Origin of the sequence: Paractinoplanes lichenicola (genome assembly GCF_016785085.1) — a bacterium.
Classification (GTDB): Bacteria; Actinomycetota; Actinomycetes; order Mycobacteriales; family Micromonosporaceae; genus Actinoplanes; species Actinoplanes lichenicola.
Window position 1 is genome coordinate 110,686 of record NZ_JAENHO010000001.1, and the last position, 458,288, is coordinate 568,973.

Annotated in this window: 405 protein-coding genes and 9 pseudogenes (2 of these 414 only partly in view); 165 read left to right on the forward strand and 249 right to left on the reverse strand. The window is 71.2% G+C overall.

All coding sequences use genetic code 11. The features are described 5' to 3' along the window. Window positions 1-841, forward strand: partial view of an LLM class flavin-dependent oxidoreductase gene (locus JKJ07_RS00565; RefSeq protein ID WP_202989149.1) — the 3' portion only. The gene continues 251 nt to the left of window position 1, outside the view; only the last 841 of its 1,092 coding nucleotides appear in the window; the start codon falls outside the window, past its left edge; the stop codon is at window positions 839-841. Here JKJ07_RS00565 and JKJ07_RS00570 read toward each other — a convergent pair. Beyond that, window positions 832-1,641 (reverse strand): alpha/beta fold hydrolase, encoded by an 810-nt coding sequence (locus tag JKJ07_RS00570; RefSeq protein WP_202989150.1) that lies wholly within the window; start codon window positions 1,639-1,641, stop codon window positions 832-834. The genes JKJ07_RS00565 and JKJ07_RS00570 overlap by 10 nt on opposite strands. Before the next feature lie 141 nt (window positions 1,642-1,782). Between JKJ07_RS00570 and JKJ07_RS00575 the strand changes: the two genes are divergently transcribed. Beyond that, window positions 1,783-2,211 (forward strand): winged helix-turn-helix transcriptional regulator, encoded by a 429-nt coding sequence (locus JKJ07_RS00575; protein ID WP_307834073.1) that lies wholly within the window; start codon window positions 1,783-1,785, stop codon window positions 2,209-2,211. Here JKJ07_RS00575 and JKJ07_RS00580 read toward each other — a convergent pair. Continuing rightward, window positions 2,208-3,341 carry a glutamate--cysteine ligase gene (locus JKJ07_RS00580; protein ID WP_202989151.1) on the reverse strand — a complete coding sequence of 378 codons (1,134 nt, stop codon included), beginning with the start codon at window positions 3,339-3,341 and terminating at the stop codon, window positions 2,208-2,210. The two genes, JKJ07_RS00575 and JKJ07_RS00580, sit on opposite strands and share 4 nt — an antisense overlap. A gap of 84 nt (window positions 3,342-3,425) precedes the next feature. On the opposite strand from JKJ07_RS00580, the gene JKJ07_RS00585 reads away from it, so the two are divergent. After that, window positions 3,426-4,394 carry an AraC family transcriptional regulator gene (locus JKJ07_RS00585; protein WP_202989152.1) on the forward strand — a complete coding sequence of 323 codons (969 nt, stop codon included), beginning with the start codon at window positions 3,426-3,428 and terminating at the stop codon, window positions 4,392-4,394. An 8-nt stretch (window positions 4,395-4,402) separates the two neighbouring features. Here JKJ07_RS00585 and JKJ07_RS00590 read toward each other — a convergent pair whose 3' ends face one another. Beyond that, the gene (locus JKJ07_RS00590; RefSeq protein ID WP_202989153.1) at window positions 4,403-4,795 is read right to left on the reverse strand and encodes a hypothetical protein; all 393 of its coding nucleotides are present in this window, start codon (window positions 4,793-4,795) and stop codon (window positions 4,403-4,405) included. Between the two features lie 65 nt (window positions 4,796-4,860). Between JKJ07_RS00590 and JKJ07_RS00595 the strand changes: the two genes are divergently transcribed. After that, window positions 4,861-5,310 (forward strand): DUF3592 domain-containing protein, encoded by a 450-nt coding sequence (locus JKJ07_RS00595; RefSeq protein WP_202989154.1) that lies wholly within the window; start codon window positions 4,861-4,863, stop codon window positions 5,308-5,310. On the opposite strand, the gene JKJ07_RS00600 is transcribed toward JKJ07_RS00595, so the two are convergent. Then, entirely contained in the window at window positions 5,307-6,758 is a 1,452-nt protein-coding gene (locus JKJ07_RS00600; RefSeq protein WP_202989155.1) for an MFS transporter, read from the reverse strand. The two genes, JKJ07_RS00595 and JKJ07_RS00600, sit on opposite strands and share 4 nt — an antisense overlap. 87 nt (window positions 6,759-6,845) lie before the next feature. On the opposite strand from JKJ07_RS00600, the gene JKJ07_RS00605 reads away from it, so the two are divergent. Further along, on the forward strand, window positions 6,846-7,490 hold the full coding sequence (locus JKJ07_RS00605; RefSeq protein ID WP_202989156.1) for a TetR/AcrR family transcriptional regulator: 645 nt from the start codon (window positions 6,846-6,848) through the stop codon (window positions 7,488-7,490). A gap of 1,719 nt (window positions 7,491-9,209) precedes the next feature. Here JKJ07_RS00605 and JKJ07_RS00610 read toward each other — a convergent pair. Further along, window positions 9,210-9,893 (reverse strand): alpha/beta fold hydrolase, encoded by a 684-nt coding sequence (locus JKJ07_RS00610; RefSeq protein ID WP_202989157.1) that lies wholly within the window; start codon window positions 9,891-9,893, stop codon window positions 9,210-9,212. A 50-nt stretch (window positions 9,894-9,943) separates the two neighbouring features. On the opposite strand from JKJ07_RS00610, the gene JKJ07_RS00615 reads away from it, so the two are divergent. Next, window positions 9,944-10,606: a helix-turn-helix transcriptional regulator gene (locus tag JKJ07_RS00615; RefSeq protein WP_202989158.1), complete on the forward strand. Its 663-nt coding sequence runs from the start codon at window positions 9,944-9,946 to the stop codon at window positions 10,604-10,606. Here the strand turns inward: JKJ07_RS00615 and JKJ07_RS00620 are convergent. From JKJ07_RS00620 to JKJ07_RS00630, 3 genes are read right to left on the reverse strand one after another with little or no spacing between them, the layout of a single operon-like run. After that, window positions 10,603-11,220, reverse strand: a complete 618-nt coding sequence (locus JKJ07_RS00620; protein ID WP_202989159.1) for a hypothetical protein — start codon at window positions 11,218-11,220, stop codon at window positions 10,603-10,605. The two genes, JKJ07_RS00615 and JKJ07_RS00620, sit on opposite strands and share 4 nt — an antisense overlap. A gap of 26 nt (window positions 11,221-11,246) precedes the next feature. Beyond that, window positions 11,247-11,915, reverse strand: a complete 669-nt coding sequence (locus JKJ07_RS00625) for a response regulator (RefSeq protein ID WP_202989160.1) — start codon at window positions 11,913-11,915, stop codon at window positions 11,247-11,249. Continuing rightward, a complete protein-coding gene (locus tag JKJ07_RS00630; protein WP_202989161.1) occupies window positions 11,912-13,459 on the reverse strand; it encodes a sensor histidine kinase in 1,548 nt (515 codons plus the stop codon). The genes JKJ07_RS00625 and JKJ07_RS00630 overlap by 4 nt, the downstream gene beginning before the upstream one ends. Before the next feature lie 74 nt (window positions 13,460-13,533). On the opposite strand from JKJ07_RS00630, the gene JKJ07_RS00635 reads away from it, so the two are divergent. Further along, window positions 13,534-14,478 (forward strand): Bug family tripartite tricarboxylate transporter substrate binding protein, encoded by a 945-nt coding sequence (locus JKJ07_RS00635; protein ID WP_307834074.1) that lies wholly within the window; start codon window positions 13,534-13,536, stop codon window positions 14,476-14,478. Window positions 14,479-14,480: 2 nt separating this feature from the next. Here the strand turns inward: JKJ07_RS00635 and JKJ07_RS00640 are convergent, their stop codons facing one another. The 10 genes from JKJ07_RS00640 to JKJ07_RS00685 all read right to left on the reverse strand — a co-directional run bounded on the left by JKJ07_RS00640 (window position 14,481) and on the right by JKJ07_RS00685 (window position 25,109). Next, window positions 14,481-16,028, reverse strand: coding sequence for a tripartite tricarboxylate transporter permease (locus JKJ07_RS00640; RefSeq protein WP_202989162.1), 1,548 nt, complete (start codon window positions 16,026-16,028; stop codon window positions 14,481-14,483). After that, on the reverse strand, window positions 16,025-16,522 hold the full coding sequence (locus tag JKJ07_RS00645) for a tripartite tricarboxylate transporter TctB family protein (RefSeq protein WP_202989163.1): 498 nt from the start codon (window positions 16,520-16,522) through the stop codon (window positions 16,025-16,027). The genes JKJ07_RS00640 and JKJ07_RS00645 overlap by 4 nt, the downstream gene beginning before the upstream one ends. After that, window positions 16,523-17,536 carry a Bug family tripartite tricarboxylate transporter substrate binding protein gene (locus tag JKJ07_RS00650; protein ID WP_202989164.1) on the reverse strand — a complete coding sequence of 338 codons (1,014 nt, stop codon included), beginning with the start codon at window positions 17,534-17,536 and terminating at the stop codon, window positions 16,523-16,525. It lies immediately after the preceding gene. Window positions 17,537-17,614: 78 nt separating this feature from the next. Then, entirely contained in the window at window positions 17,615-18,433 is an 819-nt protein-coding gene (locus JKJ07_RS00655; protein ID WP_202989165.1) for an NAD(P)H-binding protein, read from the reverse strand. A gap of 185 nt (window positions 18,434-18,618) precedes the next feature. Beyond that, the gene (locus JKJ07_RS00660) at window positions 18,619-19,449 is read right to left on the reverse strand and encodes an ATP-grasp domain-containing protein (protein ID WP_202989166.1); all 831 of its coding nucleotides are present in this window, start codon (window positions 19,447-19,449) and stop codon (window positions 18,619-18,621) included. A gap of 13 nt (window positions 19,450-19,462) precedes the next feature. Further along, entirely contained in the window at window positions 19,463-20,008 is a 546-nt protein-coding gene (locus JKJ07_RS00665; RefSeq protein WP_202989167.1) for a hypothetical protein, read from the reverse strand. Between the two features lie 52 nt (window positions 20,009-20,060). Next, entirely contained in the window at window positions 20,061-21,404 is a 1,344-nt protein-coding gene (locus JKJ07_RS00670) for a serine hydrolase domain-containing protein (protein ID WP_202989168.1), read from the reverse strand. A gap of 134 nt (window positions 21,405-21,538) precedes the next feature. Next, a complete protein-coding gene (locus JKJ07_RS00675) occupies window positions 21,539-22,471 on the reverse strand; it encodes a cyclase family protein (protein WP_236028147.1) in 933 nt (310 codons plus the stop codon). Window positions 22,472-22,656: 185 nt separating this feature from the next. Continuing rightward, complete coding sequence (locus JKJ07_RS00680; protein WP_202989169.1) at window positions 22,657-24,420, reverse strand: sensor histidine kinase; 1,764 nt, start codon at window positions 24,418-24,420, stop codon at window positions 22,657-22,659. Next, window positions 24,420-25,109 carry a response regulator transcription factor gene (locus tag JKJ07_RS00685; RefSeq protein WP_202989170.1) on the reverse strand — a complete coding sequence of 230 codons (690 nt, stop codon included), beginning with the start codon at window positions 25,107-25,109 and terminating at the stop codon, window positions 24,420-24,422. The genes JKJ07_RS00680 and JKJ07_RS00685 overlap by 1 nt, the downstream gene beginning before the upstream one ends. 80 nt (window positions 25,110-25,189) lie before the next feature. Here JKJ07_RS00685 and JKJ07_RS00690 point away from each other — a divergent pair, with 80 nt between their 5' ends. The 5 genes from JKJ07_RS00690 (at window position 25,190) to JKJ07_RS00710 (ending at window position 30,265) form a co-directional block, all read left to right on the forward strand. Next, window positions 25,190-26,368: an efflux RND transporter periplasmic adaptor subunit gene (locus JKJ07_RS00690; RefSeq protein WP_202989171.1), complete on the forward strand. Its 1,179-nt coding sequence runs from the start codon at window positions 25,190-25,192 to the stop codon at window positions 26,366-26,368. Beyond that, window positions 26,365-27,033 (forward strand): ABC transporter ATP-binding protein, encoded by a 669-nt coding sequence (locus JKJ07_RS00695; RefSeq protein WP_202989172.1) that lies wholly within the window; start codon window positions 26,365-26,367, stop codon window positions 27,031-27,033. Before JKJ07_RS00690 ends, JKJ07_RS00695 begins: the two co-directional genes overlap by 4 nt. Next, window positions 27,030-28,205, forward strand: coding sequence for an ABC transporter permease (locus tag JKJ07_RS00700; protein WP_202989173.1), 1,176 nt, complete (start codon window positions 27,030-27,032; stop codon window positions 28,203-28,205). Before JKJ07_RS00695 ends, JKJ07_RS00700 begins: the two co-directional genes overlap by 4 nt. A 285-nt stretch (window positions 28,206-28,490) precedes the next feature. Continuing rightward, window positions 28,491-28,931 (forward strand): hypothetical protein, encoded by a 441-nt coding sequence (locus tag JKJ07_RS00705; RefSeq protein WP_202989174.1) that lies wholly within the window; start codon window positions 28,491-28,493, stop codon window positions 28,929-28,931. 23 nt (window positions 28,932-28,954) lie between these two features. Further along, window positions 28,955-30,265 (forward strand): cytochrome P450, encoded by a 1,311-nt coding sequence (locus tag JKJ07_RS00710; protein WP_202989175.1) that lies wholly within the window; start codon window positions 28,955-28,957, stop codon window positions 30,263-30,265. Window positions 30,266-30,479: 214 nt separating this feature from the next. Here JKJ07_RS00710 and JKJ07_RS00715 read toward each other — a convergent pair whose 3' ends face one another. Continuing rightward, entirely contained in the window at window positions 30,480-31,457 is a 978-nt protein-coding gene (locus JKJ07_RS00715) for a GNAT family N-acetyltransferase (protein ID WP_202989176.1), read from the reverse strand. A 167-nt stretch (window positions 31,458-31,624) separates the two neighbouring features. Here JKJ07_RS00715 and JKJ07_RS00720 point away from each other — a divergent pair, with 167 nt between their 5' ends. Further along, window positions 31,625-32,467 carry an RpnC/YadD family protein gene (locus JKJ07_RS00720; RefSeq protein WP_202989177.1) on the forward strand — a complete coding sequence of 281 codons (843 nt, stop codon included), beginning with the start codon at window positions 31,625-31,627 and terminating at the stop codon, window positions 32,465-32,467. Window positions 32,468-32,574: 107 nt separating this feature from the next. Here the strand turns inward: JKJ07_RS00720 and JKJ07_RS00725 are convergent, their stop codons facing one another. Both JKJ07_RS00725 and JKJ07_RS00730 read right to left on the reverse strand, forming a co-directional pair. Continuing rightward, entirely contained in the window at window positions 32,575-35,478 is a 2,904-nt protein-coding gene (locus JKJ07_RS00725; RefSeq protein WP_202989178.1) for a glycosyl hydrolase, read from the reverse strand. 160 nt (window positions 35,479-35,638) lie between these two features. Beyond that, window positions 35,639-37,168 carry a M4 family metallopeptidase gene (locus JKJ07_RS00730; RefSeq protein WP_202989179.1) on the reverse strand — a complete coding sequence of 510 codons (1,530 nt, stop codon included), beginning with the start codon at window positions 37,166-37,168 and terminating at the stop codon, window positions 35,639-35,641. 177 nt (window positions 37,169-37,345) lie between these two features. Between JKJ07_RS00730 and JKJ07_RS00735 the strand changes: the two genes are divergently transcribed. After that, a complete protein-coding gene (locus JKJ07_RS00735; RefSeq protein WP_202989180.1) occupies window positions 37,346-37,900 on the forward strand; it encodes a hypothetical protein in 555 nt (184 codons plus the stop codon). Here JKJ07_RS00735 and JKJ07_RS00740 read toward each other — a convergent pair. Beyond that, on the reverse strand, window positions 37,887-38,984 hold the full coding sequence (locus JKJ07_RS00740; RefSeq protein WP_202989181.1) for a DNA alkylation repair protein: 1,098 nt from the start codon (window positions 38,982-38,984) through the stop codon (window positions 37,887-37,889). The two genes, JKJ07_RS00735 and JKJ07_RS00740, sit on opposite strands and share 14 nt — an antisense overlap. Window positions 38,985-39,052: 68 nt before the next feature. Between JKJ07_RS00740 and JKJ07_RS00745 the strand changes: the two genes are divergently transcribed. Next, the gene (locus JKJ07_RS00745; RefSeq protein ID WP_202989182.1) at window positions 39,053-39,817 is read left to right on the forward strand and encodes an RlpA-like double-psi beta-barrel domain-containing protein; all 765 of its coding nucleotides are present in this window, start codon (window positions 39,053-39,055) and stop codon (window positions 39,815-39,817) included. Here the strand turns inward: JKJ07_RS00745 and JKJ07_RS00750 are convergent. From JKJ07_RS00750 to JKJ07_RS00770, 5 genes are all read right to left on the reverse strand, one after another. After that, window positions 39,789-40,538, reverse strand: coding sequence for an alpha/beta fold hydrolase (locus tag JKJ07_RS00750; RefSeq protein ID WP_202989183.1), 750 nt, complete (start codon window positions 40,536-40,538; stop codon window positions 39,789-39,791). The two genes, JKJ07_RS00745 and JKJ07_RS00750, sit on opposite strands and share 29 nt — an antisense overlap. Before the next feature lie 9 nt (window positions 40,539-40,547). Next, a complete protein-coding gene (locus JKJ07_RS51520; protein ID WP_202989184.1) occupies window positions 40,548-41,909 on the reverse strand; it encodes a carboxylesterase/lipase family protein in 1,362 nt (453 codons plus the stop codon). Between the two features lie 4 nt (window positions 41,910-41,913). Further along, window positions 41,914-42,465, reverse strand: a complete 552-nt coding sequence (locus JKJ07_RS00760) for a DUF4352 domain-containing protein (protein WP_307834075.1) — start codon at window positions 42,463-42,465, stop codon at window positions 41,914-41,916. A gap of 65 nt (window positions 42,466-42,530) precedes the next feature. Further along, a complete protein-coding gene (locus JKJ07_RS00765) occupies window positions 42,531-43,757 on the reverse strand; it encodes an RNA polymerase sigma factor (RefSeq protein WP_202989185.1) in 1,227 nt (408 codons plus the stop codon). Further along, window positions 43,754-44,077, reverse strand: a complete 324-nt coding sequence (locus JKJ07_RS00770; RefSeq protein WP_202989186.1) for a YciI family protein — start codon at window positions 44,075-44,077, stop codon at window positions 43,754-43,756. Before JKJ07_RS00770 ends, JKJ07_RS00765 begins: the two co-directional genes overlap by 4 nt. Before the next feature lie 276 nt (window positions 44,078-44,353). On the opposite strand from JKJ07_RS00770, the gene JKJ07_RS00775 reads away from it, so the two are divergent. Then, window positions 44,354-44,704 (forward strand): STAS domain-containing protein, encoded by a 351-nt coding sequence (locus JKJ07_RS00775; RefSeq protein ID WP_202989187.1) that lies wholly within the window; start codon window positions 44,354-44,356, stop codon window positions 44,702-44,704. Here the strand turns inward: JKJ07_RS00775 and JKJ07_RS00780 are convergent. The 5 genes from JKJ07_RS00780 to JKJ07_RS00800 form a co-directional block, all read right to left on the reverse strand. Continuing rightward, complete coding sequence (locus JKJ07_RS00780) at window positions 44,701-48,204, reverse strand: 3-keto-alpha-glucoside-1,2-lyase-like domain-containing protein (RefSeq protein WP_202989188.1); 3,504 nt, start codon at window positions 48,202-48,204, stop codon at window positions 44,701-44,703. The genes JKJ07_RS00775 and JKJ07_RS00780 overlap by 4 nt on opposite strands. 715 nt (window positions 48,205-48,919) lie before the next feature. Beyond that, the gene (locus tag JKJ07_RS00785) at window positions 48,920-49,441 is read right to left on the reverse strand and encodes a LytR C-terminal domain-containing protein (RefSeq protein ID WP_202989189.1); all 522 of its coding nucleotides are present in this window, start codon (window positions 49,439-49,441) and stop codon (window positions 48,920-48,922) included. A gap of 63 nt (window positions 49,442-49,504) precedes the next feature. Further along, window positions 49,505-50,254, reverse strand: a complete 750-nt coding sequence (locus tag JKJ07_RS00790; protein WP_202989190.1) for an ABC transporter permease — start codon at window positions 50,252-50,254, stop codon at window positions 49,505-49,507. A gap of 2 nt (window positions 50,255-50,256) precedes the next feature. Beyond that, the gene (locus tag JKJ07_RS00795) at window positions 50,257-51,033 is read right to left on the reverse strand and encodes a class I SAM-dependent methyltransferase (RefSeq protein ID WP_202989191.1); all 777 of its coding nucleotides are present in this window, start codon (window positions 51,031-51,033) and stop codon (window positions 50,257-50,259) included. After that, window positions 51,030-52,001: an ABC transporter substrate-binding protein gene (locus JKJ07_RS00800; protein ID WP_202989192.1), complete on the reverse strand. Its 972-nt coding sequence runs from the start codon at window positions 51,999-52,001 to the stop codon at window positions 51,030-51,032. Before JKJ07_RS00800 ends, JKJ07_RS00795 begins: the two co-directional genes overlap by 4 nt. 132 nt (window positions 52,002-52,133) lie before the next feature. On the opposite strand from JKJ07_RS00800, the gene JKJ07_RS00805 reads away from it, so the two are divergent. Continuing rightward, window positions 52,134-53,246 carry a thioester domain-containing protein gene (locus tag JKJ07_RS00805; RefSeq protein ID WP_202989193.1) on the forward strand — a complete coding sequence of 371 codons (1,113 nt, stop codon included), beginning with the start codon at window positions 52,134-52,136 and terminating at the stop codon, window positions 53,244-53,246. Between the two features lie 95 nt (window positions 53,247-53,341). Here the strand turns inward: JKJ07_RS00805 and JKJ07_RS00810 are convergent, their stop codons facing one another. Beyond that, window positions 53,342-54,031, reverse strand: a complete 690-nt coding sequence (locus tag JKJ07_RS00810; RefSeq protein ID WP_202989194.1) for a GAF and ANTAR domain-containing protein — start codon at window positions 54,029-54,031, stop codon at window positions 53,342-53,344. Between the two features lie 118 nt (window positions 54,032-54,149). Here JKJ07_RS00810 and JKJ07_RS00815 point away from each other — a divergent pair, with 118 nt between their 5' ends. After that, entirely contained in the window at window positions 54,150-54,311 is a 162-nt protein-coding gene (locus tag JKJ07_RS00815; protein WP_202989195.1) for a hypothetical protein, read from the forward strand. Here the strand turns inward: JKJ07_RS00815 and JKJ07_RS00820 are convergent. The 8 genes from JKJ07_RS00820 to JKJ07_RS00855 form a co-directional block, all read right to left on the reverse strand. Further along, a complete protein-coding gene (locus JKJ07_RS00820) occupies window positions 54,298-55,227 on the reverse strand; it encodes a hypothetical protein (protein WP_202989196.1) in 930 nt (309 codons plus the stop codon). The genes JKJ07_RS00815 and JKJ07_RS00820 overlap by 14 nt on opposite strands. Before the next feature lie 155 nt (window positions 55,228-55,382). Further along, window positions 55,383-57,680, reverse strand: coding sequence for an RICIN domain-containing protein (locus tag JKJ07_RS00825; protein ID WP_202989197.1), 2,298 nt, complete (start codon window positions 57,678-57,680; stop codon window positions 55,383-55,385). Window positions 57,681-57,797: 117 nt separating this feature from the next. Further along, window positions 57,798-59,030, reverse strand: a complete 1,233-nt coding sequence (locus JKJ07_RS00830; RefSeq protein WP_307834076.1) for a YibE/F family protein — start codon at window positions 59,028-59,030, stop codon at window positions 57,798-57,800. 9 nt (window positions 59,031-59,039) lie between these two features. Next, complete coding sequence (locus tag JKJ07_RS00835; RefSeq protein ID WP_202989198.1) at window positions 59,040-59,636, reverse strand: isochorismatase family protein; 597 nt, start codon at window positions 59,634-59,636, stop codon at window positions 59,040-59,042. Next, window positions 59,633-61,504, reverse strand: coding sequence for a hydantoinase B/oxoprolinase family protein (locus tag JKJ07_RS00840; RefSeq protein WP_202989199.1), 1,872 nt, complete (start codon window positions 61,502-61,504; stop codon window positions 59,633-59,635). Before JKJ07_RS00840 ends, JKJ07_RS00835 begins: the two co-directional genes overlap by 4 nt. Window positions 61,505-61,507: 3 nt before the next feature. Next, entirely contained in the window at window positions 61,508-63,550 is a 2,043-nt protein-coding gene (locus JKJ07_RS00845) for a hydantoinase/oxoprolinase family protein (RefSeq protein WP_236028148.1), read from the reverse strand. Window positions 63,551-63,558: 8 nt separating this feature from the next. Further along, window positions 63,559-64,752 carry a CaiB/BaiF CoA transferase family protein gene (locus JKJ07_RS00850; RefSeq protein ID WP_202989200.1) on the reverse strand — a complete coding sequence of 398 codons (1,194 nt, stop codon included), beginning with the start codon at window positions 64,750-64,752 and terminating at the stop codon, window positions 63,559-63,561. Continuing rightward, window positions 64,749-65,534: a GntR family transcriptional regulator gene (locus JKJ07_RS00855; RefSeq protein WP_202989201.1), complete on the reverse strand. Its 786-nt coding sequence runs from the start codon at window positions 65,532-65,534 to the stop codon at window positions 64,749-64,751. Before JKJ07_RS00855 ends, JKJ07_RS00850 begins: the two co-directional genes overlap by 4 nt. A 178-nt stretch (window positions 65,535-65,712) precedes the next feature. On the opposite strand from JKJ07_RS00855, the gene JKJ07_RS00860 reads away from it, so the two are divergent. Then, window positions 65,713-66,600: a hydroxymethylglutaryl-CoA lyase gene (locus tag JKJ07_RS00860; protein ID WP_202989202.1), complete on the forward strand. Its 888-nt coding sequence runs from the start codon at window positions 65,713-65,715 to the stop codon at window positions 66,598-66,600. A 44-nt stretch (window positions 66,601-66,644) separates the two neighbouring features. Here JKJ07_RS00860 and JKJ07_RS00865 read toward each other — a convergent pair whose 3' ends face one another. The 12 genes from JKJ07_RS00865 to JKJ07_RS00920 form a co-directional block, all read right to left on the reverse strand. After that, entirely contained in the window at window positions 66,645-67,343 is a 699-nt protein-coding gene (locus JKJ07_RS00865; protein WP_202989203.1) for an alpha/beta fold hydrolase, read from the reverse strand. 56 nt (window positions 67,344-67,399) lie between these two features. Then, window positions 67,400-67,774 carry a hypothetical protein gene (locus JKJ07_RS00870; protein ID WP_202989204.1) on the reverse strand — a complete coding sequence of 125 codons (375 nt, stop codon included), beginning with the start codon at window positions 67,772-67,774 and terminating at the stop codon, window positions 67,400-67,402. A gap of 3 nt (window positions 67,775-67,777) precedes the next feature. Next, entirely contained in the window at window positions 67,778-68,377 is a 600-nt protein-coding gene (locus JKJ07_RS00875) for a Type 1 glutamine amidotransferase-like domain-containing protein (RefSeq protein WP_202989205.1), read from the reverse strand. A gap of 659 nt (window positions 68,378-69,036) precedes the next feature. Then, window positions 69,037-69,513: a LytR C-terminal domain-containing protein gene (locus tag JKJ07_RS00880; protein ID WP_307834077.1), complete on the reverse strand. Its 477-nt coding sequence runs from the start codon at window positions 69,511-69,513 to the stop codon at window positions 69,037-69,039. A 469-nt stretch (window positions 69,514-69,982) separates the two neighbouring features. Further along, complete coding sequence (locus JKJ07_RS00885) at window positions 69,983-70,978, reverse strand: amidohydrolase family protein (RefSeq protein ID WP_202989207.1); 996 nt, start codon at window positions 70,976-70,978, stop codon at window positions 69,983-69,985. A gap of 3 nt (window positions 70,979-70,981) precedes the next feature. Further along, window positions 70,982-71,497, reverse strand: coding sequence for a 3-hydroxyanthranilate 3,4-dioxygenase (locus JKJ07_RS00890; protein ID WP_202989208.1), 516 nt, complete (start codon window positions 71,495-71,497; stop codon window positions 70,982-70,984). Continuing rightward, window positions 71,494-71,916: a RidA family protein gene (locus JKJ07_RS00895; protein ID WP_202989209.1), complete on the reverse strand. Its 423-nt coding sequence runs from the start codon at window positions 71,914-71,916 to the stop codon at window positions 71,494-71,496. The genes JKJ07_RS00890 and JKJ07_RS00895 overlap by 4 nt, the downstream gene beginning before the upstream one ends. Beyond that, window positions 71,913-72,611, reverse strand: coding sequence for a 2-keto-4-pentenoate hydratase (locus JKJ07_RS00900; protein ID WP_202989210.1), 699 nt, complete (start codon window positions 72,609-72,611; stop codon window positions 71,913-71,915). Before JKJ07_RS00900 ends, JKJ07_RS00895 begins: the two co-directional genes overlap by 4 nt. Then, window positions 72,608-74,065, reverse strand: coding sequence for a 2-hydroxymuconic semialdehyde dehydrogenase (locus tag JKJ07_RS00905; RefSeq protein ID WP_202989211.1), 1,458 nt, complete (start codon window positions 74,063-74,065; stop codon window positions 72,608-72,610). Before JKJ07_RS00905 ends, JKJ07_RS00900 begins: the two co-directional genes overlap by 4 nt. Then, window positions 74,062-75,372, reverse strand: coding sequence for an FAD-dependent oxidoreductase (locus tag JKJ07_RS00910; RefSeq protein ID WP_202989212.1), 1,311 nt, complete (start codon window positions 75,370-75,372; stop codon window positions 74,062-74,064). Before JKJ07_RS00910 ends, JKJ07_RS00905 begins: the two co-directional genes overlap by 4 nt. Then, a complete protein-coding gene (kynU, locus tag JKJ07_RS00915; RefSeq protein ID WP_202989213.1) occupies window positions 75,369-76,607 on the reverse strand; it encodes a kynureninase in 1,239 nt (412 codons plus the stop codon). The genes JKJ07_RS00910 and kynU overlap by 4 nt, the downstream gene beginning before the upstream one ends. Continuing rightward, window positions 76,607-77,476: a tryptophan 2,3-dioxygenase gene (locus tag JKJ07_RS00920; protein WP_307834117.1), complete on the reverse strand. Its 870-nt coding sequence runs from the start codon at window positions 77,474-77,476 to the stop codon at window positions 76,607-76,609. The genes kynU and JKJ07_RS00920 overlap by 1 nt, the downstream gene beginning before the upstream one ends. A gap of 143 nt (window positions 77,477-77,619) precedes the next feature. Between JKJ07_RS00920 and JKJ07_RS00925 the strand changes: the two genes are divergently transcribed. Both JKJ07_RS00925 and JKJ07_RS51525 read left to right on the forward strand, forming a co-directional pair. Then, complete coding sequence (locus tag JKJ07_RS00925; RefSeq protein ID WP_202989214.1) at window positions 77,620-78,063, forward strand: Lrp/AsnC family transcriptional regulator; 444 nt, start codon at window positions 77,620-77,622, stop codon at window positions 78,061-78,063. Between the two features lie 13 nt (window positions 78,064-78,076). Next, window positions 78,077-78,682, forward strand: coding sequence for a helix-turn-helix domain-containing protein (locus JKJ07_RS51525; protein WP_307834078.1), 606 nt, complete (start codon window positions 78,077-78,079; stop codon window positions 78,680-78,682). A gap of 12 nt (window positions 78,683-78,694) precedes the next feature. On the opposite strand, the gene JKJ07_RS00935 is transcribed toward JKJ07_RS51525, so the two are convergent. From JKJ07_RS00935 to JKJ07_RS01000, 14 genes are all read right to left on the reverse strand, one after another. Then, window positions 78,695-79,801 (reverse strand): alpha/beta hydrolase family protein, encoded by a 1,107-nt coding sequence (locus JKJ07_RS00935; protein ID WP_202989215.1) that lies wholly within the window; start codon window positions 79,799-79,801, stop codon window positions 78,695-78,697. 328 nt (window positions 79,802-80,129) lie between these two features. After that, on the reverse strand, window positions 80,130-81,104 hold the full coding sequence (locus tag JKJ07_RS00940; RefSeq protein ID WP_202989216.1) for an LLM class flavin-dependent oxidoreductase: 975 nt from the start codon (window positions 81,102-81,104) through the stop codon (window positions 80,130-80,132). Beyond that, on the reverse strand, window positions 81,104-81,418 hold the full coding sequence (locus tag JKJ07_RS00945; protein WP_202989217.1) for a TIGR04076 family protein: 315 nt from the start codon (window positions 81,416-81,418) through the stop codon (window positions 81,104-81,106). The genes JKJ07_RS00940 and JKJ07_RS00945 overlap by 1 nt, the downstream gene beginning before the upstream one ends. Continuing rightward, on the reverse strand, window positions 81,415-82,329 hold the full coding sequence (locus tag JKJ07_RS00950; protein WP_307834079.1) for a zinc-binding dehydrogenase: 915 nt from the start codon (window positions 82,327-82,329) through the stop codon (window positions 81,415-81,417). Before JKJ07_RS00950 ends, JKJ07_RS00945 begins: the two co-directional genes overlap by 4 nt. 59 nt (window positions 82,330-82,388) lie before the next feature. Continuing rightward, window positions 82,389-82,787 carry a nuclear transport factor 2 family protein gene (locus JKJ07_RS00955; RefSeq protein ID WP_202989219.1) on the reverse strand — a complete coding sequence of 133 codons (399 nt, stop codon included), beginning with the start codon at window positions 82,785-82,787 and terminating at the stop codon, window positions 82,389-82,391. Further along, entirely contained in the window at window positions 82,784-83,995 is a 1,212-nt protein-coding gene (locus tag JKJ07_RS00960; protein ID WP_202989220.1) for an amidohydrolase family protein, read from the reverse strand. Before JKJ07_RS00960 ends, JKJ07_RS00955 begins: the two co-directional genes overlap by 4 nt. Then, window positions 83,992-85,638, reverse strand: coding sequence for a hydantoinase B/oxoprolinase family protein (locus JKJ07_RS00965; protein ID WP_202989221.1), 1,647 nt, complete (start codon window positions 85,636-85,638; stop codon window positions 83,992-83,994). Before JKJ07_RS00965 ends, JKJ07_RS00960 begins: the two co-directional genes overlap by 4 nt. Next, the gene (locus JKJ07_RS00970) at window positions 85,631-87,295 is read right to left on the reverse strand and encodes a hydantoinase B/oxoprolinase family protein (protein ID WP_202989222.1); all 1,665 of its coding nucleotides are present in this window, start codon (window positions 87,293-87,295) and stop codon (window positions 85,631-85,633) included. The genes JKJ07_RS00965 and JKJ07_RS00970 overlap by 8 nt, the downstream gene beginning before the upstream one ends. After that, window positions 87,292-89,328, reverse strand: a complete 2,037-nt coding sequence (locus tag JKJ07_RS00975; protein ID WP_202989223.1) for a hydantoinase/oxoprolinase family protein — start codon at window positions 89,326-89,328, stop codon at window positions 87,292-87,294. Before JKJ07_RS00975 ends, JKJ07_RS00970 begins: the two co-directional genes overlap by 4 nt. A 2-nt stretch (window positions 89,329-89,330) precedes the next feature. Continuing rightward, window positions 89,331-91,322 carry a dipeptide ABC transporter ATP-binding protein gene (locus JKJ07_RS00980; RefSeq protein ID WP_307834080.1) on the reverse strand — a complete coding sequence of 664 codons (1,992 nt, stop codon included), beginning with the start codon at window positions 91,320-91,322 and terminating at the stop codon, window positions 89,331-89,333. Between the two features lie 2 nt (window positions 91,323-91,324). Further along, entirely contained in the window at window positions 91,325-92,182 is an 858-nt protein-coding gene (locus tag JKJ07_RS00985; protein ID WP_202989224.1) for an ABC transporter permease, read from the reverse strand. Continuing rightward, entirely contained in the window at window positions 92,182-93,192 is a 1,011-nt protein-coding gene (locus JKJ07_RS00990; protein ID WP_202989225.1) for an ABC transporter permease, read from the reverse strand. Before JKJ07_RS00990 ends, JKJ07_RS00985 begins: the two co-directional genes overlap by 1 nt. Before the next feature lie 4 nt (window positions 93,193-93,196). Continuing rightward, the gene (locus tag JKJ07_RS00995) at window positions 93,197-94,828 is read right to left on the reverse strand and encodes an ABC transporter substrate-binding protein (protein ID WP_202989226.1); all 1,632 of its coding nucleotides are present in this window, start codon (window positions 94,826-94,828) and stop codon (window positions 93,197-93,199) included. A gap of 281 nt (window positions 94,829-95,109) precedes the next feature. Beyond that, entirely contained in the window at window positions 95,110-95,376 is a 267-nt protein-coding gene (locus JKJ07_RS01000; protein WP_202989227.1) for a helix-turn-helix domain-containing protein, read from the reverse strand. A gap of 69 nt (window positions 95,377-95,445) precedes the next feature. On the opposite strand from JKJ07_RS01000, the gene map reads away from it, so the two are divergent. Continuing rightward, a complete protein-coding gene (gene map, locus JKJ07_RS01005; RefSeq protein WP_202989228.1) occupies window positions 95,446-96,270 on the forward strand; it encodes a type I methionyl aminopeptidase in 825 nt (274 codons plus the stop codon). A 7-nt stretch (window positions 96,271-96,277) separates the two neighbouring features. Here the strand turns inward: map and JKJ07_RS01010 are convergent, their stop codons facing one another. The 10 genes from JKJ07_RS01010 to JKJ07_RS01055 are packed head-to-tail and all read right to left on the reverse strand — an operon-like array spanning window position 96,278 to window position 106,768. Then, window positions 96,278-97,327, reverse strand: a complete 1,050-nt coding sequence (locus JKJ07_RS01010) for a methyl-accepting chemotaxis protein (protein ID WP_202989229.1) — start codon at window positions 97,325-97,327, stop codon at window positions 96,278-96,280. A 23-nt stretch (window positions 97,328-97,350) separates the two neighbouring features. Beyond that, entirely contained in the window at window positions 97,351-97,722 is a 372-nt protein-coding gene (locus JKJ07_RS01015) for a response regulator (RefSeq protein ID WP_202989230.1), read from the reverse strand. Continuing rightward, window positions 97,719-97,991 (reverse strand): hypothetical protein, encoded by a 273-nt coding sequence (locus tag JKJ07_RS01020; protein ID WP_202989231.1) that lies wholly within the window; start codon window positions 97,989-97,991, stop codon window positions 97,719-97,721. Before JKJ07_RS01020 ends, JKJ07_RS01015 begins: the two co-directional genes overlap by 4 nt. Further along, window positions 97,972-100,329 carry a chemotaxis protein CheA gene (locus tag JKJ07_RS01025; protein ID WP_202989232.1) on the reverse strand — a complete coding sequence of 786 codons (2,358 nt, stop codon included), beginning with the start codon at window positions 100,327-100,329 and terminating at the stop codon, window positions 97,972-97,974. The genes JKJ07_RS01020 and JKJ07_RS01025 overlap by 20 nt, the downstream gene beginning before the upstream one ends. Beyond that, window positions 100,326-100,712 carry a response regulator gene (locus JKJ07_RS01030; protein WP_202989233.1) on the reverse strand — a complete coding sequence of 129 codons (387 nt, stop codon included), beginning with the start codon at window positions 100,710-100,712 and terminating at the stop codon, window positions 100,326-100,328. Before JKJ07_RS01030 ends, JKJ07_RS01025 begins: the two co-directional genes overlap by 4 nt. After that, entirely contained in the window at window positions 100,709-101,578 is an 870-nt protein-coding gene (locus JKJ07_RS01035) for a CheR family methyltransferase (RefSeq protein WP_202989234.1), read from the reverse strand. The genes JKJ07_RS01030 and JKJ07_RS01035 overlap by 4 nt, the downstream gene beginning before the upstream one ends. Next, window positions 101,575-102,171 carry a HEAT repeat domain-containing protein gene (locus JKJ07_RS01040; protein ID WP_307834081.1) on the reverse strand — a complete coding sequence of 199 codons (597 nt, stop codon included), beginning with the start codon at window positions 102,169-102,171 and terminating at the stop codon, window positions 101,575-101,577. The genes JKJ07_RS01035 and JKJ07_RS01040 overlap by 4 nt, the downstream gene beginning before the upstream one ends. Before the next feature lie 18 nt (window positions 102,172-102,189). After that, complete coding sequence (gene cheB / locus JKJ07_RS01045; protein WP_202989235.1) at window positions 102,190-103,233, reverse strand: chemotaxis-specific protein-glutamate methyltransferase CheB; 1,044 nt, start codon at window positions 103,231-103,233, stop codon at window positions 102,190-102,192. An 11-nt stretch (window positions 103,234-103,244) separates the two neighbouring features. After that, window positions 103,245-104,801 carry a chemotaxis protein CheW gene (locus JKJ07_RS01050; RefSeq protein WP_202989236.1) on the reverse strand — a complete coding sequence of 519 codons (1,557 nt, stop codon included), beginning with the start codon at window positions 104,799-104,801 and terminating at the stop codon, window positions 103,245-103,247. Window positions 104,802-104,809: 8 nt separating this feature from the next. Beyond that, on the reverse strand, window positions 104,810-106,768 hold the full coding sequence (locus tag JKJ07_RS01055) for a methyl-accepting chemotaxis protein (protein WP_202989237.1): 1,959 nt from the start codon (window positions 106,766-106,768) through the stop codon (window positions 104,810-104,812). A 374-nt stretch (window positions 106,769-107,142) separates the two neighbouring features. On the opposite strand from JKJ07_RS01055, the gene JKJ07_RS01060 reads away from it, so the two are divergent. After that, complete coding sequence (locus tag JKJ07_RS01060) at window positions 107,143-109,209, forward strand: hypothetical protein (protein ID WP_202989238.1); 2,067 nt, start codon at window positions 107,143-107,145, stop codon at window positions 109,207-109,209. Further along, complete coding sequence (locus JKJ07_RS01065; RefSeq protein ID WP_202989239.1) at window positions 109,210-110,730, forward strand: hypothetical protein; 1,521 nt, start codon at window positions 109,210-109,212, stop codon at window positions 110,728-110,730. It abuts the gene before it with no gap. Here JKJ07_RS01065 and JKJ07_RS01070 read toward each other — a convergent pair. Beyond that, entirely contained in the window at window positions 110,727-111,515 is a 789-nt protein-coding gene (locus JKJ07_RS01070) for an endonuclease/exonuclease/phosphatase family protein (RefSeq protein ID WP_202989240.1), read from the reverse strand. The genes JKJ07_RS01065 and JKJ07_RS01070 overlap by 4 nt on opposite strands. A gap of 75 nt (window positions 111,516-111,590) precedes the next feature. On the opposite strand from JKJ07_RS01070, the gene JKJ07_RS01075 reads away from it, so the two are divergent. Continuing rightward, complete coding sequence (locus tag JKJ07_RS01075) at window positions 111,591-111,827, forward strand: hypothetical protein (protein ID WP_202989241.1); 237 nt, start codon at window positions 111,591-111,593, stop codon at window positions 111,825-111,827. A 54-nt stretch (window positions 111,828-111,881) separates the two neighbouring features. Here JKJ07_RS01075 and JKJ07_RS01080 read toward each other — a convergent pair whose 3' ends face one another. Together JKJ07_RS01080 and JKJ07_RS01085 are read right to left on the reverse strand one after the other, a co-directional pair. Next, window positions 111,882-112,556 (reverse strand): hypothetical protein, encoded by a 675-nt coding sequence (locus JKJ07_RS01080; RefSeq protein WP_202989242.1) that lies wholly within the window; start codon window positions 112,554-112,556, stop codon window positions 111,882-111,884. An 88-nt stretch (window positions 112,557-112,644) separates the two neighbouring features. Further along, entirely contained in the window at window positions 112,645-113,106 is a 462-nt protein-coding gene (locus JKJ07_RS01085; RefSeq protein WP_202989243.1) for a nuclear transport factor 2 family protein, read from the reverse strand. Window positions 113,107-113,218: 112 nt separating this feature from the next. On the opposite strand from JKJ07_RS01085, the gene JKJ07_RS01090 reads away from it, so the two are divergent. Together JKJ07_RS01090 and JKJ07_RS01095 are read left to right on the forward strand one after the other, a co-directional pair. Next, window positions 113,219-113,857: a lytic polysaccharide monooxygenase auxiliary activity family 9 protein gene (locus tag JKJ07_RS01090; RefSeq protein WP_202989244.1), complete on the forward strand. Its 639-nt coding sequence runs from the start codon at window positions 113,219-113,221 to the stop codon at window positions 113,855-113,857. Next, entirely contained in the window at window positions 113,854-114,360 is a 507-nt protein-coding gene (locus tag JKJ07_RS01095; RefSeq protein ID WP_202989245.1) for a hypothetical protein, read from the forward strand. Before JKJ07_RS01090 ends, JKJ07_RS01095 begins: the two co-directional genes overlap by 4 nt. A gap of 1 nt (window position 114,361) precedes the next feature. Here the strand turns inward: JKJ07_RS01095 and JKJ07_RS01100 are convergent, their stop codons facing one another. Then, a complete protein-coding gene (locus JKJ07_RS01100) occupies window positions 114,362-115,081 on the reverse strand; it encodes a hypothetical protein (RefSeq protein WP_202989246.1) in 720 nt (239 codons plus the stop codon). Window positions 115,082-115,167: 86 nt separating this feature from the next. Here JKJ07_RS01100 and JKJ07_RS01105 point away from each other — a divergent pair, with 86 nt between their 5' ends. The 3 genes from JKJ07_RS01105 (at window position 115,168) to JKJ07_RS01115 (ending at window position 116,755) form a co-directional block, all read left to right on the forward strand. Next, window positions 115,168-115,368, forward strand: coding sequence for a sigma factor-like helix-turn-helix DNA-binding protein (locus tag JKJ07_RS01105; protein WP_202989247.1), 201 nt, complete (start codon window positions 115,168-115,170; stop codon window positions 115,366-115,368). Between the two features lie 87 nt (window positions 115,369-115,455). After that, entirely contained in the window at window positions 115,456-116,064 is a 609-nt protein-coding gene (locus JKJ07_RS01110; RefSeq protein WP_202989248.1) for a ClpP family protease, read from the forward strand. 73 nt (window positions 116,065-116,137) lie between these two features. Further along, entirely contained in the window at window positions 116,138-116,755 is a 618-nt protein-coding gene (locus tag JKJ07_RS01115; RefSeq protein WP_202989249.1) for a ClpP family protease, read from the forward strand. Window positions 116,756-116,845: 90 nt separating this feature from the next. Here the strand turns inward: JKJ07_RS01115 and JKJ07_RS49430 are convergent. From JKJ07_RS49430 to JKJ07_RS01175, 14 genes and pseudogenes are all read right to left on the reverse strand, one after another. Further along, window positions 116,846-117,082: pseudogene (locus JKJ07_RS49430) on the reverse strand (helix-turn-helix domain-containing protein); the annotation flags it as partial. 68 nt (window positions 117,083-117,150) lie between these two features. Further along, complete coding sequence (locus JKJ07_RS50930) at window positions 117,151-117,285, reverse strand: hypothetical protein (RefSeq protein ID WP_268919043.1); 135 nt, start codon at window positions 117,283-117,285, stop codon at window positions 117,151-117,153. 190 nt (window positions 117,286-117,475) lie between these two features. Beyond that, window positions 117,476-117,841: pseudogene (locus JKJ07_RS52160) on the reverse strand (sigma factor); the annotation flags it as partial. 61 nt (window positions 117,842-117,902) lie between these two features. After that, entirely contained in the window at window positions 117,903-119,009 is a 1,107-nt protein-coding gene (gene menC / locus JKJ07_RS01125; protein WP_202989251.1) for an o-succinylbenzoate synthase, read from the reverse strand. Further along, on the reverse strand, window positions 119,006-119,824 hold the full coding sequence (locus JKJ07_RS01130; RefSeq protein WP_202989252.1) for a GNAT family N-acetyltransferase: 819 nt from the start codon (window positions 119,822-119,824) through the stop codon (window positions 119,006-119,008). Before JKJ07_RS01130 ends, menC begins: the two co-directional genes overlap by 4 nt. Further along, complete coding sequence (locus JKJ07_RS01135) at window positions 119,817-120,914, reverse strand: M20 family metallopeptidase (RefSeq protein WP_307834082.1); 1,098 nt, start codon at window positions 120,912-120,914, stop codon at window positions 119,817-119,819. The genes JKJ07_RS01130 and JKJ07_RS01135 overlap by 8 nt, the downstream gene beginning before the upstream one ends. Before the next feature lies 1 nt (window position 120,915). Further along, complete coding sequence (locus JKJ07_RS01140) at window positions 120,916-124,149, reverse strand: serine hydrolase (RefSeq protein ID WP_202989253.1); 3,234 nt, start codon at window positions 124,147-124,149, stop codon at window positions 120,916-120,918. An 850-nt stretch (window positions 124,150-124,999) separates the two neighbouring features. Then, window positions 125,000-126,607: a PucR family transcriptional regulator gene (locus JKJ07_RS01145; protein ID WP_236028153.1), complete on the reverse strand. Its 1,608-nt coding sequence runs from the start codon at window positions 126,605-126,607 to the stop codon at window positions 125,000-125,002. A gap of 25 nt (window positions 126,608-126,632) precedes the next feature. Next, window positions 126,633-127,376 (reverse strand): ABC transporter ATP-binding protein, encoded by a 744-nt coding sequence (locus JKJ07_RS01150; RefSeq protein WP_202989255.1) that lies wholly within the window; start codon window positions 127,374-127,376, stop codon window positions 126,633-126,635. Further along, the gene (locus JKJ07_RS01155) at window positions 127,364-128,731 is read right to left on the reverse strand and encodes a serine hydrolase domain-containing protein (protein WP_202989256.1); all 1,368 of its coding nucleotides are present in this window, start codon (window positions 128,729-128,731) and stop codon (window positions 127,364-127,366) included. The genes JKJ07_RS01150 and JKJ07_RS01155 overlap by 13 nt, the downstream gene beginning before the upstream one ends. Next, window positions 128,731-131,022: a dipeptide/oligopeptide/nickel ABC transporter permease/ATP-binding protein gene (locus JKJ07_RS01160; protein WP_202989257.1), complete on the reverse strand. Its 2,292-nt coding sequence runs from the start codon at window positions 131,020-131,022 to the stop codon at window positions 128,731-128,733. The genes JKJ07_RS01155 and JKJ07_RS01160 overlap by 1 nt, the downstream gene beginning before the upstream one ends. After that, window positions 131,022-131,996 carry an ABC transporter permease gene (locus JKJ07_RS01165; RefSeq protein ID WP_307834083.1) on the reverse strand — a complete coding sequence of 325 codons (975 nt, stop codon included), beginning with the start codon at window positions 131,994-131,996 and terminating at the stop codon, window positions 131,022-131,024. Before JKJ07_RS01165 ends, JKJ07_RS01160 begins: the two co-directional genes overlap by 1 nt. An 11-nt stretch (window positions 131,997-132,007) precedes the next feature. After that, on the reverse strand, window positions 132,008-133,555 hold the full coding sequence (locus tag JKJ07_RS01170; RefSeq protein ID WP_202989259.1) for an ABC transporter substrate-binding protein: 1,548 nt from the start codon (window positions 133,553-133,555) through the stop codon (window positions 132,008-132,010). 124 nt (window positions 133,556-133,679) lie between these two features. After that, window positions 133,680-134,240, reverse strand: a complete 561-nt coding sequence (locus tag JKJ07_RS01175) for a TetR/AcrR family transcriptional regulator (RefSeq protein WP_202989260.1) — start codon at window positions 134,238-134,240, stop codon at window positions 133,680-133,682. Between the two features lie 49 nt (window positions 134,241-134,289). Between JKJ07_RS01175 and JKJ07_RS01180 the strand changes: the two genes are divergently transcribed. After that, window positions 134,290-135,102, forward strand: coding sequence for an SDR family NAD(P)-dependent oxidoreductase (locus JKJ07_RS01180; protein ID WP_202989261.1), 813 nt, complete (start codon window positions 134,290-134,292; stop codon window positions 135,100-135,102). On the opposite strand, the gene JKJ07_RS01185 is transcribed toward JKJ07_RS01180, so the two are convergent. Next, window positions 135,082-135,876 (reverse strand): SDR family NAD(P)-dependent oxidoreductase, encoded by a 795-nt coding sequence (locus JKJ07_RS01185; RefSeq protein ID WP_202989262.1) that lies wholly within the window; start codon window positions 135,874-135,876, stop codon window positions 135,082-135,084. The two genes, JKJ07_RS01180 and JKJ07_RS01185, sit on opposite strands and share 21 nt — an antisense overlap. A gap of 91 nt (window positions 135,877-135,967) precedes the next feature. On the opposite strand from JKJ07_RS01185, the gene JKJ07_RS01190 reads away from it, so the two are divergent. Continuing rightward, complete coding sequence (locus JKJ07_RS01190) at window positions 135,968-136,540, forward strand: dihydrofolate reductase family protein (RefSeq protein ID WP_202989263.1); 573 nt, start codon at window positions 135,968-135,970, stop codon at window positions 136,538-136,540. Here the strand turns inward: JKJ07_RS01190 and JKJ07_RS01195 are convergent. Beyond that, on the reverse strand, window positions 136,525-137,235 hold the full coding sequence (locus JKJ07_RS01195; RefSeq protein WP_202989264.1) for a helix-turn-helix domain-containing protein: 711 nt from the start codon (window positions 137,233-137,235) through the stop codon (window positions 136,525-136,527). The genes JKJ07_RS01190 and JKJ07_RS01195 overlap by 16 nt on opposite strands. Window positions 137,236-137,380: 145 nt before the next feature. On the opposite strand from JKJ07_RS01195, the gene JKJ07_RS01200 reads away from it, so the two are divergent. Beyond that, a complete protein-coding gene (locus tag JKJ07_RS01200) occupies window positions 137,381-138,739 on the forward strand; it encodes a cellulase family glycosylhydrolase (RefSeq protein WP_202989265.1) in 1,359 nt (452 codons plus the stop codon). Window positions 138,740-138,937: 198 nt separating this feature from the next. Beyond that, complete coding sequence (locus JKJ07_RS01205) at window positions 138,938-139,828, forward strand: fructosamine kinase family protein (RefSeq protein WP_202989266.1); 891 nt, start codon at window positions 138,938-138,940, stop codon at window positions 139,826-139,828. On the opposite strand, the gene JKJ07_RS01210 is transcribed toward JKJ07_RS01205, so the two are convergent. Continuing rightward, complete coding sequence (locus JKJ07_RS01210; protein WP_202989267.1) at window positions 139,818-140,603, reverse strand: SAM-dependent methyltransferase; 786 nt, start codon at window positions 140,601-140,603, stop codon at window positions 139,818-139,820. The two genes, JKJ07_RS01205 and JKJ07_RS01210, sit on opposite strands and share 11 nt — an antisense overlap. A 152-nt stretch (window positions 140,604-140,755) precedes the next feature. Here JKJ07_RS01210 and JKJ07_RS01215 point away from each other — a divergent pair, with 152 nt between their 5' ends. Beyond that, window positions 140,756-141,700, forward strand: coding sequence for a C45 family autoproteolytic acyltransferase/hydrolase (locus JKJ07_RS01215; RefSeq protein ID WP_202989268.1), 945 nt, complete (start codon window positions 140,756-140,758; stop codon window positions 141,698-141,700). 22 nt (window positions 141,701-141,722) lie between these two features. On the opposite strand, the gene JKJ07_RS01220 is transcribed toward JKJ07_RS01215, so the two are convergent. After that, window positions 141,723-142,883 carry a carbohydrate-binding protein gene (locus JKJ07_RS01220; protein ID WP_202989269.1) on the reverse strand — a complete coding sequence of 387 codons (1,161 nt, stop codon included), beginning with the start codon at window positions 142,881-142,883 and terminating at the stop codon, window positions 141,723-141,725. Between the two features lie 139 nt (window positions 142,884-143,022). Here JKJ07_RS01220 and JKJ07_RS01225 point away from each other — a divergent pair, with 139 nt between their 5' ends. Then, window positions 143,023-143,682 (forward strand): GntR family transcriptional regulator, encoded by a 660-nt coding sequence (locus JKJ07_RS01225; RefSeq protein ID WP_202989270.1) that lies wholly within the window; start codon window positions 143,023-143,025, stop codon window positions 143,680-143,682. Here JKJ07_RS01225 and JKJ07_RS01230 read toward each other — a convergent pair. The 5 genes from JKJ07_RS01230 to JKJ07_RS01250 form a co-directional block, all read right to left on the reverse strand. Next, window positions 143,674-143,901, reverse strand: a complete 228-nt coding sequence (locus JKJ07_RS01230; protein WP_202989271.1) for a zinc-ribbon domain-containing protein — start codon at window positions 143,899-143,901, stop codon at window positions 143,674-143,676. The two genes, JKJ07_RS01225 and JKJ07_RS01230, sit on opposite strands and share 9 nt — an antisense overlap. Before the next feature lie 15 nt (window positions 143,902-143,916). Beyond that, on the reverse strand, window positions 143,917-144,741 hold the full coding sequence (locus JKJ07_RS01235) for an SDR family oxidoreductase (protein WP_202989272.1): 825 nt from the start codon (window positions 144,739-144,741) through the stop codon (window positions 143,917-143,919). Between the two features lie 85 nt (window positions 144,742-144,826). After that, window positions 144,827-145,138 carry a hypothetical protein gene (locus JKJ07_RS01240; RefSeq protein ID WP_202989273.1) on the reverse strand — a complete coding sequence of 104 codons (312 nt, stop codon included), beginning with the start codon at window positions 145,136-145,138 and terminating at the stop codon, window positions 144,827-144,829. Between the two features lie 561 nt (window positions 145,139-145,699). Further along, window positions 145,700-146,791, reverse strand: a complete 1,092-nt coding sequence (locus tag JKJ07_RS01245; protein ID WP_202989274.1) for a nucleotide disphospho-sugar-binding domain-containing protein — start codon at window positions 146,789-146,791, stop codon at window positions 145,700-145,702. Next, complete coding sequence (locus tag JKJ07_RS01250; protein WP_202989275.1) at window positions 146,776-148,926, reverse strand: alpha/beta fold hydrolase; 2,151 nt, start codon at window positions 148,924-148,926, stop codon at window positions 146,776-146,778. The genes JKJ07_RS01245 and JKJ07_RS01250 overlap by 16 nt, the downstream gene beginning before the upstream one ends. A 148-nt stretch (window positions 148,927-149,074) precedes the next feature. On the opposite strand from JKJ07_RS01250, the gene JKJ07_RS52165 reads away from it, so the two are divergent. After that, window positions 149,075-149,407 carry a DUF2256 domain-containing protein gene (locus tag JKJ07_RS52165; protein WP_202989276.1) on the forward strand — a complete coding sequence of 111 codons (333 nt, stop codon included), beginning with the start codon at window positions 149,075-149,077 and terminating at the stop codon, window positions 149,405-149,407. A gap of 89 nt (window positions 149,408-149,496) precedes the next feature. On the opposite strand, the gene JKJ07_RS01260 is transcribed toward JKJ07_RS52165, so the two are convergent. After that, window positions 149,497-149,949 carry a hypothetical protein gene (locus JKJ07_RS01260; RefSeq protein WP_202989277.1) on the reverse strand — a complete coding sequence of 151 codons (453 nt, stop codon included), beginning with the start codon at window positions 149,947-149,949 and terminating at the stop codon, window positions 149,497-149,499. Between the two features lie 393 nt (window positions 149,950-150,342). Here JKJ07_RS01260 and JKJ07_RS01265 point away from each other — a divergent pair, with 393 nt between their 5' ends. Next, complete coding sequence (locus tag JKJ07_RS01265) at window positions 150,343-152,115, forward strand: serine/threonine-protein kinase (RefSeq protein WP_202989278.1); 1,773 nt, start codon at window positions 150,343-150,345, stop codon at window positions 152,113-152,115. A gap of 49 nt (window positions 152,116-152,164) precedes the next feature. Here JKJ07_RS01265 and JKJ07_RS01270 read toward each other — a convergent pair whose 3' ends face one another. From JKJ07_RS01270 to JKJ07_RS01295, 6 genes are all read right to left on the reverse strand, one after another. Next, complete coding sequence (locus JKJ07_RS01270; protein WP_202989279.1) at window positions 152,165-154,423, reverse strand: SGNH/GDSL hydrolase family protein; 2,259 nt, start codon at window positions 154,421-154,423, stop codon at window positions 152,165-152,167. A 173-nt stretch (window positions 154,424-154,596) separates the two neighbouring features. Beyond that, window positions 154,597-156,504, reverse strand: a complete 1,908-nt coding sequence (locus JKJ07_RS01275; protein ID WP_202989280.1) for a glycoside hydrolase family 15 protein — start codon at window positions 156,502-156,504, stop codon at window positions 154,597-154,599. Window positions 156,505-156,600: 96 nt separating this feature from the next. Further along, window positions 156,601-159,759, reverse strand: a complete 3,159-nt coding sequence (locus tag JKJ07_RS01280) for an LCP family glycopolymer transferase (RefSeq protein ID WP_202989281.1) — start codon at window positions 159,757-159,759, stop codon at window positions 156,601-156,603. Between the two features lie 5 nt (window positions 159,760-159,764). Further along, on the reverse strand, window positions 159,765-159,941 hold the full coding sequence (locus JKJ07_RS01285; protein WP_202989282.1) for a hypothetical protein: 177 nt from the start codon (window positions 159,939-159,941) through the stop codon (window positions 159,765-159,767). 824 nt (window positions 159,942-160,765) lie between these two features. Next, a complete protein-coding gene (locus JKJ07_RS01290) occupies window positions 160,766-161,563 on the reverse strand; it encodes a hypothetical protein (RefSeq protein ID WP_202989283.1) in 798 nt (265 codons plus the stop codon). A gap of 96 nt (window positions 161,564-161,659) precedes the next feature. Continuing rightward, the gene (locus JKJ07_RS01295) at window positions 161,660-162,283 is read right to left on the reverse strand and encodes a carbonic anhydrase (RefSeq protein ID WP_202989284.1); all 624 of its coding nucleotides are present in this window, start codon (window positions 162,281-162,283) and stop codon (window positions 161,660-161,662) included. Window positions 162,284-162,359: 76 nt separating this feature from the next. Here JKJ07_RS01295 and JKJ07_RS01300 point away from each other — a divergent pair, with 76 nt between their 5' ends. Next, window positions 162,360-162,743, forward strand: coding sequence for a flavodoxin family protein (locus tag JKJ07_RS01300; protein ID WP_202989285.1), 384 nt, complete (start codon window positions 162,360-162,362; stop codon window positions 162,741-162,743). On the opposite strand, the gene JKJ07_RS01305 is transcribed toward JKJ07_RS01300, so the two are convergent. The 6 genes from JKJ07_RS01305 to JKJ07_RS01330 all read right to left on the reverse strand — a co-directional run bounded on the left by JKJ07_RS01305 (window position 162,712) and on the right by JKJ07_RS01330 (window position 169,478). Then, a complete protein-coding gene (locus tag JKJ07_RS01305) occupies window positions 162,712-164,154 on the reverse strand; it encodes an alkaline phosphatase PhoX (protein ID WP_202989286.1) in 1,443 nt (480 codons plus the stop codon). The genes JKJ07_RS01300 and JKJ07_RS01305 overlap by 32 nt on opposite strands. Window positions 164,155-164,239: 85 nt before the next feature. After that, window positions 164,240-166,522 (reverse strand): putative bifunctional diguanylate cyclase/phosphodiesterase, encoded by a 2,283-nt coding sequence (locus JKJ07_RS01310; RefSeq protein WP_236028156.1) that lies wholly within the window; start codon window positions 166,520-166,522, stop codon window positions 164,240-164,242. 70 nt (window positions 166,523-166,592) lie between these two features. Beyond that, window positions 166,593-167,627 carry a sensor histidine kinase gene (locus JKJ07_RS01315; protein ID WP_202989287.1) on the reverse strand — a complete coding sequence of 345 codons (1,035 nt, stop codon included), beginning with the start codon at window positions 167,625-167,627 and terminating at the stop codon, window positions 166,593-166,595. Next, window positions 167,627-168,265 carry a DedA family protein gene (locus JKJ07_RS01320; protein WP_202989288.1) on the reverse strand — a complete coding sequence of 213 codons (639 nt, stop codon included), beginning with the start codon at window positions 168,263-168,265 and terminating at the stop codon, window positions 167,627-167,629. Before JKJ07_RS01320 ends, JKJ07_RS01315 begins: the two co-directional genes overlap by 1 nt. Then, window positions 168,256-168,903, reverse strand: coding sequence for a DUF998 domain-containing protein (locus JKJ07_RS01325; RefSeq protein WP_202989289.1), 648 nt, complete (start codon window positions 168,901-168,903; stop codon window positions 168,256-168,258). The genes JKJ07_RS01320 and JKJ07_RS01325 overlap by 10 nt, the downstream gene beginning before the upstream one ends. After that, window positions 168,900-169,478 (reverse strand): DedA family protein, encoded by a 579-nt coding sequence (locus tag JKJ07_RS01330; RefSeq protein WP_202989290.1) that lies wholly within the window; start codon window positions 169,476-169,478, stop codon window positions 168,900-168,902. The genes JKJ07_RS01325 and JKJ07_RS01330 overlap by 4 nt, the downstream gene beginning before the upstream one ends. A gap of 114 nt (window positions 169,479-169,592) precedes the next feature. Between JKJ07_RS01330 and JKJ07_RS51530 the strand changes: the two genes are divergently transcribed. Then, window positions 169,593-170,768 carry a sensor histidine kinase gene (locus JKJ07_RS51530; protein ID WP_202989291.1) on the forward strand — a complete coding sequence of 392 codons (1,176 nt, stop codon included), beginning with the start codon at window positions 169,593-169,595 and terminating at the stop codon, window positions 170,766-170,768. Between the two features lie 9 nt (window positions 170,769-170,777). Here the strand turns inward: JKJ07_RS51530 and JKJ07_RS01340 are convergent, their stop codons facing one another. Next, entirely contained in the window at window positions 170,778-171,359 is a 582-nt protein-coding gene (locus tag JKJ07_RS01340; RefSeq protein WP_202989292.1) for a TetR/AcrR family transcriptional regulator, read from the reverse strand. Window positions 171,360-171,436: 77 nt separating this feature from the next. Here JKJ07_RS01340 and JKJ07_RS01345 point away from each other — a divergent pair, with 77 nt between their 5' ends. Continuing rightward, the gene (locus JKJ07_RS01345) at window positions 171,437-172,075 is read left to right on the forward strand and encodes a hypothetical protein (protein ID WP_202989293.1); all 639 of its coding nucleotides are present in this window, start codon (window positions 171,437-171,439) and stop codon (window positions 172,073-172,075) included. On the opposite strand, the gene JKJ07_RS01350 is transcribed toward JKJ07_RS01345, so the two are convergent. Then, on the reverse strand, window positions 172,072-173,127 hold the full coding sequence (locus tag JKJ07_RS01350; RefSeq protein WP_202989294.1) for a magnesium and cobalt transport protein CorA: 1,056 nt from the start codon (window positions 173,125-173,127) through the stop codon (window positions 172,072-172,074). The two genes, JKJ07_RS01345 and JKJ07_RS01350, sit on opposite strands and share 4 nt — an antisense overlap. 41 nt (window positions 173,128-173,168) lie before the next feature. Beyond that, window positions 173,169-173,987, reverse strand: a complete 819-nt coding sequence (locus tag JKJ07_RS01355) for an LLM class flavin-dependent oxidoreductase (protein ID WP_236028158.1) — start codon at window positions 173,985-173,987, stop codon at window positions 173,169-173,171. Window positions 173,988-174,124: 137 nt separating this feature from the next. Between JKJ07_RS01355 and JKJ07_RS50935 the strand changes: the two genes are divergently transcribed. The 4 genes from JKJ07_RS50935 to JKJ07_RS01375 all read left to right on the forward strand — a co-directional run bounded on the left by JKJ07_RS50935 (window position 174,125) and on the right by JKJ07_RS01375 (window position 177,541). Then, window positions 174,125-174,724, forward strand: coding sequence for a LysR family transcriptional regulator (locus JKJ07_RS50935; RefSeq protein WP_307834084.1), 600 nt, complete (start codon window positions 174,125-174,127; stop codon window positions 174,722-174,724). Between the two features lie 7 nt (window positions 174,725-174,731). After that, complete coding sequence (locus JKJ07_RS01365; protein ID WP_202989297.1) at window positions 174,732-176,069, forward strand: TrkH family potassium uptake protein; 1,338 nt, start codon at window positions 174,732-174,734, stop codon at window positions 176,067-176,069. Beyond that, window positions 176,062-176,733, forward strand: a complete 672-nt coding sequence (locus tag JKJ07_RS01370) for a potassium channel family protein (protein ID WP_236028159.1) — start codon at window positions 176,062-176,064, stop codon at window positions 176,731-176,733. The genes JKJ07_RS01365 and JKJ07_RS01370 overlap by 8 nt, the downstream gene beginning before the upstream one ends. Before the next feature lie 205 nt (window positions 176,734-176,938). Next, window positions 176,939-177,541, forward strand: coding sequence for a YdeI/OmpD-associated family protein (locus JKJ07_RS01375; RefSeq protein WP_202989298.1), 603 nt, complete (start codon window positions 176,939-176,941; stop codon window positions 177,539-177,541). A 267-nt stretch (window positions 177,542-177,808) separates the two neighbouring features. Here JKJ07_RS01375 and JKJ07_RS52170 read toward each other — a convergent pair. Together JKJ07_RS52170 and JKJ07_RS01385 are read right to left on the reverse strand one after the other, a co-directional pair. Further along, window positions 177,809-178,024: pseudogene (locus JKJ07_RS52170) on the reverse strand (isochorismatase family protein); the annotation flags it as partial. Window positions 178,025-178,175: 151 nt separating this feature from the next. Continuing rightward, a complete protein-coding gene (locus JKJ07_RS01385) occupies window positions 178,176-179,267 on the reverse strand; it encodes an MFS transporter (protein ID WP_202989299.1) in 1,092 nt (363 codons plus the stop codon). On the opposite strand from JKJ07_RS01385, the gene JKJ07_RS01390 reads away from it, so the two are divergent. Next, complete coding sequence (locus tag JKJ07_RS01390) at window positions 179,172-179,375, forward strand: hypothetical protein (protein WP_202989977.1); 204 nt, start codon at window positions 179,172-179,174, stop codon at window positions 179,373-179,375. The genes JKJ07_RS01385 and JKJ07_RS01390 overlap by 96 nt on opposite strands. Here JKJ07_RS01390 and JKJ07_RS01395 read toward each other — a convergent pair. Together JKJ07_RS01395 and JKJ07_RS51535 are read right to left on the reverse strand one after the other, a co-directional pair. Beyond that, the gene (locus JKJ07_RS01395) at window positions 179,360-180,385 is read right to left on the reverse strand and encodes a hypothetical protein (RefSeq protein ID WP_202989300.1); all 1,026 of its coding nucleotides are present in this window, start codon (window positions 180,383-180,385) and stop codon (window positions 179,360-179,362) included. The genes JKJ07_RS01390 and JKJ07_RS01395 overlap by 16 nt on opposite strands. A 96-nt stretch (window positions 180,386-180,481) precedes the next feature. Further along, window positions 180,482-181,048 (reverse strand): TetR/AcrR family transcriptional regulator, encoded by a 567-nt coding sequence (locus tag JKJ07_RS51535; RefSeq protein WP_202989301.1) that lies wholly within the window; start codon window positions 181,046-181,048, stop codon window positions 180,482-180,484. A gap of 57 nt (window positions 181,049-181,105) precedes the next feature. On the opposite strand from JKJ07_RS51535, the gene JKJ07_RS01405 reads away from it, so the two are divergent. The 3 genes from JKJ07_RS01405 to JKJ07_RS01415 all read left to right on the forward strand — a co-directional run bounded on the left by JKJ07_RS01405 (window position 181,106) and on the right by JKJ07_RS01415 (window position 183,092). After that, window positions 181,106-181,747: an NAD(P)-dependent oxidoreductase gene (locus JKJ07_RS01405; RefSeq protein WP_202989302.1), complete on the forward strand. Its 642-nt coding sequence runs from the start codon at window positions 181,106-181,108 to the stop codon at window positions 181,745-181,747. Next, complete coding sequence (locus JKJ07_RS01410) at window positions 181,744-182,640, forward strand: SDR family NAD(P)-dependent oxidoreductase (RefSeq protein WP_202989303.1); 897 nt, start codon at window positions 181,744-181,746, stop codon at window positions 182,638-182,640. The genes JKJ07_RS01405 and JKJ07_RS01410 overlap by 4 nt, the downstream gene beginning before the upstream one ends. 182 nt (window positions 182,641-182,822) lie before the next feature. Further along, a complete protein-coding gene (locus JKJ07_RS01415) occupies window positions 182,823-183,092 on the forward strand; it encodes a hypothetical protein (protein WP_202989304.1) in 270 nt (89 codons plus the stop codon). 346 nt (window positions 183,093-183,438) lie between these two features. On the opposite strand, the gene JKJ07_RS49455 is transcribed toward JKJ07_RS01415, so the two are convergent. After that, window positions 183,439-183,852, reverse strand: coding sequence for a hypothetical protein (locus tag JKJ07_RS49455; protein WP_236028163.1), 414 nt, complete (start codon window positions 183,850-183,852; stop codon window positions 183,439-183,441). 171 nt (window positions 183,853-184,023) lie between these two features. Beyond that, window positions 184,024-184,188: pseudogene (locus tag JKJ07_RS52175) on the reverse strand (CPCC family cysteine-rich protein); the annotation flags it as partial. A 150-nt stretch (window positions 184,189-184,338) separates the two neighbouring features. Between JKJ07_RS52175 and JKJ07_RS01425 the strand changes: the two are divergent. Continuing rightward, a complete protein-coding gene (locus tag JKJ07_RS01425; RefSeq protein ID WP_202989306.1) occupies window positions 184,339-184,485 on the forward strand; it encodes a hypothetical protein in 147 nt (48 codons plus the stop codon). 43 nt (window positions 184,486-184,528) lie between these two features. Here JKJ07_RS01425 and JKJ07_RS01430 read toward each other — a convergent pair whose 3' ends face one another. Both JKJ07_RS01430 and JKJ07_RS01435 read right to left on the reverse strand, forming a co-directional pair. Beyond that, window positions 184,529-185,035, reverse strand: a complete 507-nt coding sequence (locus JKJ07_RS01430; RefSeq protein WP_202989307.1) for a hypothetical protein — start codon at window positions 185,033-185,035, stop codon at window positions 184,529-184,531. 75 nt (window positions 185,036-185,110) lie between these two features. Beyond that, window positions 185,111-186,031, reverse strand: coding sequence for an aldo/keto reductase (locus JKJ07_RS01435; RefSeq protein ID WP_202989308.1), 921 nt, complete (start codon window positions 186,029-186,031; stop codon window positions 185,111-185,113). Between the two features lie 55 nt (window positions 186,032-186,086). On the opposite strand from JKJ07_RS01435, the gene JKJ07_RS01440 reads away from it, so the two are divergent. Next, window positions 186,087-187,286, forward strand: a complete 1,200-nt coding sequence (locus tag JKJ07_RS01440) for a calcium-binding protein (protein ID WP_307834085.1) — start codon at window positions 186,087-186,089, stop codon at window positions 187,284-187,286. Window positions 187,287-187,330: 44 nt separating this feature from the next. Here the strand turns inward: JKJ07_RS01440 and JKJ07_RS01445 are convergent, their stop codons facing one another. Beyond that, window positions 187,331-187,546 (reverse strand): hypothetical protein, encoded by a 216-nt coding sequence (locus tag JKJ07_RS01445; RefSeq protein ID WP_202989310.1) that lies wholly within the window; start codon window positions 187,544-187,546, stop codon window positions 187,331-187,333. 33 nt (window positions 187,547-187,579) lie between these two features. Further along, a pseudogene (locus JKJ07_RS01450) lies at window positions 187,580-188,275 on the reverse strand (MFS transporter); the annotation flags it as partial. Between the two features lie 198 nt (window positions 188,276-188,473). On the opposite strand from JKJ07_RS01450, the gene JKJ07_RS01455 reads away from it, so the two are divergent. From JKJ07_RS01455 to JKJ07_RS01475, 5 genes are all read left to right on the forward strand, one after another. Then, window positions 188,474-188,875 (forward strand): Dabb family protein, encoded by a 402-nt coding sequence (locus JKJ07_RS01455; RefSeq protein WP_202989312.1) that lies wholly within the window; start codon window positions 188,474-188,476, stop codon window positions 188,873-188,875. Window positions 188,876-188,878: 3 nt separating this feature from the next. Further along, window positions 188,879-189,751, forward strand: a complete 873-nt coding sequence (locus JKJ07_RS51540) for an NADP-dependent oxidoreductase (RefSeq protein WP_202989313.1) — start codon at window positions 188,879-188,881, stop codon at window positions 189,749-189,751. 28 nt (window positions 189,752-189,779) lie between these two features. Next, window positions 189,780-192,677, forward strand: a complete 2,898-nt coding sequence (locus tag JKJ07_RS01465) for an AAA family ATPase (RefSeq protein WP_202989314.1) — start codon at window positions 189,780-189,782, stop codon at window positions 192,675-192,677. Between the two features lie 63 nt (window positions 192,678-192,740). Continuing rightward, window positions 192,741-194,534, forward strand: coding sequence for a multicopper oxidase family protein (locus tag JKJ07_RS01470; protein ID WP_202989315.1), 1,794 nt, complete (start codon window positions 192,741-192,743; stop codon window positions 194,532-194,534). Between the two features lie 29 nt (window positions 194,535-194,563). Then, complete coding sequence (locus JKJ07_RS01475) at window positions 194,564-195,589, forward strand: medium chain dehydrogenase/reductase family protein (protein ID WP_307834087.1); 1,026 nt, start codon at window positions 194,564-194,566, stop codon at window positions 195,587-195,589. A 120-nt stretch (window positions 195,590-195,709) separates the two neighbouring features. On the opposite strand, the gene JKJ07_RS01480 is transcribed toward JKJ07_RS01475, so the two are convergent. Further along, window positions 195,710-196,318, reverse strand: a complete 609-nt coding sequence (locus JKJ07_RS01480; protein ID WP_202989317.1) for a hypothetical protein — start codon at window positions 196,316-196,318, stop codon at window positions 195,710-195,712. A 118-nt stretch (window positions 196,319-196,436) separates the two neighbouring features. Between JKJ07_RS01480 and JKJ07_RS01485 the strand changes: the two genes are divergently transcribed. After that, entirely contained in the window at window positions 196,437-196,733 is a 297-nt protein-coding gene (locus JKJ07_RS01485; protein WP_202989318.1) for a hypothetical protein, read from the forward strand. Here the strand turns inward: JKJ07_RS01485 and JKJ07_RS01490 are convergent. Further along, a complete protein-coding gene (locus tag JKJ07_RS01490) occupies window positions 196,723-197,340 on the reverse strand; it encodes an NADPH-dependent F420 reductase (protein WP_202989319.1) in 618 nt (205 codons plus the stop codon). The genes JKJ07_RS01485 and JKJ07_RS01490 overlap by 11 nt on opposite strands. A 20-nt stretch (window positions 197,341-197,360) precedes the next feature. Beyond that, a complete protein-coding gene (locus JKJ07_RS01495) occupies window positions 197,361-198,095 on the reverse strand; it encodes an SDR family NAD(P)-dependent oxidoreductase (RefSeq protein WP_202989320.1) in 735 nt (244 codons plus the stop codon). A gap of 122 nt (window positions 198,096-198,217) precedes the next feature. Here JKJ07_RS01495 and JKJ07_RS01500 point away from each other — a divergent pair, with 122 nt between their 5' ends. Both JKJ07_RS01500 and JKJ07_RS01505 read left to right on the forward strand, forming a co-directional pair. Further along, entirely contained in the window at window positions 198,218-199,102 is an 885-nt protein-coding gene (locus JKJ07_RS01500; protein ID WP_202989321.1) for a LysR family transcriptional regulator, read from the forward strand. Between the two features lie 108 nt (window positions 199,103-199,210). Continuing rightward, on the forward strand, window positions 199,211-200,335 hold the full coding sequence (locus tag JKJ07_RS01505; protein WP_202989322.1) for a serine hydrolase domain-containing protein: 1,125 nt from the start codon (window positions 199,211-199,213) through the stop codon (window positions 200,333-200,335). On the opposite strand, the gene JKJ07_RS51545 is transcribed toward JKJ07_RS01505, so the two are convergent. Both JKJ07_RS51545 and JKJ07_RS01515 read right to left on the reverse strand, forming a co-directional pair. Continuing rightward, window positions 200,218-202,179 (reverse strand): DUF6596 domain-containing protein, encoded by a 1,962-nt coding sequence (locus JKJ07_RS51545; RefSeq protein WP_202989323.1) that lies wholly within the window; start codon window positions 202,177-202,179, stop codon window positions 200,218-200,220. The genes JKJ07_RS01505 and JKJ07_RS51545 overlap by 118 nt on opposite strands. Then, window positions 202,176-202,499, reverse strand: coding sequence for a YciI family protein (locus tag JKJ07_RS01515; protein WP_202989324.1), 324 nt, complete (start codon window positions 202,497-202,499; stop codon window positions 202,176-202,178). Before JKJ07_RS01515 ends, JKJ07_RS51545 begins: the two co-directional genes overlap by 4 nt. 131 nt (window positions 202,500-202,630) lie before the next feature. On the opposite strand from JKJ07_RS01515, the gene JKJ07_RS01520 reads away from it, so the two are divergent. Next, window positions 202,631-203,245 carry a DUF998 domain-containing protein gene (locus tag JKJ07_RS01520; protein ID WP_202989325.1) on the forward strand — a complete coding sequence of 205 codons (615 nt, stop codon included), beginning with the start codon at window positions 202,631-202,633 and terminating at the stop codon, window positions 203,243-203,245. Here JKJ07_RS01520 and JKJ07_RS01525 read toward each other — a convergent pair. Together JKJ07_RS01525 and JKJ07_RS01530 are read right to left on the reverse strand one after the other, a co-directional pair. Next, entirely contained in the window at window positions 203,217-203,993 is a 777-nt protein-coding gene (locus JKJ07_RS01525; protein ID WP_202989326.1) for a polysaccharide deacetylase family protein, read from the reverse strand. The two genes, JKJ07_RS01520 and JKJ07_RS01525, sit on opposite strands and share 29 nt — an antisense overlap. A gap of 75 nt (window positions 203,994-204,068) precedes the next feature. After that, on the reverse strand, window positions 204,069-204,266 hold the full coding sequence (locus JKJ07_RS01530; protein WP_202989327.1) for a hypothetical protein: 198 nt from the start codon (window positions 204,264-204,266) through the stop codon (window positions 204,069-204,071). Between the two features lie 29 nt (window positions 204,267-204,295). Between JKJ07_RS01530 and JKJ07_RS01535 the strand changes: the two genes are divergently transcribed. Further along, window positions 204,296-205,147 (forward strand): SDR family NAD(P)-dependent oxidoreductase, encoded by an 852-nt coding sequence (locus JKJ07_RS01535; RefSeq protein WP_202989328.1) that lies wholly within the window; start codon window positions 204,296-204,298, stop codon window positions 205,145-205,147. A 4-nt stretch (window positions 205,148-205,151) separates the two neighbouring features. Here JKJ07_RS01535 and JKJ07_RS01540 read toward each other — a convergent pair whose 3' ends face one another. Then, window positions 205,152-206,009 carry an alpha/beta fold hydrolase gene (locus JKJ07_RS01540; RefSeq protein WP_202989329.1) on the reverse strand — a complete coding sequence of 286 codons (858 nt, stop codon included), beginning with the start codon at window positions 206,007-206,009 and terminating at the stop codon, window positions 205,152-205,154. 97 nt (window positions 206,010-206,106) lie between these two features. Further along, window positions 206,107-208,539 (reverse strand): glycoside hydrolase family 94 protein, encoded by a 2,433-nt coding sequence (locus JKJ07_RS01545; RefSeq protein WP_202989330.1) that lies wholly within the window; start codon window positions 208,537-208,539, stop codon window positions 206,107-206,109. Window positions 208,540-209,336: 797 nt separating this feature from the next. Between JKJ07_RS01545 and JKJ07_RS01550 the strand changes: the two genes are divergently transcribed. Beyond that, window positions 209,337-210,992, forward strand: coding sequence for a DUF6461 domain-containing protein (locus JKJ07_RS01550; protein WP_202989331.1), 1,656 nt, complete (start codon window positions 209,337-209,339; stop codon window positions 210,990-210,992). On the opposite strand, the gene JKJ07_RS01555 is transcribed toward JKJ07_RS01550, so the two are convergent. The 5 genes from JKJ07_RS01555 to JKJ07_RS01575 all read right to left on the reverse strand — a co-directional run bounded on the left by JKJ07_RS01555 (window position 210,978) and on the right by JKJ07_RS01575 (window position 216,198). After that, window positions 210,978-211,592, reverse strand: coding sequence for a hypothetical protein (locus JKJ07_RS01555; protein ID WP_202989332.1), 615 nt, complete (start codon window positions 211,590-211,592; stop codon window positions 210,978-210,980). The genes JKJ07_RS01550 and JKJ07_RS01555 overlap by 15 nt on opposite strands. A gap of 292 nt (window positions 211,593-211,884) precedes the next feature. Continuing rightward, a complete protein-coding gene (locus tag JKJ07_RS01560) occupies window positions 211,885-212,880 on the reverse strand; it encodes a phosphotransferase family protein (protein WP_202989333.1) in 996 nt (331 codons plus the stop codon). Further along, a complete protein-coding gene (locus JKJ07_RS01565) occupies window positions 212,877-213,578 on the reverse strand; it encodes an SDR family oxidoreductase (RefSeq protein ID WP_202989334.1) in 702 nt (233 codons plus the stop codon). Before JKJ07_RS01565 ends, JKJ07_RS01560 begins: the two co-directional genes overlap by 4 nt. Then, a complete protein-coding gene (locus JKJ07_RS01570) occupies window positions 213,575-214,195 on the reverse strand; it encodes a TetR/AcrR family transcriptional regulator (protein ID WP_202989335.1) in 621 nt (206 codons plus the stop codon). Before JKJ07_RS01570 ends, JKJ07_RS01565 begins: the two co-directional genes overlap by 4 nt. Continuing rightward, window positions 214,192-216,198, reverse strand: a complete 2,007-nt coding sequence (locus JKJ07_RS01575) for an AMP-binding protein (RefSeq protein ID WP_202989336.1) — start codon at window positions 216,196-216,198, stop codon at window positions 214,192-214,194. Before JKJ07_RS01575 ends, JKJ07_RS01570 begins: the two co-directional genes overlap by 4 nt. On the opposite strand from JKJ07_RS01575, the gene JKJ07_RS01580 reads away from it, so the two are divergent. Next, complete coding sequence (locus JKJ07_RS01580) at window positions 216,175-216,768, forward strand: hypothetical protein (protein ID WP_202989337.1); 594 nt, start codon at window positions 216,175-216,177, stop codon at window positions 216,766-216,768. The genes JKJ07_RS01575 and JKJ07_RS01580 overlap by 24 nt on opposite strands. Window positions 216,769-216,920: 152 nt before the next feature. On the opposite strand, the gene JKJ07_RS01585 is transcribed toward JKJ07_RS01580, so the two are convergent. The 4 genes from JKJ07_RS01585 to JKJ07_RS01600 all read right to left on the reverse strand — a co-directional run bounded on the left by JKJ07_RS01585 (window position 216,921) and on the right by JKJ07_RS01600 (window position 221,855). Then, on the reverse strand, window positions 216,921-218,111 hold the full coding sequence (locus JKJ07_RS01585; protein ID WP_202989338.1) for a sugar ABC transporter permease: 1,191 nt from the start codon (window positions 218,109-218,111) through the stop codon (window positions 216,921-216,923). After that, a complete protein-coding gene (locus JKJ07_RS01590) occupies window positions 218,108-218,860 on the reverse strand; it encodes an ATP-binding cassette domain-containing protein (RefSeq protein ID WP_202989339.1) in 753 nt (250 codons plus the stop codon). Before JKJ07_RS01590 ends, JKJ07_RS01585 begins: the two co-directional genes overlap by 4 nt. A gap of 54 nt (window positions 218,861-218,914) precedes the next feature. Beyond that, window positions 218,915-220,039 carry a substrate-binding domain-containing protein gene (locus JKJ07_RS01595; protein ID WP_202989340.1) on the reverse strand — a complete coding sequence of 375 codons (1,125 nt, stop codon included), beginning with the start codon at window positions 220,037-220,039 and terminating at the stop codon, window positions 218,915-218,917. Window positions 220,040-220,118: 79 nt separating this feature from the next. Beyond that, window positions 220,119-221,855: a flavin-containing monooxygenase gene (locus JKJ07_RS01600; protein ID WP_202989341.1), complete on the reverse strand. Its 1,737-nt coding sequence runs from the start codon at window positions 221,853-221,855 to the stop codon at window positions 220,119-220,121. Window positions 221,856-222,010: 155 nt separating this feature from the next. On the opposite strand from JKJ07_RS01600, the gene JKJ07_RS01605 reads away from it, so the two are divergent. The 3 genes from JKJ07_RS01605 to JKJ07_RS01615 all read left to right on the forward strand — a co-directional run bounded on the left by JKJ07_RS01605 (window position 222,011) and on the right by JKJ07_RS01615 (window position 225,265). Next, entirely contained in the window at window positions 222,011-223,156 is a 1,146-nt protein-coding gene (locus JKJ07_RS01605; RefSeq protein ID WP_202989342.1) for an acyl-CoA dehydrogenase family protein, read from the forward strand. 5 nt (window positions 223,157-223,161) lie between these two features. Next, window positions 223,162-223,881 carry an SDR family NAD(P)-dependent oxidoreductase gene (locus tag JKJ07_RS01610; protein WP_202989343.1) on the forward strand — a complete coding sequence of 240 codons (720 nt, stop codon included), beginning with the start codon at window positions 223,162-223,164 and terminating at the stop codon, window positions 223,879-223,881. A gap of 178 nt (window positions 223,882-224,059) precedes the next feature. After that, window positions 224,060-225,265, forward strand: coding sequence for a lanthionine synthetase LanC family protein (locus JKJ07_RS01615; RefSeq protein ID WP_202989344.1), 1,206 nt, complete (start codon window positions 224,060-224,062; stop codon window positions 225,263-225,265). Window positions 225,266-225,277: 12 nt separating this feature from the next. Here the strand turns inward: JKJ07_RS01615 and JKJ07_RS01620 are convergent, their stop codons facing one another. Further along, window positions 225,278-226,123, reverse strand: a complete 846-nt coding sequence (locus JKJ07_RS01620; RefSeq protein WP_202989345.1) for an alpha/beta hydrolase — start codon at window positions 226,121-226,123, stop codon at window positions 225,278-225,280. Further along, a complete protein-coding gene (locus tag JKJ07_RS01625) occupies window positions 226,123-226,857 on the reverse strand; it encodes an SDR family oxidoreductase (RefSeq protein WP_202989346.1) in 735 nt (244 codons plus the stop codon). The genes JKJ07_RS01620 and JKJ07_RS01625 overlap by 1 nt, the downstream gene beginning before the upstream one ends. Before the next feature lie 56 nt (window positions 226,858-226,913). Here JKJ07_RS01625 and JKJ07_RS01630 point away from each other — a divergent pair, with 56 nt between their 5' ends. The 5 genes from JKJ07_RS01630 (at window position 226,914) to JKJ07_RS01650 (ending at window position 232,016) form a co-directional block, all read left to right on the forward strand. Then, window positions 226,914-227,957: an alpha/beta fold hydrolase gene (locus JKJ07_RS01630; RefSeq protein ID WP_202989347.1), complete on the forward strand. Its 1,044-nt coding sequence runs from the start codon at window positions 226,914-226,916 to the stop codon at window positions 227,955-227,957. Between the two features lie 456 nt (window positions 227,958-228,413). Continuing rightward, window positions 228,414-228,782 carry a hypothetical protein gene (locus JKJ07_RS01635; RefSeq protein ID WP_202989348.1) on the forward strand — a complete coding sequence of 123 codons (369 nt, stop codon included), beginning with the start codon at window positions 228,414-228,416 and terminating at the stop codon, window positions 228,780-228,782. A gap of 23 nt (window positions 228,783-228,805) precedes the next feature. Continuing rightward, the gene (locus JKJ07_RS01640) at window positions 228,806-230,326 is read left to right on the forward strand and encodes a sensor histidine kinase (RefSeq protein WP_202989349.1); all 1,521 of its coding nucleotides are present in this window, start codon (window positions 228,806-228,808) and stop codon (window positions 230,324-230,326) included. Beyond that, window positions 230,323-230,982, forward strand: a complete 660-nt coding sequence (locus JKJ07_RS01645; RefSeq protein WP_202989350.1) for a response regulator — start codon at window positions 230,323-230,325, stop codon at window positions 230,980-230,982. The genes JKJ07_RS01640 and JKJ07_RS01645 overlap by 4 nt, the downstream gene beginning before the upstream one ends. 77 nt (window positions 230,983-231,059) lie before the next feature. After that, the gene (locus JKJ07_RS01650) at window positions 231,060-232,016 is read left to right on the forward strand and encodes a hypothetical protein (protein ID WP_202989351.1); all 957 of its coding nucleotides are present in this window, start codon (window positions 231,060-231,062) and stop codon (window positions 232,014-232,016) included. Here the strand turns inward: JKJ07_RS01650 and JKJ07_RS01655 are convergent. Beyond that, window positions 232,013-234,730 (reverse strand): AfsR/SARP family transcriptional regulator, encoded by a 2,718-nt coding sequence (locus tag JKJ07_RS01655; protein ID WP_202989352.1) that lies wholly within the window; start codon window positions 234,728-234,730, stop codon window positions 232,013-232,015. The genes JKJ07_RS01650 and JKJ07_RS01655 overlap by 4 nt on opposite strands. A 129-nt stretch (window positions 234,731-234,859) precedes the next feature. Then, window positions 234,860-235,546: an SDR family NAD(P)-dependent oxidoreductase gene (locus JKJ07_RS01660; protein WP_202989353.1), complete on the reverse strand. Its 687-nt coding sequence runs from the start codon at window positions 235,544-235,546 to the stop codon at window positions 234,860-234,862. Window positions 235,547-235,650: 104 nt separating this feature from the next. Here JKJ07_RS01660 and JKJ07_RS01665 point away from each other — a divergent pair, with 104 nt between their 5' ends. Both JKJ07_RS01665 and JKJ07_RS01670 read left to right on the forward strand, forming a co-directional pair. Further along, complete coding sequence (locus JKJ07_RS01665; RefSeq protein WP_202989354.1) at window positions 235,651-236,511, forward strand: helix-turn-helix transcriptional regulator; 861 nt, start codon at window positions 235,651-235,653, stop codon at window positions 236,509-236,511. Then, on the forward strand, window positions 236,504-237,694 hold the full coding sequence (locus JKJ07_RS01670; RefSeq protein WP_202989355.1) for a hypothetical protein: 1,191 nt from the start codon (window positions 236,504-236,506) through the stop codon (window positions 237,692-237,694). The genes JKJ07_RS01665 and JKJ07_RS01670 overlap by 8 nt, the downstream gene beginning before the upstream one ends. Window positions 237,695-237,822: 128 nt before the next feature. Here JKJ07_RS01670 and JKJ07_RS01675 read toward each other — a convergent pair whose 3' ends face one another. The 8 genes from JKJ07_RS01675 to JKJ07_RS01710 are packed head-to-tail and all read right to left on the reverse strand — an operon-like array spanning window position 237,823 to window position 246,817. After that, entirely contained in the window at window positions 237,823-238,428 is a 606-nt protein-coding gene (locus JKJ07_RS01675) for a trimeric intracellular cation channel family protein (RefSeq protein ID WP_202989356.1), read from the reverse strand. Then, window positions 238,425-240,722, reverse strand: coding sequence for a beta-glucosidase family protein (locus tag JKJ07_RS01680; protein WP_307834089.1), 2,298 nt, complete (start codon window positions 240,720-240,722; stop codon window positions 238,425-238,427). The genes JKJ07_RS01675 and JKJ07_RS01680 overlap by 4 nt, the downstream gene beginning before the upstream one ends. Continuing rightward, on the reverse strand, window positions 240,719-241,705 hold the full coding sequence (locus tag JKJ07_RS01685; RefSeq protein ID WP_202989357.1) for an N-acetylglucosamine kinase: 987 nt from the start codon (window positions 241,703-241,705) through the stop codon (window positions 240,719-240,721). The genes JKJ07_RS01680 and JKJ07_RS01685 overlap by 4 nt, the downstream gene beginning before the upstream one ends. After that, window positions 241,702-243,003, reverse strand: a complete 1,302-nt coding sequence (locus tag JKJ07_RS01690) for a family 4 glycosyl hydrolase (RefSeq protein WP_202989358.1) — start codon at window positions 243,001-243,003, stop codon at window positions 241,702-241,704. Before JKJ07_RS01690 ends, JKJ07_RS01685 begins: the two co-directional genes overlap by 4 nt. A gap of 2 nt (window positions 243,004-243,005) precedes the next feature. Beyond that, window positions 243,006-243,740, reverse strand: coding sequence for a 6-phosphogluconolactonase (locus tag JKJ07_RS01695; protein ID WP_202989359.1), 735 nt, complete (start codon window positions 243,738-243,740; stop codon window positions 243,006-243,008). Between the two features lie 4 nt (window positions 243,741-243,744). Next, window positions 243,745-244,557, reverse strand: coding sequence for a carbohydrate ABC transporter permease (locus JKJ07_RS01700; protein ID WP_202989360.1), 813 nt, complete (start codon window positions 244,555-244,557; stop codon window positions 243,745-243,747). Window positions 244,558-244,559: 2 nt separating this feature from the next. Next, window positions 244,560-245,468, reverse strand: coding sequence for a carbohydrate ABC transporter permease (locus JKJ07_RS01705; protein WP_236028169.1), 909 nt, complete (start codon window positions 245,466-245,468; stop codon window positions 244,560-244,562). A gap of 2 nt (window positions 245,469-245,470) precedes the next feature. Further along, window positions 245,471-246,817, reverse strand: coding sequence for an ABC transporter substrate-binding protein (locus JKJ07_RS01710; RefSeq protein WP_202989361.1), 1,347 nt, complete (start codon window positions 246,815-246,817; stop codon window positions 245,471-245,473). Between the two features lie 150 nt (window positions 246,818-246,967). On the opposite strand from JKJ07_RS01710, the gene JKJ07_RS51550 reads away from it, so the two are divergent. Then, entirely contained in the window at window positions 246,968-247,678 is a 711-nt protein-coding gene (locus tag JKJ07_RS51550; protein WP_307834090.1) for a GntR family transcriptional regulator, read from the forward strand. A gap of 205 nt (window positions 247,679-247,883) precedes the next feature. Here the strand turns inward: JKJ07_RS51550 and JKJ07_RS01720 are convergent, their stop codons facing one another. The 9 genes from JKJ07_RS01720 to JKJ07_RS01760 form a co-directional block, all read right to left on the reverse strand. Beyond that, window positions 247,884-248,498, reverse strand: a complete 615-nt coding sequence (locus JKJ07_RS01720) for a hypothetical protein (RefSeq protein ID WP_202989363.1) — start codon at window positions 248,496-248,498, stop codon at window positions 247,884-247,886. Next, window positions 248,495-249,046, reverse strand: coding sequence for a TetR/AcrR family transcriptional regulator (locus JKJ07_RS01725; RefSeq protein ID WP_202989364.1), 552 nt, complete (start codon window positions 249,044-249,046; stop codon window positions 248,495-248,497). Before JKJ07_RS01725 ends, JKJ07_RS01720 begins: the two co-directional genes overlap by 4 nt. A gap of 55 nt (window positions 249,047-249,101) precedes the next feature. Next, complete coding sequence (locus tag JKJ07_RS01730) at window positions 249,102-249,890, reverse strand: hypothetical protein (protein ID WP_202989365.1); 789 nt, start codon at window positions 249,888-249,890, stop codon at window positions 249,102-249,104. Continuing rightward, a complete protein-coding gene (locus JKJ07_RS01735; RefSeq protein WP_202989366.1) occupies window positions 249,887-250,405 on the reverse strand; it encodes an RNA polymerase sigma factor in 519 nt (172 codons plus the stop codon). Before JKJ07_RS01735 ends, JKJ07_RS01730 begins: the two co-directional genes overlap by 4 nt. Window positions 250,406-250,442: 37 nt before the next feature. Continuing rightward, window positions 250,443-251,063: a hypothetical protein gene (locus tag JKJ07_RS01740; RefSeq protein WP_202989367.1), complete on the reverse strand. Its 621-nt coding sequence runs from the start codon at window positions 251,061-251,063 to the stop codon at window positions 250,443-250,445. 245 nt (window positions 251,064-251,308) lie between these two features. After that, window positions 251,309-252,142: a hypothetical protein gene (locus JKJ07_RS01745; RefSeq protein ID WP_202989368.1), complete on the reverse strand. Its 834-nt coding sequence runs from the start codon at window positions 252,140-252,142 to the stop codon at window positions 251,309-251,311. 98 nt (window positions 252,143-252,240) lie between these two features. Then, window positions 252,241-252,774, reverse strand: coding sequence for a carboxymuconolactone decarboxylase family protein (locus JKJ07_RS01750; protein WP_202989369.1), 534 nt, complete (start codon window positions 252,772-252,774; stop codon window positions 252,241-252,243). Window positions 252,775-252,853: 79 nt separating this feature from the next. After that, window positions 252,854-253,459, reverse strand: a complete 606-nt coding sequence (locus JKJ07_RS01755; protein WP_202989370.1) for a MarR family winged helix-turn-helix transcriptional regulator — start codon at window positions 253,457-253,459, stop codon at window positions 252,854-252,856. A gap of 30 nt (window positions 253,460-253,489) precedes the next feature. Next, entirely contained in the window at window positions 253,490-254,173 is a 684-nt protein-coding gene (locus JKJ07_RS01760; RefSeq protein ID WP_202989371.1) for a DUF4184 family protein, read from the reverse strand. Between the two features lie 549 nt (window positions 254,174-254,722). On the opposite strand from JKJ07_RS01760, the gene JKJ07_RS01765 reads away from it, so the two are divergent. Further along, on the forward strand, window positions 254,723-255,766 hold the full coding sequence (locus tag JKJ07_RS01765; protein WP_236028170.1) for an SGNH/GDSL hydrolase family protein: 1,044 nt from the start codon (window positions 254,723-254,725) through the stop codon (window positions 255,764-255,766). After that, a complete protein-coding gene (locus JKJ07_RS01770) occupies window positions 255,766-256,917 on the forward strand; it encodes a cellulose binding domain-containing protein (protein ID WP_202989372.1) in 1,152 nt (383 codons plus the stop codon). The genes JKJ07_RS01765 and JKJ07_RS01770 overlap by 1 nt, the downstream gene beginning before the upstream one ends. A gap of 3 nt (window positions 256,918-256,920) precedes the next feature. Here the strand turns inward: JKJ07_RS01770 and JKJ07_RS01775 are convergent, their stop codons facing one another. Genes JKJ07_RS01775 through JKJ07_RS01790 form a run of 4 tightly spaced genes read right to left on the reverse strand, consistent with a single transcriptional unit; the run spans window position 256,921 to window position 275,461 of the window. Beyond that, entirely contained in the window at window positions 256,921-257,754 is an 834-nt protein-coding gene (locus JKJ07_RS01775) for an Fpg/Nei family DNA glycosylase (RefSeq protein ID WP_307834091.1), read from the reverse strand. 49 nt (window positions 257,755-257,803) lie between these two features. Continuing rightward, a complete protein-coding gene (locus JKJ07_RS01780) occupies window positions 257,804-258,013 on the reverse strand; it encodes an MbtH family protein (protein ID WP_202989373.1) in 210 nt (69 codons plus the stop codon). After that, window positions 258,010-274,410 carry a non-ribosomal peptide synthetase gene (locus JKJ07_RS01785; protein WP_202989374.1) on the reverse strand — a complete coding sequence of 5,467 codons (16,401 nt, stop codon included), beginning with the start codon at window positions 274,408-274,410 and terminating at the stop codon, window positions 258,010-258,012. Before JKJ07_RS01785 ends, JKJ07_RS01780 begins: the two co-directional genes overlap by 4 nt. Window positions 274,411-274,459: 49 nt before the next feature. Continuing rightward, complete coding sequence (locus JKJ07_RS01790) at window positions 274,460-275,461, reverse strand: iron-siderophore ABC transporter substrate-binding protein (protein WP_236028172.1); 1,002 nt, start codon at window positions 275,459-275,461, stop codon at window positions 274,460-274,462. Between the two features lie 133 nt (window positions 275,462-275,594). Here JKJ07_RS01790 and JKJ07_RS01795 point away from each other — a divergent pair, with 133 nt between their 5' ends. From JKJ07_RS01795 to JKJ07_RS01805, 3 genes are all read left to right on the forward strand, one after another. Next, complete coding sequence (locus JKJ07_RS01795; RefSeq protein WP_202989375.1) at window positions 275,595-276,641, forward strand: FecCD family ABC transporter permease; 1,047 nt, start codon at window positions 275,595-275,597, stop codon at window positions 276,639-276,641. Beyond that, entirely contained in the window at window positions 276,641-277,798 is a 1,158-nt protein-coding gene (locus JKJ07_RS01800; protein WP_202989376.1) for a FecCD family ABC transporter permease, read from the forward strand. Before JKJ07_RS01795 ends, JKJ07_RS01800 begins: the two co-directional genes overlap by 1 nt. 82 nt (window positions 277,799-277,880) lie before the next feature. Beyond that, a complete protein-coding gene (locus JKJ07_RS01805; protein WP_236028174.1) occupies window positions 277,881-278,702 on the forward strand; it encodes an ABC transporter ATP-binding protein in 822 nt (273 codons plus the stop codon). A 20-nt stretch (window positions 278,703-278,722) separates the two neighbouring features. Here the strand turns inward: JKJ07_RS01805 and JKJ07_RS01810 are convergent, their stop codons facing one another. Further along, window positions 278,723-280,069: a lysine N(6)-hydroxylase/L-ornithine N(5)-oxygenase family protein gene (locus JKJ07_RS01810; protein WP_202989377.1), complete on the reverse strand. Its 1,347-nt coding sequence runs from the start codon at window positions 280,067-280,069 to the stop codon at window positions 278,723-278,725. A 191-nt stretch (window positions 280,070-280,260) separates the two neighbouring features. Here JKJ07_RS01810 and JKJ07_RS01815 point away from each other — a divergent pair, with 191 nt between their 5' ends. Continuing rightward, complete coding sequence (locus JKJ07_RS01815) at window positions 280,261-281,208, forward strand: methionyl-tRNA formyltransferase (protein ID WP_202989378.1); 948 nt, start codon at window positions 280,261-280,263, stop codon at window positions 281,206-281,208. Between the two features lie 161 nt (window positions 281,209-281,369). On the opposite strand, the gene JKJ07_RS01820 is transcribed toward JKJ07_RS01815, so the two are convergent. From JKJ07_RS01820 to JKJ07_RS01835, 4 genes are all read right to left on the reverse strand, one after another. Next, on the reverse strand, window positions 281,370-281,870 hold the full coding sequence (locus JKJ07_RS01820; RefSeq protein ID WP_202989379.1) for a cupin domain-containing protein: 501 nt from the start codon (window positions 281,868-281,870) through the stop codon (window positions 281,370-281,372). Next, window positions 281,867-282,805: an NADP-dependent oxidoreductase gene (locus tag JKJ07_RS01825; RefSeq protein WP_202989380.1), complete on the reverse strand. Its 939-nt coding sequence runs from the start codon at window positions 282,803-282,805 to the stop codon at window positions 281,867-281,869. The genes JKJ07_RS01820 and JKJ07_RS01825 overlap by 4 nt, the downstream gene beginning before the upstream one ends. Window positions 282,806-282,973: 168 nt before the next feature. Next, complete coding sequence (locus tag JKJ07_RS01830) at window positions 282,974-284,830, reverse strand: CocE/NonD family hydrolase (protein ID WP_202989381.1); 1,857 nt, start codon at window positions 284,828-284,830, stop codon at window positions 282,974-282,976. 64 nt (window positions 284,831-284,894) lie between these two features. Next, window positions 284,895-286,988, reverse strand: a complete 2,094-nt coding sequence (locus JKJ07_RS01835; protein ID WP_202989382.1) for a putative bifunctional diguanylate cyclase/phosphodiesterase — start codon at window positions 286,986-286,988, stop codon at window positions 284,895-284,897. A 106-nt stretch (window positions 286,989-287,094) separates the two neighbouring features. Between JKJ07_RS01835 and JKJ07_RS01840 the strand changes: the two genes are divergently transcribed. From JKJ07_RS01840 to JKJ07_RS01850, 3 genes are read left to right on the forward strand one after another with little or no spacing between them, the layout of a single operon-like run. Next, complete coding sequence (locus JKJ07_RS01840; RefSeq protein ID WP_202989383.1) at window positions 287,095-289,113, forward strand: serine/threonine-protein kinase; 2,019 nt, start codon at window positions 287,095-287,097, stop codon at window positions 289,111-289,113. A 22-nt stretch (window positions 289,114-289,135) separates the two neighbouring features. Then, on the forward strand, window positions 289,136-289,573 hold the full coding sequence (locus JKJ07_RS01845) for a hypothetical protein (RefSeq protein ID WP_202989384.1): 438 nt from the start codon (window positions 289,136-289,138) through the stop codon (window positions 289,571-289,573). 45 nt (window positions 289,574-289,618) lie between these two features. Beyond that, entirely contained in the window at window positions 289,619-290,989 is a 1,371-nt protein-coding gene (locus JKJ07_RS01850; RefSeq protein WP_202989385.1) for a UTP--glucose-1-phosphate uridylyltransferase, read from the forward strand. Here the strand turns inward: JKJ07_RS01850 and JKJ07_RS50960 are convergent. Further along, window positions 290,976-291,773, reverse strand: a complete 798-nt coding sequence (locus JKJ07_RS50960; protein ID WP_268919044.1) for a CPBP family intramembrane glutamic endopeptidase — start codon at window positions 291,771-291,773, stop codon at window positions 290,976-290,978. The genes JKJ07_RS01850 and JKJ07_RS50960 overlap by 14 nt on opposite strands. Before the next feature lie 134 nt (window positions 291,774-291,907). Between JKJ07_RS50960 and JKJ07_RS01860 the strand changes: the two genes are divergently transcribed. Then, a complete protein-coding gene (locus tag JKJ07_RS01860) occupies window positions 291,908-292,828 on the forward strand; it encodes a sensor histidine kinase (protein WP_202989386.1) in 921 nt (306 codons plus the stop codon). Further along, the gene (locus tag JKJ07_RS01865; RefSeq protein ID WP_202989387.1) at window positions 292,819-293,472 is read left to right on the forward strand and encodes a response regulator; all 654 of its coding nucleotides are present in this window, start codon (window positions 292,819-292,821) and stop codon (window positions 293,470-293,472) included. Before JKJ07_RS01860 ends, JKJ07_RS01865 begins: the two co-directional genes overlap by 10 nt. Here JKJ07_RS01865 and JKJ07_RS01870 read toward each other — a convergent pair. Beyond that, the gene (locus tag JKJ07_RS01870) at window positions 293,466-293,783 is read right to left on the reverse strand and encodes a hypothetical protein (RefSeq protein WP_202989388.1); all 318 of its coding nucleotides are present in this window, start codon (window positions 293,781-293,783) and stop codon (window positions 293,466-293,468) included. The two genes, JKJ07_RS01865 and JKJ07_RS01870, sit on opposite strands and share 7 nt — an antisense overlap. 107 nt (window positions 293,784-293,890) lie before the next feature. Here JKJ07_RS01870 and JKJ07_RS01875 point away from each other — a divergent pair, with 107 nt between their 5' ends. The 5 genes from JKJ07_RS01875 to JKJ07_RS01895 all read left to right on the forward strand — a co-directional run bounded on the left by JKJ07_RS01875 (window position 293,891) and on the right by JKJ07_RS01895 (window position 298,119). Beyond that, window positions 293,891-295,072, forward strand: a complete 1,182-nt coding sequence (locus tag JKJ07_RS01875; RefSeq protein ID WP_202989389.1) for an MFS transporter — start codon at window positions 293,891-293,893, stop codon at window positions 295,070-295,072. Next, window positions 295,062-295,727: a FadR/GntR family transcriptional regulator gene (locus JKJ07_RS51555; RefSeq protein WP_202989390.1), complete on the forward strand. Its 666-nt coding sequence runs from the start codon at window positions 295,062-295,064 to the stop codon at window positions 295,725-295,727. The genes JKJ07_RS01875 and JKJ07_RS51555 overlap by 11 nt, the downstream gene beginning before the upstream one ends. 94 nt (window positions 295,728-295,821) lie before the next feature. Then, entirely contained in the window at window positions 295,822-296,043 is a 222-nt protein-coding gene (locus tag JKJ07_RS01885; RefSeq protein ID WP_202989391.1) for a hypothetical protein, read from the forward strand. A gap of 170 nt (window positions 296,044-296,213) precedes the next feature. Then, complete coding sequence (locus JKJ07_RS01890) at window positions 296,214-296,792, forward strand: DUF4190 domain-containing protein (RefSeq protein ID WP_202989392.1); 579 nt, start codon at window positions 296,214-296,216, stop codon at window positions 296,790-296,792. A gap of 316 nt (window positions 296,793-297,108) precedes the next feature. After that, window positions 297,109-298,119 carry a TolB family protein gene (locus JKJ07_RS01895; protein ID WP_202989393.1) on the forward strand — a complete coding sequence of 337 codons (1,011 nt, stop codon included), beginning with the start codon at window positions 297,109-297,111 and terminating at the stop codon, window positions 298,117-298,119. A gap of 384 nt (window positions 298,120-298,503) precedes the next feature. On the opposite strand, the pseudogene JKJ07_RS49490 reads toward JKJ07_RS01895, so the two are convergent. Continuing rightward, a pseudogene (locus tag JKJ07_RS49490) lies at window positions 298,504-298,656 on the reverse strand (helix-turn-helix domain-containing protein); the annotation flags it as partial. A 41-nt stretch (window positions 298,657-298,697) separates the two neighbouring features. Here JKJ07_RS49490 and JKJ07_RS01905 point away from each other — a divergent pair. After that, window positions 298,698-299,624 (forward strand): DMT family transporter, encoded by a 927-nt coding sequence (locus JKJ07_RS01905; protein ID WP_202989394.1) that lies wholly within the window; start codon window positions 298,698-298,700, stop codon window positions 299,622-299,624. On the opposite strand, the gene JKJ07_RS01910 is transcribed toward JKJ07_RS01905, so the two are convergent. Next, the gene (locus JKJ07_RS01910; RefSeq protein ID WP_202989395.1) at window positions 299,614-300,408 is read right to left on the reverse strand and encodes a ThuA domain-containing protein; all 795 of its coding nucleotides are present in this window, start codon (window positions 300,406-300,408) and stop codon (window positions 299,614-299,616) included. The two genes, JKJ07_RS01905 and JKJ07_RS01910, sit on opposite strands and share 11 nt — an antisense overlap. 140 nt (window positions 300,409-300,548) lie before the next feature. Here JKJ07_RS01910 and JKJ07_RS01915 point away from each other — a divergent pair, with 140 nt between their 5' ends. Both JKJ07_RS01915 and JKJ07_RS01920 read left to right on the forward strand, forming a co-directional pair. After that, a complete protein-coding gene (locus tag JKJ07_RS01915; RefSeq protein WP_202989396.1) occupies window positions 300,549-301,943 on the forward strand; it encodes a lipase/acyltransferase domain-containing protein in 1,395 nt (464 codons plus the stop codon). Further along, window positions 301,940-306,841 carry a P-loop NTPase family protein gene (locus tag JKJ07_RS01920; protein ID WP_202989397.1) on the forward strand — a complete coding sequence of 1,634 codons (4,902 nt, stop codon included), beginning with the start codon at window positions 301,940-301,942 and terminating at the stop codon, window positions 306,839-306,841. The genes JKJ07_RS01915 and JKJ07_RS01920 overlap by 4 nt, the downstream gene beginning before the upstream one ends. 10 nt (window positions 306,842-306,851) lie before the next feature. Here the strand turns inward: JKJ07_RS01920 and JKJ07_RS01925 are convergent, their stop codons facing one another. Beyond that, window positions 306,852-307,535: an HAD family hydrolase gene (locus tag JKJ07_RS01925; RefSeq protein ID WP_202989398.1), complete on the reverse strand. Its 684-nt coding sequence runs from the start codon at window positions 307,533-307,535 to the stop codon at window positions 306,852-306,854. A 34-nt stretch (window positions 307,536-307,569) separates the two neighbouring features. Continuing rightward, a complete protein-coding gene (gene lon / locus JKJ07_RS01930) occupies window positions 307,570-309,822 on the reverse strand; it encodes an endopeptidase La (RefSeq protein WP_236028320.1) in 2,253 nt (750 codons plus the stop codon). Between the two features lie 199 nt (window positions 309,823-310,021). Between lon and JKJ07_RS01935 the strand changes: the two genes are divergently transcribed. The 3 genes from JKJ07_RS01935 (at window position 310,022) to JKJ07_RS49495 (ending at window position 314,600) form a co-directional block, all read left to right on the forward strand. Beyond that, entirely contained in the window at window positions 310,022-311,287 is a 1,266-nt protein-coding gene (locus JKJ07_RS01935; RefSeq protein ID WP_202989400.1) for a hypothetical protein, read from the forward strand. A gap of 267 nt (window positions 311,288-311,554) precedes the next feature. Then, on the forward strand, window positions 311,555-311,857 hold the full coding sequence (locus tag JKJ07_RS01940) for a hypothetical protein (RefSeq protein WP_202989401.1): 303 nt from the start codon (window positions 311,555-311,557) through the stop codon (window positions 311,855-311,857). A gap of 100 nt (window positions 311,858-311,957) precedes the next feature. Beyond that, window positions 311,958-314,600, forward strand: coding sequence for a putative bifunctional diguanylate cyclase/phosphodiesterase (locus tag JKJ07_RS49495; protein WP_202989402.1), 2,643 nt, complete (start codon window positions 311,958-311,960; stop codon window positions 314,598-314,600). Here JKJ07_RS49495 and JKJ07_RS01950 read toward each other — a convergent pair. Next, window positions 314,576-315,604: a right-handed parallel beta-helix repeat-containing protein gene (locus JKJ07_RS01950; protein WP_202989403.1), complete on the reverse strand. Its 1,029-nt coding sequence runs from the start codon at window positions 315,602-315,604 to the stop codon at window positions 314,576-314,578. The genes JKJ07_RS49495 and JKJ07_RS01950 overlap by 25 nt on opposite strands. Window positions 315,605-315,722: 118 nt before the next feature. Between JKJ07_RS01950 and JKJ07_RS01955 the strand changes: the two genes are divergently transcribed. From JKJ07_RS01955 to JKJ07_RS01965, 3 genes are all read left to right on the forward strand, one after another. Continuing rightward, a complete protein-coding gene (locus tag JKJ07_RS01955) occupies window positions 315,723-317,057 on the forward strand; it encodes a uracil-xanthine permease family protein (RefSeq protein WP_202989404.1) in 1,335 nt (444 codons plus the stop codon). Next, complete coding sequence (locus JKJ07_RS01960; RefSeq protein WP_202989405.1) at window positions 317,054-318,106, forward strand: DUF1989 domain-containing protein; 1,053 nt, start codon at window positions 317,054-317,056, stop codon at window positions 318,104-318,106. Before JKJ07_RS01955 ends, JKJ07_RS01960 begins: the two co-directional genes overlap by 4 nt. Before the next feature lie 91 nt (window positions 318,107-318,197). Beyond that, a complete protein-coding gene (locus JKJ07_RS01965; protein ID WP_202989406.1) occupies window positions 318,198-318,800 on the forward strand; it encodes a DUF6518 family protein in 603 nt (200 codons plus the stop codon). Between the two features lie 346 nt (window positions 318,801-319,146). Here JKJ07_RS01965 and JKJ07_RS01970 read toward each other — a convergent pair whose 3' ends face one another. Beyond that, complete coding sequence (locus JKJ07_RS01970; protein ID WP_202989407.1) at window positions 319,147-320,559, reverse strand: serine/threonine-protein kinase; 1,413 nt, start codon at window positions 320,557-320,559, stop codon at window positions 319,147-319,149. 300 nt (window positions 320,560-320,859) lie between these two features. Here JKJ07_RS01970 and JKJ07_RS01975 point away from each other — a divergent pair, with 300 nt between their 5' ends. Together JKJ07_RS01975 and JKJ07_RS01980 are read left to right on the forward strand one after the other, a co-directional pair. After that, window positions 320,860-321,309, forward strand: coding sequence for a hypothetical protein (locus JKJ07_RS01975; RefSeq protein WP_202989408.1), 450 nt, complete (start codon window positions 320,860-320,862; stop codon window positions 321,307-321,309). Between the two features lies 1 nt (window position 321,310). After that, complete coding sequence (locus JKJ07_RS01980) at window positions 321,311-322,687, forward strand: multicopper oxidase family protein (protein ID WP_202989409.1); 1,377 nt, start codon at window positions 321,311-321,313, stop codon at window positions 322,685-322,687. On the opposite strand, the gene JKJ07_RS01985 is transcribed toward JKJ07_RS01980, so the two are convergent. The 5 genes from JKJ07_RS01985 to kdpF form a co-directional block, all read right to left on the reverse strand. Further along, window positions 322,671-325,148, reverse strand: coding sequence for a DUF4118 domain-containing protein (locus tag JKJ07_RS01985; protein WP_202989410.1), 2,478 nt, complete (start codon window positions 325,146-325,148; stop codon window positions 322,671-322,673). The two genes, JKJ07_RS01980 and JKJ07_RS01985, sit on opposite strands and share 17 nt — an antisense overlap. A gap of 623 nt (window positions 325,149-325,771) precedes the next feature. Further along, window positions 325,772-326,623 carry a potassium-transporting ATPase subunit C gene (locus JKJ07_RS01990; protein ID WP_202989411.1) on the reverse strand — a complete coding sequence of 284 codons (852 nt, stop codon included), beginning with the start codon at window positions 326,621-326,623 and terminating at the stop codon, window positions 325,772-325,774. A gap of 1 nt (window position 326,624) precedes the next feature. Next, window positions 326,625-328,667 (reverse strand): potassium-transporting ATPase subunit KdpB, encoded by a 2,043-nt coding sequence (gene kdpB, locus JKJ07_RS01995; RefSeq protein WP_202989412.1) that lies wholly within the window; start codon window positions 328,665-328,667, stop codon window positions 326,625-326,627. After that, window positions 328,664-330,310, reverse strand: a complete 1,647-nt coding sequence (gene kdpA, locus JKJ07_RS02000; RefSeq protein ID WP_202989413.1) for a potassium-transporting ATPase subunit KdpA — start codon at window positions 330,308-330,310, stop codon at window positions 328,664-328,666. The genes kdpB and kdpA overlap by 4 nt, the downstream gene beginning before the upstream one ends. Continuing rightward, window positions 330,310-330,399 (reverse strand): K(+)-transporting ATPase subunit F, encoded by a 90-nt coding sequence (gene kdpF / locus JKJ07_RS51560; RefSeq protein WP_202989414.1) that lies wholly within the window; start codon window positions 330,397-330,399, stop codon window positions 330,310-330,312. The genes kdpA and kdpF overlap by 1 nt, the downstream gene beginning before the upstream one ends. Before the next feature lie 355 nt (window positions 330,400-330,754). Here kdpF and JKJ07_RS02010 point away from each other — a divergent pair, with 355 nt between their 5' ends. The 6 genes from JKJ07_RS02010 to JKJ07_RS02035 all read left to right on the forward strand — a co-directional run bounded on the left by JKJ07_RS02010 (window position 330,755) and on the right by JKJ07_RS02035 (window position 334,666). Continuing rightward, a complete protein-coding gene (locus tag JKJ07_RS02010) occupies window positions 330,755-331,135 on the forward strand; it encodes a DUF2089 domain-containing protein (RefSeq protein ID WP_202989415.1) in 381 nt (126 codons plus the stop codon). Continuing rightward, window positions 331,132-331,392, forward strand: a complete 261-nt coding sequence (locus JKJ07_RS02015) for a hypothetical protein (RefSeq protein ID WP_307834092.1) — start codon at window positions 331,132-331,134, stop codon at window positions 331,390-331,392. Before JKJ07_RS02010 ends, JKJ07_RS02015 begins: the two co-directional genes overlap by 4 nt. Before the next feature lie 17 nt (window positions 331,393-331,409). Beyond that, window positions 331,410-331,844 carry an SHOCT-like domain-containing protein gene (locus JKJ07_RS02020; RefSeq protein WP_202989416.1) on the forward strand — a complete coding sequence of 145 codons (435 nt, stop codon included), beginning with the start codon at window positions 331,410-331,412 and terminating at the stop codon, window positions 331,842-331,844. A gap of 13 nt (window positions 331,845-331,857) precedes the next feature. Beyond that, complete coding sequence (locus tag JKJ07_RS02025) at window positions 331,858-332,616, forward strand: ABC transporter ATP-binding protein (RefSeq protein WP_202989417.1); 759 nt, start codon at window positions 331,858-331,860, stop codon at window positions 332,614-332,616. After that, complete coding sequence (locus tag JKJ07_RS02030) at window positions 332,616-333,377, forward strand: ABC transporter permease (RefSeq protein ID WP_202989418.1); 762 nt, start codon at window positions 332,616-332,618, stop codon at window positions 333,375-333,377. The genes JKJ07_RS02025 and JKJ07_RS02030 overlap by 1 nt, the downstream gene beginning before the upstream one ends. 65 nt (window positions 333,378-333,442) lie before the next feature. Further along, entirely contained in the window at window positions 333,443-334,666 is a 1,224-nt protein-coding gene (locus JKJ07_RS02035) for a PHB depolymerase family esterase (protein ID WP_202989419.1), read from the forward strand. A gap of 59 nt (window positions 334,667-334,725) precedes the next feature. Here the strand turns inward: JKJ07_RS02035 and JKJ07_RS02040 are convergent, their stop codons facing one another. Next, window positions 334,726-336,498, reverse strand: coding sequence for a DUF1996 domain-containing protein (locus tag JKJ07_RS02040; RefSeq protein ID WP_202989420.1), 1,773 nt, complete (start codon window positions 336,496-336,498; stop codon window positions 334,726-334,728). Window positions 336,499-336,633: 135 nt separating this feature from the next. Here JKJ07_RS02040 and JKJ07_RS02045 point away from each other — a divergent pair, with 135 nt between their 5' ends. From JKJ07_RS02045 to JKJ07_RS02055, 3 genes are all read left to right on the forward strand, one after another. Then, a complete protein-coding gene (locus JKJ07_RS02045) occupies window positions 336,634-337,467 on the forward strand; it encodes an AraC family transcriptional regulator (protein WP_202989421.1) in 834 nt (277 codons plus the stop codon). 77 nt (window positions 337,468-337,544) lie between these two features. Then, window positions 337,545-338,597 (forward strand): iron-siderophore ABC transporter substrate-binding protein, encoded by a 1,053-nt coding sequence (locus tag JKJ07_RS02050; RefSeq protein WP_202989422.1) that lies wholly within the window; start codon window positions 337,545-337,547, stop codon window positions 338,595-338,597. Next, entirely contained in the window at window positions 338,594-340,633 is a 2,040-nt protein-coding gene (locus JKJ07_RS02055; RefSeq protein WP_202989423.1) for an iron ABC transporter permease, read from the forward strand. Before JKJ07_RS02050 ends, JKJ07_RS02055 begins: the two co-directional genes overlap by 4 nt. On the opposite strand, the gene JKJ07_RS02060 is transcribed toward JKJ07_RS02055, so the two are convergent. The 5 genes from JKJ07_RS02060 to JKJ07_RS02080 all read right to left on the reverse strand — a co-directional run bounded on the left by JKJ07_RS02060 (window position 340,560) and on the right by JKJ07_RS02080 (window position 345,938). After that, complete coding sequence (locus JKJ07_RS02060; protein ID WP_236028175.1) at window positions 340,560-341,330, reverse strand: alpha/beta fold hydrolase; 771 nt, start codon at window positions 341,328-341,330, stop codon at window positions 340,560-340,562. The genes JKJ07_RS02055 and JKJ07_RS02060 overlap by 74 nt on opposite strands. Window positions 341,331-341,393: 63 nt before the next feature. Further along, window positions 341,394-342,359 (reverse strand): carboxypeptidase-like regulatory domain-containing protein, encoded by a 966-nt coding sequence (locus tag JKJ07_RS02065; RefSeq protein WP_202989424.1) that lies wholly within the window; start codon window positions 342,357-342,359, stop codon window positions 341,394-341,396. 120 nt (window positions 342,360-342,479) lie between these two features. Continuing rightward, a complete protein-coding gene (locus tag JKJ07_RS02070) occupies window positions 342,480-343,730 on the reverse strand; it encodes a diguanylate cyclase domain-containing protein (RefSeq protein WP_307834093.1) in 1,251 nt (416 codons plus the stop codon). After that, window positions 343,720-345,543, reverse strand: a complete 1,824-nt coding sequence (locus JKJ07_RS02075) for a tetratricopeptide repeat protein (RefSeq protein ID WP_202989425.1) — start codon at window positions 345,541-345,543, stop codon at window positions 343,720-343,722. Before JKJ07_RS02075 ends, JKJ07_RS02070 begins: the two co-directional genes overlap by 11 nt. Continuing rightward, window positions 345,438-345,938 (reverse strand): hypothetical protein, encoded by a 501-nt coding sequence (locus JKJ07_RS02080; protein WP_202989426.1) that lies wholly within the window; start codon window positions 345,936-345,938, stop codon window positions 345,438-345,440. Before JKJ07_RS02080 ends, JKJ07_RS02075 begins: the two co-directional genes overlap by 106 nt. 124 nt (window positions 345,939-346,062) lie before the next feature. Here JKJ07_RS02080 and JKJ07_RS02085 point away from each other — a divergent pair, with 124 nt between their 5' ends. Continuing rightward, window positions 346,063-346,353, forward strand: a complete 291-nt coding sequence (locus JKJ07_RS02085; protein WP_202989427.1) for a hypothetical protein — start codon at window positions 346,063-346,065, stop codon at window positions 346,351-346,353. Here the strand turns inward: JKJ07_RS02085 and JKJ07_RS02090 are convergent. Further along, window positions 346,327-346,761: an OsmC family protein gene (locus JKJ07_RS02090; RefSeq protein WP_202989428.1), complete on the reverse strand. Its 435-nt coding sequence runs from the start codon at window positions 346,759-346,761 to the stop codon at window positions 346,327-346,329. The genes JKJ07_RS02085 and JKJ07_RS02090 overlap by 27 nt on opposite strands. Before the next feature lie 482 nt (window positions 346,762-347,243). Further along, window positions 347,244-347,834, reverse strand: a complete 591-nt coding sequence (locus tag JKJ07_RS02095) for a hypothetical protein (RefSeq protein WP_202989429.1) — start codon at window positions 347,832-347,834, stop codon at window positions 347,244-347,246. Window positions 347,835-349,254: 1,420 nt separating this feature from the next. Here JKJ07_RS02095 and JKJ07_RS02100 point away from each other — a divergent pair. Next, entirely contained in the window at window positions 349,255-349,821 is a 567-nt protein-coding gene (locus JKJ07_RS02100; protein WP_236028177.1) for a response regulator transcription factor, read from the forward strand. Between the two features lie 109 nt (window positions 349,822-349,930). Continuing rightward, window positions 349,931-350,497, forward strand: coding sequence for a hypothetical protein (locus tag JKJ07_RS02105; protein WP_202989431.1), 567 nt, complete (start codon window positions 349,931-349,933; stop codon window positions 350,495-350,497). Between the two features lie 68 nt (window positions 350,498-350,565). Here JKJ07_RS02105 and JKJ07_RS02110 read toward each other — a convergent pair whose 3' ends face one another. Continuing rightward, entirely contained in the window at window positions 350,566-351,951 is a 1,386-nt protein-coding gene (locus JKJ07_RS02110) for a carbohydrate-binding protein (protein ID WP_202989432.1), read from the reverse strand. 151 nt (window positions 351,952-352,102) lie between these two features. Between JKJ07_RS02110 and JKJ07_RS02115 the strand changes: the two genes are divergently transcribed. Further along, window positions 352,103-352,702 carry a bile acid:sodium symporter family protein gene (locus tag JKJ07_RS02115; protein WP_202989433.1) on the forward strand — a complete coding sequence of 200 codons (600 nt, stop codon included), beginning with the start codon at window positions 352,103-352,105 and terminating at the stop codon, window positions 352,700-352,702. On the opposite strand, the gene JKJ07_RS02120 is transcribed toward JKJ07_RS02115, so the two are convergent. Next, the gene (locus JKJ07_RS02120; protein ID WP_202989434.1) at window positions 352,699-353,559 is read right to left on the reverse strand and encodes a phytanoyl-CoA dioxygenase family protein; all 861 of its coding nucleotides are present in this window, start codon (window positions 353,557-353,559) and stop codon (window positions 352,699-352,701) included. The genes JKJ07_RS02115 and JKJ07_RS02120 overlap by 4 nt on opposite strands. A gap of 183 nt (window positions 353,560-353,742) precedes the next feature. Then, window positions 353,743-354,789: an aldo/keto reductase gene (locus JKJ07_RS02125; protein WP_202989435.1), complete on the reverse strand. Its 1,047-nt coding sequence runs from the start codon at window positions 354,787-354,789 to the stop codon at window positions 353,743-353,745. A gap of 88 nt (window positions 354,790-354,877) precedes the next feature. Here JKJ07_RS02125 and JKJ07_RS02130 point away from each other — a divergent pair, with 88 nt between their 5' ends. After that, window positions 354,878-355,492: a TetR/AcrR family transcriptional regulator gene (locus JKJ07_RS02130; RefSeq protein ID WP_202989436.1), complete on the forward strand. Its 615-nt coding sequence runs from the start codon at window positions 354,878-354,880 to the stop codon at window positions 355,490-355,492. 148 nt (window positions 355,493-355,640) lie between these two features. Here JKJ07_RS02130 and JKJ07_RS02135 read toward each other — a convergent pair whose 3' ends face one another. Both JKJ07_RS02135 and JKJ07_RS02140 read right to left on the reverse strand, forming a co-directional pair. Continuing rightward, a complete protein-coding gene (locus JKJ07_RS02135) occupies window positions 355,641-357,410 on the reverse strand; it encodes an AfsR/SARP family transcriptional regulator (RefSeq protein ID WP_202989437.1) in 1,770 nt (589 codons plus the stop codon). 116 nt (window positions 357,411-357,526) lie between these two features. Continuing rightward, the gene (locus JKJ07_RS02140; RefSeq protein ID WP_202989438.1) at window positions 357,527-358,690 is read right to left on the reverse strand and encodes an epoxide hydrolase family protein; all 1,164 of its coding nucleotides are present in this window, start codon (window positions 358,688-358,690) and stop codon (window positions 357,527-357,529) included. Between the two features lie 122 nt (window positions 358,691-358,812). Between JKJ07_RS02140 and JKJ07_RS02145 the strand changes: the two genes are divergently transcribed. The 5 genes from JKJ07_RS02145 to JKJ07_RS02165 are packed head-to-tail and all read left to right on the forward strand — an operon-like array spanning window position 358,813 to window position 363,408. Beyond that, window positions 358,813-361,344, forward strand: a complete 2,532-nt coding sequence (locus JKJ07_RS02145; protein ID WP_202989439.1) for an ATP-binding protein — start codon at window positions 358,813-358,815, stop codon at window positions 361,342-361,344. Window positions 361,345-361,357: 13 nt separating this feature from the next. Beyond that, on the forward strand, window positions 361,358-361,666 hold the full coding sequence (locus tag JKJ07_RS02150; protein ID WP_202989440.1) for an ArsR/SmtB family transcription factor: 309 nt from the start codon (window positions 361,358-361,360) through the stop codon (window positions 361,664-361,666). A 54-nt stretch (window positions 361,667-361,720) separates the two neighbouring features. After that, window positions 361,721-362,152, forward strand: coding sequence for an alcohol dehydrogenase catalytic domain-containing protein (locus tag JKJ07_RS02155; protein WP_202989441.1), 432 nt, complete (start codon window positions 361,721-361,723; stop codon window positions 362,150-362,152). Beyond that, a complete protein-coding gene (locus JKJ07_RS02160) occupies window positions 362,119-362,448 on the forward strand; it encodes a zinc-binding dehydrogenase (RefSeq protein WP_202989442.1) in 330 nt (109 codons plus the stop codon). The genes JKJ07_RS02155 and JKJ07_RS02160 overlap by 34 nt, the downstream gene beginning before the upstream one ends. Before the next feature lie 3 nt (window positions 362,449-362,451). Further along, window positions 362,452-363,408 (forward strand): LysR substrate-binding domain-containing protein, encoded by a 957-nt coding sequence (locus tag JKJ07_RS02165; protein ID WP_202989443.1) that lies wholly within the window; start codon window positions 362,452-362,454, stop codon window positions 363,406-363,408. On the opposite strand, the gene JKJ07_RS02170 is transcribed toward JKJ07_RS02165, so the two are convergent. After that, a complete protein-coding gene (locus JKJ07_RS02170; protein ID WP_202989444.1) occupies window positions 363,378-363,932 on the reverse strand; it encodes an NADPH-dependent F420 reductase in 555 nt (184 codons plus the stop codon). The genes JKJ07_RS02165 and JKJ07_RS02170 overlap by 31 nt on opposite strands. 119 nt (window positions 363,933-364,051) lie before the next feature. Then, window positions 364,052-364,480, reverse strand: coding sequence for a nuclear transport factor 2 family protein (locus tag JKJ07_RS02175; RefSeq protein ID WP_202989445.1), 429 nt, complete (start codon window positions 364,478-364,480; stop codon window positions 364,052-364,054). A gap of 127 nt (window positions 364,481-364,607) precedes the next feature. On the opposite strand from JKJ07_RS02175, the gene JKJ07_RS02180 reads away from it, so the two are divergent. The 10 genes from JKJ07_RS02180 to JKJ07_RS02220 all read left to right on the forward strand — a co-directional run bounded on the left by JKJ07_RS02180 (window position 364,608) and on the right by JKJ07_RS02220 (window position 376,331). Next, entirely contained in the window at window positions 364,608-365,126 is a 519-nt protein-coding gene (locus JKJ07_RS02180; protein ID WP_202989446.1) for an SRPBCC family protein, read from the forward strand. 186 nt (window positions 365,127-365,312) lie between these two features. After that, window positions 365,313-366,131 (forward strand): helix-turn-helix transcriptional regulator, encoded by an 819-nt coding sequence (locus JKJ07_RS02185; RefSeq protein ID WP_202989447.1) that lies wholly within the window; start codon window positions 365,313-365,315, stop codon window positions 366,129-366,131. 12 nt (window positions 366,132-366,143) lie between these two features. Beyond that, the gene (locus JKJ07_RS02190; RefSeq protein WP_202989448.1) at window positions 366,144-368,642 is read left to right on the forward strand and encodes an ATP-binding protein; all 2,499 of its coding nucleotides are present in this window, start codon (window positions 366,144-366,146) and stop codon (window positions 368,640-368,642) included. Between the two features lie 151 nt (window positions 368,643-368,793). Beyond that, window positions 368,794-369,129 (forward strand): alpha-amylase inhibitor, encoded by a 336-nt coding sequence (locus tag JKJ07_RS02195; RefSeq protein ID WP_202989449.1) that lies wholly within the window; start codon window positions 368,794-368,796, stop codon window positions 369,127-369,129. A 95-nt stretch (window positions 369,130-369,224) separates the two neighbouring features. Further along, entirely contained in the window at window positions 369,225-372,203 is a 2,979-nt protein-coding gene (locus JKJ07_RS02200) for a discoidin domain-containing protein (protein WP_202989450.1), read from the forward strand. Then, window positions 372,200-373,642, forward strand: a complete 1,443-nt coding sequence (locus tag JKJ07_RS02205) for a PQQ-dependent sugar dehydrogenase (protein ID WP_236028178.1) — start codon at window positions 372,200-372,202, stop codon at window positions 373,640-373,642. The genes JKJ07_RS02200 and JKJ07_RS02205 overlap by 4 nt, the downstream gene beginning before the upstream one ends. Further along, a complete protein-coding gene (locus tag JKJ07_RS49505; protein WP_236028180.1) occupies window positions 373,636-374,082 on the forward strand; it encodes a hypothetical protein in 447 nt (148 codons plus the stop codon). The genes JKJ07_RS02205 and JKJ07_RS49505 overlap by 7 nt, the downstream gene beginning before the upstream one ends. Window positions 374,083-374,203: 121 nt before the next feature. Then, the gene (locus JKJ07_RS02210) at window positions 374,204-375,208 is read left to right on the forward strand and encodes a LacI family DNA-binding transcriptional regulator (RefSeq protein ID WP_202989451.1); all 1,005 of its coding nucleotides are present in this window, start codon (window positions 374,204-374,206) and stop codon (window positions 375,206-375,208) included. A 50-nt stretch (window positions 375,209-375,258) separates the two neighbouring features. Then, on the forward strand, window positions 375,259-375,894 hold the full coding sequence (locus tag JKJ07_RS02215; RefSeq protein ID WP_307834094.1) for an alpha/beta hydrolase-fold protein: 636 nt from the start codon (window positions 375,259-375,261) through the stop codon (window positions 375,892-375,894). Between the two features lie 11 nt (window positions 375,895-375,905). After that, window positions 375,906-376,331 (forward strand): MerR family transcriptional regulator, encoded by a 426-nt coding sequence (locus JKJ07_RS02220; protein ID WP_202989452.1) that lies wholly within the window; start codon window positions 375,906-375,908, stop codon window positions 376,329-376,331. Here JKJ07_RS02220 and JKJ07_RS02225 read toward each other — a convergent pair. Together JKJ07_RS02225 and JKJ07_RS02230 are read right to left on the reverse strand one after the other, a co-directional pair. Continuing rightward, window positions 376,307-377,251, reverse strand: a complete 945-nt coding sequence (locus JKJ07_RS02225; protein ID WP_202989453.1) for an NAD-dependent epimerase/dehydratase family protein — start codon at window positions 377,249-377,251, stop codon at window positions 376,307-376,309. The two genes, JKJ07_RS02220 and JKJ07_RS02225, sit on opposite strands and share 25 nt — an antisense overlap. 35 nt (window positions 377,252-377,286) lie before the next feature. After that, the gene (locus JKJ07_RS02230) at window positions 377,287-378,504 is read right to left on the reverse strand and encodes an MFS transporter (protein ID WP_202989454.1); all 1,218 of its coding nucleotides are present in this window, start codon (window positions 378,502-378,504) and stop codon (window positions 377,287-377,289) included. A 223-nt stretch (window positions 378,505-378,727) separates the two neighbouring features. On the opposite strand from JKJ07_RS02230, the gene JKJ07_RS02235 reads away from it, so the two are divergent. Next, on the forward strand, window positions 378,728-381,727 hold the full coding sequence (locus tag JKJ07_RS02235) for an ATP-binding protein (protein ID WP_202989455.1): 3,000 nt from the start codon (window positions 378,728-378,730) through the stop codon (window positions 381,725-381,727). Here the strand turns inward: JKJ07_RS02235 and JKJ07_RS02240 are convergent. The 11 genes and pseudogenes from JKJ07_RS02240 to JKJ07_RS02280 all read right to left on the reverse strand — a co-directional run bounded on the left by JKJ07_RS02240 (window position 381,688) and on the right by JKJ07_RS02280 (window position 392,065). Further along, window positions 381,688-382,365 carry a response regulator gene (locus JKJ07_RS02240; protein WP_202989456.1) on the reverse strand — a complete coding sequence of 226 codons (678 nt, stop codon included), beginning with the start codon at window positions 382,363-382,365 and terminating at the stop codon, window positions 381,688-381,690. The genes JKJ07_RS02235 and JKJ07_RS02240 overlap by 40 nt on opposite strands. Window positions 382,366-382,477: 112 nt before the next feature. Next, on the reverse strand, window positions 382,478-383,404 hold the full coding sequence (locus JKJ07_RS02245; RefSeq protein WP_202989457.1) for a zinc-binding dehydrogenase: 927 nt from the start codon (window positions 383,402-383,404) through the stop codon (window positions 382,478-382,480). A 157-nt stretch (window positions 383,405-383,561) separates the two neighbouring features. Beyond that, a pseudogene (locus JKJ07_RS49510) lies at window positions 383,562-383,716 on the reverse strand (IS110 family transposase); the annotation flags it as partial. An 83-nt stretch (window positions 383,717-383,799) separates the two neighbouring features. Then, on the reverse strand, window positions 383,800-385,485 hold the full coding sequence (locus JKJ07_RS02250) for a CocE/NonD family hydrolase (RefSeq protein ID WP_202989458.1): 1,686 nt from the start codon (window positions 385,483-385,485) through the stop codon (window positions 383,800-383,802). 22 nt (window positions 385,486-385,507) lie between these two features. Continuing rightward, on the reverse strand, window positions 385,508-386,683 hold the full coding sequence (locus tag JKJ07_RS02255) for a multidrug effflux MFS transporter (protein ID WP_202989459.1): 1,176 nt from the start codon (window positions 386,681-386,683) through the stop codon (window positions 385,508-385,510). A gap of 10 nt (window positions 386,684-386,693) precedes the next feature. Further along, a complete protein-coding gene (locus tag JKJ07_RS50970) occupies window positions 386,694-387,386 on the reverse strand; it encodes a DUF4832 domain-containing protein (protein ID WP_268919071.1) in 693 nt (230 codons plus the stop codon). A 24-nt stretch (window positions 387,387-387,410) separates the two neighbouring features. Further along, a pseudogene (locus tag JKJ07_RS50975) lies at window positions 387,411-387,875 on the reverse strand (DUF4874 domain-containing protein); the annotation flags it as partial. Between the two features lie 18 nt (window positions 387,876-387,893). Continuing rightward, window positions 387,894-388,709: a carbohydrate ABC transporter permease gene (locus JKJ07_RS02265; protein ID WP_202989460.1), complete on the reverse strand. Its 816-nt coding sequence runs from the start codon at window positions 388,707-388,709 to the stop codon at window positions 387,894-387,896. Beyond that, window positions 388,702-389,604 (reverse strand): carbohydrate ABC transporter permease, encoded by a 903-nt coding sequence (locus JKJ07_RS02270; RefSeq protein WP_202989461.1) that lies wholly within the window; start codon window positions 389,602-389,604, stop codon window positions 388,702-388,704. The genes JKJ07_RS02265 and JKJ07_RS02270 overlap by 8 nt, the downstream gene beginning before the upstream one ends. 4 nt (window positions 389,605-389,608) lie before the next feature. Then, complete coding sequence (locus tag JKJ07_RS02275; RefSeq protein WP_236028182.1) at window positions 389,609-390,847, reverse strand: ABC transporter substrate-binding protein; 1,239 nt, start codon at window positions 390,845-390,847, stop codon at window positions 389,609-389,611. Between the two features lie 108 nt (window positions 390,848-390,955). After that, window positions 390,956-392,065, reverse strand: a complete 1,110-nt coding sequence (locus JKJ07_RS02280) for an ROK family transcriptional regulator (protein WP_202989463.1) — start codon at window positions 392,063-392,065, stop codon at window positions 390,956-390,958. A gap of 91 nt (window positions 392,066-392,156) precedes the next feature. Here JKJ07_RS02280 and JKJ07_RS02285 point away from each other — a divergent pair, with 91 nt between their 5' ends. After that, complete coding sequence (locus tag JKJ07_RS02285) at window positions 392,157-393,428, forward strand: Gfo/Idh/MocA family protein (protein WP_202989464.1); 1,272 nt, start codon at window positions 392,157-392,159, stop codon at window positions 393,426-393,428. Window positions 393,429-393,475: 47 nt separating this feature from the next. Here JKJ07_RS02285 and JKJ07_RS02290 read toward each other — a convergent pair whose 3' ends face one another. From JKJ07_RS02290 to JKJ07_RS02305, 4 genes are all read right to left on the reverse strand, one after another. After that, window positions 393,476-393,916 (reverse strand): serine hydrolase domain-containing protein, encoded by a 441-nt coding sequence (locus tag JKJ07_RS02290; protein WP_202989465.1) that lies wholly within the window; start codon window positions 393,914-393,916, stop codon window positions 393,476-393,478. Between the two features lie 68 nt (window positions 393,917-393,984). Then, window positions 393,985-395,712 carry an AfsR/SARP family transcriptional regulator gene (locus JKJ07_RS02295; protein WP_202989466.1) on the reverse strand — a complete coding sequence of 576 codons (1,728 nt, stop codon included), beginning with the start codon at window positions 395,710-395,712 and terminating at the stop codon, window positions 393,985-393,987. A 1-nt stretch (window position 395,713) separates the two neighbouring features. After that, window positions 395,714-395,965 carry a DUF4242 domain-containing protein gene (locus JKJ07_RS02300; protein WP_202989467.1) on the reverse strand — a complete coding sequence of 84 codons (252 nt, stop codon included), beginning with the start codon at window positions 395,963-395,965 and terminating at the stop codon, window positions 395,714-395,716. Between the two features lie 413 nt (window positions 395,966-396,378). Further along, complete coding sequence (locus JKJ07_RS02305) at window positions 396,379-397,263, reverse strand: NmrA family NAD(P)-binding protein (protein ID WP_202989468.1); 885 nt, start codon at window positions 397,261-397,263, stop codon at window positions 396,379-396,381. A gap of 50 nt (window positions 397,264-397,313) precedes the next feature. On the opposite strand from JKJ07_RS02305, the gene JKJ07_RS02310 reads away from it, so the two are divergent. Next, on the forward strand, window positions 397,314-398,024 hold the full coding sequence (locus tag JKJ07_RS02310) for a TetR/AcrR family transcriptional regulator (protein ID WP_202989469.1): 711 nt from the start codon (window positions 397,314-397,316) through the stop codon (window positions 398,022-398,024). A gap of 10 nt (window positions 398,025-398,034) precedes the next feature. Here the strand turns inward: JKJ07_RS02310 and JKJ07_RS02315 are convergent, their stop codons facing one another. Next, the gene (locus tag JKJ07_RS02315) at window positions 398,035-399,657 is read right to left on the reverse strand and encodes a PHP domain-containing protein (RefSeq protein ID WP_202989470.1); all 1,623 of its coding nucleotides are present in this window, start codon (window positions 399,655-399,657) and stop codon (window positions 398,035-398,037) included. Between the two features lie 57 nt (window positions 399,658-399,714). Between JKJ07_RS02315 and JKJ07_RS02320 the strand changes: the two genes are divergently transcribed. Next, on the forward strand, window positions 399,715-402,519 hold the full coding sequence (locus tag JKJ07_RS02320; protein ID WP_202989471.1) for an AfsR/SARP family transcriptional regulator: 2,805 nt from the start codon (window positions 399,715-399,717) through the stop codon (window positions 402,517-402,519). Window positions 402,520-402,568: 49 nt separating this feature from the next. After that, window positions 402,569-402,757 carry a hypothetical protein gene (locus JKJ07_RS02325; protein ID WP_202989472.1) on the forward strand — a complete coding sequence of 63 codons (189 nt, stop codon included), beginning with the start codon at window positions 402,569-402,571 and terminating at the stop codon, window positions 402,755-402,757. A 306-nt stretch (window positions 402,758-403,063) separates the two neighbouring features. On the opposite strand, the gene JKJ07_RS02335 is transcribed toward JKJ07_RS02325, so the two are convergent. Next, window positions 403,064-403,546: an NADPH-dependent FMN reductase gene (locus JKJ07_RS02335; RefSeq protein ID WP_202989474.1), complete on the reverse strand. Its 483-nt coding sequence runs from the start codon at window positions 403,544-403,546 to the stop codon at window positions 403,064-403,066. A 140-nt stretch (window positions 403,547-403,686) separates the two neighbouring features. Next, window positions 403,687-404,472, reverse strand: a complete 786-nt coding sequence (locus tag JKJ07_RS02340; RefSeq protein ID WP_236028184.1) for a helix-turn-helix domain-containing protein — start codon at window positions 404,470-404,472, stop codon at window positions 403,687-403,689. Window positions 404,473-404,769: 297 nt separating this feature from the next. On the opposite strand from JKJ07_RS02340, the gene JKJ07_RS02345 reads away from it, so the two are divergent. The 9 genes from JKJ07_RS02345 to JKJ07_RS02385 all read left to right on the forward strand — a co-directional run bounded on the left by JKJ07_RS02345 (window position 404,770) and on the right by JKJ07_RS02385 (window position 413,655). Then, window positions 404,770-406,089 carry an NmrA family NAD(P)-binding protein gene (locus tag JKJ07_RS02345; RefSeq protein ID WP_202989476.1) on the forward strand — a complete coding sequence of 440 codons (1,320 nt, stop codon included), beginning with the start codon at window positions 404,770-404,772 and terminating at the stop codon, window positions 406,087-406,089. 83 nt (window positions 406,090-406,172) lie between these two features. Next, window positions 406,173-407,195 carry an ABC transporter substrate-binding protein gene (locus JKJ07_RS02350; RefSeq protein ID WP_202989477.1) on the forward strand — a complete coding sequence of 341 codons (1,023 nt, stop codon included), beginning with the start codon at window positions 406,173-406,175 and terminating at the stop codon, window positions 407,193-407,195. Between the two features lie 88 nt (window positions 407,196-407,283). Then, a complete protein-coding gene (locus JKJ07_RS02355; protein ID WP_202989478.1) occupies window positions 407,284-408,135 on the forward strand; it encodes an ABC transporter permease in 852 nt (283 codons plus the stop codon). After that, window positions 408,128-408,901, forward strand: coding sequence for an ABC transporter ATP-binding protein (locus JKJ07_RS02360; protein WP_202989479.1), 774 nt, complete (start codon window positions 408,128-408,130; stop codon window positions 408,899-408,901). Before JKJ07_RS02355 ends, JKJ07_RS02360 begins: the two co-directional genes overlap by 8 nt. Next, the gene (locus JKJ07_RS02365; RefSeq protein WP_202989480.1) at window positions 408,898-409,797 is read left to right on the forward strand and encodes an ABC transporter substrate-binding protein; all 900 of its coding nucleotides are present in this window, start codon (window positions 408,898-408,900) and stop codon (window positions 409,795-409,797) included. Before JKJ07_RS02360 ends, JKJ07_RS02365 begins: the two co-directional genes overlap by 4 nt. Then, complete coding sequence (locus JKJ07_RS02370; RefSeq protein WP_202989481.1) at window positions 409,794-410,939, forward strand: TIGR03618 family F420-dependent PPOX class oxidoreductase; 1,146 nt, start codon at window positions 409,794-409,796, stop codon at window positions 410,937-410,939. The genes JKJ07_RS02365 and JKJ07_RS02370 overlap by 4 nt, the downstream gene beginning before the upstream one ends. Further along, complete coding sequence (locus tag JKJ07_RS02375; RefSeq protein ID WP_202989482.1) at window positions 410,936-411,469, forward strand: nucleoside/nucleotide kinase family protein; 534 nt, start codon at window positions 410,936-410,938, stop codon at window positions 411,467-411,469. The genes JKJ07_RS02370 and JKJ07_RS02375 overlap by 4 nt, the downstream gene beginning before the upstream one ends. Beyond that, window positions 411,466-412,842: an LLM class flavin-dependent oxidoreductase gene (locus JKJ07_RS02380; RefSeq protein WP_202989483.1), complete on the forward strand. Its 1,377-nt coding sequence runs from the start codon at window positions 411,466-411,468 to the stop codon at window positions 412,840-412,842. Before JKJ07_RS02375 ends, JKJ07_RS02380 begins: the two co-directional genes overlap by 4 nt. A gap of 90 nt (window positions 412,843-412,932) precedes the next feature. Beyond that, window positions 412,933-413,655: an alpha/beta fold hydrolase gene (locus JKJ07_RS02385; RefSeq protein ID WP_202989484.1), complete on the forward strand. Its 723-nt coding sequence runs from the start codon at window positions 412,933-412,935 to the stop codon at window positions 413,653-413,655. Here the strand turns inward: JKJ07_RS02385 and JKJ07_RS02390 are convergent. Then, on the reverse strand, window positions 413,639-414,700 hold the full coding sequence (locus JKJ07_RS02390; protein WP_202989485.1) for an LLM class flavin-dependent oxidoreductase: 1,062 nt from the start codon (window positions 414,698-414,700) through the stop codon (window positions 413,639-413,641). The two genes, JKJ07_RS02385 and JKJ07_RS02390, sit on opposite strands and share 17 nt — an antisense overlap. 99 nt (window positions 414,701-414,799) lie before the next feature. Between JKJ07_RS02390 and JKJ07_RS02395 the strand changes: the two genes are divergently transcribed. The 14 genes from JKJ07_RS02395 (at window position 414,800) to JKJ07_RS02460 (ending at window position 430,396) form a co-directional block, all read left to right on the forward strand. Further along, window positions 414,800-416,524 carry an ABC transporter substrate-binding protein gene (locus tag JKJ07_RS02395; protein ID WP_202989486.1) on the forward strand — a complete coding sequence of 575 codons (1,725 nt, stop codon included), beginning with the start codon at window positions 414,800-414,802 and terminating at the stop codon, window positions 416,522-416,524. 8 nt (window positions 416,525-416,532) lie between these two features. Then, window positions 416,533-417,486, forward strand: a complete 954-nt coding sequence (locus JKJ07_RS02400; RefSeq protein WP_202989487.1) for an ABC transporter permease — start codon at window positions 416,533-416,535, stop codon at window positions 417,484-417,486. Next, the gene (locus JKJ07_RS02405; protein WP_202989488.1) at window positions 417,483-418,334 is read left to right on the forward strand and encodes an ABC transporter permease; all 852 of its coding nucleotides are present in this window, start codon (window positions 417,483-417,485) and stop codon (window positions 418,332-418,334) included. The genes JKJ07_RS02400 and JKJ07_RS02405 overlap by 4 nt, the downstream gene beginning before the upstream one ends. Beyond that, on the forward strand, window positions 418,331-419,962 hold the full coding sequence (locus JKJ07_RS02410) for a dipeptide ABC transporter ATP-binding protein (protein ID WP_236028190.1): 1,632 nt from the start codon (window positions 418,331-418,333) through the stop codon (window positions 419,960-419,962). Before JKJ07_RS02405 ends, JKJ07_RS02410 begins: the two co-directional genes overlap by 4 nt. Window positions 419,963-419,973: 11 nt before the next feature. Next, a complete protein-coding gene (locus JKJ07_RS02415) occupies window positions 419,974-421,200 on the forward strand; it encodes an LLM class flavin-dependent oxidoreductase (RefSeq protein WP_202989489.1) in 1,227 nt (408 codons plus the stop codon). Beyond that, window positions 421,197-422,027: an LLM class flavin-dependent oxidoreductase gene (locus tag JKJ07_RS02420; protein WP_202989490.1), complete on the forward strand. Its 831-nt coding sequence runs from the start codon at window positions 421,197-421,199 to the stop codon at window positions 422,025-422,027. The genes JKJ07_RS02415 and JKJ07_RS02420 overlap by 4 nt, the downstream gene beginning before the upstream one ends. Continuing rightward, entirely contained in the window at window positions 422,024-423,214 is a 1,191-nt protein-coding gene (locus JKJ07_RS02425) for an acyl-CoA dehydrogenase family protein (protein ID WP_202989491.1), read from the forward strand. Before JKJ07_RS02420 ends, JKJ07_RS02425 begins: the two co-directional genes overlap by 4 nt. Window positions 423,215-423,225: 11 nt before the next feature. Then, window positions 423,226-424,251: an aldo/keto reductase gene (locus JKJ07_RS02430; RefSeq protein ID WP_202989492.1), complete on the forward strand. Its 1,026-nt coding sequence runs from the start codon at window positions 423,226-423,228 to the stop codon at window positions 424,249-424,251. Window positions 424,252-424,349: 98 nt separating this feature from the next. Continuing rightward, the gene (locus tag JKJ07_RS02435; RefSeq protein ID WP_202989493.1) at window positions 424,350-425,339 is read left to right on the forward strand and encodes an aldo/keto reductase; all 990 of its coding nucleotides are present in this window, start codon (window positions 424,350-424,352) and stop codon (window positions 425,337-425,339) included. Then, entirely contained in the window at window positions 425,336-426,349 is a 1,014-nt protein-coding gene (locus tag JKJ07_RS02440) for an LLM class flavin-dependent oxidoreductase (RefSeq protein WP_202989494.1), read from the forward strand. Before JKJ07_RS02435 ends, JKJ07_RS02440 begins: the two co-directional genes overlap by 4 nt. Continuing rightward, window positions 426,346-427,641, forward strand: a complete 1,296-nt coding sequence (locus JKJ07_RS02445; protein WP_202989495.1) for an NtaA/DmoA family FMN-dependent monooxygenase — start codon at window positions 426,346-426,348, stop codon at window positions 427,639-427,641. Before JKJ07_RS02440 ends, JKJ07_RS02445 begins: the two co-directional genes overlap by 4 nt. Next, window positions 427,641-428,438: an NADPH-dependent oxidoreductase gene (locus JKJ07_RS02450; protein WP_202989496.1), complete on the forward strand. Its 798-nt coding sequence runs from the start codon at window positions 427,641-427,643 to the stop codon at window positions 428,436-428,438. Before JKJ07_RS02445 ends, JKJ07_RS02450 begins: the two co-directional genes overlap by 1 nt. Window positions 428,439-428,498: 60 nt before the next feature. Beyond that, window positions 428,499-429,077, forward strand: a complete 579-nt coding sequence (locus JKJ07_RS02455; RefSeq protein WP_202989497.1) for a TetR/AcrR family transcriptional regulator — start codon at window positions 428,499-428,501, stop codon at window positions 429,075-429,077. 77 nt (window positions 429,078-429,154) lie between these two features. Further along, window positions 429,155-430,396 carry a hypothetical protein gene (locus tag JKJ07_RS02460; protein WP_202989498.1) on the forward strand — a complete coding sequence of 414 codons (1,242 nt, stop codon included), beginning with the start codon at window positions 429,155-429,157 and terminating at the stop codon, window positions 430,394-430,396. A gap of 1 nt (window position 430,397) precedes the next feature. Here the strand turns inward: JKJ07_RS02460 and JKJ07_RS02465 are convergent, their stop codons facing one another. After that, window positions 430,398-430,985: a hypothetical protein gene (locus JKJ07_RS02465; RefSeq protein WP_202989499.1), complete on the reverse strand. Its 588-nt coding sequence runs from the start codon at window positions 430,983-430,985 to the stop codon at window positions 430,398-430,400. Between the two features lie 85 nt (window positions 430,986-431,070). Here JKJ07_RS02465 and JKJ07_RS02470 point away from each other — a divergent pair, with 85 nt between their 5' ends. Then, window positions 431,071-432,102, forward strand: coding sequence for an NAD(P)-dependent alcohol dehydrogenase (locus JKJ07_RS02470; RefSeq protein WP_202989500.1), 1,032 nt, complete (start codon window positions 431,071-431,073; stop codon window positions 432,100-432,102). A 4-nt stretch (window positions 432,103-432,106) separates the two neighbouring features. Here JKJ07_RS02470 and JKJ07_RS02475 read toward each other — a convergent pair whose 3' ends face one another. From JKJ07_RS02475 to JKJ07_RS02490, 4 genes are read right to left on the reverse strand one after another with little or no spacing between them, the layout of a single operon-like run. Continuing rightward, window positions 432,107-433,132 (reverse strand): ABC transporter substrate-binding protein, encoded by a 1,026-nt coding sequence (locus tag JKJ07_RS02475; RefSeq protein ID WP_202989501.1) that lies wholly within the window; start codon window positions 433,130-433,132, stop codon window positions 432,107-432,109. A 24-nt stretch (window positions 433,133-433,156) separates the two neighbouring features. Further along, window positions 433,157-434,176, reverse strand: a complete 1,020-nt coding sequence (locus JKJ07_RS02480; RefSeq protein ID WP_236028193.1) for an ABC transporter permease — start codon at window positions 434,174-434,176, stop codon at window positions 433,157-433,159. Next, window positions 434,173-434,925, reverse strand: coding sequence for an ATP-binding cassette domain-containing protein (locus JKJ07_RS02485; RefSeq protein WP_307834095.1), 753 nt, complete (start codon window positions 434,923-434,925; stop codon window positions 434,173-434,175). Before JKJ07_RS02485 ends, JKJ07_RS02480 begins: the two co-directional genes overlap by 4 nt. Before the next feature lie 54 nt (window positions 434,926-434,979). Then, window positions 434,980-435,708 (reverse strand): SDR family oxidoreductase, encoded by a 729-nt coding sequence (locus JKJ07_RS02490; RefSeq protein ID WP_202989502.1) that lies wholly within the window; start codon window positions 435,706-435,708, stop codon window positions 434,980-434,982. Window positions 435,709-435,736: 28 nt separating this feature from the next. Between JKJ07_RS02490 and JKJ07_RS02495 the strand changes: the two genes are divergently transcribed. Continuing rightward, window positions 435,737-437,044 carry a hypothetical protein gene (locus JKJ07_RS02495; protein WP_202989503.1) on the forward strand — a complete coding sequence of 436 codons (1,308 nt, stop codon included), beginning with the start codon at window positions 435,737-435,739 and terminating at the stop codon, window positions 437,042-437,044. Here JKJ07_RS02495 and JKJ07_RS02500 read toward each other — a convergent pair. The 6 genes and pseudogenes from JKJ07_RS02500 to JKJ07_RS02525 form a co-directional block, all read right to left on the reverse strand. Continuing rightward, window positions 437,041-437,688, reverse strand: a complete 648-nt coding sequence (locus JKJ07_RS02500) for a response regulator (protein ID WP_202989504.1) — start codon at window positions 437,686-437,688, stop codon at window positions 437,041-437,043. The two genes, JKJ07_RS02495 and JKJ07_RS02500, sit on opposite strands and share 4 nt — an antisense overlap. Next, window positions 437,685-438,799: pseudogene (locus JKJ07_RS02505) on the reverse strand (sensor histidine kinase). Before JKJ07_RS02505 ends, JKJ07_RS02500 begins: the two are co-directional and overlap by 4 nt. Then, a complete protein-coding gene (locus tag JKJ07_RS02510; RefSeq protein WP_202989506.1) occupies window positions 438,796-439,617 on the reverse strand; it encodes a CPBP family intramembrane glutamic endopeptidase in 822 nt (273 codons plus the stop codon). Before JKJ07_RS02510 ends, JKJ07_RS02505 begins: the two are co-directional and overlap by 4 nt. 80 nt (window positions 439,618-439,697) lie before the next feature. After that, entirely contained in the window at window positions 439,698-440,297 is a 600-nt protein-coding gene (locus JKJ07_RS02515) for a type II secretion system protein (RefSeq protein ID WP_202989507.1), read from the reverse strand. After that, window positions 440,294-441,823, reverse strand: coding sequence for a hypothetical protein (locus JKJ07_RS02520; RefSeq protein ID WP_202989508.1), 1,530 nt, complete (start codon window positions 441,821-441,823; stop codon window positions 440,294-440,296). Before JKJ07_RS02520 ends, JKJ07_RS02515 begins: the two co-directional genes overlap by 4 nt. After that, entirely contained in the window at window positions 441,820-442,404 is a 585-nt protein-coding gene (locus JKJ07_RS02525; protein WP_202989509.1) for a PulJ/GspJ family protein, read from the reverse strand. The genes JKJ07_RS02520 and JKJ07_RS02525 overlap by 4 nt, the downstream gene beginning before the upstream one ends. 268 nt (window positions 442,405-442,672) lie before the next feature. On the opposite strand from JKJ07_RS02525, the gene JKJ07_RS02530 reads away from it, so the two are divergent. Beyond that, on the forward strand, window positions 442,673-443,683 hold the full coding sequence (locus tag JKJ07_RS02530) for a glycoside hydrolase family 11 protein (protein ID WP_202989510.1): 1,011 nt from the start codon (window positions 442,673-442,675) through the stop codon (window positions 443,681-443,683). A gap of 44 nt (window positions 443,684-443,727) precedes the next feature. Here the strand turns inward: JKJ07_RS02530 and JKJ07_RS02535 are convergent, their stop codons facing one another. The 8 genes from JKJ07_RS02535 to JKJ07_RS02570 form a co-directional block, all read right to left on the reverse strand. Continuing rightward, window positions 443,728-443,997 carry a YciI family protein gene (locus tag JKJ07_RS02535; protein ID WP_202989511.1) on the reverse strand — a complete coding sequence of 90 codons (270 nt, stop codon included), beginning with the start codon at window positions 443,995-443,997 and terminating at the stop codon, window positions 443,728-443,730. Beyond that, window positions 443,994-444,914 (reverse strand): amidohydrolase family protein, encoded by a 921-nt coding sequence (locus JKJ07_RS02540; protein ID WP_202989512.1) that lies wholly within the window; start codon window positions 444,912-444,914, stop codon window positions 443,994-443,996. Before JKJ07_RS02540 ends, JKJ07_RS02535 begins: the two co-directional genes overlap by 4 nt. Beyond that, entirely contained in the window at window positions 444,901-446,001 is a 1,101-nt protein-coding gene (locus JKJ07_RS02545; RefSeq protein WP_202989513.1) for a vWA domain-containing protein, read from the reverse strand. Before JKJ07_RS02545 ends, JKJ07_RS02540 begins: the two co-directional genes overlap by 14 nt. Beyond that, entirely contained in the window at window positions 445,988-446,857 is an 870-nt protein-coding gene (locus JKJ07_RS02550) for an AAA family ATPase (protein WP_202989514.1), read from the reverse strand. Before JKJ07_RS02550 ends, JKJ07_RS02545 begins: the two co-directional genes overlap by 14 nt. Further along, entirely contained in the window at window positions 446,854-447,858 is a 1,005-nt protein-coding gene (locus tag JKJ07_RS50980; protein ID WP_202989515.1) for a xanthine dehydrogenase family protein molybdopterin-binding subunit, read from the reverse strand. The genes JKJ07_RS02550 and JKJ07_RS50980 overlap by 4 nt, the downstream gene beginning before the upstream one ends. Then, window positions 447,855-449,243 carry a xanthine dehydrogenase family protein molybdopterin-binding subunit gene (locus tag JKJ07_RS50985; protein WP_202989516.1) on the reverse strand — a complete coding sequence of 463 codons (1,389 nt, stop codon included), beginning with the start codon at window positions 449,241-449,243 and terminating at the stop codon, window positions 447,855-447,857. The genes JKJ07_RS50980 and JKJ07_RS50985 overlap by 4 nt, the downstream gene beginning before the upstream one ends. Further along, on the reverse strand, window positions 449,243-449,722 hold the full coding sequence (locus JKJ07_RS02565) for a (2Fe-2S)-binding protein (protein ID WP_202989517.1): 480 nt from the start codon (window positions 449,720-449,722) through the stop codon (window positions 449,243-449,245). The genes JKJ07_RS50985 and JKJ07_RS02565 overlap by 1 nt, the downstream gene beginning before the upstream one ends. 105 nt (window positions 449,723-449,827) lie before the next feature. Continuing rightward, window positions 449,828-450,742 (reverse strand): FAD binding domain-containing protein, encoded by a 915-nt coding sequence (locus JKJ07_RS02570; RefSeq protein WP_202989518.1) that lies wholly within the window; start codon window positions 450,740-450,742, stop codon window positions 449,828-449,830. An 87-nt stretch (window positions 450,743-450,829) separates the two neighbouring features. On the opposite strand from JKJ07_RS02570, the gene JKJ07_RS02575 reads away from it, so the two are divergent. Beyond that, window positions 450,830-451,504 (forward strand): GntR family transcriptional regulator, encoded by a 675-nt coding sequence (locus JKJ07_RS02575; RefSeq protein WP_202989519.1) that lies wholly within the window; start codon window positions 450,830-450,832, stop codon window positions 451,502-451,504. A 145-nt stretch (window positions 451,505-451,649) separates the two neighbouring features. Then, window positions 451,650-453,008, forward strand: a complete 1,359-nt coding sequence (locus tag JKJ07_RS02580) for a glycoside hydrolase family 6 protein (RefSeq protein ID WP_202989520.1) — start codon at window positions 451,650-451,652, stop codon at window positions 453,006-453,008. A gap of 730 nt (window positions 453,009-453,738) precedes the next feature. Here JKJ07_RS02580 and JKJ07_RS02585 read toward each other — a convergent pair. Beyond that, complete coding sequence (locus JKJ07_RS02585) at window positions 453,739-454,038, reverse strand: hypothetical protein (RefSeq protein WP_202989521.1); 300 nt, start codon at window positions 454,036-454,038, stop codon at window positions 453,739-453,741. Between the two features lie 30 nt (window positions 454,039-454,068). Beyond that, entirely contained in the window at window positions 454,069-454,719 is a 651-nt protein-coding gene (locus tag JKJ07_RS02590) for an NAD(P)-dependent oxidoreductase (RefSeq protein WP_202989522.1), read from the reverse strand. A 71-nt stretch (window positions 454,720-454,790) separates the two neighbouring features. Between JKJ07_RS02590 and JKJ07_RS02595 the strand changes: the two genes are divergently transcribed. Continuing rightward, entirely contained in the window at window positions 454,791-455,159 is a 369-nt protein-coding gene (locus JKJ07_RS02595) for a winged helix-turn-helix transcriptional regulator (RefSeq protein WP_202989523.1), read from the forward strand. On the opposite strand, the gene JKJ07_RS02600 is transcribed toward JKJ07_RS02595, so the two are convergent. Next, on the reverse strand, window positions 455,156-456,916 hold the full coding sequence (locus JKJ07_RS02600) for a hypothetical protein (RefSeq protein WP_202989524.1): 1,761 nt from the start codon (window positions 456,914-456,916) through the stop codon (window positions 455,156-455,158). The genes JKJ07_RS02595 and JKJ07_RS02600 overlap by 4 nt on opposite strands. A 111-nt stretch (window positions 456,917-457,027) precedes the next feature. Between JKJ07_RS02600 and JKJ07_RS02605 the strand changes: the two genes are divergently transcribed. Then, window positions 457,028-458,288: the 5' portion of an RNA-guided endonuclease InsQ/TnpB family protein gene (locus tag JKJ07_RS02605; protein WP_202989525.1), read on the forward strand. It continues 188 nt past the right edge of the window; 1,261 of the gene's 1,449 nt are visible here — the first part of the coding sequence; its start codon is at window positions 457,028-457,030; its stop codon lies beyond the right edge, outside the window.

Here is a 458,288-nt window from a genome sequence, read left to right on the forward strand (position 1 = left end):
GATCCTCGACCCGCTGCGGGTGGCCGAGGACTACGCCACGATCGATCAGCTCTCCCGGGGCCGGCTCGAGCTGGTCATCGGCAAGGGCAACGAGCTGCGCCAGCTGCCGATGTTCAACATCTCGGACGGCGAGCAGTGGGCGGCCCTGGCCGAGAAGTACGAGCTGCTGCGCCGCCTCTGGCGCGAGGAAGACGTGACGTGGAAGGGCCGGTTCCGGGGCCCGCTCGACGGGGTGACGAGCCTCCCCCGCCCGTACGCGGGTCCGCCGCGGATCTGGCACGGCTCGGCCACCACCACGACGTCGGCCGAGCTGGCGGCCAAGTGGGGTGACCCGCTGTTCTCGGCCAACGCCATCCAGCCGCGCGACAACTACACCGTGCTGATCGACCACTATCGGCAGCAGTACGCCGACCACGGACACGACCCGCGGTTCGCCTACGTGGGGGCGGGGGCGGGCTTCCTCTACCTGGCCGACACGACGCAGGAGGCCCGAGAGGCGTTCGGCCCCACGTACGAGAAGATCGTGGCCTACTTCAACCAGCCGGGGAACCACACGCCGGGCAACGCGATGACGTTCGCGACGATCGACGACGCCATCGCGCGCGGGCCGGTGCTGGTCGGCTCGCCGCAGCAGATCGCCGAGAAGATCCTCTGGTTCCACGAGGGCTTCGGGCACGATCTGCAGTCGTTCAGCCTGCCCACGATGATCCCGCACGAGCAACAACTGACCATGCTCGAACGACTGGCGGCCGAGGTGCTGCCGATCGTGCGCAAGGCGGCGCCGACGACGCTGTGGACCGACCCCGACCCGTACGGGCGCCGGCCGGCCGCCTACAGGTAGGCCAGCAACGCCTCGGGCCGATCCAGCGGCACGATGTGTCCGCACTCGGGGATGACGTGCCCGTCCAACTGGTCGGCGATCGGCGCCAACTGCCGATACAGCGCGTCACCGACCGGACGGGCGCCAAGCGCGATCACGGGCATCGTCAGCCGACTGCTCGACTGCTGCGCGGGTTGGCCGTTGTTGCTCGTTTGGTGCGCGAGTTGGCGGGCGCTGAGCGGCATTGCGCGATAGTGCTCGAACGCGCATCTCAGGCTGTCCCGCCCTCGATAGGCGGCCACAAAATCGTCGCGCACATCCTTCGTGACGCCCGTTCCGTCGTACGTTCCTGCTCGCAGGAAGAAGTCCAAGTACTCGCCCTCGTGGCCCGCCAGCACGCTCTCGGCCAGGCCGGGCACACTATGGAAGCCGAACCACCACGGCGGCGTGAAGTCGCTCGGCAGTCCCCCGAGGACGGCCTCCATCACGACGAGCCGGCGCACCCGGTGGGGATGGCGCAACGCCAGCAGCACGGCCGGGGGCACGCCCAAGTCGAGCGCGATCACCTCGGTGTCGGTCACGTCAAGCGCGTCGAGCAGCGCCACGGCGTCGTCGGCCAGCGTTCCAGCGTCGTAGCCGTCGGCCGCCCGGGTGGTGCCGCCCAGGCCGCGCAGGTCGGGGGCGATGACCCGCCTCGTACGGGCCAATGAGGGAACGACGGCGGACCAGACCCGCGAGGTGTGCGGGAAACCGTGCAGCAGCAGGATGGCCGGGCCGGCGCCGGTGACCGTCACGTTGATGTCGATGCCGTTCGCTCTCATTTGCGCGCCTCCCGCACCTCGAGGTCGATGCCGTCGAGCTCCAGCACCCGCGGCCTTAGGGGTAACCATCAGTTACCTGGTAACCGTAGGAGCGGTTAGGCTGGCTCGGAAGAGCGCACCTCGCCGAAAGGTGGTAACCCCGTGGTGACTGCCCGCCGGGGCGATCTGTTCGATCCGGCCTGCCCGACGCGGCGGCTGCTCGACCGGGTCGGCAGCAAATGGGTTGCCATGATCGTGAAAGTGCTGGCCGAGGCCGGTCAGGACGTGACGGGCCGCGCCTCGCGATCGGGGAACGAACCGACGGCCGGCCGCGACGAGCTGGGCTTTGCCGAGCTGCTGCGGCGGGTCCCGGGCATCTCGCACAAGATGCTGTCGCAGACGTTGCGCGCCCTGGCGGCCGACGGGCTGGTCGACCGCCGGGTCGAGGATTCGGTGCCGCCGCGGGTCTACTACCGGCTGACGGCGCTGGGACGGTCGCTGGACGAGCCGCTGGCCGCACTGCGCGAGTGGGCCGAGCGGCACATGCCCGACGTGGACGACTTCGCCCGGCGTACGGGGAACCGGTCTTAGCCCGGATGGCCGTCGCGCAGCTCGCGGACCAGGGATGACACCACCGCTTTGAGGCTGCCGTCGTTGGCCGCGGCCACCCGGAGCTGGCGCTGGTAGCTCGCGCCGGCCGAGATGATGTCGCGGATGCGTTCGAGCTCGGCCGTGCAGCCCAGCGACTCGGCGATCGGCGCCAGTGACGGCAGCAGCTGCTCGAGGTCCTTGGTCACCAGCAGCTCGTCGCCGGCCGCGTTCTGGATGATGATCGCCTCCATGCCGTAGCGGGCCGCCCGCCACTTGTTCTCGCGCACGAACCACGGCTGCATCGGGGGCACGCCCCGGCCCGCGTCGAGCTCGCGGGAGAAGTGCTCGACCAGGCATTGGGTCAGGGCGGCGAGCGCGGCGATCTCCCACGCCGTCGGGATGCCGTCGAACGTACGGACCTCGATCGTGCCCCATTTCGGCGACGGCCGGATGTCCCAGCGCAGCTCGTTGAGTTCCTCGATGACGCCGGTGTGCAGCAGGTCGGCGGCCAGCGCCTCGTACTGCGACCATTCGGTGAACTGCGGCGGCAGCCCGGCCGTGGGCAGCTGCTGGAACATCAGGGCGCGGTTGGAGGCGTACCCGGTGTTCTCGCCCGCCCAGAACGGGCTGGACGCGCTGAGTGCCTGGAAGTGGGGCAGATACGTGAGCAGCCCGTCGATGATCGGCAGCACCTTGCGGCGGTCCTCCACCGCGACGTGCACGTGCACTCCCCAGATCATCATCTGCCGGCCCCACCACCGGGTGCGGTCGATCAGCGTGTCGTAGCGCGGCTTGCCCGGCGTCACCTGCTGCCGGAACCATTGGCTGAACGGGTGCGTGCCCGACGAGACAAGATCAATACCCCGAGGTTCCGCGTACGCGCTGACCCGCTCGACCAGGCGCGTCAGGTCGTCGACGGCGTGGCTCACCCGGTGATGCGGCGCACTGACGATCTCGATCGTGTTGGTCAGCAACTCGCCCGTCACATGCGGAAAGCCGTCGGGCGGTCCCATCCGTGCGAGCAGCTCCGGGGCCGCGGGGGCCAGCTCACCGCTGCGCCGGTCGACACAGGCGATCTCCCACTCGATCCCTAGACGCGATCTTTCCGATCGGGCGAAGTCGATTCCCATCGCCTCACTCTACGAACTTGTCCGGCCTCATCCTTCCGGCTGACAGACCTTCGCCGTACGGGGTGAGGGCCGTATCCTGCGCGAGTGTCAGCGCTCGTTCCGATCGCGCGCGCCGTCATGGAGTCGCGTGACCTCGCCGAGGTGCACGACCTGTTCAGCCGGCGTTACGTCGAGCACAGCCCGCGGGTGGTCGGCGACCCGCGCGGCTTCCGGTTCTGGTCCCGCTCGGCCACGGCCGGCGACCTGACCGTCGACCGCGCGCAATACCGGGCCCGGATGGCGATCACCACCGACCCGTTCGAGTCGATCCTGCTCGTCTCGGTGCTCGGCGGCCACTTCGACGTGACCGCGGGCCGGCAGCACTCCCGCGTCGGCACCGGCGGCTCGCTGCTCCTCCCGACCGGCAGCAGCCTCGACCTGATCATGGACAGGACCACGCAGCAGGTCGCCCAGCTGCCCGTCGCGGCCTTCGCGCGCATGGCCGCCCGGTTCGGCGTCGACCCGGTCGACTTCCGGTTCGACGCGATGACCCCGATCTCGGCCGCGGCCAACCGCCGCTGGGCGGCCACGGTCACCTACCTGACCCGGATCCTGTCCACCCCCGGCGACTCCGGCATCCACCCGCTGATGCTGACCGCCGCCGTGGACGCCGCGGCCACGGCCGCCCTGACCGCCTTTCCGAACTCCACCATGGCCGTGGCCTACGTCGCCGGCCCCGGCCCGCTGGCCCCGGCCGTGATCCGCCGCGCGGTCGCCTACATCGACGCGAACGCCGCCGACCCGATCACCCTGGACCACATCGCGGCCGCGGCCGGCATCGGCGTACGCGCCCTGCAGACCGGCTTCCGCCGCCACCTCGACATGACCCCGGTCGGCTACCTGCGCCACGTACGCCTCGAACGCGCCCACCGCGACCTCCAAGCAGCCGACCCCACCAGCGGCGACACGGTGGCCGACGTCGCGTATCGCTGGGGCTTCACCAACCTGGGCCGCTTCGCCGCCAGTTATCGGTCAGCCTTCGGCCGCCGCCCCAGCCAAACCCTGCACACCTGACACCCCGGCTACTGCCCGGCCATCTCGGCGGCAGCCCGCCCCGTGGCCTCGTCCTCCGAGCGCAGCGTCACCCAGCCCAGGTCCTGCTCGACCAGCGCGGCCGCGATCAGGCGCACCAGCTCGGTGGCGCGGGCCGGGTCGACCTCGATGTCGAGATTCCATCCGCTCGCTCCGCCGCCCGCCCCGGTGATCTCGCCGTCCGGCCCCAGCACGCCGGCGACCAGATCCTCGACGTCATCCCGATCGACGTCGTCAGGCAAGGCCCGCCGCCCGACCACCTCGACGAAGACCCGCGGCGGGGCTCCCTCGACCGCGGCCGGCTCCGCCATCAGCTCGCGCGGCAGGCGCAGCGGCGCCGGCATCTCGGGGCCTTCGATCGGTACCGGGGCGGCGTCATCCACGCGTTCGATCCTGCCAGGCCGGGGTGGACGGCGGTTTGTGGACAGGTTCCTTTACCGTTTCGGGCGTGGGGGATGAATCGAGGGGCTTCGAGTATTTCGTGGTCGCGTTGGTCGTGGGGGCGCCGGCGGTCTTCGGGCTGCTGGCGATCGTGCTGGGGGTCCGGCGGCGGCAGCGGGTCCGGCGACTGCTCGCCGACGGGGAGCGGATCACCGCGGTCGTCGACGGGAATCAGCGGATGTCCAACCCGGAGAGCGGCGACACGTTCCGGCCGGTGGTGCGGTTCCGGACGCGTGAGGGTCGCGAGGTGCGGACGGCGCTCGACGGCCGGGCCAGCAACGTGTCGCACCTGACCGAGGAGCCGATCGACATCGTGTACGACCCGGCCGACCCGAAGCGTGCCATGCCTGTCGGTGAGCGCGACGGCGGCATGATGGCGGTCGTGGCCGGCCTGGTCTTCTTCGCCTTCTCGGTCGGCGCCTACGTCTTCGTGACCACTGCGGGCTTCCTCGACTAGCTTCGCGGCACGCTCAGGCCGGCCGCGCCCAGCACCTCGTCCGTCTCCACCTCGGCGACCGTGAGCTTCGGTTCCCGTACGCGGGGAAGTGCCCACGCGACCACGGCGGCGGCCACGAGGGCCAGGCCGGCGCCGGTCATGAAGACCGCGTTGAACTGGGATTCGTGGGGCAGCGCGGCCGGTCCCGCGCCCGGGCGGGTCATCATCGTGATGACGAACGCGGTGCCCAGCGACATGCCGACCGAGCGGGCGATCGAGTTGACGCTGTTGGCGATGCCGGTCTCGGCCGGCGCGACGTGGGCCACGAGCAGGGCGGGCAGGGCCGCGTACCCGAAAGTGACGGCCGTGTTCACGATCAGGGCGCCCACGATGACCTGCCAGGTGGCCGAGTGCAGCGCGGCGAGCAGGCCGAAACCGGCGGCGGCCAGGATCGCCGCGATCACCAGGGTGGCCTTGGCGCCGAAGCGGGCGACCAGCCGGCCGCCGAGGGGCGCGGTGACCACACCGAGGGCCGTACCGGGAAGCAGGTAGACCAGGCTGGCGGCGAGCACGGAGGCGCCGAAGCCGTAGCCCGCGAGCTCGGGCGGGGTCTGCACCAGCGCCGAGACGGCCAGGAAGACGGCGAACATCGAGAAGCCGAGGAACAGACCGGCCGCGTTGGCCACCACGATCGGGCGGTGGCTGAGCATCCGCGGGCTGACCAGCGGGTGGGTGACGCGCCGCTCGTACAGGACGAAGGCGAACAGCACGACGACCGCGGCGGCCAGCGAGCCCAGCACCCGGGCCGACCCCCAGCCCCAGCCGTTGCCCTCCTCGAGCGGCAGGATGAGCAGCACCAGGCCCAGCCCGAGCAGGGCCGCGCCCGCCCAGTCGAGGCGGCCGGTGGCCGCACCGGCGCGACGCGGCAGCTGCCACACGCCGGCCAGGCCGACCACGGTCAGCGCGGTGGCCAGCCAGAACAGGTCGTGATAGTCGCCGCCGTCGCGCATCAGCAGGCCGGTGACGGCCAGGCCGAAGCCGGCGCCGACCGAGAGCATGCCGCTGACCAGCGCCATCGCCCCGGTCAGGCGCTGGGGCGCCAGCTCCTCGCGGAGCACGGAGATGGCCAGCGGGAACAGCCCGAAGCTGGCCGCCTGGGCCACCCGGCCGATCAGCAGCAGCGGGAGGCTCGAGGTGGTGGCGGCGAGCACCGACCCGAGCAGCACGACGATCAGCACGCCCAGCATCACCGGGCGGCGGCCGTAGAGGTCGCCCAGCCGGCCCAGGGTCGGCGTGAGCACCGCGGCGGCGAGCAGGTTGGCGGTCACCACCCAGCTGGCCGCGCTGGTGGTGACGCCGAGGTCGGCCTGGATGTTGGCGACGACCGGCACCACGAGGGTCTGCAGCGCCGAGACGAGCAGCACCGCGTAGCAGGCGACGGGAAGCACGAGGCGTGCTTTGAAGGTCATGAGCCCGAACGCTAGACCCGTCGTCCAGCTTTCTCAACACCGTGTCGAAAATTCACGATGTGACGTCGATTGGTTTACAGTCGTCGTGTGCCAGCCATCAAGAGCCGCCGGGCCCCCACCAAAGGCGACCAGCGTGAGCAGGCCCTGGTCGACGCGGCCCGGGCCGTGTTCCGGGAGAAGTCGATCGCCCAGGTCACGATCGACGAGCTGGCCGGGGCGGCCGGCATCGCGCGCTCCGGGTTCTACTTCTACTTCGAGTCGAAGCAGGCGCTGCTGGCCGCGCTGGTCGATCAAAACCTGGCCGAGGCCGACCTCGAGATGGCCGAATGGCTCGCCGCCGACGGCATCGACCGCGACGCGCTGCGCCGGGGCCTGACCGCGGGGCTGGCCCGCTGGAAGGCCGACGGCCGCTGGCTGCGCGAGGCCTTCATCACGCCCGACCCCGGCCCCGAGGTCAAACACGTCCGCGACCGGCTGATCGACCAGGGCTGCACGCTGTTCAGCAAGCGCATCGAACGCGACGCGCAGGCCGGCCGCACGGTGCCCGGCCCGCCCGACCTGATCGCCAAGATGGCCGTCAACCTGCGCAGCATCACGTTCGCCGACGCGTACGCGAATCCCGGCGCCCACAACGAGGACGAACTGCTCGACACCTTGACCGACGCCATCCTGCGCCTGGTCTACGGCGTGACCCCAGCCGCCTACGACGAGGACGCACCAACCGCGGCGTAACCCCAGCCGCCTCCGACACAGACCCGCTGAACGCCGCGTTCGGGTCAGCCCTCACACCACCGCCTGGCCGTTCGTCCGAGTTGTCAAGGTCGCTGAGCAGCCACCGCCTCCCCCGCCCGCAGAGACGAGCGGCAAGCCACCTTGGCGCCAGAGCCACATCGGGCACCAGATGTTCGCGACTTTAGGCACCACTTTGGCGATACTGCCCGCCACGACGTCCGTGAGAACCGGCATCACAGGCTGGCGCCCGACGGTCCACCTGGAGCCGCTCACGCTACGGGCACGCGATCGTGAAACCACTCTGAGTGCGAATACGCGGATCTGCCGATGAGCGTGTCTTGGTCATATCGGCGCGAGCCATTCCGGGTGCTCTATCCTGAGGCCGTTGCGTGGGTGCGCTGCGTTTGTTTCTGCTTTTGTCGAGCGTGTTGTTTTCTGCTGTTTGGTGGGCGACGTCGGTGATTCAATGGTGCGTTTCGGGTTCGGTCGGTGTGTCGGCGTCGCGTAGTTGTTGATAGTGCCGGCTGGTCATCATGGTTCGGTTTCGGCCGGTGGCCGCGGTTCTGGCGCGTGAGACTGGCTCGGTTCGCGGGAGCGGGTCGGCGGGCGCTGTGCACCGGGCTCGCACGTCCGGCTTGAGTCGCGAGTATGGCTTGCGCTCGGCCGTCATCATGCAGAACACCCTCGGCCCTCTCATCGCGCTGCTGCTGGGCGGCTGGGGTGACAGTCTTGTAGGTTGCGGCCTCGCTTGAAGCCGACGACGCATCTTGGAGTGCGGGTGCGGCCCGCGTGACGGGCGCGGCTTGCGTTATGCGCGCGGGAGTGTTGCTGGGCGTTGGCTGTGCAAGCGAGGCAGCGGACACCTGACCAGCGGCAACCGGTTGATCCGCCGAACGCGGCGCAGCGCACTGCCGGTCGTGATCACCGGCTGCCGCGACGGCCGGTTCGGCGGTCTGGTTCGTGCGGCGCACCGCCGCGACGTCTGCGCCCGGCGCCGGCGCTGACGGTCGTGCGCAGCTGGCCCCTTCCGGCCAGATCAGCGGCGGGATCGCCGCGACCTGGTCATGCAGGCCCAGCTCGGCGCACCGTTCGGAACAGCCCTGCGACCGGCACAACTTCCACCCGTGCCGCCGGGCGAGGCCCCACCGCCTCTGACGCGCGTGCTCACGGCGAAACTCATCCCCCGACGGAGAATAGTTCCGCTTTTTCGTACGATCCCGCATCGCAGCAGTCACCGGCCGGGTGAAAAAGGAAAGCTGCTGGTACCGCATGCCAACAATTATCCCCGCCTCCCATATTGCCCACCAACAAAAGATCATGCCATTCTCGAATGGCTTTCGCGGCGACGAGGGAACTGTAACAACACTTGTTACATGAAGCGTGTAAGGATGCTCGCTGAGTCCCCGGTCGATGTTGCACGACATCCGGATCTGCCGCAGACAAGGCGTGCACTACCTCAGATGACCTCACCGTGCGTGAACGAGGCGCCGGCCGACGAAGCGGGAGCAAGTCCCACTGGCAGGGCCCAAACTTGCGAACACGATAGGTTAGATCTTCGTGGCGCCGAACTCGGCGACATCTGGTGCCCAACTTACGAACAAACCACTACCTCGCCGTCAAGCTACGGCCCGAGTTGTCGGCAGCGCGGGTTTCCATGAAGCTCCGCTGTGGACAGGTTTGATTTCTCGGTAAGGGCGGGACGAGCAACGGAAGGCGCGGTCAAAAAGCTTCCGGCGTGTTCTCTACCGCGAGGAACTGATTAATCAGATCCGCCAAAGCCTTAGGGTTCTCCAGCATCGGCAGGTGGCCGGTGTTCAGGTGGTAGGAGGCGCCGCCCTTCTGCTGGGCTGAGCGGCGTTGCACGGCGAGCGGCAGCTCGCGGTCCCGGTCGGTGAAGACGTAGCCGCGCGGACCGCTCCACGAGTGGTCGCCGACTCGGTCCCGATAGAGCGCGGCCGGCTCGGGGACGAAGTCGGCGATGAGCCGCTCGGTGACCTGGCCGTCGAGGCCGTGCGCGAGACCCCCGCGGATGGCCGAGGCCGGCGGTCGCGTCCCGGCCAGCCGCATCACCGCGCTGAGCACCCAGCGGTTCGGCGCCGGCATCGACGACAGGAACGAGCCGCCGGGCCGGGGGATCACCGCCGACACAGCCAGGAAGCCGCTGACCCGCTCGGGGGCCAGTCGAACGACCTCGGCGCCGACAACGCCGCCGGCCGAGTGGGCGACGATCGCGAAGCGGCCCTCGGGCGCGGAGGCCAGTGCGGCTTCGGCGTAGTCGCGCAGCCCGGCGCCCTCGAGCGAGGCCGGCCGGGCGGCGACCCGGGAGCCGGTGGCCAGCTGGGCTCGGACGTCGTCCCAGATCCAGGACGGGAGGCCGGCGCCGCTGAGGAAAAGGATGCTCATGCCCACCATCCTCTTGGGCACTGATGTCACCGTCATGTCACTATTTGCCGATGAACCGCACCGATCGGCTGTACGCGTTGCGCGAGGAGCTGCGCAGGGCCGGCCCCGCCGGGCGTACCGCCGAGCGGCTGGCTGAAGTGTTCGAGGTCAGCACGCGCACGATCAAGCGGGACATCGCGGCCCTGCAGCAGGGTGGTTTCCCGGTCTGGGCGCGGCCGGGGCCGGGCGGGGGTTACGTCGTCGACAAGGCCGCCACCCTGCCGCCGATCAACTTCACGGATGCCGAGGTTGCGGGGCTGGCCGCCGCCGTGGCTGCGCATCGGGGGCAGCCGTTCGACGGCTATGCCCGGGCGGCGTTGGTCAAGGCCCTGAGCGTGATGGACACTCAGGCCCGCAAGCGGGCCACCCTGGTCAACGATCGGGTCTGGATCGACTACACCGACCCGCCGAGTGACGCCCGCATCCGCCGTACGGTCGAGCGCGCGCTCCACGAACGACGAGTGCTGGTCGTGGACGACGTGCGGGTCGACCCGGTCTTCCTCGCCCGTACGGATGGGTCGTGGTTCTTAGTGGGGCGCGCCGGCGGGGTCATCAAGTGGTTCCGCCTCGAGAGCATCACCGCCGCCCGGCTGACCCGTGAACCGTCGGTCGTCATCCCGGTCGAGGAGATCGGCATCCCGCCCGTCACGGCCAAGGCCAGCGCCGACTTCTAGCCCGAGCACTGCGGCGAGGCGTAGCGGCCGCGCTGGACGGCGTTCGACAGTTCCTTGCCGCGGAAGGTGATCGAGCAGGTGACCGGGCCGGTGCCGCCCTGCTTGCGCTGGGCCACGATCACCAGCGGGGGCTTGTCGCCGGTGATCCGGAAGGTGTGGCGCCAAGGCAGCTTGACCTCGCCCTTGCGGATGATGTCGCGGTCCTGGTCGGTGTAGGAGACGCTGGCTACGTCGCCCTTGTTGGTCGAGGTGACCAGATAGACGACCTCGTCGGCGGGCGGCCGCGTGACGTTCTTGGCCGTGACCCGGGCCGGGGCAGCGGCGGCCGAGGCAGAAGCAGCGGCCGACGTGGGAGCGGCGGTGGCCGAGGTGGGAGGAGCGGTGGCCTCTGTCGAAGGAGAGCCGGAGAACGGGTTCAGCAACAGCCCGCCGACACAACCCACCAGGGCCAGCGCAACCAGGGCGAACCACCACCAGCGCCGGTTTCGCTGCGCCGGTGGGGCGTCGAAGAGCGTTTCCGCGTACGGGAAAGAACCGAGCGGTGAAGTGGGTGCCGTCTCCAGCCAGGGGTCGGCGGGTGGAGCGTTCCGGCGATCGTCGTTGCCGTTCGTCACGTCTTCAAGGTAGAACGCGCCGCCAACTACCCGACCCAGCGATACCGCCGCTGCGGGCGCCCCGCCGACCCGTACCGTAAACGCACTTCCGCCTTTCCCGCCGCGACGAAATGCTCCAGGTAGCGCCGCGTGCTGACCCGTGACAACCCGATCCGCTCGGCGCACTCCGCCGCCGACAGGTCACCGTCGCTGGCCCGCATAGCGTCCGCGATCAGCCCCGAAGTATCGGCGGTAAGCCCCTTGGGCAGCGGCGCCGCCGTGGTCCGCAAGGCCACGAACAGGTCGTCGACGTCGGCCTGGTCCACATCGGCCGACGAAGCCAGCCGCCCGTACGCCGCCGCGTACCGTTCGAGCCGGTCCCGCAGCACGTCGAAGGTGAACGGCTTGAGCAGGTAGTGCACGACTCCCCCGTGCAGCGCCGTCCGCACGGTCTGCACGTCCCGGGCCGCCGTCACCGCCAGCACGTCGGGCCCGTCCCCGCCCGCACGCAGCCGCTTGAGCACCTCGAGCCCGCTCAGATCAGGCAGATAGATGTCCAGCAGCACCAGATCCGGCCGCAGCGTAGCCACCTGATCCAGCGCGTCAGTCCCCGTGTGCACAGTGCCGACCGTCGTGTAACCCGGAACCCGATCGACGTACCCCCGATGGATCCGGGCCACCATGAAGTCGTCGTCCACCACCAGCACCCGGATCACGACGACGCCCCCAACCGGGCCGTGAAAGTCGACCCCGACACCCGTACGCTCCCCCCGCGGTGCACGCAGATCAGCCGGATCATCGCGAGTCCGAGCCCGTGATGCCCCTGCTGCGCGTCCTTGGTGCTGTAGCCCTGCTGGAAGACCCGCTCGGCCAGGTCGGGCGCCACCCCCGGCCCGCTGTCGGTCACCGTCACCACCACCTCGCCGCCCTCCTCCCGTACGGTCACCGCAATGGACCCGCCCGGCGCGAGCGCGTCGAAGGCGTTGTCGATCAGGTTGCCCACCACCGTGACCAGGTCGGCCGAGAGCCGGTCGTCGACGGGCGGCAGGTCGGTGCCCTCGCCGATCGACAGCGTCACCCCCTGCTCGCTCGCGAGACTGGCCTTGGCGATCAGCAGCGCCGCCAAAGCCGTGTCCCGTACGACCTGAGTCACCTCGCGGTCGAGGCTCTCGTGCAGCTCGCTCGTGCGCGTGATGTAGCGGACCACCTCGTCGTGCTCGCCCAGCTCGACCAGCCCGGCGATGGTGTGCAGCCGGTTGACGAACTCGTGGGCCTGCGCGCGCAACGTGTCGGTGGTGTGCCGGCTGACGTCGAGCTCGCGGCGCAGCGCGGTCAGCTCGGTGCGGTCGCGCAGGGTGGTGACGGACCCGACCGTACGGTCGCGCATCACCACCGGCTGCCGGTTGAGCACCACCACCCGGTCGTCGCTCAGCACCACCTGGTCGACGCCCTCGGAGCGGCCGGTGAGCACGTCGAGCAGGGCCGGTTCGAGCCGCTGCTCCTCCAGCGAGCGGCCGACCAGGTCGGTGGGCATGCCGAGCAGCCGGATCGCCTCGTCGTTGGCCAGCGTCACCCGATGCGCCGAGTCGGTGCCGATCACGCCCTCCTTGATGCCGTGCAACATGGCCTCGCGGTGCTCGACCAGCCCGGCGATCTCGCGTGGTTCCAGGCCCAGGGTCTGCCGTTTGACCCGCCGGGCCAGCAGCAGCGAGCCCCCGACGCCCAGGGCGATGCCGAGCACCAGGTACGTCACCAGGTTCGTGACCGCCGTGCCGAGCTGCTCGACCAGGGTCGGATAGGTGCGCCCGACGATGATCAGCCCGATGAACGCGCCGGTCCGCTCGTCGAGCACCGGCACGTGCGCGGCCAGCGACTTGGCGCCGTCGGTGATCACGCCGACCCACGACCGTCCGGTCAGGCCGGTGCTCTCCCCCATCGGCGCCGCGCGGCCGGCGTCGGGGCCGGTCACGATGATGCCGGCGGCGTCGGCCACCACCACGTACGAGGCTCCGGAGACGGCCCGGGCGCTCTCGGCGACGGTTTCGAGCGCCTCGCGGCCGAGCGGGTTGTCCAACCCCAGCCGTACGGTCCGGTTGATCGCCGTGTTCTCGCCGACCGAGCGCAGCCGCTCCCCCTCGACCCGCCGGAACGACGCGTCGGCCTCGGCGATCGACACCGCGGCGACGGCCCCGACGACCAGCAGGACGATGGCCAGCTGCAGCAACAACAGCTGACCGGCGAACGACAGTCGATGCCGCACGTGACGCCTCCTTGCCGAGTGTGGGACCGTCCACAGCACAATGTTTCCGGGCGGTGAACGCAAGGGGGTAAACGGTGCGAAGGCGGACGATGCTGAGCGCCGCGCTGGCCGCGGCCCTCGCCGGTTGCGCCCGGCCCCGCGACGACCTGCGGCTGATGGCGCCCAATCCGCCCGGCAGCGGTTACGACATCACGGCCCGGGTGCTGGCCCGCGCGCTGGAGTCGTCGGGCGTCGCGCGCGGCGTCGAGGTGTTCAACCTGCCCGGCGCGAGCGGCGTCGTCGGGCTGCGCCGGCTGGCCTACGAGCACGGCAACGGCCACCTGGTCATGCTCATGGGCCTCGGTCTGGTCGGCGCCGAGCTGGCTGCCGGTCAGCCGCCCGTCCTGCCGAGCACCACACCGGTCTGCCGCCTCGTGCAGGAGCCGGCCATCGTCGTCGTGACACGCGATTCCCCGTACGGGAGCCTGGACGAGCTCGTCGAGGCCTGGCGCGCCGATCCCGGCCTGCGCGTGGGCGGCGGCTCGGCCGTGGGCGGCCCCGACCATCTGGCCGCGATGCTGTTCGCCGAGGCGGCCGGTCTCTCCCCGGCCCGCGTGGCCTACACCCGGCACGACGGCGGCGGCGACCTGCTGGCCGCGATCCTGAGCCGCCAGGTGGCGTTCGCGCTGTCGGGGCTGAGCGAATACGCCGACCAGATCGAGTCGGGACAGCTGCGGGCCCTCGCCGTGACCAGCGAGCGTACGGTCGGCCGGTTGGCGGTGCCGACCGTACGCTCGGCCGGGCTCGACGTCGTCGTCGGCAACTGGCGCGGGCTGATCGCGCCACCGGGACTGCCGGCGAGGGACGCCGAGGCGATCCGGTCGCTGTTCGCGGAGGTGGAAGCATCCGCGGACTGGGTGGGGGCCCGCGACCGGTTCGGCTGGACGGGTGCCTATCTGGCCGGTGACGACTTCCGCCGGTTCATCGCAGACGAGAGCCAACGGGTGGCGCGCGTCCTCAACCGGCTGGGCGTCACCTAGTTTCAATCCTCCTCCGCGAAGGTCAGCCGCTTGGTGTCGGTGGAGCGGCCCCGCAGCCGGGCCACGATCCGCGGCAGATACGGCACGAGCAGCGCCACGACGACCAGTCCGAGCAGGATCGCGGTCAGCGGGCGAGTCACGAAGACGGTCAGGTCGCCGTTGGAGACCAGCAGCGCCCGGCGGAACTGCAGCTCCATCATCGGCCCGAGGATCAGGCCCAGGATCACCGGCGCGATCGGGAAGTCGAAGTGCCGCATCCCGAAGCCGATCACCCCGATCCCGTACGCGATGAAGACCTGGTTGACGCTGCCCGTCGACGCGTAGACACCGAGCGTGGCGAAGACCAGGATCCCCGCGTACAGGATGGGTCTGGGGATCTGGAGGACCTTGACCCACACGCGGATCAACGGCAGGTTCAGGGCCAGCAGCAGCACGTTGCCGACGTAGAGCGAGGCGATCAGCGCCCACACCAGCTCGGGCGAGCGGTCGAAGAGCTGCGGGCCGGGCTGCAGGTTGAAGATCTGGAACGCCGCCAGCATCACCGCCGCCGTGGCCGAGGTCGGGATGCCCAAGGTCAACAGCGGCACCAGTACGCCGGAGAACGCCGCGTTGTTGGCCGCCTCGGGGCCGGCGACCCCCTCGATCGCGCCCTTGCCGAACTCGGCCCTGTTCTTGGCCCGATGCTTCTCGTACGTGTAGGACAGGAACGTCGGGACGTCGGCGCCGCCGGAGGGCAGGGCCCCGAACGGGAACCCGACCGCCGTGCCGCGCAGCCACGGACCCCACGAGCGCCGCCAGTCGTCGCGGGTCAGCCAGCCTTTGCCGCTCGACCCCGGTTCCAGCGGCGTGATGTGCTCGGGCAGGCTGCGCATCCGGCTCGCCACGAACAGCGTCTCGCCGATCGCGAACAACCCGACGATCACCACCACGACGTCGATGCCCTCGAGCAGCTCCATCGTGCCGAACGTGAAGCGGGCCTGGCCGGTCAGCCCGTCGATGCCGATCACCCCGAGGAACAAACCGAAGATCAAGGACAGCAGACCCCGTACGAGGGAACGCCCCACCAACGCCGTGACGGCCACCATGGCCAGCAGCGCCAGCGCGAAGTAGTCCGCCGCCCGGAACGTCGTGGCCAGCTTCGCCACCGGCTGCGCGAACAGGCTCAGCAGCAGGGTCGAGATCGTGCCGGCCACAAAGGAGCCGATCGCCGCCGTGGCCAGCGCGGCCTTGGCCCGTCCCCGGCGAGCCATCTGATAACCCTCGATGGCCGTGGCCACCGACGCCGACTCGCCCGGGGTGTTGAGCAGAATCGAGGTGGTGGACCCGCCGTACATGGCGCCGTAGTAGATGCCGGCGAACATGATGAACGTGCCGATCGGGTCGTCCAGGCTGAACGTGACCGGCAGCAGCAGCGCGATGGTGAGCGCGGGGCCGATGCCGGGCAGCACGCCGACGAAGGTGCCGAGGGTGACGCCGATGGCCGCGAAGAGCAGGTATTCCGGCTGCAGGACGGTGCCGAAGCCGGAGAGCAGGTCGCCGAAGACGTTCACAGCGGGAACACCCCCGCCGGCAGGAAGATGTCGAGCAGGCGGGTGAAGCTGAGGTAGATCGCGATGGGCAGGACGATCGCCACGATCACGTCGCGGAGCAGGTTTCGGCTGCCGAGGACGCGAGCGGTGACGACCGTGAACAGGGCGGCCGAGACTACGAATCCGGCGTATTCCAAAGCGATCGCGAAGCCGGCCAGGGCGGCCAGGACGCCTAGCGGGGCGAGCCAGCCGGGCCTGTCTGGCTCATGTTCCTCGCCTGCCCGCGCCTCCTCCTGCGCCTCGGGCCGGGGCCGCAGCTGCATGATCAAGTGGACTGCGGCCGCCACCACCCAGGCTGACGTTATGACAACCGGGGCCAGGCGCGGTCCCTGCAGGCCGAAGTCGCCCTCGGCGCGCACCGCCGACCACAGCAGCAGCCCGCCGACGATGAGAAGGGCCGCCGCCAGAAGTGTCTGGGAATTCCAGCGGCGGCCCGGCTCGGTGCGGACCGTCATCTAGCCCAGCCCGATGTCGGTCAGGACCGTCGTGATCCGCTCGTTCTCGCTGGCGAAGAAGGCCGACGCCTCGTCCCCGCTCTTGTAGAAGTCCTCCCAGCCCTGCGCCTTCATCGCGGCCGTCCACCCGGCCGAGCCGTGCAGCTTGTCGACGAACGCGGTGACCGCGGCCTTGTCCCCGTTGCTGATGCCGGGCGGCGCCACCACCCCGCGCCAGTTCATCAGGTCGACGTCGAAGCCCTGCTCCTTGATGGTCGGCGCGGGCTTGCCCTCCCCCACGTCGACGCCGGTGGCCCCGGAGACGGCCAGCGCGCGCACCTTCTTGGCCGCGACCAGGTCCTTGAACTCGCTCTGCCCCGACACGGCCGCCGTCAGGTCGCCCGCGAGCAGGGCCGCCTTGGCCTCGCCGCCGCCGGAGTAGGCGACGTATTTCATCGCCTTGGGGTCGGCCCCGGCCGCCTTGGCCAGCAGCCCGACGAGGATCTGGTCGGTGCCGCCGGCCGACCCGCCACCCCAGTTGATCGAGGCCGGGTTGGCCTTGGCGTCGTCCATGAGCTGCTTGAGCGTCGTGTATTTGGAGTTGGCCGGGACGACGACGACCTCCTGCTCGGCGGTCAGCGTCGCGATCGGGGTGACCTGGTCGAGCTTGACCGGCGACTTGTTGGCCACCACGCCGCCCACCATGACGAGCCCCATCACCATCAGGTGGTGCGCGTCGCCGCGGTTCTTGCTGACGAGCTGGGCCAGCCCGATCGTCCCCGCGGCCCCGGTGACGTTGTAGACCTCGACCGGCTTGGTGGCCAGCTTGTCGTCGGTCATCGCCTTCTGCATCGTGCGGGCCGTCAGATCCCAGCCCCCGCCGGGCGCGGCCGGCACCATCAGCTGCAGCGTCTTGCTCGGGTAGTCGACCGCCCCGGACGCGTTGCCGCCGCCCGCGGTGTCCTTCTGGCAACCCGCGAGAAGCAGGCCCGCGACCGCGATCGCGGCGAGAATCCGGCTGTGTCTGGTCCGCATGCGCCGATGCTGCTGCCAACAGTGGCGCAGGTCACTCTTACGGTCGCGAAGGTCGTTTTGGCCTTTTTGGTCGCGCCCTCATTCGGCGAACCGATGGCTGTTCGCCGCCGCCCAGTCGGCGAACGCGGCGGGCGGCCGCCCCAGCAGCTGCTCAACGGTCGGGTGCACGGTGGTCTCGTCGATCAGGCCACCCCGATAGAACTCGTGGAACGCGTCGGCGTAGGCCGGGGGAACCCCCTCGCGAGCCTCTTCGTCGGACGGCACCTCCACCGTCAGCGCGCGACCGAGCGCGGCACCCAGAATCTCGGCCCGTTCGGCCGCGGTCAGCGCCTCGGGCCCGCTGAGCCGGTAATACCGTCCGTGGTGATCGGCACTGGTCAGGGCGAGCAGGGCCACCCCGGCGATGTCGGCCGGGTCGACGACGGACAACGCGACGTCGCCGAACGGCTCCCGGATCACTTCGCCGGCCAGGATCTGCGGCCGCCAGCGCAACGCGTTGGACATGAAGGCGTTGGGCTGCAGGATCGTCCACTCGAGACCCGACGCCCGGACGGAGTCCTCCGACTCGAGGTGATATTTGGCGACCGCGTTGTCCCGCTTGCCCGACGGCGCGGACGACGACGACAGCAGGACGACCCGCCGGACCCCGGCCCGGCCCGCGTCGGTCAACGTCTCGGCGAGGCCGCCGTACCCGGCCAGGGTGAAGACGGATTCCACGCCGTCGACCGCTCGTGTGAGGGTGGACGCGTCGTCGAGGTCGCCCACGTAGCCATCGGCACCCTCCGGCAGGTCGCCGCCGCCACGCGATACCGCACGCACCTCGTGTCCGGCGGCGAGAGCGGCCGCCACGACCGCTCGGCCCACATTGCCGGTCGCGCCCAGCACCAGGATTCGCATGCGTCACGTCTAGCACATGGACCAGGCCCGGCGGTGGGTGCGGATGGCTATCCAGTTCTGCCGCATTGCTGCCACCGGCCGGGCCGCTCTTTCCACCATGATGTTCGTGCAGCTCAGCGGCAAGATCGGAGAGCGAAGAACAGGCTTGTAGTTCGGAGATTCGTGCCCGCCACGACCCGGGGGTCCTAATTTTTGTCCAGCGCCATCGCGACGAGATCGGCGGCCGCGGTGGTCGCGGGGCGATCGCTGACCTGCCCGTCGCCGAGCTCGATGACGCGCCACACGCCGTCGGCCCGGCGGGCCAGGTCGACGGTGACGAACGGCAGAGCGAGCCCGGCCACGGCGTCCGCCAACCCGGCCGGCAGCTCCAGCGGCGGCAAGTCGTCGGGGGTGTCCGGATGGGCGGTCACCAGCCGGCACGTCCCGCCGACCCACCACGTACGGGCCTCGGCTTGCTCGAATTTCTCGAAGCGCCGCAACACGAAGCCGCCCGTGAACTCGTCGTCGCGCAGTTCACGCATCCGCTGGGCGACTTTCCACGCCCGTGAAGCGTCGGCCAGATCGGGGATGTACGCGGCCTCGTCCCAGTGGTGCTTCATCGACTTCGTGTAGTCGCGCAGCACCGCCGGCCCCTCCCCCAGCGCCGCCCGGGCCGCCTCGAACGCGTCCCGGCCGTCGCCGCTCGTCCAGCGCGTCTCCGGCGTGAACGCGGCCAGCGCGTCGTACCAGCCCGGCAACTCGTGCGCCCTTCGGTACTCCGCGGCGCCGGTCCGCAGCGTGAGCCCCTTGGTGGCCAGGGCCGCGGCGAACCCGGCGTACGCGAAGGAACTGAGCATCCACCCGCGATAGACAACCGCTTCCCCGTACGCCGGCACCCGCGCGACCGCCCGCTCGGCGTCACCCGCCGCGAGCGCGTCGTGGTCGACCAGCCCCACGACCGGCGCGGCGGCCGCCTCCTCGGCGAAGTGCTCATCAGGCTGGCGGGGACGCAGAACATCGTGCGGGACGAGCAGCATCCGAGGATGGTAGTCAGCCCGCGAAGGCCTTGCGGCGGCACTCCTGAATCTTGGGCGAGTTGTAGTCGCCGTTCGGGCCGACCTCGGTGAGGCCGAACTCGCCGGTGCCGGGGTCGGGCGCGGTCAGCCGGTAACCCGCGTCCTGGGCGCACTTGTACCACTTACGCTGGTTGTCCCTGAACGTCGTGAGGTCGGTGCGCCGCTGGTGCTCCTCGTACGTCTCCGGCTGCTGGGGCTCGCAGGCCTTGTAGACGGCCTTCTCGCGCGCGTCCTCGGTGTAGACGCCGCCCTTGACGATGAGCACCTCGGCGTTGCCCTTGAACTTCGCGCCACCCTTGCGGACGAGGCAGTCCTCCCACGGCTTGGCCATCGCCAGGCGGTCGTCGTCGCTCGCGTCGAACGGGAACACCGGTCGTGGCGCGGCGACTGTGGACGGTGCGACCGGCGCCGCCGACTGCAGGGTGGCGACGCCGGGCACCTCTTCGGTGCCCCCGCCGGCACACCCGGCGGCGAACAGCGTGACGACGACAAGGCAACTGAGCAGGGTTCTGTGCGACATGGCGCGCACCTTCACACACTGATGTCAGGAACCCTTTAGCGTGCGCCGCTCGTCAGTGCCAGGCGTTGTCGAACGCGTCGAGCAGGACCGCGCACGGGCTCGGGTAGTCGCCGCGGTTGTTGACCAGCAGCGACGCGTCGACGTGGATGTGGAACGACATGGCGCAGCTGCGCATCCCCCGGTTGCCGGACTGCGCCCAGACGCCGTTGTGGCCGTGGTACGTGCCGTAGGCGCCGGTGTACGAATACATGCCGACGTTCTCGTCGACCATCAGCTTGCGCGCGGCCGCCGAGATCACCTTGTCGGTGTAGCGGATGTGCGACAGGAACGAGGTGATCCCGTTGGCGGACATGTTGTAGCCGTAGCCGCCGCAGCCGGTGGTGTAGTCGGCCGGGCCCCAGCCGGCCTGGCCGCCGGTCGGGAACGCGTACAGCTTGGTCGGGTTGGGATCGGAGTTGGCGCAGCCCACCGAGGCCTTGGCCAGCTCGAGGACCGGCTTGAGGTAACCGAGGAAAACGATCCCGGTCAGGTAGTCGATCTGCGCCGCGGTGACGTTGGCCGGCGGCGCGTCGTACTGCGGGCTCAGATCCACCCCGTACGCGATCTTCGGCACCATGATCCGGAAGATGCTGAAGTTCATGTTCGCGTACTTGAAGCCCTTCGACCCCGAGTCCTGGCCGATCGCGATGCGGATGTTGTCCCACGAGCCGGTCGACTTGCCGCCGGTCGTGCCGGTGGCGGTCTGGTAGTTCTGCAGCAGGCCACTGGTGTGCGTCATCAGCTGCCGGAACGTGATCTTGTCGACGCCGGCGCCGCGCTTCCAGGCCGACGGCAGCCACGGCCCGATCCCGCTGTCGACCGAGATCTTCTTCTGCTCCAGCAGGCGCAGCACGGCCGCCGTGGTGACCGGCTTGCTGACGCTGGCGATGGTCATCGCCTTGGTGGCCGACTGGGCGGTGACCGGGTTGTCCGGCGCCACCCGCGCCAAGCCGACCCCGGCCTGCCGGTCCAGCTGGCCGTTCTTGCCGATCGAATACGCGTACCCGACGGTCCTGCCGGCCAGCGCGGCCCGCAGGTTGCGCTCGAACCAGGCCATGTCGAACGTCTTGCCCGGCGTGCCGACCTTGCCGGACCGGGGCCGGTCGGCCTCCTCGGCGGTGAGGTCGAGACTGCTCGGATCGGCCGTCCGGGTGGCCCGCTGCAGCCCGGCCAGGGTGCCGTCGGCCGCCAACGCGCGCAGCGAGACGTGCCGGCCGACCTGATCGAGCAGGCGTTGCAGCTCGGGCGACAGGCCGGCGACTGCGGGCGGGCTTGCTTGAACGGCGGGACTCACCGCGACGAGCCCGCCCGCGCCGAGCAGCACTGCGGTGACGACGGCGGCTTTAGTGATGCGCATGTGGCTCTCTTCCTCAACGATGGCCGCGACGGTGCGACCAGGAAGAATCAACCACGCAAAACTCCAATTAGTACCCTTTTGTCCGCGAATCAACCGACCGATCGTCCGGACGGCGCGGCTTACCGCGTCCGGGTTCAGAAGGTGGCGATCGGATTCACCGGACTGCCCGACGTGGCGGCCAGCCGCAGCGGCGCGACGGCGAGCTGGAAGTCCCACTGTCCCAACTCGGCCGCCGTCGCCGCGCAGGCCTCCAGGTCGCAGTTGTCGAGCATCCACAGGCCCATCGCGACCAGGCTCACCGCGTGCACCGGCATCAGCACGCCCGCGTAGCCCGACGGCTGCACGTCCTGCGGGGTGTCGGCGCCGATCAGCGCGACCCCCCGTTCATGCAGCCAGGGCAGGCAGGACGCGTGCCAGCCGGCCTGGTCGAAACCGCTCGCCTCGTCGCGCACCCGGCCACGGCCCGTCCGCAACAGCACCGCGTCACCCGAGCCCACCCGTACGCCCTGGCGCCGCTCGGCCTCCTCGAGGTCGGCCGGGAACACGCCCTGCCCCGGCTCGAGCCACGGCACCCCGCGAACCGCCGCGACATCCAGCAGCACACCTCGCGTGACGATCCCGGCGGCCGCCGCGGTGACGGTGGCCCACGCCGAACCCGTCTCGGCGTCGACCATCGAATGCGGGCGCCCGTTGTACATGCGGCCGTCCCAGAAGATGTGGCAGGGCGCGTCGAGGTGGGTGATGGTGTTGCCGTGGTACGCGATGCCGAGCCGCTCGTTCGTGAAGCCCCAGCGCTCGTCGGCGTGGAACCGGGCCGGCATCTGCTCGGCGCCCGGCATCTTCACCGCGTACGGGCACGTGGTGGTTGATCTCTCCAGATCGCCGGGCGCGGTGACCTCCCACGCACACGACACACTCCGCCCGTGACGCACCGCGCGTGCCGCCGCCACCCGAACGTCGTCGGTGATCAGGTTGAGCGTGCCGAGCTCGTCGTCGTCGCCCCACCGCCCCCAGTTCGACAGCGTGTCGAAATAGCCGAGCACGTCGTTCTGCGTGGGCATCGTCATGCCGGGCAGGGTAGCCGGGGCTAGGCCCTGTTTCGCAGTTGGGGCGGGGCTGCGGCAGGGCCCAGATCCCGCCTGGCGGCGTCCCGCGAAAGCCAGGTTCCAACACCGGGAGCCAGGCTTCCCCGGGCCACCACCAGACGAAATCTGGACCCGGCCTCGCACCCACCCCAACTACGAAACAGGACCTAAGCGGGCAGGGTGACCGTGAAGGTGGTGCCCACGCCCGATTCGCTCGTCACGGTGAGGTCGCCGCCGTGGGCCGTGGCGATCTGGCGGGCGATCGGCAGGCCGAGACCGCTGCCCCCGGTGCTGCGCGAACGTGACTCGTCGGCCCGCCAGAACCGGTCGAAGACCCGGGTCAGATCGTCGGGGGCGACGCCCTCCCCGGTGTCGGCGACCGCGATCGCCAGCCGTCCGTTCGTGACCCCCGTACGGACGGTGACCGTGCCGCCCGTACGGCTGTGCCTGATCGCGTTGGACAGCAGGTTGCCGACCAATTGCCGCAGCCGCACCGGGTCCACCGTCACCACGGGATCGCCGTCGTGCTCGGTGACCAGCCGCACCCCGGCGGTGGCGGCGTTGGGCAGGTGGGCGTCGGCCACCTGGTCCACGGTGTCGTTGACGTACGTGGGCTCGGGGTGCATGCGCAGCGTGCCCGCGTCGGCGGCGGCGAGATCCCGCAGGTCGTCGACGATGTGCTGCAGCTGGGCGGTCTGGTCCTGCAGCAGCGTCAGCACCGGGCCGTCCACGGTGGCCAGCCCGTCGCGCACCGCCTCGAGCCAGGTGCGGACGTTGGTCAGCGGGTTGCGCAGCTCATGGGCGACGTCGCTGACCATGGCCTGACGCTGCTGCTCGGACTGCTCGCGCCGATCGGCCAGCTCGTTGAGCGCGGCCGCCAGCGAGCCGATCTCGTCGCGGCCGGTGACGGGCACCCGCTGGTAGTCGCCGGGCCGCCGGGCCGCCTCGGTCAGCGCGCGCAGCGGCCGCACCAGCCGCCGCCCGACCAGCACGGTGACCAGCACGGCCAGGAGCAGCACAACGGCGGTGACCGTGCCCGTCCGGACGAGGTTCTCGCGCGAGAGCGGGAAGACCGGCTCGGCGGCCGGGTCGGCAGGATCGGTCACGAACAGCAGCGCGGGCGGGGCCACGTACGGCTCGAGCTGGGTGCGCCGGGCCTTGTCGAGGCAGCCGGCGGCGCGCGCGGTCCGGTCCCGGTCGGCCAGCCCGAGGTCCGGGTCGACGACAATGACCGTCAGGTCCGGCGCGATGCCCACCTGCTCGGCGTCCTTCTCGCCGGCGCAGGCCGCGACGAGCTTGCGCAGCGCGGCCAGCGGACGCTCCTCCGACTTGGCCACCGGCGGGGTCAGCGGGCACGTGGCGGTCTGCTTGCCGAGCTGGGTCACGACGACCTTGGGACGGGCGTGGGCGCCGGTGACGACCTCGCCCGTGCTGCCGAAGCTGTCCAGGCACGAGCGCGCGGCGGCCAGCTGGTCGCGCATCGTCCGCTGCTCGGCCGCGGTCAGCCGGTACGGCCCGACGATCCGCGGGTCGATACGCCCGGTGCGCCCGGTCAGGCCCAGGTCGACCGCCAGCGGGTCGACGGTCGCGGACGGGCGGGCGGCCGCGAGCGAGGGCCCGGTCGCGGAGTCGGCGATGGTCTGCCGGTCCTCGGTCAGCAGGGTGATCCGCCGGTTCAGCTTCGCGGCGCGCGCGGCCACGACGGGCTGCACGGCCGACCAGTCCTGATGGGTGGCGGCGTAGGCCAGCAGCTCGTCGTAGACGCTCTTGTCCTCGCTCAGCGACCGGCCCAGCTGCTGCTTGATGGTCTGCGAGGTCGACTGCGAGGCCAGCCAGGCCGTGGCCAGCACGGCCACCGCGGCGATGGCCAGCGAGGCGGCGAGCAGCCGGAAAGTCAGGCTCCGGTACGGCGGCACGCGCGGGACGTCCATCAGGCCGGCCCGGCGGTGAGCTTGTAACCGACGCCGTACACGGTGACCAGCCGGGACGGGCGGCGCGGATTGGGCTCGATCTTGCGGCGGAGGTTGAGGACGTGCACGTCGACGCTGCGCTCGACCGAGTCGCGCTCCACGCCGTTGGTGTATTTGAGCAGCTGGGCGCGGGTGAAGACCCGATCCGGGGCGGCGGCCAGCGCGGCCAGCAGGGCGAACTCGCCGGGCGTGCACTCGACCGGGGCGCCGTCGAGGCGGACCTCGTGCCGGGTGGCGTCGACGACCAGACCGCCGACGGTCAGCGGGGCGGCGGCGTCAGCCCGCCCGTGACTGCGGCGCAGCAGCGCCCGGATCCGGGCCACCAATTCCCGCGGCGAATACGGCTTGGTCAGGTAATCGTCGGCGCCGCCGTCGAAACCGGACAGCAAATCGTCCTCGCCGGAACGGGCGGTCAGCATCAGGATGGGAATCTCGGATTCGTCGCGCAGAATCCGGCTCAGGCTGAACCCGTCCAGCTCGGGCATCATCACATCGAGCACCAGCAGGTCGGGCGGGCGCTGCCTGACCTGCTGAAGCGCGGCCCGCCCGTCGTGCACGACCACCACTTCGTGGCCGTCGGCGACGAGATAACGACGCATCCCCTCGGCCTGAGCGGGATCGTCCTCGGCGATCAGCAAATACGCGCGCACGGCGACGACTATAAGGGCCGCCGACCATTCCGGGAGGCAGGCTAACAGGTTCCTAAATATGTTCGGTCATCATGCGCCGCATGCGCAAAATCTGGGCCGTTCCCGTGGTGGTGGCCGTCCTGGCGGGCGGGGGCTGGTTCGGGCGGGACGTCTTCACGGCCTCACCCTCGGCCGCTCCTGCCCCGGCTGAGGCGGCCACCGTGGCGCTGGCCCGGCAGGACCTGACGTCGAGCGTCGCGCTGACCGGGCAGCTCGGGTACGGCACCGCGCGGCCGGTCAAAGGGGGGAAGCCGGGTGTCGTGACGTGGCTGCCGGCGCCGGGCACGGTGATGACGCGGGGGAAGACGCTGTACCGGATCAACGACCAGGCGGTGCCGGTTTTCTATGGGACGCTTCCGCTGTTCCGGCCGCTCGCGCAGCCTAATCTGGTCGGCCGGGACGTCCGGGTCGTGCGGGAGAACTTGAAGGCGCTCGGCTACTCGGTCGGCCGCCGCTACTCTCCGGGCGACCGGGTGCGGCAGCCCGCCGCTTCACCCACCCCGCCTCCCGGCGCTTCGCCCACCCGGCCGTCCGCCGCCGCTTCGCCCACCCGGCGTTCCACCACCTCGCCCGCTCGACCCCTAGTGTGGGTCGAGGTCCGGGCCGGCGAGGACGTGCTCACCGCGTCCCTGGTCGCCGCGATCAAGCGCTGGCAGGACGACATCGGGCTCCCGGTCACCGGCACGATCGGCCCCGGCGACGTGGCCGTGCTGACCGGCGCGGTGCGGGTGGAGTCGCTGGCCGCGCTGACCGGTGACGCCGCCGAGGCCCCGCTGATGACGGTCACCCCGGTCGCGAAGGTCGTCACCGTCCAGGCCGAACCGGACGAGGCCGGCTCGATCCACCGCGGCGACAAGGTCACCGTACGGCTGCCCGACGAGCGCACCGTGCCGGGCCGGGTCGGCGGGGTCGCCACCACCGTACGGGCGGGTGAAGACGGCTCCCCACCCACGGTGACCGTCTCGATCAGGCTCGACAAGCCGGCCGCGGTGGCCCGGCTCGACGCCGCGCCCGTCCAGGTCGAATTCCCCGCCGAGACCCACGCCGACGTGCTCGTGGCACCGGTCGGCGCCCTGCTCGCGCTGGCCGAGGGCGGCTACGCCGTACAGGTCGAGGGGGCCGGCATGGTCGCAATCGAGACCGGCATGTTCGCCGGCGGCCTGGTCGAGATCAGCGGCACCGGACTGACCGCGGGCACCCGCGTGGTGACGACCTCATGACCCCGGTGCTCGCCGTCCACTCGGCCAGCATGGTCTATCCCGGCGGCGTCACCGCCCTCGACCGGGTCACGCTCACCATCGACCCCGGCGACCTGCTGGCCATCGTCGGCCCGTCCGGCTCCGGCAAGTCCACGCTGCTGCACATCATGGGCACCCTGGACCGCCCGACCTCCGGTTCGGTGCTCCTCGACGGGCAGGACGTCGCCCGCCTCTCCGACCGCCACCTGTCCCACCTGCGCGCCCGCCGGCTCGGCTTCGTCTTCCAGCAGTTCCACCTGACCCCCGCCCTGACCGCGACCGAGAACGTCACCACCGGCCTGCTCTACGCCGGTGTGCCCCGCCGCAGGCGCCGCCCGCTGGCCCTGGAGGCACTGGCCCGCGTCGGCCTGTCCCACCGGGTCGACCACCGCCCCCACCAGCTCTCGGGCGGCGAACGCCAACGTGTGGCCATCGCCCGAGCCCTGGTCAACGGCCCGGCGCTGGTCCTGGCCGACGAGCCGACAGGCGCCCTGGACACCCGCAACAGCCAGGCCGTGCTCGACCTGCTGCGCCGCCTGAACGCCGAGGGCACCACCATCGCCCTCATCAGCCACGACCGCGACATCGCAGCCGCCCTCCCCCGCCAAGCACAAATCCTCGACGGCCGCCTGGTGACCCCCCAATGAACCCACTCGACCTGCTGGAGCTGGGTCTGCTCGGCATCCGGACCCGGCGCACGCGCGCGGCCCTGTCCGCCCTCGGGATCGCGATCGGGATCGCCACCATGGTCATGGTGACCGGCATCCCCGCCTCCAGCCAGGCCGCGCTGGACGAGCAACTGGCCGCGCTCGGCGTCGACCTGCTCGAGGTCGTCCCGGCCCAGCACGAGGGCGAGGCGGCCGGGCTGCCCACCGAGTCGGTCGCCATGGTGGAACGGATCGCCCCCGTCACCGCGGCCAGCGCAACCGCCACCACCGGCGCGATCGTCCGCCGCTCCGACCGCACCGATCCCCGGGACGGCTCCGGCCTGACCGTACGGGCCGCCCAGCCCGACCTGCTCGCCGTCCTCGACGCCCGGGTCCGCAGCGGCCACTGGCTCACCCCGGCCGAACAGGGCTTCCCGGCCGTGGTGCTGGGCGCAGTGGCCGCGACCCGGCTCGGCTTCGACACCCTCCCCGCCACCGGCCCCGCCCCGCAGGTCATCATCGGCAAACGCTGGTTCACCGTGACCGGCGTGCTCGACCCGATCCCACTGGCCCCCGACGTCGACCGTTCGGTGCTGGTCGGCTGGCCGGCCGGCCGCCAGGTGCTCAGCTTCGACAACCGCCCCACCACCATCTACGTACGGGCCCAGGAATCCCTGCTCGAAGCCGTGCGCGGGGTCCTGCCGGCCACGGTCGACCCGGCCGCGCCCGACAACGTCCGGGTCACCCGCCCGTCCGACGCCCTGGCGGCCAAGCGGGCCACCGAGGCGACGTTTTCGGTGCTGCTGCTCGGCCTGGGCGCCGTGGCCCTGCTGGTCGGCGGCGTCGGCGTGGCGAACACCATGGTCGTCTCGGTGCTCGAACGCCGCGCCGAGATCGGCCTGCGCCGCGCCCTGGGCAGCACCCGCGGCCAGATCCGGGCCCAGTTCCTGACCGAAGCGGCCGTGCTCTCCGTCCTCGGTGGCGTCGCCGGCACCGCCCTCGGGGTGCTGCTGACCGCCGCCTACGCCACCCATCAGGCCTGGCCCGTCTTCGTGCCGCTGCCCGCCACCCTGGCCGGCCTGGGCGGCTCGGCACTGGTGGGCATCGTGGCCGGCGTCTGCCCGGCCGTCCACGCCTCCCGCCTGACCCCGACGGAGGCCCTCAGCATTTGACCGCCCAGCCCCACATACGGCGCGCCGCACGGCTCTCGACTGCTCATGACCGCCCACCCGCACACACGGCGCGCCGCACGGCTCTCGATTGCTCATGACCGCCCAGCCGCACACACGGCGCGCCGCCGGCTCTCGACTGCTCATGACCGCCCATCCGCACACACGGCGCGCCGCACGGCTCTCGACTGCTCAGCCGCACACACCGCCCGGCCCGCCCTCGGGCTCGCACCCCGCACCCCGGCCCCGGCTCTTGACCTTGGGGGCGATCTCGCATAAAAGCGACGCATGGCTGATGAGGCGCTGCTGCGCGCGACCCTGCCCGGCGAGTGGCGCGTGCTGGCGACCACCTTTCCGATGTGGCTCTCCGGACGGCGGGTGCACCCCCGTTTCTCGTACGAGGAAGTGGAAGGCTCTTCGCTCGTGCTGCGCGACGTGGTCAGCTATCGCACGAAGTCGGGCGCGACCCGGCGGATCGTGGGTGTCGACCGCTACGACGCGGGGACGGGGCTGTTCACCTGGCGGGGCAAGGGCGTGCTGGGCGTGCTGACCAGCCGGTGGCGGGTGACCCACGTGAGCGACGACCGCGAGCTGGTCGTGCTCGCCTTCGAGAAGTCGCTCGTGACGCCGGCCGGAGTGGATGTGATCGGACGAGGCGATGTGCATAGGCCCGATGCTAGGACGCTTCTCGGCGACGAGCCTGGTCCTGGCATGACCTGGCTCGGATAGCGACAACGGTCCAAGATGTACGCATGACCTTGCCACCCGCCGCGCCCGGAATCCCCGTACTGGGAAACGCTCTTCGGATGATGGGTGACGTCCAGCAGTTCTTCGTGGACACCTATCGCGAGATGGGCCCGGCCTATCGCGTGCGCGCGCTCAACCAGGCGTTCGTCATCCTGGCCGGCGAGCAGGCCAACAGGTTCCTGCTCGAGCACGGCGACGAGGTCTTCTCCAGCGAGGAGAGCTTCGGCGGGCTCAACCGCGAGTTCGGCATGCGGGTGCACGTGCTGCGCGGCCGCCCGCATCGGCATCTGCGCAAGGTGCTCGCCACCGGCCTGTCCCGCGACCTGCTGGCCGCCCGGTGGGACGATGTGGTCGCCGAGAGCGAGCGCCTGTTCGACGAGTGGCGGGGGCAGCCCGCGTTGCCCGTGGTCGACCGTTTTCAGCGGCTGGCCGCGGCGCAGTTGTCGATCGCGCTGACCGGTTCGAGCTCCGCCGCCCAGTTCGAGACGCTGCGGTCGGCGTTCGAGCTGGTTCTCGACGTCACGATCGCCGGCAAGTGGCCCGCCGCCACCCTGAGATGGCCCGCCTATCGTCGCGCCCGGGCGCAGATCCTGTCCTTCGCCCGCGCCGCCCTCGAGCAAAGAGCCACCCACCCCCGTACGGGTGGGCCTCGCGACCTGCTCGACCGCGCGCTCGACGCGGTGGACGAGAACGGCGAGCCCTACCCGATGGACGTGCGCGCCGGCATGGCCCTGCAGGGCTACTTCGCGGGCATCAACACGCTGGCCTACCTTTACAGCTTCATGCTGCACGCGCTCCTGCAAAATCCCGACGTGCTGGCCCGCGTGACAGCCGAGGCCGACGACGGCCCGCTCGCGTTCGATCGCCTGCGCCACATGCCGGCGTCCCAAGGCCTGGCCCTGGAGACATTGCGCGTCTATCCGCCGGCGCCGGGCTCCGCCCGCACGGTGACCAAAGATTTCGAGTTCGAGGGCTTCCACATCGAGAAGGGTCGGCGCGTTCTGGTCGCCACCTCGGTCCCCCACCAACTGCCCGAGCATTTCCCCGATCCGGCCCGCTTCGACATCGACCGAGATTTCGCGTCCGCGCGCAAGGCTTCGGTTTACGCCCCGTTCTCGGTCGGAAGCCATACGTGCCTGGGCGCCGGGATGACCGAGGTGCTGTCCGTCGCCACGATCGCGCTGATGCTGCGCCGGCTGACGGTCACCCCGTCCCAGCCGGAGCGGCCGCTGCGCATCACTGCCACCCCGGGCCCCAATCCGGGCAAGCGTTTCAAGGTTGCCGTCGAGGGGCGCCGGTCCCATTCCTCGGTGTAGCTGGGCCGCCCGCGGCGGCACTCATCCGCCCAGAGCAGGTCGCCAGTCGCCCGTCGTGGCCTTGTTGAAGCGGTCACCCGCGGCGGCTCTCCTGCGCCCGGTGCAGTGGCCCCTTCTTACGCCCCGCCTGAAGCGGTCACCCGCGGCGGCTCTCCTACGCCCGGCGCGGATTCAGGGTCGCCCGTGGCAGTTGGCCGGTGGGCCCGCCGAGGCCTCAGCTCAGCTCGTAGGTGTGGGTGCGCTCGACGGCCTGGAAACCGTACTTACGGTTGACGCGCAGCATGGCCGTGTTGTCTTCGCCCGTCCACGTGTGCAGGAAGCGGCGAGACCCGCCGTGGGCAGCCAGCTGGGAAAGGTTGGCCGACTTGAGCACCGCGGACAGACCCCGGCCGCGGTGTTTGCGGGCCACGAAGGTGTCCTCCTGCAGCGCGTTGTCGGGGTCCTCGCGGGGCACGAGGATCTGGGTGTAGCCAGCCGGTTCGCCGCCGGTCGTGCGGACCAGGGCGACCAGTGACAGGTAGCTCCTCGCCGTGCGTTCGTCGTTCACCCGAACCCGGTCGGCGTCCCACACTGCCGTCTCATGGGTCGCTTCCCCGGCCGGCACGTCCTGCGACATGGTCGTCCGCATGGCCGCGAGGTCGGCCAGCCGGTCGGCGGGGCACAGACCCGCCCAGCTGACCACCTCGTAGCCCTCCGGCGTGGGTGCGGGCGGCACTGGTGCGGGCAGTGCGAGCACGAAGTGGTCCTCGACGTGGACGCTGCGGAAACCGCGCCGCTCGGCGAAACGGGAGCCGGGCCAGTCCGCAGGTGTCCGGCCCGCCGGGACGTTGATCTCGACGCTGAGCACAGGGCGGGCCTCGGCGATGGTCCGGCTTCGCGCCCACTGCCAGAGAGCCTCCCCGACGCCACGGTCGCGATGCGCAGGCGGCACGTTGATCTCGACCACGGCGGTAGTGAGGTCCTCCCGCAGCGGCATGTCGATCAGCAGCGCCCCGACAGTCCCACCATCCTGAACCGCGGCGACGGGCAGCCGCCGAGTGTTCGGCCCGGGGCTGCGAAACGAGTTCGCCATCGAGTCGTACGTAAAAACAAGCGGCGCCACCCGCCCGGCGCTCTCCCCCTCGCGAACCGCCGCGTGCCAGGCCCTCAGCGCCGCATCGTCATGCACGTCGACTTCCCGGATCTCCAGCATCCGCGGAGTCAACCCACCCTCCAGCCGACGGTCAAACCGTTTTTCGTCGACGACCTGTCAGCGGACGGTGCGGATCGGCACCAGAGCCTCTGAGCAAGAGACAAGAAGTCGCTTGACTACTAGTCACACGTCCGGCAAGCTGTCCCTCGAATCGGAAGGGGGAACCGATGAACGACAGCAAGCCAGCAGCGGCTCGCGACTTCGACGGTCTATACAAAGCGCTGCTGGAGGCCCATCCGCGAGACGCCCTACGCCAACTCTGCGGCGTCAGACTGAACGGCGAGGAGGTCATTCTCGACGGGCCGACCGAATTGCCACGGCAACGCAACCGCCAGACCGACAAAACGTTCCTGGTCCGCCACAACGACGGTGCACCCACGGACATCTACCACTTCGAGTTCCAGGTCCGGCGCACTGAAGATTTCCAGGAGCGCATGGTGTCTTACTGGGCGTCGCTGGCGCTCAAATACCGCCAGGACGGCCATCGGATCCACCAGGTCGTGCTCTGGCCCGTGGGCGGCGGCTACCCGGGCCGGTTCCGCCGCGACCGGGTGCAGATCGACTACCGCTCGGTCAATGTCCCCGACGACTTGGACCCCGCGGCGCTCCTGGCCGGCCCCTTGGCGCCGCTCGCCTTATGGTCCGAGAAACCCCCACCCGACCTGGTCGAACGGGTGGTCGACCGGATCGAAGCAACCGGCGCGGCCGAGGAACAGCTGGTCCAGATCGAGCTGAGTATGCTCGTGAGAGGTCCCCTGGCAAACGAGGTCCTGAATGCTTTGCGAAGGAGAGGCATGAGCAACGTTCTGGAGCAGTCGGAGTTGGGCCGCGAGATCCTTGAGAAGGGCCTCGAGAAGGGCCGTGTCGAGAGCATGCGGACTGCCCTGCAGGCCAAATACGGTGAAATCGCCGACCTGGACGAACTCGCCCAGCAGCTGAGCGCCAGTGACCACAACGGCAACCTTGCCCGCATCATCGGCGGTGCCTCATTGGCGGAACTGCTCTCCTGAGCGAACTGCTACGCCCGAACGCTCACCACCTCGGCTCCGGCATCGACCCCAGGTCAGCGGCCCGAGTGCCGCGCACTGAGAGCTGCGCGGCACTCGGGACTGTCACGTCACTGGTAGGGCAGGGTCACTGTGGAGAGGGCGCCCAGGGAGACTGTGCTGGGGGCGGAGCCGATGGCGCTCCAGAGTTCGACCTTGACGGTGCCGTTGGTCAGGTTGCCGAGCGAGCCGGTTGTGGTGATCTGGCCTGCGGCGTCGGTGTAGCGTTCCCAGCCGGTGACTGGGTCGGTGGCGAAATAGCGGTACGTTTCGACGCGGTCGAAGGTGCCGTTGCCGGTCAGGTCGTACGAGATGCGGACCTGGGTGGCGTTGCCGACCGAGGTGCCGGCGTCGACCGAGAGGGCGAACGCGGTGGCGGACCCGGAGCGGTAGGTCAGGTTCAGGCCCGTTGCGGTGAACGTGGTCGGTGAGTGTGGCTGGTTGTCGTTGGCGCCGGACGATTTGGCCACCGTCGCGGTGCCGGCCGTGCCCGCGGTGCCGGCCAAGGCGCCACCCGTCTGGAGATAGCGCACGGCACCGCCGCCGGTGGGAGGCGGAGTGGTCGGAGGCGGCGTAGTGGGAGGCGGAGTGGTCGCAGGCGGGGTGGTCGGCGGGGTGGTGGTCGGCGGCGCTGTGGGCGGGTTGACGCCGCCGCCGGTGGCGTTGCCGCCGCTCCAGTTCTGCGCGCCGGTCGCGACCGTGCGGCCCGCCGGCACCGAGAGCACCTTGCCGTCCGAGAACGTGACGGTCAGCGCGGCATTGGTGATGTTCGAGGCCACGTACGTCTTGGCGCCGTTCTTGCTGAACACCCGGTAGAGCGGATGGTTCGCCGTGACTGACAGGTCCGCCGTGCCGAGGGCGGCCAGGTTGCGAATCCAGTGGAACGTGTGCGCCTTGGTCTCGCCCTCCTCGGGCGTGTAGCCACTGTTGGCCCGGAACTTCGACAGGGCCGCGTCCCCGTCCCCGAGTGCCAGATACTGCCAGGCGATGTCCTGCCACAACGCCGGCTCATGCCCCGCGTTGCGCACCATCTCGGCGTAGTTGCTGCGGACGTACGCGGGGTCGTTCCCCATGTAGAAGTGCCCGCCGGAGACCGGCAGCTGGTTGATGCCGTGAATCTGCTCGGGCGCGGAGGCGAACCAGGTCGCGTACGCGCCGCCGTCGCCCCAGACCATGCCGACCGTGCCGTGGCCGAAGGCGGCCGGGAAGTTCTCGTTGCGGGTGTCGAACCAGTATTCGTTGATGGCGGCCGACTGGGTCGTCCACAGGAAGATGCCGGCGTCGCGGATCGCGGTGTTGCCGGTCGCCTGGCCCCACTGGATCAGGCCGTTGGCGAAGTTCATGCCCTCCGACGACGATTCCTGGTTGTTGCCGGCGAAGAACGCGCCGTGCCCGGCCGCCCAGTCGTGCCCGGCGAAGATGTCGAAGTCGCGCAGGTACGGGAACCGGTTGTCGCCGCGGTCGTAGTTGTTGGCGTCGCGGATGAGCAGGTCGACCATGCCGCCGTATTGGGAACTCGACGCCCAGCTGGGGTCGAATTTGGCCAGCGTGGCGGCGGCCGCGATGTAGTAGCCGTAGTGGAAGTGGTGGTCGTTGAGCTCGGTGTCGGACCCGTACGACGCCGGGTAGCCGATCAGCGTGCCCCAGTTCCGATCGTAGTAGAAGAGGCTGCCCGGCTGGGAAGTGAACCAGCTGGTCAACCGCGTACGGATGGCCGACAGCGCACTGTCGCGCACGTCGGCGCGGCCGAGCTGGTCGGCGATCTCGGCGATGCGCGCGCCGACGCCGAGCGCCTTGCCGGTCCAATACGTGTCATTTCCCCGTACGGGAACCGGGTTGTCCTCGACCTGATCGAGGAACCCGTTGAGGGTCGTGAGGTCGGCACCGCTGCTCGTGGCGACCGCGGGCACCTCGGGCAGCACTCCGTTGTAGGCGGCCGACGTGGTGAACGACGACGCGCCGACCAGCGTCTTCATGGCGCCGCGAGCGGTCACGTAGCTCTGCGCGATCGGGGTGGCGCCGGTCAGAGCCCGCCACTGGTGGGGGTAGAGGCCGATGACCGTACCGGTGCCGGAACCCTCGCGCGCAGTGGTCGTGTAGGCGTACGTGGTCGAAACCTGGCTGGTGGCCTGGTTGTACGAGTACGAGAGCTTGGTGCCGGTGACGTGGTTGTGCGCGTAGCGGCCGTAGCTGTCGGCCAGGGTGACCTTGTCGGTGCCGCTGGGCAGCACGGCGATCGAGAAGTAGCCCTTGCCGGCCAGCGAGGAGCTGAGCACGTTGCCGCTGACCGTCCAGGTGGACCCGGTCGGCCCGTACGCGACGTAGTCCTTGCCGGCGACCGAATAGCCGATACGACCGCCGGTGTTGGACCAGATCGTCGGGGTGCTCTTCGCGGTGATCTGCGCGTTGCCGCCGGTGATCTGGAAGTACGCGAACGGCAGTCCGTGACCGATGGTCGCCTTCATCGTGCGCGTGCCGTCACTCCAGTACGGCGTGACGGTCCAGTCGGTCCATCCGTCGACCAGCGTGCGGGGCGCGTTCAGCCCGGCCACGCCCGCGGTGAAGTCCTCCTGGTAGATGTAGTGGTATTCGCCGACGCCGGTGGACGAGCCGCTGATCTGCGGAGTCGTGTTGTAGGAGAAGCCGAGCCCGCCCGCCGTGGTGTCGTAGCTGGTCGGGTGGGCGTGCAGGTTCTCGCTGTAGGCGCAGTCGAACTTCTTGAACACCAGCGACGACCACCAGTCGTTGGTGGGCACCGGGCCGGCCGGGGCGTTGGCCGTCATGAACTGGCGGGGGTTGGTGGCCAGGTCGCCGCAGCCGACGGGCAGGCTCGCGCCGGCGGGCAGGGTCTCGGTGTAGCTGCCGGCACCAACGGTGGCCGCGTCGGCCGTCCCGCTCAACGCCACCGCGCCGAGTCCGGCCACCAGCGCCGCGGCTATCGACAGGCCAATTGATCTTGTACGACGGACGACCATCACGCCTCCACTGAGTTCGACTGTGCAGCCGGATCGTGAGAGCGCTCTCACGTGCCTGGAATTGGAACTTTAGGGCGGGCAGTGAGGGCCGTCAATGTTTCAAATCAGTTAACAAGGCATGCGAAAGGCCCGGACCGAAGCCCGGGCCTCTCGTGACGAATCAGCAGGTGGGTTCGCCCGACTGGGCGGGCAGGCTGACCGCGTTCCAAGCGGCCTTGACCGCGTTGAACTGCGTGCAGCTGCCCGGGTTCAGGTTCTTCGCGGCCTGCAGAGTCCAGACTCGATACTTCGCGTACGAGGAACTCGACGTCTTCAGCAGCATCGCGTTGTACATGATCTTGATCGCGGACTGGATGCCGACGCCGGTCACCGTGGTGCCGTTGCAGGTCGAGCTGGCCGGCTGCCCGTTGCCGCCGCTGCCCTGGGCCAGCAGGTAGAACCAGTGGTTGCCGGGCCCGGCGGCCGAGTGCACCTCGGAACCCGGGGTGCTGCTCGAGTAGCAGTTGGCGTCACCCGCCAGCGAGGGGTTGTACATGTAGCGGATCGGGCCGCTGCCGACCAGGTTCACTTCCTCGCCGACCTGGTAGTCGAACGGGTCGTTGGCGTTGGCCGCGAAGGCCTCGGTGGCCGCCCCGATCGTGTCGGCGACGAACTCCTGGGTGCCGCCCTTCGAGATGCCGCCCGGGGTCCGGTCGTCGATGCCGTGACCCAGCTCGTGGCCGACCACGTCGAGCGACGAGATCCAGCGACCGGCCGTGTTCTTGCCGATCTGCACCTGGGTGCCGTCGTAGTAGGCGTTCTGCTGGTTGAGCCCGACCCGGATCGGCCAGGCGCCGCCGCTGCCGTTCGCGCCGTTGCGGCCCAGCCACGACGAGAGCATCGCATGCTGCCGCTGCGCCACGTAGAGGGCGTCGACGCAGCCGGTCTCCTTGCTTGTGCCGTTGCCGTTGCCCCACACGTTGTCGGAGCCGCTGAAGGTCACCCGGGTCGAGGCGTCCTGGCAGCTCAGGTTCGTGACCGTCGGGTCCTTGAGCGAATACGTCGAGCCCGACTGGGTCGTGTTGAGCGAGACCGTCCCGTTGATCCAGCCGGTTCCGGTTCCGGTGGCCTCGGTGACGTGCTCCTCGGTCGACAGCACCTTGCCGGTGACCGCGTCCACGTCGACGGTCAGGCGGCTGATGCCCTCGGCGCTGGTGCCGTTGACCGTCGTCTCGTACGCGAGCTTGGCCGCCGCGCCCTCGGCCGCGACCACGACCAGGCGGGTGCCCTCGACGTCGGTCACGGTCTTGAGCTGGGCCTTCGAGGTGGCGACGGCCGCGCTCTCGGCGATCTGGGCCACGGTCGACAGCTCGCCGATCGGGGCGCTCTGCGCGACCGACGTGTATCGGGTCGCGCCGGCGTCGTCGGTCACCACGACGAAGTCGCCGCCCTTGACCGGGAAGCCCTTGTACGTACGGTCGTAGGCCGCGTACGTGAGGCCGTGCGACTTGTAGACCTGCCGCCGCTGGAACGTGTCGTGCTTGCTCGCCCGCAGGACGGACGGCCTCGAGGCGACCACGGCGTCGGCCTGCGCGACCGCGTCCACGCTCGGGCCGGTGGGCTGCGCGGCGGCCGGACCAGTCACCGCGACCAGCGCCGACGCGGCCGCGGTGCCGGCCGCCAGGGCGATGGCCAGGGGTTTACGCACCATTGTCGGTGTGCTCCTTTCCCGCCCGTCGGGGGGTGTGCTGGGCGAGACACAGGAGACGCTATATACGGACGTCGATGCGCGAATCAGGGAAAACCCTCGCGCTGCGGAATGCGTCCATTGTGCGGTGACGAGAGGCATCGATACTCTCAAATCTCTTGGACTTCACGGGGAGAAACCATGAGAAAACTCGTCACTGTCGTCGCCGCCATCGCCGGCCTGGTGCTGGTCACGGGTGGGGCCGCCGCCGGTCCCGCCGCGGCCGCCGCGCCCTGCTCGGGTCAGGTCGTGCCCAACCCGAGCTTCGAGCGCGGCGCCACCGGCTGGACCGCCGGCCCCCGCATCATCGTGGTCGCCGACAGCGCCCGGCCCGCGCACACCGGCCGGGCGTACGCGGCCCTCGCCGGCCTCGACGTCACCCACAGTGACCTGATCCGGACCACCGTCACGGTGCCGGCCAACTGCGCGCTCACGCTCGGCTTCTGGACCCGGGCGACGACCACCGAGACGATGCGCGGCGACTACCTCAACGTCGGGCTGTCGGTGACCGGCGTGCCGCCGAAGACCATTTACTCGTTCGCCTACGACCACCCGCAGCAGTGGACGCAGCACACCACTACCTGGTCGGCCGCCGCCACCGAGCGCAGCGCGATCGTCAGCTTCGTCGCCGCGGAATCGGCGGGCAGCGGCGTGACCGCCTTCGACGTCGACGACGTGACCGTCACTCTGAGCTGAGCTCGAAGCTCACACTCTCGGTTGCGACGCCGTTGACCTGCAACGCGATGGCGTGCGGGCCGGGATAGTAGCGCCGAGTGGTGATCACGCGGAACGAATGCCTGCGGCGGATCTGCAGGGTCTCGCCGGGGGCCAGGGTCGCGGTCGTCAGCTTGAACGTCTTGGCGGCCTGGGTGCCGTTCGACTTGTGGTGGTGCACGACGTAGTCGATCGACAGCCGGGCCGCCGAGTCGCCCGCGTTGCGGATGGCCGAGCGGAACTCGATCGTGTCGCCGATGGCCACAACCGTGCTGTCCAGGGTGGGCCGCTCGACCGTGAGCAGGGTGTGGTCGGCTGTGAAACCGAGGGCGGCCAGCGCTCCGGCGTCACCCTTCTTGATCAGAGTACGAAGACCCCGCCGTACGGTGGAAAGGATGTTCTCGTCGGGGGCGGCGAGCCAGCGGGCGGCGGTCTCGACGACAAGCTCCGGATGGTCGCGGCTGAGGTCGTTGAGGTGGTTGGCGACCGAGCGGCGCACGTATTCGCTGGGGTCGCGGTAAAGCGCGTCCAGGATCGGCACGGTCGCCTCCGGCCGCCGCAGGAGCTCGGGCACCCGCACCGACCAGGGCAGATACGGGCGGGAACCCTCCGAGGCCAGCCGCCGTACGTCGTGGTCGTCCGACCCGGTCCAGGTCAGCATCGTCGCCAGTGCCCGCTCGAGGTCGTGGCGCAGCAGCGTCCGGATCGCGAACTCGGCCGTGAGCCGGCCGGTCAGCTCGGCCAGCAGCGTCATCGCATCGTCGAAGGCCGCGTCCCCACCGTCCTCGACGGCCCGGGTCGCTACCGCCGCCGTGACCGGCCAGATCATCCAGCCGGTCAGGCCCAGGGCGGTCCGCACCACCAGGGCCAGCTCGGGATAGCCGCCCGGGAGGTCGGCCAGCAGGGCGTCGCGCAGCAGGTCGGCCCGTTCCCGCAGCGCCAGGCCGTCGAGCTGCTTCGAGGCCGAGCGCAGCGCGGGCAGCTGGTGCTCGGGCGCGGCCGCGTGCACGGCCCGGGTCAGGCTCTCGGCCGTCCCGCGGCTGATCAGTTCGTCGGCGAAGGGCATGCCATGATTCTCCGTCGCGGATCACGGAAGCGGCCGGGCGGGTGCGGCCGAGCTGAGATGCTCGGCAGATGCGCCCGCTCCTCTCCGGCGTCCTGGTCGCCGTGCTGGTCGGCGGTTGCGGCAGCGAGCCCCGGGCCGAGCCGGCCGCCCCTCCCCCGCAGCTGCCCTCGCCCGCGCCTTCGCCTGCGCCGTCCCTGTCGCTGGGCGGCCTGGGCTTGTCGACACCGGGGCCGCTGTCACTGGCGCCGACCACCGCGTCGAGGCAGGCGGGCCCGAGCAGCGAAACAGCCGGTCGCAACAGTGACGGGTGGGAGGTCACCGTCTACTACACGGCGGTCGAGAGGTTCCACGACGACGAACCGACCGATGTCACCGGCTGCCTCAAGCTGGACTGCGCCCACGGCGACGACGACCTCGGCAGCTACCCGGCGAGCTTCGTCCAGGCCGTCCAGGACGAGGGCACCGGCCACACCACCGCGGGCAAATACCTGAACTGGTCGTACGACGTCGGCTACTGGCTCGACACCGCGCCCCGCAGCGCCGACGGCCGGCGGCTCACCCCGTTCGTCTCGGCCGCCGCCGACCCGGGCGTCCTGCCGTACGGCACCCGCTTCACCCTCGCCACCTGCGGTCACCAGGACGACGGCTCGGCCCCGCCCGCCGCCACCTGCACCGCCCTGCGCGACGGGAAGTGGCTGATCACCGACGAGTTCACGCCGGGCCTGGGCGGCAGCAAGCACATCGACGCCTACATCGGCCCCGAGACCGGCCCCGGCTTCACCGACTCCGCCTGGTACGTCAGCCTCAGCGGCGTTCGCCTGACGCTCTCCTGACCACGTCGCGGCACGCCGCAAGCACCTCGTCGGGGTGGGTGAGCTGCGCGTTGTGGTCGGCGCCGGGCCACGAGACGAGCGAGCCGCCGAGCGCGGCGGCCAGGCGCTGGTGGGCCCGGCGCATGGGCGCGTCGGGCTTGCGATCGGCGGTCACGACCACGGCCGGCAGGCGGGGCAGGTCGGTCTCGCGGAACCCGGCGGCCAGCTCGTCGAACCCCCGTACGGCCTGCGCCAGCTGCGGAATGTCCAGCTCCTTCATGCGCTGCCAGGCCGCGCGGACGTCGGGCCGGGTCGCGCGCCTGAGGTGCTTGTTGGCCCCGGCCGCGCCGACCAGCGGCTGGACGACGCGGCCGAGCACCGGGAGGCCGTGCAGAGCCGAGACCGTACGCATGGTCTGCGTGATCCGCCGGGCCAGCGCGACGTCGTTGACCGGCGACGGGTCGATCAGCACGAGCCCGGCCACGTCCCGCGGGTGGTCGCGGGCGAGCAGGGCGGCCACCGCCCCGCCGAGGCTCTGCCCGATCACCACCACCGGGCCGAGCCCGGCCTCGGCGATCGTGGCGTGCAGGTGGCCGGTGACGCCGTCGAGGGTGGGCGGGCGGTCGTGCCGGAGCACGCGGCAGCCGGGGTCGGCGATCAGCCCCTCGGCCAGGCCGGGAAAGAACCCGTCGACGGGCGCGGCGCCGCCGGGGAGCAGCAGGACACCGGGGATGTGCGGCATCGGCCCAGGCTATGTGGTCAGGGCGGCGAAGACATGGTCACGCCAGAGCCCGTACGAGGCCTCTTCGGGGTAGGGCGCCACGACGCTGGGCTCGTCGAAGATCTGGGTCAGCTGCTCCTCGGGCGTGTAGGCGGGCCAGCCGGGATCGCCGGTGGTGGCGAAGCGGGTCCAGGCCGAGCGCATCTGGGTGGAGACGGCGGCCGCGCCAGGGTTGTCGCCGAGCAGCTGGGCGGGCTCGTTGCCGGTGAGCGTGCCGAAGACGAGCGGGACGTCGAGGCCGTGGCACGCCCCGAGGAGGCCGGACCAGGTCAGCTCGTACAGGAAGGCCCGGCCGCCACCCGCGAGCCGGGCGTCGGCCAGGTGCACGCTGGGCATGCGGAACAGCCAGTCGGAGTGGATGAGCTCGTTGAGCCGGGCGTCGGTGGCGTCGGGGAAGGCCGCCCGGTAGCGCTCGACGCCGCCGGGGGCGAGCAGGTCGAGGTCGGTGCCGGGGTGACCGCCGTTGATCACGGTGAAGAGCCGGTGCTCGTCGCGGGTGTGGCCGACGATCAGCGGGATGTCGCGGGCGGCCCCGGCGGCCAGCGCCTGCCACGGGGTGCACGGCAGCACGTCGCCGTCGACAACCGGGGCGAACCGCATCGTCGGATAAGCCGCCGGACCACCGCGCAAGGGGCCCGGCGAGTCGACTGAGCTGTCAGCCGGGTCCGCGGCGATGCGGGCGGCCAGTTCCGGCGCGAAGAACGTGCCCGGCATGCTCTGGGCGATCGCCGCGTGGAAGAGCCCGGCCGCGCGCGGCATGGCCAGCAGCGCGGCCACGCAGCCGCCGCCCGCGGACTCGCCGAAGATCGTCACCCGGCCCGGGTCACCGCCGAAGGCCGTGACGTTGTCGCGCACCCACTCCAGCGCAGCGACCTGGTCGAGCAGCCCCAGATTGGCCGGCGCGGACCCGAACCCCTCGGCCGCGAGCCGATAGTTCAGGGTCACGACCACGATCTCGCCGTCGTTGGCGAGACGGCCGCCGTCGTACTCGGGCCGGCTCGACGACCCGATCTCGTAGCCGCCGCCGTGAATCCACACCATGACCGGAAGTTTCGCGGCCGGGCCGGGGTCGGGCGTCCAGACGTTGACGGTCAGGCACTCGTCGTCGGGACCGCGGTCAGAAGCCTCGGTAGAAGGCCCGAAGGACGCCGCGGACCGCACGCCGTCCCACGGCGCCACCGGTTGCGGGACGGTGAAAGGGAGCGGCGGGACCGCGTACGGGATGCCGCGAAAGACTGCCACGTCGGATTCCCAGCGTCCACGAACGATCCCGGCTACCGTTTTCGCCTCAGGCACAGCGGCATCCTCATCCGGAAGCCGCCGCCGCGCCACCGATTTACTTCTTCTTGAGCAGAACCTTGACCCCGCCCGACAGCAGCGAGTCGTGCAGCTCGACGACGGTCAGCCGGGTGGAAGAAGGCACGTCGAAGACGAGCTTGCCGGTCACCCGCTCCCCCGGTTCGAGCTTCTCCAGGAACGTCTTGGTGTCGCGGTTGGCGTAGATCCCGGCCAGCTCGTCATTCCCGTACGTGGTGCCGCGCCCGTCGATGGCCTGCTGCGCCCGGCCCAGGAAATACTTGGTGTCGCCGGAGAAGTTGCGCACCGACAGGCTGACCACGCAGTAGCGACCCTTGGCGGTGCGCCGCAGGAATTCGGGCCCCACGGTCGTACGGGAGCAATCGACCCCGGAGACCACGAACTCGAACTTGCCGTCGCGCACCTTGTCGCCGAAGCGCGGTGACAAGGACGGCGCCGGGGACGGGGTGACCGCGGCCGCCCGTGGTTGCGGGTCGCCGACCGCCTGCATCGCCACGCCGGCCAGGAACAACGCGACGATGGCGACGACGGCGAACAGGCCGGCGAGAAGCGGGTGGAGAGAACGTCTCACCCTCCTCACTCTGAGTCAGCACCCCGCCCCGGGCCAGCGTTTTCCGCCGATACGACACGGCAGATCTACGACACCAGCTGATCGCGGCGCCGGGTCAGATAGGCGGTCTCGGCGGTGTTGCCTGCCAGCTCGATCGCCTGGTCGTACGCCGACCGGGCATCGCCGCTGCGGCCGAGGCGGCGCAGCAGGTCGGCCCGGGTCGCGTGGAAGGCGTGATAGGCGGTCAGCTTGTCGCCGAGCCGGTCCACGGCGGCCAGGGCCACCTCGGGGCCGTCGAGCTCGGCGACCGCGATGGCCCGGTTCAGGGCCACGATCGGCGACGGGTCGAGGCGTACGAGCTGGTCGTAGAGGGCCACGATCTGCGACCAGTCGGTGTCGCGCAGGTCGCGGGCGGAGGTGTGCACGGCGTTGATCGCGGCCAGGATCTGATAGCGGCCGGGGGCGACCCCGCTGGCCAGCCGCTCGCGCACCAGCCGGTGCCCCTCGGCGATCAGGCTGGTGTCCCAGGCGCCGCGGTCCTGCTCGCTCAGCGTGATCAGCTCGCCGGTGGCCGAGATCCTGGCGGCGTGGCGGGCCTCGGTCAGCAGCATCAGCGCCAGCAGCCCGGCCACCTCGCCGTCGGCCGGCAGCAGCACGCGGATCAGCCGGGTCAGCCGGATCGCCTCGGCGGTCAGGTCCTGGCGCACCGGGTCGGTGCCGGGTCCGGTGGCCAGATAGCCCTCGTTGAAGACCAGGAACAGCACGGCGAGGACGCCGGAGAGCCGTACGGGAAGGTCTTCGCTCGACGGCACCCGGTACGGGATGCGGTTCGCCTTGATCTTGGCCTTGGCCCGGGTGATCCGCTGCTCCATGGCGGTCTCGCGGACCAGGAAGGCGCGGGCGATCTCGGGCACGGTCAGCCCGCCGACCATCCGCAGGGTCAGCGCCACCCGGGACTCCGGGGCGAGGGCGGGGTGACAGCAGGTGAAGAACAACCGCAGCCGCTCGTCGTCGATCGCGCCGGTCGGCTCGGGCGGGGTGTCGTCGTGCAGCATCAGGGCCTCCCTCTGCTTGTCGTCGCGCTTGCCCTCGCGCCGGATCCGGTCGATGGCCTTGCGGCTGGCGGTCGTGGTCAGCCAGGCGCCCGGGTTGGGCGGCACCCCGTCGGCCGGCCACTTCTCGACCGCCGCCGCGAACGCCTCGGCGGCCGCCTCCTCGGCGATGTCGAGGTCGCCGTACCGCCTGGTCAGGGTGGCGACGATCCAGGCCCACTGCTCGCGGTGGACCCGGGTGATCGCGTCGGCGACGGTCACAGGAAGGGCCGGACCTCGAGCCGCCGGTTGCACGCCTTCGACCCGGCCGCGGCGAGCTTGAGGGCGACGTCGAGGTCGGCGGCCTCCCAGACCCAGAACCCGGCCACGAACTCCTTGGTCTCGACGAACGGGCCGTCGGTGAACAGGGCCGGCCCCTCGCGGCCGTCGATCACGGTGGCGGTGGCCGGGTCGCTCAGCCCGCCCGCGAACACCCAGTGCCCACCGGCCACGAGCGTCTCGTTGAACGCGTCGATGGCGGCCATCTCCTCGTCCGTACCGGAATTGGCCTTGTCGTGGATCACCGAAACGAAGAACTGCATGTCGGATCATCTCCCGTGCCTCGGGCGGCCCCTCGCGGGCGGCCTCTCACCCCTACCACGATCGGGCTGCGCTCGATCCGACACCGGCCCCGGAGTTTCTCCGGTTTTCGGCATGCCGTTCCCCCGTACGATGCTGGGCCAGGGTCTGGAGAAGGGAGTAGGGTGCGGGTGTTGAACCACGTCGGGGCCCCGGCCCTCGGGCTGTCTTCTCGGCACCGGTCAGCGCCCGCTGACCGGTCCACACGAAGCACGCCTGAGCCGGAGAGGTTTTCTGTTATGCGCAGACTATTCGAACGCGTCCCGCTCGACGTCAGCATCGGCGATCGCCGCGACGACCAGGTCGTCATCGCCGTGCGCGGTGAGATCGACAGCGACAACTGTGCCGAGCTGCGGTGCGAGCTTTCCTCGGCGTTGACCGAGGCCGGCACCCCGCACGTCGCCCTCGACCTGAGCGCGCTCACGTTCATCGGCTCGGCCGGCGTCCGGGAATTGCTGCGCTGCCGAGAGGAGGCCGAGCAACGTGGCGGCACCTTCAGGATCACCCAGGCGCACGACCACGTACGCCAGGTCTTGACCCTCTGCAGCCTCACTGAGCTCCTCCACCTCTCGGCAGCGCCGAACGGCTAGACCGGCTCGATCCAGATGTTGCGGTAGCGCACGTTCGCGCCGGGGTCACCGTGATCCTGCAGGCGGATCGGCCCGTACGCCGAGGTCTCCGCCGCGCCGGCCCCGGTCGGCCCGTCGATCGTCACGTTGTTGTGCACGGTCGTGCCGTTCCAGACCAGCGTCACCCGGGCATCCTCGACCTTGGTGGAGCCGTTCCAGCGGGCGGCCCGGAAGGTGATGTCGTACGTCTGCCAGGTCTCGGGCGCCGTGCCCGCGTTGGCCGTCGGCGCGCGCTTCTGATAAATCGCCGCGCTGTCGTCGTTGGCCAGAACCGCTTTCCCGTACGTGTCGAGCACCTGAACCTCGTACCGGTCCTGCAGGTAGATCCCGCTGTTGGCCCGCTGCTGCCCGGTCACGTCGGCCGGCAGGTTGGGCAGCCAGAACTCGACGTGCAGCTTGAAGTCCCCGTACGCCTGTTTGGTCCGCAGGTCGCCCCCGAGCACCTCGGCCGAGCCGCCCGACACCGGCCACGTCGCCGCGCCGCCGCTGGAGTTCACGAACGAGTTCAGGTTGCCGCCGTTGAACAGCGTGACCCGGCTCGGGTTGTTGTGGGTCCACCGCTGCTGGGCCACGTCGGCCCACTCCCAGATCTGGATCTGCGTGCCGTCCGCGGTGGCCCCGCCCGCCACGTCGAGCACCTTGCCCGAGGCCGGGTTGAGCAGCGAGCCGTTGGCCTGGGCCTGCCACACCTGGGCGGCGCTGCCGTTGCACCCGTAGAGCTGCACCTTCGTGCCGTTGGCGGTGCCGCCGTTGTCGATGTCGAGGCACTTGCCGTGGGCCCGCAGGGTGTCGCCGATCCGGGTCCAGCTCTGCGAGGACGAGTTGTTGCAGGTGTAGAGCTGGATCTTCGTCTTGTCGGCGGTGCCCGCGTTGTCGACGTCGAGGCACTTGCCGCCGATCCCGGTGATCGTGCCGGTCTTGTCGGTGCCGGTGCTGCTGCCGCCGGTGCCGACGGTCAGGCTGTCCAGGTTGACGTGCCCGACGTCGCCGGTGTCCACCTTGTAGGCGATCGTGTTGCCGCCCGCTTTCAGGGTCACCGTGTCGGTCTTGGTGGCCCAGGTGTCCCAGTTGCCCGTGTCGGCCAGGCTGACCTGCCGCAGCTTGACCCCGTTGACGTACAGGCTCACGGTCTTGGCCCCGGCCGACGGGTTCGGCCCGTTGCTGAAGCGCAGCTCGACCGGGTAGGAGCCGGCCGTGGGCACGTTGACGGAGAACGTGGTGGCCGCGCCGACCGAGCCGTAGCCGGCGACGAAGCCCGAGCCCGTGTATCCGGTGTGGTCGGTGGCGATGGCCGCGCTGCCGCTGAGCCCGCTGTGCTCGGCCTCGACCTTGTCCGTACGCAGCGTGGTGCCATCGACCAGGCTGTTCAGCGTGTACCAGGCCTCGGTGCTCCACAGTGACGCGCCGGTGGTGCTGGTGAACGGCCGCGGCGAGCGTACGTGCACGACCCGGCCCGGCTTGAGCCCGGCCAGCTGGATCGTCACCTTGAGCCGGTCGGCCGACAGCGTCGCCGAGCTCACCGTGAGCTGCTCCTCGTCGACCTTCGGACCCCCGTACGCGGGAGTCGGGACGTACCGCCACTGCTTGGCCTGATAGCGCGCGGCCAGTGAGGCGGCGGTGGTGGCCGAGACGGGCTGGGTGTATTCGAGCTCGAACCCGCCCGCGACGGCCCGCATGGCCTTGATGTCGAACACGCTCGCGTTGTTGGGCGTCAACTTCTGCAGCCCGTACCGGAGCTTGCCCTCCTGACCCCAGTTGCCGTCCGCGCCGAGACCGCCGGCGTAGAGCGCGCCGTCCGGGCCCTGGCTCAGCCGCAGCACACCCATCTCGAGGCCCTGGGTCAGCCGGAACACCGCGCCCTGATACTGGCCGTTGACCTTCTCGAGGAACCCGCGCTGGATGCCGCCGTACGTGACATCACCGAAGAGCATCTGACCCGCGTACGGGCCCGAGTTGAGCAGCAGCGGGGTGCTGGGCGAATTGGCGATCTCGTTCTGCGGCAGCCACAGCACGGGCTGGGTCACCGGCTGCGAGTCGAACGGGCCGTCCGGGTTGGTGTAGTGCCCGAAGAACCGGTCCTGCTTGATCTGCACCAGCTTCGACGAGGGCAGCCAGCCGCCCTGGTTGTCGGTCACGAAGATGTCGCCCTCGGGTCCCCAGCCGATCCCGTCCGGGGTGCGCAGCCCGCCCGCGATGTACTGCACCGCGCCCGTGCTCCGGTTGATCTTCAGGGTGGTGCCCCGGTTCGGCGACCCTTGCGGCTCGGTGGTGGCGCCGCCCAGGTTGATCGAGACGGAGAGGTTTAGATAGAAGAACCCGTCCTGATAGAGCAGCCCGAACGCGAACTCGTGGAAGTTGCCGTCGAAGGGCCACGTCGCGACCCGCCGGTACTGGTCGATCGTGCCGTCGCCGTTGGTGTCGTTGAGCTCGGTCAGCTCATGCTTCTGCGACACATAGATCTTGCCGTCGACCACCTTGAGCCCCATCGGCTCGCGCAGCCCGGTGGCGATTTTCTTGTACGTCACCTGGCTCGGCGACGTGCTGCCGGTGACCCCGCTGAGCAGGTAGACCTCGCCAGCCACGGTGTCGCTGCCGCCCCAGGTCGCGATCGCCAGGCGGCCGTCGGGCATCCAATCCATCGCGCTGACCTGCGGGTTGAAGCCGGACGGGCGCAGGTTGGTCAGCGTGTAGCCGGGGTGCACGCCCGTCAGCGGCAGGCCGTCACCCGGGCTGTCCCCCGCCTGCTCACACTCCTTGCGGCCGGGGGCGGTCACCCGCACCACGCCGGCGTCGGTGCTGAGGACGGAGTTCGGCATCACCGCGTACGCGGTCTGACCCGGCGGGCGCCACTCGAGCGTGAGCTGCTGGCCGTTGTCCCGCTCGAAGAAGTCAATCTTGAGCGCGTGATACCCGGTCGTCAGCGCCTTGCTGCCCTCGACCGCGACGGCGCCGTGCAGCCCGTCGTTGTTGATCACGAGGGCGTCGTCGAGGTAGAGCCGCGAGCCGTCGTCACTGGTCAGCCGGAAGGCGTACGTGCCGGCGGTGGCGATGTTGAGGTTCGCGATGACCTCGGACTGGAACCGGTCCTCAAGCCCGAAGTCGGCCGCCGTAGTCCAGTTGATCACCGGCAGGAGTTTGTCGACGTTGGGGGTCTGACCTGGCTTCAGGGTGCAGATCGCACTCTGCGAGGTCTGCAAGTCGTACGTGCGTAGGGTGACGCCGGGCTCTTGGGTGGGGACGGCGGCGGCCTTGGGGGTGCCGGCCGCCGGGACGGCTCCCGGGTTGTCGGCCGTCGGGACGGCTTTTGCATTGCCGGCCGTTGGGACGGTGGCGGTCACCGATCGGGCGTTGTTCGGGCGGGCGGCGTTCGGGTGAGCGGCGCTCGGGGACGCGGCGCTCGGCGTGGCGGGGAGGAGGACGCCGACCAGGGCGGCGGTGGACAGCAGCACCAAACTCTTCATGAGGCGCTCCAGGGACGGATGCAGGAATCGACTCCTGCCGATGTCCGTGGACGCTAAGCGCCTTCCGAAACAAAGTAAACAACTTCTAACGTTTCATAGAGAACTTTCGATCATTCCGACTAAAGTCTTGCCCTCCCGAGCCAAGCCGCTCCGCCATTGCGGGCAGCCAGCAGTACACGACGGCAGGCAGTTGCCCTTAGGCCGTCCTAGGAAGATAGGAAGCCACCTTCGGCCACTGACGTGACCGGGTCTGCGCTCGGGTCGCGCGGGTGGGCGGGCCGATCACGCGGGCCGGTGCCTGGGGCCAGGCGGACCGGCGCCTGAGTTATGCGAGCGGCACCTGGGTGGCACCGGCAGGTGCCTCGGTGACGCAGGCAGGTGCCTCGGTGACGCAGGCAGGTGCCTCGGTGACAGGCACTGCCTGGGTAACGCGGGCAGTGCCCGTGTGGCGCGGGCGGGTCCGGCCACACAAACAGATGCCCGGGCAATGCGGGCAGGCGCCTGAATGACGCGGGCGGACCCGATCACACGGACAGATGCCTGGGCCATGCGGACAGGCACATGAGTAACGCGGGCAGGCCCGACCACGCCAGACAAGATGCCTGGGTCATGCGAGCAGGTGCCCTATAGGACACGCGGGCGGGCGCTCGGATCACGCGGGGCAGGTCCCTGGGCCGCGCGAACGGGTTCCTGGGGCGTCCGGGGTGGCGATCGGTCAGGCGAGGCAGGAGCCCGGGGGCAGCTGGGGTTCGCTGAGCTGGGCCAGGGACTGGTTGACCTCGGTGCGCGTGGCCAGCTGCCGATACTCGGCGCCGACCACGATGTCGATCACGTCGCTGGTGCGCTTCGGGTTGTATTGCGGCTCGGCCTGGCCCAGGAAGAACGCCCGGATCCAGTGGGCCGCCCCAACGGTCTTCGGGCCGTACCGGACGACCGCGATCTTGGCCAGCTTCTTGTTGTTCTCGCCGGCCTTCTGCATGACGAAGCCGCGGTTCTTGAACTCCTGGGTGACCTGGTCGGCCAGGCCCGGGGTCTTGGTGCCGTTGAGCACCCGCAGCTTCACCTGACCGGCCTCGTCGGGCAGGGTCAGCGTGACCCGGGGCGCCCCCGCCGGGCATTCCTGGGCCGCGGCGGCGCCGGCCTGGGTGTCGCGGGCGATCGCCACCACGACGACGATGATCGCGGCCAGGACCAGGACACCGAGAACGAAGAACGCTCGCACGCGCGTGAAGCTCATAAAAAGGAAGATGCCCAGCAGCCCCCATTTTGTTGCGCCCTCCCGCGTGACTTGACCAAATCGTCACCCGGCGATGTCGCGGGCCCACGGGATCAGCACCCGCTCCAGGGCCGTCACCGCATAGAAGAGCGCCACGCTCAGCGCCGCCAGCAGGATGATCGCGGCGAAGGCGAGCGGCGTATCGGCCGACGTGCTGCTGAGCACCACGACCGCGCCCAGCCCGGCGTCCGGGTTGCTGATCTCGGCCACGACCGCGCCGATCACGGCCAGCGAGACGGCCACCTTGAGCCCGACGAAGATCTGCGGGAGCGCCCACGGCAGCCGCAGCCGCAGGAAGGTCTGCCAGAACGAGGCGTCCAGCGAGCGGGCGAACTCGGTCAGCTCGACCGGGGTCGACGTCAGCCCGGCCGCCGAGGCCAGCACGATCGGGAAGAACGAGATCAGCACGACCAGCACGATCTTGGGTTCGGGGCCGAAACCGAGCCAGACCACGAGCAGCGGGGCCACGGCCACCTTGGGGATGGCGTTGACCGCGATGAGCAGCGGCAGGATCGCCCGTTCGACCGTGCGCGAGGTGGTCAGCACGACGGCCAGCAGCACTCCCCCGGCCGCGGCCAGCGCGAAGCCGGCCGCAGTGGAGGCCATCGTGCTGCCCAGCTCGCGCAGCAGATAGCCGGGTTCGCGGCGGAAGGCGGCCACGATGTCGGGCGGGGCCGGCACGAAGAACGGCCGGATGTCCCACGCGGCCGTGGCCGCCCACCAGAACACGACCGCCAGCACGGCCGCCACCAGCGGGGCCGCCAGCCGCGCCACCCTCACGACCGAGCCCGCCCCAGCGTCGAATAGACCAGATGCCCGCGCAGCACTGTCCCGGGGTCGGCCATCAACGCCACCACCCGATCGAGCGCGACGTCCGACACGCCCGCGTCGAGCAGGGCCTGCCGCTGCTGCGCGATGTTGGCCACGATCAGCGCCGCGCCGGGCGAGCCGCCGGGCCACGAGCGGGCGTGCACCTCGGTGTCCACGCTGGTCAGTCCCGCGCCCAGCATCTCCGCGTGCACGCGCCCGGCCCACGTCGGGTCGTTGCCCAGCGCCGGCAGCACCTTCCCGATCAGCGCCGCGTGATATTCCTCGTACGCGGCCACGTCGGCCTCGCTCGGCGCGCGCATCACCCCTTTCCCGTACGTGGTCTCGAAGTCCTCGATGAGCAGGGCGCCGCCGGGCGCGAGGGCCGTCACCAGGTCGCGCAGGATCTCGTGGCGCTGCGGCAGGTGCAGCAGCAGCAACCGGGCGTGGATCACGTCCCACGGCCCGGCCGGCAGCGGTTCCCGGGTCAGGTCGTGCCGCAGCACCTCGAAGGGCGGGTCGGGTGGCAGGTGGCGCAGGTTGACGTCGGTGGCGGTGACCCGCGCGCCGTGCCCGGCCAGCCAGCTCGCCACGCTGCCGCCGCCCGCCCCCAGTTCGAGGCAGCGCCGCCCGGCGAGCGGGTCCAGCCCGGCCAGGCGCCGGGTGGTCAGGTCGTCGAGCATCGCGGCCAGGCTGCTGTGCCGGCCCACCGATGCCGGGTCGTCGTTGTCGAAGGCGTACGTCATGACGCGATCACCTGCTCGGCGGTCAGCCCGGCCGGGAACAGGCCGGTGTCGGTCAGCACTTTGATGGCCCGGGTGACCTTTTCGGGGTCGAGCTCGCCGAGCGGTTCCGTGTACGGCGTCATGAGCCGGATCTCGGCCTCCGCGGCCTCGGCCGAGCTCGCCGGATGGTCCTTGTGCAGCAGCGCCGCCGCGGTCTTGGGGTCGGCGATCGTGTCGGCCAGGCCTTTCATAGCGGCTTCACGGAAGCGTCGAACCAGATCCGGGTCGCTTTCCAGCAATTTCGTGCTGGTGACGATCCCGTTGCCGTACAAGTCCGGCAAGAATTCCTCGTAGGGGAGAACGGTCATGGGTTTTCCGGCCGCCTTTTCGATGCCCGGTCGTCCGATGAGGAACGTGCTCAACGCGTCGACCCGTCCCGCGGCCAGCAATGCGGGCACCTGCTGCGGGCTGGCATTGACCCAGCGCACGCTTTTGGGATCGAGACCGGCCCTTTTCGCGTACGCGGGAAAGAGCGCCTGATTGACCGAGCCGGTGGCCGCCCCGATCGTCTTGCCGGCCAGATCGGCGGGCTTCTTGGTCGGCCCGTCGGCGGGCGTGACGATCGAGACGACGGTCTGCTGGTGCACCGCCGCGATCGCCCGGAAGTCGGTGTATTTGCCCTGGCCGGCCATGATGAAACCGCCCACGAGATCGAGCATCGAGAAGTCGGCCTGCCCCGCCGCGAGGGCCTGCAAATTGTCGCTGAGCGCGGCGCCGAGCTTGATCTCGACGTCGAGCCCGGCCTCGCGGAAGTAGCCCTTCTCCCGAGCCATCCACGCGTACGCGTCCCGGCCGGCCGCGCCGAAACCGGTGAGATAAGTGATGTGCCGCAGTTCCGGCTCGGCCTCCGCGCGGTCATTGGTGCCGCACGCGGCGAGCAGGACCGTGGTCGCGGCCAGCATTCCCAGAATCGTCTTCGCCCGGCCCATGGTGGGCCTCCCCGTGAGTCGGAAGAGTTGGAATTCCGACGCTATCGACCCCTTTCGATGATCGGTACGGAGTGGCCGTCCCGCATCGTTCCCGGGAACGACACGGGAGGCCGGGAGCGATAGATTGCGCCCATGTTGCGCACACGATTTGTTCCGGCCGTCGTGGCGGCGGGCCTGCTGCTCGGCTGGGCCGCGCCGGCCGCCGCCGAGCCGGGTGACGTGCCCGAAACCGGGGTGGCCCGCGCCGACGGTACGTCGCGCACGCTGATGCTCGGCGGCAAGGCCACAGCCGTACGGGGAATCGAATTGACCGTCGCCGGCGGCACCACGGTTCCGGTCTTCTCGCTCGCGTTCGGCGGTGTCGTCCCGGCCGGCGCGGCTTACCACGACGCCACGTACGCCGAGGCCGGTGTCACCACCCCGCGCATCTCGGGCGTCCTGCTGCTCGGCTATCCGTCGGGCGACCGCGCCGACCTGATCCGCAACGCCGGCGTGAAGAAGCCCGCCGCCACCTCCGAGGCGACCTTCAACCACCTGCTCAAGCTGGGCACGCAGGCCGCCCTGTGGCATTTCACCAACAAGGTCACCCTCAACCCGTGGCGGGCCGGCGCGGGCCTGGGCGCCCAGAACGAATACCTCGTGGTCAAGAAGGTCTACGACTACCTGGTTCGCGAGTCGCTCGACCTGCCGTTTCCGCGGCGCGAGATCGAGTTCGTCGAGCACCCGTACGCGGACGCCCCGCCCTGGATCATCTACGGCCCCGGCGGCTGGATCTCCCTCGAGGCCGAGAACGCCACGGTCCTGCGCCCCGACAGCGTCGTGCCGATGACCCGGATCCGCACGTACGAGGGGTTCGCCGTCTGGTCCGAGAAAGGCGGCCCCGTACGCGTCACGGCCCGCGCCCCGCACGCCATCTCCCCTGGCGAGTTCTTCCTCGCCGACGACGGCCGCGCCGCGGGCACTCCGGTGACGCTCGCCCAGGGGTACGGGCCCGAGGCGACCGCCACCCTCGAGCTGAACCTGGGCGCGGCGGGCCCGCTCTCGTCACCCACCGCGAGCCCGGCTCCCACGACGACCAGCGCCGCCCCGGCCCCCGTGCCCGGCGACAACGACGGCGGCACCGGCGGCGGCCTTCCGGTCACCGGAGCCCCCGCCGCGGCCTTGCTGGCCGGCGGCCTGTTCCTGCTGGTGGCTGGCGCGGCCGCCGCCCTCCTGGTCCGCCGCCGCCCCCGCTTCACGTCCTGACCCGGCGCGGCTGGGCCCAGCGCGGCTGGGCCCGCCGTGGCTGGGCCCGCCGTGGCTGGGCCCGCCGTGGCTGGGCCCGCCGTGGCTGGGCTTGATCAGTGGGGGACCTCGCCGGTGTTGACGAGGCGTTCGGCCACTGACACGAGCCGCTCGTTCGAGTTCTGCGAGATGGCGGCCAGCAGGTCGAAGGCGGCGTCGGGGGTGATCCGGAGCCGCTCGATCAGGATGCCCTTGGCCTGCCCGATCAGGTCGCGCGTCTCGAGCGCGGCGGTCAGCTGCGCGACCCGCCGCCCGTCGGCCAGGGCCAGCGCGGCCAACGTGCCGTAGACGGCGGCCAGGCGCCGCTCGGACTCGCCGAACGCGCCGGTCTGCTGCCCGTAGAGGCTGAGCGTGCCCAGCCTCAGGTTGTCCACCCACAGCGGCACGCACAACATGCTGCAGACGCCCTCGCGCACGGCCGCGGCCGAGAACTCGGGCCAGCGGCCGTCGGTGGTCATGTCGTCGACGACGATCACCCGCTGCTCACGGGCGGCGTCGACGCAGGGACCGGCGCCCCGCTCCTGCTGCAGCCGGTCGAGCACGCGGGGCGGATCGCCGAGCGTGACCCGCGGCACCAGCCGGGCGTCCTCCAGCTCGATCAGCCCGGCCCAGACGGCCGGCGGAATCGTCGTCGTGGCCTGGGCCACGATCGCCGTCAGCCCGGTCGGCTCCTCGGCCCGCATGGCCCGCGCCGCCCGGGAAAGCTGCTCCAGCACCTCATCGGGCTGAACTTCCAGCTCAGTCATGCCCTCCCCCAGAAAATCTCCGAACCCGTTCGGATGAGTTGCGTCGATTGATGCGTCGATTCGCGACTATTCTAATACCCGATGAGGGCGCCGTCCTCACGGCACACGGGGAAGGGTGATGGCCGAACAGGACGGGCCGGCGATAGTCGAGGCGGCCAGAAGACTCCAGGCGGAAGCGGCGGACCTGTGCCAGCGCGCCGCCAGCGCCGTCACGGCGGCCGACGCGCAGCGCGAACGGGCCCGCATCGCCCGCGCCCGCCGGCGGTTCACTGCGAGCTGACCGCCAACGACCCGAACCCGGCGGCCGCCGTCACCTCCAGGCCCGACCCGTCACCCGCGGTCAGCGTCGTGTTCTGCCCGACGCCGCGCTCCCGCTTGCCGTACAGGCTCACCTCCCCCGCCCCGAACCGGGCCCGCACCTGCACCGGAACCTCCCCCTCGGTGCGAATGCTCCACTCCCGCACCCCACCCGACATCCGAATCGGCAACGCCCGGTCCGACCGAGGCAACGCCAGCACGACCGAGTCGGCCCCACCGGACAGCTCGACCTCCCGCACCACACCCCCGGTCAGCACAAACGTCGCCGCCCGCACCCCACCGTTCATCCGAATGGTCCACGCGATCCGCTCATCAAGCACCACATCGAGCCGCCCCGCATCGGGCCCGGCGGAGAGCCGCACCTGATCCCCGGCCACGCTCACACCCGGCGCCGGGCCACCACCCAGGCCGTTGACCCCGATCGGACCGTCACCCGGCCGCCCCAGCGTCAGATTCAGCTCGGGCACGCTGCTCACCAGCTCAAACGTGCCGACATCAAAGGCCGGCCCCGGCACGCCCGGCTGCGGTGCCCCCGGTGACACGAAGACCGGCGCGCCACCGGCCCGCGGCGGTGCGGGCGGCCGCTCCCCTCCCCCGGCCAGCCCGGCGACGACGACCATGCTCACCCCGCCGAGAACCGCGGCCCCCACGAGCAACGCGGCCACCCGCGGCCGAAGCTTCCTTCCCCCGTACGGGGTACGAAGGGGCGGGACAACCGGGAACTCCTCGGTCGGCGGCTCGTCATCCCCGGCCGGTGCCGGAGCTTCATCGTCACGAGAGGGTTCGGCCGCTGCCGGGGGCTCGTCGCGGTAGGCGAACCCGGCCGCTCCCGACAGAAACGGATAGGTGTCCTCGTCGTCGCGTGCGGGATCGCCCACCGTTGTCTCCTCGCTGGCCGGCAAATGTCACCAACGGGTACGGATCAGCCCCACGCGATAGTTCGATCCGGCCGGGTCCGCGAGAGTGTGGCCCGGTGGAAATGCACCGGCCCGCGCCCCGGGAAGGGCGCGGGCCGGTGTTGCACAACTGTCGGTCAGCCGCCGATGCCCAGTTCGATGCGCGGGCCGGGGATGCCGGTGGCGGTGCCGGGGTAGAGCCACAGCTTGCCGCTGCCGTTTTCGGTGGCTACTACGTCGTCGAAGTCGTCGGCGTTGAAGTGGCCTGCTGTCAGTTCGTTCATGCCGTTCCAGCCGCCGTTGCCGATCTGGAAGCGGGCGCCCAGCGTGCCGTTGGCCGCGCCTGGGTAGACCCACAGTTTGCCGGTGGACTGCTCGACCGACACGATGTCGTCGAACGCGTCGGCGTTGAAGCGGCCCACGGTGTGCTTGGTGTTGCCGCTCCAGCCGCCCGAGTGCAGCACGACCCGCGGGCCGGGGATGCCGGTGGCGGTGCCGGGGTAGAGGTAGAGCTTGCCGTCACGGTTGTCGACCGCGGTCAGATCCTCGTACGCGTCGGCGTTGAACTTGCCGTAGGCCAGCTTCTCCATGGAGTTCCAGCCGCTGTTGCCGATCTGCACCCGATCGCCCAGCGTGCCCGCGGCCGTGCCGGGGTAGAGCCAGAGCTTGCCGGTGGACTTCTCGACCGCGGCGATGTCGTCGAACTCGTCGCTGTTGATGCGGCCGGTGGCCAGCTTGTCCATGCCGTTCCAGCCGCCACTGCCGATCATCACGCGGGCGCCGAACGCGTCCCGCGTACGGGTGCCGGGGTAGAGGTAGAGCCGGCCGGTCGGGACGTCGGTCGCGATCAGGTCCTGGAACGCGTCGTTGAACGACACGGCTTCGAGGTTGACCAGGCCGCGGGCGCGGACGTTCCAGCCCGTCGACGGCACGGTGGCCGAGCAGGCGAGCTGGGTGATCTTCGCGCCGTTGGCCGTCGAGGCGTCGAGGACCGAGAGGCATTTGCCGCTGTTGACGTTCTTGAGCCGGGTCAGGCCGGTGCTGTCCTGCTGCGGCGTCCACAGCTGCTCGTTGCCGTTGTTGCAGGTCCACTGGATGACGCGGGCCTTGTCGTCCTTCGAGCCGCCGCCCACGGCCAGGCACAGGTTGCTGTTGACGTTGCGCAGCTCGTAGTTGCCGTTGGCCTTCGGGAAGTACGTCCAGCCCTGCTCTTTGCCGGCGCCGCACGGCCACTGGATGAGCTGGATGTTGGTCTCGAGCGAGCCGGACGGCACGGCCAGGCACTGCCCGGTGTGCCCGGCCTGCAGGCGCTGCGGCAGGTCGGGGCGCACCTGGTATTGCCCGACGCGCAGGAAGTCGGCGACCGCCTGGGCGTTGCCGGCCAGCGCGTTCCGGCCGGCCAGGGCCAGGTTGCGGTGGGCGGCCTTGTCGGCGCGGGCCACGACGTCGGTGGCGGCGACCCGGTCGGCGGCTTCGGCGGCGGCCAGGGCCTTCTGGATGTCGCGGTCCTTGGCCTGGTGGATGCCGGCGTCGATGAACGCCTTCCACACCGCGGGGTCGTTGCTGCGGGCGGTCGCGATGGCGGCCGCCTCGACCTCGCTGCCCTCGACGGCGAAGTTCCAGACCTCGGTCACGAAGTCACGGTCGGGCAGGCTGAGCAGTTCCTCGGTGACCGGCAGGCCGATCCGGTTCGCGGCCAGCTGCTTGGCCGCGCGGGCCAGGGCGGCCAGCTTCTCCGCTTCCGTACGCGACTCGTCCTCGGCGATGCGGCGGTCGACCGCCTGCTTGGCCGCGGCGGCCAGGCCGGACGCGATGAACTGCGTCTGCTGCTCGGCCGAGCCGGTGCGGGCGGCGGCCGCGGCCTCCTTGACCTCGCGCCAGTCGGCGTCGTCGGCCACCCGCTCCCAGATCAGCCGGATGAAGTCGGCGTCGCTCGCGTTGAGCAGGTCGGCCCCGGCCACGATGTCGATGCTGGCCGCGGCGGCCGCGCGCGCGGAGTCGGAGAGGCGCTTGGCCTCGGCCTCGCGGCGTTCGCGCTCGATGTCGCGGTCGAACGCGGCGAACACGCCGGTGGCGATGAATTCGTAGCAGGCCAGGTCCGAGGCGTCCGGGTTGGTCTCGTCGGAGACGGTGCCGAAGGCCTGCTCGGCGGCGGCCCGCACCTCGAGGTAGTCGCCGTTGTCCTTGACGTGCTTCCAGATCTCGATCACGAAGTCGCGGTCGGCCCGCTCGATCAGGGCGAAGTCGTCGCCGCGGCCGAACTTGACCGCCACGGCCAGCTTCTGGTCGTACGAGGCCTGGCCGGCGGCGGCGAGCGCCTGAACCGGCGCGGGGGCGGCGTAGGCGACCCCGGCAGTGGTGGCGGTCAGGGCGGCCAGCGCCACGGCGGCGGCCAGGACCGGCCGCGCCCAGCGGGCGCGGTGCATCGATGTCATGAAATTGTCCCCGTTGATGAGTCGCCCTGACCTGGGCACGGCAGTGCCACGCCACCACTCAGGGATTGATATCGATGGGTACGGTAGCGGCCCGCGATCGGCCCCCGTACGCCGGGGTCAAGGACGGTCGTCGATGAACGCGGTCCACGGCTGCTGCGCGGGCCGGTGTTTCGGCGGGGCCGGCGGAGTGGCGGCGCGGGCGGCCAGCCAGGCGGCCAGGGCGGTCGTGATCGGGACGGCGGCGATCAGGCCCAGCGTGCCGACGCCGCTGCGCACCAGTTCCTCGGCAATCGGCTGGCCGGTCAGCAGGCGGGACACGGGAGTGCCGCCGACCGCGAACAACAGCATCAGCGGGAGCGAGGCACCGGCGTACGCGAGAACGATGGTGTTGACGACGGAGGCGATGTGCGCCCGGCCGACGCGGGTGGCGGCCCCGTAGAGCTCGCGGAAGCCGTAGCCGGGGTTGGCCCGGGCCAGCTCGCGTACGGTCTCGGCCTGGGTGACCGTGATGTCGTCGAGCACCCCGAGCGCGCCGATCACGATGCCGGCCAGCAGCAGGCCCCGCATGTCGACGCCGCTCTGGCTGACGCTCAGGAAGGTAGTGGTGTCGTCGGCCACCCCGGTCAGGTGCACGAGGCTGGTGAACAGCGCGGACAGCAGCGCCGTGACGGTCAGCGCGATCAGCGTGCCGGCCACCGCGACGGTCGTGGTGAGCGTGAGGCCGTGGGTCAGATACAGGACGATCAGCATGATCGCGGCCGCGCCGACCACGGCCACCAGCAGGGGCTGCCGCCCGTCGAGGATGGCCGGCACCACGAAGATCAGCAGCACGGCGAACGTGACGGCCAGCCCGGCCAGCGCGCGCAGCCCCCGCCAGCGGCCGAAGGCGATCACGGCCAGGGCCACCGCCGCCCCGAGCAGCCACAACTGTTTGCCTCGCTGGTGGTCGGCGATCGAGTAGTCGTTGCCGGTGAAGCTCTCCTCGAGATAGAGCAGCACGATGTCGTCGCCCGGCTCGACGGTGACGGCGCCGGGGCCGGACGGGATGTCGGTCTCCACCGTGCGGCCGTCGTCCAGGCGGACCTGCACCGTGCCGCACTCGGTGGGGGCCGGCGTGCCCTCGGGCAGCTCGACCTCGGGGCAGGCGGCCGGCTGGACGGCGACGACCCGGCCGTTCACCTCGGTCGAGTCGCCGGATTCGGTGGGCCGGTCGGCGCCGGTGGGCCACAGCAGCGCCATGCCGATCGCGGTCAGCACCACCGCGGGCACGAGCACCAGCAGCAGGATGCGGCGGGCACGAGGCGTCAAGGAGCGCAGAGCATCACTGCCCTCGCCGTGGCTGTGCGGCACCCGACGATACTAAGCGAGCCTGGTCAGGACCTCGTCGACGGTGACCACGTCGGCGTACTTGGCGCCCAGGTCGAACAGGTTGGCGTCGTGCACCTCGGGCGTACGGTCGCCGCAGGCGTCGCCGGCCACGACCGGGTGGAAGCCGTGCTGCATGGCGTCGGTGGCGCTGGCCCGCACGCAACCCGACGTGGAGACCCCGGCGATGATCGTGGTGTCGATGCCGCGGGCGGTCAGCGTGGCCGCCAGCGACGTGCCGAAGAACGCCGACGCGTACTGCTTGGTCACGACGACCTCGCCCGGCCCGGGGGTCAGCTCGGGGACGAACTCGGCTGCGTCCGCACCTTCGACCAGGGCGGCCAGGGCGGGGACCTTACGGACGAACAGGCCCCCGTCGCTCAGATCGGGCGAGAACCGTACGCGGGTGTGCAGCACCGGAATGCCCGCCGCGCGCGCAGCTTCAAGCAATGTCGCGCAGCCGTCGAGCGACCGCCGGGAGCCCAGGTCGAACGGGCTGCCCGGGGTGAAGTAGGCGCGCATCATGTCGATCAGCAGCAGCGCCGGGCGGCGCCCCCAGCCGAGGGCGCCGCCGAACGGGGTGTCCGTCATGTCCAGACCGGCTTGCGGGGAGCGGGAAGCCCGGTCTCCTCTTCGCAACGGGCCAGGATGTCCTCCATCGAGCCGCCCATGTCGAAGACCGGGAGCTCGGCCGGCCGGCCCGCCCTGAGCGTCCGCCGCAGTTCCGACGTGGCCGGCTCGTCGACGCCCCCGTCGCCGGTCACCACCACCCCGTACGCCTTCGCGCCCTCGGACGTGACGAGCCCGCGCCGGACCTCCTTGGCCACCAGCGCCGGGTCGCGTTCCAGGGGGTCGCCCCACCCGCCGCCGCCCCACGTGACGAAGTGCAGCACGTCCCCCGGCCGTACGGGAATGTCGTGGCACTTGCTCGGAAGCACCTCGCGCGAGCCGTCGGCGCGGTCGATCCACTTGGTGCCGCGGGCCCCGGGCGCGCCGCCGTTGACACCCCACGGATACATCAGCCAGCGGTCGTCGTGGATGGCGATCGTGCCCGGCTCCAGGAACCGGTACGCCACGTCGACGCCGTTGCCGCCCCGGTGCAGCCCGGCCCCGCCGGTGTCGGCGACCGTCTCCCACTTCTCGATGCGCAGAGGGTAATACGACTCGAGGAACTCGCACGGGATGTTGACGAAGCTCGGCCACAGCGAGTGACCGTCGGGGCCGTCACCGAGCGGCCGCCCGGGGATGCCGCCGAACCCGATCGAGTAGAGCTGGAACCACTCGCCCTTGCGGTCGCCGCCCGAGTAGTTGCCGGAATACATGAAGTGCGGCGACGACGAGAAGCCGGCCGCGTTGAGCAGGGCCGGGTTGGTCTGCCCGAGCAGCCCGCCGAACAGGTCGAAGACCCGGCCGATGCCGTGGTTGCGGGCGTTGAGCGCGGCCGGGTGCTTGGGCTTCCAGTACGAGCCGTCGGGGATGGTCACGTCGACCAGCGGATAGAAGCCGTCGTTCCACAGGATCTGTGGGTCGGCCACCGTGATCATGTAGATCCCGAAGAACATCCGGGCCAGGTTCTCGTTCAGGTAGTAGTTGACCGGGCCGATGGCCTGCGGCGAGGAGCCGCTGAAGTCCAGGTGCACCCGCTCGCCCGTACGGGTCAGGGAGAGCTTGAGCTCGTACGGGCCGTAACCGACACCGTCGTCACAGATGTAGTCGGTGAACGAGAGCGTCCTACCCTCCGCGAACACGACCTGCAGCAGCGTCTTCATGGCGTCGTAGTTGCGCTGCAGCAGGGCGTCGAGCGCGGACAGGTACGTCTCGACGCCGAACCGGGCGCACATCTCCTGCACCCGGCGCGCGGCCGTGCGGCAGGCGGCGACCAGCCCGTTGAGGTCGGCCCGGTTCCAGTCGGGCACCCGCACCTGGTTGAGGATGATCCGCAGCGCGTCCTCGTTGATCTTGCCGCCGTCGTACAGCTTGAAGGGCGGGATGACCACGCCCTCCTCGTAGATCGTCTTGGCGTCGGTCGGCATCGAGGACGGGGTCTTGCCGCCGACGTCGGACATGTGCCCGAACATCGAGGACCAGCCCACGACCCGGCCCTCGAAGAAGATCGGCACGACCACGAGCCAGTCGTTGGCGTGGCTGATCGCGGCCCCGCAGGCGTACGGGTCCGAGGTGAGCAGGATGTCGCCCTCGCGGATGTCGCCGGCGAACCCGGCCAGGAAGTCGGGGATGGAGAGCCCGAACTGGCCGACGACCATCTTGCCGGCCGGGTCGGCGATCAGCGGGAACTCGTCGTGCTGCTCGCGGATGCCGGGCGACAACGCCGTACGGAAAAGCACCTCGTCCATCTCGTAGCGAGCGTTGCGCAGGCCGTTCTCGACCAGGTCGAGCGTGACCGGGTCGACGTCGCCCTTGGTGATCGGCGCGGTGTTGGTCTCCACGATGGTCGCCATGTCTCAGGCCTCCGTTGCCGGGGTGATCAGGAGGCTGCCGCTGGCGTGGGTGGTCGCGCGGTGCCCGGGGAGGACGAGGGTCGTCGAGTCCATCTCGGTGATGATCGCCGGACCCTCGACAACGTCGCCCGCGTTCAGCTTCAAGCGGTCGTACAGCGCTGCCTCGACGAAGGCTCCCTCGACATAGATTCGGGTATGTCCGGATGTTTCCGGCGGTCCGGCACTCTCGCTCAGGCGGATCGGCGCGACGTTCGGACGCTCACCGGTCACCGCCGCCCGCGCATTCACCAGCTCATGGTCGACCGGCAAGGTGAAGGAGAAAAGGCGCTCATGCTCGGCGTCGAATCGGGCCGCGAGCCCCTTCGGGCCATCGGCAAGATCGAAGGTGACCGGCAGCTCGTTCCCTTGTCCGACAAACCGGACATCGGCGGAGTAGGTTATCGTCTGCTGGCTGCTCGGGATCCCTTGATCAACAAGGCGCTGCGCCGTGGTCTCCGCCAGCTCGGTGAAGATCTCGGCGAACTCCTGCGCGGACAAGTCACCAAGTTTGCGCAGAACTGTCCGCGCGGATTCGTCACGAGCGGACGTGGTCGCGTCGCCGAGCGCGCACAGCACGCCGGGCGACGGCGGCACGATCACCGGCCAGGCCCCGGTCAGCTTGCCCAGCGCGTTGGCGTGCAGCGGTCCCGCCCCGCCAAAGGCGACCAGCGCGAAGTCCCGCGGGTCGAACCCCTGCTGCACGCTTACCAGCCGCAGCCCGCCCAGCATGTTCTCGTTGACGATGTCGATGATCCCGGCCGCGGCCGCCTCGGCGCTCTCCAGCCCCATCGCGTCGGCCACCGTCTGCACGGCCGCGCGGGCCGCCTCCCGGTCCAGCGTGATCTCGCCGCCCGCCAGCGAGCTGGGCAGATACCCGAGCACGACGTTCGCGTCGGTCACGGTCGGTTCCACCCCGCCCTTCCCGTACGCGGCGGGGCCGGGCTCGGCGCCGGCGGACTGCGGGCCCACGCGCAACGCCCGGGTCAGCTGCGGCACGTGCGCGATCGAGCCGCCGCCCGCGCCGACCGTGCGCACGTCAACGGCCGACGCCCGTACGCTCAAATCGCCGACCTTCGTCTCGCGGCCGATGCGCGCTTGCGCGTTCTGCACGAGCGCGACGTCGGTCGACGTGCCGCCCATGTCAAAAGTGAGCAACTCGGTGTGCTCGCTTTGCTCGGCCACCCAGACCGCGCCGGCCACTCCCCCGGCCGGGCCGGAGAGCAGCATCGTCACCGGGGCCGCGATCGCCGCGTCAGCCCCCGACAATCCGCCGTCGCTGCGCAGGATCGACAGCTCGGCCGGTACCCCCTCCGCGCTCAACTTGGCGGACAGGTTCGCTACATAACGCGCAACTTGGGGCTGCACGTATCCGTTCGCGACGGTCGTCAACGCGCGCTCATATTCGCGCATCTCCGGCAGCACGACGCTGGACAGCGACACCTCGATGCCCGGCAGCTCCTCGGCCGCCAGTTGCGCGATCCTGCGCTCATGCGCGTCGTTGGCGAACGCGTTGATGAGCGAAACGGCCAACGCCTCGACACCGTTGTCGCGCAACTTGCGCAATGCCGCGCGGGTGGCCTCCTCGTCCAGTTCCTGCACGACCGTGCCGTCGGTGCCCATCCGCTCGGGCACCTCGACCGTGTTCTCCAGCGCCGCCAGGGGTTCGGGCTTGGGCCAGATGATCCAGCCGGCCAGGCCGCCGGGCACGAACGAGCGCGCGATCTGCAGCACCTGCCGGAAACCCTTGGTGGTCACCAGGCCGACGGTCGCGCCCTTGCCCTCCAGGATCGCGTTCGTGGCCACGGTGGTGCCGTGCAGCACGTGCGCGACCGCGGCCCGGTCGATGCCGGCCTCGGCGCACACCTTGTCGATACCGTTGAGAACGCCGACGGACTGGTCGCTCGGCGTCGAGGCGGTCTTGGCCCGCCAGGTTGCTCCGGAATCCTCGTCGGCCAGCAGCACGTCGGTAAACGTGCCGCCCACATCCACACCGAGCCGATACGACATCGCTCTCCTTAAATGATTTTGGCAGTGCGCAAACGCGCGCGCTCCGTTTCGTCCAGGCCCAGAAGGCCGCCGTAGATCTCGTCGTTGTGCTCGCCCAGCGCCGGACCGGCCGTACGGACCGAGCCGGGGGTGGCCGAGAGCTTGGGGGTGGCGTTCTGCATCGGCAGCTCGCCGAAATCGGGGTGCGGCACGTTCACGATCGCCTGCCGGGCCGCGAAGTGCGGGTCGGCGAACATGTCCTTGGCCCGGAAGATCCGCCCGGCCGGGACACCGTTCTCGTGCAGCACGGTCAGCAGGTCCTCGGCGGTGACGGTCGAGGTCCACTCGGCGATCAGGTTGTCGAGCTCGGCCATGGCGGCGCCGCGGGCCGAATGCGTGGCGTAGCGCGGATCCTGGGCCAGCTCCGGTTGCTTCATCGCGGTGGCCAGCCGGCCGAACACGGTGTCCTGGTTGGCCGCGATCAGGATCAGGTCGCCGTCGCCGGTCGGATAGACGTTGCTGGGCGACACATTGGGCAGCGTGGCCCCGGTGCGCTCACGCTGATAGCCGGCGACCGCCCACTCGGGCAGCAGCGACTCCATCATGGCCAGCACCGCCTCGTAGATCGCCGAGTCGACGATCTGACCGCGGCCGGTGTTCGTGCGGGCGTGCACGGCCACGAGCGTCCCGATGCACGCGTACGTGGCGGCTAGCGAATCACCGAGCGAAATGCCCGCCCGTACGGGTGGCCCGTCCGGATCGCCCATGACGTAACGGATCCCGCCCATCGCCTCGCCGATCGACCCGAACCCGGCCCGGCTGGAGTAGGGGCCGTCCTGGCCGTAGCCGGTGACCCGCGTGATGATCAGGCCCGGGTTGGTCTGCCACAGCGTCTCGGGCGCCATGCCCCAGCGCTCGAGCGTGCCCGGCCGGAAGTTCTCGACCACGATGTCGGCGGTGTCGATCAGCTTGCGGACCAGCGCCTGACCTTCCCCCGTACGCAGGTCGCACGTCACCGACTTCTTGTTGCGCGCGACGACCGGCCACCACAACGACTTCCCGTGCGGCTTCTCCCGCCCCCACTGCCGCATCGGATCCCCGCGGCCCGGATCCTCGATCTTGATGACCTCGGCCCCGAAGTCGCCCAGCAGCTGCCCGCAGAACGGCCCGGCCAGCAACTGCCCGAACTCGACAACCCGCAGATCCCCCAGCGGCCCGCTCATGCCCGTACCCCCATCGTCGTCGCGTGCCCGGTCGTCGCCTCTTGAGCGCCGGCCCCCTCGGAACCACGCCCGGTCGTCGCCTCTTGTGCGCCGGCCCCCTCGGAACCACGCCCGGTCGTCGCCTCTTGTGCGCCGGCCTCCTCGGGACCGTGCCCGATCATCGTGGCGCGGGCGTTGTATAGGTGGGCCCGCATGATCGCCTCGGCCCATTCCCCGGCGCCCGCCCGCGCGGCGGCCACCATCTCGACGTGGTGGTGCAGACTGCGTAACAGCGCGGCGGGCGCGTAGTCGTGGAAGTTCTGGGTGACGACCGCCGCGTGTGTGACCCCGCGCAGCGCCTGCGCCAGCGGTGGCGAGCCCGCAGCGTCGATGAACAGCCCGTGGAACCGGCGGTTCAGCTCGACGATCGCGGCCAGGTTCTGATTGCGGCCCGGCTTGCCGACCCGCATCATCTCGGCCGCCAGCTCGTCCAGCTCGGCGATCTGCTCCGCGTCGAGGTTCGGCACGGCCTGGCGCACGGCGTACGGCTCGAGCCGAAGGCGCAGCTCGAAGATGTCGCGCAGCTGCTCGGACGACCAGCTGGCGACCCGGGCGCCGCGGTTGGGCTGGATCTCGACCAGGCCCTCGGCGGCCAGGCGGGACAGCGCCTCACGAATCGGAGTGCGGCTCACCGACAACCGGCCGGCCAGTTCCGCCTCGCCCAGACGCGCGCCCGACGGGATGGCCCCCGACAGGATCTCGTCCCGCAGGGCTTGCGCCGCCTGCTCCGCCGCTGCTCGCACTTTGCTCCTCGTCTGTCGTGGCCGCTCTCGCCGCCCGCTGCCGCCCGTGATCCGTCGCCGTTAGCCGCCGGCGCCACCGACCGCTTGTGTCGGCTGTCACGAAAAGTTGTATGCAATCCTTGCCATGATCGGGCCGATTCCGCAAGAGTGGTGCCATGTTCAGCTTGGGTTGTATGCAATGAGCGTCTCGATCGTCGAGGTCTCGCCGCGCGACGGACTGCAGAACGAGTCCGCCCTCGTGCCCACGCCCGACAAGCTGGCCCTGATCGAGACGCTGGTGTCGAGCGGGGTCCGCCGCATCGAGGCGGTCAGCTTCGCCCACCCGAAACGCGTCCCGCAGATGGCCGACGCCGAAGCGGTCGCGGCCGGCCTCCCCCGCGGCGACGTTTCGTGGATCGGCCTGGTCCTCAACGAACGCGGCCTCGACCGCGCGATCGCCGCCGGCCTGGACGAGGTGAACGTCGTCGTGGTCGCCACCGACACGTTCAGCCAACGCAACCAGGGCGTTCCCACCTCCGAAGCGATCGCCGCTTGGTCCCGCATCGCCGCCCGGGCCCGGGACGCCGGCCTGCGCACCACGGTCACCGTGGCCGCCGCCTTCGGCTGCCCCTTCGAGGGCGAGGTCCCCGTCTCCCGAGTTCAGTCAGTCATCGCGCAGTGCCTGGCGGCCGCCCCCGACGAACTGGCCTTGGCCGACACGATCGGCGTCGGCGTCCCCGCCCAGGTCCGCGCCCTGCACTCCGTAGTCCCTGACGACATCCCGCTGCGCTGGCATTTCCACAACACCCGCAATACCGGCTACGCCAACGCCCTGGCCGCCGCCGAGTTGGCCGGCGGCCGCCCGGTAGCCCTCGACAGCAGCGCCGGCGGCATCGGCGGCTGCCCGTTCGCCCCCAACGCCACCGGCAACATCGCCACCGAAGACCTGCTCTACCTGTTGCACCGCAACGGTTTCCCCACCGGCGTCGACGTCGAGCCCCTGCTCCCCCTGGGCGCCCGCCTGGGCGACCTGCTCGGCCACCAGGTTCCCGGTCAGCTGGCCCGCGCCGGCCTCTTCCCCGCCTGACCCCTTTCCGCCCGCCTGCCCGGCAACCGTCGAGTGCCGCTTGGCTACTTCGTGGCCGTTTCGAGCAGGGTCTGTGCCAGTTCCCGGGGGCGGGAGAACATCGGCCAGTGGCCGGTGTCCAGCTCCACCAGCTGCCAGTGGTAGCCGGCCAGCACGTCGGCCCACTCGGCTGGGAGCACGCCGTCGGGCAGACTGCAGTGGATGTAGGTTGCCGGCATCTCGTTCAGCGGGCGGGTCAGCGCGGCGGGCTCGGTCAGGGTGGCGCCCGGGTGCGGCGTGGAGCCAGACACGATGCGGGCGATCTGGTGCTCGGTGAGGCCATGACCGCCGAAGTGGTTCGGGGACGCGGGCGGCCAGAAGCCGTCGTTCGCGGCGATCGTCGCCGCCAGGGCCGCGCCGCCGTCCGACGAGTCCGAGGCGAACGACTCGCCGTCGGCCGGGAGGCTGGCGTCGACGAAGACCACGTGGGCCAGCCGGTCACCGATCCGCTCGGCGGCCTGACCGACGGGAATGCCGGCATAGCTGTGCCCGACCAGGACCACGTCGCGCAGATCGTTACGCTCGATCTCGTCCACGATGTCCTGGACGTGGGTCTGCTGCCCCGCCGGCAGACCCCGCTTCTCGGCCAGACCAGACAACGTCACCGGATGAGCAGCGTGGCCGGCGGCGCGAAGGTGCGGCACCACCTCGGCCCAAGCCCAAGCCCCGAGCCGTGCGCCCGCAATCAGCACGAAGTTCGCCATCGCCACACCGTAGACAGACATTCCGGCCCCCGCCGCCCCGGCACCACCGAGGCCGCTCAGCGCAGGTGGCTCGACATCTCGCCGAGGAACTCGACGGCGTCCAGGTCGAAGGCGATGTCCTGGTCGCCGCCGTGGTTGAGGCCGCCGAGCCGGTTCACCTCGACATACCAGGGCGAAAGGTCCGTACGGGTTCCGTCCGGGTTCATGCCGGTGCCGCCGAGGTGCTCCATGCCGTACCGGTCGTACCGGTCGCGGACGTCCGTGCGCTCGTCGATCGGGGCCAGGCCGGCATTGGGGTCGTCTCGTTCGCGCAGCCGGATCGGCCCGACTGTCGCGGGCGAGAGCGGCTTGCCGTCCGGGTCGTCCTCGCCCTCCGCGGGTGCCACGGCCGTGGCCGGCCCGTCGCCCACGACGATGTCGTATGCCTTCATGCGCTAACTGTCCCTGATCTCCCGGACCCCGTCCCGCACGATCACCGCCTGATCGTCACGCACCGGAACGAATTCGTACCGGTCGCCCTCCTCGGCGATGATTCGCGCGTAAAGCTCCTCGCGACCACGGTTGGCGTGCGACAGCGGATAGAACGAGACGAGCCCCAGCCCGGTCGTGTCCGTCACCTCACCGGGGTCGTCCTCGTCGTGGTAGCCCGCGAGGTCCGCCACCGCCAACGCGGCCCCAGCCGACATCCCCGCGTAGGCAACCCGCCCAGACGTGACCCCCAGCCGGACCGCCTCGGCGAACCCGGACCGCTGGGCGTGCTGCAGCAAAAAGATCGGATAGCCCCCGGTCACGAACACCAAATCCGCCGCGGCCACAGCCTCGGACACCTCACCGGCCGTAGCCGTTTCCAGGTCGAGCCGCCGCACCGGCAACCCCGCATCCGCCAGCGCCGCCTCGGCCACGTCGACCCAGGGCATCGCCGGCAACGGATTGCCCGCGGTCGGAACAAGAACCGCCCGCCGCGGCCGCGGGTCCAGACCGTCGAGCCAACCGCTCAGAGCACCGAGCCCCTGACTCCCCAGAAAGACATCCACGGTCTGATGCAACCACGAACTGCCTTTTCAGCGCGGAGTGGGCGGGATCGTCCGGCTCGGCTGAAGCACGGAGGGAGAGGGCGGGCCGGTCGTGGAGGGGGATGCCGGGTTGGTCGCGGAAGGAGACAGCGGTTCGGTTGTGGGGGCCAAGGTCGCTGGGGCGGACGTCGAGGGGGTCGGCGGCGAGGCGGGCGGCCGAGTGGCTGTTGGTGAGGGGCTCGGGGCGGTGGACTGAGTCGGCGAGGGCGGGGACACGGGTTGGGTGGGCGGCACGTTCGACGGGCGGAGCAGGATGAACGCCAGGATCGAGACGGCTGCGGCGGCCAGGCCGGCGGCGGTCGGTGGCCGCGTCGACGACGGTGAAGGCGCGACGGTCGAAGCCGGAGCCGCGGTCGACGGCGCGGGGGCCGGGGCCGTGGTGGTCGGGGCTGGGGCGGTCGGAGCGGTCGGGGCCGGCGTGGGGGGCGCGTCGTCGGCGAAGGCGGCCGCTGCCGATACCCCGCCGATGGCGACTACGGCCACGGCTCCGGCGGCGACCGCGAGGGTCCGGGTGGATCTGCGCATCTCAAGCTCCAGCACTGTCGGTCGGTGCACTGTCGCCTGGGAGGACGCGCGAGCGGGGAAAGGGTTGGCGGTTCAGCTGTGACCCGCGGCACACCTCACGGGGCCTCACAAGTGCCGGGCGGGAGGGTGGGCACGCTCAGCTGGGCCAGCGCCTGGTTGACCTCGGTGTATGTGGCCAGCTGGCGGAAGCGGGGGCCGATGATGATGTCGATGACGTCCGTGTTGCGGGTCGCGCTGAACTGCGGTTCGGCCTCGTCGAGGAAGTAGGCGCGGATCCACTGGGCGGCGCCGACCGTCTTGGGGCCGTAGCGGACGACCGCGATGTCTTTGAGCTTGCCCTTGTTGTCGGCGGGCTTCGACATCACGAACCCGCGATTCTTGAACTCCTCGGTGACCTGCTCGGCGACCCCGGGCGTACGGGTGCCGTTGAGCACTCGCAGCTTCACCTGGGAGGCGTCGCCGGGCAGGTCGAGGGTGACCCGGGGCGCGCCCGCGGGGCACTCCTGACCGGCGGCGGCGTTGGCCTGGGTGTCGCGCACCACGGCGACCACCACGACAACGATCGCGGCCACCAGAAGGAAGCAAACGACAACAAGCGAACGCACACGACTGAAGCTCACGCCGAGCCAGACGCTCCGCGCCCCCGTTTTGGACGACAGATATGACGTAAGCCACACCTCACCGCCTCCCCCGGCGTCCCACCTCGGCCATCACATTCGCGGCTCCCCCGCTGCCTCCCCCGGCGTCCCCACCCCGGCCATCACATTCGCGGCCTCCACCCGCTGCCTCCCCCGAGCGGGCCGGGGCTGGGGATTGAGGGGCAGAGGCTGAGGGCGGCTTTCATCACCGCCTCCCCCGAGCGGGCCGGGGCTGGGGGTTGAGGGGCTGGGGTTGAGGGCGACCTTCACCGCCGCCTCCCCCCGGCGGCACGGGGCTGAGGATTGAGGGGCAGAGAGAGTTCAAGAGCTGGAGCTGAGGGGCTGGGACTGAGAGCGGCCTTCACCGTCGCCTCCCCGAGCGGGGCGGGGCTAGGGGTTGTGGTCAGGGGTGGCCGTACAGGAAGCGGGTTGCGTTGGTGGTTAGGAGCTTCTCGCGCTGGTTGTCCGAGAGGAACGATGCGGACCGGACGACCTGGCCGGCCGGGCGCTCACCCAACGGGTACGGGTAGTCGCTGCCTACGACGACTTGGTCTTCGCCCATCGTGTCTACCAGTAGGCGTAGGGCGGGCTCGCTGAAAACTACCGAGTCGACGAAGATGCGGTCTGCGTAGGCGCTGGGTGGGCGGGTGGAGCGACCCCGGACGAGGTCACCGCGACGTTCCCAGGCGTTGTCGGCTCGGCCCAGCCAGTACGGGAAGCTGCCGCCGCCGTGGGCGAAGCATAGGCGTAGCGTGGGTGGGACCTGGTCGAGCACGCCGCCGAGGATCAGGGCCAGCGCCGACAGGTGGGTCTCGGCGGGCATGCCGGTGAGCCAGCGTGCCATCCAGCGGTCGAGCCGCGGGCCCTCGGGCATGTCCCACGGGTGGACGAAGACGGGGGCGCCGACCGCCGCGCAGTGCTGCAGGAATTCGACGATGCCGGCCGCGTCCAAATCTTGGTCGCCGACGTGGTTGCCGATCTCGACGCCGACGTGGCCGGCCGCCATCGAACGATCCAGCTCGGCACACGCGGCGTCCGGATCCTGCAGCGGCACCTGACAAAACGGGATAAAGCGGGAGTTGTCAGAGGTGACAGCCAGCGTCAGGTCGTTGAAGATCCGCGACAACGCTACGGCCTGAGCGGGAGTGCGGTCGTAGCCGAAAAATACGGGCGTCGGCGAGACGACCTGCTGGACAACGCCGTCGGCATCCATGTCGGCGAGCCGCACCGCAGGGTCCCACGCCGATGAGTCGACGCGACGGAACTCCGTCTCACGGATCATGATGATCGCCTCGCGCTCGGAGGTGACCTTGAGCCAGGGCCAGCCGGTCCCGCCGCACGCGTCGGCGAGATCCGGCCACCCCTTCGGCACGACGTGCGTGTGAACGTCGATGGTCAAGCGTCAGCCCTTCCCCGGGTGCACGGCGCCGCAGTTGCCGCACGTACGGGCCTTTTCGTCCTCGTAGAACGCCGTGAACACCGGCGGCAGATCCTCGACGATGTCGCGCACCTGCAGTTCGACCTCGTGCACCAGGTGGTTGCACTCGAAGCAGTACCACTGGAACTTCTCGAGCGTGCCCTCCTCGCGCACCCGCTCGACGACCAGGCCGATCGAGCCGGCCTCGGGCCGCTGCGGCGAGTGCGGCGTGTTGCCGGGCAGCACCCACATCTCGCCCTCGCGGATGTGCACGTCCTTGGGCCCGTCCGGGGTCATGGTCTTGACGTGCATGTTGCCCTTGACCTGATAGAAGAACTCCTCGTACGGGTCGACGTGGAAGTCCGTACGCGAGTTGGGCCCACCGACGACCATGACGATGAAGTCGTCGCCGGTCGGGAACATCTGCTTGTTGCCGACGGGCGGCTTGAGCAGGTGCTTGTTGTCCTCGATCCAGCCCGGGAAGTTGATCGGGTCGGTCATGACGCCTCCTTCGACGGCAGAGCGGCGACTGCTTGAATCTCGATGAGCAGGTGCGGGTGCGGCAGCTGGTGCACGGCCACGGTCGTACGGGATGGGCCGTTGAAGTCGAAGAACTCGGCGTAGACCTTGTTGTAGCCACCGAAGTCGTTCATGTTGACCAGGTAGGTCGTGACTTGAACGACGTCGTCGAGGGACGCACCGACCGAGTCCAAGATGTCGGAAATATTCTTGATCACCTCGCGCGTCTGCACGGCGATGTCGAGCGTGGCGGTGCCCATGGCGTCGACCGAAGCCCCGGCGATGGAGTTGTCCGGCCGCCGGCTGCTCGTGCCGCTGACGAAGGCGAACCCGTTGGCCACCTTGACGTGCGGGAACTTGCCCCGCGGGGTGGCCTTGCCCTCGACGAGCCGCCCGGTCACGACGAGGCCTTCAGCGCTGCGGCGCCAAGACCAGCCACTTCCACCCGTACGGATTGACCGGGCCCCACCCGTACGGCGGCAGTCGCCGCTCCGGCGAGCACGATCCAGTCGTCCTCGAGCGTCCCGGCCAGCCGCAGCGCCTCGGAGAACGCCTCGCGAGGGTCACCCAGGATCGCCGAGGTGGAGCCTGTCTCGACCACCTGACCATCGATGAGCAGCTGCACGGAGAGATCATCAACGTCAGCAGGAACCGGCTGCCACGAGCCGACCACAAATCCGGCGGCCGAGGTGTTGTCCGCGATCACCTCGTCGAGCGTGAACTTGAAGTCGAGCCAGCGGGAGTCGATCACCTCGAGCGCCGGCGCCACGGCCGCGATGGCCCCACCCCGTACGAGGAAAGCGACTTCCGGCTCGACCTTGGGGTGGATGCGCGGACCGAGGTCGAGCACCCCGCCGTCCTCGATGCGCATGGCGTCGGTCAGCCAGCCCCAGATGACCGAGTCGACGCCCATCTGCTGCATCTTGGCCTTGCTGGTCAGCCCCAGCTTGACGCCCACGACCTTCTCGCCGCGGGCCAGCCGCAGGTCGACGACCTCGCGTTGCACGGCATAAGGATCATCCGCGGGAAAGGAGCCGGAGGCCAGCTCGGTGGCGGTGGTCAAGGCGTTGTCGAGAGCAGCGGCGAGCGAGGTCATGACATGTCCAAGCAGACGTTGGTGTATTCGGAGTAGAAGTCGAGCGAGTGCCGGCCGCCCTCGCGCCCGACGCCGGAGGCGCGCATCCCGCCGAACGGGGTGCGCAGGTCGCGCAGGAACCACGTGTTGATCCAGACCAGGCCCACGTCGAGCTGCGCGCCGGCCCGCAACGCGCGACCCACGTCACGGGTCCACACCGTCCCGGCCAGCCCGTACGCGCTGTCGTTGGCCAGCGCGAAGGCCTCGTCCTCGTCGTCGAACGGCGCGATGTGGCAGATCGGGCCGAAGATCTCCTCCCGGACCGTACGGGCGTCCTGGCCGAGCCCGGTGATCACGGTGGGCTCGATGTACGACCCGCCGTCGCGCTCGTCGCCGAAGTGCGGCACGCCCCCGCCGGCCAGGAAGGTCGCGCCTTCCTCACGAGCCAGGTCGTAATAGCCGAGCACCTTGTCGCGGTGGGCCTTGGAGATCAACGGCATGGTGCCGGTGGCCTCGTCGGACGGCCAGCCGTAGGTCAGCTCCTTGGCCTTGGCCGCGAGCCGGGAGGTGAACTCGTCGAAGATCGACCGGTGCACGTACAGGCGCTCGGTGCACAGGCAGACCTGCCCGCCGTTGGTGAAGCTGGACCGCACGCTGCCGGCCACCGCCGCGTCGAGGTCGGCGTCGGCGAAGACCAGCCCGGCGTTCTTGCCGCCGAGCTCGAACGACACCGGCTTCACGCCCGGGGCCGCGTTCTTCATGATCGCCGAGCCGGTGGCCGACTCGCCGGTGAAGGTGATCGCGTCGACGTCGGGGTGCGTGGTCAGCCACTCCCCCACCGCGTTGGGGCCGTGGCCGTGCACGAGGTTGAACACGCCCTCGGGCACGCCGGCCGCGGCCATCACCTCGGCCAGGACGGTGGCCGAGGCCGGGGTCTCCTCGCTGGGCTTCACGATGACGGCGTTGCCGCAGGCCAGGGCGGGGGCGACCTTCCACGTGAGCAGCAGCAGGGGCAGGTTCCAGGGCACGATGATGGCGACGACGCCCATCGGCTTGCGCACCGCGTAGTTGAGCGCGCGCCCGCCGGCGGCGGTGGCCGTCGTGAACGATTCGGTGCCGGTGGCCGCCACGACGTCGGCGAAGGCGCGGAAGTTGGCCGCGCCGCGCGGGATGTCGAGCGTACGGGCCTGGGTGTAGGTCTTTCCGGTGTCGGTGACCTCGGCCGTGACCAGATCCTCGAAGCGGCGCTCGAGCTCGTCGGCGATGCGCCGCATCATCGTGGCGCGCTCCTGCTCGGTGGTGCGACCCCAAGGCCCCCGTACGGCGGCTCGGGCCGCGGCGACGGCGTCGTCCACGTCGGACCGCTCGGACTCGGTGACCGAGAAGACCGTCTCGCCGGTGACCGGGGACGCCTTGGCGAACGTGGTGGTGGCCGGGCGGAACTCGCCGGCGATGAAGTTACGCAGCACGTTCATCGTGCGATCCTCCGAATCACCGCGGCCGCGGCCAGGGCGACCAGTGTTCCCGCGGCGAGCCCGAGCACCTGGTGCTGCTGCTTGACCCGGCGGCGGACATCCGCGTACGGGGTTGTGGAGAACGAGACCAACTCGTAGCGCGACACGTATTTGCCGGGCAGCAGCCGTTCCAGGGTGTGCTCGACGTTCTTGCCCAGCTTGAAGAGCGGGTCGGCCACCTTGTCGCGCATCTCGACGAAGTTGGCCAGGGCCATCTCGGCGATCGCCTCGGAATTCTCGCGGCGGCCCTGTTCGTACAGGGGAAGCGCCTCGGCCCAGTTGTCGCCGGTGGCGTCGAGGCAGCGGTCCAGCTCGACCACGTCCTCGAAGGAGGCGTTGGCGCCCTGGCCGTAGAACGGGACGATGGCGTGCGCGGCGTCGCCGATCAGCGCGACCCGGCCCAGCATCTGCCAGGGCGCGCACTTGACGGTGCCGAGCAGGCCGACCGGGTTGTGCCGGTAGTCGTCGACCAGGTTGGGGATCAGCTCGAGCAGGTCGGGGTAGTTGTCGCGGAAGTGCCGCTCGACCGCGGCCGGGCTGCCGATCGAGGCGAAGCTGTTGCTGCCCGAGCTGGGCCAGAACAGCGTGCCGGTGAACGAGCGGTCCGGGTTGGGCAGCGCGATCATCATCGAGGTGCCGCGCGGCCAGATGTGCAGCGCGCCCGGGTCGAGGGCGTAGTCGCCGTCGCGGGCCGGGATCGTCAGCTCCTTGTAGCCATAGTCGAGGAAACTCACCGTCTCGGAAAAGCTTTCCCCCGCGTACGCCATGAGCAGTCCCCGCGTGGCCGAGCCGGCGCCGTCCGCCCCGAGCACGATGTCGGCCTTGGCCTGGCTGCCGTCGGCGAAGCCCAGCGTGCCCAGCGAGGGGTCGAGCGAGGTCAGCGCGCGGTCGAAGTGGATGGTCACGCCCTCGGTGGCGCCGGCCGCGTCGAGCAGCGCGTCGTTGAGCGCGCCCCGGCCGATCGAATTGATCGCGCGGTCGCCGTCCAGGCTGTACGGCTGGAAGTTCGTCTCGCCGCCCAGCGGGTGCACCATCCGGCCCCGCATCGGCAGCGCGTCCTTGAGGACCTGCTCGTCGAGGCCGATCCGGCGCAACGCGTCGATGCCCCGCTCGGAGAGGGCCAGGTTGATCGACCGGCCGCGCTCGGCCCCGGTGACTCGCGGGTCGGGGCGGCGCTCGTACAGGTCGACCGTGTAGCCGCGGCGGCCCAGATAGCAGGCGAGCAGGCTGCCGCAGAGCCCTGCGCCGACGATGGCCACGTGCTTCACTGGGTCTCCTCCACGCAGGCGGCGAGCGCCGCGGCGGCCCGGCGGCAGTCCTCTTCGGTCGAATACAGCGGGACGGGCGCGAACCGCACGATGTCGGGCTGGCGGGCGTCGGCGATCACCCCGTGCTCGAAGCGCAGCCGCTTGGTCAGCGCGCCGGCGTTGCCCTCGTGCAGCCGTACGGACAACTGGCAGCCGTGCCGCTCGGGTTCGCGCGGGGTGATCACGGACAGCGGGCGGGTGGCCACGACCTCGTCCAGCAGCTCGCGCAGATACGTGGTCAGGTGCAGGCTGCGCTCGCGGAGGACGGGCATGCCGACCTCGTCGAAGATGCGCAGCGACGTGCGTACGGGACCCATGGCGAAGATCGGCGGGTTCGAGACCTGCCAGGCGTCGGCGCTGCGCGGCGGCCGGGACTCGGGGGTCATCTCGAAGCGGGTCGTCGCCTCGGTGCTCCACCAGCCCTCGAAGCGCTGCAGGTCGGCGCCGTGGTGACGCTCGTGGACGAAGACGCCGGCCAGCGCACCCGGCCCGGAGTTCAAATATTTGTACGAGCACCAGGCGGCGAAGTCGGCGCCCCACTCGTGCAGGTCGAGGGGGATGTTGCCGGCCGCGTGCGCGAGATCCCAGCCGACCACCGCGCCCGCGGCGTGTCCGGCCTTCGTGATCGTGGCCATGTCCATGACCTCGCCGGTCAGGTAGTTGACCCCGCCCAGCATCAGCAGCGCGACCGTGTCACCCTCGCGCTCGAGGAACGCGACGACGTCCTCGGTGCGCAACGTGTCCTCGCCGTCGCGCGGCTTGAGCCGTACGACGGTCGTCTCGGGGTCGAGGCCGTGGAACCGGGCCTGACTCCGGACGGCGTAACTGTCGGACGGGAACGCCGCGTCCTCGATCACGATGCGGGTGCGGGCGCCGGCCGGGCGGTAGAACGACACCATCAGCAGGTGCAGGTCGACGGTGAGCGAGTTCATCACCACGACCTCGGACGGCAGCGCGCCGACGAGCCGGGCCGCGGGCTGGGTCAGCAGCTCGTGATACGGCAGCCAGGGCCGGGCCGCGTCCAGGTGGCCCTCGACCCCGAGCCGGGCCCACTCGTCGAGGTCCTCGTTCAGCTCGACCCGGGTCGCCCTGGGTTGCAGTCCCAGCGAGTTGCCCGCGAAGTAGGCGACCTCCGGATAGTCGCCCCCTTCAGCCGGGGGGATGTGGAACAGATGGCGAAGCCCCTCAAAGCTCATTACATCTCCGTCCGCGAGGTCCACAGCTCCGGGAAGACCGGCCGGCTCATACTGCGCTGCAGGAAGGCCAGCCCGTTGGAGCCGCCCGTGCCGCTCTTGGCCCCCATCGTCCTCTGCACGGCCTTCAGGTGCAGATAACGCCAGTCGCCGAAGCGGTCGGCGACCTCGGTCAGCGCCTCGCCCAGCAGCCTAAGGTGGTTCTCGGGGCCGGTATCGCGATAAACGCGCACCCAGGCGTCCGCCACCGACTGATCCGTCTCGTGCTCGTCGGCGACGTCCCGGTCGAGCAGGCCGGGCTTGATGGCGTGACCCTGACGGGCGAGCAGCGCGATCACCTCGTCCCACAGGCTCGGCCGGTGCAGGGCCACTTCCAATTCCTCGTACGCCGCGGTGCCCCGGAACGGGCGCATCAGCGACTTCGTGCGCAGCCCGAGCAGGAACTCGACCTGACGGTACATCGCCGACTGGAAGCCGGAGCCCTCGCCGAGCAGGTCCCGGAACTTGTTGAAGTCGGCCGGGGTCATCCAGCGCAACGTCTGCCAGGCCGCGTTCAGGCCCTCCAGGTGCAGGGCGGCCCGCTTCAACGGGGCCAGCGCGGGCCACACCTCGCCGGCGCGCACATGCTCGCGGGCCTGCTCCAGCTCGTGCCGGATCAGGCCGAAATACAGCTCCATGATCTGGCTGACCATGAGGAACGACATCTCGCCGGGGTCGCTGCTCAGCGTGCGCTGCAGGGTGTGCAGGGTGCTGGCGTGCACATACGCGTCGTAGGGCACCCGCCGGCCGAACTCCAGCGTGGGCGCCCCCTTGTTGAGCGCCGTCCTGGCGTCGCGCTCTTCGGCAGTAGTCGGCCGCACGGTTTCCACGATCTCTCCTCTGGCGCTTTTTGCTGGCTACATGATTTCGTCGCCGGCACCCTCACCGGAATGCCGATTTAACGGCGCTGACCTCCGAGAACGGTTGATCGACGGCTAGATTTGCCGGGGCGGTTAACGAACGGAAGGTGGCGGGGTTGGACGCGATGGACTGGGCCCTGCTGCGCGAGCTGCAGGAGGACGCGCGCCTGTCCTACAGCGAGCTCTCCCGGCGGGTGCACCTGTCGCCGCCGGCGGTGGCCGAACGGGTGCGGCGGCTCGAGGAGACCGGGGTGATCCGCGGCTATCACGCCCACGTCGACCTGGCCAAGGCCGGCCGTACGGTGCTCGGGCTGATCCGCATGTCGTGCTACGGCCCGACGTGTGTGCTGCGCGACGACAAGGTGGCCCTGTGGCCCGAGGTGCTGGAGATCAACCGGGTCACCGGTGACACCTGCTGCGTGCTCAAAGTGGCGGCCGTTTCGATGGAGGCGTTCGCCGAGGTCACCGACCGGCTCGGCAACTACGGCACGCCGTCCAGCACCATGATTCTGGCGACCCCGCTGGATTGGCAGCCCATCGCGCCGCCACCCCGTTTTTAGTACCATCGAACGCGTGACCGAACCGCTCGAAGACACCTCGGCCGTGCAGGTCGGTCCGCGCATCCGCGAGTTCCGCAAGCAGCGTGGCCTGACCCTGCGCAGCCTGGCCGCCCGGGCGGGCCTGTCGATCGGGTTCCTGTCGCAGGTCGAGCGGGGCATCTCGTCGATCGGGCTGACCGCGCTGGGCAGCGTGGCGAGCGCGCTCGGGCATTCGGTGGCCGACTTCTTCGACGCCCCGGCCGCGCCCGGCGCCCCCGACCCCGTGGTGGTGCCGATGCCGCGGCATTTCACGCTGACCCGGGGCGAGAACGCCGCTGTGCAATACGTGTCGGGCCAGCAGACCTATCGCATGCTGTCGGATCGCGGGGCCGGGCTGGTGCTCGAGCCGATGGTGGTGCACATCGCGCCGGGCGGGCGGCGGGAAGTCGCGTACGGGCACGCCGGCGAGGAGTTCGCGTACGTGATCTCGGGCGAGCTGCTCTACGAGGTCGACGGGGTCGAGCACCGGCTGCACCCGGGTGACAGCGTGCATCTGCGCTCGTCGGTCCCGCACAGCATGTACAACGACACCGACGAGGTGACCACCGTCGTCTCGGTGGTCACCCCGCGCCTCTTCTGACCCACCGCTTGTTCACGTACGTGAAACAACGGCCTCCATCGTGGCGGCCCAGATCGGCGAGCCCGGGGCGATCACGTCGAAGTGGTCGCCCGGCAGCTCCAGCAGCGTGATCTTGGAAGCCGCGGCGAACCGGCGGTTGATGTCGATCAGGTCGAGGCTGTCGCCGCTGCCCTGCACGAGCAGCGCGGGCGAGGCCAACGGCAGCCGGGTCATCGGGTCGCTGGCCGCGTAGACGTCGGGCACCTCGGCCGGGCCGCCGCCGAGCGCGGTGGTGATCGCGCCCTCGCCGAGGAAGCGGCGCTGACCCTCATGCAGGTCGAGCACCCCGGCCAGCGAGACGGCGAGCGTGATGTCCGGGTCGTCGGCGGCCAGGCGCAGCGCGAGCTGACCGCCCGCGGAGTGGCCGAACAGCACGATGGGGGCGCCCGGGTGGCGTTCGCGGGCTTTCGCGAGCCCTGCTGCCAGGTCTTGCGTGGTGGCGGCCCAGCCGTTGCGGTCGGGGCGGCGGTATTCGAGGTTCCAGCTGACCCAGCCGCGGGCGGTCAGGTCGATGGCCAGCGCGTCCATGAGGTCGGCGGCCCAGTTCGACCGCCAGAAGCCGCCGTGGATGAGGATCCCGACCGGCGCCACGGAGGGGGCGTCTGCGGCGCCGGTCGGGAGATCAGTGGATACCGGCCCGGTCGGCAGCGCAGCGGCTGCCACCCCGGCCGGGTTTTGCGTTGTCTGCGCGGGATCGGGTCGCGTCGGCAGGCGTTCGTCGGCCCACTGCTCGGCGTGGCCGCCGTAGGCGATGCGCTCGGCCGGGTGCCGGAGCCGGTGCACGGCGTGCTTGATCGCCCAGGCCAGACCCCACACGCCCCGGCCGTGCAGGTGCTGCGGCGACGCCGGGTGGGCCACGGTCAGGTCGTAGAAGACCGTGTTCGCGGGCGCGGCCGCCATCAGCGCCGGATCGGCCGGCACGACCACGGCCGGCCCGTCGTGCGCGGCCAGCTCGGCGGCGGTCGCGGCGTCGACCACCTGGAGGCCCGCGTCCAGATCCCAGGCCGTGTCGCCGGCCAGCTTGGTCAGCAGCTCACGGTCGGCCACCAGATCAGGGCCGAGCACCAGCAGGACGTCCATCGGACTCCTCACAAGACGATCATGGGCGTTACTGGTGCTGGACAGGGACCCGCCCTCCCAGGGGGGCCACCGCCACGCCAGTAATTCTGACGAAATCTGGCCGATCTTGCCGGACGGCCTGTGGACAAGTGCCGACTGTGGATAACTCTTACGCTGTGGCCGGATGTGCTAAGCGACGGTCATGTCGTTCCTGTGTCCCGGCTGGGCTGGATGACGCGGGCGGGCACGAGCGAAGCGGGCACGGCGGGGCGGGCACGGGCGGGGGCGGGCACGAGCGGAGCGGGCACGGCGGGGCGGGCACGAGCGGGGGCGGGCATGGGTGGCGTTGTCATCGGTTCAGCAGGGGCAGGACTTCCGAGCCGAGCAGGTCGACGCCGCGATCATCGGTCAGGCCGTGCGGGGTGCCGAACTCGACTCGCCGCACGCCGGCGTCGATCAGCTTCTGGGCCTGGGCGGCAACCTGCGCGGGCGTGCCCGAGAAGGCGAACCGGTCGAGCACATCGTCCGGGATCAGCTTGCCCGCGGCCTCGTCGTGGCCGCCGTCGACGAGCCGGGCGACCTCCTCGACCAAACCGGAGGGCAGCGTCACGGTCGGGTCGAGGTCGGCCACCACGGCCAGATACATCGCCACTTCCGTACGGGCCTTGGCCCGCGCCGCCTCGCCGTCGGTGTCGACCACGGTGACCGCGCCCAGCACGATCCCGACATCACGGTCGGACTGCAGCCGTTCTCGGATCACCGGGACCATGTCGGGGTTGGCGCTGCCCCCGACCTTGATCTCGTCGGCGATGCGGCCGGCCAGCGCGGCGCCCTGAGCACCCCACGCGCCGATCAGCAGCGGCACCGAGGGGCGCTGCCGCTCGTACCGGAGCACGGTGTCCGCCGCCAACCGATGAATCCGCCCGACGTATTCAGCGCGATCGCCGCGCAGCAGACGAGCCACGACCTCGGCCGTCTCCGCGAGCGCGGTCAGCGGCCGGGGCTGTTCGAGACCCACCGCCCCGAGCCACGTGCCGCGGGCCAGCCCCAGATAGGCCCGCCCGTGCGACGCGAGATCAAGGGCGGCGATCTGCCCGGCGATCTCGTAGGGCGCCATCGAATACGGGTTCAGGCAGGCCGGCCCCAGCCGTACGCGAGTGGTCGCCCCGGCCATCTCCAGCAGTGGAAAGATCGGCGGCTGGTACATCAGGTCGCCGAACACGGTGAGGACGTCGAAGCCGGCGGCCTCGGCCGAGCGCGCGAGCCGGGCGTACGCGCCCGCGGGTTTGTCGCTTTGCAGGCCCAGACCGATTTCCGTACGCATCAGGTCAGGTCCTCCGAGTTCATCGTGCGCTTGCAGGTGCGCTCGACCTTCATGACCAGCCGTTCCTCGGGGTCGGGGCAGATGAAGTGCGAGTCCTGGGCCAGCCAGTCGCCGGATGCGAGGTCGCGCTGCTTGGCCGCGAGGAACGGCAGCACGGAGGCCAGGGCGTACACGCAGAAGTGTTTGCCCTCGGGGATGGTCAGGTGCGCGCTGTTGGTCAGGTCGAAGTGGTCGCCCACGTTCATGCCGCAGACCGACCGGCCCTCGATCCGGTCGACGCTGACCCGCAGGTCGTAAATGTCCATCTCGCTCATGACGCCTCCTCGTTGACACGCACGATGATCTTGCCGGTGGTACGCCGGGCAGCGAGATCCGCCAGGGCGGCCGGCGCTTCCGACAGAGACACGACCCGCGTGATCGGTGGCCGCAGCTCCCCGGCGGCGCACCGGCGGAACAGCTCGTCATAGGCGGCCCGCACCTCCACCGGCCGGGCCCACGGATAACGAGATCCCCAGGAGACCCCGATCAGGTCGGCGTTGCGGGCGATCAGCCGGGCCGGATCCACGGGCGGCGGCGGTCCGGCGGCCATGCCCACGCTGACCAGCCGCCCCTCGAAGGCCAGGCAGTCCAGCGACCGCGAAAGCAAGTCGCCGCCAACCGGATCGACGACGACATCGACGTCCCGAGCGGCGTCCTCGAAATCGTCGTAGAGCACGGCTTCGACAGCGCCGAACTCGCGGCATTTATCCAACTTGTCACCGGAACCCGCCGTCGCGATCACCCGCGCACCCCGAGCCACCGCCAACTGAATAGTGGCAGTACCGACTCCGCCGGCCCCGGCGTGCACCAGCACGGTCTCACCAGGTTGCAGACGCGCACGGGTCAAGGCGAACCAGGCCGTCTGATAGGTCACCGGCAACGCGGCCGCCGTGATCGGATCCACGTCGGGCGGCCGCACGACCACGAGCGATGCGTCGATGGTGACGGTCTCGCCCAGCGCCCCGTGCGGCAACGCCGGACACACCACCACATGCTCCCCGATCAGATGCTCGGCCCCCGGTCCCGCATCCAGCACCCGCCCCGAAGCCTCCACCCCCGGAGTCATCGGCGGCTCCGGCCGCACCGGATACTCGCCCCGGCACAGCGACACGTCCAGGAAGTTCAGCCCGACCGCATGCACCGCCACCTGCACCTGCCCCGCCCCCGGCAGCGGGTCGTCGTCCACCGTGGCCACCCGCAGCACGTCCTGCGGCTCCCCGGTCGACGTGGCGATCAGCCGCCGGATCACGGCCGGACCAGCTCCGCGTGGTGGTGCACGATCCGCCATTCCCCGTCGAGGCAGCGCAGCACGTCGGTCACCCGAGTGTGCTGCTCCTCGCCACTCGCGGCGTCCCGCGTCACCAGCACGTAGCGGGCCACCCCGGTGTCGCCCCAGACGTCGATCCGCTTCTCGGTGGCCGCCATGACGTCGAGCACCGGCCGCTTCCCCGCCGAGTCCCGGGTGTCCCGGTACGAGTCGAGCTCGCTGCGGGTGCGCAGCGGCCCCGGCAGGTGCGTCTCCCACGTGGTGACGTCGTCGTGCAGGTGGGCGTCGAAGCCCTGCCGGTCGCCCTTGAGGAACGACGCGTACATGTCGTCGATGCCGGCCGCGATGGCCGCGGCCCCGATCTCGGCGAAGCTCATCGCTGGTCCTCCCGGCTGACGACGCCGCCCTTCATCACGAACCGCACGCCCCGGAAGGCCGAGGTGTCGTCGAGGGGGTCGGCGTCCATGGCGATCACATCTGCGTACTTGCCCTGCTCGATCGTGCCGAGGTCGTCCTCGAGACCCAGCCAGCGGATCGGCCCGCGGGTGCCGGCGTGCAGCGCCCGCTCCGGCCCGAGGTGCTCGGCCAGGTTCTCCAGCTCCCGTACGGTGGCGTTGGTGCCCTCGAACGACCAGAACGGCGGCATGTCGCTGCCGAGCAGAATCTCCACCCCGGCGTTCAGGGCCATCTGGAAGCTCTCGATGTGCCGCGGGCCGGCGCCCAGCGAGCGGCACTGCATCCACTCCGGCACCCCGAGCTCGTCGAAGAACTCCTTGCACCGGGTGACCAGCAGCGTCGGCACCAGCGCGGTGCCCTTGGCCGCCATCAGCTCGGCCACCTGCGGGGTCAGCTGGTAGCCGTGCTCGACGCAGTCCAGGCCGAGCTCGACCGCGGCCCCGATCACCTCGGCCGGGCCCGCGTGCGCGGTGACCTTGCGGCCCCAGGCGTGCGCGGTCTCGATCACGGCGGCCATCTCGTCGGCGAACAGCTGCGGCGTCGAGATGGCCTCGTGCTCGCCGGCCAGCCCGCCCGAGATCATCACCTTGATCAGGTCGGCCCCGGCCTTGAGCTGGCTGCGCACCCCGTGCCGGAACCCGACCGGCCCGTCGCACTCCATGGTGTCGCCGCTCTCGTGCCCGTGCCCACCGGTGCAGACCAGCGCGCGCCCCGCCGTGTACATGCGCGGGCCTACCGCCCGGCCGGCGTTGATGGCCCGGCGCAGCGCGAAGTCGGCGTGGTCCTTCTCGGCCACGTTGCGCACGGTGGTGACGCCGCAGTCGAGCGTGCGCCGGGCGCCGTCGGCCATGTAGAGGGCCAGGTCGTGCGGGCCCATGTCCTTGACGCTGTTGCCGCCCTGGCCGGGCAGCGACAGCGAGAAGTGAGTGTGCATGTTGGTCAGTCCGGGTGTCACGAACGCGCCGTCCATGTCCCGCTCGGCGACCGGTCCGGCCGCCCGGGCCTGAGCGGCGACTTCCCCGTACGGGCCCACGGCCGCGATCCGATCCCCGGTGACCCAGAGGCCGGCGTCCTTGATCGGTAGCGCCCGCGCGTCCACCACGGTGCAGTTGCCGAGAAGCTGATTCACGCGATCACCCCGTACACCTTCCGGGCCGCCTCGTCCGAGACGTACCCCTCCTGAACGTCCTGCCGCACCGCCGCCGGGTCGCGCAGGCTCGGCTCGCCGTGCCCGCCGCCACCGGCAGTGAGCAACGTGATCCGGTCGCCGACCCGGACGGGGGTGCGTTTGGTGCTGACTCGCTTCTCGCGATCGGTTCCGGGGAAGACGACGACCTGGTTCGGCTCGGGTTGCCGGCCGCCGTCGAGCGCCCACGGCGCGCTCTTGGTCTTCTTGATGACCGACAGGAACTCGCCGTCGGTGACGAACTTGATGTCGCGGCGCAGCCCGCAGCCCCCGCGGAACTTGCCGGCCCCGCCCGAGTCCGTACGGATCTCGACGCGCTCGAAGAACATGCCGGTCTTGGCCTCGAGCACCTCGACCGGGGTGTTGCGGGCCTGGGTCTGGCACAGGTGGTTGGCCGGGCCGATGCCGTCGTGGTCGGGTGCGCCGCCCCAGCCGACCGGGTCGTTGTTGCTGACCGCGAACATCGAGCCGGTGTCGGGGTGGACGCCGACCATCATGAACCCGGGCACGTCGCCACCCGTGCTGGCCGGCAACCGGGAAGGCATCCCCTGGGCCAGCGCCTTGTAGATGAGCTCGAGCGCGACCGTGCCGGTCCACTGGGTGAACGTGGCAGCCGGGTAGACCGCGTGGAACAGCGTCCCCGGCTCAGCCGACACTCGCAGCGGGGCGAAGTGGCCGGCGTTGGTCTGCTCGTCGGGCGTGGTGATGGCCTTGAACGCGACCCGGCAGGTGGCGATGGTCGAGCCGATCGGCAGGTTGACCGGGCCGGGCACGGCCGCCGAGGAGCCCGCGAAGTCGACAGTGAACGTGCCGTCCTGGATGGTCACCGTGCAGCGCATGAGGATCGGGTCCTCGGTCACGCCGTCGTCGTCCAGCCAGTCCTCGGCCGTCCAGGTGCCCTGCGGCAGCCGGGCCACCGCCTCCTGGGCGCTTTCCTCAGCCGCGGCCACGAAACGGTCGACAACTTCCGTGACCGTGTCAAAACCGTAGCGATCAAAGAGCTCGGCCACCCGCCGCTCCCCCGTACGCAAGGCCGCGATCTGGGCGTTGAAGTCACCCAGCACCAGGTCGGGCATGCGGGAGTTGAAGCGGATCAGCTCGATGATGTCGTGCACCAGCGAACCGCCCGAATACACCTTGGTGCCCGGAAATATCAGGCCCTCCTGGTGCATGTCCGTGGAGTCGAGCACGTACCCGGGGTCCTTGGCCCCCAGGTCCATCCAGTGGGCCCGGATGCACAGGTACGCCACCAGCTCGCCCTGCGAGAACACGGGCGCGAACATCGTCGCGTCGTACGAATGGGCCGCGTTCCAGTAGGGATAGTTGAGCAGCACGACGTCGCCCTCGGCGAGATCGCCCACGTATTCGACCCCCTTGCGGATCGAATAGTCGTTGGCCCCGAGGAACCGCGACAACCCCGTCGACTCGGCGACCAGCCGCAGCGACCGGTCGTAGATCGAGATCCCGAAGTCGTGCACCTCGTAGATGACCGGGTTGAACGCCGTACGCACCAGCGCCGCCCGCATCTCCTCGGCCGCCGACACGAGGTGGTTGCGGATGACCTCGACAGTGGCCCCGTCAGTCATCGAGCCCCACCCCGTAGATCTCCCGGGCGGCGGCCGCCGACACGTACCCCTCGGCCACGTCCCGGCGTACGGAATCAGGGTCTCGATCGGCCGGCCGCCCGTGACCGCCGCCGCCCGCGGTGAGCAGCGTGACCCGGTCGCCCGGGGCCACGGTCAGGCGTTTGGTGCTGATCCGTTCCTCGCGGTCGGTGCCGGGGAACGCGACGATCTGGTTGGGGTCGGGTCGCTGCCCGCCGGCGAGCGCCCACGGCTGGGTCTTGGTCTTCTTGATGACCATGAGGAACTCGCCCGGCGTGACGAACTTGATGTCCCGCCGCAGGCCGCTGCCCCCACGGAACTTGCCGGCCCCGCCCGAGTCCGTACGGATCTCGACCCGCTCCATGAACATGCCGGTGCGGGCCTCCATGACCTCGATCGGCGTGCCGCGGCCGGTGCTGCCGGAGACGTGGGTGGCCGCGTCGGTGCCGTCGTGCTCGGCCGTGCCGCCCCAGCCGACCAGGTCGTTGTTGCTGACCGCGAACATGGCCCCGGTGTCGGGGTGCACGCCGACCATCATGAAGCCGGGCACGTCGCCGCCGCTGCTGGCCGGCAACAGCTCGGGCATGCCCTGGGCCAGGGCCTTGAGGATCAGCTCGAACGCCACGATGCCGGTCCACAGCGTGAACGTGGGCTGCGGATAGACGGCGTGGAACAGCGTGCCCGGCTCGGCCCGCACCTCCAGCGGCGCCACCGTGCCCGCGTTGGAGGGCTCGTGGGGCGAGGTCAGCGACTTGAGGATCACCTTGCAGATGGCCTCGGTGGCCCCGAACGGCATGTTGATCGGACCCCGTACGGCCGGGGATGAGCCCGCGAAGTCGACGAGGAACGTGCCGTCGGCGATCGTGACGGTGACCCGCATCTTGACCAGCTCGTCGCTGATGCCGTCGTCGTCGAGGTAGTCCTCGGCGCTCCACGTGCCCTGCGGCAGGGCGGCCAGAGCGGCCCTCGTACGGGCTTCACCGTCGGCGATGATCTGGTCGATCGCGGCCGCCACGGTCTCGTGGCCGAACTTGGCGTAGATCTCCAGCAGCCGGCGCTCGCCCGTACGGATGGCCGAGATCTGCGCGTGCAGGTCGCCCAGGATCGCGTCGGGCATGCGGGAGTTGAATCGCAGCAGCTCGTGGATGTCGTGCACCGGCTCGCCGCGGGAGACGACCTTCGTACCCGGGAAAATGAGGCCCTCTTGGTGCATGTCGGTGGAGTCGAGCACGTAGCCCGGATCCTTGGCCCCGAGGTCCATCCAGTGCGCCCGGATGCACAGGTAGCCGATCAGCGTCTCGCCGTCGAACACCGGCGCGAAGAGGGTGGCGTCCGAGGCATGCGCGGCGTTCCAGTACGGGTAGTTAAGCAGCACGACGTCGCCCGGGTGCAGGTTCTCGACCCCGACGTATTCGACGCCCTTGCGCAGCGAGTAGTCGTTGGCCCCGAGGAACGCGGTGAGCCCGGTGGCCTCGGCGACCGGCCGCAGCTGCGCGTCGTACAGGGAGAGACCGAAGTCGTGCACCTCGTAGATGACCGGGTTGAACGACGTACGGATCAGGGTGGCCCGCATCTCCTCGGCCGCCGACAGCAGATAGCTGCGCACGACCTCGACGCGAGCACCGTCCAGTGTGGTCACTTCGCAACCTCCGCCAGGGTGACGTGCAGGTAGCCGTGCTCGTCCACGGTCACGTGCTGACCGCTCGGCACGACCGTCGTGGACGTGCCCTCGTCGACCAGCGCCGGGCCGGCGAACGTGTTGCCCGCCTTGAGCTCCGCGCGGTCATAGACGGCGAACGGCACGATCTTCCGGGTGCCGAAGTCAAAGGCTTCCCGATGCGTACGGGGTGTGGCCTCGCCGCCGGCCTCGATCGTGGGCAACTCGGGGCGTGAGGTGCGGCCGATCCCGCGTACGCGCAAATTGAGGATCTGCAGCGGGTTGGTCATCGTGTGCCCGTAACGGGCGTGGTGCACCTCGTCGAACGCCGTGCGGACCGCCTCGGCGTCCAGCGTGGAGCCGACAGTCACCATCAGGCTGTGCTCCTGACCCAGATAGCGCAGCTCGAACTGGCGCTCGAGCACGCCCTCGCCGGCCGGAACCCCCTGCGCGTTCAGTGAGGCGATGGCCTCGGCCTCGGTCTCCTTGAACAGCGGCTCGAGCTCGGCCAGGTCGGCGCCGTCGAGCGTCGTCATGACCGTACGGGAGAAGTCGTTGACGATGTCGGCGCTCAGCATGCCCCAGGCCGAGAAGCCGGACGGCGCGAAGGGCACGAGGACCTCGCCGATGCCCATCTCGCGGGCCAGCAGCGGGGCCAGCAACGGACCGGCGCCACCAAAGGCCAGCAGCGAGAACACCCGCGGGTCGTGGCCGCGCTCGACGGTGATCTGGCGGACCGCGCCGACCGTCTTGGCCAGCAGCACGTCGAAGATGCCGGCCGCGGCGTCGGGCACGGACAGGCCCAGCGGCTCGGCCAGCTGCTCGCAGATGGCGTCGCGAGCGGCCTCGTCGGCCAGGCCCATCGTGCCGGCCAGGAACCGCTCCGGGTCCATGAAACCGAGCACCACGGCGGCGTCGGTGACCGTCGGCTGGGTGCCGCCACGGCCGTAGCAGACCGGGCCGGGCGCGGCGCCGGCGCTCTGCGGGCCCACCTTGAGCAGGCCGCGATCGAGCCAGGCGATCGAGCCGCCGCCCGCGCCGATCGTCCGGATGTCGTACGTGGGAATCAACAGCGGGAAGTGCTCGAGCTGGGCCTCGTAGGCAGCGACGGCGCTGCCCTTCTCGATCACGCAGGCGTCGAGCGAGGTGCCGCCGATGTCGAACGTCAGCAGGTTGTCGCGGCCCAGCTCGTTCGCCAGGTAGGCCGCGCCCACGATGCCGCCGGCCGGGCCGCTGAGCACGGTGTGCGTGGGCGACGTCTTGGCCACCGCGCCGGTCATCGAGCCGCCGCCCGACCGCATGATCAGGAACCGCCCCGCGAAGCCCTGGTCGGCCAGGCCCTTCTCCAGCTCGTCGACATAGCGCTCGAAGATCGGCCGGATGTACGCCTCGAGCACGGTGGTGCTGGTCCGCTCGTACTCGCGGTACTCGCGCACGATGTCGGTCGACAGCGACAGGCTCACATCGGGGTGGGCCTCGCGGATGATCCGGGCCGCCTCCCGCTCGTGCGCCGGGTCGAGGAACGAGTGCAGGAACGTGATCGCGATCGACGTGACGCCCTGGTTCTCGATCAGCTCGCGGGCCGCGGCCCGGACGGACTCGGGGTCGAGCTCGTCGACGACGTTACCCTTGTAGTCGAGCCGGCCCTTCACGCCCGCGGTGAACCGGCGCTGCACCAGGCTCTCCGGGCGCTGGTAGCGGAAGTCGTACATGTGCTCGGCCGGCACGTTGCCCCGGCCGATCAGGAAGATGTCACGGAAGCCCTCGTTGGTGATGATGCCGGTGTTGCCGCCGCGCCGCTCCAGCACGGCGTTGAGGCCGAGCGTGGTGCCGTGGATGAACAGCTCCACCTGGCTCAGGTCGGTGCCGAGCGCGGCGATCGCGTTGAGCACACCCTCGGCCGGGTGGGCGGGCGTGGTCGAGGCCTTGCGGAAGCGGACCTTGCCCGTACGGGTGTCGAGCTCCATCGCGTCGACGAAGGTGCCGCCGATGTCGACGGCCAGCCGGATGCTCATGCTCAGCTCTTTTCGATCAGGGCGGGCAGCTCGGGCACGCGCCAGCAGGCGGCCCGGCTTTCGCCGTACGACTGGAGGGTCTGCTCCTGCGACCGGCAGGTGTCGGTCACGAAGGGGCAGCGGGCGGCGAGGGCACAGCCGGTGGCGGCGTCGGCCTCGTCCAGGTCCTTGACGAGCTGGACGGCCGCGGTGCGAGTCTCGCCGAGGCGAGGCGCACTGCCGAGCAGGGCTCGGGTGTAGGGATGCTTGGGGCGGTCGAAGACCTCGTCGACCGGGCCCTCCTCGACGACCCGGCCGAGGTAGAGCACGACGACCCGGTCGGCGAAGCCGCGCACGGTGGCCAGGTCGTGCGAGATGAACACGGACCCGTGCCCGGCATCCGCGGCGACGTCGGCGATGACGTCGAGGATCTGCGCCTGCACGGTGACGTCGAGGGCGCTGGTCGGCTCGTCGAACACGATCAGATCGGGCTGCCCGACAAGCGCCCGCGCGATCCCGATCCGCTGCGCCTGCCCGCCCGACAACTCGTGCGGCAGCCGGGTCAGGATCGAGCCGTCAAGCTCCATCCGCGCGAGTGCGGCTTCGGTCTTCTTGGCCCGCTCGGCCGTGGACACCTTGGCCGCCCGCAACGGCTCCGCGATGGAGTCCCCCACGGTCCGCCGCGGGCTCAAGCTCCCGATCGGATCCTGGAACACCATCTGCGCCCGGGTCCGCTCGGCCCGGCTCTGCTTCTTGACGCTCTTGCCGGCCACCTCGACACTGCCCTCGGACGGCTCGACAAGCCCCATGATCAGCTTGGCCAGGGTGCTTTTGCCGCAGCCACTCTCCCCCACGACCCCGAGCGTCTCCCCGGTCTTGAGCTCGAGACTCACCCCACGCAGGGCGTGATGCCCGCCCGACCCGAACCGGCTGCGATAGACGACGTGCGCGTCCTCGATCTTCAGCACGACGTCGCCGATCCGCGTGTCGGCCTTCGTCGGCTCGCCGCTCGTGGCCTCGGCCAGCGGCGCCTGCTGCGGGTGGAAGCACGCCAGCGACCAGCCCGGCTCCAGCGCCGTCGTCTCCGGCCGCGTCGAACGGCAGTCGTCGCCCGCGTGGGCACAGCGCGGGGCGAACGGGCAGTCGTGCGGGGCCGCGGTCATCAGCGGCATGCCGCCGGCCGTGGCGACCACGCGGCCGCCGCCGACATCCGGGACCGAGCGCAGCAGGGCCCGCGTGTAGGGGTGCGCGGGCTCGCGCAGCACCTTGGCCGCCGGGCCCGTCTCCACGACCGTGCCGGCGTAGAGAACCACGACGCGGTCGCAGACCTCGGCGATCGAGGCCAGGTCGTGCGAGATCAGCAGGACGCCGCGGCCGTCGGTGTCGGCGGCGTGGCGGAACTGGCGGAGGATCTCGCGGGTCAGGGTGACGTCGAGGCCGGTGGTGGGCTCGTCGGCGATCAGCAGGCCGGGGGCGCAACCCGTGGCGAGCGAGATCATCACGCGTTGGGCCATGCCGCCCGAGAGCTCGTGCGGGTAGGCCTCCAGCCGCCGCGCGGGGTTGCGGATGCCGACCGACTCGAACAGTTCCTTGGCGGTCTCCCGGGCGCGCTCCCCGGTCATCTCCTGGTGCGTCACCAGCCGGTCGATCAGCTGCCGGCCCACCGTACGGGTGGGGCTGAGCGCTCCTCGGGGGTTCTGGAAGCAGATGGCGGCTCCGCGTCCCCGGTGCGCGGCCAGGTCGGCCGCGTCCATGCGGAGCACGTCGGCGCCGTCGAAGCCGACCCGGCCGGTGGCGTGCGAGCCCGACGGCAGCATGCCGACGATTGCCCGCGCGACCATGCTCTTGCCGCCGCCGCTCTCCCCCACCAGCCCGACGACCTCGCCGGGAGCGACCGAGAAGCTGACGTTGCTGAGCGCCGCGACCTGCCGCCCGGGCCGGTGGATCACGACCGAGAGGTCCTGGATGTCGAGCATGGTCACCGCCTGTTCGCGAGTGCTCGTTTCGGAGGGCACGGTCACCGCCTCCTCGCGTCCGCGCGTTCCTGCAGGCCCTCGCCCAGCAGGCTGAAGCCGAGGACGCAGACGAGCAGGGCCAGGCCGGGCGGCACCGAGGTCCACCAGCGGCCGGCCACGACGTCCGACGTGCCGAGGCTGATCATCGAGCCCCACTCGGCGGTGGGCACCGTGACGCCCAGGCCGAGGAAGGACAGGCCGGCCAGCGTGAGCATGGCCCAGCCGCAGTTGAGGGGCGCGATCACCCGTACGGGCGTGAGGCTGTTGGGCAGCAGGTGCCGCCACATGATCCCGATCGTGGACGCCCCCGAGGTCTTGGCCGCGTCGATGTATTGCATCTCGCGCAGCGTGCGCACCTCGGCCCGCACCAGCCGGGCGTACGCGGGTGCGTTGACCGCGGCGATCGTGATGACGAGGTTGACGAAGCCGCCGCCGAGCAGCGCGCTGACCGCCAGGGCCAGGATGAACGTGGGGAACGCCTGGAAGATGTCGACGATCCGCATCAGCACGTCGTCGACCCAGCCGCCCAGATAGCCGGCGAGCAGGCCGAGGATCGTGCCGACGACCACGGCCAGGGCCACCGCGAGCACGGCGATGCCGAGGTCGAGGCGGGCCGCGTGCAGCACCCGGCTCCACACGTCCATGCCGTTGCCGTCGGTGCCGAGCAGGTGCTCGCCGCCCGGCGCGGCCAGGGTGCCGGACGGGTCGATCTCGGTCGGGCCCCACTTCGTCAGGAGCGGCGCCAGCAGGGCGGCCAGCGCGGCCACCACCAGGATGCCGCCGCCGATGTAGATGAGGGCCTTGGCGAAGCGGCCGTCGCGGTTGACGGAGACCACGGGGGTCATCTCGATCGCGGCCATCAGATTTTCACTCTCGGGTCGAGCCAGGCGTGCACGACGTCGGCGATGAGGAAGACCAGGACATAGGCGAACGCGATGATCAGCACGGACGCCTGCACGACCGGGTAGTCGCGGTAGAGCAGCCCGCGCAGCGCCCACTGGCCGAAGCCCTGCCACGAGAAGACGTATTCGACCAGCACGGTGGAGCCGAGCGCGGTGCCGAAGACCAGCGCGGCCAGCGACGGCAGCCGCACCAGGGTGGCCCGCCGCAGATAGCCGCGCAGCAGCGTCCTCTCGGGCAGGCCGTGCGCGGCCGCGGCGGCGTACGCCTCGCTCCGCAGAACTTCCAAAGCCGATGCCCGTACGCTGCGCAGCAGTGGCGCCAGGACGCCGATGACCAGGGTCAGCACCGGCAGGACCAGGTGCGCGGCGGCCGAGCCGATGGCCGGCCCGTTGCCGGTGAGCAGCGCGTCGATCAGGTCGGCCCCGGTCAGCGGGGTCAGGTCGGTGTCCGGGTCGACGCGGCCGCTCGGCGCCGGGAACCAGCCCAGCGCGGCGTAGCCGACCAGGATCAGCACCAGGCCCAGCCAGAACTCGGGGATCGAGTTGCCGAACAGCGCGAAGATCCGTACGGAGTGGTCGCCGAACCGGTCGGCCCGGCGCGCCGACCAGATGCCGAGCCAGATGGCCAGCAGTACGGCGATCGTGACCGCGATGACCACCAGCTCCAGGGTGGGGCCGAGCCGCAGCGCCATCTCGCCGGTCACCGACGCGCCACTCTGGATCGAGGTGCCGAAGTCGCCGGTGACCAGCCCGCCGAGATAGTCGAGGAACTGTTTCCAGATCGGCTGGTCGAGACCGAAGCGGACGCGCGCGGCCTCCGCATCGGCCTCGGTCGCGTTGGGCCCGAGGATGCTGCGGATCGGGTCACCGGGCAGGACTCTCACCAGCAAGAAGGTCAGCACGACCACCCCGAGCAGAACCGGGATCAGCTGGAGCAGCCGGCGACCGACGAAACGCAGAATTCGCACAGGATCAGGCCGATGCGCTCAGGTACCGGAGACGGGCCAGGCCGTCCATCGGTTGCACCCAGCCCGCCACCTTCTCCCGTACGGGAAGGTTGAAGTTGGGCTGGCAGATGATGACCCACGGCACGTCGGCCGCGAGGATGGTCTGCACCTGGGCCCAGAGCTGCTGGCGGGCCGCGTCGTCCACGGTGGTGTGCGACTTGGTGTAGATCTGCTCGAGCTCCGGGTTGGTGTAGTTCGAGTAGTTGAGCGCGGCGCCCTTCACGAAGCTGGTGGCCAGCATGTATTCGACGTCGTTGACCCAGAGCTGACCCGTGGTGATCTGCAGCGGGATGCTCTTCTGGGTGCGCCGCTCGCCCAGCGTGGCCGGGTCGAGCGGGGTCAGCTTGAGCGTGATGCCCGCCTTGGCCGCCTCGGCCTGCACCTGCACGGCGATCTTCTGCTGCTCGTCGCTGTCGGCCGCGAAGACCAGCTCCGAGTTGATGGCGGTCTTGCCCGACGCCGCGAGGGCCTGCTTGGCCTTCTCGATGTCGTACGTGAAGGGGTAGCCGGTCTCGGCGTAGCCCGGCATGTCCAGCGGGACGAGGCTCTTGGTGGGCCGCGCGTCCCCGCCGTACACGTTCTTGATGATCTGCTCGTACGGCACCGCGTACGCCAGCGCCTTGCGCACGTTGACGTCGTCGAACGGCGCGGTGGTGACCGACATCTGGATCGCGACCTGGTTGTTGCTGGCCGCCGAGAGCACCTTGACGCCCTCGACCTTCTTCAGGTCCTGCAGGTCCTGACCGGTGATGCCGAGCGCGATGTCGATGTCGCCGGCCTGCAGCTGCAGGCGCTGGTTGGCCGCGGCCGGCACGACCGAGAGCCGGATCGTCGGGGTCTTGGCGCCGTCCGTGCCGGGGTAGTCCTTGTTGGCGCTGAGCTCGATCTCCTGGCCCTGGGTGGCCTTGGTGACGTTGAAGTAGCCGCCGGTCGGGGCGTTCTTGGCGAACCACTCCTTGGCCCACGGGTCGGCGTCGGTGGCGTGCTTCTTGGCCTCGACCGAGTCGAAGACGTAGAGCGAGATGGCCTGGATCTGCTTGGTCAGGGCGCTCGGGAACTCCTGGTGGAACTCGACCGTGTAGTCGTCCTTGACGATGACCTGCTCGGGCTTGGTCAGGCCGATCGTGCGGTAGATGCCGGCCACGTTGGCCTGGGCCGCGAACGCGCGGTCCTTGGACCACTTGACGTCGGCCGCCTTCATCTCGTTGCCGCTGGCGAACTTGACGCCCTGGCGCAGCTTGAGCGTCCAGATCTTCTGGGTGCTGTCGGGCTCGAACGACTCGGCGAACGTCGGCGCGATGTTCGCGGTGTCGAGGATCTGGCTGTCCCCGGCGCTCGTCACCCCGTAATCGATCATGTAGGGGTACACGTTCTTGAACAGCATGAGCGCGGTCAGGTCGAAGCCGACGAAGTCCTGGTCCCAGCTCGACAGGTAGCTCGAGACGGCGATCCGCAGGGTGCTGGCGGCGGGGCCGGCCGAGGCGTTCGCGTCCGGGTTGTCCTTGCTGCCGGCGGCGCACGCGCCGGTCGTCATCAGAAGCGCCACGCTGCCACCGAGCTGGAGCAGGCCGCGACGAGAAATGTTTGGCGGAGCCATGGTGGTCCTCCTAGAGCCGAACGGCTGGCGACCCCCAAAAGGGCCGTGAACGGAGTTCTACCGGATAACGTGAGAGTGAACAAGAGGCCGACTGTTGTTCACAGCCAAGCCGCAACCATTCGCTCGAAGGCTCGTCCGAACAGCCGATGACCAGCGCCGGAAGAGTTCACACGCGTTCACACAGCCGATACAAACTCGTGTTCACGGTAGGCCCTGCTCGGGCGGGCCGAAGGCGTTTCGAGCAGGTGCTCAGGAAGTCTGGCGGGCCGACGCGTCGGCGCTCAGGAAGCTTGGCGGGCCGGCATGTCGGCCAGCCAGGCGTCGGCCAGGTCGGCCAGGGGCACGTCGAGGGCCTGGCTCAGACAGACCACGGTGCCGAACGCAGGGGCGGGCATCCGGCCCGCCTCGATCTTGCGCAGCGTCTCGGGCGAGATGCCGGCCGCCAGGGCCACCTCGACGATGCTGCGACCGGCGCGGGCGGCCCGCAGGGCGACCCCGAGGCGGCGGCCGGCGGCGATCTGCTCGGCGGTGAGCGGCTGGCGAACCATGCCTGCACCATACCGCCCGCCGACCCCCGTGGTATAAAAATACCGGTATAGAAATTCGAGGAGGCAGTCGTGATCGAGCTGAAGTCGGCCGAGGAGATCGACCGGATGGCGGTGGCCGGCCAGTTCGTCGGCGAGCTGATCGAGGAGCTGAGCGGGGTCGCGGCCGTCGGCGTCAACCTGATGGACATCGAGCACCACGCCCGCCGCCGGATCAAGAAACGCGGCGCCGACTCCTGCTACTGGGACTACGCCCCCTCGTTCGGCCGCGGCCCGTTCCGCAACGTGCTCTGCCTGTCGGTCAACGACGCGGTGCTGCACGGTCTGCCCCACGACTACGTGCTGCGCGACGGCGACCTGCTCAGCATCGACATGGCGCTCGGCATCAACGGCTGGAACGCCGACTCGGCGTACTCGTTCGTCGTCGGCACGCCCGACCCCGAGGACCTCAAGCTGATCGAGGCGACCCAGGTCGCGCTGGAGGCCGGCATCGCCGCGGCCAAGCCCGGCGGCCGGATCGGCGACATCTCGGCCGCCATCGGCCAGGTCGCCCACTCGTACGGCTACGGCGTCAACCACGAGTTCGGCGGTCACGGCATCGGCCGCACGATGCACGAGGCCCCGCACGTCTCCAACGACGGCCGGGCCCGCCGCGGCATGCGCCTCGACCCCGGCCTCACCCTGGCCATCGAGCCCTGGCTGTGCAAGACCACCGACAAGATCCGCTACGACGAGGACGGCTGGACGATCCGCTCGGCCGACGGCTCCCGCACGGCCCACTCCGAGCACACGATCGCCGTCACCCCCGCCGGCCCCCGGGTGCTGACCCGGCGCCCCGGAGAAAGCCCGGCCGGGACGGCGGCGGCGCCAGGATCCCGGGCCGAGCGTCAGGCCTGATTCGGAGTCAGAAGAGTTCGATGACGGGGCCGTCGTCGACCGCCGCGGCCTTGGCGCCGGCATGTTCGCTGTGGGTCACGCGCTGGCGTGACATCACGTGCTTGTCCCGCAGGTTGTCGACGGAGACCGCACGTTCCCGCAGGGTCGCCTCGGGCACGGTGCCGCCGGTGTAGGCGATCACGTCCTCGGCCCCCTGCCTTACCTGCCCGATCGTCTCCGCCACGTGCTCGAGCATCTGGCGGGTGATGTCCTGGAACTGGACGTGCCCGACCGCCCCGGTGGTCTCGGCAGTGAGCGCGGCCGAGCTCTGCTCGACCTGGCGCAGGGCCTCCATCGTGTCGTGCAGGACCCCGCCCACCATCTGCGACATCTCGCGCTGGGCGTTGGCGATCTCGGTGAGCCGGCGGGTCATGGCGGTGTCCGCGGTGCCCAGGCCGGCCTCGCCGGCCTCCTGGCCGAACGAGGAGTCGTCGGAGAGCACCTTGTCGAGCCGGTTCGTCAGATCGGCGATGCTGCTGCCGATGCCCTGCGCGGCCTTGGCCGAGCGATCGGCGAGTTTGCGGACCTCGTCGGCGACGACTGCGAAGCCCTCGCCGGCGTCACCGGCCCGCATCGCCTCGATCATCGCGTTGAGCGCCAGGATGTTGGTGGCCTTGCTGACCTCCTCGATCTGGCTGACGTGCCGCTTGAGGCCGCGCATCTCGTCGACCAGCTCGCGGATCTGCTCGTCGCGGTACAGGAAGTACCGCACGAGCCGCTCCACGAGCTGGTCGTTCGACGAGGTGGCCTGGCCCAGCTCCGATTCCGTGCGCTCGAGCGTGCCGGCCAGCCGCGCTACGTCGTCGATCAGGCCGTCGGCCAGGCCGTCGACCTTGATCATCTGGCCGACGATCGACTCCGCGGCGGTGCCGGTCTGCCCGATGACGTCGTCGATGTGCGCGGCCGCGACCTCGCACACCGCGGGCACGTCCCGCAGCACGTCGCCGACGATTTCCGCCCGTACGCGCGTCTCCTCGGAGACATCGGGCGCACCGGACCGGCGGAGCAGGCGGGACATCGGAACCTCCTGGAAGGGCGCGCTCAGGCGCCGGGAACGACCTGCTTGATCACGCCGAGCAGCTGGTCGGGACCGACCGGCTTGACCAGCCAGCCGGTCGCGCCGGCCGACTTGGCCTCGTTGCGCTTGGTCTGCTCGGACTCGGTGGTCAGCATGAGCATCGGGGTGAACCGCATGCCGGGGGCCTTACGGGCCTCGCGGACGAAGGTGATCCCGTCCATCTGCGGCATGTTGACGTCACTGATGATGAGGTTGGGCTTGACGCCCTTGGCCAGCTTGTCCATGGCCTCCTTGCCGTGCCCCGCGGTCTCGACCGTGTAACCGGCCTTGGTCAGGATCGACTTGAGGCTCATGAGCATGGTGGCGGAGTCGTCGACAAGCATCACAGTGGTCATGGAGGTTCGCTTTCTGCTGAGGAAACCCCGCTGCTCCCCCTGAGCAGCGGCAACACCTGCGTGGCCAGGAAGGCGTCGGTCGGTGTTGAACTAATCCTCGGCTGGAAAAGCAGCAGAGCCTGGAGCGCGCCGGTGTGCATATGGTTGCAACGGCGCAGATTGACCTTGGGTTTGGACGTGGTCCGCAGCCAGGCGACGAGCGACTCCACCTCGTCGACGGTGACGACGTCGATCAGCGACGCGGTGTGCTCATTGAGTTCGAGCGGCAAGGCTGAGCACCTCCTTCATGTTCAGCACCAGCAGCACCAGGCCGTCGCCCAGCAGCGCGGTGCCGGAGAACTCGCCGGCGTAGGCCAGCAGGCCCTCCATCGGTTTGAGGATCACGTCGACCTCGCGGTGGAACTGCTCCACCAGCAGCCCCACCCGCTGGCCGTGCAGGCTGACGATGAGAACGCGCTGGTCGGCAGCCGGGTCGGGGGTCCACGGCATGTCCAGCACCCGGGCCAGGTCGATCACCGGGACCACTTCGCCCCGCAGCACAACGACATCCTGGTGCAGCACCCGGCCGATCTCGGCGGCCGGCACCCGGACGGTCTCGACGACCAGGTCGACGGGGATACCGAAGCGCTGCCCGGCCACGCTGACCACCATCACCTGGGTCACGGCCATCGACAGCGGCAGCCGCAGGCGCGTCGAGGTGCCCCGGCCGGGCTGGGAGCGCATCGTGACCGTGCCGCCGAGCTTCTCGACGCTGGCCCGGACGGCATCCATGCCTACCCCCCGCCCGGACAGGTCGGACACCTGATCGGCGGTCGAGAAGCCGGGCCGGAAGATCAGGTCCACGGCGTCCGTCTCGGTGAGCGCCTCCAGCTCGTCCTCCGAGATCAGACCCTTCTCGTACGCCTTGCGCTTGACCTTGTCCGGGTCGATGCCCCGCCCGTCGTCGGCGATCTCGACGATCACGGCATCACCGTCGGCCACCGCCGTGAGCGTGATCCGGGCCGCCGGCGCCTTGCCCGCGGCCACCCGCTCGGCCGAGGTCTCGATCCCGTGGTCGAGGCTGTTGCGCACCAGATGCACCAGCGGGTCGCCGAGGGCCTCGATGACGTCCTTGTCGGCCATGGTGTCGTCGCCCTCGGTCACCAGCTCGACGGTCTTGTCGAGCCGGCGCGAGAGGTCCCGGATCAGGCGCGGGAAGCGGGAGAACGCCACCGACAACGGCAACATCCGCACGTCCATCACCGCCGCTTGCAGCTCCTCGGCGATCCGGTGCAGGCCGGAGTACTGGTCCTTGATCCGGCGGCCCAGCACCCGGCTGCCGAATTCCTCCTCGGCCGCGTCGGCCAGGAAGGTCAGGCCGTTCTTGGCCACGTTGAGCTCGCCCACCAGCTCCATCAGGTGGTCGACCTTCTCCTGGTCGACCTTGAGGATGCGGGTGCCGACCTGACCACCGGGATCGTCGGCGCGGCCACGGTCGGCCGTCGCCCGCTCCACGGGCGGCGGCGGGGCGGCCGGTGGCGGTTCCTCGGGCGCCGCCGGTGTCTCGGCCAGCAGGGTGGCCACGCGGGCGGTCAGGGCCTCCACGTCCGGCTCGACGGTCTCGGCCGGGGCGCCCAACGCGGCCGCGGCGGCGGCCACCGAGTGGGCGACGGAGGACAACCGGGCGCCGGACGGCGAGTCGGCGGTCAGCGACCGCTGGGCGGCAGCCAGGATGGCGTAGGCGTCGCGGGCCAGCTCGAGGTTCTGCGCCTGCGACTGCACCACGGCCTCGGCCGCGGCCTGCGCCGGCCTCGGCGGGGGTTCCTCGCCGCTGAGGTGGCGGCGGATCGCCGCCCCGTCCAGCTCGACGATCTCGACCTGGTCGGGCACGTAGCGGAACAGGTGGTTGAGCTCCCCGACCGCGGCCCGGGTGGCCAGCACGAAGCCGATCAGGCACTGGTACTCGTCGTACGTCTCGGGCGGGGGCCACTCGAAGGGCTGGATCAGGCCCAGGCCGGCCAGCGCCGGCACCTGACGGACCAGATGCAGCGGGTCCTCGGCGCGGAAGAAGCAGCCCTCGTCCGGGGTGTAGCGCGCGAAGCGGATCGTCGCCGACGTGGTGACCAGCCACGAGGCGGTGCTCTCGAGCCATTCCGTCTCGAAGGCGCTCAGCCAGCCGGGCGCGCTGTCGGACACGGCCGTGGGGGCGACCGCGCTCGCCGAGTCGTCCGGCGCCGCCTGCTCGCCGCCCAGCGGGCCGCGCAGCTTGGTGATCAGGCTCTGCGCGGCCGGGCCGGCGGTCGCGGGCAGTTGCTCGTGCGTGGTGACGTAAGCCAGCCAGCCGCGGATAAGGTCGAACGCGGCCAGCAGGTCGTCGGTCATGCCCGAGTCGAGGGCGAGCCGGCCCGAGCGTACGGCGTCCAGCAGGTCCTCGGCGGCGTGGGTGAGCCGGGTCAGCTCGGGGAAGTCGAACAGCCCGGACGAGCCCTTGAACGTGTGGGCCGCCCGGAACACCTCGTTGACCAGCTCGGGGTCGCCGGGGTCCCGTTCCAGCTGCAACAGGCCCTCGTCGACCGAGGTCAGCAGGTCGGCCGCCTCCGCGAGGAACTGGGCCAGCAACGGGTTCATGCCGCGACACCCGAGGTGAGCATGCGGGCGACCCGGGCCAGCCGCTCGGCGTTGACCGGTTTGACCAGGTAGAGGTTGGCCCCGGCGGCGTAGGCCCGGTCGGCGTCGCCCGGCCGGTCCTCCGTGCTGATCATCAGGATCGGCGCGGGGGTTCCCACGGTCTCCGAGCGCAGCGTCTCGACGCAGGTGTAGCCGTTCATCTTGGGCATGTTGACGTCGACCACGAACAGGTCGAACGCGGTGGACATGGCGGCCTCCACCGCTTCCAGCCCGTTGGCCGCCGCGGCCACCTCGAAGCCGGCGTCGTCGAGCAGCTTCGTGTGATACATCCGCACCGTCGCGGCGTCGTCGACCACCAGCACCTTGGGACGGTTGTCGCTCATCGGGGGCCTCCGCTCGGCCGTTGGTAGACGATGCCCTCGGGCAGGCGCGAAGGCGTGAAGATCGGCGAGATGCGGCTCATCGACTCGGAGTGGCCGAGAAACAGGTAGCCGCCGGGGCGCATCGCGCCGTAGAGGTTCTCGGCGGCCCGTCGGCTCGACAACTCGTCGAAGTAGATGAGCACGTTGCGGCAGAAGATCACATCGAAGTCGCGGAACGCCCGCATCGACGTGGTGTCGCAGACGTTGATCTGGTGCAGGGTGACCGCGCCGCGGATGCCCGCGTCGAGCTGGTAGCGGCCCGCGCCGACCGGGGCGAAGTACTTGGCCCGCCAGGACATCGGCACCCGCTGCAGCGAGCGTTCCCCGTAGCTGGCGTGGGCGGCCTTGTCGAGCACGGCGCTGTCGATGTCGGCGCCGTGGATCTCCACGTCCACGTGGTCGATCTGGTCCCACTCCTCCAGCAGCCGCAGCGCGATCGAGTAGGGCTCCTCCCCGGTCGAGCAGGGCAGCGACAGGATCTTGACCGGCCCGGTCATCCGGCCCGCGCCGCCCCGGGCGGCCAGCACGTCCGGCAGCACCGTCTTGAGCAGCGAGTCGAACTGGTAGTCCTCGCGCAGGAAGTACGTCTCGTTGACCGTGAGCTGGTTGATCAGGTCCTGCAGCAGTCCGGACCGGTCGCTGAGCCGCAGCGCGGAGAACCACGCGTTGAAGCCGGGGAACCCGGCCTGCTTGATGCAGGTCTCGATCCGCTTGTCGACGAAGTATCGCTTGGACTCGGTGAACTGGATGCCGGTGCGCTTGTAGAAGAACTCGCGGAACTTCTCGAAGTCGACGGCGCTGAGCCCGGCCGTCGTCGAGCTGGTCATCCGACCGCCGCCTCGACCGTGAACCGCAGGAACGGGTCGTCGGGGAAGCGGCGGACCGCGTCACGCAGCAGTTCGGTGTGCTCCGGGCCGAGCGAGGGCAGCAGCGCGTCGACGGCCGCGGTCACGACGTTGGGGTGCGGGTCCTGGCGGATCATGTCGGCCAGCCAGGTCAGCGACCCGGGGTGGGCCAGGTCGGCCAGCACCATCGCGGTCATCACCCGTACGTCGTGGTCGGGGTCGTCGATCAGGCGCGGGATGATTGCCGGCACCGAGCCCGGCATGGTCGACAGGGCTTCGGCCACCGACGTCCGCAGATCGGCCTCGTCGCTGGCCAGGTGGATTGCGAGCGCCTCGGCGACCTCGGTCGTGTCGTGCGCGGCGAGCGTTGTGAGCAGGGCATCCCGTACGGTCGAGGCCGTTTCCGGCCCCACTCGGGCGAGCAGGTGCGGCACCGCCTCGGCCACGCCGTCCAGGCCCAGCGCCGCCTCCCGCCGGCAGTCCGGGTCCGGATCGTCGAGCTGCCGCAGCAACGTCTCCACGGACGGCGCGGCCTTCGCCTCGGCTGGTTGCTGTTCCCGACGGACAAGTCCCACGATTCCCCTCCTCGTTCCTCAGCGGACCCACTGGGCCAGGCGGTCCGCGATCGCGTACGACGGCAGCACCTCGGTGGCGCCGCCCCGGCGGGCCAGCTCGCCCGGCATGCCCCAGACCACCGCCGTCTCCTCGGACTCGGCGATCGTCCGGCCGCCCTCGGCCCGCACCGCGGCCATCTCGGTCGCGCCGTCGTCGCCCATCCCGGTCAGCAGGGCGCAGACCAGCCGCTCGGCCGCGACGTGCCGGCGGGCCGAGGCGACCAGCCGGTCGACGCTGGGATGCCAGCGGTACTCGGCGCCGGCCGGGACGCTCTTGACGATCAGACCGTCGGTGCGCCGGGCCACCACCACGTCGTTGCTGCCCCGGCCCAGATAGATCGAGCCCGGGTGGACCGTCATGATGCGGTCGACCTCGTGCACCCGCAGCGCACAGCTCTCGTCGAGGCGCCGGGCCAGCGTGGCGGTGAACGACGCCGGGATGTGCTGCGCGATCACCACCGGGGCGCTCAGCGTGCCGGGCAGCTGGGGCAGCAGGTCGGCCAGCAACGCCGGGCCGCCGGTGGACGAGCCGATCACCACGAGGTCGGTCTTCCGGCCCGTAACGGGCTCGCGGGGCGGCGGCGTCTGCCGGATCCGGGCCGAGAGCCCGTGGGCCCGGCCGATCCGGGCCTTGGCCGCGGCGCGCACCTTGCCGGTGATCTCGGTGGCGATGTCGCTCATGTTCAGCGACACCGTGCCGCCGGGCTTGGCCACGTAGTCGACCGCGCCCAGCTCCAGCGCCTCCAGGGTGATCAGGGCGTTCGCCTCGGTCAGGGACGACACCATGACCACCGGGGTGGGGCGCTCCGCCATGATCTTGGCCAGGCAGGTGAGCCCGTCCATCTCGGGCATGTTGACGTCGAGCGTCACCACGTCGGGACGGGCCCGGTCGAGCTGGTCGAGGGCGTCGGCGCCGTTGCGGGCCGTGCTCACCTCGAACCCGCCGGCCTCCTCGAGGATGCCCCGGATCGCCCGGCGCATCAGCGCGGAGTCGTCGACGACCAGGACCGATGTGTTCGACATCGGCGATCCCGTCAGACCGGCTCGAGGACGTCGGCGACGACCTCGTCGAGCACGGCCTCGAGGTCGCGAGCCTGCTCGGCCGCCAGCAGCTCGCCCACCTGCACCAGCAGCAGCATCCGTTTCTGCTCGGGCAGGTTGGCCACTCGCGAGACGATCCGGGCCTGCTCGGCCGAGAGCTGCGGGGCGGGTTCGAGCACGTGCCGCCCGACCCGGGCCACCTCGGCCACCGAGTCGACGATGAAGCCGGTCCGGACGCCGCCGATGATCAGCACCACGATCCGCTGACGCTCGTCGCGCTCACCGCGCGGCAGCCCGAGCCGGGTCCGCAGGTCGACCACGGGCAGCACCGTGCCGCGCAGGTTGACCAGCCCCTCGACGAACTCGAAGGACCGGGGCACGCGGATGAGCGCCTCGGGCACGCGGATGATCTCCTGGACCGCGTCGACGTCGACCGCGTACTCCTCGGCGTCCAGCCGGAACACGACGAACAACTCCTCGTCGCCGCGGCCGTCGTCGTCCCGCTGTTCCTCCGTCATCGGTGGCCCGTCCTCCCGGTCCTGGTGCTCGGCGATCTCGTTGCGTACCTCGGGCGAGTCGAACATCCGGTTGACGCTCAGGACCGACACCAGCCGTTTGCCGTCCTCGAGCCGGCACACCGACTCCACCTCGCTCTTGCGCCCGTCCCCGGCCATGAAGGCGGGCAGCGGCGCGACCAGCTGGTGCGGCACGCGGAGCACCTCGCGCACGGTGTCCATCACCACGCCGACCACCCCGCCGTCGAGCGAGACCACGACGATCCGGTTCTGCGGCTCGAGCGGGGTGACCGGCAGCCCGAACACGCGGCGCATGCTGACCACCGGCAGCAGCCGGCCCCGCAGGTCGATCACGCCCAGCACCCGGCCGCCCGAGTTCGGCACGTGGCTGACCGACTCCGGCGCCTGCACGATCTCCTGCACCTGGTCGATCGGCAGCGCGTACTCCTGGCCCTGCACGGCGAAGCTGACCAGCTCGAGCGTGTCGTCGCTCTCGGTCTCCACCTCGGACTCCGGCATCCGGGCCGCCGTGCCCGCCGGCTCCCGCGCCGCCGCGGCCTCGGCCAGCCCGTCGAACTGGCTGCCGACCAGCCGGTCCACGTCGAGGACGCTGGTCATCAGGCCGTCCTTCGACTTGATCACGCCGACCAGGACGTCGGAGCGGACCGTCGACTGCACCGAGTCGGCCGGCTCCATGTCCGCCGGGTCGATGCTGATCACGCTGGCCACCCGGTCGACCACGAAGCCGAGCGGCACACCGCCGTCCACGATGATCACCCGGGTGGTCTCGTCGTGCTCGGCCGTCTCCATGGCGCAGCACTCGCGCAGGCTCACCACCGGCAGCACCCGGCCCCGCAGGTTGGCCAGGCCCTCCAGGGCGGGCGGGCCGAGCGGCACCTTGACCACGGCGGGCATCCGGATGATCTCCTGGACCTGGCTCATCGGGAAGGCGTAGCGCTCGCCGGCCATGTCGAACGTGACGTAGTCGGCGTTGCCGCCGTCGGTCTCCTCGTCCCGGTCGTCCTCGCTGGTCATGAGCGCGCTCACCCGGCGTTCTGCAGCTCGTCGGCGAGCGCCGCGATCTCCTCGACGGCGGCCGCCAGTTCCTCCGCACCCTGGGCCTGCTCGCGGGCCGCGGTCGAGGCCTGGCCGGCGAGCTGCTCGGCCTGGTTGGCCGCGGTGGCGATCTGCTCCAGGCCGGACTTGACCTCGCCCAACGTCCCGGCGATCGACTGCGCGGACTCGCGGACCTCGTCGTTGCCCGCACGCACCTGCTGCATGTCACGCTCGATCTCGCTCAGCCGCTCGGTGGTCACCTTGGCCGCCTCGACCTCGGCCAGCGCCTGCCGGCTGGTCTCCTCGAGGTCGCCGCGCACTTCCACGATGCGGTCCTGCACCGACTTGACCAGATCCTTGATCCGGTCGGCGTTGTCGGCCGAGTCGCGGGCCAGGTTGCGGATGTCGGTCGAGACCACCGCGAAGCCCTTGCCGAACTCGCCCGCCCGGGCCGACTCGACCGAGCCGTTGACGGCCAGCATGTTGGTCTGGATCGAGACGTTGGCGATGGCGTCGACGATCTTGTCGATGCGCCGGGAGATCTGCTCGAGCTCGGAGACCTTGCGGACGTTCTCGATGCCGTCGCGGGCGGCCTGGCCGATCGCCTGAATCATCGAGTCGACCGACACCTTGTTCGCGCCCAGCAGCTCGAGGATGGCGTCGGCCCGCTCGACCGCGGCACCGCCCCGGGTCGCCGACAGCTGCGCGCCCTGCTCGATCTTGGTGACGGCTTCGCTGGTCTGCTGGGCCTTCTCGGCCGCCGTCCGGGCCCCCGAGTTGATCTCGGAGATGGCCGTGTTGATCTGGGCCGCGGCCCGGTTGATCTCCTCCACCGCGGCCGACAGCTCCTCGGCGGTCGAGGCGACGTCCTCGGCACTCTTGGTGATGTCGGTGCTCGACCGCAGCGTCTCCGAGACCTCGGCCAGCGCCTCGGCCGCCTGCTCGCTCTGCCGCAGCGCGCCGGTCTGCTGATTCACCGTCTGCAACGACTGCTCGCACGCCGCCGACTGCTGCTCGGCCGCCGCGGCGATCTCCTCCGACCGGGCCTTGGCCGAGCCCGCCGCGGCCTGCGCCTGCACCGCCGCGCCGGCCATCTCGGTCGCGCCCGCCATGATCGAGCCCATGTCGGCCCGGATGGTCTCGAGCTGATCGGTGATGGTCTTGCCCTTCTCGACCTCGCCGCGGGCCGTCTCGGCCGAGGACTGCACGCCCGAGGCGATCACGGTGACGCTCTCGCGCACCTCGTCGATCAGGTCGCGGATCTGCCGGGCGCTGCGCTCGCTCGTCTCGGCCAGCGTGCGCACCTCGTCGGCCACCACCGCGAAGCCCTTGCCGTGCTGGCGGGCCCGGGCGGCCTCGATGGCCGCGTTGAGCGCGAGCAGATTCGTCTGGTCCGCGATGTGTGCAACTGTTTTGACAATCTCGCCGATCTCGTCGGCCTGCTTCTCGAGCTCGCTGATCGTGCCCACCGAGGCGGTCTGCCGGGTCGAAGCGTTGTCGACGTTGGCCAGCAACATGCTGATGCCGTTACGGGTCTCCTGCAGCAGGCCCTGCAAAGCCTGACTGAGCTCGGCGACCTGCCGGGTAGTGGTCTCCTGCCGGCCGACCTGCTCCTCGACCTGGTTCATGGCGGCCAGGCTCTGCTGGGTCGCGCCGGAGGCCTGTTCGGCGCCGGCCGAGATCTGCTGCATGGCTTCGGTCAGCTGACGCGAGGCCTCGGCCGCCTCGGCGTTCTGGGCCGAGATCTCGGCCGTGGCGGCGGCGATCCGCTCGGCCGCCTGCTGCTGTTTGGCGACCGAGCGGGCCTGCCGCCGGCTCGCCTCGGTGTCGCCCGCGCCGGGGCCCCCGCCGCGGGCCGGGCGGGTGGACACCGGCGCGGAGACCGGCCGGCTCGCGCGAGCGGGGTCGGTGGCCCGCCCGTTGGCGCTACTCGTAGTCAAGGGCATGGAGGTGGGCTCCCCTCTCCTGGAAGCTGCCGAGGACGCCGGACCAGGCCGGACCAGGCGCTTTCCTCACCTTCGGATCCTGGCACCGGCCACGGCGGCAGGAGTGGCGTTCGAAGGACTTGCAACTGCCTGATTTTTTCCGCCGTGTGGCAGGTTGCACGGCCCCGATGAGGACCGGAGCTCAGCCATGTCCTCGGCGGGCGCTCGAGGACGGGGCGGCGTCGCCCGGGAGCCAGGGCCGGCCCGCATCCGGCTTCGTACGGAGTTCGCCACCGGCTGGATCTTCCGCGGAAAGATCCAGTCGTCATGGCGACACATCAACCGTCGTTTCTGCGGATGCGACGAAGATGGCAGGCAGACGCTAGGAGCAGCATTTGACTGTCCACCTCCGGGGGCGAACCGCGATCGCCGACCGGCCCGTCGACGGCCCGCTGGACCATCTGCGCACGATGATCCAGGCGCTTCCGGTGCCCACCGCGCCGCTGACGTTTCCCAGCCGGGAGGCGGCGCTCGGGCTGGCCCTGATGGACCTGTCGTTCCGGCTCGACCACGTGCCCCGGCTCTCGGAGCACCTGACGCTGATGGACCGCGGGCACATGAGCCGCACGATCAGCGTCGACGTCGACCTCGACCTGATCTCCGGGCGGCTGCGCGACACGCTGCTGGTGCCCGGCGATCCGGAACGGGCCGGGCCGCCGTCGCTGTGGGTGCCGGTGTCCCGCTACAGCCGCCGCGACCTGGCCCCGGTGACGATCCGCGACTCCAGCGGCGAGGTGGTGCCGCGCCTGTCGCACCGCGACGCCAACCGGGTCACCGCGGCCGCCTTCGTCAAGCTGCTGAGCATGCTGATCAACGCGCACGACGACGTGTCGGCGCCGGCCAGCCCGATCCATCAGCTGCGCCACACCCACCAGCGGTCGCGCTGGCTGATCGAGGCCGCGATCACCGAGCTGATCATGGTGGGCGCGCCGGCCGGGCCGCGGCTGCACACCCCGCTCGACCACGCCGACCTGCTCGACACGGGCGGTGGCGGTTCCCGAGCCGTACGGGATCTGGCCCTGCTCGGCCTGGACGACCTGTTCGCGTCGGAGGGCGGCGAGGTGCCGTTCGCCCGGCTGCTGCAGCTCGCGATCCGGCAATACGTGCTGGTCGCGCAGCTCGGCCTGGGCCGCCCGCGCCGGTTCCTGACCTGGGACGCGCCGCTGCTGCCGGCCCAGCACCGCCCGGCCCCGCTGCAGTCGCTGGCCAAGAGCGTGCTGCCGGTCAACCGCGAGTTCGTCGTCGAGTACGAGACCGAGATCCCGCGGTCGGTCAAGGCGTACCACCTGACCCTGGAGACCCGGCAGGAGATCAGCGTCCGCCGGTTCCTGATGTCGTGCGACGTCGACGAGGAGTTCGTCGAGGTGCTGGCCCAGGATCTGGAGTCGGTGGCCCACCGTGCGGAGGCGCTGGGCAGCCACCACAAGCTGCTCGAGCTCGAGATGCAGAGCATCGCCTCGCGGCTGGCCGAGCTGGGCCGGCGGCGGCTGGTCGACCTGGCCGGCTACGAGGCCTATCTGGCCCGCCTGCCGATCCCGGTCGGTCCCGGCTCGGCGCCCCCGCCCCGGCCGCTCAGCGCCAAGCAGGTGGTCGACGCGCTCTCCGCGGGCGACTGCTCGCTCGAGGTGCTGGCCGCCTTCTGCGCGCATTACGCCTCCGACGGCATGCAGCACCTGGCCAAGAGCGACCTGGCCGGGCCGGCCCTGCGCAACATCGCCGCCGGGCTGCGCGCCTCGCAGGTCGGGCGCGACATCACCACCGACAACGACCCCCGCGAGTACGGCGCGCACGCGAACTGGCGCCGCCCGTCGGTCGAGCTCAGCCCGCAGTCGACCGAGCCCGTACGGGTGTTCGCCTTCATGACGCTGGCCGACGAGGCCCCGGCGCTGATCGAGAGCATCACCCGGATGGTGGCCGGGCTGGCCCTGGTGGTGCTCGGGATCGGCACGCTGCTCTCGGGCGGGGTGGCCTGGCTGTATTCGCCCGAGATCCCCGAGGACTTCGTGCCCGAGCAGGCCGACGCCGTGGTCGCGGTGCTGCTGCTGGTGCCCGGCCTGCTGCTGGCCCGGCTCGACCTGCCCAGCACGAAATCGGTGCTGGGCCAGCTGCACCAGTTCCAGCGGACCCTGGCCGCCGCCTCGGTCGTGGTCACCACCGCCCTGGCCATCGTGGTCGGCACCGTGCAGTCCGACCGTGAGATGACCCGGCTCTTCCAGCTCGCGCTGGCCGTGCTGATCGGCATCCTGATCTGCTGTGTGTGCGAGTTCTACGCCCGGCGGATCCACCGCAGCAGCCCGGTGCCGCGCTCGACGAAGATCCCGCGCTGGCTGCGCGACGCCCGCCGCTCGACCCGCCCGCCGGTCGAGCCGGACGACTTCTTCGACGCCCGTGGAGAGGTGTAGATGACGTCCCCCGCCAACTCCACCAAGTCGTCCGAGCTGGCCCGGATCGCGGCCGAGGCGGCCGGCACGTACTTCTCGTCGGTGCAGTTCACGCTGACCCACGGGCTCGGCAACGGCCCGCCCCCGATGCCGGTCATCGACCCCGACAAGGACGACCCGAACGGCTGGCCGACCGACTTCTGCCACTTCTCGGCGGCCGGGCTGTCGGTGTCGGTGTCGACGTGGCCGTCGGCGATGTCGGCGTTCAGCGGCCGGGTGCAGATCGGCACCGACGAGGACGCCGGTCACCGCGACACGTATTCGTACTTCGGGCACGCGGTGCCCAACCCCGGGTTCCTCAACCAGTCCACCCGCAAGGTCGAGGTGCTGATCACGCTGGGCACCGCGCACTGGTCGCCGACCTACCGCGAGGCGCTGATGCAGGCGCTGATCATCGAGAAGCTGACCGCCCTGGCCGCCGAGCGCGACGCCCCGGTGCTGCACCTGCACACCCCGGTCGCGCCGGTGCCGCTGAGCATCAAGAGCGAGCGCGGCGACGGCTCCAACGAGCGGCTGCGCGACGCGATCGCGCCCTGTCTGCGGTTCTCGATCGGGGTCGACCCGCAGATGTCCGGCGCCCGGCTCGACTTCGAGACCGAGCTGGCCGCGCTGGCCGAGGAGTACGGCTTCGGGCTCAAGCTGAGCGATCAGCGGTTCAACCGCGTACGGGGGGAATGGTTCACGATCCGCGGCTTCGACCGGGAACGCTTCCGGCAGGCCCGCAACCGGCTCTTTCCGCGGGCGTCGTCCAACACCCCGCGGCGGGCCGCCGTCGTGAGCGTGGTCGGCCCCTCCCGTACGGGAACCACGGCGACCGCGGTGGCGGCGCTGCGCGAACGTGGGGTCGGGGTGCTGGCCGCGTCCATCTCGAGCATGCGCAAGACGACCTTCATCAACCTGGTGCTGCCGGTCGACCCCGAGGTGCCCGAGGAGCTGCCGCCGTGGTCGGGTGGCTGGCTCGACGCGCTGCCCAGGCTGAGCGGCTTCGCCACGCTGCGCCCCGCGGTCACCGACCGGGCCGACGACAGCCTGATCGCGGACTGGAAGGTGGCCGTCAGCCCGCCGATGCGCTGCACCTATCCGAACTCGAGCCAGCAGACCGGCGCCACCACGACCGGCCGGGTGCCCTACCCGATCTGGCTGTGGTGGCAAATTCCCCACCGTACGGTCGACACCCCGGCCCTGCTCGGCGTGGTGCAGGCCGCGCTGCAGCCGCACACCCGGCGCTGCGAGATCGCCTACGCCCAGTCCCGCCTGTGCCGGGGCGACGTCGTCCGCGGCCGGGCCAAGCTGATCGTGATGCTGTCGCAGGAGAAACGCGACCACGCGGCCGTGCAGCGCCTGCTGACCGACGCCACCGAGACGGCCCAGCTACGCATCCGCGAACAACTGCCCGCCCTCGGCCGCGTCGACCCGAGCAAGGTCCGCCTGCGCCTGTCACCGCGCGAGCGATGGCTGACGTACGCGGGCATCTCGGCCTAACGTTCGTACCAGCTCAGGTCGGCCACGACGGCCCGGTGGTCGGAGGGGTGCAGGCCGTCGACCGGCTCGCCGGCCAGGTGCACCTCGGTCACCCGGACGAGCTGGTCCTCGCGGCCGGGGCGGAAGAAGATGTGATCGATGCGCTGGTCGATCAGCTGCGGGCCGGCCTCCAGCGGCGCCGACGGGTGCGTGGACGGCAGGGTCACCGCGTCAGCCGCTCCCCCGCCCGCGGCCCAGGCGTCGATCAGCACGTCACCCGCCCGCCGCAGGACCGGGGAATCGGCCGCCGCGTTCAGGTCCCCCATCAGCAGGACCGGGCAGGGACCGTCGAAGCGCGGCTCGGTGGCCAGGTCGGCGACGAAGGTGCCCTGCGCGATGCGGTCGTCGGTGTAGGCCACGCCGTAGTCGAGACAGGCCGCCACGATCGGCAGCGGGCCTTGGGGATGGGCAACCCGGACGGTCAACGCGACCGGATCCCAGGCGCGGTGCCGGGCCGGCATCGGGAGCACCTCGTGGTCGAGGACGGGCCATTTGCTCAGCACCGCGATCCCCAGGTCTGCTGCGGGCGGGTAGGACGGCGCGGCGAACACGGCGTGCATTCCCAGCGTCTCGGCCAGCTCGTCGGCCTGGGTCGTTCCTTCGCCGGCCCACACCTCCTGCAGCGCCACGACATCCGGCCGAAACCGTTCCAGCGTGGCCCGGATGCCGGGCTGGCGGTCCTCCCAGTGCGGCCCGAACCGCCACCACAGGTTCCAGGTCATCGCACGAACCGTGCTGTCAGTCATGACTGACGTCCGTACCCCTCCGGCAACCGACGCCACACCTCACACGGTCATGCCTATCCCGACTCGTCCCACCCGGTGCATCAGGTCGTGCTGGCCCACCGGCAGTGGTTCCTCGAGACGGTCGGCGAGCTGATGGCCGAGATCGCGGAGTCCGACTCCGAGGCGGCCGCGCAACACTTGGTCATGCTCCGGGACGGCGCCATGGCCGCGGGCTGCCTCTTCGACCCCGACACGATCAGCGAAACCTTCCTGCGCGGGGTCAACGGGATGGTCGAACGCCACGGCGCCCGCTCATCCCAGCCGGCCGCCTGACGCCGGTCGCCCTCGCGGCGGATGAACGGGTTGGGGCCGTTCGAGCAGGACCGGTCAGCGTCGCGATGGCGCCGGGCGGCGCAGGCACGGCCTGCCGACTGCCACGGGTTCCGAGCACAACGTGCACCAGGAAGCCGGGACGGTCTCGTGCCACAGGGCCGCGAAGATGGCGGGGGCGGCGTCGTACAGCACCAGCCGGGGGTGCCGCGCGAAGTACCGCACGGCCCAGCGGTCGCGCTCCGGCGGCCACCCGACCAGCCGCGCCTGGACGGCGACGTCCGGCCCGCTCCACCACAGCTCAGCCGGGCCGCCGGCCTCCGGGACGGGTGGGGGCAGGCCGGCCTCGTCGGCGATCAACCCGACGTTCGACGGGGTGAAGCACTCGAAGGGCTGGTGGTACCACTCGTGCACCTCGTACAGCATCGCGTGCCGCTCGAGTCGCTGCTCGAGGGAGCGGTCGACGACGCGGGAGGGCCACCGTCCGGGACCCATGGCGGTGCGGCCGTCGAGCAGGACATCGACGCCCCACGTCCAGTGGCCGTCGACGATGCCGGTGAAGGCGAGCCCGTACGGGGTGTCGTGGGCTGATGTTTCACCCTCGAGGCCGTAGTCCATGGTGTTGCCGCCGGTGATGGAGTAGGACAGCCCGCCGTAGCGCTCCTCGAAGGCGACCATGGCGTCGGCCAGCCGAGGGTCGTCGGCCGTCGAGCGGATGGCCGCCTCGGTCATGTGCGGGAGGCGTTGCCCGCGCTCGGCGAGGAGGCGGCGGACGCGCGGGGAGATTCGCGGATCGTCAGCGATGTATATGCGACGAATACTAGCGCTTGCAGATCAGCCACTCGCCGTCGCGCTTGATCAGGTGGACCTCGCCGTTCTCGCCGATCAGGCCGAGCGGGCGGGGGCCGTTGGCCTGGTCGAGGAACTGCCGGCCGGCTTCGGAGGCGTCGTCGGTGCCCTTGACGTCGATCGTGATCGTGGCGACCGCGGTGTCGGCGGTCTCCTCCGTGATCTCGCCGGCCTTGAAGTCGTAGCCGAAGTCGTCGAGGGCGGGGTCGGCCTGCACGGCTTCGGCCTGGGCGTTGGCGATCGTGTTGTCGGACGGGCTGAGCGCCTCGTCGCAGATCAGGGCTTCGATCGCCTTGTCGTCGGACTTGTTGGCCGCCTCGGCGAGGGCCTTGAGCGTGTCTTCGGGCGAACCACTGTTGCCGCAGGCCGACAGGGCAGCGACGGCCGCGAGAGCGACCAGGACCCGTACGGGGGAAGTCACCTCGGTGAGCATAGTGGACGATGCCAAATCTATCGACGTGGGTTGATATCCGGACAGAGGGCTGCGATGCTCCCATTGGGAGCGCTCCCACTCATCCCCCATCCCCGACGAACGGAGGACCGACATGACACCCCGTCCCCGCTGGGTGCTCGTTGTGCTTCTCGCTCTCGTAGCCGGCCTGCTCCCCTTCAGCGGCGCGGCACAGGCCCACGGCACCATCATCAACCCGGCCAGCCGGGCCTATCAGTGCTGGAAATCCTGGGGCAGCCAGCACACCAACCCGGCCATGCAGCAGCAGGATCCGATGTGCTGGCAGGCGTTCCAGGCCAACCCCGACACCATGTGGAACTGGATGAGCGCCCTGCGCGACGGCCTCGGCGGCCAGTTCCAGGCCCGTACGCCCGATGGCCAGCTCTGCAGCAACGGCCTGACCCGCAACGACAGCCTGAACCGGACCGGCGCCTGGCGGACGACCGACGTCTCGCGCAACCTGACGGTCCAGCTGTACGACCAGGCCAGTCACGGCGCCGACTACTTCCGGGTCTACGTCAGCAAGCAGGGGTTCAACCCGGCCACGCAGAGCCTGGGCTGGGGCAACCTCGACTTCATCACGCAGACCGGCCGGTACGCCCCGGCCCAGAACATCTCGTTCAACATCTCGACGTCCGGCTACACCGGGCACCACCTGCTCTTCGTCATCTGGCAGGCGTCGCACCAGGACCAGACCTACATGTGGTGCAGCGACGTGAACTTCACCGCATGAAGCGTTACGTAGGAGTGGCGGCGATCCTGCTCGCGGTGGCGGGCGGGATCGCCGTCCTGCGCGATTCCGGGGAAGATGTGGCGGCGCAGGTCACGAACCGGATGCGGGGCATTCTCGAGGAGTCCGATCCGGGCACGCACAACCATGCCGGGCAGCAAGCCGAAGGTACGGTGATCTGCGGAGTCCGGGTCTACGGCTACGAGCCGCCGGACGCGAGCGCGCTCACCGCCGTACGGGAAATCTATGGTTTTCACCTGTGTGGCGTGGCCGAGGACAAGCAGCCGTGGGACGTGGCGGTCAAGCTGGCCGGGCCGGTGATCCTCGACCTGTCGGCCGAGCCGCCCGGCATCCGGGTCGTGGAGGCCACCGCCGAGGTCAAGTACGTCGACCGGCTGCGTGAGATGTTCCCCGCGAAGTATGCCGACCTGGCCCAGAAGGAGGCGCTGACCGAGGACGAGATGGCCGACCTGCGCCGCCGCTACGACGACGCCGCCGGCCTGTGACTCACCAGTCCATCCACCCGTCCAGGCTGGGTTTGCGCAGGATCGCGGGCTCGTCGTAGTCGATCGCGGTGAGCCATTGCCGGTCCGGCAGCGCCCGATAGCCGAGCCCGGCCAGATCCCGTACGACGATGGGGATGTGCAGCGCCCCGAAGACCACCGCGACCTCCGTGTCCTCGGCCGCGAATTCGGTGTCGATCTCGTGCATCACGTGCAGCAGCTCGTCCTCGCGCTGGACGTCGAGCTCGTCGCGCGGCACCACGGTGTGGTCGTGCAGGTTCTTCCAGTCGACCTCGGTGGCCATCCAGTCGCCGGCGCGGGCCATGTGCCAGGCCAGGAACGGCGTGCTCAGGTGGGCCAGCATTCGCTCCTCGGCCGACATGCGGCGCTCGGGGTCGGCGTCGGGGGCCAGGAAGGAATCCGGGAAGATGATCGGGACGCCGAGGGCGCCGTAGTCGATGTCCTGCGGCACCAGATCACGGGCGGTGCGCTGACGGGACAGGCGCATGGCATTGGCGTACGTCATGCCGGTCGAGCTCGGCCCGTCCCAGATCTCGGCGATGACCGCCGAGCACGAGCGCAGCCGCTGCCAGATCGCCCAGTAGTAGTCGGCGTGGCCCATGTGGATCGTCGGGATGATCACCCAGCGCAGCCCGCCGGCGGGTCGCTGGAAGACCGACACGGACGTCCGGAATCCGAGCTCGCTCATCTCGGTCAGCTGCATGCCCCCAGCGTAGGAAGCGGTAACCAGCCGACTACGCCGCACATGCGCACTGGAGTTGGGCCGCGCGGCCGACCAGAGTGCGATGCATGCCGACCAGATACGCCGACCCGCCGATGGAGCAGCTGCTGCTTCGTCTCCCGGCCCGGCATCGCGAGGTCCTCGTGGCCACGTATTTCCGCGGCCGGACGACCGACGAGGCCGCCCGCGTGCTCGGCCTGCCCCCGAGAGCGGTCAAGGCCCGGCTCTACGAGGCGATGCGCGAGCTCTGCGACATGCGAATCTGCTGACAGCAGACCCGCGTCTGCTCACGGCAGATTGGCTTGGTGCCGGCCCGTACAAACTCCCATGGTGGTCCCAGAGAGCGAGGGGATCACATGACTCAACCGATTGCCGGATCGATCGACGACCAGGTGGCCGCGCGGCTGCTGCACCAGCGGATCGTCGTGCTGGGCCAGGAAGTGGACGACCAGATCGCCAACCGGCTGTGCGGGCAGCTGCTGCTGCTGTCGGCCGAGGACCCGCGGGCCGTCATCAGCCTCTACATCAACTCGCCGGGCGGGTCGGTCAGCGCCGGGCTGGCCATCTACGACACCATGCGGCTCATCCCCAACGAGGTCAGCACGCTGGCGCTGGGGCTGGCCGGCAGCATGGGCCAGTTCCTGCTGACCGCGGGCGCGCCGGGCAAGCGGTTCAGCCTGCCGCACGCGCAGATCCTGATGCACCAGGGCTCGGCCGGGTTCGGTGGCACGGCGGCCGACGTGGAGATCTACGCCGACCAGCTCGACCGGGTGGGCACGACGCTGCTGCGGCTGACCGCCGAACACACCGGGCAGCCGATCGAGGTGGTGGAACGGGACAGCCGGCGCGATCGCTGGTTCACCGCCGAGGAGGCCCTGGCGTACGGGCTGATCGATCACGTGCTGGACAGCGTGGACGACGTACGCCCCGAGATGACCCGCCAGCCGATGGGTCTGAGCGCATGAGCGAGCTTGCGAGCGAATCATCAGGCTCAGTGCCCGGCTCGGGCCTCTGCCGTAGCGGAGCGGAGGCGGGGGCATGAGCCAATACACGATTCCCACCGTCGTCGAGAAGACCCCCAACGGCGAGCGGGCGTACGACATCTATTCGCGGCTGCTGTCGGACCGGATCATCTTCCTCGGCACCGAGATCGACGACGGCGTGGCCAACGTGGTGATCGCCCAGCTGATCCACTTGGAGTCGGCCGGCGAGCAGGAGATCGGGCTTTACATCAACTCGCCCGGCGGTTCGTTCAGCGCGCTGACCGCCATCTACGACACCATGCATTTCGTACGGTGTGACATCGCCACGATCTGCGTCGGTCAGGCTGCCTCGGCCGCCGCGGCCCTGCTCGCCGCGGGGACGCCGGGCAAGCGGTCGGTGCTGCCGCACGCCAAGGTGACGCTGCACCAGCCGTCGAGTCAGGCCCGGGGCACGCTGCCCGACCTGGCGGTGGAGGCGAAAGAGGTGGCCAAGGTGCGGGCCGAGATGGATCGGATCCTGGGGCGGCACACGGGGCACCCGGTCGAGAAGATCCGCGCCGACACCGATCGGAGCATGGCGCTGACCGCACCCGAGGCGGTCGCCTACGGCCTGGCCGACCGGGTGATCACCTCACGGCCGGAGCGGGCGTACCGGCTGACCGCGGCGAGCTGATCAGGCGGCGAGCATCATGACGCCGCCGGACCGGCCCGGTGCCGGCGGCGCGACCGGGGCGAGCCGCAGCACGGGGGCCACGTGGCCGACGAGGTCGAAGCGGACTTCGGCCAGCAGATCGGACAGCTCGATCTGCAGGGCGTCGCAGACCGCGGCCAGGATCTCGGAGCTGGGCTCCTTGCGGCCGCGCTCGACCTCCGACAGATACTGCACCGACACGTTCGCCTCGCGGGCGACCTCGGCCAGGGTGCGGCGCTGCTCCAGCCGGTGGCGGCGCAGCACCCGGCCGACGACCGTACGTAGCAAGGGCCGTTCGTTGTCCGCCATGCGGCTCACCGTACCCAGCCCGCCGACGCCCCCGATACCCCGGTTCGCCAGCAGCGTAGAGCCGGCTGTCAGCCGCCGATCTCGACGGCCTGGCCGGTGACCGTGATGCCCTCGGCGAAGTCGACGACCTGCTCGTCGCTGAGCCCGACCGTCTCGGGCACCTGCACATTCACCTTGCGGCCGCTCGCATCGGAGAACAACAACCAGCGGGTCTCGGACAGCTTGCCCGCCGACTCGAGCGGGTGCCCGAGCTGTCCCGGGCGCCCGTTGACGTCGACCTTCTTGATCGGCGACTCTCGGGGGAAGGTGGACAGGCCCTGGAGGGAGACCGAGATACGCCCCTCGAGGCTGAGCGTCGGCCGCCTCGGCGACGGTCAGGCCCTCGACGTAGCGCAGCACGACGGCGGCCCGCTGGCGGGGTGGCAGCGTGGCCAGCAGCGCGAGCATGGTCCGGTCCTCGTCGTCCGACGCGGAGGCCGGCAACTCGGGCAGCTCGGAACGCACCTGCTCGCGCCGGCGGAACAGGCTGCGGTGCTCGTCGGTGGCCGCGTTGACGACACACCGCCGCGCGTACGCGTCCACCGTCTCCGGCCGCACGCGGGGCCAGGCCAGATAGAGGTTGGTCAGCGCGGTCTGCACCACGTCCTCGGCCCAGGCGGTGTCGCCGGAGACCAGCAGCGCCGCCGTACGCACCAGCGCGGCGCGGCGGGCCGTCACGAACTCGGTGAACTCGCGTTCCCGATCGGGGTGTTGCTTCATGGCTCTTCTACGGATCGGCCCCCGCGCCAGGTTGCACGCGGGGGCCGAATTCTGGATCACATCAGAGCGGCAGCCACTCCATGCTCGTGGTGATCTCGGCCAGGATCTCGGGGATCGGCTGGACGCCCAGGCCGGGGCCGGTGGGGACGGGCAGGTGGCCGTCCTGGAGCACGAAGGGTTCGGTCACGTCCGTACGGAAATAGCGGTCCGAACCCGACGTGTCGCCGGGGAGGGTGAAACCGGGCAGGGCGGCCAAAGCCACGTTGGCCGCCCTGCCCAGGCCTGTTTCGAGCATGCCGCCGGCCCACACCGGGATGCCGTTGGCGACACACACGTCGTGGATGCGGCGGGCCTCGAGGTATCCCCCGACGCGGCCCGGCTTGACGTTGACGATGCTGCACGCGCCGAGGCGGATGGCGTCGGCCGCGGCCCGGGCCGAGACGATCGACTCGTCCAGGCAGATCGGCGTCCTGACCCGCTTGGCCAGTTCGGCGTGGCCGAGCACGTCCTCCTCGTCGAGCGGCTGCTCGATCAGCAGCAGGCCGAACGGGTCGAGCGCGGCCAGCAGCGGCGCCTGCCCGACCGTGTACGCCGTGTTCGCGTCGACCTGCAGCAGCACGTCGTCGCCGAAGCGCTCGCGAACCGCCCGTACGGGCTCGACGTCCCAGCCCGGCTCGATCTTGAGCTTGATCCGGACGTAGCCCTGGCCGAGGTAGCCGTCGACGGCGTCGAGCAGCTCGGGGATCGAATCCATGATGCCGACCGACACCCCGCAGGGCACCCGGTCGCGGGTGGCGCCCAGCTCGCGGGCGAACGACCGGCCCTCGGCCCGCAGCTCGGCGTCGAGCACCGCGGTCTCCAGGGCGGCCTTGGCCATCCGGTGACCCTTGAACTTGTGCAGGGCCGGCGCGACGGCGGTGGCCGCGGCCGGCGGGCGGGCGGCCAGGGCGGGCACCAGATAGCGGCGCAGCACGTCGGCCGCGGCCTCGACATATTCGCTGGAGTAGAGCGGGTCGCTCATCGCGACGCACTCGCCCCAGCCCTCGGCCTCGTCGGTGACGGCGCGCAGCAGCAGGACGTCGCGCTCGGTCTCGGTGCCGAACGACGTGCGGAACGGCGCCACCAGCGGCATCTTGATGCGCCGGAGCTCGATCCCGGTCAATTTCATGCGTCTGCCCTCTCCACCACATACCAGCCGGCCCGGTCGAAGCCGGTGACCCGGGCCCCGCCGTCGATCAAAGAACCGAGCACATCCCGTACGGCGATCCGCCAGCGCCGGGCGCAGGCCGGATCGGTGCGGCGCAGCGACTCGATGTCGGTCGGCACCGCGACCAGCAGCGTGCGGCCGTCGGCGGGGCCGATGACCGGTTCGCCGCCGGGCGTACGGTCCAGGGCGACCGCGGCGCCGGCCAAACTCAACGGCTGCGGACGCCCCGGGACGGTCAGGTCCCAGCGCAGCAGCAGCCGGTCGGTGTCGTCGGCGCCGTTGATGCCGTCGCTCATGGCGCCGTAGAAGTGCGGCAGATATTGCACCGGGAGGCCGCCCAGCTTGGCCATGTTGAAGTAGGCGTTGCGGCTGACCAGCGGGTCGTAGGTCCAGCTGATCGTGTGCACGCCGAGGTCGAGCGCCCAGGCCCGCTGGTGCAGCTTGAGGGCGTAGCCGATGCTGCGGCCGTGGGCGGCCCGGCTGACCCCGGCGATGTGGCTGTGCATCTCGCGCCGCCCGGGCGGGCCGAAGAAGGCGATGCACGCGCCGACCATGCCGGTGGCGTCGAACGCCCCGGCCACGTAGTTGCCGGCCTTGGTCATCGCGCGCAGCAGGTCGCGGGTCACCGGCGGGTCGGCCGGGTCGGACTGCCAGATGGTGTCGAACAGCCGGCACACGTCGTGCAGCTCGGCCAGCTCGGTCAGGACGCGCACCTCGACCCCGGCCGCACGGGCGGCCGCGTCGGCCGCCGTGGCCGGGCTGAGCAGGTCACTCATTGCCCGTCACCTCCACCACGAGCGCCGCCACCAGCGCCGCCCGGCGCGGGATCTCGGCGATCACCACGTGCTCGCCGGCCGCGTGGGCGCCGCCGCCCACCGCGCCGAGTCCATCCAGCGTAGGCGTGCCGGCACCGGCGGTGAAGTTGCCGTCGGAGGCGCCGCCGACCGCGGCCCGGGCCGGCGGGGGCAGGCCGAGCCGGGTGGCGATCGCCTGGGCCCGCGTGAAGAGCGCGTCGGAGGCGGTGGCCTCGAGCGGCGGGCGGTTGGGGCCGCCCTCGATCGTGAGCCGGGCCTCCGGCAGCGCCGGGGTCAGCGCGCGCAGGGCGGCGTCGACCCGCTGCTGCTCGGCGATGGTGCGGGCGCGGACGTCGACGGCGAACTCGCCCGCCGCCGGGACGGTGTTGGTGGTGGTGCCCGCGGTCATCCGGGTCGGCACCACGGTGGTTCCGAGCGCCGGGTCGGCCAGAGCCTGCACGGCGAGCACCTGGTGGGCCAGCTCCACGGTGGAGTTGACGCCCGCCTCGGGTTCGAGCCCGGCGTGCGAGGCGCGGCCGGTCACCCGTACGCGGTAGAGGGAAACGCCTTTGCGCTCGGTCTTGAGGGCTCCCCCGTCGGCCGCGCCCTCCAGCACCAGGGCCGCCGCGCACCCGGCGGCCTCCTTCTCGATCAGCTCGCGCGACGTCGGCGAGCCGAGCTCCTCGTCCCCGGTGATCAGCACGGTCACCCCCGTACGGTCTCTGAGCGACGCCACCGCGTGCAGGGCCTGGACGACGCCCGCCTTCATGTCGAAGCAGCCCGGCCCGCGCAGCGTCTCCCCCGTCATGTCGTACGGGGTGTGCGCGAGCGTGCCGATCGGCCACACCGTGTCATGGTGGCCCAGCAGCAGCACCCGGGGCGGGCCGACGCCGAAACGCCACCGCAGATGGGTCCGGCCGTCGATCACGATCAGCTGGGGGCCGGCGCCGAACAGCCGGTGCCCGACCGCGGCCACGACCTCGGCGCTGCGGGCCACGGCGGCCCGGTCGTCCGAGGGCGACTCGCAGGTCACGAGCTCCCGCACGTCGGCCAGCATCGCGCACAGGTCCACGTCAGGCCACCTTGGGAGTCGCCCGCACACCCAGGTGCACGTATCGCTCACCGGTGGGCAGCCGATAGAAGTAGACGGGGAACCACGTGTCGCTCTGCGGCATCCGTACGAGGAAAAGGTTGTCCTTGACGCCGACCAGCGGCAACTCGTGCACGGGCTCGGGACTGAGCTCGGCCAGCGGCCCAGTCTGAGTCATCCTGAGCGTCGGGCCTTCCAAGACCTCGAGCCGCGTGCTGGCCCGCTCGTAAGTGCCCAGGTGGGGCGTGATGTCGACCTCGACCGGGGGCGAGGGCGGGGTGAGCGGCCGCGGCATCGTCACCCCCGCGACCTCGGCGAAGATCTCGGCGAACAGGTCCTGATAGAGGTCGCGGGCGCCCTCACCGTTGGTCAGCAGCGTCACGGCCAGGTTCTGCTCGGGGAGCAGGCGCAGGAACGCCGACTGGCCGATGGTGTTGCCGTCGTGCCCGATCAGCCGGTGGCCGTCCCAGCCGAATCGGATCCAGCCCAGCCCCCACGAGTCGCCCAGCGTGTATTTCTCGGGCAGCTCGACCTGCTCCTCGGCCATGGCGGCGGCGCCGGCCGCGCTCAGCACGTCCCCGCCGGAGTCCAGGTGCATCTTGGCGAACGCCAGCAGGTCGGCCGCGGTCGAGTTGATCAGGCCGGCCGGGCCGAGCGCGCGCGGCAGCATCCACACGGGCGCGACCTGCGGGCCGGGCACGTGACCGGTGGCGGCCCGGTGCAGCAGCGCCTCCTCGGGCAGGGTGCCGGTGCGGCGCAGCCCGAGCGGGGTGCTGATCCTTTCCCGTACGGCGGCATCCCACGTGCCGCCCGTCAGCTTCTCGATCACGCGCCCGGCCAGCGAGAAGCCGGAGTTGCAGTACGACCAGGTGGCGCCGAGCGGATGGTTCTGGGCCACGTCCTTGAGCCCGCCGACGTACTTCTCGAGGCAGTCGTCGCCGCGGCCGGTGTCGGTGAAGACGTCGCCGTCGATGCCGCTGGTGTGCGTGAGCAGGTGCCGCATGGTCACCTTCGCTGCGACGCCGGAGTCGGCCAGGGTCAGCTCGGGCAGCACGTCGGCGATCGGCGCGTCCAGTTCGAGCTTGCCCTCGTCGACCAGCTGCTGCACGAGCGTGGCCGTCCAGACCTTGCTGATCGAGCCGATCTGGAACACCGACTCGGTGGTGGTCTCGACGCCCGTTTCGACATTGAGCACCCCGTACGCGGCCTCGACGAGCTCGTCGCCCCTCGCGATGCCCAGCACCGCGCCCGGCACGCCGTGCCGCTTGGCGAGCACGTCGAGCCGCCGCTGCCAGTGATTCTTATCAAGCGGCTTGCGACCCGTGCCCGTGTGCCGTTGCACCCACTCGGCGATCCGCCGGTTGAAGTCGAGCCGCTGCGACGGCGGCCCCTCGACGATCAGCAGGTGCGAGCCACCCGGATAGAGCACCAGCTCGGCCGGCACGCCACGCTCGCGCAGGGCGGTGTGCCACTGCTGGGCCTGGCCGACCGGGCAGCGCAGGTCCGAGTCGCCCTGGATGATCAGCGTCGGGGTGTTGACGTCGGCCACCCGGGTCAGCGGGGACATCGCGGCGTACCGCTCCGGCGTCTCCCACGGGCGCCCGCCGAGCTCGATGTCGGCCAGCAGGTGCCCGTCGTCCGAGGCGCCCGCCATGCTGACCAGGTCGCTGACCACACCGCCGGTGACGGCCGCGGCGAACCGGTCGTCGATCGCGGTCAGATAGCAGGTCATGAAGCCGCCGTAGCTGTACCCGGCCACCGCGAGCCGGGCCGGGTCGGCGATGCCGTCGGCGACGAGCTGGTCGAGCGGTTCGAGGAAGTCGCGGGCGTCGGCCGTGCCCCACCCGCCCAGCGCGGCCTTGAAGAACTTTTCGCCGTAGCCGTCGCTGGCCCGCGGGTTGAGCAGCAGCACGGTCCAGCCGTTGGCGGCCAGCTCCTGGTGATACAGGTGAACGTCGTCGGCGGCGCCGTTCCACGCGTTGTGCGGACCGCCGTGAATGTCGAGCAGCAGCGGCCCGGCGCCGGTGGTCTCCGGGTCGCGGATCAGCCAGCCCTGCACGACCGTGCCGTCTTCGATGGTGAACTCGCGCTCCTCGCGCACGAACAGCTCGACCTGGTTCTCGGTACGCCTGGTTTCTTCCCCGGTGCTCGCGTTCACGGTGACGATTTCCCCGTACGAGGTGGGGGTGGCCAGGACGATCGCGGCGGTGTCCCCGGCCGTCGACAACCCGGCCACCACCCGTCCGGCGCCGGCCACGATCGGGCGAGGCTCGCCGCCGTCCATGTCGACCGCGTACAAGTGCGAACAACCCTTGTCCCGTACGCAGAAAAGGGCCTCATTCTTGATGAACCGTGGCACTGCCCCGGGGTAGGCCGGACCGCCCGGCATCACGTTGCGATCAAGGCTCGCGGCCAGGTCGCGTACGGGTCCGCCGTCGAGCGGGACGAGGAGCAGGCGCGCGTGGCCGACCGGGGCGCCCGGGTAGCCGACGACCACCAGCGCGTCGCCCTGCGGCGTCCACACCGAGGGACCGGCCACGCCGTCGGCCAGGCCCACGACGTACGGGCGGGCCTTGGGGTCGGTGATGTCGAGGACGTGCAGGGGCGCGCGCCACACCAGGTCGGCGTCGGGGGCGGTGGCCGCGGCGAAGGCCAGCCGGGTCGAATCGGGCGACCAGGACGGGTCGCCGGCGTGCCAGTCCCCCTCGGTCACCTGGCGCAGCTCGCGGCTCTCCACGTCGAGCACGAACAGGTGCTTACGCAGGTCACGCAGCCAGCCCGCGCCGTCGGCCTGATAGTCGAGCCGCTCGGTGACGATCGGGTCGCTCGCTTCGGCCCCGGTCGTCGACACGGCCGCGGCGAAGGCGATCTTCGTGCCGTCCGGGCTCCACACCGGCGCCCCCGCCCCCGTGGGCAGGTCGGTCACCGGCTCGGCCTCACCCCCGGCGGTCGGCAGGAGCCAGACCTGGGGCTTGTCCCCTCGCAAGAACGCCAGCCGCGTGCCGTCGGGCGACCAGGCCGGCGAGGTGTCGGCCGGCCCACGCGTGAGCCGCCGCTTGCCTTCATCGTCGGCGAGCCAAATACCCCGCGTGACCCGATCTTCCTTCACGTCGTTGGCCCGCACCACGTACGCGACACGGCCGCCGTCCGGGCTCAGGGCAGGCTGCTCCGGCATAGTCACCGACACCAGGTCATCAATCCGCGCACGCCGTGCCATAACCGCTCCCCCTCGCCTCACGGGTCTTAGCGCGAAGCCTGCCCGCCCGGGGATGCCGTGTCATTGTGCGCGCCAACGAGTCAAAGCATCTCGACTCGTCCGCTCGCACCTAACTCGCTCTGTTGCCCGCACGCACGCAGCTTCCGCAGTCACCCGCGCGGCAGCCGATCGCTCGCCCGCAACTTCCGCAGTTACCCACTCGCATCTAATTCCCGCAGTTACCCGCCCAACGGCCGATTCGCGCGCACGGCAGCGTTTGGCGGCCGCGCGATTGTTCGCCGCACGAACACCGGCCGCCCCGGTCCGGTCCTGGACCGCCGCCGCACGATCACCGTTCGGTGGCCGTGAGCGGTGCCATGACCTGCCGAACCGCCGTTACTGCGTCCTAGGATACTAGCCTGGAGCTGTGCCGCCCCAAGCCCGAAGGGGACGGCACCAGATAACAACAAGCGTGCGTCCTGCGGCGGAAATCGCTGCGTGGGATCCGCAACGCTGCGAGGCGTGCCCGAGGTGGCGAGATGCGCGGGATGCACGAAGCTGCACCGGATGCGCAAGGGTGCTCAATGCGCGGGATGCACGAGGCTGCACAACAATGCGCGGGGCGCGCAAGGGCGCTCGGTATGCGCAAAGCTACGCGGGATGCACGAAGCTGCGCCAGATGCGCAAGGGTGCTCGGTGTGCACAAAGCTGCGCGACCTGCGCGGGATGCGCGAGGGCGCGGATGCACGAAACTGCACGAGAGTGCACGACACTGGGCGAAAGTGCACGAGGCTGCGCGGTGTCACGGAGCCGCGCCGGGGAGATGCGCGGCACCGGTCGATCGTGCGCGACGCGGGCGGCGTTGAGCGGGTCAGACGGAGAAGACGCGTAGTTGCAGCATGGCGCCGAAGCGGGCCTCAGGATCGGCGAGGTCGAGGTCGCCTACCTCGGCCAGGCGGCGCAAGCGATAACGGAACGTGTTGGGGTGTACGTGCAGGGCCGCGGCGGCGGCTACGGCGTCGCCGAAGGCGTCGAGCCAGGCGGCCAAGGTTTCGACCAGGTTGGCGTGGTGTTCGGCGTCGTAGGCGATCAGTTTGGCCAGCGGGCCGGTCGGGGTGTCGCCGCGGGCGGCGATCAGGTCGCGTAGTTCCAGGACCATCGCCTTGGTGTAGACGTCGCTGAGCCGGGCCACCCGCAGCCCGCAGTCGGAGCGCAGCACCCGCAGGGCACGGTCGGCGCTGGCCCGGGCGGCGGCCAGCTCGGCGACCGTGGCGGCGGGCGGGCCGACCCCGATCAGGGCGGGCACCCGGTCGCCGACCCGGTCCAGGAATTCGCTCGCGACCCGGGCGGCGCGTTCGGAGGTGGCCACCGGCAACAGCCCGTACGCGACGTCGCCGAGCAGGGCCACCGCGCTGCCGGCGTGTACTGCGCTCAGGTGCATGGCCAGCGCGTCGGTCAGGCGCTGGCGGTCGGCGGCCAGGCCGGAGCGGTCGGCCGTGCTCTCGGGGGCGGCCGGGGCCAGGGCGAGCACGATCAGGGGCTGGTCGGCCAGGCCGAGGCGGGCCAGGGCCTCGCGGGCGCCGGTGCCACCTTCGAGGGCGGTGCCGACCAGGTCCGTACGGAGGCGCCGTTCGACGTCGGCGCCGGCGCGCAGCCGCAGCATGTGCAGGGCGACCAGCTTGGCGGCGTCGCTGAAGGCGCGGGACCGGTCGGGGGTGAGCGGCTCGTGCACGGCGGCCCAGATCGAGCCGAGGAATTCGTCGCCGGCGCGGACGGCCACCGCGACGCGGGGCACCGAGAACTCGTCGGGGGCGGTCTCGGGCGGGGAGACGAACACCGGGTCGGCGCTGCGGTGCAGGTCGCGCAGCACGCCGGCCCGGGAGAGGATGCGGGCGAACCGTTCGGGCACCTGCCGGCCCAGGATGGTCTCGACCCGGGACGGGTCCGCCTCCTCCTGACGGCCCGAGAAGGCCAGCACCCGCGAATCCGGGTCCTCGATCGTGACCGGCGCGTCGACCAGCGCGGCGACGGCGTTGGCCAGCGCGAACAGGTCACCCGAGGGCAGCCCGCCGAGCATCTCGGGGCCGGCGTCGCCGACGTCGCCCTGGCTGAGCATCGACCGGAGCAGCGCGGCCAGCTGGGCCCAGGAGGCACCGCGGGTCAGGGCCAGCAGGGCCACCCCTGACTCCTCGGCGGCGGCGCGCAGCTCGTCGCCGCCGGGCACCGGGGCCCGTACGATCAGGCCGGCCGCACCTTGGGGGCCGAGCGCACGCAGCAGGGCCGCGATCTCGTCGGGCTCGCGCAGGCCGACCCCGAGCACGAGGGCGGGCGTGGGCAGATGCGGTTCGTCGTACGGGTCGTGGATGGCGATCCCGGCGATCGGCTCGGTGGACCGGGCCTCGCCGTGCACCAGGTCGAGCAGCGTGGCCCCGAGGTCGTCGAGGACTCGCCCGAGGCTGGCGCGCGGCAGCTGGCTCATGCCGCCTGAGCCTAGTGGCATGCGATCAATTTCCGAGGGGTGCGCCGGGGCGCGGAACGGCCTCGAGCAGTTCGCGCGTGTATTCGTGGCGCGGGTCGAGCAGCACCTGCTCGACCGGGCCGCACTCGACGATCCGGCCTTGGCGCATCACGGCGACGATGTCGCTGACGTAGCGCACCACGGCCAGGTTGTGCGAGATGAACAGCATCGTCAACCGCATCCGGCGCTGCAGTTCGCGGACGACGTTGAGCACCGTGCCCTGGATCGAGACGTCGAGGGCCGAGGTGATCTCGTCGGCCACGATCACCTCGGGCCGGCCGGCCAGGGCGCGGGCCAGCGCGACCCGCTGCCGCTGGCCGCCGGAGAGCTCGTCGGGGCGGGCGCCGGCCCGGTCCGCGGCCAGGCCGACCAGCTCCAGCAGGCGGCCCACCTCGGCCCGCCGGTCCACGCCGCGCGGCATCGGTTCGGCCACGGAGGCGCCGATGCTCATCCGCGGGTCGAGCGCGGAGTACGGATCCTGGAAGATCATCTGCAGCGGCCGGGTCTTGAGGGCCTGCACGGGCCGGCCGTCCAGCAGGATCCGGCCCGCCGTCAGCGGCGCCAAGCCGACCGCGGCCCGGGCCAGGGTCGACTTGCCCGACCCGGACTCGCCGACCAGCCCCACCACCTGCCCGGCCGGCACGACCAGGTTGACGCCGTCGACCGCGACCGTGCCGTGCCGGCGCGAGCCGAACCGCACGGTCACGTCCTCGAAGGTCAGCTCGCGCATCGCGGCGTCGCCCTCGCGCCGAAGTGCACGTACTTCTCGCCGGTGGGCAGCTCGTAGAAGGTGGCCGGCACCCAGTTGCCGGTCTCCGGGTCCTGGCAGACGAACAGGTCGGGCGCGACCGCGACCATCGGGTAGTCGGTCGGCTGCTCCTGCAGCAGCTCGGCCATCGCGCCGGTGATGCTCACCCGCATGACCGGACCGTTGGCGCCGACGCTGATCTCCTGCCGGATGCTCGCCCGCTCGTACACACCCACGTACGGGGTGGGGTCGACCTCGACGGGCGTGGACGGCGGCCCGAGCGGGTGCGGGACGGGCACGTCGACCAGCTCGGCGAAGATCTCGCGGTACAACTCCTCGTACAGCTTGGCGCCGTTGCCGCCGTTGGTCAGCAGCGCGACCGCGAAGCCGCGCCCGGGCAGGATGCGCAGGAACGCGGCCTGGCCGATCGTGTTGCCGTCGTGCCCGATCAGCCGGTGCCCGGCCCAGTCCGCGCGTTCCCAGCCCAGGCCCCACGAGTCGCCCAGCGTGTGCTTGTCGGGCAGCTCGACCTGATGCTCGGCCATGGCGGCGACGCTCGCCTCGCCCAGCACCCGCGCGCCGCCCGGCGAGACGCCGCCGTCCAGGTGCATCTTGGCGAATGTCAGCAGGTCGGCCACGGTCGAGATGATCGAGCCAGCCGGGCCCGCCGAGCGCGGGATGGCCCACACGGGCGCCACGGTCTGCTTGCCGTCGTGCGTGACGTGCCCGGCGGCGGCCCGGTGCAGCAGCGCCTCCTCGGGCAGGGTCACCGTCCGCGTCAGGCCGAGAGGAGCGACAAGCCTTTCCCGTACGGCGGCATCCCACGTGCCGCCCGTCAACTTCTCGATCACGCGCCCCGCCAGCGAGAACCCGGAGTTGCAGTACGACCAGGTCGCCTCGAGCGGATGGTTCTGAGCGGCGTCGGCCAGCCCCGCCACGTACTTCTCGAGGCAGTCGTCGCCGCGTCCGGTGTCGGTGAAGACGTCGCCGTCGATGCCGCTGGTGTGGGTCAGCAGATGCCGCATGGTGACCTTGGCCGTGACACCGGGGTCGCTCAGCCGCAGCTCGGGCAGCACGTCCACCAGCGGCGCGTCGAGCTGCAGCTTGCCCTCGTCGACCAGCTGCATGACCAGCGTGGTCGTCCACACCTTACTGATCGACCCGATCTGGAACAGCGAGTCGGTGGTGACGTCGACGCCGGTCCGCAGATTCAGGACCCCGTACGCGGCCTCGCCGATCTCGCCCTCGTGCAGGATGCCCAAGGTCGCGCCGGGCACGTCGTGCCGCTCCGCGATCTCGGCCAGGCGCCGGTTCCAGTGCTCGGTATCAATGGTCATTACCGTTCTCCTCCCAGGGAAGCGGCGGGCTCGTCGTCCGGCACCGCGGTCGATCCGTGGTCCAGCTCAGTCGTTCTGTTATCCGGGACCGCGGTTGCTCTGTTGTCCGGCACTGCGGCGGGGGCCAGGTCGGCGTGCCAGCAGGCGACCCGGCGCCCGCCGCCGTACCAGGCCAGCGGCGGGTCCTCCCGGCGGCACTGCTCGGTGGCGAGCGGGCACCGCGTGGCATACGGGCAGCCCGCGGGCAGGTCGTGCGGGTCCGGCGGCCGGCCCGGGATGACCGCCAGCGGGGCGTCCCGGTCGGTCGTCATGTCAGGGACGGCGGCCACCAACGCCCGCGTGTACGGGTGCCGCGCGTCGTGCAGCAGCGCCCCGGTGGGCAGATCCTCGACGACCCGACCGGCGTACATGACCAGCACCCGATCGCAGACCTGCCCGACCACCGTCACGTCGTGACTGATGAACAACAGCCCGACATCTTCGGCCGCGCGAATGTTCGCCAGCAACTGCAAGACTTGACGCTGCACGGTCACATCGAGCGCCGTGGTCGGCTCGTCGGCAATGATCAGCTTCGGGTTGGCCATCACGCCCATCCCGATCATCGCGCGCTGCCGCATCCCGCCGGAGAACTCGTGCGGCAACTGCTTGGCCCGCCGTTCGGCATCGGGAATCCGCACCGCGGCCAGCCGGTCGACGGCCCGCCGCCACGCCGTACGCCGATCCGCCCGCTGATGCTCGCGCACAACTTCGGCCAACTGCCGGCCCACCCGATGCGTGGGGTTGAGCGAAGTCATCGGATCCTGAAAGACCATGGCCAGCGAGGTCCCGAGCATCCGGCGCCGCTCACTCGCGCTCAGCCCACCGCCTGCACGCAACTGCTCGCCCCCGCGCGAACGAGCATCATCGCGCAGGTCGGTGCCGAGGAACTCCAGGCGGTCGGCCTGCGCGTGGCCGGGGCGTTCGATCAGTTGGGCGATGGCCAGGGCGGTCAGGCTCTTGCCCGAGCCGCTTTCGCCGACTATGCCGATTGCTTCGCCGGGGCGCATGGTGAGGCTCACCCCACGGACGGGGGTGACCTCGCCGGCCGCCGTGGGGAAAGCGACGCGCAGGTTGTCTACGGCCAGGAGCGGCTGGTTGGTGTCTTCGGTATCGGGATGTTCCGCTGGGAGCCGGTCCAGACCCGGGGTCGTACGGGTGCGCTCGTTCGTGCGGGTGCGTTTGTTGCGCGTTTGCTTGCTCGTGTGCGGTGTGCGGACGCCGATGGCTCGGGCTACGGCCTCGCCGGACAGGTTGAACGCCATCGCGGCGAGCACTACGGCGACACCGGCGGCCAGGGCTCCGGCTGGGTGCACATAGATCTGGGCCAGGCCCTCCCCCAGCAGCCGGCCCCAGTCGTAGCTGGGTGCCTGCACACCGAGGCCGAGGAACGACAGGCTGGCGAAGGACAGCAGCGCGCTGCCCAGCGCCATCGTGGCCGAGACCACCAGCGGCTCGGCGATGTTGGGCAGCACGTGGCGGACCAGGATGCGCAGGCGGCCGATGCCGGCTACGCGGGCGGCGGCGATGAAGTCCCGGCTGGAGATGCCGGCGGCCATCGTCTGGGTGAGGCGGGCGAAGCCGGGGGCGGTCGCGAAGCCGATCGCCAGCACGGCACCGCGCGCGCCGACGCCGAAGATGACGGCGAAGAACAGGGCGAGCAGCAGCGACGGGAACGCGACGGCGATGTTGATGAACGCGCTGATCCAGCGGCTGACCCAGCGACCGATCCAGTGGCCGGTCGAGCTGGCCAGCAGCACGGGTGCGGTGCCCAGCAGCAGGCCGGCGGTCACGCCGATCGCGGTGGCCAGCAGGGCCAGGCCGACCGACAGGCGGGTGGCGACCAGCACGCGGGCGAAGATGTCGCGGCCCAGCAGGTCGGTGCCGACCAGGTGCGCCGACGAGGGTCCCTGCAAGATCGCGGTGGAGTTGACGGCGTCGGCGCGGTCCTGCCAGATCAGCGGGGCCACGATCGCCAGCACCACCACCGCGAGCAGCAGGACGGCGGCGGTGATGCCGAGCGGGCTGTGCAGCGCGCCGGTCCAGCGCCGTCCGGCCCGCGCACGCGGCGGCGCGTCGGGCGAAGCCGGCGCGTTGAGCAAGGCCGGCTTATTGAGCGGCGCCACCGTGTCGAGCGGCGCCACCGTGTCGAGCGGGTCCGGCGTATTGAGCGAGGTCGGCGTCGAGGCGTCCGGAGACTTATCGGGCGAAGCCGGTGTCAGGTCGTCGGGGACGTTGCCGAGCGGGGCGGCCATCAGCTCTCCCGAATCGCCGAGCGGGGGTCGAGCAGGGCCAGCGCCAGGTCGACCACCAGGTTGATCAGCAGGACGCCGATGCCGTAGACGAGCACCACGCCCTGCACGGTCGGGTAGTCCTTGGCCAGGATGGACTGGACGATCGTGCCGCCCAGGCCGGGCCAGGCGAAGATGTTCTCGATCAGCACCGTGCCCGCGACCAGCGCGCCCAGCAGCAGGCCGCCGATGGTCAGGGTGGCGGTCAGCGCGTTGGGCAGGGCGTGCCGCAGGTAGACCGCCGTGGCGCGCAGGCGCTTGGCCCGGGCCGTACGGATGTAGTCGGTCTGCATCACGGCGAGCAGTTCCACGCGCACGATCCGCGCCAGTATGAAGGCCGGGCCGATCGCCAAGGACAAGACCGGGAGCACGTACGAGTCGGGGCCGGAGCGGCCGGCGACCGGGAACCAGCCGAGCTGGACGCTGAAGACGAACACCAGCCCGACCGCCATCAGGAACTCGGGGATGGTCGCGACGACGACCCCGGCCGAGGTGAGGAACCAGTCCCCGCCGCGGCGGCCGCCGTGCCGGGCCAGCACCGTCATCAGCGTGCCCAGCGGCACCGAGACGACGACGGCCACGGCGAACGCCAGCAGCGCCATCTCGACCGTGGAGCCGAGCCGGGCCGAGATCACCTCGCTCACCGGCAACCCGGAGGTCATGGAGACGCCCAGGTCGCCGGTCACGAGGTTGCCCAGGTAGTGCAGATATTGCAGCCAGAGCGGGTCGTTGAAGCCGAGCGCCTCGCGCCGCTGCTCGATCAGCGCGAGCGGGGCGGTCGGGCCCAGTGCCGCCCGGACGGGATCGCCGGGCAGCACGTGAATCATCAGGAACGCGGCGGTGACCAGCACCCAGACCGACACCACCAGCCGCGCGGCCCGGCGCAGGCCGAACCGTACCCACGGATTGTCGGCCAGGGTGACCGGCCGAGACGCCACGAGAGTCATGGTCAGCCCAGCATGCGGAGCGACGACGGGTCGACGTCACCCTCGGAGAGGTTGAACTCGGCCCCGTTGCCGATCGACGGCGCGTTGGAGTTGGCGAACGGCACCAGGTCCAGGTTCGATACCACCGCCTTCTCGGCCGCGGCCCATTGCGCGCAGCCGCTCTCGCCGGGCAGCTTCTGGGCCTCGGTCACCGCCGTCGTGTAGTCCTTGTTGTCGAAGGCGGCGAAGTTGGCCCCGTTCGGCGGCGTCGGCCCGGAGAGGAACGGCACGAGCTGGCTCGGCAGGGTCACGCCGATCGGGAACATCGCCACGTCCCAGGCCAGCTGCCCGGCGGCGATCTGCCCGACCTGCGTCGTGGTCACCGATTTCAGTTCCACCTGTACGCCCGCCGCCTGCCACTGCTGCTGCAGCAGCTCGGCCGCGGCCTGCGCGCCCGGGTTGCCGGTGGCGCCCCAGGCCACGACGAGCTTCTTGCCGGCGGCCCCGGTGGCGGCCAGGGCCGTCTTGCCTCCCGCGGCGTCGAAGGCGGGCACGTTGCCGCCCACCGTGTCGCCCTTGCAGGGAGTCAGTGCGGGCGCGACCAGGCCCGTCGCCGCGGTCCCGCGTCCGCTGGTGAAGACCTGCTGCATCTGGTTGAGGTCGAGCGACTGGATCAGCGCCTTGCGCACGGCCAGGTCGGCGGTGGGCAGCCCGGCCTTCTGGTTGAACCAGATCTCGCCGGTCGGGGCCAGCACGTCGCGCTTGAGGAACTGGTCACCCTGCAGCCGGGCGGTGTCGGGGCCGGTGAACCGGGCCACGTTGACCTCGCCCGAGAGCACCAGGTTGGCCGTGGTCGTCTCGTTGGCGATCACCCGGATCACCACCTTGTCGGGCAGGCCCACGGTGTCGGCCTTGTAGTCGCCCGGCCCCCACGCGTACTCCTTGCGCCGGGTCAGCGTGTAGTGGTCGTCCGGCACGGCCTCGGTCACCGTGTACGCCCCCGTGCCGTCGGACGCCTGCTTGAGCTTCGTCCGGTCGGCCATGCCCTTCTCGCAGACGATCGGCAGGCCGCCCAGGTTGCGCTCGAGGAACGCGTCGGGCGTCGGCGACGTCACGCTGACCGTGCCCGCGGCGTCGTCGGCGGTCGCCTTGGCCCCGGCCGGCACGTAGAGCCCGATCCGGGTCGACGAGTTCTTGGCGTCGCCCACGAACGAGATGTTCTTGGCCACCGTGGCCGCGGTCAGGGGCGTACCGTCCGCGCAGGTGATGCCCTTGCGCAGGGTGAACGTGGCCGTCGTGCTGGTGGACTCCCACTTCTCGGCCAGGCCGGGCAACGTTTTGCCGTCCGGCGCGAACCCGAGAAGCGTGTCGTAGAGGAATCGGTCGACCTGGCCGGTGACCGACAGGGACGTGAAATGAGGGTCGAGGTTGCCGGGGTCGCCCGCGACAGCCATCGTGAATGTCTTGCCGTTGACCGGCTGACGGCCGCTCGCGCCGCCCCCGCCGTCGTTACCGCAGGCGGCCGCGAGCACCACAGTGCCCAGCGCGGCCGCGTATCGCAAAGCCTTCATCGTGCCTCCACGTGCTGCGTGTCACAGCAGCCTGCCGAGCGCACGGGTCCCTTGTCTTTGGTGCCGCCGACAACATGACACCGGTCCAGTTGTCCTGCGGGACCACTCCGGTTAAGCCGCCGTTTCAGACCAGACGAGCAACAGCACGGACCACAGCCGTACGGCGGTGGGTCTGCTCGCCCCTGTCGGCCGACGCGGCGAACTCGGGGTTGAGCGAGTCCCACGACGCGGCCATCGACTGGATCAGGGTGAGCAGCTCGGCCGGGGTGAAATCACGGCTGACCCGGCCGTCGGCCTGCGCGGCGGCCAGGGCGGCCAGGCGGTCGTGGTTCGCCGTGTGCACCACCGCCAGGCCGGGACCGTGCGGGCGCTCGAGGCGATACCACATGGTCAGGCGCTGGGCGTGCGGGTGCTCGGCGAAGTAGTCGAACATGCGGCCCGCATAGCTCGGCAGATCCGCGGCGTCGAACCGTACGGCCTCGAGGGTCTCCTGCGCGCTGGCCGTGAACACGATGTCGAACAGGTCGTCCTTATTGCCGAAATACGTGTAGATGCGCTCCTTGCTGCTGGCCGCGCGTTCGGCCACGCGATCCATCCGGGCGCCGGCGATGCCGTAGTTCGCGAACTCGGCGGTGGCGGCGGCGAGGATGCGACGGCGGGCGTCCTCGGGGTTGCGTACGGGCATGGAACCGAGCTTACTATGGAACCAACCAACTAGTAGGTAGGTAACTCGCATGTCTCGAACCTGGTTCATCACCGGCAGCTCGCGGGGCCTCGGCCGGGAACTGACCGCCGCCGCCCTCGCCGCCGGGGACAACGTCGTGGCCACCGCCCGCCGGCCGGCCGAAGACTCCTCCGACCGCCTCTTCCCGGTGGCGCTCGACGTGACCGACCCGGCCGCCGTCACCGCCGCCGTGGACGCGGCCGTCGACCGGTTCGGCCGCATCGACGTGGTCGTCAACAACGCCGGCTACGCCAACTCGGGCTCCATCGAGGACACGCCGATGGACGACTTCCGGGCCCAGATGGAGGCCAACTTCTTCGGCGCGGTGCTGGTCACGCGGGCCGCCCTGCCGATCCTGCGGCGGCAGCGGTCCGGCCACTTCCTGCAGTTCTCGTCGATCGGCGGCCGGGTCGGCGGCACCGCGGGCAACGCGGCCTACCAGTCGGCCAAGCACGCCCTGGAAGGCTTCTCGAACGTGCTGCACACTGAGGTCGCGCCGCTCGGCATCAAGGTCACGATCGTCGAGCCCGGCCCGTTCCGTACGGGCTATGGCTCGTCGATGCGGTTCCACCCGGTGAGCCCGGACTATGAGCAGACGGTGGGCGCGGTGAACGACTTCCGCACGAAGACGGAGGGCACGTGGGCCGGTGACCCCGCGCGGGCCGCCCGCATCCTGGTCGACGTGGTCGGCAACCCGGACCCGCCGCTGCGACTGCTGCTGGGCGCGCAGGCGGTCGAGGTCGCGGCCCGGGCGTCGGCGGAACGGGCCGCGGAGGCCGAGAAATGGGCCGAGGTGAGCCGCTCAGCCGACTTTCCGAGCTAGGGAATCCTGGCGGCGGCGGGCGTCGCGCATCACCTTCGGGATCAGGGGCAGGGCCAGCCGGGGGAAGAGGTCGACGAAGCGCATCATCGGGGCCCGCCGCCGAGGCACGACCGTCACCGGGCGGGGCCGCTCGGTCAGACGGCCGACCACGCGGCCGATGTCGTCCGCGGTGAGCAGCGGCGCGGTGAACGAGGCGGCGGCCTCCGGGTTGCCGACGCGACCGCTCACCAGCGGGGTCCACACGCCGCTCGGGCAGACCGCGCACATGGTGATGCCCCGGTGGCCGCCGCGGCGCAGGTCGAACGCCGCGCTCAGCGTGTAGGCCATCGCCGCGTGCTTGCTGGCCGCATAGACCGCCTGGCCGGGCGTCGCGACGATGCCCGCCATCGAGACGATGTTGATCACTAGGCCGCGTCCGGCCGGGACCATGTGGGCCAGGGCCGCGTTGGTGCCGTTGATCGTGCCGGTCGCGTTGACGGCCATGACGTGCTCGTTGGCCGCGTCGTCGACCTCCCAGGCGTAGCCGGTGGCGAGCACGCCGGCATTGTTGACCCACAGGTCGAGCCGGCCGTGCTCGGCGACCACCGCATCGGCCAGCGCCCGGCACGCCCGTACGTCGGTGACGTCGAGCACCACCGTCTTCAGCCCCTCGCCGGCCGGTTCGGTGACGCCGGTGGCCCACACCGTGTATCCGCGTCGCGTCAGTTCCGCCGTGATGGCCCGGCCGAGCCCGCCGCCCGCCCCGGTGACTACTGCTGTTCTCGTCGAGTCCATGGCCGGACGCTAGGACCGCGCACTGGACGGACACTGAATCGCTGTCGTTTTCGTCCAAGACGGCGCGGTGATCGTTTTCTACGCTGGGGCCATGCGTGAAATTGTGTACACGGGGTTCATGTCGCTCGACGGTGTCATCGACTCCCCCGGCGGCGTGGTCGAGGGTCACCGCAGCGGCGGCTGGGTCTTTCAGGACCTCGAGTTCGTGCCGGAGGCGTGGACGATCAAGGGCGAGGAGCTCGCGGAGACGTCGGCCCTGATGTTCGGCGGCCGCAGCTACGAGGCGTTCGCCGCGGTCTGGCCCGGCTCGGCCGACCACGCCGACTACAAAGACCTTCCCAAGTACGTCGTGTCGAGCTCGCTGTCCGAGGACGCGCTGGTCGACGGCTGGGGCCCGCAGACGATCCTGCGCTCCACCGACGAGGTCGCCGAGCTCAAGAGGGGCGAGGGCGGCGCCATCTTCATCCACGGCAGCGCCGAACTGGCCCGGCGGCTCTCCGAGGCGGGCCTGATCGACCGCTATCACCTGCTGGTCTTCCCGGTGCTGCTGGGCGCGGGCAAGAGCCTGTTCAGCCGGGCGGACAACGACAAGCGCATGCTGACCCTGCGCTCCTCCGAGGCCTACAAGAACGGCATCCTCAAGCTGATCTACGACGTCAACTGACCCTCGAGGTTGAGCGAGATCGCGCCGCCGGCGCCCGCGCGCAGCTGTTTCGAGGTGCGGCCGACGTAGCGGCGCAGGGCGCGGGCCAGGTGCGGCTCGTCGAAGTAGCCGAGGCCGGTGACCACATCGGCCGCCGGGGTGCCCGCGGCCAGCAGCGTCGAGGCCTCGGTGACGCGTTCGATCTGGTGGACCGTGCCCCGGGTCAGGCCGGTGGCGGCGCGGAAGCGGCGTTCGAGGGTGCGCGGGGTGACGTCGGGCCGGCCGCCGCGGCGGACCTCGGTCACCAGCGGGTCGCGGACGACGGCGCCGGCGCGGACCAGCCGGTCGACCAGGGCCTCGGCGTCGTCGGGACCCGGGGTCTCCCAGCGGTCGCCGGCCAGCGAGAAGAACCGGCCGGTGGCGCCGGGCAAGTCGAGACCACCGTTGACCAGGGCCGGCGTGGGCATGATGCGCAGTGACGTGCCGACGGCGAACTGGATGCCGACGAACGTGGCGCCCTCGGGCACGGGCGCCGCGCTGGGGCCGGTCTCGGGGCCGGTGACCGCGGCGTACGAGCGGCCGTGCTGCTGCCAGAACACCAGGCCCCAGTGCACGCCCGCCACGGACGTCATCGCGCTGACCCGCTCACTCGTGCAGGTCCAAACCTCGCTGACCCACGGCGAATCCGACTCGCGCGTCCGGAATCGCAGGTGCATTCGCCGAAGCGTACGGGAAACGGTTCGCCTGACACACCGCTCGCGGCATTGCATCGATGTTTCCGAATGGTTGACAACGCTGTCACGCTCACGCAGGCTTTGGGAGCGCTCCCAGTCCCCCTATCCCCGAGGTGACCACGTGAACATGCGAAGAAGATGGCTGGCCGGACTCGCCGCCCTGGCCGCGGCGGCCGGGCTGGCGCTGACCGTCGCCACCCAGCCCGCGGCCGCGGCGACCGGCATCAAGGTCAGCGGCACCCAGATCCTCGAGGCCAACGGCAACCCGTTCGTCATGCGCGGCGTCAACCACGCGCACACCTGGTACGCCGACCGGTTCTCGTCGCTGGCCGACATCAAGGCCCTGGGCGCCAACACCGTACGGGTGGTGCTGAGCACCGGCGACCGGTGGACCCGCAACGACGCCGCCGACGTGTCCCGGGTGATCGCCGAGTGCAAGCGGCTCAAGCTGATCTGCGTGCTCGAGGCCCACGACACCACCGGCTACGGCGAGGACGCGGCGGCCACGACCCTGGCCAAGGCGACCGACTACTGGATCGGCATCGAGAGCGCGCTGGACGGGCAGGAGAACTACGTCGTCCTGAACATCGGCAACGAGCCGTACGGGAACCAGAACGCCACTGGCTGGATCAACGACACCAAGACCGCGATCAGCCGGCTGCGGGCCGCCGGGTTCGCGCACGCGCTGATGGTCGACGCGCCCAACTGGGGCCAGGACTGGCAGTTCATCATGCGCGACAACGCGGCCTCGGTGTTCGCCGCCGACCCGCAGCGCAACACGATCTTCAGCATCCACATGTACGGCGTGTTCGACACGGCGGCCGAGATCACCGACTACATCGGGCGGTTCCAGACGGCCGGGCTGCCGCTGGTGATCGGCGAGTTCGGCTTCAACCACTCGGACGGCAACCCCGACGAGGACACGATCCTGGCCACCGCCCAGGCCCGCGGCATCGGCTATCTGGGCTGGTCGTGGAGCGGCAACGGCGGCGGCGTCGAGTATCTCGACATGGTCACCGGCTTCAACCCGGCCCAGCTGACGACGTGGGGCACCCGGATCTTCAACGGCGCGAACGGCATCAAGGCCACGGCACGCGAGGCGACCATCTACGGCGGCACCACCCCGCCGACAACGCCGCCGACCACTCCCCCGACAACGCCTCCCACCACCCCGCCCGCGTCTGGCGCGTGCACGGCTACCTATGCGGTAACCGGTTCTTGGGGCAGCGGCTTCCAGGGCGCGGTGACCGTCACCGCCGGCTCGGCGGCGATCCGCGGCTGGACCGTCACGTGGACGTGGCCGAGCGGTCAGCAGTTCACCAACACCTGGAACGCGTCGGTGACCACCTCGGGCAGCGCGATCACCGCCCGCAACATGCCCTACAACGGCGCTCTGGCCGCGGGGGCGAACGCGACCTGGGGCTTCACCGCCTCGAGCACCGGCACCAACACGGCGCCCACCGCCGTGACCTGCGCCGCCGCCTGACGCACTCCATGGCCCCGTCAAGATCGCCCGACAGAGCGGCTTGATCGGATCGGGGTCCCGCGACACACGGCCGCTCCGGGCCCGGTCCAACCACCCGGAGCGGCCCCAGTGCAGGGGCACCGAGTGAAGCCGATGTGCTGTGATGGTCGTCTTGAGACCGGAAGATCCGGTACGCCCGGCCGAAGGAGACCACTGCAGATGTCCTCGGCGGCTCTTCTGGCGGAGCGGTTGTCGCGGGCGGGGATCGACGACGTCGTCACCGTCGAGCCGGTGAGCGGCGGGCTGGCCGCGCTCGCGGGGAGAGCTCTTCGCAGGAACGGGCCGCCGGTCTTCGTCAAAGCCTTCGCCGAAGCAACGGGCACCAGCGCTTTTGTCGCGGAGGCCGAAGGGCTGGCCGCCCTGCGTGAGCTCGGCGGGCTGGCGACACCCGACGTCCTGGTGGCGAACCACGAGGTGCTCGTGCTGTCGCTTTTGCGGCCGAGGCCGGCCACGGAATCCTTCTGGGAGCAGTTGGCCCACGCGCTGGCCCACCTGCACACGAACACGGTCCACCCCCGCTTCGGGTGGCACCGTGAAAACTGGCTGGGTCGCCGCCGGCAGGTCAATACGTGGTCCGACGACGGCTTCGCCTTCTTCGCCGAGCGCCGGCTGCTTCGCTGGCTCACCGAACCGCGCGTCGAGGCCGCACTCGAACCCGCCGACCGGCTCGCGCTGGAACGGTTGTGTGATCGGCTTCCCGACCTGCTGCCCGACCGGCCCGCCTGCCTGACGCACGGCGACCTGTGGACCCAGAACGTGCTGGCCACCACGGACGGGCGGCCGGCGCTGATCGACCCGGCGGTGTCATACGCCTGGGCCGAGGTGGACCTGGCGCACCTCTGGACGACGGTCCCGCCACCGGAGTCGCACCGGTTCTTCGACATCTATGCCGAACTCACCGGACTCGACGCCGAGTGGCGGGCCCGCATGCCGATCATCCAGCTGCGCCAGCATCTGGCGGTCGTGGCCCAGTTCGACGACGACTGGGGCGCCGCCGAGACGATCCGGGCCACGCTGGCGCCGTTCAGAGCGAGGGGACTCAATCCTTGACGGCCACCCCGCAGAACTGGTTGACGTCGACGTCGCCTGTTTCGGCGTCCGGGCGCCAGCGGTTGCACGGGACGACGCCGGGTTCGAGCAGGCGCAACCCGTCGAAGAAGCGGCCGATCTGCTCCGCGCTGCGATATTTGATCTTCGGGGTGCCGCGTTCGTTCCAGAAGTCGACGATGCGTTTGGCCTCGTCGGTGTTGATGTCGTCGCAGCCGTGCGCGACGACCAGGTAGCTGCCGGACGGCACGGCGTCGACCAGGGTGCGTACGGCGGCTAGGGCGGCCTCGTCGTCGCGCAGGAAGTGCAGGATGCCGAGCAGGGTGATCGCGACCGGCCGGCTGAAGTCGAGCGTGCCGGTGGCCGCGCGCAGGATCGCGGCGGGATCGTTGAGGTCGGCCTCGACGTATTCGGTCTTGCCCTCGGAGGTGCCGGCCAGCAGCGTCAGGGCGTGCACGAGCACGAGCGGATCGTTGTCGACGTAGACGACCCGCGTGTCCGGAGCGACGGCCTGCGCCACCTGGTGGGTGTTGTCGGCGGTCGGCAGCCCGGCCCCGATGTCGAGGATCTGCCGGATCCCGCCCTCGCCGACCAGATGCCGCACCGAACGGCGCAAGAACTTCCGATCCTCCTGGGCCAGCGTGACGATCGACGGCAGGATCCCGGCGATCACGTCCCCGGCCTCCCGATCGACGGGGAAGTTGTCGGTGCCGCCCAGCCAGTAGTTCCACAGCCTCGCCGAGTGCGGCGCGTTCGTGTTCAAACGCGGGTCCGTCACGCTCTCCCCCTGAGTCCACAGTGTCCGGACCTCACATGGTGGCACCGGCGAGCCCCGGCCGGAAGAAGCCGAGTGGATCGCCTGGTGATTGACCCCGCGATTGGCTACGTTGCCCTCACCGCGGCCGAATCTCACGGGGAGGAGTCGCAGCCGTGCGGCAGGAGCACAAGACCTTCCGGGCGATCGAGGTCGGCGACGGCGGCGACGGGCGGTGGAAGACGTACGCCCAAAGCCTGTGGCCGGAGATGGCGGGCCTGCTGACCGAGGAGGGCCGGACTCCGGAGGGCGCGGATCGGGTTCGGGCGCTGTTCCATGCGCACATGCCGGAACTGGTCCCGGTTCTCGACCGCCTGGCCGGCCAGCTCGACCGGCCCGAGGCGGAAGCCTTCCTCACCCACGCGGCACTGCGGCCGTTCTCCCAGGCGTGCACCCAGATCGCCCGGAACGGCACCCTGCTGCGCAACTATGACCTACGGCCCGATCAGTGCGAAGGGACCATCGCCTCCTCCCGCTACCTGCGCCCCGTGATCGGGATGCAGGACATGCTGTGGGGCCTGCTGGACGGGATGAACGACGCCGGTCTCGCGATCTCGCTCACCTGGGGCGGACGTTCCGCGTACGGACGTGGTTTCGCCATTCTCATCGTGGTGCGCTACCTGCTCGAGACGTGCGACACCGTCGACGAGGCGGTCGGCAGGCTGCGATCTCTCCCGATCGCCGTCCCCCAGAACCTCACCCTCGTCGATCCCACCAAGGCGGTGACAATGTTCGTGGGGCCGGACATGGCACCGACGCCGGCGCCGGATGCCTGCGCCGCCAATCACCAGCACCTGCCGGTGACCGACGAGCAGGAACGAACCCTGCGGACGCAGGAGCGGCTGCGCACCATCCGCGCCGCAGGCACGAACGTGGCGGCGATGCTGCAGCCGCCCCTCTACCGATCCGTCGACGAGCAGGGTTCGAGAACGCTCTATACAGCCCACTACCGGCCCGCCGACGGCCGCGTGACGTACTACTGGCCCGGCGACTCCTGGCACCAGTCCTTCACCGACTTCACCCCGGGATCCCGCACCGTGACCTTGGGCCGGCCCAGCTGAACGGAAGTCGATCGAACGCGGGCTACAGGGGCAGCCAGAGGGCTGCCACGTTCGGCGGCTCCCAGGTGACCAGCGACGTGTGGGCGATCCGGCATTCGTAGCGCTTGCCCTGGTAGGTGACGACCTGACCCCGGGCGTACGCCACCCCGGGCGCCCACGCGGTGCCGCTCGGTGCGGGCGTGGTCGGCTGCGTTGTGGGAGGCGTAGTCGTGGGGGGCGTGGCCGGGCGGGTCGTCGGGGGTGTCGTTGCGGGCGGGGTGGTCACCGTGCAGTCGCCGGCGATGGCGATCGTGTCGGTGTGGGTGGTGCCGGCCGCGCGGTAGGAGGAGATCGCGGCGGTGGCCTGGGCCGGGGTGAGGATCTGGTTCTTGGCGTGGAAGACGTAGTCGACGGACTGCTGCCAGACCGCGGTGGCCCCGGCGGCCCGGCCGGCCAGGTCGATGAACCACTGGTTGAAGTCGATCGACATGGCCTGGCGGGGGTAGACCTTGCCCGAGTGGTCGCCGACGAGCACGCCGTCGATGTAGTACTTCACGTGGCCGTCGCCCACCGTGGCCTGGACGTCGTGCCAGCCGGCGATGCTGCGGGCCTGCTGGCTGTGCTGGTTGTCGGCGTACCAGGGCTCGGGGACGTACGTGTACCAGCTCGTCTGATAGTTGATCGGCCCGGCCTCGCCCCAGCCGCCGTTGGGCAGATATTCCGAGAAGTCCAGCTCGGAGTAGGCCGGGTCCATCGGCGCGGCCAGCGGCGAGATCGTGTAGAAGGTCTGGTTGACGTGATCGCCGTCGGGGCCGCTGACCGGGGCGTCGGCGAACTTGACGCGGGCCAGGTAGGTGCCGGCCAGGAAGCGGCGCTGGCTCTGCGAGAACTCGGCGTGCGACGTACCGGCCGCTGTGCCGTTGGTAGTGGCGGTCAGTTGCGCGACCTTCTGACCGTCGACCGTGGGGAAGGTGACGTTGTCGGCGCGCCAGCCCGCGCCGGGGACGCCCGGGCCACCACTGGCGGTGCGGATGCTCCAGCCTCGTTGGGTGAGGGCGGGATCCGTACGGGAACTGTAGTTGAAGTCGTCGAAGAGCGCGCCGCACGCCGCGGCCGCGCTGCTGGACGAGGTCGCGGCGACGCCGAGTGCGACGGTGACGGAGGCGACGGTGGCGCCCAGGACGATCTTTCGGGTGCGGCCCATGGGGGTGGGGCCCTTCTACGTGGGGGAAAGTTGACCACTGGTAAAGAACCCCACGTCAACGGCGTACGTCAATATGCTTGGGTCGATTTAAGGCGTGGCACAGGTGACTCGGCCCGGATGAACCGGCAGAGTTGGCCCGATGAGGCGGACCGAGGTGCGCGAGCGGCTGCGCGAGATCGTCGGCACGGTCACCCCGGGTGAACCGCTCCCCTCCGAGCGTGACCTCAGCGTCCGGCTCGGCACGTCGCGCCCGACGCTACGCATCGCCATCGAGGAGCTGACCCGCGAGGGTCTGCTGGTGCGGCGCCACGGCCGCGGCACGTTCCGCAACCTCCGCAAGATCTCGCAGGAGGTGCCGTCGTCGGCCGACCTGCCCCCGGCCGAGGGCGATTGGCAAAGCGAATTGCTCGAGTACGCGGTGACGACGCCGGACGCGATGGTCCGCGCGCTACGCCTGCGGATCGTCGACGGCAGCCCGATGGCGCTGGAGGAGATCCGGGTGCCGCTGGCCGTCGCGCCGGGCCTGACCGAGGCCGACTTCACGGGCGACTCGCTCTATCAGCGGCTGCGCGACCACCACGGCGTCGTCCCGGCCGAGGCCGTGCAGACCACCGAGCCCACGCTGACCACGCCCGCCCAGTCCCGGCTGCTCGAGGTGCCGCCGCACTCCCCCGCGCTGCTGTTCGAGCGGACCACCCGCGACGCCGAGGGCCGGGTGATCGAGCATGCCCGCTCGGTCTATCGCGGCGACCGCTATCGCATCACCCAGCACCTGCGCTTCGGCCCCGAATCAGGCTGAGACCAGCTCCTCGCGAGCGGCATTACGCGAGCGGCCGCAGTTCGTGCACATCACGTAGTGGCGAGCCGGGCGGACCGGGAACAGCGGCACGAAGAACAGGCTGAACTTCGTCGTACGCCGTACGAGCGTCTGCGCCGCCATGGCCCCGCACACCTCGCAGTGCCCGGCCCGCGACCCGACGATCTTGTCTTTGCTGCGCAGTCCGAAGATGAAGAACACCCTGCCAACGGTACGTCAGCCGCGCTCGGGCTCCGGGACGGCGTGTTCGGCCGCCCGGCTCACCTTCTCCCAGCCGGCCCACGTGTCGAGGCGCCGCTGGGTGAGGTCGAACGCGACGTCGTAGACCATGCTGCCGAGCAGCAGGCGCAGCGGCGGCTCGTCGCTGTCGACCAGCTTGAGCAGCGCCTCGGCGGCCAGACGGGGCTCGCTGTCGACCGAGCCCTCGGCCCACTGCCGCTCGAGCTCGGCCCGCAGACCGGCGTAGTCGTCGCTCGGGGTAGTCGAGGTCATGTCGCGATAGAGGTCGGTCCAGTAGCCGCCGGGCTGGACGATGCTGACCTTGACCCCGAACGTCGCCGCCTCGAGGGCCAGCGCCTCGCTCATGCCCTCGAGGGCGAACTTGCTCGCACTGTAGAGGCCGGTGCTGGGGAAACCGCCGAGCGCCGCGATGCTGGAGACCTGCACGATGTGACCGGCGCCGCGGGCGCGCAGATGCGGCAGCGCGGCCTGACTGACCCACAACGCGCCGAAGAAGTTGACCTCGAACTGGGCCCGGGCCTGCTCCTCGGTGAACTCCTCGACCATGCCCATCGACATCGTGCCGGCGTTGTTGACCACGATGTCGAGCCCGCCGAAATGCTCGGCCGCCCGGTCGACGGCACTGTGGACCGCAGCGCGATCGGTCACGTCGAGCGTCAGCGGAAGTAGCCGGTCGTGATGGCGCTCGTTTGTGGTGATGTTGCGGGCGGCGGCGGCGACCCGGTCGCCCCTTTCGAGCGCGGCCTCGGCGAACGCCCGGCCCAGTCCGCGGCTGGCACCGGTGATGAACCACGTACGCATCTTGTGCTCCTCCCCAAGTGCGAGACGAGACGGTTCGTCTCGTCACCTCACTGTAGCGCGGATCAGGGAGGTGCGCCCACGTCGGTCAGACAGGATCAGTGAACGAGACCGGCTTGCCGGTGGCGCGGGCGTAGGCGATCTCCCGGCTCGTGGACTCGCCGACATATCCGCCCGGGTTGACGACCAGAACCCGGTCGGCCAGGTCGATCTTGCGCAGGTGGAGGGCGCCCAGCGCGGTCTTCTGCTCGTCGGTGATCGGCTCGTCCCCGCCGGTCGGGGCGACGCTCGGCGCGACGACGATGACCCCGGCCAGGGTGAGCGCCCGGTTCGCCGCGCTCAGTTCGTCCACGAAGCGAACGGAGCCGCAGATGCAGACGATCTCGGGCCGGTCGGGCACGTGTCAGTCCTCCATGGTCGAACGGGCAGCCGAGCGTGATGCCCCGCTGGTGGTAGTGAGTACTCACTTACCATGCTGAGCGTTTGGTCGATGAGCCGAGCGGCATGGTTGGACTGCCCGATGAGATGGCCGATGTGAGTACTCACTTACCTCGCTGGGCGTTGGCCGATGAACCGAGCGGCGTCGCTGGACTGCCCGACAAGTCGGCCGATGTGAGTACTCACTTACCTCGCAGGGGCGTTGACAGATGAACCGCGCCGCAACGCCGGACCACCCGACGAAACAGCTGTAGTGAGTACTCACTTACCTCGCTGGGCGTCGACTGATGAACCGCGCCGCAACGCCGGACCGCCCGACGAAACAGCCGTAGTGAGTACTCACTTACCAAGCTGGGCGTCGACTGATGAACCGCGCCGCAACGCCGGACCACCCGACGAAACAGCCGTAGTGAGTACTCACTTACCAAACTCAGCCCCAACCGATAACCCGCACCGCAACGCCCGGATCGCCCAACCAGACAACCGATGTGAGTACTCACTTACCACGCTGAGCGTCGACCGATCAGGAGCTGAACCCGTCGGTGACCACCGCGGCCGGGGACGGCATGGCCGCGATCTCAACGCGAAGCGCGGCGGCGCGCAGGCCATGTCCCGACTCGCTCAACAGGGCCCGAGCGGCCGCCGCGACCGCCTCCGGGGTCCGGCCGTCGAACGGCACCGTGCGGGCCACCCCGGCCCCGGTCAGCCGGTCGGCGATCTCGAACTGGTCGCCCATCTGCGGCATGACCAGGTGCGGGACCCCAGCCGTGAGTGCCGCCATCGCGCTGTTCGAGCCGCCGTGGTGCACGAGCAGCGCGCAACCGGGCAGGAGCAGATGATGGGGCACCCAGCCGATGCGGCGGACGTTCGCGGGCAGGTCGGTCAGGGCCTCCGCGCCGCTGCCGGAGACGATCACCTCGGCATCCAGGTCGGCCAGCCCGCGCACGGCGGCGGTGAGCCCGTCGACGCCCTCGGCGATCGGCACGGTGCCCATCGACACCGCGATCCGGGGCCGCTCGGGCGGGGCGCTGAGCCAGCCCGGGGCGGTGCAGGCCGTGCTGTAGGGCACGTAGCGCATCGGCCGCACAGTCGGCCCCGGAGCTTGGGCCCGCAAGCTGGGCGGGCAAGTGTCCACAACGGCGATGGGCTCGTCGGCCGGGCCCAGGGCGGCCAGCCGGTCGGCGACCTCGGCCCGGGCCGCCGCCATCAGGTGCTCGGGCACGGGCAGGCCCCACTCGTGGCGTACCCAGGGCACGCCGGCCTTGGCCGCGGCGACCGGCCCAGCGAACTCGACCGGGTCGCTGACGATCAGGTCGGGTCGCCACGACTGGGTCAGGGCCAGCACGTCCGGGAGCATCCGTTCGGCCACGGCCGCGAAGACGGTCAGGTCGGTCATCGGCTGCCCGGTCAGCGGGGTGCCGCCGGGCCAGCAGGAGAAGAACGTCGCGTCCCCGCCCGCGACCGCGGCGGTCAGCCCGGCCCGGCGGATGCACTGGGTCAGCACCCGCGGCGCGGCCACGATCACCTGGTGACCGTCGAGGTGCAGGCTCCACGCCAGCGGCACCATCGTGAAGAAGTGGCTCGCGGCCGGGTTGACGGTCAGCAAGACACGCATGCACTCTCCAACGACACGGGCAGGTCGTCGATGCGGCGCAGCATCGTGCCGGGCGCCCGATAGCGGACCGGCCCGGCCGCCCGCAGCTCCGGAAACCGTTGCAGCAGCCGGGTCAGCAGCACCGCGCACTGCATCCGGGCCACGGCCGCGCCCGGGCAGTAGTGCCGGCCCGCCCCGAAGCTCAGCGACGGCCCGCGGACCGTACGGGTGATCAGGAACCGGTCCGGCTCGTCGGTGTGCTCGGGGTCGCGGTTGGCCGCGGCCAGCACGGCGTGCACCTTGGTGCCGGCCGGGACGTCGACGTCGCCGTACCGGCGGGGCTCGGTCGCCACCCGTACGGCGATCTGCACCGGCGGGTCGAGCCGCAGCACCTCGGCGACGCACGCATCGCCCAGCGCGGGGTCGTCGCGCACCAGGGCGGCCTGTTCCGGGTGAGCCAGCAGCAGCCGCAGCGCCGCCGAGATCAGGCTGGCCGGCGAGTCGTGCGCGGCCCCGAACAGCATCGCCACGTCGCCGAGCCCGCGTTCCTCATCGCCCGGGTGCTGATCGTGCACGACACCGGCCAGACCCGTACGGCGGCCGCGCAGCTCGGACAGCATCGCCGCCCCGGCGTCCTCGAGCCCCGCCCGCTGCCGCGGTGTGCTTGACGGCTCGAGCACCCAGGACATGGCGCCGACCAGCTCACCCAGGCGCAGCGCCTCGTCGTCGCGTAGCCCGAACATGCGCCCCGTGGTCAGCGACGCGAACGGAACGGCCAGGGCCTCGGTCGCGTTGACCACGCCCTCGGCCAGCCGCGTCGCGAACTCGTCGAGGAGCCGGTCGGTGATCTGCTCGGCGTCCTCGCGATAGCCGTCAGCCCGGCGCGGACCGAGCGATCGGGCGAGCGACGACCGTACGGGGGAATGGGCTTGACCTTCGCGCACGAGGAACGAGCGCAGGGCCGCGGCCCGGAACGACCCCGCGTCCCACCCGGGCGGCAGCTGCTCGGGCGCCTCACCCACGGCCACACAGGTGCGATCGTTGAGCATCCGATGACAGTCGGCATGGCGGGTGAGAAACACCGCGGACCCCAGCCCGGGCCGATCGAGCAGCGTCACCGGGGCCGTCGCACGCAGGGCGGCATAGATCGGGTACGGGTCCGTGGCCGCACGCGGACGCACGATCTCGAGGCACAGTCGCTCCGCCCGCTGCCGATCGGCCTCGCCCCAGAACGCGACGAGCCGGTCGGCGGTCTCGTCGGGCCGCTCCAGCATCGGACTGTGCCCACTCTCCGGCACGATCTCATGCGACGCGCCGGCCGCCTCGGCATAATCCGCCATCTCGGCGTGCGGCCACAGCCTGCGGTCCCGCGCGCCGTGCAACACCATTTTCGGGTACGCGGCCCGGCGCAACTCGGTGCTGCGATCGGTCTCGTGCGCCAGCGACCGCAGCATTCCGCACAAGAACGGCAGCCGTACGCTGTCGAGCCGCCGCCGCCACAGCCCGCGCCGCTCGGCATCGTTGCCGGGCAGGATCCGGGCGATGACCGGCCACATCAGCCCGGCCCCCTGGGTCAGCAGCGCCTCGTCAAAGCTGAGCAGGGTGGCCCGCAGCCGCTCGCTCGACATCTGCGGTCCACAGGCCACCATCGTCAACGACCGAAACTTGGCCGGCTCACGCAACGCGGCGGCCCTGGCCACGAAGCCGCCGAGCGAATGCCCGACTACGTGCGCCGGCTCACCACCCGCAAACGCCTCCACCACCGCCAGCAGGTCTTCCGCATGCCGCTCAACACTGTGCGCGCGCTCGTCGACGGCCTCGCCGCCACCGCGGGGCTCGTCGAAGTCGTCGCTCTCGTCGAAGTGGCCGCTCCCGTTGTAGTGGCCGCTCTCGTCGTAGTGGCCGCTCTCGTCGTAGTGGCCGCTCCCGTCGTAGTGGCCGCTCCCGTCGTAGTGGCCGCTCTCGTCGTAGTGGCCGCTCTCGTCGTAGTGGCCGCGGAAGTCGTAGGCGATGGCCCGGAACCCGGCTGCCGCGATCGCCGGCAGCACCGGCGCGTAGTCGTCGGCCGAGCCCACCAGCCCCGGGCAGAGCACCACGGCGGGCCCCTGATCCCCCACGACCAGCGCCCGGACCGTCCCCCGATAGGTCTTCAGCACCGAGCCACAGTAACGCCCATTCAGGCGTAAACCGGACACCACGCGCCCGAGGGGTCCCGCCCGGGCATGATGTTTTCGCGGTGCCGCCTGCCCGCTGGCGACATGGAGCGGAACGGCCTCGCCGGCCGGTTTGACTAGCATCGGCGTTGTGGCCCCTTCGGAATCCAAGACCTGCGCCTCGTGCGGACGAACGATCACCTGGCGCAAGGCTTGGGCCGACGACTGGGACAACGTCCGCTGGTGCAGCAGCGCGTGCCGCCGGCGCGGTCTTCGCGACAGTGACCGGGATCTGGAGGTCCAAATTTTGACTGCGCTCGACCGTACGCGGCGTTTCCCGCTCACCGGCATCAACGGTGAGCGGGAAGATGTGCGGCGAGCCGCCCGTCGGCTGGCGGCGGCAGGACGGGTTCGATGGCTCCAGAACGGACACCCGGTGGATCCGAGCACCGCCCGGGGAGACGTCGACATCAGCAAGCCGTAAGGCGTTTACGGCGGTGCGCGGCTCGCCCACTGTCGTCGCGGACGACGGCCCGGTCCTGCTTCGTGCGGTAGTGGTCACGGAGCGGGCGGTCAATAGCTCCAGCTGTAGAGGCCGCCACCCGTTTCCATCGCGGTCTTCGCGAGACGGGCAACCTCCCGCAGAACCGCCGGCAGATCATCGTCGGTCATGTCGTCCCCGTCGGCAGCCCGGAGGCGTTCGATCCAGCGGCCCGCGAGTTCTTCCAACTCAGCCGGGCTTGCGTTTGCCAGCGCCCGGGTCAGCCGCGCCGGCACAGCGAAGATCTCAACGCCATCGTTCATCGGCTCTCGGACATAGTCCGGCCATACCCACCTGAAAAGCTGCTCGTCCGTCGGCGCTTCGGCCGAAGGCGCCTCGAAAAACATGTCCCACTCGGCAATGGCCGTGTCCGGCTCTAGAAAACGGCAGCTCACCGAATCTAAGCCCACACCCGGCCCCCGCAGATACGTCGTAGCGGCAGTCACGTTATCAGGGGCGAGGAAGAACACGATGTCGCGGGCCATCCAGGCATGATCGCAGGTCACTGAGCAGACACCGACGTACGGATGTCCTTGCCGCCGATAAATTCACGAGAGATCGACGCTCGTCATTTTTAAATTTCCTGGATGCGACGACAAGGGATTCTGTTGGCATCCCGTCAACAGCTTTCATGTTCCGGAATGTCGCGGCCGGTAGCGCCGCCCTCACCCTATGCAGAGGGGTAAGGGGTCTTTACTTAACCGGTTCGCCAGATTGGCCTGCCACTACTTGCGAGTAACTAAAAATAGCCGACTCTGGCTGGTCGGATAGGTGTCACATGCGGGTAACCTCCTCCGCAGCAATCGATGAGTATGCTCCCGTACCCAGGTCAGTTCGCACTTTTTCATGAAGAAATCTCAGAACGGGGACCGCTCCACATGCCCAGTAGGCCGCTCCGGCCCGGAGACCCACGGCGGCTCGGCGACTATCACCTGCTCGCCCGCCTCGGCGAGGGCGGGATGGGCACCGTCTACCTCGGCCGCGCCCCCGACGGGCAGCCGGTGGCGGTCAAAGTCATCCGCCCGGAATTCGCCGACGACGACGAGTTCCGGGCCCGGTTCCGCAGCGAGGTCAACCGTGCCCGCGAGGTTCCGTCGTTCTGCACCGCCGCCGTCCTCGCCGCCGATTCCGACAGCGACGCCCCCTACCTGGTCGTGGAATACGTCGACGGCCCCAGCCTGCAGGAGATGATCGACGAGCGCGGCCCGATGGCGCCCGGCGACTTGCACAGCGTGGCGGTCGGCGTCGCGGCCGCCCTCACCGCGATCCACGGCGCCGGCGTCATCCACCGCGACCTGAAACCGGCCAACGTGCTGCTTTCACTCGGCCTGCCCAAGGTGATCGACTTCGGCATCGCCCGCGCCCTCGGCGGCAGCACGCACTACACCCGGCCGGGCGATTGGATGGGCACCGTCGGCTACATGGCGCCCGAACGGCTCGACTCGAGCCTGGGTCCCGACTCGCCGGCGGCCGACATCTTCGCCTGGGGTGCGGTGATCGCCTTCGCCGGCACCGGCCGCGCCCCGTTCGGCGGCGACACCCCAGCCGCCGTCGTAACCCAGGTCCTCACCCAGCCGCCAAACCTGTACGGCCTTCCGGCGTCGCTGGCCGACTTGATCGCCGAGGCGCTCGACAAAGACCCGGGCAAGCGGCCGACCTCGAACGAACTGCTGCAACGGCTGCTCCTCGTACAGACGCCGACGCTGCTCACCGTCGACGCACCGAGCCCCATCGCGGCCGAACCGGTCCTGCCCGCCTTGCAGGACCGCCGGAGCGCCGGCCGTTTCGATGCCCGCGACCTGCTGGAACAGATCATCGCCGAGAACCCGTCGCAGCCCCCTTTCGTGGCCGCGCCGATGTCGCCCTCGGCCGATCGCCGCCTCGGCCCGGCGCGGCGCGATCGCTCCCATTCGGGGCCGAACCGCCGACACGCGAGCGGAAAACCGAATCGCGGCCGGAGCCGGCGAATAGTTTTAGGCGCTGCGATCCTGCTCCTGTCCGCGGGCACCGGCGTCGCCCTGGCCTCCGCCCAGAACCCCGGCAACAATTCGTCGACCGGGGCCACAACGACGACGGACCTTCATCCCGACGCGGCGTCACCGGTGGCGGAACGACGCGGCCCGTCGTTCTCCGACCCGCTGACCGCCCCGAACCGCTTCCACGAAAGCGCGGCCGACGGCGGCAGCTGCACGTTCCGCAACTCCCGCCTGCACGTACGAGTCGCCGGCCGGTCGACCTACCAGTGCCCCGGCCCGACTGACGAGTTCAGCGGCGACCAAACCATCACCGTCAACCTCAGCCTGCTCGGCAACGACTCCTGCGCCATGGTCTGGTTCCGCCACCACGAAACCCGCGGCTACCAACTAACTGCCTGCGCCGACACCCTCGAGCTCGAAGAGCGAAACGGCGCGGTGCTGACCTCACTCGGCCGCACCTCCGCAGTCCCACTGACCCCCAACGCACCCCACAACCTATCCATCACGATCAGCGCCATGCACGCCACCGTCTCAGTCGACAACAACCCAGCCGTACAGGCATCAGTCGCCGACCCCGGCCTGGCCTCAGGCCAGGTCCAACTCGGCGTATTCAACAACGACCCGGTCAAGCCGGCCGAGGTGTCTTTCGCCGACATGGAAGTTCGTTCCAACTAAGAAGCCGCCTGTCGGTAATCCCGGCCGCCCCCTGAACCTCCCGCTACTCTCAGACCCCGCGGCACTGGTACGTCGGTCGGGACCCGCGGAACGCTGCGTCGCCGAATGCGAAGATGCCGCCGTCGCAACCGTTCAGCCAGTAGCCGACCGCGGTCGGCGTCACTGACATCCCGGTGACGCGGCCATTGAGCGGGCGGCCCGCCATCGAGCCGAAGAACCCGGCATTGCCGAACGCGAACACGCCGCCGTCCTCAGCGGTCATCCAGTAACCGCCGCCGTCCGGCGTGACGTCCAGGTCAACGACCGGCTTGTTGAGCGGCTTGCCGCCCATCGAGCCGAAGAACCCGGCGTCGCCGAACGCGAACACCCCGCCGTCCTCGGCGGCCAGCCAGTAACCGCGCCCGCTCGCCGTGCTGCCGATCGCGGTCACCGGCTTGTCGAGCGGCTTGCCGCCCATCGAGCCGAAGAACCCGGCGTCGCCGAATGCGAACACTCCGCCGTCGGCCCCCGCGAGCCAGTAGCCCTTACCTGTCGGGGTGACCGCCATGCCGACGACCGGCTTGCTGAGCGGCTTGCCGCCCATCGAGCCGTGAAAGCCCGCGTTGCCGAACGCGAACACTCCGCCGTCGCTGCCGACCAGCCAGTAACCACCGTTGTCCGGGGTCCGCGCCATCCCGATGATGTTGGTGATGCGCACGTTCAAGCCGGGCAGCGAACCGTGGAACGGCGCATCGCCGTAGGAGAAGACGCCGCCGTACGAGTCGACCTGCCAGTAGCCGCCGCCGGTCGACGTGGCGACGACATCCGAGGAGGTGGGCAGCATCGCTACAGTGAACGACGTGGCACCGGTGGCCGTCTGGCCGCTCGGGTCGCGGACTGTGACGGTCACCCGGTACTCGGCGCCGGGGTCGAGCCGGTGCGGGGGCACCTTCCAGGTGAGGCCGGTCTGCGCCGAGGACAGCTCGACCGACGGCCCGGTGACCCGGAACGTGGCGGTGAGGGGATCGCCGTCCGGGTCGGTTGCGGCGACGCTCAACGACGGCATGGTGTCGCCCACGACGGTGCCCTTCCGTGGGGTGACCACCGTGATGCCGGGCTTGCGGTTCGGCAGCGACAATGTCCTGGTCACGCTCGCTGTCGCACCCCTGTTGTCGGTCACCGTCAGCGTCACCGCCGGGGTGGCGGCGTTCCCGAACGAGGCCGTTGCGGTTCGTCCGGTGGCGAACTGGCGCCCGCCGGTCGACCAGGCCCAGGCGGTGATCGTGCCGTCGCTGTCGGATGAGGAGCCGCCGTCCAGGGCGACCCGGTTGCCGGCCCCCGTCAGCCGCGAGTACTGGAACGCCGCGACCGGCTTCCGGTTGCCGGGTACGGGTACCGGCGCCGGGCCGGGAACAGGCGGCGCGGGGAGCACCGGACGCCCCCGCAGATACGTGGCGACCCGGTCCCTGATGGCTGCCTGTCCCTCGCGCAGCGGATGCGCGGACAGCGTGTTGTATTTGCCGCTGGCGATCGTGATGCTCCGCACCCAAGACTTGCCGGTGCACAGTTCGTGGCCCTTGAGGGACTCTTGCACGTCGACATAGTCGACGCCGGCCGCGTCGGCCTCGGCCCGGATCTTTTTGTTCATGGCGACGACAAGATCGTTCATCTTGCCCAGCGACTCGAACGGCGCCCAGGAACAGTGTTTCGTATACGCGGCGAATGAGGTGTCGAAGAGCCGGGGATATCCCACGACGACGAGCCGGCCGTTGGCGACGTGGCTTCGCAATGTGGTGTAGACGCTGCGGAGCTCCATCGTCTCGATCTTCTTGCGGGCCGACGAGATCTCGTCGAAGCATTTGTAGTTCTTGAAGCAGGCCTTGGCCACGGTGGAGAAACCGGCGTCGTTGCCGCCGATGGTCACGGTGGCCAGCGCGGGTCGTGGGCTCATGGCCGCGAGCTGCTGCACCTGGGAACGGTCCGAGTGCTGCCCCTCCGAGACAAGGTGCTTCTTGACCGCGCCCGAGCAGGCGATGTGCCCGGCGATGGCAGACTGCCCGTTGCCCAGCGTCAGGTTGAGCGCCGGGTCGGTGGTGAGCATCCGCGCCCATCCGAGGTCGCTGCGGTGACAGTTCTCCGTCGTGCCTTTGTCATAACCGGAATTTGCGAGATAGGTACCTTCGCCGGACGAGTAGGAGTCGCCCAGCGCCACATAGAAATTCGCGGTTGCCGCGGCGGCCGGCTCCGGATCACGCAGATCGACTGCGATTATTGTGCCGGCGGCCAATACCGTGAGAACGGCCGCGCCGGACTTGATCTTCCATGCCAAGGGAACTCCTCATGACGAGATGGCCGGACGCATTCCATCAATGACGGGGTGCGGACGGCATCGGGTCACGGCCTTGAGCATCGCATCGAATATGGGGAACATTCAGGCTGAACGGCGTACCCCGTCCGCGCCACCGGCCGCGGAGCTCGATCTCGTGCGGAGGTGGGCGGGGGTCACGCGCCTGGGTTGGCGGGGTTGAATTGGCCGGGGACCATGCTCTGCTCGGCCCGGATGATGTGCATCACGGCGTTGATCAAGGCTAGGTGGGTGAACGCCTGCGGGAAGTTGCCCAGGTGCCGCCCGCTGTACGTGTCGATCTCCTCGGCGTACAGCTCGAGCGGGCTCGCGTACGCCAGCAGTCGTTCGCAGAGTTTGCGGGCCTGTTCGACCTCGCCGATCTCGACCAGGGCCGAGGCCAGCCAGAACGAGCAGATCGTGAACGTGCCCTCCTCGCCCGACAAGCCGTCGTCGGTTTCTTCGACTCGGTAGCGCAGCACCAGGCCGTCGACGGTCAGTTCCTCGGCGATGGCCCGTACGGTGGTCCGGATCCGTTCGTCGCTCGGCGGCAGGAAGCGCATCAGCGGCAGGAGCAGCAGTGACGCGTCGAGGGCCTCGGAGCCGTAGCGCTGGACGAACACGCCGCGGTCGTCGACGCCGCGGGCGCACACCTCGGCGTGAATCTGGTCGGCCAGGGTCTGCCACTTGCCGGCGTATTCCGGCTCGTCGTAGAGGCGGGCCAGCCGGGCGCCGCGGTCGAGGGCGACCCAGCACATCACCTTGCTCGACACGAAGTGCTGCGGTTCGCCCCGGACCTCCCAGATGCCGCGGTCGGGCTCCTCCCAGTGCGCGGCCGCCTGTTCGACCTGCTGCTTGAGCACCGGCCAGAGCGATTCGGGCAGTTGCTCACGCGAACGGGCGTGCAGATACACCGAGTCGAGGACGGCGCCCCACACGTCGTGCTGCTTCTGCTTGTAGGCCGCGTTCCCCACCCGTACGGGGAAGGCTCCTTCATAGCCCGAGAGGTGGGGCAGGGATTCCTCCTCGATCTCGCGCTCGCCGCCGACCCGATACATGACCTGCAGCTCGTGGCCGTCGCCGCACGCGTCGTGAATGAAGTAGAAGAAATCATTGGCCTCCCGGTCGAAACCGAGCGTGTAAAGGCCCCACAGCGCGAACGTCGAGTCGCGGACCCAGGCGTAGCGGTAGTCCCAGTTGCGTTCGCCGTGCGGCGTCTCGGGCAGGGCCATGGTCGCCGCGGCCAGCAACGCGCCGGTCGGGGCGTACGTCAGGCCTTTGAGGGTGAGGGCGCTGCGCTGCAGGTAGCTGCGCCACGGGTGGTCCGGGAAGTCGCCCAGCGTGATCCACTGCCGCCAGTACTCGGAGGTGCGTTCCATCCGGTCGCGGGCCTCGTCGAGGGTGCGCGGCGGGGGCAGCGCCGACCAGGACAGCGCGACGAAATGCCAGTCTCCTTCGACCATCCTCGTACGGGCGTGCAGTCCCCGCCCCTCGATGCCGGGCCGCAGGTCGGTGGTCAGGCGCAGCGCGAGCTCGCTGTCGGGGTGCTCGGCCACGACCTCGCCGTAGCCCTCGCCCTCGTAGCGCCAGACGGGCTCACGCCGGCCGTAGTCGAAGACGGGTTCGCAGGTCATCGACAGGTCGACGGATCCGCTGACGCATTTGACCGTACGCAACAACACGTGCTCGGCGTCGTAGTCGGTGGGTGAGCGGCGATGCGTACGGGACCGCTCGTCGACGTTGTGCCAGGGGCCCATGCACAGCGCGTCCCGCACGATCAACCAGCCCGTACGGGTCTGCCAGGTCGTCTCCACCATCAAGCTGCCCGGCATGTACCGGCGGGCGGCCGGCACCATCTCGTCGTACGGGCCGAGCCGGAACGAGCCCGCGCTGCGGTCCAGCATGGTCGTGAACACACTCGGGGAGTCCGGCCGGGGCAGACACATCCATTCGACGGCCCCGTTGGGGGCGACCAGGCAGGTCGCCTCGCAATCGGACAGAAACGCGTAGTCGGCGATCGGCGGGAAAGGGCTCCGGGCCCAGGGCTGCGACGGCGCCTCGCTCATACCGGCGATGCTCGTCGTGCCCGGCGCCGCCCGCCACCGCGGTCCGCTAAATCGAGGCAAACAGACATTCCGCTGCGCGGGGAGACGAAGGCGCTGTCAGACGAGGGCCTTGCCCACCAGGTCGGGGTGGGCCGCTACGAACTGCGGCAACTTCTCCTCCCGTACGGCTCGGAACAGCTGCTGGGCGGCCGGGTCGAGCACCTCGCCGAGGTAGTTGCCGGCTGGGTCGTGGCGGCCGTGGCCCGGGGTGCGCAGCATCGTGATCCGGTCGGGGTTGATGCCGCGCAGGGCGAAGGCCAGGTCGATCGGCTCGGCCGGGCCGGTCGTGACGGTCATCGCGTGCCCGGCCGCGCGCAGCAGCGAGTCCAGCTTGACCGGGTTGGCCGCCAGGTTCTGCCGTTTCGCCTCGGCCGCGATCGAGCCGATGAACTGCTGCTGGTGGGCCTGCCGGCCGTAGTCGCTGCCCTTCACCTTCTTGCGCTGGCGCAGGTAGTCGATGGCGTCCTCGCCGCTCATCTTGCGGCACCCGGCCCGGAACAGCTTGTGCGTGTGGATCGAGCGCACGTCGGCGTCGACGCACACGTTCATGCCGCCGAGGGCCTTGACCACGTCGGAGAAGCCGTAGAAGTCGACCAGCACGGCCGCGTCGAGCCCGGGCAGGCCGGTCAGCTTGCGCACGGTCGCGGCCAGCAGACGTCCGCCTCGTGCACGATCCTGCTCGATCCCCGCCCCGTACGCGAAGGAACTGTTGAGCCGGTCGCGACCGCCGCGGAAGCCCGTGTCGGCGAGCGGCGGGATGTCGACGATGGTGTCGCGGGGCAGCGAGAACAGGTACGCGCGGTCCTTCGCCTTCGGCACGTGCAGCACCATCACCGTGTCCGAGCGGATCATGCCGGTCTGGCCCTTCCGCCAGTCCACGCCGATGAGCAGGATGTTCAGCGCCTTGTCGAGGCTCCACGAGCCCGGGTCGGCGTGATAGGCCGCGGCCTCGCCGAGCAGGTCCTCCCGCGACACCGCGTTGGCATAACGGTCGGTGAGCATCATCCCGCCCGCCCACGCTCCGCCACTGATCAAGACCAGGACCATTCCCACCCGTACGGTCCAACGCGCCCAGCGGGGATCGCGATAGATGCCCAATCGGATCAGCCGGACGAGGCGCTGCGTACGGGCGGCCTTCGCGTCCTTGGTGGTGACGAGGGCCGCCGCGCGCCCGGTCCGCTTGGAGACGTGCCAGCGCAGCCCACTGCCGGCCAGCGCGGTCACCGCGGACTGGATGGTGACCAGGTAGATCAGCTGGCGGTAGCCGATCTGCAGCAACGGCAGCGACCACAGCGGCCCGGCCGGCTCCTTGTCGAGCCGGAACGCGTACGCCGCCACGGCGACCTGAGCCACGTGAATGCCCAGCCAGAACACTGCCTCCAGCCCCGGCGGCCGGAACAGCAGCGAATAGACCAGGTAGACGTCGATGATCGGCGCCAGCAGCGGCTGCAGGATCTGGAACGCCGCCACGTAACCCAGCCCGCGCCGCCCGAACCGCCCGGCCGGCCCTTTCTCGACCAGGGCGTGCCGGTGCTTCCACATCGCCTGCGTCGTCCCGTAGCACCAGCGGTAGCGCTGCCGCCACAGCCCCTTCCACGTGCCCGGGGCCTCCGTCCAGGCGCAGGCCATGTCGTCGTAGACCACCCGCCAGCCGGCCCGCACGACCGCCATCGTCAGGTCGGTGTCCTCGGCCAGGGTGTCGCTGTGCACGCCACCCGCCGCCTCGAGCGCGGCCCGCCGGAACCCGCCGAGCGCCCCCGGCACGGTCGTCATGCAGTCCGCCATCTCGAACACACGCCGGTCCAGGTTGAACGCGACCACGTATTCGAGGTGCTGCCAACGACCGATGATGCCCCGCCGATTGGCCACCTTGGCATTGCCCGCGACGGCCCCCACGGCCGGGTCCGCGAACGAGCGCACGAGCATGCCGATCGTGTCCGGTTCGACGATCGTGTCCCCGTCGATCAGCACCAGGATGTCGTGCCGGGCCGCCGCCACTCCGGCCCGCAGCGCGGACGCCTTGCCACCGTTGCGCCGCCGCAGAACCCGTACGGGAAACTGCTCTTCCACCAGGTCGGCGGTGCCGTCGGTCGAGCCGTCGTCGACCACGATGATCTCGAGGCCGGGATGCTCACTGGCCAGCAGGGACCGAACCGTGGCGACGATGTTGGCCGCCTCGTTGAACGCCGGCACGATGACCGAGACCGGCACCTCGTACGGGGGAAGCGGGTTTTTGCGCCGGCGCCGGGCATGCCGCCACGCGCAGAACGCCTGGATGACCATGCGCGTGCCGGCGAGCGCGGTCGCGAAAATCATCAACCAGAACAGGCCCGTACGGGTCCAGCCCGCCCCCCGCTGCACGAAGGCGAACGCGCCACCCTGCAGCTTGGCTGGCGTGGTGGCCTCGGATGTCGCGCCCGGGACGAGCACCGTGGTGCGACCGTCGGCGGCCAGGCGGGGCAGCAGCAGGTCAAGGGCCTCGACGGTGTTCGACCGGTCCCCGCCCCCGTCGTGCATCAGGACGATCGCACCCTTGGTGTTCGGCGGCATGGCCAGGTTCGCGATCGTCTTGGGGGTCGGCCGCCGCCAGTCGGTTGTGTCCCGATCGGCCAGCACGGTCGTGTAGCCACTGTTACCCGCGTCGGTGATCATGTCGAGCGCCCGCTTGTCGACCTTGGCCGGGGACGCGAGGTAGGGCGGCCGGAACAGCCGGACGTCCAGCCCCGTGGCGTGCGCGACGGCATTCCGGGTCAACGCGAACTCGACCCGCCGCCTCGGCTCAGACATCGTGGCGAGGTCGCGGTGCGTGAACGAGTGCAGGCCGAGCTGGTGCCCCTCGGCCACGATCCGGCGTACGAGCTCCGGGTGCTGGTTGACGTGGGCGCCGACCACGAAGAAGGTCGCCTTGGCGTGGTGCCTTTTCAGCGCGTCGAGGATCTGCGGAGTCCACACGGGGTCGGGCCCGTCGTCGAAGGTCAGCGCCACCGTTCGTGGGGGCAGCCGCTCGGCCACCACCCGGTTGTTGTCGACGCGGATGATGGGACCGTCCACGGCGGAGCCGCGCTCGACGATCTCGGTCTCTCCCGGCGGCACGGTGCCGCCACCCGTCTCACGGGCGTAGTCATCCAGGAAGAGCGTCGCTACCAGGGCCGCCAAGGCCAGCACAAAGATCGACCAGTGCGCCCGCGGGCGCCCGGTGTTGCGGTGTCGCGGCAACTCGGTCAGCCGCTCCTCGCCGCCAGCAGGACGCCGGCCACGATAAGCACCAGCCAGCCCGCCAACGCCGTCCCCACCACGATCCCAATCGCGACGACCACCCGCCGCCGCAACCCCCGCCAGTCAGTAAAAACCGGCTTCTGCGCCACCCGCAGCCGCCGAGTGTCATCGATGTCGCTCATGATCCCCCATGCTGTGCCGAGCGATCCTAAACGACGGTGGTCAACGCCCGCCTCCCAAAAACTGTGCCCTCCCCCACGGTCCGGTCGCAGGTCCTCAGCGCCAACGTGTGTGGGGTTCAAGTCCCCCTCCGGACACAATCGATCATGACTCGAGCTGCGGGTATGTTGTGGGGCTGTTCGCCTGCGCGGTTTGTTCGTCGAGGTCAGTGCTGCCGGGGGTTCAAGTCCGGCCCCACTGTTGCGGAGCACACCGGCGTCGTTCACTCACCTATCGGGGCTCGACGAAGCTGAGCGCTCATCGCGAGGCTAACCCGCTGACGACGCTAGGTGAGGCCGCGCGTCCTTGATACATGGGTGAAGCCCAAGGTCACCCCCAAGTGTTTGACCAGACTCGCCGAGAGCTCCGGGCAGACATTCCCGCCGGCGAGGGCCGCGCAGATATGCGAGGAAAGGCCAAGTACCCCTGGCCGAGTCGGCCGCGCAGCAATATCGCGTCTCCAGCCCGGCTCGGCGGCGATCAGCAGGAGGCTGACATACAGGGCCGGCTTCACGACGTACACGCGGGCGAATATCGCCAGACGGCTTTGGATGCCGGATGTCTCTGCCGAGGCAGGCACCGACGGCGTCGCGCGGTGCGCCTCATCGAGTTATCGGAATCGGTATCTCCCGCTCACCGCAGCCGGCATGCGCCGGGAGCTGCCCGCGCCGCACACGTCGTATGGCCGGAGGCGCGCCCGACGAACTACCGGTGTAGGCCGAAGCCGGAGTCCGGCCTCGGCGGCGGCAGGGACGGTTCGGTCGGCGGCCGCTGGCAGCAGCGGCAGTCATAGTCCTGGCGGATGCGACAAGGTCTGCCGGGCTGCCCAGGCGATTTCGTCGGTCAGCGCTGTGCCGGGCGCGGCTAACGGCATGCCGGGAACTGCGGTGGTCGCGAGCAGGTGAGCTGTCGCGGCCAGGACAGTTTGTGGACGCCCGGCCCGTTCGCTCAGAGCAATGAGCAGGCCCGGTAGGACTGGAAGGGCGTCGGCGAGAGCCGGCAGTCTGATGACCAGGGGGCCGTCGTGGCCTTCGGCTCGGGGGTGCGGCGCTGGTGCTGCGCGCAGATCGAGCAGGACAGCAGCGTCCTGGGTCACCTGCTCCAAGGGAACAGCCGGCGCGTCGGCTTGTCGCCAGAACACCATGTTGCGGATGCCGATGGCGGTCAGAAGGGCGCCGATGGCGGGCAGTTCGTCGCTGTCGGCGACCACCACTGCGCTTCGATCGATCGCCCATTTCCTCCGATGCAATTCCGTCAGGAGGTGGGCGGCCGCCACGACGGCGCGAAGATCGTCGTCGGTGACGACAACGTGCCCTGTGTGTTCGAGGGCCTGACGGACTCGCCAGGCCTGGTCGGCTTCGGTGTGCACGAGGTAGAAGGCGGACACATCGCCGCGTACCGCGCCGAGAGTATGGGCGGACGCGACGAGGTCACCGGCGCGGAGCTGCGCCGTCGACGTGTCGAATCCGAGATCCTCGAGCCGGTGGGCTTGGCCGGCCAGCACGGCGCTCAGTTCGGATCCCCGGGGCAGGCGACTGCCGTCGCTGACCACCAGGATCCGCCGGGAAGCGGAAGTGCTTTTCACCTGCCGAGAACCTCTCACATCTTGATTGCGCCTAAGCGTTCCCGGTGACCGATGTACATGTCAACGCGTTGGACGACGGCCGCCGGCTCTCCTGCGTCACGCCGTCAGGCCTCGCTGTGCGACACAAGTCACTGTCCCCTCGGCCAGCCGGTAGGACAGACCGACGACCGCACAGCGGCCCGCGGACACCTCGTCGGCGAGCAGGACGGAGCGCCCGACGAGTGCTGCGACGGTGCGGCGGATGTGTTCGTCGACGAAGTCGTCGACTTCGGTGAGTCCTTGCGAGCGCCCGGCGAGCACACTGGGCATCACGCGTTCGACGACGTCTCCGATGTAGCCGGGCGGGGCGACGCCTCCCCGTTCGGCGTCACTGGCGGCGGTGACAGCGCCACAGGAGTCGTGGCCGAGGACGACGACCAGTGGTGCGCCGAGCACGGTGACCCCGTACTCGATACTGCCGAGGACTTCGGCGCCGGCCACGTGCCCGGCGGTGCGTACGACGAACAGGTCGCCCAGCCCCCGGTCGAAGATGATTTCGGCGGCGAGACGGGAGTCGGAGCAGCCGAAGAGCACCGCGAACGGGCGCTGTCCGGGTGCTGACTTCGCCCGGCGGTCGGCGTCCTGGTTGGGGTGCAATCGTTCACCGCGGACGAAGCGGGAGTTGCCTTCGAGGAGCACGGTGTACGCGTGGGCGGGGGAGGAAGGACTGAGATCGGCCACGCGGCCAAGCTACCCGGCGGCGCGTCCGCGGGCACGCGGCGGATGGTCTTCATCGCCGAGCGGACGCGGACCTTGGATGCAGCAGTCCTGGCAGGACAAGCTGGCCGCCGGCTTCACCAACTCCGGCTCGATGAGCGGCGACAAGCTGCACACCCTGCAATACCTGTCGCTTCTCGCCGCCCAGCACGGCATGCATTGGATCAGCCTCGGACTGCTGCCCGGCTGGAACACCACCGTGGCCAGCGAGCACGACGACAACCGTCTCGGCTTCTACCTCGGCGCAGGCGCCCAGTCCTGGAACGACCAGGGCCCCGACGCAGCACACAGAGCCGACCTGAACACCGCCCGCCACATCGGCCGCCGCGTCGCCTCCGTGACCCACACCTTCGCCGCCGGACACTCCGCTACGTCAAAGGAGACGGGAGTGCTCAGCCGAGGTATTTCTCCCACGGGCCGGTGATGGCCAGGGTCAGGCCCGGGTCCTGCATGTTGACGAAGAGGACGCGGCCGTCGTCGGTGAAGGTGGGGCCGGTGAATTCTGAGTCGTTGAGTTCGTTGCGGGCGATCGCGTACGTGGGGCCGCCCGGGAAGGAGCTCAGCACGTGCGAGGCGCCGGCGCCGTCCTCGGCCAGCACCAGGCTGCCCCAGGGCGTGACGGAGACGTTGTCGGGGCCGTCGAAGGTCAGGTCGGTGTATTTCGCGGGGGCGCCTTCCTCGGCGGTGACCTGGTGGGGGAAGTACGTGACCAGCTGGATCGTCTCGTTGCGGTAGTTGTAGAACCAGACCATGCCGTCGTGGGGGGCGGCGTCGGCGGGGAGTTCGCCGTCTTCCCAGGCGTACGAGTTGACGACGTAGACGCCCTCGTCGGTGCCCCACACGCCTTCGAACTTGCGGCCGCGGGTGACCTGGTCGTTGGTGAACTGCTCACGGACGGGCTTGGTGCGCGCGTCGCGCTCGGGGACTTCGATCCACCGTACGGGGAAAGGTCGTCCCAGCTGGGCCGAGGTCAGGTAGGCGACGTCGGGCAGGACCGAGCCGTCGTCCATGATGATCTGCATGGCGGCCAGCGTCCCGGCGTTGGCGGGCAGGCGGGTCAGCACGTGCGGGCCGACCTTGACGCCGCGCGGGGCGGTCCAGCGGTAGAACAGGCCGTTGGGCTGGTCGGCGTCCTCGGAGAGGTAGATGTGGGTGCGGTCCTTGTCGATGGCGAGGGCCTCGTGGGCGTACCGGCCCAGGCACTTGATCGGCCGCGGGTCGGTGGTGCCGTCGGACCAGACCTCGAAGACGTAGCCGTGGTCCTTCTGGAAGACGCCCGTACGGCCTCCCTCCTCCCACTTGTCGCCGGCCCGGTCCTCGGTCTCCTCGCAGGTCAGCCACGTGCCCCACGGGGTCGGGCCGCCGGCGCAGTTGGAGACGGTGCCGGAGATGGCGACGAACTCGCCCAGGTTGCGGCCGGCCCGGTCGGTGGTGATGACCGTGCAGCCGCCGGCGTCGAGGGCGCCCGGGTCGTAGACGGTGCCCTTGATGTGCGGCACGCCGAACTCGGCGCCGGGGTCGTTCTCATGGTTCTGAATCAGCGTGTAGCGGCCGCGGCCGCGGCCGGCGTCGAAGACCGCCATGCCGTCGTGGTCGGAGGGGGTGACGCCCTGGCCGCGGTCGAGCTTGGTGACGCCCGTACGGGTCACGATGGCGTACTTGAAGCCCGTGGGCAGGGCCAGAATGCCGTCGGGGTCGGCGACGAGCGGGGGAAAGGGGACGCGGTCCTTCTTAAGTGGGTGGGCCTGGGCCAGCGAGGGAACGGAACCGGCAACGGCAAGACCGACACCGGCGGCGGCGCCACCGGCGAGAAAAGTGCGACGAGAAGCAGGCATGCCGATCAGCCAACCGTCATGGACCAACACCGATACGCCGCTCAGGTGAGGGCTCGGCGACGCGGGTGTGAAGAGTCCGCGTGCCTCAGGGGGTGACGGTCGCGCTGCCCCGGGTGACGAGGTGCTCGAGGACTGCCGAGCCGGGCATCGGGCGGGCGAAGTAATAGCCCTGCCCGTACGTGCAACCCATCTCGACCAGGCAGCGGGCCTGCTCGGCGGTCTCGATGCCCTCGGCCACCACGTACAGCTGGTAGGCCTGGGCCAGGCGCACCACGGCCTCGGCGACCGCGTACGTGCCGGGGTCGGTGTCGATGCCGGTGACGAACGAGCGGTCCATCTTGAGCACGGTCACCGGCAGCGTCCGCAGGTAGCTGAGCGCCGCGTAGCCGGTGCCGAAGTCGTCGACCGAGATGCCGATGCCCATCTCGCGCAGCGTGTTGAGCCGCTCGACGGTCTGGTCGTCGGGCTGCAGCACCACGCTCTCGGTCAGCTCGAGCACCAGGCGATCGGCCGGGAACCCGGTCTCGTCGAGGATGTCGCGGATCGTGGCGACCAGGTCGGCCTGCACGACCTGCCGCGCGGAGAGGTTGACGCTCACGTACAGCTCGTCGAGGCCGGGGTGCTCGGCGCGCCACCCGGCCGCCTGCCGGCACGCGTCGCGCAGCACCCACTCGCCGATCGGGATCACCGCGCCGGTCTCCTCGGCCAGGTCGATGAAGGCGCCCGGCATCAGCAGGCCGCGGGTCGGGTGGTTCCAGCGCACCAGCGCCTCGACGGCCGTCCGGTCGCCGCCGTGCAGGTCGACCACGGGCTGGAAGTGCACGACGAGCTCGTCGTTCTCGACCGCGCGGCGCAGCTCGGCGTCGCGGGCCTGGGTGTCCAGCTCAAGGTTGTAGACGCGGAAGTGACCGCGGCCGGAGCGCTTGGCGGCGTACATGGCGGCGTCGGCGTGGGCCATCAGCTGGGTCATGTCGGTGGTGGTCTCGTCGTGGAAGGCGACGCCGATGCTGGCCTCGACGCTGAGCACCAGGTCCCCGAAGATCACCGGCGTGCGCAGCGCGTCGACCAGCCGCTGGGCGATGCCCTCGGCGGCGGCCGGGCTGGGCAGGGCGGGCAGCACGACGGCGAACTCGTCGCCGCCGAGCCGGCCCGCGGTGTCCCCGGAGCGGATCACGGCCCGCATCGCGGCCGCCACCGCCCTGAGCACAGCGTCGCCGGCCTCGTGCCCGTACGCGTCGTTGATCGGCTTGAAGCGGTCGAGGTCGATCAGCAGGACGGCGCTGTACCGGCCCTTGCGCGGCGGCTGGTGGGTCACCTCGGCCAGCCGCTCGGCGATCAGGGCCCGGTTGTAGAGCCCGGTCAGCGGGTCAGTGACGGCCAGGCGGCGGTTCTCGCGCTGGGCGTACATCTGCCGGGCGATCACCAGGCTGGTCAGCACGACCGCGCCGAACATCATGCCGCCCAGCGGATAGAACGTCTGCTCGCGGGCGACGAAGGTCATCAGCCCGTACGCGAGGGCGACCGCCCCGTACGGAAGCCAGCCGAGCCGGCCCCGGCGGCCCTGGTGCACGCCCTGGCCCAGGCCGTCGTGCTGCAGGCGGCGGTGCACGGCCAGCAGGGAGAGGAAGGCGCCCGCGGCCCACAGCACGTACGGCCAGCTGCCGGGGCGGAAGTAGGTGTCGAACTGCACGTACGCGATGGTGAACGTGCTGTCGGCGATCACTTTGAGCGCCATCGAGCCGCTGAGCAGCCCGATCACCGAGTCGATCTCGGGGCGGCGCAGCAGCAGGGTGATGAACGCGAAGACCAGCAGCAGGTCGAGCACCGGGACGGCGGTCGAGAAGACGAGCACCTCGAGGTCGGCCCCCGGCATCTGCACGAGCGGGCCGATCTCCAGATACCACAGGGCCATGCACGCGCCGGCCACGATGATCAGCGAGTCGATGCCCAGCTTGAGGCGCTCGGAGCCGCTGCGCTGCCCGACCGGCATCACGAGCAGGCCGGCCACGACGAACGGGATGGCCGTGGAGTACACGTAGTCGGACAGGGCCGGATACGACGGCAGGCCGGGCAGGTAGTGCTGGGCCAGCGAGGCCGCGTGCGCCACCACCTGGGCCACGAAGGAGACCTCGAGCAGGATCCAGGCCCGGCGCTCCCGCCGGTCCAGCCCGTTCTTGCGGATCACCCGCCACCCCAGCACCGCCGTCAACAGGGTGACCGGGATGTAGGCCACGTCGTTGAGCAGCTTCGCCTGGTCGTCGCTGCCCCACCCGGTGACGTACTGCACCAGGATCGTCGCGAGCACGGCGCCCGACCCCCACACGGAGGCGGTCAGCAGCCGGGACGGGCGCGCACGCAGTTCTGCCATAACCTCCAAGATCGGTGCAGCAGGCCCCGGACTGCGCGGGTATTCGGTTGCGAGCCGGGTGCAAACTCGCTCAGACCGGCACCGAGAAGGCGACGCGGTACCCGCCGTCGGGGCGGGGGCCGGTTTCGAGGGTGCCGCCGGCCAGCCGAGCCCGCTCGCGCATGCCGACCAGCCCGTGACTGGCCCGCGCACCCACCTCGATCGGCCGGGGCGTCTGGGCCGGCAGCTCGTTGACGACCTCGACGAGCAGCTCGTCGGCGGTGAGCGTGACGGTCACCCGGGTCGCCGCGCCCGGGGCGTGCCGGATGACGTTGCTCAGCGACTCCTGCACGATCCGGTACGCGGTCAGGCCCAGCGGGCCGGGCACGGCCGTGAGGCCGGCGGGCACGTCGAGCGTCACCGGGACGCCGCCGAGGCGGGCCGACTCGGCCAGCTCGGCCAGGTGGCGCAGGTCGGGCGCCGGGCGCAGGGTGGCGTCGTCCGCCTCGTCGCGCAACAGGGCCAGCAGCCCGCGCATCTCGTGCATGGCCGACCGGGTGCCGGCCGCGATCCGCCCGAACTCGGCCCGGGCCGGGGCGTCGAGGTCGCGGAGCCGGTACGACGCCGAGGTCGCCTGCATGTGGATGACGGCCATGCTGTGGGCGACGATGTCGTGCAGCTCGCGGGCGATCCGGTTGCGCTCCTCGACGAGCGCCCGCTGCGCCTGCTCGACCTCGACGTCGCGGCGGGCCGCGGCCAGCTGCCGGTGCACGGCGCCGCGCTGCCGCCAGGCCATCGCGGCGAACAGCACCAGCATCGCGTTCAGCGGGAAGAGGATCAGCGTGGCCTCGTCGTCGGTGAACACGGTGGCGGGGCCGAGCAGGGCCAAGATCAGGGTCAGCAGCACGCTCGACCACCAGACCACCACGGCCGTACGCCAGGTGTGCCGCAGCCCGATCCAGCCGACGTGCGCGGCCAGCACCACCAGGGCCGCCTCGGGCAAGGGGCGGGCCCAGGCGGCCAGGGCGACCCCGGCGAACTGCAGCAGGGTGGCGAGCCAGGGCCGCCGGACGGCCAGCGGGAACGCGGCGCACTGGACGGTCGCGGCCACGATCGCGACCAGCATCATTCACTCCGGCTGCCCGCGCCGACCAGGGCCGGGGCCTCGGGTTCGGGCATCCGACGGGAGCGGCGGCGGCCCCACCACCAGCGGGCCAGCTCGCCCAGCCCGGTGATCGAGAGCGCCAGGCCGATTCCCATCGCCAGCCCCAGCGCCGGGTTGGACTCGAAGGCGGCGCCGCCGAGATAGCCGATGAGCCCGGAATACGTGGCCCACAAGGCAGCCGCGATCGCGGTGAACAGCGAGAACTTGGCCAGCGGGTAGCCGGTCGCGCCGCTGGTGGTGACGACCGCGGTGCGGCCGCCCGGGATGAACCGGGCCGCGATGATCAGCGCTCCCCCGCGGCGGTGCAGGTGCGGGGCGAACTTGTCGGCGAGCCGGGCCAGCCTGCCGTCCCGGCCCCGTTTGCGTACGAGATGGCCGAGCCCGTACCCGACGTGATCGCCGATGAAGGCGCCTACGGCGGCCAGCACGATGATCAGCGGGAGCGACGGAATGCCGGACACGGCGAAGACCGCGGCCGCGATGACGACGGTCTCCGACGGGACGATCGGCAGGAACGCGTCGAGCAGGGCCAGCACGAGGATGGCCAGATAGATGACCGGGGAGGTCATCACGCTCTCGAGCCAGCTCATCAGGTCCATCGCGACCTCTCCTCTCCTTCGAGCACCCACGCGCACAGCCCGACGACCACGAGCACGAGCGCGAGCAGGATGCGTTCGGCAAGACCCGCGTACGGGGGAAGGCTTTGATCGAGCAGGACGGCGGGCCCGTTGACGACGGCGAACGCCAGGCACGCGGTCACGGCCGACCAGCCCGCCGCCCACAGCGCCCGGACCCGGCCGGTCACCTCACGACGCCCGGCCAGATGGGCCACCAGCAGGGCGATCAACGGCGGCAGGGCGGCCATCGCACCCGCACCGACCCGGTGGATGACCGCGGCCGGCCCGGCCTCGGTGCCGGGCAGGTTGGTGGGGAAGACGGCCAGCGCGAGCAGCGACACCGACCACGCCCCCAGCAGCACGGTGAGCAGGCCGGAGCGGGGCAGCGCGCGCCGGGCGCCGGCCAGCAGCCAGGCCCCCGCCGCGGCCAGCCCGCACGCGGCCAGGGCGAGCAGCACGGCGCCGGGCACGGTCGAGATCGAGTCGCTGAGCATCTGGTTCATCGGGTCGACGTGACCCACCACAAGCAGCCCCGCCCCGGCCACGGTAGCCAGGGCCAAACTCAGCTGGGTGTGGCGATACCAGCGGCTGGTGCGGGCTTGAACGGTCGCGGTGGTCACGGGGCCTCGTCGGGGATGCGCATCAGAGAAGTGCCCTTTCGCTGGTGATAGCGCTTCATGGCCAGGTGGAAGGCGAAGACCGGCACGGCGACGGCCCCGGTCAGCAGGAAGATCCCGCCGGGCAGCGCGAGCAGGCCGGAGAGCTGGGTGCCGAGGAGCGCGCCGAGACCGATCAAGAGCAGCCCCCGTACGGCGGCAGTGGCCCCCACCCAGGCGGCGAACCGGCGGTAGGAGATCCGTTGCAGCCCGGCCCACACGAACGCGGGCAGCGCCAGCACATCGACGATCTTGGCCGTGATGACCAGCCGGGGCAGCGGGACCTCGGCCAGCCGGGCCAGCTTGAGCTTGCGCAGCCGCGCGGCCACCCAGGGCCGGCGCGCGGCCCGGCCGATCAGGTAGAGCAGCGTGTCGCCGAAGACCTCGGCCAGCACGACGATCAGCCAGATGGGCCAGAACTTGGCCGCGCCGGCCGCCACGAGCGTGCCCGCGGTGATCGTGGCGGCCGGCCCCTCCAGCAGCACGAGGGGACCGAGCACCAGATACGGGTGCTCGAGCACGGCCTGCGTCAGATCCATGCCAAAAGAGTCGGGGCAGGGTCACGACCCGGGCGTCCCTCCGCGGGGCCGTTCGCCGTAGCTCCGTCGTAGGGGGTCCGCTGGTTCGGGAGTACGACGCGTACCGTCGCGGAGGTGACAACGGCATCGCGCACCCGGCTGCTGATCGTCGGGGCGGTCGCGGGGTTCCTGCTGGTCGTGACGTCGCTGCTGATGGCCTCGGTCTACGACGTGCCGCTGCTGATCTCGTACGCCGCCGCTACCGCCCAGTGCGCGGCCCTGCCCCTGGCCCTGCGCCGGCCGTGGCCCGCGCTGGTGCTCCAGCTGGCCGGGGTGGCCGTGTTCAGCCTGGGCAAGCCGGGCGACGAGGGGCTGTGGCCGTTCCCGTTGCCGGTGATGGTGCTGCTGATCGCGCACGTGGGGCTGATCGGGGCGACCCGGCCCTGGCGCGACGCCGTGATCACCTGGTGGGCCAGCGCGCTGACCGGCATCGTGCTGGTGCTGACCGACCCGCAGCACCGCCCGCTCGACGAGGCCGACTTCCCGCTGGTGCTCTATTCGATGACTTCGCTGCTGGCCGTGTTCGGCGCGATCGCCTGGAACCAGCGCGGGGCGGCCCGCCGCCAGCTGGCCGAGGTGCGGCGCGACGTCGAGCTCGAACAGGCGCAGCGGGCCCTGGTCGAGGAGCGCAACCGGATCGCCCGCGAGCTGCACGACGTGGTGGCCCACAGCATGTCGGTCATCCACATGCAGGCCACCTCGGCGGCGTACCGGATCAAGAACCTGGACCCCGAGTCGAAGGAGGAGTTCGGGCGGATCGCCGCGGGCACCCGCACGGCCCTGCACGAGATGCGGCAGCTGCTGGCCCTGCTGCGTGACGAGGAGGCCGACCGCGAGCTGGCGCCCGTGCCCGACCTCGAGCACCTGGACGAGCTGACCGACTCGGCCCGGCGCGGCGGCATCCCGGTCGAGCTGACCGTCACCGGCGACCTGGCGGGCGCGGACCTGCCCGACACGGTGGGGCTGGCCGCGTACCGGATCGTGCAGGAATCGCTGAGCAACGTCATCCGGCACGCCCCGGGCGCGGCGACCCGGGTGACCGTCACGCTCACCACCGACGAGCTGCTCGTCGAGGTCGTCAACGAGCTGCCGGCCCAGACGCCCCGGCCGATCGAGGTGGGCGCGCGGGTTAGCCACGGGCTGGTCGGCATGCGCGAACGGGCCCGGCTGGCCGGCGGTTCCGTGCAGACCGGGCCGCGACCCGACGGCGGCTATCGGGTCACAGCCCGGTTTTCCCTGGGCGAGGCCTGATCCGGGGTCTTACAGGAGACCCTCGAGCACCGCGTCGACCGCCCCGTACAGGGTCTCGGTCTCGGACGTGAGAAGCGCATCGTCGTGGGGCAGGGCGCGCTCGATCGACAGTCCGTTGAGGACCGTGTTGAGGAAGCGCGCCCGGCGCGTGTTGTCGCCCTCGGGCAGCGCGCCCTCGCGCACGAGGACGGCCAGCCACGACTCGACGCGGCGCAGGCCCTCGCGTTCCATGGCCAGATAGGCCGCGTCGGTCTCGCCGGTCGGCTCGGGGACGAGGAACGCCTCGAAGACCTTGACCCAGGCCGCCCGCAGCTCGCCGCCGGGCGTCAGCACCTGCCGCAGGCAGCCGGCCAGCCGGTCGCGGGCCGGGATCGACCGGTCGTGGATCTCGTCGCCCGACGCGATGTAGTCGTAGATGCCGGCCAGCACCGCGTCGCGCAGGGCGCGCTGGGTCGGGAAGAAGTGGCGCAGCGAGCCGGTGCTGACCCCGGCCCGCGCCGCCACCGCGCGGACGCTCAGCGTCGAGCCGGCGTCCTCGCCGAGCATCTCGGCCGCCGCAATCAGGATCTTGTCGCGCGTGCTGCTGCCCATGCCCCTTTCTAGCACACTGTGATAACGTCGGTTCTAGTACAGCGTGATAGACATCGACCGCCGAGGAGGCGACGACCATGTTCACCGAGCTGAGGCGACGCAGGGCCCTGGAGCGGGTGAAGCCCGGCAACGGCCGGCCCTTGAAGCGTTTCCGCTGGTGGCAGCACCTGTCGCGGGCGCTCTACTCGATCCGGCTGGACGGCGATCTCTACACGGTCGACGTCCCGCTCTGGCGCCGGCTCACGACCGAGGACGGCAAGGCCAGTGCCCACCTGTACGTCAATGGCCGGCACTACGCCGAGTCGAAGCTCCCGGCGCTGTTCGAGGTGCCGGGCGGCACGATCGAGGTCAAGCCCTCGTCGTTCGGGCTCAAGCGCAGCCACTACGTCACCGGCGACGGCGCCGAGCGGCAGCTCACCCCCGACCCCGCCTCGGCCGAGGGCCGCCGGGCCCGGCTCGCGGCCGAGCATCCCGTGCTCAGCGGGGCCATCGGCGGGCTCTCGCTGCTCGTGCTCGTCGTCTCGCTCGCCCTGCTCCTGATGCAGCTGGCCGAGAAGCTCAGCCAGATCCCGCCCGTGGCCGAGCAGGTCGGCACCTTCACCTCGTTCGTCACCCTGACCGGCTGGGCCAACTTCGCGCTCGGCGTGGCGGCCGCGGTCGCCAGCACCGAGCGGGCTTTGCGGCTGCGTTACAGCCGGATCCTGGACGGAAGCTAAAGCCAGCCCGCGCGTCTCAACAACCGGTGCAGGACGAAGGCGCTGACGAAGAGCAGCGCCATCACGATCGGGTAGCCGTAGTGCGAGTTCAGCTCGGGCATGTTCGTGAAGTTCATGCCGTAGATGCCGGCGATCGCGGTCGGCAGCGCGGCGATCGCGGCCCACGAGGCGATCTTGCGCATGTCGTTGTTCTGCTCCACGGTCAGCTGGGCCAGGCGGGCCTGAAGCAGGGCGTTGAGCACGTCGTCGAACGCGACGACCTGCTCGACGGCGGCGGTGTGGTGGTCGGCGACGTCGCTGAAGTAGCGGCGGATCTCCTTGGGCAGCTCCTTGCCGGCCAGCACGGCCAGCGGGCGCTGCAGGGGCAGCACCGCCGCCTTGAACTTCATCAGCTGCCGTTTGAGCTGGTAGATCTGCTCGACCGTGACCGGGGTGCCGGGGGCGAACACCTCGGCCTCGGTCAGCTCGATGTCGGTCTGCATGGCGCCCGCGATGTCCACGTACGCGTCGACGAGCCGGTCGAGGATGGCGTGCACCACGGCCCACGGCCCCTGAGCCAGCGCGCGCGGGTCAGCACTGAGGTCGGCGCGCAGCGAGCTGAGCTCCATCACGGTGCCCTGCCGTACGGTGATCACGAAGTGCGGGCCGACGAACAGCCGGACGAAGCCGGTGCTGACGATCTCGCTGGTCGCGGTGAGCCGCTCGTGCTCGACGTATTGCGCGGCCCGGACGACGAAGAACACCACGTCCTCGTACCGCTCGATCTTGACCCGCTGCTCGCGGTGCAGGATGTCCTCGACGGCCAGCGGGTGCAGCCCGAACACCTCGGCCACCCGGCTCAGGGCGGCCTCGGTGGGCTCGTGCAGCCCGAGCCAGACGAAGGCGCCCTCCTGCTCCCGGGCTCGTGCGTAGAGCCCGGCCAGGTCGGCCGCCGGCCCCGGGTCGTCGACGGCCACCCCGTCGACGAACAGGCCGCAGCCCACGATCGCCGTGTGGTCGGCTCGTCCGCGGCCCACCGGCCGGGGCGGCTGCCAGACGCGCCGGGCATCCAAGATTCCTTCACCCCCGCCCGGCAGCCTACTTCGCCCCCGCCTCAGGAGGGCAGAACCAGTTCGGCCAGGCGCTCGATCTCGTCCGGGTCGTCGGTGGTGGGGTGCAGGATCAGCTCGTCGGCGCCGATCTCGGCATGACCCCGCACCGCCTCCCGCACCTGGTCGGCGGTCTGCGCCAGGCTGCCGACCACCAAATTCACGAAGTCGTCGCCGCCGTGGCCGAAATAGTCGCTGACGTTCTTGATCCCCGCGGCCGGGTTGCCCAGCGCGAAGTAGGCCATGGCGACCAGTCGCGGCCGGCCCTCGCGACCGGCCGCCTGCCAGGCCGCGCGCGCCGCGTCGAAGGCGCCGGCCACCATCGGCACCGGCACTCCCCCGGTGGTGTAGCCGGCGCCCCACCGGGCCATGCGGGCGAACGAGGCCGGGACAGTGCCGCCGAAGATCAGCGGGACCGGGCGGGTGCCGGCGGGCACGGCCGGGTTGCCCCCGCCGACCGGCTCGCCGGCCCAGACGCGGTGATAGACCTCGAGGTCGGCATCGAGTCGCCGGCCCCGGCCGCGGGCCGGATGGGCCTCGGCCACGTAGTCGTCGGCCCGCCCGCCGAGGCCGACGCCGACGGTGAGCCGCCCGCCCGAGACCGCGTCGATGCCGGCCAGCTCCTTGGCCAGCAGCACCGGCGGCCAGACCGGCGCGACCAGCACGGTGCTGACCAGCCCGACCCGGCTGGTCGCCCCGGCCGCGGCGGCCAGCGCCACGGTGTCCATCAGGCCCGGGTACGACACCCGGCCCGACGTCGCGACCGAGCTGAAGCCGGCCGCCTCGGCCCGCCGGGCCCAGCCCGGAACGACAGCCGGATCCATGTCCCGCACCTGATTCGGAAGCCCGATACCAATTCTCACGCGGCAATGGTTTCCGCGTTCTCCACGGGCGTCCAAGACCGATTCCGGTCGCCCTGATGCCGCATCGGCATGAGCCCGCGGCGACGCATACTTGCGGCGTGGATCTGGACCTGCGCCGCCTGCGCCATTTCCTGGCCGTGGCCGACACGCTGAACTTCGGCCGGGCCGCCGAGACTCTGCACCTGGCGCAGCCGGCCCTGTCCCGATCCGTCGCCGCCCTCGAACGCGAACTCGGGGTCAAGCTGTTCGACCGGTCCCGAGCCGGCACGAGCCTCACCCCGGCCGGGAAGCTGCTGCACGACGAGGCGCGCGTACTGCTCCGCAGCACCGACGCTCTGCAGCGGCGCCTGGTCGTGGCCGCCCGCGAGGGGCGCGGCGTGACGATCGGCTTCCGGCCCGGTTCCGTCGTGACGGCGATGGTGCGGCACCTCGAGCAGCGGTTCCCCGGCCTCGCGGTCACCACCGTGCCCACGTCGGAGGCCGATCAGATCGCCGGGCTGCGCGACGGCCGCCTCGACGCCAGCCTCGCGCTGCGGCCGTTCAACGAGCAGGGCCTGACCGTGGTCGAGCTGACGGATCACATGTGCCTCGTCGTCGAGGCCGGCCGCGACTCCCCCGTGCTGCGCGAACTCGTTCGCAACGCCCACGCGATCGGCGACTACTGCGGAGCGCCGCCCAAGATCGGGGGTGCGGTATAACTGCCTGATGCGCTCCGCCCGTCCGCACCCGGCGCGGACCGTGACGGTGGCGTTCCTGGGCGCGGTCATGGTCGGCACGGCGATCCTGCTGCTGCCGGTGTCCCGGGCCGGGCCCGAGTCGCCGTCCCTGCTGACCGCGTTCTTCACCGCCACCTCGGCCATCACCACGTCCGGCATGACGGTCGTCGACACCGCCACATACTGGTCCGATTTCGGGCATGTGCTGCTGGCCGTGCTGACCCAGGCCGGCGGCTTCGGGATCACCACTATCGCGACGCTGGCCGGCCTGCTCGTGTCGCAGCGGCTGGGGCTGCGGGGCCGGATGATGACCGGGGTCGAGACCAACACCGGGCTGGCCCACGGCGACGTACGGCAGGTGCTCGTGCTGGCCGCGATCGTCATGTTCGCCGGTGAGGCCGTGATCGCGACCATCTTCGCCACCCGGCTTCACCTCACTTACGACGTACCGCTGGGTCAGGCGATCTGGGAAGGCGTGTTCAACGCGATCCAGGCGTTCAACAACTGCGGGTTCTCGCTGCGCGGCGACGGCCTGACCAGTTTCGTCAGCGACTGGTGGATCTGCGTCCCGCTGACCCTGGGCGTCATCGTCGGCGGCATCGGCGTGCCCGTGCTCTACGAGATCGGCCGCCAGTCGCGCCGCCCGGCCGCCTGGTCGACCCATACGTGGCTCACCGTGGGCGGCACGCTGGTGCTGCTCGTCGTGGGGTTCGCGGCGGTGCTGGCCTTCGAGTGGGGCAACGACGAGACGCTGGGGCCGCTCGGCGTACCGGGAAAGATCCTGGCCGCCTTCGTGCAGGGCACGATCCCCCGCTCGGGCGGCTTCAACACGGTCGACTTCGGCGCGATGAACGAGGACACCTCGGCCATCATCGTCGGGCTCATGTTCATCGGCGGGGGCAGCGCGAGCACCGCCGGGGGCATCAAGGTGACGACGTTCTTCCTGCTCGCGTACGTGATCTGGACCGAGGTGCGCGGCGAGCGCGACGTCGTGATCGGGCGCCGCCGGATCGCCGAGGCCACCCAGCGCCAGGCCACCACGGTCGCCCTGCTCGGCGTGGCCACGGTCGCCACCGGCACGCTGGTGCTGCTCGCGATGACCGACGGGGTGCCGTTCGACCGGGCCCTGTTCGAGATCATGTCGGCCTTCAGCACGTCGGGCCTGACCACCGGGCTCACCGCCGAGCTGACCACGGCAGGTCAGCTGGTGCTCAGTGCGATGATGTTCATCGGCCGGGTCGGCACGGTCGCCGTCGCCTCCGCGCTGGCGCTCAACACCCGGCACCGGCTGTACCGCTATCCGGAGGAGCGTCCGATCGTTGGCTGAGAAAGACATCGCGCGGGACGAGAACGTCGTCGTCATCGGCCTGGGCCGGTTCGGCGGGCAGGTGGCCGGCTCGCTGCTGCAGCTGGGTCACGAGGTGCTCGGCATCGACGAGAACGACCAGCTGGTGCAGCAGTGGTCGGACAAGCTGACCCACGTCGTGCAGGCCGACTCGACCGACGAGGACGCGCTGCTGCAGGTCGGCATCAAAGAGTTCCCGCGGGCCGTGGTCGGCATCGGCAGCGACATCGAGGCCAGCGTGCTGACCGTGCTGACGCTGAGCGAGCTCGGCATCCGCGACATCTGGGCCAAGGCCGTCTCGGCCAAACACGGCCGCATCCTGCGCTCGGTCGGCGCCCACCACGTCATCTACCCCGAGGCCACGATGGGCGAGCGGGTGGCCCACCTGATCGCCAGCCGGATGCTCGACTTCATCGAGTTCGACGACGGGTTCGCGATCGCCAAGACCCGCGCGCCGCGCAACTCGGCCGGCCGCACCCTGGCCGACCTCGCGCTGCGCACCCACTACGGCATCACGGTCGTCGGCATCAAAACCCACGGCACAGACTTCCTGTACGCCGCACCCGAGACCGTCGTGCCCGACCACGCCGAGCTGGTGGTGGCGGGCAGCACCGAGCTCGTCCAGAAGTTCGCCGCCACCACCTGACGGGCCACTTTTGTCGGGGGGTGGCACTAGCGCCTGTTTCGTAGCTGGGGCGGGGCTGCGGCAGGGCCCAGATCCCGCCTGGCGGCGTCCCGCGAAAGCCAGGTTCCAACACCGGGAGCCAGGCTTCCGCGGGCCACCACCAGACGAAATCTGGACCCGGCCTCGCTGCCACCCCAGCTACGAAACAGGCGCTAGCCTGCCGGTCATGGCGGAACGCGAGTTGGACGAGCTGGTGGTGGCCGACGCCGAGGGGCTGCGGGTGTGGCTGCTGGAAAACCACGGCAGCTCGGCCGGGGTGTGGCTCGCCCTGGGCCGCAAAGGCGGGACGGTCACCACGCTGACCTGGCAGCAGGCGGTTGACGAGGCGCTGTGCGTGGGTTGGATCGACGGTCAGGCGCGCAAGGGCGACGAGTCGATCTCGTGGATCCGCCTGACGCCACGCCGGGCCCGGGGCGCATGGTCGCAACGCAACGTGTCCCACATCGGGCGGTTGGAGGAACAGGGCCGCATGCTGCCCGCGGGCCGGGCCGCGGTGGAGGCGGCCAAGGCGGACGGGCGATGGGCGGCGGCCTACGCCCCGCCGTCGGAGGCCGAGGCACCCGCCGACCTGCTGGCCGCGATCGCCGCCGAGCCGGCCGCACAGGCCATGTTCGACGTCCTCACCAAGACCAACCGCTTCGCGATGATCTACCGCGTCCACGCCGTCAAACGAGCCGAAACCCGCGAACGCAAGATCCGCGAGTTCGTCGCGATGCTGGCCCGCCACGAGACGATACATCCGCAGAAGGCCAAGCCCGAACCCAGCTGACGCCCTTGGGCCGGGCCGGTCGCCGCCACCTCCGCGCCGCCATCCCACGCCGCCACTCCCGCGCCGCCGCCTCCGTGCCGCCACCCTCCACGCCGCCACTCCCGCGCCGCCACCTCCGCGCCGCCACTCCCACGCCGCCGCCGCGCCGCCACTCCCACGCCGCCGCCTCCACCTCCACCTCCACACCGTCACCCCCACGCCGCCACCCCTCCACGCCGCCGCCATCCCCGCTGTCAGCGTTCGCAGGATCGCTGTGGTGATGGCGATTCGGCCGAGTGGCGGGAAGGTGCTTTCGGTGCTGGCGCGGTGGGCTTCCGGGTCGCGGTCGGGCATGGCGTCGACGGCGAGCGTGACGTGGTAGCCGTGGTCGTGCGCGGCCCGGGCCGTCAACTCCATGCCGACGCTCTTGGTGAGGCCGACCAGCCGGTGCTCTTGGTGAGGCCGGCCAGCCGGTCGAGGTCGGTGTCGTGGAAGGCACCCCACGTTCGTTTGGTGTTCCTTGTGTCGTCGGGGTGGTCGTTCAGTTCGTCGACGATGACGTCCCAGCCCCTTCGGGCAACAGGATCCGATCCGGTGACGCGGACCAGGACGACGGGTGCCTGAGAGGCACGGGCCAGCTCGACGACCCGGGTCGCTACGTCGGCCCCGGCGTACGAGGTTGTGGCGGGGGCAAGTGCGTCCCTGTCATGACGGGATCTTCCTGGGTGTGGCGGGGTAGCAGGAGCGGGGTGGTCAGGAGCAGGAGGCCGGCGGTGGCGATGGCGACGCGGGGGCTGGTGGCGGTGGCGAGCAGGCCCCAGAGGGCGGTCAGGGCGGCGACGGTGGCGTTGCTGGTGACCGACCACGCGGACAAGGTGCGGACGACCCGGTCGGGGGCGGTCTGGTCGAGGCGGTAGGTCGCGAACACCGGGTTGAAGACGCCCACGCAGGTGACCAGGGCGAACTGGACGACGAGAACCAGGATCAGGCCGGGAGTGCCGGGGCCCATGAAGGCGAGGCCGATCGGCCAGCACGCTCGTAGGGCGCCGGCGGTGCGCAGCACCCGATGCTGGCCGAAGCTTGCGACGAGGGGCCGGGCCAGGCGCGAACCGAGCAGGCCGCCGAGGCACGGTATGCCGAAGGCGAGGCCGTACTGCCAGGAGGCGAAGCCGAGCTGGTTGAGCATGAGCACGGCCAGCAGTGGCGCGGTGGCCAGGATCAAGCCGTTGACCAGCACCGTGTTGAAGAAAAGCAGGCGCAGGGCGGGGTGGTTCAGGATGTGCCGCCAGCCGCCGAGCAGGTCGCGGGCTCGGAGCCGGGGGGCGTCGGCGCGGGCGGGGCGGGGCTCGGGGCCGCCGATCGCGCGGAGGCCCAGGGCGGAGAGCAGGTAGCTGAACGCGTCGATGACCACGGTGGTGACCGGTCCGAGCAGGCCTAGCGCCGCGTTGCCGAGGGGCGGGCCGAGCACGGTGGCGGTCCAGGTGGTGGCCTCTCCCCCGGCTCCGAATGGACCGCCTACTACGACGAGCTGGCGGCCGAGTTCGGCCTCACCATCGAGGCGACCGGGCCCAACCTGGGCGCCGACGCGCTGCTCGACACCGTCGCCGACACGCCAGCGCTGGCCACTTTCATCGGCGCGCAGACCCGGCTGGTGTGGCCGGCCGGGCACGGTCTGCGCCGCATTCCGGTGACCGACCCGACGCCGGTTTATCCGCACTCGCTGCTGTGGCATCGCGACAACGCCCATCCGGCGCTGGCCGCCTTCCGGAAGCACCTCGCCGCCGCGATCCCCCGCCTCGCCACCGCCGGGACCTGGGTGCCGAGCTGGGCGACAAGGGTTCAGCCGACTGGATGAGGCGGCGGTCGGTCTGCTGCCTCGAGGCCGGTGGCGGCTCGCCGGGTGTACAGCCACCAGGCGAGCCAGGCGGCGGCGATCGCGCTGAGGACCATGTCGTATTGGCCGACCAGCGCGATGAGCAGGTCGAGCAGCACGAAGAAGGCGAGCAGACCGGCCACCACCCGTCTCCCATCTGACCCGTACGGCCCAGTCACGGCGAGACGCGGCACCAGGACGAGACCGATAGCGACCGGCAGCAGTGACAGCGCCACGCCCAACGGCCAGACCAGTCCCGTTTCGGCGACCGCGTAGGTCAGGATCCAGTGTGCGGCCAGGCAGGCGAAGGCGAGCACCCCGAGTCCCCGTCGCGGCCGGGGCACATCATCGCCGAGCATCGCGGTATCTGGACGCCGCCGGCTGAACGTCGCGGAGGCCGACCGCCGCCTGCGGCCGACCAGGAAGGCGGTCACGACCACCGCTATCAGCAGGGCCCCGGCCGCCACGAGCACCGGAATCGGCGGGCGCTGGTCGAACTCGCCGTAGATCACCGGTGTTGCGGCCAGCACCAGCCCGGCCAGCACGAGCCCGGGGCGGCCGACCCACGTACGGGCTCTGGCTTGTGGGAGGAACCACTCGACGACCAGGACGGACGCACAGATGCTGAGCGCCGTGTGGAACACCGTGAGGTGCGTCGCGAGCAGCACGTTCGTGTGCCAGACGACGCTGTAGGTGCCGACCCCGGAGTCCGCCCAGAACTGCGGGAAGAACCAGTACCGATCGACGAGCGCCTCCTCCCACACGGCGTACGCGATCGCGAGCAGAACCAGCCCGGTGAACCCGAGGCCGAAGCGGTGGGCGACCTCGCGGCAGACGAGAGCCCCGCAGCCGTACAGGGCGGCCATGAAGGCGAGATTCCAGGGCAGCAGCAGCTCGAACGGCGGGCTGGACCCCGACAACCCCTCCCCGAAGAACGGCGCGACGAGCAGGACAAGCAGCACCGGACTGCGCACGACTCGGCTGGCACCCATCGCCCCAACCTCGCAGAACGGCTCCCGGCGGCGCATCGGTCCGGAGTCGATCGCGGCTCGACCAAAGTCGACGCCCGGCCGAACCACCTACCTCCTTCAGTCCACCCAGGTGCCGACCACGGTGATCACGGCTTCGATGAGGGCCGCATCGGCGGAAGCGTGTTCGATTGTGCTGCGGTAGTAGATCGGGCCGATGGCGAGGGCCGCGGCGTCGCGACTGGGCAGGGACAGGCGCAATTCGCCGCGGGTCTGGGCCGCGTCCAGGGCGTCGGCGAGGCGGTCGGCCAGGATCTTGGCGAACTGGGCGCGGCGGGCGTTCATCTGCTCGTCCCAGGGTGCGGTGCCGGCCAGCGTGACGGCCACGGCTCGTACGTCGTCGAGGTCGAGTTGACGGGCGAGCGCGGTCAGTTCGCGCGTCAGCCACTGTCGCGTCGGGACGGTCGGGTTGTCCAGCAGCGGCATCCGTACGGTGGCCATCGCCTCGGCAAGCAGCTGATCGGTGCGCGGCCAATGCCGGTAGACGGTCGCCCGTCCCACCCCGGCCCGCTCCGCCACCTGCACGTGCGTCACCGCGACCGGGCCCTTCTCGAGCAGCAGCTCCCGGGCGGCGGTGAGGATGGCCTGCTGACTGCGCTGGAAGCGCGGGTCCGTCTCGGTGTTCACCGCCTCAGCTTACGAGACAACTTGACTCATAGTTTCCCGCGACCCCATACTCCAACTATGAGACAGGATGTTTCACAGATACTGAAGGTGGCCGTCGTCGGAGCCTCCGGGACGACCGGACGCCACGTGGTGACGTCAGCGCTCGAGCGGGGGCACACAGTCACAGCCTGCGTACGGCGTCCCGCGACGTTCGCCGGGCGCGAGCGGCTGACCGAGGCGATTTGGCCGGACGTTCACGCCACGTCGGCGCTGACCGAGGCCCTGACCGGCGCGGACGCCGTGATCAGCACCCTCGGCGGCGCCGGGAAGGGCCCGACGACGGTGTGCACCGACGGCATCCGCACCACGCTGACCGCGATGAAGGCGGCCGGGGTGACGCGCCTGATCGCCGTCAGCGCCCACGGGGTGCTGGAGACGCACGACCGGTCGCTCTACTCCCTCGCGGTGTGGGCCGGCGTGGCCGACCGCATGCGCGACAAGGAGACGATGGAACCGCTGATCGCCTCCTCCGATCTCGACTGGACGATCGTGCGCCCGCCCAAGCTGTCCGACCGTCCGGCCACCGCGACCAACCGAGTCGGCACCGATCTGCCGATCCACGTATGGAGTTCCGTAGGCCGCGCCGACCTGGCCGCCTTCCTGATCGACGAGGCCGAGCACCCCCGATACGTGCGCGCCTACCCGAGGATCGCCCGATGACCGGTCTCTCGCCGCGCACCGCGGTCGTCACCGGAGCCACCGGCGGCATGGGCAAGATGATCGCCGCCGCCCTGATCGACGCGGGCGCCCGGGTCGTGACCATCGCCCGCGACCCGGCCCGCGCCGACGCCCTGCGCGCCCACGTCGGCCCGGACAACCAGCACCGGCTCGACATCATCCCCGGCGACCTGTCCCGCCGCGACGACCTCCGTACGGCGGCGCAAGTCATCGAGGACCGCTACGAGCAGATCCACATCCTCGTCAACAACGCCGGCGCCCACTTCCCCGACCGCCGCACCTCGGCCGACGGCGTCGAGATGCACATCGCGCTCGACTACCTCGCCGCGTACGGGCTGATGACCCGCCTGGGCGCACCGCTGCGGCGCGGCCGGGCCCGCGTCGTGAACGTCGCCAGCGACACCCTCAACGACACCCGCCAGCTCAAACTCGCCGGAAAGCCCCGCCCGGCGACCCTGGACCTCACCGGCGTGGACGACCTGGCCGCCCTCAACCCACCGGACGGTTTCGTTCCCTTCGAGGCGTACGCGCGGGCAAAGCTGATGACCGTCACCGCCGGCTACGCCCTCGCGCGCTCCTTCACCCCCGACGGCGTCACCGTCAACGCCGTCCACCCCGGCATCGTCGCCACCGACATCATCGACGACCTGGTGCCGGCCCTGCTCCGCCCGTTCGGCACCCTCATCCGCCGCACGATGCTCACCCCCACCGACGGCGCCGCCACCGCACTGCGCATCGCCACCGACCCCGCTCTCGAGGGCGTCACCGGCCAGTACTTCAACCAAGGCCTGGCCGCGACCACCCCACCGATCTCCCACGACGTCGCCATGCAGGAGCGACTGCTCGCCCTGAGCGAGTCCCACTTCGCCACCTGACCGCGGGCGTCCGGGATCGTCCGGACTTCAAGAGGGGCGCCGATTCGTATTCAAGACTCGTTGCGGGCCCGTAAGTAATGACGGGGTCGCCGTTCGTGCTCCACAACTGGAGCACGAGAAGTCGTTGACAGCTCGCTTCAGGAGATCGGAGAAGTCAGATGCGCCTACGAAAAATCCTGGTCATGGGCACGATCGCCATCACCGGTTCATTGTCCGCCGTCGCCCTGACCGCCGCGCCTGCACAGGCTGACCCTTGCGGCGCCAACAGCTGGGTGCAGGGTAACGACAGGTATGTCGGATACCGCAACTGTGGCTCGTCTACCGTCCGCCTGCGTGCCGTCGTCGGCGGCAACCCCTCGCCGTCCTGCGTGCCGGTCGCCGGTGGCAGCTCCGCCCTCCTCGGACGATTCGCCGACGGCGCGCCGCTGAGCTGGTCCGTCCAACCCTGTTGAGATGCTGTCTTGGGCCGGGCCGCCGACATGACGCGCCGTCAGCCCGGTCCAGGTCGATCCCGGCGAAGCGGCCCTTCAGTCCGCATCGATTCACACGTCGCCGAGCGACCGATGCCGCCGTCCGGTTCATTGCGAATCATGACGCACAAAGCACCGCTGGCCTTTTCTGTCTACAAGAGGTCCCGTGCCCGCTGCGCCGAGCGCCTCTCATCGCCCGGTCGTTCAAGAGCGATCGGTTCGGGCCCTCATGAATGCACAGTCAGGGGCTGTGGGGAGCCAGAGGGCCTCAGCCGGTGAGGCCGGCGTCGACGGCTGGTGCGTTCTCGCCTCTCGTCGCCGGACCGTTTCAGGGAACGGTCGGTTCGGTCCAGCCGACGATGATCGACCCGGTGATGTAGTAGCCGGCTTTGTCGATCATCGTTGCCACGGCGAGGCGGACCGACGTCGAGGTGACTCGCAGGAAGTGGGTCTCCCAGTCGGCATAGCGGAGGTCCTGCAGCCAAGCTTGCTCGATCTCCGCTGCTACTCGCTCCGGTGACGCCGCTTGTTCGGCTTGGCAATGGGCCGTCAGTAGACGGGCCGGGTCCTCGCCGGCAGTGACGTCGACGTGCCGGATCGACGGGCACCGCCACAGGTAGTGGTCGAAGTCGACCGCCATGCCGGAGAGGTTGTCGGGATCCGCCGGTGGTGCCATGGCGGCGACGGCCCGGACCGCCTCGGCGAACCGGGCATCAGCGTTCGCGTCGAACTTCAGGGCCACGGGTGGGATCCCCTGCCACCAGGACTGGCGCCACCAATAGAGGACCGTACGGTCCTCGGGCCACGGAGCCAACGGGCCGCCGTGCGGTTCGAACCGATCATGGCTGAGGTCGATCGGACGCCAGGAGGGCTCGCGTTCGTAGTCCGCTCGATCCGCGGGGCGGAGTGCTCGCTGGGCCTCGATCAGCGACGGCTCGTTCGCGCCACCGGGCCGGTCCGGCCAGCGGAGCTGATGGATGTCGTCCTCCCAGCCGCAGACGGGGCAGATCTCATGCGATCCCGGCGGCTCCGAGATCGTCCGACAGCCGCAGCACACGCAGGCGTAGGCAAGGTCCACGGAGGATACTCTGCACTACCTGAGCAGCCCCGTGGGCGTGGGCTGAGCACGGCGGGGTAACGCGATGCCGGGCGCACGGCCGGCTCCCGCCGAGCGCGATCTGTGGGACCATGAGGCGCTTCCTCGCACCCTTCCTCGAAAGGAATGGCCATGCGCGCTCGTCGTACCCGATTCCTGGCCGCGATCGTCTCGGCCGTCGTCATCGCCCTGTTCGCCCCCGCGGCGGCCGGGACCGCCCAGGCGGTGACGTGCCCCGGCAGCACCAGCTGGGACAACATCCTGCAACGCTGCGTCTGAGAACCAGGGCTGAGAACACGCCGGGGTCCGCGAGGGCCCTGGCTCAGCGCTCCCAGACGGCGGCGGCTTCGCGGTCGAGTTGCGGGACCCAGCCCAGCGCCATCGGCTTCGCGGCGGTCTTGGGGAAGGTCAGCTTGAGGGTGCCGGTGCCGTGCTCGAACCGTACGGGCTTGGTCTGGGCCGGGTCGTTCTCGTAGCCCTGCAGGTCGTAGACGGTGAACAGCGACGGGTCGATCGTGAACGGGCGGGTGGCCTTGACCGAGAGGACGGCCCGGGCGGACTTCGCGGCGTAGGTGACCGAGGTCAGCGTGACCGTGGCGACCCGGGCCGAGCCCTTCTTGACGGTGACGACCTTGCCCGACTGGGAGTAGGTGAGGCCCTTGTCGGCGGACTTGACGGCCGGCGCGGGAACCTTCGTCGCGGGAGCGGGCGCGGGTGCGGCCTGAACAACGGCCGGGGCGGGGCGCTCCTGGGCGGCGGCGGTGCCGGCGATGGCGGCCGTGGAGCCGGCCACGGCGACGACGATCAGCGCGACGAGGGACTTCTTCATGCAGGCAACTCCCGAAATCAGCGGTGCAGTCTCGCAGGGTAACGGATGGAGGCACCCCGCGGTTCTGTCTCCGTCTTAATTCGCGGTGTCGAGTTTATCCCGTACGGCCGAATCAAGCTTGACGTCGCGCGCGGCCATGACCTCGTCGAGCCGGTCGACCGTGCTCGCGCCGACCATCGGCCACACCTGCGGGTCGCCGCCGAGCAGCCACGCCAGCACGACCTGGTTCTGCGTGACGCCCAGCTCACGGGCCACGTCGATCAAGGCCGCCGTACGCCGGTCGGTGCCGGGATGGTTATACGCCTCCTCCAGGGGACGGTCGGCCCGGCCGTACGCCCCGTTGATCAGCGGCGAGTACGCCCACAGGTCCAGCCCGGACGTGGAACGTACGTAATCCAGGGTCTCGGGGAAGACTTGCCGGTGCGACCACGACTCCAGGGCCGCCCCGGGACGCGGCTGGACGTAGGAGTGCCGCAGCTGTAAAGCCGACCAGTCGCAGCCCAGCCCCCGCGCCTGCTCGACGCGCCAGGCCGGGGTGTTCGAGGCCCCCGTACGCCGGGTCAGCCCCTCGCGGCGCAACTCCTCGAACGCCCCGGCGGTCTCGGCGAGCGGCACCGACCGGTCCTCCACATGCGCCCAGTACATGTCGACGTGGTCGACCCCGAGCCGTTCGAGGCTCCCGGTCATGGCCTGCCGGATCGTGGCCGCCGACAGCCCCTCCATCGCGTCGAGCCCGCGGGCCGGGTCGGTGGGTTCGGCCCCCACCTTCGTGCTGATCAGCACCCGGTCGCGCATCCCGGGCCGCGCGGCCAGCCAGCTCCCGATCACCCGCTCGCTGTGCCCGCCCAGCCCGGACGGGTGCAACCAGAACGCGTAGTTGTTGGAGGTGTCGATCCACCGGCCGCCGAGCTCGACGAAGCGGTCGAGCAGGGCGTGCGAATCCCGCTCGTTGATGGTGGTTCCGAACAGCATGGCGCCCAGCACGATCTCTGTCATGCCGATCGATGCTGCCCCTTCGAGTGCGCTCGAAGTCAAGGTCTACTATCCGCGCGTGCGAAAAGCTTGGGTGGCCGGGGCCGGAGTGGCAGTGCTGGCCGCGGTGGGGGTCGGCGTGGTCGTGCTGCCCGCCGACGCCGCGACCGTGCCGGGGATCGCGTCGATCGCGGGCACGCTGGTGCAGTACAAGGCGGCCGAGATGCAGGCCGTCAAGGTCAACAACAATGTGGTGGTCACGCGCTCCGGGCTGACGGTCACCATCGACGACGTGGTCGCCATCAAGGCCGGCACGGGGTGCAAGCTGGTCAGCGGCGACAAGACCAAGGCCCGCTGTACGACGAAGTCGACGCCGACGCGGGTCGCGATCTACACGTACGAGGGCAACGACGTCATCGTCAACAAGAGCGACCTGTCGATGACCGCGTACGGGGGTTATGGCAGCGACCGGATCACCGGCGGGCCCAAGGCGGACATCCTCGAGGGCGACCCGATCACCGGCGGCCCGGTCGGCAACGACGCGATCTGGGGGCTCGGCGGTAACGACCGGCTGCAGGGCGGCGGTGGCAACGACGCGCTCTCGGGCGGGGACGGCAACGACGCGCTCTTCGGCGAGCACGGTGTGGGCGGCGAACCGGGTACGGGCGCCGACCGGCTCTACGGCGGCAACGGCAACGACTCGCTGCGCGGCGGGCCCGCGGGCGACCACCTCTACGGCGGGCCGGGCAACGACGGCCTGTACGGCGAACGCGGCCGCGACCTGCTCGACGGGGGCACCGGCGACGACAATCTGAGCGGCGAGTTCACCGTGGCCGAGATCGACCGGGACGTCATGCGGGGCGGGCCGGGTCGCGACAACGTCGACTACTCGAGCCACGTCGAGCCGGTGACGGTCGACCTGGACGGGGCCGCCGACGACGGTCAGGCCGGCGAGGGCGACCTGGTCGGAGCCGACGTCGAGACCATCGAGGGCGGCCGGGGCAGCGACGTGCTGACCGGCAACGCGGCGGCCAACGTGATCTTCGGCGGGGCCGGCAACGACGTGATCCGCGGCGGCGCGGGCAACGACGACCTGAGCGGCGACGAGGGCCGCGACAAGCTCTACGGCGAGGCCGGCGACGACATGCTGCGCGGCTGGGACGTCGTCGACAAGGCCACCACAGACGTGATCGACGGCGGCGTGAACACCGCGGCCGGCGACGAATGCGGCCACGACGCCGGCGACACGGTGGTCAACTGCGAGCGCCTGCTCTCCTGATCCGGAGCCGCCGCTCCACCTCGGTGGAGCGGCGGGCCCTACGCTCACTCGGCGCGCAGTGGCTTGAACAAGGCGTGCGGGGCCTTCTCCGCCCGCAGCGGCTTGGCCTCGACCGTGCTCGACGAGGAACCCGGCACGAGCTCGGCTCGTAGCGGCTTGGCGTTGAGCGCGGCCGCCGCGACGCCGATGACGCCGGTGGTCGCCACGAGCGCCCCGGCCACGGCCACCGTGCTGAGGGTGCGATGGAATGTCGATCTCATAGCGGTACCCCCGTTTCGTTGTTGCGCCGGATGCTATCGCCGTGGCCGCTTGATCGGCTCTGAGCAGCGGCTTTCTGTCCACCAAGGAGAAAATCGCGCCGCGAGCGCAACCGCTGTCAGCTCCGCCGCGATCCAGATGGGAGCCGTCGCGCCGGCTCTGGTGGTGAGCGCGGCCGCTCCGAGCGCCGGTCCGGCTGTGGCCCCGATGTTGAGCGCGGCCGCCGCGTACGACCCGCCCGTCGTCGGGGCGGCCGTGGCGGCGTACAGGACCCGGGTGATCAGCGTGCTGCCGACCGCGAAGGACAGCACCCCCTGCGCGAGGACGAGGCTCAGGAACGCCACCGGATGCGCGGCCAGCAGAGCGAGGGCGGCCCAACCGGCCGCCAGGAGCGGGCCGCCGACCCCGATGACCAGGCCGGGCTGCCGGTCCGACAGGCGACCGGCGATCATGACTCCGAGGAACGATCCGGCGCCGAAAAGCACCAGCACGACGGGGATCCAGGCCGCCCCGAGCCCGGCTACCCCGGTCGCGACCGGCGCCAGGAAGGTGAAGGCCGCGAAGGTTCCGCCGTTGATCAGCGCGGCGAACAGCATCGCGAGGAGGAGTTGGCGCGACCGCAACACGCGAAGCTCCGCGGCCAGGTCCGGCGGGCGGCTTTCGGCCGGCTCGGGTGAGGGGCCGACGTTGGCGCCGGTCAGCCGCCTGGAGAGGCCGAGGGCGAAGGGCATCGAGTGCTCCGAGGTGAGAGATCAACGAGGGTCTTCTCGTCACCACGGCCAGCCGCCCGGGCAGTCAGCGTTGCGCGGGGCTGGCGGTGTGACCGGCAGCCCCCGAGGCATCCGACTCGGGACTCGACATGCCGTGCACCCTACCTAGGCATCGCTTGCCGATGCGCGGGCCCAGCCAGCCCCACGACGATTTCGGGCATGATCTATCACCACTTTCGCAGCACGTTGAAGGATGGCGTCACCGAGGCGCAGCAGGGTGAGTTGCTCGCCAGCCTGCAGAATCAGGGCCGCGAGATCTCCGCCGTCAGGCAGTTCCTGGTCGGGCGGGAGGTCGGTGGCGAGTTTCAGTGGGGCGCCACCTTTGTCTTCGACGACCTTGACGGGTACTGGGCCTATCTGATGCATCCGGCGCACCTGCGCTCCGACGAGATCGGGCTGCCGCTGGTGGAGAGGTTCATCTCGTACGACACCACTGACGACCCGGATCCGGAGTTCGGCGCCAAGGTCGCGGCCCTGCACCAGCGGCGGTACGCGGCGTTGCCGGAGCTGGCCAGGCTCGTCCGGGACCTACCCAACAGCGGCTCCGGGCTGGAGGGCTGATCGGTGCGGGCAGTGCGATTTCACGCGTACGGGGAACCCGGCGTGCTCACCGTGGAGGATGTGCCGGAACCGCACGCCGGGCCGCACGAGGTTCGGATCCGGGTGGCCGCCACCAGCGTGAACCCGATCGACTGGAAGATCCGGGCCGGTCACCTGGCCGAGGCTGTCCCGACGCCGCTGCCCGCGATCCCGGGGGCCGACGCGGCCGGGGTCGTGGACGAGGTCGGTGACCAGGTGAGCGGCGTGCGGGCCGGCGACCGGGTGTTCGGGCTGACCCACGCCGGGGCGGCCGAGTTCGCGGTGCTGCCGTTCTCGGCCCGGCTGCCCGGCACGTGGTCGTTCGAGCAGGGGGCCGCGGCCGGGCTGGTCTCGGTGACGGCGATGGCCGGGCTCGAGGCGCTGGGCGAGCTCACCGGCCGCACGTTGCTCGTCGAGGGGGCGGCCGGCGGGGTCGGGTCGGCCGCCGTGCAGATCGCCGTGGCCCGGGGCGCTCGGGTGATCGGCCGGGCCCGCCCGGAGCACCACGACTATCTCCGTACGCTGGGGGCGTCGCCGGTCGCGTACGGGGAAACGCCGGACGGCATCGAGCTGGCGCTGGACACCGCGGGCGCGGGCACGCTGGCCGCCCTGATCGCGCTGACCGGGGACGCCGCCCGCGTCGCGACGGTGGCCGACTACACCGCCGCCGCGCTCGGGGTGACCCTGGCCGAACCGCTGGCCAACGCGGCCGCGCACCTGGCCGAGGTGTCATGGCTGGGCCAGTCGGGCGACTACACGCCGCGGGTCGAGGCGAGCTATCCGCTGGAGAAGATCGCCGATGCCCACGCCCACGTCGAACGCGGTCACCGCCACGGCAAGATCGTCGTCATCGTCTAGAAATCGGCGATCAACTACCGTTTGCTCCATGCAACCAGCCCCGCAGCGACCCGAGGCGCCCGCCAACCGCGACGGCGCACGCGTGGGCCAGGAGCTTTCCCGTACGCGCGAAGCCGGCACCCGGACACCCCGGGACAACGTGCGGGCGGGTCGTGACGGCGCGCTGGTCGGTCGGGAGGTGGAGGCGGGCCGGGTCGCTCAGCTGATCGCGGCCGCCTCCGCGGGCCAGGGCGGCGCGCTGGTGCTGACCGGCGAGGCGGGCATCGGCAAGACCGCCCTGCTGGACCAGGCGGAGCAGGTCGCCACCGGTTTCCAGGTCGTGCAAGCGTCGGGGGCCGAGTTCGAGCAGGAATTTCCGTACGCCGCCCTGCATCAGCTCTGCGTGCCGATCCTGCACCATGCCGACGAGTTGCCGGACCGTCACCGCGAGGCGTTGCGGGTGGCGTTCGGGCTCGCGGCCGGCGTTCCCGATCCGTTCCGCGTGGGGCTGGCGGCGCTCGAACTCGTGGCCGCGGCCGCCCGCGAACGAACCCTGCTGTGCCTGATCGACGACGCGCAATGGCTCGACACCGCCTCGTCACGGGCCCTGGCTTTCCTGGCCCGCCGGATCGGCGCCGAACCGATCGCCATCCTGATCGCCGTCAGACAGTCGGCGCCCCATCATGAGACGCCTCTGTACCTTTCCGTCTCGCGAGAAGAGACGGGCGTGGCAGCCGGCGAGATACCCGAAGCGGGCGCAAGGCAGCCGACTACTGGTGGCGAGTCGGTTGTCGGGGAGCAAAGTGCGCTGCCCACGCTCGCAGTCACCGGGCTCAGTGACGAGAGCGCCCGCCACCTTTTGACCGCCCGCAGCCCGTTCGCGCTCGATGAGCGGGTGCGGGACAGGCTCGTCGCCGAGGCCGGTGGCAACCCGCTCGCCCTGCTCGAGCTGCCCCTGGCCGGGGGCTTCGCGCTGCCCGCCACCGGGTCGGTGCCCAACCGCATCGAGCAGGCGTTCCAGTCCCGTCTCGACGGCCTCACCCGGGACGCCCGCCTGCTGCTGACCGTCGCCAGCGCCGAGCCGACCGGCGATCCCACCCTGGTCTGGGCGGCCGCCGGTCGGCTCGGCGTCGAGCATGCGGGCGCCGACGCCGCGGCGGTCGAGCTGGCCGAGTTCGGCACCCGGGTCCGCTTCTGCCATCCGCTGGCCCGGTCGGCGGTCTATCGGGCCGCGAGCGCCCAGGACCGCCGTTCCGCCCACCGGGAACTGGCCGAGGTCACCGACCCGGTCACCGCCCCCGACCGGCGGGCCTGGCATCGGGCCCAGGCCACCGTCACCCCGGACGCCGAGGTCGCCGACGACCTGCAGCGGTGCGCCGCGCGGGCCCAGGCCCGGGGCGGAGTGGCGGCCGCGGCGGCGTTCCTGCAGCGGGCGGCCGAGCTGTCGCCGGACGCCGACCGGCGGATCGACCGTACGTTGGAAGCGGCGCAGGCCTATCTGGAGGCGGGCAGCGGCGGCACGGCCGGCGAGCTGCTGACGACCGTCGAGACCGCCGGGCTGGACGGCGTCCGGCACGCCCGGGTCGAGCTGCTGCGCGGCCGGATCGCCTTCGCCCGGCCCGGCGACGGCAGCGGGCCCGCCCTGATGGCCGCGGGCGCCCGGCGGCTGTCGGTCCTGAACGCGGATCGGGCTCGCGAGACCTACCTGGACGCGCTCGAGGCGACCCTGGCTGTCGGCCGGGGCGGCGGCTTCATCCCCGAGATCCTGGCCGCGGCCCGGTCAGCGCCGCCGGCGTCGGAGCCCGACCTGCTCGGGGCGTTGCTCTCGCTGGCCGCCGGGCAGTATCGGGTGGCGATCCCGATGCTGGCCGAGCTGCTGCACGCCGACCGCCGTCCCGCGTGGACCCTCCGGCCCGCCCTCGCCACGATGATCTCGACCGAGGTGTGGGATCCCCTGACGATCGCCGCCATCGCCGAGTGGCTGGTCAAACAGGGCCGCGAGTCGGGCTCACCGATGCTGTTGCGGCTCGGCCTGGCCCAGACCGCGACCGACGCGACGTTCACCGGCGACGTCGCCAAGGCCCTGGCCGCGCTGGCCGAGGAGGCGGCGATCGCGGACGCGGCCGGTGACCAGCCGCTGCTCTATCCGCGGCTGCAACTCTCAGCGTTGCGGGGTCGCCGCGACGAGGCCCATGAGCTGCTCGCCGCGGCGGAGCGGGCCCGGACCGCCGACGGCAGCGGGCAGGTCACCAACGTCCACTGGACCACGGCCCTGCTCAACAACGGGCTGGGCGACTACCCGGCGGCCCTGGCGGCGGGTCGTGCGGCTACCGCCCCGGATGAGTTGTTCCTGGCCGGGATCGCGTCGGCCGAGCTGGTCGAGGCGGCCGTCCGCACCCGGGAACTCGACGTCGCCGCCGACGCGCTGGAGTCGATGACCGAGCGCACGCGGGCGAGCGGAACCGAGGCCGGGCGGGGCATCGCGGCGTACGCGCGGGGGCTCGTGACCGGCGTCGAGGAGCACTTCCGGGAGGCCGTCGAGTGCCTGGCCGAGACCCCGCTGACCCCGTACGAGGGTCGGGCGCACCTGCTCTACGGCGAGTGGCTGCGGCGTCAGGGCCGGCGCAACGACGGCATCGAGCAGCTGCGCCGGGCCCACGACCTGCTCTCGGCGGCCGGGGCGGAGGGCTTCGCGCGACGGGCGGCCGACGAGCTGCGCGCCTCCGGCGTGGGCGTGCAGCCGCGGTCGGAGCGCTCCTTCGACAGCCTGACCGCGCAGGAGGCGGCGGTGGCCCGGCTGGTCGCGTCGGGCGCCACCTCGCAGGAGGCCGCCGTGCAGTTGTTCGTCAGCAAGCGCACCGTCGACGCCCACCTGCGCAACATCTTCCGTAAGCTCGGCGTCACCTCCCGCCGCCAGCTCAAGGATCACCCCGCGCTCACTGCCTAGGCCGTACGGGATAGGCAACGGTTGCCGACGCGCGGAGGCGCGGCCGGGCGGCACCGTGGTGCGGTGCAAGCAATTCTGATCTATGTCGATCTCACGCTGGCGGTCCTGACACTGGTCGCCGCGCCCCTGGCCGGTGTCAAGGCGTCAAGGCTTTGGCTGTACGTCCTGGCCGGGCTGGCCGCGGGCCGCCTGCTCGTCGCAGTCCTGCTGCTGGTCACGGGCGGGCTGCTGCTGGCCGACACCCGGCTCAGCGTGCAGGTGCCGCTCGCGGTGCTGCCGGCGGCCTGGGCGGCGTGGCGGGCCAGCCGGACGGCCGCGCACGTCGCCGCGGCGGGCTCGGTGCTGGCGGTCTGGTGGTTGCTGGCGCCGTTCGCCCCGCAGGACACGCCGCTCGTGCTGGCCGGTTCGGCGGCGGCGCTGGCGGCCATCGCCGGGCTCTCGATCGCGGTCGGCCGCTGGCGCGAGTCACGGACCCGGCTGTCCCGCCTGCCCTGGCTGACCACGGCCTTCCTGCTCGTGCCGGCGACCACCCTGGCCCTGGCCGGGCAGGCCAACGCGTCGGCGCCGGGCCACGACCACGGGGGTTCGGGACAGCTCAGCGTCGACCAGCTCACCGGGCCGCGCGAGCAGAAACCCGACGTACGGGTGGCTCTGACCGCCGCCCGCACCCAGGTGCGTCTCGCGTCGGGCGCCACGGTGGACGGTCTGAGCTTCAACGGCACGTCGCCGGGGCCCGAGATCCGGGTCCGCAAGGGCCAGCTGCTCGAGGTGACGCTGGTCAACACGAATGTCGAGGAGGGCGTGACCGTGCACTGGCACGGCGTGGACGTGCCCAACGCCGAGGACGGCGTGCCCGGGGTGACGCAGAACGCGGTCCCGCCCGGCGGCCGGCACGTCTACCGGTTCATCCCCAACCGGGCCGGCACGTTCTGGTATCACACCCACCGCGACGGCCTCCTCAACGTCAAGAAAGGCCTGTTCGGCGCGCTGATCGTCGAGGACGGGCCGGCCTCCGGCGAGCTCGAGCGCACGGTCTTCACCCACGCCTGGCCCGGCTCCGGCGGCGACGTCACCGCCCTCGACCGCGACGACCGGCCGGCCACCCAGGCCGCCGAGGCCGGGCAGAACGTTCGCCTGCGCGCGATCAACAGCTCCGAGGAGGCACAGCAAATTCGAGTTTCCGGTACGCCGTTCCACGTCGCCGCCATCGACGGCAACCCGGTCGAGGGGGCCACCCCGCTCGAACCCGGCACCACGCTGACCCTCGCGGCGGGCGGCCGCTACGACGTGACGTTCACGATGCCGGCCGGCCCGGTGACGGCGGCCCTCGCGAGCACCTCCCTCACGTTCGGTCAGGGCGGAGCGGCGCCGGAGGGTGACGGCGGGCAGTTCGACCCCCTGACGTACGGCTCCGGCTCGCCCCCGGCCGCCGAGGCGTATCAACGGACGTACGACCTGCGCCTGGACGACGGTTTCGGGTTCAGCCAGGGCCGCCTGGGCTACGTGAGCAGCCTGATCAACGGCCGCCTCTACCCGGCCGTGCCGTCGCTGCAGGTCACCCGGGGCGACCGGGTCAGGGTGCGGATCGCCAGCCGCAGCATCATCAACCACCCGTTCCATCTGCACGGCCACCGCGTACGGGTGCTCTCGCGCAACGGTGAGCCGGCGACCGGGAGCCCGTGGTGGACCGACACGCTCAACGTCGGCCGGGGCGAGCTGTACGAGATCGAGTTCGTGGCCGACAACCCCGGCATCTGGATGGACCACTGCCACAACTTCCAGCACGGCGCCAACGGGATGATCATGCATCTCGCGTACACGGGTGTCACGACGCCGTTCACGGACTTTCCCGAATGACTCCCCTTCCTGAGAAAGAAGACGAAGCAGTGACCCTCGCGACCGAAATCGTTCTGCCGGGCATCGTGGAGCCCGACGGCCTGCAGGTCCGTACGCGTGAAGTGCCCGCCCCCGGCCCCGGCCAGGTCGTGCTGCACGCCGAGGCCACCGGCGTCTCGTTCGCCGAGCAGCAGATGCGCCGCGGCAAGTACTACGGCCAGCCGCCGTTCCCGTTCGTCCCCGGCTACGACGTGGTCGGCACCGTGGCCGCCGTGGGACCGGGCGTGAACTCCGCGCTGGTCGGGGGCCGCTACGCCGTGGTCACCAAGGTCGGCGCGTGGGCCAGCCACGTCACCGTGGACGCGGCCGACCTGGTCGCGGTGCCCGCCGGCGTCGACCCGGCCGCGGCCGAGACCGTGGTGGTCAACGGCGTCACCGCGTGGCAGATGCTGTTCCGGGTGGCCGAGGTGCGTACGGGGGGAACGATTGTGGTCCTCGGCGCCAACGGCGGGGTCGGCTCGACGCTGGTCCAGCTGGCCCGCCACGCCGGCATTCGAGTCATCGGCACGGCATCGTCGCGCCACCACCCGGCGGTCGAAAAGCTCGGCGCGATCCCGGTCGACTACCGCGACCCCGACATGGCGCGCCGGATCGCCGACCTGGTGCCCGACGGTGCCGACGCCGTATTCGACCACGTGGGCGGCGAGGGCCTCAAGCAGTCGTGGCACCTGCTCAACAAGCACGGCACGCTGGTCTCATACGGGATCGCGTCAATCAAGGACGAGCCCGGCTCGGCGCAGCTGGCCTACATGAAACTGTTCTCGCAACTGTTCGTATGGAACAACTCACCCAACGGCCGCAGCGCGAAGTTCTACAACTTCTGGGCCGGCCAGCGCAAACTCACCACGTTCCGCGAGCGGCTGTCCACCGACCTGACGTCAGTCTTCAGCCTGCTGGCCGACGGCGTGATCACGCCCCAGATCGCGGCCACACTCCCCCTGAGCCAAGCCCCCGAAGCAATGAAACTAGCCGAGTCAGGCACAGTCACCGGCAAGGTCATCCTGCTCCGCGACTAAGACCGAAGCGGCGGCGGTCAGGGGGCCGCCGCCGCTTCCCCGCCGGCACGCCGTCCTCACTTCCGTCCGCCTCGACGCAGCCACCATGATCGACCGCCCCCGGCCCCCTGAGACGTTCCGCTAAGTGAGCCCGAGAACGGACAGCAGGAACGGGCTGTCCGCCTCAACCACGTCAGCCGGCGGTGGCACAGCGATGTCGGCCCGCAACCCGAAATGAGCGAAGGTGAACGTGGTCTTCCGATTCGCCGCGTCGCTGAGCCCGATCCCGGTGAACCGCCCCCGGTCGTCGAGGTCGACCCGCACCCTCAGCTTCCCGCCCTCCTTCACCGCGAGCGTGCCCGCGAATGCCCGGTCACCGACCCGGCGAACGCCGGTGGCCCGGGACGCCGGATTGGCCAAGTTCCAGGGGAACGCGTCATTGAACACGACCGAGTATTCGTGGCCGACAGGCAACGGCGTGCGGAGCCACCCGCCGGCAGCAAGCCGATCGGTCGTCTCCGGCGGCGCCGGCATCTCTGCCAATATGCTGCCGCTCACGCGCGTGTACACGACCTGCCCGACCCGCCGCACAACGAACTCCTTACCGACGATCTCCCAGTTCCGCGTCGCGGCATCGACCACGCCGGTGTAGTCAATCCGGTCGTTGACGCTGACCTGCGCGAACCGAGCCGATTCCCGGCCGAGGCTGGCTTTGGCCGCCGCGAGCGCAGCCGCAGGTTCAGACGGCACAGCGACGGGAGGCGGAGGTGCCTGGCTCGGGACGGCGCTTCCAGCCGTGGAGGCACCCGCCCCGGCGTCACTGCTTGCGGCATCACCGCAACCTGCAACCACCAAACAAACGACCGCCGTGGCGATCCAGTGTCGTGCCCGCATCCCGTGCTCCCCGTTCGACGACCTCGAAGAGGCGCACTGTAACGGCCCGCACGACAACGCCCACCACGACCCGCACCTCACCGCAACCCAGCCGCTGGCCGCGCTGCCCTTCAGGCCCCCGATGACCGCTCGACACGGCTGGCGCCTGCCCGTCCCCGATGCCGCCAACACTTTGGACTGCGCCACCGGAAACGGCGGCCGGGCCACGATTGTGCGCTTGAGCCGGTTCTTCGCCGGGAAGGTGGCCCGCGCCTATCTGGTCAGCCGTTGAACTCGTTGACGCCGAGGGCGAAGTCCCAGTGGCCGACCCCGTTGGCGGCCAGGCCCATCGTGATCAGGCCCATTCCTTCCAGCCAGTGCGCCATCGGCAGGGCGCCGACGTCGAGGGGGCGCAGCCCGAGGCTTTCGATGAACGTCGCCACGGCCGCCTTGGATCGCGGGTCGTCGCCGGCCAGGAAGACGGTGGGGCGGCCCTTCTCGAGGACGCCGCGGAAGATGGTGTTGAACGCCTTGATCACGTGGGTGCCGGGCGGGGCGATCTTGGCGGCTTCCTGTGCGATAGAGGTCTCGGTGGCCAGGCCGTCGAAGGTGGCGTTGAACGTGTTGCTGATGTCGACGAGGGCCTTGCCCGCGAGTGCGTCCCCGAGCTCGGTGACGACCGGCAGGACGCCCTGGTAAAGCAGGGCCAGGATGACGATGTCCCCGGCCGGCGCGGCGCCCCATCGGCCCGTCGTCGCGCCGCCGCCGAGGGCCTGGGCCAGGCTCTCGGCCTTGGCCTGGTCGCGGCCCATGACTTCGACGGTGTTGCCGCCCGCCACCGCGAGCGCGCCGATGGTGGCGGCCATGTTTCCCGTACCGATAATGGTGATGGTGCTCATGACGTGTGCTCTTTTCGTCTCTAAATGGCGGTGGTGCCGCCGTCGGCCACCAGTTCCAGGCCGTTGACATAGCTGGAATCGTCGGAGGCGAGGAACAAAGCGACGGTGGCGATTTCCTCGGGGCGGCCCATCGCGCCGCGGGGAATGAGGGATTCGAATGCGGTGCGGGTCGCCTCGTCGAACAGTTCGGCCTGTTTGGCGGTGGCGACCTGGCCGGGGGTCAGCACGTTGACCCGGATCTTGCGGTCGCGCAGTTCGTTGAGCCAGACGCGGGCCCAGGCCTGCTGCACGGCCTTGCTGCCCGCGTAGAGGCTCCAGCCGGGGAAGGCGCCGAGCGAGGCGTTCGACCCGGTCATGAGGATCGAGCCGTGGTCGTTGATCAGCGGCAGGGCCTTCTGCACGGTGAACAGGGTGCCGCGCGCGTTGAGCCAGAACGCGCGCTCGAACTGCTCCTCGGTGATCTCGCCGAGGACGGCCGGCTCGCCCATCCCGGCGCTGGCCCACAGCACGTCGATCGAGCCCCGCTCGCGCTTGACCGTGTCGTACAGGCGGTCCAGGTCGGCCAGGTCGGCCGCGTCACCCTGAACTGCTGTGACATTACGGCCGATCCGCTCGACGGCCTCGTCCAGCACGTCCTGCCGCCGGGCCTGAATAAAGACGTGCGCTCCTTCCGCGACGAACAGTTCGGCGCCGGCCAATGCCATTCCGGTCGACCCACCGGTGATTACCGCTGTCTTGCCGTCAAGCTTTCCCACGATTGCTCCATCGCATGAATGGTTCGGTTACTCCTCGAGAATGGCAGCGGCCGGAATGGGCGTCCAAGACCTTTTTCGGCGGCTGCGATACCCTCGGGGCATCGCCGGATCGGGGAGGCACCGTGGATCTGGACCTGCGCAAGCTGCGCTATTTCGTCGCCGTCGCCGACAAGCTGCACTTCGGCCGGGCCGCCGAGGAGCTGCACATCGCGCAGCCCGTGCTGAGCCGGCAGATCCGGGCGCTGGAGCACGACCTCGGCGCCGCCCTGCTGACCAGGGACAGCCACGGCGTGGCGCTGACCGACGCCGGTCGGCAGCTGCTGACCGACGCGGGCCCGCTGCTGGCCTCGGCGCAGGCGGCCCGGCACCGGGTGACCGTGGCCGCGCGGGGCAGCCGGCGGCTCGTGGTCGGCTTCCGGGCCGGCATCGTGGTCACCCCGGCCGCCCGCGCGTTCGCCACCCGCCAGCCGGAGGTCGTGGTGGACGTGCAGCGGATCGAATGGGACGACCAGGCCGCGATGCTGCTCGACGGCCGCATCGACGTCGCCTACGTCCGCCTGCCCATCGACGAGACCGGCCTGCGCGTCACCCCGCTCTACACCGAGCCGCGGGTGGCGGTGCTGCCCGCGGCCCACCGCCTGGCCGGCAAGGAGCAGATCACCGAGGCCGACCTGGCCGGCGAGCCGTTGGTCTGGCATCCCGACGCGAGCACGCAGCCCACCCGGCGCCCGCACCCCAACGCCGGCTATCTCGTACGCGGTGTGGACGAGACCCTCGAGCACGTCGCGGCCGGCCGGGGCGTCTCGTTCCTGGCCCGCTCGGCGACGGTGTTCTACACCCATCCGGAGGTCGTGTTCGTGCCCGTCACGGATCTGGCGCCCGAGCAGGTGTGCCTGGCCGTGCCGGCGGCGCGCACCTCGCCGGCGATCGACGCGTTCCTCGCCGCGGCCCGGGAGACGGCCGAGATCACGGCGGAGTGCGGCAACAACGAGATGTGGCAGCCCTAGGTACAGCAGGCTGTACCACGGTTTCTCCCGGCAGCGGGATCGATCGGCATCGCTGAGGACGGCAGGCTTCAGGGTGTCTGAACGACAGCGCCGCACAAGGAGAAACCGATGCGCAAGACTCTCACCTCCCTCGTCGCCCTGGGCGGAATCGTGGCCGGGGGTGCGGTGGCCGGTCCCGCGGCCGCGGCCGGCGATCCGGTGCAGCGGAGCCTGAGCAACCTGGTCAGCGGAGGCAGGTTCCCGGGGGCGTCGGCGTCGGTGCGGCAGGCCGACGGAAAGGTGCGCACCTACGCGGCCGGGGTGGCCGACCTGCGTACGGGAAGGAAAATGCCGGCCGACGCGCGGGTGCGGATCGCCAGCAACACCAAGATGTTCACCGCCGTGGTCGTGCTGCAACTCGTCGGCGAGGGCAAGATCCGGCTGGACGAGCCGGTCGAGACGTACCTGCCGGGGCTCGTGCGGGGTGCCGGGGGCATCGACGGGCGGCAGATCACCGTACGGCAGTTGTTGCAGCAGACGAGCGGGCTGCAGGACTACGACGAGGAGCTGTTCGCCGACTTCATCAACGCGCTGCACACCTATTACGAGCCGCACGACCTGCTCAGGGTGGCCTTCGCCAAGGCACCGGAGTCGCGGCCGGGCGAGAAGTTCGTCTACGCCAACACCAACTACATCCTGGCCGGGCTAATCGTGCAGAAGGTCACCGGCCGCCCGGTCGGCGAGCAGATCACCAAGCGCGTCATCGAGCCGCTGGGGCTGCGCCGCACGTACTGGCCGGCCGAGGGCGAGACGACGATCCGGGGCGCCCACCCGCGCGGCTACTTCCCGGCGGTCAACGGGCAGGAGCCGATCGACATCACCGAGTCGGAGCCGTCGGCCGGCTGGGCCGCGGGCGCGCTGGTCGGCACGCCCGGCGACATCAACACGTTCCTGGCCGGGCTGCTCGGCGGCAAGCTGCTGAAGCCGGCCGAGCTGGCCGAGATGAAGAAGACCGTGGACGCGCCGGGCTTCGACACGGTCGGCGGTTCCCGGTACGGCCTGGGCATCGCCACGTTCAAGCTGAGCTGCGGCGGGTTCGCCTGGACGCACGGCGGCATCGCGCCCGGCTACGTCACCTACGTCGGGATCGCCCCGTCGGGCAAGGCGGCGTCGATCGCGGTCAACTCGATGGTGGCCGAGCCGTCCGCGGCCGAGCATCTGGACCAGTCGCTGGACACGGCGCTCTGCCGCTGAACCTGAAGCAGGGTGTGCCCGGTCAGGCGTTTACACAGGTAGGCGGCGCGCTCATAGGAGAGGCGCCGCCGACCCGTCTCCGGGCACAGATCGGCCGCCGCGGGTGGGCGGCCGGGACCGGGACGGCGGCCGGCGAGGAAGAGCGGGCCCCGGGTGCGGCCGGCGATCAGCTCCGGAAGCAGCGCGGCCGTGCCGGACCGCCAGACGATCGTCGCGTCGCGGGCGCTGCGGTCGTCCAGGTTCAGCTCCTCGACGTTGAGCGCCAGCACGGCCCCGACTTTCGCCCCCGACTCCCGCAGCAGACACCAGAGCACCCGCTCCCGAAGCGCTGGAACCGCACCGACCGGTTCTGAAAGAGACGCCGCACCGAGGGTCGCCGGCAGGGGGCGGGGCTGGAGAGCGGCGGCGAGCGACGGTTCGCCGGCCCAGGTGGTGAAAGACCGGATCGCGGCCACGTGCCGGTTCCAGGTCCGCGGCGACACCTCGGGCCAGCACAGGGCGAAAATCTCGGCCAGCCGTTCGGAGGTCAGGCTCGCCACCGGCGTACGGTCGCCGGCCAGCCGGACCACACGGTGCAGGGTCTGCCCGTACGCGCGAGCGGTGGCCGGTCGCAGCGGGCCAAGGTACTCGGCCACCGCCGGGCCGAGCGGGCGACCCTGATCCTCGGGCACATCCAGAGCCGCCGCCCGCCGCCGCAGGAAGTCGCGTTCGGCCGTGTTGTGGGCCAGGGTGGCCGCCCGCTCCAGCTCGCCCCGGGCCTCGGCGGCACGACCGAGCCGGATCAGCAGGTCGCCCCGCACGCCGGGCAGCAGGTGGTAGCCGGCCATCCGCGGGTCGGCGTGCAGCTCGTCGAGCAGGTCGAGTCCGGCCTGAGGCCCGTACGCGAAAGCCACCGCCACCGCCCGGTTGAGCCGGACGACCGGGGTCGGCAGCAGCCGCTCCAGCGACTCGTAAAGCGAGCTGATGCGTACCCAATCGGTCTTGTCGGCCGTGTGGCAGACCGCGATCGCCGCCTGCAGCACATAGGGCCCGGCCGGGCCGCCCGCCTCGCGCGCCCGCAGCATCGCGGCGAAGCCCCGGCGGATGAGCAGCTGATCCCAGCGGCCCCGGTTCTGCTCGTGCAGCGGGATCGGCTCGCCGGCCGGCCCGGTGCGCGCGGCCGACCGGGACTGCTGGATCTCCATGAGCGCCACCAGCCCGTGCACCTCGGCCTGGGCGGGGGCGAGCTTGGCAAGCATCCGCCCCAGCCGCAGCGCCTCCAGGCACAGGTCGGCGCGGATCAGGTCGGCGCCCGAGGTGGCCGCGTAGCCCTCGTTGAAGATCAGGTAGACGACCTCGAGCACCGACGACAGCTGCCCGGACGGCTCGTAGGCGGCACCCGACTCGGCCAGCGTGCGCTTGGCCGCGGCGATCCGCTGCGTGATCACCTGCTCGCCGACCAGGAAGGCGCGGGCGATCTCGGCCGGGCTCAGGCCGGCCACGACCCGCAGGGTGAGCGCGGCCCGGGCCTCGGCCGGGAGCACGGGATGACACGACGTGAACATCAGCCGGAGCACGTCGTCCTCGGCCGGCTCCGGCCGCCGGGCCAGGTCGGGGGCGAGTCGTTCCCGCGTACGGGCTCGCCTGATGTCGTCGACGGCCCGGCGCCGGGCGGTGGTCATGAGCCACGCGCCGGGATTGTCGGGGATCCCGGTCGCCGGCCACTGCTCCAGGGCCGCCACCAGCGCGTCCTGGGCCAGCTCCTCGGCCCGGCCGACGTCGTGCACCAGCCGCAGGAGCCCGCCGACGATCCGGGCGGACTCCTGCTTCCAGACTGCGCCGACCGTGGCCGGGAAGTTGGTCACGGACCGTAGACCTGGTGGATCAGGCTCTCCCCGTCGCCGACGATCCGGCGGAAGCGGCGGCAGAGCTCGATCGCCTCCTCCTTCGACCGCACCTCGATCAGCGCGAACCCGCCGATCGCCTCCTTGGCCTCGGTGAACGGCCCGTCGGTGACGGTGATCTCGTCGCCCGCCGAGGTCATCTTGAAGCCGACCGGGTCGAGGCCGCCGGTCGCGAGCAGGACGCCCGAGGCGGTCAGCTCCTCGACGAACGCGGCCATGTCGGCGTAGAGCTTCTCGTCCGGCTCGGCGTCACCGGCCTTCTGCATCATCAGGTAACGCATCGTGCTCTCCGTTTCGTCGTGACTGCTTCTCGCACCGACGTCGAACGAGCCGATGTGACAGGTAATTCGAGCATTACCTGTCACATGAGCGCATCCGACGTCCGGGCAACAACCGACGAAGGAGCTCGACGATGACATCCGCAATTGCTTCCCGTACGGCTTCCGTCCCGCTCGGCCGAGCCGCGCTCATGGCCGCCGGGCCGTTGTGGGCGACGGTGTCGCTGGCCCAGGTCGCCACCCGCGACGGTTTTGATCTCATGCGGCATCCGCTCAGCCTGCTCAGCACCGGCTCGCTGGGCTGGCTGCAGATCACCAACTTCGTGGTGGCGGGCCTGCTCATGGTGGCGGGCGCCGGTGCCCTGGACGGGACGTGGGCGCCGCGCCTGACCCGGGTCGCCGGTCTCGGCATGATCGCCGCCGGGCTGCTGGTGATGGACCCGGGCGGCGGCTTCCCGGCCGATCACCCCGAGGTGCCGGCGACGATGAGCCGGCACGCGATCGGGCACATGGCGGCCGGGACGATCACGTTCGCCGCGTTGATCGCCGCCTGTTACGTGCTGGCGCGGCGGGCCCCGGCCCGGGGCTCGGCGGCGGCCGCGGTGATCGCCGGAACCGCGCTGCTGGCCGGGGATCTGTGGGCGATGTCCGGCGGCGCGGCGGGCACGCTGACGCTCGCGATCGGCGCGATCACCGCCATGCTGTACGTCTCCTGGGCCGCTAGGCCTTCAGCAGCTCGGACACGGTGACGAACCGGAAGCCCTGGTCGCGCAGGCCCTCGATCATCGCGGGGAGGGCCTTCAGCGCGACCAGCCGGCGCTTGTCCCCGGCGTCGTGGGCCAGCACGATCGAGCCCGGGCGCACGGTGTCGATCAGGTCGCGGGCCTGGGCGGCGGGGTCGGTGACGAACTTGCGCTCGCGCATCTGGTGCGACCACAGCGCGATGTCGTAGCCCAGCGCGTCGGCCGCGAGCACGGTCGAGCCGCCGAGATGCCCGTACGGGGGTCGCATGAGCCTTGTCTCCCGGCCGGTGTGCCGCTTGATGGCCTCGTGCGTACGCTCCAGCTCGCGCCGGGCCCGGCCCAGGTCGAGCGTGGCCAGGTCGTCGTGCGACCAGGAGTGGTTGCCGACCTCGTGCTGGTCGAGCCGGTCGCGCAGCAGCCCGGCGTGCTCCTCCAGATGCCGGCCGACGAGGAAGAACGTGGCCGGCACCTGGTGGCGGTCGAGCACGTCGAGAAACTGCGGGGTGTAATCCGGCAGCGGCCCGTCGTCGAAGGTCAGCGCGACCAGCTTCTCGGTGGTCGGCCGGAAGTAGTGGATCTGCACCCCGCCGCTGGCCACGGCCCCGAGGTCGTCGGCGGCCGACGCGTATCCGCCACACAGCGGCGGCCGGTCCCAGCCGAGCCAGCGCTTCACGTGGCCGGACCCGGCAAAAGCCGTGGCCGCCCCGCCCGCGGCGAGGAGCGTCCCCCGCAGCATTGCCCGTCGAGTAAGCATCGTTCCCCCATGACTGTTCCGGCTCGACAGCCTGGTTGATCATGGGAGAGACGCGCCTCGGCCACCGGACTTATTTCAGCCGGGGGCTTCCTCGGCCGGAAGTAGGAGAGTCCGCCGCGCGAACCAGCGGACCGAGACCTTGGCCAGCTCGAGCCCGCGCACGTCGCGGTGGGGTGAGTCGAGCGAGCCGTCGATGAGCAACAGGGCGATGCCGTGCACGGTCGCCCACGCGGTCACGGCGGCGACCTCGCCGTCGGGCTGAAGGCGGATCAAGTCCCGGATCGGCTGGAACGAGGCTGACCGTGGGCGCGGTCGCCGGGGCGGGCATCATGTCGGCCTCCTCCGCCCCGGCGCCGACCGTCCTCGACGGCAATCGCCGGTTCGCCGGCAAGGTCGTGCTGATCACCGGCGCGACCTCGGGCATCGGCCGGGCCTCGGCGCTGGCCTTCGCGCGGGAGGGCGCCGCGCTCGCGTTCTGCGGGCGCCGCGCCGAGCTCGGGCGTGGCCTGGAGGACGAGATCCGCGGCACCGGCGGGCAGGCCCTGTTCGTGCGGGCCGACGTCCGCGACGAGGGGCAGGTCCGCCAGTTCGTGAACGCCGCGGCCGACCGGTTCGGCCGGGTCGACGTCGCGCTCAACAACGCCGGCATCACCATCGAGAAGCCGCTGCACGAGTTCACGGCGGCCGAGTTCGGCGACGTGCTCGACACCAACGTGCGCGGCGTCTTCTACGCGATGAAATATCAGATCCCGCACATGCTCACTGCCGGCGGCGGGACGATCCTGGTCACCTCGTCCACAGTGGCCAACACGACCTCGGCGAAGCGCAGCGTCTACACCGCCAGCAAATCGGCGCTGGTGGGACTCGTACGGGCGGCGGCCTTGGACTATGGCGACAAGGGGATCAGGGTCACCGCGATTCTGCCCGGCACGACCGACACCGCCCTCGTGCGGGGCAGTGCCGGCCTGACGAGCGTGCCCGACGCGGCCTGGCGGGTCGGCGCGGCCCAGTGGGGCCGGTCCAACGTGCCGGGGCTGCGCCGCATGGCCACCCCGGAGGAGATCGCGGCCTTCGCCGTCAGCGCCGCCTCCCCCGAGCTGACCTACCTGACCGGCACCGCGCTGGCCGCGAGCGGCGGAACGGGTGCCGGGTAGGAACTCAGAGGCTGCGGTCGAGGAAGTCGCGGATCAGCGGGCCGGCCACGTCGAGCTGGTCCTCGAGCAGGAAGTGGCCGGTGTCGAGCAGGTGCAGCTCGGCCTTGGGCAGGTCGTTCAGGTACGGGTGGGCGCCGTCGGCCGGGAAGATGTAGTCGTTCTGGCCCCACACGATCAGGGTCGGCGGCTGGTGCGTACGGAAGAAGTCCTGGAACTGCGGGTACAGCGTGACGTTGGTGCCGTAGTCCTTGAACAGGTCGAGCTGGATCTCGTCGTTGCCGGGGCGGTTGAGCTGCGTGATGTCGTGCAGCCAGGCGTCGGGGTCGAGATGCGTCAGATCCCGTACGCCGTCGGTGTATTGGAACTTGGTGGTCTCGTCGGACAGGATCGGGCGCAGGGCGGCGCGACGCTCGGCGGTGTCCTCGGCCCAGTACGCCTTGATCGGGTCCCAGAACTCCTTCAGACCTTCCTCGTACGCGTTGCCGTTCTGCACGATCAGCGCGGTGACCTTGTCGGGGGCCTTGAGCGCGAGCCGGTAGCCGGTCGGGGCGCCATAGTCGAAGACGTACATCGCGTACTGCTCGATGCCGAGCTGGTCGAGCAGGCCCTGCATCAGGTCGGCGTAGTTGGCGAACGTGTAGTCGAACTCCGAGCGGTCCGGGGTGGCCGAGTGGCCGTAGCCCGGGTAGTCGGGCGCGATCACGTGGTACTTGTCCGCCAGCAGCGGGATCAGCGTGCGGAACTGCGCCGACGACGTCGGGAAGCCGTGCAGCAGCAGCACGGTCGGGCCGTCGGCCGGTCCGTCCTCGCGATAGAAGATGTCGAGCCCGTTGACCTTCGTGGTGTGGAAGCGCGTTGACATGGCGGGAATCCCTTCGGTAGTCGCCGTAACCGGTGAAACCGAAGTTACCGGTTGCCCCCTCGCGAGGGCAACCGGTTAAAGGCTTTTTAGCGGTTAGCTAGCTCACGACGACCTCCACGCGGACCGTCGCCCCGGCCGGCCCGGGTGACACGACCGTGCCGTCGATCCGCTCGCCGTCCACGACGACAGTGGGGACCGGACCCCGGCGTACGGAAATCTCGTAGGTCGCACCCCGGAACACGCGGGTCGCCGTGAACCCCGGCCAGTCCGACGGCAGCACCGGATCGATCCGCAGCCCGTCGAGCTCGGGGCGGAGGCCGAGGATCCACTGGGTGATCGCCACGTAGTTCCACGCCGCCGTGCCGGTCAGCCACGAGTTCTTGGCCTCGCCGTGCGTGGGCGCGTCCCTGCCCGCGATCATCTGCGCGTAGACGTACGGCTCGCAGCGGTGCACCTCGCTGATCGCCTCGCGGGCCGACGGGTTGATCCGCCGGTAGTAGTCGAACGCGCGGTCACCGTTGCCCGCCATCGCCTCGGCGATCATGATCCACGGGTTGGTGTGGCAGAAGATCCCGGCATTCTCCTTGTAGCCGGGCGGATACGACGAGATCTCGCCCAGCTCGATGCGGTAGCTCGTGTACGCCGGCTGCTGCAGCACGATGCCGTGCGGGGTGGCCAGCCGCTCGGCCACGCTGTCGAGCGCCTGCGCGGCCAGCCCGTCCTCGAGGCCGACCCCGCCCAGCACGCACATGCCCTGCGGCTCGATGAAGATCTGCCCCTCGTCGTTCTCGCCGGAGCCGATCGGGTTGCCGTAGAAGTCGTACGCCCGCCGGAACCAGGCGCCGTCCCAGCCGTGCTCGACGATGACGCCGGTCATCTTCTCGGCCGCGGCCAGGTATTCGGCCGATTCCGCGCCGAGCCCGCGCAACCCGGCCAGCCCGGCCAGCTCCTTGGCGGCCAGCACGAACTGCCCCGCGATGAAGACCGACTCGGCCGTGCCGCCGGTGACGTTCTCGGTCGTCTGGAACGGCTCGCCCGGGGTGTCGGAGAAGCAGTTGAGGTTGAGGCAGTCGTTCCAGTCGGCCCGCCCGATCAGCGGCAGGCCGTGCGAGCCGAGCCGCTCCTGGGTGTAGCGCAGCGACCGCTGCAGGTGCTCGTAGAGCGGCGCCTCGCTGCCGGGCTCGTTGTCGAACGGAACCGGCTCGTCCAGGATCGCCGCGTCGCCGGTCTCCTTGACGTACGCGGAAACGCCGAGGATCAGCCAGAGCGGGTCGTCGTTGAAGCCGTCGCCAATGTCGTTGTTCCCGCGCTTGGTCAGCGGCTGATATTGGTGGTAGGCCCCGCCGGTGGCGAGCTGGGTGGCCGCGATGTCGAGGATCCGTTCGCGCGCCCGCTCCGGCACCATGTGGACGAAGCCGACCAGATCCTGGTTGGAGTCGCGAAACCCCATGCCCCGCCCGATCCCCGACTCGAAGAACGACGTCGAGCGGCTCAGGTTGAAGGTCATCATGTTCTGGTACGCGTTCCAGACGTTGACCATCCGGTCGGTATCCGGGTCCGGCGTCGTCACATGCAGCCCGCCGAGCAGCTCGTCCCACCCCGTACGCAGCGTGTCGAAGCCCTCGGCGACCGTTTCGGGGCGTAGCCAGCGTTCGATCACCGGGCGTACGTGCCGCTTGTTGAGGGTCTGCGAGCCGGGCGGGTCGAACTTGTCGTCGCGCGGGTTCTCGGCGTACCCGAGCACGAAGTTGATCTCACGCGTCTCGCCAGGAGCCAGGCCCAGCCGTACGTGGTGACTCCCGATCGGTTGCCAGCCGAGCGCGACGGAATCCTTGGTTTCGCCGCGCTCGACGACTTCCGGCCGGTCCCAGCCGCGGTAGGCGCCGAGGAACGCCTCGCGCTGCGTGTCGAATCCGGCCAGGGGCTCCGAGCAGGCGAAGTAGGCGAAGTGGTCGCGCCGCTCGCGGTATTCGGTCTTGTGATAGATCACCCCGTCGACGACCTCGACCTGGCCGGTGGAGAAGTTGCGCTGGAAGTTCGTCGCGTCGTCCTGCGCGTCCCACAGGCAGAACTCGACCGACGAGAACAGCGAGAGGTCGGCCGCGGTGTCGCGCTCGTTGGTGACCCGTACGCGCCACACCTCGAGCGTTTCGCCGAGCGGCACGTAATAGAGGGTCTCGGCTTTCACACCGTTCCTCTTCGAGGCGATGCGCGTGTACGACAGGCCGTGGCGGCACTCGTAGTCGTCAAGCTCGGTGCGGGTGGGCTGCCAGGACGGTGACCAGTAGTCGCCGGTGGCGTTGTCGCGCACGTACAGGTAGCGCCCACCGAGGTCGAACGGCGCGTTGTTGTAGCGGTAGCGGGTGAGCCGGCGCAGTTTCGCGTCGCGGTAGAACGAGTAGCCGCCCGCCGTGTTGGAGACGATCCCGAAGTACGCCTCGGTGCCCAGATAGTTGATCCAGGGCAGCGGCGTGTCCGGCCGATCGATCACGTATTCACGCCGCTCGTCGTCGAAGTGTCCGTAGCGCAACAGATCCTCCTCGATGCTTTGCTCGCATGTGGGAGCGCTCCCATGAGCGATTCACCTGCCATGCTATGTGTGACGCCGTTCACTTGGATAGGCCTGCCTCGGGCCTGGCGCTAGGCACAGGCACGAGCCCCCGCCCTCCACCAGCCACCGGTGCGCCTCAGGCAACGACCTTTCCCGTACGCAGGGTGAGGCGGCCCGCAGCGGCCAATGCGGACAGTTCCGTCAGCCACGCGCCGTCGACAAACACGTCCCGCACGACGACACGGGTTGCGCGGAGCGGCGGCCGACTCCAGAACCATCGTGCTCACTCCCCCGCCGCAGCCCGGCCGGCGCGAGGCATCGGACGGCGGTCAGGTTGATCAGCGGAAGCGTCGCCGCGTCGACCAGCGAGGCACCCGCGGCGACCGCAGAATCGTCGAGGACGACCGATTCGGCCTTCGTGCCCGGGCCGACAGCACATCGCGTAGGCCGATCACCGCGTCGCCTGGCGCTGCAACGCGCCATCCGTGGCCGTAGCGAGACCAAGTTTGCGCGATCCACGAGGCTTGCGCCGCCCAAGACGAGCGGTAACTCGGCAGCACGAGCGAGACCCACGCGCGTCCACGGCGGTGAGAGCGAGACCTACGCGCGTCCACGGCGGTGAGAGCGAGAACCGCGCGCCTCCACGGCGGTGAGAGCGGGACCCGCGCGCCTCCACGGCGGTGAGAGCGAGACCCGCGCGCCTCCACGGCGGTGAGAGCGAGACCCGCGCGCCTCCACGGCGGTGAGAGCGAGAACCGCGGCGATAGCGTTGAGCGATGACGACCGATACGCCGGCCGAGCTGAAGGCGGCCGCACTGTTATTCGCCGCGCGGACGCCGGCCGCCCCGGCCCGGTTCCTGGGACGTCTCGGCGCGCCGAGGGAGGCCGATCCGCACGGGCCAGTGTGGAATCGGGAGCAGCAGCGGGCGGCCGACGAGCCGGCGTCCGAGTTGCGCGCGCTCGGTCAGTTGCCGGTCGAGCGGCTGCTGGGCGCGCTCGAGCTGACCGTCGGCGCCTACGACTGGAGCGGGTGGCCCGACATGCTCGCCGGCCTGCCCGAGCCGCCCGCCACCCAATATGCGTTCGTCGGGCAGATCGTCGGGCAGGGTGAGACGCAGGCGGCCACCGGTCTGCTCGACCGGCTGCGACCCGGCGTGCCCGGCGTCGTGTTCGCTCGGGTCCGGGAGTTCGCCGCGCAACCGGACGTGGCGGCGATGCTGGCGCCCCCGCCCGAGGTGACCGACGAGCCGGCGATGGCCGCCGCGCACGGCGCCGCTCACCTGGGCCTGGCCGTGGCGGTGGCCGGCTCGGTGGTGCACCAGGTCGGCCCGCCGGTGGTGATCGACCGGGTCGCGGCCGCCATCGGCCTCGGCATCGGCGCGGCGGCCCGGCTGCTGCGCGAGACGCCGATGCCACCCGCGTACGCCGCGGCGCTGCTGCACCGGATCCGCGCCGAATACCTGCTGCCCAGTCACAGCTCCAGCCGGATCACCGTCACCGGGCAGCGGTTCGGGCTGACCGAGCGCGAGTTGCCGGAGACGGCCGATTTCGGCGCCAACGGCCTGGTCGCCACCGTGGACGGCGGCGCGCTGATCCGGACCGGCGTCGAGCGGGGCAGCGTCCGGGTCGACCTGGTCGTCCTGGCCGAAGCCCCGACCGAGGTCGAGCCGAACTGGGAGGAGATCGTCGAGGTGAGCTGGCACGCCGCCGAGGGCCGGGCCACCCTCATGCCCTCGGACTCTCGCCGGCCGTCCACCACCCCGCCCTGGCCGGGCGACTATCGGCTGCGGGTGCACGCCCGCGGCCGCGACGAGCAGGACGCCGACCTGGAGAGCTACCGGCTGGTGGTGTGGGCGGCCCCCGCCGCACCGGCGCAGGCCCTGCTGCGCAGCGAGCCTGGTGGGCCGCCCAAGCCCGAACGGGCGTACCGGTGGGTGCGGCGGAGCCGACTTCAGGTGGCCGCCACAGTCACGCTGGCCACCGGCGTGAGCGTGGCGGAAGCGCTGCGGGCCTTCGGCGCCGAACCGGACCGGCCGGTGCCCATCGACGAGCTCGGCTACGGCGGTGGGTGGGCGATGGCCCTCGACGTCGGCGGCGCGACGCTGGTCGTGGAGGAGAACGGCTACCAGGGCTCCCGGGCCGAGGTGCTGCGGGCGGTGTCGACCGGCGGCCGGGCGGCCAGCATGTTCTGGAACGTCAACGCGCTCACCCGGCTCTCCTTCGCCGAGGCGGGCGAGGTGATCAGCTCGTCCGAGCCGTTCGGCCGTCTGGACGTGCCGCCCGAGGTGGCCGGGCTGGATTTCGGCACCCCGGGAGGGCGTACGGAGTTGGGTCTGGTCGCGGTCGAACGCTTCACCGGCCACGCCATCGCCGAGGCCGACGTGACCCGCCTGTACGACGCCGGTGTGGGCTATCGGCTATCGCGGGGGTAGGGCCGGCTGCTGGGCGGTGACATGCACGGGTGGCTGCTGGGCGGGCAGATAGCCGGGCGGCCAGGGCTGCCCGAACAGTGTCGCGCAGATGACCACGGTGGCCCACGGCACCCACGGCCCGCGCAGCGACAGCGGGTAGGCGCCCTCGAAGTGCAGCGACACCGAGTAGTTGACCGGGTTCGGCTCGATCATGAGCAGCGCCCCGAAGTCGTACGTGGTCCACTGCTCGGTCATCAGCAGCAGCCGCTGGTTCGTGAGGATCGCCGGGAACTGCCCCCACGGCCGCCACTGGGGACGCGACGCCGCCTCCGCCTTGCGCCGGTTGTTCGCGTTGACCGCGGCCGACGCGGCGAGCGTGGCCGCCGTGAAGAACAACCCGCCGGCGGCGAACATGCTGCTGGAGTATTCGACATCGGCTCCGCAGTAGACGTGCGTCTCCGTCAGAAGCGCCCCAAGCTGCTCCTCACCCCGCCGGCACATGATCGTCGGCGCCACCCGAGCGGGCAACCCGCCCCGCTCCACATGCGCGACCAGGTGCTCCATCGCATGCCAGGCGTCGACGACTTCCTGCTGCTGCTGGATCTGCCGGTTGTCGGCCATCCCGCCCCCTCTCCTCGGGGCCGACCCTGCCACCCCGGCGGCGGCGATGACAGGACCTTTCCTCCGACAGTCGGGAGAAATGTCCGTTCCGAGGGGGCGAGCTAGGACGTTCGGCGACCCGTTCCGGCTAAGGCCTGTTTTATGACTGGGGCGGCAGCGAGGCCGGGTCCAGATTTCGTCTGGTGGTGGCCCGTGGAAGCCCGGCTCCCGGGGTTGGAACCGGGTTTTCGCGGGACGCCGCCAGGCGGGATCTGGGCCCTGCCGCAGCCCCGTCCCAGTCATAAAACAGGCCTTAACCCGGGCCGAGGGCGCGCAGACCCGCCGCCAGCAGGGCCGGGACCGCTTCTTCGGCGCGGGCCGAGGCCGGGTCGGCGGCGCGGTAGCTGATGCCCTGGGCGATCACGGCCAGCTTGAAGTTGGCCAGGGCCAGATAGAACGGCCAGTGGTCCAGGCCGACCCTGCGCCGCGTGGCGTAGGCCTGGGCGATCGTGTCGGCCGTGGGCAGGCGGGGGCTGGCCCAGGCGGCGTCGAGGCCAAGGATCGGGTCGAGCTCGGGCTGGCGATAGACGCACATCAGCGCGATGTCGGTCAGCACGTCGCCGACCGTGGCCAGCTCCCAGTCGACCACGGCCAGCACCTTGCTGACGTCGGCCGTGTCGAGCAGCGTGTTGTCGATGCGGAAGTCGCCGTGCACCACACCGATGTGCGCCGACCCCGCAGGCAGCGCCGCGACCAGCCGGGAGTGCAGGCGGGTCGCGTCCGGCAGGTCCTGGCTTTTGACCTCGCTCCACTGGCGCCACCACAGCCGGACCTGCCGCTCGAGGAAGCCGCCGGGGCGGCCGAGCCCGCTCAGCCCGACCTCCTCGACGTCGAGCGAGTGCAGATCGGCCAGCACCCGTACGAGTTCCGTCACGCACGCCTCGAGCTCGCGCGCGCTGTACGTGTCGAGCTGGGCCCGGGTGCGCACGACCAGCCCGGTGATGAAGGCCGACACGGCGAACGGGGCGCCGATGTAGGACGGGTCCTCGCACAGGGCGACGGCGGGGGCCACGGGCACGGCGCTGTATTGGAGGGCCTGCATGACCCGCCATTCGCGGGCGACGTCGTGGGCCGAGGGGGTGAGGCCGGTCAGCGGCGGGCGCCGGACGATCCAGCGGTGGGTGCCGTCGGTGACCGCGTACGTGAGGTTGGATCGGCCGCCGCTGACCAGCTCGCTCGTGAGCGGGCCGGCCACGGGCACGTCCTGCTCGGTCAGGAAGGCCCGCACGCCCGCCACGTCCAGCGTCATGCCTCGTACCCCCTGGTGCCGGCCCGGCTCAGGACGATCTCGTTGATCACGGTGCGCGGGGAGAGGTCGAGCAGCATGGTGACCGTGGCGACGACGTCGGCGACCGGGATCATCTGGTCGGGCGGCACAGTGTCGTGGATCCAGGCGCTCATGTCGGTGTCGACGTAGCCGGGGGCGATCGCCGTCGCCGTGACGCCGTGGCCGGATTCCTCGGCGTTGAGCCCGCGCACGAGGGCAAGCAGTGCCGCCTTGCTCGCCCCGTACGCGGAAAGGTTGGGCTCGGCGTAGACCCCGCCGATCGAGGCCAGGGCGATGACCCGGCCGCCACCGTCGGCCCGCAGCAGCGGCAGGGCCCGGCTGACCAGCACGAACGGCGTACGGGTGTTGAGCGCGAACTGCTTGTCGAAACGGGCCATCGGATAGCCGTCGATCGGGGCGGCCGACCCCACGCCGGCCGAGAGCACCAGCGCGTCGAGCCGGGAAGGCAGGGTCAGCTCCTCGGCGGCACCCGGGGCGGCGAGGTCGGCCGCGATGGTCTCGACGCTCGCGGCGCCGGCTTCGAGCGCCTCCGACGCCACCTCGGCCGGCTTGCGGGCCACCAAGGTCAACGCCCAGCTCTGCGAGGCCAGCGCCAGCGCGATCCCCCGCCCGATGCCCCGGGACGCGCCGGTGATCAGCGCCGACCGCACGCCGCTCATGACGCGGTCTCGACTATCGAACGCGCGATCTGCTGATACCGCTCGAGCAACGCCTCCACCGGCAGCGACCCGTCGGGCCGATACCACGACGCGACCCCCACACAGAGCGACGCGATGGCCCGGCTGGCATCCTTCGGATAGGGCGTGGAGAAAATTCCTTCCCGTACGCCGTCAAGAATGACCCGGTCGAGCATCCGCTGCTGCTCGTCGCGCTTGGCCACATACCTTTCCCGGTTTTCGGGTTCGAGGCTGCGCAGTTCGGCAGTCGAAACCGTCGCCCCCGTACGCCGATACATGTGGAATCGCAGCAGCGACTCGACCAGCGCGTCGAACTGCGAGCGCGGATCGGCCGACGCCGCCGCCAGAGCCTGCCGGCTGCGGGTGAGCAATTCGTCGATGATGACGTTCATCAGGTCGAAAAGAATGTCCTGCTTGGACGGGTAGTAATGGTAGACCCCCGGGACCGACAATCCGCTGCGACGGGCCAGATCCCGGGTTGTGGTGCCGTGATAGCCGTGCTCGTAGAAGGCCTGCAGGGCGGCCTCGAGAATGCGCGAGTAGTCAAGTTCCTCGTACGCACGCCAGTCGTCCATCGGCACGGTCGCCGCCTCTCTCATCGGGCCCCCCGTCGTTCCCGCGCCGCGGCGACCACCAGGTCGAGCGCGCCGGCGTCGTCAACGGCACCGCGATCGATGACCCGCCGCGGGTCGGCGCCCTGCAGGATACGTTTCACGGGAACTTCGAGGCGTTTGCCCGTCCTCGTATGCGGCAAACGCGCCACCACGATCACGTCATCCGGCACATGCCGCGGCGACGCCCGCTCCGCGATCGCCCGCTTGACCTCCCCCGGTTCGACCACGCCCACCACGAACAGCGGCAGCCAATACCCGCCGTCCGCTTCCTCGACCCCCACCACCAGGGCGTCGCTCACTCCCGGCAGGTCACCGATCGCCGCGTAGATCTCGGCCGACCCCAGCCGCACCCCATGCCGGTTGATCGTGGCATCCGACCGCCCATGAATGACATAGGTGCCCCGCTCGGTCCGCTCGATCAGATCCCCGTGCCGCCACACCCCCGAAAACGTCCCGAAGTAGCTTTCCCGCAGCTTCACGCCCCCCGGATCGTCCCAAAACCGCAACGGCATCGACGGCATCGGCTCGGTGATCACCAGTTCCCCCGCCAGCCCGTCCGCCGCCGGATTGCCGTCCTCGTCCCACACCTCGACGGCCGCCCCCAACGCCGCCGCACTGATCTCCCCGTCATACACCGGCGTGTTCGGCGCGCTGCCCACGAAGATCCCGCAGATGTCGGTCCCGCCACTCATCGAGCCCAACTGCACCCGCTCGCTCACCTGCTCGCGAAACCACACATTGGCCGACGCCGGCAACACCGACCCGGTCACCCCCACGAGCCGCAACCGCCCCGCATCGACTTTTGTCCGCGCCCGTCGCGACGCCTCGAGAAACCCCGGACTGGTCCCGAAAACCGTCACCCCGTTTTCGGCAACGACCCGCCACAAGTCCTCAGTCGGCTTCCCGTCGTACAGGATGATGGTCGCCCCGAGCAGCAACCCGCACACTTGCGCATTCCACATCATCCAGTTAGGCGTGGTGTACCAAAAGAACGTGTCCTCGCCCCGCAGATCCATATGCAACCCCGGCGACACGAGCTGCTCCAGCAAAATCCCACCATGCCCATGCACAATCCCTTTGGGCCGCCCAGTGGTCCCCGACGTGAAGAGCACCCACAGCGGATGGTCAAAAGCCAAAGCCACCCCTTCCCGTACGGGCTCCGCCCCCAACGCCTCTTCCCAAGAACCCTCATCAGCCCGTTGTTCAGTGCCGCCGCCACCCTCAGGACTGCTGTCCCAGTGCGGGATGACGCTAAGTTCGGGGCTGACGCCGCCGTCAGGAGCCGTGCCGCGGATCTGGCCGGCGCCAGGCGCAGGATCAATGCCACCGTCAAGGCCGGGGCCGCCGTGAGGGCTGGAGCCGGTGCTGCCGCCGCCGTCCGGGTCGGCAGTTGCCACTCCCGCGGTTTCGATCGTGATGGTGTGCTGCAGTCCCGGAAGCAAGTCGCGCAGCTTGCGGACCTCGGCCCGACGGTCGTGGACCTTACCGCCGAACCGATAACCGGTCCCCGCGATGAGCACCCGCGGCGACAGCTGCCCCATCCGCTCGGCCGCCGAGGGCGCCGCGTAGTCGAGCCCGGTCTGCGCCCACACCGCACCCACGAGCGCGGTCGCCACGAACGCCACTACGCCCTCGACACAGTTCGGCAGGTAGGCCGCCACCCGATCACCGGGCTCGACCCCAAGCGCGCGCAGATGCCCAGCTACCGCAGCCGCTTGCGCACGAAGTTGCGCATATGTGAGCGAGTTCCGCTCCCCGTCCTCCCCCACCAGGACAACCGCATCCTGCTCGGCGACCCCAGCGCGCAACAAATGATGGCCGAAGTTGAGCGTTCCCCCCGGAAACCACTCAGCCCCAGGCATCCGACGTTGCGCGAGTGTGTCGCTCGCCGGCGCAACCCAGTCAACGGCGAAGAAGTCAGCAACCGCCCCCCAGAACTCGCCCGGCGACCCCACAGACCACGCATGCAGCTCGCGATAATCAGTCACGTCCGCAAACGAGGCCCGCCCACGATCGACCACCCACTGCGCAAACTGCACGATCCGCACACCCCGAACCCCGCCCGGATCAGGCCGCCACTGCGCAAGTTGCGCGCCCCGAGCACCTTCGGCCATCGCCGCGTCAGACTCTCGCTGCGCAGATTGCTCGACCCGCGCAACTCGCGCATCAACGGCCGACACCACGTCGGACGCCCGCTGCACAGTTCGCGCGACTCGCGCACCTTCGGCCATCGACCCGCGAGCGCCAGGCTGCGCCAACTGCGCCAGCTCGGCCAGGCGAGCCTCCACCTCGCCCGCTCGCGCATCAACGGACAACACCGCACCGGGTTCAGGCTGCGCAGATTGCGCGACTCGAACATCTTCGGCCATCGACCCGGCAGAGCCGGGTTGCGCAGACTGCTCGACCTGCGCAACAACGGCCGACGCCACGTCATGTTCACGTTGCGCAGGTTGCTCGAGGCTCACATCAACGGACAACTCCGCGCCGGACGCACGATGCGCGGATTGCGTGAAGCGCGCATCTTCGATCGTTGGCTCGTTGGACGCAGGCGGCGTTGACTGCACGGGTTGCGCATCATCGGACGGCTCGGCGGCGTGTTGCGGGGTGGGCTGTGTGTTGGCGGCCGTTGGTGGAGTGGTGTGACGTTGCGCGTCTGCGGCCGTTCGTTGGGGCGGTGTGGAGTGGGGGTCGGCGGGGGTCGGTTGGGGGGTCATGAGCGGCGGCCCGGCCAGAGGGAGCCGCGGGTCAGGACTACGTCTACTGCTACGGCGATGATGAGGACCGAGCCGGTGGCGAAGTATTGGACTTCTGTGGTTAGGCCTAGTAGTTGGACGCCGTTGCTGATTGAGCCGATTACCAGGGCGCCCAGGATGGCTGACCAGATGGAGCCGCGGCCGCCGAAGAGGCTGGTGCCGCCTACTACCGCGGCGGCGATCGCGTTGAGCATCAGAGGGCCGGCGCCCGACGTAACGGAGACGCCCAACTGGCGGGAGGCGTCGACCATTCCGGCGACAGCTGCGCAGGCGCCCAGAATCAGGAATGAGTAGACGACCATTCGGCGTACGGGAATGCCGGCGCGCTGGGCTGCCTCGCGGTCGCCGCCTACTGCGTACAGGTGGATGCCGTAGCGGGTTTGGGTGGTGAAATACCAGGCGATCAGCAGCATGACGGCGACGATCAGTACGGGCATGGGCAGGCCGCGTTGGCGGGTGAGGATGTAGACGCCGCCGAAGAGGACTGCGGCGACCAGGGCGGCGGGGACGACCACCGAGACGGGGGACGTGCGGGCGCCGGTGGAGAGGCGTTCGCGGTATTGGTAGGCCTTGTAGAGAGCGAACGCCAGGGTGCCCAGGGCGGCCAGCACATAGCTGGTGCCGGCGGGGACGGCCGTGCTGGCGATTTTGGCGAAGGACGTGCCGGCCACGCTGACGGTGAACTCGGGCGGCAGCACCACGAGGATCAGGCCTTGCAGGATGACCATGCCGCCCAGGGTGACGATCAATGACGGTACGCCGAACGTGATGACCAGCGCTTCTATGAGCGTGATGGCCATGCCGGAGGCGATCGCCACCGCGATGGCCACGGGCAGGGGCAGGCCGCTGTTGACGGCCAGGCCGGCCGCGATCGCCGCGCAGACGCCGGAGAGTACGGCCGAGGAGAGGTCGATCTCGCCGACCAGCAGGACGAAGACGACGCCCAGGGCCAGGATCGCGGTGGTGGCGATCTGCAGGGTCAGGTTCGTGATGTTGCGGAAGCTCAGGTAGGCCGAGCTCTGGCTGTAGAACACCGCCCAGATGATGGCCAGCACTACCAGCACGGGAATGCTGCGGTGGCCCCGGCCGGCCAATTCGATGACCCGGCTCGCGGGCGTACGGGCGGCAGTCTCGGTCGCGACGCTCACAGGTCCCCGCCTTCCTCGTGTGCGCCGGTCATCGCGCTGACCAGGTCGGACGGTGTGTATTCGCCGCGGCGGAACTCGGCCACCTTGGTGCCCAGGCGCAGCACCACCACGCGGTCGGCGATGTGCCGGACGTCCTTCATGTCGTGCGAGATGACGACCACGCCGCGGCCCTGCTCGCGCAGCCGGCCGATCAGGTCGAGCACCTCACCGCGCTGGGAGACGCCGAGGGCCGCGGTCGGCTCGTCGAGGATCACCACGGCCGGGTCGCTGATCAGGGCGCGGCAGATCGCGATGCCCTGCCGCTGGCCGCCCGAGAGCGCGACGACCGGCGTGTGCAGCGAGCGCAGCTTGACCGACAGCGACTCGAGGATCCGCTGCGCCTGCTCCTCCATGACGTGCCGGCGGATGCGGCGGCCGGTCAGCACCGAGCCGGACCGCTCCTGGCCGAGGAACAGATTTTGAACGGCGTCCAGGTTGTCGCACAGGGACAGATCCTGAAACACCGTACGGATCCCCGCCTCGGCCGCCGCGCGGGGTGAGACCAGGCGGGCGCTCTCGCCGCGGACCCGGATCTCCCCGCTGTCCGGCGACTCCACCCCGGACACGATCTTGACGAGGGTCGACTTGCCGGCCCCGTTGTCGCCGATCAGCGCGACCACTTCACCCTGGTCCACGGTCATGTCGATGTCGTGCAGAGCCCGTACGCCGCCGAAGTGTTTCGAGATATTGGTGAGCTCGAGCAGACTCATGGTGTCCTCCCCGCACGGGTGGCCGACGCGGGCCGGCCACCCTGATGAAAGCGGCTACTTGTTGCGGGTCTTGCAGGTCTCGGTGCCCTCGGCCGGGCCCACGCAGATCTGCGCCCAGGTGAAGATGCCGAGGTCGACCGCCTTCTGCACGGCGTCGCCGGGGTCCTTGCCGTCCTCGAGGTGGATCAGCGTGGATTCGAGCTTGGCCGTGGGCACCTGCATCGCGCCGTTGTCGATCGTGTCCTTGACCAGGTCGGCCGGGGGCTGTTCGCCCTTGACCGCGGCCAGCGCGATCTTGGCCGCCCCGTCCGCCTCGACCGAGAACGCCTTGAGCACGTTGTCCTGCTGGTCGCCGGTGAGCATGTATTGCAGGCCGGTCAGCTCGGGGTTCTGACCCCCGTACACGGGCGTCTTGAGGTTTTTGTCCTTGAGGGCCGCGATGATGCCGGCCGTGATGCCGTCGTAGAACCCGAAGAACGCGCCGACCCCGTTCTGCGTCTTGGTCAGGCACTGCTCGGTGGCCTTGGTCGCGTTGTCGGGCGCCCAGTCCTTGATGTAGTCCTCGCAGACGACCTGGATGTCGCCGCTCTGGATGAGCGGTTCGATCACCTTGTTCTGCCCGGCCAGCATCTGGGTCGTATAGACGTCGCCCTTGTTGCCGTACTGGCGGGCCACCTTGACCGGCTTGGCGCCCAGCTTGCCGCCGGCCACTTGTGAAGCGAAGTAGGTGGCCTGCTGCTCGCCGACCTTCTCGGGGTCGAAGATGACCTGGGCGTACAGCTTGCCCTTGACCGGCGGGTTCTCGTAGCCGATGACCGGCACGTTGGCCATCTCCGCCTGCTGCAGCAGACCGGCGCTGGTGTTGGGGTCCGCCGCCACCACGACCAGCGCCTTGGCCCCGGCCGCGATCGCCGCGTTGGCCTGCGCGAGCTGCTGGTTGGAGTCGCCGCCGGCGTTGACGAACTTGACCTCGACGCTCGGGTCCAGGGCCTTGATGGCCTTCTCGAACGCCGGGCCGTCCTGCTGGATGTAGCGGGTGGGGGTGGTGTTGGGGGCCATGAAGTAGACGAGCTTCGGCCCGTCGCCGGAGGCGGTGCCGGACGGGTCCGAATCTCCGTTACCGCAGGCCGAGACGAGAAGAAGGCTGGCGCAGGCTATGGCTCCAAAGGTGCGTTTCATGAGCTGACTCCTCGGTGCGAGGGCATGGGGGATCACGCCGCGGCCTGACAAAGACCGCGGCGGGTGCGCGAAAAGGCGGTTACTCCGGCTGGATCCCCGCGTGCTTCGCGGTGATCTGGAGTGCGAGGTGCTTGGAGTAGATGCGGACCCAGGCGAGCGGGCCGCCCATGTACCAGAACGCGGGGTGACCCGTACGCCGGTAGAGTCCGCCGATCTCGCCGTCCTCACCGATGCCGAGGACCAGCGGGAGCCGGTCGGCGACGCCGTCACCGAAGAGCCGGCGGGCCGTCTCGCGCATGTTCCGGTAACCGGTCGCGAGCACGACGAGGTCGGCCTCCAGGGTGCGGCCGTCCTCCAGCCGGATGCCGTCGGGCGTGAACCCGGCCAGCCCGGAACCCTGGGCGATCTTGATCTTCCCGTCGGCGATCAGCCCCGACGCGCCCACGTCGATGTAGTAGCCACCCCCGTACGCGAGCGCGTAGCCCATCAGCCCGGTGCCGTCGGGCCCGTCGTTGCGCTGGAAGCCGGCCGCGTCGAGCCGGGCCAGCAGGTCGGCGTCCTTGCGGGCGGTGTCCTTGACGCCCTCCTTGGCCATCTCGAGCACGAGCGGCCACGGGGTGCCGGCCGCGAGCAGGTCGGCGTACTTGGTGGGCGGGCCGCCCTCGACGAAGTTGCTGCCGAAGATGGCCGGGATGCCGTGTTCCTGGCTGATGATGTGCGTCGATGAGCGCTGGACGAGAGTGACGTCGGCGCCCGCCTCGTACAGGTCCTGCGCGATGTCGTGGCCGCTGTTGCACGCGCCGACCACGACGGCCTTACGTCCCGCCCAGCGGCCGCCCGCGGAGTGCCGGCTGGAGTGATAGCTGGTGCCCTGATAGTCGTCGCGGCCCGGCACGTCGGGGACGTTGGGCTCGCCCGCGGCGCCGGTGGCCAGGATGACGTCGCGCGGGTGCAGCACCCGCTCGCCGCCGGGCAGGCTCACCCGCAGCGTCCAGCGGCCGGTCGTCTCGTCGAACTCGTTGGAGGTCAGCTCGGAAGAGGTCCAGACGTTGAGCTCCATGGCCGCGGCGTACGACTCGAACCAGTCGGCGATCTTGTCTTTGGGACAGTAGACCGGCCACGACTCCGGATACGGCAGGTACGGCAGCGCGTCGGCCCAAACCGGGTCGTGCAGCACCAGCGAGTGGTAGCGCTTGCGCCAGCCGTCGCCGACCCGCTCGCTCTTCTCCAGGATCAGCGTGTCCACGCCCATCAGCCCCAGGTTGGCGGCGACGGCGAGCCCACCTTGACCGGCGCCGATGACGACCACGTCGGGGTCGGTGCCCTCGTAGCGGACGTGCTCCTCGCGGTCGTCGCGCCAGTTCCTCGTACGGGAGGGCTCGTGTCTTGGCCCTTTCGACCGGTGCGGGCCGATCCGGCGCTCGTGGCCGCGCAGATCGTCGAGCTCGGTCATCAGGGTCCAGGCGACCCATTCGTCATTCTCAGACCGCAGCCGTACGGCGGCCCGGCCGAACCCGAGCGGGGTCTCGAACGTCAGGAAGCCCTCGACGGTGTCGCCCTGGAAGCGGGGGCCGAACTCGGTGACCAGCGCGATGTTCGTCAAGGAGCCGGGGGTGAGGTGCTCGGTCAGCATCGCCGCCACGTCCTCGCGGCCCCGGTACGTGCCCAGGTCCCACGTCAGCGCGAGCAGGTCGCGCCACCAGCAGTCCGCGGCGAGCAGTGCGGCCGTGCCCGCGGCATCGGCGACCTCGAGCGCCGCGGTGAATCGGTCGAGCCAGGCGGCGAACGTGGCCTCCGCCGTGACTTCGGTTGTCATGGCTTGATGTGTCTCCGTCGCCATTGACGCGCCCTTCCCGTCCGTATCAGAGTGGTACGGCCCGAGCGATCGCTCGGTAGGTAGGAGTGTGGACCTCCATGAACGTGATAAGCAACACTCCCGGAAACTTTTTCGCAACGAGATCGACACAACCGGTGAGTGCCCTGACGGCCCAGGTGCGGGCCTTCATCGACGCTGTTGTCATCCCCGTCGAGGACGAATCGGACGGCGATGTCGCGGCGGCCGGCGGCGAGGAGCTGCGCCTGTCGCTGCAGGCGAGCGCGCGCCAGGAGGGGATCTTCGCCCCGCACGCTCCCACCGCGTACGGGGGCCTGGGTCTGGGCATGGTCGAGCGTGCGCCGGTTTTCGAGGCGGCCGGGCGCTCGCTGTTCGGGCCGATGGCGCTCAACATCAACGCGCCCGACGAGGGCAATGTGCACCTGCTCGACCAGATCGCGACCGAGGCTCAGCGGGCGCGCTATCTGGAACCGCTGGCCCGCGGGTCGGTGCGGTCGGCGTTCGCGATGACCGAGCCACCGCCGGGCGCGGGCTCCGACCCCAGCGCCCTGCAGACGAGCGCGGAAACCGTTCCCGGCGGCTGGGTGATCAACGGCCGCAAGAAGTTCATCACCGGGGCCGACGGGGCCGGCTTCCTGATCGTCATGGCCCGTACGGCGGCCGGCGCCACCATGTTCCTGATGGCGGCCGACCGCCCCGGGATCCGCCTGGTCCGGCACGTGACGACGATGGACAAGTCGATGCTGGGCGGGCATTGCGAGCTGTCGCTGGAAGACGTACGGGTCGGGCCGGACGACGTGCTGGGCGCGGACGGCGAGGGTTTCCGGTACGCCCAGGTGCGGCTCGGGCCGGCTCGGATGACGCACGTGATGCGGTGGCTGGGCGCGGCCCAACGGGCCCACGAGGCGGCGGTCGCCTACGCCGCTTCCCGGTCGGCGTGGGGCAAACCGCTGGCCAGCCTGGGCATGGCGGAGCAGATGATCGCCGACAACGAGATCGACCTGGCCGCCACCCGGGCCCTCCTGATGACGGCGTGCCGGGCCCTCGACGAGGGGAAGCCGGCCCGCGAGGAGACATCCCTGGCCAAGGTCTTCGGCGCCGAGGCCCTGGACCGGGTGGCCGACCGCGCGATGCAACTGTGCGGCGGCGCAGGCGTCTCGACCGACCTGCCGGTGGCCCGCATCGCCCGCGAGATCAGGCCGTTCCGCATCTATGACGGGCCGTCCGAGGTGCATCGCATGTCGCTGGCCCGCCGCGCGGTCCGGAGGTACGGCGCAGACTAGATCGTATGGCACATGTCTTCATCACCGGCTCGGCCGACGGGCTGGGGCGGGCCACCGCCGAGGTCCTGCTGGGCGAGGGGCACAAGGTCGTCGTTCACGTCCGCAACGAGAAGCGGCGGAGCGCCGTCGAGGACCTGGACGCTTCAGTCGTCGTGGGTGACCTGGCCGACGCGGACGAGACGCGGTCGGTGGCCGACCAGGTCAACCGGCTCGGTCCGGTCGACGTGGTGATCCACAACGCGGGCGTCTACCCCAGCGGGCCGATGATCGCGGTCAACGCCGTCGCGCCGTACGTGCTCACCGCCCTGATCCACCGGCCGCGGCGGCTCGTCTATCTGACCAGCGGCATGCACCGCGGCGGCCGGGACGACCTGCGCGCGCTCAGCGGGCACGGCTCCTACTCCGACAGCAAGCTGTACGTCACCACGCTCGCCCTCGCGGTGGCCCGGCTGTGGCCCGAGGTGCTCAGCAACGCCGTCGACCCGGGCTGGGTGCCGACCCGGATGGGCGGCCCCGGCGCCCCCGACGACCTGCGCCTCGGCCACCTCACCCAGGAATGGCTGGCCACGAGCGACGACCCAAGAGCCCTGACAACCGGCGGCTACTGGTATCACCAGCGCCGCCAGAACCCACACCCCGCTGCCGCACGGGCCGACTTCCAGAACGAGCTGCTCGCCGCCCTGGCCGACCTCACGGGCGTCACCCTCGACGGGGCCAAAGCCTGAGCCTCTCGCCGCCTCCGCAACCGGACGGCCCAGCGGGGAGCGCTTTTTCGTTGCCGAACGGCTCGACGCGGAGCGGCCCGTTGCCCGCCGGCTCGGCGCGGCACGTTGCCCGCCAGCCCGGCGCGGAGCGGCCCGTCGCCGGTCGGCTCGGCGCGGAGTGATCTGATGTCATGGACGCATGGACGTCGAGAGTTTGAGTGCGGGCGCTCTGGAGTGGATGGTCGCCGCGGCCGACGTCGGGGATCGGTCGCTCTACAGCGGCGGGGCGGGGATCGTACTCGCGCTGTTGGAGGCCCGGCGGCACTTCCGCGATGACCGGTACGGCGAAGCCGCCCTGCGCGCCGCCGCGAACCTGGGCGGCGGCGGGGAAGACTGCTCGCTGTATTTCGGCCTGACCGGGGAGGCGGTCGCCCTACGTGCGGTGCACCGCGAGCTCGGCGACGAGAAAGCGGCGCGGACGGCCGAGGGCGCGCTGAGCCAGGTGCGAGCCCGGTTCGACGGACGGGGCTGGGGTGACATGTTCGAACTGCTCTTCGGCAACGCGGGCATCGGACTCGGGGCGCTGCACGCGGGCGATCTCGACCTGGCCGTCCTCGCGGTGACGCCCTATCTCGAGACCGCCGACCCGACCCCCGGCGGCGTCAACTGGGCGGTGCGGCCCAGCCCAGCCCGCTCCCACCACATCGCCCACGGCACGCTGGGCATCGTCTACGCCCTGGCCGCCGTCGGCGCGGCAGCCGGGCGAGACGACATGGTCGAGATGGCGATGGCGGGGGCGGCCGATGTGGTATCCCGCGACGAGGCCGGGCCATCGGGCTTTCTCGTGCCGCACTCCGATCCGCAGCATCGGCCCGACCTGATCGAGCGCTACAGCTACGGCTGGTGCAACGGCCCGGCCGGCGACGCCCAGGTGTTCCGGCTGCTCGGCACGCTGACCGCGGACGCCACGCAAGCCACAGCGACCGGGGACGACGTCTGGGCCGCGCTCGCCGACCGGTGCTGGCATACGGTCACGCGCAGCGGACTCCCCCAGCGCCTGCGGCCCGGCTTCTGGGACAACAGCGGCCGTTGCTGCGGGACCGCCGGTGTGCTGGCGCTGGCTCTCGACCGGCACGTCGAGCTGGGTGAGCCGCTCGACTTCGCCCATACGCTGGTCGACGACCTCGTCAAGCGCGCCACTGTCGACGCCGGCGGCGTGCGCTGGTCCAACTTCGAGCATCGCGAGACGCCCAGTGACCTGGAACCGTTGGCCGGCTGGGCGATGGGCAACGCGGGCATCGTGCGGGAGCTGCTGCGCTACGCCCGCATCACCGCGGGGGCCGAGCAGGCGTACGCGGTGCCGTGGCCCGACCATCCGCCGGCCCAACCGCTCAACCAGCAGTAGGCACGGCGGCTGTCACGAAAGGGCCAGTTCCACGATCCGATCGGCGACCAGGGCGGCGGCGCGCGGGGCGAACAGGATCGTGTAGTGGTTGACGTCCGGGACCAGCTCGGTCGGGAAGGCCAGGGCCGGATTCTCGTACAGGCCGGGGGTTTGGTTTTGCAGGCCGCGTTCGGCCCAGAGCAGGCGGGCGGGGCATTTCAAGTGATGAACGGCGTCGACCGTGGTGCGGTCGATCAGCGTGTCGGTGGCGTCGGCCCGTACGGCTTCCAGGGAGCACGACGAGCGCAGGTCAGGCGGGGCGCCGGTCAGGTCGCGGGCGACGTACGCGGCGACGGCCGGTGACCAGTCGGCGCGCAGGGCGGGGTGGGCGCGGAAGAAATTCAGGTAGGCCTGTTCGTCGGGAAACGTCATGCCGAGCCGGCGGATCGCGGGACCCACGACGGCGGTCAGCACCTCGTCGACGTCGGCGCCGGGCGGGGCGGGGATCGTGACGCCGCCGTCGATGAGCAGCACGCCGTTGACCCGGCCGGGGTGGGCCGCGGCCGTCGCCGCCACGACGAAGCCGCCCATCGAGTGGCCGGCCAGCGTGACCTTGTCGAGCCCGAGGTGGTCGGTCACGGCGATCAGGTCGGCGACGTGCGCGGCCATCCCGTACGGGCCGGGCAGGTCACCGCTGCGAGCCCGTCCGCGCAGGTCCAGGGCGATCAACTCGACCCGCCCGGCCAACGACGAGGCCACGGCGGCGAAGGACAGGGCGTTGGCGGTGATGCCGTGGGCGGCCAGCACGACCGGGCCGTCGCCGGGCCAGCGCACGCCGCGCAGCGTTCCACCCCGTACGGGGAACTCGAGCTCTTGCATCAGTGCGCCGTCCAGCCGCCGTCAAGCGCGATCGACGCGCCGGTGATCAGCTCGGCCGCGGGCGTGCACAGGTAGGCCACGAGCTCGGCCACCTCCTCGGGGGTGATCAGGCGTTTGATGGCCGTACGTTCCAGCATGATCTTTTCGATGACCTCGGACTCTTCGATGTTGTGGGCCGCGGCCTGGTCGGCGATCTGCTTGTCGACCAGCGGCGTGCGGACGAAGGCGGGGTTGACGCAGTTGGAGGTGACCCCGCGGCCGGCGCCCTCGAGCGCGATCGTCTTCGACAGCCCTTCCAGGCCGTGCTTGGCCGTCACGTAGGCCGACTTGTACGGCGAGGCGATCAGCCCGTGCACCGACGAGATGTTGACGATCCGCCCCCAGCCGCGCTCGTACATGTGCGGCAGCACGCGGCGGGCCAGCCGGAACGGCGCCTCGACCATGACCCGCTGGATGTGTGTGAAGCGCTCGGGCGGAAACTCGGGCAGGGGCGCGACGAACTGCAGCCCGGCGTTGTTGACCAGCACATCGACGTTCGCCGGCAGGGCATCGATCGCCGAGGGGTCGGAAAGATCGGCCCGGTACGCCGCCGCCTCGTCGACGTCCACGACCAGCACCTCGGCCCCCGCCTCGGCCAGCCGCTCGGCGCAGGCCCGGCCGATCCCGCTGGCCCCGCCGGTGACCATGGCTGTCCGTCCGGACAGGTCGAGCGCGACCACTCGTGTCGTCGTCATGATCCGAACCTATGACGACGGGCCCGTCCCCGGCCAGTGTGTGTCAGGATCGGCCGATGGAGACCCGTGATCTTCGCGTCCAGGCCCGCGGTATCGCCCAGAACGTCCTGGTCGGCGGCCCCGAGGACGGCACTCCGGTGCTGCTGGTGCACGGCAACTGTTCGTCGGCCGACTTCTGGGCGCCGCTGATCCGGCGGCTGCCCGACGGCGTCCGGGTGGTCGCGCCGGACCTGCGCGGCTATGGGCGCAGCGAGACCGCGCCGGTCGACGCTACGCGTGGGCTTGGCGATTTTGCCGATGACGTGGCGGCGCTGCTCGACGATCGCAGCCTGTTTCCGCGAGGTGGGCCGGTTGTCGTCGCCGCGCATTCCATGGGCTGCGGGGTCGTGATGCAGATGCTCATCGATCGGCCCGACCGGTTCTCGTCCGTCTTGTTAGAGGCACCCCTCAGCCCGTACGGGTTTGGGGGGACCCGGGATCTGGCCGGAACCCCGACCACGGCTGATTTCGCGGGAACCGGGGGCGGGACTGCCAACCCGGATTTCGTGGCCCGTATTCAGGCCGGGGACCGCTCTGCCGACTCGCCGACCAGCCCTCTGTCGGTTCTGCGGTCCGCCTATGTCGCCGATCCGGGGTCGCTCGGCGAGGACGAGGAGTTGTTGCTCGACACCGTATTGAGCACGGCGATCGGGGACGACAACTATCCGGGCGACGGGACCCCGGTGGAGAGCTGGCCCGGTGTCGGGCCGGGCGACCGGGGCGTGCTCAACACGATGGCGCCGAACCACTTCAACGTGGCCGCCGGCCTGGTCGAGGTGGCGTCGAAGCCGCCCATCGTCTGGGTGCGGGGGGATCGGGACGCCATCGTTTCCGACACTTCGCTGTTCGACCTGGCCTATCTGGGCTCGCTCGGCGCGGTGCCGGGATGGCCGGGGGCCGAGGAATGCCCGCCGCAGCCGATGGTGGGGCAGACCCGGGCGGTGTTGGTGCGTTACGGGAATTTCCGTGAGGTTGTTTACGAGAACTGTGGGCACTCGCCGCATGTGGAGCGGCCGGATGAGGTTACGGCTGAATTGGTTGCGCTGATCAAGGGCGACTGAGGTTTCGCGTGGTTGCTTGCTTGCGCTCGTTGCATTTCACCGGTCGCGCTTGGCGGAAACCGCGCGGCCAGCGGCTTATTGGTTACTTTGGTCCCGGTCCGGCGGTGGCTGCGGTGACCACTCGCGGCCGTTATCAGGCTGCGGCTAAGTAAAACTCGCTGTGCTGTGGTAGAGCTCAGATCGGGACAGAACGGGCCGCTCAGCCGCGGGATTCTGCTCTTAGGGACATAAGTCTTTGGCCGTGACCACCGAATGATGAGTTTTACTCAGCCGAAGCCTGAAAACGGCATCGAGGGGCCACCGCGACCAAAAACAAAGGGTGACCAGAGTAATCTCATTCAAATGCAACGAGCGCCGGTGAGTCACCAAGCCGAGCCACCGCTCCAACTTTCGTTGTAGGCCAAGGTCTGTCGATGCCCTGACGATGTCGGCGGCGATTTTGGCCAGGCTGGTGGCATGAAGAAAGCATTCATCGTCATCGCCGTCATCCTGGTCGTCTTCTGCGGCGGCGTCGGCTGGTTCGTCTACCAGGCGTTCGGTCTGGGCAAGGAGCTCGTCAACGCCGCCGTCACCCAGGAGCAGTTCGACGCCCAAAAGGTCGGCGCCGCCGAGGCAACAGTCCGCGCCGCCCTCCCCGACCCGCTCACCGACCTCAAGGACGAGGACCTCTACCCCGGCGATCCCACCCGCAACGGTCTGCCCGCCGACGCGAAGTGTGCCTATCACCCGATCAAGCCGATCCAGGGCGAGGGTGACGAGCTGTTCCGGTTCTGTTTCGCCGGCGGCAAGCTCGTCAAGAAGAACCCCCTGACGATCCCCGAATGATCTCGCCGTCACACTGTGGGGCGATGATGTCGGTGATCGCCCGCTGGTACAGACAGCACGGGGCGTGGCGCCTGACCTACGAGGTCGGCGTCGTCGCCCTGGTGACGTTCGGCGCGGTGTTCCCCTCGGTCGCCGCCGCCTGGTTCCCGCTCGCGCCCTGGCTGGTCGGGGTGACCACGCCGGTGCTGATGGTGCTGCGCCTGAGGTATCCGCTGGCCGCCTACATCGCCGCGGCCGTGGTCGGTTTGGCCACCGGCGGGCCGAGCAGTCTGCTGCTGGTCTTCCTGAGCGCCTCGGTCGCCTATCGCGTGGCCCGCTGGTGGCAGGTCGCCGTCGGGCTCGGGGTGGCCTGGGTCTGTTTCCTGGCCTCGATCTTCTGGGAGGAGACGCTCGGCATCGACTGGGCAGTGCTCGGGTCGCTGCTGTTCGCCGTGCTGGCGGTGTTGCCGGCCGGGGTGGCGCGGCTGGTGCGGCGGCGGCGCACGTTGCTCGACGCGATGCACGGCCGCAACGTGCAGCTGCACAGTCAGCAGCAGGAGATCGCCCGGCAGGCGCAGTCCCGGGAGCGCGCCCGCATCGCCCGCGACATGCATGATTCGCTGGGGCACAAGCTGACCCTGATCTCGCTGTATTCGGGCATGCTGCGCACCGCCGACGACGAGCAACGAGCCGAGACCGCAGACCTCGTACGGCAGACCTCGTCGGCGGCGATGACCGAGCTGCGCCAGATTCTCGGGCTGCTCGGCCAGGACGACCCCCAATCCTCCGTACGCCCCCTGACCGGCCTCGACGAGCTGGCCGAGCAGGCACGGTCGTCGGGCGCGCAGGTGCAGCTGGTCCGCGAGGGCGAGCCCCGGCCGCAGGCGTCGATGACCGAGCATGCGGCGTACCGGGTCATCCAGGAGGGTCTGACCAACGCGTTGCGGCACGCCCAGGGCGGCGCGATCACGCTGCTGCTGCGGTACGAGGCCGACGCCCTGATCGCCGCCGTCACCAACACGCCCGGGCAGCGGGTCGTGCGGGCCACCAGCCGGCAGGGATTGCTGGGGCTGGCCGAGCGGGTCCGGATCGCCGGCGGCATGCTCTATCACGGGGCGACGCCGGACGGCGGTTACCGCGTGGCGGCCACGCTGCCCCACCTCGCCGACGACGCCGCCACTCCTCCCCCGGCGGCGCCCGACCGGCAGGACTTCGCCGAGGTGATCGACCGGCACCGCCGCCGGTCCCGGTTCGTGCTGATCGCGACGACGCTGTCGGTCGTCGCCTTCCTGGCGTTGTGCGTGGCCGGGGTCTGGCTGCTCACCGCGTTCACGGTCGTGGACCGCGAGAAGTACGACGCCGTACGGGTCGGCGCGCCCGAGGCCGAGGTGCGCGAGATGCTGCCGGACCCGGAGGCCGCGACCGAGACGAAGGACGGCTGTGTCGAATATCCGGCGTCGCTGACGGAACAACTGCGCGAGGAGTCCGGCGAGTTGAGTTACCGGTTCTGCTTCACCGACGGCAAGCTGGCCGACAAACAGATCATCCGGGGTGAGCCGTCATGACCGAACCGTTGCGGGTGTTGCTGGCCGACGACGACTCGCTGATCAGGACGGCGATCGACGCGATCCTGCGGCCGGCCGCCGGCATCGAGCTGATCGCGCAGGCGACCGACGGCCGGGCCGCGATCGACCTGACCGTGCGGCACCGGCCCGACGTGGCGCTGCTCGACATTCAGATGCCGGTGCTGGACGGCCTGGCCGCGCTGCGCGAGATCCGCAAGCTCGCTCCCGCCGTACGGGTCGTCGTGCTGACCACGTTCGGCCAGGACGACTACGTGGCGCAGGCGCTGGCCTCCGGGGCGGCGGGGTTCCTGCTCAAGGAGTCCGCGGCCGACGAGCTGGAGTACGCGATCCGGGCCGCCGCGGCGGGCAACGCCTACCTCTCGCCGAAGATCACCCGGCAGGTGCTCGAACGGCTGCCGGCTCCGGCCGCGCGCCCGACCGAGGAGCTGGCCAAGGTCGGCACGCTCAGCGAGCGCGAGCGGGAGGTGCTGATCCGGCTGGCCCAGGGCCTGTCGAACGCCGAGATCGGCAAGCAGCTGTTCGTCTCCGAGGGCACCGTGAAGACGCACGTCTATCACGTGTTCGCCAAGCTCGAGGTGGACAACCGGGTGCAGGCGGCCATGCTGGCCCAGCGCACCGGGCTGCTCGACGGCTGAGCATCAACGAAAGTTAGAGGTCGTTTCCGCTGGTCGGCAGACGCCCGGAGGGCCTGGTCACGGCCACACTTTGAGTCATGACCGTCACTTTCGAGTCCTGGGAACTGCCGGCCCGGATCGCGCTCAGCGACCAGGGGGTCCGCTACCACGAGGCCACCCCGATCATCGAGAACGTCAAGGATCACTGCGCCCGTACGGGGGAAAGCCCTTACGAGGCGTTCGGTGAGCCCCGCGATTTCGCCGTCCGGGCGGCCGCCGACGTGCCCGCCGAGCTGCGCGACCCGGTCGACCGCGAGGGCATGACCCCGGGCGACTACCTGGGTGGCCAGCTGCTCGTGGTGACGGGCGTGGTGATCCCGGTGGTGCTGCTGTTCGCCGCGATCGACCGCACCTGGACGTTCCCGGCCACCGCGGCCGGCCTGACGGGCAGCGTGCTGCTGCTGGTCACCTTCTTCTGGGCGGGTGCGGTGCCCAAGGCCGTACGCGCCTCCGGCCGGCCCCACCTGGTCAAGTTCGCCTGGGCCGCGGCGGCGCTGCTGGTGCTGGGCACGGCGACCGCGTTCACCACCCTGCCCCGCGAGCACCTGTTCGACCTGCCGGTCCTGGCCGTCGCCGGAGTCGCCGCGGTGGCCGTGGCCCTGCAGCTGCGCGGACCCTCGCCGCGGCGGCGCCGCACCCCGGAGCCGAAGGGCGACTACTTCGAGCGCCTGCACGGGCTGCTGATCGGCCGTTACGACCTGACCCCGGAGCGGGCCGCCGAGCTGACCCGCGAGGCCCGGGCGCGGGGCGGCGACCTCGGCCCGGTCGAGGAATACGCCCGCCGGGTGCAGGAGGGTGAGCCGGTGCGCAAGGACCCGTTCTGGCGGACCCGCCCGGCGCAGATCATCGGCATCCTGGTCGGGATCAGCCTCGCCGTGCGGGCCTTCCTCGGCTGGCAGGCCGACGGCGTGTGGTGGGCCGCCTACCTGATCGCGCTGCCGGGCGCCCTCGGCGGCCTGTGGTTCCTGATCCAGGCCCTGCGCGGCAAGAGCTAGCCGAGTCCGAGCGACTCGCGCAGCGCGGCCACCCGCTCGAACTCGCGGGTGGCCGCAGTCTCGCGTCCGGCCGCCCGGTAGGCCTCGGCCAGGCCGGTCACGATGGCGATGTGCAGCCGGTGCCGGCTCGCCCGGCGTCCGATGATCTCGGCCGCCCGGCGGTACTCCTCGATCGCGGCGTCATGGTCGCCCAGGCCGCTGCGGCAGAGCCCGATGCTGTCGATCACCGCCGCCTCCGCGACCGGGTCGTCCGCACCGCTCGCGTGCAGCCGGGCCAGCGACTGCTCGCACAGCTCCAGACCGCCGCGGAAGTCTCCGGAGCCGGCCTGGAACCAGCCGAGCGCGTTGAGCGCACCGGCCTCGCCCATCACCTCACCGTGCTCGCGGTAGTAGGCCAGCGCCGTCCGCGCATGAGCGATCGCTTTCGCCTTGTCGCCGCCCTCGAAGAGCACGTTGCCGACGTCGAGGCGCGCGTCCGCCGCCGCCCCGGTGTCGCCGCGCTCCTGCGCCAGCGCGAGGGCCCGCCCCAGATGCCGGGACGCCTCGGGCGCGAACCCGTACGCCTGATAGATGCAGCCCAGACCGTAGTGCAGCTGTTGCCGGCCGTACGGGTCGGCGGTGGCTTCCAGTTCGGTCTGGTGCAGCACGATCGCGTCCTTCCAGTGGCCGCGCCAGTGCAGGCTGATGCCGATCGCGCAGGCCAGCCGCCACGCGTGCCCGGGCAGGCCGGCGTCGCGGGCGCGGGCGGGCAGCCCGTCCAGGTTGGCCTGCTCGGTCCCGAACCAGGCGAGCGCCTCGTCGCCGTCGCGGAAGGTTCCGGCGCTCACCGGCACCGGCAGCACCACCCGGGCCAGGCGGCGAGCGGTGCAGACACTTCCCGCGTACGCCGTGGCCAGGTAGTAGTCGAGCAGGCGCCGCAGCGCGGGCCGGTGGTCGGCGTGCCCGATCTCCCGCGCGTACGCCCGCAGCAGGTCGTGCAGCGCGAACCGCCCGGTCTCGTGCTCGGTGGCCAGATGCCCGCGGGTCAGCTCGCGCAGCGCCCGCGTCACGACCACCGGCGGCCGGTCGCTGAGGGCAGCCGCGGCCGGCACGGTGAGGTCGGGCCCGGCGTGCGCCCCGAAGAGCCGGAACAGGCGTGCGGCCTCCTCGCCGAGCGCCGCGTACGAGACGGACAGCACCGAGCGCACGTCGAAGGCGGGCAGCCCGGCGTCGAGCACCTCGAGCGGGCCGGCCGCCGCCAGCTCGCGGGCGAGGGTGCCGAGCGACCTGTCCGGCGTGGCCAGGGCCCGAGCCCCCAGCACGGCCAGGGCGAGCGGCAACCCGGCGCAGCGCCGGATCACCTCGTCGGTGGCGCCGGGATCCGTGGTGAGCCGGTCCGCGCCGAGCCGCTCGGCCAGCAGCGCCCGCGACCGGGTGGCGTCGAACGTGCCCAAGGTCAGCGGCGTGGCCGTGCCCCCGGCCACCAGGCCGGTCAGCTCGGTGCGGCTGGTCACCAGCACCAGGCTGCCGGGAGCGCCGGGCAGCAGCGGGCGGATCTGCTCCTCGTCGCGGGCGTTGTCGAGCAGCAGGAGCAGCTTGCGACCGGCGACGATGCTGCGGAACTGCGCGGCCCGGCCCTCCTCGTCGCCGGGAATGCGCTCGGCCGGCACCCCGAGCGCCTCGAGGAACCGGTGCAGCACGTCGCCCGCCCGCAGCGGCGGGTGCAGGGTGTCGTGCCCGCGCAGGTCGGCGTAGAGCTGCCCGTCGGGGTAGCGCTCGGCGACGCGGTGGGCCCAGGCGACGGCCAGGGTGCTCTTCCCGATCCCCGCCGTGCCCAGCACGACGATCGCGGGCCGGCCCGGCGCGGCCTGGCCGAACGCGGCGGAGTCGAGGGCCGCCACTTCGCGATCGCGGCCGATCAGCGCGGGCACCGAGGCCGGCAGCTGCCGCAGCGGGGCCGTCCAGGCCGGGGCCGGCGGCTCCGGGTCGAGGTCGGCCCGCAGGATCTCGGTGAACCGTCGTTCCAGCAGCGGCCCCGGGTCGACGCCGAGCTCGCCCGAGAGCGCCTCGGCCGTGCGCCGATAGGCGGCCAGCGCCTCGCTCTGCCGGCCCGCCCGGCTCAGCGCGAGCATCAGTGCCGCCGTGAACCGCTCGCGCAGCGGGTGCTCCGCGTGGGCCTGGGTCAGGTCGGCCAGCGTGCGCGGCCCGCCGCCGTTGCGGGCCTCGTGGTCGAGGCACTCCTCGAGCGCGGCCAGCCGGGCCTCTTCGAGCCGGGCGGCGTGCGCCCCGAGCCGGTCGCCCAGCCCGGCCAGCGCCGGCCCGCGCCACAACGCCAGCCCGTCGCGGAAGGCCCGGACGGCATCGCCCGGCCGGTCGGCGCCGAGCAGCCGGTGCGCCTCGCCGACGGCGGTCTCGAAGCGCAGCAGGTCGACCCGGGTGGGGTCGATGTCGAGCCGATAGCCGGCCGGCTCGGTGCGCAGCGAGCCCCAGCCCGGAACGCCGTCGAGCCGCCGCCGCAGCGCCGAGATCGCGGTGTGCACCTGGCGGCGGGCGGTCTCGGGTGGGCGCTCGCCCCACACCGCGTCGACCAGGCGCTCGACGACGACCGTGCGCCCGGCCTCGAGCGCGAGCCGGGCCAGCACGACCCGCTGCCGGGGGCCGCCGACGTCGACCGGTTCGTCGTCGCAGCCGGCCTCGAACGGGCCGAGCAGGCGTAACGCGAAGCCGCCGTCCATATCGAACAGTCTAGGGACTGCAACCGAGAGCGAACGGAGGCCGTGTGAAGACAGTGACCGGCGAAGCTTCCCGCCACGAGAAGGGAGACGCGGATGCTGCGCAAGGCACAGACGACACCGGCGTAAGCGCTAGAAGGGCAGCTCGCCGTTCTCGTCGCTGAGGGTGCCGGTCGGGCCGCCGGGGCCGAGGGTGGCCAGGCGGACGACCGTCCGGGCGCTCTCGTGCGGCGGACGGCCGATGCCGAAAGCGGCGGTCATGTCCGTGGCGGTGGCGCCGGGCTCGATGGCGTTGAACTTGATGCCCGGCTCGGACTTGGCGTAGTGGACGGTGAGCATGGTGGCGGCCGCCTTGGACGCCGAGTAGAGCGGGAGCGGCAGGCCGTGCTCGGGCCGCTCGGGGTTGGTCACCGCCCAGAACGAGCCCATGCTGCTCGACACGGTCACTACGTTGGGGTTGTCCGACTCGCGCAGCAGAGGCAGCGCCGCCTCGGTGACGCGGACGATGCCGACCGCGTTGGTGTCGAACGCGCGCAGCGCCGCCGGCCCGCCGGTCTCCCCCGCGGCCAGGATGCCCGCGTTGTGCACGAGCACGTCGAGCCGGCCCTCGGCGGCACCGATCGTGGCCAGGGCGGCGGTCACCGAGGCGTCGTCGGTCACGTCCAGCTGGACAAAACGGGCACCGAGCTCGGCCGCGGCCTTCTCGCCGCGTTCGGGGTCACGAGCGCCGACATAGACGGTGTGGCCCAGCTCGAGCAGCTGCTTGGCGGTCTCGTAGCCGATGCCCTTGTTGGCACCGGTGATCAAGGTGACGGTCATGCGGCAAACGCTAGGCACGCCCGGGCGGCCCACCCAGAGCCCTGCTCAGCCTGGGGTGTGACAGGACCCCCTCTGTTCGCGGGCCGCCGACCTAGGCTGGTTCCGTGAGCGAGTCGACGAACGCCCTCGGGTCGTACCTGCGGGCCCGGCGCGAGCTGGTGACCCCCGAGCAGGCGGGCATCCCCGACGTCGGCGTGCGGCGCGTGCCCGGGTTGCGGCGCGAGGAGGTCGCCATGCTGGCCGGCATCAGCGCCGACTATTACCTGCGGCTGGAGCGCGGCCGCGACCGGCACCCGTCCGTGCAGGTGCTGGAGGCGATCGCCCGCGTGCTGCGCCTCGACGACGACCACTGGGCGCACCTGTTGTCGCTGGTTGCCGAGGGTCCCCGGCGGCGGCGCCGGCGGCCGCGCAAGGAGGTGCCGCCGACCGGCATCCTCAAGCTGCTCGACTCGCTCGACCAGCCGGCCTTCATCGAGGACCGCTACTTCGACATCGTGGCCTCCAACCCCCTGGCCCGGGCGCTGACCCCGCGTTTCGCGGCCGGTGGCAACCAGCTGCGCGACCTGTTCCTCGACCCGTCGGTGCAGGCCCTGCACCCGGAGTGGAAGAACGTGACCGAGTGCTTCGTGGCCAACCTGCGGCAGGCGGTGGGCACCGACACCGACGACCCGCGGTTCATCGAGCTCACCGGGGAGCTGTCGCTGGCCAGCCCCCGGTTCCGGCAGCTGTGGGGCCGGCACGACGTACGCGGGCAGATCGGCACGCCGATCAAGATCAACCACCCGCAGGTCGGCGAGATGACCCTCAACCGGGAGCGGCTGGCCGTGGGCGGCACCGAGGGCCTGCAGCTCATCGTGTTCCACCCCGACGTCCGGTCGGCCGACGCCGACAAGCTGGCCCTGCTGGCTTCCCTCGGGCAGGACACCACGGAACGGAATCCTCTGGTAAATATCGTCAATGATTAATGCCTTGGCGGCCGCCACCGTGCCGCTCGTGTTCGCCGGCGGCTTGTCCGCCCCCGCCGCCCCCACGGTCGCCGGTCAGCTGCTGCCGGTGCCCGCCGGGGCCGTCTCGGTCACCGCCGTCGACGTCTCCCCGCTCGGCGTCGTCGCGGGCACGGCCGACGGCCGTCCCCAGCGCTGGGCCAAGCTGCCGCGTGTGGCCTGGCAGCGTCAGGCGCTCGCCCTGCCCGCGGGCGCGACCACGGCCACGGTCGCCGGCGTGACCGATCTCGGCGAGGCCGCCGGCTCGGCCACTGTCGACGGCACCTCGCGGGCGGTGCGCTGGTCGATCGGCGGCCTCTCCGCGACGCTGGTGCCCGGCACCCGGGTCGACGCCGTCGGCCCGCGCGGCACCCTCGGCGTGTTCACCGCCGGCACCGAGCCCACCGGCGAGTCCGACCTGGTCGCCCGCGACGGCAGCCGCACCCCGCTGCGGGGCACGCCCGAGCTCGACAGCGGCTACCGCCGTACGGTGGCCTCGGTCGGCGGCCCGCAGACCGCGGTGGTGTGGGTGACCGACGGCATCGGCAAGGGCACCACGGCCCGGCCCGTGCTGTGGAAGGACGGCGCCACGCTGCGGCTGCCCCCGTTCAGCTCGTTCTTCCTGGGCAGCGCCTGCGTCTCGCGGGTCCTGCCGGACGGCACGGTCGTCTCCAGCGGCTACAGCAACGAGGGCGGCACCGTCGCCTTCCAGCTGGTCAAGCACGTCGGCGGCGTCCCGGGCACCGACGTGGTGCTGAGCCGGGCCACCCAGACGGGCGGCCAGTTCGCCGGCCTGACCTGCGACTCGACACAGTCCTCGCTGAACGCGCTGGCCTCCGACGGCGGCATCGCGGGCCAGGCCGTCCAGCAGGCGGCTTACTGGACGCCCGCCGGCGAGGGCAAGAACATCCCGTACGCCGAGGGCGAGCGCGCCTCGACCGGCGTCGCCGCGGCCTCGGGCGGGCGCGTGATCGTGCGGGCCGAGCGCGAGGACGGCTCCCTGAGCTACTCGCTGTGGCACAACGGCGTGCGCACCGCGCTGACCGCCCCCGCGGGCTGGACGATCAGCAACGTCGTCGAGCTGACCGACGCCGGCCTGCTGGTGGCCAACGTCCGCAACGCCGACGGCGTGACCCGCCCGGCGGCCTGGAAGCTGCAGGACTAAGGCGCCTTTATGCGTTCCGCCGCGGCGACGAGTGACTCGTTGCTCGCGGCGGACGCGGCGGCGCTGTCGTGTTCACGGGCCGCGTCGATCAAGGCCTGCTGTTGGCGCCGGGCCGGCCGAGGGCGCGGTCAGCGGCGCCAGGCTGTCGGCGCACGCCACTTCCGGGCCATCGCGACGACACGGAACGCGAAGATCAGCACGACCGTCACGACCCCGATCCACGGCGCCCACCAGCCCAGCTCCCAGGTGACAGCCACGATCAGCGCGCCCACCACCGCGGGCACGGCGTAGAGCTCGGCGTCCGGCCGCACCAGGGCCGGCACCTCGCGGGCGAGCACGTCGCGCAGCACCCCGCCGCCGACCCCGGTCAGCACGCCGAGCGCCGCCGCCGGGAGCGGTCCCACCCCGTACGGGAGGGCCTTGAGGGTGCCGAGAACGCAGAACAGCCCCACGCCGGCGGCGTCGAAGACCAGCACCGCGGTGGTGAGGCGCTCGAACGCGGGGTGGGCGAAGAACGTGATCGCCGCCGCGGCCACGGGCATGAGGAAGTAGCCCAGGCTGGTGAAGGCGGCCGGCGGGGTGGCGCCGAGGATGACGTCGCGGGCCACCCCGCCGCCGAGGGCCGTGATGCCCGCCAGCAGCACGATCCCGACGACGTCGAAGTCCTTGCGGATCGCCGTGAGTGCGCCCGACACCGCGAAGGCGAAGATGCCGGCCAGCTCCAGAACGGTCAATGTTCCTGCTCGTCGACCGAGGGGATCGCCTGAGACATGGGGGTCGGGTGGCCTTCCGTGAAGCGGGACGGCTTGAAGTCGAGCAATGCCTCGTCCGGCACCAGCGGGGCGATCCGCGGGTCGTCCGGCAGCTCGATGGTCGCACGCAGGCGCGGATCCCGCGACGAGGCGCCGACCTCGATCGTGAACTCGCCGCCCTCGCGCCGCCAGTCGTCCACGGCGACGTCCCAATACGCGAAGTCGCGGCTGCTCAGCTCGAAGACCACCCGAGTGCTCTCCCCCGGCTCGAGGGCAACCTTCTCGAAGCCGCGCAGCTCGCGCTCGGGGCGGCGTACGGCGGCATCGGGATCACCCACGTAGAGCTGGACCACCTCGCGCCCGGCCACTCTGCCGGTGTTGGTGACGGTGCACGAGACCCGCACGGCACCGGCGGCAGCGTCGATCAGATCAACGTCCAGTTCCCCGTACGCAAATGAGGTGTACGACAGCCCGTGGCCGAACGGATAGCGCACCGGGCGGCGCAACGCGTCGTACCAGCGGTAGCCGATGAACACGCCCTCGCCGTAGAGCACCGTGCCCCGCTCCCCCGTCCAGGTCACGTAGCCCGGGGTGTCCTCGACGGCCAGGGGGAACGTCTCGGCCACCTTGCCCGACGGGTTGACCCGGCCCAGCAGCACGTCGACGACGGCCCCGGCGCCGGCCTGCCCGGGCAGCCACGCCTCGACGATCGCGTCGGCCCGGTCGTGCCACGGGTCCATCGTCACCGCGGCGCCGTTCGACAGCACCACGACCAGCGGGGCGGGCAGCTCGCCCAGCCGCCGCAGCAGCTCGGCCTGGTCGGCGGGCAGGGCCAGGGTCGTCCGGTCGTCGGCCTCCTGCTCGAACGCGAGCGGCAGGCCGGCGAAGACGACGATCACGTCGGCGTCCCGGGCCACGACGACCGCGTCCTCGATGAGCGACTCGGCGCGGGCCGACAGCGGGCCGGCGGCCACCCGTTCGGCCGCCGCGGCCAGGCGCAGGGCCCTCGCGAGCGCGGCCGACCGGCGGGCCGGGCCGGTTCCGTCGTCGGCGAAGGTGGCGTCGTGCGCCGCGAGATAGGCGTCGAGGTCGTCCTGGTAGGCGTCCAGCGGGGTGTGCACGTAGCCCGGGGCGTAGAGCGCCTCGGGAAGGAAGTCGAGGGCGTTGTCGACGCGGGTCGGGTCGACGCCGGACGAGCCGCCGCCCTGGATGCGGGCGTGGGCGGCGAACGCCCCGATCACGGCGACCCGCTGGTCCGGGTTCAGGGGCAGCACCGCGTTCTCGTTGCGCAGCAACGTGATGCAGCCCGCGGCCGCCTCGCGGGCCAGGTTGTGGTGCTCGTCGGCGCGCAGCAGGGCGAGCTGCTCGTCCGACAGCCGGTCGCCGGGTGCGACGCCGAGCTCCATGATCGGCCCGTGGACCAGCTCCGGGCCGGGGTACGCACGCTCCACGAGCCGCAGCACCCGGCTGACGGCCGCGTCGACGATGCGCTCGTCGAGCTCCCCCGCCCGTACGGCGTCAATGATCTGCTTGTCGGTCACCCCGCCCGTGCCCGGCATCTCCAGGTCGAGCCCGGCGGCCAGGGCACGCACGCGGTGGTGCACGGCGTTCCAGTCGGAGACCACCACGCCGTCGTAGCCCCACTCATCGCGCAGCACGGTCGTCAGCAGCCAGTGGTTCTCGGAGGCGTGCACGCCGCGCAGCCGGTTGTAGGAGCACATGATCGTCCACGGGTCGGCCGTCTTGACGACCCGCTCGAAGGCGGCCAGGTAGATCTCGCGCAGCGTCCGGTCGTCGGCCTCGACCGAGATGCGGGTGCGCTCGATCTCCTGGTTGTTGGCCGCGAAGTGCTTGAGCGACGAGCCCACGCCGACCGACTGGATCCCTTCCACGTACGCGATCCCGAGCTCGCCGGAGAGCAGCGGGTCCTCGCTGAAGTACTCGAAGTTGCGCCCGCACAGCGGTGACCGCTTCATGTTGACGCCCGGCCCCAGCACCACCTGCACGCCCTCGGCCCGCGCCTCCTCGCCGATGGCCGCGGCCACCCGCCGTACGAGGTCGCGGTCCCACGAGGCGCCCATCGCCGACGCGGTCGGGAACCCGGTGGCGGGCACCCACACCATGTCGACGCCGGTCTCCTTGCGCAGCCCGTGCGGGCCGTCGCCGACCTCGATGGCCGGGATGCCGAGCCGGTCGACGGCCTCGGTGAACCAGTCGTCGTGGCCGGAGAGCAGCGACGCCTTCTCCTCCAGGGTCAGATCCATCTCGGTCCTCACGTCAGCAGGAAGTCTTCGGGGTGCGCGTCCCGCACCCGGGTGAGCAGGGCCGGCACGATCTCGACGCCGCCCTCGGCCAGCGCGTCGAGCACGACCCCGCTCAGTGGGGAGGCGTCGGCGACCACGACGCGCTCGACGTCACCCAGCTCGGCCCGCAGCGCATCCCGCATGGCCGGGTGCTCCGAGGTGACGACCGACCCGTTGAGGAGAACCGGCAGATCGCCCAACGACGTGCCGACCCGTGCAGCACACCAGCGTGCGTAACGGACGAATGCCTCGGCTTGGGTTCGGACAATTTGCCCAGCAACGGGATCGCCGTCGCCTGCCGCCGCGAGGACCACGCGCGATGCCCGCCACAGGTCGGTGGCGGGGCGGGCCCCGAATCTCCGCGTGAACTCGTGCCGCAGATGCCAGGCGTCCGGGACGTCGTACAGGTCGCACAGGGTTTTGGTGAGCGACGTCGGCGGGGCGATTCCCATCCAGGCCTGGCAGACCGCCTTGACGGCCGCGTTGCCCAGGCCCCCGCCGCCGAGGTGGTCGAAGACGAAGAAGCCGGAGTGCTCCTCGCGGCCGTCCTTCGCGCGGGCGGCCACGGCGGGTCCGGTGCCGACGGTGATGGAGACGGCCACGCCCGAGCCGTCGAGCAGCCGCAGGGAGGCGTACGCGTCGTTCTTGATGCTCCACCGGCCCATGTCGCCGAGCCGGGATCGGACGTGCCCGTCCCAGAACTCGGCGTCCTCGGGGTAGTCGACGCCGGCGATCCGGAAGGCGGCCGAGGCGATGTCCGATGCGGTGAGCCCGGCGTCGGTGAGTGCGGCGGCGACGGCGTCGAAGACGGACTCGAGGGCCTCGGGCACGCTCGGGGCGCCGTAGATGTCGCCGTTCCCGCCGCGTCCGCGGCCCAAGACGGCCCCCTCGGCGTCGTTGACGAGGGCGACCGTCTTGGAGTTTCCGGCGTCCACCGCCAGGTAGGCGCGGCTCACTTGAGCAGACGCTCCGGCAGGTAGGCGCGGTGGGCGTACGCCATCTCGTCGTACAGCTCCTCGGCCACGGCGAGCGTGGGCACCATCGGGTTGGCGGCCATCGCCCGGATGCCGTCGGCGCGGGTGCCCCGCCAGGCGGCCTCGGCGGCCAGGTATTGGAACTCGGCCAGCTGTTGCACCAGACCCCGTACGGCATGGGGCAGTGGCTTTTGCGGCAGGGGGCGAACCCCGTCGCCGTCGACCGTGCACCACATCTCGACCACCACGTCGTCGTCGAACCCGGGCAGCGCCCCGCCGGCGTTGGGCAGGTTGACCGGCAGGCGGGCGCTCTTGTTGTTGTAGTACGAGCTCATCACGTCGATGGCCAGTTCGAGCTCGTGGATGCCGCCCCGGGAGCGAGCCGGGTCCAGCTCGGGCACCTCGACGTTCACCTGCTCCTCGTAGTGCTGCCAGTAGCCGGGCAGCGCCGCGAGGAGGTCCTCGGCGCGGGTGGTGCGGGCGGCCTGCAGCTCGCGCAGCACCTCCTCGCGGAAGTAGTAGTACTGGAAGTAGTCGGCCGGCACCGAGCGCATCGTGGTGGCCAGCCGCAGCATCCGCTTGGCGTGGGTGCTCAGCGTCGGGTCGTCCTTGCGCGCTTCCCAGGCCGCGTCGAGGAGCGGCATCAGGTCATGGCCCTCGTACGTGTGCTCGACCGACCAGATGTTGTGGTTGATCCCCGACATCACGATGTTCGCCTTGGCCGGGTCGAGGCCGGCCGCGTGGAGCACGGTCTTGGGGAAGACGATCGGGCCCTCGCACATCGACCAGATCGTCCGGTCGGTGAAGCGGGTGACCGCCTGCGAGACGATGTTGACCGGGTTGGTGTAGTTGAAGATGACCGCGTTCGGGGCGACGGCGTCGAGGTCGCGGATGATGTCCTCGTAGATGTGGATCGAGCGCAGGGCCATGAAGAAGCCGCCCGGTCCCTGGGTCTCCTGGCCGATCACGCCGTGCTTGAGCGGGATCCGCTCGTCGAGGGCCCGGGCGTCGAAGTTGCCGGGGCGGAAGCTGGCCAGCACGGCGTCGGCGTCGGTCAGGGCGGCCCGCCGGTCGGTGGTCGACGAGATCGTGATGTCGAGGCCCTGCGCCTTGGCGAGCTTGCGGGCGATGGTCTCGACGGCGTGCAGCCGGTCGGGGTTGACGTCCTGGATGACGATCTCGGAGCCGTCGAACTCCTTGCCGTGGGCCAGGATCGAGGCCATGGTCCCGGCGCCGCGCGACGAGCCGCCGCCGATGTAGACCAGCTTGATGCCTGCCATGGTCAGTTGCCTCCAAATGCGGCGCGGTCCGCGATTAGCGTGGGGTTCTTGCATTCGACGACGACGGTGGCCGGCCAGTCGGGCTCGTAGGCCTCGGCCTGGACGATTCGGTTGTACGCCTCGTGTTTGTGCGCGCCGCAGACGATCATGATGACCTCGCGGGACAGGGCGGCGATGGTGTCGACGCCGACCGTCACCCCGTGGGTGGGCACCATGTCGAGCCGGGTGAACTCGGGGAACGTCCCCATGTTGTCGCGCCGGGTCGCCTCGCCGAGCGCGGTGACGTGCGTACGGGCGTCTCGGGGTGTGCCTGGTTGGTTGAACGCGATGTGCCCGTCACCGGCACCGCTGGCCAGCAGGAACAGGTCGATCCCGCCGGCCGCGGCGATGGCCTCGTCATAACCTGCCGGGTCGGCGGGGTCGGGCACCCAGATCTCGTTCTTTCCTCCCCAGGGACCCACGATCTCTCGTTGTGCGAACCCTAAACACGAATAGGACATTTCCGGCGACACTCGCCGGTCACCGTCCAGATAGTCGTCCATCATGACGATGACGAGGCGTGACAGGTCCACGCCGCGCCCGGCCAGGGCCCGATAGACCGGCATCGCCGTGCGGCCGCTGGGACAGCCGAGCAGGAACGGCCGGTCGCCGGTCGCGGGCAGGCGGTCGAGGATCGTCGCCGCCACCGCGTCGCCGACCGCGCCGGCGTCGGGCAGCACAAGGGGTTGAAGAGACACGGTGTTACTCCTTGATCGCGCCGGCCAGCATTCCGGAGATGAATTTGCGCTGGAAGACGACGTAGAGAACGAGGACCGGGGCGGCGACGATGAGGCCGCCGGCGGCCATCAGGTTGATCTGGGTGACGTACTTGCCCTGGAAGACACCGAGCGCGACGGTCGCGGTCTGGTTGTCGCCGTGCAGGAACACCAGGGACAGGAAGTAGTCGTTCCACGTCCACATGAAGCTGAGCAGGATCAGCGTGTAGATCGCGGGCCGGGCCATGGGCGCGGCCATCGACCGCAGCATGCGCAGCGGTCCGGCCCCGTCCAGCTCGGCCGACTCGAACGCCGAGCGGGGCAGGGCACGGAACGCGGCCCGCATCCAGAAGATGCCGAACGGCACGCCCATGCCGAGGTGGATGAGGATGATGCCGGGCAACGAGTTGGTCAGCCCGAACGTGCGGAACTGGTAGTAGAGCGGCACGATGATGGCCTCGAGCGAGATCATCATGCCGAGCAGCACGACCGGGAACAGCCACTTGTCCCCCACCACGCCGAGCACCCCGAAGGCGTACCCGCCGAGCAGCGCCAGGACGACCTGGCCGGCCACCACGCAGACGGCGATGACCATCGAGACCGTCATGGCCCGCGAGAACTCGGCGTCGCGCCAGGCGGTGGCGAAGTTGGCCCACGCGAAGTCGGCCAGGCCGACCGGCTTGCCCGAGCGGTCGGGGCTCAGGGCCGCCGCCAGGAAGGTGCCGATCGGGAAGAGCACCAGCGCCGCGAGGACCGTCAGCACCACGTAGTTGATGACGCGTTCCGTTCTGGAGATCATGATCAATCCCTTTCCGCGACGCGGGTGATGACGACCGCGATGACCAGGCACAGCAGCGCCATCACGACGCCGATCGCGGCGGCCAGGCCGACCTGCGGGTTCTGGAACGCGGCCTTGTAGAGCGCGACGGCCGGGGTCAGGGTCGAGGTGCCGGGGCCGCCGTGGGTGGTGACCCAGACCAGGTCGAAGGTGCGCAGCGCGGCCGTGATGGTCAGCGTCAGCGCGACGGCCATCTGCCCGCGCAGGCCGGGCAGGGTCACGGCGAAGAACTCCCGTACGGGGCCGGCGCCGTCGATGCGGGCCGCCTCGTAGAGCTCGGGTGCGATCGCCGACGTGCCGGAGATGAACAGCACCATGCAGAAGCCGAAGGTGACCCAGGTGCCGATCATGCCGAGCGCGGGCAGCGCCCAGGTGAAGTCGCCCAGCCAGGTCTTGGCGAACGAGTCGAGCCCGACCGCCCGCAGCGCGGTGTTGAGCGGGCCGTCCGGGGCGTAGATCCGTTTGAAGACCAGGGCGATGACGACTGTCGTCATGACCTGGGGCAGGAAGAAGATCCAGCGGTAGACGGCCATGCCCGGCTGCCTGGCCCGGGTGAGCAGCGCCGCCGAGAGCAGGCCGAGGGCGATCGGCAGCAGGGCGAAGAAGCCGATCAGCACCAGCACGTGCCCGAAGGTCGAGCGCAGCACCGGGTCGGTCAGGAACGTCCGGTAGTTGTCCAGCCCGGCCCAGGTGGAGGCGCTCACCCCGTCCCACTTGTAGAACGAGAACTGCACCGACTGGGCCAGCGGGACGAGCACAACGAGGGCGTAGACGGCCAGTGGCAGCGCGGCGAAGGCGAGGCCGATCCACCGGTTCCGACGCCGGTGGGCGCCGCGTTTGCCGCCCTCCGGCGCGGTCGCGGTGGCGGTCATCCTCAGCTCTGCCCGGCCAGGAAGGCGTCACGGTCCTGGTCGACGGCCTCGGTGAACTTCTCCGGCGTCAGCTTGCCCGCGTACACCAGCTGCAGGTTCTGGCTGATCTTGTCGAGCATCGTCGGGCTGGACCAGTCGAAGTAGGGCACGTAGCCGTCGTTCTCGTCGAGGGTCGCCGCGCCCTTCGACTCGTCGGTCAGGCTGAGCGACGTGGCCGGCACCTTGACGTCGGGCGACAGGGCCGGCACCAGACCCCGGTCGGCGGCCAGCTGCCCGGTCTCGGCCGACATCAGGAAGTCGAGGAACGCGGCGGCCACGTCCGGGTTCTTGCTCTTCGACGAGATCACCATGGCTCCGGGCGCGGCGCCGACGCCGACCGTGCCGCTGCCGCTCGCCTGCGGGAGCTGCAGATAGCCGTACTTGCCCTGCTTGGCCGCGTCGAGACCGAGCGATCCTGTGTATTCCCAGCGGAAGACGCCCTTGCCGCCCACGTAGTTGGCCACCGCGGTCTGGTAGTCGATGCCCTCGAACTTGGGCGGGAAGTAGCCGGCGTCGGCCCACTTCTTCGTGAGCGTGATCGCCTCGGTCATCCCGACGTCGGTCGCCTTGACCGAGGAGTCGCCGTAGATGTAGTCGTTCAGCTTCTTCTTGTCGGCCAGCAACGCCTGCGTGCCGAGCAGGATCGTGGTCGACCCGTCCAGGCTGCCGTACTCGAAGGGCACCTCGCCGGCCACCTTGGCCTTCGCCGCCACGGATTCGAGGTCGGCCAGCGACTTCGGGGGCTCGACGCCGAGCGACTTGAGCTTGTCCGCGTTGTAGTAGAGGCCGATCAGGGACGTACGGGCCATGGGGGTGGAGAACCAGGAGCCGGCGCCCATCGTCTTGAAGTCGGCACTGAACTGGTTCTGCCGGGCGATGGTGGTCGGCACCTCCTTGTCCCAGCCATAAGCCTTCGCGTACGCGTCGAGGTTGCGCACCAGGCCGCCCTTGGCCAGGGTGCCCAGCGACTGCCAGCCGTTGTTCGCCGTCGCGATGTCGGGCCCGCTGTCGTCCTGCAGTTGCAGGTTGAGGGTGGAGTTGAGCTGACCCCAGTCCTCGTTCGTGCGCTGGATCTTGACGTTCGGATACTTCTTCTGGAAGTCGGCCACGACCTGCTTGATCCATTCGCCCTCGGCGCCGCCCCAGAAGTCGGTCAGCTTGAGGGTCACGTCGCCCGCCTTGGCCACGTCGGTACTCACGGCGGACGGTGCTTCGGTCTTGCCGGTCGCGCTGGTGCCACTACCCGGGGAGCAAGCCGTCAGGCCCAGCGCGAGTATCGCCGCCGCCACGCCCGCTTTATAGATCTTCATCTGTGCACTCCGTTGTGTCGCTCTGGCCTCGCCCGGTGGGATCGCGTGGCCGATGATCCGGACACTAAGCCTTCCTATACCAGTTAGTCCAGTGCCGAACCAGAATCCACAACTGGTCCCACCAATGAGCGAACTGGTACAGTGCTCGGCGTGACCGCTTCGACGCAGGCCTACGAGCAGCTGACTCGCGACCTCACCGTCGGCCGCTACGCCCCCGGCACCCGCCTGCCGGGCGAACGCGACCTGGCCGGGCAACTGGGGGTCAGCCGGGCCACGCTGCGATTGGCTCTGGGCCGGCTGGAGTCCGAGGGCACACTGCAGCGGTCGGCCCAGCGCGGGTGGTTCGTGCCGACCCAGGTGCTCGGGGAGCCGCCCAGCACGCTGCAGTCGTTCACCGAGATGGCCCGCGCTCGGGGGTTACGACCCACCGCGCGGGTGCTGCGCCAGCAGGTCCGGCCCGCGAGCATGGACGAGGCGGGCCAGCTACGCATCGCCCCGGCCGCCCCCGTCATCGAGATCGACCGCCTGCGCGGCATGGACGGGACACCGGTCTGCTTCGACGTCGTGGTGCTACCCGAGGCCACGGCCGCGCCGCTGGCCGGCACTGACCTGACGGATGCCTCGCTCTACGACGAACTGCGCCGGTTGTGCGGGATCGAGGTGCACCGCAGCGCCTACACGTTGGTCGCCGAGAACGCGGATGCCGAGCTGGCCCGGCTGCTTGGCATCACCGCGGGCGCCGCCGTTCTGGTCGGCGATGAGGTCGCCTACACCGCCGACGGAACCCCGGTGTTGATCGGCCACAACAAGTACCGGGGCGACGCATACCGCTTCGAGGCCGACCTCTTCCGCCGCGCCTGACCACCGATACGCGGTCCGCATGGCAGCGTCGCCGTACACATTGGAGGGTGCTCGCGAGATCCTGTCCCCTCCGGACAACAAGTCGTCGGCCAACCGGAACGCTTCGCCGCCGAACGCACGGAAGTCGCTGCTGGCACGCGACGCGCCGCCCATCCAGTCCGGCTGGCGTGGGATCTCCGCTCGCGTCGTGGCCGGTTACTTGGAATCAGCGTTCGAGAAGACCAGGCGCAAGATCCGCATTGATCCCGGCGTCGCGGCGACGCCTGAGGACGATGGCGAGCCAGACGCAGCCGACGGCCAGGAGGATGCCGTGGGCGATGCGGCCGGCGGCGGGCAGGAAGAACTGGGGTAGGAAGAGCACGTAGCCGGCCGCGAAGAGCATTCCGGCCGGGCCTCGGACGGTCAGGGCGGTGGCGACGCCTGCGACGGCCAGCAGAATCAGGCCGATGCCGAACATCGTGACGGCCACCGGCTGGTAGCGGACCTCGTCGACCACGGTCAGCAGGTCGGGTGCGCCTGAGCGGGCCAGGGCGTGTAGGCCGAAGTCTTCGGCGCCGTAGTAGGGCAGCACCAGGCCGGTGCCGATCCAGGCTGTGATCAGGGCGGTCAGCGAGCTGCGGGACGACACCCGGGCGTGGAGGGCGAGCAACCCCAGACCCACGGCGATGAAGCCGAGCATGGCGAACACGTGCGAAGCCACCCAGGCCGGGGACGACATGGCCTCGATCGCACCGGGCGTGGTCGTCTCGTCGGTCCACGGGCGTAGGGCGGGGTAGAGCAGGAACATCAGGCCGGCGAAGGCCAGCGCGGCGGCGCTCACTCGAGGCTCCTCAGCACCATCGTGACCACCTGGTCGAAGCTGGCCTCGACGTCCTCGGGCAGGCCGAAGCCGCCGCCCGTCTCGAGGACGACGAAGCCGTGGACTGTCGCGCGCATGCGGCGGATCGCGTGGGTCGCCTCGGAACCTTCCAGCCCGTACGCCCGTAGGACAGCACCGAAGACGGCGAGCAGTTCGGCGCCCGCCGCGGCCACGGCTGGGTCCTGCAAGGCGTTGAGCGGCACCAGTGCGTACCGTCCGGGATGTTCGACGGCGAACGCTCGGTAGTGCCGCATCAAAGCCTCGACCGCGTCCTCACGGCTGCGGCCCATGACAGCAGTCGTGCACATCGCGGTGAGTTGCCGGACGACGGCCAATGCCATCAGGCCCCGCAGCGAGGCCAGGCTGCCCATGTGTTTATAGAGCGAGGGGCCGGCGACGCCCGCCCGGTCGGCCAGGGCCGCCAGGCTGAGCGCCTCGAGGCCCTTCTCGTCGACCAGGTCGAGCGCGACGCCGACCAGCACCTCGGTATTCAGTCCGGCCCTAGGCATGAAAGCTACCCCGCATAGCTTTCAGGCTAGCTCAACTAGCCAGATCGGACAAACCTCATACGCCGAGTTCGGAGGGCAGGAAGCTTTTCGACCCCGAGGAGGTGTGCACGACGACGCGGACGCCGTCGGCCTTGCCGCCCTCGTGGCCGGGCCACCAGGCCACCCACCAGCCGTTGCGCACGCTGGCCTGCACGTTCGTGCCGTCGGGGAGTTCAATCTCGAGCTTGGTGACGTCGGCCCCGGCCCGGCCGATGACGTCGGAGTACCAGCCCTCCTTGCCCTCGGTGGCGCCCATCGTCTCGATCCGGGCCCGGCCGTTGACCGGTTGCGGGGTGGCGGTGTCGAGCAGGTCGCCGCCGGCCGCGCCCTCGGCCGGGTCGAGCACGAAGCAGGCGGTCAGGCCGGTGCCGTCCTTGCGGACCAGCGCCAGGGTGGCCCGGCCGCGCCGTTCGGCCAGCAGGATGTCGGCCGCCGTGGGCGGGGTCGCCCAGTCGGCTCCCCAGCCGGCCGCGCATCGCTGCGCCTCGGGCAGGGCGTCGGCGCCGGCCAGGGCTTGCGGCTTGGCGGTCCACGCGTACGCCTTGTCGCCGTGCTCGCCGGGCAGCACGATCATCCCGGCCACGGCGACGGCCGCCGCCAGCCCCACCACTGCGCCGCTGAGAACAAACCGCCGGGCGGACCGCCGGGCCGGGGCCGCGTCGCCGAACGAGAACCGGCGGCTCGGGGCCGGGGCGGGCTCGTGGAAAACCTTTTCGAGGGCCGCCGTAGCCCGAGCGCGCCGCGACGGGGACGGCTCGTAGTCGCGCATCGGGTCGAGTACGGCCAACTGCTCGAGGTCGTTCATGCGTTGCTCCAGGTTGCGACAGCGGGAGGAAGGTCGGTGGCCGGCTCCAGCGCGTCACGCAGCCGGCGCCGGGCGCGGTTGAGCCGCATCCGGAACGTGGCCCGGCGGCAGCCCAGCACGGCCGCCGCCTGCACGTCGGTGAGCCTGTCAAAGGCGACCAACGCCAGCACCTCACGGTCGGCGGCGCTCAGCGCCCACCACGCCCGTACGAGGTCGAGACGGGCGTCGACGCCGGGCGCGCGGTCGGCCTCGGCCCGGCTGAGGTCGGTCACCATGCGGACATCGACGACACGGCGGCGCAGCCGTGACCGCGCCTGGTTGGCCAGGATGTTGCGGGCGATGCCGAACAGCCAGGGCCGGGCGTCCTCCGGCAGCTCGGCCGAGCGCTGCCACGCCACGAGGAAGGTCGCCGACACGACGTCGTCGGCGTCGTCGTCGGGGATCCGCCGTTTCACGAAGCGGAGCAGGTCGGCGTAGGTCGCCGCGTGAAGAGCCCGGAAGTCGTCGTGGTCCACACCCTCTACCTGTCGCGAGACGGCCGAGTGTCACACCCTAAAGATTGCGGGCCTCCCAGGTGAACGTGGCCGAGGCCGACGAGCTCTGTGACGTGTCCGGGATCGAGCTGTCGACCGTGATGGTGAAGCGGTACGTGCGGGCGGCCGGCCCCGACCAGGAGGCCAGCGCCGAGACGACCCCGTTGGTGTAGGTCGACGGGAAGACGGTCAGCAGGTCGGAGGCGGCGTTCGGGTGGGTCGCCGTGTCCCACAGCGTCGTGACGGTGCCGCCGAAACTCGCGCAGCCGAACCCGCCCGTCGTGCCTTCCTCGATCTTGACGTGCAGGTAGTCGCGCAGGCCGGTGCCGCCCGGGCCGGGAGTGTCACCGGTGGTCGAGGCATACAGCCGTACGGTCGAGGCGAGCGAACCGGCGTACGTGACCCGGACGCAGTTGACCACCGTCTGCCCCGGCTTGAGCACACTCGCGGTGACCTGGTTGGCGCCGGCGCCCGAGGTGACGAACATGGCGCTGCCCGAGTCGTCGTCGGTCAGCACCACGTTGCCCGCCGCCCAGTTGTTGCCGGTGTTGTCGGTGGTGCCGCTGAACACCGAGTAGCTCGAGCCGAGCACGATCCCGACCGCGGCGATCAGACCGCCCACGACCGCGACGACCGTCATCCGCTGGCCGTGCCACCACGCGCTCGGGCGTCGGCGACGACCGGCTCCGCGGCGCGGGGTCGTTCCAGGTTGTGGCGGCACGAGCTGCGCTCCCGTCAGAGAAGCATGCCTCTACTACCCGCTTCGACGGGGCCCGCCGAGATCTGAGCGGCTCACCCGATGGCGTACGGGCTGAACCGGCCGACGGCGAACCGACAGCCGGTCAGCCCGGGATGGTGCGCCGCCCCGGCCGAGCCGGATACGCGCTACCTCCGTACGGTCAGCACCGCGGTTTTGGGCTGGCCGACGTGGGCCACCTTGGCCGTGAACGTGACCGCGGTGTCGGCCGAGACCCGGCCCGTACGGATGGTCATGGTGTAGCGGGTGGCGCCCGGTGGCACCTGCGAGGAGCTGATGTTGTTGGCGACGAAGGCGTTGTTGCTGGAGAGGTTGACGATCAGGCCGTTGCGCGGGGCGGGCGAGCTGAAGGTCAGGGTCGCGGTCGCGTTCTTGCCGCCGTTGACCGGGCTGGGCGAGACGGTCAGCCCGGTCACCACCGGCGCTGGGGCCGTCGCGGTGAGCCGGACCCCGTAGCGACCGGCGTCGCCCTGCACGGTCTTCGTCGTGATGACGTTGTCCTCCGGATAGATCTCCTGGTCCATGGTCGCCGCCACGATCCGGTAGCGGCCGGCGTGCAGCGGGCCGGTCACGACCAGGTCACCGTCGATGCTGAAGGTCTGCTCGACCGACGCCCCGGTGCCGTCGGGCCCCTGGATGCCGACCGACAGGCCGCCCGCGCCGGCCCCGTTGTTCGCGAGCAGCGCGCCGACGTCGACGGCCTCGGCCGTGTACGCCTGGCCCTCGACCGCGGTGAACTCGAACAGGTCGATGTCGTGCGCGTAGGGCTTGCCCGGCAGCGGAGTGCGCTCCTGGCAGATCGCCCGGTGGACCGTCTCACCGACGGCGATGGGCGCGGCGCTCTGCCCGCTGTCGTCGATCTCGTACGCGTCCGGCGCGCAGGTCACCGCGGCCTGGGCGGCGCCGGCCGGCACCAGTACGGCCGCCAGCAGAACGCCCGCGGCGACAAGAATTCGGGGCATGTGGCTCTCCCTTATGGAGGTTTGGTGGACGCCCCGAACCCTGCCGCACGCATTGATATCGGTGAGATAATTGAACCTTAAAGCGACGCTAAGAAGCCTCAGACCCGTACGGCCGGGAAGTCGAGCGCCGTCTCGCCGACCGAGTTGAAGTAGTTGGTGAACGTGTTGAGCGCGACCGCGGCCACGATCTCGCCGATCTCACCGTCGCCGTAGCCGGCCGCCCGCACCCCGTCGAGGTCGGCGTCGCTGACGAAGCCCTTGGTCGCGATGACCTGCTTGGCGAAGGTCAGCGCGGCCTCGGCCTTGGGGTCGGACGCCTGCCCCTTACGCCCGGCGACCAGGTCGTCCTCGGAGACACCGGCCTTGGCGCCGAGCACGGTGTGCGCGGCCAGGCAGTAGCCGCATTCGTTCTCGACCGCCGCGACCAGGGCGATCTGTTCCTGCACCCGGCCCGGCAGCGAGCCCTTGGAAAGCGCGCCGGAGAACTGCAGATACGCGTCGAGCACGGCCGGCGAGTTGGCCATCGCCCGCATCATGTTCGGCGTGACACCCAGGGCGCGCTCGACCCGGCCGAGCAACGTGCGGGCCTGACCCTCGGCGGCGGCGGGGTCGACGGTGGCGATACGAGGCATGACTGCGCTCCTTCGTTCGATGTTGTTTGGCAGTGCCAACTATATTGGGCGCACGAGGTAGCAGTCGATATGACCCGGGTTACACGTCCTTCGGCTCGTGGTCGGGGCAGGTCACCCGGAGCTCGGCATCGCCGAACGGGGCATCGACGAAATTGCAGTGATGCGGCCGCTCGGGATCCTCCGGATGTGCCCGCGGCGCGAAGAAGCGGCACGTCAAGCACATCTGCGAGATGGGGATGGCCTTCCGGTCCTGCAGCTCGCGCATCAGGGTGGCCGTGCCCCGGAGCATCGCCGCGAAGTCCTCCTGCGACAAGGCGGCCACGGCGCCGCTCAGCGTCTCGGACTCGCCCCGCAGCCGCTCGGCCTCCTCGCGACCGGCGTCAGTCAGCCCGAGCAGCAACGCCCGCGCGTCCCCGGGGTCGCGGCTCGCCGCCAGTAACTCCTTCTTGCGCAACACTTTCACAGCGTCGGAGACCGTGGGCGGCGTCGACGCCAGGGCGGACACGATCTCCCCCTGCCGGATCGGGTGCGGCTTGCCCTGCAGCAGGGTGACGATGTCGGCCTGCAGCGGCGACAGATTGTGCGGGCCGGCGTTGCGCCAAGCCTCCATCCGTACGGCCTGACCGAGCCGGGCCAGCCCGATCAGCAGCTGACTCGTCGCCGGCGGCCCGGGAACCTCCGCCATGCGGGCCGTCCTTCCTCGAGATGCGCCGGCTCAGCCTACCCGCATTGTTGGCACTCCCACCGTTCGCGCGGCGGCCAGCATCCCTACGCCGAGCGCGATCAGCAGGCGTACGCCGGTGGTGTGCATCAACTCAGCCCCGGGCAACAGGGGAACCAGCAGCACCAGCGGCAGAGTCACCCCCACTACGACGGCCCAGAACCGCCCCGGTTGTGCGGGCAGCGATGGCGGCTCGCCGTGCCATCGGAGCAGCAGCCGGCGACGGCCGACGTGCAGCATGAGAGCCAGCAGCCCGAACGCGCCGACCACGTGGAGCACCGGCTCGAGCACCGGCACTTGCAGCTCGGCGAAATCGAGGAGCAGGTGGCTGACCGCGCCGATCAACGCCGACCAACACGTCACCGGCAACGGGTAGCGGCCGCGGGCGAGCACGCCGTAGTCGCGAAGGGCGAGCGGGCCGGCCTGGGGTAGGTGGCTCGCCACCACCGGGGCGGCTCGGCGGATCAGCCAGGTCAGGAGCAGCGTTACCGGTAGGCACCAGAGGACGAACCCGCGCAGGCCGTGTGAGAGCTTCCAGACCGGCCAACCCGAACCGTCCAGGGCGTACGCGAGATCTGGCGCCATCGAGCCGATGACCAGCGCGACGCCGTCGAACCAGCGGGGCCGCCACAGCTTGAGCACCGCAACCAGCGGATGGGTCGGAACCGTGAGCGCCATGCGGGGCACGCTATTGATCACTTGTGGAGATCCCGTGCGCGAATCGGGGGAACCTCGCGCCGATCGCACCTGCCGCTCCGGGCCGTTAAGCGCCGATCTCCCGAGCCGCTGGGCACGTCGCCTTGAGCATCCTAGGAACCTAGTTCGCCAGGCTTGGCCAGGCTTGGCCAGGCTTGGCCAGGCTTCGCCAGGCTTGGCCACGCGGACAGTCATCGTGATTGAGCGCGGCAGCGCATCGAATGAGGAGACTGCTGGAGTCGGTTCGTGGCGGGCGCGGGCCGGATGAGCCGTTGTGGCGGCCGACAGGCTGCGCGCGGAAGGCAGCCGAAAGTGATCGAGCGCCGCGGATGAAAGCGAAAGTCTGCTCGAGGCGGGCGCGGCCCAAATGAGACACGGCGGCGAACAAGCACGGCGCGCCGGCTGAGGTGCGATCGAGCGCCACAGGCGCGGAGCGGTTAGCGGCCGCCAAAAGCTTGTGCAATTGACATACGTCAATGCGTGGGTGACCATACGTCTTCGTGGGAGCGCTCCCGGATGAGGAGATCGGTCATGCGACGTAGTTGGCGTGGGTGCGTGTGGGCGGCCTCGGTCGTGCTGCTGGGGCTGGGCAGCTGGAGCTTCGCGCCGCCCGCGGCCGCCGCCCCGACGATGGTGCAAGCGGCCGGCGACGGCTCCCCCGGCGACAGCAACATCAGCTTCGTCGGGCGGTGGAACAAGAGCAACGCGACGGCCTACGTCCCCTACTGGGCCGGCGCCTACCTGCGGGTCGGGTTCACCGGGCGGACCGTCAAGCTCAAGCAGCGCAACACGATCCAGCTGTGGGCGAGCATCGACGGCAAGGCGTTCACGTCGTTCACCGGTTCCGGCACGATCAATCTGACCCCGACGGCGCTGGCCGCGGGCAGTCACACGCTCATCGTGAGCTATCGGCAGGTGGCCGGCTCTTACCAGGGGGACGCGGTCTTCCAGGGCCTCACCCTTGACGCCGGCGCGAGCACGGTCAAGGCGCCTGCCCGCCCCAAGATGGTCGAGTTCGTCGGTGATTCGATCACGGCGGGCACGACGAGCAGCCAGCTGGCGGTGACCGATTACGGCTTCAAGGCCGGCGAGCGGCTCGGCTTCGACCACAGCCAGATCGCGATCGGCGGCATGTGCCTGTCCGAGACGACCGACGGCTGCTGGGCCCACGAGACCCGCTACTGGATGTCGAGCGGCGGCCAGGCCGGCACCGATCAGTGGGACTTCACGCGCTACACGCCCGACGGCGTCGTCATCAACCTCGGCACCAACGACAAGAGCCACGGCGTGAGCGGCCCCGACTTTCAGGCCAAGTACACGGCGTTCCTGACCAGGATCAGAGCCAAGTTCCCGTACGGGAAACTGTTTGCTCTTCGCACTTTCATCGGCCGGTACGCGGCGGAGACCCAAGCCGCGGTGCAGGCGCGTAACGCGGCGGGTGACGTCAACGTGTTCTATGTGGACACGACGGGGTGGCTGCCGTCGGACGGGCTGAGCGATTCGGTGCATCCCAACGACAAGGGCCATCAGGCGATCGCCGACCGGCTGGCCCCGATTTTGAGCGCGAGGCTGTGATGAGAAGAGCATTCCTGATCGTCGTGGCCCTGGTCGCTGCCGTGGGCGGCGTGGCTACCGCGCACGCGGCCACCGGCTGCAGCGTCGCGTACAAGGTGACCAGCCAGTGGGCGGGCGGCTTCGGGGCCGAGGTGACCGTGACCAACCTCGGCGACCCGGTCACCGGCTGGACCCTGACGTGGACCCTCGCGAGCGGGCAGGGCATCACGCAGGCCTGGAACGCCGGGGTCACCGTCTCGGGCACGACCGTGACCGCCACCAACGCGAGCTACAACGGCTCGGTGGGCACGGGTGGGTCGGCCGCCTTCGGGTTCAACGGCACGTGGAGCGGCAGCAACCCGGTCCCGGCGGCGTTCACGTTCAACGGCACGGCCTGCACCGGCGGCACGGCTCCGACTCCGACCCCGACGCCCTGCACCGGCCCGAGCACTCCCCCGGCGACCGCGCCGGTCAAGGTGTGGATGGCCGGCGACTCGACGATGATGAACGCGAGCGCGTGCCCGATCGGCTGGGGCAGCCAGTTCGCGCCGTATTTCACCACCAGTGTCACCGTGCAGAACAGCGCGGTGGGCGGGCGCAGCATCCAGACCTGGCTGTACGAGGGCAACGTGACGTCGACCAAGAACGCGGCCGGCGAGTGCACGCTGAGCTCGACCGCCTACAGCTCCCGATGGACGGCGATGCTGAACGGCTTCCAGTCCGGCGACTATCTGATCGTGCAGTTCGGCATCAACGACGGCGACTCGGCCTGCCCGCGGCACGTCGGCTCGGCGCGCTTCAAGGAGCTGCTCGGCGTGATGGCGTCGGCCGCGAAGGCCCGTGGGGTCAAGCCGATCCTGGTCACGCCGGTCGCCGCGATCACGTGCAGCGGGAGCACCGCGGTCGGCAACCGGGGCTTCGTCACCGAGACCAAGGACGCGGCCACGGCCAACGGCGTACCGGTGATCGATCTGCACGCCCGCAGCGTGGCGCTCTACAACTCGCTCAAGCTGTGCCCTGACAACGGCGACTACACCACCGGGGCGGTCGGCGCCTTCTTCTGCAACGACCACACCCACTTCGAGGCGGCCGGCGCGAACCAGATCGCCGGGCTGATCGCCACCGCCCTGCGCGAGCAGAACATCGGCCTGGCGGCGTACCTGAGGAGCTGAACGTCAGAGCGCCTGCTCCGCGCTGCACCACCAGCTCGTACGCCCACCGACCGCGCTCATCGTCATCGGGGCGCCGTCGCGGGGGCAGCGGCCGCCCGCCCGGCGGAACGGGATCACCTTCAGGGTGTGCACCCCGCCGTCCCGGATCGCCGAGCTCACCGCCCGGCGGGTGGCCCGCAGCAGCCGGGCGACGTCGTCGTCGGTCAGCTTGTCGACGCGGCGGCCCGGGTTGATCCGGGCCGCCCACAGGATCTGGTCGGCCAGCAGGTTGCCGATCCCGGCCACGGCCTCCTGGTCGAGCAGGCGGGCCTTGACCGGGGCGGTGCCGAAGGCCAGCGCCGCCCGGAACTGGGCCGGGGTGATCGTGGCGGCGTCCGGCCCGAGCGACTCGACCGGCGGATCGAGCCGCACCCGCCCCAGCCGGCGCGGGTCGACCAGCATCAGCCGGCCCCCGTCGGCGAAGTCCAGCGCGAACCGCGACCATCGGTAGTCACCGGCCTGCCGCCGGCCCTCCCAGTAGTCGCCGCCGTCGACCTCGCCGCCGTCCGCGTCGGCGATCACGATCTTGCCGGACATGCCGAGGTGGATGCCCAGCTCGGGGCCGCCCTCGCCGGTGTCGCACCACATGCTCTTGCCCCGCCGGTGCGCGACCACGAGCGACCGGCCCACCAGCGCGTTCTTGATCTGCCCGGGGCTGTGCGGCCGGCACACCCACGTGTCGGTGTCGTCCACGCCGACGATCGCGCGCCCCAGCCCGGACCGCTCGATCACCGCCCGCGCCGACTCGACTTCCGGCAGCTCCGGCATGGTGTCCTCCCGTACGACGTCCCGCTCCACCGGTGCCCCGAGCGCGCGTCCCCAACCCTCGGTGACCCGATCGAGCGTTTCAGGAGGCCATTCGATCACGCAGTGAGCGCGGGCGCAGGTCGGTCCAGGTGCGTTCCACGTAGTCGAGGCACGCGGCCCGGGACTCCTCGCCGAACGCGACCGTCCAGCCCGCGGGCACGTCGACGAACGAGGGCCACAGCGAGTGCTGGTCCTCGTCGTTGACCAGCACCAGGTAGCGGCCGTCGGGGTCCTCGAAGGGGTTGGTCATCGGACGGTCCTTTCGTAGAGGGCGGAGAGGGACAGGTCAGGGTCGGCGACCGCCGCGGTCAGCAGGCGCCGGAACTGCGAACCGAGCGCCACCATGTCCGCGTGCGTGAAGCGACCCTCGGCGTATTCCAGGTCGCAATGCACCGGACGGTCGTCGGCGGGCTCGTAAAAGCTCAGCGTCAGCTCGGCCCGCAGCGCCCCGGTCGGCAGCGACTCCAGCGCGAAGCCACCGACGTCGGCCAGCCGCGCCTCCTCGTGATGCACGATCATCACGTGTGGCGTGCGGCCGAGCGCGTCGAACGGCAGGTCCTGACGGTCAAGAGCGCCAAGATCGGTTTCCCGTACGCGGGACAGCAGCTCGGCGAACGTCGGATCCCCGCCCGTGCCGGTCCGCAGCACCACCGTGTTGAGGAAGCAGCCCACGAGGTCGGCCAGCGCCGGTTCCGAGCGGCCGGCCACCAGCGCCCCGATGGGCAGGTCGGGGCCGGCGCCCGAGCCGGTCAGCAGCGCGGCCAGGGCGGCGTGGAAGACCATGAACATGCTGGTTCCCGTACGCCGGGCCAGCTCGTCGACCGCACGGTGGGTCGCCCCGTCGAGCACGATCGGCACCAGCCCGCCACGCCCGGTCGGCTCCCCCACCGCGCCCGGCAGTTCCAGGCGCGGCATTCCGTCGAGCTGTGCCCGCCACTGAGCGAGCTGACGGGCGTACACGGAGGCCGGGTCGGCCGGGTCGCCGAGCAGCGCGTACTGCCACTTGGTGTAGTCGGCGTAGTCGACCGGCAGCGGCGGAACCGGGGTGCCCTCGTACGCGGCGGCCAGGTCGCGGATCAGCGGCACCACCGACCACTCGTCCACGCCGAGGTGGTGCACGGTCAGCAGGACGGCCTGGTTGCCCAGCATCCGGGCCCGCAGCGGCGCGCGCCCGAGCATGTCGACCGGTTCGCGGCTGAGCCGGGCCAGCTGCTCCTCGAGGGACTCGTCGGTGCGGTCGACCCGTTCCAGCTCGGGCCGCTCGACGTCGACCCGCCACAGCTCGCCGGCCGCCCAGCGATACCCGGTGCGCAGCGGCGCATGCCGTTCCACCACGGCGTCGAGCGCGGCCGCGAACGTGTTGCCGTCGACCCCGCGGAAGACAAAGGCCAGATCCCAGCCCCCGTACGGGGAACTGGCCAGGCTTCGCTGCACGGGAGCGGCCCGCCCGTCGGCTTCCTCGGCGGACGGCCGCGCGACCAACGCAGGCCGGTCGGAGTCGGCCCGGTCGATCAGGCGGGCCAGGCCGGCCACGGTCGGCGAGTCGAACACGTCGCGCACCCGCAGGTCGGCCCCGAATGCCGAGCGCACCCCGCCGATCAGGCGCATGCACGACATCGAGTGCCCGCCGAGCGCGAAGAAGTTGTCGTCCACACCCACCCGGGGCAGCCCCAGGATGTCGGCGAAGAGCGACGCCAGCCGGGTCTGCACCTCGGTGGCCGGGGCCGCGTCGCCGGCCAGCGCCGCCCAGTCGGGGGCGGGCAGCCGGCGCCGGTCCACCTTGCCGTTCGGGGTGCGCGGCAGGTCGCCGTCGACCGCCACGATCAGCGCGGGCACCAAATAGCTGGGCAGCCGGGCGGCCAGGTCGTCGCGCACGGCGACCGGGTCGACGGCGCCGTCCGCGGCCGTCACGTAGCCGATGAGCCGGGTCGCGTCGCCCGTGCCGTCGACGACGATGACCGCCTGCGCCACGTCCGGGTGCGCGGTCAGGGCCGTCTCCACCTCGGCCGGCTCGATCCGGTGGCCGCGGATCTTCACCTGGTCGTCGACGCGGCCCAGGAAGTCGATCAGGCCGTCGGCCCGCCACCGGGCGCGGTCGCCGGTGCGATACATGCGGGCGCCGGCCGGCCCGTACGGGTCGGCGACGAACCGCTCGCTGGTCAGCCCGGGGCGGCCGAGGTAGCCGCGGGCCAGCCCCCGGCCGGCGATGTAGAGCTCGCCGATCGCGCCCGGCGGCACCGGCTGCAGCCGCCGGTCCAGCACGTAGGCCACCGTGTTGGGGTCGGGCACCCCGATCGGCACCGCGCCCGCCCAGCCCGGCTGAGCCCGCCACAGCGTCGAGTTGACCGTCGCCTCGGTCAGCCCGTACGCGACGAACAAGCGCAGCGTGGCGGCCCAGCGCGAGATCACCTCGGGCGGGACCTGCTCGGTGCCGACCAGCACGGTCAGCCCGGCCGGCAGCTCGCAACCCGGCGGCAGCGCGGCTACCAGCGAGGGCGGCAGGATCGCGTGACTTACCTCGTACCGGGAAAGCAGTTGAGTCAGCGCGGGACCGGGGGTGCGCGCCTCGTCGGGGGCGATCACCAGGCGGGCGCCCGAGGCCAGGGCCATCGAGAGCTCGAAGGCGAACACGTCGAAGCCGATCGAGGCGAACTGCAGGATGCCGCTCTCAGCCGTCACGCCCATAGGGTCGATGCCCGTGGCGACCAGGCTGCCGATGCCCTCGTGGGTGACGGTCACGCCCTTGGGTCGGCCGGTCGAGCCCGAGGTGTAGATGACGTACGCGGCGTGGTCGATCCCCTCCGGTGCTTTGGGAACCTCGCCCTGCGGATGATCATCCTCGACGAGGATGCGAGCGACCCCGTCCACGTCGGGCAGCGTGCAGGCGACCGCATCCGTGGTGAGCACGTGCCGGGTGCCCGAGTCGGTCATCATGAAGGCCAGCCGGTCGGCCGGGTGCTGCAGGTCGAGCGGCAGGAACGCGGCGCCCAGCTCGAGCACGCTCATGACGGCCACGATCGTCTCGAGCGACCGCGGGGTGGCCACGGCGACGATGCTTTCGGGTCGTACGCCGCGGGCGGCCAGCACCCCGGCCAGGCGACGGGCGCGGTCGGCGAGCTCGGCGTAGGTGAGCGTGCGGTCACCGTCGACCACGGCGAGCGCGTCAGGGTTTTCGCCGACCCGCTGGGCGAACGCGGCGGAAAGGCTCAGTTCCTCGACCGTACGGGCTGAGTTGTTGAACTGGCGGAGCACGCGCTCGCGCTCGTCGTCGACCAGGATGTCGAGCCCGCTCACCGGCTTCTCCGGGCTCGCCACCGCGGCCGTGGCCAGCGCGACCAGCCGCCGGGCCAGCAGTTCCACCGTCGGCCGGTCGAACAACTCCGTGCGGTAGGTAAGCCGTGCGGTCATCGCCTCCCCGCCACCCTCGGCCAGCTCCACCACCAGGTCGAACCGGGCGGTGCCGGTGTTCAGCGGCTCGTCCTCGACCTCGATCCCGGCCAGCGTGAACGCGTCAGCCGTGTTGTTGCGGTGCACGACCATGACCTGGAACAGCGGGTGCCTCGACAGCGACCGAGGCGGGTTGACCGCCTCGACAACTGCCTCGAAGGGCACGTCTTGGTTCTCGAAAGCGGTCAGATCGCCATCGCGGACTCGGGCCAGCAATCCGGCGAAGCTGGGATCGCCGCTGAGGTCGGTTCGCAGCACGAGCGTGTTGACGAAGAACCCGACCAGGTCGTGAAGGTCGTCCTCGGTGCGGCCGGCGATCGGCGCACCCAGCGGGATGTCGTCACCCGCGCCGATCCGATGCAGCAGAGCCGCGGTCAGCGCGTGGGCCACCATGAACGGGCTGGCCCCGATGTCGGTCGCCAGCCGCCGTAGACCACGGACAACCTCAACGGGCAGGTCGACTGTCACCTCGTCGCCGTCCGCGCTGGGCTCGGCCGAGCGAGGGCGGTCCAACGGCAGCAGGATCTCTTCAGGCGAACCCTCCAGGGCGGTGCGCCAGAACTCAAGCTGCTTCTCTTCCACCTGAGCGAGCAGGTCGCGCTGCCACAGGGTGTAGTCGGCGTACTGCACCGGCAGCGGCTCTTCATGCCGGCCCTCGTGCGGGCCGGTGATGTCGGCTCGGCCCTCATAGGCCGCGGCCAGGTCGGCCAGGAACGGGCCGTCGGACCACTCGTCGGTCACGATGTGGTGCAGCAGCAGGATCAGCACGTGCTCGTCGGGGCCCTGGCGGATGAGAGTGGCCCGCAACGGCAGGTCGGCGGCCAGGTCGAACGGGCGGGCGGCGATCTCGGTCACGTCGCCGTCGTTTACCACTTCAAGCGGAGGGCGGGCCTCGTCCACGGGCAGGATCCGCTGGTACGGCTCGCCGTTGTCGGAGGCGATGACCGTACGGAGAATCTCGTGTTTTGCCACCACGGCGTGCAGGGCGTCGTGCAGCCGGTCGACGTCGAGCGGGCCGCGCAGGCGCAGGGTCAGCGGGAAGTTGTAGGCCGCCGACGGGCCGTGCATCTGGTCGAGCACCCACAGGCGGCGCTGCGCGAACGACAAGGGCAACCTGTCGGGCCTGGCCATCTTTTTCAGCGTCGGCCGCTTGGACTGAGAGCCGGTGACTCGCGCGGCCAGTTCGGCCACGGTGGGCGCCTCGAACAGGTCGCGGATCGACAGTTCCGCCCCGAGCGCCGTACGGGCCCGGCTGACCAGGCGGATCGCGAGCAGCGAATGGCCGCCGAGGTCGAAGAAGCTGTCGTCGACGCCCACCTCGGGCACGTCGAGCAGGTCGGCGTAGATCTCGCAGAGCGCGGTCTCGGCCGGCGTGGACGGGGGCCGGGTGGCCGCCGTGGTCTGCACCGTGGCCGCGGGCAGGGCCCGGACGTCGAGCTTGCCGTTGACCGTCAGCGGCAGGTGATCCACCGCGACCAGGGCGGCCGGGACCATGTAGTCGGGCAGGCGCTCCTTCAGATACTGGCGGACCTGCCGCAGCACCGTGTCGTCCTCGTCCCACTGCGGACCCCGTACGAGGTAACCGGCCAGCCGCTTGCCCGCGTCGACGACCACCGCGGCCTGCTTCACCGACGGGTGCCCGGCGAGGGCCGACTCGACCTCGCCCAGCTCGACCCGGTAGCCGCGGATCTTCACCTGGTCGTCGGTGCGGCCCAGGAAGTCGAGGTTGCCGTCGGGGCGCCGGCGCACGAGGTCGCCCGTGCGATACATCCGCTCCCCCGGCCCGCCGTACGGGTCGGCGACGAACCGCTCGGCGGTCAGTCCCGCCTGCCGGTGGTAGCCGCGGGCCAGGCCGATCCCGGCGATGTAGAGCTCACCCGGCGCACCCGGGGCGGCCGGGCGCAGGAACTCGTCGAGGATGTAGGCGCGGGTGTTCCAGATCGCCTTGCCGACCGTCGGGGTGGCGCTGTCCTCGGTGCCGCCGCCGAGCGTGTTGATCGTGTATTCGGTCGGACCGTACAGGTTGTAGCCGGTCACCCCGTCGGTGTCGCGCAGCCGGCTCCACACCGTGTCGGGCACGGCCTCGCCACCCAGCAGCACGAGCGGCGGCCGGTTGGTCAGCAGCCCCTGCTCGATCAGGTGATGGGCGTACGTGGGGGTCACGTTGACGACGTCGATGCCGTGCTCGTCGCAGTAGGCGACCAGGCCCGCGGCGTCGCGGCGCAGCTGCTCGTCGCAGACGTGCACCTCGTGCCCCTCGACGAGCCAGAGCAGCTCCTCCCACGACATGTCGAAGGCGAACGAGACGGTATGCGCGATCCGCAGCCGCCGCCCGGCCGCCGCCACGACCGGCCCGAAGATGGCCTCGCGGTGGTTGAGCAGCATGTTGGTCAGGCCCCGGTACGGCGTGACGACGCCCTTGGGCCGCCCGGTCGACCCGGAGGTGTAGATGATGTACGCCGGGTGCTCGAGCCGGCCCGCGTCACCCCGGTTGTCCGGCAGCGCCACGTCCGGGATCTCGATCGGCGTGTCCAGCTCGACCACCGGCACCTCGCTCGGCGGCAGCATCGCCCGCACCGACGAGTAAGTGAGCACACACATCGGTTCGGTGTCGGCCAGCATCAGCCCGAGCCGCTCGGCCGGCAGGTCCAATTCCAAAGGCAGATAAGCGCTTCCCGTACGCAGCACGGCGAACAGCGCGGCCACCATGTCCAGCGTGCGGGGCAGCGCGAGCGCGACCACCTGCTCCGGACCGGCCCCGCGGGCCACCAGCAGCCGGGCGATCTGGTCGACCCGCTCGTCGAGCTGCGCGTACGTGAGCCGCTGCTCGCCGGCCACCAGCGCGACCGCGTCGGGCGTACGGGCGGCCTGGTCGGCCAGCAGGTCGGCCACGGTGTCGGTGCCGACCGGGTTGCGCGTGCGGTCCCAGTCGTCCTGCAGGGTCGCCCGGTCGTCCGCGGTGAGCAGATCGAGGGCGCCGACCGGCCGTTCCGGGGTGGTTGTGATCCGGTCGAGCACGGCGGTCAGGCGATCCAGCAGCGCCCGCGCGGCCGGGCCGTCGACCACCTCGGGGCGGTGGTCAAGAGCGATCCGGAACCGGCGGCCCGGCGTGACGACCAGAGTCAGCGGATAGTGCGTGGCGTCCACACTGTCGACGACCTCGAAGTTGTGCCGCCGTTCCAGGTCGGCCGACTCGTTCTCGTCGACGAAGTTCTGCATCACGTACAAGGTGTCGAACAGCTGGGCGTGCCCGACCGCGCGCTGGATGTCGGCCAGGCCCACGTGGTCGTAGCTCATCAGCGTGAGCCGCTGCTCCTGCAGGCGCCGCAGCAGGTCGAGCACCGGCTCGCGGGGGTCGGGCGCCACCCGTACGGGAACGGTGTTGAGGAACAGTCCCACGATGCTGTCGACCAGCGGGACATCACCGAGGCGCCCGGCCACGGTCATGCCGAAGACCACGTCGCGGCGCCCGGCGAACCCGCCCAGCACCAGCCCCCAGGCCGCGCTGAACACGGTGTTGAGGGTCAGGCCGTGCGCCCGGGTGGCGTCGCGCAGCCGCGCGGACTGCTCCTCGTCCAGCTCGACCGTCTGCCGCGCGGGCAGGGCCGGGGCCAGCCTGCGATCGGCCGGGCCCACCATCGTCGGCTCGGTCAACCCCTCCAGCGCCGTACGCCAGTGCTCGATCGCCGTCGTCTTGTCCTGCCCGGCCAGCCAGGCCAGGTGGTCGCGGTAGGAGCCCGCCGGGGCCAGGCCGGTGGCGTCGCCGTCCTGCTCGTACAGGGTGAACAGCTGCTCGACGAACAGCTCCTCGGACCAGCCGTCCCACAGGATCAGGTGGTGGCTGACGATCAGCCGGTCCCGCCCACCCGGCCGGCGGATCAGCGTGAGCCGGCACAACGGCGGGTGGTCGAGGTCGAACGCCCGCGCCCGGTCCTGCGCCATCGCCTCGGCCACAGCCTCGTCGGAGTCGGCTGTCACCTCGTCGATCGGCAGCTCCAGGTCGTGCGGAACGAACTGCACCGGCCGGCTCAGGCCCTCGCTGGCGAATCCGGCCCGCATGCCGTCGTTGCGGGCCAGCAGGGCCCGCCCGGCCCGCCGCAGCCGCTCGAGGTCAACCCGGAACCCGAGGTCGAACGCGTCCTGCCCGGTGTAGACATCGAGCGCGTCGTAGCTCGCGTGAAAATAGAGACCCTCCTGCAGCGGCGAGAGCGGCCAGACATCCCCGTCACTGATTTCCCGTACGCGGGCCAGGTCGTCCTCGGACAGCCGGAGCAGCGTGGGCCCCACCCCTTGCAGGGCCGTGGTCCACCCGTCGGCGATGGCCGTGACGTCCTGCTCGCTCAGCGGCCCGTCGGCCCACGTCCAGGTGGTGACCAGCTCGGGGCCGTGCGCTGTCTCCTCACAGACGACGTCGACCTGCAACAGGTGGGCCAGGTCGAGGCCGCCGTTGACCTCGGTGGGCAGGTCGACCGGCGTCCACGGCTCCCCGGTGCCGGCCGGGAACCGCCCGTAGTAGTTGAACAACACCTGCGGCGCGGGGTAGCGGGCCAGGATGGGTGCGGTCTGCGCGTTGAGGTGCCGCAACATGCCGTAGCCGAGACCACCGTCGGGCGCGGCTCGCAACTGCTCCCCGATGGTCTGCTTATCCGCGCCGCCCAGCCGCACCGGCTGAACGGCGGTGAGCCAGCCGACCGTACGGGCCAGGTCGAGGCCGGGCTCGATCTGCTCGCGCCCGTGCCGCTCGACCTCGACCAGCAGGTCACCCCCGTTCGCACCCCGAACACCTCGGTAGAGCGCGGCCAGCAACGTCTCGGTGATCTCGGCACTCAGCAACGCCCGGGTCTCGGCCGTGCCCAGCCGAGTGACGCGTCGACGGGCGAAGGGGCCGGACGCGCCACTCGGCAGCGACTCGGCACCGGGGGCGAGCGCGCCACCTGGCAATAGCTCGGCGCCGGGGGCGAGGACCTGCATCCAGTGCTCCAGCTCGGCCAGGCGTTGCGGGGCCTGCGCCTGGGCCTGCACGGCCTGGGCGTAGCGGCGCAGCGACGTGCCCGCGGGCGGCAGCGGCGCCCCAGCGGCGGCCGTGGCCAGGTCGTCGAGGAGGATGCGCCAGGAGACGCCGTCCACCACCAGGTGGTGGGCCATGAGCAGCAGCCGCCCGGGCCGGTCACCCGCGTCGAACCAGACGGCCTGCAGCATCCGCCCCTCGTCCGGATCGAGCCGGTCGACAGCGGCGGACGCTTCGGCGGCGACCAGGTCGGCCAGCTCGTCTTCCGGCAGCGCCGACACGTCTACCCGCCGCAGAAGGTCACCGGCGTCGACCGACGGCGTGGCCTCCTGGGTCCAAAGCACCGAGGCGATCCGGCGCAGCCGCAGCCGCAAGCCGTCGTGCCGGTCCAGCACCGCCTGCAGGACACGCCTCACGTCGGCGTGCGCGGGCACGTTCAGAAGCACAGGCAGCGTGAACCGATCGATCGACGCCCCGGTGTCGCGCAGCCAGTGCACGATCGGCAGCAACGGCACGTCCCCGACGCCGTCGGACTCCAGCGGCTCAGGCATGGCCGGCGCCTGCTCCGCAACGACCGGGAGGCTGGCTACCAACGCCCGTGGCGTCCGCAGCGCCAGCACATCCCGCGGCGCAATCGGCAGGCCAAGCCGCCGGGCCCGACTTGAAACAGCGATCGACAGGATGCTGTCCCCGCCCAGCGCGAAGAAGTCGCTGTCGGAGTCCACCTCGGAGACGTTGAGGACCGTCGCGAAAACCTCGGCCAGCACCCGCTCCCGGTCGTCACCCGGAGCCGGCGCGGCGGCGGGTTCACGTGAGACAGCGCCGGTGGACGCCTCGGGTGCGGGTGCCGAGGCGAGGGCGGCGATCGCGGAACGGTCGACCTTGCCATTGGGGGTCAGCGGCAGCGCGTCGACAACGACTACAGCCGAGGGAACGAGGGCCGCGGGCAGGGCCGCAGCGGCCGCGGCGATCAGCGCCGGCCCATCGGGGCGCGGGGACCCGGGCGCGGGCACGACACAACCGACCACCCGCACGCCGCCGGTCACGGTGGTCTGCGGGGCGACGGCGGCCTGGGCCACGCCGGGCTGGGAGGTCAGCCAGGCCTCGATCTCGGCGGGGTCGATGCGGGCGCCGCGGACTTTGATCTCGGTGTCGGCTCGGCCCACGTAGGTGAGAGTGCCGTCGGGGGTGCGGCGGACCACGTCGCCGGTGCGGTACATGCGGGTGCCTGGGAGGCCGAACGGGTCGGCTACGAAGCGGTGGGACGTCTCGGTGGGGCGACCCAGGTAGCCGCGGGCCAGCTGGGGACCGGCCACGTACAGCTCGCCTTCGGGAGCTGGCTGCAGGTGGTCGTCGAGGACGTACAGGCGGGTGTTGCCGACGGGGCCACCGATCGGGACGGATGGGCCGTGGGTGCCGTCGTTTGGCCACCACGTGACCTGGACGGCGGTTTCGGTGGGGCCGTAGAAGTTGTCGAGGTGGGTGCCGGTGAGGTCGTGCCACTGGCGGGCCAGGTCGCCGGTGAGGGCTTCGCCGCCGCTGGAGACCCAGCGCAGGCTTGATGCCCAGGTGGTGTCCTCGCGGACCCCATCGGAGAGCAGGAAAGCCGCGGCCAGGGACGGCACCATCGTGAGGGCGGTGACGCGGTGGCGGCGGATCAGGGCGGCCAGATCGGCGGGGTCCTGGGCGGCGTCCGACGGGGGCAGCACTACTGCGGCGCCGGTGTAGAGGGGCCAGAAGATCTCCCAGACCGACGTGTCGAAGCCGATCGGGGCGAGCTGGAGCATGCGGTCGGTGTCGTCCAGGGGGAACTGGCGGCGGGACCATTCCAGCTGGTTGACGATGGCCCGATGGGTGACCAGTACGCCCTTGGGGCGGCCGGTCGAGCCTGAGGTGTAGAGCAGGTAGGCCGGGTGGTCCGGCCCGGCACCTGACGGGACCGGCGGGGCGGTCGCCGGGCGGTCACCGACCAGCACGAAGTCGCGGCGGGGCAGGCCGGCCACCAGGTCGGCGGTGGTGACGATCACCGTCGCACCGGCGTCGTTGAGCACGGTGGTCAGGCGGTCGACGGGGTGAGCGGGGTCGAGCGGCAGATAGGCGGCGCCAGACTTCATGACACCAAGCAGCGCAACGATCAACTCCACGCGACGGGGCACCGCCACGGCCACAATCGGTTCGGGGGAAGCCGCGGTCACGCTCTGGTCCGGGGACGCCGCGGCCACGACCCGGTCCGGGGACGCTGTGGCTGGCGAGTGTCCCGGCTCTGGCCTGGCGGTTCGCTGGGCGATCAGGCGGGCGGCCAGTTCGTTGGAGCGGTCGTCGAGTTCGCGGTAGGTGAGGCTGCGCTCCCCCGCCAGGACGGCAATCGCATCCGGCGTGCGGGCGGCTTGCGCGGCGATCGCGGCGGGCAGCGTGGTGGCGGGTACGTCGAAGAGCGGGCCCTCCAGCGCGGGCAGAGCCGTGTCGTGCAGGGCGATGCGGCCGACCGGCTCGGTGGGCCTGTGGACAACGGCGGTGAGCAGGCGGGCCAGGCCGGTGCGGACCCGGTCCAGGGTGGCGGGGGTGATGCGGGCCGGGTCGTATTCGACGGTCAGGCCGAGGCGGGGGCCGGGGGCCACGAGCAGACTGATCGGGTAGTGCGTGGCCTCGCGGAAGGAGACGTCGGTGACCCGCAGGTCCCCGGAGGCCAGTCCGGAGTGGTCGGGGTAGTTCTCGAGCACGACGAGCGAGTCGAAGAGGTCGCCGACCCCGACCAGGCGCTGGATAGCGGCCAGGCCGAGGTGCTGATGGTCAAGCAGGGCGGCCTGTTCGTCGGAGAGCCTGGTCAGCAGGTCGACCAGCGGCTCGGCGGCGTGCCAGCGCACCCGCACCGGAACGGTGTTGATGAACAGCCCGATCATCGACTCGATGCCGGGCACGTCGGCCTGGCGGCCGGAGACCGTGCTGCCGAAGGCGACGTCGCGCCGACCGGTGAGCCGGCCGAGCAGCAGACCCCAGGCGCCGTGCAGCACGGTGCCGAGAGTGAGCCCATGGGCCCGGATCCGCTGCGTCAGCCCTGTGGCTACGTCGTCCGGCAGCTCCACCGCGACCTGCCGCACCGAGCCGGAGGCCGCGTCGAGGCTCACACCGTCAACGCGGTCCGTATTGACGGCGGCCGCGTCAACACGAGCCGCATCAACATGGACAGCATCAACACGAGCTGAATCAACACGAGCCGCATCAACGTGGACTGCGTCAACATGGACAGCATCAACACGAGCTGAATCAACACGAGCCGCATCAACGTGGACTGCGTCAACATGAGCCGCGTCAATATTGATTGCGTCAACACGAGCCGTATCAACATGAGCCGGGGACGACAAGGCGAGCAGGGCCGGGTTGGAGAAGCCGGACAGGGCCGCGCGCCAGGCGTCGGTGGCGGCTTCCTGGTCACGGGTGGCCAGCCACTCCAGGTAGCGGCGGTATGGGGTGACCGCGGCCAGGCGCGGTGGCTGGCCGTGGGGGGCGTAACCGTCGAGCAGGTCGCGGAGGAACACGGCGACCGACCAGCCGTCGGTGACGATGTGGTGGTGGGTCAGCACCAGGGTGTGCCGGTCGTCGGCGTGGCGGACGAGCAGGCAGCGCAGCAGCGGCGGCGTGGCGAGGTCGAACCCGGCGTCCCGCTCCGCGGCCAGCAACGATTCCAGGTCGGGGCCGGAGTCGACGACCCGCCACGGAGCGGCCACCCCGTCCACGATGACCTGGACGATCCGGCCGTCGGTCAGTTCGCGGAAGCCGGCCCGCAGCGGCGCGTGCCGGTCCAGCACGCCCTGCACGGAGCGGCGCAGCGCGTCGGCGTCCAGCGGGCCGTCGAGGGTGACTAGCTGCTGCACCTCGTAGTGGTCGGTGCTGTCGCCGGCGTGGAAGTAGAAGCCCTGTTGCAGCGGCGTCAACGGCAGCACGTCGTCGGCGGCCAGCGCGTCGACGTCGTCCTGGGTGAGCGGCACCAGCGGGAAGTCGGACGGCGTGTGACCCCCGGCGCCGGGTTCGGCGGCGTGTGACACCAGTGCGGTCAGGGCAATGAACCAGCCCTCGGCCAGCTCGGTCACGGCCGCCTCGTCGATCAGGGCCGTCGGGTACGCCCAGGTCACGCCGAGGCGCGGGCCGTCCGGGTAGTCCTCGGTGAAGGCGTTGACCTCCAACGTGTACGGGGCGACGGGCATCTCGGCGTCGTAACCGCCGGCCAGCACGCCGGCGCCGGGCACGGGGGTCCACGGGGCGTCCTGGTTGGTGGCGACGGCGAACCGGCCCAGGTAGTTGAAGCTGATCTGCGGAACGGGCAGCTCGGCGAGCACGGCCGCGGTCTCGGGGTTGAGGTAGCGCAGCAGCCCGTAGCCGAGGCCGTGGTCGGGCACGGCGTTGAGCTGCTCCTTGACCCGCTTGAGGGCAGTTCCGACGTCGGTCGTGCCGTGGTCCAGCCGTACGGGGAAGATGCTGGTGAACCACCCGAGTGTGCGCGACAGACGCACCGACGGGTCGATCTGCTCCTCGCGGCCGTGGCCCTCGAGCGCGACCAGCGGCGGCGGCGTGTCGATGCCCCGGGAGCGCCGCCAGTCGGTGATCGCCAGCGCCAGCGCGGTCAGCAGCACGTCGTTGACCCCGGCGTGGAAGGCCGCGGGCACGCTGGTGAGCAGCGCGGTCGTGCGCTCGGCGGGCAAACGCAAAGTCAGCCGCCGTACGGTCTCCAGGTCCCCGACCATGTCGAGCTCGCGGCTTCCGAAGGCCGGGTCGGGGCCGTCGAGCTGCCCGGTCCAGTGCGCCAGCTCGGCGATGCGGTCGGGGCGGTGCGCGTCGGCGGTCGTGAGCTCGGCCCAGCGCTTGAGGGGCGTGCCGATCGGGGCAAGGGCGGCACCCGCGCCCGCCTCGGCCAGGTCGGGCAGCAGGATCCGCCACGAGACGCCGTCGACGACGATGTGGTGCACGACCAGCACCAGATAGCCGGGGTCGAGATGGACCGCCTGTGCCATGATCCCGGCCGACGGGTCGAGCCGCCGCCCGGCCTGCTGCGCCGCGTCGTCGGCCAGGGTGCGGATCTGGCTCTCGGTCAGCCCGGCGGCGTCGATCCGGTGCAGCCATTGTGCGGCGTCGACCGAGCCGGGCGGCGCGATCACGAGCCGGCCGGGAGCGTCGGCGGTGGCCCGGACGAGCCGGGAGCGCAGCACGTCGTGGCGGTCGGCGATCGCTTGGAGCGTACGGGGAAGGTCTGCGCCCGCCGGGACGCGGACGAGCAGCCACTGGTTGAACGCCCGGAAGTCGCCGCCGCACTCGTCGAGCCAGGTCATGATGGGCAGCAGCGGCATCTCGCCCACGCCCGCCGACGGGTCGTCCTCGATCTCGTCGCCGGTGGTGGTGAGCACCGGGGCCAGGGCGGCCACCGTACGGTGCTGGAACACCTGCCGCGGGGTGACGACGAGGCCGGCCTGGCGGGCCCGGATGACCAGCTGGATCGACACGATGCTGTCGCCGCCGAGCGCGAAGAAGTCGTCGTCCACACCCACCTCGGGCAGGCCCAGCACCTCGGCGTAGAGGGCGCAGAGCACTTCCTCGCGGGCGTCGCGGGCGGCCCCGCCGGTGGTCAGCGCGGCGAAGTCGGGGGCCGGCAGCGCGGCCCGGTCGACCTTGCCCGCGGTGGTCATCGGGATCCGGTCGAGCGGCACGAACGACGACGGCACCATGTAGTCGGGCAGCCAGCTGCGGGCGTGGGCGCGCAGGACGGTCATGAGCGCGTTCGCGTCGCGGAAGGGGGCCGGCCGGTTCGCGTACGGGGGAACCGGGTTTTGGCCGGGTCGATAGGCGGGCTGCGGCGGGAGGCCGGGCGGCGTGAAGACGACGTCGACGCGGCCGTCGGAGGCGCCCGCGGTGAACGTGACCTCGGCGTGCCAGCCGTGCCGCTCGGCCAGCCGATAGAGGTCCTCCGGGTCATGACCGTCCGGAGCGGAACCCTCGAGGGCCGCGACGTCGGCGGTGAGCCGGGCGTTGGGGAGACCGCTGACCCGCATCGGGGTCTCGCCGGTGAAGGACAGCTCGTCCCACGTGATGTCCTCGGGCGCAACGAGCGAGGGAACAGGAGCGGTCCGCAGCACCACGTCGTAGCGGTGGCGGGTCAGCTCGTTGTGGAAACGCCCGCGCTTCACCCACACGGCGGCGGACGTCACGCCGGGCAGGGTGGCGAACAGGTCGGGGTCGACGAGCAGCTCGCCCTCCCACAGCACCGCGCGCCGCACCGCGTCCGGGTCGACCACCCCATGCCGTACGGCCTCGATGCCCGCCCGCAAGGCCGGCAGCGTCCGCAGGTGCCGCACGTCGCCCAGGAACAGCGAGCCGCCCGGCGCGAGCAGGCCGAGCGCCTTGGTCAGCACGTCGGTCAGGTAGTCGCCGGAGGGGAAGTACTGCGCGACCGAGTTGATCACGATGGTGTCGAAGTACCCGGTCGGCAGCCCGTCCACATTGTCGGCGGGCCGGGCGGACAGCTCGACGTCGGGGAAGTGCCCCCGCAGCGTGTGGATCGCCTCTTCCGAAAGATCAGTTCCCCAGTACGCCTCCACCTGCGGGGCGATCCGCGACAGGAGCAGCCCGCTGCCGACGCCGATCTCGAGCACCCGCCGCGGCTGCAGCGCCATGATCGCGTCGACGGTGGCATTGCGCCATTCGCGCATCTGCTCGACCGGGATCGGCAACCCGTCGTAGCTGCTGTTCCACCCGGTGAAGTTCTCGGCGTAGGACTCGGTGCGGCCCGCGGTGTAGAGCAGCTCGTGCAGCTCCTTCCACTGCTCGACCTGCTCGGCCGTGCCGTCCAGCCGGGGCACCACATAGGCGGCCAGCCGCACGTCGCCCGGCTTGTCCTCGCGGGCCACGACGGCGACCTGGGCCACCGCCGGGTGCTGGCCGATCACGGTCTCGATCTCGCCCGGCTCGATCCGGTAACCGCGCACCTTGACCTGGTTGTCGGCCCGCCCGACGAACTCGAGCAGCCCGTCCTCGCGCAGCCGCACCAGGTCGCCGGTGCGATAGAGACGTTCCCCGGAGCCCCCGTACGGGTCGGCGACGAACCGTTCCGCGGTCAGCGCGGGCCGCCCCAGATAGCCCCGGGCCAGCCCCGATCCGCCCAGGTAGAGCTCGCCGACCGAGCCCGCGGCGACCGGGCGCAGCGCGGAGTCGAGCACGTGGCAGGTGGTGCCGGGGTCGGCCACGCCGATGGGCACGGTGGCGCCGGGCGGGGTGTCCGGGTCGCACAGCCCGAGCGTCGAGTTGACGGTGGCCTCGGTCGGCCCGTACGCGTTGAACATCGGCCGGCCCTGCGCCCACCGGTTGACCAGCTCGGCCGAGACCCGCTCGGTGCCGGCCAGCAGGGTCGCGCCGGCGGGCAGGGTGCAGTCGGCGGGCATGGCGGCCAGCAGGGCGGGCGGCAGGATCATCATGGTGACGCCGTGCTCGTGGGCGTAGCCGGCCAGCTCGGGGCCGGGCACCCGGCGCTCGGCCGGCACGACCACCAGGCGGCCGCCGGTCAGCAGGCCGTTGCACAGGTCGAAGAACGCCACGTCGAAGCTGGGCGACGCGAACTGCAGGACCCGGCTGTGCGGCCCGAGCCCGAGCCGTTCGGTCGCGGTGGCCAGCAGCTTGGCCACGCCCGAGTGCGACACGACGACGCCCTTGGGCCGGCCGGTCGAGCCGGAGGTGTAGATGACGTACGCGGCGTTGGCCGGGGTCAGCGCCGGGGCCGGCTCGGTGGCCGGGTGCGGCTCGGCGGCCAGGTCCTCGAGCAGCACCGCGTCGGCGGGCAGCGCGGACGCCAGGCCGGCGGTGCTGAGCACGCAGATCGGCGCGGCGTCGCCGAGCAGGTAGGCGATCCGCTCGGCCGGGTATTCGGGGTCGATCGGCAGGTAGGCGGCGCCCGCCTTGAGCACGGCCACCTCGGCCACGATCAGGTCGGCCGACCGGGGCAGGCACAGGCCGACCACCCGCTCCGGTCCGGCGCCGCGGGCGATCAGCGCGTGGGCCAGGCGGTTGGCCCGCTCGTCGAGTTCGGCGTACGTGAGGGCGGTGTCCTCGTAGACCACGGCCACCGCCTCGGGCCGTTGCCGCACCTGGGCCGAGAACAGTTCGGGCCAGGTGGCCAGGGTGACGACCGCGTCGGTTCGCGCGAATTCGGGCACAGCGAAGTACCGCCCCTCGAAGGTGACGTTGGTGGGGATGGATGGGGGCTTACTTGGCGAGCAGCGGCACCATCTGGTCGAGCGCGTACGGGATGCTCAGCACGGTGCTGAACGAGAGCGCGGCGCCCAGCGGCGGTTCCTCGTACGGGAGGAAGACCGCGCGGTTCTGCTTGGCCACCGCGAGCGTGCCGTAGACCTTGTCGGCCTTGACGGTGGTCTCGGTCGAGGCGTCGCCGGTGAGGAAGACCAGCTTGTCCACGTCGACCAGGGACAGCTGCTCGGAGCCGATCTCGGCCGCGTACTCCTTGCCGACCGCGTCCACGATGGGCTCGGGCGTGACGAAGCCGAGCTTGGTCAGCAGCACGACCTTGGGATCGTTGGGCGCGAAGACCGCGTACTTGCCCGGCTCGTACGGCTCCACGACGGCCACCGACTTGCCCTTGAAACCCGGGTTGGCCGTCGCCAGCTGGGCCAGCTTGGCGTCGATGCCGGCGATCAGCTTGTCGGCCTCGGCCGGCTTGCCCAGGGCCTGGCCGACCATCTTGGTCATGTCCTGCCAGGGGGCGGTGTAGTCGTCGAAGCCGACGGGCTGGGCCACGGTCGGGGCGATCTTGGAGAGCTTGTCGTACTGGTCCTTGCTCATGCCCGAGTAGAGCCCGATGATCAGGTCGGGCTTGAGGGCGGCCACCTTCTCCAGGTTGAAGTCGTCGCGCTCGCCGACGATCTCGGGGGCCTTACCCGCCCAGAGGGGCTGCGCCCACGGCCATTTGCCGTACGGGCGCTCGAGGAACCAGTCGATCGCGCCGACCGGGACGACGCCCAGCGCGAGCACCGGATCCTGGTCGCTCAGCCCGAGGGTGACCACCCGGCTGGGCGCGGCCTTGATCTCGGTGCTGCCGTATTTGTGCTCGACGCTGACCGGGAAGGCGGAACCGGCGGCCTCGCTCGACTGTGGGGTGGAGGCGGCCTCGTCGTCACCCGCGCAGCCGGCGAGCGAGAGAACGGCGGCGGCCAGCACGGCGGTGAACCGGCGGCGGGCAGAGGTGAGCAACGGGTTCCCTCCGATGGAGACATGGACGCCGTCATCGTAAGGTTTGCCTAACCTAAGTCACAAGCGGTCCCTGCGCGCTCGGTAAGGGTTAGGCAACCCTTAGCATAGCCACCATGTCCACCGTGGAGGAAGCATGACGACAACGGCCCCGGTCAATGCGGCCGTGGCGACCGTTCCGAGGCGTACGGTGTTGTTGATCACCGCTGTCGTGGTGCTGGCGGTCCTGTGCGTGCTGTCGCTGGCCGCCGGGAGCAAGGCGGTCCCGCTCGACGAGGTGTTCCGGGCCGTGTTCGACCGGTCGGCCGCCCGGGTCGACAACCCGCAGGTCGAGGCGATCGTCTGGGGCGTCCGGGTCCCCCGCACCATCTGCGCCGTGCTCGTCGGGCTCGCCCTGGGCCTGGCCGGCGCCCTGATGCAGGGCCTGACCCGCAACCCGCTGGCCGACCCGGGCCTGCTCGGGGTGAGCGCGGGCGCGTCGTTCGCCATCGTCGTCGCGGTGGGCTTCCTCGGCGTGACCGCGGCCGCCGGCTATGTGTGGTTCGCGCTGGCCGGGGCGCTCGCCGGGGCCGTGGCCGTGCAGGTGCTGGGCAGCCTGGGCCAGGGCGGCGCCACCCCGGTCAAGATCGCCCTGGCCGGGATCGCGCTGACGTTCCTGCTCGGCTCGTGCACCAGCGCGATCGTGCTGCGCCACCCCGAGGCCCTCAACCGCTTCCGGTTCTGGTCGGCCGGCTCCCTGACCGGCGCCGACCCCGCGATGCTGTGGCGCATGTCCCCGTTCCTGGCCGCCGGGGTCGTGCTCGCCCTCGCCGCCGGGCCCGCGCTCAACAGCCTGGCGCTGGGCGAGGACACGGCGATCGCGCTGGGCCGCCGGGTCGGGCTGATCCGCCTCCAGGCCGTCGTGGCGGTGACATTGCTGGCCGGGACGGCCGTGGCGATCGCCGGGCCGATCGTCTTCATCGGGCTGGTGGTGCCGCACGTGGCCCGGCTGATCACCGGCCCCGACCACCGCTGGCTGCTGCCGGCGACCGCCCTGCTCGCTCCCTGCCTGCTGCTGGTGGCCGACATCCTGGGCCGGGTGATCACGCGGCCCGAGGAGGTGCAGGCGGGCATCGTGGTGGCCTTCCTGGGTGGACCGTTCTTCATCACGCTGGTGCGGCGGAGCCGGGCGGTGGAGCTCTGATGACGAGGCGCGACACCGAGCCGACCACTCACGACGCCGCGCCGGCCGACCGCAACGCCACGCCGACCGACCGCGCCGCCACGCCGACTGCTCGGGCCGGCACCCCGCCCGGCCGCGGCCCCGCGCTCCGGGCCGGCGCCTTCCGGATGTCCGCGCTGCCGATCTCCGGGGTCGTGCCGCCCCGAACCGTTGCCGTCTGCCTCGCGCTGATCGTCGCCACGTTCGGCGTGCTCTGCGTGAGCCTGGCCCTGGGCGACTATCCGGTCAGCCTGCCCGACGTGCTGAGCGCGCTGGTCGGCGGTGACAACGGCGGTTCCGCGTTCATCGTCCGCGAGCTGCGCCTCCCCCGCGCGCTGACCGGCCTGCTGGTCGGGGCGGCGTTCGCGGTCTCCGGCGCCATCTTCCAGACGATCACCCGCAACCCGCTGGCCAGCCCCGACATGATCGGCATCAACGCCGGGGCCACGACCGCGGTGGTCGGCGGCATCGTGCTCGGCGTGGGTTCGGGGGCCTGGCTGGGCGTGCTCGGCGCGCTGGCCACGGCGGCGCTCATCTATCTGCTGGCCTGGCGGCGCGGGGCCAGCGGCTACCGCATCGTGCTGGTCGGCATCGGCGTCGCCTGGATGTGCACCAGCGCCACCGATTACCTGCTGACCCACGCCAAGCTGCACGAGGCCCAGGAGGCGTTCGGCTGGCTGGTCGGCAGCATCAACGGCCGCGGCTGGGAGACAGTCGGCCCGCTGGCCCTCGCCGTCGGCCTGCTGCTGCCGCTCGTGCTGCTGCTCACCTTGTGGAGCCGCACCCTGGCCCTCGGCGACGACGTGGCCCGCGGCCTCGGCACTCCTGTGCAGCGGGCCCGGTTCGGCCTGCTGCTGGCCGGGGTCGGACTCGTCGCCTTCGCCACGGCGGCCGCCGGCCCGGTGCTCTTCGTCGCCCTCGCCGCGCCCCAGGTGGCCCAGCGGCTGGCCGGCCAGGCCACCCCGCCACCGGCCACGTCCGCGCTGACCGGCGCTTTCATGGTGCTCGTAAGCGACCTGCTGGCCCGCTACTTGATCCCGGACGCCGACCTGCCCGTCGGCGTCGTCACCGGCGCGCTGGGCGCAGCCTTCCTGCTGTGGCTGCTCGCCCGCGCCAACCGAGCCGGCGCCGGAGGCTGACCATGACCCCATCGCTGAGGCCCGCCATCCACAAGCCCGCCATCCACAGGCCGACCCTGGCCACCCGCCATGGAGGACGATCTTGACCGCGCATCAACCCGAGCTGCGGGCCGAGGGGCTGCGCCTGGCCTACCCCGGCCGGATCGTGGTGGAGGATCTCGATCTCGAGCTGCCGACCGGCCGCATCACGGCCATCGTTGGGGCCAACGCCTGCGGCAAGTCGACGCTGCTCCGAGCGCTGGCCCGCCTCATGCCCCCGGCCGCCGGCTGCGTCAGGCTCGACGGCGAGGCGATCCACACGCTGCCGACCCGGCAGGTGGCCCGGCAGGTCGGCATCCTCCCCCAGTCCCCGGTGACCCCGGCCGGCCTGACCGTGGTCGACCTGGTCAGCCGGGGCCGTTCACCCCATCAGAGCTGGTGGCAGCAGTGGTCGGCCGCCGACGAGGCCGCGGTGAGCGCCGCGCTGGCCGCCACGGGCATGACCGATCTGGCCCACCGCCCGGTCGACGAGCTCTCCGGCGGGCAGCGGCAGCGGGCCTGGATCGCGATGGCCGTGGCCCAGGAGACGCCGGTGCTGCTGCTGGACGAGCCGACCACGTTCCTCGACCTGTCGCACCAGATCGACGTGCTCGACCTCGTCGTCGATCTCAACCGGCGCGACGGCCGGACCGTCGTGATGGTGTTGCACGACCTCAACCAGGCCGGCCGGTACGCCGATCATCTGGTCGCCCTGAAGGCGGGCCGGATCGCCGCACAGGGCGGTCCGGCCGCCGTCATCACTCCCGAGGTGGTGGCCGACGTGTTCGACGTCGACTGTCAGGTGACCGTCGACCCGGTCAGTGGCACGCCGCTGATCATCCCGGGCGGGCGGCACCACCTGCTGGGGGCGTCAGCCGAGGAATAAGGCGAACGAACAAAAGCTCGTCAGCCGATGAATGACGGGTGACGGACCTCCGCGTTGGCGACCACCGAGGCCAGGATCTCGGCCGAGCGCACCGACGTGTTGGACAGCAGCGACGACGAGATGCCGTGGGTGTGCTCCGTCCCGCCCTGCAGATAGACGCCGGCCCGCACCCGGGGCCCGAGGTCGATCCGATAGTCGCGGGCGACCACCACCTGCCCGGCCTCGTCGCGCCGGCACTCCGCGGCGAAGTCACCGAGCAGCGCGGCCGGGTCGGGCTGGCGGTAGCCGGTGGCGAACACCACGGCGTCGGCCTCCAGCACCTGCCGCTCGCCGCTGATCATCGATTCGACCACCGTCTGCACCTTGTCGCCCAGGCGGACGGCCTCGGTCACCTTGGACACGTTGAGCAGCCGCAGCCGCTCCTCGCCGCGCACCTTCTCCTGATAGACCCGGCGGGACAGGTCCTCGATCAGCTCCTGGTCGACCACCGAATAGTTGGTGTTGCCGTGATAGTCGAGCATCATCTGCTTGACCTGCGCCGGCGCCGCGAAGTAGTCGTCCACGGCGGCGGGGTCGAAGATGCGGTTGGCGAAGGCGCTGTCGTCGGCCGGGCTGTAGCCGTAGCGGGTGATCACCGCGTTGACCTCGGCCTGCGGGAACTCGCGGTGCAGATAGTCGACGGCCTCGGCCGCGCTCTGGCCGGCGCCGACCACGACAAAGCGCTTCGCCGAGGGCGCCTCGACCTTGAGCCGCTCGGCCTTGGGCAGCAGATCGCGGGTGTGCCAGATGCGGTCGTCGGCGGTCACCCCGTCGGGCAGCCGCGGCGTCAGGCCGGTGCCCAGCACCAGGTTGCGGGCCCGGTGCACCAGCGGCCCGGCGTCGCCGGTGACGTCGGCCGAGACCACGTCGAACCAGGCGACCTCGCCGTCGCGCAGCACCGGGCGGATCTCGACCACCTCGCGGCCGTACGTGACATCGCCGTCGACGAGCTCGGCCGCCCACTGCAGATAGTCGTGGAACTCCATGCGGGACGGGAAGAAGTTCTTCTGATTGATGAAATCGATCAGACGGTCCCGGCTCTGCAGGTAACACAGAAAGCTGAAGTCACTCTTCGGATTGCGCAGCGTGACCAGGTCCTTGAGGAACGAGACCTGCATCGTCGCATCCTCGAGCAGCATCCCCCGATGCCAGCCGAATCCCCGTTGGCGCTCCACGAAGGCCGCGGTCGCCGGGCGCGTTCCCGGCGTCGGCGGAAGCTCCGCATTGTGTTCGGCGATCGCGATCGCCAGAGCCAGATTGGACGGACCGAACCCGACGCCGACCAGATCGTGAATCGACCGGTCGCCGTCGAAAGGTTCCTCTGACATACGTGTCCCATCACGTGGGCCGGGCATGCCCGGGGCGCGGAAACGGATACCACTTCGAGCCGGGTGTATCCACTTGAACACCCTGCGTGCCTTAGTTAGGCAAGGCTAACTATAGTACGATCGCCATCGATCGTGAACACCCGGCCGCACGCCGTCCATCAGGGACCGTGGCTACGAGGAGGACATCGCCCATGCGGGTCACAATGTTCGGATATCAGACCTGGGGGCACCGCACCCTGCAGGCGCTGCTCGACTCCGAACACGAGGTGACGCTGGTCGTCACCCACCCCAAGAGCGACCACGCGTACGAGAAGATCTGGGACGACTCCGTCGCCGATCTCGCCGAGAAGCGCGACGTGCCGGTGATCCTGCGCAACCGGCCCGACGACGACGAGCTGCTCCAGGCGCTCAAGGCGGCCGATCCGGACGTCATCGTGGCCACCAACTGGCGCACGTGGATCCCGCCGAGCATCTTCAACCTGCCCCGGCTGGGCACGCTCAACGTGCACGACTCGCTGCTGCCGGCGTACGCGGGCTTCTCGCCGTTGATCTGGGCTTTGATCAACGGGGAGAAGGAGGTCGGCGTGACCGCGCACATGATGGACGAGACGCTCGACGCGGGCGACATCGTGCTGCAGCGCGCGGTGCCGGTCGGCCCCCGGGACACGACGACCGATCTCTTCCACCGCACGCTCGAGCTGTTCGGGCCGATCACCGTGGACGGCCTGGCGCTGATCGCCTCGGGCCGCACCGACTGGGTCAAGCAGGACAGGTCGAAGGCCAGCTTCTTCCACAAGCGGGCCGACGAGGACTGCCGCATCGACTGGGGCTGGCCCGCGGAGGATCTCGACCGGCTCGTCCGGGCCCAGTGCGAGCCCTACCCGAGCGCGTACACGTTCCACCGCGGCCGCCGGCTGGAGATCGTCGCGGCGGAGGTCTCGACCGGCATCTACGGCGGGACGCCCGGCCGCATCTTCTATCGCGAGGGCGACGGCGTCGCGATCGTGGCCGGGGCCGACGCCCGCCACGGCCGCAACCACGCCCTGCTGGTCACTCGCGTCCGCACCGACGACGGCCACGAGCTGGCCGCCCACGACTACTTCACGTCGATGGGCGGCTATCTCACGAACCAGGCCTAGGCCCTGTTTCGCAGTGGGGGCGGGGCTGCGGCAGGGCCCAGATCCCGCCTGGCGGCGTCCCGGGAAAGCCAGGTTCCAACACCGGGAGCCAGGCTTCCCCGGGCCACCACCAGACGAAATCTGGACCCGGCCTCGCTCCCACCCCCACCACGAAACAGGGCCTAGATGAACTCGCTGCGATAGTCCGCGGCGAGTTCGGCCGCGCGGCGTCGCCGTTCCAGCAGCTCGTCCTGCGACAGCTGCGGGGGCGGGGCGTCCGCGCCGGCGATGACGTCACCGATGCGCAGGAAGTACTCGTCCTGGCCGGCCGGGGTGCACATGCAGAGCATCCGGGCCGGCGCGCCGGAGACGTTGCGGAAGTTGTGCGGCGCGTTGGCCGGGATGTTGATCGTCGACCCCGCCCGTACGGTGTGCTTCTCGCCCCGGAACATGAACTCGATCTCTCCTTCGAGGAGCGTGAACATCTCCTCGAAGTCGTGCCGGTGCGGGGGCGGGCCGCCGCCGTCGGGCACGCGCATGTCGATCAGGCAGTACTGGCCGTTCGTCTGCTCGCCGGTGATCAGCATCGCGTACGTGTTGCCGACCAGCGAGATGTACGTCGTGGCGGGGTCGTCGGGGTTGGCGACGGTCAGCGACCGGGACGGATCGTCGTCGGGAATCATGCGACGACCTCGACCGTGACGACGACCTTGCCACTGGGCAGCGTGCCCTCGGCGGCCGCGGCGTGCACGGCGGGCAGCTCGGCCAGGGGCACCCGCTGGGCCACCTCGACCCGCAGGTCACCCTGGTCGATCAGCGAGACCAGGTGAGCCAGCTGCTCGGCGTCGCTGCGGACGAACATGTTGATTCCCCGTACGCCGCGGACCTCGTCGCTCGGGGCGGGCATCCACACCGCGGTGTTGACCAGCACGCCGCCGTCGCGGATCAGGGTGACCAGCGCGGCCAGCTGCTCCGGGGCGATCGGGGCCAGGTTGAGCACTACGTCGACCGCCGCGATCCCGTCGGCCTCGCCGTGCCCAAGCACCTCGTCGGCGCCCGCCGTCCGGACCCGCTCGGCGCTGCGGGCACCGGCCACCCCGATCACGTACGCCCCGGCCTGCTTGGCCAGCTGCACCGCGTAGTCGCCCACCGCGCCCCCGGCCCCGTTGATCAGCACCCGCTGCCCCTTCTCCAGGCCGGCGTGCTCGAACAGGGCCTGCCAGGCGGTCAGCCCGACCGTCGGCAGGGCGGCCGCGTCGGTCAGGGGGATGCTCGTGGGCGCGGCGGTCAGGGTCTCGGCCGGGGCCAGCACGTATTCGGCGGACGCGCCGGCGCCGTTCATGGGCGGGAAGCCGATCACCTGGTCACCGATCGCCAGGCCCTCGACGCCGTCACCGAGCGCGTCGACCGTGCCCGACACGTCGATGCCGGGCGTGTGCGGCAGCGTCACCGGGATCGGCCCCTGCATGAAGCCGCCGCGGATGTTGCCGTCGACTCCGTTGAACGACGTGGCCGCGACCCGGATCCGCACCTGACCGGCGCCGGGGACGGGTTGCTCGACGTCCTCGTACCGCAGGACGGACGGGTCGCCGTACTCGTGGAAACGCACTGCCTTCATCGTGATCCCTCTTCTTTCCCCATCGGTTGCTACGAACTCGAAGCATACTTTGCTTCGAGTTCGTAGCAACCCTTTGTGAGCACCGCCTCAACGGAATCAACCATCGCGGCAGTGGGAGACGGGGTGAAGGCCGTACTTATCCAGGGACAACTCGTCCGTGGATGCGGATCAGCGCGCGGCGGGCAGGGTGAACGACGGGCGCTGGGCGGTCAGGTTGACCTGGTGGCGCTGTAGATAGGTGGCCATGAACAGCGACGGGTCGCCCTGGGTGGCCACGTCGCGGGCCGGGTCGCCGAGGGCCAGCCGCAGCCGGGCGTCGGCGACCCGGACCGTGTCTCGCGACGGCAGGTCGTACCAGGAACCGGTCTGCACGGCCCCGATCTCGACCCCCAGCACGTGCCCGGGGGCCAGGGTCCAGTCGGTCGACTTGAGATCGAAGGTCGTGCGGCCGCGGGACAGCAGCGACACGTTCTCGTTGATGATCACGGCCTTGCCGCCGGGGGCGACGTCGTACAGCTTGACCATCATGTTGCCGCTCCCCCGGGCGTCCAGCGAGACCCGCGGCGTACCGGTCAGGCGGGTGGCCTTGGCGACGGGTTGCGAGAACTTGTACAGCGCCGAGGTGACGCGGCCCTGCTGGGCGCGCTTGACCTGCAACGCCGCCAGCTCCTTGGGGATGACCGGCTCGAGCCCGCCGGCGCTGGCCTCGCTCGGGTTGTCGGGGTCCGGCGCGGGCGGCGGCGGAACGGGCAGCCCGGCCTCGGCCAGCGCGGCGTACGCGTCGGCGCCGCCGTCCTCGAGGTAGGCGCCCCGGCCCAGCGACACGGTGACGTCCCGGCTGGTCACCGGCCACTGCTGCTGGGCGCGCCACTTGCCGGTGCTGTCCTGCACCGCGAACGCCGGATACTTCGCCGTCGGCGCGATGCCCTTGAGGTGCTCGTCGTAGAACGCGAACACCTCGGCGAACCAGCCGGCCCGGCCCATCTTGAGCCGCCCCTCCTTGTCGCGGTCATTTCCCCGTACGTGGTCCCACTGCCCCATCCACGCCCGCTTCGGCCCCCGGTGGTTGGCCAGATACTCCTGCATGTCCTCGGGCTTGGTGTTGTCCTCGATGAAGCCCTGGGTGAAGAACAGCGGCGTGTCGCTGCCCTTGGCCTGCGCCGGCACGTCACGGGCCCGCCAGTGCGGCGATCGCTGGTCGTTCTCGAGATAGCCGGCCGTGTAGGCGTCCAAGCAGTACGGGTGGCTGGCCTCGTAGGCGGCGTTCGCCTTGTACTTCGCGTCGTCGTCGGGCAGCTGCGGCAGCGCGGCGATGCTGCTGTAGGTACTGGGCACCAGGAACATGTTGAGCCGCTGGATGCCGTTGGAGTGCGGATTGCGGTACGGGTCCCAGACCGGCTCCTGCGCCACGACCGCCTTGAGCGCGTCCTGGTTCAGGTTGTTGCCGATCAGTCCGGTCAGGGCGTCGTACGACTTGCCGTACATGCCCACCGCCCCGGTCGACCAGGACCGGCTCGCGGCCCAGTCGATCGCCGCCCGCACGTCGGCCTGCTCGTCCGGCCCGGCGAAGTCGATACAGCCGCTGGAGCCGCCGAAGCCGCGCGAGTCGACCATCACGAAGGCGTACTTCTTCTTGAACAGCCCGCCCTCGGTGAACAGGTCGGAGAAGCGGGCGGACGGCCCGGCGTGCTTCCAGTCCTCCTTCGACTTCTGGCCCGAGTGCCCGAAATACGGGCCGATGGAGAGGATCACCGGCACCTTCTCCCCCGCGGCCAGCCCCTCGGGCAGCAGCACGTCGGCGTGCAGCTCGGTGTCCGAGCCGTCCGACGACGGGAAGTAGTGCTGGGTCCAGGAGGCGCCCTCGGGCACGCGCTCGTTCTGCTGGTGGGTGACCGCTTTGGTCGCGGTGGCCACGGCCGGTGCGGCGCCGGCATCGGCCGCGCTCACGGTCAGGAACGCCCCGGTCAGGGCGGCCGCCGCCACGACGGCGACGGCCGAATGCGTCGTCATGCGCAGTGTCTTCACGAGCCGAGTGAAAGGTGTGCCGTCGGGGCACAGTCAAGCCATCGACCCCGATCGGTCTAGGACGTCACAAACGGGCCACAGCGTTTGACAGCATCGGCGCCGGGCGGCCGTAGAGGTAGCCCTGGGCCTGGTGGCAGCCCAGCTCGCGCAGCACGGCGGCCTGCTCCTCGGTCTCGACGCCCTCGGCCACGCAGTCCAGCCCGAGCCCGCCGATCAGCGTCATGATCGTACGGACCAGCACGGTGGCCTCCGGGTCGCGGTGCAGCTCCGCGACGAACGACCGGTCGATCTTGATGCCGTCGACGGGGAGGCGGCGCAGGTAGGTCAGCGAGGAGTAGCCGACGCCGAAGTCGTCCAGAGCCACCCGTACGCCGAGGTCCCGCACGCTCTGCAGCAGGCGCGCGGCGACGTCGAGGTTGCCGATCAGCGCGGTCTCGGTCACCTCCAGCGTGAGCGCCGACGGCGGCCGGCCGGTCTCGGCCAGGGCCCGCGCGACGTCGCCGGGCAGCGTCCCGCCGGCCAGGTATTCGGCCGAGACGTTGACGTGCACGTTCGTCCCCGGGGTGGCGGCGAGCGCGGCCGTGAGCACCCAGCGATCGAGCGCGCGCATCAACCCGGCCTCGCGGGCCACCGGCAGGAAGTCGTCGGGCGGGACCGTCCCGTGGCCGGGCCGCCGCCAGCGCACCAGGGCCTCGACGCCGACCGGCCCACCGCCGCGCAGATCGACGATGGGCTGATAGACCAGGTGCAGCTGCTCGCCGGCCCGGATCGCGTGGGCGAGCTCGTCGCGCAGGGCCCGCCGCCGCCGGATGGCCGTGTCGAGCTGCTCGTCGTACGGCCGCCAGCCGCCCTTGTCGAGATCCTTGGCCTGATAGAGCGCGATGTCGGCGTCGCGCAGCAGGCTCTGCGCGTCGGCTCCGGGTCCGGCCGCGGCCACCCCGATGCTGGCGCGCACCGCGGTCCGGCGGCCGTGCAGCGTCGTCGGCTCGCCCAGGCGGTCCACGATTCCGGTCGCCACGTCACGGCCCAGCTCGGCGCCGCCACGACGCAGCAGCACCGCGAATTCGTCGCCGCCCAGCCGTACGGGCAGGGCGTTGTCACCGTGGGCGGCGGTGACCTGGCGGATCCGGTCGGCGGTCAGGCGCAGCAGGTCATCGCCCGCGCCGTGACCCAGCGTGTCGTTGACGATCTTGAAGTCGTCGAGGTCGATCAGCAGGAGCGCGGCCCCCGGGCGTACGGTGGCCAGGGCGCTCTGCAGGCCGGCCCGGTTGGCCAGGCCGGTCAGCGAGTCGTGCGCGGCCTCGTGGGCGTAGCGCTCACGCTCCGCGGCCAGGTCGCGGGAGAGCGCGGCGTTGGCCCGCAGGGCGAGGAACTGCCGGCCCAGCACGGCCCCGACCATCAGCAGGGCGGCCCACACCACCTCCGGGTCGAGCGCGCGCCCGCCCGCCGCCTGCACCGCCACCACGGCGACGTAACCCACAACCGGCACGTAGGGCAGCACCGGGCTGGAGGCGGTCGGCGCGGCCGGGGCCGGCAGGGGCGCGAGCGGCGCGATGCTCATCAGCACCGCGGCCGCGACGTAGCCGCCGAGCACCCAGGGCCGCAGCCAGCCCTGCCCCAGCACCTGGCCGACCACCTCGACGAGCAGGGTGACGGTGAGCACGACGATGCCGCCGCTGATCGCGGTGAGCGCGGTGGCCCGGCGCAGCGGCTGACCGGCCAGCTGCACGAGCGAGATGGCGAGCAGGGCGACGGCGGCGATCGGATAGGCCAGGTCGACCAGCGCGTTGGAGAAGGACCCCGACACCTGGATCATCGGGGCCAGCACCAGCGTCCAGGCCGTGCCGAGCAGGGCGCTGGCGGCGACGATGCCGTCCAGCCCCATCCGCATCTTGCCGACGGCCGTGCGGGGCGCGGTCGGGATGCTCAGCATCGCCACGACCGCCAGCACCAGCGAGCCCAGGTTGAGGATCGTGGCGATCGTGCCGCGTCCGGGGGCCACGCCGTCGCGCAGCGCGGGCACGCCCACCGAGATCTCGGCGAACGCCCAGCAGGCCAGGCCGGTGGCGGTCGTCGCCCACACCAGGCGGGTCACGCCGCGGCCGCGCCACGCCGTGACTGCGTGCAGCGCCACGCCGGCCACCGTGACCAGCATCATCGCGCAGCTGTAGAGGACGACCATAGTTGTGCCAATCGGCCCGGAACTTCAAAACTTGAAGATTCCGCGGGCGGCCGGCATCGAGGAACGTTGTATCGTCCTGCGCGTGACTGATCCCCTCCTTCCGGGCGATCCGGCCGAACTGGGCGGCTACCGGCTGCTCGGGCGGCTCGGCCAGGGCGGGATGGGCGCGGTCTATCTCGGCGAGCGCGCGGACGGCCGGCTGGTCGCGGTCAAGATGATCCGGCCCGAGCTGGCGCCCGACACCGAGTTCCGCGCCCGGTTCCGCAGCGAGGTCAACCGGGCCCGCCAGGTGCCGCCGTTCTGCACGGCCGAGGTGCTCGACGCCGACCCCGATCACCCCACGCCCTACCTGGTGGTCGAATACGTGGACGGGCCGAGCCTGAGCGAGGTGATCGCCCGCGGCCCGCTGAGCGGGGGCAGCCTGCACAGCGTGGCCGTCGGGGTGGCCACGGCGCTGGCCGCGATCCACGGCGCGGCGGTGATCCACCGCGACCTCAAGCCGAGCAACGTGCTGCTGCCGCCGGGCACGCCCAAGGTCATCGACTTCGGCATCGCCCGCGCGTTCGAGGCGACCAGCAAGCACACCCGTACGGATCAGATGGTGGGCACGGTCGCCTACATGGCGCCCGAGAGCATCGACAACGAGCACTTCGGTGAGGTCGGGCCGGCCGCCGACGTGTTCGCGTGGGGCGCGGTCGTCACGTACGCCGCCACCGGGCGCACCCCGTTCCGGGCCGACTCCCCCACCGCCACCGCGGCCCGCATCCTGACGCAGCCGCCCGACCTGACCGGGGTGCCCGAGCCCCTGAAGAGCGTGGTCGCCCGCGCCTTGGCCAAGAACCCGGCCGAGCGGCCCACCGCGCCGGAGCTGCTGCAGCTGCTGCTCGACCTGGACACCAGCGACAAGACGGAGCTGATCCGCCCCGAGGTGCTCAAGGCGGCCGCGGCCGCGCGGAGGAAGCGACGTCGTAGGCTGCCGCGCCGGGCCCTCGTGGCCGGCGCGGCCGCGCTGGTGCTGGCCGCGGCCGGTCTCTACATCGCCGACGCGCCGGACGGGACGTCGCGGGCCGCGACCCCCGAGCCGGCGGTGAGCGCGCCGGCCTGGCAGCGCAACGAGGGCGGCCCGGCCCTGGTCGACGGCCTGGACCGGCCCGGCCAGTGGCAGGAGTCGCTCTACGAAGCCGAGGGCCGCTGCGTCTTCGACAACGAGCGCTTCGAGGCCAGCACCGGGATGGCCTCGATCTTCGCCTGTCCCGGGCCGGCCGACTCGTTCGCGAAGGACCAGGCCGTCCGGGTCGGCGCGGCGATCCTCACCTCGGGCTCGTGCGCGGAGATCTGGTTCCGCAAGTCCGGGACGAACGCCGCGCTCGTGTCGCTCTGCGAGTCCGAGGTTCGGCTGGGGATCGACACCAAGGACGGCGTCATCGGCGAGGAGCAGGCCGACGTGCCCGAGGCCGAGCTGGGAGACGTACGGCAGGTGGAGATCGTCGTGCGCGGCAGCCAGGCGACCGTCTCGGTGGACGGCGCGGCCCGGTTGACCAAGCAGTTCGGCAAGGCCCTGCCGTCCGCGGGCCGGGTGACGTTCGGCGCCCTCGACGACATCATCGGCGGCGACGCCCGGGCCGCGTTCACCGGGGCTTCGGTGGTGTCGATCGCTTCCCCCTCCCCGTCGGCCACGTCGACCGGGCCCAGGCCTCGCTTCGCCGACCTCACCCGGGGCAGCGTCCGGTCGGTGGTCAAGCTGCACTCGTACGACGTCAAGAACGCCTCAGCAGTCGTGGAGCCGATGCTCTTCATGACCGGCGAGGCGTACTGCCGCACGTTCAAGGTCCCGCCTACGGACGGCCGGTGCATTCACGAGGCGTACGTCACCGAGGACAGCCGCACCAAGGCCGCCGTGCCGATCGCCCCCAACGCCGAATACTTCACGTGGGAGGCTGCTGACGGCCAACCCACATTCGAGGCGCCCGAGGAGGGCGGCACCGTCCCGATGAGCGCGAAGCAGTTCGCCGAGTGGGCCGCGGCCAACAAGCAGGCCATGGTCGCGGTGAACACCCAGGACGGCGTGATCACCCGGATGGCCGTCGTCTACACGCCCTGAGCGGGACGATAGGTTTCTCCCCATGAGTTCCCTCGAAGACGTGGGCGAGCGCGACGGCTGGCGCTGCTGGGTGTGCGACGAGCCGGTCGACGCAGGCAAGTCGGTCAACGACCCGCGCGGGCCCAGCGTCGACGCCCGTACGGCCGACCGCAAGGCCAAGATCGCGGAGCGGCTCGCGCACCGGGCCTGCAACACCCGCAAGGGCGCGGTCAAGGTCGTCATCGCCTGGCCCGACCGGCTCAACGTCATCGAGCCGGCCCCGCTGATCACCGTGGCCGAGCGGCTCGAGCGCAAGGGCGGGCGCGAGCTGGTCGCCCGCTGCCCGCGCCGGCAGGACGCGCAGGAGGCGGCGGACTGGCTGGTCGACCGGTTCTCCCGGCTGACGCCCGGCCTGCCGGTGACCGCGACCGTCGATGCGGGCGGCGGCCAGTTCCTCGTGGCCCTCGCCGCCCGGCGTTGACGTAGAGTAACAATCCTCACGTAACCGGCGAAAAAGGGAAACGACGTGGACCCACGGGGTTATGTCCAGGCGACGCTGGCCAAGGCCGAGCAGGGCGGGGCGCACCCGGCCGAGCTGGCCACGCTGCGCCGGCGCCTCGAGCAGCTCGACGAGCCGCAAGCCGGCGTGCTTCCGGGCAGCGAGCTGGAGCCGCTGCGCGACGTGGCCGAGCTCGAGCAGCTGCCCGAGCCGCCGGCCGAGCGGGCCCGCGAGCTCCTCGACCAGCTGGTGGTGGTCAAGCTCAACGGCGGGCTCGGCACCAGCATGGGCCTGACCGGGCCGAAGTCGCTGCTCGAGGTCAAGCCGGACACGAGCTTCCTCGACGTCGTGGCCCAGCAGGTGCTGGCCGTCCGGCGGCGCTACGGCGTACGGCTGCCGCTGTTGCTGATGAATTCGGCCGCCACCCGCGGGCCGTCGCTGGCCGTGCTCGACCGCTACGACGAGCTGCGCGAGCAGGACACCCCGCGCGACTTCCTGCAGGGCCGCGAGCCCAAGCTGCGCGCCGACGACCGCCGGCCGGTGGAGTGGCCGGCCGACCCCGAGCTGGAGTGGTGCCCGCCCGGCCACGGCGACCTCTACACCGCGCTGGCCGCCTCGGGCACCCTCGACCGGCTGCTCGACGCCGGCCTGCGCTGGTGCTTCGTGTCGAACTCGGACAACCTCGGGGCCACCGTCGACGTCCGGGTCGCGGCCTGGGTCGCGGCCAACGAGATCCCGTTCGCGATGGAGGCCGTCCGCGGCACCCCCGCCGATCGCAAGGGCGGGCATCTGGCTCGGCACGACGGCCGGGTCGTGGTGCGCGAGACCGCCCAGGTGCCCGAGGGCGACGACTCGTTCGGCGACGTCGAGCGCTGGCGCTACTACAACACCAACAACCTGTGGATCGACCTGCGCGCGCTGCACGACCTGCAGGCGGCCGACCCGGCGGCGCCGGCGCTCCCGCTCATCGTCAACCGCAAGACCGTCGACCCCAAAGACCCTTCCAGTACGCCGGTGATCCAGCTCGAGACGGCGATGGGCGCGGCGATCGGGTCGATCCCCGGGGCGCAGCCCGTGCTGGTGCCGCGCACCCGGTTCGCCCCCGTCAAGACCACCGACGACCTGCTCGTGGTGCGCTCGGACGCGTACGAGCTGACCGGGGACGGCCGGATGGTCCCGACGTACGACGGGCCCGGCCCGGTCGTGACGCTCGACCCGAAGCACTACCGCCTGATGCCCGAGTTCGAGAAGCGGTTCCCGGCCGGCCCGCCGTCGCTGCGCGGGGCCACCCGCCTGCGGGTCGACGGCGACGTCACCTTCGGCGCCAACGTGGTCGTGACCGGCGAGGCCGCGGTGACCGGCCCGCGGCACATCGAGGACGGCGTCACACTGCCGTAGTCACCTTTTCTCTCAGGAGCGGGCCGGCCGCGAGGCCGGCCAGCACCACGACGATCAGGAGCTGCTGCGTCTCGACGCCGAAGCCACCCGACAGCAGGGCGGTGCTCAGCGGGACCAGCACGACGTTGTTGCCCGCGTGGGCCAGGCAGGCCGGCCAGACGCTGCCGCTGCGGGCGCGCAACCAGGCGAGCAGCACCTCCTGGCAGACGATCCACAATGTCCAGCCGGCCAGCCCGTACGCCAGGTGCCGGTATTCGGAGTAGCCGAGGAACGCCAGCGGGAAGTGCCACACCGCGGCGATCAGCCCGGCGACGATCGCGGCCCGGCGGGGCCGGCCGGGGCAGACCCGCACCAGCAAATAGCCGGTCCAGCCGAACTCCTCGCCCCAGAACGCGAATGTCGCGACCGCCGCCAGCGCTAGGAGCAGCAACACGAAGGGGACTCCCGGCAGCGCCGCCGGGTCCCAATGGCCGGCGGCCACCCCCACCACCGCCACCGCCGCCGCCACGCCCAGGGGGCCCAGCCAGGCCAGCAGATAGACCCGCCAGGCGGCGCGGAACCGGGGGCGGGACCCGGCGTCGGCGAAACCCTCGCGGGTGACCCAGCGCCGCACCACCAGCGCCGCCACCGCCGGGGCGACCCCGGCCGGCGCCTGCACCAGCGGGTTGACCAGGGACCAGCCGAACCCCAGGTGGGCCACCACCTCCCAGCCCCAGGCGATGCCGAACGCGAGCGCCAGGAAGGCGAGCAAGCCGCGGCGGCGGGTATCGATCACTTTTGTCATGCCGTCCATGCCACCAACGCGGGCGCCCGGCGTCATGACGGCGGGCCACCAGTCGCGGGGTGGGGCCAGCCCTACCTCCGTACGGGGGTCAGCATGCTGTCGCCCGGCGCCGCCGAGCCCCTACCGTCCGGAGGATGTTCGCCCGACGCGGCCCCGCCGTGCTCTACGCCGTCCTGCTGGTGACCGTGCTGCCGCTGGCCTACGGCGCCGTCGGCCTGCTGCTGGCGATGCTGGCCTTCGTGCTCGCCGCGCCCCTGCTCGTGCATCTCAGCGGCCCGATCGCGGTCGGCTTCGGCACCCTCCACACGGTTCCCCAGGCCGCCGGGTGGGCGCTGGTCGCGCTGCTGCTGGCCCCGGCCGCCCCGATGGTGGTGCGGGCGCTGGCCGGCAGTCACACCGCGCTGGTGCGCCGGCTCGTCACCGGGCGGCCCGAGTTCCTCGCCGTGACCCGGTCGCGCACCCGGCTGATCGACGCGTTCGACGCCGAGCGCCGCCGCATCGAACGCGACCTGCACGACGGCGCCCAGCAGCGGCTGATCGGCATCACTCTGCAGCTCGGCATCGCCCGCAGCGACCTGCCGCCGGACGCGCCGGGCGCCGCCGCCGTGGCCCGCGCCCACGACCAGGCCCGCGCGCTCTCGGTCGAGCTGCGCGAGCTCGTGCACGGCATCCACCCGCACGTGCTGACCGATCTGGGGCTGCCGGCCGCGCTGCGCGACCTGGGCGACCGGTCGCCGGTGCCGGTCGAGGTCGACGCCGCTGTCGCGGAGCGCCTGCCCGAGCGGGTCGAGGCGACCGTCTACTTCGTAGTCGCCGAGGCCCTCACGAACGTCGCCCGGCACGCCGCGGCCACCGCCGCGCGGGTGACGGCCCGGCTCGACCACGGCACGGTGACGGTCGAGGTGCGCGACGACGGCCGCGGCGGGGCCGACCCGGGCCGGGGCAGCGGGCTGACCGGACTGGCCGACCGGGTCGACGCCACCGGCGGCCGGCTCACGCTGGACAGCCCGCCCGGCGGCCCGACCGTGCTGCGGGCGGTGCTGCCATGCCGGTGAGGACGGTCCTGGCCGAGGACGAGCTGCTGCTCAGCGCGGGACTGGCCGAGCTGCTGGCCCGGTTCGGGTTCGCCGTGTGCGCGACCGTCGGCGACGCCGCCGGGCTGGTCGCCGCGGTCGCCGAGCACCGGCCCGGCCTGGTGGTGACCGACGTGCGGATGCCGCCGGGCTTCCGCGACGAGGGGCTGCGCGCCGCGATCACGCTGCGGGCGGACCACCCGGAGCTGGCGGTAGTGGTGCTCAGCCAGTACGTCGAGCCCGGCCTGGCCGCACGGCTGCTCGACTCGGGCTCCGGGCGCGGCGTGGGTTACCTGCTCAAGGAGCGGGTGGCCGACCTCGGCGAGTTCGAGGCGGCCCTGCGTACGGTGGCGGCGGGCGGCACGGTCGTCGACCCGGAGGTCGTCCGCCGGTTGCTGCGCCGCCGCCGCGACCCGATCGGCCGGCTGACCCCGCGCGAGCGGGAGGTGCTGGCGCTGGTCGCCGACGGCCACTCGAACACCGCGATCGCCCTGCGGCTGCACATCTCCGACACCGTGGTCGGCAAGCACATCGGCAGCGTCCTGGCCAAACTCGACCTGCCGCCCACCGACGACGTGCACCGCCGGGTGATGGCCGTCCTCACCTACCTGCGGGCGGATCAGTAGCCGGCGTTGTAGCGCTCGACGCCCCGGGCGGCCGAGATCGGGCCCACGACGAGGAAGACGATCCAGGTCACCGGGTAAGTGAACCAGCCGATGACGATGAAGGTGAGCATGAAGTTGATCCAGAAGAGGACCCAGAAGCTGACCATGAGCGCGATGCCGGTGCCGATCCGGCCGGCGTAGAGGTTGCCGACGCCGAAGATCCCGAAGATGCCCAGGACGATCTCGAGGGCGACGGCCGTGCCGGACGAGCGCTGCGGGCGGGCCGGCACGGGGTTGTACCCGTACGGCGCTGGTTGGTAGGGATGTGTCACCGCTTCATCCTGGCCCGGGGACATTCCGGAACCGGTCACCCGGTCAGCCGGATCACATCGCCTCTCGGCCCTGGATTCATCCCATCATCCCATGATTTGATGGCTGGGTGACCACGACCGTTCAAGCCCCGCCCCGGCTGCATCGCGGCATCCTGCTCGCCGTCGCGCTGACCGCCCTCAACCTGCGCACCGCGGTGACCGGTTTCAGCGTGCTGACCGGTGAGGCCGGCGCCGACCTGCGCTTCGGGCCGGTGGTCACGGGCGCCATCGGCACGATCGTGACGGCCTGCTTCGCCGTGGCCGCGTTCGCCGCCCCGCCCGTGGCCCGCCGGCTCGGCCTGGAACGGGCGGCGGCGCTGGCGGTCACCGCCACCACCGTCGGCATCCTGCTGCGGGCCGTCGCCTGGTCGCCGGCGGTGCTGATCGTCGCCACCGTGATCGCGTTCGCCGGGGTGGGCGCGTGCAACGTCATCCTCATCCCGATCGTGAAGCAGCACTTCCCGGAGCGGCTGCACACGGTCAGCACCATGTACATGGTGTTGCTGCAGGTCGGGCAGCTGGCGGCGCCGCTGATCGCCGTGCCGCTGACCCACGCGTACGGGTGGCGGGTGGCCGCGGGCGGCTGGGCCGTGGTGACCGCGGTGGCGGCCGTGCTCTGGTTCGCCGTGGTTCCCCGCTCCGCTCCGGTTTCCGCACCCCCGGCGGCCGCGCCCGTCGATCGGCGCGACCCGCTCGTGCTCGGCCTGATCGGGCTGATGGCGATGACCACCCTGCACGTCTACACGCTGGTCACCTGGTTCCCGGCCATGCTGGAGGACGCCGGGCTGAGCACGACGGCAAGCGCGCTGCTGCTGTCCTGGTTCGCCGGGCTCGGCCTGATCGCCGCCTTCGTGGTGCCCCCGCTGACGACGCGCCTGCGCAGCCCGTACCCGATCGTCGTGGTCTGCGTGGCCCTGATGGCCGTGGGCTATGCGGGCATGCTCGCCGCCCCGGCCGCGGGCGCGTTCGTCTGGGCCACCGCCTTCGGCCTCGGGGTGAGCACCTTCCCGCTCTGCCTGACCCTGATCGGCGCCCGGGCAGCCGACCCGCAGAGCGCCTCCCGGCTCTCCGGCCTGGTGCAGGGCGTCGGCTACGGCATCGGCTGCGTGGGCCCGCTCGCCCTGGGCGCGATCCACCAGGCCACCGGCGGCTGGACCGGCACCTACTGGCTGCTCGCGGCCACGCTGCTGATCACGCTCGGCGCCGGCTGGGCCGCGTGCCGTCCGGTTAGGCTGCAGCGTGCCCATTGATCGCGCCGGCCTCGGCACCCAGGTCACGGAGCTCTTCCGCGCCCAGATCACCGACGGCGCCTGGCCGGTCGGCAGCAAGATCCCGACCGAGCCCGAGCTGGTCGAGTGGAGCGGCGCCGGCCGCAACACGGTCCGCGAGGCGATCGGCTCGCTGGTGCAGGCGGGCATCCTGCGGCGCGAGCAGGGCCGCGGCACCTTCGTGGTGTCCACCTCGGAGCTGCGCTCGTCGGTCACCCGGCAGGCCGCCGTCACATCCCGGCGCGACAGCCTGGAGTTGCGGCTGGCCCTCGACGCCGCCTCGGCCCGGATCGCCGCCACCCGCCGCACCCCGGCCGACACCGATCGCCTGCGCACGCTGCTCGCCGAGCGCACGGCCGCCTGGGCCGCGGGCGACCTGCACGAGCGGGTGCGCGCCGACTCCGCCCTGCACCGCGCGGTGGTCGCCGCCACCCACAACCCGCTGCTCCAAGACGTCTACGAGGGACTGCTCGGCGTCTTCGAGGAAGTCCAACTGCACGACGTGGCCGGCGACACCGACGACCTGGCCCAGCTCCATGCCGACCTGGTCGAGGCCATCACCACCGGCGACCCCGACCGCGCCGCCACCGTCATGTCGACCCTGCTCCAACCCATGATCAACCAAGCCTCGTCGTGACGAGCCGGACAACCTCGGCCGATCATCCAAACCCGGCCACCGATCATCCGACGGGACCTTCCCCCTCCCGCCGAGTAGCCGCACAGTGACGGACATGCAACCCGCACAGCCGGCTATCACCGTTTTCGCCGACACCCCCAGCCCGGCGCCGAAGACGCGGCGGCGGCCCGCCCGGCACCTCCTCGCGATCCTCGCCGGCCTGCTTGTCGGCCTCCTGGTCGGCGTGCTCGGCGAGATCGTCTCCGCCGGGCCCGCAGGCGGACACGACACGGATCAGCTCAACCGTTCATCTACAGTGAGTCACCGATCATTCTGATCCTCGCCCGCCCAATCGCTCAGCGTGGCCGCGTGCTCCACCCTGTGATGACCAACATGTCGAGCAGGGAATTACCGATGAGCTACCAACCCCCGCAGCCGCACGAACCGACAACGCCTGTCCCTTACAGCCCTGAGCCCTACCCGCCAGCCAGGCCCGGGCCGCCGGCTTTGCCCGGCCCGCCGGAGGGGTACGCACCGCCGGCCGGGTACAACTCGCGGGACGGATACACCCAGCCCATCGGGTACGGCCAACCGGACGGGTACGCGGCGCCGACCGGATACGGCCCGCCGGGCGGGTACGCGCAGCCGACCGGATACAGCCCGCCGAGCGGGTACGCGCAGCCGGACGGTTACCTGCCGGCGGCCACGTCCGGCTCGCCGGCCGGTTACGCACAGCCGAGCGGCTATGGGCAACCGGCCGGGTACGGTCAGCCGGCCACCTACGCGCAACCGGTCGGATACGTGCAGCCGATCCTGGTCCCCGCGCGACCGACGTCCGGTATGGCAGTCGCGAGCATGGTCCTCGGGATCATCGGCGTCCTCGGCGGCTGGTGCGCCTTCGCCGTCCCCTGCTTCCTCGCGATTCTCTTCGGGCACATCGGCCTGTCCCAGACGAGGGACGGCACCAGCGGCGGGCGCGGGATGGCGGTCACCGGTCTGGTGCTCGGCTATGTGGCGGTCGCTCCGGCGATCATCCTGTTCTTCATGTTCGTGGCCGGCGGCCTCGGCGCGGCGGCGACGCCGTAGAGCCGTCTCACCGAAGTCGTCGGCCGCCGCGGCACCTCCTCGTGATCCTCGTCGGCGCGCTCGGCGAGATTGTGTCGGCCGGGCCGGCCGGCGGCTAGGCACGAAGCGGCTCAGAGCCAGGCGCCGGGCCTGATGGAGGCGCTTCTGGCCGCCTTCCAGACCGGCCGGAGGTCGACGGCCGGGTGCCGGCCCGCGGGCGCCTCGCGGGGACGGATGAACGCTGAGCCAACAGTGCCGGATCATCCGATACGCCGGAGCGGCGGGGCGCGAGGACGCTGAGCAATGGCCCGCCCGCCCAGCCGAACGGAGACCTCCGATGACGATGATCCGCAGCTCACGCGTCTTGGTCACGGCCGTGGTGCTGGGCCTGTTGACGGTCGGCACACCCGCGCGGGCCACGCCGCCGGGGGCGAACGGCCGGATCGCCTACAAGGGTTATCTCGACGCCGCCCGGACCACCGGGGCGATCTTCACGGTCCGGCCCGGCGGGGATGGCGTACGCCAGCTCACCCGGCCCGGCCCCGGCGTCGTCGACGACCAGCCCGACTGGTCGCCCGACGGTTCCCTGGTCGCGTTCCGGCGGTGCGCGCCCGACGAGGCGTGCGCGATCTTCACCGTACGGTCCGACGGGTCGGGGGTGCGCCGGCTCAGCCCGCCGTGCGTCCCGGGCCGGCCCTGTGCGGACGAGTCGGAGGTCGCGTTCCTGCCCGACGGCCGCCGGGTCGTCTTCACCCGGTCCAGCGGCGCGGTGCGCGAGTTCCCCGACGGCAGCAACTGGATCGAGAACTCCGACATCGTGATCCGCGACCTCACCGGCGGCAACGCCCGGGTCGTCCTGCGCACGGCCCCCTTCTCGAGTGACAACGTCGAGGTGGTGGCCTCCCCCGACGGCCGGCGCATCGCTTTCCAGCGGGCGAATTCACCGCTGGCCGAGCCCGCCGGGGGCATCGCCGTGTTCGTGATCGGCGCCGACGGCCGGCACCTGCGACGGGTGACACCGTGGTCGTTGCAGGCGGGCGATCACCCCGACTGGTCCCCCGACGGCCGCTGGCTCCTGTTCCGCTCGCACGTCGACCGCGATTTCCTCGACTCCCAGCTCTACGTCGTCCGCCCCGACGGCCGCGACCTGCGTCAGGTCACCCACGTCAGCCCGGACACGATGCTGCTGTCCAGCTCGTTCTCCCCCGACGGCCGGAGCATCGTCTACGCCCGCACCGGCGCCGCCGGCCAGCCCGACATCTTCACGGCCAGCGCCGACGGCACCCACGTACGGCAGGTCACCCGCACCCCGCTCTGGGAGAGCGCCCCCGACTGGGGTCCCCGCTAGCGGCTCAGAGCAGGGTCTCGGCCAGGCGCCGGGCCTGGTGCAGGCGCTTCCGGTCGCCCTCCAGGCCGGCCGGGGCCATCGCACCCGCCAGCAGGAACGACAGGCACTCGGCCGGCGCGCGGGACCAGGCGGGGTCGTCGGGCCAGATGATCGGCGAGCAGGGCGGCGGACCGTGGCGCGCCCCGGGTCGCCGACCGGCAGTTCGGCGGCGGCGTTGAGCAGCCCGCAGCCACGGAAGCCGTGTTCGTAGGCGAGGGCGGCATGGTCGGCGTAGGCGTCGAAGATCGCGAGCACCCCGGCCCGGGCGTCCTCGGAGGAGCCCAGGCGGCGGCGGTAGAGCTCGAGCCACTCCTCGTGCCGGGCCTCCAGGTAGGCCTGCACGAGCTCGGCCTTCGAGGAGAAGTTGTTGTAGAGGCTCATCTTGGCCACCCCGGCCTCGGCGGTGATCGCGTCGATGCCGGTGGCGGCGACCCCGCGGTCGTAGAAGAGCCGGGCCGCGGCCGAGAGCAGCCATTCGCGGGCGGTGATGCGGCCCATTCGAGGCTGCCTTGAAGCCTCAGCTTGCTTAGGCTCCGGGCATGGCGGTCATCTCTTCCCCGGTCCGGGCCCGGTCGAGCGGGCTCGGGCTCGCGCAGGTGTGCGCGGCCGGCGTGCTGTGGGGCACGGGCGGGCTGGCGGTGACGGTCCTGCACGAGCGCGACGGCCTGGGCGCCATGACCGTGAGCGCGTGGCGGATGCTGCTGGCCGCCGTCGCGCTGATCGGCTTCGCCGCGCTGACCCGGCGTACGGGAACCGCTCTTGACCTGCTGCGCCGGCGCCCCGGACTGACCGTGGCCGTGGGCTGCGGCACCGCGGCCTATCAGGGGCTCTATTTCGTGTCGGTGCTGCTCGTCGGGGTCAGCGTGGCGACCGTGGTCTCGCTGGGGCTGGCCCCGATCCTGGCCGCCGTCTGGGAGCACGTCCGGGCCGGCACCCGGCCCGCCCCGCGCCAGGTCGTCGTGCTGCTGGCCGCACTCGCCGGCCTCGTGCTGATCAGCGCCACCGCCGGTCACGGCACAGGCGGCGGCGACTCCCCCTATCTGGGCCTGACCCTCGCCGTGGCGGCCGGCATCACGTACGCGGCCACCACCGTGCTCGGCCACTCGCTGGCCCGGCAGACCGACCCGATCACGCTGACCACCTGCACCACCACGGCCGGCGCGCTCGCCCTCGCGCCGTTCCTGCTGATCGCCGCGATCGGCCGGGAGCCGGTGCTCGGCACGAGTCTGCCGTCACTGGCCCTGCTGGCCTATCTGGGCCTGGCCACCATGGCCCTCGCCTACGGCCTGCTCTACGCCGGGCTGCGCACCACCAGCGGCTCCGCGGCCACGATCGCCACCCTGCTCGAGCCGGTGGCGGCCGCCCTGCTCGCCGCCACCCTGCTGCACGAGCGCCTGCCCTGGCCCGCCATCGCCGGCGGGGTGTTGATCCTGGCCGCGGTCGCCGCGCTGAGACCTAGCAGTTGAACCGGGCCACGCCGGCCGCCATCCGGATGCCGCCGAGAAGGTGGGCCAGCAGCAGCCGGTCGGAGAAGTATTCGGCCTTGTGCCCCATCGCCGTGTAAAAAGCGCGACCCCCGTCGTACGGGTGGCACCACGTGATCGGGTGGTGCGGGCCCATGCCGGGTGACCCCTCGGGCTCGCTGTAGCCGCGTGGGTCGTACGTGCGCTCGTCGACCTCGGCCAGAACCCGTACGGTGCCTCGGGGGTTGGTGCGGAAGTTGTACCACTCCTCCTCGCGCACCCAGCGGCGGGGCAGCGGCTTGGTGGCGGCCGTGTCGTGGCCGAGGACCTTCACGGTGGCCGTCTGGAACTGCGGGTTGACGCCGCCCGGGTGGTCGCGGAAGTAGGCCCCGACCAGGCCGCCGTACCAGGCCCAGTCGTATTCGGTGTCCGAGGCGGCGTGGATGCCCGCGTAGCCGCCGCCGGCCCGGATGTACCGCTCGAACGCGCCCTGTTGGGCGTCGTCGAGCACGTCGCCGGTGGTGCTCAGCCAGATCACCACGTCGTACCGGGCCAGATTTTTGTCGGTGAAGGCCGCGGCGTCCTCGGTCGCGTCGACCCGGAAGTGGTTGCGCGCGCCGAGCTGTTTGATCGCGGCCACCCCGGCCGGGATCGAGTCGTGCCGGAAGGCCGCGGTCTTCGAGAAGACCAGGGCACTGAATCGTGGATGTCCGGATGCCGCGGCCGGGCCGGTCGGAACGCTCAGCCCCGCCAACACCAGGATCGCGGCCAACAAAAGACGTCTCATAACCCCTCCTCAGATCGAAGGGTATGACTTTCTGCGGGCGACGAGGAAGGGCCGGCAAGTCGTTGATCCGACTCGGCGACACTCCCCCTTAGGGCGAAGGTCTATTGCGGAGCCCCGGGCGCCGCGTGACGCTGTCGGTCATGAACGCTGAGCCGACGGTGATCCGCGACGTCGTCGTCGTGATCCCGGGAATCATGGGCAGCGCGCTCGTCGACGCCGAGAAGCGTCCGGTGTGGTCGCTGGGCGCCGGTTCGCTCGTCAACGCGATCCGGACTCTCGGCCGATCGGTGCGATCGCTGGAACTGCCCGAGGGTGTCGGCGACGACCATCCGGGTGACGGCATCGAGGCGGTCGGCCTCATGCCCGGTCTGCACGTGATCCCGGGGTTGTGGAGCCCGGTCGCCGGCTACGCGGGGCTCCTGAACTTCCTCCGCGGCCGCCGCTTCCACCTGATCGAGGCGGACCGGCCGGGCCGCATCCCGAATCTGATCACCTTCCCGTACGACTGGCGCCTCTCCAACCGCTACAACGCCCGGCTCCTGGCCAGGGTGGCCGGCGACGCGCTGGCCCGATGGCGGGAGCAGCCGGGGATGGCGGACGCGAAGCTGGTCATCGTCGCCCACTCCATGGGTGGCCTCGTCGCCCGCTGGTTCCTGGAGCACGAGCAGGGGGCCGCGCTGACCCGCAGCCTCATCACGATCGGCACCCCGCATCGCGGCTCGGTGAAGTCGCTGGACACGCTGGCCAACGGGATCCAGCCCGGGGTGGGCCCGCTCCGGCTGCGGCTGACCCCGATGGCCCGGAGCATGCCGTCGATGTATCAGCTGCTCCCCACGTACGCCTGCATACGGGCGGCGGACGGCGGACGGGTCGCGCTCGGGCCGGGCGCGACGGCGGGCCTCGCCGGCGAGATGCTGGCCGACGCGGCCGCGTTCCACGCGAAGCTCGACACCGTCACGCCGGAGACGTATGTGCTGCACAAGGTCGTCGGGATCCGGCAGCCCACGCTCACGACAGCGCGGCTCACCGGCGACCGGCTCGTGGCCGCGCTCGACATCGACGGTCAGCTGCAGGCCGGCGACGGCACCGTGCCGCGGCTGGCCGCCGAGCCGGAGCCGGGCCGCGGCACGGAGGTGCACGAGGTGGCCGAACAGCACGGCGAGCTGCAGAACTCCCGCTCGGCCCTCGACCTGCTGGACGGCATCGTCACCCGGGAGGACATCATCTGGCAGGGCGCGGATCCGGAGGCGTTCGGGGTGGCCATGCCGGAGGTGTGGGCGCCCGGCGTCCCGCCCGAGCTGACGGTTCCGGACCTCGGCGACCGGCGCCTGCTGGTCAGCGTCCTGGACGAGCAGGGCCGGCCGGTGGGCCCGCCGCACAAGGTACGGCCGGACGGCCGGGCGGTTCTCGATCCGCTGCCCGAGGGCGGGTACAAGGCGGTCGTGAGCAGCCCGGTCGCCGGCGGCCCGCCCGCGGTGACCCGCTCGTTCCTGGTGTGGGACCCGGATCCGGCGCTCGTGGAGCCGCCCCGATGACCGGCCCGCTCGCGGTGGCGGTGGCCAACGGCGACTACGCGACGCTGGCCAAGCTCGTCCGGGCCGTTCCGGACGCCACGAGCCTGATCGGCCTGCTCGAGGACCAGCACGGGTTCGGCGGCGTGGTCCTGGCCGACATGCGCCGGGGCGCGCTGCTCGACGAGATCGACTCGGTCCTGCCGAAGCGGGCGATGCCGGGGGCCACGCTCATCCTGCTGTGGACCGGTCACGGCGAGATCGGACCCGACGGCCGGCTGAAGCTGCTGGTCCGCACCACCGACACCGCCGACGACGAGATCGCCACCGCCGGGAAGCTGGGCGAGTGGGCCACGCGTACCGGGGCCAGACAGGTGCTGGTCGTCGTCGACACCTGCTATTCCGGCGGCGGGGTCGTCGACGCGGTCGCCATGGCCGACGCGGTGCTGGCGGGCCGGGCCGACACTGAGTGGGCCTGGTTCGGCGTGGTGGCGGCCTCGCGTGGCGACGAGCCGGCCCGCAGCGGGGCGCTGGCCCGCGACCTGACCCGTCTGCTCACCCACGGCCCCACCAGTGACGAGCTGCGGATCCGCTGGAACGCCTACCGCGAGCAGATCCGCGGCGACGACCTGATCGACGCGCTGCTGAAGGATTGGTCCGAACCGAGGCACTCCCCGCAGCCGGCGGCAATCGGCAACGCGTGGCCGATGTTCCGCAACCCGCTGCACCGGCCCCGGGCCACTCACGTCGTGGTCGAGCACCTGCTGCAGGCAGCCCGGTCGAGCTCGACGACCGACAACTTCTTCACCGGCCGGGAGCGGATCCTGACCCGGGTCGTGGCGTGGCTGTGCCGGGGCACGCCGGGCCTGTACGTCGTGACGGGGCCGCCGGGCTCGGGCAAGTCCGCGATCCTCGGCCGGATCGTCAGTCTCTCGGTGCCCGACGAGCGGAACCGTCTCGGCCCGCTCGCCGCCGAGCTCGACCCGGGCGAGCACAGCGTGGACGCCCACCTGCACGCCCGGGGGCTCGACGTGAAGTCGGCGGTCGAGACCCTTGTCCGGCAGCTGGGCCTGCCGCCCGAGGCGGGCGTCTACGACCTGCTCGCGTTGGCCGCGCGGCGCCGCGCGGACGGCGAGCCGCTGACGGTGGCGATCGACGGCCTCGACGAAGCCGGCGATCTCGAGTGCCGCAACATCGCCGTCCAGGTCGTCGAGCCCTTGGCCCGCGAGGCCCTGGTGCTGATCGGCTCGCGCGAGATCTCGGGCGGGGTCGGCGAGCCCGGGTTGCTCGCGCTGCTGGGCGCGCCCGCGGAGACCGTCAACCTCGGCCAGTGGGTCGAGGAGACGATGCACGACGTGCGGCGCTACGTGGTGCGCCGCCTGCACGAGATCTCGGCGTCGATGGACCCGGCCCAGGTGGCCGACGAGATCCTCCGGACGGCGCGGGCCGCGGACCCCGCCCGCGAGGGCCCGTTCCTGCTGGCCCGGCTGATCACCTCGCAGCTGCGGGCGGTGCCGGTCGACACGTCCGGCCGGGACTGGCAGACCCAGCTGGCCGGCAGCGTGGAGGCCGCGCTGGAGGCCGACCTCGAGCGCACCGTCCTCACGGTCAACGGGCGCGAGCACCCGACCGCGGCCCGCGAGTTGCTCCGCGCCCTCTGCTGCGCCCACGGCAACGGCCTGCCGGCGGACGACGTGTGGCCCGCCATCGTCACCGCGCTCTCCCCGACCGGCGTCCGCTACACCCGCGACGACGTCTACGCCCTGCTGCTCGCGCTCGGCCGCCACATCGTGGTGGGTACGACCCGCGGCCAGGCGGTCTACCGGGTGGCCCACCAGCGCCTGATCGACCACCTGCTGCCCACGCTGGGCAAAGGGGTCGGCCGGGCGCTGCCGCCGACGATGGCCTGGCCAGTGGCCGAGGCGGTCGCCGGCCTGTACCAGCAACTGCTCGACGAGGGCCAGGAGCCCGATCGCCATGCCTACTTGTGGCTGTACGCGTGGCGGCATCTGGCCGACGCCGACCTCCCCGGGCTCGCGCTGCTCCGGACGTTCGTCGACCGGGACCGCGACGCCTTCCTGCCCGACCTGTCGATGGCGATCGACCTCGTCGCCAATCGGTCGTTCCTGGCCTCGCGGAGCGATGCGGTCTCCCTCCATGAGGAGTCCGTGCAGCTGCATCGTGACCTCGGCGATCGGATCGACCTCGCCGCGTCTCTGTTCGAGCTGGCAACCGTCCGCGCCGTGGCCGGCGACACCGAGGGCGCCGAGGATGCGGCCGCCGAGGCCTCGGAGCTGGCCCGGCAGGCACACGACGATCCGGCCGGGCGGCGGGTGCTGGCCGGCAGCCTGTCCGCGCTGGCCCTGGCCCAGCTCCGCAGCGGGCACCCAGCCGCTGCGGAGCGCTCCGTGGTCGAGGCGATCACCCTGATCGAGACGCCCGACTCGGATCGGCCGGAACATGTGAACGTGGCGGCGCTCTCGAACGCCTGCGTCATCCTCGCCATGGCGGCGATGCTTCAGGGTGATCTCGACCAGGCTGACGAGGTCAGTCGTCGGGCCGTCGATGTACTCGACAAGCTAGCCGAGTCCAACGAACTTGTGGAGTCCGGCCGCTACGACTTTCTGCTGCTCGATGCGCTAGTAGTACGGGCCCGTCTGGAACTCGTGCGGATACTCGACACACCGGCTGACGGCGCATCGACCACGCCCGGCTCCACCGCGGCCGAACGGATCGCGAAGTACTACCGCCGTAACGGACCTACTGGCAGCATCGCCGACATCGTCATAGCCGAGGGCATGCGGATGCTCGCCCTGGGGATCTGGTTCGCGACGACCTATCGAGGCGCCCGCCCTGGCCCGTTCTCGACCTCCGAACTGCTCGACAGTGCGATCGGACTGGTAATGCCGTTCGCGGAGGGCAGCCTGGACGCTGCCGTCGTCCTCGCCGGCTGCCTGACACAGCGGGTCCGGCTGGCCACGTCTCCGAACCTGGCCAGGGCGCTCGAGGACCTCGAACTGGCCGAGCGTCATCTGCGGCGCTTCGAGGTGTCAAACCCGTTGGTGGCTCTGCAGCTCGGTGACACGATGAACGAGCAGGTCAAAACCGGTCTGTCCGCCGGAGTGGCAGATCTGCCGACCCTGATCGAGCGTCAGACGGAAGCGGCCAAGATGCTCAACCTCAACCTGACCGTCGCCCGGGTGCCGCGCATCATCGCGCTGGAGAGCCTCGCCCAGCTTCACAACATGGCGGGTCAGCCGGACGAGTCCGTCGCCGTCCGCGAACTCGCAACTGCAACCCGTCGCGAGATGCTCGACGGATCTGAGCAGGCCACCATAGGGCTGGCGGCAACCCTGTCGGACGTGGCCGCGGTCATTTCGGCGACCCGCCCGCTTGAGGCGATCACGTATATAGCGGAGGCCCTCGATCTCCTCGAGCCGTTCCGGAACGCGAGCCCGACAGTCATCTCGCTCCGTGGCCTCCTCGAACTCAACCGGTCCATTGCCCAGGTGGGAATCGACTTGCTCGCCGATGCGCGCGGCTCAGTGGAGCGTGCTCTTGAGCTGCTCGACACCGACGATCTTCCGATCATGCCCGCCATCCGGGCGCTGGCGCTCGCGCACGCGGCCAGCCTAGATCTCAAAGACCATCACGCCGAGCTGGCTCTCCGTCGTATCCGACGAGCCGTCGAAGTATTCGACGACCCGATGGTGGAGCCGGACAGCCCGTCCCGGATTCCCCTCATGCGGATCATCCTCGGGCAAGCGCTGCGCGAGACCGGTAGCGAAGCCGAAGGGCTGGAGCAGTTGAACGCGGGCATCAACGCGCTCCGGGATCAGCTGTCCGACAACGATCTGAGCGTGATGCTCCTGGCCATCGGGCTCAATACCGCCGGCGCCGCGGTCTGGGACAAGGTTCTCGCGGACCTTGGCGACCAGCCCGTCGTGGCCGCGATGCTGCTCGCGCGCCGGATTCGTCCCCCAGCCGAGGCCGCGTTGACGGTTCGGGACGTCCGGGCCGCGCTGACGGCCACCGACAGTGACCCGACGGCCAGGCGCGGGGTGCACTACCTGGCCCGGCAGCAACGCGCTCGCGATCCGAAAAGCTTCGAGACCGCCTGGACGGCGACCGGGGACAAGATTCCGGAGTGGATCCGAATCGACCCGGCTCTGCACCACTTGGTGGTCGCCTGGTGGAACCAACCGACGTGGGCGCAATCGCGGACCTATCTTCTGGAAAAGCCGGAGTTGCTGGCCCCGGCCACCGACATGCTGCTCGAAGAACTGCGGAGCGTCGGCTTGGACGACGACACGGTCGACCTGCACCTGGAACTGCGGGCCGACGCGGCCGCGCGAGGCGTCGAGGCCGCGTACGCGCCGCTCCTCTCCGCGGCCCTCGTCGACGAGTGGATGAGCGCTGACGACTCGGAGGCCTTCCTGGCCGAGCACTACGACGAGCTGCTCGGCCCCGGCGTGGCGGCGGCCGTCGCCGGGCGCGCTGCCGCCGGGGATCCCGGCTCGAAGGCCGCGGAAGCCGTCCTGGTCCTCACTCGCCGGGCGGACCAGTCCGTCGCCTTCCGGGTGCTGGAGGACGCCGAGTACGGCGTGACGCTGCTTCAGCCCGCCTGGCGGTCCGTCGACGTCGAACGGCTGGCCGCCATCGCCACCCTGTGCCTGCACACCAGCTCGGCCGCCGACCCTAACGGCAGGCTCGCCACGGTGGCGCTGGCCATCTCCCGGGCGATCCTGGGCGACCCGGACGAGGCGGCCGAGCTCGTCTCGTCGGCGCTGGCCGAGGTCACCGACGCCGACGAGCGGGGCCGGCTGATCGCCGCGGTCTCCGACGCACTGGCCTTCCAGCCGGAGAGTCAGGACAGCCTGTTCCGGCTGCTCCAGGCGACGCGGCCGGCCGCTGACCAGTAACCGGCGCCGGTCAGCCCGCCGCGTGGACCGGGCGGCCGAGCAGGGCGGGCAGGTCGGCCATGTTCGTGAAGATGTGGGTCGCCCCCGCGTCGAGCAGCGCCTTGGGCGGGTGGTGGGCCGGGCTGTCCGGCGGGCAGAAACCGAAGACGGTCGCGCCCGCGGCCACGCCGGCCGTCACCCCCGGCACCGTGTCCTCGACGACCGCCGCCCGTACGGGGTCGATGCCGAGATGCGCGGCGGCGGCCAGATAGACGTCGGGGGCGGGCTTGCTGTGCGGTTGATCCATGCCGCTGAACATCTTGCCCGCGAAGACCTCGTCCAGGCCGACCTTGCGCAGCTGCAGCTGGACCTTGCCCAGGTCGGCCCCGCTGGCGCAGGCGATCCGGCCGTCCATCAGCGTGTCGACCGCGTGCACCGCGGCCACCGCCCCGGGGATGGGCTGCAGCGACGCCGCCAGGGCCTCGTTGCGGCGGCGACGGAACTCGCCCAGCCACTCGTCGGTGACCTCGAACCCGGTGTGCGCGGTGATGATGGCGGTCTCGTCGCTCAGCGCCCGCCCGACGAACAGCGCGAAGCTGTCCTCCGCGCTGATCGCCCAGCCCAGTTCGTGCAGCATCGACCGGAGCACCCCGTTGGTGATGCTTTCCGAGTCGACCAGGACACCGTCACAGTCGAACAACACACCGTCGAACATGCGGCGACCCTACCTGGGCTGGGCGATCCGGCGACTAGGCCGCCGCGACGAGACCGGACGACACCGGCTCGAGGGCCGTCTTGAGGATCTCCCGTACGTCGGAGACCACGTGCACGGTCAGCGCCTTGAGCACGTCCTCCGGCACCTCGTCGAGGTCGGGCTCGTTGCGCTTGGGCAGGAAGACCTCGGTCAGCCCGGCCCGCTGCGCGGCGAGCAGCTTCTGCTTCACGCCGCCGATGGGCAGCACCCGCCCGGTCAGCGACACCTCGCCGGTCATCCCGACCTCGGCCCGCACGTTCCGCCCGACCAGCAGCGAGACCAGCGCCGTGGTCATCGTGACGCCGGCCGATGGCCCGTCCTTGGGCACAGCGCCCGCGGGCACGTGCAGGTGGATCGGGTGGTCGAGCTGCTCGGGCGAGATGCCCAGCTCCTCGGAGTGGGCCCGCACGTAGGAGAGGGCGATCTGCGCCGACTCCTTCATCACGTCGCCCAGCTGGCCGGTGACCGACAGGCCGCCCTTGTCGCCGGGCAGCAGCGACGCCTCGATGAAGAGCACGTCACCGCCCATTCCCGTGACGGCCAGACCCGTGGCGACCCCGGCCACCGCCGTACGCTCGGACGACTCGGGCGTGAAGCGCGGGCGCCCGATCAGGCCCTTGAGGTCGGCGGCGTCGACGGTGACGGGCAGGTCGCCCAGCGCGGCCTTGCGGAACGTCTTGGCCAGCAGCCGCTCGAACGACCGTACGCCGGCCTCCCGGGTGTAGTTGGCGGCGATCTCGCGCAGGGCCTCCTCGGTGACGGTCACCTCACCCGGCTCCAGCGCCGCCCGTGAAAGCTGCCGGGGCACGAGGAAGTCGCGGGCGATGGCCACCTTGTCGCTCTCGGTGTAGCCGTCGATCGAGATGAGCTCCATCCGGTCGAACAGCGCCTGCGGGATCGTGTCGAGCACGTTCGCGGTCGCGATGAACAGCACGTCGGACAGGTCGAGGTCCAGGTCGAGGTAGTGGTCGCGGAACGTGTGGTTCTGCGCCGGGTCGAGCACCTCGAGCAGGGCCGCGGCCGGGTCGCCGCGGTAGTCGCTGCCGACCTTGTCGACCTCGTCGAGCAGCACGACCGGGTTCATCGAGCCCGACTCACGGATCGCGCGCACGATGCGGCCGGGCAGAGCGCCCACATACGTACGGCGGTGGCCGCGGATCTCGGCCTCGTCGCGGACGCCGCCCAGGGCGACCCGGACGAACTTGCGGTCCAGGGTGCGGGCGACCGACTCGCCGAGCGAGGTCTTGCCGACCCCGGGCGGCCCGGCCAGCAGGATCACGGCACCGGACCCGCGCCCGCCGATCTTTTCCAAGTGACGGGACTCGCGCCGGGCCCGTACGCCCAGATATTCGACGATGCGGTCCTTGACCTCGTCCAGGCCGTGGTGGTCGGCGTCGAGCACCGCCCGGGCCGCGGCCAGGTCGGTGGTGTCGGTGGTGCGCACGCCCCAGGGCAGGTCGAGCACGGTGTCGAGCCAGGTGCGGATCCAGCCCGCCTCCGGGTTCTGGTCGCCCGCGCGTTCGAGCTTGCCCACTTCGCGCAGCGCGGCCTCCCGTACGGGGTCGGGCAGGTCGGCCGCCTCGACGCGGGCGCGATAATCGTCGTTGCCCTCGGCCTCGTCCTCGCCGAGCTCCTTGCGGATGGCCTTGAGCTGCTCGCGCAGCAGGTATTCGCGGTTGCGCTTCTCGACCGACTCGCGCACGTCGTGCTCGATCTTGTCGCTGACCTCGGACTCGGCCAGGAAGTCGCGGGTCCACTCGATCAGCCGCTCGAGCCGGGCCTCCACGTCGGGCGTCTCCAGCAGCTCGCGCTTGCGGTCGTTGGTCAGGTAGGGCGCCCAGCCGGCGGTGTCGGCCAGGTCGCCGGGGTCGTCGATGGCGCTGACCGAGTCGATGACCTGCCACGCCTCGCGGCGCTGGAGGACGGAGACGACCAGCTTCTTGTATTCGGCGGCGAGCTCGCGGGCGTGCTCGGTCGGCGCGACGGCCGCGACCGGCTCGGCCTCGACCCACAACGCCGCGCCGGGGCCGGTGACGCCGCTGCCGATGCGGGCGCGTTCCCCCGTACGCAGCACGGCCGCGGGGGTGCCGCCACGGGACTTGCCGACCTGCTTGACGCTCGCCACGACGCCGTGGGACGCGTAGCGGTCCTCGAGCCGCGGGGCGATGAGCAGTTCGGACCCGGCCGAGGTGCGGGCCGCGTCGACGGCCGCCTGGGCCGCCTCGTCCAGCTCGACCGGCACGACCATGCCCGGCAGCAGAACGATGTCGTCAAGGAACAACACGGGGAGTCGTTTGGTGGCCACCCGGCACCTCCGAAAGGTTGAGTATGTGCGGCTCAACCTCGGCCCCTCCGCGGATCTTCCGGCGTTCACTGCGAGCGAACAAGGATCAAGCATCGATCCTGGTCAAAACCTCGATGGCTGTCGTTCCGCTAGGGTGTCCGCCATGCTGAGCAGACGACTCCGTCTCCCGCTGGTGTTCGCCGCAGCGGCGGTTACCGCGGGTGGCGCCTTCGCCTTCGCCCGCCACTCCCCCGCGGAGACCGAGCCCGTGAGCAGCACCGCAGCGCCGACGACGGCCGCTGCGACCTCCGCGACGCCGTCACCGTCAGCAACCGTCAGCGTCGCCCCGAGTCTGGGCACGGCCGCCTACCTCACCTCTCCGCCCGCGCCGAAGGCCACAGCCGCGGCGGTCAAAGTCGACATTCACGTCGATTGCAAGAAGGGTGACGACGGTAACAACGGGTCATTCGCCAAGCCGCTGAGGAGTGTCGACGCCGCCACGTCGCGGTCGCTCGACGCGGGCACGGTCGTCGGGCTGGCCCGCGGGTGCAGCTGGCAGACGCTGGTCCGGCTCCGCGGCGACGGCACCAAGGCCAAACCGATCAAGCTCACCGCGTACGGGTCGGGGGCGCTCCCGGTCATCAACGGCGGCCGGGCCGACGACGAGAGCGTCGTGCTGCTGTCGGGGGCCTATCAGGTCGTCGAAAACATCCGGGTCACCAACGCCCTGAAGAACGGCATCGTGGTGCACGGCTCGAACAGCGGCGTGCGGTCCAGCGTGGTCGACGACGCCGGCGTGGGCGTGCAGTTCCGGGCGGCCAACACGTTCGCCGACAAGGTGACGGTGCGCGACCTGCACATGATCAAGGACACTCCCGGCGGCGACGACGACTACGGCGCGGTCGGCTTCCTGGTCGAGGCGCACAACGTCGAGATCGGCTACAGCAGCTGCACCGACTGCCGCGCCCCGAGCCAGGACTACGGGCACGACGGCGGCTTCGTCGAGGTGTGGAACTACGCCGACAACCTGGACGTGCACCACAGCAAGGGCTCGAACACCCAGGGCGTGCTGGAGATCGGCGCCGACCAGCCCGACTCGTCGGCCAACAACATCCGCATGCGCAACAACACGTTCCGCAACGCGCACGGCGGCATGGTGCTGCACACCGACAACAACTTCGCCATCGCCTCCGCGAAGATCTCCTTCACCGGCAACACGATCACCAGCACCGGCTCCCAAGACCCACCCATCCTCGACGGCGACCTCAGCCACGTGACGTTCGACGGCAACACAGTCACGACGGCCAGCTTCGTCGCCCACCGCACCCCGGCCAGCCACCGCTGCAACAGCCTCTACCTCAAGAGCGGCGCCGAGGTCGGCTACCAGCGCCACAGCACCGAAAAGGTCAACGGCAAAGCCTCCTGCTGACCGTCGCGAGATCAACGTGACACGGCGTGCTGCAGTGGGGGTATGCGTCGATGTCTTGCCCTTCTTGCCGTGATTTTCCTGGCGGCCTGCACGACCGAAGCGCCGTCATCACCGCCACCGTCGGCCTCCTCCGCACCGTCGGCCTCCTCCGCACCGTCGGCCTCCACCGCACCGTCGGCCTCACCGTCGCCCTCCCCGACTGGGCTGCCGCGGGCGGCGGACGGGACCAAGCTGGCCGCCTGCAAGGACAGCAAGTGTGAGGTGGTGGTGAGCCGTGAGAAGAGTATTGAGCTGCCGCGGAGCAGCGGGCTCTACGCCGTGGCGGCCTACGACGTCAAAGGTGACGAGGTCGGGCTGTTCTTCAGCGTGCGCCCCGGGGGCAGCGTCACGTTCTCGTGCGACAAGGACGATCGCTGCGGCGTCTCGGTGCGCGGTGAGTCCGCTCAGTTGCCGGCCTCGGCCCAGGTCGACGCGCATCCCGGCGCCGAGCTGCACGTGGCGAAAGTGAACGTCAAGGTGGTCGCCGTGGCCGACGGGAAGGCCGTTCTGCGCCTGACCGTGGCCAAGTAGCCCGGCCCGCCGCCCTTTGCACCGGCGGAGGGTAAGGTCGCCCTGCGCCTCTCAGTAGCGAAATAGCTACTCTCAGCAACAGCATTGCCGAAAATAGGACGTGCCCGCCCGACAGCCGATCCTTGCCGACCGGGTGTTTCAGGCCGTCACGGCATTGCTGGTCGTCAATCTGGTCGCGTTCGTGGCGCAGGAGTACGCGGGGCGGTTGTGGCCCGCGTACGTGAACTGGCTGCCGATGATCGCGATCATCGTGCTGACCCAGGTGCTGTGCCGGCGGGTGCAGACCGATCCGGCCGCCGCGCCCGTGGTGCGGCGCTACTGGCGCCAGATCGAGCTCGGGACCTGGCTGTTCACCGCGGTCGCGGTGCTGCGGATCACGGCCGAGCTGGGTGCCGCCGGCTGGGTGGTGCCGGTATCGGTCGTGGTGCACATCGTCGGCGGCATCATGCTCACCACGCCGCTGATCGGGCTGCCGTTCAGCGCCCGCAGCCGCGCCCGCAAGGTCGGCGTGTGGCTCGACCTGGGCACCCTGTCGGCCGCGGCCGGGCTGCTCGTCTGGCACTTCGCCGCGTCGCAGCAGTTCGCCGACGGCCACGTCACGCCGGCCCGGGTGCTGGCCGCGGTGGTCATCATGGGCGCCGGCCTCAACGGGGTCTACCTGGCGGCCCGGGTCGTGCTGTCGGGCGTCGACTCCTTCGCCCGCCGCGGGCTCAACTGGATCGGCGCGTCGGCGGTGATCGGCGGGCTCGGCTCGGCGATCGCCTTCTTCGACCCGCGGCAGCCCGTCGTCAACCTGCTCGTGCTCGTGCTGCCGCTGGCCGCCTGGACGGCCGCGGTCGGCGCCCGGGTGCAGGTGGTGGACACCGCCGCCGGCGGCCGGCCGCGCCGGGCGCGGCGCGGTTACAACCTGATGCCGTACGTGGCCATCGCCGCGGTCGACTCGATGGTGGTCTACCACAACCTGCGGGGCACCGGGGACGGCATCCTGATCGACGGCGTCGCGGTCACCTTGACCGTGATCGTGGTGGTGCGTCAGCTGATCGCCTTCCGGCAGAACGACGCCCTGCTGGCCCGGATCGGGGTGCAGGAGGAGCGGTTCCGCCGGCTCGTGCAGAACTCCACCGACATGGTCACGATCGCCGCGCCCGACGGCACGCTGACCTACGCCAGCCCGGCCGCGCAGAACGTGCTCGGCGTCCACCCGGACGACCTGGTCGGCACCGACCTGACACCCTTGCTGCACCCCGACGACGTGGCCGTCCGAAGTCAGTTCGAGGCGGTGGCGGCCGAACCGGGCCGGACGGCGACGTTCCAGTTCCGCCTGCGCCACGCCGACGGGACATACCGGTGGCTCGAGACGATCGTGGCCAACCTGACCCACGAGCCCGCCGTGGCCGGCGTCGTCAGCAACGCCCGCGACATCACCGAGACCCGGTCGGTGCAGGACCGGCTCAGCTACGAGGCCAGCCACGACGCCCTGACCGGCCTGGCCAACCGCGCCCTGTTCGGCGATCGGGTCGCGGCCGCGGTGGCCGCCGCCCGGCCCGACCAGCCGGTCAGCATCGTGCTGGTCGACCTGGACGACTTCAAGCTGGTCAACGACACCCTCGGGCACGCCACCGGCGACGCGCTGCTGGTGCACGTGGCCGGGCAGATGCGCGCCTGCGTCCGCCCGGCCGACACGGTGTCCCGGCTGGGCGGCGACGAGTTCGCCATCCTCTTCGACGGGCTGGCCGGGGCCGACGTCGACCAGGTGCTGACCCGGATCGCCGCGAGCCTGCTGGAGCCGGCCGTGATCGACGGCGAGCCGATGACCGTGCGGGCCAGCTTCGGCGTGGTCGACGGGCACGGCGGCGACGACGCCGGTGACCTGCTGCGCCGGGCGGACATCGCGATGTACGCGGCCAAGGAGCGCGGCGACGGCGGCTACGAGCGCTACCGGGCGGGCATGGAGGCCCGGGGCGCCGAGCTCAACCGCCGCGCGGCCGCCCTGCGTACGGCAATCCTCGACGACCAGATGGTGGTGTTCTTCCAGCCGGTGGTCACGCTGCCGGACGGCCGGATCACCGGCGCCGAGGCCCTCGTGCGCTGGCAGCACCCGGCCGACGGCCTGGTCGGGCCGGGAGCCTTCATCGAGACCGCCGAGCGGTCCGGCCTGATCGTGACGCTCGGCGCCTGGGTGCTGCGGGCCGCGACCCGCGAGGCCGCGACCTGGCCGGGCGAGCTGACCGTGTCGGTCAACGTCTCGGCGCGGCAGCTGCGCGAGGCCGGCTTCCCCGAGGTGGTGGCGGCCGCCCTGCGCGACAGCGGGCTCCCGCCGCACCGCCTCACCGTCGAGATCACCGAGTCGGTCGCGGTCGGCGGCGGCGCCACCGCGGAGAACCTGCAGGGCCTGCGCGACCTGGGCGTACGGCTGTCGCTGGACGACTTCGGCACCGGCGCCTCCACGCTCAGCCTGCTCGCCACCTGCCCGGTGCACCAGATCAAGCTGGACCGCTCGTTCGTGCCGGAGAGCGGCGGCTCGGTCGCCATCGCCGACGCCGTGGCCCAGATGGCCCGCGCCTTCGCCGTGCAGGCGGTGGCCGAGGGCATCGAGACCGCCGAGCAGGCGACCCGGATGGCCGCCCTGGGCTACGACCGCGCCCAGGGCTTCCACTTCGCCCGCCCGATGAGCGCGGCCGACATGCAGGCCCGGCTGAATCAGAACCTGGCCCAGGTTCAGAGCTTGGCGCCCACCGACTGACCGTTGGCCGGCACCAGGAAATTCGAGGACCGGATCGAGCCGTCGGCGTTGCGGGGACCGGTGATCGTCGACGGGTCGGTGCCGGCCAGGGTCCACGTGCCGCCGAGGTTCCACGAGTTGCCGGAGGCGGTCGACGAGCCGAGCGCCACCGCCGTCTTGTTGGCCACCGCCAGGTTGCCGGTCAGCCGTGACGTGGACCCGCCGTCGACGTCGAAGCCGGTCTTCGTGTTCTGATACGCGGTGCTGCGGCTGAAGACGAGGGCGCCGGTGTTGCCGTTGTCGGTGAAGCCGTGGGCCGCGTTGCCGAACGCCACGCTGTTGGTGACCGTGTGCGCCGCCGCCGGTCCGGTGCCGCCGCTCCCGCCCATCTTGAAACCGTTGCCGTCGCCGCCACCCTCCTTGATGCCGAGCCCGTCGGCGCTCTCGCCGTTCTTGCGCGGGTCCCGGTTGTTGTAGCTGTCGAGGTTGACGATCTGGTTGCCGGCCGAGCTGTTCTGCAGCTGGAAGCCGGTCTCGTAGTTGTCGTGCGTGCTCAGCCGCTCGAAAACGTTGTTGTTGCAGTTCGCGCAGTACACCCCGTACGGCCCGTGGATGATCTCCAGGCCCGAGATGCGCCAGTACGAGGCTTCCATGTGCACGGCGCCCCGCTGAGCGGCCGGAATCGTCGACCCGACCGCGCCCGGGGTGTAGGGCAGCGCCTCGCCGTCGATGACAACCTTCTCCCCCGCGTACGCGGTCAGGGTGATCGGGGCCGAGGCGGTGCCGCTCTTGGCGATGGTGATGTTCGTGCTCAACGCGTACGTGCCGCCGCGCACCGCGATCGTCCCGCCCGCCGCGACCAGGCCGACCGCCTTCTGGATGGTGGCCAGCGGCGCGCCCTGCGTACCGGGATTGTTGTCGTTGCCCCCGGGTGCCACGAACAGGGTCGTCTCGGCGGCGGCCTGCGCCGGTGCGGCCAGGGCGCCCACGGCGGTCAGGGCGGCGGCGAACAGCGTCCACTTCATCGGTCTGATCTCCTCGAGCATGACTGGGGGCCGCCCACGCCAGCCCAGGAATGCGCTTTCCTCAGCGGAAACTACGTTACTCACTGAAGTACGTCAATGTGCCCTACCATGAGCCATTGTGGAGACTGCAGCCGATCGCCGGCCCGTCCTCGACGTCGGGTTCGATGAACGCGTTCCGCCGCCCAAGCTGGGGCTCTTCGCCGTCCAGCATCTGCTGACCCTGTCGGCCATCTGGGTCTTCCCGGTTCTCATCGGCATCACGCTCGGGCTGGCCACCGGCGACGTGACCCACATGATCCAGGCCTCGTTCCTGCTGGCCGGGGTCGTCACCGTGCTGCAGTCGAGCCGGATCGTACGGCTACCGATCGTGCAGGGGCCGACCGCCGCGTTCTTCGCCGCACTGCTCGCGGCCGGGGCGGCGTACGGGCTCGACGCGGCCTTCGGCTCGATGATCGTGGCGGGGCTCATCTTCATGCTGCTCACGATCCCGGTCGGCCGGCTCGGGGTGCTGATCCATGTGCTGCGGTTCGCCACCGACCCCCTCGTCTACGGCACCATGTGCGTGATCATCGGCGCGCAGCTGGCCACCCTCGGGCTGCCCGGCTGGTTCGGCGCCGAGGGCGAACCCGCGTACGGGTGGAAGTTGTTCTGGATCGGCCTGATCACGCTGCTCACCGTGGTCGCCTGCCTGCTGCTGGGCGGCACGACGCTGATCCGGCGGGCGGCCGTGATCATCGGCATGGCGGTCGGCTCGGTGCTGGCCGCGGTGTTCGGGCTGTGGAGCCTGCCCGACATGTCGGGCGTCGCGTTCGTCGGGCCACCCGCGCTGCTGCCGTTCGGCTTCGCCGTGGCCTGGCCCGCCGTGCTGCTGATGCTGCTGGCCTTCCTCGAATCGAGCGCCGAGGCCGTCGGCATGTACACCCTCGTGTCGCGCTGGGGCGGCACTGAGCTGACCCGCGAGCGCATCAACCGCGGCCTGTTCACCGAATACGCGGGGTCGGTCGTCGGCGCCCTGTTCGGCGGGATCGGCACGGCGTCGTACCCGGAGAACGCCGGCATCGTCCGCGTGACCCGGATCGGCAGCCGGTTCGTGACGATGACGGCCGGCTTCATCGCGATCGCCCTGGCCTTCCTGCCCGTGTTCAGCGCCTTTGTGGCTGGCCTGCCGGGTGCCGTGCTGGCCGCCGCGTCCACCGTGCTGTTCGGCATCATCGCGATGAGCGGCGTGCAGATCTTGGCCGCGGTCGACTGGGACGACCTCAACATCACGGTCGCCGGCACCGCGTTCATTCTCGCGCTCGGTGGTCAATGGCTGCCCGAGGCCATGGTCGCCACCATGCCGGACTGGGTGCGGGCCCTGGTCACGACCCCGATGATGTTCGGCGCCGTGCTGCTGATCGTGCTCAACGCGGCAGTCAACTACGGCCTGCGCCCGATGCTGGCCCGCCGATGATCACTCTCCGGCTCAACCATCAGCAGCGCGCTTTCCTGCAGATGGTCGTCGACCGGGATGGTGTGCTGGGCGACATCGGCGATCTTGTGCGGGCCGCGGTGCGCGACGCCCCCGACCCCGCGCCGCTCACGTTTCCCGCCGTTTCAACACCCCCGGCCCGTACGGCTGTGGCTGATCATCTCTTGGAGCCGGGCACCGGCAAAGCGGTCGAAGTGGCCGCGGGCCAGGTGCTCCGAATCGTCCAACTCGAGGGCCACCAGTGCGTCGACCTCAACGTCTTCACGCTGGCCGACCGCCGCGAACGCCTGCACGTCGGCCGCACCCGGGGCATGCAGGGCCCGCACCCCGCCCCCGGCGACGTGCTGTGGTCGAACGCCCCGTGGGAGCGCCCGATCATGGCCATCACCGGCGGCAACGCCACGACCGACACCCAGTTCCCGTTCTGCAGCCGCCTGATCTACAGCGCCTTCTTCGGCCTGCACGACCGCACCAACTGCCAGGAGATCCAGAACGAGGCCCAACGCGAATACGGCCTCGGCCCGTGGGACATCCACGAATCACTCAACCTGTTCATGCACACCGCCCCCGGCCCCGACGGCTCCCCAGTCATCCGCCGCAACCTGGCCCGCCCCGGCGACTACATCGAGTTCACAGCCCTCACCGACGTCCTGGCCATCCCCAACGTGTGCGGCGACGACCTCTCCAACTGCAGCAACTTCAACCTCCGCCCCGTACGGGTCCTGGTCGAGGATCCGCTTGCCGAAGACGCCACCCGCGCCCGGGCCGCCCGCGACCGCGCAGTGGTCCTCGGCCTGCCCCAGCCGCGCGACGTCCCCGACCCACAACCGCTACGCCGCGACCCGGGATATGTGGCGGACTTCCCCTACCTCCCGCTGCGCCCGGCCGACGTGCAGGTCGACTTCGACGAAAGCCGCTTCCACCAGGTCAAAAACGTCCCCCTGTACGCCGGCGACGACGCAGCCGCCCTCCGCGACCTCACCCTGTCGTGGGCGATCGAACGGCTGGGCGCCTTCACCGGCAACGACTGACCGCCCCCGGATCAGTGCACCTGACACCTGCATATCCGTGTCCGGAAGAATGATCGTCGTGAGTTCCTGGGCTGGTCGCTTGTGGTGGGTCGTGGCAGCTCTGATTGCCGGGCTGCTGCTGGGGTTCGTCGATTCGGTGGTCAATCACGTACCGGTGTTCCTCGGTGAGGTGGGTACTGCGCGTGCTGAGCGGGGTGGCTGGTCGCAGGTGGCCGAATTCGCGAGCTTGATTCTTGATGCGGGGTGGGTCTGGGCCGCTTTGGCCGTGCTGGCGGGCTGGTTGGCGAGTCGCCGTGTGCAGCCGGTGGCAGGTTTGGCGTGGGGAGCGGCGGCTGGAGGCCTGTCGCTACTGTGTGCTACCGCCGCCTATTACGGCACGGACCTGCTGTTTGACGGCGGCTCTTGGTGGGGCTGGGTGACGAGATACTGGCTGATCGGCAGTGTGCTGCTCGGTCCGCCGCTCGGGGTTGTCGGCGCGCTGATCCGGCGTGGCGGTGCGATCGGCGTGGTAGCCGCAATTGTCGTCCCGGTCGGTGCGGCATTGCAGATGGTGATTCTGCCGCCGCCTGCCGAGAGCCGGATGGCGGAACCGATCCAGTGGAGCGTCTGGGTCGCGGCTGTGGTCTCGGTCGGGTTGATCGCCCGTTCGGGCGGCCGTCGCCCCCGGAAAGCATCGGCGCTCAAGTCCACCTGACGGCCTGCGGTCTGAGCGCGATCGTCAGGCGAGGGTGACGAAGTAACCCGATCGTCGTCACGACCAGCGGATGAGTGCCCTTCGGTCCGTGACGCATGGAAACGCTGTCCGGAATTTACGCGGTTGCCGAGCAGGGCGAGAAATGGATGAAGCAGCTTTTGGCCGGCGATCTGCCAGTGGAGGCAGCCGTTGCCCAGGCTGAGGGCTCCGACCCGGGCGCGAAGGCTCTACCGGCGGGCCGAGATGGCATGAAAGCAAGGCCGCACACCCGGACTCAGAGTGTTCGCATTCTGCTGGTCCGTCATCGAACTGATGACGGACCACCCGCGGCCCCACCACGAGAGCCTCAGAGTTCGGGTCCGGCGTCGCTCGGCGTCTGAGGGCCGGTGGTGGCGGGCGGGGTCGTCGGATCCGGCGGGTTGGTGGGCTGGGTGGTCGGTTCCGTCGTCGGCTCGGCCGGGGGCGGCGTGGTCGGGGCCTGGGTCGGCGCCGGCGGCTGCTGCGAGGGCTTCGAGGTTGGTGGGGGCGTCGTCGGCTTGGCCGGTGGGGTGGTCGGCTTCGGCGACGCGGGGGGGCTGCCGGTGCCGGTGGGCGTGGGGGACGTCGGCCTGTCGGTCGGGGTGGTCTTTTTGCGCACGGAGACCGTGGTCGTCTCGTTCGTCTGCCGGGTGCGCACCGAAGGCGACGGCGCGGGGGCTGAACTGCTCGGGGTGGCCGATGCCGTCGGCGGGTGGACGGCCTCGATCGCGGCCTCGGCCTCCTGGCCGCCGGGGGTGGCGGTGCCGTTGACCAGTTGCACGCCGACGATGCTGAGGATCGCGGCGACGACCGCGGCCGAGCCGACGACCGCGACGCGGCGGCGGGGGCGGCGGCGCGTCGTGGCCGGGCCGGTCAGGGTGATGGGCGCGAGGGCGGGACGGACCGGGCGGGCCGTCGGCGCCGGGCCGAGGTGGAACGGGGCGTGGGTCTGGCCGCCGCCGAAGCCGATGCGGCGCAGGGTCTCGGCGATGTCGCCGGCCGTGGGGCGGTCGGCCGGGTCTTCCGCCGTGCACGCCTCGTAGAGCCGGACCAGGTCGCGGGGCAGGCCGGCCAGGCGGGGCAGCCGCGGGGCGGGACGGCCGTGCCGGGTGCCGAGCACGGCGCCGAGGGTCTCGCCGGGCCACGCCTTCGCGCCGGTGAGGCCCTCGAAGAGCACCAGGCCCAGCGCGTAGACGTCGCCGGCCGGGAAGCTGGGCTCGCCGCGCAGCTGCTCGGGCGCCACGTAGGCCGGGCTGCCCCACAGGGCGTCGCCGCCACCCGAGCCGGACACGGCGGCGATCCCGAAGTCGAGGACCTTCACGCCCTCGGGGGTCAGCATGATGTTGCGCGGGTTGACGTCGCGGTGAACGAGGTCTTGCGCGTGGGCGACGGCCAGGGCGCTTGCCGTCTCGGCGCCGATCTCGGCCGCCCGGCGCCAGCGCTGCGCACCCGTGCGGGCGATCCGGTCGGCCAGGGTCTCGCCGCCGACGAACTCCATGACCAGGTAGGGCGTGCGCTCGTCACCCTCGATGAGCTCGCCGTAGTCGTAGACCTGCGCGATGTTCGGGTGGCTCAGGCCGGCCGCCGTGCGCGCCTCGCGCAGCACCTCGGTCGCCGTGACGTCGAACATCTTGATGGCCACCGGCCGCTTGAGCACGGTGTCGAAGCCGTAACGCACCACGGAGTTGCCGCCGTGACCGAGGGCCTCACCTACCCGGTAACGCCCCGCCAGCTTTTGCACTGCGACCTCCCCGTTGGCCGCCGCGGCACGCCACCGCCGGGACCATGATCGTGAGCGCAGCATACCCGGCCCGTACGACAGAAAAACGTCGCTGTGACGGCCCTCGCGGCACAAACGATCACGAGCCCACAAATCGCCCGCACGCAGCGGGGATGTCCACACAAGAGCGGCGGAGGAAGCAACAACCCGTACGGGTGTCGCGACGTTCTTCGAGGCGGGCCGATGATGACGGAAGGTATCTGGCCCGGCACCGTCGGCACCTCTCCGGTGTTCCGGCATCGGCGTGCTCCAGGAGGAATCATGAGGAAGACCTATCGGGTCCTCGCCTACGTCGTCGCGGCCGAGGTGGTCGTGCAGGCGATCGCCATCGCGTGGTTCGTCGCCGGGCTCGGTCATTGGGTCACCGGCGGCGGCGTGCTCGACAACGCGGCGATGGAGAGCGACGAGATCGCGTTCCCCGAGGTGTACGGCGTGATCGTGCACGGCATCAACGGCAGCATCGTCGTGCCGGTCGTCGCGCTGGCGCTGCTGATCGTCTCGTTCTTCGCCAAGATCCCGGGCGGGGTCAAGTGGGCGGTGGCGGTCTTCGTGCTCACCCTCGTGCAGGGTCAGCTCGGCTATCTCGGCCACGAGGTGCCGGCCGTCGGCGGGCTGCACGGCCTGAACGCGCTCGCGCTGTTCGCGGTCGCCCTGATCACCGCGCGGCGGGCCCCGGCCCGGCAGCCCCGCCCGGAAGCGGCGGCGGTCTGACATGCGCAGGTGGCGGCTGCTGGCCGCGGGCGCGGCCACGGTCGCGGTCGTCGGGCCGATCGGTTATCTGTGGCAGGACAGCCTGCTGCCGGAGACGTACTCGGCAATGAGCATGGGGCACGCGGACGGCGGGGGCGGGCCGGCCCACGGTGCGCACGGCGGGGGCCGGCCGGTCTCCGAGTTCACCGTGGCCGCGGGCCGCCGGGCGGACGTGTCGATGACGTTGGTGACCCGGCTCGACAAGGGTCGATACACGGTCAACGGCACGACGCCCGGTCCCCCGGTGCTGGCCGCGAAGGGTCAGCTCGTCGAGGTCAGGCTGGTCAACGAGAACGTGCCCGGCGGCGTGACCCTGCACTGGCACGGCGTCGATGTGCCGGGCGCGATGGACGGGGTCGCCGGCGTGACCCAGGACGCGGTCCGGCCCGGGCAGTCGTTCGTCTACCGGTTCGTCGCCGACCGGGCCGGCACGTACTGGTATCACTCGCACCAGATCTCGCACGAGCAGGTCATCAAGGGCCTGTTCGGCGCCGTGGTGATCGGCGGCGGCCCGACCGACGTGACCGCGCTGATCCACCTTTACAGCGGCGGCCGGCACACGGTGAACGGCGTCGCGGCGGACCTGCCCGTCACCGCCGCCGCCGGGGCCAAGGTCCGGGTGCGGATCGTCAACACCGACAGCGGACCCACGTACGCCTGGACGGGCGCCCCGTACCGGCTGCTGGCGATCGACGGCACCGACGTACGGGAACCGACTTTGATCGCCGGGAAGTCCGTGCAGATCACCGCCGGGGGCCGGGCCGATCTCGAGGTCGTCGCGCCCGCCCGGATCCAGCTCGGCGGCAGCCCGGCCATCGTCCTCGGCTCCGGCGCCGCGCCCATCCCGAAGCCGCCGGCCACGCTCGACCCGCTCACCTACGGCACGCCGGCGCCAGCGCCAGCCGTAAGCGCAAACAGGACATTCCGCTACGACATAGGGCGGCGGCTCGGCTTCGTCGACGGGCGGCCCGGCAACTGGTGGACGGTCAACGGGCACATGCTGCCCGACGTGCCGATGTTCGAGGTCAGCGCGGGTGACGTCGTACGGATGCGGATCAGCAACGACAGCGGCGAGGTGCACCCGATGCACCTGCACGGCCACCACATGCTCGTGCTGGCGCGCGACGGGGTGGCGGCGACCGGCAGCCCGTGGTGGACCGATTCACTCAACGTCGCCGACCACGAGACGTACGAGGTGATGCTCGTGGCCGACAACCCGGGCATCTGGTCGGACCACTGCCACAACCTCAAGCACGCCAAGGAGGGACTCGTCGTGCACCTGATGTATGAGGGCGTCGCCACCCCGTACGTGATGGGTGGGGTCAACGAGCCGGAGTGAGCGGCCCGGCCGGCAGGGTGAGCACCATCGTCAGGCCGCCGCCCGGGGTGTGCTCGGGCATGAGGGTGCCGCCCATCGCCTCGGTCAGGCCGCGCGACAGGGCCAGGCCGAGGCCGACGCCGGTGTGGTTGTCGCGGTCGCCGAGCCGCTGGAAGGGCAGGAACACGTCGCCCCAGCGATCCTCCGGGATGCCCGGCCCGTGATCGATGACCCGCAGCTCGAGGGTTGCGCCGAGCGTGCTGGCCGTGATCACCGGGGGCCGGCCGGGCGGGCTGTAGCGCAGGGCGTTGGCCACCACGTTGATCAAAACTTGCTGGAGCAGGCCGGGGTCGGCGTGCACGGGCGGCAGGTCGTCCGGGATGTGCACCACGACCGTACGCCCGTCCGGGCCGAGCTCGTCCAAAGCGCGGGGCACGGCGTCCTCCGCCCCGATGTCGACGGCCTGGACGCCCAGCGCGCCCGCCTGCAGCCGGCTCATGTCGAGCAGGTTGGTGACCAGCCGCACGAGCCGGTCCAGCGACTCGTCCGCCGTGGCCAGCAACTCCCGCCGGTCCTCCTCGCCGAAGTGCACCTCCTCGCTGCGCAGGCCCTCCACCGCGGCCTTGGCCGACGCGAGCGGCGTCCGCAGGTCGTGACTGACCGCGGCCAGCAACGCCGTACGCATCCGGTCGGCCTCGGCCAGGGGCTTGGCCGTGGCCGCCTCGGCCGCCAGCCGCTCCTGGCGCAGGGCGACGGTGGCCTGGGCCGCGAACGCCTCCACGATGCGCCGGTCGGACGCCTCGAGCGGGTGGCCGCGCAGCAACATCGTCACGTTGTCGTCGACCTTGACCTCGACGTCGGGCTTCCGGGTCGACTCCCCCACCTGGGCCGCGACGACGCCGTGGTCGAGCAGCGTCACCGCGTCGAGGGTGAACGTCTCGCGCAGCCGCTCGAGCAGGGCCATCAGCGGCCGCTCGCCACGCAGCACGCCACCCGCGACGGTGGCCAGCGTCTGCGCGTCGGCCGAGGCCGCCGCGGCCTGCCGGGTCTTGCGGGCCGCCGTGTCGACCACCCAGCTCACCGCGAGCGCGACCACCACGAAGATCGCCAGCGCCAGCAGGTTGTCCCCCTCGGCGATGGTGAACTTGCCGAACGGCGGCGTGAAGAACCAGTTCAGCAGCAGCGACCCGGCCACGGCGGCTAGTAGCGCGGGCCACAGCCCCCCGATCAGCGAGACACCGATGACGGCAGCCAGGAACAGCAGGATGTCGTTGGTCAGAGAGAGCGCCGGGCCGGTCGCGAGGACAGCGGTCAGGGCGGGCAACCCGAGAGCCGTCGCCCCGAATCCCGTCACCTGGCGCCGCCGGGAGAGTGCGGCCGGACGGTTCTCTCGGCGGCCGTGAGCCGCACGTTCGTGCGACACCAGATGCACGTCGATCGAGCCCGACATCGCCGTGGTGGTCACCCCGACCCCCGCCGAGAACAGCTGCGCCAGCTTCCCCCGGCTCGACGCGCCCAGCACGATCTGCGTCGCGTTCACGGCCCCCGCGAAATCGATCAGCGCCCGCGGCACGTCCGCCCCCACCACCTGGTGATACGTGCCGCCCAGGCTCTCCACCAGCACCCGCTGCCGGGCCAGCACCGCCGGATCCGCCCCGGCCAGCCCGTCGTTGCGGCTCACGTGCACCGCCATCAGATCGGCACCCTTGTCCCGCGCGGCGATCCGAGCCGCCCGGCGGATCAGGGTGTCGCCCTCGGACCCACCGGTCAGCGCGACCACGATCCGCTCCCGCGTCTCCCACGTGGCGCTGATCCGATGCTCGGTCCGATACTTGTCGAGCTGCTCCTCCACCTTGTCGGCCAGCCACAACAACGCCAGCTCGCGCAGCGCGGTCAAGTTCCCCGTACGGAAATAATTGCCGAGCGCCGCGTCGACCTTCTCCGGCTGATAGATGTTGCCGTGCGCCATCCGCCGCCGCAGCGCCTCCGGCGTCATGTCGACCAGCTCGACCTGCTCCGCCGCCCGCACCACCGCATCCGGCACGGTCTCGCGCTGCTGCGCCCCCGTGATCTGCGCGACGACGTCGTTGAGCGACTCCAGATGCTGAACGTTGACCGTGGTCAGCACGTCGATCCCCGCTTCGAGCAGCGTCTCGACATCCTGCCAGCGCTTGGCGTGCCGCGAGCCCGGCACGTTGGTGTGCGCCAGCTCGTCGACGATCGCCAGCTCGGGCCGCCGCGCCAGCACCGCATCGAGATCCATCTCGGTGAACTCGGCCCCGCGATACCCGACCCGCCGCCGGGGAACGACCTCCAGGTCGGCGATCATGGCCTGCGTGTGCTTGCGTCCGTGCGTCTCGACCAGCCCGACCACGACGTCGGTGCCGCGCTCAGCCCGCCGGTGCGCCTCCTCGAGCATCGTGTAGGTCTTGCCTACACCGGGCGCGGCACCGAGGAAGATCCGAAGCTCACCTCTTGGCATGTGCGGGTCTCCGAGTTCAGATGTTGTCGCTCAGGTCGCCGGGGGCGCGGTGTTCCCAATTAGATGTTGTCGCTCAAGTCGCCGGGTGCGCGGCGTTCCCATTCAGATCAAACCCGAGATGTCGTGCGTGGGTGGGGGGTTCGGACCGTCGCTCCCGCCGGGACGCGGGCGGGCTTCGCTGGCCGCTGACGCGTCCAGAACGCGAAACCCACCCGCGCGACGTGCGTAAGTGGTGACGCTCAAAGCCAAACCCCGACCCAGCATCGACCGCCCCCATTCGGCACACCACCGATTGGAATGCCGCCGCTCGGGCCACGACCGCCCGGTCCGCCCGATCCGGCCGTTGCAGCCGTCCGGTTCCGCACGGCCCCGCCGTTCCAACCGCCCGGTGCCGCCGCCCGACCCCGCACAGCCCGGCCGTTCCAGCCACCGGGCCGAGGATCGTGAAGCGCCACCGGCCAACCGGGCCGACCGCAAACCGATCCGACCAGCCACCGCCCACCCGGCTTGCCACAGCGAAGATCGTTGATCTCCTCGGCGCCCCCGGACCGCCCCCACCCCGGCACTGGGTGGGGACGAGTTGAGCATGGGGGTACGACAAGTTTGGGTGGGTGTCCACAGGGTCAGCTCTTGCCGTCGAGTGCCGAGTTGAGCTGGAGGACGTTGACGGTGGGGTCGCCGAGGAAGCCGAGTGCGCGGCCGGCTGTGTGTTCCGCGATGAGTTCGTGGACTCGGTCGAGGGGCAGGCCGCGTTCGCGGGCGACTCGGGGGGCTTGCAGGTTGGCGTACGCGGGGCTGATGTGGGGGTCGAGGCCGCTGCCGCTGGCGGTGACGGCGTCGGGTGGGATGACGGGGTGGGAAGGTGCGGTGCCGCGGATCGGGGTGATCACGCCGCCCTGGGCGCGGTAGTCCTGGCCGGGTTGGGCGGGTTCGACGGGCACGCCCTGGTAGGTGGGGAGGAACGGGGTGCCGGTCTGGTTGACCGAGACGGCTCGGGTCACGGGGCCGGTCAGGCCGTCGCGGTGGAAGACGGCTAGTACGGCGCCCACACCGTCAGGCGTGCAGTACGGGCGGCTGCCGTCGACGCCCTCCAGCTCACCGATCGCGAGGCTGCGGGCGCAGACCTGAGAGAGCAGGCTCGGGGCGGCTTCCTCAGGGTCGGCGGAAAGGGTGTCGACCACGCTTTCCGGGCCAAGGTTGGAGGCGCCGGTTGAGGTCGGGTCGTAGCCGTCGCCTGCCGCGGACGGGCGGCTCTGAAAGTAGCGCGGAACGGGGTTGCCGTCGGCGTCGGTGAAAGACTGGCCGATCAAGCTGCTGCCGGCGGTGACGAGCGAGCCGGCTGCGTTGTCGGCCAAGCCAGGCACTCGGCCCAGGGCGACGAAGGCGAGCGGATAAGCGAATCCAAGAAGGACGGTGAGGACGAGCAGCGCGCGGAGCGCCGCGAGGTGCTGGCCGAGCCAGGCGGGAAGGCGCATGTCAGATCCCAGGGATGAACTGGATGAGCAGGTCGATGAGTTTGATGCCGAGGAACGGCAGGACCACGCCGCCCAGGCCGTAGATCCAGAGGTTGCGGCGCAGCAGGGCCGAGGCGCTCGACGGCCGATACCGGACGCCCCGCAGGGCCAGCGGGATCAGCGCCACGATGATGAGCGCGTTGAAGATGACCGCGGACAGGATGGCCGAGCCCGGCGAGTGCAGCCGCATGATGTTGAGCGCGTCGAGGCCGGGATACACGGCGGCGAACATGGCCGGGATGATCGCGAAATACTTGGCGATGTCGTTGCTGATCGAGAACGTGGTCAGGGCCCCGCGGGTGATCAGCAGTTGTTTGCCGATCTCGACGATCTCGATCAGCTTGGTCGGGTCGGAGTCGAGGTCGACCATGTTGCCGGCCTCCTTGGCGGCCGACGTGCCGGTGTTCATGGCCACGCCGACGTCGGCCTGGGCCAGGGCGGGGGCGTCGTTGGTGCCGTCGCCGGTCATCGCGACCAGTCGGCCGCCGTCCTGCTCCTTCTTGATGTAGGCGAGCTTGTCCTCGGGGGTGGCCTCGGCCAGGAAGTCGTCGACCCCGGCCTCGGCGGCGATCGCGGCGGCCGTGCGCGGGTTGTCACCGGTGATCATCACCGTACGGATCCCCATGCGGCGCATCTCGGCGAAGCGTTCGCGCATGCCGGGCTTGACGACGTCCTTGAGGTGGATGACGCCGAGCACGCGGCCGGTCTCGGCGACCACGAGCGGCGTGCCACCCTCGTCGCTGATCCGGTCCACGATCTCGGTGACCTCCGGCGACGGTTTGCCGGCCCACTTCAGCACCGCGACCGCCGCGCCCTTGCGGATCTGCCGGTCGGGCAGGTCGACGCCGCTCATCCGGGTCTGCGCGGTGAACGGCACGAACACGGCGTCCGGCATCAGTCCGGGCTCGCGCGAGGGAAGGGCCGCTAACTGAACCACCGAGCGGCCCTCGGGCGTTTCGTCGGCCAGGCTGGACAGGTGCGCGGCCTCGACGAGAGAGGAAAGAGGAACCCCGTTGACCGGTACGAACTCAGCGGCCTGCCGATTGCCGAGCGTGATGGTGCCGGTCTTGTCGAGCAGCAGCGTGGTCACGTCACCCGCGGCCTCGACCGCGCGCCCCGACATGGCCAGCACGTTGCGCTGCACCAGGCGGTCCATGCCGGCGATGCCGATGGCCGAGAGCAGCGCACCGATGGTGGTCGGGATGAGGCAGACGATCAGCGAGACCAGCACGATCCCGGTGACCCCGTCGGCGTTGAGGGCCACGGTGTCGGGCGCCGCCGCCTGGAACGCCTTCGAGAAGATCGCGAGCGGCTGCAGGGTCACCACGGAGAGCAGGAAGATGATGGTCAGCGCGGCCAGCAGGATGTTGAGGGCGATCTCGTTCGGCGTCTTCTGCCGGTTCGCGCCCTCGACCAGCGCGATCATGCGGTCGACGAAGCTCTCGCCGGGGCGCTGGGTGATCCGTACGACGATGCGGTCGCTGAGCACCTTGGTGCCGCCGGTGACGGCCGACCGGTCGCCGCCCGACTCGCGGATGACGGGCGCGGACTCGCCGGTGATGGCCGACTCGTCGACGCTGGCGATGCCCTCGATGACGTCGCCGTCGCCGGGGATGACCTGGCCCGCCTCGACCACCACCACGTCGCCCAGGTGCAGCTCGGTGGCCGGGATCTCGCGGCCGTTCTTCAAGTAGGCGACCGTGTCCTGCTTGGCTGCCCGCAGCGCCGCCGCCTGGGCCTTGCCGCGGCCCTCGGCCACCGCCTCGGCCAGGTTGGCGAAGACGACGGTGAGCCACAGCCAGCCGGTGATGATCCACGCGAACACGCTGGGGTCGGCGATCGAGAGCACAGTCGTGAAGACGGCGCCGATCTCGACGATCAGCATGACGGGGTTGCGCCACATCGTGCGCGGGTCCAGCTTGGTCAGCGCCTGCGGCAGGGACCGGCGTAGTTGGGCAGGAGCGATAGTTCCCGCCGAGACGGGTTTGTCGAGAAGCATGGTCATGACAGGCCCTCCGCGATCGGACCGAGAGCAAGGGCGGGCAGGAAGGTCAGCGCGACGAGAACGACGGTGACGCCGACGACCAGCCCGACGAACAGGGGTTGATGGGTGGGCAGGGTGCCCTCGGACTCGGGCGTGACCTTCTGCCGGGCCAGCGAGCCGGCCAGGGCCAGCACGAGCACCATGGGCAGGAAGCGGCCGAGCAGCATGGCCAGGCCCAGCGCGGTGTCCCACCACAGGGTGTTGACCGTGATGCCCGCGAAGGCCGAGCCGTTGTTGTTGGCGGCGCTGGTGAAGGCGTACAGGACCTCGGAGAGGCCGTGCGGGCCGACGTTGAGCGCCGTGCCGTTGTTGCCGGTGGCGAACGCGGCCGCCGTGCCGGTCAGCACCAGCGCCGGGGTGATCAGGAAGTACGACGACGCGAGCTTCATCTCCCGGGCGCCGATCTTCTTGCCGAGGTATTCCGGCGTACGCCCGACCATGAGCCCGGCCACGAAGACCGTGATGATGGCCAGGATCAGCAGGCCGTAGAGCCCGGATCCGGTGCCGCCCGGGGCGACCTCGCCCAGCATCATGTTGACCAGCGGCATCATGCCGCCGAACGACGTGTACGAGTCGTGGAACGAGTTGACCGCACCCGTCGAGGTCAGCGTGGTCACCGCGGCGTAGACGGCCGAGCCGGTGACGCCGAAGCGGGTCTCCTTGCCCTCCATGGCCGCGCCCGCCGCCTGCGGAACCGTGCCCGCGCCGTGCACCTCGAAGGCGACGGTCAGCGCGACCGACGCGAGGGCCAGCACGGCCATCACCGCGACGACGGCGTACCCCTGGCGGTTCTGCCCGACCATGCGGCCGAACAACCGCGGCAGGCTGAACGGGATCAGCAGGATCAGGAACATCTGCAGCCAGTTGGTCCACGTGGTCGGGTTCTCGAACGGGTGGGCCGAGTTGGCGTTGTAGAAGCCGCCGCCGTTGGTGCCGAGCAGCTTGATCGCCTCCTGCGACGCGACCGGGCCGCCGGTGATGTGTTGCGTGGCGCCGGTCAGGGTGGTCACGTCGGTGCCGCCCGAGAGGTTCTGCACCACTCCGGCCACCATGAATACGAGCGTGGCCAGCACACAAACCGGCAAGAGCACCCGTACGGTGATCCGGGTCAGATCCACCCAGAAGTTGCCCAGCGTGGCGGTCTTCTTGGCGGCGAACCCGCGGACGAGCGCGACGGCGACGGCGATGCCGACGGCCGCCGAGACGAAGTTCTGCACGGCCAGGCCGTCCATCTGCACCAGGTGACCCAGGGCCGACTCGCCCGCGTACGCCTGCCAGTTGGTGTTGGACACGAAGCTGACGGCCGTGTTCCAGGCGACGTGGGGGTTGACCGGGTCGACGCCGAGCGACAGCCAGAGCTTGTCCTGCAGCCGCAGGAACAGGAAGAGGAACAGGATCGAGACGGCCGAGAAGGCGAGCACGCTGCGGGCGTAGACGCCCCAGGACTGCTCGGTGCCGGGCTCGACCCCGACGACCCGGTAGACGCCGCGCTCGACGACGTTGTGACGCGTGCCGGTGACGACCCGGTGCAGGTAGTCGCCGAACGGCCGGTAGACCGCGACCAGCGCGAGCACCAGCGAGCCGGCGAAGATCCAGCCGGTCATCAGAACTTCTCCGGGAACAGCAGGGCCGCGACCAGGAAGACGGCCAGCAGGACGGCCACGATCAGGCCGACGACGTTGACGGCGCTCACCAGCGTTCGACCGCCTTGATCAGCACGGCCAGCGCTGCGAACAGCGCCACCGTGATCACGACGAACACGAGATCAGCCACGGTTCTACTCCTAGACGAGGGGTGTTTGTTGCTTCGTGCTGAAGCACAGCGCGCCCGGAACCCCTTGTCATCGGCGTTGACGCGATGACTACGCCGATCGGCCCATCGTTAACGCGCTGTTGACGACCGGGGTGTCCGGCGCCACACCCGCGGCCCCGGAGAATGCCGATTTCAATAATCTCAATGTTGATCTTGATTTGTTTAAGCTGGGGGCTTGGATTGATGAAGATGGAGCGGTATACCTATGGGGCACCACCAAGCGGAGAGGAGCCGGCGTGGACTGGCAGGAGCTGACCGACCTGACCCAGGGGCAGCCGTTCACGGTCGAGCGGGTTCGCCTGACCGGCAGCGGCATCACCGTCGAGGGCGCGTTCGAGCCGCCGCAGCTGGCCCAGCTCGGCGTGGACGATCAGGTGTTCGTGGCCGCGTTCGTCCGCGCGCACGGCTCCATCAAGGAGATGGAGCGGATCTTCGGGGTGAGCTATCCGACGATCAAGTCCCGGCTCAACCGGATCGCCCAGCGACTCGACTTCGCCGAGCACGTCGACGCGGCCGAGCCCGAGCCGGCGCCGGCCGGGGCGGACGTCATCGACCGGCTGCAACGGGGAGAGATCACCGCCGAGCAGGCCCTGGCCGAGCTGGAGCGGTCCCGGTGATCCCGCAGCTGGTCACCGTCCGCTACCGGCCGGAGCCCGACCTGCGGCACACGTGGCACGTGCCGGTTCTTCCCGTCGCCTTGCTGCTCGCGCCGATCCTGGTGCTCGCCCTGCTGAGCGGGCTGATCGCCTGCGTCGTCTTCCGGATCAACCCCGTGGCCGCGCTGTACGGCCTGGCCCGGGTGGTGTGGGCGCTGCGGGGCACCACGTTCGACCTCGTCGACGGCCGCACGGCCTTCGGCATCAGCTTCAGATGACCCTCAAGGAGCCGTCCATGAACGAGCAACGCCGTCAGATCCTGCAGATGCTGGCCGAGGGCAAGATAACCGCGGACGAGGCCGAACGCCTCATCGACGCCCTGGAACGGCAGCAACCCGAGCCACCGCCGGAGGCGTACGACAGCCGGCCCAAGAGCCGCCCCAAATACCTGCGCGTCGTCGTCCACTCCGAGGACAACGGGGCCGGCAAGGGGCCGAGCCGGATCAACATCCGGGTGCCGATCCAGCTGCTGCGGGCCGGGGTCAAGCTGGCCAGCCTCGTGCCGCCGCAGGCGCTGCAGAAGGCCAATGCCGAGATGGCGAAGTCGGGCCTGCCGATCGACCTCACCCAGCTCAAGCCGGAGCAGCTCGAGGAGCTAGTCGACCAGCTCAACGAGGTCACGATCGACGTCGACGACCCCGGCTCCAAGGTCCAGATCTTCGCGGAATGAGAGGCGCCGACTCATGGAGCACGCGATCGAAGTCCGGGCACTGCGGAAGTCGTACGGGAAACTCGAAGTGCTCAAGGGGGTCGACCTCGAGGTGGAGCGGGGCAGCATCGTCGCGCTGCTCGGGTCGAACGGCGCGGGCAAGACCACCGTCGTGCGGATCCTCGGCACCCTGCTCAAGCCCGACGCCGGCACGGCGAGCGTCAACGGCTTCGACGTCGTGGCCGAGCCCGCCCGCGTCCGCGCGTCGATCAGCCTGACCGGCCAGTTCGCCGCGGTCGACGAGATCCTCACCGGCCGGGAAAATCTGGTTCTGATCGCCAAGCTGCGCCGCGTGCCGAAGCCGCAGGCCGTCGCCGTCGGCCTGCTCGCGCGGTTCGGCCTGACCGACGCGGGCGGCCGTCCGGTGTCGACCTACTCCGGGGGCATGCGCCGGCGCCTCGACATCGCGATGAGCCTGATCGGCGACCCACCGGTGATCTTCCTGGACGAGCCCACCACGGGCCTCGACCCGGAGGCCCGCCTCGACGTGTGGAAGGTGATCCAGGAGCTGGCCGGCGGCGGCACGACCGTGCTGCTGACCACGCAATATCTCGACGAGGCGGAGAAGCTGGCCGACCGGATCGCGATCCTGCACGAGGGCACGATCATCGTCTCCGGCACTCTGGCCGAGCTGCGCGGGCTGCTCCCGCCGGCCAAGGTCGAATACGTGGAGCGGCAACCCACCCTGGAAGAGATCTTCCTGGCCACCGTCGGCCGGAAGGAGAGCCGGTGATGACCACGCACGCGGTCAACGACACGAGTGTGCTGCTCGGGCGATCGATCAAGCACGTCACCCGCAGCCTCGACACGATCATCACGGTCACGATCATGCCGATCGCGTTCCTGCTGCTGTTCCGCTACGTGTTCGGCGGCGCGATCCAGGCCGGCACCGACAACTACGTCAACTACCTGATGCCGGGCATCCTGCTCATCGCTATCGCGAGCGGTGTCTCGTACACGGGCTTCCGGCTCTTCAACGACATGCGGAACGGCATCTTCGAGCGGTTCAACTCGATGCCGATCGCCCGTTCGTCCGTCCTGTGGGGACACGTGCTGACGTCGCTGGTCTCCAACGGCATCTCCGCGGTCGTCATCGTCGGGACGGGCCTGATCATCGGCTTCCGCAGCTCGGCCGGCGTGCTCGCGTGGCTCGCCGTGACCGGCATCCTGGCCCTGTTCACCCTGGCCCTGACCTGGCTGGCGGTGCTGGCCGGGCTGACCGCCTCGACCCCCGACGGCGCCTCGGCCTTCTCCTACCCCCTGGTCTTCCTGCCCTTCGTCAGCTCCGCCTTCGTGCCCACCGCGACGATGCCGGGCCCGGTGCGTGCGTTCGCCGAAAATCAGCCGGTCACCTCGATCGTCGACTCGATCCGGGCCCTGCTCGACCGGCAACCGGTCGGCGGCGACATCTGGATCGCGCTCGCCTGGTGCGCCGGCGTCTGCGTCGTCGCCTACGCGCTCGCGCTCATCGCGTACCGGCGCAGGATCTCCTGAATTTCCGGCCGTTGACACTCGCGGATCGCACGATTCACGATGGTCGATGGACAGCGAGGAGTTCCATGGTGCGAATGCTCTCCGTCGCCGCGATCCTGACCGGCGTGTGCGTGCTCGCCGCCGGTGCGGCCCAGGCCCGTTCGAGCGTTCGTCCCCCGCAGATCGTCGACGCCACCGTGATCACCCAGGTCGAGCCGGACGGCTACCGGGTCACCGCGCTCGAGGTCCGGTTCGACCGGCCGGTCTTCCCGGCCCATCCGTCCACTTTCGCCGTCCGCGCCACCCTGACCAGGCCCACCGGTCAGACCGTCACCGGCGTCCGCACCATCACGTCCGTACGGGGGCATGGCCGCACCCTCGTGCTCAGCCTCGACCCGAGTGAGCCGCTCGCGCTCGGCGCGTACAGCGAGGGCGGCTTCACCCGGCTCTACGACCTCGCCGGGGCCTACCGCGTCACCCAGGCCGGCGCCGGTTCGGCCGTCAACAGCAAGGTGTACAACCGGATCGTCGACGAATACGGCTCCGGGTCGTTCACCTCCGCCGCGGGCGTGACGCTCCCCTACCGGCACTTCACCCCCGGCGTACGGCGGGGCCAGAAGTACCCGCTCGTCGTGACCCTGCACGGCTACGGCGAGAGCGGCACCGGCAACGTCAGCCAGATCGCCGGCAACCAGCTCTCGGTCGCGTTCGCCAAGCCCGGCAACGCCTTCGTGCTCTCCCCCCAGGCCGACCCGGGCTCGGCGACCGGCGGCGCGTGGTGGGACGCGCGGGTGCAGGCCGCGGTGGTCGAGCTCGTCCGCGACTTCCTCGCGACCCACCCCGCCGTCGACACCGACCGGGTCTACCTGACCGGGTTGTCGATGGGCTCGTACGGGTCCTGGGCCATCCTGCCCGCGGCCAAGGGACTGTTCGCCGGGGCCGTGCTGGTCTGCGGCGCGGGCGACGAGGCCGCCGCGGTGGCATCGCTCGGCGACTTCCCGATCTGGGCCGTGCACTCGGCCGACGACTCGGTGGTCGCCTACGACGGACCAGGCTCCGACTACCGCATCTTCCAGGCGCTCGAGGCCGCCGGCGAGCCGGTGACGTGGAGCGAGTGGTCGGGGCTGCTGTCCGATGCCGAGCAGGAGGCCCTGGCCGCGAAGGCCCGCCGGCAGGCCGCCCGCACCGGCAGCAAGCACCTCTTCACCACGCTGCCGGCCGGCACCACTCCCCTGTTCGCACACGCTTCGTGGATCCCGGCCTACACCCACGCCGTGATCCTGGACTGGCTGCTCGCCCAGCACCGCTGAGCGCGATCACCAGGCCGCCGATGAGCTCGACCGGCCGGGCCCCTGCTTGTGGAGGGCTTCTAGAAGCGGCAGGTGGCACCGCGGTTGAGGCAGGTCACGATCTTGTTCATCGTGCGGGTGGAGTTGACGTTGACGAAGTCGTTGTGGTCGGAGAACGGGTTGTGGTCCTCCTCCGGGAACGAGTCGAGTGCGTACTGGCCCCGGGTCTGCACGTCGCGGGGGATGTCGTACGAGATGGTGATCCGTAGTTGCGGCACGGCGACGAAGCCCTGCGGGCAGGCGCCCTTGGCCCGGTCGGCGAAGGCCAGGTGGTCGCGGTGGTTGGCGCTGTCGGTGTTGCGGCCGTCCCAGCAGCCCGGGAAGTCCTGGACCCGCTGGACCCGGCTCCCGGCGGGGCAGATCGGGTAGCGGTCGGCGAGCCGGTCGGCGAAACCGGAGCAGCTCCACGTGGCGCGGGCGTTGGCCGGGCCGCGGCTGGTGGGCTTGGCGTCGCCGGTCAGTGCGCGCAGGAAGCGGGGCATCGCGACGACCTGGCCGGCGGGGTTGCCGCGGTATTCGATCAGCACCGAGGCTGGGCGCACGATGGTGCCGGTGTTGCCGGGCAGCTCCCGATTCGGGCCCTGCGGATCGGGCAGCGCGCCGGCGGTCGGGGAGGCGGTCGGGGCGCCGCTCGGGGCGGACGGAGAGACAGTCGGAGAGGCGGTCGGGGCGGATGAGGGCGGCGCGCCCGGGTGGTCGCCGCGCTGGTCGAGCGAGCACCCAGCCAAGGCGTTCAAAGAGCCCGGACGGCCGAGGGCGGCGGCGATGCGGTCGAGCACCGCGGCCCGCGACGCCCGCAGCGGGCCCAGCAGCGAGGTGCGACCGGCGACGAGCCGCTGGTTGGCCACGGAGACCTGCCGGTCGAGCTGGGCCAGGGCCCGGTCCACCTCGGCCAGCGCCCGCCGCGGCACACCCGGCAGCTGATCCCGGACGTTCGGGCACCGCACCTGCGCGTTGGCAGAACCGGCCTCGCTGCCGTGGCTCAGGCTCGCGTGGATGGCGTCGTAGCTGACGTCGCAGTCGGTCAGCGAGACCAGGCCGGCCGGGCGGCGCCCACCCGCGGAGCGGATCAGGTCGCCGATCTCGGCGAACGCGGCCGACCGCTGGGCCCGCAACCCTTGCAACACCTCGCCGTTGACCTGCAGGTTCATGCCGCGGACGGCGAGCACGCGCCGGTTGGCCGCGACCTCGGCCCGGTCCAGCTCGGCCAGCCGCCGGTCCACCGCCGCCTTCACGGCCACGGGCACGGCGGGCATCCGCGAGCGCACCGAGGGACAGACCACCGAGCCCGAGGTGTTAGCCAGGGCCTGCCGTACGGTGTCGTCCCCGGCCCGCACCGAGCGGTCGATCCGCACGACCGGCCAGAAATACGACGACTTGTCGCCGTTGCGGCAGGTGGTGCCCCCGGCCGCCAGGTCGGCGTCGGACGAGTCGGCCGTGATGGCCTGGTTGCCGACGAAGTCGTGCAGGTGCTCGGCGCCGTTGCGGATGCCGGGCTGCGCGACCGGGTTGTCCGGGCTGAACTTGCCGTTCCGGTTGACCCCGCAGTCGACAGTGAAGCGGCCGGTCGCGGCGCCGGGGCCGGGTTTCGGGGTGACGACGTTGGCCCGCACGTCCTCGATCGGCACGTAGTCGGAGAGCCGGGTCGCCGCGTCGGCCGAGCCCTGACCGCCGCCGGAGACGAACGTGACGGTCAACGCCCCCGTCGCCGCCAGCACCGCCGCGGCCAGCCCCACCCGTACGGCCCGCGCTCTCGCAGGTGTCTGCCACCGACGCGTCCTCAACGTCCTCATAGCCTTCTCCTAGTTCGCGACGACCGGAGCTGCAGGGCACCGGCTTGCGCGATCGGATACGGCGGCGGACCGGCGCGGCGATCGATATAACGGGCTCACGTCATCGATCCGTAAGGACTGCGTACGCTCGTCGGCATGGTTGCGCGGATCCACGACGAGCTCGGCCTCGCCCCGTGGCGGCGCGACCCCGGCACGGTCGTGCGCCGCGCGGTGTCGGCCGGTGATCCGGCGCCGCGGGCGATCGTCGCCGAGTCGGAGGCCCCGGGCGTGCCGACGGAGTGGCCGTCGCACGCGCACCCGATGCACGAGCTGGTGTGGGTGCGCGGCGGCACGCTGACCTCGCGGATCGGCAACCGGATCCTGACCGTGCCGCCCGGCTTCGGCCTGTGGCTGCCCGCCGGTGTGGTGCACGGGGGCCGGCTCACGGCCGCCGCCCGGCTCCACGACGCGTTCTTCGCCCCCGGCCGCACCCCGGTCGAGTTCGCCGAGCCCACCTCGATCACCATGACTCCCCTGCTCGAGTCGCTGCTGCTCCGCCTGGCCCGTACGGATCTGGACGACGAGGCGCGGGCGCGCACCGAGGCGGTCGTGTTCGACGTGCTCGAGCCGTCGGGCCGGCAGTTCGAGCTGGAGCTGCCGGGCGACCCGAGGATCGACGCGATCGCCGAGACGTTGCTCACCGATCCGGCCGACGATCGCGGCTTGCAGGAATGGGCCGCCTTCCTGGGCATGAGCGAGCGCACCATCACCCGGGCCTTCCGCGAGGCCACCGGGTTGTCGTTCGCGCAGTGGCGGCAGGCGTTGCGCGTGCACGCGGCGCTGGCCCTGCTCTCGGAGGGCGTCGATGTGCAGGGCGTCGCCGAGCGGCTCGGCTATTCGCAGCCGAGCACGTTCATCGCCGCGTTCCGGCGCGTGATGCAGGTAACGCCCGGCGCGGTGATGTCCGGAATCCCCTATCAGCTGTCCTGACTGCGGGATTGCCGACATCTTGATCAACATCTAACGTCCGTGAGGCAAGGCAACCCTTACCGATGCGGAGCCGTTCGATGCCTGCCCTTCACGCACGACTCCTGGCGGCCACCGCCGTGGTCCTGACGATCACGGCCTGCGGCACCACGCAGGTCGACGAGCCCTCCGCCACCGGCTCGGCCACGCCCGTCTCGCAGACCTGTGCGAACGACACCACCGCGACGGCGACCGGCCCGGTCTCGATGACCGACGGCGTGGGCCGCAAGGTGGAGCTCGCGAAGCCGGCCCAGCGGGTCGCCGTGCTCGAATGGCAGCAGACCGAGGACGTGCTCACGCTCTGCCTCAACCCGGTCGCCGTGGCCGACCCCAAGGGCTACGGCACGTATGTGAAGGCCGAGCCGCTGCCTGCGAACGTGACCGACGCGGGCGAGCGCGGCCAGCCCGACCTCGACGCGCTCTACGCCGCGAAGCCCGACCTGATCGTCGTGGAGGCGTTCAAGGCCGACGACGAGATCATCAAGAAGCTCGAGAAGCGGGGCGTGCCGGTGCTGGCCACGGTCGGGGCCGACGCCTCGGGCCAGATCGCGAACATGAAGAAGGTCTTCTCGATGATCGGGCAGGCCACCGGGCGCACCGAGCGGGCCGACGTGGTGCTGCGCCAGTTCGACGAGCACCTGGCCGAGGCCAAGCAGAAGGTGGCGGCCACGAACGTACAGGGGAAGGAATTTCTGTTCTTCGACGGCTGGATCGAGGGCGGCAACGTCGTCGTCCGCCCGTACGGGAAGGGTGCCCTGTTCACCGAGCTCGGCGAGCAGCTCGGCATGACCCTGGCCTGGACCGACAAGATCAACGCGGCGTACGGCAGCGGTGGCGTCGACCCCGCGTACGGGCTCGCGCAGACCGACATCGAGGGGCTGACCGCGGTCGGCGGCGCCACCCTGTTCTACGGCGACGACGAGACGCCGGACAGCTATGTCAAGGAGCTGACCAAGAGCCCGATCTGGACCGCGCTGCCGGCCGTCAAGGAGAAGCGCGCGTACGCCTTCCCGGCCGGGGTGTGGGGCGCGGGCGGCCCGATCTCGAACGAGCAGGCGATCGACGCCTACGTGAAGATCCTGACGCAGCAGTGAAAGCGGCTCGCGGGACGGCCGTGCTGGCCGTCCTGCTGGTCCTGGTCGTCGTGACCGGGTTGTGGCACATCACGCAAGGCACTTCAGGAGCCGGGCTCGCGGATCTGCTGGGGGCACGCACGGACGTCGGCGGCGTTCCGATCATCGATGTGCTGACCGGTTCCCGCTTGCCGCGTGTGCTGGCCGGGATCGCGGTCGGGGTGGCGCTGGGCTCGGCCGGGGCGCTGCTGCAATCGGTCACCCGCAACGCGCTGGCCGCCCCGGACACCCTGGCCGTCACCGCCGGTTCCTACTTCACGCTGTGCGCGGTCGCCGCTTTCGGGCTGGCCGTGCCGGTGTGGGCCTCGGGCGCGGTCGCCTTCGCGGGCGGCCTGCTCGCCGCGGCCCTCGTGCTAGGCCTCGTCGGCACCACGTCCCACCTCCAGTCGACGCGGCTGGTGCTGGCCGGCTCGGCGGTCGCGATGGCCCTCGACGCGGGCACCGCCACCCTGCTCATCCTGTTCAAGGAGAACACCACCGGCCTGTACGCGTGGGGCAGCGGCTCGCTGGCCCAGCTCAACCTGGACGCCGCCGCCCGCGCCACCCCGGTCATCGTCGTCGTGCTCGTCGCCGCCCTGCTGCTGTCGCACCGGCTCGACGTGCTCCGGCTGGGCGACGACGCGGCCGCCTCGCTGGGCGTGCCGATCCGCTCGACCCGGGTCGTCGCGGTACTGCTGGCCGTGCTGCTGACCAGCATCTCGGTCACCTTGGCGGGCCCGCTCGCGTTCGTCGGCCTGGCCGCCCCGGTGGCCGCCCGCCTGGCCGCGAACCGCATCGGCGGCCTGGGCCGGCATGCCTTCCTGATCCCGGCCTGCGGGCTGATCGGGGCACTGCTGGTGCTGCTGGCCGACGCCGTGCTGCGGGCCGTCATGGGCGCCCAGGCCGCCGCCTCGATCCCCACCGGCATTCCGACCTCGCTGCTCGGGGCCGTGGTCATCGTTATGCTGGCGCTCCGGCTGCGCGACGCGGGTACGGCCCGCGAGGCGCCCCGGACGGCCATCCGCTCCCGCCGGCGCTTCCTGACCGTCGCTGCCCTGGCATCCGTCCTGCTCGTCGGCGCCGCGGTGGCCGGGCTCCTGGCCGGCAGCCTGTGGCTGCGTACCGGCGACATCGTGCTCTGGCTGCAGGGCGCCGCGCCGGACCTGATCGACCTGGCCCTCGACGACCGGGCCCCGCGGGTGGCGGCGGCCGTCGCCGCGGGGGCCGCGCTGGCCCTGGCCGGCAGCGTCGTGCAGGGCACGGTGCGCAATCCGCTGGCCGAGCCGAGCATCCTCGGCATCACGGCCGGCGCCGGGCTGGGAGCGGTGTTCGTCGTGACCTCGGGCGTGCCCGGCGGACGGCCCACGCTGATCCTCACGGCCGTCGCCACCGGGCTGGTCACCTTCGCCCTGATCGCGGTGCTGGCCTGGCGGGGCGGGCTGCTCCCCGACCGGTTCCTGCTCATCGGCATCGGCTGCGGTTACGCGCTCAGCTCGGTCAGCACCTTTCTGCTGCTGCGGACCGACCCGTGGGACACGCCGCGCATCCTCACCTGGCTGTCCGGCACCACGTACGGCCGGGAATTTCCCGACGTGCTGCCGGTGGCTCTCGTGCTGCTGGTCGCGACCCCGATCGTGCTGAGCCTGCGTCGCGAGCTCGACCTGCTGGCGATCGACGAGGACACCCCGCGCATCCTCGGCGTGCGGCGGGAGACCACGCGGTTGTCGGTGCTGACGATCGCGGCCGTGGCGGCGGCGGTGAGCGTGGTCGCGGTGGGCGTGGTCGGCTTCGTCGGGCTGGTCGCCCCGCACATCGCCCGGGTGCTGGTCGGTGCGCGGCACGGGCGCATCGTCCCGGTCGCCATGCTGCTCGGCGGGTTGCTCGTCTGCGTCGCGGACACCCTCGGCCGTACGGTCATCGCGCCCGCGCAGATCCCCGCCGGGCTCATGATGGCGCTGATCGGTGCCCCGTATTTCGTGTGGCTGCTGCGCGCACAAAATCCCGGATCAGCGCGCTGACCAGCTCCGGCCGCTCGGCGACCAGCAGGTGCGAGGTGCCGGGCACGATGCACAGCTGCGCGCCGGGGATCGAGGCGGCGATCAGCAGGCTGTGGCCGGGGACGATCGTGTCGCGGTCGGCCGCCATCACCAGCGTCGGCGCGGCGATCCGGGCCAGGTCGGCGGGCTTGATGTGCGGCTCGGTCGTCCAGAGGCGAAAGAGCTTTCCCAGTACGACGTCAGCGCGCTCGGGGCCGTCCGGGGACAACCGCTCGTAGTGCATCCGCTCGACGTCCGGCCTCGGTTCCGGCTCCATTGCTGACAAGGCCCCGGCGGTGTCCTCGAACGCCGACGGGTCGAGGTTCGCGCTGATGGCGACGAGCGAGCGCACCCGTTCCGGGTGGTCGAGGGCCAGCAGCAGCCCGATGATCGCGCCGTCGCTGTACCCGACGACGTGCGCCGACTCGAGACCGACGGCGTCGAGGTAGGCCAGGGTGTCGGCGACCATCCGCTGGTAGTCGTACTCGCCGTCCAGGTCGGCCGAGCGGCCGTGCCCGGGGCGCTCGAACGCGTACACCCGGTGATCGGGGACGAGCGCGTCGGACTGGGGCCGCAGCGACTCGAGCGAGCAGAAACCGCCGTGCAGCAGCAGGACCGGGTCACCCGCGCCGGCGATCTCCGAATACAGGTCGGCGTCGCCGATCCGCAGGTAGGCCATGGCATGACAGTAGGAAGCCGCCCCGGCCGAGTGACGACCGGGGCGGCGTTCAGCGTTGCCGGGTTACTGCGGGGCCACGACCCACAGCAGCTGGTCGTCGACCACAACCGTCTCCCCCGAGGCGACGGTGATGATCTCGGCCGAGTCGTAGTCGGGCTGCTGGTGCGCGTACTGGCGGCCGTCGGCGTTGCTGAACCGCACCTTGTAGCGGCCCGGCTCCAGCAGGCCGCTGAAGTCGTACGTGCCGTCGGCCGCCGTGGTGGTGTCCGACTGGTTGATGGTGTCGACGTTGATGAAGCTGACGTTCACGCCACCGGCCGGCGCCCCCGCGGCGTCGGTCAGGCGGCCCGAGATGCCGGCCAGTGCGGCGGCCCGGTCGGTCAGGCGGACGGTCTGGCCCGAGCGCACGAAGAATCGCGTGGCCTGGGCCGGGTCGAAGGTGTGGGGCACGTACTGGCCGAGCGCGCCGGCCTGGTAGTTGACGATGAAGGTCTGGTTGGGCTGGACCCGGAGCCGGAAGGTGCCGTCGGCCTCGGTGAGCGTGGCGTGCTGGGAAGCGGTGTTGTCGTTCGTCACGTTGACCGGCGCATTGGCCAGCGGCTTGCCGTCGGGGGCGAAGAGCCGGCCGGCGAGGAAGCCCGTCGCGGTGACGACGCTGTTGGCGGTGGTGGTGCGGTTGGCCCGCACCCGGTAGGTCTGGGCCTGGTCCGGGTTGCTGATCCGGCCCGGGGCCCACTCCGACCAGCCGCCCAGGCCGATCTGAATCTTGTAGGTGCCGGCCTCGAGGCCCGAGATCGTGAACCGGCCCCGGCTGTCGGCCTGCAGCTCCTGCACGGCGTCGCTGGACGGGTTGACGTAGACGGCGACGGAGGCGTCCGGGACGACGGCGCCGCGGGTGTCGCGGACGATGCCGGTGATGCTGCCGGTCGGGTCGGCGGCGAGGGCCGGCCCACCGACGGACGTCGCGGCGACGACCCCGGCCAGGGTGGCGGCGAGGATCGAGCGGCGGCGAACTGCGTTCAACTGCACGTGAGGTCTCCCTTGCGGTGTGTGAGGTGAGGGAGACGTTATTGAGGCGGGGCGGCCCTCCGGCGTACGGGGAAAGGGTTTGGCACGAAGCCAGGAGCACGAAGGTCCACTCGCGACTCGTCAGGCCGCGGCCGGGCGGCGGATCGCGCGTTTTGTGCGATACATGGCGGCGTCGGCGGCCGCCAGCACCTCGTCCGGGGACTGACCCGGGGCGGCTACGGCACATCCGATGCTGCCGCCCGCGCGGGCCGGTCCGCCGTCCACCATGAACTCCTCGCCGAAACACGAGCGCACTGCCTCGGCCGTACGCTCGGCCTCGGCGACGCCGGCCCCGGGCAGCAGCACGGCGAACTCGTCCCCACCGAGCCGGGCCACTGTCGCGTCCGGCCCGCAGACCCCGCTCACCCGCTCGGCCACCCCGCGCAGCAGGTCGTCGCCCGCCTGATGCCCCAGCGTGTCGTTGATCGCCTTGAAACCGTCAAGATCGATCAAGAGCACCCCGTACGACTCCCCGGCCGTCTCGAAGCGCTGCCACAACAGGGCGCGGTTGGGCAGCCCGGTCAGCGCGTCGTGGAAGGCGGCCCGCTGCAGCCGCTCCTCGTAGTCGCGCTGCGCCGTCACGTCGGCCAGCCCCACGATCGTGCCGTTCTCGACCCGTACGGTCTCGGCCAGCGCCCGCGCGACCGTCCCGTCCCCGCGGACCAGCCGCAGCTCCAGCCCCGCCGACCCGGCCGGCAGCCGCCGCAGGTCGACCGGGGCGCCGTCACCGCCGTACGCGCGCAACTGCTCGAGCGGACCGGTGAGCGCCGCCGCGGCCGGGTTGCTGAGAATGATCTCGCCGTCGTCCCCCACCACGATCACCGGCGACGGCAGCCGCAGCAGCAACTCGGCCCGCTCGCGGCTCTGCGCCTCGATGCGCCGCAGCAGCACCTGCATGCCGTAGACGAGAAAGCCGACCAGCATGCCGCCGGTCGCCCCCGGCTGCACCCCGATCCCCGCCACCAGCGGCACGACGATCGAGACCACCATGTAGCCGACGATCATCGGAACGAGCCGCCGCAACGACCCGGAGACGGCCCGGAAGAACAGCAGGAAGTAGATCGGGCCCAGCACCGGGTCAAGATTGCCCACCACGACGATCGCGACCGAGAAGGCGGCCAGCTCCAGCAGGTCAACCACGATCGGGGCCAGGCGGCCGAGGCGATACTCGAGGAACCGCACCAGCACCACCATGGTGAGCACGCCACCCCCGACGACCGCGGCGAACCACGAGGCGCCCGTCAGGCTCACGTGCACCACCGACATCAGGGAAGCGGGCAGCATGCACAGCAGGAACGACAGACGCAGCGTCCGCAACAGGTCACGACTCACCGCCTGATCGTGCCCGACCCGCCTCACCGTCCCGGACCATCCCGGGTGCGATCCGGTTAGCTCGTTTTTCGCGGGCCCGGACCAGCCCGGCACGTGCGCGGACCACCTCGTCGCGGGTATCGCTCTCGGTCGCGCTGACCAGCGCCTCGGCGTAGAACTCGGCCGCGTCGTCCGGACGACCGGCGGCCAGGGCGGCGTCCCCCAGCCCGTTCAGCGACAAGGCCTGCCCGGACCGGTCACCGGTGACCCGCGCGACGGCCAGCGCCCGGCGGTGGTGCTCCGCGCCCTCGTCCGGCCGGCCCATCCGGATGCACAGATCGCCGATGGTGGCGATGACGTCGCTTTCGGCGTCGCGATGCCCGGACTGCCGAATGGTCTCCAGCGCCTGGCGCAGGTGGCGGCCCGCCGCCTCGAGCCGGCCGAGCCGCATCTCCGTCTCGCCCAGCCCGTGCAGGGCGTACGCCTCGTTCGACCGGATGCCTAGGCTTCGCGCCTGGTCCGCCGCCTCGATGAAGAAGCCGGCCGCCGCGGAGAACTCGCCCCGGTGCAGCGAGACGAAGCCCAGGGCGCACAACGAGCTCCCCCGTCCCTCCAGGTCACCGGCGAGCCTGTAGAGAGTCAAGGCCTGGTGGAGAACGCCGGCCGCCTCCTCGTAGCGGCCGGGCTTGATCAGTGACATGCCCAGACAGTCCAAGGCGCGGGCCTCGCCCGCTTGATCCCCTGTCCGCCGGAAGACCTCGCGGGCGCGACGGTGATACGCGGCCGCCTCGCCGTGCTGACTCAGCCAGAAGTGCGCGACACCGAGATCGGTCAGGGCGTGCCCCTGCCCGATCTCGTCGCCGGTGCGCACGGCGACACGGTAGGCGTGTCCGTGCACGGCCAGGGCGTCCGTGTGGTGGCCGCCGCTGAGGTAGAGGAAGAGCACGCGGGCCAGGGTGACGGTGTGGGCCGCGGACTCCTGCGCGGCCGCGGCGATCAGGTTCGGGCGCTCGGTGTCGAGCCAGTCGCGGGCGGCACCCGGCTCGGCCAGGCGCGGGTCGGGGACGGCGCCGGGCGGCACCGGACGCCCCTGGAGATAGCGGGTGACATCCCCGTACAGGGTGGTCACCGCGGCCGCGGACGTCGCCAGGTAGTGGTCGAGGAGGCGATCGAGGGTGGCCCGGCGGTCGCCCGGCGGGTCCTCGTCGCGGGCCCGGCCGATCGCGTACGCACGGACGAGGTCGTGGAACGCGTACCGGCCGGGCGCGGCCGCCTGCAGCACGTGGTCGGCGCGCAGCCGGTCGAGGCGGCCCTCGGCGGTGAGCAGATCGCTGTCGTCCAGCGCGGCCGCCGCGTACGCGTCGAAGTCCTGCCCCGGGTGCAGCGCGAGCCGCCGCAGCAACGCGCGGATGTCGGTGGGCAGGCGCAGATACGACAGGTCCAGCGCGGCCTCGACCCCGTTCTCGAGGCGCCGGTCCGCGTGCCGCTCGTCGAGCCGGTCGGCGTGGTCGGTCAGCGTCCAGCCCGGCGTCCGGCGGATGTGCCCGGCGACCAGGCTCAATGCCAGCGGCAGGCGCCCGCAGCGATGGGCGATCCGGGCGGCCGCCTCCTCGTCCGCCTTGGTGCAGGCGGTGGGCAGCAGAAAGGTCTGCGCTTCCTCGGCGGTGAAGACGTCCATCGTGAGGTGGGTGGCCGGGGCCAGCTCGGTCAGGCTGTGCCGGCTGGTGATCAGCGTGGCGCAGCCCGGCGTGCCCGGCAGCAGCGGCGCGGCCCCGGCCATACCCTCGATCGCCGAGATGACCACCGCGTCGCCGCGCGCTCGGCGGCCCGGCACAGCCGATCGAGCTCCGCGGCCCGGCCGGTGAAGTCGGCCAGGTCGGGCGGCAGCCGGTCGTGCACACGCACCTGGGACGCGGCCTCGCTCTCGCCCGCGATCGCGCGCAGCGCCTGACGCCACTGGGCCACATACCCCACGTCGGGGTGCAGCGCCTCGACGACCGCCGCCACCAGATCGTCGTTGAGCCGGCGCCGGCCGGGACGGAAGCAGTCGGCCACCGTGGACCGGCGCGCCAGCTCGAGCTCCGGGCGCCCGGCCGCGACCCAGCCCGCGTTGACCCGTTCGGTGATCGTCTCGTACGACGGCCGGCCCGCCCACGCCTTCAACCGGCGCAGCTCCTCGACGACGCCGTCGACGTCGCCCGCCCGGGCCGGATCGGGAGGACCCGCCATGCATCCGAAACTATCAATCTCCGTGGCCCGCTCTGTCGGTCAACGGACTCTTGGCACCATCTGTCTTGCTCCGGGGTCATCCGGACTTCGGTTCTCCCCGGCCGGGTCCTCCGACACTCGGCTCATGGACTGGGACGCGGACATCGAGATCGTCACCGACCTGGACCCGGCCCGGGTCGACGACATCCTGGCCGAGGTCGAGGAGGACGTGCTGGCCCGCTACGACCCGCGGGAGGGGGTGCTGCGGCTCCGCCACCGGCTGCGGGCCGCGCACTACGGCGCCGCGCTGGTCGAGACCGCGGCCTGGCTCACCGGCGAGGCGCTTCCGGCCGTACGGCGGCAAGCCCGCGGCGGCCTCGTGCTGCGGCTCACTATGGCCCCGCGCGGTCTACCTCTCGCCGACCTGGAAGGTTGAGACCGGCGTGCCCAGCTCCACGGTGCGCGAGACGGTGCACAGGCGGTCGTGCGACAGCCGGATCACCCGGGGGGCCGCCTCGCGCGCGCGGTCGCCCTCCGGCCCGGGCGGGAACTTCAGGTCGAATTCCACCTCGAGATTCTCCATCCGGTTGGCGCCGTCCTCGTCCCGGACCTTGTCGCCCCGCACCCTGATCACAAACCGCTCCGGCTTCCCGCGACGGCTGGTCACCACGTCGACGTCGATGCCGGAGCAGCCGCCGATGGCCGCGAGCAGCAGCTCGACCGGGGTGAAGTGCTCGTCGTCACCGGTGCCCAGGGCCAGGACCCCACCCCGTACGTTCCGGATCTCGTACGCGCCGACACTGGTCCGCTCGATCTCCACCGACCGCTGGTTCTCACTCGTCATGCCCGGGGACGCTACGCGCCTTTGATCAACGCCCGGAATACGGCACACCGGTTTTGGTGTCGCTCCCTGGCGAACGGGTAGGCAAACATCGATGGATTGGTCGGGAGGTGGATTGTGGCAGTTCAGCGCGCTGCCCGTCTTCTTTTCATGATCGGATTGGTGGGGGCCGCGTATTTCGCGCTCAGCCTTTTCGACCATGCCGCCCGCGCCGACAATAGTCAGACCGATCCACTCGTAAAGGCGGCCACAGCCGGCATTGGCACGTCCGATTCGCCCTCGAAAGCCGAGTCCTCGCGGCCCGCTCCGGCCTCCGGCAAAACAGGGCGGCTGCTACGGCCGACGACCGATCACGCCAAGCCGGAACGCCAAAAGATCACCTCCGGAGAGCAGTCACGCCAAAGCGTCCCGCTCAAGGCACCTCACCAAAAGGCAGCACCGGCCGAATCGACGCCGCAGCGGGCTGCGCCCCAGAAAACGACACTTCAGAAGGTCGCCGCTCCGACAACGACCCGCCAGCCAACCGCCGCCCGCAAGCACACGCCACAGAAGGCCCTACCTCCGAAGACAACGCCGCGGAAAGCCACCGCCCTGACGGCGTCTGACCAGCCGGCCGCCTCGCCGAAGAGAACGCCAGACCGAGCCGCAGCCGAAAAGGCGACGCCGCTGAGGGCCGTCATCCCGGAAACAGCCTCCCCAAAAACCACCCCTCCTAAGCAGACGCTGCAGCGGGCCGCATCCCGGACGACGAAGGCCGTTGCTCGGACGACGACCGCGCGGACGGCGCTGCCTCTCAAAGTGGCCCACCCGGGGATCACGCTCCACAGCAACCCTTCCTCGAAGATCTCGTCCCCGAGACTCGCCGCGCCGAAGACAACACCGCTCAACGGGTCCTCGCCGAAGACAACACCGCTGAACACGTACTCGATGAAGACGGCGCCGCTCAGGACTACCGCGCTGGAGACCGCAGCCCAGAGGACGGCGTCGCTGCGGACGGCCCGGCTGAAGGCGGCTCCCCTGGACGCCATCCCTTCGAAAGCGGCCTCGCTGAGAAGCGCGCCCCTTGAAGGCGCCATCCCTTCAAACGCGGCCCCGCTGAGGAGCGCGCCCCTTCAGGTGGCCCCGTGGAAAAAGGTCGAACGGCTACGGCTCGTTGTCACTCAGGCGGACAGGCCGGAGGGCGTGGCGCCGATTCTCCAGGCGGACCTCGGCCGGTGGGACCCGTCTCGTGGGGTTCAAGCGGAGGTCGATTCCTTCTTCGGATTCGGCGGCCACCCGGTATCGGCCCTCCGGGGTACGGCGCGGCCGACCACCGACGCGCTCGCGACATCGCTCACTCAGCGTGTCACCGTGCGGGTATCGGCCCTTCGGGCTACGCCGCGACCGGCCAACGACGCGCTCGCTCAGCTTGTCACCCTGCGGGTGCCGGCCCTCCGGGCTACGCCGCGACCGGCCACCGACGCGCTCGCTCAGGTTGTCACCGTGCGGGTGGCGGCTATTACCGGGACGACGGAGCGAGTCGACGTTCCGAGACTCACCGTTCGCACCCTTCCGGATTTATCCAACCGCGCGCTTCTCTCTCGATTGATCGCCGATCTCTCAGCTCTGGCACCACGGGCGACGCCGGCCCTGCCGGGACCGGTTCGTCCGGTCATGGCGATGATCGAAGAGCTGACGCACCAGGGCCCGTCGACCGTCCCGGTCACAACGGCACTCAGCCGACTGACACAACAAGGCTTACCAGCTCCTCAGACCGCAGCGGCACTCGATCGGCTGACAGGACAGAGCTTGCCAGCGTCTCAGGCCACTGCGGCACTCGACCCGCTGACAGGACAGGGCCTACCAGCTCCCCAGGCCACAACGGCACTCGACCCGCTGACACGACAGGGTCTGCCCGCTGCCCCCACCACAATTCCGCTTGATCGACTGACGGGGCGAGGTCTGCCGGCTCCTCCGGCCACGGCAACGCTCGATCAGGTGACACAACGGACATTGCTGGCTGCCCCGGCTCTGGCGGCTCTTCAACAGTTGACGCGGCAGGCCCTTCCGGCGCCTCGAAACCAGCCGGCGTTGGTTCGGGAGCTTGAGCGTGCGGCATCGAGTGCTTCCGCGCCAATCATTCGCGAGCAGGCAAAACGGTCCAGCGGGCCCATTCCCGCGCCTGCCTCTCCCCCGCGGCCTGTCAACGGTCAATCGGCCGGTGGCGGGCATCTGCGTGACGCCGGTGGTGGCGCCGCGCCTCCGACGGGCACTGTCCCGTCCTCGTGGCGGCCGGAGATCGCCTCCGGCGCCGCCGAACAGCCCGCGGACGTCGTCGCCGCCGGGCGAAGTGTTCGTTACAGCGGTCCTCCCAGCTGATTCCGCGGTTCGGAATCGGGCCGTCGCCGAATCTGGCGTCGGTCACCGGCCGGCTCCGGAAAACCGAGGACGCCGGCCTTCCCACCGCGAAATCCTGGCTGGGAGGCCATTGTGATCCGCATTCTGCTTGTTGAACCGATGAATCTGTTGCGCGGCGCCCTGGCCGCGACCCTGTCGTTGGAAGAGGATTTCTCCGTCGTCGCCGAGGTCGGCTGTCTCGCCGCCGCGGTCGACATGGCCCGCGCCGTGCCGCCCGAGGTGGCGGTGGTCAACGTCGAGTTGCTGACCGAGGACGGTTTGCCGCTGCTGGCCCGCCTGGGTTGCGCCACGCTGGTGGTGGCCGGTCCGGAGGCCCGCGTACGGCTCAATCGCGCGCTCGACGTGCACGTGGGCGGGGTCGTCGGCACCCACGCCGCGCCGTCGGAGCTGGTGCGGGGCATCCGGCGGCTGGTCCGCGGCGAGCGGGTCATCGACGCCGGGCTGGCCGTGGCCATGGTCGCCGCGCCGCGCAGCCCGTTGTCGGAGCGGGAGCTGCATGTGCTCACCGTGGCCGCGTCGGGGGTGCCGGCGGCCGAGGTCGCGGCCACGCTCAACCTGACCGCGGGCACGGTCCGCAACTACATCTCGGTGATCCTGCGCAAGACCGGGGCCCGCAACCGGCTCGAGGCCGTACGGGTGGCCGAGCACGCGGGCTGGCTGCAGTGATCATGACTGATGTCATGCCGGCCGATGACACCGCTCACTGGGACCGGACCCGGCGGGCATCGAGGCTTATCGGTGGAAGTCACACAAATCCTGATCACCAGGAGGAACGATGACACACCGGCAACGAATCTCGATGATCGTGGTGGCTGTGGTCGCGGCGCTGGGGCTCGCCTCGGTGGGCGCCAACGCGGCCGCCGCCGCCCCGGTCACCAGGGCGCCCGCCCCGGTCGCCGCGGCCGCCGTGCCCAGCACCCCGGTCACCGGCACGTTCACGGACGCGGCCGGCGGCACCGGCACCTTCACCGGCGCCTTCACGCCCACGAAGTTCGTGGCGCAGAACGGCAACCTCCTGGCGACCGGCAAGCTGACCGGCACGATGACCGACTCGACCGGCACCTCCCTGGGCACGGTCAACCAGTCGGTCAACGCGCCCGTCGCGATCGCGCAGGCCACGTGCCGGGTGCTCGACCTCGTGCTCGGCCCGCTGCACCTCGACCTGCTCGGCCTGACGGTCGACCTCAACCAGCTGCACCTGGTGATCAACGCGGTGTCGGGCCCGGGCAACCTGCTCGGCAACCTGCTGTGCGCGATCGCCGGCCTGCTCGACCCGGTCCCGAGCGCCGGCGCGCTGGCCGCACTCCTCAACTTCTTGCTCGCCCTGCTCGGTCAGCTCTGATCGGCCGCACCAGCAAGAGCCGCGCCCGTCCCCCCGGGCGCGGCTCCGCTGTGTTCTCGATCAGGAGGTCACCGGCGGAACTGGATCCAGTTGACGTTGACGAAGTCGTTGGGCTGCCCGCTGGTGAAGGTCAGGAAGACCGTGTGCCGCCCCGACACGTTGGACACGTTGCCGGGCACGGACCGCCAGCTCTGCCACCCGCCGGTGTTGCCGAGCGCGAAGCTCCCGATCGGCGCGTTGCTCCGGTTGTCTATCCGCACCTCGACCAGCCCGCTGATGCCGGCCGCGGCCCCCGACGCCACCCGGGCCACGAAATCCCGTACGCCGCCCGAACCGAACTCGACGTTGTTGAACTGCACCCAGTCGCCGCTGCGGATGGCGCCGATGTTCTGCCCGCCCTCGCCGGCCGTCTCGACGATCACGCCGGACTGCGCGTCGAACGATTCGGCCTGGATTTGCGCGTACGCGTCCCGGACGCCCCCGGGCGGCGGGGTGGTGGGCGGTGTCGTCGGCGGCGTGCTGCCCCCGCCCCGGGTGTAGACGGCGACGTAGTCGACCAGCATCGGCGCCCCGGGCACGGTGGCCGAGGTCGGCGTGCCGAAGCCGGCGACCCCGTTGGGGAACCCGCCGCCCATGGCCACGTTGAGCAGGATGTGATAGCCGGCGTGGTTGGTCATGTTGCCCCAGTGCGGCTCGCCGATCTGGTTCTGGTTGACCGAATGGAACTGCTGACCGTCCACGTACCACCGCAGTTGGTTGGGCGACACGCTGCGGTCCCACTCGAAGGCGTACGTGTGGAAGTTGCCCTGGCAGGTCGAGCCGGGGCAGGCCCGGCTGGCGCCGATGCCGTTGGTCTCGTTGCACGGCCCGCCCGGGTTGACGCCGCAGTGCAGCACGCCCCAGACGGAGTTGATGCCGTTGACGTTCTCCATCACGTCGAACTCGCCGATGGCGGGCCAGCTGTAGCGGTCGTTGCGGTACGGCGCGCCGAGCGCCCAGAACGCGGGCCAGTAGCCGAGCGCCGCGTTGCCGGTGACGTTGGGCATCTGGATGCGGCCCTCGAGGCGCAGCACGCCGCCGGCCGGGGCCTTGAAGTCGGTGCGCTGGGTCTCGATCCGGGCCGAGGTCCACTGGCCGGAGCCGTTGCGCAGCGGCGTGATGCGCAGGTTGCCCGCGCCGTCGTGCGCGACGTTGCTGGTGCTGTTGGTGTAGGTCTGGATCTCACCGGTGCCCCACTGCGGCGGCCCGCCGGGATAGCTGGTGCCGGTGTCGATGATCCAGTTGGCGCCGCTGGGGAGGGTGTTCGCGGCGCCGGTGAAGTCGTCGGCCCAGACCTGGGTCCAGCCGCTGGGCGGTGGGGGCAGGGCGGCGTTGGCGGCGACGGCCATGGCGGCCGAGCCGGTCAGGGCGACGGTCGCGGCCACGACGGCCAGGAGACGGGTGCGGATAGTCATGGACTTGCCCTTCTCGTCGGGCTTCGCACAACTGAGGGAGCGCTCTCAGAGAAGTTTCGAGTCCGTTAAGTGACCATGTCAAACATGAACTGATGTCGATGTCCGTTCGGGCAATGGGGGCCGGAGCGACGCTCGGGCACAATGCCGCAGCATGGACTCGCCATTGACGACCGTCGGTCTGCCCGTCGCGCTCGGGATCATCATGCTCGGCCTCGGTCTCGGCCTGACGGTGGCCGACTTCTGGCGGGTCGTGGCCTATCCCCGGGCCGCCCTGATCGCGCTCGGCTGTCAGGTGCTGCTGCTGCCCGCGCTCTGCTTCGCCCTCGTCGTCGCGCTCGACCTGCCGGCCGTGCTCGCGGTCGGGATGATGTTGCTGGCGGCGTCACCCGGTGGCACGACGGCCAACCTCTACAGCCACCTGTTCGGCGGGCACGTGGCCCTCAACGTCACGCTGACCGCGGTCAACTCGGTGCTCGCGGTGGTCACGCTGCCGATCGTCGTGAACCTCTCGGCGGGGTACTTCCTGGACGGCGCCGGATCGCTCGGCCTGCAGTTCGACAAGGTGGTCCAGGTCTTCGCAATCGTGCTCGTACCCGTGGCGGTCAGCCCGGCCCTGCTCGGCAACACCGAGATGGCGATCCCGGCCGCCGTCTACGGCGTGGTCATGTTCTTCACCGCCGCCGCCTTCGGCTACCTCGTTACCCGGCAACGCGAGCGTGAGGTGGCCGAAGGCGGCAGCAGAACGGCTTAGGAGCGGACGCGCTTCTCGGCGCCGACCTCGTACGGGATCGGCTCCCAGGCGGCGTTCTTGCCGACCGAGTCGTCGCCCTCGATCTCCGCGGCCACGTCCCAGATGTTCAGGCCCGCGTTCTTGGCCTCCTGCCGGGTCTCGTCGTCGTAGACCGAGGCCTTGAAGGAGTTGATCAGGTACGTACGGGTCTTCATGTATTCGACGTAGCGGTGGTGGTGCGCGTCGTCGAGGCCGAGCGCGGCGAAGACCGCCACCCGGTCGCCGTCGGCCTTGGCGACCCGCCACTTGGGCAGGGTCGGCACGTCCTTGGGCTCCGGGAAGACCCACTTCGGGAACTTGTAAAGCGCGCCGTTGCCGCTGTGCGTCGTGCGCATGCTCCACACCGCGAGATCACCGGGACGCGTACGGACATAGATGTTCTTGCCGTAGTTGTGATCGGTGGTGTTGTGCGACTTGGCGCGCAGGTTCAGGCCACCCGTGTGCGAATAGTGGTCCTGCAGGTAGATGCCGAACCGCAGCAGCGTGTAACGGCCCTTCCAGTCCGGCCCCTTGGGGTCCTTGCGGTCCACGTTGTCCTTGTGGAAACCGCGCTGGCTGGAATTGATCGTGAACGAGCTGTCCCCCGAATACCAGATGTCGTCGCTGCCGAGAAGCTGCTTGGCGACGCTCACGAAGCGGCCGTCGGTCAGCGTGTGCCGCATCTTCGGGTTGGAGAGAAGATCGCCGGGACCACGACCGCGCGAGGCCATGGCGGCCTCCCGGATACGCTGGATCTCATCGCGCGTGTAGGCGTTACGGATGATCTGATATCCGTTTTCCCAGAACGCGTTCGTGTCGACGTTCAACTCGTTGGCCATTGATCCCTCATCCGCTTGCTCGACGTATTACCGAAGGCAACGAAGCCGGATTCGGCTCCCCCGTTGCACGCAGTGAAGCTTCGGTGGCCGACGCGCACGGCACAACGGCCGGATCGAATAAATCTCGCTTTGCAGGCGTCGTGAAACCGTCGTGAAGCCGAATTGAAGCCACCCGTCCGCGGATCAAGCGACGCGGGCTACCGGGGGTGGGTTGAGACGAGCGAATCCTTCCTGCCGCTCGTACGGGAAATAGGGGTAGGGCGCCGGGCGCGCGCTCGCCGCGTCGAGCCGGGCCACCTGCTCGTCGGTGAGCGCCCAGCCGACCGCACCGATGTTCTGCCGCAGCTGCTCCTCGGTGCGGGCGCCGATGATCACGGTGGCCACCGAGGGCCGGCGCAGCAGCCAGTTCACGGCGATCTGGGGCACCGCCCGGCCGGTCTCGCGGGCCAGGTCGTCGAGCACGTCGACCACGCGGAACAGCTGCTCGTCGTCGACCGGCGGCCCGTACGCGGCGGTGGCGTGCAACCGGCTGGCCTGCGGCACTGGCACTCCGCGCCGGATCTTGCCGGTGAGCCGGCCCCACCCCAGCGGGCTCCACACCATCGCGCCGACCCCCTGGTCGAGCCCGAGCGGCATCAGCTCCCACTCGTAGTCGCGGCCGATCAACGAGTAGTAGACCTGGTGGGCGACGTATCGGGAACGGTGGTCGCGGTCGGCTACGGCGAGCGACTTCATCAGCTGCCAGCCGGAGAAGTTGGAGGCGCCCAGATAGCGGATCTTGCCCGCCCGCACGAGATCGTCCAGCGCCGACAGCACCTCCTCGACCGGGGTGCCGGCGTCGAAGGCGTGCAGCTGGAACAGGTCGAGGTGGTCGGTGCCGAGCCGGCGCAGGGCGGCCTCGACCGTACGGATCAGCCGGGCCCGGGAGGTGCCCAGGTCGTACGGACCCTCGCCCATCGGCAGCCCCGCCTTGGTCGACAGCAGCACCTCGTCGCGCCGGCCCTTGATCGCCTGCCCCAGCACCTCCTCGGACGCGCCGCCGGAGTAGACGTCGGCGGTGTCGAACATGGTGATCCCGGCCTCGAGGCAGATGTCGACGAGGCGCCGGGCCTCCCGAGCGTCCGTGCTGCCCCAGGCCCCGAACAGCGGCCCCGAGCCGCCGAAGGTGCCGGCGCCGAAGCTCAGGGCGGGCACGGTCAGCCCGGAGGCCCCCAACCGTCGATACTCCATGACCACTCCTCCACCTAATGGAACTGCGGTTCCGTTAACGTGTGGCTACGATAGCAGCGAAACGCCTTAACGAAACTGGAGTGTCGTTATGACGGTCGGCACTATCCGGCCCGGGGGACGGACCGCCCGCGTACGGGCCGCTGTTCTGGAGGCCGCCGCGGACGCGCTCGTCGAGGGCGGGTTCGACCGGCTCGACCTGGCCGACGTGGCGCGGCGGGCCGGGGCCGGCAAGACGACGGTCTACCGCCGGTGGGGCACGGCGGCCGGGCTGGTGGCCGACCTGCTGGCCGACATGGCGGAGCAGTCCTCCCCCCGTACGGACTTGGGGTCGTTGCTCGAGGACCTGCGGGCGAACGCACGACTGGTGCAGCGCACGCTGACCGACCCGCGGCAGGGCGCGTTGTTCCGGGCCGTGATCGTGGCCGCCGCCGGGGACGCGCGGGCCGCCGAGGCGCTGCACCGCTTCTACGCCGTCCGCATCGCCGAGTGGTCGTCGTGTGTGGACGACGCGGTCGCCCGGGGCGAACTGCCGGGCGGCACCGACGGCGCCGAGGTGATCCGGGCGGTGTCGGCGCCGCTCTATTACCGGCTGATGATCAGCAAGGAGCCGATCGACGAGGCCGCCGCCGACCGGGCCGCCGAGGCCGCGACCGCCGCGGCGCGGGCCGGGGTGTTCGTGCGCTCAGCAGGCGCGGTCGAGTAGGGTCCGTTTTATGACTGGGGTGGGTGCGAGGCCGGGTCCAGATTTCGTCTGGTGGTGGCCCGGGGAAGCCTGGCTCCCGGTGTTGGAACCTGGCTTTCCCTCAGGCGCCGCCAGGCGGGATCTGGGCCCTGCCGTAGCCCCGCCACAGTCATAAAACGGACCCTATGGCGCAGTGCCGCCCGTACAGGCCCGCCAGCAGGCTCACCCTGTACAGGTCGTGGTTGAGCTGCTCGACCAGGTGCACCCCGACGAGGCGGTCCAGCTGCTGGCGTACGGCGGGAATGGGCAGCGTGGCCACCCCGGCCGCCTGCTCCGTCGTGAACGCGCGGGTGGTGTGCGCGGACAGGCACCGCATCAGCTCGGCCGCGTCGGGATCGAGCCGCCGATAGGACCAGGAGAGCGAGCGCGGCAGGTCGCCGGACGCGCCGTCACCGGCGTCGAGCGCGGCCAGCCGGCCCGCCTCGCCGGACAGCTCGGCGATCCACGACGCGGGCGACACGTGCGGCAGCCGGGCCATCCGCTCGGCCAGAATGCGCAACGCGAGCGGCGTACGGTCGCAGAGCTCGGCCAGCCGGGCCGCCTCCTCGGTGCGCGGGTTCATGCCGAGCAGGACGGGCGCCTCCGCCGGCTCCAGACGGGGCACGGTCACCCGCACCGCGCCGTCGTGCACCACCAGGCCGCGCAGCTGATTGCGGCTCGTGATCACGACGACGACACCGGCCGCTCCGGGCAGCAGGGGGCGCACCTGCTCGGCGTCGAGCGCGTTGTCGAGCAGGACGGCCAGCCGGCGGTCGGCCGTGAGCGTGCGGAACAGCTGGGCCCGGGCCGCGACCCCGCACGGCAGCTCGGCCTCGGCCACGCCCAGGTCCCCGAGCAGGGTGGCCAGCGCGTCGGCCGGCTCCAGCGGCGGCTCGTCGGCATAGCCGCGAAGGTCCACATAGAGCTGCCCGTCGGCGAAGTCGGCCGCGTTGTCGTGCAGCCACCGCAGCGCCAGGGCCGACTTGCCGATGCCGGCCGGCCCGTCCAGCACGACGACCCCGGCCTCCTCGTCGCGATGCCAGTCGAGGGTGGCGAACTCCTCGGCCCGCCCCACGAAATGCGGCGGTCCGGCCGGCAACATCCGCGGCACCGCGGGCGGGGCCGGCGCGACGTGCACCGGGGCGGGCGCGGCGGCTGGTGACAGCAGCGGGTGGTGGCCGGAGCCGCGCAGGATCTGCTGATGCACCTCGCGCAGCTCCTCGCCCGGCTCGACCCCGAGCACGTCGATGAAGCGGTGCGACAGCGTCTGATACGCGCTGAGCGCCTCGGCCTGCCGCCCCTGCCGATACAGCGCGGCCATCAGCTGCACCCAGAACCGCTCGCGGAACGGGTGCTCCATGGTCAGCCGGCGGAGCTCGGGAACGAGGCCGTCGGCCTGGTGCAGCCGCAGGTCGACCTCGATACGCCGCTCCAGCGCGAGCAGCCGCCGCTCGTTGAGCGCCGGCAGGTCCATTTCGTGCAGCCAGGGCGATGCCACGTCGGCGCACGCGGGGCCCCGCCACAACCCGAGGGCCTCGCGCAGCAGGCGGGCCTGGTCGGCCGGCCCCGGCGCGGCCGAGGCCTCGTCGACGAGCCGGTCGAAAACGTGCATGTCCAGTTCGCCGGGTTCGACGGAGAGTGAGTAACCGGCCGGGCCGGTGACCACCGAACCGGGCCACGGCAGCTCGTGCCGCAGGCGGACGATGTTGGTCTGCACCACGCGGCGCAGCGAGTGCGGAGCATCCCCCGACCACATGCGCTGAGCCAGCTGCGCCACCGAGAGTTGCTGGTTGGCGTGCAGCAACAGGGCGGCCAGCATGGTCCGCACCTTGCCCCCGGTCACCGACCGCGTCTGCTGCTCGTGCTCCACCAGCAGCGGGCCGAGGATCTGATACCGCATGCCCACCTCCCCGTGAGGCGCCGCCCGCCCAGAAGGGCACCGTAGACATCTCGGCGCGACCCCGCTACCCCACTGCCCCGAACGGCCCGGCCGCACCGGGCCGTTCGGGCCGGCGGTCACCGCAGGGGACGGAAGGCGGCCCGCACCTCGGCCGCGAACAGCTCCGGCTCCTCCCACGCGGCGAAGTGGCCGCCCCGCTCGGCCTCGCCGAAGTAGTTCAGCGTCGGGTAGGCCTGCTCGGCCCAGCTGCGCGGGGTCCGCCAGATCTCCCCGGGGAAGGCGCTGAAGCCGACCGGGACCCGCGGGTCGGGCAGCGGGGCGTTACCCGCGGCCGAGCCGTCCGGCCCGTACGCCTCCCAATAGGACCGGGCCGCCGACGTGCCCGTGCCGGTCAGCCAGTACGCGGTGATGTTGTCGAGGATGTGGTCGCGCGTGAGGTTGCCCGAGACCTGGCCCTCGACGAACGCGCGGGCGATCTTGTAGTACGCGTCGGTGTCGTGGTCGATCATCCAGGCGGCCAACGCGACGGGCGAGTCGAGCAGGGCGTACCCGATGGTCTGGGGCCGCGTCGCCATCTCCACGAAGTAGCCGTTGCCGCTGGTCTGGAACGTCTTGAGCGCGGCCAGGGCGGCCTGCTCGTCCGCCGTCTCGTGGGGCAGCGAGGCCGGGTCGTTGAGCGCCGTCACCAGCAGGTTGGTGTGGATCCCGGCCAGCCCGTCGAGCCCGAGCCGCCCCATCGCGTCGGTCACTCCGGCGCCGACGTCGCCGCCCTGAGCCACGTAACGGTCGTAGCCCAGCCGTTCCATGAGCGCGCCCCACGCCCGCGCGGTCCGCACGAGATCCCAGCCGGTCTCGGCCGGCTCCCCCGAGAACCCGTAGCCGGGCAGCGACGGCAGCACGAGATCGAACGCGTCCTCGCCGGACGGCGGATCGGTGAGCGGCCCGATCGAGTCGAGCATCTCGATGACCGACCCCGGCCAGCCGTGCGTCATGATCAGCGGTAGCGCGTCCGGGTGCTCGGACCGCACATGGACGAAGTGGATCGTCACCCCGTCGATCTCGAGACCGAACTGCGGCAGCGCGTTGAGCCGCGACTCGACCCGCCGCAGGTCGTACTCGGTCGCCCAGTAGCGGCGAAGCTCCTGCATCACGGCCAGCTGCACCCCCTGCGTACGGTCGTCGACCAGCTCGCGGCTCGACCAGCGCGTCGCGGCCAGCCGGCGTTGCAGGTCGTCGAGCGCGTCCTTGGGCACTTGCACGGTGAAGGGTTGGATGGTCATGTCCGGACCTGCCTCTCCACGAACCCGGCGTGAACTCACCCCCAGTTTCGTCGCGCCGGGCCCGGGCGCGACGAGCGACTAAAGTCAGGTTCAGCACATCCGGACAAGTCGATGGGGTGACGATGCCGCCGGCTGAGCAACCGCTGCCCGACCCGGACCAGGCTGCCGGCCTGGACGATGTGGCCGAGCGGCTGCGCGCGCTCAAGGCGGCGGCGGGTGACCCGTCGTACGACACGATCAAGGACAGGGTGAACGCGGCCTGGACCGCGGCCGGGCGCCCGGCGCGGGAGCTGACCCACCGGACGACCGTGGCCGACTGCTTCCGGCCCGGGCGGCGGCGGCTCAACGCGGATCTCGTCGTGGCCGTCGTCGCGGCGTTGCACCCCGATCCGGCGTACGGGGAACGCTGGCGCCAGGCCTTGCGCGCGGTCGGCGCGGAGATCGACGCCGGGTCGCAGGTGCGGGTGCAGGAGGAGCTGCCGCAGGATCTGGTCGAGTTCACCGGACGCGCCGACGAGCTCGACCGGTTGCGACAGGCGCTCGGCGACGCCGGGCGGAGCGGCAGCGCGGTGGTGATCTCGGCGATCGCGGGGATGGCCGGCGTCGGCAAGACCCAGCTCGCCGTGCACGCCGGTCACCTGCTGATCCGGGCCCACGTGGTCGACCGGGTGCTCTTCGTCAACCTGCGCGGCTTCCACCCCGATCCGGGCCAGCCCCCGGCCGATCCGGCGGCGGTGCTCGACGCCTTCCTGCGCCTGCTCGGCGTGTCCGGCCATCGGATCCCGTACGGGCTGGAGGACCGCGCCTCGGCCTACCGCGGTCGCCTGGCCGGCAGCCGCACGCTCGTCGTGCTGGACAACGCGGCCACCGCCGAGCAGGTCCGCCCGCTGCTGCCCGACACGCCGGGCTGCCTGGCCCTGGTCACCAGCCGCCGGACGTTGACCGGGCTCTCCCCCGCCGCCGTCGCGCTGGCCGTCGACGTCTTCACCCCCGGCGAGGCGGCGGCCTTTCTCAGGGCCAACCTCACGCAGCCGGACCCGGGGGCGGTCGACCGCATCGCCGCCCTCTGCGGCTATCTTCCCCTGGCGTTGAGCCTGGTCGCGGGGCACATCCGCAGCTTCCCGCACTGGACTCTGACCGATCACGCCGACCGGCTGGCCGAGCGCCACCGCAACCGCCGCCTCGACTCCGGCGTCGAGCTGGCCCTCGATCTGTCCTATCAGGATCTGCCGGCCGAGCAGCAGCGCCTGCTGGGCCTGGCCGCGCTGCACCCGGGCCAGGATTTCGACGCGTACGCCGCGGCCGCGCTGCTCGGCACCGACCCGCGCGCTTCGCTCGGCGCGCTCCTGCGGGATCACCTGCTGCAGGCGACCGCGCCCGGGCGCTACACGTTCCATGACCTCGTGCGGGCGTACGCGACCGATCGCGCCCACGACCAGATCGCCCCGGCCGCCCGCCGCGCCGCCCTGACCCGCCTGTACGACTACTACCTGGCCACGGCCGCGGCGGCGATGAACACGCTGCACCCGGGCGAGGCGCACGAGCGGCCGCCGGTGCCGCCGTCCCCGGTGCCCGGCCCCGGCCTGACCGACCCGGGGGCCGCCCTGGCCTGGCTCGACACCGAGCGGCCGACCCTGGTCGCGATCGTGGCCGGCACGCCGGGTCACGCCGTCCGGCTGGCCCGCACCCTGTCCCGCTATCTCAAGGGCGGCCACCACGGCGACGCGCTGACCGTGCACGGCCACGCCCTGCGGGCCGCCCGCGACGCCGGTGACGTCATCGGTCAGGCGTACGCGCTCAACGGTCTCGGCGTCGCCCACCGGCGGCTCGGCTCGCCGAAGCGGGCGACCGACGACCTCGAGGAGTCGCTGGAGCTGTTCCGCCGCACCGGCGACGCCGTCGGGCAGGCGGCCGCGCTGTACGACCTGGCCACCGTCATGCAGTGGGTGGGCGACTATCCCGGCGCCATCGACTACAAGCGGCAGGCCCTCGAGCTGTATCAGGCGGCCGGCGACCGGGTCGGCGAGGCCAACATGCTCAGCGGCATCGGCCTCGTGCTGGAACGCGCGGGCCGGTTCGCCGAGGGCATCGACTACTGCGAGCGCGCCCTCGCCCTGGACCGCGAGCTCGGCAACAAGGGCGGCGAGGCCCAGGCGCTGAACATCCTCGGCGACATCGAGACCCGCGCCGGCCGGCCCGAGGCGGCCGCCGAGCACCTGCGCCAGTCGCTGGCCCTGTTCCGCGAGATCGGCAACCGCAACAACGAGGCCGGGGCGCTCGACAGCCTCGGCATCCTGCACAACCACCTCGGCCGCCCGGAGGAGGCCATCGGCTACTTCGAGCCCGCCCTGACCCTGTTTCGTGAGCTCGGCAACAAGGGTGGCGAGATCGGCGCGCTCAACGGGCTGGGCGAGGCCGCCCGGGCCGCCGGCCGCCTCGACGACGCGCTCGTCCACCACGCCGACGCCCTGACTACCGCGATCGACGTCGACATGCCCGACGAGCAGGCCTTCGCCCAGGCCGGCCTGGGTCACGCGTACCGCGCCCGGGGTGACGAGGACCGGGCGCGCGAGCACTTCCAGCAGGCGCTGAGCCTCTACACCGCGCTCGGCATCCCCGAGGCCGACGAGGTCAGGGCCCTGCTGGCCGAGTGATTACTGTGAGGGAGTGAACCTCGACCCCCTGGCCGTGACCCGCGCTCTCTCGAACGAAGTCAGGTTGCACGTCCTGCAATGGCTGAAGGACCCGGCGCGGAACTTCCCTCCCCCGGACGACGACGCCGCCGAAGGGGTCGGTGTGTGTGTCAGCGACATCCAGCGCAAGGCCGGGCTGGCCGCTTCCACGATGTCGGCGCACCTGTCCGTGCTGCACCGGGCGGGGCTGGTCCGGGCCACCCGCGCCGGCCAGTGGACCTACTACCAGCGTGACGAGGATGCGATCAAGGCCTTCGCCGGCTGGGTGATGACAGAGCTCTGAACCCGGGGGTAGCATTTCGGAAGTTCGCGAAATGCAGAAGTAAGGAGCCCTCTCATGCGCGCCATGGTCATGACCGACTTCGGCCCCGCCGACAAGGTCTTCGTCCAGGACGAGCTCCCCACCAACGCCCCGGGCCACGGCGAGCTGCTGGTGCGGGTCCACGCCACCTCGGTCAACCCGCTGGACCTGCAGATCCGGCGGGGCGACTACCGCGAGGACACCCGGCCGCCGCTCGTCATCGGCTACGACGTCTCCGGCGTCGTCGAGCAGGCGGGCGCCGGCGTGACCCGCTTCAAACCGGGGGACGAGGTCTGGTATCTCGCCCGCTTCTTCCACGGGCCCGGCGCCTACGCGGAGTATCACGTCGTCGAAGAGTCGATCGTGGCCCGGAAACCGAGCTCGCTCAGCCACGTCGAGGCCGCGAGCCTGCCCCTGGTGGCCGGGGCGCCGACGTGGTGCTGGACACGCTGGGCGCGGAGACGCTGACGAACAGCCCGCACCTGCTGGCCCCCGACGGCCGCGTGGTCAGCATCGTCGACACCGCCCAGCCGCAGAACCTGCTCGCCGCCTGGAACGTGAACGCCTCGTACCACTTCCTCTTCACCAGGCCGTCAGCGGAACGCATGGAGAAGCTCGGCCGCCTGGTCGACCGCGGCCTGCTGCGCCCGGTGGTGGGCGCGGTCCTCCCCCTCACCCAGGTGGCCGAGGCGCACCTCATCCTCGAGGGCCGCTCCGACACCCCCCGGCCGCGCGGCAAACTCGTCCTCAACGTCGCGGACTAGGCTTTGCCCATCGAGATCAGCCCGCGTGCCTTCCGCTACTTCCTGGCCGTGGCCGAAGAACTCCACTTCGGCCGCGCCGCGGCACGCCTCTACATCTCCCAGCCGTCGCTGAGCCACCAGATCCGCAAGCTCGAAGAGGATCTCGGCACCCCGCTCTTCGTCCGCTCCAGCCGCCGGGTGCAGCTCACCGCGGCCGGCCGGACGCTGGCCCAGGAGGTGCCGCCCGCCCTGGCCGCGCTGGAGCACGCCGTCGAACTCACCCGGCTGGCGGGCTCGGGGAGAACGACGACGATCCGGCTGGGTTACACACCCGTCGCGAGCTTCGGCACGCTCACCTCGCTCCTGGAGGCGATCGAGGCGGATCACCCCGAGCTCACCGTCGACGCTCGCGAGCTTTTCAGCGCCGAGATTCCCGTACGGCTTCAAGCCGGCGACCTGGACGTCGGTCTCGCCCTGTTCCCGCCGGCCCCGGACGGGGTGGCCGGCGAGCCCGTCCGCGCGGAACGCGTCTCCGCGATCCTCGGCGCTCGCCACCGCCTGGCCGCCGCGACGGTGCTCCCGCTGGCCGACCTGCGGGACGAGACCCTGCTGCTGTTTCCCCGGCACCTCGCCCCGGCGTACTACGACGGCATCGTCGCCGCATGCCACCAGGCCGGGTTCACGCCCCGGCTGCGCGCCTTCGACGAGCCCCCGGTGAACGCCATGCTCTCGCGGCTCGCCAGCGGACGCGAGGTCGGCCTGGCCCCCGCCTCGTTCACCGAACACGCGGCGAAGGCGGGCACCGGGGTCGTCCACCGCGACATCGTCGACCCATCCATCACCGCGGAGTTCTCGGTGCTGTGGCCCACGACCGACCCGTCACCCGCCATCACCGGCGTCATCGCCACCGTCCGCCGGCATGCCCGGCTCCACGGCTGGCTGGGCGATCCTCAGAGCTCCGCGGGCGCCGCCATCCGATAGACGAACGGCCCGAGCCCGCCCTGCGCGATCGCGACGACGGCGTGCGCGAGGCTCTCCTGGGTCGCGGCCATGCTCAGGTCGCCCAGCCGGACGGCCTCGTAGCCGGCGTCGAGACTGAGCTGCTCGACGAGGCGCCGGGCCTCCTCGTCACCGGACCACAGGTTGCTCGGCCGCACCCGGGTGCCGGCGATCTGCCCGTACAGGGCGGCGATGTTGGTGTTGAACACCTTCGCGGTCGGGCCACCGGTCACCGACTTGACGTACTCGGCGTTCGACGGGAAACCGGCCGGCGGCTTCACCTCGCCGTACAGGTTGGTGGCATCCAGGATCGTCTTGCCCGAAAGCCCGGTCACCGACGCCAGCGCCGCCTGCACGGCATCTCCGGGAACGGCGAGCAACACCGCTTCGGCGGCGCCGGCATCGCCACCCGTACGCCCGAGCCGCTCCACCTTGTGCCCGGCCCGCTCCCACAGATCGGCCAATCCCCCGCCGATGTTGCCCCGTCCGATAACGGTGATGTTCATGGTGGTCCCCCTGCAAGTCCAGGCGCGCCTGTCGCGCAACGAGAAGGACACTAAGTCGGCCCTCGGACAGAGGTCCAAGACGAAAACGAGCACCGATCGATAGGGATTGCCTATCGATCTCAGCCCAGGGGCAGGCCGGCCAGGAGGGCGTACGTGATGGGGTTGGCGTATTCGTCGATGTGCACGATCTGCCCGTCGCGCGTCTCGATCTTGAAGACGTAGACGTTCCGGTATGCGGCATCGGTGCCGGCCTGCACGAGATCGCCCTCCGCCTGCAGGAACACGGTGTTGCCGTCGTCGGTCACCGAGTAGCGTTTGCCGGCGAGAAGCACGCGCGAGAAGTTCGTGACGATGGTTCGGAGATAGTCGAGCACCTCGGCCTTGCCGGTGAAGACATAGAACGGCTCGGGCTTGCCGGTGTTCGAGTAGGGAATGACCTCCACGACGTCGTCCGCCAGGTAGCGGTCGATCAGCGAGATGTCGCGGGTCTCGAGCGCCTCGAAGAAGGTCTCGGCGAGTTGTGTTGCGGTGGGTCGGTCGTTGCTCATGATCGCTCCCGGTCCGGCTGGATGTGATCTTGAGTGTCGGCAGCGCGAACGGCGGCATCCAGGCTCAAGTGATCCCCGGATCTTTTGTGCCTGCCGCCCGTCGCCGTCCGTGCCGCAGGGTGGGAGCATGACGATCAAGCTTCTTATCGGCGCCGCCGACCACACCATTCCGATCACCGTGCAGCAGCGGAGCACCCTGGCGCCCGCCGACGCCTTCCGGCTGATCATGCCCATCGACCTGGCGACCGTGTTCAAACCGGTCTGGCCGTTCCCCGGGATCCGGTCGATCGCCAACCAGACCGAGACCTGGGACCACCCCGGGCCGACCCGCAATCCCCAGTTCGACGACGGATCGCAGGCCGACGAGCAGCTCACCGAATGCGTCGACGGCGTCAGTTTCGCGTACCAGCTGACCGGGTTCACCAACGTGCTCGCGAACCTGGCCTCCGGCGTACGGGGGGAATGGAATTTCAACCCGGACGGCGCCGGCACGCTGATCCGGTGGACCTACGAGTTCAAGCCGCTGCCGGGCCGGGGATGGATCGTCGCGGGCCCGTTCGCCCCGCTCTGGCGGCGATACATGGTGGCCGCGCTCGATCGGATGGTGCAGTCGAGCGAGGCGGCGCTGCGAAACCCGGCCGCCTGAGCAACCCCGTCCCGATGTGGCACAGCGGCGGCAGGCCGGGCGGACCGGCTGAGCGGAAAGTCCTTTAGGCCGCTTTCTGGATCTTGCACAAAGTGCTCATCCGGCCGAGCAAAACCCTCCTATACGGTGGGAATCGCCGATCGGCCGACGCCGCCGGCGTTCGCACATCGAGCGGCGGAGGGTGACGTGGATCGGGCGCAGCTGGCCGATTTTCTGCGGGCCCGCCGCGAGGCACTACAACCGGAGGATGTGGGGCTGCCGCGCGGTCCCCGGCGGCGGACCACGGGGCTGCGGCGCGAAGAGGTGGCCGCCCTGGCCGGCATGTCGGCCGACTACTACGGCCGGATCGAGCAGCAACGCGGCCCGGTGCCGTCCGGGCCCATCCTCGCCGCGCTGGCCCGGGCCTTGCAGCTCAGCCCGGGCGAGCGGGACCATGTGTTCGCGCTGGGCGGGCATTCCGCGCCGCGCCAGGGCGGGGATGACAGCCGGCCCAGCCCCACCATGCGGCGCATCATCGAGCGTTTCCCCGACGCTCCGGCGCTGGTCTTCACCCGGCTCGGCGAGACGCTGCTGCAGACGCGGCCCGCGGTGGCGCTGCTCGGTGACTACACCCGGTTCAGCGGCATGTCGCGCTACCTGGTCTATCGCTGGTTCACCGATCCGGCGGCGCGCGAGCTGTACCCGGAGGAGGATCACGCCAAGCGCGGCCGTGTCTTCACCGCGGAGCTGCGTGCGGCGTACACCGCGGACCCGCACGGCCGGGCCCGGGAGATCGTCGCGGAGCTGCTGCGGGTGAGCCCCGAATTCGCCGAGGTCTGGAAGTTGCACGAGGTGGGCGTCGTGCACCACCTCGATCTGAAGCGCTACCGTCATGCCGAGCTGGGCGAGCTCGAGCTGTACAGCCAGCTGCTGATCGACCCCGACCAGGCCCAATATCTGCTGGTCCTCACCGCTCGGCCCGGCTCGCCCAGCGACGAGAAGCTCCACCTGCTGTCGTGGTCCTAGCCGGAGGCGCGGTTGTCCCATCATGAAGAGGACGGGCTCGAGTCCTATCTGCGGCAGCTGGCGGCCGTGGTGGAGGCCGCGAACAGCTCCGCGGGGACGGCCGGGGTCGCGTCGGCGCTGGCCGAGGCGCAACGCGTTGCCGCCTGGGGCCTGCGCGAGGCCGTACGCCTGGGTCGCGAGCGGGGGCTCAGCTGGCGGCAACTCGCCGAGCTGCTCGACATCCCGGCCTCGACGCTGCACCGTCAGTACCGCAGCGGGGCCGCCATCCTGACGACCACCGAGTCACCGCCGGAGCTGCCCGGCGCGCCGCCGAGCGCTTCGCGCGGGACGCCACCGGCGTACGACGTTTTCGTGGGTCGCGAACGCGAACTCGCCGACCTGTCCGCCCTCGTGCACCAGGCCCGCCTGCTCACCGTTATCGGCCCGGTCGGCGTGGGCAAGACCAGGCTCGCCGCGGAGCTGGCCCGGCGCGTCGAGCCCACCCTTCCCGGCGGGGTCACCTGGGTCGACCTGGCGCCCGTGACCAAGCCGTGGCACGTCGCGACGGCGGTGGGCGCCACCGACCGCTTCGCCGATGCCGGGGCGGCCCTGCTGGTCCTCGACAACTGCGAACACGTCATCGACGCGGTGGCCGAGGTCGTGGCGAAGCTGCGGGCCGCCGCGCCGGAGCTGCACATCCTGGCCACGAGCCGAGAGGCCCTCCGTACGCCCGGGGAGACCGTCACGGAGCTCGAGCCGCTCCGCGCCGACGCCGTACGCCTGTTCAGCACCCGGGCGCGGGAGGTGAACCCCGGCTTCGACCCGGACCCGCACGCCGTCATCATCGCGGAGATCTGCGACCGGCTCGACGGCCTGCCCCTCGCGATCGAGCTCGCCGCGCATCACCTGGACGTCCTGACGCCCGAGGCGTTGCTGTCCGGCCCGCCGGCACGACTCGACCTGCTCGTCGACGGCCGGCGCGGGGCGATCGGTCACCGGCGCGGTCTGCGCGACGCGATCCGGTGGAGCTACGACCTGCTGGACGACCGGGAGCAACAAGTGTTCGCCCGGCTCAGCGTCCTGCCCGGTGGCTTCGACCAGCGCAGCGCCGCCGCCGTCACGGCCGACCTGGGTCTGACCCGGCCGCAGTTGTGGGCGCTGCTGGCGAGCCTGGCCCGCAAGTCGATGATCGCCACCGACCCCCGGCATCCGGGCCGCTTCCGCATGCTCCAGTCGCTCCGGGCGTACGGGGAAGCGGTCTTGGTCGACGCCGGCGGCCTCGGCGCGGCGCAGAACCTGCTGCTGAACTGGCTCGCCGCGTTCGAACTGCGGTTGCGGGACAGCCCGCGGGGTGACGACCTGACGATCATCGAGCACCAGGTCGTCGCCGAACTCGACAACCTCCACCACGGCGTGACCGTCGCCGCCGCCGGCCGCCACCCCGCCCACCCGGCCCTGGCCCTCCTGCTCGCGCGTTTCCTGGCCAACGTCTTCGATCTGACCGAGGTCGGCCGGCTGCTCGCCGACGTGCTCGACGACCCGGCAACGCCGCCGCTCCCCCGCGCGCACGCCCTGGTCTGGCTCGCGAAGAACGACGCCCGCCGCGGCGATCACGACGCCGCGATCCGCCACTCGACTCTCGCCCTCGAACTGGCCCGCGGGCTCGACGACGTCGGCTCGCTGGCCCTCGCGCTCACCAGTGTCATGATGACGCGCGGCAACACCGGCGACCTCCCCGGCGGCATCCGGGCCGGGCAGGAGCTGATCGCCCTGCTGCGGCAGCGGGACCGCGCGGAGATGACCGGGCAGATCCTCACCAAGCAGGCCTGGCTGCTCATGGCGAGCGGCGACCTGGTGGCCGCGCGCGAGGCGATCACGGAATCCATGCGACTCTTCGAGGCAGGGGCCGACCCGTCGCTCCCGCCGGCCGCCCGCTTCGCCAACCACTACGGCATGACACTGCTGCACAACGCGGCCATGACAGCCGTGCTGCAACGAGACGACGTGGCCGCCGCCGAATACCTGACGGCCGTCCTCACCATGCCGGTGCCCGACCGCGACTACGTGCTCGGCGCCATCGAATGCGCGGCCGTCCTCGCCGCACGACGTAAGAAGTACACGCTGGCGCTCACCCTGATAGCCGGAACGACGTCGGTGGGCCACCCGGTGCACGCACGCTGGGAACGCCAACTGCAAGCGACGACCGAGGCGGCCCGCCGGGCCCTCGGCCCCAGCGCGGCCCGGGACGCCTCCGCGGACGGCTCGGCCATGACCGTGGCCCAGCTGATCGACCTCGCACTCACGGGCGACCCGCTGCTCGACGAGGATGTGAGCGGCGCCTTGACCCGCCGCGAGCTCGCCGTGGCCCGGCGGGTGGCCGACGGGCTGACCAACGCCCACATCGCCAAGGAACTCCACGTCAGCACCCGTACGGTCGCCGGCCATCTGGCCAACATCCGCAGGAAACTGGGCGTGCGGGGGCGGGTCGAGGTGGCTTTGTGGGCCGCCCGTAACAGCAATCCGTTGTCCTAGCTCGAAGGCCTTGGATCCGCCGACGGGTTGAGCGAGCTACCGCGTAGGTTTACCCCGTTCATCCACCTGTCGCCGGACGCGTGCGAGTTATGGACGTCGATACGTTTTGTGGCGCCCGAAAGCAACGCACCGTGACAGCAAGGAGAAACCGATGCGTATGACGACCAGGACCCTGCGCGCGTTCGCCATCACCGGGGCGGCCGGTGTGGCCGCGTTGAGCCTGTCCGCGCCCGCCGCGCAGGCCGCGCCGGCCGGGGAGCCGGGGGTGGGCATCGCCGCCGCGTGCGTGTCGCTGACCAACACGTACGTCAGTGGCTCGAGCAAGTACGCCACGGCGAAGAACATCTGCGCGGGCACGTACTCGGTCAAGTTCGTCGTCAACAACTGGCCCGACACCAGCTGCTTCTCGATCGGCGGCTACGGCACCGTCACCCGCCGCACCGGGGGCATCTCGAGCCCGGCCGCCGCGCGTACCGCTTACTGCTGACGAGGAATGGCTGCGGCGTTCGCGCCGCAGCCATTTGTTCATGAACGATCCGTAGATATTGACGGGCTTGAAAGTGTTCGGAGAGCATGCGCTCTATGCCCACTCGACGCGCACTCCTTGCCCTGATCGGTGCGGCCGGCGGCGCCCTCGCCCTGCCCCTTCCCGCGCCGGCCGTGGCGGCGGACCCGGTCGCCGACGAATATCACCGGCTGCTGCTCGCGCACACCCGCTGGGTGCAGCAGCAGTGGGATGCGGCGACCGGCGCCTATCGGGCGGACGATTTCCGGTTCGCGGCCGTGCTCGGCAACGCCGTGCTGCTGACCACCGACGGCTACGACGCCGCGCTGGCCGGGGTCGACGCGGCCACCCTGCGGCAGCACACCCTGGCCACCATCACCCGGTTCGCGGCCACCAACCGGCTCGCCGGCGGCACCGAGTGGGGGCAGCGCCTGTTCTGGGATTCGACGTTCGAGTTGTATTTCGTGCTCGCGGCCCGCCTGATGTGGGCCGATCTCGACGCCGCCACCCGCGCCGACGTCGACCGCATCGCCCGCGGGCAGGCCGCGTACGCGTACGGGTTGGGCACCGGCAACGACCCGCTGAGCGGCGCCTGGACCCCGAACGGCGGCACGGGCGGCTATCGCGGCGACACCAAGCTGGAGGAGATGGGCGTCTACGCCCAGGCCATCGCGCCCGGGCTGGCGTGGGCCCCCGCCGGTGACGCGGAGGCGGCCCGCTGGCGGGAACGGTTCGTGTTCTGGGCGGCCAACGCGAGCGGGCTGCCCGCGGCCGACCGGGCCAACCCGGCGCTCGTCGACGGCCGGGCGGTCAGCGCGAACACCGCCCACAATCTGCACGACTCCTTCGTGGTGGAGAACCACGAGTCGGTCAACCCGCACTACCAGGCCGAGTTGTGGCGCACCGCCGGGCGGGCCGCCGCGCATTTCCTCGCCGCCGGTAAGCCGTTGCCGCAGGTGCTCACCCGCCAGCCGAACGGCCGCGAGCTGTGGGCGACCTTGCGCCTGCTCGCCAGTGACGCCGGCGAACCGGTGATGCCGATGGTCGCCGACCGCTACCACCTGTACGGCCGGGACGTCCTGCCGCTGGCGTTCCTCGCGCAGGTGCAGGGCGACCGGCACGCCGCCCGGGCCGAGGCCGACCTCGCGGCCCGGCTCATGCCCTACCTGCGTTACGCCCCCGACTATCGGCTGACGAAGTTCAGCGGCGAGGAGAAGTACGAGCCGGAGGCCCGCGCCGAACTCGCCATCGCGTTCCTCTTCCACCGCTGGCGGACGACGCCGGTGCAGCCGGTGACCAGCAGCGAGTTCTTCGCCGCGGCGGCGGGCGTCCGCACCTTCGGCCCGGCCGTCGGCCTGACCGCGCAGCAGACCGAGGCCGGCTTCGCGGCCGCCGTGACCAAGCCCGGCCACGTCGGCTTCCTGTGGCAGCCCGGCCACGACAACTGGCTGATCGACACCCGGGCGCCCGCCTTCCTGCCGGCCCTGACCACACCGCCGACCCGCACGTGGACGGCCGCCTACATTGCGGCCCGCGACGGCGCCGACGCCACAGCGACCGTGCTCGAGACCGCCGCCGGCTGGGCCGGTTACGCTACCCTGCCGACCGGGACGGTCGTCTACTCCGGACCCGGCCCGTCCTCGCTGACCCTGTTCAACCTGAGCATGCCCGGCGTGCCCGGCCTCGACGGCAACCGCTCGTTCACCGGCTCGGCCGGCACCGTGACCCCGGCCCCGGGGCTCGGCGACGGCGGCACCGACAAGGTCACCTTCGCCGCCCGCGCGGCCCGGCACGTCCGGTTCCTCGGCCGGTCCGCGTCCGGCCAGTACGGCTACTCCCTGTTCGGCTTGCAAGCGTTCGACACCGGCGGCACCGATCGCGCCCTCGGCCGTACGGTGACCGCCTCTTCGGCCGATCCCACATATCCGGCCGCCAACGCCGTCGACGGCAACGCCACCACCCGATGGGCCGTCGCCCGCGAGGAGCGTGGCCGCGCCGACAGCTGGCTCGCCGTCGACCTCGGCGCCACCGTCCAGCTGACCGGGGTCACCCTGACCTGGGAGGCCGCGCACGCCACGTCGTACCTGGTGCAGACCTCCCTCGACGGCACCACCTGGAGCACCGCCGTGGCCGCGCCGAGCACCTCGAACCTGGGCGCCTGGGCCGTCATCGACGGCCGGGCCGGACTGGTCGCCCACGGCGCCACCGGCTCCATCACCGCATCGTCCACGCTCGTCACCCTCCCGCCCGCCACCCTCATCGAGGGGTATTGCGGCGCCGGCACCGACCTGGCCGCCGCGGCGAGTCGCCGGCTGCCCACCGGAGGACCGCCGACCCTGCGGCTCAGCGACGCCGACGGCTTCCTGACCCTGCTCAACCTCTCCTCGGCGCCGATCACCGGTGCGTTGCTGACCCTGCCGCGCGGTGACCGCCTGTATCGAGGGGTTTCCGTGGCCCGCCCCGACGGGGGTCTCGATCTCACCGCGTCGGTGCCCGCCGGCGGCGGCGCGGTCCGGGCCGTCCGGTTCACCCTCACCGGACGCGCCCCGGCCGGCACCCGGTTCTCCGTCGCCGACTCGCACCACGTCGCGATCACCGCACCCGCCGGCGCCGCGGTCGACGTGACGCTCACCGCGGGCGCCTGGTCGGCGCGCGCCCAGGTCCCCGGCGGGCAGAACCGGAGCTTCGCCGTGCCGGTGACCGGACCGGTCACCCCCACCACGGACCTGGCCCGCGGGCAGACCACCTTCCCCACCTCCCCGCTGCCGGCCGGCATGGGCGAGCCGTCGCACGCCGTCGACGGCGACCCCGGCACCGCCTGGCGGCCCGGCCCGAACGGGCGGATGGTCGTCGACCTCGGCGCCTCCCGTGCCGTGGCCACTGTCTCGCTGACCTGGACCAGCGGCCCGCGCCCCACGGCCCGTCTCGAGACCTCCCCCGACGGCGTGACCTACGCCCCCTTCACCGGAGCGACCTCGGCCCGGTACGTCGCCGTGGCCGTACCCGGCTGGACCACCGGCAACGCGGAGCTCGCCGAATTGGCGGTGACCGCATGAAGAAGCTCGTCCTCGCGGTGGCGGTCCTCATCCTGTCCGCCGCTTCACCCGTGGCCGCCGCCCCACCCGGTACGCCCGTGGCCGACCCGGTGCGCACCGAGCCGGTCACGATGGGCCTCGGCGTGGTGCTGACCCAGTACGCGCAGTTCCCGCAATCCCAGCCCGACCCGGCGCCGACCGACCCGCGGCTCATGCGTACCGCCCGGATCAACACGATCATGGAGATGCCCGACGGCTCCGGGCGGCGCGCGGTGCCCGATCTCAACGGCAAGCTCTACCTCGTACGCGATGGGGTGCCGTCGGTGTTTCTCGATGTGGCGGCGCAGTTCCAGCCCCAGTTCTTCTCCGGCCGCGGCCTCGGTCAGGGCTTCGGCTACGTGACGTTCCACCCCGGCTTCCGCACCAACGGCTTGTTCTACACCGTGCACAGCGAGGAGTCCGCGCAGACGACGGCCCGGCCCGACTGGCAGCAGTCCGGCACGTTCCTGCACAACGTCGTCACCGAGTGGCGGGCCACCAACCCGGCCGCGAACACGTTCGCCGGCACCCGCCGGGAGGTGCTGCGCCTGGGCTTCGGCGGCCAGATCCACGGCATTCAGGAAATCAATTTCAACCCGTTCGCCAAGTCCGGCGACCCCGACTACGGCCTGCTCTATCTGGCGGTCGGCGACGGCGGTCTCGGCGTGGGCAACACCGAGCCGCAAAACCTTTCCCTCCCGTACGGCAAATTGCTGCGCCTGGATCCGCGCGGTACCGATGCGGCCAATCACAAGTACGGCATCCCGCCGCAGAACCCGTTCGTCGGCCGCGCCGGTGCGCTCGGCGAGGTCTACGCTTACGGCTTCCGTGACCCGCACCGGTTCAGCTGGGACAAGGCCACCGGCCGGATGTATCTCGGGCACATCGGCGAGAAGACCATCGAGGCCGTCTACGAGGTGCGGGCCGGGGACAACCTCGGCTGGAGCAACCGCGAGGGCACCTGGGTCTTCGACCGGGCCGCGACCAACCCCTGCGACCGCCTCTACCCGCTGCCCGCCAACGACGCCCAGCTCGGCTACACCTATCCGGTCGCCATGTACGACCACAACCCGCCGCCGGGCTGGAACTGCACCGACGACGTCGGCGTAGCGATCGCCGGTGGCTTCGTCTACCGGGGCACGGCCCTGCCCGCCCTGCAGGGCAAATACGTCTTCGGCGACCTCGTCGACGGCCGGCTGTACTACACCGAGGCGAGCGCGATGGTCCGCGGCGGCCCCCTGGCCACCATCCACCGCCTGCACGTGTTCGACGCCGCCGGCACCTCGGTGCGGATGCGGGATCTCTCCGCTCCCGGCGCCCCGGGCGACCCCGACCGGGTCGAACCGGCTCGGAGGTCGTGCTCGCCCAGCCCGGCACCGCCCGCCCGGGCCCACGCCGCCCCCACGAATACGCCGTGCTGACCGCGGGTCCGCGTTTCGGCGCCGTCGACGTCACGGCCGACGTGCGCATCGACACCCCGGTCGAGGTCACCAACCGCGACGTCATCATCGTCTTCGGCTATCAGTCGGACACGCAGTTCTACTACGCCTCGCTGTCGACCGACAACAAGACCTACCCGCACAACGGCATCTTCAAGGTCGACAACGCCGACCGGGTACGCATCGACTACCAGTGGAACGGCCGCTCCCGTGGGGCGAATCCGTCGATCACCGACACGAACTGGCACACCGTACGGGTCAAGCACCTGCCCGCCACCGGCGAGATCGCCGTCTATGTCGACGGGGCCGCCAACCCGCGGATGACCGCCGTCGACAAGACGTTCCGCTCCGGCCGGGTCGGATTCGGATCGTTCGACAACATCGGACGCCTGCGGTCGTTCCAGGTGACCGGCACACCATAACTATTAGTATTGATTACTGTCGTCGGGTCAGCTTAGGGTCCGTTTCATAACTGTGGCGGGGCTGCGGCGTCTGCGAGCCCTGTTCGCGAGAGGGCCGCCACGGCTGATGAACGGACCCGACATGGCAACGATTCGTGATGTCGCGCGGCTGGCGAAAGTATCGGCCGGCACTGTCTCGCGGGTCCTCAATCACAGCGACAACGTCAACGAGGACCTGCGACGGCGGGTGCGCGCGGCCGCCGCGGAGCTGGCTTACACGCCACCGGCCCGCGGCGACTCGACCGTGGTGTCCACGATCGGCTTCCTGCTCGCGAGCGCCTACCTGCCGGCCCAGGACGACCTCATGAACCCTTTCTGGCGGCAGGTCCTGCGCGGCGCGGAACGGGAGGCGGCGCGGTGCGGCATCCGGCTCCGCTACCGCACCCTCAACGCGGACACCGCCTCCGCCGGGCTGGACGCGGTGCTGCTCGTGGGGTCCGCGACGGACGAACTCCTGGGTGCCGTTGTCGGCCTGCGGATCCCGACCGTCCTGATCGACTTCAAGTCCCGGCACTACGCGACCGACTCGATTCTCTCCGACGGCCTCGACGGCGCCCGGGTCGCGGTGGAGCACCTGCTGGCCAACGGTCACCGCCGGATAGCCTTCGTCGGCGGACCGATGACCAGCCCGGAAGCCGGGATTCAGGCGGTGCCGGCGCTGCAACACCGCTACCTCGGCTACCGCATGGCCCTCGCGGCCGCCGGCATCGCCTTCGACCCGGCACTGATCGCGCCGTGCCACCTGCGGCCCGACGATGTCACCGCGGCCACCGGCGCGCTGCTGAGCCGGACCACCTGCACCGCGATGTTCTGCGCCAACGACCAGACCGCGGCCGGCGCGATACGCGTCCTGAACAGTGCCGGAATGCGCGTTCCGCAGGACGTCTCCGTCATCGGCTTCGACGACGAGATCGCGCCGCACACCACCCCGCCCCTGACCACCATGCGCGTCGCTCAGGCAGCGATGGGCCGCATCGGCGTACGCCGGCTGCTGGCTCGGGCCAAGAACCCCGGCGAACCGCCGTTCACCATCACCCTGCCCGTCGACCTCGTCGAGCGGGCCTCCGTCGTACGGCACCGCTCTTGAATGGTTTTATCGACGTGTCGTCATCGCCGCCGAACGGAGGCACGGAAGCTGTGCTCGCGGGCAATCTGATCACCGAGACGCTCGACTTCGACGGTGGGCGGCAGGTCACCGCGTACATCCCGGCGGGTGCCGCCGAGACGGTCGTCTTCACCGGTGACGGGCAGTCGGTCCCGGCGTGGGCCGGGGTTCTGGAAGCAGCGGACCTGCCACCCACGATGATCGTCGGGGCGCATCACGCCGAGGACGAGACACTGCGGCTGCATGAATACTCCCCGGGCTTCGATCCGCGGCGGTTCGCGGCCCACGAGCGGTTCTTCGTCGAGGACGTACGGCGTTGGGCCGCGACCGGTCTGCCCGCGAGCCGGACCGCGGTGTTCGGCGCCTCGGCCGGAGCGGAACTCGCGCTGGCGCTGGGGCTGCGCCATCCCGACGTCTACGGCGCGGTCCTGGGCGCCTCGCCCGGAGCGGGTTACCGGCCGCCCACCCCACTTCCCGTACGGCTTCCGCAAACCTACCTCGTCGCGGGCACCGGGGAGCCGTTCTTTCTGGCCAACGCGACCCGGTGGGCCGACGCCCTCCGCGAGGCCGGTGCCGAGGTCGTCATGACCGAGCGGGCCGGCTCCCACGGCGATGCCTTCTGGCAGGACGAGTTTCCGCTGATGGTGGCGTGGGCGTCCGGACGCTGACGGGAGGGATCATGGAAGACATGCTGACGATCCAGGAGATGTCGCGGCGGTCCGGGTTCAGCGAGGCGACCCTGCGCTATTACGAGCGGATCGGCCTGCTCGGCGCGGTCGACCGGGATTCGGCCAGCGGCCACCGGCGGTACGACGGCGGCGTGGTCGAGCGGGTGGAGGCGCTGGCCTGCCTGCGGTCGTCCGGAATGTCGATCGACGGCATGCGCACCTATGTGCGGCTGCTGGGGGAAGGCGAGGCGGCCGGCGAGCTGCGCGACCTGTTCGCCGAGCAGGCCGGCCACCTGGCCGCCGAGCTCGACCGCCTGCGCGTACGGCTGGAATACCTGCAGCTGAAGGCCCAGCTCTGGGATGCCCGCAGCCGGGACGACACGGCCGCCGAAGCCGAGACGGTGCGCGAGGTTCAGGAGGTCGTGAGGGCCTTCTGAAGGCTCTCCACGGTGTCGGCGATGGTGGTGGCCACGTCGCGTGGTTGCCAGCCGAGGATCCGCCGGGCCTTCTCGTTGCTGATCTCCGGGAGTTGCGGCGGCTCGCCCGGCTGTTCGGTGACCGGGGGCGCGCCGGGCAGGAGGCGGCTCAGGCCGGCGTAACTGATCGGCCGGCCGCTGACGGCGATGAAGCGCTGCCCGGCCGCCGCCGGGTTCAGCATGGCCCGCAGGTGCAGGTCGACCACGTCGCGCACGTCGACGACGCCGAAATACTGCCGCGGCACGACGGGCATCGAGCCCTCGAGCATGGCCTTGACGAGGCCGATCGACGCGGACAGCTTGTGATCGAGCACGGGGCCGAAGATGCCGGTCGGGTTGATCACCGCGAGCTCCAGGCCGGGCTGGTCGGCGACGTAGTCCCAGGCGGCGCGCTCGGCCACCGTCTTCGAGCGGATGTACGGCGGCAGGTCGTCGTCCGGGTTCGTCCAGTCGTTCTCGTCGTAGCGGCCGCCGGGCTTGGCCGAGTAGCCGACCGCGGCGTACGAGGAAGTGAGAATCACGCGTCGCACGCCCGCCGCGCGGCCGGCGGCCAGCACCCTGAGCGCGCCGTCGCGGGCGGGGACGATCAGCTCGTCGGCGTCGCGCGGCTGCGTGGCCGGGAAGGGCGAGGCGTGATGCCAGACATAGCGGACACCGGCCAGCGCTTCGTCCCAGTGGGCGTCGTCCGTGAGTTCCGCCGTACGGAATTCCAGCCGCTCGCCGGGGTCGAAGGCGAGCCGGGCCCGGACCTCGTGCTCCTGCTCCGGGCGCCGGACCACCGCCCGTACGGAATAGCCTTCGGTCAGCAGCCGTACGAGGGAGTGGCCGCCGAGGTGGCCGGTGGCGCCGGTGACCAGGATCGGTGCTGTTGTGTCGTTCATGGTGACCGAGTGTTCGCGCCCTCAAGCGCTTGAGGTCAAGAGTGAGCCGGCACACCCTCGGGGGTCGTCGCCCGTCGCCACGAGACCGAGATCAGGGCGACCGCGATCGTGCCGAGCACGCCGCTGGCGCCGATCACGACGGCGGGGGCGAGGCCCGCCTCGACCACGGCGCCGGCCACCAGGAAGCCCAGGCCCTGGACGACCAGCAGGCCGGACGCGGCGACGCCCATCGCGCGGCCGCGGAACTCGGGAGCCACCCGGCGGACGAAGACGGCGTTGAGCGGGGCGCCGAACGAGGCCCCGGCCCCGGCCGCGGCCAGCAGGATCAGCACGATCACCAGGCCGGGGGCGAACAGGGCCGGGATCAGCGCGGCAGTGGAGAGCAGGGCGGCCGGCACGATCATCCGGTCGCGGGTCTCGGGCGACAGGACCCGGGTCAGCACGAGCGCGCCGGCCAGGAAGCCGACGCAGGGCGCGGCCAGCAACAGGCCGGCCGCCGCGGGGCCGCCGCCGAGCTCGACCGCGTACGGGTAGGCGATGGCCTCGGGCGCGAAGGAGAACGCGCTGGCGATCCAGACCAGGGCCAGGCAGGTGCGCAGCCACGGATCGGCCAGGATGTAGCGGATGCCGTCGCGGGTCTGGGCCAGCAGCCCGCTCGTCTCGCCCTCGGGCAGCGCGGCCGGGCGGTTGGCGACCCCCACCGCGATCAGCAGGGCCGACAGCGCGAAGGTGACCGCGTTGCCGGCCAGCGACCAGACCGGGCCGACGGCGGCGACGATGACCCCGCCGGCGACGAAGCCGAACAGCTGGCTCAGCTGCGAGGTGATGTTGCTCAGGCCGTTGCCGGTGATGTAGGCCTCGCCGGGCAGGATCTCCGGCATGACGGCCGCGCGGGCGGCGACGAACGGCGGCGAGAACAGATGGGCCGCGTACAGGAGCACGATGGCTAGCCAGAGCGGCAGGCCGGGCACCGCGACCAGGGCGATCAGAACCGCACGGGCCAGGTCACAGCCGATCAGCACTGCGCGGCGGGGCAACCTGTCGGCGTACGTGGAAAGAATTGGTCCCCCGAAGACGCCGGGGAGCCAGGCGCTGGCGTAGGCGATCGCGGAGAGCAGCGCGTTGTTCGTCCGGTCGAAGACGAGCACCGCCACGGCCACCGCCGCCACCTGATCGCCCAGGTAGGACAGCACCTGACCGCCGTACAGGAAGCGGAACTCCCGATAGCCGAACAGCTCGCGATAGGTCGCCACGACACCCCTCGAGATAGCAAAAGGTGCCGCCCGACGTCCCGGGCGGCACCGTCCCCCGTCATGCTAGGGCTTCGTCAGCCCCAGGTCTGACCCTTGCGGCCCCAAGACTGGCCTCCGGCGTGCGTGCTCATGTCACTCCCCTTTCGTCCGGCACGAGTACTGGTGAGCGACGTTACGAGGCGGCGATTACCGATCTCTTACCGTGACCGTGGATGATCGACAGATGTCGGTGGAGGTCAGGGTGCTCGGCACCGTCGGGCTGGGGCACGACGGTGAGTGGCACGCCCCGCCCAGCGGTCTGCTGCGGGCCCTGCTGGCCGCCCTCGCCGTGTCCACCGAGGAAGTGTCGGCGGCGGCCCTGATCGAGACGGTGTGGGAGGGCTCGGCCCGGGAGGCGACCGTCGCCGTGGCCGTGCACCGGCTGCGGCGCTGGCTGGCCGAGACCGTCGGGGAGGCGGCCCGGGTCACGCGGCCGACCAGCGGTTATCTCCTCGAGATGCCCAACGGCGGCACAGACGTACGGCGGTTTCGCGCGCACGTGACCGCCGCGCGCGGGCCGGAGCTGGGCGACCGGGAGCGTGCCGGGCTGCTTACGGAGGCGCTCGCGGTCTGGCGTGGACCGGCGCTCGACGACGTGCCGCCGAAGTTCACCCTGGACGCCGTGGTGTCGCAACTGGAGGGTGAGCGGCTCACCGCCACCACGGAGCTCGGCCGCACCCTGCTGCGTCTGGGCGAGCCGGGCCGGGCCGTGGAGCTGCTCACCGCGGCGGCCCGCCGGCACCCGCTCGACGAACTGGTGCAGGGCCTGCTCGTCGAGGCGCTCGACCGGGCCGGGCGCCAGGCCGAGGCGCTGCGCACGTATCGGACGGTCCGCGACCGGCTCGTCGACGAGCTGGGCGTGGAACCCGGCCCCGAGCTGCACGGGGCCTACCTGCAGGTGCTGCGGCAGGATCCGGCGGCGACCCCGGTGCCGAGCCCGGAACCGCCCGTGCCGGCCCAGCTGCCGGCCGACGTCGCGCACTTCATGGGTCGCGAGGACGCCCTGCGTGCGATGGACCTGCACTCCGGCCGGCACGGCGGTCCCCCGGCCGGCATCTCGGTGGTGACGGGCACCGCCGGAGTCGGCAAGACGGCCCTGGCCCGGCGCTGGGCCCACCGGTCGCGGGCGCGGTTCCCCGACGGGCAGCTCTTCGTCGACCTGCGCGGCTACTCCGACGGCGCCCCGGCCGACCCGCTCGACGTGCTCGGCACCCTGCTGCGGGCCCTCGGCCTGCCCGCCGACCGGGTGCCGGCCGCCCTCGAGGAGGCCGCTGCGGCGTACCGGACCCGGCTGGCCGACCGGCGCATGCTCGTCGTGCTGGACAACGCCCGCTCGGCCGACCAGGTGCGCCCGCTGCTGCCCGGCAGCGCCTCCTGCCACGTGGTCGTGACCAGCCGGGACAGCCTGGCCGGGCTGGTCGCCGTGGAGGGCGCGCGGCCGGTCACGCTCGGGCCGCTGACCGCGGCTCAGGCCGGACGGTTGCTGGCCGGGCTGCTCGGCGAAGACACCGTGCGGGCCGAGCCGGAAGCCGCGCGGCGGCTGGCCGAGATCTGCGCCTACCTGCCGCTGGCGCTGCGGATCGTCTGCGCCCGGCCCTCGGCGAGCCTGGCCGAGCGGGTGGCGGCCCTCGACGGCGGGGATCGGCTGGCCGCGCTGGAGCTGCCCGGTGACGAGCGGGCCGGGGTGGCGGCGGCGATCCGGCACTCGTACGACGCCCTGCCGCCCGCCGCCCGGCGGCTGTTCCGGCTGCTCGGGACGGCGCGGGTGCACGACTTCACCGAGGCGGCTTTCCCGGGGCTCGGCACGCTGGCCGCCGCGGGTCTGCTCGAGGAGCGCCGGCCCGGCCGGTTCGCCCTGCACGACCTGCTGCGTGATTACGCGGCCCGGCTGCCCGAACCCGAGCGCGACGCGGAGCGGGCGAGGCTGCTCGACTGGTATCTGACCCGGGCGCGAGCCGCCACCCGGCTGCTCTATCCGCACATCTGGCAGATGGCCCCGGCCGACCCGGCGAGCGACCGCGAGGAGGCCCTGCGCTGGCTCGACGACGAGCGGGCCAACCTGGTCGCGGTGGCCGGCACCGGGCCGCACGCCTGGCTGCTGGCCGACGCGCTGCGCGGCTACCTCTGGCACGGCGACCACCACACCGAGTGGCGGGCGCTGACCCAGGCCGGGCTGGCGGCGGCCGAGCGCCACGGCGACCAGTTCGCCCAGGCGGTGATGGCCCGCGGCCTGGCCCAGCTGGCCACCGAACGGCGCGCGCCCGACGCGATCGAGCAGCAGCTGCGGGCGCTGGAGCTGTGCCGCCGGTGCGGCTGGCGCGAGGGCGAGGCCCAGACGCTGGGCGGGCTCGGCCGCAGCTACAGCGAGATCGGCCGTCCCGCCGTCGCCGTCTCCTATCTGGAGCAGGCCCTCGAGATCACCGAGGCGATCGGCGCCGTCGCCGGGACGGCGGCCACCCTCGGCAACCTCGGGATCGTGGTCGTCGAGCTGGGTCAGCTGGCCCGCGCGGCCGAGCTGCACGGCCGCGCGCTGCAGCTGTTCCGGGCGATGGACGCGCGCCCGGCGGTCGCCAACGCGCTCAACAACCTGGCCACCGCGCTGTGGTCGCTGGGCCGCGCCGACGAGGCCCGCACGCTGCTCGAGGAGGCCCTGACGCTGACCCGCGAGGCGGGCGACGGCGGCAGCGAGGCGTACGCGCTGGGGGTGCTGGCCCGCATCGAGACCGACCCCGACCGGGCGCTGCGCCACGCCCGCGACGCCCTGGTGCTCGTGCAGGTGGCGGGCGACGAGCGGCAGCAGGCCGAGATGCTGTGCGAGCTGGGCGCCCTGCATCTGGAACAGCACGACACCCGTACGGCCCTGGACTGTTTCCGCCGGGCCGCCGCGCACGCCGAGCACGCGACCAGTCCGCTGCCGGGCCTGCGGGCGCTGGTCGGGATGGCCGCCGCCGAACACCGGCTCGGCAACACCACGGAGGCCGACTCCCTGGTGCGGCGCGCGCTGACCGGCTGCCAGGAGCACGGCTACCGGATCGTCGAGGGTGAGGCGTGGACCGTACGGGCCGAACTGGACCTTGCTCGCAACCGCCCGGCCGAGGCTCGCGCCGCCGAGGAACAGGCCCTCGAGGTGTGGCGCGAGACCGGTCATCGCCCGGCCGCCGGGGTGACCAGGCCGGTCTCGTAGGCGAGCACGACCACCTGGGCCCGGCTGGTCAGCCCGAGCTTGGTCATCAGCCGGTTGAGATGCGTCTTGACCGTGGCCTCGCCGATGAACAGCGTCTCGGCGATCGCCTCGTTGCCCGCGCCCGTGGCGACCAGCCGCAACACCTCCAGCTCGCGCGTGGTGAGCTCGGCCAGGTCGGCGTGGGCGCCGGGCCGGGCCGGCATTCCCACGTACGCCTCGACGAGCCGCCGGACGACGCTGGGCGCGAACAACCGGCCGCCCCCGGCGGTGATCCGGATCGCGTCGAGCAGGCCCTCCGGCGAGATCTCCTTGAGCAGGAACCCGCTGGCCCCGCAGCGCAACGCCTCGGCCACGTGCTCGTCCACGTCGAGCGTGGTCAGGATGATGACCCGCGGGGCCGGGCCGGGCTCGCCGTCGAGGATGCGGGCGGTCGCCGTGAGCCCGTCCAGCTCGGGCAGGTGCACGTCCATCAGCACCACGTCGGGCCGCAGCGCCCGGGCCAGCCGCACCGCCTCCACCCCGTCGGCCGCCTGCCCGGCCACCTCGACACCCGGCGCCGCCGTGATCAGGGCGGCCAGGCCACCCCGGATGAGCGGCTGACTGTCGGCCACCAGCACCGTGGTCTTCGATCCGGGCACACGCGCTCCTCGAGTCGGGTGAACTCGCGGTAGTTTGGCCCGGTCCGGTTGTGGGATTACTGTGGCCGCCCCGCACTCAGTCTGGTTGTGCGATTACTGTGGCCGCCCGCGCTCAGTCGACCTCGACGACCGCCTTGCCGTGCAGCGTGCCCTGGCGCAGGGCGTCGATCGCCTCGCCGGCCCGGCGCCAGGAGCCGCGCCAGCTGATGGAGGGCTGCAGCGTGCCCCGGGCCACTTGCTCGTTCAGCCAGGCGAAATCGGGCGGCAGGGGCGAGCCGTCGAACTGGTGGAAGCTGACGATGCTGCGGTTGTTGCGCTGGGGATCGGCCATCAAGGCGGCGTACGGGAAAGACTCGCCCTCGGTGGCAAGGTGCCCGAGCGAGACAAGGACACCGCCGTCGGCCAGCCGGTCGAACGCGCGCACGAGCAGAGCCCCGCCCACGGTGTCGATGACGGCGTGCACGGTGTCGTCGTAGTCGGCCGGATCGGCCACCACGACCTCGGCGCCCAGCCCGCGCAGCTCGTCCGAGAAGCGCCGGGCCGACCTCGTCACCGCGACGGGCCGGGCGCCGCCGAGCCGGGCCAACTGAACCGCGAAGCGCCCCACGCCGCCGGTGGCGCCGGTGACCATGATGCGCCGGCCCAGCGTCGGACCGGCTCGGCGCAGGGCGCGCAGGGCACTGTTCGCCGCGATCGGCACGGTGCTGATGGCTGCCAGGTCGGCATCGGGCGGGGCGACGCCGAGTATCGCGGTGCTGACGGCCCTGAACTCCGCCCAGGCCCCGCCGTCGCCGAACGTCGTAACCAGCGTGCCAACGGCCGGCCCCGACCCGTCGGCCGCGGCCTCGACGACCCGGCCGGCGGCCTCCCAGCCCGGGACGCTGCCGTCGGCCAGGCCGCTCGCGGTGGCCAGGTCGCCGGCGTTCAGGGCGAACGCCTCGACCTTGACCAGGGCCTCACCGGGGCCAGGGACCGGTTCCGGCGCCACGCCAAGGGTGACGCCGGAGGACGATGTGTGATCCACAATCAATGCGCGCATGATCAGTCGATCAAACACCCTGTTCCCGGCACACGGTCTCGTTTCCTCGTCGACCCAGGACCCGCGAAGTCGAACACGTGGCGGTCGCCGCTCGGTCGTAGACGACGCCCACTTCGCGCTAGGGCAGGCCAAACTCGCGGTCCAGGTTGGTGACGCGGTCGAGAGAACGGGCTGCCGGGTCCACTCCGGGACGAGTTCGTGCAGGTGCCAACGAAGCCGGTTGATGGCCCGGGTGCGTTCGGCGACCAAGTCTTCGCGGTGGTCGACCAGGAGCCGCAGGTGGCGGTCAGGCCCGTCGAGATGTGCGATGGGTGCGAGGGCGATCTCGGCGGCCTCGGCGCATGGGCGTCAAGGTAGCCGGGGCGCCCCGTCGAGGGGGCGCCCCGGGTGTTGGGTCAGAAGCCGAGGGCCTGGCGGCCGCCCACGATGGGGAGGTCGAGGCGGCTGGCGGTGGGGTCGATGGTGATCTGGGTGCCGGGCAGGGGGCGCAGCGTGTAGTCGTAGTCGGTGGACAGGAGGGCTACGCCGATCTGGTGGCCGGCCTTGAAGACATAATCCTCGGGCTGCATGTCCCAGCGGATCTTGTACTTCTTGCCGGGCACGACGGGAAGCGAGTGGGACTTCGAGGCGCGGTTCTGCGGGTCGATCCAGCCGCGGGTGACGATGACCGGGTCGGCGCCCGAAGGGCCGTAGTCGACGAGCACCGCGGTCAGGTTGGCGGCCGTGCGGTTGTCGATGCTGACCTTCAGATCCACGTACGGGGTGCCGCTGAGCCGCACGTCGCGGGGCAGGGTGGGCCAGCGGTAGACGAGCCGGTGGGGCGATTCGGCGGCGATCAGCTGCTCGACCGTCTGCGTGCGGCCGTTGTCGGTGAACGTAGCGGGGCCGGCGGTGAGCGGCAACGAAGCCGTACGGGTTCCGGGCACCGGCCACGACGTCGTGCGCTCGGTGACGGTCCCGTCGGCGTCCTCGAGGGTCACGCGCGGCTCGCGGTTGACGCCGTTGTCGGTGCCGTAGATGTAGTGGTCGATCCACCGGTCGACGGCGTCGCTGAATTCCTGCGACTGCGGGCTGCCGTGCCCGCCGTCGTACAGCCAGAGCTTGCGGTCGCCCCGGAGCGCGGACCAGAGCTGGATGCCCTGCTTGGGCTTGACGTTCCAGTCGGCGAGACCCTGGGCCACGAAGACGCTGGCCTGGATCTTCCCCGCCTGCGCCGTATAGTCGCGTTCGGCCCACACTCGGGAGTAGTCGCCGGTGACCCTGTCCTGGATGCGGGTCAGCCGGTCCATCGCGGCCGCGCAGACCTCGGGATTCTCGCGGGTGAGGATGTATTTCGACATGACGTCGAGGTCCTCGCCCTGCCAGCCGCCGGGGGCCACGACCAGGCCGTTCGCGCGGTAGTAGTCGTACCAGCTGGTGACGGCGGACATCGGGATGATCGTCTTGAGGGCGGACTTGCCGGTGATGGCGGCCATGATCGGAAGCGTGCCGTTGTAGGAGACTCCGCTCATCGCCACCCGGCGCAGCGACCAGGTCGCGGTGACCGGCTTGCCCGCGGCGTCGTACGCGCGGCCCTTGCGATCGAGCCAGTCGACGACGGCCCGCATGGCGGCGGTCTCGTCCTTGCCGCCGGTGTCGGGGCAGCCGGTCGACAGGTTTGTGCCGAGGCTGTCCGCGGTGATGATGGCGTAGCCGCGGTTCGTGTAGTGCCGGAAGGCCGCGACCGCCTTGCCCTGGCCGCGCTTGGCCGCGCCCCGCATGACGTCGGCCAGCCCGGCGGCCGGGGTCTCCTGGGGCAGCCGGTCGACGTCGACGCTGGGATACGGCACGTCGACACCGGGACCCGCGTACGGGGTGGGCAGCACGATCGAGCCGACCTTCTGGTCCGAGGCCGGCCGGGTGATGTTCAGATGGACCCGGTCGCGCACCCCGTCGCCGTCGGAGTCGAGCGGGACCTCCACCCAGACGTCCTCGACGATGTCGCCGGGGGGTGCGGCCGAAGCGGGTGCGGCGAGCGGGACCAGAGCGCCGATCAGGGCGAGGGAGATCACCGTCGCCAGCTTGCGTCGCATCGATGTCATCCAATGAGGATGCCCCGTCGGGTCAGCCCGCGCTGCCCCGTCCGCGGACCGCCACGAAGAGGGCCGCCGCCGAGCACGCCAGCATGGTGGTGCCCATCGCGACCGCGGTCACCGTCCCCGGCAGGGTCATCGCCGAGGCGGCCAGCCCGCCCACCAGGAACTGCAGCAGCCCCTGCAGCGACGAGGCGGATCCGGCGGCCGACCCGTGCCCGTCCAGGGCCAGCGACGTCGCGTTGGCCAGCACGAGCCCGAGCATCGACACCACCAGGAACAGGCCGGCCAGCAGGAACGGCAGCGGCAGGTCGAGCACGGCGCAGGCCAGCACCCCGGCCGAGGCCAGGGTGGCCACCGTCAGCCCGATCCGCAGCAGCGCGCGCTCCCCCGCGACCCGGCCGACGAGCATGCCGTTGACCTGGCCGAGCAGCACGATGCCGAGCCCGTTGAGCCCGAAGACCAGGCTGAACTGCTGAGCCGTGAGCCCGTACGCCTCCTGCAGCACGAACGACGACCCGGAGATGTACGCGAACACGGCGGCGAACATCAGCGCCGCGGCCAGCACGTAGCGCATGTAGTGCGGGTCGGTGACGAGGGTGCGGAAGGCGCGCAGCGTGCCCCGCGGATGGGAGCGCGCGTGGTGCGACTCGGGCAACGTGAACAGCACCGCGACCAGCAGGGTCAGCCCGATCGCGGCCAGCACGAGGAACACTGCCCGCCAGGTGGTGACCGTCAGCAGGAAGCCGCCGAGCACGGGGGCCAGGATCGGCGCCACCCCGTTGACGACCATGAGGGTCGAGAAGAACCGGGTCATGGCTGTGCCCTCGAACAGGTCGCGGACGATGGCCCGGGCCAGCACGATGCCCGCCGCCGCGCCCAGCGACTGCACGATCCGCCCGGCGATCAGCCACTCGACGGTCGGGGCCAGCGCGCACCACAGCGATCCGGCCAGATAGAGCGTGATGCCGGTGAGCAGCGGGCGACGCCGGCCCCAGGCGTCCGACAGCGGCCCGACGATCACCTGCCCGACGGCCAGGCCGACGACGAACACCGTCAGGGTCAGCTGCACCAGCGACGGGCTGGTGCGCAGGTCGTCGGCCATGCCCGGCAGCGCCGGCAGATACATGTCGATCGTGAGCGGCCCGAAGCCGCTGAGCGACCCCAGGATCAGGGCCAGCCGCAACCGCCGTCGAGTGAGAGACACATGATCATTGTCAGCGAACGGTGACCGTGGCGTTCAGGTTGTTGAATCCGGTCGCGGCTTCCCACGTGCCCTCGTTGGCGAGCCGGATGGAGTATTCGGCGCGGGCCGGCAGCAGCGGGTCGGGCAGTTCCAGCAGCAGCCGGTACGACCCGGGGGTCAGCGAGGAGGGCACAATGACCGTTTGCGCCAGGGTCAGGGCGCCCGGCTGCCAGGTGCGCGGGTCGGCGTTGAGCGGGATCCGGGTGATCGCCCCGGTGGCCGCCGACCGCAGCACCAGCCGTACGGCTCGCGGGTTGTAGGGCGCGGCCCAGCCGTCGTTGCGGAGCCCGACACTGATCGCCAGCGGTCCCCCGCGACTCGCGCTCGACGGGTAGGTGCCGTTGACCAGCGTCAGCCGATAGCCGAGTTTGCGCTTGATGTCGTTGAGGCAGCCGCCCGCCGCGAAGCCCGCGATCACATCGGGGTTGTAATTGACGTTCAGGTACGACCAGTGGAAGCCGGACAGCTCCGAGACGGCGGTCGGGCATTGCGAGCGCGGCGGGTTCACCACGCACGTCTCGCCGCCCATCGGATTGGTGCGCGTGTCCTGCTGCAGATACGGGTATTCGACGGCCGGGTTCTCATAGGTGCCGAAGTCGTCCGGGCTGGCCAGGAAGCAGTCGTTGTGATGCCCGATCCGGGCGACGGCCCCGGTGCCGTACATGGTGCGTTTGAATTTCGGCGTACGGAGTTGGATCGCTCTCGAGGAGGGCAGCACGCTCAGCAGTTTGTCCGTGACCCGTTTGCGGTCGGCCCAGTTCTGCGCGCTGATCACCCCTTCGTCGCCGAAGTTTCGGGTGTCCCACCATTCGCCCCACGTGCCGATGAAGCCGGCCTGCACGACCGAGATCACGTCGGCATTGCGCTGGAAATAGGGCGCGAGCTGATCGAGGTGCGCGACGACCTGGGCCGGGGTGGCGTCCGCGTCGTCGGTGTCGGAATAGGCGAACCGCAGCACGACTTTCAACCCCGCCCGCCGTACGGTGTCCAGTTGGTTTTGCAGTTGGGTCAGCGCGGCGGCACTGATCGGCGTGGTGCGGAAGTCGCGCAGATAGAAGATGCACATCACCAGCGAGATGTTCTCGGTCGTGCGATAGCTCCGCAGCACGTTCTCGTCGAAGGCGCCGGCGTCACAGCTGCTGGTGTGGTGATAGAGCCCCCGTTCATTTACTCACCCCTTTATTCCGGTCTGTGCGATGCCTTGGATGAACTGCCGCTGCAGGAAGATGAAGACGACGATGACCGGCACCGAAGCGAGCAAGGAGCCGGCCATGAGCACGGGATAGTCGGTCTGGAACTGGCCCTGCAGCGAGGCCAGCCCGGCCGAGAGCGGCATGGTGTCGGGGTCGCTGTTGACCACCAGCGGCCAGAACAGGTCGTTCCACGACCACAGCAGCACCAGCACGGCCAGTGCGAGCAGCCCCGGGCGGGCCAGTGGCAACATGATCGACCAATAGATCCGTACGGGTCCGGCGCCGTCGAGGCGGGCCGCCTCCTCCAGCTCCGGGGGCAGCCCGAGGAAGAACTGCCGCAGCAGGAAGACGCCGAACGCGCTGAACAGGCCGGGCACGATCAGCGCCTGCAGAGTGTTGAGCCAGCCCAGGGCCGACATGATCTGATACTGCGGGATGATGAACAGCTGCGGCGGCACCATGAGCACCGACAGGAACAGCCCGAAGAGCACCTTGCGGCCCGGGAACCGCAGCCGCGCGAAGGCGTACGCCGCCATCGAGCAGAGCAAGACCTGCCCGGCCGTACGGGCGAGGGCCACGATCACCGTGTTGCCGAACTGGGCGCCGAAGGGCAGCAGGTCGAAGACCCGCCCGTAGTTGCCCCACCGGCCGCTGGGCAGCAGCGTGGGCGGCACCGCGGTGGCCTCGCTCAGCGACTTCAGCGACGTGACGAGCTGCCACACGAACGGCGCCACCATGACCAGCGACGCGGCGATCAGCACGGTGTGCAACAGCACGCGGGACCGGCTAGGCATAGTGCACCCACCGTCGCTGGAGCCGGAACTGCACGAGGGTGAGCGCCGCGATGATCAGGAGAAGCACCATGACGATGGCGGCCGCGTAGCCGCGCTCGTTGGTCACGAAGGCCCGGTCGTAGAAGAGCGCGACGACGGTCTGCAGCCGGGGGTAGGCCGGGTTGGCCCGCGCCGACGCGCCCGACCCGGCGATCACGAAGACCAGGTCGAACAGCTGCAGCGAGCCGATCACCGAGATGACCGAGACGAAGAACGCGGTCGGCGAGAGCAGCGGCAGGGTGATCCGGAAGAACTGCCGCACCGGGCCGGCCCCGTCGAGCGCGGCCGCCTCGTAGTATTCGGCCGGGATGGCCTGCATGCCGGCCAGAAAGATGATCAGGTTGTAGCCGAGGCTGCTCCAGATGCCGATCACCACAAGGGCGTAGAGGGCCGTGGCAGGATCGGCGATCCAGTTCGGGCCGTCGATCCCGGCCAGCGACAACAGATAGTTGATCAGGCCGTAGTCGCCGTTGTAGAGCCAGCGCCACACCATCGCCACGGCGACCGGCATGGTGACCACGGGCAGGAAGAACAGGGTGCGATAGACGCCGGCGCCGCGCATCTTCCGGTTGAGCAGCGCGGCGAAGACGACGGCGAGCGGGATCGAGACCAGGCCGAGCACGGTGTACGAGATCGTGTTGACCAGCGCCCGGCCCACCTCGGAGTCGTGGATCAGCCGGACGTAGTTGTCGGCGCCCGACCATTCGTGGCCGCCGAACGCGCCCCATTCGGTGAAGGAGAAATACGCCGTCTGCAACACCGGCCAGAGATAGAAGACGCCCAGTCCGAGCGCGATCGGAGCGATGAACGCGTACGCCCACAACGCCTCGGTGATCCGGTCCCGCCGTCGTGTCACCCGCTCACTCCTTGGCGAGCAGGTCGTTCATCGTCTTCGCGAGGTCGGTGGCGGCCCGGTCGACCGGCTGCTCGCCCGACCACGCCTTGGTCAGATGGGTCAGCTCCGCCTCGTTCCAGGCCGCGGTGTTCTTCGAGACCGGGTACGGAACGGCGTAGTCGACCGCGTCGAGGAAGGTCTGGAGATTCAGGTCCGGGTGCGCCTTGACCCAGTCGGACTGCGTTCCCTCGTACGCGGGAATGGGTCCTTTCTTCCCGAGGATGTCGGCGGCCGGCTTGGAACCGAGATACTTCACGAACTCCCAGGCCTGCTTCGGGTGCTCGGATTTGGCCCCGACGACGTTGGCCACGCCGTGAATGATGGTCGCCTGCTTCTCGCCCTTCGGCAGCGGTGCGACGTCGACCTTGTCCTTGGTGTAGTCGTTGCCGGTGAACTCGCCGACGTTCCAGGAGCCGCCCCAATACATGGCGAGCTTGCCCGCCTCGAACAGTTGCAGCGGCACGGTGTCGGTCATCGTCTTGAGGTCGGGCGAATGCTTGTTCGCGATCAGGTCGGTCCAGAACTTGAGCCCGGCGATCGTCTTCGGGTCGTCGTATCCGGACTTCTTGCCGTCGGGCGAGATGACGAAGCCGCCGGCCTGCGCGATGGTGTCGTACTGGTATTCCTGGAAACTGCTCAGCGGGGCCCCGACGCCGAAGACACCCGTTTTGGCGTCGGTCAGCTCGGCCGCCGCGTCCTGGAAGTCGGCCCAGGTCCACCCGTCCTTCGGATAGGGCACTTTCTTGGCGTCGAAGAGCTTCTTGTTGAACCAGACGCCCACGGTGTCCATGTCCTTGGGCAGACCGAAATTCTTTCCCTCGTACGTGTAGAGGTCGACCAGCGGTTTGGGATAGACCGACATGTCCGCCTGTTCGGCGTTGGGCGCGATCACGCCGTTGGCCGCGTAGAGCTGGAAGTTCGGCCCGTTCATCCAGAACACGTCGGGGGCCGCGCCGCCGGTGGCCGCCGCCTTGAGCTTGGTCCAGTAGCCCTCCCACGGGGTCAGCTGGACGTCGATGGTGGTGGTCGGGTGGGTGCGGGTGAAGTCGGCCGCCAGTTCCTGCATGGCCGCCTTCTGGTTCTGGTCCCACACCGCGTAGGTCAGCGTGACGTTGCCGTCCGCCTCGCCGTCATCGTCGCCGTCGCCGCCGGAGCAACCTGACAGTGCCAGCCCTGCCGCCAGCAGGGCAGCACCTACTCGCATGAAGGTGCGCATCTCATCGCCTCAAAAGATCGATGCCGGGAATTATCATGGGGTGCATGGAAATTAATGCACGTCATCCATGACTCACAAGGGATGACCGGCAAACGCTCAATCTCGATTGCGCGCGAAGCGCTGCGGCGAGCTCATGTCGAGCGCGAGCTTGGCCGCGCCCAGGGCCACTCCCTCGTCGGCCAGCACCGAGACGCGCAGCTCGGGCGTGCGCAGGCACCAGCGGTCGAGCTCGGCCCGCAGCGGCTCGAGAAACACGTCGGCCGAGCGCGAGAAGCCGCCGCCGATCACCACCAGCTCGGGGTCGAGGGTCAGCACCAGCGCCGAGATGCCCTGCGCGAGGTCCTTCACATAGCGCCGCAGCGCCGCCGTGGCCGCCTTGTCGCCGGCCCGGCTCGCGGCGAAGACGTCGCCGTCGTGCAGCCACGCCCGCAGGTGCCCGGGCGCGCGCTGCCAGCCCGCCGCGGGCAGGGCGCCGATCTCGCCGGCCGCGTTGCCGAACCCGCGGTGCAGCTTGCCGCCGATGACCAGGCCGGCCCCGGTGCGCCAGCCGGCCAGGATGAAGACCATGTCGGCGGCGTGCCGGGCGACGCCGCGCCAGGTCTCGGCGAGCGCGGCGACCTTGCAGTCGTTCTCGACCCAGACCGCCCCGCCGACCCGGTCGCGCAGATGACCGGCCAGGTCGACGCCGGTCCACTCGGTCAGCGCCTCGGACAGCATCACCCGGCCCGTGCCGTCGACCAGGCCGGTGGTGGCCACCCCGGCGCCCCACAACTCCTCGCCGGTCAGGCCCGCCGAGCGCAGCACCCCGGCGACAGCCTTGTCGACCGCGGCCAGCCGCTCGCTGCGGCCCAGCTCGGGCGTCACCGCGACCTGCCGGCTGTGCCAGACCGTGCCGTCGAGGTCGGTGATCACCGCGAGCACCTTGTGCCCGCCGACGTCGACGCCGAGCAGGTGACCGGCGTCGGCCCGGAACCGGTAGCGCCGGGCCGGGCGGCCGACCCCGCCCGCGGCCGGCTCCATCTCGGCCACCCAGCCCACCTCGAGCAGCTCCTGCACGACGTCCTCGGTCGAGGCGCGCGACAGCCCGACCCGCTGGGCGAGCTCGGTCAGCGTCTGCGGCCGCTCGTCGCGCAGCACCCGCATCACCGACTCCGCGTTGAGCTGCCGCAGCCGGGACAGGTCCCCGCCGTTCAGGTGTGCCGTCACGCCCGCCCCCTTGAGCTTCCGCCCCTGCCCCTTGAGCTTCCGTCCCCGAGGCCTTTAGATGGAGTCCTGGATAACTTGCCGAAGGGACACCATGTCTGCGGTGACTCTAGCTCTCGTCGGTGCGGGCCTCCGGGGCCAGGCCTACGCCCGGCACGCGGTCAGCACCGGCGCGGCCCGGGTGGTGGCCGTGGCCGAGCCCGACCCCGGGCGGCGCGCCGCGGCCGCGGCCGAGTTCGGTGTCGAGCCCTCCCTGGTCTTCGACTCGTGGACCGGCCTGGCCGACCGGCCCCGCGCGGCCGACGCAGCCATCGTGGCCACCCAGGACCGGATGCACCGCGACCCGGCCGTCCGGCTGGCCGACCTGGGCTATCACCTGCTCATCGAGAAACCGCTGGCCCCGACGGACGAGGACGCCGCCGCGATCGTGGACGCGGCCCGGCGCAACAAGGTGATCACCGCCGTCTGCCACGTGCTGCGCTACACGGCGTACACCCGGCTGTTGAAGTCGCTGCTGGCCGAGGGCCGGATCGGCAAGCTGGTCAGCGTGCAGCACCTGGAGCCGGTCGGCTGGTGGCACTTCGCGCACTCGTTCGTGCGCGGCCACTGGCGCAACACCGAGCTGTCCGGGCCGCTGCTGCTGACCAAGTGCTGCCACGACATCGACTGGCTGATGTATCTGTTCGAGCAGCTCCCCGACCGGGTCAGCTCGTTCGGCAGCCTGTCGCACTTCCGCGCCGCCGAGCGGCCGGCCGGGGCGACCGAGCGCTGCCTGGACTGCCCGGTCGAGCCGACGTGCCCCTATTCGGCCAAACGCCGCTACGCGCAGGCGCTGGCCGACCCCGACGAGCACTTCTGGCCGCTGGGTGCGGTCACCCCGACCGCCACCGCCACGGCCGTCGAGGACGCTCTGCGCGACGGCCCGTACGGGCGCTGCGTCTACGCCTGCGACAACGACGTGGTCGATCACCAGGTGGTCAACATGGCCTTCCCCGACGGCGCGACCTGCTCGTTCACGGTCAGCGCGTTCACCCCGATGGAACACCGCCGCACCCGGCTGCAGGGCACGCACGGCTATCTCGACGGCGACGGCCGCACGGTGCGTCACCTGGACTTCCTGACCGGCCGCGAGGAGATCCTCGACTCCGCCACGGAGAGCGGCCCGTCCGCCGCCGACGGCCACGGCGGCGGCGACGAGGGCCTGGTCGACGCCTTCCTGCGGGCGGTGGCCACCGGCGACGACTCGGCGCTGCTCTCCGACCCGGCCGAGAGCCTGGCCACCCACCGCGTGGTGTGGGCGGCCGAGCGGGCCCGGCTCACCGACCAGGTGGTGCGCCTGCCGGTCGGCACTACGCGTGGTCGATGAGGTCACGTCGGCCGGTGGCTGGCCGGGCCCGAGCGACTTGACGACCGTCATCCCGCGGCGGCAAAACCTTCCGCCGTACGGGCTTGGTTGATCGGCAGCTCTTCGGCGCTCTCGGGCAGGCCGCTCGTGTGCTGCAGCAGCTGCCGTACGGTGATCTTCGGCCCGTCGTGGCCGTTGCCCTGCACCACCCCGGGCAGCAGCTGCTCGACGGTGTCGGTGAGTCTCAGCCGGCCCTCGCCGACGAGCTGCAGCACGGTCGTCGCCGTGAAGATCTTGGTCGTGCTGTTGATGCGGTGGTAGGCGTTCCAGGGCACCGGTCCGCTGCGGACGACGGTCGTGTGGGTGCCGGTCCGCACCTCGGCCAGCACACCGGCCGCCCCGGCCCGGACGATCGCGTCGGCGTCGCGCTGCAGTTCCGGCTTGGGCGCCGCGCCGGCCGTCGACGCGGTCACCAGGGCAACACCCATCAGAACCAAATTTCTCCACATGCCCACGACCTTGCGGTGACGCGGCCGATCCCGGCAGAGCCCGATGTCACCGCCGGCGATGACAGCAATCACTCGACGGCGTTCATCAGGTCGGCGGCGTCCAGGTCGCCGCTGTGTCGCAGGGCGTGGACGGTCATCTCGCGCATTCCCGTACGGGAGGCCAGACGGCGCAGTGTGTCGATCCACACCGGCGTGTCGGGGTGCCCGTGCCGGCGGCCGAGCGTGCACTGCGCGTCGAGGATGTGCGCGTCGAGCCACACGTACGGGTCGGCCAGGCGGTTGGACCGGGCGCGCGCGTCGGCCAGCAGCTCGAACGCCCGCCCGCTGTGCCCTTCCGCCTCGGCGACCAGGGCCAGCGACCGGGCCGCCATCCCCTCCCAGCAGGGGTCGCCGAGCTGGCAGGCCCGGGCGAACGCCTGGCGCAGCATCCGGGCCGCGGCGGCAGGGTCGCCCGCGGCCAGGAGGGTCTCGCCGCGCATGGCTTGCGGCCAGGGCAGGAAGGCCAGCCAATGGTCCCGCGACGCGACCTGGATCGACTCGTCGAGACGCGCGGCGGCCGCGGTCAGGTCCCCGGTGAGCAGGTGCACCCGGCCCAGCATGGACAGCGCGTACGCCTCGGTGCGCGCGTCGGCGGCCAGCCCGATCGCCTGCTCGAGCCGCTCCCGGGCCCGCGGGTAGGAAGCGCGGTCGCTCTCCACCGAGCCGAGATAGGTGCTCACCCGGGCGACGACCGCGGGCGAGTCCTCCCCGGCGGCCAGGGCCTCGGTCAGCCATCGTTCGGCCCGGTCGTAGCGGGCGCGCAGGAAGTCGACGTACCCGATCTCGGCCCGGGCCCGCGCGGCGGCGGCCCGGTCGTCCGCGGCGAGCGCCAGCCGGTCGGCCTCGTGCAGGATGGCCAGGCCCTCCTCGTCGAGCCCGCGCAGCGAATGGATCAGGGCCTCGGCCAGCCGGAGCCGGGCCGCGAGCCGCCACCGCGTCGACCCGGCGCGGTCGGCCAGCCGGACGGCGGTCCGCAACGAGCGGACGCCGGTCTCGACCGAGCCCGCCGAGATCGCCGCCGCGCCCGACTCGACGATCGCCTCGAGCGACGCGTCGTCGGCCTCCTGGTGGGACTCGCGTGTCGTCGCCAGCGCGGCCCGCACCGCGATGCCGGGCCGGGCGTCGAGCTCGCGGGCGAAGAGCTCGGTGACCGCCGCGTACTGCTGTTCGGCCGCCCGGTCCTCGCCGGCCAGCCGATACAGCCGGATCACCAGGGCTTGATGGTTCTCATCGAGCGGGTTCATGCCGGCCGCCCGTACGGCGAGGTCGCGCGCCGCCGTCAGGTCGCCCGCGGCCAGCCGGCCCAGCGCGGCCTCGTGCAGGATCGCCTCGGCCGCGGCGGCTATCCGGCGGCGCTCGGAGAGCAGCCACGACTCGTACGCGGGAGCGCTCTTGACCGTGACCCCGTCGAGCAGCTCGGCGCCGAGGCCCGGCAGCTCGACCGCGGCCGCCCAGGAGCCGTGCCGCAGCACATCGACATCGACGACCGCACCCGGCGGCAGCCGCAGCCGGACAGGGTCGCCGTCGACCTCCACCCCGAGGGCGCGGCGAATCTCGGCCAGCCCCCAGCGCAGGGCCCGCAAAGGATCGTCGGCCTCGGCGTAGAGCAGGCCGGCCAGCCGGGACCGGGTCAGGGGCCGCTCGCTGAGCACCAGACAGGCCAGCAGGGCCCAGCTCTTGCGGCTGCGCACCTGATACGAGACCCCGTCGGACCGGTCGACCCACGGGGACCCGAGCAGGTGCACGGCCAGGCCCATGTCAGCCCTGGGCGCTGATCGGATAGATCTCGTCGGCGACCAGGCCGTGGGCCTTGCGGTGCACGGTGCCGGCCGCCTCCGCGTCGGGCGCCTCGACCAAGCAGAAGATCTTCCCCGCCTCCTCGTCCACCCAGTACTTCAGGTATTCGACCCCATACTCCCCCTGGGTGGCCAGGTCGGCCTCGTGCGCGGCCGCGACGTCCTTCGCCGTGACGCCACCTTCGACGTGGTGAATGTCCATGAACACGGGCACGGTTCGCTCCTGACTTGTGCGGTCCCGGGCGTCTCCCGGGCTCCGCACTCATCAGACGCCGCCGGTGTTTGACAGGCCGTTTGACGCTCAACGATCGGCCCGGGCCGGCAGCTGATCCGCCTCGTCCACAGTTGCTGGCGCCGCGTCCTGCTCATCGTTGCGCTGCCGATCGCGGCCCGCCGCGCGGCGGCGGGGAACAACACCACCACTCCGACCGGCCGAACCCGACCGGCCGACGCACCCCAATAGCCTAGTAAGACTATGGGATTTGAGGTTATGGTCTTACCGGCACCGAGCCTGGTCGGGCTGATCGAGGAGTGAGTCATGAAGCGTCTGTGGGACACCTTCGTCGACGCAGTGATCAGCATGGCCGTGCTGCCGCCGGAGCCGGAATGCGCCGACGCCCTGCGGTATCAGGCACCGCGCAGGTGGGACCGGATCGCCGCGGCACCCGACTCGTTGAGCCACTGGGCCAGGGTGCGCAGGCCGGGGTGAATGACGCGCAGCGCCTCGACGTCGGCGTGCCAGCCCTGCCGGCTCTTCCGGGCCCGGGCCACCACCGGCCCCAGAGCCGCCGCCTCGTCCTCGGTCAGCTCCTCGTAGCGGACCGGAACGCCGGTCGCCTCGCTGATCAGGGCGGCCGCCTCGACCGGGGTCGGCTGATCCCCGGCCAGCTCCAGTGTGCGCCCGGCGAACCGTTCGGGGTCGGCGAAGGCGAGCGCGGCGAACTCGGCGATGTCCTCGACCGCGATGACCTGCATGGGCTCGTGCGGCGCGAACAGGTGCCGGTGCACCCCGTCGACGATGCCGTCGATGCCGGCCACGCCGCCGAGATAGTTGCTCATGAAGCGCACCGGGCGGAGCACCGTGGGCCGCGCGACGGTCTCCCGGAGGTGCTGTTCGATCAGGCCCTTTCCGGCCGAGCCGGGCTCGCCCCTCGACGTCGAGGCGACGGTGCTGAGGACCACCTGCTCGACGCCGGCCGCGGCGGCCGCGTCGATCAGCGCCCGGCCCCGCCGGGCCTCCAGCTCGGTGCCGGCCCCGGCCGGGCCGAACGCCACCGGCGGCACCGCGAAGACGGCGGCCACCCCGTCGAGAGCCGGGGGCAGGCTCGCCGGATCGTCGAAGTCACCGCGCACGAGGACGGCGCCGGCCGCGGCCAGCGTGGCCGCCGCGGGTGTGGCCGGGTCGCGGACGAGGGCCCGCACCGGGCGGCCCTGGGCCAGCAGCCTGCGGGCGGTGGCGCCGCCCTGCTTGCCGGTGGCGCCGGTGACAAGAACGGGAGTGTTTACTGACATGAGACGGAATGCTCCGCCCGCTTCGCTCACACCGACAAGGCTTTCGTGACATGACAGATGCACCGGTCCGGGCCGACGCCCGCCGCAACCGGGAGCTCGTGCTGCGCGCCGCGGCCGACGTCTTCGCCGCCGAGGGGCTGGACGTGTCGCTGGGCCGGATCGCCCGCCGGGCCGGGGTCGGCGCGGGCACGGTCTATCGGCATTTCCCCAGCAAGGAGTTCCTGCTCGAGGCGGTGCTGGCCGAGCAGGTGGACGGTTTCACCGCGGCCGCCGAGCGGTGGGCGGCCCAGGCCGGCCCGGCCGAGGCGCTGTCCGGCTTCCTGCTCGAAGTGATCGAGAAGTCGGCCGGCCGCAAGCTCATCTGCGACACCCTGGCCGGCGACCGCGGCTGGCCGCACGCCACGCTGGGAGCGGCGACCCAGCGGTTCGGCCGGGCCCAGCAACGCCTGCTGGGCAACGCGATCCGGGCCGGCGTCGTCCGCCGTGACGTGCGGGCCGACGACCTGGCCGCGCTGATCGCCGGTGGCGCCGCGCTGCGCTCGGCGCACCCCGACCGGGCTCGCGGCAGCCGGCTCGTGCACGCGCTGCTGGCGAGCGTGGTCACGAAAGAGCCCACCTTTCGTGACAGCACCCGGGATCGAGGTCACGAAACCACGGCCTGCCAGGAGTGCGGCGCCGCCCTGCAGCCGCGGCCCACCGGGCGGCCGCCCAGCTATTGCGGGCCCACGTGCCGCCAGCGGGCCCGCCGCCGGCGACGGTAGCGGGCCGGGCTCAGGCCACGTCGATGAAGATCGGGTTGGTGTAGAGCCAGGTGTCCAGCCACGGGTCGCCGTCGCCCGGCGGGTGGGCGATCGGGCCGTGCGGGTCGACGCGCGCGCCGAGCAGACCCGCGCCGTGCCGGTTGCCGTCGGACCCCCGCAGCCGTACGTATCCCGGGCCGGTCGCCGGGGCCAGCGGGATCCGGACGGTGTAGCGGCCGCTGCGGCGAGACACGTCGGCCGTCTCGACCACGCGGGTCTGCGGGGCCCGCCACGAGTCGGGGTCGGCCGGGCGGCCGGTGACCGCGCCCCGGATCACGTCGAGGTGGGCCAGCCGGGGCAGGACGCCGTGGAAGTTCGGGCGGGTGGCGCTGTCCACGGTGACGGTCAGCGTGAGGCGGTCGCCGCGGCGCACGCGCAGCCGGCCGCCCAGCGTCGCCGACCCGCCCCGGGCCGAGGTCAGCCGCACGTCGAGGCCGTCGACGAGCTGGCCGTGGTCGACCCAGACGCGGCCGGCCCGCAGCCCGGCCAGCACCTCGCGGTAGCCGTACCGGGTCACGCCGACGTGCGTACGGCTGAACTGGCCGGGCCAGAAGTCGCTGCCCGGCTGCGCGACGCCGGTCTCCAGCGGGTCGGGCACCTTGCCGAGGCTGTCGAACGTGGCCCCGGGCGGGTAGTCGCCGTTGCGCAGGGTGTCGCGGACCGTCCGGTGGTTGTCCGAGTTGCTGGTGATCGTGAACAGCCGGCCCTCGGCCAGCAGCGCGTCCCACAGGCCGCCGACGGTCGCCGTCATCCAGTCGAAACCGCCGTACGTCACGTACGCCTCGGGCGGGTAGCCCGCGTACGACTGGGCCGAGGGCTTGTTCTCGTATTCGCCGCGGATGCTGTTCGCGCCGCGCAGACCGGGCAGGGCGGCCCCCTGAGCGCCCGGGGCGCCCTCCATGCCGATCATGACCGCGGGGGCGGCGTCGCGCCAGGCCCGCAGCTCGTGCGGCGAGTCGATGCCGAGCCGGGACGGGTGGTTGGCCAGCGCGAGGACGTCCTGGGGCTGGGCGGCGAGCCACTTGATGGCGGCCACCGCCAGGGCCTCGTTGGCCGCGGTGCCGTCCGTGCGGCCGAGCAGCTTGCCGTCGCACGTGCGCTCGAACTGCCGCAGCAGCTCGACCTCGTGCTCGCCGGGCGCGGTGAAGACGGTCGCGTGCTCGGCCCCCGGGATATACCACTCGAGACCCTGGAAGATCAGCAGGCGGGGGTTCTCGGCCCGGGCGGCCACGATGTCGGCGTGCTCGAGGGCCGCGCCGATCGCGTCGTGGCCGAGGTTGCTGTGCTCGGTGCAAACCATCCAGTCGAGCCCGAACTGCGCGCCGCGCCGGGCCGCCTGGTTCAGCGTGTACTTCGCGTCGTGGCTGTACTGGGTATGCACGTGGTGGTCGCCGACCAGGTAGACCAGCTCCGGGTCGTCGGCCGGGCGCGATCCGCCCGCGGCCGCGGGAGCCGCGCCGGGCAGGGCGCTTGCCGTCGCGAACGCTGCGCCGAACAGCCCGGCCCGCTTCAGGATGCCCCGGCGGCTGAGCCCCTGCGGATCGAGGTCGGCGGCGGGAACGGCGGGATCGGCCCAGCGGGGCAGCACACTCATGGCGTCCGACCGTAGCCACCGGCCCGGCCCCGGAGGCGAACCCGACATGAAGTATCGATGATCTTACCCGTACGCACCCCCTTGCCCCCGGCCCGTACGGTGGCCGTGGTCGATGCGTCTCAGAGGCGGGAGGGCGCCACCATGGCCGTGGACTTCGCGCTGCTGGGCCCGGTCCGGGCGCGTGTGGACGGACGGCTGGTGCCGTTGCCGCCGGGCCGGCTGCCCACCGTGCTGGCCGCGCTGCTGCTCGCTCGGGGGCGGGTCTCGACCGAGCGGCTGATGGGCGCCCTGTGGGACGAGCCCCCGGCGTCGGCGGTGCCCAACCTGCGCACGTACGTCGCTCAGCTGCGCCGGCTGCTCGGCCCGCACGCCGACCGGCTGACCCGCTCCGGCGACGGCTACACCCTGCGGGTCGAGGCGGGCGAGCTCGACCTGCACGTCTGGGAGCAGTCCCTGGCCGATGCCCGGCGCGCGGCCGGCGACGGAAACCCCGCCGAGGCGGCCGACCTGCTCGCGGCCGGGCTGGCCCGGTGGACCGGGGCCGCCGCCGAGGGCGTGCCCCGCCGGGGAGCGACCGGCCGTGGCCTGCACCTGCTGGACGAGGCCCGGTGGGGCGCGGTCGAGCGGCACGCCCGCGCCTGCATCGACGCCGGCCGGCCCGGCCAGGCCGTGGAGGGCCTGCGGGCGCTGGTCGCCGAGCAGCCGGCCCGGGAGACCGCCTGGCAGCACCTGGTGCTGGCGCTGGCCCGCGACGGCGACCGGGCCGCGGCGCTCGTGGCCTGCTCGGAGGCCCGCCAGGCGCTGGTCAGCGAGCTGGGGGTCGAACCCGGGCCGGTGCTGCGCGACCTGCAGGCCCGGCTGCTGCGCGGCCCGCGCCGCGAAGCGCCCGCCGGGGCGGCCGCCCCCGTCGTCCGGACGCTGCCGCCGGACCCCGAGATCGTCGGCCGGGACGAGCTGATCGAAGCGGTGACCGGGGCCGAGCCGGGCACGGTGGTGGCGTTGCACGGGCCGGCCGGGGCGGGCAAGTCGGCGCTGGCCGTGCGGGCCGCCTGGGCGCTGGCCCCGGCCCACCCGGACGGCCAGCTGCACCTGGACATGTGCGGCAGCAGTCCCGGCCTGACCCCGATGACGACCGGCGACGCGCTGGCCTCGCTGCTGCAGGCGCTGGGCGTCGCCGCCGCCGGCTCGGCGGCCGAGCAGCTCACCGCGCTCGGCACGGCGGTGCGCGGCCGGCGGGTCGTCGTGGTGCTCGACAACGTGGTGGACGCGGCCCAGGTGCGCCGGCTGCTGACCGGTCTCACCGGCGCCACGGTGCTGATCACGAGCCGGTCCATGCTGTCCACGCTCGACGTGCGGCGGCAGGTCGCCGTGGGCGAGCTCAGCCCCGCCGCCGCGGTGTCGCTGCTGGCCCACCTGAGCGGGCGGCCGCGGGTGGCGGCCGCCCCGGACGACGCCCGGACGCTGGCCGGCCTGTGCGATCACCTGCCGCTCGCGCTGCGGATCGTGGGCGCCCGGCTGGCCGGCCGGCCCGACTGGCCGCTGGCCGCCATGGTGACCCGTCTCGCCGACGAGCGCCACCGCCTCGACGAGCTGGCCGCGGACGACCTCGCGGTCCGGGCCGGGCTGTCGCTGACCTGCCGCGCCCTGCGGCACCGGGCCGGCGGGGCGGAGGCGCTGCACCTGTTCGACGCCTGGGGCGCGGTCGGCGCGCCCGTGATGAGCCTCGGCCTGGCCCGGGCGGTCACCGGCGCCGACGCCCACGAGGCCCGCGCCGCGCTGGACCGGCTGGCCGAGGTGCGCCTGATCGAGCCGGTCGCCGAGGACCGGTACCGCATCCACGACCTGGTGCGGATCTACGCGATGGAACGGGCGGCCGGCCACCCGTCGGACGCGCTGCACCGGGCCCGGTGCTACTACCTGGGGACCGCCCGGCGCGCCCGGGACCTGCTGCGGAGCAACCTGCACCGGCAGCCCGACGACTTCGCCGAGAAGACGCCGACGGTCGAGCTGGCCGACGACCAGGACGCGCTGCGCTGGTTCGAGAGCGAACGGGTCAACCTGCGCGACCTGATCCACCGCTGCGCCCGGGAGGCCACGACCGAGGGCGACCGGTTCGCCGCCCGCCTGGTCGTCGAGCTCTACCCCTTCCTGCCGATGCGCGGCTACTACACCGACTGGCACGACCTGGCCGAGGCGGCGCTGGCCGGGGCCCGCCGGCTCGGCAGCCCGCCCGACGAGACCGCGGTGCTGATCCAGCTGGCCGGGGCGCTGTCGCGGGCGGGCCAGCACCCCGAGGCGATCGGCACGCTGCGGGCCGCGCCGGCGGTGACCGAGGCCCCGATGACCGCGCTGGTGCTCGATCACCTGGCCGTCGCGCTCACGCACGGCGGCCGGCTGGCGGAGGCCAAGGAGTGCTTCGGCCGCTGTGTCGAGCTGCACCGGGCCGGCGGTCAGCGGTCGTCGCTGGGCATCACCCTGAACAACCTGGCCGACCTGCACCGGCAGCTCGGCGAATACTCCGACGCGCTGCGCCACCTCACCGAGAGCCTCGCCCTGCGGCGTGAGCTGGGCGACCGGCTCGGCGCAGGCATCACCACGCTGACGATCGGGCAGGTGTACGCCGAGGACGGGCGGGCCGGCGAGGCCGTCGCCTGGCTCACCGACGCCCTCGACTTGGCCCGGTCGACCGGGAACACCGAGTCGGAGTGGCGGGCGTTGACCGTCCGGGCGCGGTTGTCCCGGGAAGCGGGCCGGCTGCACGAGGCGCGCGCCGACCTGGCCGACGCGCTGCGACTGTCCGAGGCGGCAGGCGACGAGCAGGGCGCGGCCGAGGTGCGCCAGTCCCTGCTCGACAGTCAGTAGTCGCTTTCCCGAGCCGCCGCCCGCGATGATCGGGGGCGGGTGGTGAAGCATGAGCGATGAGGCCGAACCCGCGACGAGCGCAACTCGCCTGCGACCGCCGCGTCATCCCGTCGATCGCCGCGCCGTCGGCTGGTGGACGACGAATCTGGTGCTGCTGGTCGCCGCGCCGGTGGCGGTGCTCGACCGTCCCGCGGGCCCGGCGGCCGAGGGCAGCCTGGCGGTGCTCGGCCCCGGCTAGATCCGCTACGCGCCGCTGTCCTTCGTCACGCCGCTGCTCGGGTGGCGCGCAGCGGGTCGGTGCGGCGGTGCACTGTGACCCTGCAGCGGCCGGGCATCATCGGCTGGACTGTGCGGCAGTCGGTCTTTCAGCGCCGGGCCGGGCCGGCCACCGTACGGGTTACTACGGCGGCCGGTGCGGGGGCGTATGCCATTCGTGATGTGGACGCCGGGGTCGGGCTCGACGTGACTGATGCCGCTGTTCCGGGGCTGTTGACGCCGTTTTTGGAACGCGTCGACTTTTGGAACGCGTCGGCTGACCTCCGAGTCAGGCGGCGATGGCTGCCGCGTACTGGTCGGCGACCGCGGTGAGGTCGGAAAGCTCGGGCCCGATCGCGGTCAGTCCGAAATCGATCACGTCGGCGCCCAGCTCGCGCAGCAGCCGGGCCAGGAACGCCTCGGTGATGTCGGCCTGCTCCTGGAAGCCGGCCGTGACGACCGGGATCGCCAGCACGCCGGCCAGCGCGTTCGGCGGGAAGTGCTCGAAGAGGACCTTGAGCAGCCCGCTGTAGCTGCCCTGCAACGTCGGCGACGCCACGATCAGCACCGACGCCTCCTGAATCGTGGTCAACGCCCGCCGGGTGACCCGATCGTCCGCCCGGAACACGTGAGCACCCAGCTCGGCCACGTCGACGACGACCGGCGCCCCGCGCCCCTCCCGCGCCGCGAACCGGCGCCCCACCTCGGCCGCAAGCTCAGTCGTACGCGATCCCGACCGGGGATGACCGGAAACGATGACAATCTCGGACATGGGCGACCTCCCGTCGTCCGTCAAACTTCCCGCCATCCTCCCCCGCAACCTCGATGATGTCATCACCTGGGAGTAGCCAATTCGCTGCCTTCAGTAGCCAAGGAGGCGCCGCGACTCTCCACCACCGAACCGGCCGCCGGTCAGGTACGCATGCCGGCGATCGTGAAGGCAACGAGCCGGTCGGCCCTCTCCACCGACTCGTGTTCGCGCAGCCAGGCCGCCGAGTTCATCAGGGCGAACACGTCCTCCCCGGTCACCTCGGCCCGGATCGCCCCAGCATCACGCGCCTCGGCGACTAAGGCCTCGCCGATCGACTCCATCCGCACGCAGCTGGCGTGCAGTTCGGACGCCTCGTCCCCGAAGCCTTCGACCAGCACCCCGGCCAGCCCCGAATAGGCGGCGGCATGCTCGACCACCGCGCGGACCCATGCCGCCAGCCGCTCGGCCACATCGTGGCCCTCCTTGCCGAGCCGCCGCCCGGCCGCGCCTTGGGACTTCTCGCCGAGCGGCCGCCGGGTCGCATCCTGGACCTTCCCGCCGGGCCGCCGCCCGGCCGCATCTTGGACCTCCTCGCCGGGCCGCCGCTGGGTCGCATGCTGCACCTCTTCGCCGAGCCGCGGGGACTCCTCGCTGAGCAGTCGAGACTCCTCGTCGAGCAGTGCGGACTCCTTTCCGAGCAGGCGGTCGCCGACGGCGAACAGCGCGTCGTTGCGCTCGCGCAGCAACGCCCCCAGCAGGGCCCGGCGGTTCGGGAAGTGGCCGTACAGCGTGCCGATCGCGACGCCGGCCCGCCGGGCGATCTGCTCCAAGGGCGCCTCGACCCCCTGCTCGCGGAACGCGGCCTCGGCCGCCGCAAGCAGCCGCTCGGCGTTGCGACGGGCGTCGGCCCGGGGACGGCGGGTTCGCGCCGATAAACCGTCTGTCAAGGCATCTCCTGGCCAACTCAAGATGAGCTCGACCTTGCTAAGTCGAGGCACCCTCGTTATGTTTTCGAGGCACCCTCATCTTATCGCCAGGTCGATTCGAGTCGAGTCGGGCCGCGTCACGTCGGGCCGTGCAGTCCGGGTCGGGCGGGTCGCAACGGGCCGTGCGGGTCGGATCGGGCCGGGTCGGATCGGGCCGGGTCGGATCGGGCCGGGTCGGATCGGGCCGGGTCGGATGCGACGGTCCGGGTCGAGCCGGCCCCGAGGGGTCTGGGCGGACATGGCGCGGGGAGGACTTTCATGATTTTGGTGGGTGGGGCGACCGGATCGATCGGGCGGCACTTGGTTCGTGAGCTGCGGGCATCGGGGGCCCCGTTTCGCGCTCTGGTTCGCGACGAGGGGCGCGGCGCTGAGCTCGGTTGTGACTTCGTCGTCGGGGACTACGACTCGCCCGTTTCGATCGAGGCCGCGCTTGAGGGGGTTGATCGGCTGTTTCTCAACGCGGGTGGGGCGGTGCCGTCGGATGGGGCGCAGCCGATGGTTCGTCAGCAGGTCGGGGCGATCAAGGCGGCCGTGGCGGCCGGGGTCGAGTCGATCGTCAAGGTGTCGGTGTGGGGTGCGCGGCGGGGCGGCAAGCTGGCCGAGGGTGCCCACTGGGAGATCGAGCAGCATCTCAAGGCTGCCCCCGTGGCGTGGTCGCTGTTGCAGCCGAGCGGGTTCATGCAGAATTTTGTGACCGGCGCGGGCGGCCTGACCAGCCCGGACGGCCTGCGCGGCCCGGCCGGCGACTGGCGGGTCTCCTACATCGACGCCTACGACATCGCCCGCTGCGCCGCCGCCCTGCTCACCGCGACCCCACCCGAGATCGGCGGCGTCCACGTGCTGACCGGGCCCGAGGCGCTGACCCAGGCCGAGATCGCGGCAAAGCTGTCAGCCGCGTTCGGCCGCCCGGTCCCGTCGCGCGAACTGACCGCGGCCGCAATGGTGGCCGAGCTGACCGCCCAGGGCCTGCCCACCCCGTTCGCGGCCGACATCGTGGACCTGTGGGGCGCGGTCACCGGCGGCTCGCTGTCCACGACCACGTCCGCCGTACGCGACCTGACCGGCCGCGACCCCCGCACGTTCGACGAGTTCCTGGCGTCACGCCCGACCTTACGCCGCCCGCCGCCACACCTGACTCCATGCCGCCGCCAAGCCCGGTCCAACACCGCCCGCCGCCACGCCCGACCCAGCGCCGCCCGGCAAATAACGCTCGTCGCCACTCGCGACTCAACACCGCCGCCGCCACGCCGACCTATCGCCGCAAGCCCCACGCCCGACCTATCGCCGCAAGCCCCACGCCCGACCCAGCGGCGCACGCCCCTACGCCCGGATCCAGCAGCGCCCGACGCCGCGCCCGGCCCAGCGCATCCCGCCGTCACGGACGACTACCGCCGCCTGGCTACCGCTGAGACGCGGCCCGGGCTCGGCGGTGCCTGTTTCGTCACCGCCGTCGCCATCGGACGCGTAGGCCCGCACGCCGACCGATCACCTAACCGCCGACCGGCTGCCGCCCTGTCCATCGCGTCGGGGCTGCGCACGTTCGGCCAGGTCGGGCGCACCTTCAAGACCGCGATCTAACTGCTTAAAGCATATCGGTTCGATAGGTTAAGTTGGTCACAACCTCTGCGGAGAATGCATTCTGAGCAGCTACGTTGCCCTGCGTGAAGCCCAAGATCAGCCGTCGAGGCATTCTTCTGACCGCAGCCGCCACCTCTGCCGCGCTCTTGCTGGGCGCCTGCGGGCAGGATGAGGCGGCGACCGGCGCTGCCGGGGGCGGGACCACGAAGCTCAAAGTGGCGCTCGACTGGACGCCCAACACCAACCACACCGGCCTCTACGTCGCCCAGGCCAAGGGCTTCTTCGCCAAGCACGGGCTGGACGTCGAGATCGTCCAGCCGGGTGACGCGGACGCCTCGGCCCTGCTGGCGGCGGACAAGGTGCAGTTCGCGATCAGCGCGCAGGAGTCGCTGACCCAGGCCCGCGCGCAGGACGTCCCGATCGTCTCGGTGGCGGCCGTCGTGCAGCACAACACCTCGGGCTTCGCCTCGCCCAAGGGCAAAAACATCACCAAGCCTTCCCAGTACGCCGGCAAGACGTACGGGGGTTATGGCGGGCCCGTCGAGGAGGCCCTCCTGCGCACGCTGGTCGCCGCGGACGGTGGGGACCCGGCGGCGGTCAAGGTCGTCAACGTCGGTAACGCGGACTTCTTCACGGCCACCAAGAAGGACATCGACTTCGAGTGGATCTTCTATGGCTGGACCGGGGTCGAGGCCGAGCTGCGCAACGAGCCGGTCAACATCCAGTACGTCAAGGATTATGACAAGGCGCTCGACTTCTACACCCCGGTGCTGGCGACCAGCGAGAAGCAGATCTCGCAGAACCCGGACACGGTCAAGGCGTTCCTGGCCGCCACGTCCGAGGGCTACAACTATGCCGCGGACAACGCCGAGGAGTCGGCCGGCATCCTGCTCGGCGCCGCCCCCGACCTCGACAAGGAACTGGTGAACAAGAGCCAGGCCTGGCTGGGGCCGAAGTATCGCGACGACGCCCCGCGCTGGGGTGAGCAGTCGCCCGAGGTGTGGACGAGCTTCACCGACTGGCTCTTCGAGCACAAGGTGATCACCAAGAAGATCGACCCGAGCAAGGCCTACACGAACGATTTCCTGCCGGCCGGCAATGGCTGATCTCGGGCGACGGGCGGCAGTAGTGAGTGAGTCCTCACAAACACACGAGGCCGCCGGTCGGGGACGGGTGTCCGGCAAACGGGGACTGGTGACCGACGTGCGGCGAGAAGTGGACGGTGGGCGGGAAGAAACCGCCAAAACGCAGCGCGAGGTGGGGGTGGCCGAGACGCGGCGTGGGGTGGCGACAGGCGCGGCCGTACGGCGGTGGCTGGCGCCCGGCGCGGCGGTCGTGCTGCTGATCGCCGGCTGGCAGGCCTTCACCACGCTCTCCGGCACCGACGCCTGGTTGTTGCCCAGCCCGGCCGACGCGCTGGCCGCGGGCCGGGAGGATCGGGCCGCGCTGCTCACCAACACGGCCGCCACCGCGAAGCTGGCCCTGGCCGGGCTGGGCGCCGCGGTGGTGATCGGGCTGGCCCTGGCGGTTGTGCTGCACCTGGTTCCCCTGCTCGGCTCGGCCCTCTACCCGCTGCTGGTGGTCAGCCAGAACATCCCGACCGTGGCCCTGGCCCCGCTGCTGGTGGTCTGGCTCGGCTTCGGGATGCTGCCCAAAGTCGTCGTGATCGTGCTGGTCTGCTTCTTCCCGCTGACCGTGGCCACGCTGGACGGCCTGCGCCGCAGCGACCCGGTGATCGCCGATTATCTGCTGATGAGCGGGGCTTCCCGGGGTCAGTTGTTCCGCAAGCTGGAGTTGCCGGCCGCGCTGCCGCCGATGTTCTCCGGGCTCAAGATCGCGGCCACCTACAGCGTCGTCGGCGCGATCATCGCCGAGTGGATGGGGGCCGATCAGGGGCTGGGCAAATACATGATCGTGGCCAAGTCGGCGTTCCGGGCCGACAAGATCTTCGTTGCGATCGCGGTGACCGTCGTCCTCAGCCTGACCGTGCTCGGCGTCGTCCTCCTCTTGGAACGAGTGATGGTGAAGGGACGTGGCCGTGCCTGAGAACGCCTTGGAAGTAGCCGGGTTGCGCAAGTCGTTCGGGTCGTTGGACGTCCTCGACGGCATCGACCTGACCGTCGGCGACGGCGAGTTCGTCTCGGTCGTCGGCCCCTCCGGCAGCGGCAAGAGCACCCTGTTCCACCTGGTCGGCGGTCTGCTGCAGCCCGACGCGGGATCGATCCGGATCGCCGGGCAGGACGCCGTGGGCAAGCGCGGCCGGATCGGGTACATGCCGCAGCAGCCGGCCCTGCTCCCCTGGCGCACGGTCGAGGACAACGTCGTGCTGGCCCGCGAACTGGCCGGCACCCCCCGCCGCAAATCCCGCGCCGTGGCCCGCGACTGGCTGGACCGGGCCGGCCTCGGCGGCTTCGCCCAGGCGTACCCGGATGCTCTTTCCGGCGGCATGCGCCAGCGCGTCGCGTTCCTGCGCGCCCTGCTCAGCGACAACCCGCTGCTCTGCCTGGACGAGCCGTTCAGCGCCCTCGACGCCATGCTGCGGGCCGACATGCACCGCTGGCTGCTCGGCATCTGGGAGGAGAACCGGCGCTCGGTCCTGTTCGTCACCCACAACATCGAGGAGGCGCTGCTGCTCTCCTCCACCGTCTACGTCTTCACCCGCCGCCCGGCCCGCGTGCTCGAACGCGTCGAGGTGCCGTTCGCCCGCCCCCGCTCCGACGAGGCGGTCGACGACCCCGAGTTCGTCCGCCTGCGCCGCCACATCACCGACCTGCTCAAGACTGAGCCGCTAAAAGGACCACTAGCCCAGTGACACATCTCCGCCTGATGCTCGAATACTTCCACCCGTGGCCCAACGCGGCCGGATTCCACGTCGCCAGTCATGAGGGCTGGTATCGCGACGCCGGGCTGGACGTCGAGATCACCGTCTTCGACCCGTTGCGCGGCGACACCCTCGAGCATCTGCTGCGCGGCGACGCCGACTTCGGGGTCTTCCCGACCAACCGGCTGCTCGTGCGCCGGGCCGCCGGGCAGCCCCTGAGCGCGGTCGCGTCGATCAACCATCGGGGCATGGAGACCATTCAGGCCGTACGGGGAAACGGGGTGGACCGGCCGCGGGATCTGGCCGGGCGGCGGATCGCGCTCAACCCCACGCCGCGCGGGGTGGCGATGGTGCGGCATCTGGTGGCGGCCGACGGGGGCGACCCGGACGCGGTCGTGCTGGTGGACAGCGGGCATCGCGAGCTGAGCGTGGACGACATCGCGGCGGGCGACGTGGACGCGACGTTCGGCGGCTACTGGGCCTGGGACGCGTTGTTCGCCCGGCTGCCCGTCGAGGAGCGGATCATGTGGCCGGTCGACGAGATCGGGGCGCCGCCCTATCACAGCTACCTGCTCGGCATCGGGCCCGCGCTGCGCGACCGGCCCGAGGTGGTGAGCGCGTTCCTGGCGGCGACCGCGCGTGGCTATCAGGCGGCGCGCACCCGGCCCGAGGACACTCTCGCGGTGCTCAATCGAGTCATCCCGTACTTCCCGGCGCCCGTGCTGGCCCGCTCGCTGGAGCTCATCGCGCCGACCTGGGTGCACGACGGCCGCTGGGGCGAGATCCGCGAAGAGCTGATGCAGCCGTACGCCGAATGGCTGTCCCGCTACGGAATTCTGCCCGAGGGCGGCCCGTGGCGCGACGCCGTCGAGAAGAGCGCCTGGTGACGGCGGACGAGGTCATCCTGGACGCCACCGTCGTGCTGCCGTCGCCGCAGTTCGACGGTGACCATCGGGCGTCCAGCGGCTACGACGACTGGCTGGCCGCGCACATCCCGGGTTCGGTGCACGCCGACCTGCTGCACGACCTGAGCGACCCCGCCGCCTCTTACCACTTCGCCCGGCCATCGGCCACGGTGCTGGCCGAGCGCCTCGGGCAGCTGGGCGTCGACGACCGTACGCCGGTGGCGGTCTACGACAACGGCGGCGGGATCTGGGCGGCCCGGCTGTGGTGGCTGCTGCGCTGGATCGGCGTCGACGCGCGCATCCTGGAGGGTGGCCTCGACGCGTGGGTCGCGAACGGCGGGGCGGTCGCGCACGGGCCGGCCACGCCACGTGTGGGAAGCGTGACTCCCCGCGTACGGGAAGGCCTGTGGGTCGAGAAGGACGATCTGCGGCGGTGGCTGGCCGGCGAGGCCGAGGCGACCGTGGTGTGTGCCCTGTCCCCCGCGGCATTCCAAGGCGAAGTGCCGACCCGGTACGCCCGTCGGGGCCACATTCCCGGAAGCGTGAACGTGCCCGCGCGCGGTTTGGAGTCGGCCGGTGAGCTGGCCGGGCCGGTGTGGGCGTACTGCGGTGGTGGGATATCGGCCGCCGGGCTCGCGTACGCGCTGGTGCGGGACGGCCGCGAGGACGTGGCGATCTACGACGGCTCGCTGGAGGAGTGGTCGGCCGACCCCGAGTTGCCGCTGTCGACCGACCGGCTGCCCCCGCCCGTACGGGAGCTTCTGGATCGCCCCGAATTCGGCGTGCTGACCACGCTGGACCCGGACGGGACGGCGCACTCGACCGTGATGTGGGTCGGCCGGGAGGGCGACGAGCTGGTGCTGGCCTCCAAGGACGGTCGCCGGCAGGTACGCAACCTGCGCCGTGATTCCCGGGCCACGGTGCTGGTCTACGACCGGGCCAAGCCGACCCGGTACGCCGAGATCCAAGGCGCCGCCAGCGTGCACGACGAGGGCGGCCGCGAACTGGTCGACCGGCTGGCCCGCCGGTATGTGGGGGCCGACCACGAGGTGGGCACCGAGGCCGAGGAGAACGGCCGGGTGCTGATCCGGATCGTCCCCGAGCGCGTGCTGCACCGGACATGAGCGTGATCGCCGACCTGCTGGCCGAGCGCCCGCCACGGGCCGGAGCGGTGAAGGTGCTGGCCGTGGAGGGCCGTTCCGGGGCAGGCAAGTCGACCGTGGCCGACGCCGTCGCCGCCGAGCTCCAGGCGCCCGTCGTACGGATGGACCACCTCTATCCGGGCTGGGACGGGCTCGCGAGTGGCGTCGACGCGCTCGTGCGCTGGGTGCTGGAGCCGCTGGCCGCGGGCCGGCCCGCCCGGTGGCGGCGCTACGACTGGGCCGCCGAGCGCTACGCCGAGGCGCACCGGGTGCCCGGCTGCGACGTGCTTGTCGTCGAGGGGGTCGGCACCGGCGCCCGGCAGGTCACGCCGTACGTGAGCGCTCTGGTCTGGGTCGAACTGGACGGCCCGGAACGCCGGCGCCGGGCGCTGGCCCGCGACGGCGACACCTACGCGCCGCACTGGGACCGGTGGGCGCGGCACGAGGACGAGTTCTACGCGGAACACGAGGTGCGCTCGCGGGCGGATCTCGTCATAGGAGGACAGGCATGAGTGACCAGCGGATCCGGCTGCACGGGCTGCGGCAGTCGACGGTCGGGCACACCGCCAGCGGTTTGTGGCGGCATCCGGACAGCCAGGCCCATCGCTACCGCGACCTGGACTACTGGCTGGAGACGGCCCGGATTCTGGAGCGCGGCAGGTTCGACGCGTTGTTCATCGCGGACGCGCTGGGCCCGCTCGAGGTCTATCAGGGCCGGGTCGACGCCGCCCTGCGCGACGGCATCCAGACGCCGACCGACGACCCGCTGCTGGCGATCTCGGCCATGGCCGCCGTCACCGAGCACCTCGGGTTCGCGGTCACCGTCTCCTCCACCTACGAACAGCCGTACGCGTTCGCCCGCAAGATGGCCACCCTGGACCACCTGACTCGCGGGCGGATCGGCTGGAACGTCGTCACCTCCGCGCTGGACAGCGCCGCCCGCAACCTGGGCCTGACCAAGCAGCTGCCGCACGACCAGCGCTACGCCGTGGCCGAGGAGTTCATGGCGGTCGCCTACAAGCTGTGGGAGGGCAGCTGGGAGGACGACGCGGTGGTGTTCTCCGGTGACACCTTCGCCGACCCGGCCAAGGTGCACCCGGTGGGCCACGACGGCACGTACTACCAGGTGCCCGGGATCGCCCTGTTCGAGCCGTCGATCCAGCGCACGCCGGTGATCTATCAGGCGGGCACGTCGCCGGTCGGGCGCGCGTTCGCGGCCCGGCACGCCGAGGGCGTCTTCCTCAGCACCTACCGGCCCGACATGGCCCGCACGCTGACCGACGACATCAGGGCCCGGGCGGCCACCGCCGGACGTGACCCCGGCGCGCTCAAGTTCCTGGCCATCGCGACCGTGATCGTGGCCGAGACCGACGCCGAGGCGCAGGCCAAGCTGGCCGACTATCAGCGCTACGTCAGCGTCGAGGGCGGCCTGGCCCGGTGGAGCGCGCTCATGCACCTCGACCTGTCGGTGCTCGACCCCGACAAGCCCCTCGAATACGTCGACACCGACGGCATCCGCGGCATGCTGGAACTGTTCACGACGCTCGACCCGACCCGCCGCTGGACCCCACGGGCGATCGCCGAGTTCGTCGGCGTCGGGGGCGGCGGCCCGGTGATCGTGGGCTCCCCCGCGACGGTGGCCGACGAGCTGGAACGCTGGATCGACGAGGCCGGCATCGACGGCTTCAACATCGCCGACCCGATCCCGCCGGTGACGTTCCGCGACTTCACCGACCTGGTCGTCCCCGAGCTGCAACGCCGCGGCCGCGTCTGGACCGACTACGAGGGCAGCACGCTGCGCGAGTCCTTCCACGGCCCCGGCGTGACCCGGGTACGCCCCGACCACCCGGCCGCGCAATACCGTTGGAAGGAGCCGCAGTCGTAGCCGTCGCAGACAACGGCCGTACGGTGCTGGAGAACCGCTCACGCTAGGAGAGCTGTCATTCGCTACGTCAATGTCACCCCGTCCGCGGCGATGGCCGTGCTCGAGCTCGGTGCGGGTGGGCCGGTGCGGGTCTACGTGGGCGGGCTGGGTTCGGCCACCACGGTCAGTTTCGCTCAGGTGGCCGGGCATCCGGCGCTGGCCGGTTCGGGCCGGCATGTGCTGGTGGACCTGGTCGGCAGCGGCTGGAGCGACCACGACGACAGCTTCGGGCACAGCATCGACGAGCACGCCGCCACCGTGGCCACCGTGCTCGACGAGCTCGGGCTGCGCGGGGTCACCCTGATCGGGCACTCGCTGGGCGGGTCGATCGCCATCAGCCTGGCCGCGACGCGACCGGAGCTGGTGGGCGAGCTGATCGTGGCCGAGCCCAACCTCGACCCGGGCGTCGGCACGCTGTCGGCCGAGATCGCGGCTTTCGACGAGGACACGTTCGCCGAGTCGGGGCATCAGCGCCTCATCCGAAGCCAGCGGGTGGCGGACGGCGGTGAGGCCGCCGAGTTCGCCCGGACCCTGGCCCGCTGGTCCTCGCGCGGCCTGCACCGCACCGCCGTCTCGTTGCTGGCCGAGCGGCCCGCGACGTTCCGCGAGCAGCTGGCCGCCTTCGCCGGGCCTCGTCGCTACATCAGCGGGGAGCTCTCGCACGAGGAACTCGAGCCCCTGCGCGCGATCGGCTGCGACGTGCGGGTCGTCCCCGCCGCCGGCCACGTGCTGATGTGGGACAACCTCGACGGCTTCGTCAAGACGCTCCTCTGACGTCGTCGCGGAGCAGGGGCAGCAGCTGGTCGCCCTGGCGTTTGATCTCGCGCAGGTACGGGGTGTCCGAGAGCACGAAGTGGGTGATCCCCAGGGCCTGGTATTTGCGCAGCGAGCTCGCCACCTCGGCGGCCGAGCCGACCAGCCACGTGGTGCCCGCGCCGCCCCCGCCGTAGCGGCCGGGGGCGGTGTAGAGGTTGTCGTCGAGCACGTCGCCCCGCTCGGCCAGGTCGAGCAGGCGTTGCTGGCCGACGGCGGCGTGCCGGTTGGGGTCGCGGGGCAACAGGCCACGGCCGGCCGCCATGTCGGCCACCCGGGCCTCGGCGCCGGCCCACGCCTCGTCGCTGGTGTCGCGGACGAACGTGGTGATGCGCAGCCCGAACTCGAGCGGGGCGTGCTCGCGGCCGAGCTTCTCGCTCAGGTTGCGCAGGCGTTCGATGCGCTCGGCCACCCCCTCCAGCGGCTCGCCCCAGAACAGCTGCACGTCGGCCTCGGTGGCCGAGACGCGTTCGGCCGCCTCGGAGGCGCCACCGAAGTAGAGCCGGGGCGGCCGGGCCAGGCGCGGCACCACGGTCGAGCCGGTGACGCCGAAGTGCTCGCCCTGGAAGGTGACGTCCTCGGAAGTCCACAGCCTGCGGACGAGCTGCAGAAATTCTTTCGTACGCCCGTAGCGCCGGGCCTGATCACCCTCGCTGTCGCCGTACGCGGCCGGCTTGTCCTGCCCCGACACGATGTTGATCAGCGTGCGGCCGCCGGTCAGGTGGTCGAGGGTGGCCGCCGCCGAGGCGAAGTGGGCCGGCTGCCAATACCCCGGCCGCACCGCGATCAGCGGCCGGAAGGTCGTGGTGCGGGCGGCCAGGGCGGTGGCCACGGTGAACGTGTCGGGCCGCCCCCAGCCGGTGCCGAGCAGGGCGCCGCCCCAGCCGTGGTCCTCCAGCGCCCGCGCCTGCTCGGTCAGCGTGTCCAGGCTGTTGTGGCCGGCCACCACGTCGTCCCCACGATGACCGGGCTGCACCTGATTGGGGATGTACCAGAGCAGTTCCATTGATCTCCTTAACAGGTCTGTCGCGCACGTAACCTTTAATTCCTATCGAGCATATAGTTATTGTATGGATCAAGAAAGCCCACCCGGAGGAGCCTCCCCATGTCCGATGCGGACGATCTTCGTAGCTCGATCGAGAACGCCACCCGGAGCCGCCGACGATGGCCCTGGATCGCCGGAGCCGCCGCCGCGGTGCTGCTCGTCGCCGGGATCGGCTTCGCCGTCACCCGGGGCGGGACGAGCAGCAGCGCGGCCACCAGCGGCGAGCCCGTGCGCGGCGGCACGTTGCAGTTCGCGCTGATCGACTATCAGCGCAGCCCCGACCCGCAGTGGGGCACCAACTATGCCGAGTCGCTGATCGGCAACAACGTCACCGACAAGCTGACCTGGCAGGACCCGGACACCGGGGAGATCACCCCGTGGCTGGCCGAGTCGTGGGAGTACAACGACGCGCTCACCGAGTTCACCTTCCGGCTGCGCAAGGACGTGACCTTCAGCGACGGCACCCCGTTCGACTCGGCGGCGGTCAAGGCCAACTACGACCAGTACGTGCGCGGCGACGAGAAGCTGGGCATCAGCCCCAACGGCGCCACCCTGCTGCCCGGCTACATCGAGACGCGGACTCCGGACCCGTACACGGCGGTCGTTCGCTTCGAGAAGCCGCTGGCCAGCTTCCTGCAGGCCTCCTCGTTCACCGCGAACGCGCAGCCCGGCTTCCTCGCGCTGTCGACGCTGAAGCTCAACGCGGAGCAGCGCACCGACCCGACCAAGGTGATCGGCACCGGGCCCTTCGTCTACGAGTCGTGGGAGTCGCAGGTCAAGACCGTGCTGGTCAAGCGCAAGGGCTACAACTGGGCGCCGCCCGCGCTCAAGCACCCGGGCGAGGCCTACCTCGACAAGATCGTGTTCAACACCATTCCCGAGGCCAGCGTACGGACGGGGTCGCTGGAGTCGGGCACGATCGACGCCACGCTCGACGTCGGCACCACCGACGAGGCGCCGCTCGAGGCCAAGGGCTACGAGATCATCCACCGCGGGGTCTCGGGCACCGCGATCCTGTTCAACTTCAACACCCAGCTGTTCCCGACCGACGACCTGGCCGTGCGCAAGGCGATCCAGCGCGGCTGGGACCGGTCGGCCGTCGAGAAGACCGTACTGACCGACTCCTACAAGATCGCCACCTCGGTCATCGCGCCCTCGGTGCAGGGCTACGCCGACTACAGCGGCTCGGTGCTCAAGTACGACCCCGACGCGGCCAGGAAGCTGCTCGACGACGCCGGCTGGGCGCCCGGGCCGGACGGCATCCGGGTCAAGGACGGCAAGAAGCTCACGGTCAAGCTGCTCGGCATCAGCAACCTGGTGGTCAACAAGCCCGCGTACGAGTCGGTGCAGCAGGACCTCAAGAAGATCGGCGTCGACCTGCAGCTCACCGTGGTGCCGATCCCGGACTACGCGGCCAACGTGGCCAAGGCCAAGACCGACTGGAACGTCACCGCGGCCAACCGGTCCCGCAACGACGCCGCCGTGCTCAACCTGCAATACAACCCCGAGCTCGGCAACAGCAACTTCCTCACCGCCGACTCGACCGGGATCGACGTACCCGAGCTGACCGCCGCCCTGGGCAAGCTCGAGACCACCCTCGACCCGGCGCGGCGCAAGGAGTTCGCGAAGGCCGCGCAGGACCTCGTCGTCGACAAGTACGCGCTGGTCAACCCGGTCTACGACCCGGCCCAGGTGATCGCCCACGCCGGCTACGTGCACGGGATCCTCTTCGACGCCCAGTCCCGCAACCACTTCGTCAACACGTGGAAGAACGACGGCAAGTAAGGAGCACCGTGCCGCGCTACATCGCCCTCAAGCTGGGCCGGGCCGTCTTCGTCGTCTGGGCCGCCTTCACCGTCGCCTTCGTCCTGCTCTTCGTGCTGCCGGCCGACCCGGTCGACCTGCTGTTCGACCCGGCCGAGCTGAACAGCGTGCCGCCCGAGGTCAAGGAGCAGATGGCGGCCAACTACGGCTTCAACGAGCCGGTGATCGTGCAGTATCTGGACCGGCTCGGCCACGCCCTGATCCTCGATTTCGGCAACTCGGTGCAGTCGGGCCAGCCGGTGCTGCGGGCCGTCGTGGACGTGCTGCCGAGCACGCTCGTGCTGGCCGCGGCCGCGCTCGTGCTGGCCGTCCTGATCGCCTTCGGGGTCGCCCTGGCCGCCACCTCGACCCGCCGGGTGTGGCTGCGCAACCTGATCGAGGCGCTGCCCTCGGGCGCGGTGTCGGTGCCGGTGTTCCTCTCCGGCATCCTCATGCTGCAGGTGTTCTCGTTCCGGCTCGGCTGGTTCCCGTCGTTCGGTGACGGCGGGTTCCGCAGCCTCGTGCTCCCGCTGATCACCCTGGCCATCCCGGTCTCCGGGCCGATCGCCCAGCTGCTCGTCCGCAACTTCACGACCGAACTGCATTCCGGGTACGTCACGACAAGCTGGGCCAAGGGCTCGACCCGGGCCGGCATCGTCATCCGCGACGTCTTCCGCAACGCGAGCCTGCCCGCGCTGACGATCGCCGGCATCACGTTCGGCAACCTGATCGCGGGCTCGGTCATCACCGAGACCGTGTTCGCCCGCAAGGGCATCGGCCGGCTGACCCAGACCGCGATCAACACGCTCGACGTGCCGCTCGTGGCCGGGATCGTGGTGCTCGTGGCGGCCACCTTCGCCCTGATCAACCTGATCGTCGACCTGATCTATCCGGTGCTGGACCCGCGCCTGCGGGCCACCCTCGCGGCCGGAGGATCGCGATGACCGTCCCGCTCGCGCTGCCGCGGCCCCTCTCGCTGCGCCGCCTCGGCGATCTCGTGCACCAGCCGATCCTGGTGCTGAGCTGGCTGATCGTCCTGGTCGTGATCGGCTGGGCGGTCGCCCCCGGCCTGTTCACCGAGTTCAGCCCGTACGAGGGGGACACCGGCGCCAGCTTCGCCCCGCCGAGCGCCGAGCACTGGTTCGGCACCGACCGGCTCGGCCGCGACCTGTTCGCCCGCAGCGTCTACGGCGCGCACACCACGCTGACCGCGACCCTGCTGGCGGTGCTGCTTGCGTTCGGCGTCGGCGTGCTGGTCGGTTTGATCGCCGGGTTCTCGGGCGGCCTCGTCGACACCGCGATCATGCGGCTGGTCGACGTGTTCCTGGCCATCCCGAGCCTGCTGCTGGCCATGGTGGTGGTCTCGGTGCTCGGCTATTCGACCAACAACGTCGCCCTGGCCGTGGGCATCTCGTCGATCGCCGCGTTCGCCCGGGTGATGCGGTCCCAAGTGCTCGCCGTCGTCACCCAGGACTACGTCAAGGCCGCGTACGGGCTGGGGGTGGGCCGCCTCGGCGTGATGGGAAAACACGTCGTGCCCAACGCGCTGAGCTCGGTCATCGCCCTGGCCGCGCTGGAGGTCGGCACGGCCGTGCTCGCGGTCGCCTCGCTCGGCTTCCTCGGCTACGGCGCTCCCCCGCCCGAACCCGAATGGGGCCTGCTGGTCGCCGAGGGCCGCGATTTCGTGGCCGTGCACCCGTGGGCCTCGATCCTGCCCGGCATCGCCCTGGCCGTCGTGGTCATCGCCACCCACCGGATCAGCACCTCACTTCGCAAGGAGGCCCGCCGATGACCGACACTGTCGCCGCCGCAACCGAGGTCACCTCGGCCACGGACGCCCAAGAGCCGCTGCTGGCCATCAGCGGGCTGGCGATCGACTATCGGACCGGGCGCCGCCGCTGGAACCCGGCCGTGCGTGGTGTGAGCCTGCGGGTCGAGCCGGGCGAGTTCGTGTCGCTCGTCGGCGAGTCCGGTTCGGGCAAGACCACGCTCGTGCAGGGCGCGCTGGGGTTGCTGCCCGCGGCGGCCCGGATCCGGGGTGGCTCGATCGCCTACTCCGGCGTCGACGTGACCGGCTGGAACGACAAGCGCATGGCCCTCGTGCGCGGCAACTACGTGGGGTTCATCCCGCAGGACCCGAACACCTCGCTCAACCCGGTCAAGCGGATCGGCGTGCAGGTGATCGAGGCCGTGCGGCTGAACCGGCCCAAGGCCGACTATCGCGAGGCAGCCCTGGAGAGCCTGCGCACGGCCGGGCTGCACGACGCCGAACGGGTCTTCCACCAATACCCGCACGAGCTCAGCGGCGGCATGAAGCAGCGGGCCTTGATCGCCATCGCGCTGGCGGGCCGGCCGAAGATCATCGTGGCCGACGAGCCGACCAGCGCCCTCGACGTCACCGTGCAGAAACGCATCCTCGACCACCTGGTCGGGCTGCGGGCCGAGCTGGGCATCGGCATCCTGCTGGTCACTCACGACCTCGGCGTGGCCCTCGACCGCTCCGACCGGATCCTGGTCATGCAGCGGGGCGAGATCGTCGAGGAGGGCCCGGTGGCCCGGCTCTCGGCCGTGCCCACCGCGGAATACACCAAGCGCCTGCTCGATGCCGCACCCGGCCGGCACACCGGTCGTTTGGCGCCGCCCACGGCCGGCGACACCCCGTCCGTCCTGACCGCCCGCGCCCTGACCAAGACCTATCAGCTGCGCGGCCGGCAGGAACTGCGGGCGCTCGACGCGGCCGATCTGGTGCTGCGTAGAGGAACCACGCACGCGATCGTCGGCGAGTCCGGGGCCGGCAAGTCGACCCTGGCCGGGATCCTGGCCGGCTTCACCACCGCCGACGGGGGAAGCGTCCAGGTCGGCGGGCGCGAGGTCATCGGCCTGCGCCGCAAAGAGCTGCGCGAGGTGCGACGCGACCTGCAGTTCGTCTTCCAGAACCCGTACACGTCGCTCGACCCGCGCTTCACCGTCGCGCGGCTGATCGCCGAGCCGCTGCACGCCTTCCGGGTCGCCGGGGACCGCAAAGACCGCGTCCGCGAGCTGCTGGCGGCGGTGTCGCTGGACGAGGAGTTCCTGCACCGCCTGCCGTTCCAGCTCTCCGGCGGGCAGCGCCAGCGGGTCGCGATCGCCCGGGCCCTGGCCCTCAACCCCGAGATCCTCGTGCTCGACGAGGCGGTCAGCGCGCTCGACGTCTCGGTGCAGGCCCAGATCCTGCGGCTGCTGGTCGACCTGCAGGCCCGGCTCGGCCTGAGCTACGTCTTCGTCACCCACGACCTGGGCGTCGTCCGGCTCATCGCCGACGACGTGACGGTGATGAAGGACGGCGCGGTGATCGAGACCGGGCCGGTCGAGCGAGTCTTCCACTCCCCCGGCCACGACTACACCCGGCAACTACTGGATTCGATCCCGGGCGTTCGCTGAAGGAGCCGCACGTGCTGCACATCAACGTCAACATCCTCAACGCCGGGGTCTTCGGGGGTTCCTGGCGCTTCCCCGGCACCGACGGCCTGGCCAGCTTCGGCATCGACCACTACACGGCCATCGCCCGCAAGGCCGAGCAGGCCAAGCTGGACGCGGTCTTCCTGGCCGACGGGCCGTCACTCGACCCCAACATCAGGCACCGTACGGCCAACAACCTCGAGCCGACCACGGTGCTGGCCCGGATCGCGGCCCAGACCGAGCGGATCGGGCTGATCGGCACGCTGTCGTCGTCGTACAACGACCCGGTCGAGCTGGCCCGCCGGCTGGGCGACCTCGACGTGGTGACCGGCGGCCGGTTCGGCTGGAACGTGGTGACCACGGCCGGCCCGATCGCGGCCCGCAACTTCGGCCGTACGGGCGAACCCGAGCACGCCTGGCGCTACCGTCGCGCCGCCGAGGTCACCGCGCAGGTGGTGGCGGCCTGGCACGCCCGCACCGAACTGGTCTCGCCGCAGGGCCGCCCGGTGATCGTGCAGGCGGGCGGATCCAGCGACGGGCAGCGGCTGGCGTCGCGGGTCGGCGAGGTCATCTTCTCGGCCGACCAGGACCTCGAGCACGCCGTGGCGTTCCGCTCGGCCGTCCGCACCGGCGCCCGCGAGTTCGGCCGCGATCCGGGCGAGATCGTGGTGCTGCCCGGTTTGTCGACCGTGGTGGGCAGCACCGAGGCCGAGGCCCGGGCCCGCCGCGAGCTGCTCGACGAGATCCTGCCCGACGCGTACGCCCGCAGCCGGCTCGCCGGGCAGCTCGGCTTCCCGCTCGACGGCCTCGCCGACGACGAGCCGATCCCGGCCCACCTGCTGGTCGACCCGGACGAGGCGGGCGGCTCGCAGACCTTCTACCGGGTCGTCAAGGCGATCATCGACCGGGACCGGCCCACCCTCGGGCAGCTGCTCAAGAAGCTCTCGGGCGGGGGCGGGCACCGGATCGTCGTGGGCACCCCGGCGCAGATCGCCGACGACATCGAGCGCTGGTACCGGGCCGGGGCCGCGGACGGCTTCAACGTGATGCCCGACGTGCTGCCCTCCGGCTTCGACGACTTCGCCGACCACGTCATCCCCGAGCTGCGCCGGCGCGGGCTGTTCCGCACCGACTACGACGGCCGCACCCTGCGCGCCCACCTGGGGCTGGGTCTCCCGGCCGTGCCCCGGATCAACGATCTGGAGGCGATCCCCTCATGACCACCGTGCTGCGCCTGACCGTGCGCGATCTGGCCTCGGCCGAGGCGGTCGCGGCCGCCGCCGAGCGCGCCGGCGTCGCCGCGATCCGGCTCGCCGACGCCGGCGCCATCGACCCGACCGTGGTGGCCGCCTATCTGGCCGGGCGCTATCCGGGCGTGAGCTACATCCCCGAGGTGCCGACCACCCATCAGGCGCCCTACAACGTCGCCCGCCGGGTGCTCTCGCTCGACCGGGCCACCGGCGGCCGGATCGGCCTGGCCCTGCTGGCGGGTGACGGCGACGAGGTGACCGACGCGTCGGCGGTGGCCGGGGTGCCGCCCGATCCGATCGCCCGCTGGGCCGAGTACGCCCTGGTGCTGACCCGCCTGTGGGAATCCTTTCCCCGTACGGCCCTGATCGGTGACCAGGAGGCCGGGGTGGTGGCCGACGACGCGCTGATCCGGCCGATCGGGCACGAGGGCGCCTACTACCGCGTGGCCGGGCCGCTCGACGGTCCGTCGTCGGTGCAGGGCCGCCCGATCCTCGTGGCCGACCTCGGTTTGCTCGACGCGACCGCGGCGGCCGCGGCGGCCGACATCGTCGTGGTCGAACCCGGGCGGGCCACCGAGGCCCACACCGCGCTGACCGAGGCGCTGACCGCGGCCGGCCGGCACCGCGACGACGTGGTGCTGCTGGGCCGGGTCCGGGCGGGCGACCGCATCCCGCTCGACGAGCACGGGCTGGACGGCGTCGAGCTCGAGGGGGACGCGGCGGAGCTGATCGCGGCCCTGTCGGCACCCACCCTGCGGTCAGTGCTGGGCCTGCCCGTGCCGGCGGTGGCCCGATGACGGCCACGGTCTACTACACCGTCGCCGGGATCCGCGAGGCGGCCGAGCCGATCCTGCACCGCCTGGCCGCGGGGGCGGCCCGGCGCGAACGGGACCGGGCCTACGCGTTCGACGAGGTGCGCGCGCTGGCCGAGCAGCGGATCACCCTGACCGGCATCGCCACCGCGGACGGCGGGGCGGGCGGCACGCTGCGCGACGTGGCCGAGCTGATCGTGGCGATCGCGCGGGCCGACTCCAACGTGGCCCAGGCGCTGCGGTCCAGCTTCCTGACCGCCAACCAGGTGGCCGCGCGGCCCGACCTGCCCCACCGCCAGGTCACGCTGGAACGGCTGCGGGCCGGGGATCTGTTCACCGGCACCAACAACGAGCGCACCGGCGGGCCCAGCGGCACGGTCAACACGACGATCCGGCCCGACGGCGACGGGTTCGTGATCAACGGCGAGAAGTACTACTCGACCGGCGGGCTCTACGCCACGTGGTTCTCGGCGTCGGCCCGCGACCCGCAGGGCGTCGTGCACTTCTTCACGGTGCCGACCGACCGCGCGGGCGTGCACCGGCTCGACGACTTCGACGCGGTCGGGCAGCGGCTCACCGCCAGCGGCACCACCCGGCTGGTCGACGTGCGGGTGACGCCGGACGAGGTGGTCGTGCGCGACAACTCCAGCCTCGACAGCCCCTGGCTGGGTTCGTTCGCCCAGCTCTACCTGGCCGCGGTGGAGGCCGGCATCGCGGCCGCCGCGCTGGACGACGCCGTCCGGTTCGCCCGCGAGAAGGCCCGGCCGATCAAGCACAGCTCGGCCACCCGCAGCGTCGACGACCCGTACGTGCGGCAGACCGTGGGCGAGATCGGGGCCCGCGCCCACGCGGCACGCTCGGCCGTCCTGGTCGCGGCCGAGCAACTGCAGGGCGTACGGGAAAGGTCTGGTCCCGAGGCCCGGAAGGCGGGAGCCGACGCGTCGGTGACGGTGGCCCAGACCGGCGTGATCGCCATCGAGTCGGCCCTGCGCGCGGCCGAACTGCTCTTCGACGTCGGCGGCGGCTCGGCCACCAACCGCGACCTGGCCTTCGACCGGCACTGGCGCAACGCCCGCACGGTCGCCAACCACAACCCGCGCCAGTGGAAGGCGGCCGTGGCCGGCGCATACCACCTCACCGGCGAGGAACCGCCGACCACCGGACTGTTCTGAAGGAGAAGCAGATGACTGTCACCCCCGACCGCGTGCTGGGCCGCACCGGCGTTCTGATCAGTCCGCTCACCCTGGGCGCGATGAACTTCGGCCGGCACCAGGAGGAAGCCGGGAGCATCCGGATCATCCACGCCGCGCTCGACGCCGGTGTCACGTCGGTCGACACCGCCGACGTGTACGGACAGGGGCAGTCCGAGGAGATCGTGGGCCGAGCCTTGCAGGGCCGCCGCGACGACGTCTTCCTGGCCACCAAGTTCCACGGGCAGATCGGCGACAACCCGGGGCACGCGGGCAACTCGCGCCGCTGGATCGTGCGGGCCGTCGAGGACAGCCTGCGCCGCCTGGGCACCGACCACATCGACCTCTATCAGGCGCACCGGCCCGACCCGCGCACCGACCTGCTGGAGACGCTGCACGCGCTCAACGACCTCATCCGGCAGGGCAAGATCAGCTATTACGGCACCTCGGCTTTTCCGGCCCACGAGCTCGTACGGGCGCAGTGGCTGGCCGAGAAGCACGGGCTGATCGGCCCGCACACCGAGCAGCTGCCCTATTCGCTGCTGGTGCGCAGCGCCGAACGCGAGGTCTTCCCGGTGGTCCGCGAATACGGCGTGGGCGTGCTGAGCTACGGCCCGCTCGCGGCGGGCTGGCTGTCCGGCGGCTACCGGGTCGGTGGCGAGCAGCCCGCGTCGGCGCGGGCCGACCTGATTCCGGGGCGGTTCGACATCACGCTGCCTCGCAACGGGCGCAAGCTGGCCGCGGCCGACGCGCTGGCCCGGCTGGCCGAGGAGAACGGGCTCAGCCTGGTCGACCTGGCGCTGGCCTTCGCGCTCAACCACCCGGCGGTGAGCAGCGTGATCATCGGGCCGCGGACGATCGAGCACCTGGACGCCTATCTCAAGGCGGCCGCGGTCACCCTCGACGCGAGCGTGCTCGACCGGATCGACGAGATCGTCGACCCCGGCACCCACTTCCTGGAGCGCGACACCGGTCGCGACACCCCGTCCCTGCAGCCGGCCGCGCTGCGCCGTTCCTGACTCCCGCCCTTCCACCCTCGCCTCTCCGCGACTCGTCTCTCCGCGACTCGCCCTCCGCCACTCGCCCTCCGCCACTCCGCCACCCCGAAAGGCCTTTCATGACCTACCACGCTGCCGATGACCGCTACGCCAAGGCCCAGTTCCGGCGGGCAGGCACCTCCGGCCTCGACTTCCCGGCGCTGTCCTTCGGGCTGTGGCAGAAGTTCGGCACGGACCACCCGTACGAGAAGAACCGCGCGACTGTGCTGCGCGCGTTCGACTTGGGCATCACGCACTTCGACAACGCCGACCGATATGGACCGCCGCACCGGGCCGCGCAGCAGTTCTTCGGCCGCGTCCTCAGGCAGGACCTGGCGCCGTACCGCGACGAGCTCATCCTGACCACCAAGGCGGGCAACCCGATCGGTGCCAGCCCCTATCTCAAGGGCGGCTCCCGCAAGTCGCTGCTCGGCTCGCTCGACCACAGCCTGCGCGACCTGGGCACCGACTACGTCGACATCTTCTACAGCCACAGCCCCGACCCCACCACCCCGCTCGAAGAAACGGTCGGCGCGCTGGTGAGCGCGGTGCAGCAGGGCAAGACGCTGTACGTGGGCATCTCCAACTACCCGACCGACCGGGCCCACGAGGCGGCCCAATTGCTGCGCCGGGCGGGCGTGCCGCTGCTCGTGCACCAGCCGCGCTACTCGCTGTTCGACCGGCGGCCCGAGGAGAACGGGCTGCTCGACTTGGCCGCTGCGGACGGGTTCGGTCTGGTGGTCTACTCGCCGCTGGCGCAGGGGCTGCTCACCGGCAAGTATCTGGACGGCATCCCGGCCGGCGCGCGGGCCGAGAACAGCGCCTTCCTGTCCCCCGACGCGATCGACGACGACTACCGGCGGCGAGCGTCCGCCCTCAACAAGATCGCCGAGGCGCGCGGGCAGTCGCTGGCCCAGTTGGCGCTGCAGTGGGTGTTGCGGCGACCCGAGGTCACCTCGGCCATCGTCGGGGCCAGCTCGGCCGAGCAGCTGGAACACAACGTCCAAGCCCTGAGCTTCGCGCCGCTCACCGCGGAGGAGCTCGCCCTGATCGACGAGGCCCTGACGTGACCGAACCGTTCCGGCTCGGCTTTCTGCTGCACCTCGACAGCGACATCCCGCCCGGCCGGGCCTACCGCGAGGCGATCGAGCTGTTCCGCACGGCCGAGGACCTCGGGTACGACTCGGGGTGGGTCATCCAGCGGCACTTCCGCCAGGGCAAGGAGCACGTGTCGGCGCCACTGGTGCTGCTGGCCGCGATCGCCGAGCACACCACGCGGATCCGGCTCGGCACGGGAGTGCTGGTGCTGCCGCTGGAGGATCCGATCAAGGTGGCCGAGGACGCGGCGACCCTCGACGAGCTCAGCGGCGGGCGGCTCGAACTGGGCATCGGGTCGGGGCCGTTCCCGGGGGCCTGGGAGGCCTTCGGGCGCGACCTGGACGACCGCCACCGGCTGTGGGACGAGTCGGTGGCCCGGCTGCACGAGGTGCTCGGCGGGACGTCGCTGAACAGTCTGGGCGAGGTGCTACACCCGCCGGGCACGGGCGTACTGGGAAGGTTGTGGCAGGCCACCACAAGCGCGCCCGAGCAGGCCCACGCCGCCGCGGCCGCCGCCGCCCGGGCCGGGGACGGGCTGCAGCTGTCGCGGGCCACTGGCTGGCGCGACGGCACGATCCGGGATGCGCAGCGCCATCAGGCCGCCTGGATCGAGACCTACAAGGCGGCCTGGTCCGAGCCCGATCGGCCGCCGCGCGTGCAGGTGTCACGGGCGGTCTATCCGCATCCGGACAAGGCCGAGGCGGTACGGCTCGTCACGCCGGGCGCCCGCCGCTGGCAGAGCTGGCTGTCGGCCCGCCGCGACGTGGCCGGACTCAGCGTCGAGGAGTATCTGGCGGCCGATCACGCCCTGCTCGGGCCGCCGGCCGGGATCGCCGCCGAGCTGGCCGCCGACCCCGCGCTGCGGCAGAGCACCGACCTGCTGGTGAGCTTCGTGCCCGGCGTACCGGATCTGACCGAGCACAAGCGCCTGCTCACCTCTACCGCCGAAGAGCTGGCCCCGCTACTGGGTTGGAAGCCATGACCTTTCACTTGAACCTGTCCCTGTTGACGCCCGGGCACTTCCGGCAGGCCTGGCGGCTGCCGCACGTCGACCCGCTGGCCTATCTCGACATCGACCACTTCCACCGGCTGGCCCACGTCGCCGAGGACGCCCGGATCGACGCCGTCTTCCTGGGTGACGGGCCCGCGCTGCGCGGCGAGATCGCGGACGCCCCCGGCACCGGGCTCGACCCGCTGGTGCTGCTGGGCAGCGTGGCCGCGGTGACCAGCCGGCTCGGAGTGATCATCACCAGCTCCACGACCTACAACTCGCCGTACAACCTGGCCCGCCGCTTCCAGGCGCTCGACCACGTCACCAAGGGGCGGGCCGGGGTCAACATCGTCACCACGGGCACCCCGGCCGCGGCGGCCAACTTCGGGCTGTCCGAGCACCCCGACAAGCCGACCCGCTACCGCCGGGCCCACGAGTTCCTCGACGTCGTGACCCGGCTCTGGGACGCGTGGAAGCCGGGCGCGATCGTCGCCGACAAGGCCACCGGCCGCTACGCCGACCCGGCGCTGATCCGGCCCATCGACCACCAGGGCGAGTTCTTCTCGGTGGCCGGGCCGTTGCCGGTGCCGGCCGGGCCGCAGGGGCGCCCGGTCGTCGTGCAGGCCGGTGGGTCCCCGGGTGGGCTCGACCTGGCCGGCCGCTACGCCGACGTGGTCTTCACGGTGGCCCAGACCCTGGTCAAGGCGGTCGAGTTCCGGGCCGACATCCGGCATCGGGCGGCCCGGGCCGGTCGGCATCCGGACGACGTCAAGGTCTCCCTCGGCGTGGTGGTGCTGGTCGAGGCGACCGAGGAACGGGCCCGGCAGCGGGAGCAGGAGCTGTACGCGACGTTGCCGATCGAACAGCTCAGCGTGGTCGTGACCCGCGGGCTCGGCCTGCCCGACGGCCGGTTCGGCCCGGACGACCCGATCAGCGTGGCCGACCTGCCGGCCGAGGCCCCGGCGGCCGCGTTCTCGGCCGGGTTCGGCGTGTCCACCCGGGCGCTGCTGGCCGAGGGGCCGCGCACGCCGCGCGAGCTGGTGCAGCGGGGCGCGGGCGGGGCCGGGCACCGGCTGCTGGTGGGCTCGGCCGAGCAGGTCGCCGACGACCTGCAGACCTGGTTCGAGGCGGGTGCCGCGGACGGCTTCACGGTGATGCCGGCCGACACGTCGGTCGACTTCGAGAACTTTGCCCGGCTGGTCGTGCCCCTGCTGCAGAAACGAGGCCTGTACCCATGCGAGTACACCCATCCGACGCTCCGCGCCCGGCTGGGCCTGACCTGATGGCCGTGCTCCCCCGCTACGGCGACGCCGTGCACGGCCTCGGCGCGCTCAACGACGTCCTGCGGCTGCAGCTCGGTCACCGCTCGGTCCGCAAGTTCGGCCCCCGCGACGTCACCGAGGAGGAGCTGACCGCGTTGGTGGCGGCGGCCCAGTCGGCGCCCACGTCGTCCAACCTGCAGCCGTGGAGCGTCGTGGCGGTGCGCGACCCGGAACGCAAGCAGCGCCTGGCCGCCTTGGCCGCCAACCAGGCCTTCGTCGCCCAGGCCCCGCTGTTCCTGGTCTGGGTGGCCGACCTGGGCCGGGCCCGCCGCCTGGCCGCACGGGCCGGCACCGAGGTGGCCGCGGCCGACTATCTGGAGACGACGCTGATCGGCTTCGTCGACACCGCCCTGGCCGCGCAGAACGCGGTGGTGGCGGCGCACTCGCTCGGGCTGGGCTCGGTCTTCGTCGGCGCGGTGCGCAACCACCCCGACGAGGTCGCGGTCGAGCTGGCCCTGCCGCCGCACACGGTGGCCACCTTCGGGCTGGCCGTGGGCACCCCCGATCCGACCGAGCGGGCCGGCGTCAAGCCGCGGCTGCCGCAGGGCGCGGTGCTGCACCGGGAGCAGTACGACGCGGCGGTGGCCGACGCGCACATCGGGGCGTACGACGAACGCCTTTCCGCCTACAACGCGCGCTTCGGCCTGCCCGGCGACTGGAGCGGCCGGGTGCTGGCCCGGTTGCAGGGCCCCTCCTCGATGGCGGGCCGCCACCGGCTGCGCGCGACCCTGGAACGGCTCGGGCTGCCCTCCCGCTGAGCCCTTCTTTCCGGGGCGGCTTTCTTGAACGATCGCTCCAGATAAGCTAGCGTCGGGTGCATGGCACGGACCAGAGAGTTCGACACCGAGGCCACGGTGAGCCGGGCGATGACGCTGTTCTGGTCGCGCGGCTACGAGGCGACCTCGATGCGCGACCTGACCCAGCACCTCGGGCTCGGCCCGGGGTCGATCTACGCCGCGTTCGGCGACAAGGACGGGCTCTATCGGGCCGCCCTCGAGCACTACCGGGCCACCCTCGCCGCCGACGCCCTGCGCGACCTGCGAGCCGGCGGTGACGCCCGGTCGGCGATCCGGTCGATGATGCTCGAACGGGCCCGGATCGCGACGGATGAGGGGGGCCGGGGCTGCCTGGCCGTCAACGCGGCCTGCGAGCGCCTGCCCCACGACACGGCGACCCGAGACGTCGTACGGGATATGCAGGCCGCCAGCCGCGAGGCACTGGCCGACGTGTTGCGAGCGGCCCGGGAACGCGGCGAGCTGGCGGCCCGGCACGACCCGGACGCCTTGGCCGGCTTCCTGGTCACCTTCCTCAACGGACTGCTGGTGGCGGCCAAGGTCACCCCCGACGTGCCCGCCCTGGAACCGCTCGTCGACGTCGCCCTGACCACCCTCGACTGACCCCGCCGGCGGGCCCTGAACGCACTCGACCGCTCGTCGGCGGGGCCCTGACCGCACTCAACCCCCGGAGGCCACTCATGACCCTCGCACTCGGCGGGAGCCGCTGGCACACCTTTCCCGCGACCGGCACCGTCATGACGGCGCGGGCGTTCCTCACCGCCCTGGAGCCGCTGCTGCAGGGCGTCATCGACGACAACTCGCTCACCGCCGCCGACGGCCCGGTCCTGGAGGCTCAGATCCACGCGACCCTCGCTCTCGGCGCCCGGGAGTCGGCGCTGCCGCTGCGGGCGGGGCCGGGCAGCTCCCGGGCCGCCCGGGAACTGGCCGGGCGGGCCGAGGCGATCGGGCGGGAGCTGGCCACGCTGGCCACCGAGGCGGTGACCCGGCTGCTCGACGACCGGATCGAGCTGGCCGCGGGTCCCCTGGTCGTGCGCAGCCACTGCTACGGCCACCTGCTCACGCCCGACGCGGCCGACCTGCTGCTGCGCCGTCGCGGCGGGCCGGTGACGATGCAGCTCTACAACGAGTGGCTGCACCAGGTCGTCCTGCTGCGCGACGCCTTGCTGCCGTTCACCGCCTGGCCCGACGTGCCCTTGTTCGTCGGCGAGACCGGCCTGCGGCATCTGGAACCGGCCCGCGACGCGTTCCTGACCGAGCTGCTGGTGCGGCAGGTCCGGCATTCCAGCATCGTGCGCTTCGCCCGGCAGGCCGTCACCGGCGCCGACGGCCCGTTCGGGTATGGCTTCGACGCACCCGGCGGCACCACGTTGCCGGCCGTCCTCGACCAGTCACCGCTGACCGCGCCCCGCTATCTGCTCACCTGGCGCCCCGACGCGACCGTGCGCACGACGGCCACTTACACGTACGAGCTGCCGGACTACTACGCGGCACCGCGGACCCCGGCCGGCGATCTGACACCCGCCGACGCCACCGGCCCGCTCACCGCTCGCGTGGTGACCGGCCAACCCGGCCCGGCCTGGATCGAGGTCACCGACGGCCGGGAGGTCACCCGAGTCGACCTGGGGCAAGCGTTGCGCGGCCACCGCTTCGCCCGGATCGGCCCGGCGGCCGGGGCGGCTCACGGCGGCGAGGGGCCGGAGGCTGGTCCCGCCGCCCACGGAGGCGAGGGGCCGGGGGCCGGCGCCTGGACCGTCCTGCGAGCGCCGGGCCTGGTCCAACCGGCCGGCGACCCGCTCGTCGTGGATGCCGCCGGGCAGGACGGCCTCGTCGTGCTGGCCCTGCTCGGCCGCCTCTACCCCGAGGACGTGACGCTGCGCTCGGCCGGCGACCGCGGGGCTCGAGTCGTCGTCCGGCTCTGACCTAGACCCGGCCCTGCCACCATTCGGGGGCGGCGGCCAGGATCACCTGGGTCAGGCGGTCGGGGTCGGCCGGGTCGGTGAGGGCCAGCCATTCCTCCAGCACGCCGATCGTGCCCGCGGCCGCGTAGGCGACCATGCCCGCGCGGTCGAACGGGCCGGGGCGGGCGGCGCCGATCGGGGGCGCGATCTCGGGGTGGGCGTCCAGGTGGGCGGCCAGGCCCCGGCTCAGGTTCTCCATCAGCAGCTCGCGCAGGCGCGGGTGCAGCCGGGGCTGCAGGGCGTGGCGATACACCGCCGCGCGGTGGCTCACATGGGCGACCAGGGCCCGGGTGGGCTGCAGGAAGACGCTCTCGCCGGTGGTCGAGACGGCGGGGATCTCCGGATTTTGCGCCTGCAGGGCTTCCAACTCGGCGCCGAGCGCGTCGGCCACGGCGTCGGCGACGCTCGCCGCGTACCGGTAGAAGGTTTCGCGGGTGATGCCGGCCCGTTCGGCCAGCGCGGTGACGGTGATGTCGCTCAGCGGCGAGGCCGCGGCGAGATCGAGCGCCGCCTGCGCCATCGAACCTTTTGTCCGGGTCCTTCGCTGCATCGGCTCAACTTAGTCGCATGCTTAATCTGACATCTGTCATATTAAGCGGTTACTGTGGGGGTGACCAGGGAAGAAAGGAAAGACCATGCGTGCATTGCGGCTCGTGTCCCCCGGCAAGATCGAGATTCAGGACGTGCCGATCCCCGAGATCGCCCCCGACGAGGTGCTCGTCCGGGTCGGCGGGGCCGGGCTCTGCCATTCCGACCTGCACGTCCTGCACGCCCCGGAGTTCCCGGTGCTGACGCTCGGGCACGAGACGTCCGGCTGGGTCGCCTCGCTCGGCGCCGACGTCACCGGTTTCGCCGAGGGCGACCCGGTGCTGGTCTACCTCGTGTGGGCCTGCGGCCGCTGCCGGCCCTGCGTCGAGGGCCGCGACAACGTCTGCGTCAACCAGGGCGGCCGGCTCGGCATGCCGCCGTGCCCCGGGCTCGGCCCCGACGGCGGGATGGCCGAGTTCATCAAGGTCAAGGCGCGCTACCTCGAGCCGCTGGGCGCGCTCGACGTGGCCTCCGCGGCGCCGCTGGCCGACGCCGGGCTGACCCCGATGCACGCGATCAACGGCGCCCGGCACCGGCTCACCCCCGGCGCGACGGCCGTCGTGGTCGGCGTCGGCGGGCTCGGGCACATGGGCCTGCAGATCCTGGCCGCCACCACCGGCGTCCGCATCATCGCGGTCGACTCGAGCGAGCAGAAGCTCGACCTGGCCCGCGAGCACGGCGCCCACGAGACGCTGCTCAGCGACGGCGGCACGGCCGAGGCCATCCTGGCAGGCACGAGCGGCTACGGCGCCGACGCGGTGTTCGACTTCGTCGGCATCCAGCCCACCGTCGACCTGGCGACCAAGGTGATCGCCCCGGACGGCGCGCTCCGCTTCGTCGGGCTGGGCGGCGGTTCCTTCCCGTACGCCGCCGACTCCCTGACGACGCCGCTGCCCTGGGGCGTGGACGTCCGCCGCTCGTACGGGGGCACCCGCGCCGACCAGCGTCAGGTGCTCGACCTGGCCCGTCTGGGTGCCATCTCGGTCGAGACCAAGACGTACTCGCTGGACGACGGCGTGCAGGCCTTCACCGACCTCGAAGCCGGCCAGGTGCCGGGGCGCGCGGTGATCGTGCCCTGACCGCCTAGCAGCTCGACTTGTAGGCGGCCTGGCCGCCCTCGCCGTTCAGGTTCTCCTTCGTGATCGTGGTGAAGCCGGTCTGGATCTTGGGGGTGCCCTGGCCGCCGTCGAGGGCGGCGACCGCCTCGTCGACGCCGAACTGGCCGATGTTGCCCGGCTGCTGGGCGATCAGCGCCTGGACGGTGCCCTCCTGCAGGGCCTTGATCTGGTTGGGACCGGCGTCGAAGCCCACGATCTTGACCGTGCTGGCCTTGCCGGCCTGCCGGACGCCGGTGGCGGTGCCCTCGGCGGCGAACAGGTTGGCCGCGAAGACGCCGATGATGTCGGGATCGCGCTGCAGCGCCGAGCTGATCAGGTTGGCCGCCGTGGCCGGGTCGTTGTGCGAATACTGCACCGGCAGGTATTGGAACTTCGAGTCGGCCTTGGCGGCGTCCTCGAAGCCCTTGATCCGCAGGTCGACTGTGGAGACGCCGGGGTCGGTCGACATCACCATGACCTTGCCGCCGCCGGGGTTCAACTCCTTGATGGCGTCGAACGCGGCCTTGCCCCCGCCGACGTTGTCCGACGCGATGGCGCTGGCCGCGTACGACGGGTCCTCGGTGGTGGTGTCGACCAGGATCACTTTGATGCCGGCGGCCGCCGCGGCCTGCAGCGGGGTCTGCATGGCGGTGACGTCGGTCGGGGCGATCAGGATGGCGTCGGGCTTGGCCGCCACGGCCGAGTCGAGGATCGGCTTCTGCAGGGTGGGGTCGAACTTCTGCGGGCCCTGCGTCTTGACGGTGACGCCGAGCTTGGCCGCCTCGGCCTCGATGCCGCACTGCATGGTGATGTAGAACTCGTCGCCGGTGACGCCCTGGATGAACTGCAGGTTGTAGTTCTTCGAGGCCTTGGCCGGCACGACGGGGGCCGAGGCGGCGGGGGCGCTGGGGTCGCCCGCGGCCGTGTTGGCGGCGCTGCCGGTGGGCTTCGAGTTGGAGCATCCGGCGAGGGCCACGACGGCCACGACCACCACTGCTGAGGACTTCTTCATCAGAGTTGTCCTAACTGCTTGGCCTTAAGCGGAACGAGACTTGATCAGGGAGAGGATCGAGGGGCGGGAGCCGCCTCGCTGGGCGGCGGCGCGGCGGGACTGATCGACGTAGACGGCGGCCACGAGCACGGAACCCACGGCGACGCCCTGCCAGAAGGCCTCGACGCCGATGATCACGAAGCCGGCCTGGAGCACTGCGGGGATGAAGAGGCCGACGACCGTACCGAAGATGGATCCCTCGCCGCCGAAGATCGAGGTGCCGCCGATGACCACGGCCGCGATCACGTTGAGGTTGGTCAGCGACTGCCCGGCGATGGTGGTCGTGCCGAACTGGGCCAGGGCCAGCACCGCGCCGAGGCCCGCGCACGCGCCGGTGAGGGCGTACACGTAGATCAGGTGCCGGTCGACGTTGATGCCGACCCGGCGGGCGCCGAGCTCGTTGGAGCCGACGGCGAAGGTGTAGCGGCCGAATCTCGTCCTGTGCAGCACGATGCCGCCGATGATCACGACGATCAGCGCGACGAACGGCAGGGCCGGGATGCCGGCGATCTTGATGTAGGTGTTGAAGTCGGTCAGGGCCTCGGGCACCGAGCGGATGTCGATGCCGCCGGTGAGCACCTGGGCCAGGCCGAGAGCCACCGACAGGGCGCCGAGGGTCACGATCAGCGGCGGGATCTTGGCCTTGGCGATGAGGAAGCCGTTGAGCGTGCCCCAGGCGATGCCGGAGACGAGCGCGCCCAGGATGCCCAGGAACGCGGTGGACCAGCCGTCGCCGCCGACCGCGTCCATGATCTTCGCGGCGACGACCGACGAGAAGACCAGCACGGAGCCGATCGAGAGGTCGATGCCGGAGGTGATGATCACGAAGGTCATGCCGACGCCGAGCACGGCCCAGACCGCGATGTTCTGCGAGATCAGCGAGAAGTTGCTGGTGGACAGGAATTTGCGGCCGGCCGCCACGGAGAAGGCGGCCACGATGACGAGCAGGACGCCAAGGATCCACACGGACTGCATGCCGCCGATGCGCCTGAGGAAGCCCGTCATGCGAGATCCAAGGCGCCGGTCATGGCCCCGACGAGCTGCTCGACGGTCGTGCCGCGGGCGGGCATGGTGGCGACCCGGGTGCCGAGCCGCATCACCTGGATCCGGTCGGCCACCTCGAGCACGTGCGGCATGGAGTGCGAGATCAGCACGACGGCGATCCCCTTGTCCCGTACGCGTTTGATGGTGTCGAGGACGTTCTTGGTCTGCACGACGCCCAGCGCGGCCGTGGGCTCGTCCAGGAAGACGATCTTGTCGGCCCACGTGATGGCGCGGACGATCGCGATCTGCTGCCGCTGGCCGCCGGACATCGAGCCGACCGGCGCCCCGAACGCGGTGACGGTGCCGCCGAGCTCGGCGAACCCGGCCTCGGCGGACGCGCGCATCCGCTTCTCGTCCATGAAGCCGAGGAACCCGAGCAGGCCGCGGCGGGGGATCTCGCGGCCGAGGAACATGTTCTGCACGGGGTTGAGGTGCGGGGCGAGGGCGAGGTCCTGATAGACGACCTCCATGCCCATGGCCGACGCCTGATGCGGGGTGGCGATGGTGACCTGCTCGCCGCCGAAGAGGATCTCGCCGCTGTCGACGGCCAGGTTGCCGGTCATCGCCTTGACCATGGTGGACTTGCCGGCCCCGTTGTCGCCGATCAGGGCGACGACCTCGCCGGGCTCGATGTCGAACGACGCGTTGTCCAGGGCGCGGACGTGTCCGAAACTGCGGGAGAGGCCGCGTGCCTCGAGAAGGTAAGCCACGATCTGTAACCTCCTGGAAACACACAGTAGGTCATTGATCGGCCGTTGTCGCTGTCAGCGGCTGGAGTAACCCCCGTCGATCGGCAGGCAGACCCCGCTGATCATGGCGGCGGCGTCGCTGAGCAGGAAGACGATCGGCGCGGCGATCTCCTCCTCGGTGGCGTAGCGGCCCAGCGGCATCTGGCTCAGGAACGGGCCCTGGATCTCGTCGCGGCCCCAGTAGAAGGCCGACATCGGCGTCATCACGACGGTCGGGTTGACGCTGTTGACGCGGATGCCGTGCGGCCCGAGCTCGAGCGCGGACACCCGGGTGATGCTGTCCAGGCCGGCCTTCGAGGCGGCGTACGAGACGTGGCCGGCCAGCCCGACCAAGGCCGCCTGGCTCGAGACGTTGACGATCGCGCCGCCCCGCCCGGCCGCGATCATGGTACGCGAGGTGTACTTCGTGACCAGCAGCGCGCCGCGGGTGTTGATCGCGATCGCCTTGTCGAACACGGCGATGTCCGTCTCGGCCGGGTTGGCGATCTCGCCGCCGAACCCAGCGCAGTTGACGACACCCCGTACGGGCAGGTCTTGCAGTGCCTCGCGGACACTGTCCTCGCTGGTCAGGTCGAGCGGGAGCGGGCGCGCGCCGGTCTCGGCGACGATCGGCGCGAGCGATTCGGCGCTCGTGCCCGAGGCGATGACGTCGGCGCCGTGCGAGACGAGCAGCCGGACGACGGCCCCGCCGATACCGCCGGAGGCGCCGGTGACCAGGACGGTGCGATCCGTGAAGTCGAACATCGGCCTATTGTGACGCACGCCATAGCAAATGGAGATCCGCGAGCCCGCCGCCGTCGTCTTACTCGACGTGCGAAGGATCTTCCTCATCGAGCTGCGCCGAACCCCTGCCGTCTGGGCGGCGCTCGCCCTGCTGGCCGCCGGGGCCGGTCTGCTGTACGCCGCCCCGCAGCGCTGGACGGCGGGCTACATGATCCTGGCGATGGACCAGCGCTGGTATCTGTCGGTGCTGCTCGGGCTGGCCATGGCGGCCGGGGCCACGCAGGGCCGCCGCGACCACCGCTCCCGGGTCACCGAGCTGTTCGCCGGCATCCCCCGGCCGCGCCTGCAGCGGGCCACGCCGATCCTGCTGGCGTACGGCGGTGCCGCGGCCCTCGCGTACGTCGGCGCCATCGTCGCGGCCGCGCTCCGGATCGCCGGGATCGCGGAGTATCTGCCCGTCCTCGCGGTGGCCGGAGTGGTGGCGGCGGGCGCGACGGCGATGATCGCCGCCACCTGGTTCGGCCTCGCGATGGGCCGGCTGCTGCCCTCCGCCGCCACCGCCCCGGCCCTGGCCATCCTGTCGATCGCCTCGCCGCTGGCCGCCCGCGGCATCACCGGGCATCGCGAGTGGCTCAGCACCCTGCTCTTCCCCGCGTACACGCTGGGCGGCTCCACCGATTTCCACACCGTTCCCGTACGGCTCAGCCTGGCCCAACTGCTCTGGCTGGGCGGCCTGGCCGCGGGCGCGGCGCTGCTCTACGCCGCCACCACCTGGCGGGCCCTGGTGCCCCCGGCCCTGGGGTTGGTGGCCGCCGTGCTGGTGCTGCAGGGCGGGTCGGCCTTCGTCAAGTATCCGATCGACCCGGTGGCTCGCGAGCTGGTCTGCACCGCGGACGCCCCGCAGGTCTGCGTGGCCCGGATGCACAGCGGGGTGCTGGACGAGGTGACTCCCCCGGCCCGGGCGGCGCTGGCCAAGCTGGCGCGGCTGCCCGGCGCCCCGACCCGGGCGATCGAGCAGGTGGACACCCAGAGCCGGGTCGTCGACCAGCCCGCCGACGTCCTGCTCATCCCGGTGGCGATCGCCGACGACGGCCACGCGATGTACGACGGCCGGCTCGAGGAACTCATGCTGTACAACGTGGGCGTGACCCCGTTCGTCTGCCCCGACGACTCCCCCGGCACCGACGAGGCGGTCGTCGAGGCCGCCACCGCCTGGCTGACGGGCACCCCGGCAGCCGACGACCTGTCGCGCGACCTGCAAGAACTCGACGAGCGGGAGGCCGCCACCCGGGTCGCCGCGGTCCGCCGGGCGATCCTGAACTGTGAGTCCGGGACCGGGTTGCTGACGAAAAACTAAACCAGCCCGCGGCGGTAGGCGTAGACGACTGCCTGCACCCGGTCGCGCAGGCCGAGCTTGGTCAGGATGCGGGAGACGTACGTCTTGACCGTCTCGTGGCTGATCACCAGCGTCTCCGCGATCTCGGCGTTGGACAGCCCGGTCGCGATCAGGCGCAGCACCTCCAGCTCCCGCGCGGTCAGCGGCAGATCGCCGGGCACGTCGTCGGCGGCGCGGATCCGTGTCGCGTAGCGGCCGATCAGCTGCCGGGTCACCTCGGGGGCGAGGAGCGCGGCCCCCGCGGCCACCGTACGGATGCCGTGCAGCAGCTGGGCCGGCGGCGCGTCCTTGAGCAGGAAGCCGCTCGCTCCCGCGCGCAACGCCCGGTACACGTACTCGTCGATGTTGAAGGTGGTCACCACCAGCACCTTGACCGGCCGGGGCACCTCGGCCCCGGCCAGCCGGCGGGTGGCCTCGATGCCGTCGATGCCGGGCATGCGCACGTCCATGACGACCACGTCGGGTTCGAGCCGGCGGGCCTCGGCCACCGCGGCCAGGCCGTCGCCGCACTCGCCGACCACCGCGAGGTCGGGCTGGGCGTCGATGATGGTGGCGAAGCCCGTACGGATCAGCGCCTGGTCGTCGCAGACCAGCACCCTGATCACGCGGTCACCCCGACGGGGATGCGGGCCGTGACGACGAACCCGCGCCACCGGTCTGCGGCCCGGCGCTGAAGTCGCCCCCGAGCGTGCCGACCCGCTCGGCCAGCCCGGCCAGCCCGCGGCCGCTGCCCCCGGGCGACGCCGTGCTCGTGCCCGAGCCGTCGGTGCTGATCCGCACGTCGATCTCCTGTGTTCCGTAGCGGACCGTGAGCGTGGTGCGCGCGCCGTGGTCGTACTTCAGGGCGTTGGTCAATGCCTCCTGGGCGACCCGATAGACGGTGACGTCGGCGCCGCCGGGCGGGGCGGTCGAACTGCCCTCCTCGATCAGCTCGACCGGCTGCCCGGCCCGGCGGCTCTGCTCGACCAGGGCCCGCAGCTCGCCGCCGTGGCCGGGGTTGAGCAGGTCCAGCAGGTGCCGCAGTTCGGTGATGGCCTGCCGCCCGGTGTCGGTGACCGCGGTCAGGGTGGTGTCGAGCCGGTCGGGCGCCGCGGTCAGGTAGCGCGCCGCCTCGGCCTGCACGACCATCGCGGTCACGTGGTGAGTGACGACGTCGTGCAGCTCGCGGGCGATCCGGATGCGCTCGGCGGCGCGGGCGGCCTCCTCGAGCTGCTGCCGGCGCTGGGTTTCGGCCTGCCGGCTCCGCCGCAGCGCGGATCCGATGCCCCACATGGCGGCCAGCACGATGTAGAAGAACACGAGGTCGCCCACGCCGGTCGGGCCGACCCGATCCAGAACCACGGCGAAACCGACATAGGCGAGCGAGGCTCCGATCATCACCGCGCGCCGGTGTGCGGCTTGGTGGGCACCGGCGCTGAACAAGGCGACCGCCAGCGCGGTGCCGCCGATCGTGTGGAAGCCGAGCAGTTGGTCGAAGGCGAACCCGACGGCCACCAGCGACAGGGCGAGAGCAGGCAACTTCCGCCGTACGGCCAAGGGCAGGCACTCGAGGGCGATGACGAGCACGCCCAGCCAGTCGAAGGGCTGCTCCGGCACCAGGTCGCTGAACCGGGTGCCGTGCCGGTGCCAGGCCGGGACGAGGGCCAGCGCGAAGAGCAGCAGCGCGAAGGGCAGGTCGCGGACGGTCACGTCGCAGCGCCGCAGGAAGCCGATCACCGCACGAGCGTAGAGGGCTCACGGCGGCGCAGCGGCACGATGTTCCCCCGGCGGTGGGCCAGCCACAGGAAGACCCCCGTGACCACCACGCCGGCCATCAGCGTGGACAGGCTCGCCTCGGGACCGAAGTCGCCGCCGCTGAGCCACGTGCTGCCGGTCAGCTCCGAGTCGAGCAGGCCCCGCTTGAGGCCGTTGCCCGAGACCTCGGTGCTGAAGATGGCGGCCTGCGCGTAGTTCCAGCCGAAGTGCAGGCCGATCGGCAACCACAGGCTCCGGGTGGCGATGTAGGCGGAGGTCAGCATGCCGCCGCCGGCGAACGCGACGCACAGCGCGCCCCACAGGCTGGCGTTCTCGTTGAGCAGGTGGACGGCGCCGAACACGAGGGCCGACAACGCCAGCGCGAGCCAGGTGCCGGTCACCTTCTCGACGTGCCGGAACAGCACGCCGCGGAACATCAGCTCCTCGGTGACCGCGGCGGCGGCCATGAACCCGATCAGCCCCAGCGCGGCGAGCGGCTCGTCGCTCAGCCCGTGCACCCGGTAGCCGCCGTTGGCCGCGATGTTGCCGATCACGGCCGCGAACAGCGCCAGGCCGAGCAGCGTGCCCCGCAGCAGACCCGAGGCCGCCGTACCGGCCGACGCCTCGATCACCTCGCGTTTCTCGGTGAGCCGGACCACCCAGTAGTAGGCGAGCATCGCGAGCACCGAGCCGACGACCCCGGTCACGAGGAGCAGCCAGACGTTGTCCTGGGTCGCGGTGACGACCTGACCGGCCAGGAAGGCGACCGCTACGACCGCCACAAGTTGCAGCACACGCATGACTGAAAAGGTAGAGATTTCCGGGCCCCGCGTCGTCACCGTGCAGCGGACACCGCGGGTAGCTCGCGCGAGCTACAAGATCACCAGATCGGATCGTCCAGGGAGGACTCGGCGAGCATCGCGGTGACGTACTGGCACTGGCGGTTGGCGCAGTCCGGGGCGGTCCACGTGAGGGCGACGACGATGCGGAACATCTCGACCCGGGACGAGCGCAGCAGCGCGGGGACGGCGGGGACCACGACGCAGTCGCCACCGGTCTTCGGCTGCCAGCACCGGCCCACATACCACCAGCGCTGGTAGGGGGTCGCGCCGTCGGCGGGCTGGATCGTCTCGGGCGCCGTCGGCAGGCCCGCCACGGTGGCGGACGCCGGTGTCGACGGATCCTGCCAGGCCAATTCCGTACGGGCGGGGTCGAGATAGACGCTGGTGCCGGGCGCCTGCCACTGGGCCTGCACGGCGATCTGATCGCGGCCGAGCAGCACGTTCTCGCCGGGCAGCTGGCTGACGTAGTCGAGCGAGTTGGCCGCCAGCTGCGCCGCGACCTGCACGTCGGCCTGCCGGTGCTGCACGGTCGAGCTGCGGATGAAGAACAGGGCCAGGGCGCTCATGACGACCCCGACGACGGCCAGCGCGACCATCGTCTCGATCAGCGTGAAACCCTCGTCCGTACGGCGTCTCATCGCTCGACCACCCCGCTCAGCCCCGACGTGCTGACCGGCGGCACCGCGTTCCACTTCTGCAGGTAGTCGCCGCTGCACGGGGTGAAGCCGATCCAGTCCGCCTGCACCGGGTTGCCCGCGGCGGGCATGGGGGCCAGGCACTTCCCGGCCCAGGCACCGGTGCCCTCGATGCGGTATTTCTCGTCGTACGTGGCCGCCTTGTCGCCCCGGCTCAGGAAGATGAAGTCGGCGGCGGCCGTGGCCGGGTTGGCCGGGCAGACGACGACGGTGGCCCGGGTCTGACCGGCCGCGGGCGCCTTGAGGCAGTTCTTGGTGACGTTGTCGGTCCGGGTCACGTAGACCAGCCCGCGCTCGTTGCTGCCGGGCAGCGTCCAGACCTGGTTCCAGACCTGGCTCATGTCGCGGAACTGGATGTTGGGCGACTGCTTGCACGGGAAGGCCCAGTTCAGCCCGGCGCTGTAGTTGTAGTCCATGCACTTGCCGAACTGGCGGAAGTTGACCAGCTGGCCGGATTCGGGGCCGGCGGCGCCCGAACCGGCGTCGGCCGTGATGTTCCACGACTGGTAGTCGGTGGTGGTCAGCCCGCACCGGCGGCCGGCGTCGTTGTTGAGCGTCCCGGTCGTGTTGTTGAGCACGATCTGCTGGCTCGCCGCGACGATGTTCCAGCAGAAGGCGTTGAGGTTGCGCCCGTCCGAGGTGCCGCGCAGGTTGCTGGAGGAGTCGAAGCTCCACTGCTGGGGGATCTGGGTGGTCAGGCCGCAGTCGCGCAGCTCGAGGCGCTGCCCGACCGCCTGCAGGACGCCGGCCTGGGCGCACAGCCCGTTGGGGTAGAGCGACGTGTTGACAGTCATCAGCCGGATCGTGATGTTGGACATGTAGCCGAACTTCTGCCGGTCGACAGTGGTGCCGTCGGCGTTGGTGGCGCACACCGACATGGTCAGCGGCGCCCCGATGGCGGCCGTGGCGGCGGTCAGGCAGTAGTCCTGGGTGGCCGCGGGCGTGCGATAGACCCGGATCTGCCCGCCGGGCATGTTGCCCGCCGCGCGCAGCCGGAACTGGTAGTTGCCGATCAGGGTGCGCTTGTACTTGCCGTCGGAGGAGGTGCCGATCGAGATCACCTGGGCGTAGCGCGGGATCTCGAGCATGGTGGCGGCGCAGGTGACGCCGTTGGCGCGCACCCAGGCCTCGTCCTGCTGACCCGGGTCGGTCTTGAGATACCAGATGGTCGCGGCGTAGGTGCCCGCCTTCGCGGTGGCGGTGCCGTTGACCTGGGCCGCGCCCGTCGAGCAGGGCAGCGCCGCGAGCGAGCCGGCGTTGGCCAGGCCGACCGCCGCGCGTAACGACGCCAGGCCACTGGCCAGACCCGTACGGGCTGATTGCAGTGCCGTGGTGCGCCCGATGGCCGAGCGCGTGTCGACCTCGCCCCGCGTGATGGTCGTCGCGGTGAGGATCGTCAGCCCCAGCCCGATCACCACGATGAGCATGGCCAGGGGCATCGAGCCGTCGTCGCGGCGGTGGACCCTCATGGCCGGCTCATCTCGGTGCAGACGCCGGTGCTCACGGTGGTCAGCGACGTGTTGACGGCGGTGAACGAGAAGGTCGAACTGCGGCCGGTGCGCACCGCGACGTCGACGGTCAGCCGCTGGTGGGGATAGCCGCTCGTGCTCGAGGGCTCCAGCGTGAACGGCTGGGTGCCGCCGCCGAGCGAGGAGGCGATGGTCGTCCAGGCGCCGATCGGCTCGTTCGCCGGCTTGCGCCGCTGCTGGAGCACGCCCGTGTTCGCGTTGAGCCGCAACTGGCTGCACATCTCGGTGGTCGTGGTGAGCGAGCGCCACTCCACATACCAGCCGCCGGTGCTCGTGGGCGCGGCGTTCGGCTGGCTGATCGCGTACGCGTAGCGCAGGGAGCGGTCGAGCTGCTGGAAGGCGCTCTGCAACTGGACCATCTCGTTCGAGAGCACCTCGTTGCGGGTGTGGAAGCGGTACATCTGCACGACGGCGGTGGTCACCATGGCCATCACGACCGAGGTGACGCCCATCGCGACCAGCACCTCGGTCAGTGTCACACCCTCGTCGTCACGGGACGAGAGGGGGCGGACGCTGCGCATACGGGGGTTATCGGCGCTCCGGGTGCGCGCCTTAGCGAAGTGCGAACGCCTTTTGTCAGAGGCTTCGTAAGTTTCGGCGACGCCTTCCGATTGATCAACGATCAAGAATCCACGTGAGCGTCATGGGCCTGCTAGGAGTGCTCCCGATATTTCCGGCAGGTGTCCGGAAGTTGTTGACAAGCGGTCGCCGAGCGGCCACGCTTTTGCAGTGACGGACTTCGATGGGGCCGTTTCCCCAGCGGCCCCGACCCCGAGGAGGACGACTCACATGACCGCAGCAAGAAATCCCCGGCGCGGCCGCCTGCGCCTGCTGGCCGGCGCCGCCTGCGCCCTGGCGATGACGGTGTCCGGGGTGCTGGTGGCCGGCGTCGCGCACGCCGAGGCCGACCGCACCGTCAGCTCGAACCTGACCGGCACGCACAACGGCTACTACTTCTCGTTCTGGAAGGACAGCGGGAACGCCAGCGTGACGCTGCGCGAGAACGGCCGATACACCAGCAGCTGGGACCGCAGCACCAACAACTGGGTCGGCGGCAAGGGCTGGGCCACCGGCACCCGCCGCACGGTCAGCTATTCGGGCAGCTACAACCCCGGCAACAACAACACCTATCTCGCCCTGTACGGCTGGACCCGCAACCCGCTGATCGAGTATTACGTCGTCGAGAACTTCGGCAGCTACAACCCGAGCAGCGGCGCCACCCGCCTGGGCACGGTCACCACCGACGGCGGCACGTACGACATCCTGCGCAGCCAGCGCGTCAACCAGCCCTCGATCGACGGCATCCAGACCTTCTACCAGTACTGGAGCGTCCGGCAGCAGAAGCGCAGCTCGGGCACCATCACGACGGCCAACCACTTCGACGCCTGGGCGCGGGCCGGGCTCAACCTCGGCACGAACCACAGCTACCAGATCATGGCCACCGAGGGCTACCAGAGCCAGGGCAGCTCCGACATCACCGTCCGCGAGGGCAGCGGCGGCGGCACCAACCCCACCACTCCCCCGCCCACCGGCGGCAGCAACTGCACGGCCACCCTCTCGGCCGGCCAGCAGTACGGCGACCGGTTCAACCTCAACGTCGCGGTGCAGAACACCAGCAACTGGACCGTCGGCTTGACCCTCAACGGCGGCCAGAGCCTGCAGAACAGCTGGAACGCCGCGGTCAGCGGCACGACCGGCACGGTCACGGCCCGCCCCAACGGCAACGGCAACACCTTCGGCGTGACCATCATGGCCAACGGCAACTGGACGTGGCCCACGGTCACCTGCCGCACGAGCTGACCCCCGTCAACGGCGCGGCGGCCCCGGCCGCCGCGCCTCGCCGGTCACGGGCCGACGGTGATTTTCCATTCCTTGAGCTCGCGGTTCTTCGTCACGTCGTGGCGGGTGTACGGGTCCTGGTCGATCAGCGCCTGCGCGGCCTCGGCGTCGGGGGCCGCGAGCACGATGATGCCGCCGCTCAGGTCGGCGAGCGGGCCGGCCAGCAGCAGCGAGCCCTCGGCCTGCAGCTTGGCCAGGTGGTCGAGGTGCTCCTGGCGGCGCGCGGCGCGTTCCGGGGTGTCGTTGTACGCGTACGTGAGGATGAAGTGGCTCATGACGGTGTCCCTTCCCTCTTTCCGAGGCCGTAGACCCGGCGGGCCGTACGGGCAAAGATGTCGGCCTGTTCGTCGTCGGTGCGATCTTGCAGCGCGCGCCGCCACGCGCCGGTCAGCTCGGCCGCGTTCGTCCACAGTGTCTCGACCGGCAGGTTGGTGCCGAACATGGCGCGGGACGAGCCGAACAGCGCCAGCACCTCCTCGGTCACGAGCCGCATGAGCTCCGGGTCGACGCGGTGGACGAAGGTGCCCTGACCGGTCAGCTTCACGACGACGTTAGGGCAGGCGGCCAGTTCCCGCAGCCCGGCCCGCCACTCGGCGACGACGGCCGGGCCGGTGTGATCGGTCAGCATCCCGGCATGGACGAGCACAAATGTCACGTCCGGGTGCTCGGTGACGAGGGCGGCCGCGTCGTGCATCTGGCCGGCGAAGACCTGCAGCTCGAACAGCCAGCCGAGCTCGGACAGGGCTGCGATGTTGCGGCGGAACACCGGGTCCTTCATCCGGTCGGGCCCGTCGGCGAAACGGAACTCCGGACGCTCGTGCCAGTGCAGCTGCAGGCGGGTGCCGACCACGAGCGGGCTGACCGCCTGCTGCTCCCGCATCACCTCGGGCGCGTCCTCGGCGAACAGGTCGACGCAGCCCACGACTGCCGTCGGCCAGCCCGTACGCTCGTGCAGCCCGGCAACCCAGCGGATCTCGTCGACCACGCGGTCCAGCGGCCAGTTCGGCTGCACGTAGACGGAGGCCCGGATGCCGGCCGCCTGCGCGTCGCCGATGTACTCCTCGATGAGGTAGTCGCGCCGGATCGGCTCGTACGGGCCGAAGATGCGCGGGACCATCGGGCCGGACAGCCATGGCATGTCGGCCTGCCGCCAGACGTGGTGATGCGAGTCGACGATGTCACCGGAATACATGAGCAAACCTTTCCCGTACGGCGGTGAGCGCGGTTTCCAGGTCCCGGACCCCCGTCAGCGCATCGAGGTCACGCCGCACCGCGGACATGCCCCGGGTCAGCGGCCGGTATTCGGGAGCGCAGGCGAGCGGCGACCACCAGCACAGGCGGTAGGCCAGGCGGGACAGGCGGCGGGTGCCCGCGGTCATGGCCGCGCAGTCGCCGCGTTCGAGGCCGTCCGAGAGCACCAGCACGAGCGCGCCGCGCGACATGGTGACGAAGCGCGCGCTGCTCAGGAACGTACGGAGGCTCTGGCCGATCTGGGTGCCGCCCTCGGCGTCGAGCACCAGCGGGGCCAGGGCGGCCAGCGCCGCATCGGTGCCGGGGGCGCGCAACGCCGGCGTGATCCGGGTCAGCCGGGTGCCGAACGTGAAAACCTCGGCCCGCTCGCAGGCGGCGACCATGGCGTGCGCGAACCGCAGGTAGTCGGCGCTGTACTGCTTCATCGACCCCGACACGTCGACGAGCACCAGCACCCGGCGCTGGTGGGCCGGCCGGTGCCGCCACTGCAGCCGCACCACTTCCCCGTACGTCCGCAGGGACCGGTGATATGTGGCGCGCAGGTCGACCCGTTGCCGACGGCCGCCGGGGCGGGATCGCCGGGAGCGGGTCAGGGGCACGGCTCGCGGCAGCTCCTGAGCGATCTGGTCGAGGGTCTCGCGGGCGGCCGGAGTCGTGGCCGGGAACCGGACTGCCGACTCGGGGCTGGTCCGGCCGGCTTCGAGCCCGTTCCCGCCGCCCTGTTCGACGCCGGCCTCGCCGCTCCCGCTCGCGCCCGTCGTCTCGCCGCCCTCCACTTCGGATTCGACCACCTCGGTAGCCGTCCCGAAGAATTGCCGGAAGACCTCGTCGTAGATGCCCCGACCGGTCTCTCCGGTGACGAGCGTCGCGAAACCGGTCCAATACAGCTCCCCCACGGTCGACGGGGGCAGGGTTTCGAGGCCGGCGAAGAAGTCGAGCTGTTTCGGGGGCGGGACGGTGAGGCCCCGGGCGTGCAGCCGCCGCAGGAACGCGTACAGGTGGTCCTCGACGAGCTCAGCCGTGATCATCGGGGAAGACCTCGCCCGCGTGCGCCAGCACCAGCGCCACGTCCTCGGAGTTCTTGAGCACCAGGCCGAGCGTGGCGCGCAGGGCCTCGGCGGCCTCCGCGCCCTCTTCGCTGAGCGCGAGGGAGCCTTGCGCCCACGCGATGGCCTCGGCGATCCCGGGCCTCTTCAACAGTTGCAGCGAGCGCATGATGTTGATCGACTGCACCAGCCGGGCCGCGGCATCGGTGCTCAGGCCGGGCGCCTGCGCCTCGACGATCGTGCGCTCGCGCTCCGGGCTCGGGAACGGGATCCAGTGGTAGAGGCAGCGCCGCTTGAGGGCGTCGTGCAGCTCGCGGGTGCGGTTGGAGGTGAGCACCACCAGCGGCGGGACGGCGGCGGAGATCGTGCCGAGCTCGGGGATCGTGATCTGGAAGCCGTCGAGGAACTCCAGCAGGAACGCCTCGAACTCGCTGTCCGCGCGGTCGATCTCGTCGATCAGCAGAACGGCCCCCGTACGGCTCCGGAGCGCGCGCAGCAGCGGACGTTCGAGCAGGAACTCGTTCGCGTACAGGTCGGTGACCGCCGCGCCCCGCACCTCGGCCGCGCGCAGGCTCAGCAATTGCTTGGGGTAGTCCCACTCGTAGAGCACCTGCGACACGTCGATGCCCTCGTAGCACTGCAGCCGGATCAGCTCGCGGCCCAGCGCGTCGGCCAGCACGTGCGAGATCTGGGTCTTGCCGACGCCGGGCTCCCCCTCCAGCAGCAGCGGGCGGCCGAGCGCGATCGACAGCCGTACGGCGGTCAATAACCCCTCGTCGGCGAAGTAGCGCCGCTCCTCCAGCTGCCGGCTCAGGGTGTCGCGGTCGGGCGGCCTCATGCGCGCAGGGCGTCGAGCCCGCGCAGGATCGACTCCGGGGTGAACGGCATGGTGGTCAGCCTGACCCCGCACGCGTCGAAGATGGCGTTGGCGATCGCCGGGATCGGGGCGTTGGCGGTCATCTCGCCGATCCCCTTGGCGCCGAACGGCCCGTTGGAGGCGGGACGTTCCAGAATCACGCTTTCCTGTACGGGTATCTCGGCCGGACCGGGCATGAGGTATTCGCAGAAGTCGACCGGCCCGTGGTCGCGCGACGCCGGGTAGTAGGGCTCGGTCGACTCGAAGATCGCGTGCGACACCCCCATCCACCCGCCGCCCTCGACCTGCTGGGCCGCCATCGCCGGGTTCAAGGCCCTACCGATCTCGTACGTGTTGTGCAGGCCGAGCACGGTGACCACGCCGGTCTCGTCGTCGACCTCGACGTCGGCCACGGTGCAGGCGTGCGCCTGGCACGAGTCGGGGTCCATCTCGCCGGTCTCGGGCACGGGATAGTTGCGTTCCTTGAGGAAGATGCCGCGGCCCGAGATCGTCTTGCCCTGCTTGAAGTGGGCGGCCAGCGTGATGTCCTGGATATGGATCCTCGTTTCGGGGCTGCCCTTGAGCCGCACGAAGCCGGTGCCGTCGGTCTCCAGGTCGCCCGCGTCGACCTCGAGCTCGTCGGCCGCCACGGCCAGCATCACGTCACGGGCCTCGCGGGCGGCCATGATGACTGCGTTGCCGACCCGGTGGGTGCCCCGGCTGGCGAACGTGCCCATGCAGTGCGGGCCGGTGTCGGTGTCGGCGGTGTCGACAATGACGTTCGCCATCGGCATGCCCAGCGTCTCGGCCGCGCACTGGGCGACCACGGTCTTGAGCCCCTGCCCGAGGTCGACCGACGACAGGCTGATCACGAAGGCGCCCATGGTCGTCGCGTGGATCAGCGCCTGGGACGGGTCGCCGCCGAGGTTCATGCCGGTGGGGTAGTTGACCGAGGCGTACCCGCGGCCGCGCAGCAGCGTCATGCTGCCTCTCCTCTCGGGGTGGTCGAGCTCAGTGCCCGGTATTCCTCGGGCAGGTCGTGCCCGACGAGGGCGGCCGCGCGCTGGATGACCTCGATCAGCGCGGTGCCCTCGGCGACCTTGCGGTGGGCCTTGAGGTCGCCGTCGCGATAGGCGTTGCGTAGCCGGAACTGCAACGGGTCCAGGCCGAGGGCGCGGGCGATCCGGTCCATCTGCGACTCGAGGGCGAAGTCGGCGATCGTGACCCCGAAGCCGCGCATGGCGCTCGACGGGGTGCGGTTCGTGTAGACGCAGTGACAGTCGGCGTAGACGTTCGGAATCGTGTACGGGCCCGGGAGATGCGCGCACGCCTTCGTGGTCCCGTACGGGGAATGGCGGGAATAGGCGCCGGCGTCGACGTAGAGCATGACCTTGCGGGCGACGATGCGGCCGTCGTTCATCACGCCGTCCTTGATGTAGATGCGCTCGGCCGCCCGGGGCGACGACACCTGCATCTCCTCCGCGCGCGAATAGACGAACTTGACCGGCCGGTTCGTCAGCGCGGCGGCGATGCAGGCCAGCGGCTCGACCATCACGTCGACCTTGCCGCCGAAGCCGCCGCCGACCGTGCCACCCTTGACCTGCAGGTCGCTGAACGGCCGGTCGAGGATCAGCGCGGTGTTGTCGAGCGTGAAGAACGCGGCCTGGGTGTTGCTGTGGATCAGCAGGCGCCCGCTGCTCTGCGGCACGACGATGCAGCCGGTGGTCTCGGTCGGCGCGTGCTCGATCGGGGCCGAGCTGTAGCGCCAGTCGAAGATGTGGTCGGCCTGCGCGAAACCCTGCTCGACATCGCCGAACCGCAGGCGGCGCGCGTGGTGGCCCTCGTAGACGAAGTAGTTCGTGCCGGCCTGCTTGATGATCGGGGCGCCCTCGGCCAGCGCCTCCTCGACGTCGAGCACCGCGGGCAGCTCGGTGTAGCTGACCCTCACCCGGGCCGCACCCTCGATCGCGGCCGCCTCCGAATCGGCCACCACCGCGACGACGGGCTCGCCCTTGTAGAGCACTCGATCCTCGGCCAGCACGGGCTCGTCGTTGGGTTCGATGCCGATCAGCCGCAGCACGACATACCAGTTCGACGGCACGTCCCGATGGGTGATCACGCGCAGCACGCCGGGTACCCGCTCGGCCTCGGACGTGTCGACGGCGTCGATCCGGGCGTGGTGATGGGCCGAGCGGTGAATCTTGATGTGGGCGAGGTCGGGGAAGGTGCGATCCTCGAAGAACTCCGTACGGCCGGTGACGTGGCCGAGGGCGTCGGAGCGCTGAACGGTCTTGCCGATGACCTTGAAGTCGCCGTCTTTGCGCTCGTCGCGGAAGTAGTCGCCGTCGATCGGGTTGACGCGGGGCATCAGAGATTCGCCCCCGCCCGGCGACGCTCGGCGGCGTCGAGGATGGCGCTGACGATCGGCTCGTAACCGGTGCACCGGCACACGTTGCCGCTGATCGCCTCGTTGACCTCGTCCCGGGTCGGGCTCGGGTTCCGGTCGAGCAGCGCCTCAGCCGACATGATCATGCCCGGGGTGCAGAAGCCGCACTGGGTGGCGAAGCCGTCGAGGAAGGCCTGCTGGACGTCGCTCAGCACCGGGCCGTCGGCCAGGCCCTCGACGGTCGCGACGTCCCCGCCGTCCACTGTCATGGCCGGGATCAGGCAGGAGACCACGGGGTCGCCGTCGAGCAGGACCGTGCAGGAGCCGCAGGCGCCTTGGGCACAGCCGCGCTTGGCCCCGGTGAGGCCTAGTTGTTCGCGCAGGGCCAGCAGGAGGGTGGTCTCGGGGCGGGCGATGAACGTCTTGCCGACCCCGTTGACCTTAAGATTTACGATCTTCATCGGCGGCCTCCCTCGGTCAGCGACGGGCAATGCTCGCCGCGGCTGAACTCCTTCGCTGGTGACACTCGCCGCTCCTTCACCGAGTGGCGCTCACTGCTCATTTGCTCAGAGGCCCAGAAGTGCTCGTCGCAGATGGACGGGGAAGACGCGGCGGCGATACCAGGCGGACGCGTACGCGTCGTCGGCCGGCGACAGCTCGGTCAAGCCGGCCTGAGCGGCGGCGGCCACGGTCTCCTCGGTCAGCGGACGCCCGGCCAGCGCCTGCTCGACCCTGACGGCGCGGACGACGTGATCGCTGACCCCGCCCAACGCGACCCGCACCCCGCCTGCCTCGGTGATCGTCGCGGCCACGGTGACCAGAGACGCGGAGTTGTAGCGGCGGCGGGCTGCCTTGAGATATCTGAAAGCTCCCGGCGCGGTCAGCTCGAAAGTGACGGCCGTGACCAAAGCCCGCTCCTCCGCCGCCGTCACCGGGGCGCGCTCTTCCAGCCCCGCTGTCGCCGTGTCGCGCTCCCCCAGCCCCGCTCTCGCCGTGTCGCGCTCTTCCAGCCCCGCTCTCGTCACGGCGCGCTTTCCCAGCCCCGCTGTCGCCGGGTCGTGCTCGCCCAGTGGCAGCTCGACCGGAGCTTCCTGGCTGGCCAGCACGGCTTTCGCGTTAAGGGCGACCAAGGCGACGGCCAGATCCCCGTACGGCTGGCGGGCGAACAGGTTGCCGCCGACGGTGGCGAGCGTGCGTACCGGCACCGAGGCGATCGAGCGGACGACGGGGTGCAGGATCGCGAGTCGTGGGTCGTGCTCGATCTGGGCCAGTGTCGTGGTCGCGCCGATGGTCACTGTGGAGCCGGTGACCGTGATGCCGGCCAGGCCGGTGCGGCGCAGGCTGACCAGTTCGGTCGGTGGGGATCCGTGGTTGTTGAGCGCCGGCATCACGAGGGTGCCGCCGCCGATGATCGTGGCGCCCGCGGCGATCAGACTCACAGCCGCGGGCACGTCCTCGGGGACATGAACCTCAGTCAACATGCGAGATCCTTTTATCGATAATCGATAATCTCACCGTAACCGGGGCTTACTAAGCTGGTCAATGTCCCGTTCGATCCGGCGGAGAAGGTGAGCACGCTGTCGAGGCCGACCCTCAGCGAGAGCATCCGCGACGGCCTGGTCGAGATGATCGTGGCGGGCCACTATCGCGCGGGTGAGCGGCTGGTCGAGACGAGGATCGCGGCCGACTTCGGGACCAGCCAGGCCCCCGTACGGGAAGCTTTGCGGGAACTCGAAGGACTGGGCCTGGTCGAGAGCCGGCCCCGACGTGGGCGGCATGTCCTGCCGTTCGTGGAGCAGACACTGCGCGAGGCGTATGTGGTGCGGGCCGCCCTGGAGGAGACGGCGACCCGGCTGGCCATGCTCGCCCACAAGCTCCCGCTCGACGAGATGCGCGAGGACGTCGCCGACATGCGCCGCTCCGCGACGGCTGGTGACGTACGGGCAATCGGCCTGGCCAGCACCCAGTTCCACCGCCGGGTCGTGCTGGCCGCGGGCAACTTCCTGCTCGAACGCGCCTGGGAGGCGTTGCAGATCGAGGCCCGTACGGCGATCACGCTGATGGTGATCCAGCCCGACCTCACTCATGTGGCCGAAGAGCACGCCACCCTGCTCCACATCCTCGAGACCGGCGACGTCGAGGCCGCATGCCTGCACACGCGCTCCCACCAGTGGGCATACGCAGACCTCCCCCATGACATGCACGGAGCGGCCCGGGCGGTGCGCTTCCCCACCTCGCCCTGACCCTTCTCGCCACCACCTGCGCCCGCGCCCTCGTCGCCTGCAGCCTCCCTAAATCGAACTCTTTCGCTGTCTTGCTGCCTCCCGACCCTGGGGTTACCGTGTGGGAGCGCTCCCAACCCGACATTCCCCTTCGGAAGGAAGCACTTTGTCCCCCACCGCTCTCCGGCGCTCCCTGCTGGCCGCGTCCGCCGTGTGCGTCACGGCCGGCGTCTGGCTCGCCGCCGGCACCGCCTCGGCCGGCACGCTCACCGGCACCCTCTACCGTGACCCCGACACGGCCGTCGCCCGCTGGGTGGCCGCCAACCCCACCGATTCCCGTACGGCGTTGATCAGTTCCCGGATCGCCAGCCAGCCCGCCACGCGCTGGCTGTCCAACTTCAACCTCGGCACCGTCGAGTCCGAGGTCGCCACCTACGTCGGCGCGGCCACCAACGCCGGCCAGGTGCCCGCCCTGACCGTCTACGGCATCCCCAACCGTGACTGCGGCGGCGCCAGCGCGGGCGGCGCACCCGACCTGGCCACCTATCAGACCTGGGTCAACGGCATCGCCCGCGGCCTGGCCGGACGCACCACGCTGATCATGCTGGAGCCCGACTCGATCGCCCTGCAAACGTGCCTCAGCGCCGCCGAGATCACCGCCCGCGACCAGGCCCTGGCCACCGCGACCCGCACCCTCAAGGCGTCCGGGGCCAAGGTCTATCTCGACGGCGGCCACTCGGCCTGGAACGCCGCCGCCGAACAGGCCCGCCGCCTGGCCAACGCGGGCGCCGCCGACAGCGACGGCTTCTACACCAACGCCTCGAACTTCCAGTCCACCGCCAACGAGACCACGTTCGGCCGCGCGGTGCTGAGCGCCCTCTCCGGCCGCGGCATCACCGGCAAACGCCAGGTGATCGACACGAGCCGCAACGGCGGCGCATCCGGCGACTGGTGCGGCGACGACAACACCGACCGCCGAATCGGCCGCTACCCCACCCTGAACACCGGCGACGCCAGCATCGACGCCTACCTCTGGATCAAACCCCCCGGCGAAGCCGACGGCTGCGCCTACCCCGCCGGCTCGTTCCAGCCCGCCCTCGCCGCAAGCCTGGCCACCGGCGCGGCGACCCCGCCGACCACTCCCCCGACCACACCGCCCACTACCCCGCCGACGACGCCTCCCACGACGCCGCCGACCACACCGCCCACGACACCGCCGACGAACCCGCCGACCGGCGCCTGCAGCGCGACCTACACGACCTCAAGTTCATGGCAGGGCGGCTTCCAGGGCCAGACCACAGTCAAGGCAGGCACCAGCGCAATCAACGGCTGGGCAGTCTCCTGGACCCTCACCTCAGGCCAGTCGATCACCCAGGTCTGGGGCGGCGTCCTGACGGTCATCGGCTCAACGGCCACCGTCCGCAACGCAGCCTGGAACGGCTCCCTGCAGCCAGGCGCCACAGCCGAGTTCGGCTTCATCGCCTCCGGCCCGGCCGGCACTTCCGGCCTCGCTTGCTCGGCCTGACCACTCCACGCACCCCCGCGCGGGCCGGGATCTTCCCGGCCCGCGCTGCTCGGCCAACTCTTGAGTAAGCACTCACTTACCGGACCCCGGTTGACGCCCGGTCCGGAAGTAAGTACTCACTCACAAGGACCGACCGTTGGTCCCTCCGAAAGGTATGTGAGTACTCGCTCACAAGGATCGGCGCGACTCTTTAGTAAGCAATGACCCGCCGGACGACTCACCGCCTCACCGCCGAAGTGACCACTCACTCACAAGTCCGACCCATGCGCCCACAATCAGGTATGTAAGTACTCACTCACAGACAATGCCCTGTTCTGCGGTCGGATCGGTGGCTAGGTGCGTGAGCCGACCGGCGCGCCCACAAAGAGGTATGTGAGCACTCACTCACAAGCGAGGCCCCGCCCGGTGCCCGGGTCGGCGGTTCGGTGCGCAAACTGACCGGCACGCCCACAACCAGATACGTGAGCACTCACTCACCAGCCGTGCCCTGCCAGGCGCCCGGGTCGGTGGCTTAATGTGCGAGCCGATCGGCATGCCCACAACCAGGTATGTGAGCACTCACTCACAAGCGGATCCGGGCACCAGGATCTCGCGATCGCCGCGGCTCGCCCACTGAGCGGGAGCTCGCGATCTCCATGGCCGCGACATTTGAGTGAGCACTCACATACCTCGCCGGAGAGCGGGGCCGGTTCGGCGCGTTACGCCGCCGCGACGAAGTGAGCGCATCGCCCTACCGGACCGGCAGGCTGACCCGTCGTCCCAGGCCGACCTTTGCGGCGTCGGTTGCGGTCACCATCGCGTACGCCCCCGATGGCACGCCCTGGCGCGTAGCCACCCGGGAGGCCGCCCGCAGCAAAGTCCGCTCGTTGGCGCCGGCGATGAAGAAGACGAACTCGTCGCCGACTTCCTCACCGTCCTCGTATTCTTCGATGCGGAACTCGTTCTCCAGGTCGATCATGAAGTCGCCGACATCGTCGATCCACTCGTCGTCCGCGGTCACCGGGAAGTGGATCTCCACCATCACTGCCATGCCGATGATGATTCAGCACCGGCCCCGGGCTCAGTACGCCAGGTTCACATGTGCGCGGTGGTGGCTGCCCTTCTCGATCAGGTCGACGAAACCCAGCGCGTAGTCGGCGCCCGAGATCGTGCCGCCGCCGTCGGGCTGGACGGCCACGTCGTCGCCGAGTCGGTATTCGCCGCGGGACGTGCCGGGGGCGTGCGCGCCGAAGCCGCCGGCCGGGCTCACGAACACCCAGTCGAGCGACGGCGGCGTCGCGGGCAGGTCGTCGGTGATCAGCGCCGCGGTGATGACGATCTCGCCGTGGAACGCGGCCGGCGCGTGGCTAAGGTCTTCTGCGAACCGGGGCGCCCCGGCCGCGGGGCGCAGCGACGAGAAGCCGCCGACGACGTACAGGGGCGCCCCCGCCGCGTCGGCCAGGCGCGCGATCGTGCGATAGACGTCGCGGTAGGCGGACCCGGCGAGCGGACCACGAGCCGCCAGCGCGCCCACGACGACGTCCGCGCCGGAGACGACGGCGGTGAGCGCGGCCTCGTCCTGGGCGTCGCCTTGCACGTAGGTCACGTCGGGAACCCGTACGGCGGGAATTGACCGGCTGAACGCGGTGACCTCGTGACCGCGGGCGGCGGCCTCAGCGACGATGGCCGATCCGGCATAACCGGTGCCACCGATGACAACGATGCGGGACATGTTTTCCTCCTGATTTCTTGCCGACTCGGTTACCGTAGGAGACCAACTACCTCTCGGGAAGTAGGCACTTTGTGGTAACCGCGGACCCCTATCAGGCCGGCTGCGCGACCCGGCGCATTCTCGACCGCATCGGCGACCGGTGGACCGTGCTGATCGTGGGTGTGCTGGGCGAGGGCGACGCCCGCTTCTCGGAGCTGCGCCGCCGCATCGACGGCGTCTCGCAGAAGATGCTGACCCAGACCCTGCGCGGCCTCGAGCGCGACGGCATCGTCCGGCGCACGGTGCACGCCGAGGTTCCCGTACGGGTCGTGTATTCCCTCACCGAGGCCGGGCGCACGCTGCTGGAACCGCTGCGCGCGCTGCAACGCTGGTCGATCGAGCACCTCGGCGAGGTCGCGGCCGCTCAGGACACGTACGACCGGGCCGGGCACGGACCCTAGCGGCGTATCGCCTCGCGCAGGTTGACCAGCAACACCCCGGCCGCGGCGGCGAGCAGGCCGAAGGCGACGACATAGCGCCCCTCGAACCACAGCACCACCAGCAGCGCCACCGAGACCGCGGCCAGCAGCAGGCGCAGCAGCAGAGCCAAAAGCTTTCCCCGTACGAGGCCCTCCACGCACAACAGGCCCAGCAGCCAGATGACCGCCAGGTCGAGCCCGCCGGTCGCCAGGGGCGAGATCGCCACCCCGGCGGCCACCAGGATCAGCGGGGTGCTGAGGACGGCCCACCACGACATCAGCTGACCGCGGAAGCCGGGCGGCGTCTCCATGGGCAGCCGGCGGTGCAGCAGGTGGGCGTGCGGGGGCTGGGCCACGATCTCGGCCATGACCGTACGGGCCTGCTCGTCGGCGAGCCGGGTTCGCTCCATGCGCAGCCCCAGCAGCCGGCGTTCCTGCTGGTGCAGCGCTCGCACCTCGGGCGAGGCCACCGGCAGCCCGGCCGCGGCCAGGGTGAGCTCCCGCTTCAGCGCGCCGATCTCGTCGTCGAGCGCGGCGAGCCGTTCGTCGTTCTCGCGGCGGCGCAGCTCGACCAGGGCCAGCTCGGCGGCGGGGCTGGGGGCGACCTTGGCCAGCCCGGCCCAGCCGACGGGGTCGGCCCACGACTGGCGGGCGGTGCCGTCGCGTTCGTAGCGCGGGCCGGCCGGGCCCCGTTCGCCGCCGAGCCGGTCGCGGGTGTCCCGGCCCCACAGGCCACGGAAGTCGCGCACCCAGTCGGTGTCGTCGTCGATCACGACCGCGTGCCACGCCTCGGGCTGGCCCGCGCCGACCGTACGGCCGTCGCCGCGCGCGTAGTCGACGTACGGGATGCCGAGGCCCTGCTCGCCGTGCACACCCCAGGGCGCGAACAGCCGGGCCGTCCAGCGCAGGGCACCCACGATTCCCCGCAACCGCGGCGGCCGTACGGTGATCAGATAGTCCCCGGGCAGGTAGGCGCCGGAATGGGAACCCGCCCCGACGTAGACCACCGGATGCCGCCCGCCGACCAGGGTCAGGTCGGGATCGTCCCAGCGCCGCCGCAGGTCGTCGCCGATCTCGTCGTGCGCCGAGAAGACCACCCAGCGCGGCTCGGGCAGGCCGTCCGGCCCCGTCTCGCCCGTGCCGTCGAGGTAGATCGTGACCTGCTCCCAGTCGGCCTCGTGCTCGTTGACCCCGCCGAACGCCGACCGCCAGTTGTTGAAGCTGTAGAAATACCAGTACTGGCAGACGATCCACAGGTCGTCGCGCAGCACCCGGCCGTAGTAGACCGGCTTGTCGGGTTCGAGGTGGTCGCGCTGCAGCAGGAACGAGTGGGCCGCGCTGCCGCCGGGCACGCTGCCGCGGAAGAGCAGCGAGATGCGGTTGGCCGTGTCGATCAGCCGCGCGGTCAGCCCGACCGAGGCCAGCCGGCTCGACCGCCGCAGGTGGGGCGGCCGTTCCCGAAGCGGGATGTGGGCCACGCCGAGCCGCCCGCGCGCGCCGGCCACCCCCGACAGCGACAACTGCAGGCCCTGCCCGGCACCCGCGGCCTCGGCCAGCCCGTCGAGCGTCAGCCCGCCCGGCGCCACCTGCTCGACCGGGCTCTCCCCGGCCTCCAGCCGCCACAGCCCGGCATTGCTCACATAGCGCTCGGCCGAGACCGGAAAGAAGTACTCCCCCTGCGTGAACCGCGCCACCGGCTCGTAGGCGCGCAACAGCCGAAGATCATCCTCAGTCCCCACGCCCGGCCACGCTACCGCCCTCTCATGACAGCGGAGCTGTTGCGGTGACCATTGCAATTTATGGCGCTGCTGGTAGTCGCAGGTTCAGTAGTTGTGTGACATGATAGTCGCATGACTAGACGTCGTAACGTCGATACCGGACCAGTGGTGCACCGCACCGCCCGTATCGGCCTACGACTGACCCGCGCCCAACGGCAACGCTGCTTCGGGCTTCTGCGCTCGGCCGGAGACGTGTGGGCATGCGTCCTGGAAATCAACGCCTGGCGCCGGCGACGTGGTGACAGACCTGTGGCCAGCTTCTACGAGTTATGTGGGCTGCTGTCAGCGTCCGGGCCGGGCACGTTCGGCGAACTGAACACCGCCGGGGCACGGTCGGTGCTGCGCCGCTACTCCGACGCTTGGTTCTCCGCCGCCGCCCGGCGCAAAGCCGGACACAGCGAGGTCCGCTACCCGCGACGACGACGAACCCTGATGCCTGTGCGCTGGTACCACGGCACGTTCGCGTTGTCCGGGCGTCAGGTGCGTCTGCCTGCCGCGCGGGGCTGCCCACCGTTGCTGGTCCGTTTGGACCGCACCGTGCCCTACCCCGCGGGCACGGTGCGGTCGGTAACCCTGGTGTTCGACGCCGGCCGGTTGTGGCTGGACGTCACCGCCGAACTCCCCATCGCTTCCTACCGACCCGGCACCGCACGCGATCAGAACCGGGTAGCCGGAGTAGACCTCGGGATCATCCATCCGTACGCCGCCGCCAACCCGGCCGACGGCACCGCGCTTCTCGTCTCCGGGCGAGCCATCCGAGCCGAACACCGCATGCACCTGGCCGACACCAAAGCCCGTCGTCGCGGCACTGCCCGCCACGCCCCTGGCAAAGGCCAGAAGGGGTCGCGACGTTGGCGCAAAATGCGGCGCCGGGCCCGGCTGATCGAAGCCCGGCATCACCGCCGAACCCGCCAAGCCCTGCACGAAGCAACCACAACGTTGATCTGCTGGGCCGTCGAACAGCGCATTGGCACACTGACCGTCGGCGACCCCCGCGATGTTTTGAACAAGCCCGCCGGGCGGCGGCACAACTTGCGGCTACGTCAGTGGCAGATCGGCCGCACCCTGCAGATTCTGCAGGACAAGGCCGCTCTGGCCGGGATCCAGGTGCATCTGGTCGACGAACGAGGCACCTCGTCAACCTGCCCTAACTGCCACAAAAGGATCAGCAAACCCCGCGGCAGGAATATGACCTGCCCCCATTGCACGTTCGCCGGGCATCGCGACATCGCCGCGGCGTTCACCATCGCCACCCGCACCCCGGGCGGCGCCATCACCCCGGAAGCACTTCGTTGTTCTGGGGTGGTCACGCATCGTCGAGCTGGACGGCATC

Bases quoted from the DNA above. Each gene is read 5' to 3' on its own strand.
- JKJ07_RS00570 (WP_202989150.1), bottom strand. From the start codon at position 1,641: ATGAGAGCGAACGGCATCGACATCAACGTGACGGTCACCGGCGCCGGC.
- JKJ07_RS00580 (WP_202989151.1), bottom strand. From the start codon at position 3,341: ATGGGAATCGACTTCGCCCGATCGGAAAGATCGCGTCTAGGGATCGAG.
- JKJ07_RS00600 (WP_202989155.1), bottom strand. From the start codon at position 6,758: ATGACCTTCAAAGCACGCCTCGTGCTTCCCGTCGCCTGCTACGCGGTG.
- JKJ07_RS00610 (WP_202989157.1), bottom strand. From the start codon at position 9,893: ATGAGCATCCTTTTCCTCAGCGGCGCCGGCCTCCCGTCCTGGATCTGG.
- JKJ07_RS00615 (WP_202989158.1), top strand. From the start codon at position 9,944: ATGAACCGCACCGATCGGCTGTACGCGTTGCGCGAGGAGCTGCGCAGG.
- JKJ07_RS00645 (WP_202989163.1), bottom strand. From the start codon at position 16,522: ATGACGGTCCGCACCGAGCCGGGCCGCCGCTGGAATTCCCAGACACTT.
- JKJ07_RS00650 (WP_202989164.1), bottom strand. From the start codon at position 17,536: ATGCGGACCAGACACAGCCGGATTCTCGCCGCGATCGCGGTCGCGGGC.
- JKJ07_RS00655 (WP_202989165.1), bottom strand. From the start codon at position 18,433: ATGCGAATCCTGGTGCTGGGCGCGACCGGCAATGTGGGCCGAGCGGTC.
- JKJ07_RS00660 (WP_202989166.1), bottom strand. From the start codon at position 19,449: ATGCTGCTCGTCCCGCACGATGTTCTGCGTCCCCGCCAGCCTGATGAG.
- JKJ07_RS00665 (WP_202989167.1), bottom strand. From the start codon at position 20,008: ATGTCGCACAGAACCCTGCTCAGTTGCCTTGTCGTCGTCACGCTGTTC.
- JKJ07_RS00670 (WP_202989168.1), bottom strand. From the start codon at position 21,404: ATGCGCATCACTAAAGCCGCCGTCGTCACCGCAGTGCTGCTCGGCGCG.
- JKJ07_RS00675 (WP_236028147.1), bottom strand. From the start codon at position 22,471: ATGACGATGCCCACGCAGAACGACGTGCTCGGCTATTTCGACACGCTG.
- JKJ07_RS00680 (WP_202989169.1), bottom strand. From the start codon at position 24,420: ATGGACGTCCCGCGCGTGCCGCCGTACCGGAGCCTGACTTTCCGGCTG.
- JKJ07_RS00690 (WP_202989171.1), top strand. From the start codon at position 25,190: ATGCGCAAAATCTGGGCCGTTCCCGTGGTGGTGGCCGTCCTGGCGGGC.
- JKJ07_RS00695 (WP_202989172.1), top strand. From the start codon at position 26,365: ATGACCCCGGTGCTCGCCGTCCACTCGGCCAGCATGGTCTATCCCGGC.
- JKJ07_RS00700 (WP_202989173.1), top strand. From the start codon at position 27,030: ATGAACCCACTCGACCTGCTGGAGCTGGGTCTGCTCGGCATCCGGACC.
- JKJ07_RS00705 (WP_202989174.1), top strand. From the start codon at position 28,491: ATGGCTGATGAGGCGCTGCTGCGCGCGACCCTGCCCGGCGAGTGGCGC.
- JKJ07_RS00710 (WP_202989175.1), top strand. From the start codon at position 28,955: ATGACCTTGCCACCCGCCGCGCCCGGAATCCCCGTACTGGGAAACGCT.
- JKJ07_RS00715 (WP_202989176.1), bottom strand. From the start codon at position 31,457: ATGCTGGAGATCCGGGAAGTCGACGTGCATGACGATGCGGCGCTGAGG.
- JKJ07_RS00720 (WP_202989177.1), top strand. From the start codon at position 31,625: ATGAACGACAGCAAGCCAGCAGCGGCTCGCGACTTCGACGGTCTATAC.
- JKJ07_RS00725 (WP_202989178.1), bottom strand. From the start codon at position 35,478: ATGGTCGTCCGTCGTACAAGATCAATTGGCCTGTCGATAGCCGCGGCG.
- JKJ07_RS00730 (WP_202989179.1), bottom strand. From the start codon at position 37,168: ATGGTGCGTAAACCCCTGGCCATCGCCCTGGCGGCCGGCACCGCGGCC.
- JKJ07_RS00735 (WP_202989180.1), top strand. From the start codon at position 37,346: ATGAGAAAACTCGTCACTGTCGTCGCCGCCATCGCCGGCCTGGTGCTG.
- JKJ07_RS00740 (WP_202989181.1), bottom strand. From the start codon at position 38,984: ATGCCCTTCGCCGACGAACTGATCAGCCGCGGGACGGCCGAGAGCCTG.
- JKJ07_RS00745 (WP_202989182.1), top strand. From the start codon at position 39,053: ATGCGCCCGCTCCTCTCCGGCGTCCTGGTCGCCGTGCTGGTCGGCGGT.
- JKJ07_RS00750 (WP_202989183.1), bottom strand. From the start codon at position 40,538: ATGCCGCACATCCCCGGTGTCCTGCTGCTCCCCGGCGGCGCCGCGCCC.
- JKJ07_RS00770 (WP_202989186.1), bottom strand. From the start codon at position 44,077: ATGCAGTTCTTCGTTTCGGTGATCCACGACAAGGCCAATTCCGGTACG.
- JKJ07_RS00775 (WP_202989187.1), top strand. From the start codon at position 44,354: ATGCGCAGACTATTCGAACGCGTCCCGCTCGACGTCAGCATCGGCGAT.
- JKJ07_RS00780 (WP_202989188.1), bottom strand. From the start codon at position 48,204: ATGAAGAGTTTGGTGCTGCTGTCCACCGCCGCCCTGGTCGGCGTCCTC.
- JKJ07_RS00785 (WP_202989189.1), bottom strand. From the start codon at position 49,441: ATGAGCTTCACGCGCGTGCGAGCGTTCTTCGTTCTCGGTGTCCTGGTC.
- JKJ07_RS00795 (WP_202989191.1), bottom strand. From the start codon at position 51,033: ATGACGTACGCCTTCGACAACGACGACCCGGCATCGGTGGGCCGGCAC.
- JKJ07_RS00800 (WP_202989192.1), bottom strand. From the start codon at position 52,001: ATGGGCCGGGCGAAGACGATTCTGGGAATGCTGGCCGCGACCACGGTC.
- JKJ07_RS00805 (WP_202989193.1), top strand. From the start codon at position 52,134: ATGTTGCGCACACGATTTGTTCCGGCCGTCGTGGCGGCGGGCCTGCTG.
- JKJ07_RS00810 (WP_202989194.1), bottom strand. From the start codon at position 54,031: ATGACTGAGCTGGAAGTTCAGCCCGATGAGGTGCTGGAGCAGCTTTCC.
- JKJ07_RS00815 (WP_202989195.1), top strand. From the start codon at position 54,150: ATGGCCGAACAGGACGGGCCGGCGATAGTCGAGGCGGCCAGAAGACTC.
- JKJ07_RS00825 (WP_202989197.1), bottom strand. From the start codon at position 57,680: ATGACATCGATGCACCGCGCCCGCTGGGCGCGGCCGGTCCTGGCCGCC.
- JKJ07_RS00835 (WP_202989198.1), bottom strand. From the start codon at position 59,636: ATGACGGACACCCCGTTCGGCGGCGCCCTCGGCTGGGGGCGCCGCCCG.
- JKJ07_RS00840 (WP_202989199.1), bottom strand. From the start codon at position 61,504: ATGGCGACCATCGTGGAGACCAACACCGCGCCGATCACCAAGGGCGAC.
- JKJ07_RS00845 (WP_236028148.1), bottom strand. From the start codon at position 63,550: ATGTCGTATCGGCTCGGTGTGGATGTGGGCGGCACGTTTACCGACGTG.
- JKJ07_RS00850 (WP_202989200.1), bottom strand. From the start codon at position 64,752: ATGAGCGGGCCGCTGGGGGATCTGCGGGTTGTCGAGTTCGGGCAGTTG.
- JKJ07_RS00860 (WP_202989202.1), top strand. From the start codon at position 65,713: ATGAGCGTCTCGATCGTCGAGGTCTCGCCGCGCGACGGACTGCAGAAC.
- JKJ07_RS00865 (WP_202989203.1), bottom strand. From the start codon at position 67,343: ATGGCGAACTTCGTGCTGATTGCGGGCGCACGGCTCGGGGCTTGGGCT.
- JKJ07_RS00870 (WP_202989204.1), bottom strand. From the start codon at position 67,774: ATGAAGGCATACGACATCGTCGTGGGCGACGGGCCGGCCACGGCCGTG.
- JKJ07_RS00890 (WP_202989208.1), bottom strand. From the start codon at position 71,497: ATGACCGACCCGATCAACTTCCCGGGCTGGATCGAGGACAACAAGCAC.
- JKJ07_RS00900 (WP_202989210.1), bottom strand. From the start codon at position 72,611: ATGACCTCGCTCGCCGCTGCTCTCGACAACGCCTTGACCACCGCCACC.
- JKJ07_RS00905 (WP_202989211.1), bottom strand. From the start codon at position 74,065: ATGAACGTGCTGCGTAACTTCATCGCCGGCGAGTTCCGCCCGGCCACC.
- kynU (WP_202989213.1), bottom strand. From the start codon at position 76,607: ATGAGCTTTGAGGGGCTTCGCCATCTGTTCCACATCCCCCCGGCTGAA.
- JKJ07_RS00935 (WP_202989215.1), bottom strand. From the start codon at position 79,801: ATGGACGTCCTGCTGGTGCTCGGCCCTGATCTGGTGGCCGACCGTGAG.
- JKJ07_RS00940 (WP_202989216.1), bottom strand. From the start codon at position 81,104: ATGCGTACGGAAATCGGTCTGGGCCTGCAAAGCGACAAACCCGCGGGC.
- JKJ07_RS00945 (WP_202989217.1), bottom strand. From the start codon at position 81,418: ATGAGCGAGATGGACATTTACGACCTGCGGGTCAGCGTCGACCGGATC.
- JKJ07_RS00955 (WP_202989219.1), bottom strand. From the start codon at position 82,787: ATGAGCTTCGCCGAGATCGGGGCCGCGGCCATCGCGGCCGGCATCGAC.
- JKJ07_RS00965 (WP_202989221.1), bottom strand. From the start codon at position 85,638: ATGACTGACGGGGCCACTGTCGAGGTCATCCGCAACCACCTCGTGTCG.
- JKJ07_RS00975 (WP_202989223.1), bottom strand. From the start codon at position 89,328: ATGAGCATCCGGCTGGCCGTCGACATCGGCGGCACCTTCGTCGACGCG.
- JKJ07_RS00985 (WP_202989224.1), bottom strand. From the start codon at position 92,182: ATGGCCGCGATCGAGATGACCCCCGTGGTCTCCGTCAACCGCGACGGC.
- JKJ07_RS00995 (WP_202989226.1), bottom strand. From the start codon at position 94,828: ATGGCTCCGCCAAACATTTCTCGTCGCGGCCTGCTCCAGCTCGGTGGC.
- JKJ07_RS01000 (WP_202989227.1), bottom strand. From the start codon at position 95,376: ATGGTTCGCCAGCCGCTCACCGCCGAGCAGATCGCCGCCGGCCGCCGC.
- JKJ07_RS01010 (WP_202989229.1), bottom strand. From the start codon at position 97,327: ATGTCCCGCCTGCTCCGCCGGTCCGGTGCGCCCGATGTCTCCGAGGAG.
- JKJ07_RS01015 (WP_202989230.1), bottom strand. From the start codon at position 97,722: ATGACCACTGTGATGCTTGTCGACGACTCCGCCACCATGCTCATGAGC.
- JKJ07_RS01025 (WP_202989232.1), bottom strand. From the start codon at position 100,329: ATGAACCCGTTGCTGGCCCAGTTCCTCGCGGAGGCGGCCGACCTGCTG.
- JKJ07_RS01030 (WP_202989233.1), bottom strand. From the start codon at position 100,712: ATGAGCGACAACCGTCCCAAGGTGCTGGTGGTCGACGACGCCGCGACG.
- JKJ07_RS01035 (WP_202989234.1), bottom strand. From the start codon at position 101,578: ATGACCAGCTCGACGACGGCCGGGCTCAGCGCCGTCGACTTCGAGAAG.
- cheB (WP_202989235.1), bottom strand. From the start codon at position 103,233: ATGTCGAACACATCGGTCCTGGTCGTCGACGACTCCGCGCTGATGCGC.
- JKJ07_RS01050 (WP_202989236.1), bottom strand. From the start codon at position 104,801: ATGACCAGCGAGGACGACCGGGACGAGGAGACCGACGGCGGCAACGCC.
- JKJ07_RS01055 (WP_202989237.1), bottom strand. From the start codon at position 106,768: ATGCCCTTGACTACGAGTAGCGCCAACGGGCGGGCCACCGACCCCGCT.
- JKJ07_RS01065 (WP_202989239.1), top strand. From the start codon at position 109,210: ATGACGTCCCCCGCCAACTCCACCAAGTCGTCCGAGCTGGCCCGGATC.
- JKJ07_RS01070 (WP_202989240.1), bottom strand. From the start codon at position 111,515: ATGACTGACAGCACGGTTCGTGCGATGACCTGGAACCTGTGGTGGCGG.
- JKJ07_RS01080 (WP_202989242.1), bottom strand. From the start codon at position 112,556: ATGACCGAGGCGGCCATCCGCTCGACGGCCGACGACCCTCGGCTGGCC.
- JKJ07_RS01085 (WP_202989243.1), bottom strand. From the start codon at position 113,106: ATGCTCACCGAGGTGACTTCCCCCGTACGGGTCCTGGTCGCTCTCGCG.
- JKJ07_RS01090 (WP_202989244.1), top strand. From the start codon at position 113,219: ATGACACCCCGTCCCCGCTGGGTGCTCGTTGTGCTTCTCGCTCTCGTA.
- JKJ07_RS01095 (WP_202989245.1), top strand. From the start codon at position 113,854: ATGAAGCGTTACGTAGGAGTGGCGGCGATCCTGCTCGCGGTGGCGGGC.
- JKJ07_RS01100 (WP_202989246.1), bottom strand. From the start codon at position 115,081: ATGCAGCTGACCGAGATGAGCGAGCTCGGATTCCGGACGTCCGTGTCG.
- JKJ07_RS01105 (WP_202989247.1), top strand. From the start codon at position 115,168: ATGCCGACCAGATACGCCGACCCGCCGATGGAGCAGCTGCTGCTTCGT.
- JKJ07_RS01110 (WP_202989248.1), top strand. From the start codon at position 115,456: ATGACTCAACCGATTGCCGGATCGATCGACGACCAGGTGGCCGCGCGG.
- JKJ07_RS01115 (WP_202989249.1), top strand. From the start codon at position 116,138: ATGAGCCAATACACGATTCCCACCGTCGTCGAGAAGACCCCCAACGGC.
- menC (WP_202989251.1), bottom strand. From the start codon at position 119,009: ATGAAATTGACCGGGATCGAGCTCCGGCGCATCAAGATGCCGCTGGTG.
- JKJ07_RS01130 (WP_202989252.1), bottom strand. From the start codon at position 119,824: ATGAGTGACCTGCTCAGCCCGGCCACGGCGGCCGACGCGGCCGCCCGT.
- JKJ07_RS01140 (WP_202989253.1), bottom strand. From the start codon at position 124,149: ATGGCACGGCGTGCGCGGATTGATGACCTGGTGTCGGTGACTATGCCG.
- JKJ07_RS01145 (WP_236028153.1), bottom strand. From the start codon at position 126,607: ATGAGCCAGCTGCCGCGCGCCAGCCTCGGGCGAGTCCTCGACGACCTC.
- JKJ07_RS01150 (WP_202989255.1), bottom strand. From the start codon at position 127,376: ATGCGCGAGCTGACCTTCGAGGACGTGACCGTGCGGTTCGGCTCGCGC.
- JKJ07_RS01155 (WP_202989256.1), bottom strand. From the start codon at position 128,731: ATGACCATTGATACCGAGCACTGGAACCGGCGCCTGGCCGAGATCGCG.
- JKJ07_RS01160 (WP_202989257.1), bottom strand. From the start codon at position 131,022: ATGGCCGCCCCGCTCGGCAACGTCCCCGACGACCTGACACCGGCTTCG.
- JKJ07_RS01170 (WP_202989259.1), bottom strand. From the start codon at position 133,555: ATGAAGGCTTTGCGATACGCGGCCGCGCTGGGCACTGTGGTGCTCGCG.
- JKJ07_RS01175 (WP_202989260.1), bottom strand. From the start codon at position 134,240: ATGCCCGTACGCAACCCCGAGGACGCCCGCCGTCGCATCCTCGCCGCC.
- JKJ07_RS01180 (WP_202989261.1), top strand. From the start codon at position 134,290: ATGTCTCGAACCTGGTTCATCACCGGCAGCTCGCGGGGCCTCGGCCGG.
- JKJ07_RS01185 (WP_202989262.1), bottom strand. From the start codon at position 135,876: ATGGACTCGACGAGAACAGCAGTAGTCACCGGGGCGGGCGGCGGGCTC.
- JKJ07_RS01190 (WP_202989263.1), top strand. From the start codon at position 135,968: ATGCGTGAAATTGTGTACACGGGGTTCATGTCGCTCGACGGTGTCATC.
- JKJ07_RS01195 (WP_202989264.1), bottom strand. From the start codon at position 137,235: ATGCACCTGCGATTCCGGACGCGCGAGTCGGATTCGCCGTGGGTCAGC.
- JKJ07_RS01200 (WP_202989265.1), top strand. From the start codon at position 137,381: ATGCGAAGAAGATGGCTGGCCGGACTCGCCGCCCTGGCCGCGGCGGCC.
- JKJ07_RS01205 (WP_202989266.1), top strand. From the start codon at position 138,938: ATGTCCTCGGCGGCTCTTCTGGCGGAGCGGTTGTCGCGGGCGGGGATC.
- JKJ07_RS01220 (WP_202989269.1), bottom strand. From the start codon at position 142,883: ATGGGCCGCACCCGAAAGATCGTCCTGGGCGCCACCGTCGCCTCCGTC.
- JKJ07_RS01225 (WP_202989270.1), top strand. From the start codon at position 143,023: ATGAGGCGGACCGAGGTGCGCGAGCGGCTGCGCGAGATCGTCGGCACG.
- JKJ07_RS01235 (WP_202989272.1), bottom strand. From the start codon at position 144,741: ATGCGTACGTGGTTCATCACCGGTGCCAGCCGCGGACTGGGCCGGGCG.
- JKJ07_RS01245 (WP_202989274.1), bottom strand. From the start codon at position 146,791: ATGCGTGTCTTGCTGACCGTCAACCCGGCCGCGAGCCACTTCTTCACG.
- JKJ07_RS01260 (WP_202989277.1), bottom strand. From the start codon at position 149,949: ATGGCCCGCGACATCGTGTTCTTCCTCGCCCCTGATAACGTGACTGCC.
- JKJ07_RS01265 (WP_202989278.1), top strand. From the start codon at position 150,343: ATGCCCAGTAGGCCGCTCCGGCCCGGAGACCCACGGCGGCTCGGCGAC.
- JKJ07_RS01275 (WP_202989280.1), bottom strand. From the start codon at position 156,504: ATGAGCGAGGCGCCGTCGCAGCCCTGGGCCCGGAGCCCTTTCCCGCCG.
- JKJ07_RS01285 (WP_202989282.1), bottom strand. From the start codon at position 159,941: ATGAGCGACATCGATGACACTCGGCGGCTGCGGGTGGCGCAGAAGCCG.
- JKJ07_RS01300 (WP_202989285.1), top strand. From the start codon at position 162,360: ATGCAGCAGTCCTGGCAGGACAAGCTGGCCGCCGGCTTCACCAACTCC.
- JKJ07_RS01305 (WP_202989286.1), bottom strand. From the start codon at position 164,154: ATGCCTGCTTCTCGTCGCACTTTTCTCGCCGGTGGCGCCGCCGCCGGT.
- JKJ07_RS01310 (WP_236028156.1), bottom strand. From the start codon at position 166,522: ATGGCAGAACTGCGTGCGCGCCCGTCCCGGCTGCTGACCGCCTCCGTG.
- JKJ07_RS01315 (WP_202989287.1), bottom strand. From the start codon at position 167,627: ATGCTGGTCGCGATCGTGGCCGCGACCGTCCAGTGCGCCGCGTTCCCG.
- JKJ07_RS01320 (WP_202989288.1), bottom strand. From the start codon at position 168,265: ATGGACCTGATGAGCTGGCTCGAGAGCGTGATGACCTCCCCGGTCATC.
- JKJ07_RS01330 (WP_202989290.1), bottom strand. From the start codon at position 169,478: ATGGATCTGACGCAGGCCGTGCTCGAGCACCCGTATCTGGTGCTCGGT.
- JKJ07_RS01340 (WP_202989292.1), bottom strand. From the start codon at position 171,359: ATGGGCAGCAGCACGCGCGACAAGATCCTGATTGCGGCGGCCGAGATG.
- JKJ07_RS01345 (WP_202989293.1), top strand. From the start codon at position 171,437: ATGTTCACCGAGCTGAGGCGACGCAGGGCCCTGGAGCGGGTGAAGCCC.
- JKJ07_RS01355 (WP_236028158.1), bottom strand. From the start codon at position 173,987: ATGGATCCGGCTGTCGTTCCGGGCTGGGCCCGGCGGGCCGAGGCGGCC.
- JKJ07_RS01365 (WP_202989297.1), top strand. From the start codon at position 174,732: ATGCGCTCCGCCCGTCCGCACCCGGCGCGGACCGTGACGGTGGCGTTC.
- JKJ07_RS01375 (WP_202989298.1), top strand. From the start codon at position 176,939: ATGGCGGAACGCGAGTTGGACGAGCTGGTGGTGGCCGACGCCGAGGGG.
- JKJ07_RS01385 (WP_202989299.1), bottom strand. From the start codon at position 179,267: ATGGGCGTTGTCGCGATGCCACAGCAGCGAGTGCGGATAAACCGGCGT.
- JKJ07_RS01395 (WP_202989300.1), bottom strand. From the start codon at position 180,385: ATGGGTGCCAGCCGAGTCGTGCGCAGTCCGGTGCTGCTTGTCCTGCTC.
- JKJ07_RS01405 (WP_202989302.1), top strand. From the start codon at position 181,106: ATGAGACAGGATGTTTCACAGATACTGAAGGTGGCCGTCGTCGGAGCC.
- JKJ07_RS01410 (WP_202989303.1), top strand. From the start codon at position 181,744: ATGACCGGTCTCTCGCCGCGCACCGCGGTCGTCACCGGAGCCACCGGC.
- JKJ07_RS01415 (WP_202989304.1), top strand. From the start codon at position 182,823: ATGGGCACGATCGCCATCACCGGTTCATTGTCCGCCGTCGCCCTGACC.
- JKJ07_RS01425 (WP_202989306.1), top strand. From the start codon at position 184,339: ATGCGCGCTCGTCGTACCCGATTCCTGGCCGCGATCGTCTCGGCCGTC.
- JKJ07_RS01430 (WP_202989307.1), bottom strand. From the start codon at position 185,035: ATGAAGAAGTCCCTCGTCGCGCTGATCGTCGTCGCCGTGGCCGGCTCC.
- JKJ07_RS01435 (WP_202989308.1), bottom strand. From the start codon at position 186,031: ATGACAGAGATCGTGCTGGGCGCCATGCTGTTCGGAACCACCATCAAC.
- JKJ07_RS01445 (WP_202989310.1), bottom strand. From the start codon at position 187,546: ATGAGATCGACATTCCATCGCACCCTCAGCACGGTGGCCGTGGCCGGG.
- JKJ07_RS01455 (WP_202989312.1), top strand. From the start codon at position 188,474: ATGATCTATCACCACTTTCGCAGCACGTTGAAGGATGGCGTCACCGAG.
- JKJ07_RS01465 (WP_202989314.1), top strand. From the start codon at position 189,780: ATGCAACCAGCCCCGCAGCGACCCGAGGCGCCCGCCAACCGCGACGGC.
- JKJ07_RS01490 (WP_202989319.1), bottom strand. From the start codon at position 197,340: ATGAGCACCATCACCATTATCGGTACGGGAAACATGGCCGCCACCATC.
- JKJ07_RS01505 (WP_202989322.1), top strand. From the start codon at position 199,211: ATGCGCAAGACTCTCACCTCCCTCGTCGCCCTGGGCGGAATCGTGGCC.
- JKJ07_RS01515 (WP_202989324.1), bottom strand. From the start codon at position 202,499: ATGCGTTACCTGATGATGCAGAAGGCCGGTGACGCCGAGCCGGACGAG.
- JKJ07_RS01520 (WP_202989325.1), top strand. From the start codon at position 202,631: ATGACATCCGCAATTGCTTCCCGTACGGCTTCCGTCCCGCTCGGCCGA.
- JKJ07_RS01525 (WP_202989326.1), bottom strand. From the start codon at position 203,993: ATGCTTACTCGACGGGCAATGCTGCGGGGGACGCTCCTCGCCGCGGGC.
- JKJ07_RS01540 (WP_202989329.1), bottom strand. From the start codon at position 206,009: ATGTCAACGCGCTTCCACACCACGAAGGTCAACGGGCTCGACATCTTC.
- JKJ07_RS01550 (WP_202989331.1), top strand. From the start codon at position 209,337: ATGACGACCGATACGCCGGCCGAGCTGAAGGCGGCCGCACTGTTATTC.
- JKJ07_RS01555 (WP_202989332.1), bottom strand. From the start codon at position 211,592: ATGGCCGACAACCGGCAGATCCAGCAGCAGCAGGAAGTCGTCGACGCC.
- JKJ07_RS01560 (WP_202989333.1), bottom strand. From the start codon at position 212,880: ATGACGCTGGACGTGGCGGGCGTGCGGGCCTTCCTGACCGAGCAGGAC.
- JKJ07_RS01565 (WP_202989334.1), bottom strand. From the start codon at position 213,578: ATGAGCGGCGTGCGGTCGGCGCTGATCACCGGCGCGTCCCGGGGCATC.
- JKJ07_RS01570 (WP_202989335.1), bottom strand. From the start codon at position 214,195: ATGAGAGAGGCGGCGACCGTGCCGATGGACGACTGGCGTGCGTACGAG.
- JKJ07_RS01580 (WP_202989337.1), top strand. From the start codon at position 216,175: ATGCAGCTCGCGATAATCAGTCACGTCCGCAAACGAGGCCCGCCCACG.
- JKJ07_RS01590 (WP_202989339.1), bottom strand. From the start codon at position 218,860: ATGAGTCTGCTCGAGCTCACCAATATCTCGAAACACTTCGGCGGCGTA.
- JKJ07_RS01595 (WP_202989340.1), bottom strand. From the start codon at position 220,039: ATGAAACGCACCTTTGGAGCCATAGCCTGCGCCAGCCTTCTTCTCGTC.
- JKJ07_RS01600 (WP_202989341.1), bottom strand. From the start codon at position 221,855: ATGACAACCGAAGTCACGGCGGAGGCCACGTTCGCCGCCTGGCTCGAC.
- JKJ07_RS01610 (WP_202989343.1), top strand. From the start codon at position 223,162: ATGGCACATGTCTTCATCACCGGCTCGGCCGACGGGCTGGGGCGGGCC.
- JKJ07_RS01615 (WP_202989344.1), top strand. From the start codon at position 224,060: ATGGACGTCGAGAGTTTGAGTGCGGGCGCTCTGGAGTGGATGGTCGCC.
- JKJ07_RS01620 (WP_202989345.1), bottom strand. From the start codon at position 226,123: ATGCAAGAGCTCGAGTTCCCCGTACGGGGTGGAACGCTGCGCGGCGTG.
- JKJ07_RS01625 (WP_202989346.1), bottom strand. From the start codon at position 226,857: ATGACGACGACACGAGTGGTCGCGCTCGACCTGTCCGGACGGACAGCC.
- JKJ07_RS01630 (WP_202989347.1), top strand. From the start codon at position 226,914: ATGGAGACCCGTGATCTTCGCGTCCAGGCCCGCGGTATCGCCCAGAAC.
- JKJ07_RS01635 (WP_202989348.1), top strand. From the start codon at position 228,414: ATGAAGAAAGCATTCATCGTCATCGCCGTCATCCTGGTCGTCTTCTGC.
- JKJ07_RS01640 (WP_202989349.1), top strand. From the start codon at position 228,806: ATGATGTCGGTGATCGCCCGCTGGTACAGACAGCACGGGGCGTGGCGC.
- JKJ07_RS01645 (WP_202989350.1), top strand. From the start codon at position 230,323: ATGACCGAACCGTTGCGGGTGTTGCTGGCCGACGACGACTCGCTGATC.
- JKJ07_RS01650 (WP_202989351.1), top strand. From the start codon at position 231,060: ATGACCGTCACTTTCGAGTCCTGGGAACTGCCGGCCCGGATCGCGCTC.
- JKJ07_RS01655 (WP_202989352.1), bottom strand. From the start codon at position 234,730: ATGGACGGCGGCTTCGCGTTACGCCTGCTCGGCCCGTTCGAGGCCGGC.
- JKJ07_RS01660 (WP_202989353.1), bottom strand. From the start codon at position 235,546: ATGACCGTCACCTTGATCACCGGTGCCAACAAGGGCATCGGCTACGAG.
- JKJ07_RS01670 (WP_202989355.1), top strand. From the start codon at position 236,504: ATGATTAATGCCTTGGCGGCCGCCACCGTGCCGCTCGTGTTCGCCGGC.
- JKJ07_RS01690 (WP_202989358.1), bottom strand. From the start codon at position 243,003: ATGGCAGGCATCAAGCTGGTCTACATCGGCGGCGGCTCGTCGCGCGGC.
- JKJ07_RS01700 (WP_202989360.1), bottom strand. From the start codon at position 244,557: ATGATCTCCAGAACGGAACGCGTCATCAACTACGTGGTGCTGACGGTC.
- JKJ07_RS01705 (WP_236028169.1), bottom strand. From the start codon at position 245,468: ATGACCGCCACCGCGACCGCGCCGGAGGGCGGCAAACGCGGCGCCCAC.
- JKJ07_RS01710 (WP_202989361.1), bottom strand. From the start codon at position 246,817: ATGAAGATCTATAAAGCGGGCGTGGCGGCGGCGATACTCGCGCTGGGC.
- JKJ07_RS01725 (WP_202989364.1), bottom strand. From the start codon at position 249,046: ATGCCTAGGGCCGGACTGAATACCGAGGTGCTGGTCGGCGTCGCGCTC.
- JKJ07_RS01730 (WP_202989365.1), bottom strand. From the start codon at position 249,890: ATGAACGACCTCGAGCAGTTGGCCGTACTCGACCCGATGCGCGACTAC.
- JKJ07_RS01740 (WP_202989367.1), bottom strand. From the start codon at position 251,063: ATGACGGTCGTCGCGGTCGTGGGCGGTCTGATCGCCGCGGTCGGGATC.
- JKJ07_RS01745 (WP_202989368.1), bottom strand. From the start codon at position 252,142: ATGCCCCGAATTCTTGTCGCCGCGGGCGTTCTGCTGGCGGCCGTACTG.
- JKJ07_RS01750 (WP_202989369.1), bottom strand. From the start codon at position 252,774: ATGCCTCGTATCGCCACCGTCGACCCCGCCGCCGCCGAGGGTCAGGCC.
- JKJ07_RS01755 (WP_202989370.1), bottom strand. From the start codon at position 253,459: ATGGCGGAGGTTCCCGGGCCGCCGGCGACGAGTCAGCTGCTGATCGGG.
- JKJ07_RS01760 (WP_202989371.1), bottom strand. From the start codon at position 254,173: ATGGCGCTCACGGTTCCGACCCATCCGCTGGTTGCGGTGCTCAAGCTG.
- JKJ07_RS01765 (WP_236028170.1), top strand. From the start codon at position 254,723: ATGCGACGTAGTTGGCGTGGGTGCGTGTGGGCGGCCTCGGTCGTGCTG.
- JKJ07_RS01770 (WP_202989372.1), top strand. From the start codon at position 255,766: ATGAGAAGAGCATTCCTGATCGTCGTGGCCCTGGTCGCTGCCGTGGGC.
- JKJ07_RS01780 (WP_202989373.1), bottom strand. From the start codon at position 258,013: ATGACCAACCCCTTCGAGGACCCCGACGGCCGCTACCTGGTGCTGGTC.
- JKJ07_RS01795 (WP_202989375.1), top strand. From the start codon at position 275,595: ATGACGACAACGGCCCCGGTCAATGCGGCCGTGGCGACCGTTCCGAGG.
- JKJ07_RS01800 (WP_202989376.1), top strand. From the start codon at position 276,641: ATGACGAGGCGCGACACCGAGCCGACCACTCACGACGCCGCGCCGGCC.
- JKJ07_RS01810 (WP_202989377.1), bottom strand. From the start codon at position 280,069: ATGTCAGAGGAACCTTTCGACGGCGACCGGTCGATTCACGATCTGGTC.
- JKJ07_RS01815 (WP_202989378.1), top strand. From the start codon at position 280,261: ATGCGGGTCACAATGTTCGGATATCAGACCTGGGGGCACCGCACCCTG.
- JKJ07_RS01820 (WP_202989379.1), bottom strand. From the start codon at position 281,870: ATGATTCCCGACGACGATCCGTCCCGGTCGCTGACCGTCGCCAACCCC.
- JKJ07_RS01825 (WP_202989380.1), bottom strand. From the start codon at position 282,805: ATGAAGGCAGTGCGTTTCCACGAGTACGGCGACCCGTCCGTCCTGCGG.
- JKJ07_RS01835 (WP_202989382.1), bottom strand. From the start codon at position 286,988: ATGATGCTGGTCACGGTGGCCGGCGTGGCGCTGCACGCAGTCACGGCG.
- JKJ07_RS01845 (WP_202989384.1), top strand. From the start codon at position 289,136: ATGAGTTCCCTCGAAGACGTGGGCGAGCGCGACGGCTGGCGCTGCTGG.
- JKJ07_RS50960 (WP_268919044.1), bottom strand. From the start codon at position 291,773: ATGACAAAAGTGATCGATACCCGCCGCCGCGGCTTGCTCGCCTTCCTG.
- JKJ07_RS01860 (WP_202989386.1), top strand. From the start codon at position 291,908: ATGTTCGCCCGACGCGGCCCCGCCGTGCTCTACGCCGTCCTGCTGGTG.
- JKJ07_RS01865 (WP_202989387.1), top strand. From the start codon at position 292,819: ATGCCGGTGAGGACGGTCCTGGCCGAGGACGAGCTGCTGCTCAGCGCG.
- JKJ07_RS01885 (WP_202989391.1), top strand. From the start codon at position 295,822: ATGCAACCCGCACAGCCGGCTATCACCGTTTTCGCCGACACCCCCAGC.
- JKJ07_RS01895 (WP_202989393.1), top strand. From the start codon at position 297,109: ATGACGATGATCCGCAGCTCACGCGTCTTGGTCACGGCCGTGGTGCTG.
- JKJ07_RS01905 (WP_202989394.1), top strand. From the start codon at position 298,698: ATGGCGGTCATCTCTTCCCCGGTCCGGGCCCGGTCGAGCGGGCTCGGG.
- JKJ07_RS01910 (WP_202989395.1), bottom strand. From the start codon at position 300,408: ATGAGACGTCTTTTGTTGGCCGCGATCCTGGTGTTGGCGGGGCTGAGC.
- JKJ07_RS01915 (WP_202989396.1), top strand. From the start codon at position 300,549: ATGAACGCTGAGCCGACGGTGATCCGCGACGTCGTCGTCGTGATCCCG.
- JKJ07_RS01920 (WP_202989397.1), top strand. From the start codon at position 301,940: ATGACCGGCCCGCTCGCGGTGGCGGTGGCCAACGGCGACTACGCGACG.
- JKJ07_RS01925 (WP_202989398.1), bottom strand. From the start codon at position 307,535: ATGTTCGACGGTGTGTTGTTCGACTGTGACGGTGTCCTGGTCGACTCG.
- lon (WP_236028320.1), bottom strand. From the start codon at position 309,822: ATGGTCGTGCCGGTCGAGCTGGACGAGGCGGCCCAGGCGGCCGTCGAC.
- JKJ07_RS01935 (WP_202989400.1), top strand. From the start codon at position 310,022: ATGCTGAGCAGACGACTCCGTCTCCCGCTGGTGTTCGCCGCAGCGGCG.
- JKJ07_RS01950 (WP_202989403.1), bottom strand. From the start codon at position 315,604: ATGAAGTGGACGCTGTTCGCCGCCGCCCTGACCGCCGTGGGCGCCCTG.
- JKJ07_RS01960 (WP_202989405.1), top strand. From the start codon at position 317,054: ATGATCACTCTCCGGCTCAACCATCAGCAGCGCGCTTTCCTGCAGATG.
- JKJ07_RS01975 (WP_202989408.1), top strand. From the start codon at position 320,860: ATGAGGAAGACCTATCGGGTCCTCGCCTACGTCGTCGCGGCCGAGGTG.
- JKJ07_RS01980 (WP_202989409.1), top strand. From the start codon at position 321,311: ATGCGCAGGTGGCGGCTGCTGGCCGCGGGCGCGGCCACGGTCGCGGTC.
- JKJ07_RS01985 (WP_202989410.1), bottom strand. From the start codon at position 325,148: ATGCCAAGAGGTGAGCTTCGGATCTTCCTCGGTGCCGCGCCCGGTGTA.
- JKJ07_RS01990 (WP_202989411.1), bottom strand. From the start codon at position 326,623: ATGCGCCTTCCCGCCTGGCTCGGCCAGCACCTCGCGGCGCTCCGCGCG.
- kdpB (WP_202989412.1), bottom strand. From the start codon at position 328,667: ATGACCATGCTTCTCGACAAACCCGTCTCGGCGGGAACTATCGCTCCT.
- kdpA (WP_202989413.1), bottom strand. From the start codon at position 330,310: ATGACCGGCTGGATCTTCGCCGGCTCGCTGGTGCTCGCGCTGGTCGCG.
- JKJ07_RS02020 (WP_202989416.1), top strand. From the start codon at position 331,410: ATGAACGAGCAACGCCGTCAGATCCTGCAGATGCTGGCCGAGGGCAAG.
- JKJ07_RS02025 (WP_202989417.1), top strand. From the start codon at position 331,858: ATGGAGCACGCGATCGAAGTCCGGGCACTGCGGAAGTCGTACGGGAAA.
- JKJ07_RS02030 (WP_202989418.1), top strand. From the start codon at position 332,616: ATGACCACGCACGCGGTCAACGACACGAGTGTGCTGCTCGGGCGATCG.
- JKJ07_RS02035 (WP_202989419.1), top strand. From the start codon at position 333,443: ATGGTGCGAATGCTCTCCGTCGCCGCGATCCTGACCGGCGTGTGCGTG.
- JKJ07_RS02040 (WP_202989420.1), bottom strand. From the start codon at position 336,498: ATGAGGACGTTGAGGACGCGTCGGTGGCAGACACCTGCGAGAGCGCGG.
- JKJ07_RS02045 (WP_202989421.1), top strand. From the start codon at position 336,634: ATGGTTGCGCGGATCCACGACGAGCTCGGCCTCGCCCCGTGGCGGCGC.
- JKJ07_RS02050 (WP_202989422.1), top strand. From the start codon at position 337,545: ATGCCTGCCCTTCACGCACGACTCCTGGCGGCCACCGCCGTGGTCCTG.
- JKJ07_RS02060 (WP_236028175.1), bottom strand. From the start codon at position 341,330: ATGGCCTACCTGCGGATCGGCGACGCCGACCTGTATTCGGAGATCGCC.
- JKJ07_RS02080 (WP_202989426.1), bottom strand. From the start codon at position 345,938: ATGGCGGGTCCTCCCGATCCGGCCCGGGCGGGCGACGTCGACGGCGTC.
- JKJ07_RS02085 (WP_202989427.1), top strand. From the start codon at position 346,063: ATGGACTGGGACGCGGACATCGAGATCGTCACCGACCTGGACCCGGCC.
- JKJ07_RS02090 (WP_202989428.1), bottom strand. From the start codon at position 346,761: ATGACGAGTGAGAACCAGCGGTCGGTGGAGATCGAGCGGACCAGTGTC.
- JKJ07_RS02095 (WP_202989429.1), bottom strand. From the start codon at position 347,834: ATGGCGCCTTCAAGGGGCGCGCTTCTCAGCGAGGCCGCTTTCGAAGGG.
- JKJ07_RS02100 (WP_236028177.1), top strand. From the start codon at position 349,255: ATGAATCTGTTGCGCGGCGCCCTGGCCGCGACCCTGTCGTTGGAAGAG.
- JKJ07_RS02105 (WP_202989431.1), top strand. From the start codon at position 349,931: ATGACACACCGGCAACGAATCTCGATGATCGTGGTGGCTGTGGTCGCG.
- JKJ07_RS02110 (WP_202989432.1), bottom strand. From the start codon at position 351,951: ATGACTATCCGCACCCGTCTCCTGGCCGTCGTGGCCGCGACCGTCGCC.
- JKJ07_RS02115 (WP_202989433.1), top strand. From the start codon at position 352,103: ATGGACTCGCCATTGACGACCGTCGGTCTGCCCGTCGCGCTCGGGATC.
- JKJ07_RS02120 (WP_202989434.1), bottom strand. From the start codon at position 353,559: ATGGCCAACGAGTTGAACGTCGACACGAACGCGTTCTGGGAAAACGGA.
- JKJ07_RS02125 (WP_202989435.1), bottom strand. From the start codon at position 354,789: ATGGAGTATCGACGGTTGGGGGCCTCCGGGCTGACCGTGCCCGCCCTG.
- JKJ07_RS02130 (WP_202989436.1), top strand. From the start codon at position 354,878: ATGACGGTCGGCACTATCCGGCCCGGGGGACGGACCGCCCGCGTACGG.
- JKJ07_RS02135 (WP_202989437.1), bottom strand. From the start codon at position 357,410: ATGCGGTATCAGATCCTCGGCCCGCTGCTGGTGGAGCACGAGCAGCAG.
- JKJ07_RS02140 (WP_202989438.1), bottom strand. From the start codon at position 358,690: ATGACCATCCAACCCTTCACCGTGCAAGTGCCCAAGGACGCGCTCGAC.
- JKJ07_RS02145 (WP_202989439.1), top strand. From the start codon at position 358,813: ATGCCGCCGGCTGAGCAACCGCTGCCCGACCCGGACCAGGCTGCCGGC.
- JKJ07_RS02155 (WP_202989441.1), top strand. From the start codon at position 361,721: ATGCGCGCCATGGTCATGACCGACTTCGGCCCCGCCGACAAGGTCTTC.
- JKJ07_RS02170 (WP_202989444.1), bottom strand. From the start codon at position 363,932: ATGAACATCACCGTTATCGGACGGGGCAACATCGGCGGGGGATTGGCC.
- JKJ07_RS02175 (WP_202989445.1), bottom strand. From the start codon at position 364,480: ATGAGCAACGACCGACCCACCGCAACACAACTCGCCGAGACCTTCTTC.
- JKJ07_RS02180 (WP_202989446.1), top strand. From the start codon at position 364,608: ATGACGATCAAGCTTCTTATCGGCGCCGCCGACCACACCATTCCGATC.
- JKJ07_RS02195 (WP_202989449.1), top strand. From the start codon at position 368,794: ATGCGTATGACGACCAGGACCCTGCGCGCGTTCGCCATCACCGGGGCG.
- JKJ07_RS02200 (WP_202989450.1), top strand. From the start codon at position 369,225: ATGCCCACTCGACGCGCACTCCTTGCCCTGATCGGTGCGGCCGGCGGC.
- JKJ07_RS02205 (WP_236028178.1), top strand. From the start codon at position 372,200: ATGAAGAAGCTCGTCCTCGCGGTGGCGGTCCTCATCCTGTCCGCCGCT.
- JKJ07_RS02210 (WP_202989451.1), top strand. From the start codon at position 374,204: ATGGCAACGATTCGTGATGTCGCGCGGCTGGCGAAAGTATCGGCCGGC.
- JKJ07_RS02220 (WP_202989452.1), top strand. From the start codon at position 375,906: ATGGAAGACATGCTGACGATCCAGGAGATGTCGCGGCGGTCCGGGTTC.
- JKJ07_RS02225 (WP_202989453.1), bottom strand. From the start codon at position 377,251: ATGAACGACACAACAGCACCGATCCTGGTCACCGGCGCCACCGGCCAC.
- JKJ07_RS02235 (WP_202989455.1), top strand. From the start codon at position 378,728: ATGTCGGTGGAGGTCAGGGTGCTCGGCACCGTCGGGCTGGGGCACGAC.
- JKJ07_RS02245 (WP_202989457.1), bottom strand. From the start codon at position 383,404: ATGCGCGCATTGATTGTGGATCACACATCGTCCTCCGGCGTCACCCTT.
- JKJ07_RS02250 (WP_202989458.1), bottom strand. From the start codon at position 385,485: ATGACATCGATGCGACGCAAGCTGGCGACGGTGATCTCCCTCGCCCTG.
- JKJ07_RS50970 (WP_268919071.1), bottom strand. From the start codon at position 387,386: ATGTACGGCACCGGGGCCGTCGCCCGGATCGGGCATCACAACGACTGC.
- JKJ07_RS02265 (WP_202989460.1), bottom strand. From the start codon at position 388,709: ATGCCTAGCCGGTCCCGCGTGCTGTTGCACACCGTGCTGATCGCCGCG.
- JKJ07_RS02275 (WP_236028182.1), bottom strand. From the start codon at position 390,847: ATGCGAGTAGGTGCTGCCCTGCTGGCGGCAGGGCTGGCACTGTCAGGT.
- JKJ07_RS02285 (WP_202989464.1), top strand. From the start codon at position 392,157: ATGTCTGCGGTGACTCTAGCTCTCGTCGGTGCGGGCCTCCGGGGCCAG.
- JKJ07_RS02290 (WP_202989465.1), bottom strand. From the start codon at position 393,916: ATGTGGAGAAATTTGGTTCTGATGGGTGTTGCCCTGGTGACCGCGTCG.
- JKJ07_RS02295 (WP_202989466.1), bottom strand. From the start codon at position 395,712: ATGGGCCTGGCCGTGCACCTGCTCGGGTCCCCGTGGGTCGACCGGTCC.
- JKJ07_RS02305 (WP_202989468.1), bottom strand. From the start codon at position 397,263: ATGTCAGTAAACACTCCCGTTCTTGTCACCGGCGCCACCGGCAAGCAG.
- JKJ07_RS02310 (WP_202989469.1), top strand. From the start codon at position 397,314: ATGACAGATGCACCGGTCCGGGCCGACGCCCGCCGCAACCGGGAGCTC.
- JKJ07_RS02315 (WP_202989470.1), bottom strand. From the start codon at position 399,657: ATGAGTGTGCTGCCCCGCTGGGCCGATCCCGCCGTTCCCGCCGCCGAC.
- JKJ07_RS02320 (WP_202989471.1), top strand. From the start codon at position 399,715: ATGATCTTACCCGTACGCACCCCCTTGCCCCCGGCCCGTACGGTGGCC.
- JKJ07_RS02325 (WP_202989472.1), top strand. From the start codon at position 402,569: ATGAGCGATGAGGCCGAACCCGCGACGAGCGCAACTCGCCTGCGACCG.
- JKJ07_RS02335 (WP_202989474.1), bottom strand. From the start codon at position 403,546: ATGTCCGAGATTGTCATCGTTTCCGGTCATCCCCGGTCGGGATCGCGT.
- JKJ07_RS02345 (WP_202989476.1), top strand. From the start codon at position 404,770: ATGATTTTGGTGGGTGGGGCGACCGGATCGATCGGGCGGCACTTGGTT.
- JKJ07_RS02375 (WP_202989482.1), top strand. From the start codon at position 410,936: ATGAGCGTGATCGCCGACCTGCTGGCCGAGCGCCCGCCACGGGCCGGA.
- JKJ07_RS02380 (WP_202989483.1), top strand. From the start codon at position 411,466: ATGAGTGACCAGCGGATCCGGCTGCACGGGCTGCGGCAGTCGACGGTC.
- JKJ07_RS02385 (WP_202989484.1), top strand. From the start codon at position 412,933: ATGGCCGTGCTCGAGCTCGGTGCGGGTGGGCCGGTGCGGGTCTACGTG.
- JKJ07_RS02390 (WP_202989485.1), bottom strand. From the start codon at position 414,700: ATGGAACTGCTCTGGTACATCCCCAATCAGGTGCAGCCCGGTCATCGT.
- JKJ07_RS02395 (WP_202989486.1), top strand. From the start codon at position 414,800: ATGTCCGATGCGGACGATCTTCGTAGCTCGATCGAGAACGCCACCCGG.
- JKJ07_RS02405 (WP_202989488.1), top strand. From the start codon at position 417,483: ATGACCGTCCCGCTCGCGCTGCCGCGGCCCCTCTCGCTGCGCCGCCTC.
- JKJ07_RS02410 (WP_236028190.1), top strand. From the start codon at position 418,331: ATGACCGACACTGTCGCCGCCGCAACCGAGGTCACCTCGGCCACGGAC.
- JKJ07_RS02420 (WP_202989490.1), top strand. From the start codon at position 421,197: ATGACCACCGTGCTGCGCCTGACCGTGCGCGATCTGGCCTCGGCCGAG.
- JKJ07_RS02425 (WP_202989491.1), top strand. From the start codon at position 422,024: ATGACGGCCACGGTCTACTACACCGTCGCCGGGATCCGCGAGGCGGCC.
- JKJ07_RS02430 (WP_202989492.1), top strand. From the start codon at position 423,226: ATGACTGTCACCCCCGACCGCGTGCTGGGCCGCACCGGCGTTCTGATC.
- JKJ07_RS02435 (WP_202989493.1), top strand. From the start codon at position 424,350: ATGACCTACCACGCTGCCGATGACCGCTACGCCAAGGCCCAGTTCCGG.
- JKJ07_RS02445 (WP_202989495.1), top strand. From the start codon at position 426,346: ATGACCTTTCACTTGAACCTGTCCCTGTTGACGCCCGGGCACTTCCGG.
- JKJ07_RS02450 (WP_202989496.1), top strand. From the start codon at position 427,641: ATGGCCGTGCTCCCCCGCTACGGCGACGCCGTGCACGGCCTCGGCGCG.
- JKJ07_RS02455 (WP_202989497.1), top strand. From the start codon at position 428,499: ATGGCACGGACCAGAGAGTTCGACACCGAGGCCACGGTGAGCCGGGCG.
- JKJ07_RS02460 (WP_202989498.1), top strand. From the start codon at position 429,155: ATGACCCTCGCACTCGGCGGGAGCCGCTGGCACACCTTTCCCGCGACC.
- JKJ07_RS02465 (WP_202989499.1), bottom strand. From the start codon at position 430,985: ATGCAGCGAAGGACCCGGACAAAAGGTTCGATGGCGCAGGCGGCGCTC.
- JKJ07_RS02470 (WP_202989500.1), top strand. From the start codon at position 431,071: ATGCGTGCATTGCGGCTCGTGTCCCCCGGCAAGATCGAGATTCAGGAC.
- JKJ07_RS02475 (WP_202989501.1), bottom strand. From the start codon at position 433,132: ATGAAGAAGTCCTCAGCAGTGGTGGTCGTGGCCGTCGTGGCCCTCGCC.
- JKJ07_RS02480 (WP_236028193.1), bottom strand. From the start codon at position 434,176: ATGACGGGCTTCCTCAGGCGCATCGGCGGCATGCAGTCCGTGTGGATC.
- JKJ07_RS02490 (WP_202989502.1), bottom strand. From the start codon at position 435,708: ATGTTCGACTTCACGGATCGCACCGTCCTGGTCACCGGCGCCTCCGGC.
- JKJ07_RS02495 (WP_202989503.1), top strand. From the start codon at position 435,737: ATGGAGATCCGCGAGCCCGCCGCCGTCGTCTTACTCGACGTGCGAAGG.
- JKJ07_RS02510 (WP_202989506.1), bottom strand. From the start codon at position 439,617: ATGCGTGTGCTGCAACTTGTGGCGGTCGTAGCGGTCGCCTTCCTGGCC.
- JKJ07_RS02515 (WP_202989507.1), bottom strand. From the start codon at position 440,297: ATGAGACGCCGTACGGACGAGGGTTTCACGCTGATCGAGACGATGGTC.
- JKJ07_RS02520 (WP_202989508.1), bottom strand. From the start codon at position 441,823: ATGAGGGTCCACCGCCGCGACGACGGCTCGATGCCCCTGGCCATGCTC.
- JKJ07_RS02525 (WP_202989509.1), bottom strand. From the start codon at position 442,404: ATGCGCAGCGTCCGCCCCCTCTCGTCCCGTGACGACGAGGGTGTGACA.
- JKJ07_RS02530 (WP_202989510.1), top strand. From the start codon at position 442,673: ATGACCGCAGCAAGAAATCCCCGGCGCGGCCGCCTGCGCCTGCTGGCC.
- JKJ07_RS02535 (WP_202989511.1), bottom strand. From the start codon at position 443,997: ATGAGCCACTTCATCCTCACGTACGCGTACAACGACACCCCGGAACGC.
- JKJ07_RS02540 (WP_202989512.1), bottom strand. From the start codon at position 444,914: ATGTATTCCGGTGACATCGTCGACTCGCATCACCACGTCTGGCGGCAG.
- JKJ07_RS02545 (WP_202989513.1), bottom strand. From the start codon at position 446,001: ATGATCACGGCTGAGCTCGTCGAGGACCACCTGTACGCGTTCCTGCGG.
- JKJ07_RS02550 (WP_202989514.1), bottom strand. From the start codon at position 446,857: ATGAGGCCGCCCGACCGCGACACCCTGAGCCGGCAGCTGGAGGAGCGG.
- JKJ07_RS50980 (WP_202989515.1), bottom strand. From the start codon at position 447,858: ATGACGCTGCTGCGCGGCCGCGGGTACGCCTCGGTCAACTACCCCACC.
- JKJ07_RS50985 (WP_202989516.1), bottom strand. From the start codon at position 449,243: ATGCCCCGCGTCAACCCGATCGACGGCGACTACTTCCGCGACGAGCGC.
- JKJ07_RS02565 (WP_202989517.1), bottom strand. From the start codon at position 449,722: ATGAAGATCGTAAATCTTAAGGTCAACGGGGTCGGCAAGACGTTCATC.
- JKJ07_RS02570 (WP_202989518.1), bottom strand. From the start codon at position 450,742: ATGTTGACTGAGGTTCATGTCCCCGAGGACGTGCCCGCGGCTGTGAGT.
- JKJ07_RS02585 (WP_202989521.1), bottom strand. From the start codon at position 454,038: ATGGCAGTGATGGTGGAGATCCACTTCCCGGTGACCGCGGACGACGAG.
- JKJ07_RS02590 (WP_202989522.1), bottom strand. From the start codon at position 454,719: ATGTCCCGCATCGTTGTCATCGGTGGCACCGGTTATGCCGGATCGGCC.